At 67.5% G+C, this 451017-nt stretch carries 433 protein-coding genes, 3 tRNA genes, 1 pseudogene and 3 riboswitches (2 of these 440 only partly in view); of the genes and pseudogenes, 196 read left to right on the top strand and 241 right to left on the bottom strand.

Annotation, left to right across the window (positions count from 1 at the left end; translation table 11 throughout):
- Both H536_RS23650 and H536_RS24290 read left to right on the top strand, forming a co-directional pair.
- The gene (locus H536_RS23650) for an IS630 family transposase (protein ID WP_244495380.1) occupies window positions 1–68 on the top strand (it extends 876 nt beyond the left edge of the window). Within the gene, window positions 1–68 belong to an annotated coding region that runs on past the window's edge; the region does not span the whole gene.
- A 125-nt stretch (window positions 69–193) separates the two neighbouring features.
- Entirely contained in the window at window positions 194–646 is a 453-nt protein-coding gene (locus H536_RS24290) for a hypothetical protein (RefSeq protein WP_060576837.1), read from the top strand.
- A 484-nt stretch (window positions 647–1130) separates the two neighbouring features.
- On the opposite strand, the gene H536_RS0107285 is transcribed toward H536_RS24290, so the two are convergent.
- From H536_RS0107285 to gluQRS, 3 genes are all read right to left on the bottom strand, one after another.
- Complete coding sequence (locus H536_RS0107285; RefSeq protein ID WP_024349839.1) at window positions 1131–1319, bottom strand: twin transmembrane helix small protein; 189 nt, start codon at window positions 1317–1319, stop codon at window positions 1131–1133.
- Between the two features lie 163 nt (window positions 1320–1482).
- Window positions 1483–2373, bottom strand: a complete 891-nt coding sequence (locus H536_RS0107280; RefSeq protein WP_024349838.1) for a DMT family transporter — start codon at window positions 2371–2373, stop codon at window positions 1483–1485.
- Between the two features lie 166 nt (window positions 2374–2539).
- Complete coding sequence (gluQRS, locus tag H536_RS0107275; protein ID WP_024349837.1) at window positions 2540–3472, bottom strand: tRNA glutamyl-Q(34) synthetase GluQRS; 933 nt, start codon at window positions 3470–3472, stop codon at window positions 2540–2542.
- 74 nt (window positions 3473–3546) lie between these two features.
- On the opposite strand from gluQRS, the gene H536_RS0107270 reads away from it, so the two are divergent.
- The 3 genes from H536_RS0107270 (at window position 3547) to H536_RS0107260 (ending at window position 6339) form a co-directional block, all read left to right on the top strand.
- Entirely contained in the window at window positions 3547–4218 is a 672-nt protein-coding gene (locus tag H536_RS0107270) for a DNA-3-methyladenine glycosylase family protein (protein ID WP_155898415.1), read from the top strand.
- A gap of 178 nt (window positions 4219–4396) precedes the next feature.
- Window positions 4397–4957: an HNH endonuclease gene (locus H536_RS0107265; protein WP_009210766.1), complete on the top strand. Its 561-nt coding sequence runs from the start codon at window positions 4397–4399 to the stop codon at window positions 4955–4957.
- A gap of 167 nt (window positions 4958–5124) precedes the next feature.
- Window positions 5125–6339, top strand: a complete 1215-nt coding sequence (locus H536_RS0107260) for a DUF3095 domain-containing protein (RefSeq protein WP_024349835.1) — start codon at window positions 5125–5127, stop codon at window positions 6337–6339.
- Here the strand turns inward: H536_RS0107260 and H536_RS0107255 are convergent.
- The 3 genes from H536_RS0107255 to H536_RS0107245 are packed head-to-tail and all read right to left on the bottom strand — an operon-like array spanning window position 6332 to window position 8410.
- Entirely contained in the window at window positions 6332–7237 is a 906-nt protein-coding gene (locus H536_RS0107255; RefSeq protein ID WP_024349834.1) for an AEC family transporter, read from the bottom strand. The genes H536_RS0107260 and H536_RS0107255 overlap by 8 nt on opposite strands.
- Before the next feature lie 46 nt (window positions 7238–7283).
- Window positions 7284–7817 (bottom strand): disulfide bond formation protein B, encoded by a 534-nt coding sequence (locus H536_RS0107250; RefSeq protein ID WP_009210769.1) that lies wholly within the window; start codon window positions 7815–7817, stop codon window positions 7284–7286.
- Window positions 7818–7828: 11 nt separating this feature from the next.
- On the bottom strand, window positions 7829–8410 hold the full coding sequence (locus H536_RS0107245; protein WP_024349833.1) for a YqaA family protein: 582 nt from the start codon (window positions 8408–8410) through the stop codon (window positions 7829–7831).
- A 154-nt stretch (window positions 8411–8564) separates the two neighbouring features.
- On the opposite strand from H536_RS0107245, the gene H536_RS0107240 reads away from it, so the two are divergent.
- Window positions 8565–8649 (top strand) — tRNA-Leu (locus H536_RS0107240).
- 26 nt (window positions 8650–8675) lie between these two features.
- Entirely contained in the window at window positions 8676–10328 is a 1653-nt protein-coding gene (locus H536_RS0107235) for an AMP-binding protein (protein ID WP_024349832.1), read from the top strand.
- 7 nt (window positions 10329–10335) lie between these two features.
- On the opposite strand, the gene H536_RS0107230 is transcribed toward H536_RS0107235, so the two are convergent.
- From H536_RS0107230 to H536_RS22450, 4 genes are all read right to left on the bottom strand, one after another.
- Window positions 10336–11613, bottom strand: coding sequence for a GNAT family N-acetyltransferase (locus tag H536_RS0107230; protein ID WP_024349831.1), 1278 nt, complete (start codon window positions 11611–11613; stop codon window positions 10336–10338).
- A 128-nt stretch (window positions 11614–11741) separates the two neighbouring features.
- Complete coding sequence (locus tag H536_RS0107225) at window positions 11742–12293, bottom strand: DUF924 family protein (RefSeq protein ID WP_024349830.1); 552 nt, start codon at window positions 12291–12293, stop codon at window positions 11742–11744.
- 136 nt (window positions 12294–12429) lie between these two features.
- Window positions 12430–13581 carry a CobW family GTP-binding protein gene (locus H536_RS0107220; RefSeq protein ID WP_483294824.1) on the bottom strand — a complete coding sequence of 384 codons (1152 nt, stop codon included), beginning with the start codon at window positions 13579–13581 and terminating at the stop codon, window positions 12430–12432.
- Window positions 13582–13592: 11 nt separating this feature from the next.
- Complete coding sequence (locus H536_RS22450; protein ID WP_244495378.1) at window positions 13593–14885, bottom strand: D-alanyl-D-alanine carboxypeptidase family protein; 1293 nt, start codon at window positions 14883–14885, stop codon at window positions 13593–13595.
- A 311-nt stretch (window positions 14886–15196) separates the two neighbouring features.
- Between H536_RS22450 and H536_RS0107210 the strand changes: the two genes are divergently transcribed.
- A complete protein-coding gene (locus H536_RS0107210; RefSeq protein ID WP_024349827.1) occupies window positions 15197–16366 on the top strand; it encodes a M20 aminoacylase family protein in 1170 nt (389 codons plus the stop codon).
- Between the two features lie 43 nt (window positions 16367–16409).
- Here H536_RS0107210 and H536_RS0107205 read toward each other — a convergent pair whose 3' ends face one another.
- A complete protein-coding gene (locus H536_RS0107205; RefSeq protein ID WP_155898414.1) occupies window positions 16410–17510 on the bottom strand; it encodes a GGDEF domain-containing protein in 1101 nt (366 codons plus the stop codon).
- 174 nt (window positions 17511–17684) lie between these two features.
- Between H536_RS0107205 and H536_RS0107200 the strand changes: the two genes are divergently transcribed.
- The 3 genes from H536_RS0107200 (at window position 17685) to H536_RS0107190 (ending at window position 20857) form a co-directional block, all read left to right on the top strand.
- Entirely contained in the window at window positions 17685–18590 is a 906-nt protein-coding gene (locus H536_RS0107200) for a Crp/Fnr family transcriptional regulator (protein ID WP_244495377.1), read from the top strand.
- 427 nt (window positions 18591–19017) lie between these two features.
- Entirely contained in the window at window positions 19018–19635 is a 618-nt protein-coding gene (locus tag H536_RS0107195; RefSeq protein ID WP_024349824.1) for a CarD family transcriptional regulator, read from the top strand.
- A 352-nt stretch (window positions 19636–19987) separates the two neighbouring features.
- Window positions 19988–20857, top strand: a complete 870-nt coding sequence (locus tag H536_RS0107190) for an RNA polymerase factor sigma-32 (RefSeq protein ID WP_009210780.1) — start codon at window positions 19988–19990, stop codon at window positions 20855–20857.
- Window positions 20858–20945: 88 nt separating this feature from the next.
- Here H536_RS0107190 and H536_RS0107185 read toward each other — a convergent pair whose 3' ends face one another.
- The 4 genes from H536_RS0107185 to thiB form a co-directional block, all read right to left on the bottom strand.
- Window positions 20946–22469 (bottom strand): M48 family metalloprotease, encoded by a 1524-nt coding sequence (locus H536_RS0107185; protein ID WP_051141551.1) that lies wholly within the window; start codon window positions 22467–22469, stop codon window positions 20946–20948.
- A 213-nt stretch (window positions 22470–22682) separates the two neighbouring features.
- Window positions 22683–23417, bottom strand: coding sequence for a thiamine ABC transporter ATP-binding protein (thiQ, locus tag H536_RS0107180; protein ID WP_024349822.1), 735 nt, complete (start codon window positions 23415–23417; stop codon window positions 22683–22685).
- Window positions 23414–25042, bottom strand: coding sequence for a thiamine/thiamine pyrophosphate ABC transporter permease (gene thiP, locus H536_RS0107175; RefSeq protein ID WP_024349821.1), 1629 nt, complete (start codon window positions 25040–25042; stop codon window positions 23414–23416). Before thiP ends, thiQ begins: the two co-directional genes overlap by 4 nt.
- A gap of 30 nt (window positions 25043–25072) precedes the next feature.
- Entirely contained in the window at window positions 25073–26107 is a 1035-nt protein-coding gene (gene thiB, locus H536_RS0107170; RefSeq protein WP_024349820.1) for a thiamine ABC transporter substrate binding subunit, read from the bottom strand.
- 50 nt (window positions 26108–26157) lie between these two features.
- A riboswitch (TPP riboswitch) is annotated at window positions 26158–26254 on the bottom strand.
- A 211-nt stretch (window positions 26255–26465) separates the two neighbouring features.
- Here thiB and H536_RS0107165 point away from each other — a divergent pair.
- On the top strand, window positions 26466–27107 hold the full coding sequence (locus tag H536_RS0107165) for a thiamine diphosphokinase (protein WP_024349819.1): 642 nt from the start codon (window positions 26466–26468) through the stop codon (window positions 27105–27107).
- 76 nt (window positions 27108–27183) lie between these two features.
- Window positions 27184–27260 (top strand) — tRNA-Arg (locus tag H536_RS0107160).
- Between the two features lie 1129 nt (window positions 27261–28389).
- On the opposite strand, the gene H536_RS0107150 is transcribed toward H536_RS0107160, so the two are convergent.
- Window positions 28390–29472, bottom strand: a complete 1083-nt coding sequence (locus tag H536_RS0107150; RefSeq protein WP_244495376.1) for a GGDEF domain-containing protein — start codon at window positions 29470–29472, stop codon at window positions 28390–28392.
- A gap of 203 nt (window positions 29473–29675) precedes the next feature.
- Between H536_RS0107150 and H536_RS0107145 the strand changes: the two genes are divergently transcribed.
- Window positions 29676–30083: a hypothetical protein gene (locus H536_RS0107145; protein WP_024349816.1), complete on the top strand. Its 408-nt coding sequence runs from the start codon at window positions 29676–29678 to the stop codon at window positions 30081–30083.
- Window positions 30084–30111: 28 nt separating this feature from the next.
- On the opposite strand, the gene H536_RS0107140 is transcribed toward H536_RS0107145, so the two are convergent.
- A complete protein-coding gene (locus H536_RS0107140; protein ID WP_035694654.1) occupies window positions 30112–31875 on the bottom strand; it encodes a TadE/TadG family type IV pilus assembly protein in 1764 nt (587 codons plus the stop codon).
- 164 nt (window positions 31876–32039) lie between these two features.
- Here H536_RS0107140 and H536_RS22445 point away from each other — a divergent pair, with 164 nt between their 5' ends.
- The 3 genes from H536_RS22445 (at window position 32040) to H536_RS0107125 (ending at window position 33005) form a co-directional block, all read left to right on the top strand.
- Window positions 32040–32372: a YkgJ family cysteine cluster protein gene (locus tag H536_RS22445; RefSeq protein ID WP_024349814.1), complete on the top strand. Its 333-nt coding sequence runs from the start codon at window positions 32040–32042 to the stop codon at window positions 32370–32372.
- Between the two features lie 127 nt (window positions 32373–32499).
- A complete protein-coding gene (locus tag H536_RS24915; RefSeq protein ID WP_169513620.1) occupies window positions 32500–32667 on the top strand; it encodes a hypothetical protein in 168 nt (55 codons plus the stop codon).
- Window positions 32668–32723: 56 nt separating this feature from the next.
- Window positions 32724–33005, top strand: coding sequence for a hypothetical protein (locus H536_RS0107125; RefSeq protein WP_024349813.1), 282 nt, complete (start codon window positions 32724–32726; stop codon window positions 33003–33005).
- Between the two features lie 93 nt (window positions 33006–33098).
- Here the strand turns inward: H536_RS0107125 and ald are convergent, their stop codons facing one another.
- Complete coding sequence (gene ald, locus H536_RS0107120) at window positions 33099–34214, bottom strand: alanine dehydrogenase (protein ID WP_024349812.1); 1116 nt, start codon at window positions 34212–34214, stop codon at window positions 33099–33101.
- A 132-nt stretch (window positions 34215–34346) separates the two neighbouring features.
- Between ald and H536_RS0107115 the strand changes: the two genes are divergently transcribed.
- Window positions 34347–34820 carry an Lrp/AsnC family transcriptional regulator gene (locus H536_RS0107115; RefSeq protein ID WP_024349811.1) on the top strand — a complete coding sequence of 158 codons (474 nt, stop codon included), beginning with the start codon at window positions 34347–34349 and terminating at the stop codon, window positions 34818–34820.
- 36 nt (window positions 34821–34856) lie between these two features.
- Here the strand turns inward: H536_RS0107115 and cysG are convergent, their stop codons facing one another.
- The gene (gene cysG / locus H536_RS0107110; RefSeq protein ID WP_024349810.1) at window positions 34857–36299 is read right to left on the bottom strand and encodes a siroheme synthase CysG; all 1443 of its coding nucleotides are present in this window, start codon (window positions 36297–36299) and stop codon (window positions 34857–34859) included.
- Window positions 36300–36789: 490 nt separating this feature from the next.
- On the opposite strand from cysG, the gene fdxA reads away from it, so the two are divergent.
- Complete coding sequence (fdxA, locus tag H536_RS0107105) at window positions 36790–37128, top strand: ferredoxin FdxA (protein WP_024349809.1); 339 nt, start codon at window positions 36790–36792, stop codon at window positions 37126–37128.
- A 34-nt stretch (window positions 37129–37162) separates the two neighbouring features.
- Here the strand turns inward: fdxA and H536_RS0107100 are convergent, their stop codons facing one another.
- Together H536_RS0107100 and H536_RS0107095 are read right to left on the bottom strand one after the other, a co-directional pair.
- A complete protein-coding gene (locus H536_RS0107100; protein ID WP_029702864.1) occupies window positions 37163–37567 on the bottom strand; it encodes an RNA-binding S4 domain-containing protein in 405 nt (134 codons plus the stop codon).
- 16 nt (window positions 37568–37583) lie between these two features.
- A complete protein-coding gene (locus H536_RS0107095) occupies window positions 37584–40859 on the bottom strand; it encodes a helicase-related protein (protein ID WP_024349807.1) in 3276 nt (1091 codons plus the stop codon).
- 360 nt (window positions 40860–41219) lie between these two features.
- Between H536_RS0107095 and H536_RS0107090 the strand changes: the two genes are divergently transcribed.
- Complete coding sequence (locus tag H536_RS0107090) at window positions 41220–42104, top strand: DMT family transporter (protein ID WP_024349806.1); 885 nt, start codon at window positions 41220–41222, stop codon at window positions 42102–42104.
- Window positions 42105–42114: 10 nt separating this feature from the next.
- Here H536_RS0107090 and H536_RS0107085 read toward each other — a convergent pair whose 3' ends face one another.
- On the bottom strand, window positions 42115–43089 hold the full coding sequence (locus H536_RS0107085; protein WP_024349805.1) for a lytic transglycosylase domain-containing protein: 975 nt from the start codon (window positions 43087–43089) through the stop codon (window positions 42115–42117).
- Window positions 43090–43137: 48 nt separating this feature from the next.
- The gene (ispG, locus tag H536_RS0107080) at window positions 43138–44412 is read right to left on the bottom strand and encodes a flavodoxin-dependent (E)-4-hydroxy-3-methylbut-2-enyl-diphosphate synthase (RefSeq protein WP_024349804.1); all 1275 of its coding nucleotides are present in this window, start codon (window positions 44410–44412) and stop codon (window positions 43138–43140) included.
- Between the two features lie 200 nt (window positions 44413–44612).
- Here ispG and H536_RS23645 point away from each other — a divergent pair, with 200 nt between their 5' ends.
- Together H536_RS23645 and H536_RS23640 are read left to right on the top strand one after the other, a co-directional pair.
- Window positions 44613–44786 carry a DUF3309 family protein gene (locus H536_RS23645; protein ID WP_035694651.1) on the top strand — a complete coding sequence of 58 codons (174 nt, stop codon included), beginning with the start codon at window positions 44613–44615 and terminating at the stop codon, window positions 44784–44786.
- A gap of 91 nt (window positions 44787–44877) precedes the next feature.
- A complete protein-coding gene (locus H536_RS23640; protein WP_035694650.1) occupies window positions 44878–45036 on the top strand; it encodes a DUF3309 family protein in 159 nt (52 codons plus the stop codon).
- Between the two features lie 42 nt (window positions 45037–45078).
- On the opposite strand, the gene H536_RS0107065 is transcribed toward H536_RS23640, so the two are convergent.
- The 4 genes from H536_RS0107065 to H536_RS0107050 form a co-directional block, all read right to left on the bottom strand.
- On the bottom strand, window positions 45079–46335 hold the full coding sequence (locus tag H536_RS0107065; protein ID WP_024349803.1) for an MFS transporter: 1257 nt from the start codon (window positions 46333–46335) through the stop codon (window positions 45079–45081).
- Between the two features lie 51 nt (window positions 46336–46386).
- Window positions 46387–47163 (bottom strand): DeoR/GlpR family DNA-binding transcription regulator, encoded by a 777-nt coding sequence (locus tag H536_RS0107060; RefSeq protein ID WP_024349802.1) that lies wholly within the window; start codon window positions 47161–47163, stop codon window positions 46387–46389.
- A 151-nt stretch (window positions 47164–47314) separates the two neighbouring features.
- Entirely contained in the window at window positions 47315–50779 is a 3465-nt protein-coding gene (gene pyc / locus H536_RS0107055) for a pyruvate carboxylase (RefSeq protein WP_024349801.1), read from the bottom strand.
- A 204-nt stretch (window positions 50780–50983) separates the two neighbouring features.
- Window positions 50984–51886, bottom strand: coding sequence for a polyprenyl synthetase family protein (locus H536_RS0107050; protein WP_024349800.1), 903 nt, complete (start codon window positions 51884–51886; stop codon window positions 50984–50986).
- Between the two features lie 226 nt (window positions 51887–52112).
- Here H536_RS0107050 and mtgA point away from each other — a divergent pair, with 226 nt between their 5' ends.
- Entirely contained in the window at window positions 52113–52793 is a 681-nt protein-coding gene (gene mtgA, locus H536_RS0107045; protein WP_024349799.1) for a monofunctional biosynthetic peptidoglycan transglycosylase, read from the top strand.
- 223 nt (window positions 52794–53016) lie between these two features.
- Window positions 53017–53202 carry a 50S ribosomal protein L32 gene (gene rpmF, locus H536_RS0107040; RefSeq protein ID WP_024349798.1) on the top strand — a complete coding sequence of 62 codons (186 nt, stop codon included), beginning with the start codon at window positions 53017–53019 and terminating at the stop codon, window positions 53200–53202.
- 155 nt (window positions 53203–53357) lie between these two features.
- On the opposite strand, the gene phaR is transcribed toward rpmF, so the two are convergent.
- Window positions 53358–53987, bottom strand: a complete 630-nt coding sequence (gene phaR, locus H536_RS0107035) for a polyhydroxyalkanoate synthesis repressor PhaR (protein ID WP_024349797.1) — start codon at window positions 53985–53987, stop codon at window positions 53358–53360.
- 293 nt (window positions 53988–54280) lie between these two features.
- Here phaR and H536_RS0107030 point away from each other — a divergent pair, with 293 nt between their 5' ends.
- From H536_RS0107030 to H536_RS0107015, 4 genes are all read left to right on the top strand, one after another.
- A complete protein-coding gene (locus tag H536_RS0107030; protein WP_024349796.1) occupies window positions 54281–55465 on the top strand; it encodes an acetyl-CoA C-acetyltransferase in 1185 nt (394 codons plus the stop codon).
- 27 nt (window positions 55466–55492) lie between these two features.
- Window positions 55493–56395, top strand: a complete 903-nt coding sequence (locus tag H536_RS0107025; protein ID WP_024349795.1) for a patatin-like phospholipase family protein — start codon at window positions 55493–55495, stop codon at window positions 56393–56395.
- 18 nt (window positions 56396–56413) lie between these two features.
- Window positions 56414–57139, top strand: a complete 726-nt coding sequence (gene phbB, locus H536_RS0107020; RefSeq protein WP_024349794.1) for an acetoacetyl-CoA reductase — start codon at window positions 56414–56416, stop codon at window positions 57137–57139.
- 187 nt (window positions 57140–57326) lie between these two features.
- Entirely contained in the window at window positions 57327–57680 is a 354-nt protein-coding gene (locus H536_RS0107015; protein WP_228239353.1) for a PepSY domain-containing protein, read from the top strand.
- A 135-nt stretch (window positions 57681–57815) separates the two neighbouring features.
- Here H536_RS0107015 and H536_RS0107010 read toward each other — a convergent pair whose 3' ends face one another.
- From H536_RS0107010 to H536_RS0106980, 7 genes are all read right to left on the bottom strand, one after another.
- Window positions 57816–59963, bottom strand: a complete 2148-nt coding sequence (locus tag H536_RS0107010) for a DUF1217 domain-containing protein (RefSeq protein WP_024349792.1) — start codon at window positions 59961–59963, stop codon at window positions 57816–57818.
- 136 nt (window positions 59964–60099) lie between these two features.
- Window positions 60100–61191, bottom strand: a complete 1092-nt coding sequence (locus H536_RS0107005) for a Gfo/Idh/MocA family protein (RefSeq protein ID WP_024349791.1) — start codon at window positions 61189–61191, stop codon at window positions 60100–60102.
- A complete protein-coding gene (locus tag H536_RS0107000; protein WP_024349790.1) occupies window positions 61188–61973 on the bottom strand; it encodes a ThuA domain-containing protein in 786 nt (261 codons plus the stop codon). Before H536_RS0107000 ends, H536_RS0107005 begins: the two co-directional genes overlap by 4 nt.
- Before the next feature lie 81 nt (window positions 61974–62054).
- Window positions 62055–64763, bottom strand: coding sequence for a malto-oligosyltrehalose synthase (gene treY, locus H536_RS0106995; protein ID WP_024349789.1), 2709 nt, complete (start codon window positions 64761–64763; stop codon window positions 62055–62057).
- The gene (gene malQ / locus H536_RS0106990) at window positions 64763–66619 is read right to left on the bottom strand and encodes a 4-alpha-glucanotransferase (RefSeq protein ID WP_024349788.1); all 1857 of its coding nucleotides are present in this window, start codon (window positions 66617–66619) and stop codon (window positions 64763–64765) included. The genes treY and malQ overlap by 1 nt, the downstream gene beginning before the upstream one ends.
- Window positions 66616–68496, bottom strand: a complete 1881-nt coding sequence (gene treZ / locus H536_RS0106985) for a malto-oligosyltrehalose trehalohydrolase (protein WP_024349787.1) — start codon at window positions 68494–68496, stop codon at window positions 66616–66618. Before treZ ends, malQ begins: the two co-directional genes overlap by 4 nt.
- Window positions 68497–68693: 197 nt before the next feature.
- Window positions 68694–69791, bottom strand: a complete 1098-nt coding sequence (locus H536_RS0106980) for a zinc-binding metallopeptidase family protein (RefSeq protein WP_024349786.1) — start codon at window positions 69789–69791, stop codon at window positions 68694–68696.
- A 223-nt stretch (window positions 69792–70014) separates the two neighbouring features.
- Between H536_RS0106980 and H536_RS0106975 the strand changes: the two genes are divergently transcribed.
- Entirely contained in the window at window positions 70015–73416 is a 3402-nt protein-coding gene (locus H536_RS0106975; RefSeq protein WP_024349785.1) for a transglutaminase family protein, read from the top strand.
- A 70-nt stretch (window positions 73417–73486) separates the two neighbouring features.
- Here H536_RS0106975 and H536_RS0106970 read toward each other — a convergent pair whose 3' ends face one another.
- Complete coding sequence (locus tag H536_RS0106970; RefSeq protein ID WP_024349784.1) at window positions 73487–74275, bottom strand: ion transporter; 789 nt, start codon at window positions 74273–74275, stop codon at window positions 73487–73489.
- Window positions 74276–74350: 75 nt separating this feature from the next.
- On the opposite strand from H536_RS0106970, the gene H536_RS0106965 reads away from it, so the two are divergent.
- The 3 genes from H536_RS0106965 (at window position 74351) to H536_RS23150 (ending at window position 78917) form a co-directional block, all read left to right on the top strand.
- On the top strand, window positions 74351–76744 hold the full coding sequence (locus H536_RS0106965; protein WP_024349783.1) for a circularly permuted type 2 ATP-grasp protein: 2394 nt from the start codon (window positions 74351–74353) through the stop codon (window positions 76742–76744).
- Entirely contained in the window at window positions 76741–77637 is an 897-nt protein-coding gene (locus H536_RS0106960) for a transglutaminase family protein (protein WP_024349782.1), read from the top strand. The genes H536_RS0106965 and H536_RS0106960 overlap by 4 nt, the downstream gene beginning before the upstream one ends.
- A 92-nt stretch (window positions 77638–77729) precedes the next feature.
- Window positions 77730–78917, top strand: coding sequence for a GGDEF domain-containing protein (locus tag H536_RS23150; RefSeq protein ID WP_081651845.1), 1188 nt, complete (start codon window positions 77730–77732; stop codon window positions 78915–78917).
- Between the two features lie 13 nt (window positions 78918–78930).
- Here H536_RS23150 and thiD read toward each other — a convergent pair whose 3' ends face one another.
- The 15 genes from thiD to uraH all read right to left on the bottom strand — a co-directional run bounded on the left by thiD (window position 78931) and on the right by uraH (window position 101448).
- Window positions 78931–79743 (bottom strand): bifunctional hydroxymethylpyrimidine kinase/phosphomethylpyrimidine kinase, encoded by an 813-nt coding sequence (gene thiD / locus H536_RS0106950; protein ID WP_029702856.1) that lies wholly within the window; start codon window positions 79741–79743, stop codon window positions 78931–78933.
- A 43-nt stretch (window positions 79744–79786) separates the two neighbouring features.
- Window positions 79787–79885: riboswitch (TPP riboswitch) on the bottom strand.
- Window positions 79886–79969: 84 nt separating this feature from the next.
- On the bottom strand, window positions 79970–82198 hold the full coding sequence (gene glgB / locus H536_RS0106945) for a 1,4-alpha-glucan branching protein GlgB (protein WP_024349779.1): 2229 nt from the start codon (window positions 82196–82198) through the stop codon (window positions 79970–79972).
- The gene (gene treS, locus H536_RS0106940; RefSeq protein WP_024349778.1) at window positions 82195–85518 is read right to left on the bottom strand and encodes a maltose alpha-D-glucosyltransferase; all 3324 of its coding nucleotides are present in this window, start codon (window positions 85516–85518) and stop codon (window positions 82195–82197) included. The genes glgB and treS overlap by 4 nt, the downstream gene beginning before the upstream one ends.
- 28 nt (window positions 85519–85546) lie before the next feature.
- A complete protein-coding gene (locus tag H536_RS0106935) occupies window positions 85547–87586 on the bottom strand; it encodes an alpha-1,4-glucan--maltose-1-phosphate maltosyltransferase (protein ID WP_244495375.1) in 2040 nt (679 codons plus the stop codon).
- Between the two features lie 214 nt (window positions 87587–87800).
- Window positions 87801–88649, bottom strand: coding sequence for a fumarylacetoacetate hydrolase family protein (locus tag H536_RS0106930; RefSeq protein ID WP_024349776.1), 849 nt, complete (start codon window positions 88647–88649; stop codon window positions 87801–87803).
- A 142-nt stretch (window positions 88650–88791) separates the two neighbouring features.
- Complete coding sequence (guaD, locus tag H536_RS0106925) at window positions 88792–90183, bottom strand: guanine deaminase (protein ID WP_024349775.1); 1392 nt, start codon at window positions 90181–90183, stop codon at window positions 88792–88794.
- Window positions 90180–91442: a urate hydroxylase PuuD gene (locus H536_RS0106920; RefSeq protein ID WP_024349774.1), complete on the bottom strand. Its 1263-nt coding sequence runs from the start codon at window positions 91440–91442 to the stop codon at window positions 90180–90182. Before H536_RS0106920 ends, guaD begins: the two co-directional genes overlap by 4 nt.
- A 114-nt stretch (window positions 91443–91556) precedes the next feature.
- Entirely contained in the window at window positions 91557–92645 is a 1089-nt protein-coding gene (locus H536_RS0106915) for a BMP family ABC transporter substrate-binding protein (RefSeq protein WP_024349773.1), read from the bottom strand.
- A gap of 31 nt (window positions 92646–92676) precedes the next feature.
- The gene (locus tag H536_RS0106910) at window positions 92677–93603 is read right to left on the bottom strand and encodes an ABC transporter permease (RefSeq protein WP_024349772.1); all 927 of its coding nucleotides are present in this window, start codon (window positions 93601–93603) and stop codon (window positions 92677–92679) included.
- A complete protein-coding gene (locus H536_RS0106905; protein ID WP_009210829.1) occupies window positions 93600–94730 on the bottom strand; it encodes an ABC transporter permease in 1131 nt (376 codons plus the stop codon). Before H536_RS0106905 ends, H536_RS0106910 begins: the two co-directional genes overlap by 4 nt.
- Complete coding sequence (locus H536_RS0106900; RefSeq protein WP_024349771.1) at window positions 94730–96271, bottom strand: ABC transporter ATP-binding protein; 1542 nt, start codon at window positions 96269–96271, stop codon at window positions 94730–94732. Before H536_RS0106900 ends, H536_RS0106905 begins: the two co-directional genes overlap by 1 nt.
- An 11-nt stretch (window positions 96272–96282) precedes the next feature.
- Complete coding sequence (xdhC, locus tag H536_RS0106895) at window positions 96283–97158, bottom strand: xanthine dehydrogenase accessory protein XdhC (protein ID WP_024349770.1); 876 nt, start codon at window positions 97156–97158, stop codon at window positions 96283–96285.
- Window positions 97155–99581: a xanthine dehydrogenase molybdopterin binding subunit gene (xdhB, locus tag H536_RS0106890; RefSeq protein ID WP_029702855.1), complete on the bottom strand. Its 2427-nt coding sequence runs from the start codon at window positions 99579–99581 to the stop codon at window positions 97155–97157. The genes xdhC and xdhB overlap by 4 nt, the downstream gene beginning before the upstream one ends.
- Entirely contained in the window at window positions 99578–101080 is a 1503-nt protein-coding gene (gene xdhA / locus H536_RS0106885) for a xanthine dehydrogenase small subunit (RefSeq protein ID WP_024349768.1), read from the bottom strand. Before xdhA ends, xdhB begins: the two co-directional genes overlap by 4 nt.
- Entirely contained in the window at window positions 101080–101448 is a 369-nt protein-coding gene (gene uraH, locus H536_RS0106880; RefSeq protein WP_024349767.1) for a hydroxyisourate hydrolase, read from the bottom strand. The genes xdhA and uraH overlap by 1 nt, the downstream gene beginning before the upstream one ends.
- A 170-nt stretch (window positions 101449–101618) precedes the next feature.
- Here uraH and H536_RS0106875 point away from each other — a divergent pair, with 170 nt between their 5' ends.
- From H536_RS0106875 to H536_RS0106855, 5 genes are all read left to right on the top strand, one after another.
- The gene (locus tag H536_RS0106875; protein ID WP_024349766.1) at window positions 101619–102293 is read left to right on the top strand and encodes an HAD family hydrolase; all 675 of its coding nucleotides are present in this window, start codon (window positions 101619–101621) and stop codon (window positions 102291–102293) included.
- A 79-nt stretch (window positions 102294–102372) separates the two neighbouring features.
- Window positions 102373–103818: an allantoinase PuuE gene (gene puuE / locus H536_RS0106870; protein ID WP_024349765.1), complete on the top strand. Its 1446-nt coding sequence runs from the start codon at window positions 102373–102375 to the stop codon at window positions 103816–103818.
- Window positions 103815–104837 (top strand): allantoicase, encoded by a 1023-nt coding sequence (gene alc / locus H536_RS0106865; RefSeq protein ID WP_024349764.1) that lies wholly within the window; start codon window positions 103815–103817, stop codon window positions 104835–104837. The genes puuE and alc overlap by 4 nt, the downstream gene beginning before the upstream one ends.
- The gene (locus H536_RS0106860; protein ID WP_024349763.1) at window positions 104834–105340 is read left to right on the top strand and encodes an ureidoglycolate lyase; all 507 of its coding nucleotides are present in this window, start codon (window positions 104834–104836) and stop codon (window positions 105338–105340) included. The genes alc and H536_RS0106860 overlap by 4 nt, the downstream gene beginning before the upstream one ends.
- A 180-nt stretch (window positions 105341–105520) precedes the next feature.
- The gene (locus H536_RS0106855; protein ID WP_024349762.1) at window positions 105521–108151 is read left to right on the top strand and encodes a glucose/quinate/shikimate family membrane-bound PQQ-dependent dehydrogenase; all 2631 of its coding nucleotides are present in this window, start codon (window positions 105521–105523) and stop codon (window positions 108149–108151) included.
- A 39-nt stretch (window positions 108152–108190) separates the two neighbouring features.
- Here H536_RS0106855 and H536_RS0106850 read toward each other — a convergent pair whose 3' ends face one another.
- Genes H536_RS0106850 through H536_RS0106835 form a run of 4 tightly spaced genes read right to left on the bottom strand, consistent with a single transcriptional unit; the run spans window position 108191 to window position 111334 of the window.
- The gene (locus tag H536_RS0106850; RefSeq protein WP_024349761.1) at window positions 108191–109528 is read right to left on the bottom strand and encodes an 8-oxoguanine deaminase; all 1338 of its coding nucleotides are present in this window, start codon (window positions 109526–109528) and stop codon (window positions 108191–108193) included.
- Window positions 109525–110157, bottom strand: coding sequence for an urease accessory protein UreG (gene ureG / locus H536_RS0106845; protein WP_024349760.1), 633 nt, complete (start codon window positions 110155–110157; stop codon window positions 109525–109527). Before ureG ends, H536_RS0106850 begins: the two co-directional genes overlap by 4 nt.
- Window positions 110154–110873, bottom strand: coding sequence for an urease accessory protein UreF (locus H536_RS0106840; RefSeq protein WP_373279272.1), 720 nt, complete (start codon window positions 110871–110873; stop codon window positions 110154–110156). The genes ureG and H536_RS0106840 overlap by 4 nt, the downstream gene beginning before the upstream one ends.
- On the bottom strand, window positions 110870–111334 hold the full coding sequence (locus H536_RS0106835; protein ID WP_024349758.1) for an urease accessory protein UreE: 465 nt from the start codon (window positions 111332–111334) through the stop codon (window positions 110870–110872). The genes H536_RS0106840 and H536_RS0106835 overlap by 4 nt, the downstream gene beginning before the upstream one ends.
- Before the next feature lie 140 nt (window positions 111335–111474).
- Here H536_RS0106835 and H536_RS0106830 point away from each other — a divergent pair, with 140 nt between their 5' ends.
- Window positions 111475–112107, top strand: a complete 633-nt coding sequence (locus H536_RS0106830; RefSeq protein WP_024349757.1) for a hypothetical protein — start codon at window positions 111475–111477, stop codon at window positions 112105–112107.
- 13 nt (window positions 112108–112120) lie between these two features.
- Here the strand turns inward: H536_RS0106830 and H536_RS0106825 are convergent, their stop codons facing one another.
- Window positions 112121–112528 (bottom strand): MliC family protein, encoded by a 408-nt coding sequence (locus tag H536_RS0106825; protein ID WP_024349756.1) that lies wholly within the window; start codon window positions 112526–112528, stop codon window positions 112121–112123.
- A gap of 68 nt (window positions 112529–112596) precedes the next feature.
- Window positions 112597–114309: an urease subunit alpha gene (gene ureC, locus H536_RS0106820; RefSeq protein ID WP_024349755.1), complete on the bottom strand. Its 1713-nt coding sequence runs from the start codon at window positions 114307–114309 to the stop codon at window positions 112597–112599.
- Window positions 114310–114497: 188 nt separating this feature from the next.
- Between ureC and H536_RS0106815 the strand changes: the two genes are divergently transcribed.
- Together H536_RS0106815 and H536_RS22430 are read left to right on the top strand one after the other, a co-directional pair.
- Window positions 114498–114908: a hypothetical protein gene (locus H536_RS0106815; protein ID WP_024349754.1), complete on the top strand. Its 411-nt coding sequence runs from the start codon at window positions 114498–114500 to the stop codon at window positions 114906–114908.
- Window positions 114909–115024: 116 nt separating this feature from the next.
- The gene (locus H536_RS22430; protein WP_024349753.1) at window positions 115025–115567 is read left to right on the top strand and encodes a hypothetical protein; all 543 of its coding nucleotides are present in this window, start codon (window positions 115025–115027) and stop codon (window positions 115565–115567) included.
- A gap of 27 nt (window positions 115568–115594) precedes the next feature.
- Here H536_RS22430 and H536_RS0106805 read toward each other — a convergent pair whose 3' ends face one another.
- The 5 genes from H536_RS0106805 to H536_RS0106785 all read right to left on the bottom strand — a co-directional run bounded on the left by H536_RS0106805 (window position 115595) and on the right by H536_RS0106785 (window position 118042).
- The gene (locus H536_RS0106805; protein WP_024349752.1) at window positions 115595–115993 is read right to left on the bottom strand and encodes a carboxymuconolactone decarboxylase family protein; all 399 of its coding nucleotides are present in this window, start codon (window positions 115991–115993) and stop codon (window positions 115595–115597) included.
- 11 nt (window positions 115994–116004) lie between these two features.
- Entirely contained in the window at window positions 116005–116838 is an 834-nt protein-coding gene (locus tag H536_RS0106800; RefSeq protein WP_024349751.1) for a cyclase family protein, read from the bottom strand.
- A 122-nt stretch (window positions 116839–116960) separates the two neighbouring features.
- The gene (locus H536_RS0106795) at window positions 116961–117266 is read right to left on the bottom strand and encodes an urease subunit beta (RefSeq protein WP_024349750.1); all 306 of its coding nucleotides are present in this window, start codon (window positions 117264–117266) and stop codon (window positions 116961–116963) included.
- Window positions 117263–117385 (bottom strand): hypothetical protein, encoded by a 123-nt coding sequence (locus tag H536_RS25325; RefSeq protein WP_266102048.1) that lies wholly within the window; start codon window positions 117383–117385, stop codon window positions 117263–117265. The genes H536_RS0106795 and H536_RS25325 overlap by 4 nt, the downstream gene beginning before the upstream one ends.
- A gap of 81 nt (window positions 117386–117466) precedes the next feature.
- Entirely contained in the window at window positions 117467–118042 is a 576-nt protein-coding gene (locus H536_RS0106785) for a HupE/UreJ family protein (RefSeq protein ID WP_024349749.1), read from the bottom strand.
- A gap of 394 nt (window positions 118043–118436) precedes the next feature.
- Here H536_RS0106785 and H536_RS0106780 point away from each other — a divergent pair, with 394 nt between their 5' ends.
- Window positions 118437–118700 (top strand): hypothetical protein, encoded by a 264-nt coding sequence (locus H536_RS0106780; protein ID WP_024349748.1) that lies wholly within the window; start codon window positions 118437–118439, stop codon window positions 118698–118700.
- Window positions 118701–118745: 45 nt separating this feature from the next.
- On the opposite strand, the gene H536_RS0106775 is transcribed toward H536_RS0106780, so the two are convergent.
- From H536_RS0106775 to H536_RS0106710, 14 genes are all read right to left on the bottom strand, one after another.
- Entirely contained in the window at window positions 118746–119048 is a 303-nt protein-coding gene (locus H536_RS0106775) for an urease subunit gamma (protein WP_009210852.1), read from the bottom strand.
- Between the two features lie 22 nt (window positions 119049–119070).
- Window positions 119071–119913, bottom strand: coding sequence for an urease accessory protein UreD (locus H536_RS0106770; protein ID WP_024349747.1), 843 nt, complete (start codon window positions 119911–119913; stop codon window positions 119071–119073).
- A gap of 192 nt (window positions 119914–120105) precedes the next feature.
- Window positions 120106–120561, bottom strand: coding sequence for a YbjN domain-containing protein (locus H536_RS0106765; RefSeq protein ID WP_024349746.1), 456 nt, complete (start codon window positions 120559–120561; stop codon window positions 120106–120108).
- 129 nt (window positions 120562–120690) lie between these two features.
- Window positions 120691–121386, bottom strand: a complete 696-nt coding sequence (urtE, locus tag H536_RS0106760; protein ID WP_024349745.1) for an urea ABC transporter ATP-binding subunit UrtE — start codon at window positions 121384–121386, stop codon at window positions 120691–120693.
- A 117-nt stretch (window positions 121387–121503) separates the two neighbouring features.
- Window positions 121504–122415, bottom strand: a complete 912-nt coding sequence (urtD, locus tag H536_RS0106755) for an urea ABC transporter ATP-binding protein UrtD (protein WP_244495374.1) — start codon at window positions 122413–122415, stop codon at window positions 121504–121506.
- Between the two features lie 2 nt (window positions 122416–122417).
- Entirely contained in the window at window positions 122418–123581 is a 1164-nt protein-coding gene (gene urtC, locus H536_RS0106750; protein ID WP_024349743.1) for an urea ABC transporter permease subunit UrtC, read from the bottom strand.
- Window positions 123578–125224, bottom strand: a complete 1647-nt coding sequence (gene urtB / locus H536_RS0106745; protein ID WP_029702849.1) for an urea ABC transporter permease subunit UrtB — start codon at window positions 125222–125224, stop codon at window positions 123578–123580. Before urtB ends, urtC begins: the two co-directional genes overlap by 4 nt.
- 93 nt (window positions 125225–125317) lie before the next feature.
- Entirely contained in the window at window positions 125318–126631 is a 1314-nt protein-coding gene (urtA, locus tag H536_RS0106740) for an urea ABC transporter substrate-binding protein (RefSeq protein ID WP_024349741.1), read from the bottom strand.
- A gap of 238 nt (window positions 126632–126869) precedes the next feature.
- The gene (locus H536_RS0106735; RefSeq protein WP_024349740.1) at window positions 126870–127076 is read right to left on the bottom strand and encodes a hypothetical protein; all 207 of its coding nucleotides are present in this window, start codon (window positions 127074–127076) and stop codon (window positions 126870–126872) included.
- A 168-nt stretch (window positions 127077–127244) separates the two neighbouring features.
- Window positions 127245–128054: a formylmethanofuran dehydrogenase subunit C gene (locus H536_RS0106730; RefSeq protein ID WP_024349739.1), complete on the bottom strand. Its 810-nt coding sequence runs from the start codon at window positions 128052–128054 to the stop codon at window positions 127245–127247.
- Complete coding sequence (fhcD, locus tag H536_RS0106725) at window positions 128051–128950, bottom strand: formylmethanofuran--tetrahydromethanopterin N-formyltransferase (protein WP_024349738.1); 900 nt, start codon at window positions 128948–128950, stop codon at window positions 128051–128053. Before fhcD ends, H536_RS0106730 begins: the two co-directional genes overlap by 4 nt.
- A gap of 23 nt (window positions 128951–128973) precedes the next feature.
- Window positions 128974–130614: a formylmethanofuran dehydrogenase subunit A gene (locus tag H536_RS0106720; RefSeq protein ID WP_024349737.1), complete on the bottom strand. Its 1641-nt coding sequence runs from the start codon at window positions 130612–130614 to the stop codon at window positions 128974–128976.
- Between the two features lie 25 nt (window positions 130615–130639).
- Window positions 130640–131731, bottom strand: coding sequence for a molybdopterin-binding domain-containing protein (locus H536_RS0106715; RefSeq protein ID WP_024349736.1), 1092 nt, complete (start codon window positions 131729–131731; stop codon window positions 130640–130642).
- 121 nt (window positions 131732–131852) lie between these two features.
- Window positions 131853–132224 carry a 4a-hydroxytetrahydrobiopterin dehydratase gene (locus H536_RS0106710; RefSeq protein ID WP_024349735.1) on the bottom strand — a complete coding sequence of 124 codons (372 nt, stop codon included), beginning with the start codon at window positions 132222–132224 and terminating at the stop codon, window positions 131853–131855.
- Window positions 132225–132303: 79 nt separating this feature from the next.
- On the opposite strand from H536_RS0106710, the gene H536_RS0106705 reads away from it, so the two are divergent.
- From H536_RS0106705 to fae, 7 genes are all read left to right on the top strand, one after another.
- The gene (locus H536_RS0106705; protein ID WP_024349734.1) at window positions 132304–133275 is read left to right on the top strand and encodes a beta-ribofuranosylaminobenzene 5'-phosphate synthase family protein; all 972 of its coding nucleotides are present in this window, start codon (window positions 132304–132306) and stop codon (window positions 133273–133275) included.
- 69 nt (window positions 133276–133344) lie between these two features.
- On the top strand, window positions 133345–134241 hold the full coding sequence (locus H536_RS0106700) for an NAD(P)-dependent methylenetetrahydromethanopterin dehydrogenase (RefSeq protein WP_024349733.1): 897 nt from the start codon (window positions 133345–133347) through the stop codon (window positions 134239–134241).
- A 4-nt stretch (window positions 134242–134245) separates the two neighbouring features.
- Window positions 134246–135364, top strand: coding sequence for an ATP-grasp domain-containing protein (locus H536_RS0106695; protein WP_024349732.1), 1119 nt, complete (start codon window positions 134246–134248; stop codon window positions 135362–135364).
- Entirely contained in the window at window positions 135361–136332 is a 972-nt protein-coding gene (gene mch, locus H536_RS0106690) for a methenyltetrahydromethanopterin cyclohydrolase (protein ID WP_024349731.1), read from the top strand. The genes H536_RS0106695 and mch overlap by 4 nt, the downstream gene beginning before the upstream one ends.
- Window positions 136325–137281 (top strand): RimK family alpha-L-glutamate ligase, encoded by a 957-nt coding sequence (locus H536_RS0106685; protein WP_029702846.1) that lies wholly within the window; start codon window positions 136325–136327, stop codon window positions 137279–137281. The genes mch and H536_RS0106685 overlap by 8 nt, the downstream gene beginning before the upstream one ends.
- Window positions 137278–138138, top strand: a complete 861-nt coding sequence (locus H536_RS0106680; protein ID WP_024349729.1) for a triphosphoribosyl-dephospho-CoA synthase — start codon at window positions 137278–137280, stop codon at window positions 138136–138138. The genes H536_RS0106685 and H536_RS0106680 overlap by 4 nt, the downstream gene beginning before the upstream one ends.
- Before the next feature lie 238 nt (window positions 138139–138376).
- Window positions 138377–138886, top strand: coding sequence for a formaldehyde-activating enzyme (fae, locus tag H536_RS0106675; RefSeq protein WP_009210870.1), 510 nt, complete (start codon window positions 138377–138379; stop codon window positions 138884–138886).
- A 198-nt stretch (window positions 138887–139084) separates the two neighbouring features.
- Here the strand turns inward: fae and H536_RS0106670 are convergent, their stop codons facing one another.
- Window positions 139085–139780 carry a HisA/HisF-related TIM barrel protein gene (locus H536_RS0106670; RefSeq protein WP_024349728.1) on the bottom strand — a complete coding sequence of 232 codons (696 nt, stop codon included), beginning with the start codon at window positions 139778–139780 and terminating at the stop codon, window positions 139085–139087.
- A 73-nt stretch (window positions 139781–139853) separates the two neighbouring features.
- Here H536_RS0106670 and H536_RS0106665 point away from each other — a divergent pair, with 73 nt between their 5' ends.
- Window positions 139854–140882 carry a hydantoinase/oxoprolinase family protein gene (locus H536_RS0106665; RefSeq protein ID WP_024349727.1) on the top strand — a complete coding sequence of 343 codons (1029 nt, stop codon included), beginning with the start codon at window positions 139854–139856 and terminating at the stop codon, window positions 140880–140882.
- 66 nt (window positions 140883–140948) lie between these two features.
- On the opposite strand, the gene H536_RS0106660 is transcribed toward H536_RS0106665, so the two are convergent.
- The 8 genes from H536_RS0106660 to H536_RS0106625 all read right to left on the bottom strand — a co-directional run bounded on the left by H536_RS0106660 (window position 140949) and on the right by H536_RS0106625 (window position 149291).
- Entirely contained in the window at window positions 140949–143186 is a 2238-nt protein-coding gene (locus tag H536_RS0106660) for a xanthine dehydrogenase family protein molybdopterin-binding subunit (protein WP_081651841.1), read from the bottom strand.
- Complete coding sequence (locus H536_RS0106655) at window positions 143183–144157, bottom strand: FAD binding domain-containing protein (protein ID WP_024349725.1); 975 nt, start codon at window positions 144155–144157, stop codon at window positions 143183–143185. Before H536_RS0106655 ends, H536_RS0106660 begins: the two co-directional genes overlap by 4 nt.
- Window positions 144154–144708: a 2Fe-2S iron-sulfur cluster-binding protein gene (locus tag H536_RS0106650; protein WP_370192659.1), complete on the bottom strand. Its 555-nt coding sequence runs from the start codon at window positions 144706–144708 to the stop codon at window positions 144154–144156. Before H536_RS0106650 ends, H536_RS0106655 begins: the two co-directional genes overlap by 4 nt.
- Before the next feature lie 122 nt (window positions 144709–144830).
- The gene (locus H536_RS0106645; RefSeq protein WP_024349723.1) at window positions 144831–145406 is read right to left on the bottom strand and encodes a DUF447 domain-containing protein; all 576 of its coding nucleotides are present in this window, start codon (window positions 145404–145406) and stop codon (window positions 144831–144833) included.
- 34 nt (window positions 145407–145440) lie between these two features.
- Window positions 145441–146847 (bottom strand): DUF6513 domain-containing protein, encoded by a 1407-nt coding sequence (locus tag H536_RS0106640; protein WP_024349722.1) that lies wholly within the window; start codon window positions 146845–146847, stop codon window positions 145441–145443.
- A 91-nt stretch (window positions 146848–146938) separates the two neighbouring features.
- Complete coding sequence (locus tag H536_RS0106635; protein WP_035694729.1) at window positions 146939–147580, bottom strand: amino acid kinase family protein; 642 nt, start codon at window positions 147578–147580, stop codon at window positions 146939–146941.
- Window positions 147581–147681: 101 nt separating this feature from the next.
- Window positions 147682–148746: a (5-formylfuran-3-yl)methyl phosphate synthase gene (locus H536_RS0106630; RefSeq protein WP_024349720.1), complete on the bottom strand. Its 1065-nt coding sequence runs from the start codon at window positions 148744–148746 to the stop codon at window positions 147682–147684.
- Window positions 148743–149291, bottom strand: a complete 549-nt coding sequence (locus H536_RS0106625) for a DUF3280 domain-containing protein (RefSeq protein WP_244495372.1) — start codon at window positions 149289–149291, stop codon at window positions 148743–148745. The genes H536_RS0106630 and H536_RS0106625 overlap by 4 nt, the downstream gene beginning before the upstream one ends.
- Before the next feature lie 192 nt (window positions 149292–149483).
- Here H536_RS0106625 and H536_RS0106620 point away from each other — a divergent pair, with 192 nt between their 5' ends.
- From H536_RS0106620 to H536_RS24910, 4 genes are all read left to right on the top strand, one after another.
- A complete protein-coding gene (locus tag H536_RS0106620) occupies window positions 149484–150680 on the top strand; it encodes an ABC transporter substrate-binding protein (RefSeq protein ID WP_051141545.1) in 1197 nt (398 codons plus the stop codon).
- Window positions 150681–150807: 127 nt separating this feature from the next.
- The gene (locus H536_RS0106615) at window positions 150808–152172 is read left to right on the top strand and encodes a sensor histidine kinase (protein ID WP_024349717.1); all 1365 of its coding nucleotides are present in this window, start codon (window positions 150808–150810) and stop codon (window positions 152170–152172) included.
- Window positions 152169–152798, top strand: coding sequence for a response regulator transcription factor (locus H536_RS0106610; RefSeq protein ID WP_009210883.1), 630 nt, complete (start codon window positions 152169–152171; stop codon window positions 152796–152798). The genes H536_RS0106615 and H536_RS0106610 overlap by 4 nt, the downstream gene beginning before the upstream one ends.
- A gap of 96 nt (window positions 152799–152894) precedes the next feature.
- Window positions 152895–153071, top strand: a complete 177-nt coding sequence (locus H536_RS24910; protein ID WP_169513619.1) for a hypothetical protein — start codon at window positions 152895–152897, stop codon at window positions 153069–153071.
- A 36-nt stretch (window positions 153072–153107) separates the two neighbouring features.
- Here H536_RS24910 and H536_RS0106600 read toward each other — a convergent pair whose 3' ends face one another.
- The 4 genes from H536_RS0106600 to H536_RS0106585 all read right to left on the bottom strand — a co-directional run bounded on the left by H536_RS0106600 (window position 153108) and on the right by H536_RS0106585 (window position 157456).
- Window positions 153108–153710, bottom strand: a complete 603-nt coding sequence (locus H536_RS0106600) for a rhodanese-like domain-containing protein (protein WP_155898412.1) — start codon at window positions 153708–153710, stop codon at window positions 153108–153110.
- 17 nt (window positions 153711–153727) lie between these two features.
- On the bottom strand, window positions 153728–154690 hold the full coding sequence (locus H536_RS0106595; RefSeq protein WP_024349715.1) for a substrate-binding domain-containing protein: 963 nt from the start codon (window positions 154688–154690) through the stop codon (window positions 153728–153730).
- Window positions 154691–154693: 3 nt separating this feature from the next.
- Window positions 154694–155428, bottom strand: coding sequence for a c-type cytochrome (locus tag H536_RS0106590; protein WP_024349714.1), 735 nt, complete (start codon window positions 155426–155428; stop codon window positions 154694–154696).
- A gap of 180 nt (window positions 155429–155608) precedes the next feature.
- Entirely contained in the window at window positions 155609–157456 is a 1848-nt protein-coding gene (locus tag H536_RS0106585) for a methanol/ethanol family PQQ-dependent dehydrogenase (RefSeq protein ID WP_029702842.1), read from the bottom strand.
- Window positions 157457–158103: 647 nt separating this feature from the next.
- On the opposite strand from H536_RS0106585, the gene H536_RS0106575 reads away from it, so the two are divergent.
- A complete protein-coding gene (locus H536_RS0106575; protein ID WP_155898411.1) occupies window positions 158104–159072 on the top strand; it encodes a quinoprotein relay system zinc metallohydrolase 2 in 969 nt (322 codons plus the stop codon).
- 121 nt (window positions 159073–159193) lie between these two features.
- Window positions 159194–160084: a quinoprotein dehydrogenase-associated SoxYZ-like carrier gene (locus H536_RS0106570; protein WP_024349711.1), complete on the top strand. Its 891-nt coding sequence runs from the start codon at window positions 159194–159196 to the stop codon at window positions 160082–160084.
- Between the two features lie 76 nt (window positions 160085–160160).
- Here the strand turns inward: H536_RS0106570 and H536_RS0106565 are convergent, their stop codons facing one another.
- The 6 genes from H536_RS0106565 to H536_RS0106540 all read right to left on the bottom strand — a co-directional run bounded on the left by H536_RS0106565 (window position 160161) and on the right by H536_RS0106540 (window position 165532).
- Window positions 160161–160607 carry a hypothetical protein gene (locus tag H536_RS0106565; RefSeq protein WP_024349710.1) on the bottom strand — a complete coding sequence of 149 codons (447 nt, stop codon included), beginning with the start codon at window positions 160605–160607 and terminating at the stop codon, window positions 160161–160163.
- A 143-nt stretch (window positions 160608–160750) separates the two neighbouring features.
- Window positions 160751–160912 (bottom strand): hypothetical protein, encoded by a 162-nt coding sequence (locus H536_RS24285; RefSeq protein ID WP_085931402.1) that lies wholly within the window; start codon window positions 160910–160912, stop codon window positions 160751–160753.
- Between the two features lie 57 nt (window positions 160913–160969).
- A complete protein-coding gene (locus tag H536_RS0106555; protein WP_024349709.1) occupies window positions 160970–161932 on the bottom strand; it encodes a beta-propeller fold lactonase family protein in 963 nt (320 codons plus the stop codon).
- Window positions 161932–162471: an SRPBCC family protein gene (locus H536_RS0106550; RefSeq protein ID WP_029702838.1), complete on the bottom strand. Its 540-nt coding sequence runs from the start codon at window positions 162469–162471 to the stop codon at window positions 161932–161934. Before H536_RS0106550 ends, H536_RS0106555 begins: the two co-directional genes overlap by 1 nt.
- 156 nt (window positions 162472–162627) lie before the next feature.
- Complete coding sequence (locus tag H536_RS0106545; RefSeq protein ID WP_244495371.1) at window positions 162628–163374, bottom strand: IclR family transcriptional regulator; 747 nt, start codon at window positions 163372–163374, stop codon at window positions 162628–162630.
- A gap of 82 nt (window positions 163375–163456) precedes the next feature.
- Window positions 163457–165532 (bottom strand): 3-hydroxyacyl-CoA dehydrogenase NAD-binding domain-containing protein, encoded by a 2076-nt coding sequence (locus H536_RS0106540; RefSeq protein WP_024349706.1) that lies wholly within the window; start codon window positions 165530–165532, stop codon window positions 163457–163459.
- Between the two features lie 273 nt (window positions 165533–165805).
- Between H536_RS0106540 and pimC the strand changes: the two genes are divergently transcribed.
- Window positions 165806–167011, top strand: coding sequence for a pimeloyl-CoA dehydrogenase large subunit (gene pimC / locus H536_RS0106535; RefSeq protein ID WP_024349705.1), 1206 nt, complete (start codon window positions 165806–165808; stop codon window positions 167009–167011).
- 101 nt (window positions 167012–167112) lie between these two features.
- Window positions 167113–168261, top strand: coding sequence for an acyl-CoA dehydrogenase family protein (locus tag H536_RS0106530; protein WP_024349704.1), 1149 nt, complete (start codon window positions 167113–167115; stop codon window positions 168259–168261).
- Window positions 168262–168266: 5 nt separating this feature from the next.
- Here H536_RS0106530 and H536_RS0106525 read toward each other — a convergent pair whose 3' ends face one another.
- Complete coding sequence (locus tag H536_RS0106525) at window positions 168267–168557, bottom strand: BrnA antitoxin family protein (RefSeq protein WP_024349703.1); 291 nt, start codon at window positions 168555–168557, stop codon at window positions 168267–168269.
- Window positions 168508–169002, bottom strand: coding sequence for a BrnT family toxin (locus H536_RS25435; protein ID WP_169513618.1), 495 nt, complete (start codon window positions 169000–169002; stop codon window positions 168508–168510). The genes H536_RS0106525 and H536_RS25435 overlap by 50 nt, the downstream gene beginning before the upstream one ends.
- Before the next feature lie 280 nt (window positions 169003–169282).
- On the opposite strand from H536_RS25435, the gene ggt reads away from it, so the two are divergent.
- Entirely contained in the window at window positions 169283–171049 is a 1767-nt protein-coding gene (ggt, locus tag H536_RS0106515; protein WP_024349701.1) for a gamma-glutamyltransferase, read from the top strand.
- 130 nt (window positions 171050–171179) lie between these two features.
- Window positions 171180–172964: an adenylate/guanylate cyclase domain-containing protein gene (locus tag H536_RS0106510; protein WP_024349700.1), complete on the top strand. Its 1785-nt coding sequence runs from the start codon at window positions 171180–171182 to the stop codon at window positions 172962–172964.
- 119 nt (window positions 172965–173083) lie between these two features.
- Here H536_RS0106510 and H536_RS0106505 read toward each other — a convergent pair whose 3' ends face one another.
- The 3 genes from H536_RS0106505 to H536_RS0106495 form a co-directional block, all read right to left on the bottom strand.
- On the bottom strand, window positions 173084–173758 hold the full coding sequence (locus tag H536_RS0106505) for a type 1 glutamine amidotransferase domain-containing protein (RefSeq protein ID WP_024349699.1): 675 nt from the start codon (window positions 173756–173758) through the stop codon (window positions 173084–173086).
- Between the two features lie 27 nt (window positions 173759–173785).
- Complete coding sequence (locus H536_RS0106500; RefSeq protein ID WP_024349698.1) at window positions 173786–174817, bottom strand: NADP-dependent oxidoreductase; 1032 nt, start codon at window positions 174815–174817, stop codon at window positions 173786–173788.
- Between the two features lie 288 nt (window positions 174818–175105).
- Window positions 175106–175603, bottom strand: a complete 498-nt coding sequence (locus H536_RS0106495) for a lactoylglutathione lyase family protein (RefSeq protein ID WP_024349697.1) — start codon at window positions 175601–175603, stop codon at window positions 175106–175108.
- Window positions 175604–175706: 103 nt separating this feature from the next.
- On the opposite strand from H536_RS0106495, the gene H536_RS0106490 reads away from it, so the two are divergent.
- Window positions 175707–176603, top strand: coding sequence for a LysR family transcriptional regulator (locus H536_RS0106490; RefSeq protein WP_024349696.1), 897 nt, complete (start codon window positions 175707–175709; stop codon window positions 176601–176603).
- 148 nt (window positions 176604–176751) lie between these two features.
- Here H536_RS0106490 and pncB read toward each other — a convergent pair whose 3' ends face one another.
- On the bottom strand, window positions 176752–178056 hold the full coding sequence (gene pncB, locus H536_RS0106485) for a nicotinate phosphoribosyltransferase (RefSeq protein WP_024349695.1): 1305 nt from the start codon (window positions 178054–178056) through the stop codon (window positions 176752–176754).
- A gap of 257 nt (window positions 178057–178313) precedes the next feature.
- Between pncB and H536_RS0106480 the strand changes: the two genes are divergently transcribed.
- The 3 genes from H536_RS0106480 (at window position 178314) to H536_RS0106470 (ending at window position 180609) form a co-directional block, all read left to right on the top strand.
- Window positions 178314–178991, top strand: coding sequence for a glutathione S-transferase family protein (locus tag H536_RS0106480; protein WP_024349694.1), 678 nt, complete (start codon window positions 178314–178316; stop codon window positions 178989–178991).
- Window positions 178992–179101: 110 nt separating this feature from the next.
- The gene (locus H536_RS0106475) at window positions 179102–179827 is read left to right on the top strand and encodes a class I SAM-dependent methyltransferase (protein ID WP_029702836.1); all 726 of its coding nucleotides are present in this window, start codon (window positions 179102–179104) and stop codon (window positions 179825–179827) included.
- Between the two features lie 341 nt (window positions 179828–180168).
- Entirely contained in the window at window positions 180169–180609 is a 441-nt protein-coding gene (locus H536_RS0106470) for a MarR family winged helix-turn-helix transcriptional regulator (RefSeq protein ID WP_024349692.1), read from the top strand.
- Window positions 180610–180619: 10 nt separating this feature from the next.
- Here the strand turns inward: H536_RS0106470 and H536_RS0106465 are convergent, their stop codons facing one another.
- From H536_RS0106465 to H536_RS0106455, 3 genes are all read right to left on the bottom strand, one after another.
- Window positions 180620–181366 carry an endonuclease/exonuclease/phosphatase family protein gene (locus H536_RS0106465; RefSeq protein WP_162142649.1) on the bottom strand — a complete coding sequence of 249 codons (747 nt, stop codon included), beginning with the start codon at window positions 181364–181366 and terminating at the stop codon, window positions 180620–180622.
- Window positions 181347–182663, bottom strand: coding sequence for an NAD(P)H-dependent oxidoreductase (locus tag H536_RS0106460; RefSeq protein ID WP_024349690.1), 1317 nt, complete (start codon window positions 182661–182663; stop codon window positions 181347–181349). Before H536_RS0106460 ends, H536_RS0106465 begins: the two co-directional genes overlap by 20 nt.
- Window positions 182664–182776: 113 nt before the next feature.
- The gene (locus tag H536_RS0106455) at window positions 182777–183331 is read right to left on the bottom strand and encodes a sugar transferase (protein WP_024349689.1); all 555 of its coding nucleotides are present in this window, start codon (window positions 183329–183331) and stop codon (window positions 182777–182779) included.
- Between the two features lie 118 nt (window positions 183332–183449).
- On the opposite strand from H536_RS0106455, the gene H536_RS0106450 reads away from it, so the two are divergent.
- The 4 genes from H536_RS0106450 (at window position 183450) to H536_RS0106435 (ending at window position 186631) form a co-directional block, all read left to right on the top strand.
- The gene (locus H536_RS0106450) at window positions 183450–184376 is read left to right on the top strand and encodes an NAD-dependent epimerase/dehydratase family protein (protein WP_024349688.1); all 927 of its coding nucleotides are present in this window, start codon (window positions 183450–183452) and stop codon (window positions 184374–184376) included.
- A gap of 86 nt (window positions 184377–184462) precedes the next feature.
- Window positions 184463–184639, top strand: a complete 177-nt coding sequence (locus H536_RS24900) for a hypothetical protein (protein WP_169513617.1) — start codon at window positions 184463–184465, stop codon at window positions 184637–184639.
- 273 nt (window positions 184640–184912) lie between these two features.
- Entirely contained in the window at window positions 184913–186190 is a 1278-nt protein-coding gene (hemA, locus tag H536_RS0106440; RefSeq protein WP_024349687.1) for a 5-aminolevulinate synthase, read from the top strand.
- A 63-nt stretch (window positions 186191–186253) separates the two neighbouring features.
- Entirely contained in the window at window positions 186254–186631 is a 378-nt protein-coding gene (locus H536_RS0106435) for a cupin domain-containing protein (RefSeq protein ID WP_024349686.1), read from the top strand.
- Here the strand turns inward: H536_RS0106435 and H536_RS0106430 are convergent.
- The 3 genes from H536_RS0106430 to mscL all read right to left on the bottom strand — a co-directional run bounded on the left by H536_RS0106430 (window position 186599) and on the right by mscL (window position 189434).
- The gene (locus tag H536_RS0106430; protein ID WP_024349685.1) at window positions 186599–187699 is read right to left on the bottom strand and encodes an AbrB family transcriptional regulator; all 1101 of its coding nucleotides are present in this window, start codon (window positions 187697–187699) and stop codon (window positions 186599–186601) included. The two genes, H536_RS0106435 and H536_RS0106430, sit on opposite strands and share 33 nt — an antisense overlap.
- Window positions 187696–188865: a pyridoxal phosphate-dependent aminotransferase gene (locus H536_RS0106425; protein WP_024349684.1), complete on the bottom strand. Its 1170-nt coding sequence runs from the start codon at window positions 188863–188865 to the stop codon at window positions 187696–187698. The genes H536_RS0106430 and H536_RS0106425 overlap by 4 nt, the downstream gene beginning before the upstream one ends.
- A 131-nt stretch (window positions 188866–188996) precedes the next feature.
- Window positions 188997–189434, bottom strand: coding sequence for a large conductance mechanosensitive channel protein MscL (gene mscL / locus H536_RS0106420; RefSeq protein WP_024349683.1), 438 nt, complete (start codon window positions 189432–189434; stop codon window positions 188997–188999).
- Window positions 189435–189662: 228 nt separating this feature from the next.
- Between mscL and H536_RS0106415 the strand changes: the two genes are divergently transcribed.
- On the top strand, window positions 189663–193136 hold the full coding sequence (locus tag H536_RS0106415; protein ID WP_024349682.1) for a hybrid sensor histidine kinase/response regulator: 3474 nt from the start codon (window positions 189663–189665) through the stop codon (window positions 193134–193136).
- Window positions 193137–193201: 65 nt separating this feature from the next.
- On the opposite strand, the gene H536_RS0106410 is transcribed toward H536_RS0106415, so the two are convergent.
- A complete protein-coding gene (locus H536_RS0106410) occupies window positions 193202–193858 on the bottom strand; it encodes a response regulator (RefSeq protein ID WP_024349681.1) in 657 nt (218 codons plus the stop codon).
- Window positions 193859–193975: 117 nt separating this feature from the next.
- A complete protein-coding gene (locus H536_RS0106405; RefSeq protein ID WP_024349680.1) occupies window positions 193976–194398 on the bottom strand; it encodes a secondary thiamine-phosphate synthase enzyme YjbQ in 423 nt (140 codons plus the stop codon).
- A 110-nt stretch (window positions 194399–194508) separates the two neighbouring features.
- On the opposite strand from H536_RS0106405, the gene H536_RS0106400 reads away from it, so the two are divergent.
- Window positions 194509–195489, top strand: a complete 981-nt coding sequence (locus H536_RS0106400; RefSeq protein ID WP_029702830.1) for an alpha/beta hydrolase — start codon at window positions 194509–194511, stop codon at window positions 195487–195489.
- A gap of 26 nt (window positions 195490–195515) precedes the next feature.
- Here H536_RS0106400 and H536_RS0106395 read toward each other — a convergent pair whose 3' ends face one another.
- Window positions 195516–195971, bottom strand: coding sequence for a hypothetical protein (locus H536_RS0106395; RefSeq protein WP_024349678.1), 456 nt, complete (start codon window positions 195969–195971; stop codon window positions 195516–195518).
- Window positions 195972–196114: 143 nt separating this feature from the next.
- On the opposite strand from H536_RS0106395, the gene H536_RS0106390 reads away from it, so the two are divergent.
- Both H536_RS0106390 and H536_RS0106385 read left to right on the top strand, forming a co-directional pair.
- Window positions 196115–196462, top strand: coding sequence for a DUF952 domain-containing protein (locus H536_RS0106390; protein ID WP_024349677.1), 348 nt, complete (start codon window positions 196115–196117; stop codon window positions 196460–196462).
- Window positions 196459–197556: a quinone-dependent dihydroorotate dehydrogenase gene (locus H536_RS0106385; protein WP_024349676.1), complete on the top strand. Its 1098-nt coding sequence runs from the start codon at window positions 196459–196461 to the stop codon at window positions 197554–197556. The genes H536_RS0106390 and H536_RS0106385 overlap by 4 nt, the downstream gene beginning before the upstream one ends.
- Window positions 197557–197594: 38 nt before the next feature.
- Here the strand turns inward: H536_RS0106385 and H536_RS0106380 are convergent, their stop codons facing one another.
- From H536_RS0106380 to H536_RS0106370, 3 genes are all read right to left on the bottom strand, one after another.
- Entirely contained in the window at window positions 197595–198032 is a 438-nt protein-coding gene (locus tag H536_RS0106380) for a response regulator (protein ID WP_024349675.1), read from the bottom strand.
- Window positions 198033–198034: 2 nt separating this feature from the next.
- Window positions 198035–199156, bottom strand: a complete 1122-nt coding sequence (locus H536_RS0106375) for a PAS domain-containing protein (RefSeq protein WP_024349674.1) — start codon at window positions 199154–199156, stop codon at window positions 198035–198037.
- A 130-nt stretch (window positions 199157–199286) separates the two neighbouring features.
- Window positions 199287–200708: an MATE family efflux transporter gene (locus tag H536_RS0106370; protein WP_051141542.1), complete on the bottom strand. Its 1422-nt coding sequence runs from the start codon at window positions 200706–200708 to the stop codon at window positions 199287–199289.
- A gap of 96 nt (window positions 200709–200804) precedes the next feature.
- Here H536_RS0106370 and H536_RS0106365 point away from each other — a divergent pair, with 96 nt between their 5' ends.
- Window positions 200805–201707 carry a histone deacetylase family protein gene (locus H536_RS0106365; protein WP_024349672.1) on the top strand — a complete coding sequence of 301 codons (903 nt, stop codon included), beginning with the start codon at window positions 200805–200807 and terminating at the stop codon, window positions 201705–201707.
- 118 nt (window positions 201708–201825) lie between these two features.
- Complete coding sequence (locus tag H536_RS0106360; RefSeq protein WP_060576830.1) at window positions 201826–202362, top strand: hypothetical protein; 537 nt, start codon at window positions 201826–201828, stop codon at window positions 202360–202362.
- A gap of 34 nt (window positions 202363–202396) precedes the next feature.
- Here the strand turns inward: H536_RS0106360 and H536_RS0106355 are convergent, their stop codons facing one another.
- The 3 genes from H536_RS0106355 to H536_RS0106345 all read right to left on the bottom strand — a co-directional run bounded on the left by H536_RS0106355 (window position 202397) and on the right by H536_RS0106345 (window position 205361).
- Entirely contained in the window at window positions 202397–202666 is a 270-nt protein-coding gene (locus H536_RS0106355; RefSeq protein ID WP_024349670.1) for a DUF6460 domain-containing protein, read from the bottom strand.
- Between the two features lie 114 nt (window positions 202667–202780).
- A complete protein-coding gene (locus H536_RS0106350) occupies window positions 202781–204457 on the bottom strand; it encodes a cisplatin damage response ATP-dependent DNA ligase (protein WP_024349669.1) in 1677 nt (558 codons plus the stop codon).
- 100 nt (window positions 204458–204557) lie between these two features.
- The gene (locus H536_RS0106345; protein WP_024349668.1) at window positions 204558–205361 is read right to left on the bottom strand and encodes an exonuclease domain-containing protein; all 804 of its coding nucleotides are present in this window, start codon (window positions 205359–205361) and stop codon (window positions 204558–204560) included.
- A 196-nt stretch (window positions 205362–205557) separates the two neighbouring features.
- Between H536_RS0106345 and H536_RS0106340 the strand changes: the two genes are divergently transcribed.
- On the top strand, window positions 205558–206514 hold the full coding sequence (locus tag H536_RS0106340; protein WP_024349667.1) for an NAD(P)H-dependent flavin oxidoreductase: 957 nt from the start codon (window positions 205558–205560) through the stop codon (window positions 206512–206514).
- Between the two features lie 142 nt (window positions 206515–206656).
- Window positions 206657–206732, top strand: a tRNA-Thr gene (locus H536_RS0106335).
- 110 nt (window positions 206733–206842) lie between these two features.
- On the opposite strand, the gene H536_RS0106330 is transcribed toward H536_RS0106335, so the two are convergent.
- The 7 genes from H536_RS0106330 to H536_RS24755 form a co-directional block, all read right to left on the bottom strand.
- Window positions 206843–207076, bottom strand: coding sequence for a hypothetical protein (locus H536_RS0106330; RefSeq protein ID WP_024349666.1), 234 nt, complete (start codon window positions 207074–207076; stop codon window positions 206843–206845).
- A gap of 38 nt (window positions 207077–207114) precedes the next feature.
- On the bottom strand, window positions 207115–208332 hold the full coding sequence (locus H536_RS0106325) for a site-specific integrase (RefSeq protein WP_024349665.1): 1218 nt from the start codon (window positions 208330–208332) through the stop codon (window positions 207115–207117).
- Between the two features lie 103 nt (window positions 208333–208435).
- A complete protein-coding gene (locus H536_RS0106315) occupies window positions 208436–208639 on the bottom strand; it encodes a hypothetical protein (protein WP_024349664.1) in 204 nt (67 codons plus the stop codon).
- On the bottom strand, window positions 208636–209016 hold the full coding sequence (locus tag H536_RS0106310; protein ID WP_024349663.1) for a hypothetical protein: 381 nt from the start codon (window positions 209014–209016) through the stop codon (window positions 208636–208638). The genes H536_RS0106315 and H536_RS0106310 overlap by 4 nt, the downstream gene beginning before the upstream one ends.
- The gene (locus tag H536_RS0106305; RefSeq protein WP_024349662.1) at window positions 209013–209207 is read right to left on the bottom strand and encodes a hypothetical protein; all 195 of its coding nucleotides are present in this window, start codon (window positions 209205–209207) and stop codon (window positions 209013–209015) included. The genes H536_RS0106310 and H536_RS0106305 overlap by 4 nt, the downstream gene beginning before the upstream one ends.
- Complete coding sequence (locus H536_RS0106300) at window positions 209197–209511, bottom strand: hypothetical protein (protein ID WP_155898409.1); 315 nt, start codon at window positions 209509–209511, stop codon at window positions 209197–209199. Before H536_RS0106300 ends, H536_RS0106305 begins: the two co-directional genes overlap by 11 nt.
- Window positions 209512–209580: 69 nt before the next feature.
- Window positions 209581–210141, bottom strand: coding sequence for a LexA family transcriptional regulator (locus H536_RS24755; protein WP_024349660.1), 561 nt, complete (start codon window positions 210139–210141; stop codon window positions 209581–209583).
- A gap of 94 nt (window positions 210142–210235) precedes the next feature.
- Between H536_RS24755 and H536_RS25475 the strand changes: the two genes are divergently transcribed.
- From H536_RS25475 to H536_RS0106215, 16 genes are all read left to right on the top strand, one after another.
- A complete protein-coding gene (locus tag H536_RS25475) occupies window positions 210236–210544 on the top strand; it encodes a helix-turn-helix domain-containing protein (RefSeq protein ID WP_081651836.1) in 309 nt (102 codons plus the stop codon).
- A complete protein-coding gene (locus H536_RS23145; protein WP_024349659.1) occupies window positions 210541–210918 on the top strand; it encodes a hypothetical protein in 378 nt (125 codons plus the stop codon). Before H536_RS25475 ends, H536_RS23145 begins: the two co-directional genes overlap by 4 nt.
- 51 nt (window positions 210919–210969) lie before the next feature.
- Window positions 210970–211170: a hypothetical protein gene (locus H536_RS0106280; RefSeq protein ID WP_024349658.1), complete on the top strand. Its 201-nt coding sequence runs from the start codon at window positions 210970–210972 to the stop codon at window positions 211168–211170.
- Complete coding sequence (locus H536_RS0106275) at window positions 211167–211385, top strand: hypothetical protein (RefSeq protein WP_024349657.1); 219 nt, start codon at window positions 211167–211169, stop codon at window positions 211383–211385. Before H536_RS0106280 ends, H536_RS0106275 begins: the two co-directional genes overlap by 4 nt.
- The gene (locus tag H536_RS0106270; protein WP_024349656.1) at window positions 211382–211606 is read left to right on the top strand and encodes a hypothetical protein; all 225 of its coding nucleotides are present in this window, start codon (window positions 211382–211384) and stop codon (window positions 211604–211606) included. Before H536_RS0106275 ends, H536_RS0106270 begins: the two co-directional genes overlap by 4 nt.
- Complete coding sequence (locus tag H536_RS24980) at window positions 211603–211971, top strand: hypothetical protein (protein WP_024349655.1); 369 nt, start codon at window positions 211603–211605, stop codon at window positions 211969–211971. The genes H536_RS0106270 and H536_RS24980 overlap by 4 nt, the downstream gene beginning before the upstream one ends.
- Window positions 211968–212801, top strand: a complete 834-nt coding sequence (locus H536_RS0106260; protein ID WP_202814787.1) for an HNH endonuclease — start codon at window positions 211968–211970, stop codon at window positions 212799–212801. The genes H536_RS24980 and H536_RS0106260 overlap by 4 nt, the downstream gene beginning before the upstream one ends.
- The gene (locus H536_RS0106255) at window positions 212798–213037 is read left to right on the top strand and encodes a hypothetical protein (protein WP_024349653.1); all 240 of its coding nucleotides are present in this window, start codon (window positions 212798–212800) and stop codon (window positions 213035–213037) included. The genes H536_RS0106260 and H536_RS0106255 overlap by 4 nt, the downstream gene beginning before the upstream one ends.
- Window positions 213034–213576 carry a helix-turn-helix domain-containing protein gene (locus H536_RS0106250; protein WP_024349652.1) on the top strand — a complete coding sequence of 181 codons (543 nt, stop codon included), beginning with the start codon at window positions 213034–213036 and terminating at the stop codon, window positions 213574–213576. Before H536_RS0106255 ends, H536_RS0106250 begins: the two co-directional genes overlap by 4 nt.
- A complete protein-coding gene (locus tag H536_RS0106245) occupies window positions 213576–213875 on the top strand; it encodes a hypothetical protein (RefSeq protein ID WP_024349651.1) in 300 nt (99 codons plus the stop codon). The genes H536_RS0106250 and H536_RS0106245 overlap by 1 nt, the downstream gene beginning before the upstream one ends.
- Complete coding sequence (locus H536_RS0106240) at window positions 213872–214561, top strand: hypothetical protein (protein WP_024349650.1); 690 nt, start codon at window positions 213872–213874, stop codon at window positions 214559–214561. The genes H536_RS0106245 and H536_RS0106240 overlap by 4 nt, the downstream gene beginning before the upstream one ends.
- Entirely contained in the window at window positions 214561–215673 is a 1113-nt protein-coding gene (locus H536_RS0106235; protein ID WP_024349649.1) for a DUF7146 domain-containing protein, read from the top strand. The genes H536_RS0106240 and H536_RS0106235 overlap by 1 nt, the downstream gene beginning before the upstream one ends.
- A 17-nt stretch (window positions 215674–215690) precedes the next feature.
- On the top strand, window positions 215691–216134 hold the full coding sequence (locus H536_RS0106230; protein ID WP_024349648.1) for a DUF2829 domain-containing protein: 444 nt from the start codon (window positions 215691–215693) through the stop codon (window positions 216132–216134).
- 2 nt (window positions 216135–216136) lie between these two features.
- On the top strand, window positions 216137–216967 hold the full coding sequence (locus H536_RS23140) for a hypothetical protein (protein ID WP_024349647.1): 831 nt from the start codon (window positions 216137–216139) through the stop codon (window positions 216965–216967).
- Window positions 216961–217266, top strand: a complete 306-nt coding sequence (locus H536_RS0106220) for a DUF2312 domain-containing protein (RefSeq protein ID WP_373279271.1) — start codon at window positions 216961–216963, stop codon at window positions 217264–217266. Before H536_RS23140 ends, H536_RS0106220 begins: the two co-directional genes overlap by 7 nt.
- A 96-nt stretch (window positions 217267–217362) precedes the next feature.
- Window positions 217363–219234: a hypothetical protein gene (locus tag H536_RS0106215; RefSeq protein WP_024349645.1), complete on the top strand. Its 1872-nt coding sequence runs from the start codon at window positions 217363–217365 to the stop codon at window positions 219232–219234.
- Window positions 219235–219298: 64 nt separating this feature from the next.
- Here H536_RS0106215 and H536_RS25320 read toward each other — a convergent pair whose 3' ends face one another.
- Window positions 219299–219433: a hypothetical protein gene (locus H536_RS25320; RefSeq protein WP_280512687.1), complete on the bottom strand. Its 135-nt coding sequence runs from the start codon at window positions 219431–219433 to the stop codon at window positions 219299–219301.
- Window positions 219434–220333: 900 nt separating this feature from the next.
- Between H536_RS25320 and H536_RS0106205 the strand changes: the two genes are divergently transcribed.
- The 17 genes from H536_RS0106205 to H536_RS0106125 all read left to right on the top strand — a co-directional run bounded on the left by H536_RS0106205 (window position 220334) and on the right by H536_RS0106125 (window position 242170).
- Window positions 220334–220948 (top strand): hypothetical protein, encoded by a 615-nt coding sequence (locus tag H536_RS0106205; protein WP_024349644.1) that lies wholly within the window; start codon window positions 220334–220336, stop codon window positions 220946–220948.
- 353 nt (window positions 220949–221301) lie between these two features.
- Window positions 221302–222876: a hypothetical protein gene (locus H536_RS0106200; RefSeq protein WP_155898408.1), complete on the top strand. Its 1575-nt coding sequence runs from the start codon at window positions 221302–221304 to the stop codon at window positions 222874–222876.
- Window positions 222869–223297, top strand: coding sequence for a hypothetical protein (locus H536_RS24275; protein ID WP_155898407.1), 429 nt, complete (start codon window positions 222869–222871; stop codon window positions 223295–223297). The genes H536_RS0106200 and H536_RS24275 overlap by 8 nt, the downstream gene beginning before the upstream one ends.
- Entirely contained in the window at window positions 223260–223478 is a 219-nt protein-coding gene (locus H536_RS0106190; RefSeq protein ID WP_024349642.1) for a hypothetical protein, read from the top strand. Before H536_RS24275 ends, H536_RS0106190 begins: the two co-directional genes overlap by 38 nt.
- A gap of 3 nt (window positions 223479–223481) precedes the next feature.
- A complete protein-coding gene (locus H536_RS23135; protein WP_024349641.1) occupies window positions 223482–225044 on the top strand; it encodes a portal protein in 1563 nt (520 codons plus the stop codon).
- Between the two features lie 35 nt (window positions 225045–225079).
- Window positions 225080–225403, top strand: coding sequence for a hypothetical protein (locus H536_RS0106180; protein WP_024349640.1), 324 nt, complete (start codon window positions 225080–225082; stop codon window positions 225401–225403).
- A 1-nt stretch (window position 225404) separates the two neighbouring features.
- Window positions 225405–226301 carry a hypothetical protein gene (locus H536_RS22415; protein ID WP_024349639.1) on the top strand — a complete coding sequence of 299 codons (897 nt, stop codon included), beginning with the start codon at window positions 225405–225407 and terminating at the stop codon, window positions 226299–226301.
- A gap of 159 nt (window positions 226302–226460) precedes the next feature.
- Entirely contained in the window at window positions 226461–227381 is a 921-nt protein-coding gene (locus H536_RS0106170; RefSeq protein ID WP_155898406.1) for a phage capsid protein, read from the top strand.
- A 68-nt stretch (window positions 227382–227449) separates the two neighbouring features.
- Window positions 227450–227719: a hypothetical protein gene (locus H536_RS0106165; protein ID WP_024349637.1), complete on the top strand. Its 270-nt coding sequence runs from the start codon at window positions 227450–227452 to the stop codon at window positions 227717–227719.
- Between the two features lie 26 nt (window positions 227720–227745).
- Window positions 227746–228369: a phage connector family protein gene (locus H536_RS0106160; protein ID WP_024349636.1), complete on the top strand. Its 624-nt coding sequence runs from the start codon at window positions 227746–227748 to the stop codon at window positions 228367–228369.
- On the top strand, window positions 228369–230426 hold the full coding sequence (locus H536_RS0106155; RefSeq protein WP_155898405.1) for a phage tail protein: 2058 nt from the start codon (window positions 228369–228371) through the stop codon (window positions 230424–230426). The genes H536_RS0106160 and H536_RS0106155 overlap by 1 nt, the downstream gene beginning before the upstream one ends.
- Window positions 230426–230992 carry a hypothetical protein gene (locus tag H536_RS0106150; protein ID WP_024349634.1) on the top strand — a complete coding sequence of 189 codons (567 nt, stop codon included), beginning with the start codon at window positions 230426–230428 and terminating at the stop codon, window positions 230990–230992. Before H536_RS0106155 ends, H536_RS0106150 begins: the two co-directional genes overlap by 1 nt.
- Before the next feature lie 4 nt (window positions 230993–230996).
- The gene (locus tag H536_RS23130; RefSeq protein WP_024349633.1) at window positions 230997–233966 is read left to right on the top strand and encodes a phage tail tip lysozyme; all 2970 of its coding nucleotides are present in this window, start codon (window positions 230997–230999) and stop codon (window positions 233964–233966) included.
- Entirely contained in the window at window positions 233963–236476 is a 2514-nt protein-coding gene (locus tag H536_RS0106140) for a hypothetical protein (protein ID WP_024349632.1), read from the top strand. Before H536_RS23130 ends, H536_RS0106140 begins: the two co-directional genes overlap by 4 nt.
- The gene (locus H536_RS0106135) at window positions 236476–236694 is read left to right on the top strand and encodes a hypothetical protein (protein WP_024349631.1); all 219 of its coding nucleotides are present in this window, start codon (window positions 236476–236478) and stop codon (window positions 236692–236694) included. Before H536_RS0106140 ends, H536_RS0106135 begins: the two co-directional genes overlap by 1 nt.
- The gene (locus H536_RS0106130; RefSeq protein ID WP_024349630.1) at window positions 236695–239262 is read left to right on the top strand and encodes a hypothetical protein; all 2568 of its coding nucleotides are present in this window, start codon (window positions 236695–236697) and stop codon (window positions 239260–239262) included.
- Between the two features lie 64 nt (window positions 239263–239326).
- Window positions 239327–242170 carry a hypothetical protein gene (locus tag H536_RS0106125; protein ID WP_024349629.1) on the top strand — a complete coding sequence of 948 codons (2844 nt, stop codon included), beginning with the start codon at window positions 239327–239329 and terminating at the stop codon, window positions 242168–242170.
- On the opposite strand, the gene H536_RS0106120 is transcribed toward H536_RS0106125, so the two are convergent.
- Window positions 242167–243741 (bottom strand): glucosyltransferase domain-containing protein, encoded by a 1575-nt coding sequence (locus tag H536_RS0106120; protein ID WP_244495370.1) that lies wholly within the window; start codon window positions 243739–243741, stop codon window positions 242167–242169. The genes H536_RS0106125 and H536_RS0106120 overlap by 4 nt on opposite strands.
- A 159-nt stretch (window positions 243742–243900) precedes the next feature.
- Here H536_RS0106120 and H536_RS23125 point away from each other — a divergent pair, with 159 nt between their 5' ends.
- The 3 genes from H536_RS23125 to H536_RS0106105 all read left to right on the top strand — a co-directional run bounded on the left by H536_RS23125 (window position 243901) and on the right by H536_RS0106105 (window position 246738).
- Complete coding sequence (locus H536_RS23125; protein WP_051141524.1) at window positions 243901–244707, top strand: phage tail tip lysozyme; 807 nt, start codon at window positions 243901–243903, stop codon at window positions 244705–244707.
- Window positions 244708–244755: 48 nt separating this feature from the next.
- On the top strand, window positions 244756–245238 hold the full coding sequence (locus tag H536_RS0106110) for a hypothetical protein (RefSeq protein WP_024349626.1): 483 nt from the start codon (window positions 244756–244758) through the stop codon (window positions 245236–245238).
- Between the two features lie 333 nt (window positions 245239–245571).
- Entirely contained in the window at window positions 245572–246738 is a 1167-nt protein-coding gene (locus H536_RS0106105; protein WP_024349625.1) for a GGDEF domain-containing protein, read from the top strand.
- A 138-nt stretch (window positions 246739–246876) separates the two neighbouring features.
- On the opposite strand, the gene H536_RS23120 is transcribed toward H536_RS0106105, so the two are convergent.
- The 8 genes from H536_RS23120 to H536_RS0106065 form a co-directional block, all read right to left on the bottom strand.
- The gene (locus H536_RS23120) at window positions 246877–247236 is read right to left on the bottom strand and encodes a DUF2934 domain-containing protein (RefSeq protein ID WP_051141523.1); all 360 of its coding nucleotides are present in this window, start codon (window positions 247234–247236) and stop codon (window positions 246877–246879) included.
- Between the two features lie 274 nt (window positions 247237–247510).
- Window positions 247511–248197 (bottom strand): phosphoglycolate phosphatase, encoded by a 687-nt coding sequence (gene gph / locus H536_RS0106095; protein WP_051141522.1) that lies wholly within the window; start codon window positions 248195–248197, stop codon window positions 247511–247513.
- Window positions 248197–248754 (bottom strand): thioredoxin family protein, encoded by a 558-nt coding sequence (locus tag H536_RS0106090; RefSeq protein ID WP_024349622.1) that lies wholly within the window; start codon window positions 248752–248754, stop codon window positions 248197–248199. Before H536_RS0106090 ends, gph begins: the two co-directional genes overlap by 1 nt.
- Window positions 248755–248837: 83 nt before the next feature.
- On the bottom strand, window positions 248838–249623 hold the full coding sequence (locus tag H536_RS0106085) for an SDR family NAD(P)-dependent oxidoreductase (protein WP_024349621.1): 786 nt from the start codon (window positions 249621–249623) through the stop codon (window positions 248838–248840).
- Window positions 249623–250669: a phosphotransferase gene (locus tag H536_RS0106080; RefSeq protein ID WP_024349620.1), complete on the bottom strand. Its 1047-nt coding sequence runs from the start codon at window positions 250667–250669 to the stop codon at window positions 249623–249625. Before H536_RS0106080 ends, H536_RS0106085 begins: the two co-directional genes overlap by 1 nt.
- Before the next feature lie 10 nt (window positions 250670–250679).
- The gene (locus H536_RS0106075; RefSeq protein WP_024349619.1) at window positions 250680–251882 is read right to left on the bottom strand and encodes an acetyl-CoA C-acyltransferase; all 1203 of its coding nucleotides are present in this window, start codon (window positions 251880–251882) and stop codon (window positions 250680–250682) included.
- A 50-nt stretch (window positions 251883–251932) separates the two neighbouring features.
- On the bottom strand, window positions 251933–252388 hold the full coding sequence (locus H536_RS0106070) for a MaoC family dehydratase (protein WP_035694700.1): 456 nt from the start codon (window positions 252386–252388) through the stop codon (window positions 251933–251935).
- A gap of 56 nt (window positions 252389–252444) precedes the next feature.
- On the bottom strand, window positions 252445–253263 hold the full coding sequence (locus H536_RS0106065) for an SDR family oxidoreductase (protein ID WP_024349617.1): 819 nt from the start codon (window positions 253261–253263) through the stop codon (window positions 252445–252447).
- 117 nt (window positions 253264–253380) lie between these two features.
- Between H536_RS0106065 and H536_RS0106060 the strand changes: the two genes are divergently transcribed.
- From H536_RS0106060 to H536_RS0106015, 10 genes are all read left to right on the top strand, one after another.
- Window positions 253381–254139 carry a TetR/AcrR family transcriptional regulator gene (locus H536_RS0106060; protein ID WP_024349616.1) on the top strand — a complete coding sequence of 253 codons (759 nt, stop codon included), beginning with the start codon at window positions 253381–253383 and terminating at the stop codon, window positions 254137–254139.
- Window positions 254140–254156: 17 nt separating this feature from the next.
- Window positions 254157–255386, top strand: coding sequence for an acyl-CoA dehydrogenase family protein (locus H536_RS0106055; protein ID WP_051141541.1), 1230 nt, complete (start codon window positions 254157–254159; stop codon window positions 255384–255386).
- Window positions 255387–255478: 92 nt separating this feature from the next.
- Complete coding sequence (locus tag H536_RS0106050) at window positions 255479–255742, top strand: BrnT family toxin (RefSeq protein WP_024349614.1); 264 nt, start codon at window positions 255479–255481, stop codon at window positions 255740–255742.
- The gene (gene brnA, locus H536_RS0106045) at window positions 255729–255944 is read left to right on the top strand and encodes a type II toxin-antitoxin system BrnA family antitoxin (RefSeq protein ID WP_024349613.1); all 216 of its coding nucleotides are present in this window, start codon (window positions 255729–255731) and stop codon (window positions 255942–255944) included. Before H536_RS0106050 ends, brnA begins: the two co-directional genes overlap by 14 nt.
- A gap of 81 nt (window positions 255945–256025) precedes the next feature.
- Window positions 256026–256994, top strand: coding sequence for an NADPH:quinone oxidoreductase family protein (locus H536_RS0106040; RefSeq protein ID WP_024349612.1), 969 nt, complete (start codon window positions 256026–256028; stop codon window positions 256992–256994).
- A gap of 78 nt (window positions 256995–257072) precedes the next feature.
- Window positions 257073–258119 (top strand): alcohol dehydrogenase catalytic domain-containing protein, encoded by a 1047-nt coding sequence (locus tag H536_RS0106035; protein ID WP_024349611.1) that lies wholly within the window; start codon window positions 257073–257075, stop codon window positions 258117–258119.
- Window positions 258120–258275: 156 nt separating this feature from the next.
- Window positions 258276–260051: an N-acetylglutaminylglutamine amidotransferase gene (locus tag H536_RS0106030; protein ID WP_024349610.1), complete on the top strand. Its 1776-nt coding sequence runs from the start codon at window positions 258276–258278 to the stop codon at window positions 260049–260051.
- A 7-nt stretch (window positions 260052–260058) separates the two neighbouring features.
- The gene (ngg, locus tag H536_RS0106025) at window positions 260059–261870 is read left to right on the top strand and encodes an N-acetylglutaminylglutamine synthetase (RefSeq protein WP_024349609.1); all 1812 of its coding nucleotides are present in this window, start codon (window positions 260059–260061) and stop codon (window positions 261868–261870) included.
- Window positions 261870–263024 (top strand): osmoprotectant NAGGN system M42 family peptidase, encoded by a 1155-nt coding sequence (locus H536_RS0106020; RefSeq protein WP_024349608.1) that lies wholly within the window; start codon window positions 261870–261872, stop codon window positions 263022–263024. Before ngg ends, H536_RS0106020 begins: the two co-directional genes overlap by 1 nt.
- Window positions 263025–263127: 103 nt before the next feature.
- Entirely contained in the window at window positions 263128–263562 is a 435-nt protein-coding gene (locus H536_RS0106015) for a hypothetical protein (RefSeq protein ID WP_155898402.1), read from the top strand.
- A 21-nt stretch (window positions 263563–263583) separates the two neighbouring features.
- Here H536_RS0106015 and H536_RS0106010 read toward each other — a convergent pair whose 3' ends face one another.
- The 3 genes from H536_RS0106010 to H536_RS0106000 form a co-directional block, all read right to left on the bottom strand.
- Window positions 263584–264444: a polysaccharide deacetylase family protein gene (locus H536_RS0106010; RefSeq protein ID WP_024349606.1), complete on the bottom strand. Its 861-nt coding sequence runs from the start codon at window positions 264442–264444 to the stop codon at window positions 263584–263586.
- Window positions 264445–264538: 94 nt separating this feature from the next.
- Window positions 264539–265399: a formate dehydrogenase accessory sulfurtransferase FdhD gene (gene fdhD / locus H536_RS0106005; RefSeq protein WP_035694634.1), complete on the bottom strand. Its 861-nt coding sequence runs from the start codon at window positions 265397–265399 to the stop codon at window positions 264539–264541.
- Between the two features lie 106 nt (window positions 265400–265505).
- Window positions 265506–266390, bottom strand: coding sequence for a LysR family transcriptional regulator (locus tag H536_RS0106000; RefSeq protein WP_024349604.1), 885 nt, complete (start codon window positions 266388–266390; stop codon window positions 265506–265508).
- A 108-nt stretch (window positions 266391–266498) separates the two neighbouring features.
- Between H536_RS0106000 and queF the strand changes: the two genes are divergently transcribed.
- From queF to H536_RS0105980, 4 genes are all read left to right on the top strand, one after another.
- On the top strand, window positions 266499–266960 hold the full coding sequence (queF, locus tag H536_RS0105995; RefSeq protein ID WP_024349603.1) for a preQ(1) synthase: 462 nt from the start codon (window positions 266499–266501) through the stop codon (window positions 266958–266960).
- A 165-nt stretch (window positions 266961–267125) separates the two neighbouring features.
- Window positions 267126–268253 carry a 3,4-dihydroxy-2-butanone-4-phosphate synthase gene (gene ribB, locus H536_RS0105990; protein WP_024349602.1) on the top strand — a complete coding sequence of 376 codons (1128 nt, stop codon included), beginning with the start codon at window positions 267126–267128 and terminating at the stop codon, window positions 268251–268253.
- Between the two features lie 301 nt (window positions 268254–268554).
- Window positions 268555–268860 (top strand): hypothetical protein, encoded by a 306-nt coding sequence (locus H536_RS0105985; protein WP_024349601.1) that lies wholly within the window; start codon window positions 268555–268557, stop codon window positions 268858–268860.
- 72 nt (window positions 268861–268932) lie between these two features.
- Entirely contained in the window at window positions 268933–269352 is a 420-nt protein-coding gene (locus tag H536_RS0105980; RefSeq protein WP_024349600.1) for a hypothetical protein, read from the top strand.
- Here the strand turns inward: H536_RS0105980 and H536_RS0105975 are convergent.
- Both H536_RS0105975 and pcaQ read right to left on the bottom strand, forming a co-directional pair.
- A complete protein-coding gene (locus H536_RS0105975; RefSeq protein ID WP_024349599.1) occupies window positions 269333–269947 on the bottom strand; it encodes a hypothetical protein in 615 nt (204 codons plus the stop codon). The two genes, H536_RS0105980 and H536_RS0105975, sit on opposite strands and share 20 nt — an antisense overlap.
- 117 nt (window positions 269948–270064) lie before the next feature.
- Entirely contained in the window at window positions 270065–270988 is a 924-nt protein-coding gene (gene pcaQ, locus H536_RS0105970) for a pca operon transcription factor PcaQ (protein WP_024349598.1), read from the bottom strand.
- A 98-nt stretch (window positions 270989–271086) separates the two neighbouring features.
- Between pcaQ and pcaC the strand changes: the two genes are divergently transcribed.
- The 6 genes from pcaC to pobA are packed head-to-tail and all read left to right on the top strand — an operon-like array spanning window position 271087 to window position 275674.
- Entirely contained in the window at window positions 271087–271494 is a 408-nt protein-coding gene (pcaC, locus tag H536_RS0105965; RefSeq protein WP_024349597.1) for a 4-carboxymuconolactone decarboxylase, read from the top strand.
- Window positions 271491–272213, top strand: coding sequence for a protocatechuate 3,4-dioxygenase subunit beta (pcaH, locus tag H536_RS0105960; protein ID WP_009210950.1), 723 nt, complete (start codon window positions 271491–271493; stop codon window positions 272211–272213). Before pcaC ends, pcaH begins: the two co-directional genes overlap by 4 nt.
- On the top strand, window positions 272213–272839 hold the full coding sequence (gene pcaG / locus H536_RS0105955) for a protocatechuate 3,4-dioxygenase subunit alpha (RefSeq protein ID WP_024349596.1): 627 nt from the start codon (window positions 272213–272215) through the stop codon (window positions 272837–272839). Before pcaH ends, pcaG begins: the two co-directional genes overlap by 1 nt.
- 17 nt (window positions 272840–272856) lie before the next feature.
- Window positions 272857–273714 (top strand): CoA transferase subunit A, encoded by an 858-nt coding sequence (locus tag H536_RS0105950; protein WP_024349595.1) that lies wholly within the window; start codon window positions 272857–272859, stop codon window positions 273712–273714.
- Window positions 273714–274496 carry a CoA-transferase subunit beta gene (locus H536_RS0105945; protein WP_024349594.1) on the top strand — a complete coding sequence of 261 codons (783 nt, stop codon included), beginning with the start codon at window positions 273714–273716 and terminating at the stop codon, window positions 274494–274496. Before H536_RS0105950 ends, H536_RS0105945 begins: the two co-directional genes overlap by 1 nt.
- The gene (gene pobA / locus H536_RS0105940; protein ID WP_024349593.1) at window positions 274493–275674 is read left to right on the top strand and encodes a 4-hydroxybenzoate 3-monooxygenase; all 1182 of its coding nucleotides are present in this window, start codon (window positions 274493–274495) and stop codon (window positions 275672–275674) included. The genes H536_RS0105945 and pobA overlap by 4 nt, the downstream gene beginning before the upstream one ends.
- Window positions 275675–275689: 15 nt before the next feature.
- Here pobA and trhO read toward each other — a convergent pair whose 3' ends face one another.
- Entirely contained in the window at window positions 275690–276577 is an 888-nt protein-coding gene (gene trhO, locus H536_RS0105935; RefSeq protein WP_024349592.1) for an oxygen-dependent tRNA uridine(34) hydroxylase TrhO, read from the bottom strand.
- 175 nt (window positions 276578–276752) lie between these two features.
- Here trhO and H536_RS0105930 point away from each other — a divergent pair, with 175 nt between their 5' ends.
- The 3 genes from H536_RS0105930 (at window position 276753) to H536_RS22395 (ending at window position 280468) form a co-directional block, all read left to right on the top strand.
- On the top strand, window positions 276753–278135 hold the full coding sequence (locus tag H536_RS0105930; protein WP_029702813.1) for a hypothetical protein: 1383 nt from the start codon (window positions 276753–276755) through the stop codon (window positions 278133–278135).
- 190 nt (window positions 278136–278325) lie between these two features.
- Window positions 278326–279858, top strand: a complete 1533-nt coding sequence (locus H536_RS0105925) for a YifB family Mg chelatase-like AAA ATPase (RefSeq protein WP_024349590.1) — start codon at window positions 278326–278328, stop codon at window positions 279856–279858.
- A gap of 7 nt (window positions 279859–279865) precedes the next feature.
- Window positions 279866–280468: a class I SAM-dependent methyltransferase gene (locus H536_RS22395; protein ID WP_024349589.1), complete on the top strand. Its 603-nt coding sequence runs from the start codon at window positions 279866–279868 to the stop codon at window positions 280466–280468.
- A gap of 313 nt (window positions 280469–280781) precedes the next feature.
- Here H536_RS22395 and pheT read toward each other — a convergent pair whose 3' ends face one another.
- The 5 genes from pheT to rpmI form a co-directional block, all read right to left on the bottom strand.
- A complete protein-coding gene (gene pheT / locus H536_RS0105915) occupies window positions 280782–283196 on the bottom strand; it encodes a phenylalanine--tRNA ligase subunit beta (RefSeq protein WP_024349588.1) in 2415 nt (804 codons plus the stop codon).
- A gap of 120 nt (window positions 283197–283316) precedes the next feature.
- Window positions 283317–283730: a hypothetical protein gene (locus H536_RS0105910; RefSeq protein WP_024349587.1), complete on the bottom strand. Its 414-nt coding sequence runs from the start codon at window positions 283728–283730 to the stop codon at window positions 283317–283319.
- A gap of 85 nt (window positions 283731–283815) precedes the next feature.
- Complete coding sequence (pheS, locus tag H536_RS0105905) at window positions 283816–284901, bottom strand: phenylalanine--tRNA ligase subunit alpha (RefSeq protein ID WP_024349586.1); 1086 nt, start codon at window positions 284899–284901, stop codon at window positions 283816–283818.
- 157 nt (window positions 284902–285058) lie between these two features.
- The gene (gene rplT / locus H536_RS0105900) at window positions 285059–285478 is read right to left on the bottom strand and encodes a 50S ribosomal protein L20 (protein ID WP_009210961.1); all 420 of its coding nucleotides are present in this window, start codon (window positions 285476–285478) and stop codon (window positions 285059–285061) included.
- A 38-nt stretch (window positions 285479–285516) separates the two neighbouring features.
- On the bottom strand, window positions 285517–285717 hold the full coding sequence (gene rpmI, locus H536_RS0105895; protein WP_009210962.1) for a 50S ribosomal protein L35: 201 nt from the start codon (window positions 285715–285717) through the stop codon (window positions 285517–285519).
- A gap of 262 nt (window positions 285718–285979) precedes the next feature.
- Between rpmI and H536_RS0105890 the strand changes: the two genes are divergently transcribed.
- The gene (locus H536_RS0105890) at window positions 285980–286966 is read left to right on the top strand and encodes a hypothetical protein (protein WP_155898401.1); all 987 of its coding nucleotides are present in this window, start codon (window positions 285980–285982) and stop codon (window positions 286964–286966) included.
- 113 nt (window positions 286967–287079) lie between these two features.
- Here the strand turns inward: H536_RS0105890 and infC are convergent, their stop codons facing one another.
- Entirely contained in the window at window positions 287080–287619 is a 540-nt protein-coding gene (gene infC / locus H536_RS0105885) for a translation initiation factor IF-3 (protein WP_024349584.1), read from the bottom strand.
- 238 nt (window positions 287620–287857) lie between these two features.
- Between infC and H536_RS0105880 the strand changes: the two genes are divergently transcribed.
- The gene (locus H536_RS0105880) at window positions 287858–288658 is read left to right on the top strand and encodes an alpha/beta fold hydrolase (RefSeq protein ID WP_024349583.1); all 801 of its coding nucleotides are present in this window, start codon (window positions 287858–287860) and stop codon (window positions 288656–288658) included.
- 351 nt (window positions 288659–289009) lie between these two features.
- A complete protein-coding gene (locus H536_RS0105875; protein WP_244495366.1) occupies window positions 289010–289576 on the top strand; it encodes a transglutaminase-like cysteine peptidase in 567 nt (188 codons plus the stop codon).
- 57 nt (window positions 289577–289633) lie between these two features.
- Here H536_RS0105875 and yacG read toward each other — a convergent pair whose 3' ends face one another.
- From yacG to H536_RS24895, 9 genes are all read right to left on the bottom strand, one after another.
- A complete protein-coding gene (yacG, locus tag H536_RS0105870; RefSeq protein ID WP_024349581.1) occupies window positions 289634–289837 on the bottom strand; it encodes a DNA gyrase inhibitor YacG in 204 nt (67 codons plus the stop codon).
- On the bottom strand, window positions 289834–290484 hold the full coding sequence (locus H536_RS0105865) for a Maf-like protein (RefSeq protein WP_029702811.1): 651 nt from the start codon (window positions 290482–290484) through the stop codon (window positions 289834–289836). The genes yacG and H536_RS0105865 overlap by 4 nt, the downstream gene beginning before the upstream one ends.
- A 12-nt stretch (window positions 290485–290496) precedes the next feature.
- Window positions 290497–290715 (bottom strand): translation initiation factor IF-1, encoded by a 219-nt coding sequence (gene infA, locus H536_RS0105860; protein ID WP_024349579.1) that lies wholly within the window; start codon window positions 290713–290715, stop codon window positions 290497–290499.
- Between the two features lie 204 nt (window positions 290716–290919).
- Window positions 290920–292212 (bottom strand): UDP-N-acetylglucosamine 1-carboxyvinyltransferase, encoded by a 1293-nt coding sequence (gene murA / locus H536_RS0105850; protein ID WP_024349578.1) that lies wholly within the window; start codon window positions 292210–292212, stop codon window positions 290920–290922.
- 101 nt (window positions 292213–292313) lie between these two features.
- Window positions 292314–293711, bottom strand: a complete 1398-nt coding sequence (gene lpdA, locus H536_RS0105845; RefSeq protein ID WP_024349577.1) for a dihydrolipoyl dehydrogenase — start codon at window positions 293709–293711, stop codon at window positions 292314–292316.
- On the bottom strand, window positions 293708–295099 hold the full coding sequence (locus H536_RS0105840; protein ID WP_024349576.1) for a dihydrolipoamide acetyltransferase family protein: 1392 nt from the start codon (window positions 295097–295099) through the stop codon (window positions 293708–293710). Before H536_RS0105840 ends, lpdA begins: the two co-directional genes overlap by 4 nt.
- Before the next feature lie 2 nt (window positions 295100–295101).
- Window positions 295102–296115 (bottom strand): alpha-ketoacid dehydrogenase subunit beta, encoded by a 1014-nt coding sequence (locus H536_RS0105835; protein WP_024349575.1) that lies wholly within the window; start codon window positions 296113–296115, stop codon window positions 295102–295104.
- 69 nt (window positions 296116–296184) lie between these two features.
- On the bottom strand, window positions 296185–297471 hold the full coding sequence (locus H536_RS0105830; protein ID WP_373279268.1) for a 3-methyl-2-oxobutanoate dehydrogenase (2-methylpropanoyl-transferring) subunit alpha: 1287 nt from the start codon (window positions 297469–297471) through the stop codon (window positions 296185–296187).
- 63 nt (window positions 297472–297534) lie between these two features.
- The gene (locus H536_RS24895; protein ID WP_169513616.1) at window positions 297535–297693 is read right to left on the bottom strand and encodes a hypothetical protein; all 159 of its coding nucleotides are present in this window, start codon (window positions 297691–297693) and stop codon (window positions 297535–297537) included.
- Window positions 297694–297930: 237 nt separating this feature from the next.
- Between H536_RS24895 and H536_RS0105820 the strand changes: the two genes are divergently transcribed.
- Window positions 297931–300153: a methyl-accepting chemotaxis protein gene (locus H536_RS0105820; protein ID WP_029702810.1), complete on the top strand. Its 2223-nt coding sequence runs from the start codon at window positions 297931–297933 to the stop codon at window positions 300151–300153.
- A 148-nt stretch (window positions 300154–300301) separates the two neighbouring features.
- Here the strand turns inward: H536_RS0105820 and H536_RS0105815 are convergent, their stop codons facing one another.
- From H536_RS0105815 to betB, 3 genes are all read right to left on the bottom strand, one after another.
- Window positions 300302–301030, bottom strand: coding sequence for an anti-sigma factor (locus tag H536_RS0105815; RefSeq protein ID WP_024349572.1), 729 nt, complete (start codon window positions 301028–301030; stop codon window positions 300302–300304).
- Window positions 301027–301554, bottom strand: a complete 528-nt coding sequence (locus tag H536_RS0105810) for a sigma-70 family RNA polymerase sigma factor (RefSeq protein WP_244495365.1) — start codon at window positions 301552–301554, stop codon at window positions 301027–301029. The genes H536_RS0105815 and H536_RS0105810 overlap by 4 nt, the downstream gene beginning before the upstream one ends.
- Window positions 301555–301698: 144 nt before the next feature.
- Complete coding sequence (gene betB, locus H536_RS0105805) at window positions 301699–303162, bottom strand: betaine-aldehyde dehydrogenase (protein WP_024349570.1); 1464 nt, start codon at window positions 303160–303162, stop codon at window positions 301699–301701.
- A 291-nt stretch (window positions 303163–303453) separates the two neighbouring features.
- On the opposite strand from betB, the gene H536_RS0105800 reads away from it, so the two are divergent.
- A complete protein-coding gene (locus H536_RS0105800; RefSeq protein WP_024349569.1) occupies window positions 303454–303885 on the top strand; it encodes a glyoxalase superfamily protein in 432 nt (143 codons plus the stop codon).
- Between the two features lie 128 nt (window positions 303886–304013).
- Entirely contained in the window at window positions 304014–304379 is a 366-nt protein-coding gene (locus H536_RS0105795) for a DUF427 domain-containing protein (protein ID WP_051141521.1), read from the top strand.
- Window positions 304380–304428: 49 nt separating this feature from the next.
- On the opposite strand, the gene H536_RS0105790 is transcribed toward H536_RS0105795, so the two are convergent.
- Window positions 304429–304716 carry an Rdx family protein gene (locus tag H536_RS0105790; protein WP_024349567.1) on the bottom strand — a complete coding sequence of 96 codons (288 nt, stop codon included), beginning with the start codon at window positions 304714–304716 and terminating at the stop codon, window positions 304429–304431.
- Window positions 304717–304813: 97 nt separating this feature from the next.
- Here H536_RS0105790 and H536_RS0105785 point away from each other — a divergent pair, with 97 nt between their 5' ends.
- The 6 genes from H536_RS0105785 to H536_RS0105760 all read left to right on the top strand — a co-directional run bounded on the left by H536_RS0105785 (window position 304814) and on the right by H536_RS0105760 (window position 309113).
- Window positions 304814–305632 carry a potassium channel family protein gene (locus tag H536_RS0105785; protein WP_024349566.1) on the top strand — a complete coding sequence of 273 codons (819 nt, stop codon included), beginning with the start codon at window positions 304814–304816 and terminating at the stop codon, window positions 305630–305632.
- Window positions 305633–305744: 112 nt separating this feature from the next.
- Window positions 305745–306095 carry an ArsR/SmtB family transcription factor gene (locus H536_RS0105780; RefSeq protein WP_009210981.1) on the top strand — a complete coding sequence of 117 codons (351 nt, stop codon included), beginning with the start codon at window positions 305745–305747 and terminating at the stop codon, window positions 306093–306095.
- Window positions 306092–306631: an arsenate reductase ArsC gene (locus tag H536_RS0105775; protein ID WP_024349565.1), complete on the top strand. Its 540-nt coding sequence runs from the start codon at window positions 306092–306094 to the stop codon at window positions 306629–306631. Before H536_RS0105780 ends, H536_RS0105775 begins: the two co-directional genes overlap by 4 nt.
- Window positions 306628–307053 carry an arsenate reductase (glutaredoxin) gene (arsC, locus tag H536_RS0105770; RefSeq protein ID WP_024349564.1) on the top strand — a complete coding sequence of 142 codons (426 nt, stop codon included), beginning with the start codon at window positions 306628–306630 and terminating at the stop codon, window positions 307051–307053. Before H536_RS0105775 ends, arsC begins: the two co-directional genes overlap by 4 nt.
- Complete coding sequence (gene arsH, locus H536_RS0105765) at window positions 307043–307774, top strand: arsenical resistance protein ArsH (protein ID WP_024349563.1); 732 nt, start codon at window positions 307043–307045, stop codon at window positions 307772–307774. The genes arsC and arsH overlap by 11 nt, the downstream gene beginning before the upstream one ends.
- Window positions 307775–307805: 31 nt before the next feature.
- Window positions 307806–309113, top strand: coding sequence for an arsenic transporter (locus tag H536_RS0105760; protein WP_024349562.1), 1308 nt, complete (start codon window positions 307806–307808; stop codon window positions 309111–309113).
- 6 nt (window positions 309114–309119) lie between these two features.
- Here the strand turns inward: H536_RS0105760 and gndA are convergent, their stop codons facing one another.
- From gndA to gyrB, 6 genes are all read right to left on the bottom strand, one after another.
- The gene (gene gndA / locus H536_RS0105755) at window positions 309120–310544 is read right to left on the bottom strand and encodes an NADP-dependent phosphogluconate dehydrogenase (protein WP_024349561.1); all 1425 of its coding nucleotides are present in this window, start codon (window positions 310542–310544) and stop codon (window positions 309120–309122) included.
- Between the two features lie 87 nt (window positions 310545–310631).
- Window positions 310632–311393: an ABC transporter permease gene (locus tag H536_RS0105750; RefSeq protein ID WP_024349560.1), complete on the bottom strand. Its 762-nt coding sequence runs from the start codon at window positions 311391–311393 to the stop codon at window positions 310632–310634.
- Window positions 311390–312316 carry an ABC transporter ATP-binding protein gene (locus tag H536_RS0105745; protein WP_009210988.1) on the bottom strand — a complete coding sequence of 309 codons (927 nt, stop codon included), beginning with the start codon at window positions 312314–312316 and terminating at the stop codon, window positions 311390–311392. Before H536_RS0105745 ends, H536_RS0105750 begins: the two co-directional genes overlap by 4 nt.
- Window positions 312317–312579: 263 nt before the next feature.
- Window positions 312580–312738, bottom strand: a complete 159-nt coding sequence (locus H536_RS23625) for a DUF3563 family protein (RefSeq protein WP_081651831.1) — start codon at window positions 312736–312738, stop codon at window positions 312580–312582.
- A gap of 147 nt (window positions 312739–312885) precedes the next feature.
- Complete coding sequence (locus H536_RS0105735) at window positions 312886–313362, bottom strand: GreA/GreB family elongation factor (protein WP_024349559.1); 477 nt, start codon at window positions 313360–313362, stop codon at window positions 312886–312888.
- Window positions 313363–313532: 170 nt separating this feature from the next.
- Window positions 313533–315968: a DNA topoisomerase (ATP-hydrolyzing) subunit B gene (gyrB, locus tag H536_RS0105730; protein WP_024349558.1), complete on the bottom strand. Its 2436-nt coding sequence runs from the start codon at window positions 315966–315968 to the stop codon at window positions 313533–313535.
- A gap of 213 nt (window positions 315969–316181) precedes the next feature.
- On the opposite strand from gyrB, the gene H536_RS0105725 reads away from it, so the two are divergent.
- The 5 genes from H536_RS0105725 (at window position 316182) to rpsU (ending at window position 319550) form a co-directional block, all read left to right on the top strand.
- On the top strand, window positions 316182–316619 hold the full coding sequence (locus H536_RS0105725) for an acyl-CoA thioesterase (protein WP_024349557.1): 438 nt from the start codon (window positions 316182–316184) through the stop codon (window positions 316617–316619).
- Between the two features lie 141 nt (window positions 316620–316760).
- On the top strand, window positions 316761–318182 hold the full coding sequence (locus H536_RS0105720) for a cytochrome P450 (RefSeq protein WP_024349556.1): 1422 nt from the start codon (window positions 316761–316763) through the stop codon (window positions 318180–318182).
- A gap of 375 nt (window positions 318183–318557) precedes the next feature.
- Window positions 318558–318770: a cold-shock protein gene (locus H536_RS0105715; RefSeq protein WP_024349555.1), complete on the top strand. Its 213-nt coding sequence runs from the start codon at window positions 318558–318560 to the stop codon at window positions 318768–318770.
- Window positions 318771–318868: 98 nt separating this feature from the next.
- On the top strand, window positions 318869–319117 hold the full coding sequence (locus H536_RS0105710; protein ID WP_024349554.1) for a hypothetical protein: 249 nt from the start codon (window positions 318869–318871) through the stop codon (window positions 319115–319117).
- 109 nt (window positions 319118–319226) lie between these two features.
- A complete protein-coding gene (gene rpsU / locus H536_RS0105705; protein ID WP_024349553.1) occupies window positions 319227–319550 on the top strand; it encodes a 30S ribosomal protein S21 in 324 nt (107 codons plus the stop codon).
- A 77-nt stretch (window positions 319551–319627) separates the two neighbouring features.
- On the opposite strand, the gene H536_RS0105700 is transcribed toward rpsU, so the two are convergent.
- Window positions 319628–320182, bottom strand: coding sequence for a DUF6653 family protein (locus H536_RS0105700; protein ID WP_024349552.1), 555 nt, complete (start codon window positions 320180–320182; stop codon window positions 319628–319630).
- A gap of 40 nt (window positions 320183–320222) precedes the next feature.
- A complete protein-coding gene (gene cysK / locus H536_RS0105695) occupies window positions 320223–321224 on the bottom strand; it encodes a cysteine synthase A (RefSeq protein ID WP_024349551.1) in 1002 nt (333 codons plus the stop codon).
- A 256-nt stretch (window positions 321225–321480) separates the two neighbouring features.
- Between cysK and H536_RS23115 the strand changes: the two genes are divergently transcribed.
- On the top strand, window positions 321481–322302 hold the full coding sequence (locus tag H536_RS23115; protein WP_024349550.1) for a GGDEF domain-containing protein: 822 nt from the start codon (window positions 321481–321483) through the stop codon (window positions 322300–322302).
- A gap of 16 nt (window positions 322303–322318) precedes the next feature.
- Here H536_RS23115 and dut read toward each other — a convergent pair whose 3' ends face one another.
- From dut to ubiE, 4 genes are all read right to left on the bottom strand, one after another.
- On the bottom strand, window positions 322319–322771 hold the full coding sequence (gene dut, locus H536_RS0105685; RefSeq protein ID WP_024349549.1) for a dUTP diphosphatase: 453 nt from the start codon (window positions 322769–322771) through the stop codon (window positions 322319–322321).
- Window positions 322768–323985, bottom strand: coding sequence for a bifunctional phosphopantothenoylcysteine decarboxylase/phosphopantothenate--cysteine ligase CoaBC (gene coaBC / locus H536_RS0105680; protein ID WP_024349548.1), 1218 nt, complete (start codon window positions 323983–323985; stop codon window positions 322768–322770). Before coaBC ends, dut begins: the two co-directional genes overlap by 4 nt.
- 142 nt (window positions 323986–324127) lie before the next feature.
- The gene (ubiB, locus tag H536_RS0105675) at window positions 324128–325714 is read right to left on the bottom strand and encodes a 2-polyprenylphenol 6-hydroxylase (RefSeq protein WP_024349547.1); all 1587 of its coding nucleotides are present in this window, start codon (window positions 325712–325714) and stop codon (window positions 324128–324130) included.
- 21 nt (window positions 325715–325735) lie between these two features.
- Window positions 325736–326515, bottom strand: coding sequence for a bifunctional demethylmenaquinone methyltransferase/2-methoxy-6-polyprenyl-1,4-benzoquinol methylase UbiE (gene ubiE, locus H536_RS0105670; RefSeq protein ID WP_024349546.1), 780 nt, complete (start codon window positions 326513–326515; stop codon window positions 325736–325738).
- Between the two features lie 144 nt (window positions 326516–326659).
- Between ubiE and mutM the strand changes: the two genes are divergently transcribed.
- From mutM to H536_RS0105635, 7 genes are all read left to right on the top strand, one after another.
- The gene (mutM, locus tag H536_RS0105665; protein ID WP_024349545.1) at window positions 326660–327553 is read left to right on the top strand and encodes a bifunctional DNA-formamidopyrimidine glycosylase/DNA-(apurinic or apyrimidinic site) lyase; all 894 of its coding nucleotides are present in this window, start codon (window positions 326660–326662) and stop codon (window positions 327551–327553) included.
- A 225-nt stretch (window positions 327554–327778) separates the two neighbouring features.
- A complete protein-coding gene (rpsT, locus tag H536_RS0105660) occupies window positions 327779–328048 on the top strand; it encodes a 30S ribosomal protein S20 (RefSeq protein ID WP_024349544.1) in 270 nt (89 codons plus the stop codon).
- A 712-nt stretch (window positions 328049–328760) separates the two neighbouring features.
- Window positions 328761–329195 carry a rhodanese-like domain-containing protein gene (locus H536_RS0105655; RefSeq protein ID WP_024349543.1) on the top strand — a complete coding sequence of 145 codons (435 nt, stop codon included), beginning with the start codon at window positions 328761–328763 and terminating at the stop codon, window positions 329193–329195.
- On the top strand, window positions 329195–330778 hold the full coding sequence (gene dnaA / locus H536_RS0105650) for a chromosomal replication initiator protein DnaA (protein WP_373279270.1): 1584 nt from the start codon (window positions 329195–329197) through the stop codon (window positions 330776–330778). The genes H536_RS0105655 and dnaA overlap by 1 nt, the downstream gene beginning before the upstream one ends.
- 176 nt (window positions 330779–330954) lie before the next feature.
- The gene (gene dnaN, locus H536_RS0105645) at window positions 330955–332079 is read left to right on the top strand and encodes a DNA polymerase III subunit beta (protein WP_024349541.1); all 1125 of its coding nucleotides are present in this window, start codon (window positions 330955–330957) and stop codon (window positions 332077–332079) included.
- Between the two features lie 14 nt (window positions 332080–332093).
- Window positions 332094–333317 (top strand): DNA replication/repair protein RecF, encoded by a 1224-nt coding sequence (recF, locus tag H536_RS0105640; protein WP_024349540.1) that lies wholly within the window; start codon window positions 332094–332096, stop codon window positions 333315–333317.
- Window positions 333314–334078 carry a molybdopterin-synthase adenylyltransferase MoeB gene (locus tag H536_RS0105635; protein ID WP_029702802.1) on the top strand — a complete coding sequence of 255 codons (765 nt, stop codon included), beginning with the start codon at window positions 333314–333316 and terminating at the stop codon, window positions 334076–334078. Before recF ends, H536_RS0105635 begins: the two co-directional genes overlap by 4 nt.
- Window positions 334079–334099: 21 nt before the next feature.
- Here H536_RS0105635 and H536_RS0105630 read toward each other — a convergent pair whose 3' ends face one another.
- The 4 genes from H536_RS0105630 to H536_RS0105615 all read right to left on the bottom strand — a co-directional run bounded on the left by H536_RS0105630 (window position 334100) and on the right by H536_RS0105615 (window position 338955).
- Complete coding sequence (locus H536_RS0105630; protein ID WP_024349538.1) at window positions 334100–335494, bottom strand: uracil-xanthine permease family protein; 1395 nt, start codon at window positions 335492–335494, stop codon at window positions 334100–334102.
- Window positions 335495–335679: 185 nt separating this feature from the next.
- The gene (locus H536_RS23620) at window positions 335680–335850 is read right to left on the bottom strand and encodes a DUF1328 domain-containing protein (RefSeq protein WP_024349537.1); all 171 of its coding nucleotides are present in this window, start codon (window positions 335848–335850) and stop codon (window positions 335680–335682) included.
- A gap of 135 nt (window positions 335851–335985) precedes the next feature.
- Window positions 335986–337812, bottom strand: a complete 1827-nt coding sequence (locus tag H536_RS0105620; protein ID WP_024349536.1) for an NAD(P)/FAD-dependent oxidoreductase — start codon at window positions 337810–337812, stop codon at window positions 335986–335988.
- Window positions 337813–337953: 141 nt separating this feature from the next.
- Window positions 337954–338955, bottom strand: coding sequence for a 2-hydroxyacid dehydrogenase (locus H536_RS0105615; protein WP_024349535.1), 1002 nt, complete (start codon window positions 338953–338955; stop codon window positions 337954–337956).
- Between the two features lie 193 nt (window positions 338956–339148).
- Between H536_RS0105615 and H536_RS0105610 the strand changes: the two genes are divergently transcribed.
- Window positions 339149–339694, top strand: a complete 546-nt coding sequence (locus tag H536_RS0105610; protein ID WP_024349534.1) for an SH3 domain-containing protein — start codon at window positions 339149–339151, stop codon at window positions 339692–339694.
- 115 nt (window positions 339695–339809) lie between these two features.
- Here the strand turns inward: H536_RS0105610 and irrA are convergent, their stop codons facing one another.
- Together irrA and H536_RS0105600 are read right to left on the bottom strand one after the other, a co-directional pair.
- On the bottom strand, window positions 339810–340256 hold the full coding sequence (gene irrA, locus H536_RS0105605) for an iron response transcriptional regulator IrrA (protein WP_009211012.1): 447 nt from the start codon (window positions 340254–340256) through the stop codon (window positions 339810–339812).
- 142 nt (window positions 340257–340398) lie between these two features.
- A complete protein-coding gene (locus H536_RS0105600; protein ID WP_024349533.1) occupies window positions 340399–340866 on the bottom strand; it encodes a hypothetical protein in 468 nt (155 codons plus the stop codon).
- 252 nt (window positions 340867–341118) lie between these two features.
- On the opposite strand from H536_RS0105600, the gene fabA reads away from it, so the two are divergent.
- From fabA to fabI, 3 genes are read left to right on the top strand one after another with little or no spacing between them, the layout of a single operon-like run.
- On the top strand, window positions 341119–341649 hold the full coding sequence (fabA, locus tag H536_RS0105595; RefSeq protein ID WP_024349532.1) for a 3-hydroxyacyl-[acyl-carrier-protein] dehydratase FabA: 531 nt from the start codon (window positions 341119–341121) through the stop codon (window positions 341647–341649).
- A 37-nt stretch (window positions 341650–341686) separates the two neighbouring features.
- Complete coding sequence (fabB, locus tag H536_RS0105590; protein WP_024349531.1) at window positions 341687–342904, top strand: beta-ketoacyl-ACP synthase I; 1218 nt, start codon at window positions 341687–341689, stop codon at window positions 342902–342904.
- Between the two features lie 13 nt (window positions 342905–342917).
- Complete coding sequence (fabI, locus tag H536_RS0105585; protein ID WP_024349530.1) at window positions 342918–343763, top strand: enoyl-ACP reductase FabI; 846 nt, start codon at window positions 342918–342920, stop codon at window positions 343761–343763.
- A 27-nt stretch (window positions 343764–343790) separates the two neighbouring features.
- On the opposite strand, the gene H536_RS0105580 is transcribed toward fabI, so the two are convergent.
- From H536_RS0105580 to H536_RS0105555, 6 genes are all read right to left on the bottom strand, one after another.
- Window positions 343791–344399 (bottom strand): thiamine phosphate synthase, encoded by a 609-nt coding sequence (locus H536_RS0105580; protein ID WP_024349529.1) that lies wholly within the window; start codon window positions 344397–344399, stop codon window positions 343791–343793.
- Window positions 344400–344458: 59 nt separating this feature from the next.
- On the bottom strand, window positions 344459–345256 hold the full coding sequence (locus tag H536_RS0105575; RefSeq protein WP_024349528.1) for a thiazole synthase: 798 nt from the start codon (window positions 345254–345256) through the stop codon (window positions 344459–344461).
- A 44-nt stretch (window positions 345257–345300) separates the two neighbouring features.
- Window positions 345301–345498, bottom strand: a complete 198-nt coding sequence (gene thiS / locus H536_RS0105570; RefSeq protein WP_024349527.1) for a sulfur carrier protein ThiS — start codon at window positions 345496–345498, stop codon at window positions 345301–345303.
- Window positions 345495–346472 (bottom strand): glycine oxidase ThiO, encoded by a 978-nt coding sequence (gene thiO, locus H536_RS0105565; protein ID WP_024349526.1) that lies wholly within the window; start codon window positions 346470–346472, stop codon window positions 345495–345497. Before thiO ends, thiS begins: the two co-directional genes overlap by 4 nt.
- Before the next feature lie 150 nt (window positions 346473–346622).
- Window positions 346623–346748, bottom strand: a riboswitch (TPP riboswitch).
- Window positions 346749–346808: 60 nt separating this feature from the next.
- Complete coding sequence (locus tag H536_RS0105560; RefSeq protein ID WP_024349525.1) at window positions 346809–347321, bottom strand: DUF2937 family protein; 513 nt, start codon at window positions 347319–347321, stop codon at window positions 346809–346811.
- Window positions 347322–347446: 125 nt separating this feature from the next.
- Entirely contained in the window at window positions 347447–348340 is an 894-nt protein-coding gene (locus H536_RS0105555) for a LysR substrate-binding domain-containing protein (RefSeq protein ID WP_024349524.1), read from the bottom strand.
- A gap of 106 nt (window positions 348341–348446) precedes the next feature.
- Between H536_RS0105555 and H536_RS0105550 the strand changes: the two genes are divergently transcribed.
- Window positions 348447–348743: a hypothetical protein gene (locus H536_RS0105550; RefSeq protein WP_024349523.1), complete on the top strand. Its 297-nt coding sequence runs from the start codon at window positions 348447–348449 to the stop codon at window positions 348741–348743.
- A gap of 103 nt (window positions 348744–348846) precedes the next feature.
- Here H536_RS0105550 and pnp read toward each other — a convergent pair whose 3' ends face one another.
- Complete coding sequence (gene pnp, locus H536_RS0105545) at window positions 348847–350979, bottom strand: polyribonucleotide nucleotidyltransferase (RefSeq protein ID WP_024349522.1); 2133 nt, start codon at window positions 350977–350979, stop codon at window positions 348847–348849.
- A gap of 298 nt (window positions 350980–351277) precedes the next feature.
- Complete coding sequence (gene rpsO, locus H536_RS0105540) at window positions 351278–351631, bottom strand: 30S ribosomal protein S15 (RefSeq protein WP_276324913.1); 354 nt, start codon at window positions 351629–351631, stop codon at window positions 351278–351280.
- Between the two features lie 211 nt (window positions 351632–351842).
- On the opposite strand from rpsO, the gene H536_RS0105535 reads away from it, so the two are divergent.
- Window positions 351843–352961: a GNAT family N-acetyltransferase gene (locus H536_RS0105535; protein WP_024349521.1), complete on the top strand. Its 1119-nt coding sequence runs from the start codon at window positions 351843–351845 to the stop codon at window positions 352959–352961.
- Entirely contained in the window at window positions 352962–353852 is an 891-nt protein-coding gene (locus H536_RS0105530) for a PIG-L family deacetylase (protein WP_024349520.1), read from the top strand.
- 197 nt (window positions 353853–354049) lie between these two features.
- Here H536_RS0105530 and H536_RS0105525 read toward each other — a convergent pair whose 3' ends face one another.
- The 28 genes and pseudogenes from H536_RS0105525 to mutS all read right to left on the bottom strand — a co-directional run bounded on the left by H536_RS0105525 (window position 354050) and on the right by mutS (window position 389225).
- Window positions 354050–356272, bottom strand: a complete 2223-nt coding sequence (locus H536_RS0105525) for an ATP-binding protein (RefSeq protein ID WP_155898399.1) — start codon at window positions 356270–356272, stop codon at window positions 354050–354052.
- 626 nt (window positions 356273–356898) lie between these two features.
- Complete coding sequence (locus H536_RS0105520; protein WP_024349518.1) at window positions 356899–357828, bottom strand: alpha/beta hydrolase; 930 nt, start codon at window positions 357826–357828, stop codon at window positions 356899–356901.
- A gap of 2 nt (window positions 357829–357830) precedes the next feature.
- Window positions 357831–358865 (bottom strand): magnesium/cobalt transporter CorA, encoded by a 1035-nt coding sequence (gene corA, locus H536_RS0105515; protein ID WP_244495364.1) that lies wholly within the window; start codon window positions 358863–358865, stop codon window positions 357831–357833.
- Between the two features lie 172 nt (window positions 358866–359037).
- Window positions 359038–360024 (bottom strand): tRNA pseudouridine(55) synthase TruB, encoded by a 987-nt coding sequence (truB, locus tag H536_RS0105510; protein ID WP_024349516.1) that lies wholly within the window; start codon window positions 360022–360024, stop codon window positions 359038–359040.
- Complete coding sequence (gene rbfA, locus H536_RS0105505; RefSeq protein ID WP_024349515.1) at window positions 360024–360437, bottom strand: 30S ribosome-binding factor RbfA; 414 nt, start codon at window positions 360435–360437, stop codon at window positions 360024–360026. Before rbfA ends, truB begins: the two co-directional genes overlap by 1 nt.
- A gap of 132 nt (window positions 360438–360569) precedes the next feature.
- Window positions 360570–363671, bottom strand: a complete 3102-nt coding sequence (infB, locus tag H536_RS0105500) for a translation initiation factor IF-2 (RefSeq protein WP_024349514.1) — start codon at window positions 363669–363671, stop codon at window positions 360570–360572.
- A 129-nt stretch (window positions 363672–363800) separates the two neighbouring features.
- Window positions 363801–364433 (bottom strand): annotated as a pseudogene (locus tag H536_RS0105495) (RNA-binding protein); the annotation flags it as partial.
- Between the two features lie 25 nt (window positions 364434–364458).
- The gene (gene nusA / locus H536_RS0105490) at window positions 364459–366069 is read right to left on the bottom strand and encodes a transcription termination factor NusA (RefSeq protein ID WP_024349512.1); all 1611 of its coding nucleotides are present in this window, start codon (window positions 366067–366069) and stop codon (window positions 364459–364461) included.
- 188 nt (window positions 366070–366257) lie between these two features.
- Window positions 366258–366866 carry a ribosome maturation factor RimP gene (rimP, locus tag H536_RS0105485; protein ID WP_024349511.1) on the bottom strand — a complete coding sequence of 203 codons (609 nt, stop codon included), beginning with the start codon at window positions 366864–366866 and terminating at the stop codon, window positions 366258–366260.
- A 245-nt stretch (window positions 366867–367111) separates the two neighbouring features.
- A complete protein-coding gene (trmB, locus tag H536_RS0105480; protein WP_024349510.1) occupies window positions 367112–367813 on the bottom strand; it encodes a tRNA (guanine(46)-N(7))-methyltransferase TrmB in 702 nt (233 codons plus the stop codon).
- A gap of 3 nt (window positions 367814–367816) precedes the next feature.
- Complete coding sequence (gene metK, locus H536_RS0105475) at window positions 367817–369073, bottom strand: methionine adenosyltransferase (RefSeq protein ID WP_024349509.1); 1257 nt, start codon at window positions 369071–369073, stop codon at window positions 367817–367819.
- 184 nt (window positions 369074–369257) lie between these two features.
- Window positions 369258–369677 (bottom strand): helix-turn-helix domain-containing protein, encoded by a 420-nt coding sequence (locus tag H536_RS0105470; protein ID WP_009211039.1) that lies wholly within the window; start codon window positions 369675–369677, stop codon window positions 369258–369260.
- 149 nt (window positions 369678–369826) lie between these two features.
- Entirely contained in the window at window positions 369827–371422 is a 1596-nt protein-coding gene (gene lnt / locus H536_RS0105465; RefSeq protein WP_169513622.1) for an apolipoprotein N-acyltransferase, read from the bottom strand.
- 209 nt (window positions 371423–371631) lie between these two features.
- A complete protein-coding gene (locus tag H536_RS0105460; RefSeq protein WP_024349507.1) occupies window positions 371632–372696 on the bottom strand; it encodes a hemolysin family protein in 1065 nt (354 codons plus the stop codon).
- Complete coding sequence (gene ybeY, locus H536_RS0105455; protein ID WP_024349506.1) at window positions 372668–373279, bottom strand: rRNA maturation RNase YbeY; 612 nt, start codon at window positions 373277–373279, stop codon at window positions 372668–372670. Before ybeY ends, H536_RS0105460 begins: the two co-directional genes overlap by 29 nt.
- Window positions 373279–374277, bottom strand: a complete 999-nt coding sequence (locus tag H536_RS0105450) for a PhoH family protein (protein ID WP_024349505.1) — start codon at window positions 374275–374277, stop codon at window positions 373279–373281. Before H536_RS0105450 ends, ybeY begins: the two co-directional genes overlap by 1 nt.
- Window positions 374278–374321: 44 nt before the next feature.
- The gene (gene miaB / locus H536_RS0105445; protein ID WP_024349504.1) at window positions 374322–375773 is read right to left on the bottom strand and encodes a tRNA (N6-isopentenyl adenosine(37)-C2)-methylthiotransferase MiaB; all 1452 of its coding nucleotides are present in this window, start codon (window positions 375771–375773) and stop codon (window positions 374322–374324) included.
- 57 nt (window positions 375774–375830) lie between these two features.
- Entirely contained in the window at window positions 375831–376703 is an 873-nt protein-coding gene (olsA, locus tag H536_RS0105440; RefSeq protein WP_024349503.1) for a lyso-ornithine lipid O-acyltransferase, read from the bottom strand.
- A 57-nt stretch (window positions 376704–376760) separates the two neighbouring features.
- Window positions 376761–377285, bottom strand: coding sequence for a GNAT family N-acetyltransferase (locus tag H536_RS0105435; RefSeq protein ID WP_024349502.1), 525 nt, complete (start codon window positions 377283–377285; stop codon window positions 376761–376763).
- Window positions 377286–377378: 93 nt separating this feature from the next.
- Window positions 377379–378089 (bottom strand): tRNA (adenosine(37)-N6)-threonylcarbamoyltransferase complex dimerization subunit type 1 TsaB, encoded by a 711-nt coding sequence (gene tsaB, locus H536_RS0105430; protein WP_029702794.1) that lies wholly within the window; start codon window positions 378087–378089, stop codon window positions 377379–377381.
- Window positions 378090–378119: 30 nt separating this feature from the next.
- Complete coding sequence (locus H536_RS0105425) at window positions 378120–378695, bottom strand: NifU family protein (RefSeq protein WP_024349500.1); 576 nt, start codon at window positions 378693–378695, stop codon at window positions 378120–378122.
- A gap of 138 nt (window positions 378696–378833) precedes the next feature.
- Entirely contained in the window at window positions 378834–379325 is a 492-nt protein-coding gene (locus tag H536_RS0105420; RefSeq protein ID WP_024349499.1) for a universal stress protein, read from the bottom strand.
- Window positions 379326–379409: 84 nt separating this feature from the next.
- Entirely contained in the window at window positions 379410–380477 is a 1068-nt protein-coding gene (gene trpS / locus H536_RS0105415; RefSeq protein WP_024349498.1) for a tryptophan--tRNA ligase, read from the bottom strand.
- Window positions 380478–380566: 89 nt separating this feature from the next.
- Complete coding sequence (murJ, locus tag H536_RS0105410; RefSeq protein WP_024349497.1) at window positions 380567–382192, bottom strand: murein biosynthesis integral membrane protein MurJ; 1626 nt, start codon at window positions 382190–382192, stop codon at window positions 380567–380569.
- Window positions 382189–385047, bottom strand: a complete 2859-nt coding sequence (locus H536_RS0105405) for a [protein-PII] uridylyltransferase (RefSeq protein ID WP_244495362.1) — start codon at window positions 385045–385047, stop codon at window positions 382189–382191. The genes murJ and H536_RS0105405 overlap by 4 nt, the downstream gene beginning before the upstream one ends.
- Before the next feature lie 188 nt (window positions 385048–385235).
- Window positions 385236–385532, bottom strand: coding sequence for a hypothetical protein (locus H536_RS0105400; protein WP_024349495.1), 297 nt, complete (start codon window positions 385530–385532; stop codon window positions 385236–385238).
- Window positions 385533–385813: 281 nt separating this feature from the next.
- Window positions 385814–386233 (bottom strand): hypothetical protein, encoded by a 420-nt coding sequence (locus tag H536_RS0105395; RefSeq protein WP_024349494.1) that lies wholly within the window; start codon window positions 386231–386233, stop codon window positions 385814–385816.
- Between the two features lie 292 nt (window positions 386234–386525).
- A complete protein-coding gene (mutS, locus tag H536_RS0105390) occupies window positions 386526–389225 on the bottom strand; it encodes a DNA mismatch repair protein MutS (RefSeq protein ID WP_051141519.1) in 2700 nt (899 codons plus the stop codon).
- Window positions 389226–389391: 166 nt separating this feature from the next.
- Between mutS and H536_RS0105385 the strand changes: the two genes are divergently transcribed.
- Both H536_RS0105385 and H536_RS0105380 read left to right on the top strand, forming a co-directional pair.
- On the top strand, window positions 389392–391671 hold the full coding sequence (locus tag H536_RS0105385) for an NADP-dependent malic enzyme (protein ID WP_024349492.1): 2280 nt from the start codon (window positions 389392–389394) through the stop codon (window positions 391669–391671).
- Window positions 391672–391954: 283 nt separating this feature from the next.
- Window positions 391955–392236: a hypothetical protein gene (locus H536_RS0105380; RefSeq protein WP_024349491.1), complete on the top strand. Its 282-nt coding sequence runs from the start codon at window positions 391955–391957 to the stop codon at window positions 392234–392236.
- A 51-nt stretch (window positions 392237–392287) separates the two neighbouring features.
- Here the strand turns inward: H536_RS0105380 and olsB are convergent, their stop codons facing one another.
- The 5 genes from olsB to H536_RS0105355 all read right to left on the bottom strand — a co-directional run bounded on the left by olsB (window position 392288) and on the right by H536_RS0105355 (window position 396952).
- Window positions 392288–393214, bottom strand: coding sequence for a l-ornithine N(alpha)-acyltransferase (gene olsB / locus H536_RS0105375; protein WP_024349490.1), 927 nt, complete (start codon window positions 393212–393214; stop codon window positions 392288–392290).
- A gap of 219 nt (window positions 393215–393433) precedes the next feature.
- Window positions 393434–394426 (bottom strand): acrylyl-CoA reductase (NADPH), encoded by a 993-nt coding sequence (gene acuI / locus H536_RS0105370; protein WP_024349489.1) that lies wholly within the window; start codon window positions 394424–394426, stop codon window positions 393434–393436.
- Window positions 394427–394495: 69 nt separating this feature from the next.
- Window positions 394496–395002: a signal peptidase II gene (lspA, locus tag H536_RS0105365; protein ID WP_024349488.1), complete on the bottom strand. Its 507-nt coding sequence runs from the start codon at window positions 395000–395002 to the stop codon at window positions 394496–394498.
- Entirely contained in the window at window positions 394999–395874 is an 876-nt protein-coding gene (locus tag H536_RS0105360; RefSeq protein WP_024349487.1) for a TrmH family RNA methyltransferase, read from the bottom strand. Before H536_RS0105360 ends, lspA begins: the two co-directional genes overlap by 4 nt.
- Window positions 395867–396952 carry an RsmD family RNA methyltransferase gene (locus H536_RS0105355; RefSeq protein ID WP_024349486.1) on the bottom strand — a complete coding sequence of 362 codons (1086 nt, stop codon included), beginning with the start codon at window positions 396950–396952 and terminating at the stop codon, window positions 395867–395869. The genes H536_RS0105360 and H536_RS0105355 overlap by 8 nt, the downstream gene beginning before the upstream one ends.
- A gap of 162 nt (window positions 396953–397114) precedes the next feature.
- On the opposite strand from H536_RS0105355, the gene H536_RS0105350 reads away from it, so the two are divergent.
- Window positions 397115–397591 (top strand): SRPBCC family protein, encoded by a 477-nt coding sequence (locus H536_RS0105350; RefSeq protein WP_009211061.1) that lies wholly within the window; start codon window positions 397115–397117, stop codon window positions 397589–397591.
- Window positions 397592–397674: 83 nt separating this feature from the next.
- Here H536_RS0105350 and H536_RS0105345 read toward each other — a convergent pair whose 3' ends face one another.
- The 3 genes from H536_RS0105345 to sppA all read right to left on the bottom strand — a co-directional run bounded on the left by H536_RS0105345 (window position 397675) and on the right by sppA (window position 399661).
- Window positions 397675–398043 (bottom strand): lipopolysaccharide assembly protein LapA domain-containing protein, encoded by a 369-nt coding sequence (locus H536_RS0105345; protein WP_051141518.1) that lies wholly within the window; start codon window positions 398041–398043, stop codon window positions 397675–397677.
- Window positions 398044–398304: 261 nt separating this feature from the next.
- Window positions 398305–398586 (bottom strand): integration host factor subunit beta, encoded by a 282-nt coding sequence (locus H536_RS0105340; RefSeq protein WP_009211062.1) that lies wholly within the window; start codon window positions 398584–398586, stop codon window positions 398305–398307.
- Between the two features lie 97 nt (window positions 398587–398683).
- Window positions 398684–399661, bottom strand: coding sequence for a signal peptide peptidase SppA (gene sppA, locus H536_RS0105335; protein WP_024349484.1), 978 nt, complete (start codon window positions 399659–399661; stop codon window positions 398684–398686).
- A gap of 113 nt (window positions 399662–399774) precedes the next feature.
- On the opposite strand from sppA, the gene lptC reads away from it, so the two are divergent.
- The 6 genes from lptC (at window position 399775) to ptsN (ending at window position 405282) form a co-directional block, all read left to right on the top strand.
- Window positions 399775–400683, top strand: coding sequence for an LPS export ABC transporter periplasmic protein LptC (lptC, locus tag H536_RS0105330; protein WP_244495361.1), 909 nt, complete (start codon window positions 399775–399777; stop codon window positions 400681–400683).
- A 3-nt stretch (window positions 400684–400686) separates the two neighbouring features.
- Window positions 400687–401304: an LptA/OstA family protein gene (locus H536_RS0105325; protein ID WP_024349482.1), complete on the top strand. Its 618-nt coding sequence runs from the start codon at window positions 400687–400689 to the stop codon at window positions 401302–401304.
- Between the two features lie 95 nt (window positions 401305–401399).
- Window positions 401400–402158: an LPS export ABC transporter ATP-binding protein gene (lptB, locus tag H536_RS0105320; RefSeq protein WP_024349481.1), complete on the top strand. Its 759-nt coding sequence runs from the start codon at window positions 401400–401402 to the stop codon at window positions 402156–402158.
- A gap of 262 nt (window positions 402159–402420) precedes the next feature.
- Window positions 402421–403932, top strand: a complete 1512-nt coding sequence (rpoN, locus tag H536_RS0105315; RefSeq protein ID WP_024349480.1) for an RNA polymerase factor sigma-54 — start codon at window positions 402421–402423, stop codon at window positions 403930–403932.
- Window positions 403933–404182: 250 nt separating this feature from the next.
- The gene (hpf, locus tag H536_RS0105310; protein ID WP_024349479.1) at window positions 404183–404758 is read left to right on the top strand and encodes a ribosome hibernation-promoting factor, HPF/YfiA family; all 576 of its coding nucleotides are present in this window, start codon (window positions 404183–404185) and stop codon (window positions 404756–404758) included.
- A gap of 59 nt (window positions 404759–404817) precedes the next feature.
- Window positions 404818–405282 (top strand): PTS IIA-like nitrogen regulatory protein PtsN, encoded by a 465-nt coding sequence (gene ptsN / locus H536_RS0105305; protein ID WP_009211069.1) that lies wholly within the window; start codon window positions 404818–404820, stop codon window positions 405280–405282.
- Window positions 405283–405374: 92 nt separating this feature from the next.
- Here ptsN and H536_RS0105300 read toward each other — a convergent pair whose 3' ends face one another.
- The 6 genes from H536_RS0105300 to H536_RS0105275 all read right to left on the bottom strand — a co-directional run bounded on the left by H536_RS0105300 (window position 405375) and on the right by H536_RS0105275 (window position 410005).
- On the bottom strand, window positions 405375–405629 hold the full coding sequence (locus tag H536_RS0105300) for a BQ00720 family protein (RefSeq protein WP_024349478.1): 255 nt from the start codon (window positions 405627–405629) through the stop codon (window positions 405375–405377).
- 38 nt (window positions 405630–405667) lie between these two features.
- Entirely contained in the window at window positions 405668–406102 is a 435-nt protein-coding gene (locus tag H536_RS0105295; protein ID WP_024349477.1) for an Hsp20 family protein, read from the bottom strand.
- Between the two features lie 224 nt (window positions 406103–406326).
- Window positions 406327–406833 (bottom strand): peptide-methionine (R)-S-oxide reductase MsrB, encoded by a 507-nt coding sequence (gene msrB / locus H536_RS0105290; RefSeq protein ID WP_024349476.1) that lies wholly within the window; start codon window positions 406831–406833, stop codon window positions 406327–406329.
- A 224-nt stretch (window positions 406834–407057) separates the two neighbouring features.
- Entirely contained in the window at window positions 407058–407630 is a 573-nt protein-coding gene (locus tag H536_RS0105285) for a fasciclin domain-containing protein (RefSeq protein ID WP_024349475.1), read from the bottom strand.
- Window positions 407631–407801: 171 nt separating this feature from the next.
- A complete protein-coding gene (arfB, locus tag H536_RS0105280) occupies window positions 407802–408236 on the bottom strand; it encodes an alternative ribosome rescue aminoacyl-tRNA hydrolase ArfB (RefSeq protein WP_009211073.1) in 435 nt (144 codons plus the stop codon).
- 158 nt (window positions 408237–408394) lie between these two features.
- The gene (locus tag H536_RS0105275) at window positions 408395–410005 is read right to left on the bottom strand and encodes a phosphoenolpyruvate carboxykinase (protein WP_024349474.1); all 1611 of its coding nucleotides are present in this window, start codon (window positions 410003–410005) and stop codon (window positions 408395–408397) included.
- 363 nt (window positions 410006–410368) lie between these two features.
- Between H536_RS0105275 and H536_RS0105270 the strand changes: the two genes are divergently transcribed.
- From H536_RS0105270 to H536_RS0105245, 6 genes are all read left to right on the top strand, one after another.
- Window positions 410369–410848, top strand: a complete 480-nt coding sequence (locus tag H536_RS0105270; protein WP_024349473.1) for a pyridoxamine 5'-phosphate oxidase family protein — start codon at window positions 410369–410371, stop codon at window positions 410846–410848.
- Between the two features lie 296 nt (window positions 410849–411144).
- On the top strand, window positions 411145–411846 hold the full coding sequence (locus tag H536_RS0105265) for a response regulator transcription factor (protein WP_009211076.1): 702 nt from the start codon (window positions 411145–411147) through the stop codon (window positions 411844–411846).
- Window positions 411847–411865: 19 nt separating this feature from the next.
- A complete protein-coding gene (locus H536_RS0105260; protein ID WP_024349471.1) occupies window positions 411866–413689 on the top strand; it encodes a sensor histidine kinase in 1824 nt (607 codons plus the stop codon).
- A complete protein-coding gene (locus tag H536_RS0105255) occupies window positions 413686–414144 on the top strand; it encodes an HPr kinase/phosphorylase (protein ID WP_024349470.1) in 459 nt (152 codons plus the stop codon). Before H536_RS0105260 ends, H536_RS0105255 begins: the two co-directional genes overlap by 4 nt.
- 187 nt (window positions 414145–414331) lie before the next feature.
- Window positions 414332–414733, top strand: a complete 402-nt coding sequence (locus H536_RS0105250) for a PTS sugar transporter subunit IIA (protein WP_009211079.1) — start codon at window positions 414332–414334, stop codon at window positions 414731–414733.
- Between the two features lie 68 nt (window positions 414734–414801).
- The gene (locus H536_RS0105245; protein WP_024349469.1) at window positions 414802–415089 is read left to right on the top strand and encodes an HPr family phosphocarrier protein; all 288 of its coding nucleotides are present in this window, start codon (window positions 414802–414804) and stop codon (window positions 415087–415089) included.
- A gap of 21 nt (window positions 415090–415110) precedes the next feature.
- Here the strand turns inward: H536_RS0105245 and H536_RS0105240 are convergent, their stop codons facing one another.
- Window positions 415111–416934, bottom strand: a complete 1824-nt coding sequence (locus H536_RS0105240; protein WP_155898397.1) for a hypothetical protein — start codon at window positions 416932–416934, stop codon at window positions 415111–415113.
- A 201-nt stretch (window positions 416935–417135) separates the two neighbouring features.
- Between H536_RS0105240 and ahcY the strand changes: the two genes are divergently transcribed.
- From ahcY to trxA, 8 genes are all read left to right on the top strand, one after another.
- On the top strand, window positions 417136–418536 hold the full coding sequence (gene ahcY, locus H536_RS0105235) for an adenosylhomocysteinase (protein WP_024349467.1): 1401 nt from the start codon (window positions 417136–417138) through the stop codon (window positions 418534–418536).
- A 392-nt stretch (window positions 418537–418928) separates the two neighbouring features.
- Window positions 418929–421523: a PAS domain-containing sensor histidine kinase gene (locus tag H536_RS0105230; protein WP_244495360.1), complete on the top strand. Its 2595-nt coding sequence runs from the start codon at window positions 418929–418931 to the stop codon at window positions 421521–421523.
- Entirely contained in the window at window positions 421520–423088 is a 1569-nt protein-coding gene (gene tsaE / locus H536_RS0105225) for a tRNA (adenosine(37)-N6)-threonylcarbamoyltransferase complex ATPase subunit type 1 TsaE (protein ID WP_081651827.1), read from the top strand. The genes H536_RS0105230 and tsaE overlap by 4 nt, the downstream gene beginning before the upstream one ends.
- A 17-nt stretch (window positions 423089–423105) precedes the next feature.
- Window positions 423106–423849 (top strand): nucleotidyltransferase family protein, encoded by a 744-nt coding sequence (locus H536_RS0105220; protein WP_024349464.1) that lies wholly within the window; start codon window positions 423106–423108, stop codon window positions 423847–423849.
- A gap of 153 nt (window positions 423850–424002) precedes the next feature.
- Window positions 424003–425868 (top strand): putative bifunctional diguanylate cyclase/phosphodiesterase, encoded by a 1866-nt coding sequence (locus tag H536_RS0105215; RefSeq protein WP_029702785.1) that lies wholly within the window; start codon window positions 424003–424005, stop codon window positions 425866–425868.
- Window positions 425869–425996: 128 nt separating this feature from the next.
- Window positions 425997–429128 carry a double-strand break repair protein AddB gene (gene addB, locus H536_RS0105210; RefSeq protein WP_024349462.1) on the top strand — a complete coding sequence of 1044 codons (3132 nt, stop codon included), beginning with the start codon at window positions 425997–425999 and terminating at the stop codon, window positions 429126–429128.
- Window positions 429125–432754: a double-strand break repair helicase AddA gene (addA, locus tag H536_RS0105205; protein ID WP_024349461.1), complete on the top strand. Its 3630-nt coding sequence runs from the start codon at window positions 429125–429127 to the stop codon at window positions 432752–432754. Before addB ends, addA begins: the two co-directional genes overlap by 4 nt.
- 54 nt (window positions 432755–432808) lie before the next feature.
- On the top strand, window positions 432809–433129 hold the full coding sequence (gene trxA, locus H536_RS0105200; protein WP_009211089.1) for a thioredoxin: 321 nt from the start codon (window positions 432809–432811) through the stop codon (window positions 433127–433129).
- A gap of 95 nt (window positions 433130–433224) precedes the next feature.
- On the opposite strand, the gene H536_RS0105195 is transcribed toward trxA, so the two are convergent.
- The 8 genes from H536_RS0105195 to H536_RS0105160 all read right to left on the bottom strand — a co-directional run bounded on the left by H536_RS0105195 (window position 433225) and on the right by H536_RS0105160 (window position 440260).
- Window positions 433225–434559 carry a bifunctional folylpolyglutamate synthase/dihydrofolate synthase gene (locus H536_RS0105195; RefSeq protein ID WP_024349460.1) on the bottom strand — a complete coding sequence of 445 codons (1335 nt, stop codon included), beginning with the start codon at window positions 434557–434559 and terminating at the stop codon, window positions 433225–433227.
- Window positions 434560–434603: 44 nt separating this feature from the next.
- On the bottom strand, window positions 434604–435548 hold the full coding sequence (gene accD, locus H536_RS0105190; RefSeq protein ID WP_024349459.1) for an acetyl-CoA carboxylase, carboxyltransferase subunit beta: 945 nt from the start codon (window positions 435546–435548) through the stop codon (window positions 434604–434606).
- Window positions 435549–435683: 135 nt separating this feature from the next.
- Window positions 435684–436517, bottom strand: a complete 834-nt coding sequence (gene trpA / locus H536_RS0105185) for a tryptophan synthase subunit alpha (protein WP_024349458.1) — start codon at window positions 436515–436517, stop codon at window positions 435684–435686.
- Window position 436518: 1 nt separating this feature from the next.
- On the bottom strand, window positions 436519–436839 hold the full coding sequence (gene cutA / locus H536_RS22390) for a divalent-cation tolerance protein CutA (protein WP_024349457.1): 321 nt from the start codon (window positions 436837–436839) through the stop codon (window positions 436519–436521).
- A gap of 99 nt (window positions 436840–436938) precedes the next feature.
- Window positions 436939–438159, bottom strand: coding sequence for a tryptophan synthase subunit beta (gene trpB, locus H536_RS0105175; protein ID WP_024349456.1), 1221 nt, complete (start codon window positions 438157–438159; stop codon window positions 436939–436941).
- Entirely contained in the window at window positions 438156–438842 is a 687-nt protein-coding gene (locus tag H536_RS0105170) for a phosphoribosylanthranilate isomerase (protein WP_024349455.1), read from the bottom strand. Before H536_RS0105170 ends, trpB begins: the two co-directional genes overlap by 4 nt.
- A gap of 89 nt (window positions 438843–438931) precedes the next feature.
- Window positions 438932–439684, bottom strand: a complete 753-nt coding sequence (locus H536_RS0105165; RefSeq protein WP_029702782.1) for a M48 family metallopeptidase — start codon at window positions 439682–439684, stop codon at window positions 438932–438934.
- Between the two features lie 144 nt (window positions 439685–439828).
- Window positions 439829–440260, bottom strand: a complete 432-nt coding sequence (locus H536_RS0105160) for a DUF2852 domain-containing protein (protein WP_024349453.1) — start codon at window positions 440258–440260, stop codon at window positions 439829–439831.
- A gap of 168 nt (window positions 440261–440428) precedes the next feature.
- Here H536_RS0105160 and H536_RS0105155 point away from each other — a divergent pair, with 168 nt between their 5' ends.
- The 3 genes from H536_RS0105155 to H536_RS0105145 all read left to right on the top strand — a co-directional run bounded on the left by H536_RS0105155 (window position 440429) and on the right by H536_RS0105145 (window position 442086).
- Window positions 440429–440872 (top strand): YqaA family protein, encoded by a 444-nt coding sequence (locus H536_RS0105155; RefSeq protein WP_024349452.1) that lies wholly within the window; start codon window positions 440429–440431, stop codon window positions 440870–440872.
- 107 nt (window positions 440873–440979) lie between these two features.
- Window positions 440980–441390: a VOC family protein gene (locus H536_RS0105150; protein ID WP_024349451.1), complete on the top strand. Its 411-nt coding sequence runs from the start codon at window positions 440980–440982 to the stop codon at window positions 441388–441390.
- 21 nt (window positions 441391–441411) lie between these two features.
- The gene (locus tag H536_RS0105145; RefSeq protein ID WP_024349450.1) at window positions 441412–442086 is read left to right on the top strand and encodes a ceramidase domain-containing protein; all 675 of its coding nucleotides are present in this window, start codon (window positions 441412–441414) and stop codon (window positions 442084–442086) included.
- Window positions 442087–442226: 140 nt separating this feature from the next.
- On the opposite strand, the gene H536_RS0105140 is transcribed toward H536_RS0105145, so the two are convergent.
- Complete coding sequence (locus tag H536_RS0105140; protein ID WP_024349449.1) at window positions 442227–442964, bottom strand: L,D-transpeptidase; 738 nt, start codon at window positions 442962–442964, stop codon at window positions 442227–442229.
- Between the two features lie 234 nt (window positions 442965–443198).
- Here H536_RS0105140 and cueR point away from each other — a divergent pair, with 234 nt between their 5' ends.
- Both cueR and H536_RS0105130 read left to right on the top strand, forming a co-directional pair.
- Entirely contained in the window at window positions 443199–443597 is a 399-nt protein-coding gene (cueR, locus tag H536_RS0105135) for a Cu(I)-responsive transcriptional regulator (protein WP_009211101.1), read from the top strand.
- A 121-nt stretch (window positions 443598–443718) separates the two neighbouring features.
- The gene (locus H536_RS0105130) at window positions 443719–444228 is read left to right on the top strand and encodes an MmcB family DNA repair protein (protein WP_024349448.1); all 510 of its coding nucleotides are present in this window, start codon (window positions 443719–443721) and stop codon (window positions 444226–444228) included.
- Window positions 444229–444249: 21 nt separating this feature from the next.
- Here H536_RS0105130 and H536_RS0105125 read toward each other — a convergent pair whose 3' ends face one another.
- Window positions 444250–444825, bottom strand: a complete 576-nt coding sequence (locus H536_RS0105125; RefSeq protein ID WP_051141517.1) for an ActR/PrrA/RegA family redox response regulator transcription factor — start codon at window positions 444823–444825, stop codon at window positions 444250–444252.
- Between the two features lie 134 nt (window positions 444826–444959).
- Window positions 444960–446261 carry an ActS/PrrB/RegB family redox-sensitive histidine kinase gene (locus H536_RS0105120; RefSeq protein WP_029702780.1) on the bottom strand — a complete coding sequence of 434 codons (1302 nt, stop codon included), beginning with the start codon at window positions 446259–446261 and terminating at the stop codon, window positions 444960–444962.
- A gap of 264 nt (window positions 446262–446525) precedes the next feature.
- Between H536_RS0105120 and H536_RS0105115 the strand changes: the two genes are divergently transcribed.
- Window positions 446526–447020, top strand: a complete 495-nt coding sequence (locus H536_RS0105115) for a YciE/YciF ferroxidase family protein (protein ID WP_024349445.1) — start codon at window positions 446526–446528, stop codon at window positions 447018–447020.
- Window positions 447021–447093: 73 nt separating this feature from the next.
- On the opposite strand, the gene H536_RS0105110 is transcribed toward H536_RS0105115, so the two are convergent.
- The 3 genes from H536_RS0105110 to H536_RS0105100 all read right to left on the bottom strand — a co-directional run bounded on the left by H536_RS0105110 (window position 447094) and on the right by H536_RS0105100 (window position 449791).
- Window positions 447094–448095: a 4-hydroxyproline epimerase gene (locus H536_RS0105110; RefSeq protein ID WP_024349444.1), complete on the bottom strand. Its 1002-nt coding sequence runs from the start codon at window positions 448093–448095 to the stop codon at window positions 447094–447096.
- Between the two features lie 19 nt (window positions 448096–448114).
- Window positions 448115–449383, bottom strand: coding sequence for an NAD(P)/FAD-dependent oxidoreductase (locus H536_RS0105105; protein ID WP_024349443.1), 1269 nt, complete (start codon window positions 449381–449383; stop codon window positions 448115–448117).
- A 114-nt stretch (window positions 449384–449497) separates the two neighbouring features.
- Window positions 449498–449791: a hypothetical protein gene (locus H536_RS0105100; RefSeq protein ID WP_024349442.1), complete on the bottom strand. Its 294-nt coding sequence runs from the start codon at window positions 449789–449791 to the stop codon at window positions 449498–449500.
- A 161-nt stretch (window positions 449792–449952) separates the two neighbouring features.
- On the opposite strand from H536_RS0105100, the gene pabB reads away from it, so the two are divergent.
- Window positions 449953–451017, top strand: the 5' portion of a protein-coding gene (gene pabB / locus H536_RS0105095; RefSeq protein WP_024349441.1) for an aminodeoxychorismate synthase component I. 339 nt of this gene lie beyond the right edge of the window; the window shows 1065 of its 1404 coding nt (coding positions 1–1065); the start codon lies at window positions 449953–449955; its stop codon lies off the right edge, out of view.

Genomic DNA, 451017 nt, shown 5'->3' with positions numbered 1-451017 from the left:
TCATCCCGCTCTTCAAGCCAGACGAATGCGCCAACTATTTCGCCGCTGCCGGCTATGAACCGGAATAGGCCGGATCTGCTCTAGAAGTCTTTTCTGGATTAATGAGCCCTATCTCCCTTCTCTGATCGAAGCATTTGAGGAGGGGAAATTTAGGTATCTGCCCCACGCGCGGGCCTATGCCAGATACCTCCGTATGGAGCTTTCTAGGTACCTAGACCCCGAACGGAATCACGAAATCGAGCTTGAAGAGCTCGCGACACTCGCGTCCTACCTCCAATCTTCTCAAATAGAAATTCCGGAAGTGTTATTTGATAATTTCGTGCAAGCTGCTGTTGATGCGGTGGATATACTCGACATGGACGCTATTGGTCACGACGACGATCCAGAGGAGGTAATCGGAGGATGGCTGGAACACATCGCAAGCATCAAAAGCTTCACCTCAGCGCCAGTAGATTACTTAAAGGAAAGTGAGTTTGAGGAGCGGATTTCAGCTATACAATACGAAGAAGATCTCAGAAGCCAATGGGAAGAAGATGTCCGTCCGCAAACAGGAGCGGATTTTCAAAGCCAGCGACCAATCTCGAGCGGATCATTTACCAACGATGACCTTCAGTCGATGTTCTCGTCGCTGAAGAAGTCGAGTTAGCAGTTTTAACTGCTGAGGACCAAACTTATCCCCACCCCTCGCCCCTCCCCCATACTGCCCTGACCGCTGGCCCGCGGAACGGGCGCGAATGATCACCGGGATCGTTCGGGGGCTGGCGGGCGGCGTCCGCGACGGGGCTTCTTCCGGAGAAGCCCCGGCCCGGACGGCCCTTCGCACCGCCGGACCGTCCCCCATTACGAGGGGGCTGCGGAACGGTCCGCTTGAGCGCCTTCGGGCGTGAAGAGCCGGCAGCCACGGATCGCCCTTGCGGGTCCCGTGCCGAAGGGTTGCTCAAGACGCCGCGCGGGATGCCGGAGGCGAACCGCATGACATTAAACCGTCGAGGGGTTCGCCTCCGGCGTCCCGTTGCCTGCTCCATCCCTTCGGCCCGTCCGGGCGCGAGGCCGCGGCCGCATGGGCGCGGGGCAACAGCGGCCGGGGCGCGTGCGTCCGTCCGGGGATTGCTGCCTGGCGATGGGAGCGGCTAGCGGGCGAGCAGCAGCACGCCGACGATGAGGATCACGGCGACGCCCTGCAGCATGACGCGGGCGCGCATCAGCCGTTGCGAGCGATTGCCGTCGCCGCCCTTCATCATGTTGAACAGGCCGGCGATCAGGACGCCGGCCGTCGCGATCATGACGGCCAGGGCGATATAGGTGAGGAAGTCGGACATGCCGGCCCTTGTGGCGGTTCGGTTTGCGTGTGTGCGGGTCTCATATAGGCATGCCGCCCGCCGAGGCGAAGGGCGGCGGCCCCGGCGATCGGTCGCAGCCTCCGGGCCGGTTGGGCCGGGCCGGTTTGTGCGGGCGCTTCGGGCCGTGCGCGCCTCAGGCGTCTCAGACGCTCTTGGAAATCGCCCGGGCCCGCCCGCCGCGGGTGGCGGCGGCGACGCCGACGCCGGCCAGCACCAGCCCGGCGAGCTGGATCGCCGTCAGCGTCTCGCCGAACAGGAGCCAGGCCGTCACCGCCGTGACGCCCGGCACCAGATACATCAGCGAGGCGACCGAGGAGACGGCGCCCTCGCGGATCAGGAAGAGCAGCAGGAACACCGCCCCGATCGACAGGACGATGGTCAGCCAGGCCAGCGCGAAGACCAGTTCGCCCGACCATGTCACGTCCATGGTCTCGACGGTCATGGCGAGGATCAGCGTCGGCACGAAGGCGCCGAGATATTGCAGGGCCGTGCCGGTGCGAAGGTCGACGCCGCCGACGAAGCGCTTTTGCCAGACCGAGCCGACCGAGATGGCGATCGCCGACAGGAACACCGGGCCGAGCGTCAGGACGCCATAGGCGCCGTCGCCGTCGAGCTTGGGCAGGATCACCAGCGCGACGCCGAGAAGGCCGAGGCCGAGGCCCATAATGTGGCGCGGCCGGACCCGCTCGCCGAGGAAGCTGGCGGCCAGGATCGTCGTCAGGATCGGCTGCAGCCCGACGATCAGCGCCGCGATGCCGGCGTTCAGGCCATGGCGAACGGCGAAGAATACGCCGCCGAGATAGACGCCGTGGATCAGGCTGCCGGCGATCATCGCGTGCATGGCCGGCCAGCGGCCCGGCCAGGGTGCCCGCATGGCGACCACCAGCGTGCCGAGGATCGCCAGCGCCAGCGCATAGCGCAGGCTCAGAAAGGTGAAGGGCTCGGCATAGGGCATCGCATAGCGCGCGCCGATGAAGCCGGTCGACCAGAGCAGGACGAAGACGACCGGAAAGAATGGAAGCAGCCTTTGCACGGGCGGGTCGGCCTTCTTGTCATGGGGATCGGCCACTGGTTAGCAGGGCCACGGTCGCGCCGAAAGGCGGAACCGTCAGGCGGGATGACGAAATCGCGCCGGCGGTGTTTGCGCTCGGGCGCCGACGCAGCGCCGGGATGTCCGCGGGCCGGCAAGCGCGGGGCCGCTAGCCGGAGCGTCTGGCCGACCGGCCGACGTCATGGGCCGGCGGCGCAGCCGGCAGGCCGACCATGCGGCGAATGTCCTCGGCGCCGAGCCCGGCCTCGCGCAAGGCGCGGATCGCGGTGTCGCCGGCGCTTTTCGACAGCTTGCGCCCGTCGGGCCCCAGGATCAGCTCGTGATGGTGGTAGCGCGGCACCGGCAGGCCGAGCAGCGCCTGCAAGAGGCGGTGGATGCTGGTCGCCGGGAACAGGTCGCGGCCGCGCACCACATGGGTCACGCCCTGAACCGCGTCGTCGACCACCACCGACAGATGGTAGCTCGTCGGCGTCTCCACGCGGCCGAGCACCACGTCGCCCCATTCCAGCGGCTGCGCCACGACTTCGCCGCCACCCGCTTCAGGCGCAAGGCCGGTTTCCGCGAAGGTCAGCGTGCCCAGCGTGGCGACCGCCTTGGCCGTGTCCAGCCGCCAGGCAAAGCGCTCGCCGTCGCGCATTTTCCGCTCGCGCTGGCGGCTCGACAGGTCACGGTCGAGCGCCGGATAGAGCGGCGCCCCGTCCGGATCGCGCGGCCAGGGCGTCGCTTCGTCGTCTTCGTAGCGCTGGGCAAAGGCCCGGATCTCGCCGCGCGACATGAAGCCCGGATAGATCAGCTCGGCATCGGCCAGCGCTTCCAGCGCGGCGGCGTAGTCGGCAAAATGCTCCGACTGGCGGCGCGGCGGCGCGTCCCAGTCGACGCCCAGAAAGGCGAGGTCGTCTTCGATCTGGCGTTCGTATTCGCGGGTGCAGCGGGCCTGGTCGATATCCTCGATGCGCAGCAGGAACTCGCCGCCCGCTTCCCGCGCCATCTGGTGATTGACCAGCACCGAATAGGCATGGCCGAGATGCAGCTCGCCATTCGGGCTCGGGGCAAATCGGAAAACGGCTGGCGCTGGCTGCATCGAATCGGCTTCCTCTCGTCTGGCGCGACTTCTACGGTCGCTTTTGGCAAGCACCATGACAGACGGGCGAGACCATGCGGCCGCAGGATGTGCCAGGCAAGGCAGGGATCATTCGCAGCGACGCCGATGTCGCAGCGGGTCTGGCCGCGTTGCTGTGCGCCGATCCGCGGCTCGGCGCCATTGCCGCGGTCGCCGGACCGCTGCCGCTGCGCCGCGATCCCGGCGGCCTGCCGGGTCTTGCCCGCATCGTCGTCGCCCAGCAGGTATCCCGCGCCAGCGCCGAGGCGATCTTCGCCCGGCTGGAGAGCGCGTTCGACATCGCCGATCCGCAGGCCTTCCTGTCGGCCGACGACGCGGCCTACCGCCGCGCCGGCCTGTCACGTCCCAAGCAGCGGACGATGCGGACCGTCGCCGAAGCAGTCCATGGCGGCGTCCTCGACTTCGCCCGGCTGGACGCCGCGCCGGCCGCCGCCGCGATCGCCGAGCTGGTGGCGGTCAGCGGCATCGGCCCCTGGACGGCCGAATGCTACCTCCTCTTCTGCGCCGGCCATCCCGACATCTTCCCCTCGGGCGACCTGGCGCTGCAGGTGGCCCTGGCGCACGCCTTCAAACACGACACCCGCCCGAGCGCCCGGCAATCGGCTGAGCTCGCCCTGCCCTGGGCGCCGTGGCGCTCGGTCGCAGCGCGGCTGTTCTGGGCCTATTACGCGGCGATCACCCGGCGCGAGGCGGCGCCCACCAGCTGACGTAACGCGCTGCGGCATTTATCCACAGATCTTCCGTCGCGTCCGCCGGCAAGGGGCTGCAATGCCGGCCTGACGACGCCGCCGTCCCCTGCGGGACGAGGCTTCACAAACCCGACACGATGGCGCACGATACTCGCACCAGCTTGGTTTTTCTCGATGGGAGGTAGGAAGACTACCTGTGACGATCGCGGTTACTCAGGACTTATCCCCCACCCTCGTTCTGAACGCCGACTTCCGGCCGCTCAGCTATTATCCTCTGTCCCTCTGGTCCTGGCAGGACGCGGTGAAGGCGGTGTTTCTCGACAGGGTGACCATCCTCGCCGAATACGATCGTGCGGTGCATAGCCCGACCTATTCGATGCGCCTGCCCTCGGTCGTCTGCCTCAAGACCTACATCAAGCCGGCACGCTATCCGGCCTTCACCCGCTTCAACGTCTTCCTGCGCGACCGCTTCCAGTGCCAGTATTGCGGCTCGCCCCACGAACTCACCTTCGACCACGTCATTCCGCGTTCGCGCGGCGGCCTGACCACCTGGGAAAACGTCGTGGCGGCCTGTTCGCCCTGCAATCTGAAGAAGGGCGGCCTGATGCCGAAAGCCGCCCGGATGTTCCCTCACCAGACGCCCTTCCAGCCGAGCGTCCACGACCTGCACAACAATGGCCGGCTGTTCCCTCCGAACTTCCTGCACGAGAGCTGGCTCGACTATCTCTACTGGGATTCCGAGCTCGATCCCGAATAGGCCGCTCGCCGGCGACTGCGCACTGCCGAAGGCGGACCGCCGACCCAAACGTTCGCGGCCATCCCGTCACGCGGTTTTGCGCGCGCGGTCGTGGACGGCTCTGGTCACTGCGCCCTAGATGATTGCCTGACGGGCAGCAGCCCCGTGGGAAGGGGCAAGGAATCGGGATGGGCGCGACGGGACCAGATGACGGCGGCACAGCGTCCACCGACCTTGCCTTCTACGAAGCCCTTCCCGTTTCCAGCAGCATTCTCGGCCTCGGCGATGCCAGCGCCTATCGCCCTCTCCCGGTAGACTGGGTCGTCGGCGTTGCCGACATCGTCCGCTCGACCGACGCCGTCAGTTCGGGCGGCTACAAGCGCGTGAACACGGTCGCGGCGGCGGTGATCGCGGCGGTGGCGAACGGCCTTCATGGCCGCGAATTCCCCTTCGTCTTCGGCGGCGACGGTGCCGGCTTCGCCCTGCCTGCCGCACAGGCCGAGATCGGCAGGGCCGCGCTCGCATCCGTCGCGGGCTGGGCGCAGAGTGCCTTTGGCCTCTCCTTGCGGGTGGCGATGGTGCCGGTCGCGACGATCCGCGACAACGGCCGTGACGTGCAGATCGCCCGCTTCGCCCCCTCGCCCGACGTGTCCTATGCGATGTTCGCCGGCGGTGGGCTCGCCTGGGCCGAACGGCAGATGAAGGCCGGGGCATTCCGGATCGAACCGGAAGACGGGGCGACGGCCCGCCCGGACCTCGCCGGCCTGTCCTGCCGCTTCTCCGAGATTCCGGCGCGCCGGGACCTCATCCTGTCGGTGGTTCTGTTGCCGAGACCGGATGCGTCCCCCGATGCCTTCGCGGCTCTCGCGCGCAACATCCTGGAGCTCGGCGTCGAAGAGGGGCATGACGGCAATCCCGTGCCGCCGGAGGGGCCGGAACTGCACTGGCCGCCAGCGGGACTTCCCATCGAGGCGGAAGTGCGCAAGGCGATGACCGGGCTTCCGCTCTGGGCGTCCCGGCTCTCCGTCGGCATCCGCACGTTGCTGTCGCATCTCAGCTTCGTGACCGGCACGCGGGTCGGGGCCTTCGATCCGGCGCGCTATCGGTCGGAACTGGCGCGCAACAGCGATTTCCGCAAATTCGACGACGGCTTGCGCATGACCCTCGACTGCACCGCCGCAGTGGCCGATCGGATCGAGGCGCGGCTGCGTGATGCCCGTGCGGCGGGGCTCGCGCGGACCGGAACGCATCGTCAAGCCGCGGCGCTGATGACCTGCTTCGTCCCCTCCGCAAGCCGCAGCGACCACGTCCATTTCGTCGACGGCGCGGCAGGCGGCTATGCGGCGGCGGCGGCAATGGCCACGGCCGACATGGCCGGCAGAACGGCCGGCCCGGTCAGATGAGCAGCGCCAGGACCAGCGGCAGGCTGGCGGCGGCAAGCAGCGTCTGCAACGTGACCAGCCCCGCCATCAGCGTCGCGTCGCCCTTCAGCTGGGTCGTCAGCACGTAGGACGTCGGCGCGGTCGGCAGGGCAAAGAAGATCACCAGGAGCGCGCCGTCGAGGGGCGGCAGCGCCATCAGCCGGGCGACGGCGAAGGCCAGCAGCGGCATGGCGATCAGTCGTGCCAGACTGTTGACGGTCAGGATGGTCGTCTCGGCCCGCGCGGCCTTCAACTTGAGGGCAGCCCCCACGCAAAGCAGGCCGAGCGGCAGGCTGGCCGCAGACATGAGACCGAGCAGCCGATCGATACCGAAGGGCATGCCGAGGCCGAGCGCCGCCACGACCGCGCCGGCGAGGCAGGCGAGGATCAGCGGATTGCGGAGGACCGGCATGACCAGTTCGCGCGCGCTGGTATGGCGCTCCGATGTCAGCGCAATCACCGAGAGGACGTTCACCGTCGGCACCATGACCGCGAGGATGACCGCAGCACGGGCCAAGCCGTCGGGACCATAGAGGCTCGCGACCATGGCAAGGCCGAGATATGTATTGAACCGAGTGATGCCCTGGACGATCGGCCCGTAGCGCGCGGCTGGCCAGGCGAAGACCCGGCGCAAGGCGAGCATGACAAGCGATGCGGCGACCAGCACCGCGAAGATCGCGCCGGCCAGCTTGAGGATCGACGGATCGGCCAGCGGTGCGTTGGCGAGACTGGAGAACAGCAGCGCCGGAAACAGCACGAAGTAGTTGAGCTTCTCGGCGGCGGGCCAGAAGCCCTCGCCCGGAAAGCCGGAGCGGCGGAAGCCCAGGCCCGCCAGGATCAGGGCAAAGAGCGGCCACAGGGTGAGGAACAGCGTCGACATGCTTCGCTTTCAGGGGAGCGCCGGTCCGCCAGGCCCGGCGGATGCTTCAGGCGAAGCGATCGGCCTTGGCAACCGCGCTGCGCAGCGCGACGGCGGCAAAGAGGGCCGAGGCAATGGCATTCCAGCCGGCGAAGGACAGGCCGAGGAAGCGTCCCGCCGCCTCGTCGCAGGACGGCGGCCGGATGGCGTCGATCGCCGACAGGAGGTCCCCGCCGCCCAGATCACCGCCGCCAACCTGCGCGCAGTCCGTCGGGCCGGGCCAGTAGCCCCATTCGACACCGGCATGGAAGACGCCGAGATACAGCGACACCAGCATGATCACGCCGATCGCCAGGAGAAGCAGCCGGGTCAGCAGCGCCGGTGCGCGGCCCGCAGCCGCCACGAAGGCGACCAGCGCCAGCGGGATCGCCACATAGTAGGGAATGCGCTGCTGCAGGCACAGCGCGCAGGGAATGTAGCCGCCGACATACTGGAACAGCAGCGCCGTGCCGACCGTGATCGCGGTCCCGGCGAGGAGGAAGCCGGAAGCCAGCGTCTGTCGAAAGCCGGTCGGGCGCTGGAAGCGGTCAGTCAGTGCCATGCCATCATCCGTTACATCATATAGCGAACGGCGACGAAGCCACCGAACAGAAGGATCATGAAGAGGGTAAAGAGCAGCCCGAGATTCTTCTCAATGAAGCCCTGAATTGGGGCGCCGAAGCGCTGCAACAGCCAGGCCACGAAGAAGAAACGGAGGCCGCGACCGACAATCGAGACGATCGTGAAGGTGACGAGGTTCAGCCCGGTGACGCCGGAGAAGATGGTCAGCACCTTGTAGGGAAACGGCGTCAGCGCTGCGAAGAGCACGGCCCAGCCGCCCCATGCGTTGTAGCGGGCGCTGAGTTCGGCGAAGGCGTCGGCCTTGCCATAGATCTCCAGAATGGGCTGGCCGATCAGGTCGAAGAACAGGGCGCCTATGGCATAGCCGAGAAACGCGCCCAGCACCGATGCGACGGTGCAGATGAGCCCGATCCGCACCCAGCTGCGTGGCCGGGCGATGACCATCGGAATCAGCAGCGCATCCGGGGGGATCGGGAAAACGGAGCTTTCGATGAAGGAGACGGCGGCCAGGCCGCGCTCGGCATGGCGGGTCGCGGCAAGCGACATGACCCAGTCATAGAGGCGGCGGAGCATGGCGGATGTCCGTGGAAGCAAAACGGGGCTGACCCTGTCGCCCGCATAGGACGATCGGCAGGCGAACGCAACGGACAGCGAAAGCCGATGCGCGGACCATTGACCCGAAGGGCGCCGCGGCTATAGTCCGCCAACGAACGGATCTGAACCGTTCGCCCCTGTGGCGGAATTGGTAGACGCGCGCGACTCAAAATCGCGTTCCGCAAGGAGTGCTGGTTCGATCCCGGCCAGGGGCACCAATGTTCCGGCACAGTCTCGGAACGCCATGACGACCACCGACACCCCCTACGATCTTCTGTATTCCGGGTTCCACTGGGACTTGCCGGCCAGGTTCAACATCGCCGAGGCCTGTGCCGATGCCTGGGCCCGCGACGAACCGGATCGAATCTGCCTGATCGAGGATCGCGGTGCCGAGCCGGCGGCGACGATGAGCTATGGCGAGTTGGCGCGGCGCTCGGCGCGGCTGGCCGCCGCCTTCGCAGCGCGCGGCGTGACGCGCGGCGACCGAGTGGCGATCGTCCTGCCGCAGAGCTTCGAGACGGTGATTGTCCATCTGGCCGTCTACCGCCTCGGCGCCATCGCCGTGCCGCTGGCGCTGCGCTTCGGACCCGAGGCGCTGGAGTTCCGGCTGCGTGCCAGCAGCGCGAAGCTGGTGGTGATCGACGCGAACGGCCTGCCGGTCCTGGAGGAGATCACCGGGGCCCTGCCCGATCTCACCGACATCGTCACCGTCGGGGCGACCCGAGGCGACCTGCCTGAACTCGGCGATCTCGAACGCGCGGCGGCGGGCATGGCGGCCATTGCCGAGACCACACCGGACGATCCGGCGATGATCATCTTCACCTCCGGCACAACCGGCTCCCCGAAGGGCGCCTTGCACGGGCACCGGGTGCTTCTCGGCCATTTGCCGGGCATGCGCTTTCACCATGAGAACATGCCGCAGGCCGGCGACCGGATGTGGACGCCCGCCGACTGGGCCTGGGCCGGCGGTCTTCTCAACGCGCTGCTCCCGTCCCTGCTGCTCGGCGTACCGGTCGTCTATTCGCGCGAACGCTTCGACCCGGCCGCGGCCTTCACGCTGATGGTCCGACAGAAGGTGCGCAACGCGTTCCTGCCGGCGACGGCGCTGCGGATGATGAAGGGCGCTGCAAATGCTGAGGCGCTCGCCGGGCTCGATCTGCGCACGGTCGGCTCGGCCGGCGAGACGCTGCCCGCCGACACCTTCGTCTGGGCGCGTGACGTTCTCGGTGTTACCGTCAATGAATTCTACGGCCAGACCGAGTGCAACATGGTGCTGGGATCGGCGGCCGCCTTCGGCGTCTCCCGCGCCGGGGCCATCGGCAAGCCAGTGCCCGGCCACAAGGTGGCGATCGTCGATGCGGACGGCCGGGAAGTGCCCCGTGGCGTCACCGGCACGATTGCGATCGCCGCGCCCGACCCGGTCATGTTTCTCGGCTACTGGCAAAACCCGAAGGCGACGAGCGAGAAATTTCGCGGAGACTGGCTCCTGACCGGCGATCAGGGACAGATGGACGCGGACGGCTATGTCGAATTCGTCGGGCGCGACGACGACATCATCACCTCCGCCGGCTACCGGATCGGACCGGGAGAGGTCGAGAATTGCCTGCTCGCCCATCCGGCCGTCCACATGGCAGCCGTCGTGGGAAAGCCGGATCCGCTGCGCACCGAGATCGTGAAGGCCTACATCGTTCCCGCGGACGGCCATGAGCCCGGCGACGATCTCGCCCGTACGATCCAGCTCCATGTGCGCGAGCGGCTGTCAGCCCACGAATATCCCCGGGAAATCGCCTTCGTCGACGCGATGCCGCTGACGACCAGCGGCAAGATCGTGCGGCGTGAATTCCGCGATCGTGCCGCGCGCGAAGCGCAGGGCGCGGCGAAGGCGAGCGCAGCCTGAAGGCCGGTCAGCGGAAGGACAGCATCCCCTGCACGCGCTGGCGCATGATGCGCGCGAGATTGCGCGAGCGGCGCATGGAGGCCAACCCCCGGGCGACCTTGTCGACACGCCCCCCGGTTTCCTGGGTCAAGCCAACGACGATCGTGCCCACCGCGATGCGATCGGGCCAGAAGCGGTTCATCACGAAATGGTCGGGGACGGTGCAGGAATCGGCACGCTCAACGGCGGGATCGGCGAGCAATGCCTGCGTCGCGGCGGCGACGATCTGCTGGCCCGGAGACGTGGCGGCGAAAGCCTCGTCATAAGCGGTCTTCCAGGTGTAGGCCTGTCCGCGGTCGACGAGCACGACGAGGCTCGCCACGGGGCGACTGCCTGTCTTCAGCGTATAGATCCTGACTCGGTCGTCCTGTGCGAGCGCGTTGATCGCCTCGCGGGCGAAGGCGGACCGGTAGCGGTCGATGATCAGCGCAGTCCGCGCACGGCCCTTCCATCCGCTTGCCTCGAGCGAGAAGAAATCCTCCAGCGCCAGCCGCACGTCGTCGGGTTGCCGGGCAGTCTCCAGCGACACCGGACCGGTTGCCGACAGACGACGGGTCTGGCGGGCGAGTTCCCGGCGGCGGCGGCCGGAGAGCGGACTTGGCCGAACGGTATCGGCGCTCTTGATCAGCGCTGCGCGGGACACGCGGTTGGCGACGGCCGTCGGCAGACCAGCTTTCGCGGCGGCGGCGAGCAGTGTCGTCGCCATTGATCCGTCGATGCGCACGTCCGGAATGACGAGCACGTCGGGCAGGCCGAGTTCGGGGGCGGTCAGGGTGGACAGGAAATTCGACAGCGTGCCGGCGGGATCGTCGCCGTCCACCGGCAGCGTTCCCAGAGGACCGAAGGGATGCGTCCAGGCACGGATCGTCGCGACGCCGCCAATAAAGGCCGACCGTTCGACCGAGAAAGGCATCAGCAGGCGAAGCCGGCTGCGGCTGCCCTTCTCGTCGCGCACGACCATGAGACGCACCTTGCGGTCGTCGAGACGCGGCATGGCCGGTGCGAGAAACTGCGGGTCGAAGAACACGTTGGCTTCGATCGCGCGCCGCGACAGATGGGCCAGTTCGTCGATCAGGCCGAAAACTGCATTCGGTGCATAGATCGACAAATGGCGCGAGACGCGGCCGAACGGAACCGTCAGATCGAGTTCGGGAGTCGCATTCACCGGGCCCTCGTGCAGCGGCACGACCGAGGCCATCGGCGGGAGTCCGCCGATGAGATCACTCATCGAGGGTTTGGCTACCATGGGTCACCTTCAGCAGCCCCTGCCTGATCCGCTGGCCACGCATCATGCGTAGTCGGCTACAAAGTAGCGGGAGGGGCTTAACAAGGCATATGCCGAGGACTTTAAAAAAGTACGGACTTCACCCGGAATCAGCCGGAAAATCCTCCGGAGGCAAGAAACTCGAGCTCTTCGGGGGTGGATTGGCGCCCCAGGACGGCATTTCGGTGCGGAAATCGGCCGAAACGCGCGATGATGTCGCGATGCTCGGCAGCGGCCTTGCGGTTGCCCGCCCCGCCGATGGTTTCCATCCACTCCACGCAGGCTTCCTGATCCGCGAGATTCTCCGAATGCATCAGCGGCATCGCGAGGAACGCGTTCAGATCCTCGCCCACAATCCGGTCGTCGCCACGGGCAAGCGCCGTTCGGGAGATCGCCAGCGCCTTGGCATCGGTGGCGAAGGCCTGCGGCGAATTGCGGAAGATGTTGCGCGGAAACTGGTCCAGCAGAATGACCAGCGCCAAAGCCCCAGTAGGCTCTTCGATCCAGGCATCGCGGTCGCCCGCTGCCGCCTGCTCGTAGATATCGCCAAAACGCTGCCGGATCGTCGCATCGAAGGCATCGCTCTTGGCGAACCACCGCTCAGGCCCGGCGTCTCGCCAGAAATCGACGATGATCTGGGGATCGATCGCATACTCGCTCATGTCGGACCTTCATTGCAGGGACGGGGTTTCAGGCACCGCCCCCAGATAGGATCGCGGCCACCGCGAAAGAAGATCGGACCGGCTTGGCTTCCCTGCACAGCCGCTTCCGCTGCAAGGTGGTTGGTGAACGAGCCACTCAGGGAAAGCTGTAGCCCGGCACCGCCAGCGGGTTGTCTTCCAGGGCCGTGCGGTCGGGCGCGTCGACGCGCGCGCCGCCGGTGAAGGCGGCGAAGAGATCGCGGACATAATTTTCGGGCAACGCATCACCGATGAGCACGATGCGCGTCTCGCGGCGGGTCCCCTGCGGCCAGGCGGCAAGTTGCGCCGGGGGATGCTGGTACTCGCGAACACCATGCAGGACGACGGGGCGATCCGAGGCTTCGCGCAGATGGACGATCGCCTTCATCCGAAGGATATGCTCGCCCTGCGTGGCGCGCAGCAGGTCGAGAAACGCCTCGACCGCTTCCCAGGCGACGGGGTTTGATTCCACCAGCGAAAACGACCGGACGCTGCCATGGTGATGGCTGTCGCCCGCATGTTCGTGACCTGGGCCATGGTGGTGATGCCCTGCGTGGTGTGCATGGTCCGCGTGCACGCCATCACAATTCGCCTCCGACCGGGCTTCGGCATCATCTGCGAGCCCCAGCCAGCGCCTTGCATCCACCACGCCGGTGGACGGATCGTAGAGGCCGCAATGCAAGAGCCGGTCGGCCAGGGGCAGGCCATCGCCGGCCTCGACCAGTCCGGCTCCGGAATTCAGCCCCCGCACGGCCGCATCGAGTGCGGACCGTGCGCCCTGGTCGGCAAGGTCGGCCTTGGTGACGACGACGCGGTCGGCGATGGCGACCTGCCGGCGCGCTTCACTGCGCTCGGCAAGATTGCGGCTTCCGGCAAGGCAATCCACCACTGCGATCACGCCATCGAGAACGTAAGCCTTAAGGAGCGCCGGCTGCGCCATCAGCGACGCCAGGATCGGTGCCGGGTCCGCAAGCCCCGTCGTCTCGACGATCACCCGCTCAAGAGGCGGTTCTCGGTCGGATCGGGGACGCTCCGCCAGTTGGATGAGGGTCTCGACGAGTTCGCCGCGCACGCTGCAGCACAGGCATCCGTCCGACAGTTCGATCACACCATCGCTGGACTCGGTCTCGATCAGAAGCTGGTCGATGCCCGCCTCGCCGAATTCGTTGACCACGACGGCCGTGTTCGTGACCGCCGGCTCGGCAAGCAGGCGGTTGAGTAGCGTCGTCTTGCCGGAGCCGAGGAAGCCGGTGAGGACGGTGAGGCGGATCGGGGCGCGGGTCAGTTTGCCGGCCGTTCTGCGGCGCTCGGCACCGGCGCCGTCGTCGCCTTGCGCAGATCGCCAGCGTCGTCGCGCCGGATGGCGAGCCGTGAGGTCTTGCCGTCCCGATCGATGCCCAGATCCGTGGCGCGCCCGTCGACATCCCCCGAGCCGGTGGCTTCGACGACTACTTCCTTTTCCTCCGTCTCGACTGCCTCCCCGGAGGGTGCCGCTGGCACGGGCGCATCGGTCGGTGCCGGCACTTGCGGCGTCGCATCGACTTCGGCGGCCGGCGCCGGCGTATAGTCGGGGCGTGGGGTCGGCAGCGGAATGCCATAGGCGGAGATGATCGAGATGCCGGGCTCGGCAATAGCGTTGCCGGCGGCGCCACCGAGGGCGACTCGGAAGACCACCGGCGAGCGGTCAAGATCACGCAGGTAGGGCGAGCCGAAGGTCTGCTCGCGGTCGCGTTCCTCCACACGCTCGTTGGCCCGCGCCGTACGACCTTCCGCCGAGCAGATGTAATCGGAGACATCCAGCGGCTCGGTGCTGGATGCGACCGGCAATTCGTCCACCCGAATGTCGACGGAGGCGGGATCGGTTGCAAAGCCCGCCTCGAGGATTTCGGCCGACAACCGCTCGCGCGGAATGGTGCCGTTCGCGCCGATCACCACCGCCACGAGCGTGCGGCCGTTGCGGGTCGCAGACGACACGAGATTAAAGCCCGAGGCGCAGATGTAACCGGTCTTCATGCCATCGGCGCCGTCGAAGCGACCGAGCAACTTGTTGCCGTTCTTCAGGATCGCAGTGCCGTTGGAGATCGCCTCCGTACCGAAATAATCGGCGAAGGCTGGAAATTCGCGGCGGATCGCAACACCCAGAATGGCGAGATCCTTGGCGGAGGTATGTTGCCCTTCCCCCGGCAGGCCATTGGCGTTGATGAAACGGGTGTCCTGCATGCCGAGTTGCGCGGCGGCATCGTTCATCATCGTGACGAACTCTTCCATCGATCCGCCAACCGTCTCGCCGATGGCATAGGCAATGTCGTTGGCCGACTTCACGAGCATCATCCGCAGGGCGAAGTCCAGACGGATCACCGAGCCCGGCTTGAATCCCATCTTGCTGGGAGCTTCAGCAGCGGAGCGGCGCGTGACGATCACCGGCGAGTCGAGGGACAGCCGGGATTCGCGAAGCGCCTTCAGCGCCAGATAGGCCGTCATCAGCTTCGTCGTCGAAGCCGGATAGCGCCGTTCGGACGCATGCTGCTGCGACAGGACCTTGCCCGTCGCCACGTCCACGACGATCGAGGCCATTGGCGGCGCCGTATCCGTCGCGGCTGCGTCGGCCTTCGCTGCCTGGGCCAGTGCGGGCCCGCCGGCCAGGGGCACGACAGCAAAAACAAGCGCCAGAAGGCAAACGAGGGGAAAAACGGGAAATGGTCGGGACGCGCGCGTCTTCACGCTGGATTCCTTCATTGATTGCGGTCAGGCTGCCGTTTTTCGTCGATCCGATAAAGCAGACGGGCGCCTAAGCTTGGGCTGTGTCCCAAGCATGGCAATGCCGGGTTGACGCATCGACCTCACATTCCCTTGTAGGTCCGAACCAGAGAGTCGGAAAGTCGCCCATGCCTGTCAACAACCGAATCGCGGATGCTCAACCGGAGATCGCCGGCTGGCGCCAGCACCTGCACCAGCGTCCCGAACTGCTCTACGAGGTCCACGAGACCGCGGCGTTCGTTGCCGGCAAGCTGCGCGACTTCGGCTGCGACGAGGTGATCACCGGAATGGGCCGGACGGGTATCGTGGGTCTGGTGCATGGCCGAAGCGGTGCGGGCGGGCCGATGATCGGCCTTCGCGCCGACATGGACGCGCTACCGATCACCGAGGAGACGGGCGTCGCCTACGCGTCCAAGGTGCCCGGCATGATGCATGCCTGCGGCCATGACGGCCATACGACGATGCTGCTCGCCGCCGGCCGCAGCCTTTGCGAGACACGCGCCTTCGACGGAACCGTGGCGCTGATCTTCCAGCCTGCAGAGGAAGGCGGCGCCGGGGCCAAGGCGATGATCGATGACGGGCTGTTCGAGCGGCTGCCGCTCAGCCGCGTCTACGGCATGCACAATCTGCCGGGCATGCCGATCGGCCGGTTCGGCATGCGGGGCGGCCCGATCATGGCCTCGACGGACGAGTTCGTGATCACCGTCGACGGGCGCGGCGGCCATGCCGCCCTCCCCCATCGCGCAGTCGACCCGATCGTCGTCGGCGCGGCCATTGTCCAGGGGCTGCAGGCGATCGTCGCGCGAAATGCCGATCCGCTGCAGTCGCTGGTCGTCTCCGTCACCCAGTTCCATGCCGGCTTCGCCCACAATGTGATCCCGGACGAGGCCGTCGTGTCGGGAACGGTCCGGGCCCTGTCGCTCGAACTGCGGGAACTCGCCGAAGCCCGGATCCGCGAGATCGCGCAGGGGATCGCCACCGCCCATGGCGCGCATGTGCGGGTCGACTACGATCGCAATTACCCGATCACCATCAACGATCCGGCGGAGGCCGAGTTCTGCGCCGGGATCGCCGCCGACATCGCCGGGGCCGATGCGGTGGATTCAGCGGCGGCGCCGTTGATGGCCGGCGAGGATTTTTCCTACATGCTGGAGAAATGCCCCGGAGCCTATGTTTTCATCGGCAATGGCGACAGCGCCAGCCTGCACAGCGCCAGCTATGACTTCGCCGACGACGCTCTCGTCTTCGGCGCCAGCTATTGGCAGCGCCTCGCCGAGGCCGCCCTCGCCCGAAGCTGAGGGGTCCGCGCGCGTTTCCGGCCGTGGTCAGTAGGAGAATGCGTCAGCTGGCGAGCGCCAGCACCTTAGTTTCGTCGAGCGACACGATCTCGCGCAGTTGAGGGCGCCCATACACAACCACCTGGTCGCGTCCTGCGCTTTTCGCTTCGTAGAGCGCCGCATCGGCGCAACGATACAGCGTGTTCGGATCGTCGCCATGCTGCGGCGCTCCGGCAACGCCGATGCTGACCGTCAGCGACAGGTTCCGGTCGCCGGCGATCAGCGGAGCCGCTTCGATGGCGTGCCGAATGCGCTCGGCCGTGCGCCGGCCTTGCGGCAGTCCGGTCTGCGGCAGGATCACGGTAAATTCCTCGCCGCCATGGCGGCAGACATAGTCGCCTTCGCGTACGCAGGACCGCAGGATACGGCTGACGGCCTTCAACGCCTCGTCGCCGGTCTCGTGTCCATAAGTATCGTTGACCTGCTTGAAGTGATCGAAATCCACGACGAGCAGCGTCACGCCGATATCCGCGCCGCGACCTTGTGCCAGTTCCTCCGCGATCAGCGCGTCGTAGGCCCGACGGTTCGCAAGGCCAGTCAGGGCATCGGTGAAGGCATCCACCTCGAGGCTCTGTTCGCGCCGCATCATGCGGGTCTCCCGCTGCATCATCGACCCCATCACGAAGACGCCCGCGACATAGGTCGGCACCACGAAGGGGATCAGGTTCAAGGTGAAACCCAGCGGATCTGGCAACGGCAGCAGGACGAACAGTCCGATATGAGCTGATACGAGCAGGCCGAGCACGACGAGATGACGACGCCGCGCGGTCTGGCCATGCCGGTACAGTCGGCCCCAGATCAGCCCAACGCCGGCGGCCAGCACGATCGTGGCGACGCCGACGGGCGCACCGGCACCGCCTAGCCCCATCCGGTAGATCGCGCCGGCGAGACCTGCCACCAGCGCCGCGGGCCAGCCGACGAACGCTCCTGCCAAGGCGACGATGACGCAGCGCGTATCGACGATGATGCCGTCGGCGAGATGCGCCGGAGAGAGCATCGAAGCGACGGTGCCCATCGCGAACACAGGCGCATGCAGCCACCGCTTCAGCGCCGGGTCCGACATCAGGCGCTCGATGGTACCGAACGCCAGAGCGATCAGCGCCATCAGGCCAAGCCCGTTCAGCAGCACTAGGATGAGGTCAAGATGGGCCACAGCGCTCGGTCAATCGGATCATTGAACTCGTTCGACTATGCCGGCAATTTTGTTCGAAACGGTTAATGTCCGGTATCCGGGCAACAATTTGCCTACTCTAGACGGGTAGATCGCACGTCATCACCATTGCATGATGCAACCATCCCAGGCAGCGGGCGCCGTGTCTTGCAGGCAAACCATTTGCCTGTCATGCCGAAGGTGTCGGTCAAGCGGAATGGGGCTGTGGCGCGGAATGCCATCGTCTTCACTCTCGACGGAATGGAAGGATGTGCATTGGCGACTGACGCCCATCGAAAGCTGATCACCCGCCTCGACATGATCGCGGAATTGAACGACGAGGATCGCGCCGCGCTGTCGGCCCTGCCCATCGCCGTTCGTGACGTCGCCGCCGACACGGATATCGTCAGCGAGGGCGAGACGGTCTCCCATTGCTGTATCCTCATCGAAGGCTTCACCTATCGCTATCGCAACATTCGCGATGGCCGCCGGCAGATCATCGCCTTCAACGTCCCGGGTGATATTCCGGACCTACACAGCTTGCATATCCGCCGGATGGACCACAGTTTTGCGGCCACCACCCCGTCGCGCGTGGGGTTCGTGTCTCACAAGGCCGTCTGGAACCTCTGCCGGGAGCGGCCCAATGTCGCCGCCGCCCTGTGGCTCGAAACACTCATCGACGGCGCGATCTTCCGTGAATGGATCGTCGGGCTCGGCCGCCTGTCCGGCAAGAGCCGCACGGCGCATCTTCTCTGCGAACTCGCGGTCAGGTTACGGGCCGTGCAGCTTGCGCCGGACCTCGTCTATCATCTGCCGTTGACCCAGCACGAACTGGCCGATGCGCTTGGCCTCACCGTCGTGACGGTGAACCGGGTGCTGCAGGAATTCAAAGCGGAGAACCTGATCGAGCGGGAGCGTTCCCGCATGACGATCAAGGACTGGTCCGCCTTTGCCCATGTCGGCGACTTCGATCCGCAATACCTGCACTTTCGCCAGGAGGTGCACATGGTACCGGGTTCGCCGAAGGGGAACTGAAGGCCGCGCCCACCCGCTGATTGCCTGCGTCGCAGACAGGTGGATGGAACCCGTACGACGTGGCACGCCGCGAATCGCGCCGCGCGGATGCTGCGCCGCGACGAACGACCGCCTAAGTGGCAGAAACCTTGAATTTTTCGTCAGATTGGTGTAGGGTCGTCACACAGTCGGCCTCATGGCCAGCTCTTGACGCCGTCCAGCGCTCTCGGGCCTGTCCGAAAAGGATGCTTCCCTACCGAGAAGAATGTCCGTCCGCTTGCGACCGCTCGGTCCATGCGGCGCTCATGCGGGAACACGGGAGGCGATTACACCGATCGACTGCGGTCCGGCAAGTACCACCGGGCCCCAAGCAAACGGCGGCGCCTGCGCCGCCACCCGTGTCTAGCGGCTGCCGCGGCCAGGCACAACAGGGAGTTTAAAAAAGCGTATGAGCAGTCAGAAGAAGGCTTCCAACCGCCAGGGTTTCAAGACCGGAGAGAGCATCGTCTATCCGGCTCATGGCGTCGGCCAGATCGTAGCGATCGAGGAGCAGGAAGTAGCGGGCATGAAGCTCGAGCTCTTCGTCATCGACTTCGAGAAAGACAAGATGCGCTTGAAGGTCCCGGTCGCCAAGGCCGAATCCGTCGGCATGCGCAAACTCTCTGAAACGGACTTCGTCGAGCGCTCGCTGAAGGTCGTGCAGGGCCGCGCCCGCGTGAAGAAGACCATGTGGAGCCGCCGCGCCCAGGAATACGATGCCAAGATCAATTCGGGCGACCTGATCCAGATCGCCGAAGTGGTCCGCGACCTCTATCGCGCCGACAGCCAGCCCGAGCAGTCCTATTCCGAACGCCAGCTCTACGAAGCCGCGCTCGGCCGCATGGCCCGCGAACTCGCGGCCGTCAACGAGGTCTCCGAGACCGAGGCGGTGCAGCTGATCGAGCTCAACCTCAACAAGGGCCCGAAGCGCGTCGCCAAGGGTGAGGAAGAAGCGGAAGCCGAAGGCGAGGCCGATGCACCGGCGGCTGCCACCGGCGAGACCGACGAGCAGGAAAAGGCGGCCTGAGGCCGCCTTCGAACATGACTATCGTCCACGGACGAAGCCGGGCCGGCCACCGCAAGGTGCGCCGGCCTTTCTTGTGGCGCCGGGCCCCGAGCGCCATCGTTGCCTCTGCGTGCAAACTGGCATAGGCTTCACACACGGCGATCCTGATCGCCTTTGCGCGATCTTGCGCGCCGGCCGCCATCGGCCCGGTTCCCTTGCCGAATACGGCACCCCCGCTACCTAAGCCAAAAAAGTTTTCCCCTCCGGGAACGTTTGCGGCCAATCCGTGTTTCATGAACACCGACGCGTGAACCCGCAAGCAGCCTCGCTCGGTAGGCCACAGCGCCTCATAAGCTTGACCGGAGGGTAACCGATGAAGTCACAGTCCGCTCGCCGTACGCTGATCCGCGCGGCCATGTCCGCCCCGTACCTGCAGCGCGAAGAAGAGTACGAACTGGCGGTGCGCTGGAAGGAAAAGCGCGACCAGGAAGCCCTTCACAAGATTACCTCCGCCCATATGCGCCTCGTCATCTCGATGGCCGCCAAGTTCCGCCATTTCGGCCTCGCTATGAACGACCTCATCCAGGAAGGCCATGTCGGTCTTCTGGAGGCAGCGGCACGGTTCGAGCCGGAGCGGGAAGTGCGCTTCTCCACCTATGCGACGTGGTGGATCCGGGCATCAATCCAGGACTACATCCTGCGCAACTGGTCGATCGTTCGCGGCGGCACCTCTTCGGCCCAGAAGGCTCTCTTCTTCAATCTGCGCCGGCTGCGGGCACGGCTCAGCCAGGGCGCCGACGGCGGCGTGACCGGCAGCGCCATGTACAAGGAAATCGCGACGGCACTGAAGGTGTCGGAAGGCGACGTGGCGCTGATGGATTCCCGTCTGTCCGGCCCTGATTCCTCCCTCAACGCCCCCCTGATGGAAGACGAATCTGGCAGCGCCGACCGACAGGATTTCCTCGTGTCGAACTCGCCCCTGCCGGACGAGATGGTCTCCGTGTCGATCGACGACGAGCGTCGCGTCACCTGGCTGCACAGTGCCCTCGACGTTCTGTCCGAGCGCGAGCTGAAGATCATCCGCGAGCGCCGCCTGCAGGACGACGGTGCCACCCTGGAAGCGCTGGGCACCAAGCTCGGCATCTCCAAGGAGCGGGTGCGCCAGATCGAGACCCGTGCGCTGGAAAAGCTGCGCGCTGCGCTGCTCGAGACCAACGCCGACCGCAGTGCCTATGTGAGCTGATCGCCAGCATCACTTCCAACGAAAAAGGGGCTCCCGATCGGGCGCCCCTTTTTCGTTGGATCGCAGTCTGGCGCCAGGGGGAGACCGGTTACTCGGCGACGATCTTGTACCGCGTACCGGGCTTCACGTTCTCATTCGCATCGAGATCGTTGAGCAGCCGGAACATCGCCGTCTTGCCCTCAACCCCAACCATGCGGGCGGCCAGCGAAGCCGTACTGTCGCCGGCCGATGCCGTGACGATCCGGATGCGCAGCGGCTTCAGGCTCTCCTTCTCGGCCGTCGAGAGAAGCCGGAACGAGTTCGCCACCTTCCCTGCGATCCCGGCCGCCGTGCCCGCGGAACTTGCCTGCACGGCCGTCAGAAAGCGATAGACCTGTCCGCCGACCCGCACCACGGTGACGTCGAAGACATATTCGCCGCCCTCAGCCCGGGCCGACACCGCGTCGAGATTGCCGATCTTGAAGGCCTGGATGCTCGACGGGTCGAGCCCGCCGATCCAGCCGCTGTTGACGTAGTCGACGAGGCCGGTGGTCTTGGGCAATGCGACGCCATCGAACCGGATCGCGGTGTCGTTGGGGCCGCTCGCCAGCACGGCCTCGGCGGTGTTGTCGATGACGAAGCCCTTCGGCACTTCGAAGGTGATGCCGAGACCGGGATGGTAGAAGCGCTGCTCGCGGACATAGCCTTCGACGGCGGAATCGCCGAACAGCATGCCGTCGATGCCCGCCAGATAGCGATCGCGATCCGTCGCCCCCGTGCCCGGCTGGCCGTATTCCCGCGCATGCCGGTTGGCGAGATCGATGCGTTGCGGCGCCGACGGATGCGAAGAGAGGAAGTCCAGCTCGGGATCGCCGGCCTGGAAGGCCGTGCGGATCTTGGCATAGGAATCCATCGCCTGCAGGAAGCGCGCGGCGGCGAACGGATCGAAACCGGCCTTGGCGATGTGGCGAATGCCGAGAATGTCGGCCTGCAGCTCCTGCTGGCGCGAGAACTGGGCAAGGCTCAGCTTGCCGCGCGCCAGGGCGACCTGCCCGGCCGGCTCGCCCGCCAGCACTTCGCTGACGACCCGGCTGGCAATCTCGGCGGCCTGCTCGCGCTGCTGGCGCTCGATGCCGTGATTGGCGGTAATATGCGCCATCTCGTGGCCGATCACCGCAGCCACCTCGGCCGAATCGTTGGCCAGGGCGACGAGACCACGGGTGATGTAGACGTAGCCGCCCGGCAGCGCGAAGGCATTGACGTTGGGCGAGTTCAGGATGGTGATGCGGTAGGCGCGGTTCGGATCGTCGGTCTGGGCAGCCAGCTTGCCGACGATGGTGGCGAGCGTGCGCTCCAGCTTGGGATCGGAATAGGCGCCGCCATAGGCCGCCAGGATTTTGGGGTGCTGGGAGCGTCCGATGACCGATTGCGGATCGCTGCGCTGGACGTTTTCGAAGGTAATCGGACGACGCGTCGCAGCATATCCCGCCTGCACGCTGCTGCTGGCAGGCGACAGGCCATCCAGCCCCGCTTCGATCGTGGTGCAGGCGCCGGTCGCCAGCAACGCGCCGAGCGCGACACCGCCGATCATGCGGCGCACAAGGCGTCCCGCACGACCAGGACCGGAGTTCATTGCCATCGCTGCGATCGTCGCCCCCACAGAACCGCTTCGCTTCCCGAGACTCAAGGCTTATCCGAACCGCTGTCACACGGGTTAGGATCGATCAGCAACAGATTTCGAAAAAGCGCCGCCGCTTGCCTCGTGCCTTCCCTGTCCGCTACCGGGAAAATCCGCCGGAAATACGTCAGTCACGAAGTTAGCGGGCCGGTCCCTTGTCGGTCGGGGTCAAGGTCGTTCCCTAGGCGCGACGGTGCCGAGATAGCGCGCCACCCGCGGATCGCCGTCTCCGGCCAACAGGGCGCGCGTCGGCCCGATCGCCGCGATCTCGCCGGCGTCGAGAAATGCCGTCCGGTCGGCGTGGCCGACAGCATCCTCGGGATGGTGCGTGACCATGACGATCGCCGGCGGATCCGCGCGCCCTACCCGCAATTCGGTCAGGATCGCCAGCATCTCGCGGCGAAGAGCAGGGCCAAGGGCGGCGAAGGGCTCGTCGAGAAGGAGAAGCGGCCGATCGCGCAGAAAGACCCGCGCCAAGGCCACGCGTTGCCTTTCGCCGCCCGACATCTCGGCCGGGCGCCGCTTGCCGAAGCCCGCCAGCCCGACCGCGTCCAGAGCCGCCTCGACGCGGCGTCTGTCCGCGGCAGCCACCCGGAGATCGGGCGCGATGCCGAGGGCGACATTGCGGAAGACGTCGAGATGGGGAAACAGATTGTTGTCCTGGAAGACGATGCTGAGCGGGCGTTCCGCCGGCGCGACACCAGCCATCGCGCGTCCGTCGACGGCGATCGTGCCCGCGGAGGGCGCAGCGAACCCCGCTACGAGGTCAAGCAGCGTCGACTTGCCGGCGCCGCTCGGACCGATGACCGCCAGCCATTCGCCAGCCTCCACCGCAAGATCGAAGCGCATCTCGCTGCCGCCATGGGCAAAGCGGACGTCATCGAGGACGAGGGCCTTCTTCATGCCGGATGGTCCCTTCGTGTCAGTCCGCGCTCGGCCAGGGCCATCAGCGACAGGCACAGGATGCCAAGGAGCAGCGCCAGTCCGGCCGCGTCGGCCGTGCGATAGCTGCCCATGCGCTGCAGCAGGAGATAGGGCAAGGTCACCAGGTCCTGGCTGCCGAACAGGGCGATGGCGCCGAGATCGCCGAGCGAGATCGCCAGGGCGAAGGCAAAGCCGAGGGCAACCGGCGCGCGCAAGACCGGCCAGTCCACCACCCGCAGTCGCGACAGACCTGCAAGGCCGAGGCTGTCGGCCAACCGGCCAGTCGCCTGGTTGGCCGCCGCCAGCGCCGGCCCGACGATGCGCACGATGAAAGGCACGGCCATGGCGGCGTTGGTGGCGACCACGACATAGGGCGCAGCGGCAAAGACGTCGGTGACCTGCCGCAGCGCGAGGAACCAGCCGGCCCCGACCACGATGGGGGGAACAACGAGCACGAGACTGGCCGTCGTCTCCAACCCGTCACCGAGCGCCTGCCTGCGTGGGGACAGCCGGTCCTCCGGCGCGTTGCGCAGCGCCTCGACGGCAAGGACGATGGCCAGCGAGACGGCCATCGCAAGAAGCGCGGCGGCCGTCGCGATGACGATGCTGGTGATCGCCGCACGATGGACCGCCGGATCGGCCAGCAATCGCGCCAGGTCCGCTTCCAGGCCGCGCACCACCACCGCGACGAAGGGCGCCAGGACGAAGCCGATGCCGAGGAGCAGCACGAGCGCGTCCACCGCGGCCCGCGCAGGACTGCGGCGATCGTAGCGCAGCGCGCGGCCGCCAAGGCCGAAACCGGCGGCGACATCGCCGCCGAGACGGGTCGCCAGCCACAGGACGATCGCTGTCAGGCCGATCTGGACGAGCGACAGCGTGATCGCACGGCCGGGATCGAAGTCGTAGCGCAGCGACTGGTAGATCGCGACTTCCAGCGTCGTGGCGCCGGGCCCGCCCCCCAGCACCAGAACCAGAGTGAAGCTGGTGACGCAGAGCATGAAGATCAGGCTTGCGGCCGCCGGCAGTGCACCGCGCAGGGCCGGCCATTCGACAAGCCGGAACGTGGCCAGCGGGCTCAGCGACAATTGCCCGGCGAGCTTCCAGCTTTCGGCCGGCACGCGATCGAGCCCGGCCAGCATCAGCCGGGCGGCCAGCGGCAGGTTGAAGAAGACATGGGCGATCAGGATGCCGGAGAGACCATAGATGTCGAGCCGCGCCAGTCCGATCGCCGCGAAAGCATCGGAGACGAGACCGTTGCGGCCCCAGATGGTGAGGATCGCCAGCGCGCCGACCAGCACGGGCAGCACCTGCGGCAGGAGAAACAGGCGCAGCACCGCACGGCGACCGGGAAAGCGGGCACGATGCAGGGCCAGTGCCAGCGGGATGGCGCCCACCACCGACAGGAGGGTCGACAGCACCGCCTGCTCGAGGGTGAACAGGACGACGCCGAGGAGATAGCGATCGCCGGCCACCGCCCGAAAATCGGGTACGGCGCCGGTCGCAAAGAGAAGCACGACGAAGGCACCGGCGAGGAAGCCGACGAGGATACCGGCAGCGCCGAGGCCGAGGCCGATCCGCCAGGCACGATCCGCAGCACCGGTCATGAACGCCTCACCGGGACGCGCGCTCGATCGTCAGCGGCCGATCGCTTCGAGCCATTCCTGCGTCCATGCCTTGCGGTTCGCCGCCACGGTTTCCGGATCGATCATCAGCGGCGTCTCCACCTGCACCAGGCGGCCAAACGCTTCAGGCAGATCGATGCCGTCCGCGACCGGCAACGTCCAGTTGGTGGTGGGGATCAGCGACTGCACCTCGGCGGTCAGCATGTAGTCGAGGAAGCGGGTCGCCAGTTCGGCGGTTTCGGTCGTCTTCAGCATCGCCGCCACCTCGATCTGCAGGTAGTGGCCCTCCGCGAAGGCCGCGGCCTGATAGCGGTCGGTGTCTTCCTCGATCATGTGGTAGGCGGGCGATGTCGTGTAGCTGAGAACCATCGGCACCTCGCCGCTAGTGAACAGGCCATAGGCCTCGCTCCAGCCGGGCGTCACGGTCAGGATGCGCTTCGACAGCTGCGCCCATTTGGCGGCGGCCTCGTCGCCATAGATCTTCTTCATCCACAGCATCATGCCGAGGCCGGGCGTCGAGGTCCGCGCGTCCTCGATGGCGATCTTCACCTCGGGATCGCCATTGACCAGATCGTCGAGGCTCGCCGGTGGTTCGGCGATCGCTTCGCTGTCGTAGACGAAGGCGAGATAGGAATAGTCGTAAGGGACGAAGATGTCGTCCGAGAAGCCGGTCGGCACGTCGAGACCCGAGAGATCCGCCCCGCTCGGCGCGAACATGCCGGTCGCCTTGGCCTCGGGGATGAGATCGGTGGTCAGGCCGAGGACGACATCGGCTTCGGTCGAGGGGCCTTCGAGCTTGAGACGATTGAGGATCGCGACGCCGTCCTCGAGCCCAACGAACTGCAGATCGCAGGCGCACACCACTTCAAAACCCGCCTCGATCTTCGGGCCCGGCCCCCATTCGGGCGTGAAGCTCTCATAGGTGTAGACGGTGAGCACCGGCTTGTCGGCCTGGGCGACCGCTCCGGTCACGCCGGCCAGAAGGGCGGCGGCGCAAACGCCGAGATGGCGAACGGACAGCGGCAGGAGGAAGACGGGTCGGGCCATGATGGTGCCTTTCGAGACGGCGGCTTTCGAAACGAAAGCATCCGCGAGACACCCGCCGACGCCCGCATCCCTCCGCCGGTATGAGCCGGATCAGGTTCGACGGGTCGGCATGCGCCTCTCAGCCCGAAGGCACCCCGTGTGAGCATGGGAAGACTTAGAGGCCACGCCGCTTGCCGGCAAGGGCGGCCGCGCCCCTGAGCCAAGGGACAGCTCTGCCCTGCCCCGGTGCCGAGCTCTCGCGTCAGACTGCCAGGCTGCGCGCCGACGTTGCGAGCAGACGATGCCCTGGCCGGCAATCTCCTTACGAGGTCGAAGCAGCCGATTGGCGTTTGCGGCCCGATGCTGTAGGCGAGCCGCGATGTCGCGCTTTTCCATTCTCCTTGCCGGCCATATCGCCCCGACCCCTGCGCTGATCAATGCGGTGGAGGGCACGCGGGTCATCGCCGCGGATGATGGCCTGCGCCATGCTGCGGAACTGCAGGTTACGCCGGAACTCTGGGTCGGCGATTTCGATTCCAGCCCGCCGCGACCGGCGATCGAACTGACCAGCCTGCCCCGCGAACCCTATCCCCGCGACAAGGCGATGACCGACGGCGAGATCGCCATCGAGGCGGCGCTGACGCGTGGCGCGACCGGCCTGCTTCTGGTCGGCGCGCTCGGCGGCCCGCGCAGCGACCACGCCTTTGCACATCTGATCCTGGCCCTGCGCTATGCCGCCCGCGGCATCGACGTGGAGTTGTTCGACGGTATCGAACGCGCCTGGCCACTGGGACCGGACCGCCGCGCCTTCGATCTTGCGCCCGGCACGCAGTTCTCGATCCTGAAATTCTCGGATCTTTCGGGGCTGACGATCTCCGGCGCGAAATGGCCGCTCGACGGTGTCGACCTGCCATTCCACTCGATCCTCACCCAGTCGAACGAAGCGCTGGGGCCGATCGCCGTGACGATCCGCCAAGGCACGGCGCTGCTCGTCGCCCAGGCCGATCCCAAGGTCCGCTGATCCGCAATATCGCCGCACAAGAGCTTCGCGAGCAGACTTGGCGAACCCTGCGCCTTCGACTAGGTTGCGCGCGGTCGGTCCCGTAGCTCAGCAGGATAGAGCATCAGATTCCTAATCTGAGGGTCACTGGTTCGAATCCAGTCGGGATCACCAATTGCTTTGCGCCCTGCGGCAGGGCCACGCGGCTCCTCGCCGCGTACCCATGCACGGGGATATACAAGCGACAACCGAATACATCGCGTTGAGCAGCCGCTGATCCCAGTCTGTTAATGTGCCGATTCTCCCGAAGCGTTGCTTCGATTGCTAGTGCTGACGCTGGCCCTCGTACACTTCGGCACGATGCAACGCCCCGCCAGCGCGCCTTCAACGCACCGGTTCACCGTGAACTCCCCGTGACCGTTAAGTATTTTAGTAAGCAGGGGTCATCTAACACTCTATCCAAACAAGGCCACTTGCATCTGCAGTGAGGGGATGGGATGTGTGCCCTCAGAAATACAACGCGAATCTGTCTATGACGTGAGATGCAGGCCAACCGGTGATGTTGCACCATAATTGTCTCGGGGTATCGGCGGAGTGGAGAGCACTAGGTCGCGGCCAACAATCGTGTTGCTTACAGCCGGAGTTCGCCGGAAGCATCCGTCCCTGGAATTGACGCTCTCTCCTTATGTGGTCCATCCGCCTGCGTCGTAGATCAAGGACCAGTCCAAACAGTGAGGTCATCCACTCAGGATGGATGAGCCAGAAAGAACCAATCCAAAATACATGCATACATTCATGGACTTCATGAGACGGATCTTTGCGTGGCATCACTGGATCCCCATTAGTATCGACCTGCGCCGCTCGCCTTTTGATCTTCGCCCGCTAACGGCCACGTCTGCTCCGACGCTAATACAGCGAGGGGTCCAGAATCGTTCTCGCATCCTCATGTCGGCCAAAACCAATGTTGAGAATTCGTCAGCAACGCAGAAGGCGCTCCAACGCCCGGCGGAGAGGACTGCCCGGCGGCCGCATGATATTGTGAGCGTCACCTGGGATTACGACTTCCTGAAAGGCTGCTTGCTCGCAACGACGTTACTGGTACTCACGACCGGCGTTATGCTCTGGGCGGTCTGGAGCGCGTTATCGTCATTAATCGGTTTACTTTTCTAATCTCTTCAGAAGACCTCGGCGAGTTGGTGGCGGACCCGACCGGACGCACTGGTCAAACCTGTGCCGCATCCTCATGCCACCCCGTCGCCGGTGTCGGAACTGGTACACTCCCTCTGCCCGCCGCCGGCTTTCCTTATATCGCGACTTCCACGCGGTTGCGGCCGCGGTCCTTGGCGAGGAAGAGCGCTTCGTCGGCGGCCTTGAAGAGGCGCTTGAAGGACAGGTCTTCCCCCTCCTGCGTGGCGACGCCGACACTGACGGTCACGTTGCCGTTCTCCTGGTCGCCATGGAAGACCTTGTCGTCCACGGAAAGCCGGATCCGTTCGGCGGTCTGCAGGGCCGCTGCCGGGGTGGCATCCGCCATCGCCACAACGATCTCCTCGCCGCCGAAGCGGGCAACCGCATCGGATTTGCGGACATTGGCCCGGACCACATCCGCCACCTTCAAGAGGATCGTGTCCCCGACATCGTGGCCATATGTGTCATTGACCTGCTTGAACCGGTCGATGTCGATGACGAGCACCGAGATCGGCCGGCCATTGCGCCGTGCCACCTCCACCATCTCGCTGGTGCGACGCTCCAGATGGCGGCGATTGGGCAGAAGGGTCAGCGGATCGGTCGACGCCTCCGCCTCCAGCGCCCGGCCAAAGACGAAAGCCTTGCGCTCGCTGCAGAGAAAGCGACCGAGGACGAGAACCCCGATCACGTCGGCAACCGTCATCGGACCGATGGTCCGCAGGAAGATCTGCGACGCGCTGTCGACGGGCACCGTCAGGATGAAGAGAAACGGCACATTGCAGAGAAGGCCGAGCACGAGGAGGTCGCGGGTGCGGGCCGGCTGCATCTTCTCGAAAACGAAATGAGCGAAATAGGCACCGATGGCCGCGATGGCCACGATGTTCGCGATCCCGCTCATCGTACCCGAGCCGCCGAGATGCAGCCGGAAAAGACTGGTGACCAGCGCGGCCACCGTCGCGGCTCCCGGTCCGCCGAATGGGGCCGCCAGGACCAGCATGACCGCCCGCGGGTCAATCCGCAGGCCCGGCGCCAGTTCGACCGCATTGGCGATCGACAGCGATGCCCCGACACCGAACAAGAGGCCCAGTGCAAGGCTTCGCCCAAGCCCCGGCTCGGCTTTGCGCAGGGCCCAGCCATACATCATCGTCACCAGCGCGAAGATGCCGAGGCCGTTCACGACGCCGAGAAAGAAACCCATATTTGGCAAAGTTCTGGCTCCGATCCTGCCGCCTCTATCTGCAATAGCCGCGACGGGTTACGAAGCCACAAACACCGGGAACGACACGGCTATCGGCCGCAGAAGAAATTCGGGCCCGCGGAGAGACCGGTTGGCCGGGGCCTTCTTCGCTGCCGTGCGACCGCTCCCGTGACCGTACAATGCCGTCGATGCAGGATCGCGCCATGACCAGACAACGATCGTCCCTCGGCCTGTTCGGTGTCTTCGGGCGATCCGAGGATCTGAAACAGCTCGACAGCGCTCTGCGCTCCGTCGACCTGCATCCCCGGATGGTGCCGGAGGCAGTGAAGCTGACGGTGGTCAGGCTGATGCAGGATCATGCGATCGGGGCGTTTCCCGCGCCGCAAGCCTACCGTGCCGCGGCCGAGATCCTCGGCTATTGCATGATCGGCGCGGAAGGCTTTGCCGGCGCCAACGACGTCGATCTGGCGCTGCGGGTCGGCGAGCGGATCGAACGCGCCATGGAGGCCGGGGACAGCCTCGACGCCCAGATCGTGCTGGTCACGATGACCGCCCGGGTAATCCAGCCGAGCGTCGTCGAACGCTTCGAACTGACGCTCGATACGCAATAGCGTCCCCTCCCCCCCGGGAGGCTGCAGGCTATTTTGCGATGCGCAGGCTCGACACCTGTTCGGTGATCGAATCGAACGCCGCCATCAGGTCGCTCGAGCTCTTGGCGTCGTAATAGAGCTTCTTCGTCGGATCGGTGATGCCGTAGGACGCGCACTGCTCCATCAGCTTCTTCACCGAGGAGCCATTGTTGAGATCGAAGGCGATCGTGAAGATGACGATCCCGTCCTCGCCGGTGGCCTTGCGCCCGTCATCCTTGATGTTCTGGCAGATCGCCGCGACCTTCTCGTTCATCGCGGAGACGAAGCTCGATCGGTTCGCCCGCTTGCTGGTCGTGCTGGTGTCATCGAAGATCCGCCCCCAACTATGATTGCCATAGGCGTCGTAGGTACTGGCATAGCCGAAGGTGCCGTAGCCGGATTCGTTGTAGTCGTTCTCGTCGCTGCCGTAATTGTTGTCGCCGTCGGTCATCAGCACAAGGACCTTCAGATTGTCCTTGGCATCGTTGGCTCGGCCCTGGGTGAAGGGTTCGCGGGCCGACAACAGCCGCCAGCCCCAGGCGATGCCTTCAGGAATGTTGGTTTCGCCATCCGCATCCATGGCGTTGATCGCCGCATTGATCGTGGTCTGGTTGTCGGTCAGCGGCGTGATGGGTGTCGACCGGCAGCCACGGTTCGGGCCAGGGTGTTTGCCACGCTGCAAGTTGCTGCCGTCGAAATATTTTGCGACCTTCGACTGGACCGACATTGCCGCTTCGGCCCGCATCGAGCGGCTGCCGTCATCTTCCAGATAGTCGTTGTCGCCCTTGTTGCCATCGTATTCGTCCGGTCCGAAGCTTGGCACAAACAGCGTGTCGGGATTGGCGTAGTTGGGTTCCGCGTCGGTGATCGCCAGCCCATTCGGTCGCGATTCCACGCAGCCCAACCAGGGCCCCAATTCGTTCTTGTGGTGCGCGTTCTCATAGACGAAGAACCGCGTCAGCGGCGTCTTCGAGGAAATCTCCTGCCAGTAGTCGCCTGTCGGGCTTCGCTCCGCCAGATTGACACCGCGGCTCGTCTTCCAATTGGCCCAGTCGAGATATTCGTTGTGGATCGAGGATCGTCCCTTGGTGTCCATCCATTTCGCGTCGTGATTGTCCGGCCCGATATTGACCGCTGCGGCGAAGGGGACGACGCCGAACTGGACCGGCAGCTTCAGGGTCGAGGACGCGGCGCCCTTCAGGAACTGATCGGTGAGACCGATGGCGGCTTCCTTGATGGTGTCGATCTTGCGCTTGCCGCCACCGGATTTCGGCCGGCCGGTCATCGAGCCGGAATTGTCGAGCACCATGACCAGTTCGATGGACTGGTTCTGGACGACGATCTGGCTTCGGGCCGCCAGCGGAAACGCGCGCCAGTCGAGTTCGCCGGCGGTCACGAAGGAGAGGAGGTCGCCGAAGATGGTCGGATGCCGGCGGGCGGCCGACACCTGCAGAACCGTCGAGCCGTCCTCGTTGAAGATGCCGTCATAGCTGAAGTCGGTGTTCGCGCGCGCATCGGCCCCGGCGTTCTCGAAGAAATAGCCTTCCGCGACCTTCGACAGGTGGGAATCCTGCTGGTTGTTGGAATATTCCCGACCGGCGGCCAGCGCTGCGATATCGACCGAATGCTGGAGGTTGCGTTTCGACGCGTAGATCCCGGAGATGTCCACCGCAGCGCCCATGCAGCAGGCGAGGATCGGCAGGGTCAGTCCGAAGACGACCGCCACATTCCCGGATTCCGCCGTCCAGAACCGCTTGCCTGATGCGCTTTTCACGAGATCGATCTCCCCAACGGCCCATTCCTGGCGCGCAAACCTTACCTATGGTCCGTTTCCATATGGTTTCGCGACAGCCGACAATCCGCCGGATGGCCCATGTCCAGGCCTCCCGCATGCCGGACGCATTGACCGCCCCGGCCGAGGCTGCAAGAACACCCGCAATGACCCCGTCCGATGCCGTCTTCGACTGCCAGGCCTGCGGCGCCTGCTGCGCCTATTCGGCCGACTGGCCCCGCTTTTCCATCGAGAGCGACGCCGCGCTCGATCTGATTCCCGCCGCGCTGGTGGCGAGCGATCTCAGCGGCATGCGCTGCGAGAACGACCGCTGCGCCGCGCTTTCCGGCGTGGTGGGCACCGGCACGGGTTGCACGATCTATGGGCTGCGGCCGCAGGTCTGCCGCGAATGCGTTCCCGGGGGCGAGGATTGCCGGATGGCGCGGCAGCGTTTCGGGCTCGACTGTGATATGCTGCCGGCAACGGGCGAGGCAGTCTAGGACGACAGCCCCCGCTTACCGGCGATCATGCCGGCGTGAAATCTCGGCCGACTGGCACATATACTCCTGACAGGCAGGTTCGGGTTTTGACCCGACCCCGTGCCACGACCGCATTCAGGAGGCGCCCATGTCGACCCCGCCCGCCGCAAGACCCGGCGACGAAGGCAATGACAACGCGCCGCAGACGGCGGAAAATCTCTGCCGCAGATGTGGTGGATCGGGGACCGTCGATGGCGAGCCCTGCCCGGAATGCAAAGGCACCGGGCGTATCGCCGAAATCGTTGGCGACGCCTGACAACACGGCTCGGCATGCACCGCATCCCGACCATTCTTGAAGAAACGAGGACACAGATGGCAGCCAGGGCAGCCCATGAAGACCGGACCTACAAGGTGACCGAACCGGTCGATCTCGGCGACGGTCTGATCCTCCCGGTGGGGACCTATTCCGGACGCCTGCAATGGACGGAGTTCGCACAGGTCAACGGACCGCCGCGGATCGTCAGCCAGCGCTTCGTGCTGCCGCTGTCGGCCGAGGAAGTGAAGGGTTTCGGCGGCAAGCTCGGCCGGACCCAGAAGCTGCGCGAGGTGGATATTTCCAAGCTCGTGGCGAACGGCCTCATCGTCGAGGTCTGACGCCGCCGGCATTCGATGCCGAAGGTTTGCAAAGGGGCGGCGGTCGGGTTCGACCGGCCGCCCCTTTTCATGTCTGCCCGCCGGACGCGCGGGTCAGGCCGCAAGCGCCTCATAGGCGTCGACCATCTCGCGGCCGAGCGACTGCGCGACGGCCCGGTTGGTGATCAGGCCGCGATGGACATTCAGCCCGTGCAATAGATGCGGGTCGTCCGACAGCGCCTTCAGACCGTTGTCCGCCAGGGCCAGCCCGAAGGGGAGCGTGGCATTGTTGAGGGCGTGCGCCGAGGTGATCGGGACAGCGCCGGGCATGTTGGCAACGCAATAATGGACCACGCCATCGATCTCGAAGGTCGGCTCGGCATGGGTGGTGGCGCGCGATGTCTCGAAGCAGCCGCCCTGGTCGATGGCGACATCCACCAGCACCGCGCCCTTCTTCATGCCGGGCAGCATGGCCCGCGTCACCAGCTTTGGCGCCGAGGCGCCGGGGATCAGCACCGCGCCGATGACCGCGTCGGCGGCGAAGACCTCTTCCTCGATCGCCGTACTGGTGGAATAGCGCGTCTGCACCCGGCCAGCGAAGAGATCGTCGAGCTCGCGCAGCCGGGCGATCGAGCGGTCGAGGATGGTGACATCCGCGCCGAGGCCGATCGCCATCTTGGCGGCTTCCTTGCCGACCACGCCGCCGCCGATGATCACCACCTTGCCGCAGGCCACGCCGGGAACGCCGCCGAGCAGAACCCCGCGGCCACCATGGGCCTTTTCCAGTGCGTGGGCCGCGGCCTGGATCGACAGGCGGCCCGCGACCTCGGACATCGGTGCGAGCAGCGGCAGACCGCCGCGTCCGTCGGTCACCGTCTCGTAGGCGACGGCGGTGACGCCGGAGGCGATCAGACCCTCGGTCTGTTTCGGATCGGGCGCGAGATGCAGATAGGTGTAGAGGATCTGACCCTCGCGCAGCTGCGCCCATTCGGCGGGCTGCGGTTCCTTGACCTTCACCACCATGTCGGCCGTCTTGAAGACCTCCGCGGCGTCCGCCGCGATGGTGGCGCCCGCCGCCTCGTAATCGGCGTCGCTGGCGTCGATGCCGGCACCGGCGCCGGTCTCGATGATCACGTGGTGACCGTGACCGACATATTCGCGCGTCGCCGACGGCGTCAGGCCGACGCGGTATTCGTTGTTCTTGATCTCCTTCGGGCAGCCGACGCGCATCCGTTTCCTCCATCTGTGGGCATCTGGATTGAAACGTGGTTCCGGCGCAATGTCCCCGCGTTTTCGCCTGCCAGAACCGCGAGGATCGATGTTTTCTTGCGTTTGGGTGCCGTCTTGCGCAAACTTCTGCGGATGGAGACGATCGACCGCTTCGATCTGCAGATCATGCGCACCCTGCAAAGGGAGGGCCGGCTGTCGAACGCGGCGCTGGCCGAGCGGGTGGGTCTGTCTGCTTCGGCCTGCTCACGGCGGCTCGACCGGCTGGAGGCAAGCGGTGCGATCCGCGGCTATCATGCCAAGCTGTCCAACCGGACGCTCGGTCACACCATCACGGTGATCGTCAATATCGGCCTGTCCGGTCAGACCGAGCGGCAACTCGCCGAGTTCGAGGCCGCGGCAAAGGGCTGCCCGAACGTCCTGGTCTGCCTCCTGATGTCGGGGGAGTACGACTATCTCCTGCGGGTCGCGGCCCGCGATCTCGAAGACTACGAGCGCATCCACAAGACCTATCTGTCGTCGTTTCCGCATGTCGTGCGGATCAATTCGTCCTTCGCCCTGCGCGAAGTGCTGGACCGAACCACGGTCGGCATCGATCCGAACCTGTGACAGCGCGCCGTGCCGGCCGAACGGTCTGTCGCCGGCTCAGCCGACGGCCGTCCGTCCGGCATCGACCATGAACGGATCGGCGGAGGCGGCACGGGCATGCTCGGTGAAGACCCGGCCGACACCGATCAGGATCGGACGGTCGACGCCGATCCGGGCGACGATGGCGCCGAGGTCGGCGAGGGTGCCGGCGGCGCGGGTCTCGTCGTCGCGCGACAGATTGGCGGCGACGGCGACCGGGGTCGCGGCCGGCAGGCCGTGATGGATCAGGCGTTCGGCGATCTTCGCCGCCATCCGGCCGCCCATGTAGAAGACGGTGGTGGCGTGATCGTCGGCCAGCGCATGCCAGTCGAGGTCGTCCGGCAGGCCGCCCTTCTTGGAATGACCGGTGACGAAGCGCAGCTGCTGGGCCCGGTCGCGATGGGTCAGCGACACGCCGAAGCTCGCCGCCAGCGCCGAGGCGGCGGTGATGCCCGGCACGATGGCGACCGGAATGTTTTCGCGCGCCAGCTCGTCCAGTTCCTCGCCGGCCCGGCCGAACACCGATACGTCGCCGGATTTCAGCCGCACCACGTGCTTGCCCGCCTTGGCGAAGCTGACCATCATGGCGTTGATGTCTTCCTGTCGGCAACTGTCGCGGGCGGCGCGCTTGCCGACCAGCATGCGCCGGGCCTCGCGGCGGGCGAGCTCGAGGATCTCGTCGGAGACGAGGTCGTCGAACAGGATCACGTCGGCCGCCTGCAAAGCGCGCACCGCCTTTAGGGTCAGGAGTTCGGCTTCGCCGGGCCCCGCCCCGACCAGGGTCACGCGGCCGCCGGCCTGGGGCGAGCGCGCCAGATCGTCGATGAAGCCGCCGGCCGCTGCCTCGGCCGCGGCATCCGGCAGCTTCGTGGTGAAGGCGCTGTCGGCGAAGCGTTCCCAGAAGGCACGGCGCAGCGGGCCCGGCGCCAGCCGCTCCATCACCGCGCCGCGGACTCTGGCGGCCAGGGCCGCCCACTGGCTGAGCGCCGGCGGCAGCAGGGTCTCGATGCGGCGGCGGATCGCCTGGCCGAGGATCGGGGCGGCGCCGTCGGTGGAAATGCCGATGACCACCGGCGAGCGATTGACGATCGTGCCGAAGCGGAAATCGCAATAGGACGGCTTGTCGACGACGTTGACCGGCACGCCGGCTGCCCGCGCCGCGCAGGCGAAAGCCTGGCCCTCGGCGAGGCTCTCTGTATCGCCGACGGCGATCGCCGCCCCGGCGAAGACATCGGTCGCCCAGGGCCGGTCGTGATGAACGATGACGCCGGATTCCGGCGGCACGGCGAGAAGCTCGGCCATCTCGCCATCGATCCCGTCGGCCGGGACATAGAGATCGACATGGGCGCCCGCCGAGGCCAGAAGCTCGGCCTTCCAAGCCGCCCCCGGCCCACCGCCGGCCATGACGACGCGCTTGCCCGCCAGATCGAAGAACACCGGCAGGCTCGCCAGCGGCCCCATGCGCTGCGAGCGCTGCCGCGCGCCATTGGCATCGGCCTCGTCGAGGCTGTCGTCGCTCACCAGAATCGGGCGCTCGGCCATGGATCCGTCCTCGGTCGTCCTACTCGTCACTCTCTTGTGACATAGCGTCCGGGGCGGTCACAGGGCGAGGCGTAATTTTGCGTCCCGATACGCCCACCGGGATCGTCCTTCGCGCGGGGCCGGCTTGCAGAGCATGGTCGTTCCGGCGGCCGGCAAACCCAACGAACAGATGCCGCAGGGCCACGCGTGCTGGCGCAACGTCGCTTGATCTCCAACTCATCGGCAACCCATCCGCCTTGATGGAAAACCATTCCCGGATTGCCGCGGTGGCACGACATGCTTTGCTCTTGTCTGTCTTCAAGAGAGGGGTTACGTCGCCACGACAGGCGAGACACGCCGGCGATCGCCGTTGCTGCTCGCACGAATGACGGGGCCCTTCGTACGGGCCCGAACAGGCCAAGGATCAGACATGACCTATCTGGTGACCGACAATTGCATTCGCTGCAAGTACATGGATTGCGTCGAGGTCTGTCCGGTCGACTGCTTCTACGAAGGCGACAACATGCTCGTCATCCATCCGGATGAGTGCATCGATTGCGGCGTCTGCGAGCCGGAATGCCCCGCCGAGGCGATCAAGCCGGACACCGAGCCCAATCTCGACAAATGGCTGAAGATCAACACCGAATACGCCGAGAAATGGCCGAACATCACCGTCAAGCGTGATGCGCCTGCGGATGCGGAAAAGTTCGACGGCGAAGACGGCAAGTTCGAGAAATACTTCTCGGCCGAGCCCGGCCAGGGCGACTGAGCTCTTTCAGCTTGTTCAAGATGCACGTCGCCGGTCAGGCGCTGTCCCAGCGCAGGCGCTCATGGGCGCGGCGCTCCTTCTTAGTCGGCGGCCGCGCCGAGGGCTGATAGCCCGGTGCGGCCTTGCCCTTGGCCGCTTCCTTCTGTTCCGCGATAGCTTCCCGCGTCGGTGACAGATCCTCGTAGAGGGTCGCCGCCTCGCTGGCCGGTCCGCGCCGTTCCCCCGGATCGACGATCTTCAGGACGAGGACATCGTCCCGGCGTGTGATCGTCAGCGTGTCGCCCGGGCGCACGGCCCGCGCAGCGTTGTCGGTCTTGTCGCCGTTGATGCGAACGCCGCCGGCCTGGACCAGCTTCTGGGCAAGGCTTCGCGACTTCACGATCCGCGCGAAGAACAGCCATTTGTCGATGCGCTGCCCCGCGGGTGCTGCCGGAGCCATCGGCTCCGCATGGCGCTTACTTGCCAAGCTTGTCCTTCAGCGCAGCGAGTTTGGCGAAGGGCGAATCGGGATCGATGCGCTGCGGGCGTGCCGGCTGCACGGGCGGCTTGCCCCCCTGCGGCTTGTCGAAGCGCCGGCCACGCTCGGGGCGATCACCCCGGCCCTTGCCCTCGCCCTTGTCAGCGCGGTCGCCGCCATCACGGCCCTTGCCGCGCGGGGCACCCTTGCCGAAGCGCGGCGCGCGCTCCTCGCCCTCTCCGGCACCCTGCGGGCCACGGCCGCGACCACGCTGGCCCTGGCCATGACGGGCACCGCCACGGCCGGCGCCGCGCTGCGGGCGCCAGACCTGCACGAGCTTGGGCGCCTCGGGTTCAGCGGTCTCGCCGCCCTCGCCGGCGGCTGCATCAGCGGCCACGGCTTCGGTCGTTTCCGCCGCCGGTGTATCAGTGGTGGACGCCTCGGCGGTTTCGGCCGGCGTTGCAGCCGCTTCGCCGTCGGTGGCTTCGCCAAGGGCGGCCGCAGCGGCCTTCCCGGCTTCGGCCAGGCCACCGGTTTCCGTGGCTTCGACCGGTGCGACCGGCGTGTCGGATGCCTCGGCAGTCTCGCCTGCATCTGCGGTTTCGGTCGGCGTCTCGACAACTGGTGACTCGGCGGCGGCAGTATCGACCGTGTCCGTCGCGGTGCTGGCCTCGTCCGCAGCTTCCACTGCCGGCTGTGGTGCATCCGAAGTCGCAGCCGCCTCGGCGGCCTTCCTGGCCGCTTCGGCGCGCGATGCCTCTTCGGCGGCGCGGCTCGCTTCGTCCAGCCGTGCGAGTTCGGCCTCGACCTTGGTCTGCTCGACCGGCTCGCCGCGATAGCCGAGGCCCTTGAGAACCTCTTCCATGTCTTCCGAGGTCGCGCCGAGAATCGACATCATCCCTGGCGTGACGAGGAACTGCGACCCGTCATAGGCGCCTTCCGGCCGCTTGCCGGTGCCCGGCTTCCAGCCGAGCGCCGGGCGGATCAGGTCGGCGAGGCGCTCGAGAATGTCGACGCGCACGGCCCGGCGACCGAGCAGCCGGTAGCCGGCCAGTCCCCAGAACACCGGATCGAAGGAGGCATCGGCCACTGCCGAGGTGCGACCGGTCGCCAGAAGATGGGTGACCTCGCCATAGCCCGGCTTGTCGCGGCCATCGTTGTGGATGGCCCAGAGCAGCGTCAGAAGGGCCGCCGGCGCGGGCTTGATCAGCGCCGGAACGAAGATGTGGTAGGCGCCGAAGCGGACACCGCAGCGGCGCAGGGCCGCGCGCGATTCCTGGTCGAGCGACCGCACGTCCTCGGAGATCTCGCGGCGCTGGATCAGGCCGTAATTCTCGTAGAGCCGGTAGGCGAGCCCCTTGGCGACGCCCTCCAGACCTTCGGAGGCCTGCAGATCGAGCAGCGGCTTGAGGACCGTGGTGATCTGGTAGGTGACCGAACGCTCGGCCCGCGCCGCGACCTTGTCGCGCGCCACGCCGGTCAGCTGCTCGTCGGCGAGCAGCACGGTCTTCGGCTTCAGCGGATCGTCGCCGGCCGACAGCACCGCCACCGGCGCACCGAGCCAGCGCACGAGCCCGTCCGAGCCCAGCGCGATGTCGCCATTGGGTGAATTGGCGAAGCGTTCCGCCCGCTTCTCGAACTCGCCGGCCAACGCCTTCTGGGCGGCGGCACGCACCGCACGGCCATCCGGCCCCTCGGCCTTGCCGTCGGGCGTGAACCTGAACCCCTGCAGCTCGCCTACCGGGTGGCCCTCGACCACTACCGTGCCGTCGCCGCCGATCTCAGCTTCCATGAACGCGTTCTCTCTCAGCCGCCTCATCAAGACGCTTGTCCTGCGGTCTACGAAGCGTTTCGTCAACCTGTCGTGAAGAGCGTCGGAAAGACGGTCCTCGATCTCGCGAGTCTTTTCCTGCCAGTGTGTCGGATCGGCCAGCCAGTCCGGACGGTGTGAGATATAGGTCCAGGTGCGGATTTCCGCGATCCGCTGGGACAGCGTATCGATGTCGCCCTCGGTGCGGTCGGCACGCCGGACCTGGCTGGCCATGTAGTCTTCGGCGACGTGGCCGTCCGACGCGAGGTCGGCATAGATGGTGGCGATGATCTCCGCATGCTGGGCCGGCGCGATGCGTCGATAGTCCGGCAGCTTGCAGGCTTCCCACAACAATTCGACCGCTGCCGGGCTGGTGGCGCGATCCTTGACGGCCGGGTCGCGCGACAGGAATTCCAGCGCCCGCTGATCGACGGCCGGCAGCGCGCGGGCCAGGGCGTCGCTCGGCGGCGGCGCCTCCAGGCTCTCCTTCAGCGCGTCGATCGAAGCGAAGTCGAAGGCGCGCGAGCGCCATTGCAGCACCTTCACCGGCGCGAAGGAATGCGCTTCCAGCGCTTCGGCGAGTTCCGGGGCCAGCGGATCGACCTTGCCGGTGACACCGAACGTGCCGTCGCGCAGATGCCGCCCGGCGCGGCCGGCAATCTGGCCGAATTCGGATGGCGTCAGTTGGCGGTACTGGAAACCGTCGAATTTCCAGTCCTGGGCGAAGGCGACGTGATCCACGTCGAGATTGAGGCCCATGCCGATGGCATCGGTGGCGATCAAGAAATCGACGTCGCCGGACTGGTAGAGTTCCACCTGGGCGTTGCGGGTGCGCGGCGACAGCGCGCCGAGAACGACGGCCGCTCCGCCCCGCTGGCGGCGGATCAGCTCGGCGATCGCATAGACCTCGTCGGCCGAGAAGGCGACGATGGCGGTGCGCCGCGGCAGGCGGGTGATCTTCTTGGACCCGGCATAGACGAGGTTCGACAGGCGCGGCCGCGTCGTCGCATGGGAACCGCTGAGCAGCCGCTGCAGCACGCCCTGCATGGTCGACGAGCCGAGCAGCAGCGTTTCCTCGCGACCGCGGGCATGCAGGATGCGGTCGGTGAAGACGTGACCGCGCTCCAGGTCGCTGGCGAGCTGCACCTCGTCGATGGCGACGAAGGCGGTGTTCGGGGTGCGCGGCATCGCCTCGACGGTACAGACCGAATAGCGCGCATTGGGCGGCTTGATCTTTTCCTCGCCGGTGATCAGCGCGACGGCGCCCACCCCGACGCGGTCGCAGACCTTCTGGTAGACCTCGCGCGCCAAGAGGCGCAGCGGCAGGCCGATGGTCCCCGAGGAATGGGCGACCATGCGCTCGATGGCGAGATAGGTCTTGCCGGTATTGGTCGGGCCGAGAACAGCGGTGACATTGGATCCGTCGAAACGGATGCTTTCTCGGGCGGGGCGATGGTCGGTCATGCGTCCCGCTCATGTGGGAAGATATATCGGTTGGAAAAGGTTCTAGCCCGATTCGCAAGGTCCGAGCGTCACTTAGCGGGCCGGTTCCGCCTAGCGGCAAAAAAATCGTCCGACCGCGAAATTTTTTCGGAACCCTTTCCGAGGTCCCGCATTCTTCAAGCACCCCCAAGCGATCATCCCCCTCGATCGCAAAGAAGCAGACGGAAAAAGGCAGCTCCCCCTCGCTGCCTTTTTTCGCGTCTGGGGTCCGCATTTTCCCCCGCCCTGCCGAACGCGCAGAGATCCGCGAGAATTCGTTTGCATTGCGCCCGTGCCCTGGCCTAGCGACAGGTTCCCGCACCCCAGACGAAGCGTGCTCCCATGCAGGCCGGCATTCTCCTCGCCTTCGCGTCCTATTTTGCCTTTGCCTGCGGCGATGCCTCGCTGAAGGCGATCGGCGACCGGCTGCCGATCTTCGAGATCGGCTTCTTCGTCTCGATCTTCGCTTTGCTTCCGGCGCTCTTCACCAAGCGGCCCGAGGATAATTGGGGCAACGTCTTCGTGCCCAATCGCCCCGGTCTCGTGGCGCTGCGCATGGCCAGCGGCACGCTCGGCGGCATTCTCGGCGTCGTCGCCTTCACCAGCCTGCCGCTCGCCGAAGCCTATGCGCTGATCTTCCTCCTGCCGATCTTCGTCACGGTGTTCTCCTTCGTCGTTTTGAAGGAGCCGATCGGCTGGCGCCGCTGGCTGGCCGTGTTCGGCGGCCTCGTCGGCGTGCTCCTCGTGGTGCGCCCCGGCTTCCGCGAGATCCTGCCGGGCCATTTCGCGGCCATCGGCGTCGCCATCTGCGGCGCGATCACCGTCATTGTCCTGCGGGTTCTAGGCCCTTCGGAGCGGCGGATCACGCTGATCGGCGCCGTCTTGGTGGCGGCCATCGTGGTCAACGGCGTCTTGATGGTCCCGGACTTCGAGATCCCGGCCAACGATCTGTGGCCGATCATGATTCTTGCCGGGCTTTGCGCCGGCATGGGGCATCTGCTGATCGTCTTCGCAACGCGCCTCGCCCCGGCGGCGCGGGTCGCGCCGACGCAGTACAGCCAGATCGTCTGGGCGACGATCATCGGCGCCAGCTTCTTCTCCGAGTTTCCCGACCTGATCGCGATCATCGGCATGGTGCTGGTGGCAGCCTCCGGCCTCTTCACCTTCGTGCGCGAGACCGAGCGCACCCGGTGGCCGAGCCGCGTACTGCTGATCCGCAACCGGTAGAATATAGCCGTCAGTTCTTCAGGACGACGCAGGACCCGCCGGCCCCGCGCAACCGTCCGCACAGCGCGTCGGCTTCGCTGCGGGTATCGGCGCCGATGCGCACCGCATAGATGCGCTGGCGCGCGCCATTGCGGCCCCGGATCACCAGCGGGTCCCGGTCCTTCAGGATGGCTCCGAAGCGCGATTGCACCCGCCGGAACATCTTCATGGCGACGGCCTGCCGGGCATGGCCCGCGACCTGCACCCCCCAGGGCCGCATCGGCGCGCTCTCGACCCCCTCGAAAGCGGCAAAGACCGCGCGCGTCTTCATGATCGGCAGTCGGGCACAGCTCTCGTCGAAATCCCGGTCCGCATCGAGCGGTCGCGGCTCCAGCTCGCGCCCGTCCTCGCGAAACCAGTCCGCCGGCCGAAAGGTGATGGCGTTGACGTAGTCCTCGGTCTCGTAGGGCAGCGATCCGCCGCTGACGAGCCAGCGCTTCACCCGGTTGATGCCGCCATTGTAGGCGGCGGCCGCAAGGCCCCAATTGCCGAGCTCCGCGCGCAGATCGGCCAGGTAGAGGGCCGAATGCCGCAGCGCCTGACGGGCATCATAGGGATCGTCGAGGCCGCGCTCCTTCGCCGTGTAGGGCATGAACTGGGCGATGCCGCGCGCTCCGACAGGCGAGACGGCGCCGGCATCGAAGCGGCTTTCCTTCCAGATCAGCCGCGCGAAGAAGTCCGGCGACATGCCGACCGCGTCGGCGTTGCGGGCGATCATGCCGCAGATGGCTGCGGCGGACAGGGGCTGGTCCGCGCTCGCGTCCGCCTCTTTCGCACGCTCGGAAAGATTGGGCGGGCTCGGGGGGAAGGCCAGTGCCGGCAGGACGATCGCGCCCTTGTCGGCAACCTGCGCGCCCGCTGCCGCCGGGGCCAGGACGGCAAGCGCCAGCCCGCAGGCTGCGCCAACGCCCAGGGCGCGCCGCAGAACCGGCTTGGAGGCTGTCATCGCGCATGTCGCCATGGTCGGCAGGAATGCACAGGACGGCCGAAAATGCTACTCGGACGTCTGGCCCGAACCGAAGCGGCGCTCGATATATTCGGCGACCATCACCTGGAAGTCCGCGGCGATGTCGGGGCCGCGCAGGGTCACGCTCTTCTTGCCGTCGACGAATACCGGAGCGGCCGGCGTTTCGCCGGTCCCGGGCAACGAGATGCCGATGTCGGCATGCTTGGATTCGCCCGGTCCGTTGACGATGCAGCCCATCACCGCGACGTTCAGCGCCTCGACGCCCGGATATTTCTCGCGCCACACCGGCATGTTGATGCGGATGTCGGACTGGATCTTCTGGGCCAGTTCCTGGAACACCGTCGAGGTCGTGCGTCCGCAACCCGGACAGGCGGCGACGACCGGCAGGAACTGGCGGAAGCCCATGGTCTGCAGGAGTTCCTGCGCGACCTGCACCTCGCGGGTCCGGTCACCGTTAGGCTCCGGCGTCAGCGAGACGCGGATCGTATCGCCGATGCCTTCCTGCAGGAGAATGCCCATCGCCGCCGAGGACGCGACGATGCCCTTCGAGCCCATGCCCGCCTCGGTCAGGCCGAGATGCAGCGCGTGGTTGGTGCGCCGCGACAGGTCGCGATAGACGGCGATCAGATCCTGCACCTGGCTGACCTTGGCCGACAGGATGATGCGGTCGCGGCCGAGGCCGATCTCCTCGGCCAGCTCCGCCGACAGCAGCGCCGACTGGATGATCGCCTCGCGCGTCACAGCCCGGGCCGAGCGCGGCTGCGGCAGTTCGTTGTTGGCATCCATCAGCCGGGTCAGCAGTTCCTGGTCCAGCGAGCCCCAGTTGACGCCGATACGCACCGGCTTGTCGTAGCGGATCGCGGTCTCGACGATGGCGCCGAACTGCCGGTCCTTCTTGTCCTTGAAGCCGACATTACCGGGATTGATGCGATATTTCGCCAGGGCCGCGGCACAGGCCGGGTGATCGGCGAGCAGCTTGTGGCCGATATAGTGGAAGTCGCCGACCAGCGGCACGTCGACGCCCAGCCGGTCGAGACGTTCGCGGACCTTCGGCACGGCCGCGGCGGATTCGTCACGGTCAACGGTGATGCGGACGATCTCCGAGCCGGCCTTGGCGAGCGCCGCCACCTGAGCGACCGTCGCGTCGATGTCGGCCGTGTCGGTGTTGGTCATCGACTGGACGACGACCGGCGCGCCCCCGCCGACCATGATGTTGCCGACGCCCACGCCGACGGTGGATCGGCGCGGCGCCGGATCGGCGTCGATCGTGGCGGCCGGGTCGATCGGCGAATGAACGGTCATGGCAAGGCCTCGGGTGGATGTTCGCTGCCGTCGAGGTGGCGCCTTCGCGCCGGCTTGTCAATTCAGAGCGGGTTGCATGCGGTGCCGATCACGGGAACGGACCGTGCTTTCCCGGCGCACGACACCCGCCGCGCCACCCTTGAAGCAGGGCGGCGTCCTGCCCTATGGCGATACCGGCAATCGCGCGAAGGAGTTTCCCCATGTCCGTCGGATACGGCCCGATCATCGTCATCATCGCGTTCCTGCTCCTGATCGCGGCGATGCCGACATGGCCCTATTCCCGCCAGTGGGGATACCGGCCGACCATGGTGCTGGCGATCATCTTCATGATGGTGGCCGTCTTCGTCGCCATTGGCGGGTTCGGTCCCGCCTGAGCGCCGATCGGCACGGCGCCGATGCTGGGAACTGAAACCCGGTTCAAAGGTTTGTGATGGCAAGTCTCACGAACAATCAGGAACCAGTCCCATGAGTGTCGGCACGATCCTTCTCATCATCCTTATCCTGATCCTGGTCGGGGCGCTTCCGACCTGGGGCTATTCCGGCGGCTGGGGCTATGGCCCGTCGGGCATCGTCGGCGTGCTCCTGGTCATCCTGATCATCCTGCTGCTGCTCGGGAAGATCTGACCCACCGTCCCCGAAGCTGTCCGGCTTCGGGGACCTTTCGTTTCAGGACGGCGCCGGATCAGAGACTGCGACCGGCGCATCCACCGAGCGATCATCCGCGCCGGCCAGCAGCGCCGACATCGCCAGAATGACGACCAGCAGCCCCGACATGCCGAAAAAGACCACCGGAAAGCCGAGATGCTCGGCGATGAACCCGATGATCGACGGCGCGATCAGAATGCCCGAATAGCCGAGCGTCGTCGCGATCGCGAGACCGACCCCCGGCCGCAGCCCGGCGATGTTGCCCGCCGCCGAGAAGGTGACCGGCACGATGTTCGACAGGCCCACACCGAGCAGCGCGAAGCCGGCAATCGCCCAGCCGAGGCTCGGCGCCAGCCCGACGGCGCACAGGCCCCCGATCCCCGCCACGAGTGACAGCCGCACAGTGCGCACTGCGCCCAGCCGGTCGCGGATACTGTCGCCGGCAAAGCGGAACACCGCCATCGCCGCCGAGAACGCCGCGAAGGCGAAGCCCGAACTGGAAATCGTGGCGCCCAGATCCTGGCGCAGATAGATCGCGCTCCAGTCGATCGCCGCGCCTTCGGGCACCATGGCAAACAGCGCCAGAATGCCGATGGCCAGTCCCTTGAGCAGCGCCGGCCGGTTGCGCCTCGCCGCGGCCCGGATGGCGCCGAGGCCGCCGGTGCCCTCGCTCGTTCCGGCCATGACCTGCCCGTCGTCAAACATGCTGCGGCGAACCGGCAGGATCAGGACGAGCGTGATCCCGCCGATCGCCAGTGCATGGGCCGGCGCGCCGATCGCTTCGATCAGCGGCCCGCCCAGTGCCGCGCCGACGAAGCCGCCGACCGACCAGAAGCCGTGACAGGACGACATGATCGCCCGACCGAGCCGGCGCTCGACGGCCACGGCATTGGCGTTGATCGCGACATCCATGCCGCCCATCATCGCGCCGAAGGCAAAGATGGCGATTGCGGCGAAGACCGGCGTCGGCGCCAGCACCAGCAGCGGCAGCGCGAACGCGAGCAGTGCCTGGGTCACCAGAACCGGCCGCCGCGAACCGCGCGTCGCCAGAACGCCGCCGATGAGCGGCATGGCCGTGATCGCCCCGAGGCCCAGCACCAGGATGAACAGGCCGAGGGTGGATTCGCCGATCCCGAGGCGCGCCGCGAGCACCGGCACCTGCGGGGTCCACGAGCCGAGAACGAGCCCGTTGACGAAGAAGGCCAGCGCCACGGCAATCCGCGTCGGCGGAAAGATGACCGTCTGCGGCGTGGGCGGCCGGGTCTGCGCTACGGACATGGGGGACTCCAGCAACAGCGGCGCGGGCAACGCAGCGAAGGGGATTTTCGGCTAGCGAATGGGCACACGGACGACATCGGTTCCCCCGTCGGCAAAGGCGGCGAGGATGGCGGCCTCGGCATCGTCCTCGGTCACCATCCGGGTCATTTGCGACGCGGCAATGACCCGGAAAGGCGCCACCGTGCCCAGCTTGTCCGCCGTCGCGATCACCATGACGCTGCGTCCGGACAGGGCCATGCGCCGCTTGAACTCCGCCTCTTCCTGGCTGAAGGCGGTAACGCCCTCGACCGGGTCGACGCCGCAGGCGCCCAGCACCACCAGATCCGGGCACAAGCGCTCGGCGTCGCTCACCGCCTTGGCGCCGAGACAGGCGCCGGTGTGGGGATCGAACTGCCCGCCGACGAGAACCACCCGCAAGCCGGGCGCCTCCGGCACGGCCAGCGCGACGGCCGGAGAATTGGTGACGATGGTGGCGCGCAAGTCCGGTGCGATCTGCCGCGCAAGCGCAATGTTGGTCGAGCCGGCATCGATGAAGATCGTGGCGTCACGCGGCAGGACGCCCGCCGCGACCCTGGCAAGCTCCGCCTTTGCCGGACCAGCCTCAGCCTGGCGGCTGGCCAGCGGCGCGCCGCTGGGGGCGAGCGGCAAGGCCCCGCCATAGACCCGCTCGCAGAGCCCGGCCGCCGCCATTTCGCGCAAATCGCGACGGATCGTATCCTCCGAGACTGCGAATTCCCGCGCCATGGTGGCGGCGATCACCCGACCGTCACTAGCCAGCCGCTCGCGAATGGCAGCCTGGCGCTGCCCGGTCAGAAGGGACGTCGACATTCGCTGCGCCTTCCGCTTCGTTCATGGTGATGCACGTTTCTGCACGATTCCGCCGAGATCGTCAAGCAGCCCGGCACCAGGGGCCCGAACTGCAGAATGCCGCCGGGGTCTCCGACGGCATTTCTCTCTGTCTTGCGCTTCGGGCGGGTTCCTACGCGGCGGCGTACACCACCAGCAGGTCCTTGGCGTCAATCTGCGCGCCGGCTGTGACATGCACGGCCTCGATGGTGCCGTCACGCTCGGCGTGGATGGCTGTCTCCATCTTCATCGCCTCGATGGACAGGAGCACATCGCCGCTGCGCACCGTCTGGCCGGCAGCCACGGCAAGGGTCGAGACGACACCCGGCATCGGCGCGCCGACATGGTTGGCATTGCCGGCTTCCGCCTTCGGCCGCACGGCGCCGCCGGCCGCGCCATGCGCCCGGTCCGGCACCTTGATGCGCCGCGGCTGGCCGTTCAGCTCGAAGAACACCGTCCGCATGCCCTTCTCGTCGGTCTCGCCGAAGCCGAGGCAGCGGACCACCAGCGTCTTGCCGCGCTCCAGATCGATCAGCACTTCCTCGTCCTGGGCAATGCCGTAGAAATAGGACGGCGTCGGCAGCATCGAGACCGGGCCGTAGAGCTCCTGGGCCGCGGCGAAGTCGATGAAGACCTTCGGATACATCAGGTAGGAGGCGAATTCCTGCGCGCTGGCGTCGCGCTCCAGCTTCTCCTCCAGCTTCGCCTGCTCGGCGTCCAGATCGGCGTCGGCGAGCAGCGAGCCCGGCCGCACGGTGATCGGCGTCTCGCCCTTCAGCACCTTCTTCTGGATGTCGGCGGGCCAGCCCTGGGGCGGCTGGCCGAGATCGCCATGCATCATCGACACGACGGAATCGGGAAAGGCCAGATCCTTTTTCGGGTCCATGACGTCGGCCACGGTCAGATCCTGACTGACCATCATCAGCGCCATGTCGCCCACCACCTTGGAGGACGGCGTCACCTTGACGATGTCGCCGAACATCCGGTTCACGTCGGAATAGGTCTGGGCCACCTGGTGCCAGCGCGTCTCCAGACCCAGCGAACGGGCCTGTTCCTTCAGATTGGTGAACTGGCCGCCCGGCATCTCGTGCAGATAGACCTCGGAGGCTGGCCCCTTCAGGTCGCTCTCGAAGGCCGCATACTGGTTGCGCACGGCCTCCCAGTAGAAGGAGATCCGTCGGATCGCCTCGGCCGACAGGCCGGAATCGCGCTCGGTGCCCTTCAGCGCCTCGACGATGGAGCCAAGGCAGGGCTGCGCCGTGTTGCCGGAGAAGGCATCCATGGCCGCATCCACTGCATCGACGCCGGAATCGATCGCGGCCAGCACGGTCGCCGCCGAGATGCCCGACGTGTCGTGGGTATGAAAGTGGATCGGCAGCCCGACCTCTTCCTTCAGCGCCTTGAACAGGACGCGCGCCGCCGCGGGCTTCAGGAGGCCCGCCATGTCCTTGACGCCGAGAATGTGGGCGCCGGCGGCCTCCATCTCCTTGGCGAGGGAAACATAGTATTTCAGGTCGTATTTGGCGCGATCCGGGTCGAACAGGTCGCCCGTGTAGCAGATCGCACCCTCGCACAATTTGTCGGCCTCGCACACCGCGTCCATGGAGACGCGCATGTTCTCGACCCAGTTCAGGCAGTCGAAGACGCGGAACAGGTCGACGCCGCCGCGGGCCGCCTCGGCGACGAAGCGCTTGACGACATTGTCGGGATAATTGGTGTAGCCGACGCCGTTGGAGCCGCGCAGCAGCATCTGCAACAGGATGTTGGGCGCGCGCTCGCGGACCAGCGCCAGGCGCTCCCACGGATCCTCGGTCAGGAAGCGCATGGCCACGTCGAAGGTCGCCCCGCCCCAGCATTCGAGGCTCAGCAGCTGCGGCAGGCCGCGGGCATAGGCATCGGCCACCGCGACGATGTCGTGGGTGCGCACGCGGGTCGCCAGCAGCGACTGGTGGCCGTCGCGCATGGTCGTGTCGGTGACCAGCACCTGCGGCTGGGCCAGCATCCAGTCGGCAAAGCCGCGGGGGCCGAGTTCGTCCAGTTTCTGGCGCGTGCCGTCGACGATCGGCGCCTTGAACAGCGGCGGGATCGGCAAAGCGTGCTTGGCCGAGGGGCGCGGCCGGTTCTTGGTCTCGGGATGGCCGTTGACGGTGACGTCGGCGAGATAGGTCAAAAGCTTGGTCGCGCGGTCGCGGCGCTTGACCTGGTCGAACAGGGCCGGCGTCTGGTCGATGAACTTGGTCGTGTAGGAATTGTCGCGGAATTTCGGATGCGAGATGATCGCTTCGAGGAAGGTCAGATTGGTGGCGACACCGCGGATACGGAATTCGCGCAGCGCCCGGTCCATGCGTGCGATCACTTCCTCCGGGCTCGGCGCCCAGGCGGTGACCTTCTCCAGCAGCGGATCGTAGAAGCGGGTGATGACCGCGCCGGAATAGGCGGTGCCGCCATCGAGCCGGATGCCGAAGCCCGTCGCGCCGCGATAGGCGGTGATGCGACCGTAATCGGGAATGAAGTTCTGCTCGGGGTCTTCCGTGGTGATCCGGCACTGCATGGCATGGCCGTTGAGGCGGATCTCGCTCTGGGGCGGAACGCCCGATTCCGGCGTGCCTATGGCATGGCCGTCCAGAATGTGGATCTGCGCCTTGACGATATCGATGCCGGTGACTTCCTCGGTCACCGTATGCTCGACCTGGATGCGCGGATTGACCTCGATGAAGTAGAACTTGCCGCTGTCGGCATCCATCAGGAACTCGACGGTGCCGGCGCCGACATAGTCGGTGGCGTCGGCGAGCTTGCGGGCATAGCCAGCGATCTCGGCGCGCTGGGCGTCGTCGAGATACGGCGCCGGGGCGCGCTCGACGACCTTCTGGTTGCGGCGCTGGATCGAACAGTCGCGCTCGAACAGGTCGACGACGTTGCCATGAGTGTCGCCGAGGATCTGCACCTCGACATGGCGGGCGCGCTCGATCAGCTTCTCGAGATAGACCTCATCCTTGCCGAAGGCGGCGCGGGCCTCGCGCTTGCCCTCGATGACCTCGCGTTCCAGGTCCTTCTCGTCGCGGATGGCGCGCATGCCGCGGCCGCCACCACCCCAGGACGCCTTCAGCATCACCGGATAACCGACCTCGGCCGCCATGCGGCGCACCTCGTCCATATCGTCGGGCAGCGGGACGGTGGCCGGCACCACCGGCACCCCGACTTCGAGCGCGAGATTGCGCGCCGCGACCTTGTTGCCGAGCCGGCGCATGGTGTCGGCGGACGGGCCGATGAAGGTGATCCCCGCCTCGACGCAGGCATCGACGAATTCGGGGCTTTCCGACAGGAGGCCATAGCCCGGATGAATGGCGTCGGCGCCCGAGAGCTTCGCGACCCGGATCACTTCCTCGATCGCCAGATAGCTCTCGATCGGCCCCATGTCCTTGGACAGATGCGGGCCGCGGCCGACCTGGTAGCTCTCGTCCGCCTTGAAGCGGTGCAGGGCCAGCTTGTCTTCCTCGGCCCAGATCGCCACGGTCCGGATATCGAGCTCGTTCGCAGCGCGGAACACGCGAATGGCGATTTCGGATCGGTTGGCGACGAGAATCTTGCGAATGGCCAAGGAACGCTCCTCCTGTACAGGATGCCGGACTTATCCCGCTTGCAGCCGGCACTCAAGATTGCGGCGGCGCGGGACGTTTCGCAAGCGCGAAGAGAAGCAGCTCGATGCGGCGGCGGGAGAACGGGCCGGATCGCTGCGCGATCGGCCATCGGACCTCATGGCCGGACAGGCCCCGGGCCTTCTAAGCCACCGTCGCCCCCGGCCTCAGCTCGACCGGTTCGCCACGAACCGCGCCGCCTCGATCAGCACCGCTCCATTGTCGCCAAAGGGCGCAAGTTCCGCTTCCGCCTCGGCCACCAGCCGGTCGAGACGCTTGCGGGTCCAGTCGATCCCGTTGAGAGCGGGCAGCGTCTTCTTGCCCCGCTCGCGGTCCTTGCCAGCGGCCTTCCCCAGCACTGCGGCATCCGCCGTCTCGTCGAGGAGATCGTCGGCGAGTTGAAAGGCGAGGCCGACGATCTCGCCGAAGCGGCGCAGGCGGGCGCGTTCGGCCGCACCGGCATCGGCGACGATGGCCCCCGCCTCGCAGGCGAAGGCGATCAGCGCGCCGGTCTTCATCGCCTGCATCCGGGCGATCTCGTCCTCGGACAGGACGGCGTTCTCGGCGGCAAGATCCAGCACCTGCCCGCCGACCATGCCTGCGGCACCGGCATCGCGCGCCAGCAGCGCGACGAGCGCGACGCGGGCCTCCGGCGACAGGGACGCCTCGCCCGCCACGAGACCGAAGGCCAGGGTCAGGAGGCCGTCGCCCGCCAGGATCGCCGTCGCCTCGTCATAGGCCCGGTGGACGGTGGGCTTGCCGCGCCTCAGATCGTCGTCGTCCATCGACGGCAGATCGTCATGGACCAGCGAATAGCAGTGGATGCATTCCAGCGCCGTCGCCGTGCCGATCGCAGTCTGCGGGTCGGCGCCGAACAGGCGCGCGCTCTCGATCACCAGGAAGGGCCGCAGCCGCTTGCCCCCGCCGAGCGCGCCATGGCGCATGGCCGCCAGCAGACGCGTTGGCGCGCCCGCGACTGAACCGTCCGTACCGGCAAGGCAGTCCGCGAGCCGCGCTTCGGTCAGGTCGGCGGCTTCCGACAGCCGGGCTTGAAACGGGGTCTGGCTCATGGCGGCGTCGCTCTCCTGTCAGTGCGCGTCCGGCTTTGCCGAAGCCGCGGCCCGGGTCAAGGCGGCTGTGCGGCAGGTCCGCCATCGAGACCCCACGGCGATCGACACGGCGCAGCGTTGCGGCCATGCGGCGTCACCGGTAAGACCGGCGGATGAACGCGCGTTCCCGCCCCTGCCCTTCGAACAACAGCCAGCCGGCCTCCGCCGGCCGTGCAGGCATCGCACGATGATCCGGCGTATCGCGGCGATCGCCGCTCTCGTGATTCTCGTGCTGGTGGCGATTCCCCTCGTCCTGACGCCGCTCTATGCCCTGCGCGCCGTGCATCCGGTCTCGACGCTGATGCTGGCCGACCACTTCGGCTTCCGTTCGATGCAGCGCGAATGGGTCGATATCGACGCCATCGCCCCGGTGATGGTCTATTCGGTGGTGATGTCGGAGGACGGCCAGTTCTGCCGGCATGACGGCATCGACTGGGGCGAAATGCGCGCCGTGGTCGAGGAAGCGCTGGCCGGCGAGGAAACCCGCGGCGCATCGACGATTCCCATGCAGACGGTGAAGAATCTCTTCCTGTGGGGCGGCCGCTCCTATGTGCGTAAGGCGATCGAGGCGCCGCTCGCCCTGTATCTGGACCTCGTCCTGTCGAAGCGGCGGATCATGGAGATCTATCTCAACGTCGTGGAGTGGGACCGCGGCGTCTACGGCATCGAGGCGGCTGCGCAGCACTATTTCGGCCGGTCCGCGGCCAGGCTCACCGCTCGCCAGGCCGCGCTTCTGGCGGTCACACTGCCCAATCCGATCGAACGCAATCCGGCCAATCCCGGGCGCGGGCTCAACCGCCTCGCCGACCGGGTGCAGCGCATGGCGAAAAGCTCGGGCGACTATGTCGGCTGCGTGAAGCCGGCATGAGGACGGCGACGGAATCGTCGCCGCCCCCTTCCCAACCAGCCGGGTCTTTGCTATGGGCAGCCTCGAATTCCCGTCATGGCGAAGTTCTGCGGCGATCTGCATGGGATCGCGGGCGACGCCGACGTGAATGCGCGGAGCTCCGAGAGCCGGCGCAGAACGAGATCAGACAGACGTCGATGATGCCGCATTGCGGCATCCCCCGACAGCCCGAACGGAGCAAGACATGGCCGTACCCAAACGCAAAACGTCCCCGTCGAAGCGCGGCATGCGCCGTTCGGCGGACGCCCTCAAGGCACCGACCTACATCGAAGACAAGGATTCGGGCGAGCTGCGCCGTCCGCATCACGTCGACCTGAAGACCGGCATGTATCGCGGTCGCCAGATCCTGACGGTCAAGGAAAAGGCGTAAGCCCTTTCCCGGCTGCTTCGGCGGCCGGATCGATCAGCATGAAAAAGGGCCGGTCCGGCAGGACTGCCCCTTTTCGCGTTGTCTGCACTGCTGTCGCCACGCCGTAGCGCCCGCGGCCCGGTCCTCCCCCGGGCAGCGGACAGCGCCGGTCGTGATCAGTCGGCCTTCTTGGTGTCGGTCTTGCGGGCATCCAGCGCCTCGATGCGCTTCTGCATCTCCACCAGCTGCTCGCGCATCGCCTTCAGATCGTCGTCGGCCGGCCGCTCGTTGCGGCGCGGCGCGGCCGCTTCGCTGTCACGCGAAGCCGGATCGGCCGCATTGCCCATGGCTCCTGCGGCAAACGGATTGAACACGGTCATGGCCTGCCGGAACATCTCGGTGTTGCGGCGAACCTGCTCCTCCATCAGCTTGATCGGCGTCTGCGCCATCGCGCTCGGCAGCTTGTCGCGGAAGCCTTCCTGTTCGCGCGAGAACGCGCTCATCGACTGTTCCAGATAGGCCGGAATGACCATCTGCATCTGGTCGCCGTAGAATCGGATGAGCTGGCGCAGGAAGGCGATCGGCATCAGGTTCTGGCCGCCCTTGTTCTCCTGCTCGAAGATGATCTGGGTCAGCACCGAATGGGTGATGTCCTCGCCGGTCTTGGCGTCCTGAACCTCGAATTCCTCGTTCTTCTTGACCATCGCCGCCAGGTTTTCCAGCGTCACATACGTGCTGGTACCGGTGTTGTAGAGCCGGCGATTGGCGTATTTCTTGATGACCGTCACATCCGAATTCTTGGCCATTCCTCACCCCCTAGCCCGCTGTTCCGGCGTCAACGTCGTCGGTTTGTGCGACTGCTTCGTTGCGCCGCATAAATGATAGGCACAAAACCCGGCGGTACTCAAACCATTCCCCGTGGCCGGCCGGGGGCGCCTACCGCATTGCAGCGCCCGCCGGCGCGGGGCGCAACGCCGGGGATCGCGTTGACAGTCGCAAAGCGGCTCTGCGACAACCGATGGGAACCCGGTCGCGGCACCCTATCTGTCGGCGCACGGAATTCCTCGGATCGCGGGCAGCCCGCAGGGAGACACAGGTCATGAGCAACGGACAATCGGTCGTCATCGTCGGCGCGGCGCGCACCCCGGTCGGCTCCTTCAACGGCGCCTTCGCCAACGTGCCGGCCCATGAGCTGGGCGCCGCGGCCATCCGCGAGGCGCTGGCCCGCGCCAAGGTCGACGCCGGCGATGTCGACGAGGTCATCATGGGCCAGATCCTGACCGCCGCCGAGGGCCAGAACCCGGCCCGCCAGGCGGCCATGGCGGCCGGCTGCCCGAAGGAGACCACCGCCTGGGCGCTGAACCAGCTCTGCGGCTCGGGCCTGCGCACCGTCGCCATCGGCATGCAGCAGATCGCCCTCGGCGACGCCAGCATCATCGTCGCCGGCGGCCAGGAATCCATGTCCATGGCCCCGCATGCCGCGCATCTGCGCCAGGGCCAGAAGATGGGCGACCTGAAGATGGTCGACACCATGCTGAAGGACGGCCTGATCGACGCCTTCAACGGCTACCACATGGGCAACACGGCCGAGAACGTCTCGCGCCAGTGGCAGATCACCCGCGAGATGCAGGACGAGTTCGCCGTCGCCTCGCAGAACAAGGCCGAGGCCGCCCAGAAGGCGGGTCGCTTCAAGGACGAGATCGTCCCCTTCACCGTGAAGGGCCGCAAGGGCGACACGGTGGTCGAGGAGGACGAATACATCAAGCACGGCACGACGCTGGAGAAGGTGCAGAAGCTGCGCCCGGCCTTCGACAAGGAAGGCTCGGTCACGGCGGCCAACGCCTCGGGCATCAATGACGGCGCCGGCGCCACGGTGCTGATGAGCGAGGCCGAGGCCGAGCGGCGTGGCCTGACGCCGCTGGTGCGCATCGCCTCCTGGGCGACCGCCGGCGTCGATCCGTCGATCATGGGCACCGGCCCGATCCCGGCGTCGCGCAAGGCCCTCGAAAAGGCCGGCTGGAGCGTCGAGGATCTCGATCTCGTCGAGGCCAACGAGGCCTTCGCCGCCCAGGCCTGCGCGGTGAACAAGGACCTCGGCTGGAACCCGGACATCGTCAACGTCAATGGCGGCGCCATTGCCATCGGCCACCCGATCGGCGCATCCGGCACCCGCGTTCTCAACACGCTGATCCACGAGATGATCCGGCGCGACGCCAAGAAGGGTCTCGCCACCCTGTGCATCGGCGGCGGCATGGGCGTCGCCATGTGCTTCGAGCGCCCGTAACGGCGCCGTCGTAAACGGCGCAGCGGCATGACGGACCTGAACTTCGAACAGCTCGTGTTCTCGGGCGGCGGAACACGCTGCTTCTGGCACGGCGGTTTCCTGGAGACGGTCCGCCGGCCGCTGGCCCTGACGCCGGCACGCATCGCCGGCGTCTCCGGCGGCGCGCTGTCGGCGAGCTGCTTCATCGCCGGTCGTGACGAAACCCTGCTGGAGGTGATGGGCGCGACCTTCGACCGCCGGTCGCAGAACATCGCCACAAGCTGGAACGAGGTGCAGGCCGACGGGCTGACGCCGCACCAGCGCATGTACCGGGAGATCGTCGCTGAGACGCTCGACCGGCAGGCCATCGCGGCGATTGCCGACGGCCCGTCCTTTCAGGTGTTGCTGGCCCATCCGCCGACCCGGCGTCTGCCGAAATGGTCGACCTTCCCGCTGATGGCGGCCTATCTCCTCGATCTCGCCGTCCGCTCGACCCCGAAGGTCGTGCTGCCGACGGCGCTGGGCACCGACCAGATCCTCGTCGACGCAAGGCAGGCGGCCCGCGACGGGCGCCTGATCGACCTGGTCTGCAGTGCCGCCGTGATCCCGCCGGTGTTCAACATCGAGGGCTGGAACGGCCGCCCGGTCATCGACGGCGGGATGACGTCGAAGGCGCCTATGCCCGATCCGAACGAAGGCCGGACGCTCATCCTGCTCACCCGCCGGTTCCGTCACCTGCCGCAATCGGAGAGTTGCCTCTATGTCGAGCCGTCCGAAGCGGTGCCGGCCGACAAGATCGATTTCACCAATCGCAGGAAGATCGAGGACACCTGGCGACAGGGCGCCAGCGACGGCAAGGCCTTTCTGCTTCGGCACGGGCTGGGAACCGACGCGCCGGCCTTCGCACATGACAAGACACACGGAACGCGCGACGCTCACGCGTCGGGATAATCCAAACGGGAGGAAGACATGGGAAGAGTTGCAATCGTCACCGGCGGCACGCGGGGTATCGGCGCGGCCATCTCCAAGGCGCTGAAGGAGGCCGGCTACACGGTGGCGGCGACCTATGCCGGCAATGACGAGAAGGCCAACGCCTTCAAGGACGCCACCGGCATCGCCGTCTACAAATGGGACGTCTCTTCCTACGAGGCATGCGCGGAAGGCATCGCCAAGGTCGAGGCCGAGCACGGCCCGGTGGAAATCCTGGTCAACAATGCCGGCATCACCCGGGACGCCATGTTCCACAAGATGACGCCCGAGCAATGGCAGGAGGTCATCGGCACCAATCTCAACGGCCTGTTCAACATGACGCGGCCGGTCTGGGAGGGCATGCGGTCGCGCAATTTCGGCCGGATCATCAACATCTCGTCGATCAACGGCCAGAAGGGCCAAGCCGGCCAGGCGAACTATTCCGCCGCCAAGGCCGGCGACATCGGCTTCTCCAAGGCGCTGGCCCAGGAAGGCGCCAAGAAGGGCATCACCGTCAACACGATCTGCCCCGGCTACATCAACACCGAGATGATGGCGACGATCTCCGACGACGTGATGCAGAAGCACATCCTGCCGCAGATTCCGGTCGGCCGTCTCGGCGAGGCCGAAGAGATCGCCCGCTGCGTGGTGTTCCTCGCCTCGGACGATGCCGGCTTCGTCACCGGCTCGACGCTCTCGGCGAATGGCGGCCAGTACCTGCACTGACGCGCCCCGTCGGCTTTTGACAGCACAGACAACGGCGCCCATCCGGCGCCGTTGTCGTATTCGCCGCACCCGCGGCTGACCGCTTCCCTGATAGTCACGGAACCAAACAACCTCGTTGCCGGTTTGGGGTCCGCGCACGCGCTGGAGTTGTTTCCGGCCGCGCTATTTGCGGGTGAGGAGTCGAGCCGTGATCAGCAGGAAATCCCTTTACGCAGTGGTGGCCGTCGCGGCGATGACCGCGGCCACGCCGGTGCTGTCCCAGAGCGTCCAGATCGGTCGCGACGGAATCCGTATCGTCCCCCAGGAACAGATGCGCGATCACGACCGGCGCGACCACGATCGCCGCGACCGGCGCGAGGAAGCCCGCCGCGACGTGTCCGAGCGCGATGCGGTCCGCATCGCCAAGCGCCAGGGCATGCGGCAGGTGCATGTCGTCACGAGCAGCCGCGGCGCCTACCGCGTCGAGGGCTCCGACCGGCGCAAGCGCCAGATGCGGGTCGAGATCGACCGTCGCAGTGGCGAGGTCCTGTCGGTCCGCTGACCTGACGGGAGTACTCGCGTCGCGCGGCAGGTGACTGGCCGTGCGGCCCGCGCCCATCGATGATGGACCCGAACGACGAAGGCCCTGGTGGAGCGTATCCGCCGGGGCCTTCGTCGTGTCGCGTATCGCAGGTGGTTACAGGATGCCGCCGGAACTGCCGAGGATCGCCAGGGCCGGCGACGTCGCCGTGCTCGTCGACTGGGCTTCCTGCAGGGCGAGATAGCGGCTGATGAACCGCTCCAGCCCCTTCGGGTCCTTCAGCGTTTCCAGATCCAGTTTCTTCTCGATGGTCCGCTTCTGCAGATCGAGATTGCTCTGGCTCGATTCGGCCGGCAGTCCCACCGCGGTCTGCACCACGGTCAGCAGCGCCGGATCGGCAAGGATCTCGTAGATCGACGTCAGTTCTGGCGCCAGCCGACGGAAATAGAGGGCCAGGCGCACCGACTCGTTGTCGGCGCCGGCCTCTTCTTCCATGGTCTGGCGCAGGTAGAAATCCTGCGTCGACAGGAAGTCGCTGGCGCTCTGGATCTCGTGGACGCCGCGCTCGATACCGCCATCCGGCGTGAAGGCGTAGGCGGCCGCGAACTCGATCAGACGGCGATCGCCCGACTTGTTGACGAAGCTCTCGGGATCGGACGGATCGCTGGTCAGAATCGAGACGAGATCCTTCTGCGACAGGCGATCGGCCTCCAGCCCATAGGCCTTCAGCGCGAAGTCCACGACGGTCTTGTTGCTGACGAAGTCGTTGACGGAGACGATCGACAGGAGCGCCTTTTTGTAGGCCGTGGTGGCCTCGGTGATCGCCTTGCTTTCGGCCGTGGTCGGCGCGTCGCCGAAGGATTCCGCGTAGCGCGTCGCGGTGTCGATCTGGTTGGCTTCGGTCTGGGCAATCCGCTGGGCCGCGATCTTGCCACTGTCGTCGAAGTTGAACGCCGCGGCGAGCTTCACGTAGCGATCGTCATTCAACGAATTGGCATAGGACGACGGGTCGGAGGGGTCGCTGCGCAGCACCCGCATGATGCTGCTGCGGCTCTCCGTGGCCGGATCGAGGCCGAAGGCCTTCAGGGCGTAGTCGTAGACCGCCGAGCTCGAGACGAACTGGCGCACGGTCGACATGCCGCTCACCGCCACGCGGAACAGGCTGGTGGCGATCTTGTCGTTGCCGGCGGTGGCGGTGCGGTAATTGGCGAAATAGCCGTCGACCGTCGCCTCGCGCGCCGCGTCGCTCTGGGCGTCTTGCCCGACAGCGAGATTGCCCTGGGTGTCGAAATTGAACCGCTCATTGAGAAGCTTGTACTTCTCCTTGCGGGCGAGCGAGGCCGGCGTGTCCTCCGGCATCTGGTTCAGGTCGCTGTTCGGGTCGTCCGGATCGCTGGTGATCAGCGTCCACGCATAGGACGGCATCTCTGAATCGCTGAGGCCTACCGAACTGAGCGCCATGCCGAACAGGCGGGGATCGTTGACCAGTTCGTCCGCAGTACGGATCTTGGCGATCTCGGATTCGTAGTAGCTGACCTGATAGGCCGCCGCCTGCTCGCTGGTGGCGAGACCCTTCTTGGCGAAATATTCGAAGACCGTGTTGTTGGCCTCCTTCTCGCTCTGCAGGCCGCCGGCGGGGATCGAGCCGTCCGGCTCGAAGGCCAGCATGGCGGCAAGATCGGCATAGCGGTTGTCGCCATTGGCGGCCGGGCCGTCAGCGGCGTTGCCGGTCAGGACATCGCGGATGAAAGAGCGCGACGCGATCGACGGGTCGATGCCGACCGAGGCCAGCGAGACGTTGAAGAGGTGCGTGCTGTTCAGGAACTCGTCGACATTGGAGATGACGCCGATGCCGTCCATGTAGGCCTTGGCGGCCGTCGCATGCACCTGGCCGGCGCGGGTGCGGTAGTCCGAATAGGCCTCGACGACGAGATCGGTCTGCCCGACCGTCTGGGCCACCAGAACCGGCGGCTCGGCGGTGCTGATGAAGCTGAAGGCCTTGGCGAAGGTCCGGTAGCGCTCGTCCGACAGCTTGTTGGCAAGGCTCGTGGAATCGCTGAGATCGCTTTCCAGCACCTTCTTGATCAGCGCCATCGAACCGATCTGCTCTTCCAGCCCATGCGCCTTCATGGCGTAGGAATAGAGCCGGTAATCCGCCATGAACTCGTCGATCGTCGAGACCGAATGGATGTTCGTCCGGTAGTATTCCGCCTCGCGCTTGACCACGGGGTCGGCCGCGATGCGGTCGAGCGTGCGGGTCATGTCGCGGGTGTAGAGCTGGTACGAGAGCGTATTGGAGAGCATGCCGGCGTTTCCTGGCCGTGCGGACCGCACGTGACACTACGGCCGCGGAAGGCGGCACATGGGCGGCAGCTTACCGGGCAAATCCTTAACCGGGACTGGATACGCCCCCGAAAAAGCGATTCGCCGCGCCTTTTGCTCAATCGACCGTCAGCATCCGGCCCTGCGCGTCCGAGCGGATGGCGAGGTCGAGCAGTGTCTGCACCTGCGCCGCGTGGCGGAAATCCGGCTGGCCGTTCACCCCCGACAGGAGCGCCAGCACGAAGCGGTCTGCGTTGCGCGGCGTCGGCGGGCAGTCGAGCACCTTCCAGGTCTGCGTCTCGATATCCGGCCCGAGACAGGCGGACAGCGTCGAGTCGGTCGTGTTGGACCAGATCTTCAGGGCGCCCTTTTCGCCGTGAATGGTCAGGTCGAGATCGTTCTCCCTGCCGGTCGCCGAGCGGCTCATATGGACGACGCCCAGCGCCCCGTCGTCGAATTCCACCGTCATCGCGCAGGAATCGTTGGCGTCGAGGCCGTAGTCGCCGATCGCACCGCCCTCGGCCTTGTCGAAGGTCTTCAGCCGCGCCCCCAGCGCGGCGATGTCGAGACCGGTGCCGAAGGTGACGAAGTCGAGGATGTGGATGCCGATATCGCCGAGGACGCCGCCCGAGCCATGGGCCGTCGACAGCCGCCACAGCCATCGCTCGTCGGTCCGCCAGTCGCCCCAGTGGCGCGCCGTCAGCCAGCTTTGCAGATAGCTCGCGGCAACGTGCCGGATGTCGCCGATCTCGCCCGCCTCGATCATCCGCCGCGCCATCTGGATGGCATGGGCGTTGCGGTAGGTCAGGTTGACCATGTTGATCACGCCGGCCGCTTCCGCCGCCGCGACCATCTCGAAGGCGTCGGCCGCATGGACCGCCAGCGGCTTCTCGCAGAACACCGCCTTGCCGTGTTCGAGGACCTGCAACGTCGTCGGCTTGTGGATTTGGTCCGGCGTCGCGTTGACCACGGCCTCGAAACCACCCCAGGCCAGCGCGGCGTCGAGATTGTCGAACGCATGCGGGATGCCGTGCAGGGCGGCGAAGGCCCGGGCCCGTTCGGCATTGGTGTCACAGGCCGCGACGACCGTGCAGCCGGGGATCGAGCCGAAATGCTCGGCATGGCGATGGGCGATGCTGCCGGTGCCGAGGATCAGGATGCGCTTCGCACCCGCCGCGGCCCCAGACTGCGAGGTCGCCCCGCCGGTCATCGAAAGCCCGCCTCGCCATCCTTGTGGAGCGAGGCGCCGCGTTGCTCGATCGGCTCGGGTGCCTTGTCGACCGGCACGTTCGGCGCATTCGACACGTCGGACCAGGCCGGAACCGGGTTGTACGCCCAGTGCACCGCGTTGCGCAGCACGGTCTGCACGGCCGGCTCGTGATAGATCGGATAGGTCTCGTGGCCGGGGCTGAAATAGAAGATGTTGCCCGCCCCGCGCCGGTAGGTCAGGCCGGAGCGGAACACCTCGCCGCCCTCGAACCAGGAGATGAACACCGTCTCCAGCGGCTCGGGCACCAGGAACGGTTCGCCATACATCTCCGCCTGGGGCAGCTCGATCGACGGTCCGAGCCCCTGCGCGATCGGATGCGAGCGATTGATCGCCCACAGCCGTTCGCGCTCGCCCGCCTCGCGCCAGCGCAGCGAGCAGGGCGTGCCCATCAGCCGCTTGAATATCTTCGAGAAGTGCCCCGAATGCAGGACGATCAGGCCCATGCCCTGATGCACCCGCTCGGCGACGCGGTCGACCGTCTCGTCGCTGACTTGGCCATGCGCCTTGTGCCCCCACCAGAGGAGCACGTCCGTTTTGTCGAGCCGTTCCTGCGGCAGGCCGTGCTCGGGCGCGTCCATTGTTGCCGTCGAGACGTCGATCTCCGGGTCCTGCCGCAAGGCGGCGGCGATCGTCTCGTGGATGCCGTCCGGATAGATCGCACGGACCTCGGCTTCTTCGCGCTCGTGGACGAACTCGTTCCAGACGACGGTGCGGATTGCCATGACGGTCTCCGATAGGCGCAACTGCAGGGTGCCTTGCCTGCATCCAGGGCGAAGGTTCCCATCGCCCCGGATGCAAGCCGATCAGATGGCCTCGAGCAGCGCGAAGGGAAGCTGAGCCAGCACCGTCGCCAGGGAGAGGTCGGCGGGCAGTTCATGCTCCTGCCCGGTGACCACGTCGCGATAGGTGCGTCCGGCGAGCCCCTCCGGCAGGCGGATCGACGTCTCCTGCCAGCGCTCGGCCGGCACGTCGATCGCCTCGCGCCCGTCGAGCAGGGTCAGGCAGAGCCGCGGCGCGATGGTGATCGCGGCGTGTCCGGCCTCGTCGGTGCGGGCAAAGGCGACGACATGCGCCGCCATCGTGCCCTCGACGGCCAGCGGCACATAGGCCCCCGAGGTGAACAGCGCCGGCGCACGCTGGCGCATCGCCAGTCCGCGCGCGACGATCATCGCCTTCAGATGGCCGCTGCGCCAGTCGGCCAGCGCGTCCGCCGGATCGCCCGCTTCGGCCAGCGCGGCGGAGATCGACGCGAAGTCGACGGTCCGCCGGTTGTCCGGATCGACCAGGGAGAAATCGTAGAACTCGGTGCCCTGGTAGATGTCGGGCACGCCGGGCGCTGCCATCTTGATCGCCGTCTGGGACAGCGAGTTCAGCGCACCGGCAGCCACGAAGGGCTGCGCCGCTGCCCAGAAACCGGAAAGGAAATCGCCGGTCTTCTTCGGGTCGAGCAGCGCATGGACGAAGTCCTGCACGCCGGCTTCGTAGGCTTCAGCCGGCGAGGTCCAGCTGGTCCAGCGCTTGGCCTCGCGCACCGCCTTCTCGGCATAGGCGGCCAGGCGTTCGGCGATCGCGGCGCAGGCTTCGGTGTCGGCCGGGTCGAAATCGGTCGGCAGGACGCCGAGCAGCGACTGGTAGAGACCCCATTCCGTCGCCGGCTCGGGGGCTTCCCTCTGGCCGCCGTCGATGGAATGGCGGAACGGCGCGAGCTGCTCGGCATATCCGCGAACCAGCGACTGCCAGTGCTCCGGCGCTTCCGAGAGGGTATAGAGCCGCGCCCGGGCGTCCTCGCCGCGCTTGGTGTCGTGGGTCGAGGTCGCCAGCATGCCTTCCGGCTGATCCTCGACCCGGATCTGCATTGCCTCGTGGAAGAGATCGACATCGGCGCCGTAATGATCCGGCTCGCCGCCCACCTCGTTCAGCGCGATCAGCCGGTTGTAGCGGTAGAAGACCGTGTCCTCGACGGCCTTGGCCATCACCGCGCCGGTGGTCTGCTGCAGGCGGCGGGTGAAGTCGAGGGCGCCGGCGACGTCGGCGCCGTCCTCGAAATCGAGCTTCAGGAGCCGGCCGATGAACTGGATCGGCTCGTCCGCCTCGACCTCGCGACCAGTCATGGCCAGATCGACGGCGTCGTCGATGATCGCGATATCGCGGCGCGGCACGCCGTCGACCGAGACATAGGTGCGATAGACCGGCAGCGCCGTCGCCACCTCGACGATGGCGCGGGCCATGGTGTCGGCGCCCAGATCGCGGGTCGCAAGGCCGCGCCCCGCCACCGACAGGGCCAGGCCCGTCAGATAGGACAGTTCACCGGCCAGGTTGCGCTGGAAGATCGCCCGCTTCTGCCGGGTGATCATGGCCCGCAGGTCTTCCTCCTCGCCGAGGAAGTCGTGATAGGCGTCGGTCATCGGCGCCTCGCGGGCGGCGTCGACGTAAAGCCCCGACAGGGCGGTGATGAATTCGTAGCCGGTCGTGCCGGCGATCTCCCAGGACGTCCGCAGGCGCTCGTCGCCGGTCAGGATCTTCTCGACATGGATCGAGGGCGAGCGGCGGACCGAATGAAACGCCTGGCGCAGATCCTCCAGATAGCCCTTCGGATCGGCGAGGCCGTCGACATGGTCGATGCGGATACCGTCGAGCCGCCGTTCGCGCGCCAGCCGCATGATCATCTGGTGGGATTCGCGGAAGACCCGGCGCGATTCCTGGCGCACGCCGATCAGGTCGGCGATCTCGAAGAACCGCCGATAGGTCAGCTTCTCGCGGGCCGTACGCCACCAGGCGAGCCGCCAGGCCTGCGCCTCGTGCAGATCGTGCAGCGCAGCCTCATCGCCCCGGATCGTCGCCAACGCCTTGTCCAGCGCCGAGCGGAAGGCCGGATCGGCCAGATGCTCGTGGAACCGCTCGGTCATCTCGTCGGCCTCGGTCGGCGTCGAAACCGCGAAGCGGCGGATCAGCCGGTCCTTGTCCGGATGATCCATCAGGCCGAAGATGTGGCCATAGGTGCGCGGATCGATCGGCAGGCCGTAGCCGGAGGCGTCGAAGCGCAGGCTCGACGTCGGCTCGTCGAAGACGACGGACAGGTCGCCGTCGGCCAGGGCCTCGCCATAGGGCTTGGCCAGCACCGGCACGAGGATCTTCTCGGCTTCCCAGGAGATGTCGAAGGTGCCGGCATAGCGGCTTTCGCGGCCCCAGCGCAGCACGTCCTCCCACCAGTGGTTGGTTGGCGAGACGCCCATGTGGTTCGGCACGAAGTCGAGGATCAGGCCGAGATCGGCCTTCACCAGCGCGTCGCTCATCTTGGTGAAGCCGGCGACTCCGCCCAGATCCTCCTCGAAGGAATTGTAGTCGGTGACGTCGTAGCCATGGGTGGAGCCCGGCGAGGCGGCGAAGATCGGCGAGGCGTAGAGATGGCTGGCGCCCAGCTTGCCGACATAGGCGGCGAGATCTGCGGCGACCGCGAAATCGGTGCCCTCGCGAAACTGCAGGCGATAGGTGGCGACGAGTTGGCGGCTCATTATGCGTTCGGCCTTTCTTCGCGCATGGCTCTGGCCATGGCCCGGAAGCGTTCGTGGTCGATCAGCCCCTCGAGGGGCACGTCGGATCGGATGCGCCAATTGGGATACTGGTCGGTGGTGCCGGGCAGGTTCGGCTGGCGCTCCTGCCCCACCATGTCCTCGAGCTGCACGGTCAGGAGCAGCGACGGCGTGCGCGCGACATAGCGATGGACGGCGACGGCGATCTCCGCCGGCAGCGCCTCGGGCAGATCGGCACCGCCCGCAAGGGTCAGCGCCTCCATGTCCTTCGGCAGCAGCTTCGCCTTGGCGAGCGCCGCCAGCAATGCCACGCGATCATGGCGGCGCGCGGCGAGATCGCGCTCGGTCGCGGCCTCGTCCTGGGTGCCGGCCTCGGCGCGCAGCTGCACGTCGGCGCCGGTCCACCAACCGGCGAGCGTCGCCAGATCGTGGGTGGAGACGCAGGCCAGTGCCAGTTCGGGATAGTCCTGGGGCTCCACGAAACGGTCGTCCTGCCGCTCGAAATAGAGCACGCGGTAGGACAGGATGTTGGCGTCCTCCATCGTGCCGCGAAAGCCTTCCGGAACCGTGCCCAGATCCTCGCCGATGACCAGGCATTCATTGGCCTCGGACGCTTCGGCCACGGCGTCGACCATGGCGCCGAGCGGATAGCGGACATAGCCGCCGCCCGAGGAGCCGGCATCCTGCGGGATCCACCACAGCCGCGCCAGACCCATGGCGTGATCGATGCGAACGGCGCCGGCATGGCGGGTCAGCGCCTCGAAGGAGGCGCGCAGCGGCCGGTAGTCGCGCTCGGCCAGCACCTTGGGCGACAGCGGCGCGAGGCCCCAGTCCTGGCCCTGGCTGTTGAACATGTCCGGCGGCGAACCGACCCGGGCCGCATTGACCGTCAGCGACGGATCGCTCCAGGTCTCGGCGCCGTCTGGCGCAACGCCGACGGCGAGATCGAGATAGAGACCGATCGTCATGCCGGCGGACCGGGCCGTCGCCTGTGCCGCCGCCAGCTGCGCTTCGGCGGTGAACTGCAGCCACGCATGGAAGGTCAGCCGGTCGGCATGGGCGGCGGCGAATTCAGCAACCGCCGGGCTCGTGCGGTCCTGCAGTTCCTGCGGCCAGTTGTGCCAGCCCGCATGGCCGCCATCGGCCACCTGCGCTTCCGAGATCGCCTCGAACAGGGCGAAACCCGCCAGCGCCTCGCCGCCGGCCGCCCGGAACCGGGCGAAGGCTTCGGAGGCCTCGATGTCGGCGCGGTTCGCTGCAAAGACCCGCTCCAGCGCCTGCCGCTTCACCCGGCCGACGGCCGGATAATCGACGAGGTCGCCGTCGAGCGCATCGAACAATTCCGGGCTTTCCCGGCGCAATGCGGCCACCACCCCGTCGCCGCCGTCGAGGCGATCGATGGCGATGTAGAGCGGATTGAGGAAACTGCGGGTCGAGGGCGAATAGGGGCTGAAGCGGCCGGCATCGGCCATGAACAGGGCATGCAGCGGATTGACGCCGACGAAGGAGGCGCCCTCGCGTGCCGCGGTCACCGCCAGATCGGAGAGATCGGTGAAGTCGCCAAGGCCGAGATTGCGCGCCGAGCGCAGGCCGTAGAGCTGGCAGGCAACGCCCCAGCGACGCTGCCCCTTCACCGTTGCCGGCAGCGCGCAGGCGCGTTCGGGGGTGTGATGGGCTTCGGCAAAGCTGCCCTTCGCGCCGGTGTCCGGATCGACGCCGAGCGCCCCCAGCAGGCTGTGCACCGCCGCATCGGAAATGCGGACCGGCTCGCCCATCTCGGACGTGTATTCGACCTGGATGCCGTGGCTTTCCGCGAGGTCCTGCAGGGCGCGGCTCAAGAGACCGGCCCCGCGATCAGGTTCTGGTTTTCGAGGCGGAACACCACGGAGGTACCCGGCAGAATGCCGCTCTTCAGCTGCTCGTCGGCGCCCTTCGGATAGGCGTGCACCAGCGTCCCGCAGGTCAGATCGCTCTTGGCGACCGTGTCGGGGATCGGCCACGGCTCGTCGTCGAGATTGGCGAAGAGGTGCAGCACCGTCCCGCCGGCCAGTTCCCAGGCCACGACGAAGGCCTTGGACGCGTCCGACGCGAACCACGTACCGCCATTACCGCCAATGCCCTTCAAAAGCGGGACGATCGCGGACTGGCGCTTGGCCAGCAATTGCCGCGTCAGCTCCAGCCGGCGCCGATAGGTCGGGCGCTCGGGCATGGTCCAATCGACCCGCGAATTGTGGAAGGTGCTTTCCTCGTTCGGATCGGGGATCAGCTGCCGCGCTTCCTCGTCCTGGAACGCCCCGAACTTGGCGAATTCGTTGCGCCGGCCCTCGCGCACCGCGGTGCCGAGTTCGCCGTCGAAATCGGTGAAGAAGCTGAACGGATGGGTGTCGCCGAACTCCTCGCCCATGAACATCAGCGGGATCTGCGGCGACAGAAGCAGGATGGTCTGCAGGCATTCGACCGCGCGGCGCGAGCCGAGATCCGTCAGCCGGTCGCCGAAGGCGCGATTGCCGATCTGGTCGTGGTTCTGGACGAAATTGACAAAGGCCGTCGGTGGCAGATGCGCCGAATTCTCGCCCACCTCGTGGCCGCGATGCTCGGAATACTCGCCCTGGAAGACGAAGCCGGTGGCCAGGCACTTGGCCATCTGCTCGACGCTGTGGCCGACATAGTCGGCGTAGTAATTGTCGTATTCATGGGTCGCGATGACATGGGCGCAATGATGGAAATCGTCGTTCCATTCGCCCGAGACCAGCGCCGGCTGCCCGGCCTCGTCGCGGGCGACATGCCAGGTGATGTTGCGGTCGTCCTCTGTGGTCAGATGCACGTGGCGATCGGGAAAGGCCGCCCGGACCCGCGCGGCCAGTTCCTTCACCAGCGGGGTGTCGGTGGTGTCCTTGATTGAGTCGATCGCGTCGAGGCGCAGGCCGTCGATCCGGTATTCCTCGAGCCAGTAGAGCGCATTGTCGATCATGAACTCGCGCACCGGCGCTTCGTCATAGGCGATCGCCGCGCCCCAGGGGGTGTGGATCTCCTCGTGGAAGAACTCCGGCGCATAGGAGCCGATGTAGTTCCCGTCGGGTCCGAAATGGTTGTAGACGACGTCGAGGAAGACCATCAGGCCGCGCTCATGCGCCGCGTCGACCAGCCGCTTGAGACCGTCGACGCCGCCATAGACCTCGTGCGGGCAGTAGAGCAGCACGCCGTCATAGCCCCAGCCGCGGCGGCCGCCGAACTGGGCGACGGGCATCAGCTCGACCGCGGTGATCCCGAGGTCCCGCAGATAGTCGAGCCGCTCGATCATCGCCTCGAAGGTGCCGGCCTCGGTGAAGGTGCCGGTGTGGAGTTCGTAGAAGACCACCTCTTCCCAGGGCCGGCCGGCCCAGTCGGCAGTCTTCCAGGCATAGGATCGTGGATCGACCAGTTTCGACAGGCCGTGCACGTCGCCCATCTGGGCGCGCGCCGCGGGGTCGGGAACGACTATGCCGTCATCGACGCGGAAACCGTAGCCGCCACCGACGGCAACCTGATCGGTCGTGACCCGCCACCAGCCGGCGGCGTCCTTCTCCATTGCAAGGAAGTCGTTCTCACCGCCTTGGCGTCCAATGACGAGATCGACATGTCCGGCGCCGGGCGCCCAGAGCCGGAAGACGGTCCCGTCATCCCCGTGCCGTGTGCCCCAGGACGTGTCGAAGGAGAAACGATTGCCGCCTGTCATATGCCTGTCCCGTCAATTCCATGGGCCGATGCGGTCCGGCCGCGCTGCACGCGGTGGCTGGTCGTGTCGCTGCGACCGCCTTGCCGACCAACGCTGCTTCCGTCTCCGGCCCGCATCAGCCTAACTCACGCGAATGGCATTTGTGCCACCGCCGGACCGGTCCGCGCCCGGTAATTTCGATGGTCGCGACCTGCTCGTCAGCCGCGGTGCGCGCCGGCCTTGCCCGTCGCGTTGCCGATCCGGCCATGGACCAGATCGTGGATGAAGCCGAGCTTGCCGATCACCGTTTCGGAGAGCACGAAGGGATAGAGATCCTGATGCCCCATCGAGCGGTTGAACGAGTTCAGTGCCGCCGACAGCGGCAGCCACGCCCCGGCGATTTCCTGCGTCGTGACACCTTCCGCGAAGACGTCGAAATCGATCCGGGTGCTGAGGAGCCCGGCCTCGTCGACCCGCGGATTGACGATGACGCCCCAGCTGCGGCCGGTCTCCAGCGTATCGACAATGTGGAAGTAATGCGCCCAGGTCTCGGCGAAATCTTCCCAGGCATGGGCACCGGCATAGGACGAGACATATTCGTCCTGCCAGTTCGGCTTCGGGCCGTTGGCGTAGTGGGTCTGCAGCGCGTCGCCGTAATCCACCGTGTCGTCGCCGAAGATCGCCCGGCAGGCGTCCAGCGCACCGCCGTCGCGGACCAGCCGGTCCCAGTACCAGTGGCCGACCTCGTGGCGGAAATGACCTAGCAGCGTGCGGTAGGGCTCGCCCATCGATGTCCGGCGCTTCTCGCGCTCGGCATCGTTCGCCTCGACCAGCGCGATGGTGATCAGCCCGTCGTCGTGGCCGGTCATCACCGATTCGTTGGTGCCGGGATCGTTCGACAGGAAGTCGAAGCCCAGGCCCTCATCGTCCTCGTCGCGGGTCACCAGCGGCAGGCCGAGCCGCATCGCCGTGTAGATCATCCGGTGCTTGGCGATCTCCATGCTGCGCCACAGATCGACCTTCTCGGTATCGCCGAGGTCGGGCACCGTGACATTGTGCCGGCAGGCGGCGCACAGGCTGTCGGCGCTGTCGCCGGGGATCAGCCAGTTGCAGACGCCGTATTCGCTGTTCTGGCAGTATTTCCAGCGGCCGGCATCACTGTAGGCGCCGACCGACTTCCAGATCCCGTCGTCGGCCTCCAGCGCCAGGATATGGTTGGCCTGCGGCTCGTAGCCGAGCGCGTGATTGCAGCGCTCGCAGACGGTGTTTTCGAAGAACACGGTGTGCGAGCAGGACGGACAGGAAAACAGCTTCATCTTCAATACCTTTGCGGCGCCTGACGTGGCGTTAGCAGCCAGCGCGCATCAATGCGCCGATGGGCGGCAGGTTCCGGCTTTGTGGCGCCGGAGGCAAATAAATCGGTCCGCATCCCCTGCAGGGGGATGGGAGAGCTTGCCGGGAACCGTCCCGGCCTTATGGTCAAGGAACGTCTGCAGCATCCGCCCCGCCGCGTTCCGAGTGACCTGCACGAAAGTTCCGATGTCGATCCTAGCAGCCCTGCACCATGTCACCCATTACCGCTACGACCGCCCCGTCAGGCTCGGCCCGCAGGTCATCCGGCTGCGGCCGGCACCGCATTCGCGCACCAGGGTGCCGTCCTACGCGCTGAAGATCCTGCCCGAAAACCACTTCATCAACTGGCAACAGGATCCATTCGGCAACTACCTCGCGCGTCTGGTGTTCCCGGAAGAAGCCACGGAATTCCGCATCGAGGTCGATCTCCTGGCCGACATGACGGTCTATAATCCGTTCGACTTCTTCGTCGAGGAAGCGGCCGAGGCCTGGCCGTTCCAGTACGAGGAGCCGCTGAAGACCGACCTCTCCGCCTATCTCGGCGCCGAGCCGGCCGGTCCGCTGCTGACCCGCTATCTGGAAGAGCTCGACCGCAGCGAAACCCATACGGTGGATTTCCTCGTCGGCCTCAACCGGACGCTGCAGCAGGAGATCACCTATCTGGTGCGCATGGAGCCGGGCGTTCAGACGCCGGACGAAACGCTGCAGAACCGCTCGGGCTCGTGCCGCGACACGTCTTGGCTGCTGGTCCAGGTCCTGCGTCATCTCGGCTTCGCCGCCCGCTTCGTCTCCGGCTATCTGATCCAGTTGAAGCCCGACCAGGTCGCCCTCGACGGTCCCACGGGCACCGATGTCGATTTCACCGACCTGCACGCCTGGGCCGAGGTCTATCTGCCCGGAGCCGGCTGGATCGGCCTCGACCCAACCTCCGGCCTGATGACCGGCGAGAGCCATGTGCCTTTGGCCGCGACGCCGCATTACCGCTCGGCCGCGCCGATCTCGGGCGTCGTCAGCTTCGCCGAGGTCGAATTCGACTTCGAAATGACCGTCGACCGCATCTCCGAGCGGCCGCGCGTGTCCTACCCCTTCTCCGAGGAGAGCTGGCAGGCGCTGGACGCGCTCGGCGAAAAGGTGGACCGCGAACTGGTGGAGAACGACGTCCGCCTGACCATGGGCGGCGAGCCGACCTTCGTCTCGATCGACGAGTTCGAGTCGCCGGAATGGAACGCCGACGCGACCGGCCCGATGAAGCGGGGCCTCGCTGACGACCTGATCCGGCGCCTGCGCGACCGGTTCGCGCCCGGCGGCTTCCTGCATTACGGCCAGGGCAAGTGGTATCCAGGCGAGACCCTTCCGCGCTGGACCTTCTCGCTCTACTGGCGCAAGGACGGCGTGCCGGTCTGGAAGAACGCCGAACTGGTGGCGCGTGAGACCGAGGCGCGCCCGGTCGGGCCCGAAGAGGCCGAGCGCCTGTCGCGCAAGGTCGCCGAGGCGATCGGCGTGTCGCCCGACTACGCCGCGCCGGCCTATGAGGACTCCGCCTACTGGCTCGCCCGCGAGGCGCAGCTTCCCGAAAATGTCGAGCCGACCGATTCCAAGCTCGAGGACCCGGAGGAGCGCGCCCGTCTGGCGACGGTGTTCTCGCGCGGCCTGTCCAAGCCGACCGGCTATGTCCTGCCGGTGCAGGCGTGGCAGGGACGCGGCGAGCGCGCCCTGCGCTGGCAGTCGGAGCGCTGGACGACCCGGCGCGGGCATCTGTTCCTCGCCCCCGGCGACAGTGCGCTGGGCTATCGCCTGCCGCTCGGCGCGATCCCGCATCTGGAGCCGAAGGACTATCCCTACATCCACCCGGCCGACCCGATGCAGCCCTTCCCGCCGCTGCCGCCGCAAAACCGCACCCAGTACGGCCGCGTCGAGATGCAGAGCCAGCGGGACGACACGGCCGAGCAGGCAATGGACGGCCCTGCCGGCACGATGCGCCAGTCGGCGGGCAGCGCCGGCATGACGTCGACTTCTGGCACCGCAGCGCCGGCGGCCCCGGCCGAGCCGAGCCCCAATGCCATTCTGGGCGCGGTGCGTACCGCCATCGCCATCGAGCCGCGCGACGGCAAATTATGCGTGTTCATGCCGCCGCTGGAGACCGCCGAGGCCTATCTCGACCTTCTCGGCGCAGTCGAGGAGGTGGCGGAAGCGGAAAACCTGCCGATCCAGATCGAGGGCTATGCCCCGCCGGCCGATCCGCGGCTCAACGTCATCCGCGTCGCACCCGACCCGGGCGTCATCGAGGTCAATGTCCATCCCGCCGCGTCATGGCGCGAGAGCGTCGACATCACCACGGCCGTCTACGAGGAGGCGCGGCAGTCGCGGCTGGGCACCGACAAGTTCATGATCGACGGCAAGCATGCCGGCACCGGCGGCGGCAACCATGTGGTCGTCGGCGGCGCCACGCCGCTGGATTCGCCCTTCCTGCGGCGGCCGGACCTCCTGAAGTCGCTGGTCCTCTACTGGCAGCGCCATCCGTCGCTGTCCTATCTGTTCTCCGGCCTGTTCATCGGACCGACGAGCCAGGCGCCCCGCATCGACGAGGCGCGCCACGACCAGCTTTACGAGCTCGAGATCGCCATGGCGCAGATCCCGGAGGATTCCACCTCCGTGGCGCCATGGATGACCGACCGGCTGTTCCGCAACCTCCTGATCGACGTGACCGGCAACACCCACCGAGCCGAGATCTGCATCGACAAACTGTTCTCCCCCGACGGTCCGACGGGCCGCCTCGGCCTCGTCGAATTCCGCGGCTTCGAGATGCCGCCGGACGCGCGGATGAGCTTGGCCCAGCAGCTCCTCATCCGGGCGCTGATCGCCAAGTTCTGGAAGACGCCGGAGACCGGCCGCTTCGTGCGCTGGGGCACCACCCTGCACGACCGCTTCATGCTGCCGGAATTCGTCTGGCAGGACTTTACCGACGTCCTCGCCGATCTCGGCGCGGCCGGCTATCCGATGCGGGCCGAGTGGTTCGAGGCGCAGGCCGAGTTCCGCTTCCCCTTCTGCGGCCGGATCGAGCGCAGCGGTGTCACGCTGGAACTGCGCCAGGCGCTGGAGCCCTGGCATGTGATGGGCGAGACGGGCGCCATCGGCGGCACGGTGCGCTTCGTCGATTCCTCGGTCGAGCGGCTGCAGGCGAAGATGAGCGGCTTCGACCCGGCGCGCCACATGCTCACCTGCAACGGCCGCGAAGTACCGATGACGCCGACCGGCAGCGGCAAGGATGCGGTAGCGGGCGTGCGCTTCAAGGCGTGGCAGCCGGCCTCGGGGCTGCATCCGACCCTGCCCGTCGACGCGCCGCTGACCTTCGACATCTACGATCGATGGTCGAAGCGCTCGCTGGGCGGCTGCGTCTATCACGTCGCCCATCCGGGCGGTCGCAACTACGATACGTTTCCGGTCAATTCCTACGAGGCCGAGGCCCGGCGTCTCGCCCGCTTCGAGGAAATCGGCCACACGCCCGGCACCTACGAGCCGATCGGCGAGCGGCCCAACGCGACCTTCCCAACGACGCTGGACCTGCGGCGTCCCGCCGGCCTTGCCTAGGTCGCGATCACCCTGATACCGGCAGGCCTACCGCACACCACGGGCGGGCCTGCCGGATCGGCCCGCCGTTTCAGGTGAGCCGCGTCTTGATCTCCGCAAGCTCGCTGCGCAGGGCTCGCAACTCGGCAAGCACCTGCATGTTCTCGTCGTGCACCTGCTCCTGTTCGGCCTCGACGACGGCCTGATGCTCCTCCTGCATGGCCGAGACGATGACACCGATGAACAGGTTCAGGACGGCATAGGTCGTCGACAGGATGAACGGCACGAAGAACAGCCAGGCATGGGGGTGCGCTTCCATCACCGGCCGCACGATGCCCATCGACCAGCTCTCCAGCGTCATCACCTGGAACAGCGTGTAGATCGACGCGCCGATGCTGCCGAACCATTCGGGGAAGGTCGCGCCGTAGAGCTTGGTCGCCATCACCGAGAAGACGTAGAAGACCAGAAGCAGGAGGACGACGATCGAGCCCATGCCGGGCAGCGCAGCGATCAGCCCGCCGATGACCCGGCGCAGCGACGGCACCACCGAGATCAGCCGCATCACCCGCAGGATGCGCAGGGCACGCAGCACCGTCAGCGGTCCGGTCGCCGGCATCAGCGCGATCGCGACGATGGCGAAGTCGAACAGGCTCCAGGGATCGCGGAAGAACCGCCACCCGAAGGCGTAGATGCGCAGGCAGATCTCGATCACGAAGACGACGACGATCGTCTGGTCGAGCGCCACCAGGAGCGAGCCGAAGGTCGCCATCATCCAGGGATCGGTCTCGAGGCCGAGCGTGATCGCGTTGATCACGATGACGGTGATGATGAAGTATTCCCAGCGGCGCGAGCGCAGCAGGCTGGCGAGGTGTGCGCGCATGGTGTCCAATCTCTTGCTAGGTCCAGAGAGCGAATGCGGCTATAGCCCATCTGGTCAGGAGTTTTACGAAAAAGCATGCAGTTCCGTGATCCCGCGTCCGTTCTCGCCCGCTACGCCGCCCTTGTCGGCACCGGCCATGACGAGATGCTGGCGCGGGACGGCTCGGTGCGCCCGCATTACCGGCCGCTGATCGATGCCCTGGGGAGCATGGCGGATGGCGAGCGCGACGCGCGATTCCGCAGCGCCCGGCAATATCTCAGCGAAGCCGGCGTCTTCCACCGGGTCTATGGCGACGCCAGCGAGGTGGAGCGCGACTGGCCGCTGTCGCAGCCGCCGCTGGTGCTCGATCCGGCGGAGTGGCAGAGCCTGTCGGACGGTCTGGTCGAGCGTGCCGACTTCCTGGAACGGCTGCTGGCCGACCTCTACGGGGAGCGCCGGCTGATCACCGAGGGCACCCTGCCCGGCCCGATCCTCGGCCAGAACCCGGAATTCCTGCGGCCCGTCGCCGACCAGGGACTGTCCGGCGAACCGCTGATCCGCTTCATCGCCATGGATCTCGGCCGCGGCCCCGACGGGCGCTGGTGGGTGTTGGGCGACCGCACCCAGGCGCCGTCCGGCGCCGGCTTCGCGCTGGAAAACCGCGTCGCCACGGCCAAGGCCTTCCCCGAACTCACCCGCGACATGAATGTCGAGCGGCTGGCCGGCTTCTTCCAGCGTTTCCGCGACAGCCTCTACAGGCTGGCCGGTCCCGACGCCTCGCGCATCGGTCTCCTGACCCCCGGGCCCCACAACGACACCTATTACGAACAGGCCTATCTCGCCCGCTATCTTGGTCTCCTGTTGCTGGAAGGCGGCGACCTCGTCGTGCATGGCGACCGCGTCGACGTGCGGACCGTCGACGGCACCCGCGCCATCCGCGTCCTGTGGCGCCGGCTCGACGCCGATTTCTGCGACCCGCTGGAGCTGTTCGCCGGCTCGCGGATCGGCACGCCCGGCCTGCTGCGCGCGGTCCGTGCCGGGACGCTGGCGATGGTCAACGCGCCGGGCTCGGGCATTCTGGAGAGCCGCGCCTTGATGGCGTTCCAGGAACCGCTGGCCGAGGCGCTGATCGGCCACCGGCTGGCGCTGCCGACGGTTGCGACATGGTGGTGCGGCCAGGAGGCGGAGCGGGCCCATGTCGCGGCGCATCGCGACCGGCTGCAACTGGCCGACGCGTTCCCGCCATCGGCTGCGACCGGCGATGCCGGACCGGCCTTCGACACCGGCGACAGCGGATCGCGCCTCGTTGCGGAGGGGTTCCGGCTGGTCGGCCAGGAGATCGCCCGCCTGTCCACCGCGCCCGCCTTCGTCGATGGTGTGCTGGAACCACGACCGGTGACCCTGCGGGTCTTTCTCGCCCGCGACGAGGATGGCTGGCACGTCATGCCGGGCGGCTTTGCCCGCATCGCCGATTCCCGCGACGCCCGCGTCGTCTCCATGCAGAAGGGTGGCCGTTCCACCGACGTCTGGATCCCTTCCGAAACGCCGGCGAGCCCGGTCACGCTGCTCGGCTCGGGCGATCGTTTCCTGCGGCGGCTGCCGGGGGCTCTGCCGGCAAGGGCCGCCGACAATCTCTACTGGCTCGGCCGCTATGCCGAACGCTGCGAGGTTGCCACCCGGCTTCTGCGGCTCTACGCGGCGCGGGCCGGTGAAGGCCAGCGGCTGGCCGAGGTGGAGGCCAGTGTCGCAACGCTTCTGTCAGGGCTCGGCGTCTCGATCCCGCCGGCAGACCCGGCAACGGGCCTCCTGATGCTGGCCCGCCAGGCCGCCAGCACCGCCTCGCGCATCCGCGACCGGTTTTCGCCCGATGGCTGGCGCAGCCTGAACGAGATCGTCGAGCTGATCGAACAGGCCATCGCCGACGATGACGGGGACATCGTGGCGCTGACCAGCCAGATCCTGACGCGGCTGTCGGGCTTCACGGGCCTCGTGCGCGAGAACATGTACCAGTTCACCGGTTGGCGCTTCATGCAATGCGGCCGGCGGATCGAGCGCGGCCAGATGTCGGCGCTGATCGCGGCGACACTGATGCGGGACGCGCCGCCCGAGGGCGCACTGGAAGCCCTCCTCGAATTCACCGACAGCCGCGTCACCTATCGCCGCCGCTATTCGGTGGATCTGTCGCAGGAGACGGTGGTCGACCTCACGCTTCTCGATCCGCTCAATCCGCGTTCGCTCGCCTTCCAGGTGAACGATCTGGAGGCGCGGCTGGTGGAACTGCCGGGCGTGAAGTCCGGCGAGACGCCGGACATGCTGTTTCGCCGTGTGGCGCGCCTCAAGGTCCGGCTGGAAACCGCCGAGGCGGCGGAAGTGGACACCGCCTTCCTCGAACGTGTCGCCGGCGATCTCGGCCTTTTGTCGGACCTGATCGGACGCCGCTATCTGATGGCCGGCCCGGCCACCCCGACCGACGGGGGCGGCCCGGAATGATCTACGACATCCGCCTGCAGATCGGCTGCGCCTATCCCTCCGCCGTCGCCGATGCCCGCCATCTCCTCTATGTGCGGCCCCGCGACGACAGCGGCCAGCGCGTCCTCACCTCGACGGTCGCCGTCTCGCCCGATCCCGACGAGCATCATCACGAGCATGATTTCTTCGGCAATCCGGTCGAGGACGTGGCGTTCCGCCGACCGCATGGCGAACTGGCGGTCGATATGCGCGCCCGCGTGCGGGTCGACCGCGCACCGGTGGACCTAGCGGCAACGCCGACGGCCGATGCCATCGCCGACGCCGCGATCACCTGGCGCGGCAGCGACGCGCTGTCGCCGATCCATTTTCTCGGCCGCAGTCGCCGCATCGTGCCGGCCGGCGACATCACCGCCTATGCCGCTTCGAGCCTCGACGAGTCGCCGCAGGCGGGACCCGGCGTCCTCGCGCTGGCGCGGCGCATCCAGGACGACTTCGCCTACGAGCCCGGCGCGACGGACGTGCGCACCGGCATCGCCGAAGCCTTTGCGCGCCGCCGCGGCGTCTGCCAGGACTTTGCTCATGTGATGGTGGCGGGCCTGCGCGGCGCCGGCATTCCCGCGGCCTATGTCAGCGGCTTCCTGCGCACCGAGCCGCCGCCGGGGCAGCCGCGCCTCGAAGGCGCCGATTCCATGCATGCCTGGGCCGCCGCGTGGCTCGGCCCGGATGCCGGCTGGGTCGGGTTCGACCCGACCAACGGCGTCGCGGTGGAACGGGGCCACATCATCGTGGCCATGGGCCGTGACTATGACGATGTCGCCCCGGTCGCGGGTGTCGTTGTGACCGCGGGCCACCAGCAGACCTCGCATGCCGTCGACGTGGTCCCGCTGGAAGGCGCCACCGCCGCGAGCGACTGAGACTTATTGCGGACTCATCGTTGCAAGTCGTAACGAAGCGTCGACATCTTTCGCGCTAGTATCCCTACGTCATCTTCGTTTTTCGCGGGCACATGCAGATCCATACCCCCACGATGCTCCTTGTCCTGAGCGCGCTCTGTCTCAGCGCCAGCCTCTGCCATCTGGTCGAGTGGCGGAATCTGCGCGAGACGGCGCTGCTGTACTGGAGCGCCGGCATGGGCCTGATCGCGCTGGCTGCGGCCACGGCGCCGCTGCGGGTGTTCGAATTCTATGCGGTGGCCATCGGCGGGGCCAATGCGCTGCTGCTCGCAGGCTATGCGCTGCTCTATGTCGGCTTCGCCCGGTTCTGCGATGTGAAAACCAGCCTCTGGTGGTATGCCGGGCCGGTCGTCTGGCTGCTGTTCTACGGGCTGTCCCCGGCGGCAGAGAGCATCGAGGCCCGGGTCGCCGTGATCTCGACCATCGCCGCCTTCTATTCGCTGGCCATCGCGCTGACCCTGCTCAACCCGACGGCCCGCAGCGGGCCGGCGCTGATCCTCAGCGCGGCCTTCGGTGCCCATGGTCTGTTCTGCGCCCTGCGCGTGGTGCTGGTTGGCCTGCCAGCCGCCATAGCTGACCAGCAATTGATGACCGGCTTCCTGTTCACGCTGGTGATGACCCAGGCCATCCTGATGATCGGCGTGAGCACCTATCTCGTCATTGCCATGGTGCGCGGGCGGCATGAGCAGTCTCTTCGCCGCCTGTCGGAAACCGACTTCCTGACCGGCATCGACAACCGCCGGGCCTTCACGACCAAGGCGACCGCGCTTCTCAACGACGCCGATGCCGGCGACGTCGCCCTGCTGCTGTTCGATCTCGACCGCTTCAAGAAGATCAACGACGATCACGGGCACGGCTGCGGCGACGAGGTCATCAAGCTGTTCGTCGACAGCACCGCCGACCATCTGCGTCCGACCGACGTCTTCGCCCGTCTCGGGGGCGAGGAGTTCGCCGCCCTCGTCCGGCGACGCGACAAGCACGAGCCGGCGGTCATCGCAAGGGCGATCGTGCGCGGATTTGCCAACCAGGCCCGCACGGTCGGCGGCCGGTCGATCGCGGCCACCGTCAGTGCCGGCGTGGCCACCAACGAGGCGAACCGCGACCTGAACGGCCTGCTCACTGCCGCCGACCAGGCGCTCTACCGGGCGAAATCCATGGGCCGCGACCGCGTCGAGGCCGTCGTGGTAGACGCCCCGGTGGATGGACCGCCCGCGGACGACGCCCTGCTGCAGGCCACCTGAGCCAAGCGCCCGGCTACCAGTGACGGTGGAAATGGTGCGTCGGACCGTGCCCCGATCCGACGCCCAGCCGGTCCGCCGCGCCGATGGCGCCCGCGACATAGGCCTTGGCGACCCTCACCGCCGCGAACGCGTCGCCGGTCAGCGCGAGCTGCGCCGCCAGCGCCGAGGACAGGGTGCAGCCGGTGCCATGGGTGTTGCGGGTTTGGAGGCGCACGCCCTCGAACCATTCGCGCTGCGTTGCCGTCACCAGCAGATCCGGGCTGTCGTCGCCGCTCAGATGGCCGCCCTTCAACAGCGCCGAGCCGCAGCCCAGCGCCTGCAGGCGGGTCGCGGTCGCCTCCATTTCGTCCCGGTCGGTGGCTTCCGCAACATCGAGCAGCACGGCGGCTTCCGGCAGGTTCGGCGTGATCATGTCGGCAAGGGGTACGAGTTCGCTGCGTAATGCCGCCACGGCCTCCTCGGCCAGCAGGCGATCGCCGCCCTTCGCGACCATGACCGGGTCGAGAACGACGTTCCGCGCCTGGTGCCGCTTCAGCGCATCGGCGACAGCATGGGCGATTTCGGCCGTGGCGATCATGCCGATCTTCACCGCATCGACGCGGATATCGGCGAAGACCGCATCGATCTGGCGGGTGACGAAGTCGGGCGAGACCAGTTCGACGCCGCTGACGCCCCGCGTGTTCTGGGCGGTCAGCGCGGTGATCACGGCCATGCCGTAGACGCCGTTCGCCGCGAAGGTCTTCAGATCGGCCTGGATGCCGGCCCCGCCGGAGGGGTCCGAGCCGGCGATCGAGAGAACATTGCGGATGGTGGACTGGCTTGGCATCGCGGTCGGCTCCTGGCCGACGACGGGCCCGACGGAGCATGTGAGAGACCCCGCCGCGACTCCCTCCGCCGGCATTATCCGGGTCAGGTTCGAAGGGTGCATCTCAGCCCGCCGTTTCCGGCGGGCGCCCCCGTCACGCATTCGGTTCTACGCGGTCGCCGCCCTCATGTCAGCAGCGTCCGCGACGGGACGGCGGCGACCGGCCGCCGTCCAGCCTTCCGGCGGCTCAGCCTTCCTGCACGAGGACGATGGTGCCGAGCGGCGGCAGCGACAGGGGAATCGAGTAGGGCCGGCCGTGCACCGACACCTCCTCGGCGTCCTTGCCGCCCATATTGCCGACATTGGAGCCGCCGTAGATCTCCGAATCGGTGTTCAGGCGCTCGACCCAGCGGCCGGGCAGCGGCACGCCGATGCGGTATTCATGGCGCGGCACCGGCGTGAAGTTCGACACGATCAGCACCGGGTTGCCCGCGCGGTCCTTGCGCATGAAAGCGATGACGCTCTGCTCGACATTCGACGTGTCGACCCATTCGAAGCCGGCCGGATCGCAGTCGAGTTCGTAGAGCGCCGGGATCTCGCGATACATGGTGTTGAGATCGCGCACGAGGCGGCGCATGCCCTCGTGACCGGGCTGCTCCAGGAGATGCCAGTCGAGGGAGCGGTCGTGGTTCCACTCGCCGACCTGGCCGAACTCGCCGCCCATGAAGATCAGCTTCTTGCCGGGATGGGTCCACATGAAGCCGAAATAGGCGCGCAGATTGGCGAATTTCTGCCACTCGTCGCCCGGCATCTTGCCGAGCAGCGAGCCCTTTCCGTAGACCACCTCGTCATGGCTCAGCGGCAGGACGAAGTTCTCCGAATAGGCGTAGACCATGCCGAAGGTCATGTGGTGGTGGTGGTAGCGCCGGTTGATCGGGTCTTCCTGCATGTAATGCAGGGTGTCGTGCATCCAGCCCATGTTCCACTTGAAGTGGAAGCCGAGGCCGCCGGCGAAGGTCGGGCGTGACACGTCCGGGAAGGCGGTCGATTCCTCGGCATGGGTGGTCGCCTTGGGATAGTACTCGCCGACCCGCTCGTTGGTGTCCTTGAGGAACGCCATGGCCTCGAGATTCTCGCGCCCGCCATGGATGTTGGGCTCCCATTCGCCGTGCTCGCGCGAATAGTCGAGATACAGCATCGAGGCGACCGCATCGACGCGCAGGCCGTCAATGTGGAAGCGGTCGAGCCAGTAGAGGCCGTTGGCGACCAGGAAGTTCTCCACTTCCGGCCGGCCGTAATCGTAGATCAGCGTGTTCCAGTCCTTGTGGAAGCCGCGACGCGGATCGGGATGCTCGTACAGCGCGGTGCCGTCGAACTGGCCGAGGCCATGGGTGTCTGTCGGGAAATGCCCCGGAACCCAGTCGAGGAGCACCCCGATGCCGGCCTGATGCAGCGCATCGACGAGGCGTGCGAAGCCCGCGGGCGATCCGAAGCGCGAGGTCGGCGCGTAGAGGCCGATCGGCTGGTAGCCCCAGGACCCGTAGAAGGGATGCTCGGAAACCGGCAGCAACTCGACATGGGTGAAGCCCATGTCGCGCACATAGGGTACGAGCTCGGCGGCCAGTTCGTCATAGTCGAGATAGGCGTTGTCGGGACCCCGCCGCCAGGACCCCAGATGCACCTCGTAGATCGAGATTGGCTTCTCGCGATCCTGCCAGTCGGCCGCATGGGCCTGGAACTCGTCGTCCTTCCATTCGTGCTCGACGAGACCGTCGACGATGGAGCCGGTCGACGGCGCCATCTCCTGAAGGAAGCCGACCGGATCGGTCTTCAGCGGCAAAAGGTTTCCGTCGGCGCCGATGATCTCGTATTTGTAGACCTCGCCGCGCCCGACGGCGGGGATGAACAATTCCCACACGCCGCACTCGTGGCGCTTGCGCATGACATGGCGGCGGCCATCCCAGGAATTGAAATTGCCGACCACGGACACGCGCCGGGCGGCCGGCGCCAGCACCGCGAAAGCCGTGCCCTCGACGCCGTCCATGACGGTCGGATGGGCGCCGAGCTTTTCATAGAGGCGGTAGTGATTGCCTTCCGCCAGGAGATAGACGTCCTGCTCGCCCAGCACCGTGCCGAAGCGATAGGTGTCCTCTTCCTGCCAGCGTTCGCCGCCATGCGTGAACTGCAGGCGATAGGCGTCGTCCGGTTTCAGGCCGGACACGTAGCCGGAATGGAAGCCGTCGGCACCGCCCGCTTCCAGCTCGCCCAGGAGCTTGCCCGTCCTGTCCACGACCGCGGCCGTCTCGGCGCCCGGCCGGAAGACGCGCACAATGGTGCCGCCGTCGGCCTTGCGCGGCCCAAGCACGCCGAAGGGATCGCCGTGGATGCCGCGGCCGATGGCATCGATCTGATGCGCGTCGGCGCGATGGTCGGTCGAAGCGGCCGCTCCGCGCGATGAGGAACTCGTCAGCGTCATTTCAAAACCTGTCGTTTCTCGAGGAGCGCCACGATTCCCCGCAGCGGGATCGACAGCCATGCGGGGCGCATCGTCGCTTCGTAGCGCAGTTCATAGAAAGCCTTCTGGAGCACGAAGAGATCCAGCAACTGCCCGGTCGCCGGGTCGGCAAGCGACATGCCGGAAGCCTCGCTCCAGCGCGCAAGGAAGGTCTCGGTGACCTCGTCGCGCCAGCTCTCGGCCATTTCGCGCAGCCGCTCGACGGTGCCCTCGTCGGCGGGGCCCGCCTTGTCACGAGCGGAGAAGGCGGCGTAGTCGAAGGAACGGATCATGCCGGCCACGTCCCGCAGCGGCGAGGATTTGCGCCGTCGCTCTTCCAGATCGCGGCCCGGCTCGCCCTCGAAATCGAGGATCGCCACGTCGTTCTTGGCCACCAGAACCTGGCCCAGATGGTAGTCGCCGTGGATCCGGGTGCGGTGCGAATTGACCGTCAGCTTCATGAAGCCGTCGAACCAGGTCAGGATGTCCTTCTCGGCCCCGAGCAGGCGATCGACGTCCAGGCCGATGCCGTCACCGGCATTGTCGCGCATGCGGCGCAGCACGGTCAGCGCATCCGTCGCCTCGCGCTTGGCTTCGGCCAGCATCTCCGCCAGCGAAGCCGTGTCGATCGGCTCCGGATCGAAGGCCGGATCGCCGGTGACCGTCGCCAGCGCCGCGTGCATCTCGCCGGTCCGCGTGCCCAGCACGTCGCCGACATCGATCTGGATGGCGAGCTTGAGATCGCTCATCGGCGCGATCTCGGCACCGTCTTCCGTGGCCGGCTCGTTGGAATAGGCGTGATCGCGCAGATAGCGCGCCAGCGCATCGGTGACGACGGTCCAGGCGTCGCCCTGGTTGCGGACCTGCTCGAACAGCGCCGCGATCGCCGTGCGGCTGCCATCCTCGCGCACCAGTTCGATCGAGCCGAGCAGCGCGGGCGCCGCCTCGAAATCGGTCTTCTCGGTGAGGAAACGGGTGATCTCGAGTTCCGGCTGCACGCCGTCGCGCAGGCGGCGATAGAACTTCAGAATCGCCTCGTCCCCGACAAGGACGGAGGTGTTGGACTGCTCGCCGGCGATCGCATGGATCTGTTCCGGCTCGACGAGCAGGGCCCGCGCCAGCCCGTCGTGCTCGGTCTCGGACGCGGCAACGTGCAGGGACGCACCGCCCAGATCGATATCGACACCGGCCGCGATCAGCGAGACCACGAGCTTGGCGAGATCCGGGTCCCGCGTGCCGTCGACGACGGCACCGATGCGCGGGCCCTGCCGGATCTTGGTCAGGGTGTAGGGCAGCAGCGGGGCTTGCGAGCTCAGATTCTCTTCGCCCCATTTGGCGCTGAGCGGCATGAAGTAGCGGTGCTGGCCGTCCTCGGCCTCCACGACGATCTCGTTGAAGAGATGGCGGCGGGAGTTCGGCGTCGGCGGTCCGAGCACTTCCAGCGAGACGCTGCGCTGGCCCTCGGCCTTGGCGGCGAACCAGCGCTGGCCGCCGACGAATTCCGGCAGCACCGATTCCAGTTCATGCTGATTGCGCGCATTGATCGTGCCCTTCAGGTCGCCGGAGACGACCAGGGTCGAGAAGGCGGGCAGCGGCGTCGGCTCGGGCGCCCTTGTCGCGGTCGCGGCGAGGTCGAACCAGAAAAAGCCGAAGGCCGGCAGGGTCAGCATGTAGGTGCCCGTGCCAATCTGCGGGAAGGTCGACAGGCCGAGCATCTCCACCGGCATGGCGCCGGCGAAATCGGCGAGTTCCAGCTCGACCGCCTGCGCCGAGGAGGAGAGATTGGCGACGCACAGGATGCGCTCGTCGCCATATTCGCGCAGATAGGCGAGAATCTTGCGGTTCGATGGATAGAGGAACTTCACCGTGCCGCGGCCGAAGGCTTCCTTGGTGCGGCGGACCTGGATCAGGCGCCGCATCCAGTTGAGCTGTGAGGCCGGATTGTTCGACTGCGCCTCGACATTGACGGCCTGGTAGCCATAGACCGGGTCCTGGATCACCGGCAGATAGAGCCGCTGCGGATCGGAGCGGGAGAACCCGCCATTGCGGTCGGCCGACCACTGCATCGGCGTGCGCACGCCGTCGCGATCACCGAGATAGTAGTTGTCGCCCATGCCGATCTCGTCGCCGTAATAGACGGTCGGCGTGCCGGGCATCGACATCAGCAGCGCATTGAGAAGCTCGACCTTGCGGCGATCATTGCCCATCAGCGGGGCGAGCCGGCGGCGGATGCCGAGATTGATCCGGGCGCGGGTGTCGGCCGCATAGGTCGACCAGAGATAGTCGCGCTCTTCCTCGGTGACCATTTCCAGCGTCAGCTCGTCATGGTTGCGCAGGAAGATCGCCCACTGGCAGTTGGCCGGGATCTCCGGCGTCTGCCGCATGATGTCGGTGATCGGGTGCCGGTCCTCCTGCGCCACCGCCATGTACATGCGCGGCATCAGCGGGAAGTGGAACGCCATGTGGCACTCGTCGCCGTCGCCGAAATAGGGACGGGTGTCCTCCGGCCACTGATTGGCCTCGGCCAGGAGCATGCGGTCGGGATAGTGCTTGTCCAGATTGGCGCGGATCGCCTTCAGGACGTCGTGGGTCTCCGGCAGGTTCTCGTTGTTGGTCCCTTCCCGCTCGACCAGATAGGGGATCGCGTCGAGCCGCAGCCCGTCGACGCCCTTGTCCAGCCAGAAATGCATGACCGACAGCACTTCCTCCAGAACCTTCGGATTGTCGAAGTTCAGGTCCGGCTGGTGGGAGAAGAAGCGGTGCCAGAAATACTGCTTGGCGACCGGGTCCCAGGTCCAGTTCGACGTCTCGGTGTCGGTGAAGATGATCCGGGTGAGATCGTAACCCTTGTCGTCGTCCGCCCAGACATAGAAGTCGCGCTCGGGCGAACCCTTGGGCGCGTTGCGGGCGGCCTGGAACCAGGGATGCTGGTCGGAGGTGTGGTTGATGACCAGCTCGGTGATCACCCGCATGCCGCGGTGATGCGCCTCGGCGATCAGCCGCTCCACGTCCTCGATATTGCCGTAGGACGGATTGACCGAGCGGTAGTCGGAGATGTCGTAGCCGTCGTCGCGCAGCGGCGAGGGATAGAACGGCAGCAGCCAGATCGCCGTCACGCCCAGCGCCTGGATATAGTCCAGCTTCTCCAGCAGACCCGCGAAGTCGCCGATCCCGTCCCCGTTGGAATCGAGATAGGTCTTCACGTGGAGCTGGTAGATGATCGCGTCCTTGTACCAGTCCGCGGCATCCGGATCGGGTCCGGTGGCGTGATCGGTCGGCTGGACGGAAACTTGTTCGTTCATGGAGAGGCTGCTTCCCGAAAGATTGGTGTCAGCGTGAGATCTTGAAGACCGCGTAAGGCCGTTCCTGCGGATTCAGCCACCAGTGCTGGATCTTGCCGTGCCAGGCGAACTCGCGTCCGTCGACCATGTCGGTGACCCGGACCGTGCCGTCGTCGGGCAATCCGAGCTCCCACATCGGCACCTCGAAATGACCGCCCTGCGCCGAATGCGGATCGAGATTGACGAGGAACAGCAGGAAGGAGGAGCGATCCTGCGTCCGCTTGCCGTAATAGAGGACCTGGTCGTTCCAGAAATTGTAGAAGGCGAGGCTGCGGAAATCCTGCAGCGCCGGCTCCTCGCGGCGGATCCGGTTGAAGAAGGCGATGTCCTCGCGGATGTTGCCCTCGGCCTTCCAGTCGAAGGCGCGGATCTCGTATTTCTCGGAGTTGAGATATTCTTCCTTGCCCGGCACGGGCAGGAATTCGCACAGCTCGAAGCCGGAATAGACGCCGTAATTGCCGCCGAGCGAAGCCGCCAGCGCCAGCCGGATCTGGAAGCCGGGGCGGCCGCTGACCTGCAGATAGACCGGGTTGATGTCCGGCGTGTTGACGAAGAAATTTGGCCGCATGTACTCGGCGCATTCTTCCTGCGTCAGTTCGGTCAGATATTCGGCCAGCTCCGCCTTGGTGTTGCGCCAGGTGAAGTAGGAATAGGACTGGTTGTAGCCGACCTTGGCAAGCCGCTTCATCACCTTGGGCCGGGTGAAGGCCTCGGCGAGGAAGATCGCGCCGGGATCGACACGGCGCACCTCGGCGATCATCCACTCCCAGAAGGGAAACGGCTTGGTGTGCGGATTGTCGACGCGGAAGATCCGCACGCCCTTGTCCAGCCAGAACAGCACGATGTCGCGCAGGGCGTACCAGATCGACGGCAGCGCGCCGCGGTAGAAATGGACGTTGACGATGTCCTCGTACTTCTTCGGCGGGTTCTCGGCGTATTTGATCGTCCCGTCCGGCCGCCAGTCGAACCACTCCGGATGCTCCCTGATCCATGGATGGTCGGGCGAGCACTGGATGGCGAAGTCGATGGCGACCTCAAGCCCGTGGTCGCGCGCCCGCGAGACCAGCCGGGCGAAATCCTCGAAATTGCCGAGCTCCGGGTGGATCGCGTCGTGGCCGCCCTCGGGCGAACCGATGGCATATGGGCTGCCGGGATCGGTGGGGCTGGGCGTCAGGGTGTTGTTGCGACCCTTGCGGTTGGCGGTGCCAATGGGATGGATCGGCGGGAAATAGAGGACGTCGAAGCCCATTTCCTGAATGTCGGGCAGCCGGTCGATGACGTCGTCGAAGGTCCCGTGGCGATCGACATCGCCGGACTGGGAGCGCGGGAACAGCTCGTACCAGGCGGAAAAGCCCGCCGCCGTGCGATCCACCCAGACCGGGACGTTGCCCGGATAGCGCGAGAGGTTGGTGCGCTGTCCGGCGACGGCCAGCAGCGCGATCGTCTCGGGGTCCTGCAGCAGATGATACTGGCCGTCGGCGTCGCCCTTGGCCTGCAACGCTTCAAGCTTCTCGTGCAGCCGCAAGATCCCGTCCTGCTGCGCCCCGGTGCCCCGGCCGGACTCGCGGGCCGCGCGAACCAGTTCGCGCCCCTCGGTCAGTTCCAGATCGGTCAGCTTGCCGGCATCGCGCTTCTTCTTCGCCTCGTCGCGCCACGTCGCGTGCAGATCGCGCCAGGCAATGACCGAGAAGCGATACGGGCCCGGCTTCTCGAAGACGATCTCGGCCGACCAGCGATCGTTCTCGACGAAGATCAGCGGGGTCTCGTCCCAGTCCTCGGCATCGGCCGGCCCGTAGATGACGGCAGCGGCGATCTTGTCATGGCCATCGGAAAAGACGTCTGCCTCGACGACCAGCGGTTCGCCTTCCAGCCGCTTCACCGCGAAACGCCCGCCATCGATTTCCGGGGTGACCGTCTCGATCGCGATGCGGTTCTGCGCGAGCGCCAGGAGGGCCGCCTCGCCGGTCGGAGCCTCTGCCGCCTTGCGGGACGTACGGGATGCGCGCGCGGGCTGGACTGCCTTGGCCATGAAAATCCTTCCCCAGATCGGAAAGCCGTTCCCCGGAACGTCAGGGCGGCATCGAAGTCGACAAACGCGCCCGGTGCGGTATCGATCCCCTCTTCCGCGGTTCCTTTCGCGGTGACGGCAAAGCGACCGGGCAGCGCCGCCGTCGAAGAAGAAAGCCGCCCGCAGGCGCAATGTTCCGTCCCGCCCCGCATCCGTTGCAGGCGGGACGGTCCGCTCAGGCGGTGGCGGCGCGGACGGTCTGACGCTGCTCGCCCAGATGGGTGCCGCCCAGGGTGACGATATCGCCCGGCTTCAGGAAGACCGGCGGCTTCATTCCCATGCCGACACCGGGCGGCGTGCCGGTGGTGATGACGTCGCCGGGCATCAGCCGCATGAACTGCGAGATGTACGAGACCAGCGTGCGGACCCCGAAGATCATCGTCGCGGTGGAGCCGGTCTGCATGCGCTCGCCATTGACGTCGAGCCAGAGATCGACGGCCTGCGGGTCGCCCAGCGTGTCGGGCGTCACCAGCCAGGGGCCGAGCGGGCCGAAGGTCGGGGCACTCTTGCCCTTCATCCACTGGCCGCCGCGCTCGATCTGGAAGCTGCGCTCGGAAACGTCGTGGCAGAGGCAGAAGCCGGCGACGTGATCCATCGCATCGGCCTCCGAGACGTAGCTGGCCTCGTCGCCGATCACGACGGCGATCTCGACCTCCCAGTCGAGCTTGTCGGAGCCGCGCGGCACGACGACGTCGTCATGGGGACCGACGATGCAGGAGGGTGCCTTGTTGAAAAGGATCGGCTCCTTCGGGATGTCGGCGCCGGTCTCCTTGGCGTGGTCGCTGTAGTTGAGCCCGACCGCGATGAAATTGCCGACGCGGCCGACGGGCGAGCCGATGCGGTGCGACGGGTCGGCCTTGGCGAGGCTCTTGGGATCAATCGCCCGGATTCGCTCCATCTGGGCCCGGCCGAGGAATTCGCCGGCGATGTCGCCGACATCCTCCGACAGATCCCGCAGCACGTGATCGTCGTCGATCAGTCCCGGCTTCTCGTTGCCGGCCTCGCCGTATCGTACTAGTCGCATCCGATGTTCCTTCTCCAGCGCCGCCCGGGCGGCATGGTCTGGAGAAGAGATAGACGGCAATGGCGTCATGTCGCGGCATTGCAGCGACTTTTATGGTGCAGCCAGCAATTTCAGCCGGTTGCGCGGCCCCCGAACCATGCGCTCACTGTGGTGCCTCGCCCTGGCTGCCGGTTGCGGGCATCAGCGCCGGATCGGCGCGCGGCGGTAGGGTGCGTGCGGGCAGCGCCCGGTCATAGGCGCGGCGACCCTCGACATAGGTCGCCACCGTCGCCCGGTCGTCGCCGAGCACGATCAGCGCGAAGAGCTCCTCCTCCAGCGTCTCGACCCGCTCCATGCGCCGGCGCATGGCGGCGGTCGCGTGGCTGTCGAGAACGACGAAATCGGCCTCCATGCCCGGCGCGATCCGGCCGATGCGATTGTCGAGGCCCATGGCGGCCGCATTGCCGGCGGTCAGCATATGGAAGGCGTCGAAGGCCGGCAGACGCTGGCCGGCAAGGGCGAGCACCTTGTAGCCTTCGGATGCGGTCCGCAGCATGGAATAGCTGGTGCCGCCGCCGATATCGGTCGCGATGCCGGAAAGGATACCGGCCTCGCGCATGCCGGCGAGATCGAACAGGCCGGAGCCAAGGAACAGGTTCGAGGTCGGGCAGAACACCGCCGTCGCCCCGCCCGCCGCCAGGGCGCCGCGTTCGCGCTCGGACAGATGGATGCAATGGCCGAACATCGCCTTGGGCCGCACGAGGCCGTAGCGCTCGTAGACCTCGGTATAGTCCTTCGACCAGGCGAACGCCTCGCGCACGAAGGCGATCTCGGCGGCGTTCTCGGACAAATGCGTCTGGATATGCAGCTCGGGATACTCGCCCGCCAGCGTCTCGCAGGCTTCCAGCTGCGCCTCGGTGGAGGTCGGCGCGAAGCGCGGCGTGATGGCATAGTCGAGCCGGCCCTTGCCATGCCAGCGCTCGATCAGCGCCTTGGACTGCTGGTAGCCGGTCTCGGCCGTGTCGAGCAGCGCCGCGGGGGCGTTGCGGTCCATCATCACCTTGCCGGCGACCATGCGCATGCCGCGCCGCCCGGCCTCGGCGAAGAAGGCGTCGACGCTTTCGGGATGGCTGGTGCAATAGACCCCGGCGGTGGTGGTGCCGTTGGCCAGCAATTCGTCGAAGAGGAAGCGCGAGGCGGCCTCGGCGACGACCGGATCGCCGTAGCGGCTTTCCTCCGGGAAGGTGTATTTCGCCAGCCATTCCATCAGTTCGGTGCCATAGGAGGCGATGACCTGGGTCTGGGGCATGTGCAGGTGCGGGTCGATGAAGCCCGGCATCAGCAGATGCGGACGGTGGTCGACGAGGGTCGTGTCGGGCGACAACCGGCGCAGGATATCGGCTGCCTCGCCCACCTCGCGGATGACGCCGTTCTCTACGACGACGATGCCGTCCGCGACATAGCGCACGGCACGCGCCTCGCCCTCCTCGGCCGGATCGGCGTCGAACCACAGAAGCCGCGCCCGGAGCGCGGTGCCGCCACCGGGGCGCTTCACCGTGAGGCTCCTGCCACGTAGAGGCCGGAACCCGAGGCGATCCAGGCCGCCAGCGTCTCGCGCTCGGCCGGCTCGAGACCGGTGACGTTGCCGGGCGGCATGGCATGGCTGCGCACCGCCTGCCGCTCGATCAGCGGCGCGAAGTGGATGATCTCGTCGGCCGTCTCCAGCCGCACATTGCCGGGCGCGTGGCCGATGCCGGGCCAGAGCGGTTCGTCGGCATGGCACATGGAGCAGCGCGCCATGACGATGGCCTGCGCGTCCTCGAAATGGGGCGAGGCCGCCAGCGCCAGCTGCGGGTCGCCGTCCCAGCGGCGGCCGGCGCCCTCCTCGGCGGCAGCGGGTTCGTTGCTCCAGCCGGGCGCACCGGACAAAGTGATGACGGCGGCAAACAGCACGCCGGCGACGGCCCAGCACCACCAGAGCTGCCGGCCGGTCGCATGCATGGTGTTGAAGAAATGCCGGATCACCGCACCGATGAGGAGCACCAGCCCGGCGATCGCCCAGTTCCACTCGGTGGCGAAGGCCAGCGGGTAGTGGTTCGACAGCATCAGGAAGATGACCGGCAGGGTCAGGTAGTTGTTGTGCAGCGAGCGCTGCTTGGCCTCCTTGCCAAGCCGCGCCTCCGGCGTGCGCCCGGCCTTGAGGTCGGCGACGACGATGGTCTGGTTCGGGATGATGGTCAGGAAGACGTTGGCGGTCATGATCGTCGCGATCATCGCGCCGGTGTGGAGCATGGCGCCGCGGCCGGAAAACACCTGCGCGAAGAGATAGCTCGCCAGCACCACATAGACGAACAGCGCCGCCAGCAGCGCCGTGTCGTTGTTCTTCAGCGGCGACTTGCAGAGCCCGTCATAGACCAGCCAGCCAAGCGCCAGTCCGCCGATACCGATGGCCGTCGCGCCCCAGACCGGCAGGTCGGCGCGGCTCGGGTCGATCAGATAGAGCTCGGCCCCGACGTAATAGACCAGGAACAGGAGGGCCGCCCCCGACAGCCAGGTGGCGTAGCTCTCCCATTTGAACCAGGTCAGATCCTCGGGCATGTGGCCCGGCGCGACCATGTATTTCTGCACATGGTAGAAGCCGCCGCCATGCACCTGCCAGGCCTCGCCGCCGACGCCTTCCGGCAGTTGCCGCGAGCGCCTGAGGCCGAGATCGAGGGCGATGAAATAGAAGGACGAGCCGATCCACGCGATGGCGGTGATCACATGCACCCAACGCACGGCGAAGCCCAGCCATTCGGCAAAATAGGTCCACATCGGCGAAACGTCCCTTACGTGAAAACGGCGGCGAAAGGTCCAGAGGGACGCTCCGCCGCCGACAGGCTGGCCGGAACGGTCCGCGACGGGACCGCTCCGCAACTCAAGGCGTGATCAGTTCTGCACGCCCTCGACATACCAATCCATCTTGAGGAGGTCGCCGTCGGGGATGACCTCACCCTCGGCAGCGCGCTCCTCGCCGGCCTGATCCTTGATCGGTCCGGTGAAGATCTCGTAATTGCCGGCCTTGGTCTCGTCGACGATCTTCTGGGCGGCGGCCTTCACATCATCGGGCATCTTGTCGTTGAACGGGCCCATCTCGACCTCGCCCTCGGCCATGCCGAGCCAGACATTGTCGGCTTCCCAGGTGCCGTCCAGCAGCGCCTCGACCCGCTTGACGTAATAGGGACCCCACTGGTCGACGATCGCGGTCATGTGGGCGTTCGGCGCGAAGCTGGTCATGTCCCAGGCCTGGCCGAAGGCGATGGCGCCGGCCTCTTCGGCGGCCTGCAGCGGAGCCGGCGAGTCGGTGTGCTGGGTGATGACGTCGGCACCCTGGCTCAGCAGCGCCTTGGCGGCGTCGGCTTCCTTGGCCGGGTCGTACCAGGACGAGACCCAGACGACCTGGGTGGTGAACTCCGGATTGACCTTGCGGGCCGCCAGGGTGAAGGCGTTGATGCCCATCACCACCTCGGGGATCGGGAAGGAGGCGATGTAGCCGGCCTTGCCCGTCTCCGACATCATGCCGGCGATCGTGCCGAGCACGGCGCGGCCCTGATAGAAGCGCGAATTGTACAGGCCCATGTTGTCCGAGCCGGTCTGGTAGCCGGTCGCGTGCTCGAACTTCACGTCCGGGAACTGCTTGGCCACCTTGATGGTCGGGTTCATGAAGCCGAACGACGTCGTGAAGATGATGTCGTTGCCTTCCTGGGCGAGCTGGCGGATGACGCGCTCGGCGTCCGGGCCTTCTGCGACGTTCTCGACATAGGAGGTCTCGACCTTGTCGCCGAGCTTCTCCTCGAGATATTTGCGGCCCTGGTCGTGGGCGTAGGTCCAGCCGAAATCGCCGATCGGACCGACATAGACGAAGGCGGCCTTGACGGTGTCCTTGCCGTCCTGCGCGAAGGCCGGCAGGGCGAAGGTTGCGGTGGCGGCGAGCCCGACGGCTCCGGCCATCAGTCGGCGTCTGGTGGTGTCGAACATCTGGGACTCCTTTTCGTGTTCGTGAACGGGTTCAGGCACTGGCCCTGAAGGGTTGGCCGAGACAGGCCGGCGCCGCCGTACCGGCCCCGCGCCGGCCGGCGGAAATGATTGCCAGGACGAGCACCGTCGCCAGATAGGGAAGGCTCGCCAGAAGCTCGGGCGCGAAGAAATTGAGCCCGGCCGCCTTGGCCTGCAGCTCCAGCGTGATCACCGCGCCGAAGAGATACGCCCCGGCGAGCACCCGGCCCGGTCGCCAGGAGGCGAAGACCACCAGCGCGATGGCGATCCAGCCGCGCCCGGCGGTCAGTCGCTCGGCCCACATCGGCGTCAGCACCAGCGAATAATAGCAGCCGCCGAGACCGGCCATGGCGCCGCCGAACAGCACCGCCAGATAACGGATCTTCAGCACCGGATAGCCGATCGAATGGGCGGCGCTGTCGCTCTCGCCGACGGCGCGCAGGATCAGCCCCGGCCGGCTGTGTTTCAGGAACCACCACACGCCGAGCGTCAGGAGAAGCCCCGCATAGACCGGCGGCGAATGACCGAAGAGTATCCGCCAGATCGGGTCGGCCGCCAGCGCGTCCGGAAAGACCGGGCCGAGGGGCGTCGTGGTGATGCCGACATAGGGTGCGCCGAGCAGCGCCGAGACGCCGGTGCCGAAGATCGTCAGCGCCAGTCCGGTCGCGACCTGGTTGGCCATCAGGCTCAGGGTCAGGACGGCGAAGATCAGGGCCGCGAGCGCGCCTGCGCCCATGGCGGCGATTGCGCCGACCGCCGGCACGCCGGTGACCGACGCCACGGCAAAACCGGTGACCGCGCCGATCAGCATCATGCCCTCGACGCCGAGATTGAGGACGCCGGACTTCTCGACGACGAGTTCGCCGAGCGCCGCGATCAACAGCGGGGTCGCGGCGGCGGCGACCGTCATCAGGATGGTGATGAACAGCGCAAGGGTCATGCGGTCGCGGCCTCCGCGCGGGTCTTGGTTGCGCCCTGGCCGGCCGCCGGCAGCGGATGGCCGGCGGCCGGCCGGCGCCACGCCAGCCGGTAGCGCACCAGAATGTCCGTCGCCAGCAGGAAGAACAGCATCATTGCCTGGAAGACGCCCGCGGCCGCCGATGGCAGGCCGAGCGCCGTCTGGGCGCTTTCGCCGCCGACATAGGTCAGCGCCAGCACGAGTGCGGCGAGCAGGATGCCAAGCGGATTGAGCCGGCCGAGAAAGGCGACGATGATCGCCGTGTAGCCGTAGCCGGTGGGAAATTGCGGGACCATCTGCCCGAAGGGACCGCTGGCCTCGAGGATGCCGGCAAGCCCGGCCATGCCGCCGCCGACCATCAGCGCCAGCCAGACGGTGGAGGATTGCCGGAAGCCGCCATAGCGCGCCGCGCGCGGGGCAAGGCCGACGACGCGGATCTGGAAGCCGGTTATCGAGCGGGCGATCAGGAACCAGGCGGTCAGCGCCAACGCCGCGGCGATCGGGATGCCGAGATGGATCAGCGTACCCGGCACGGCGACGGGCAGCGTCTGCGCCGCCGAGAACATCGCCGTCTGCGGGAAGTTGAAGCCCATCGGGTCCTTCCACGGCCCGCGCATCAGATAATACAGGAGCTGGATCGCCACGTAGTTGAGCATCAGGCTCGACAGGATCTCGTTGACGTTCATCCGCGTCTTGAGAAAGGCCGGCACCGCCGCCCAGGCCATGCCGCCGAGGATGCCGGCGACGACCATCAGCGGCAGGACCCAGCCGCCGTCGAGATCGAGCGTGGCGAGCGCGATGCCGGTGCCGGCGAGGCCGCCCAGAATGTACTGCCCCTCGGCGCCGATGTTCCAGACATTGGCGCGAAAGCCGATGGCGAGGCCCGTGGCGATGATCGCCAGCGGCGCGGCCTTCACCAGCAGATCCTGCCAGCGATAGGGATTGAACAGCGGCCGCACGAAGATCTCGTAGACCGCCAGCGCGCCGTTATGGCCGAGCAGCGTGAACAGCAGCGCACCGACGACGAGGGTAAGGGCGACCGCGATCACCGGGGCGGCCAGCATCATGGCCCGGCTCGGCTCACGCCGCGGTTCGAGAACGAAGGCCATCAGGCGGCCCGCTCCGCGGTGGCCGGCGGCTGATCGGCCTCGCCATGGACACCGCCCATCAGCAGCCCGACCCGTTCGACCGAAATGCCCTTCACCTCCATCGCATCCGACAGATGTCCCCCATTGATGACCGCCATGCGGTCGCAGAATTCCAGAAGCTCGTCGAGGTCCTGGCTGACCACGACGATCGCCGTGCCCTTGCCGGCCAGATCGACCATCGCCTGGCGGATGAAGGAGGCCGCGCCGGCATCGACACCCCAGGTCGGCTGCGAGACGACCAGTACCGCCGGCTCCTGCATGATCTCCCGGCCCATGACGAATTTCTGCAGATTGCCACCCGACAGGCTGGCGGCCGAGGCCGCCGGACCGGTGGCCTTCACCGAAAAGGCGTCGATGACCGCGGCGGCAAAGCGGCGTGCGGCCCCGGCGCGGATGATGCCGCCCGACACCAGCCCCTTGCGTCGGCGCGCCGACAGGATGGCGTTCTCGGCGAGCGAAAGCCCCGGCACGGCGGCGTGGCCGTTGCGTTCCTCCGGCAGGGTCGCCAGGCCGGCGACACGGCGCCCGGTCACCGAGAGGTGGGTGATCGGCGTATCGTCGAGGGTGATCGCCCCGCCCTCATAGTCGGCGCGCTCGCCCGACAGTGCCGAGAGAAGCTCGTTCTGGCCGTTGCCCGCGACGCCGGCAATGCCGAAGATCTCGCCGGCCCGCACCGCGAAGGAGACGTCGGCGAGGCTGGTGCCGAAGGGCGGCTCGCCGGCCATCGACAGCGCCTCGACCACCAGCCGGTTGGCGCCGGAGCATTCGCCTTCGCGCGGCGCCAGATCCTTCAGGCTGCCGCCGATCATCAGCTCGGCCATGGAGCGCGCCGATTCGGCGCGCGGATCGCAGGTGGCGACCACCTTGCCGCCGCGCAGGATGGTCGCCGATCCGCAGAGTTCCTTGATCTCGTGCAGCTTGTGGGAAATGTAGAGGATCGAGCAGCCCTCGGAGGCGAGGCGCCGCAGCGTGTCGAAGAGCTGCTCCACCTCCTGGGGCGTGAGCACCGAGGTGGGCTCGTCCATGATCAGCAGCTTCGGGCGCTGCAACAGAGCCCGCACGATCTCGATGCGCTGGCGCTCGCCCACCGACAGGGTGTGGACGTAGCGGTGCGGGTCGAGGGTGAGCTTGTAGGTCTCGAGGACGTCGCGGACAGCGGCCTCCAGCTCGCGGCGCGGCGGGGGGTTGTCCATGCCCAGCGCGATGTTCTCCAGCACCGTCATCGCCTCGAACAGCGAGAAATGCTGGAACACCATGCCGATGCCGAGGGCCCGCGCCTCGCGCGGCGAGTCGATGGACACCGCGTGGCCGTCGAAGGCGATCTCGCCCTCATCGGCCTTCTGGACACCGTAGATGATCTTGACGAGGGTCGACTTGCCGGCGCCGTTCTCACCCAGGAGGGCGTGAATCTCTCCGGGCGCCACGGAAAACGACACCGCCTCGTTGGCGACGACGCCCGGAAAGCGCTTCGTGATACCGGAAAGCTGCAGCCGTGGCGCCATGGCGGAGCGGGTCACCTCGTTGATCGGACTGGCGCACTATTGCACCGCGCAGACGCAGCTGCAAAGCGATCGATCACTATTTCCTGTTGACTGGAAAGCAGGCAGGTCGCCAGCTCGGCAGCCGTCAGCGCGGCGATCACTTCGGGCCGCTTGTCCCGCACCGCAGCACCGCCGATCGGCAAGGTCAGCCGATCGATGTCGCCGCCACATCCGGCGGCTTCCAGATCGCGGCGCAGCCGCTCGCGCTTGGTCGCCGAGCCGATCATACCGACATAGGCGGCATCGCCGCGCGCCAGCGCCGCGCCGGCGATGAGGAAGTCAAGCGAGTGCTCGTGGGTCATCACCACATAGGCGGCGCCCGGGGGTGCGGCGTCCACTTCGGCCTCGGGCAGCGCGGCGGCGACCGTCGTGACGGTGTCGGGCAGGCCGTGCAGCGTCTCCGGCCGGCTGTCGACGAGCCGCACCGAGAAGGGCAGCAGCGCCAGCGCCGTCGCCAGCGCGCGCCCGGTATGGCCCGCACCGAAGATCAGCACGGTCGGCTGGGCTGCGCGCCGGACTTCGTCGTCCCTCGTCAAGGCCTGCAGCGCGGCATCGTCGGCGGGGGCAAGGTCGAGCCGGACGCGGCCGCCGCAGCACTGGCCGATCTCGGGGCCGAGGGGCACGTCCATCTGAGCCGTGTCCTCACCGGCCTCCAGCATCATGCGGGCGCGTTCGATGGCCTCGAATTCCAGCCGCCCGCCGCCGATCGTGCCGGCCATGCCGTCCGCCGTGACCAGCATCGCCGCGCCGGCTTCGCGCGGGGTCGAGCCGCGAACCTCCGTCACCGTGACGAGGACGGCTGGATCACCCGCGGCAAGCGCCGCGCGCAGGGCGGCCGCGACGCTCATGCGGCGCCCCGCACGCTGTCTACGGCCGCCAGCACCCGCTCGGGCGTCGCCGGCACGTCGAGATCGGGGAAGGCCCGGCCGTCACCCGCCGCGATGATCGCATCGGTCAGGGCCGAGAACACCGAGATCGCCAGCATGAAGGGCGGTTCGCCGACGGCTTTGGAGCGATAGATCGTCTCGGAACGGTTCTCGCCCTTCTCCCAGATCGCCAGGCGGAAATCGTCCGGCCGGTCGTTGGCCGTCGGGATCTTGTAGGTCGAGGGCGCATGGGTCCTGAGCCGTCCGGCTTCGTCCCACCAGAGCTCTTCCATGGTCAGCCAGCCCATGCCCTGGATGAAGCCGCCCTCGATCTGGCCCCGGTCGATGGCCGGGTTCAGCGACCGGCCGACATCGTGGAGAATGTCGGTGCGCAAGAGCCGGTACTCGCCGGTCAGCGTATCGATCACGACTTCCGAACAGGCCGCCCCATAGGCGAAGTAATAGAAGGGCGTGCCGCGGGCATTGTCGCGATCGTAGCTGATGCCCGGCGTGGCGTAGAAGCCAGTCGAGGACAGGGAGATGCGCGCCAGATAGGCCTCGCCGACGAGATCGGAGAAGCGTTTCTCGGCATTGCCGATCCGCACCCGGTTGGCCTCGAACACGACCTGGTCGCGGGGCACGTGATAGCGCTCCACGGCATAGTCGATCAGCCGGTCCTTGATGGTGCGCGCGGCCGCCTGCGCTGCCATGCCGTTGAGATCCGAGCCGGACGAGGCGGCGGTTGCCGAGGTATTGGGGACCTTGCCTGTGGTGGTGCCGGTGATCTTCACCCGGTCGATGTCGATCTGGAATTCCTCGGCGACGACCTGCGCCACCTTGGTGAACAGCCCCTGCCCCATCTCGGTGCCGCCATGGTTCAGCGTCACCGAGCCGTCCTTGTAGACATGGACGAGGGCGCCGGCCTGGTTGAGATGGCTGGTGGTGAAGGAGATGCCGAACTTCACCGGCGTCAGGGCAAGCCCCTTCTTCAGTACCGGATTGGCGGCGTTGAAGGCCGCGATCTTTTCGCGCCGGGCTCGATAGGCGCAGCTCGCCTCCAGTTCCTCGAGGATCTCGCCGATGACCGAATCGGTCACCGGCATGTGGTAGGGGGTCGACGCCGGGCCGGTCCCGCTGCCGGGCGCCGGATAGACATTGCGCTTGCGCACGTCGAGCGGATCGAGGCCGGTGGCAAAGGCGATCCGGTCCATGGCGCGCTCGATGCCGACCATGCCCTGCGGACCGCCGAAGCCGCGAAACGCCGTGTTGGAGACCGTATGCGTCTTCAGCCGCCGCGAATGGATGCGCGCGGCGGGCAGCGCATAGGCGTTGTCGGCGTGGAACATCGCCCGGTCGGCAATCGCCGCGGACAGGTCCTTGGAATAGCCGCAGCGCACGAAATGGGCGAAATCGACGGCTTCGATCCGCCCATCGGCGTCGAAGCCGAGATCGTACTCGATCCGCACCTCGTGGCGCTTGCCGGTCATGACCATGTCGTCGTCGCGGTCGAGCCGGCATTTGGCCGGCCGGCCGGTCTTCACCGCCACCAGCGCCGCGACGGCGGCGAACAGTGCCGGCTGGCTTTCCTTGCCGCCGAAGCCGCCGCCCATGCGCCGCACCTCGACGGTCACCGCATGGTCGGGAATCCCGAGCATCTTGGCAACGTTGTGCTGGACCTCCGAGGGATGCTGGGTCGATGAGCGCACCAGGACGTCGCCGTCCTCGCCCGGGATCGCCGAGGCGATCTGACCTTCCAGATAGAAATGGTCCTGGCCGCCGATCTCGATCCGGCCGCGCAGGCGCTGATCGGCCGTGTTGAGCACCGCCTCGGCATCGCCGAGCCGCATCTCGTGCGGCGGCAGCAGATCCTCGCCGGCCTCGTCGGCCATGGCGATCGCCGCGTCGAGATCGATCGCCGCCGGCAGATCCTCATAGGCGATCGTCGCGCATTTCGCCGCGGCCCTTGCCGCCGCGACAGTCTCGGCGGCGACGGCGAAGATCGGCTGGCCGACATACTGGACGACGGCGCCCTCGCCTTCGAGCGGCGGGAAGATCGGATCGTCGCCGAAGACCGGCGAATAGTCGTTCTGGCCGGGAATGTCGGCTGCCGTCAGCACCGCCACAACGCCCGGTGCGGCGCGCACCGCATCGAGATCCATCGAGAGGATGCGGGCATGGGCGCGCTCGGACATGGCGATGAAGATATGAAGCGTGCCCGGCAGTTCCGGATCGTCGTCGATATAGCGGGCGGCGCCGGAGACATGCTTGGCGCCGCTGTCATGGGCGAGCGCCGCGCTGACGCCGCCCCGAATGGCGCGGGCCTCGCCCGGCGGCTGCTCGCCGAGTTCGGCGGGCGCCGGCTCGCCGGCCGCACCGCGATCCTGGATGCGGGTTTCATCGATCATGATGCCGCACCGACCGTTTCGCCAACCGCTTCCGGCAGAATTTCGGCCAGCCCCATGCGCGGCGCGTCCCCTTCCTGAGAAAGGAAGCGCCGCAACAGGTTCTGCGCGGTCTTCAGACGGTATCCGGCCGAGGCCCGCATGTCGGTCAGCGGCGTGAAATCCTCCGCCAGCGCGGCGACGGCGGCTTCGATGGCGTCGGGGACAAGCGGTCGCCCGACCAGTATCGCCTCGGCCCGCGCGGCGCGCTTGGGAACGCCCGCCATGCCGCCAAAGGCCAGCCGCGCTTCGGTGACCGGCGCGCCCGGCCCCTCGCCTTCGACCGTCAGGCGGAAGGCGGCCATGACCGCCGAAATGTCGGAATCCAGCCGCTTGGAGATCTTGTGGGCGAAGAAGCGCTGGCCGTCCTCGAGTCGCGGCACTTCGACGGCGATGACGAACTCGCCCTTGGCGCGGTCCTGCCTTCCATATTCGAGGAAGAAGTCTTCCAGCGGCACCTGGCGGAAATCGTCGCCCTTGCGCAGATGCAGCACCGCGCCGAGCGCGATCAGGCAGGGTGGCAGATCGCCGATGGGCGAACCGTTGGCGATGTTGCCGCCGACCGTGCCGGCATTGCGGATCTGGTAGCCGGCAAAGCGGCGGAGCATCTCGCCGAGATCCGGATGAATGTCGGCGAGGATGTCGCGGGCTTCGCGATGGGTGACCGCCGCGCCGAAATAGACCCGACCGCCGGCTTCCTCGATCACCCGCAGGTCGCGGACATGGCTGACATCGATCAGGGTCGGCAGCTCACGATGCTGCTTGGTGACCCAGAGGCCGACATCGGTCGCTCCGGCGACCAGCACGGCGTTGGGATGCTCGGCATAGAGGTCGGCGAGATCGTCGACATTGGTCGGCGCGAACCAGCGGCCCCCATCCTTCTCATAGGCAAAGACCGCGTCGCCCTCGATGACGCGCAGGCGGCGGGAGAGGACCGCGTCCTCTGCCCGCCTGTCGGGCACGGGCTCGGCGGCCAGATCGAGACCGGCATCGATGATCGGACCGTAGCCGGTGCAGCGGCACAGATTGCCGGCGATCATGTCCTTCACCGATGCCCGGTCCGAGATCGCGCCGGTCAGCCAGCCCGCATGAAGCTGCATGACGAAGCCGGGCGTGCAGAAGCCGCACTGGCTGCCGTGACGCTCGACCATCGCGGTCTGCACCGGATGCGGCCCGTCGCGTCCGATATGCTCCACGGTCTCGATGGCGCGGCCGTTCATTGCCGGCAGAAACTGGATGCAGGCGTTCACGGCCCGGCGATGCAGGCCGCCCGCCCCGTCGGATTCGGCCAGAAGCACCGTGCAGGCGCCGCAATCGCCCTCTGCGCAGCCTTCCTTGGTGCCGGTCAGCCGCTCGGTGCGGCGCAGATATTCCAGCAGCGTCGTCGTCGTCGCGACGCCCTGGACGGTGCGTTCCTCGCCGTTGAGGACGAAGCGGATCGGCCGGGCGGAGATCGCCGTCATCAGCTCCCCCGATAGGTCGAATAGCCGAAGGGCGAGAGCAGCAGCGGCACGTGATAATGGGTGCGTTCGGCGATGCCGAAGCGCAGCACCACGTCGCCGAGGAATTTCGGCTCCTGCAGGTCGATGCCCATGGCGTCGAAATAGGCGCCGGCCGCGAAGACCAGCTCGTATTCGCCGATCGCGAAGGCGTCGCCCGCCATCAGCGGCGCGTCACAGCGCCCGTCGGCATTGGTCACGGCCTCGGCGACCAGCGTGCGGCTGCCGTCCGGGCCGAGCCGGGTCAGCGCCACGGCGATGCCGGAGCCGGGACGACCGAGACTCGTATCCAGCACATGCGTTGTCAGCCGCGCCTGATCTGCTTCGCCCATCGAGGCCGTTCCATTGCTTTTTTGACCATCCGGTCAGCATCCTGCACCGCCCGGTGCGGAGCCGTAAAGCGGGGCGCTGCACAATAATCCACTCGCCGCAGCGCCTTGGCGCCACACATCCCCCGTGACAGCCGTTCCGCGGGGATGGCCGACACCAATGGAGCCAGAACATGCGTGACGGACCGGCCTTCCTCTTCGACCTCGACGGTACCCTCGTCGACAGCGTCTACCAGCATGTCATCGCCTGGCAGGAGGCGCTCGATTCGGAGGGCATCGCCCTGTCGGTCTGGCGCATTCACCGCAAGATCGGCATGAGCGGCGGGCTGTTCACCAACCAGCTGCTGCGCGAGACCGACCGCGAGATCACCGAGGAGACCTCGGAGCGCCTGCGCAAGCTCCATGCGGAGGCCTATGGCCGGCACGCCCACATGGTGCGCCCGCTGCCCGGCGCGAAAGAGCTCCTGGCGGCGCTGACCGAGGCGGGCGTCAAATGGGCGATCGCCACCAGCGGCCGGATGGAGACCGCGCGGCACAATCTCGACCGGCTCGGCGTCGATCCGGACAAGGTGCCGGTGATCACCCGCGACCTGGTCAAATACGCCAAGCCCGATCCCGACCTGTTCATCGCCGCGGCCGAGAAGCTGGGCGTTGCGACCGACACCACCATCGTCGTCGGCGATTCGATCTGGGACATGCTGGCCGCGCAGCGCTGCCGGGCGCTCGGCGTCGGGCTGCTGTCCGGCGGCTACGGCACCAACGAGTTGGAGCGGGCCGGCGCCTTCCGGGTCTACGAGGACCCCGCCGACATGCTGCTGCATATCGACGAGGTGGGCGGTCGCCGCTGACCCTTCGCGGCGTCTCTCACCGACGCTTCCAGAGACGACCGGGTTCGGGCTATCTCTTGTGCAGACTGACGGAGCCTGCATGACATCACCCCGCTACCCGCGCGACCTTCTCGGCTACGGCCGCACGCCCCCCGCCCCGGCATGGCCCAATCCGGGCGGCAGTGGCGACGCCAGGATCTGCGTCCAGTTCATCGTCAATTACGAGGAGGGCGGCGAGAACTCCGTCCTCCACGGCGACGCGGCCTCGGAGGCGTTCCTGTCGGAGATCGTCGGCGCCCAGCCCTGGCCGGGCATGCGCCACATGAACATGGAATCGATCTACGAATACGGTTCGCGCGCCGGCTTCTGGCGGCTCTGGCGCATGTTCACCGAACGGGCCATGCCGGTCACGGTCTATGGCGTGGCCACCGCGCTCGCGCGCAACCCGGACGTGGTCGCGGCGATGCAGGAGGCCGATTGGGAGATCGCCTCGCACGGCCTGAAATGGGTGGAATACAAGGACTACGACCGCGAGGACGAGCGCCGGGACATGCAGGACGCCATCGCGCTGCATGCGGCGATCACCGGCGAACGCCCGCTCGGCTGGTACACCGGCCGCTCCTCGCAGCACACGCTGGAGCTGGCCGCCGAAGAGGGCGGCTTCCTCTACGCCTCCGACGCCTATGCCGACGACCTGCCCTACTGGCAGGAGACAGAGTCCGGGCCGCTTCTGGTCGTTCCCTACACGCTCGACACCAACGACATGCGTTTCGCCACCCCGCAGGGGTTCAATTCCGGCGACCAGTTCTTCGCCTATCTGAAGGATGCCTTCGACGTCCTCTATGCGGAGGGCGAGGCCGGCCAGGCGAAGATGCTGAATATCGGCCTGCACTGCCGGCTGGTCGGGCGGCCCGGCCGCGCCGCGGCGCTGGCCCGCTTCCTCGACTATGTCCAGTCGAAGCCCGACGTCTGGGTCGCGCGGCGGATCGACATTGCCCGCCACTGGCGCGAGCGCTTTCCGCATGCCGCGCCCTGGCGGCCGAGCCGATTGTCGAAAACGGCCTTCGTGGACGTGTTTGGCTCGGTCTTCGAGCATTCGCCCTTCATCGCCGAGCGCACCCTGACGCGTGGTCTCGGCGCCGCCAACGACACGGCGGAAGGCCTTGCGGCCGCGATGATCCAGACCTTCCGCCTCGCCTCCTGGGACGAGCGGCTGGGCATCCTCAAGGCGCATCCCGATCTCGCCGGCAAGCTGGCGCTGGCCGGCGACCTGACCGAGCAGTCGAAATCCGAACAGGCCGGCGCCGGCCTCGACCGGCTGAGCGAGGCGGAGCTCGCCCGCTTCACCGATCTCAATACGCGCTATGTCGCGCGCTTCGGCTTTCCCTTCATCATCGCCGTGAAAGGCCTAACCAAAGACGACATCCTCGCCGCCTTCGAGGCGCGGGTCGACAACGACCAGGCCACCGAATTCGCCACCGCATGCCGGCAGGTCGAGCGCATCGCCCGCCTGCGCATCGCCCAGATTTTCGAGGACGCAGCATGAGCTCCGAACGCTTCATCACCGCCGAACCCGCTCCGGAGGCCGACGACCTCCTGAAGCGCTATGTGGATCTCGCCCATCCGCGGCTCGGCACCGAGGTCACCTTCGCGACCGACGACTTCTTTGCCGACAAGAGCCGGATGATCGCGCCCGAGGCGCCGGTCTTCTTCCCGGACCGCTTCGACGACCACGGCAAGTGGATGGATGGCTGGGAATCGCGCCGCAAGCGCACGCCCGGCCACGACCATGCGATCATCCGCCTCGGCCAGCGCGGCACCATCGCCGCCATCGACATCGACACCGCCTTCTTCACCGGCAATTTCCCGCCGGAAGCCGCGCTCGAAGCGGCCGACACGGTGGACGCGCCGGGCGAGGACGACTGGCAGACCATCGTGCCGCGTATGGATCTGAAGGGCGACAGCCACAACATCGTTGCCAGCGACGCTGCCGGCCCGTTCCGCTGGCTGCGCCTGCACATCTACCCCGATGGCGGCGTTGCGCGCCTGCGGGTCTACGGCACCATCGCCAAGGACTGGTCCGAGGTCGGCGCCGACGAGGTGGTCGATCTCGCCGCGCTCACCAATGGCGGCACCGCCATCGCATGGAACGACGCCCACTACGGCGCACCCGCCAACATGCTGGCGCCGGGCCGCGCGCCGGTAATGGCCGATGGCTGGGAGACCGCCCGCCGCCGCCGACCCGGCAACGACTGGTGCGTCCTCAAGCTCGGCACCGCGGGCGCCATCTCCAACCTCCTGATCGATACCCGTCACTTCAAGGGCAATTTCCCCGACCGTTTCAGCCTGCGCGCCGCGCGGCTGGAGGCCGATCCCGCGCCCGATTCCATCGAGGCGGAAAGTGCCGCATGGCCGCTGCTCCTCGACGAAACCAGGCTGGCGGCCGACGAAGAGCGGACCTTCGACGACGTGAATGATCTTGGTCCGGTGACCCATGTCCGCCTCGACATCTTCCCCGATGGCGGCGTGTCGCGCCTGCGCCTCTACGGTACCAAGGCATCATGAGCGCGACCGACCGGACCCTTTTCGCGCGCCCGCTCACGAAAGAAGCCTTCGCTCCCTTCGGCAACGTCATCGAGACCGATGGCGCTGCGCATTTCGCGATCAATGGCGGCACCACCACCCGCTTTCACGATCTCGCCCATGTGGATGTCGCGACGGAGGGCGGCCGTCCGCTGATCTCCATCTTTCGCGGCCAGGCCTTCGCCTTCCCGGTGGAGATCCGGATGATGGAGCGCCACCCGCTGGGCAGCCAGGCCTTCGTGCCGCTTCAGCCTGTCCCGTTCCTCATCGTCGTGGCGCCGGATCGGAACGGCCAGCCCGGCGAGCCCGAGGCCTTCCTCGCCGCACTAGGCCAGGGCGTGAACTATGCCCGCAATGTCTGGCACCATCCGCTCGTGTCGCTCTCCCAGACCAGCGACTTCGTCGTCGTCGATCGCGGCGGCGAGCAGCCGAACCTCGAGGAGCAGACCTACCCGGCCCCCTATTCGGTGCTGGGGGAGCGGTAGCCGCGTCCCCCGGGCGGGCTAGTCCCGGCAACCGAAGCACGGGCCGCACGGGCGGGAGCCGGCGAGAGCACCTGTGACCGGTAGCCCGTCCATTTTGCATTGCCAAAAGCGCCAAAGGCTGGACATGCCGGCCGAGGGCGATAGGTCGGTCCGACATGCTGCACAGCGAAAGGACGTCCGATGCGCTCCGGTCCCGGCTCGATCATCTCCCTCATCACGATCGCGATCCTGGCCCTGGCCGGCCTGTTCCTCACCGGCGGCGGCCTCTGGCTGATCGTCGCGGGCGGTTCCTGGTACTATCTGATCGCCGGCCTCGTCATGCTGGCGACCGCGCTGCTCCTGCAGTTCCGCCGTCCTGAAGCGCTGTCGCTCTACGCCGCGCTCGTCGTCGGCACGCTGGTCTGGGCGATCTGGGAGGTCGGCTTCGACTGGTGGCCGCTGGCAGCGCGCGGCGGCGTCATCTTCATCCTCGGCCTCGTCCTGCTCCTGCCGTGGATCACCCGGCGCCTCGGTCGCCGCAATGTGGCCCAGGCACTGGACGGCGTCGTCGTGACGCCGTCGGCGCGGCGCGGATCGGGTCTCGCGCTGTCCGGTGCCCTCGTCATCGCCCTCGTCGTGGCCGGCATCTCCTGGTTCACCGATCTGCACTCGGTCGAGGGCCGGCTGCCGGAGCGCCAGACCGCGTCGAACGATCTCGGCGTGCCGCCCGGCGAATGGCACCAGTACGGCCGCACCAATTACGGCCAGCGCTATGCGCCGCTGGACCAGATCACCCCGGACAATGTCGACCGGCTCCAGGTGGCCTGGGAGTACCATACGGGCGACGAGACCCAGCCGGGCGACCCGGTGGAGACCACCTTTGAGGTCACCCCGCTGAAGATCGGCGAGCGGCTGTATCTGTGCACGCCGCATCAGAACGTCATCGCCCTCGATGCCACGACCGGCGAGGAGATCTGGCGCTACGATCCGCAGATCCAGGGCGAGCTCGCCCTGCAGCACCTGACCTGCCGGGGCCTCGCCTATCAGGCGCCGGGCACGGCCGATCAGGCGAGTGCCGACGCGGCCGCCGCGCCGGCCGAGGATACGACGTCGCCGGCCTCCGACGCGCCCACCGGCACGGCCACCGCGCTTGCGCAGAGCGGCCAGCTCGCCGCGCCCCAGACCGACGGCCAGCCGGCAGCGGCGGGTGACGCCACGACCGCACCGGCCGCGCCGGGCGGGACGCCCACCAGCAACCAGCCGGTGGCGGCGGCGACCGCCGCGCGCACCAGCGAAACCTGTAACGGCAAGCTGTTCATGCCGACCGCCGACGGCCGGCTGATCGCCCTCAACCTCGACACCGGTGCCGTCTGCGCCGGCTTTGGTGGCGGTGACGGCCAGATCGACCTCTGGCGGAAGATGCCGAACGTCAATCCGGGGTCCTATTACTCGACCTCGCCGGTCGTCGTGACGCAGGATATCGTCATCGTCGGCGGCACGGTCCTCGACAATGTTTCCACCAACGAGGCCTCGGGCGTCATCCGCGGCTACGACATCGAGACGGGCGATCTCGTCTGGGCCTGGGATTCGGGCAATCCGGACCAGACCGCGCCGCTGCCGGAAGGTCAGACCTACACGCCGAACTCGCCCAATTCCTGGTCGATCTCCGCGGCCGACGAGGCGCTCGGCATGGTCTATGTGCCGCTCGGCAACCAGCCCCCGGACCAGTGGGGCGCGAACCGCTCCGATGCCGTCGAGCGCTTCTCCTCCTCGGTCGTCGCGCTCGACATCGCCACCGGCGAAGTGCGCTGGGTGTTCCAGACCGTCCACCACGATCTGTGGGATTACGACGTGCCGTCGCAGCCCTCGCTGCTCGACCTGACCATCAGGGGCGAGAGCGTGCCCGTGCTCGTGCAGCCGACCAAGCAGGGCGAGGTCTACGTCCTCGACCGGCGCACCGGCGAGCCGGCCCTGCCGGTGGTCGAGAGCCCGGTCCCCGGCGGTGCCGTCAAACCGGACTTCACCGCGCCGACCCAGCCGGTTTCGGCGCTGTCCTTCGATCCGCCGGCGATCCGCGAGACCGACATGTGGGGCGCCACCCTGTTCGACCAGCTCGCCTGCCGCATCGCCTTCCATAACTATCGCTACGAGGGCCGCTACACGCCGCCGTCACTGGAAGGCTCGCTGGTCTATCCGGGCAATTTCGGGGTGTTCAACTGGGGCGGCGTCGCCATCGACCCGGTGCGCGACGTGATGTTCTCGACGCCGGCCTATCTGGCCTTCGTTTCGAAGCTGGTGCCGCGCGACAATGACAGCGACCTCGTCGTCAACAAGTCGCAGCCGGAAGGCGCCCTGCCGGCGCTGAACGAGAATTTCGGCGCGCCCTATGCGGTCGAGCTGTCGCCCTTCACCTCGGTGCTCGGCCTGCCCTGCCAGTCGCCGCCCTGGGGCTATGTCGCCGGCTCCGACCTTGCCACCGGCGAGACCGTTTGGATGCACAAGAACGGCACGGTGCGCGATTCCTCGCCGATCCCCCTGCCCTTCGAGATGGGCGTGCCGGATCTCGGCGGTCCGGTCATCACCGCCGGCGGCGTCGCCTTCATTTCCGGCACGCTCGACTATTACGTGCGCGGCTTCGACGTGACGACGGGCAAACAGCTCTGGCGCGCCCGGCTGCCGGCCGGCGGCCAGTCGACGCCGATGTCCTACGAGGGCGCAGACGGGCGGCAGTATGTGCTGGTCGCGGCGGGCGGGCACGGCTCGCTCGGCACCAAGCGCGGCGACAGCGTGATCGCCTATGCGCTGCCGGACGGGGCCGCAGCCGCCGAATAGGACACCTGCTTCCGGGGCCGCCAGTCGGCCCCGGAGGGATCAGGCAAAGCGCAGGGCCGCCGCGCCGTGCGCGGCCCGCAGTTGGCCGATATCGAGGCCGACGGGCATGCCGTCCTCGACCCGCCACTCGCCCTTCACCATCACCCGGTCCGCACGGGTCGCGCCGCACAGGACGAGCGCGGCGATCGGATCGTGCGCGCCCGAGAAGCGCAGCTCGTCCAGCGTGAAGAGGGCGAGATCGGCCTGCATGCCGACGGCAATCCGGCCGATGTCCGTCCGGCCGAGACAGGCCGCCGAGCCTTCGGTGCCCATGGCCAGCACGTCGCGGGCGGTGACCGCCTCGGCGGAGCGATAGTTCAGCCGCCCCACCATCAGCGCATGGCGCGCCGCCTCGATGAGATTCGACGCATCGTTCGACGCCGAACCGTCGACGCCGAGGCCGACAGGCGAGCCTGCCGCGCGCAATTCGTTCACCGGGCAGAAGCCGGAAGCGAGCACCGCATTCGACGCCGGGCAATGGCAGACGCCGACCTTGTGGGCGCCGAGCCGGCGGCATTCGTCGGTGGTGAAATGGATGCCGTGGGCCAGCCAGGTGCGCGGCCCGAGCCAGCCGACATCCTCCAGATAATCGACCGGACGGCAGCCGAAGCTCTCGACACAGAAGCGGTTCTCGTCCTCGGTTTCGCCGAGATGGGTGTGCAGGCGGCAATCGTGCCTGTCGGCAAGCTCGGCGCTCGCCATCATCAGGCTCTTCGTCACCGAGAAGGGCGAGCACGGCGCCAGCGCGATCTGCGTCATCGCGCCGTCGCTGCGGTCATGCCAGCGGCCGATCAGCCGCTCGCTGTCGGCGAGGATCTCGTCCTCGTCCTGGACCACCGAATCCGGCGGCAGGCCGCCATCCTTCTGGCTGAGATTCATCGAGCCGCGGGTCAGCGTCACCCGGATGCCGAGCGCCGCCGCCTCCTCGGCCTCGATGTCGATGGCGTCCTCGAGCCCCTTGGGAAACAGATAGTGGTGGTCGGCCGCCGTGGTGCAGCCGGACATCAGCAATTCGGTCAGGGCCAGCCGCACCGACAGGCGGAAACTGTCCGGATCGAGCTGCGCCCAGATCGGGTAGAGGCTCTGGAGCCAGGGAAACAGCTCCTTGTCGATCGCCTGCGGATGGGCCCGCGTCAGCGTCTGGTAGAAATGGTGGTGGGTGTTGACGAGGCCTGGCAAAACGACGTGGCGGGCGGCGTCGAAGACCTCGTCCGCCGCCACCTGCGGCTCACCACCCGACGGCACCAGTTCGACGATGCGGCCGTCTTCCACGACGATGCCGCCGTCGGCCCCCTCCGCGAGGATCGCCAGCGGCGTCTTCAGCCAGAGCCGTGTCACGCGGCGCTCTCCACCGCTCGCATGCCGCCGCGTTCGGACAGGAAGGCGAGGATGTCGCCGATCCCCTTGGCGTGCGACAGATCGGCGAAGATCGTCGGGCCGTCGCCACGGCCCTTCGCGGCATCGCTGCGCATCCGCTCCAGATCGGCCCCGACATGGGGGGCAAGATCGGTCTTGTTGACCACCAGGAGGTCAGAGCGGGTGATCGCCGGCCCGCCCTTGCGCGGGATGTCGTCGCCCTGGCAGACCGAAATGACGTAGATCGACAGATCCACGAGGTCCGGCGAGAAGGTCGCCGCCAGATTGTCGCCGCCCGATTCCACCAGCACCAGGTCGAGGCCGGGATGGCGTGCGTTGAGATCGCGGATCGCCGCGATGTTGATCGAGGCATCCTCGCGGATCGCCGTATGGGGACAGCCGCCGGTCTCGACGCCGATGATCCGGTCGGAGGGCAGCGCCTGCAGCCGGACCAGCGCCTCGGCGTCCTCGCGGGTGTAGATGTCGTTGGTGACGACGCCGATCGACCAGCTGTCGCGCGCCGCCTTGCAGAGCTTTTCGACCAGGGTCGTCTTGCCCGAGCCGACGGGGCCGCCGATGCCGACGCGCAGGGGACCGTTCTTGGACATCATGAGCGGAAGAGCCTCGTGGGAAGGGTTTCGTGCCGCAGTGCGGCAATGTCCGACCCTAGCGCCGCCGAGCCGAGATCGTCCAGAGTCGAGCGGCCCGCGCGCTCAACCAGGGCGCGGATATCTGGCTCCAGCCGCCGCAATATCCGCACCGCCTCGCTCTGGGCCAGCGGCACCAGCCGCACCGCCGCCGACACCAGTGACGCGGCAAAGCCGTGCACGAAGGCCAGCAGCGTCTCGTCGAGCCCGAAGCCCGCATCGGCGGCGAGCCGCCCGACCGCGACCGGATAGGCGATGGCGTCGGCGCCTTCCCAGCCCTCCGCCTCGCCTGTTGCCGCCCAGGGCTGCGAGGCTTCAGCGAAGGCAGCGCCCAGCGCCAGCGTCTCGGCGCGGCGTTCGGCACTGCCGGCCAGCGCCTCGGCGAGCTCCGCGACGGCCGCGAAGCGGGTCGCGTCGCCTGCCTGATGCGCGGCGTAGGCCTCGACCAGCAGCACGGCGTCGTTCCAGGCGCTACCGCGATCGAGCAGCACCCGCACCCAGGCCTCGACCGAAGCCCCATCCGTCAGGACGCGCTCGGCCACCGCCGTTTCCAGCCCATGCGACCAGGCGAAGGCGCCGATCGGGAAGGCCGGCGAGAACAGGGTCAGGAGTTCGGCCAGATGCGGAGAAGCGACCGATGCCGCCTTCGACACCGGGCCTGCGTCGGTCAGCCGGCTCAAAGCGGGGCCGTCTCGACCGGATGGTGATGGCCCGACGGCTCGTAGGCGCCGCCTTCTGGATCGAACGCCGCCTCGGTTTCGGCGATCTCGGCGCCCAGCCCCTCCAGCATGGTGCGCACCACGGCGTCCCGGCGGATCAGGATGCGGTCGTCCAGCAATTGCGCCGCCAGATGCCGGTTGCCGATCTGCCAGGCCAGCGCCAGCAGGTGGCGGGCGTCGCGGCCGCGGATCTCGTAGAGCTCCTCGGGCTTGGCCTTCACGGCGATCAGCCGACCATCGTCCAGGAGTATGGCGTCACCCTCGACCAGCAGCAGCGCCTCCGGCAGGTCGAGCAGGAAGGCGATGCCATCGTCGCTGACCATCGCCATGCGGCGGCGATGGCGCGCCGATTCGTCCAGCGTGATCGTGTCCGCCGCCGTGGTCCATTCTCCAGCCCGCTTGATGGTATCGCCGACGATCATCCCGCTGTCTCTTTCTGAAGGGCCATGCCCGTTTCACTGTGCGTGCCGCGAGGATACGGTGCCCCGTGGCTCCGGACCAGCCCTTCGGCCGGCACAACCATGGCGCGGAATGCGTCGGCAGATGGGCAAGGGGACGCAGCATGGCTCTGCAGAACCGCGTCACCCCGCTGGGCGAGATCGTTGCCGACCGGGCCAGGGGCGATTTCATGGGCAATCGCGGCATCCTGCATGACGGCGCGCGCCGCCTCGGCGTCAGCCGCTGGAAGCACAAGGCGTGGATCGTCTGCACGCTGGCGTTCAAAAGCCGCAAGCGCGAGATCATGGCGCCGGGCCGCTACACCGAATTGTTCTTCCTCGACGAGGCGACGGCGCTTGCCGCCGGCCACCGGCCCTGCTGGGAATGTCGCCGCGTGGCCGCCCTCGCCTACCGTTCCGCCTTCGCCGAAGGCAATGGGCTGGAGAACACCCCGTCGAGCCGCGAGATCGACAGCCTTCTGCATGGCGCGCGCATCGTCACGGGCACACGCCATCAGCGCCGGGCGGAGCGCGTCGGACGCGAACTGCCCGACGGCGTCTTCGTCATCGTCGCGGGACAGCCCTGGCTCGTTCTGCACAATCGCCTCCTGCGCTGGACGCCGGCGGGCTACGATGCCGTGCGGGAGATGCCGGAGGGGCTGGTCACCGTGGCAACGCCGCTGCCGAGCGTCGCGGCGATCGCGGCCGGCTATCACCCGGCCCTGCACGCCAGTGCGGCGGCGCTGGATGGCGACTGAGCCCCCGTCCCGATCAGCGGCGCACTTCGCAGACCGTCGTCTGGCTCGGGTCGCTGCGCATCTCGCTGTAGAGGTCGCCGCGCCGTCCCTTGGTCCACCAGACCATCGCGCCGGCCGCGTATTTCGCGCCCGAGCCGGACATGACATCGACGAACAATGTCTGGCGGCCGTCTACCGGCAGGATTGCGAGCGAGTTGGACGGCAGGTTGATGTATTCGACAGCCATTTCCACCGGTTCGGCCTCCTCCGCGTCCCGGCAGAGATAGGTGACGGTGGTGCGCTCGGCCGGTCCCTCTAGATCGAGGGTCAGCGGCTCTCCGTCCTGCGCGAACGCGGGGACGGCACCAATGGCGGCCAGCGCCAGGCCGAGCGCAAGCGCCCTGATCCGTGCGGCGATCGAAACGTCATTGCGGTGCATCATGGCTCCTCCCCATTGGCCGCGGCGGGTCCGATCGTCCTCAGGTCGCCCCCGCCGTTCTTCGGGAAAGCCTAGAACAGGAAGTAGCGCTGCGCCATCGGCAGCACCGAGGCGGGCTCGCAGGTCAGCAATTCGCCGTCAGCGCGCACCTCGTAGGTTTCCGGATCGACCTCGATATGGGGCGTCGCGTCGTTGAGGCGCATCGACGCCTTGGAGATGCCACCGCGGGTGTTCTCCACCGCCAGGAACGCCTTCTCGCAGCCGATCTTTTCGCGCAGCCCGTCGGCCATCGCCGCGCCGGAGACGAAGGAGATCGCGGAATTGCTGACGGCCTTGCCGAAGGCGCCGAACATCGGCCGGTAATGCACCGGCTGCGGCGTCGGGATCGAGGCGTTGGGGTCGCCCATCGGGGCCGCCACGATGGTGCCGCCAATCAGCACCATCATCGGCTTCACGCCGAAGAAGGCCGGGTCCCACAGCACGATGTCGGCGCGCTTGCCGACCTCGATCGAGCCGATCTCCTTCGACATGCCCTGCGCGATGGCTGGGTTGATCGTGTATTTCGCGACATAGCGGCGGGCGCGCAGATTGTCGTTGTCGCCGGTCTCGCCGGCGAGCCGCCCGCGCTGCCGCTTCATCTTGTCGGCGGTCTGCCAGGTCCGCACGATCACCTCGCCGACCCGGCCCATGGCCTGGGAATCGGAGGCGATGATCGAGAAGGCGCCGAGATCGTGGAGAATGTCCTCCGCCGCGATGGTCTCCTTGCGGATGCGGCTTTCGGCGAAGGCGATGTCCTCGGGAATCGACGCGTCGAGATGGTGGCAGACCATCAGCATGTCGAGATGCTCTTCCAGCGTGTTGGTGGTGTAGGGCCGCGTCGGATTGGTCGAGGACGGGATCACGTTGGGCAGGCCGCAGACCTTGATGATGTCCGGCGCGTGGCCGCCGCCGGCGCCCTCGGTATGGAAGGCGTGGATGGTGCGGCCCTTGAAGGCGTCCACGGTGTTCTCGACGAAGCCGCTCTCGTTCAGCGTGTCGGTGTGGATCATCACCTGCACGTCGTGATCGTCGGCCACCGACAGGCAGCAATCGATGGCGGCGGGCGTCGTGCCCCAGTCCTCGTGCAGCTTCAGGGCGCAGGCGCCGCCCCGCACCATCTCCTCCAGCGCGGCCGGCAGCGAGGCGTTGCCCTTGCCCGAGAAGCCGATATTCATCGGCATGGCGTCAGTGGCCTGCAGCATGCGCGCCAGGTGCCAGGGCCCGGGGGTGCAGGTCGTCGCCAGCGTGCCGTGCGCCGGCCCGGTGCCGCCGCCCATCATGGTGGTGACGCCGGAAAACAGCGCCTCCTCGATCTGCTGCGGGCAGATGAAGTGGATGTGGCTGTCGAAGCCGCCGGCGGTGACGATCTTGCCCTCGGCGGCGATCGCCTCGGTGCCCGGGCCGATAATGATGTCGACGCCGCCCTGTGTGTCGGGATTGCCGGCCTTGCCGATGGCGCAGATGCGACCGTCGCGCAGGCCGATATCGGCCTTGTAGATGCCGGTATGATCGAGAACCAGCGCGTTGGTGATCACCGTGTCGACCGCGCCCTCGGCCCGCGAATGCTGGGACTGGCCCATGCCGTCGCGGATCACCTTGCCGCCGCCGAACTTCACCTCCTCGCCATAGGTGGTGAAGTCCTTTTCCACCTCGATGAACAGTTCGGTGTCGGCCAGGCGCACCTTGTCGCCGGTCGTCGGGCCGAACATGGCGGCATAGGAAGAGCGAGCGATCCGGGCGGGCATGGGCGATCTCCAGACGGGTCGAATTCTAAGGACGCGGCCGCTCTCGTTGCGGCGCACCATCAGCGACCATATGTCGGTCGCGAAAGCTTGTCTTCCCGGTTTTGTCGATCGGCGCGAGACTGGCGGCAATTCGGCCGCTGCGGCGCGCATGCCGGCCGTGGCCGCGCGCCCCCGATTCAGGAGCCCAGATGATCCGCCTCGCCCTCCTCGCCGCGCTGCTTCTGCCCGGCGCCGCCCTCGCCCAGGCCTATGATCCGGGGCCGATGGGCGACGTGCCGGGCTCGTCCGCGTCGGGCATGCGCATCGGCGGTTCGCCCGCAGCACCGGGCGGTCCCCGCATTCGCGGCGCCGACGTCTTCGGCGACACGGTCACCGAGCGGGCCTACGGCAAGAATTTCGACGACAGTTATCTGAAGCCGAAGGTGCCCCGCAGCCGCGCTGCCCAGCCGAGCACCGCAGAACGCGCGGTCGAAGGCCGGTCGGACCTCAACGGCATCAATGCCGGCAGCTTCGCGCGGCAGGGCCCCGGTGCCGCCGGCGGCAGCGCGGTGACCCGCGGCCGTTCGGTCGGCTCCCACCGCGCCATCATCCGGCGGTAGGCTGCGCGGCGCTGCCCGCGTTCGGGAACCGGTCGGAAGCGCGCGGAGTTGGTGATCAGAGGCAGCGGGCCGCCGACACCCACCGACCCGCGCCGTGAAACCGGAAGGCAGAGGCCATGCGCAGATCCCTCACCCCCCTGATCGCAATTGCGGCGGTGCTGACCGCGGCTCCCGCACTGGCCCAGCTCTCCGGCGGCGTCGGCGGCTCTTCAGGTGCCGGGGGCTCGTCCGGCATCGGCGGATCGGCGGGCAGCGGTGTCGTCACCGGCTCCGGCGCCAGCGGCATCGGCAGCACGGGCGGCGTCGGATCGGGGTCCAGCCTGTCGGATACGGGCGCATCGCCCACCCTCACCGACCCGATTGCACCGGGCGCAAGTTCCGGCAGCACCGGTCTCGGCGCCAACACCACCGAGGGGCTGGCGAGCGAGGGTTCGTCGACGATCAACAGCCTCAATGCCGAAGGGCTGGCACGCTCCGAGGATGGCGCCGGCACCTCGTCGGTCACCAGTTTCGGCACCAGCGACACGATCGGCACGCCCGGCGCCGGGTCCGACCGCGCCTACCGGATTACCAAGCCGACCGTCGCCGTCGATCTGGGCTCCATTCGTCGCGGCCTGTCGAACGCTCCGAGCGCCATTCCCAAGGCCAATGGCGACTGAGCCACGCCTCGTCTCCTGAGAAGGCGATCAGAACTCGAAGGCGTCGTCCACGGGCACCTGCAGCGCCTGCGCCAGCTGATTGGTCCTGGCGGCAAGGCCGACGACGGCCAGCAACTCGCCATATTGCGCATCGGTCATCCCCTTCGCACGCGCCGCGGCCGTGTGGGAATGGACGCAATAGCTGCAGCCATTGGTGGTCGAAACGGCGATATAGAGCATCTCCCGGGTCAGCGGATCGAGCGCGCCCGGTGCCCCCATCACCGCCTTCACCTCCTCCCATGTCCGCTTCAGCGTCGCCGGATCGGCGGCCAGCACGCGCCAGAAATTGTTGACGAAGTCCGAGCCGCGGGTCGCGCGGATGTCGTCGAAGACGGCGCGCACCTCGGGGCTGGCCTGTGCATCCGAAACCAGCGGTGCCGTTGCCATGGCCTGTCCCCTCAGGTGAGTGCGAAGACGCGGGCCGGACCGCCCGAGCCGCCGCGATGCTTCGGCGCGCCGACGATCAGCGTCGCCCCCGTCGCCGGCATGTCGTCGAGCCCGGCGATGCACTCCAGCCCCCAGCGGCCTTCCGGCAGCCAGGCGTAATGCACGGCGAAGTCCGGCGACATGCCGAAGTCGAGCGACAGCGTGTCGACGGCGATGCCGACCGCCGAGCCCTCCAGCAGCATCTGCACCGCCTCCACATGGAAGCCGGGGAAATGCATCGTGCCGTCCTGGTCGGCATTGCGGAACTTGTCGGTGTCCAGATGCCGGGCCCAGCCGGAATTCATCGCCACGCAGCAATTTTCCGGCATGTCGCCATGGGCCGCGATCCAGGCCTTCAGATCGTCGGGCGTGACCTGCGCGTCCGCGTCCTTCTCCGCCTTCTCGCGGATGTCGACCACGACCAGCGGCGCCATCAGCTTGTCGACGGGGATCTCCGCCACCGACTGGCCGTCGGCGGAGAAATGCAGCGGCGCGTCGACATGGGTGCCGGTGTGCTCGTTCACCCGCAGCTCGAACAGGTTGAACTTGTGCTCGGCGTAGGAGAATTTCCGCTCCATGAAGAATTGCTGGTCGCCGAAGAAGGTCGGGAACTCCGGATAGAGCTCATGGGTCAGGTCGGCGATGGAATTGGCCGGCATCGCGGCGGCTGCCGCGGGCCTGGCGACGTCCTGCGCAAAGGCCGGGCTGGCGATCCCCGCCGCGGCCGCGGCGAGCCCGCCGCCCAAGAGCCCACGCCGGCTCAGCATCCGGCTTTTCACGCTGTCGATCACGCAATGGTCGCACATTCGCCTGTCCCCCTTTTCCAGCACGCACCAAGCCGCGCCTGTGCCATCTGCCAGGCTTGCAGCCATCGTCCTCACGGCCGGGAATCAGGGGTGGCGCCTCAGCGGCGCCGGCGTCGCGCCGGTCAGAGCGCGCCCATCACCTTGCCGTTGAAGCCATAGACCTTGCGCGCGCCGCCGAGCGGCACAAGCGTGACCTCGCGGGTCTGGCCGGGCTCGAAGCGCACGGCGGTACCGGCGGCCAGATCCAGCCGCATGCCGCGCGCGGCGTCGCGATCGAAGGTGAGTGCGGGATTGGTCTCGGCGAAATGGAAATGGCTGCCGACCTGGACCGGCCGGTCGCCCGTATTGCCGACCATCAGCGTGATCGGCTCGGCGCCGTCATTGAGGACGATATCGCCGTCGGGGGTGAGGATTTCGCCGGGGATCATGATCCATTCCTCCAGAGCTTGCGAATGGCGATGATCGCCAGAACCACCAGCAGCACGGGGCCGATCGCCATCAGGTCGTATTCGCCGACAGGCTGCGGCGCCCGGATGAACTCAGGCACGCCGTTGCTCTTCTCTCAGGCGCGCCCGTCTCCGGGCGAGCCCTGTCTTCTGCGGGCCAGGGCCCGGATGCGTCACGCGGCTCAGGCCGCGATCATGTAGAGGCCGGCGAGCGCCGAGGCCGCGCCGAGCGCGCGGACGATCAGCGGCTGGCGGCCGGCGGTCAGCGAATGGCCGAGCGCCAGGCCGACACCATGCAGCGCGGCCGTCGCCACCACGAAACCGAGGCCGAAGGAGAAAGCGCCGGCCGAGCCGAGCTCGGCGCCATGGGCCGAACCATGGAACAGGGCGAAGGCGCCGACGGCTGCGGCCGCGGCCGGAACCGGCAGGCGGACAGCGGCGGCGACCAAAAGGCCGAGGGCGACGACCGACGCCATGACCACCGGCTCGACGAAGGGCAGCGACAGACCGTTCAGGGCCAGCACGAAGCCGGCGCCCATGGCGCCGACGAAAGCAGCGGGAACGGCAAAGCGCGCACGGCCGCCGAGCGTTGCAGCCCACAGGCCCACGGCCACCATGACCAGGACGTGGTCCCAGCCGAGCAGCGGATGCGACGCGCCGGCGGCCAGCGAGCCATGCGCAACCGGATCGAGATGGGCGAAGGCGGGCACTGTTGCGGCGGCCAGGGTTGCGGCGGCAATGGCGAAGCGTGTGAGCATGCGGATGTCCCTCAGATTGGTCGACGGGCGCCCCGATATGGGTCGCGTCCAGCCCGCCGTCGGCACCGCCCAAAAGGGGCACCCGGCACGGCGGGTTCGGGCGCGATCATGGAAGCCGGCCGACCCGGTGTCAAAGGCTTTCTGGCGCTGATCTCGCAGATGCGAAGAGCGGCGGGACGGCCTGTAGGATTTCGGAAAGCCTACCGACAACGATGGTTGCGCCGGCAAGAACTCATGAAACTTTCGCGGGTTATGTCTCGGCTCCGCGTTAACGGCTTTGGGCAAAAAGAGCTGGCGCGCGGAACGAAACGTCGCATAATGACGTTGCGGAAGAAGGCAAAGGTCCGGCATCGAACGATCGGACCGCGCAACCGCACAACAGGTTGGAGTTCACATGCTGAGGTCGCTTCTGATCGCGGCGTTTCTCGGTCTGCTCCTCGGTCCCGTCGGACCGGCGCAGCCCCTGATGGTCCGCACTGTCACCATCGGTCCCGTCACCGGTCCCGCCTATTATTCCGTCATCGAACAGGGGTTCCGATTCGTCGGAGACGCGCCCGTCGCTGTCGCAGCCGACGAGCCGGACATCACCGTGTCCTCCCTCGAACCCGCCGCGAAGGCGGACACACTGGCCGAGGCCCCGGCAACGGAACGGCGATAGGCAACGCGTCCGGTAGCGCAGGCCCCAGGCCGCAGATCGCCCGGATCAGCGGATCGGTTCGTGCACCGTCACCAGCTTGGTGCCGTCGGGAAAGGTCGCCTCGACCTGGACGTCGTGGATCATCTCGGCAATCCCCTCCATCACCTGGTCACGCGTGATCACATGGGCGCCGGCCTCCATCAGGTCGGCGACGCTGCGGCCGTCGCGCGCACCTTCCACCACATAATCGGTGATCAGCGCGATCGCCTCGGGATGGTTCAGCTTCACGCCGCGTTCCAGCCGGCGGCGCGCCACCATGGCGGCCATCGAGACGAGCAGCTTGTCCTTTTCGCGCGGGGTCAGTTGCATGCCGGGTTCCTTCGCAGATGCGTCATAGCGACCATACAAGCGGCAACGGCCCGTCCGCCAGACCCGAAAGCACCGGCACGAGCCGCTGGCGCAGATGAAAGCCGGACGCGGCCCGGATGCGGGCGACGAGAAGACCACCAACGAGACTGGCGCCGCCGTCTTCGCCGATCGCAGCGCGCAGCCCGTCGAGGCGGGCCTCGGCGTCGGGCAGATGAGCCACCACCGTCGCCAGCGCGCGGTTCGGGCCGAGCGAGGCGGGCTCCGCCATCGCCGCGGCGATGTCACCGGACAGCTGCAGGTCGTCGGCAAAGACCAGCCGGCCGCCGAGCCGCACCCGCCAGCGATCGTGGAAATGGCCCGCGGTCACGCTCTCGCCCATGAGCTCGCGGCCGAGGATCAGCGATTCGCACAGGAGAAAGCGCGCATCCGGCGCGGCCTCGACCTCGAGCGTGCGTCGCACCCGGCCGCCATCGAAGAGGATCGTTTCCTGCGGCAACCAGGCGAGCCGTGCCTTCGCTTCCAGCGTAGCGCGCGTCGTCACATGGGCAGTATCGCCGCCGGAGGCGCGGTAGATGCGTTCACAGGCCTGGGTGGTGACGGTGAGATCGGCCCCGGCCGCCACGGTGAAATCCTGCGCCAGCCGGTCGCCGCCGGTTAGGCCGCCCGAACTGTTGATGAGGATCGCCTCGGCCTGCTGGCGCGGCAGCCGCGGAAACCGCAGCTTGAGGCAGCCGGACTGGTGCAACCGCTGCAGGCGGGTTCGCTTGTCGACGACGCGGAACTGCGCCGACGCCGACCCTTCCGAGCGCTGCATGCGGCGCGGAACCGGCTGGTCCGTCACCGGCAGGTCGCGCACCGCGCTCATGCGGGCAGGCCGGCGCGGACGCGCGGCAAAGCGGCTTGATCCGACGGGGCGCCGGCTGCGTCTCTCATGATGATCTGTCCGAGGGGATGCGTGGAGATGGCGCGAGGCTCGCAGGTCCCGGCATGAACGGCAAGAGTGCGACCGGGCGCGAATTCCAGCCCCACGGCTGGCCACCGGAAGCCGCGAGTGGCCCTAAAGCTTGAGGATGCCCGACTTGAACTCTCTCAGGGACAGACGCCACCAGTCGAAGGTATCCTCGAGATTGCCGCGGGTGACTCCGTGGCGCAGATTGACGTCCATCTCCAGCACCGGATCGTTCTCGGCGTCGATATAAGCCTTGGCAAAGCGCTTGTCCCGGTTCCAGCCGTTGATGACGGCCTGATCGACAGGGACGCCGTCCCAGGAGGCATAGAACTGAAGGCTCTGGCACTCGCTCCTGTCGGAATTGCAGTCGTTGAAGAAGATCACGTAGAGCGTGCCATCGATGCGCCCCCGGACATATTCGGTCTCGTCCTTTTCCAAGGTCCCGGAGCCGAAGCCGCGGGCGATGTCGACGATCTGATCGATCTCGCCAGGCTTGACCAGCGTTTGCGCCTGACTGGCACCGGCAAGGCAAAGGCAGGCAAGAAGCGTCGCGATGAAGCGCACTGGGTATCCTCCCAAAAGCGGAGCGCACCACGTGCCGCAGATCGAGGAACATCGGCCGCGACCGTGTCATCCTTTCTAACATGCCGTTCGGGAAGACTGAAGCGAGGGCAATCATCGCGGAGATCGGAGTCACACCGTCAGATGCCGGCGCACCTCGGGATCGTCGAGACCCTCGGCGGGACCGTCGAAGACGATCTCGCCGCGATCCATGATGTAGACCTGATCGGCGAGCTCGCGGCAGAAATCCAGATATTGCTCGACCAGCAGGATGGCGAGACCGGACTGGTCCTTCAGATAGCGGATGGCCCGGCCGATATCCTTGATGATCGAGGGCTGGATGCCCTCGGTCGGCTCGTCGAGGACGAGAAGCTGCGGCCGTGTCACCAGCGCCCGGCCGATCGCCAGCTGCTGCTGCTGGCCGCCGGACAGGTCACCGCCACGCCGGCCGAGCATGTCGGCGAGCACAGGGAAGAGCTCGAAGACATGGTCGGGGATGGTCCGGTCGGCACCCTTCAGCGGCGCGAAGCCGGTCTGGAGATTCTCCTTCACCGTCAAAAGCGGGAAGATCTCGCGGCCCTGGGGCACGAAGCCGATGCCGCGTCGGGCCCGCGTATAGGGCGCCTCGCGGCCGAGATTGTCGCCGTCGAGGGCGATCTGGCCGGCGCGGATCGGCTGCTGGCCGACGATGGCGCGCAGCAGCGAGGTCTTCCCGACGCCGTTGCGGCCGAGGACGCAGGTGATCTCGCCCTTCCTGGCATTCAGCGACACGCCGCGCAGCGCCTGCGCCGCACCGTAATAGAGATCGACGTTCGAAACGGTCAGCATGGGGCGTTCGGCGCTCCTGCAGGGAATGTTGGATGGGCCGCGCGCGAACCGGCAAAGCGGCGCGTTCCGCCCTCCCCGGACCGCATCGTGGCCAGGTCTCGGCTCGTGTGGTGCATCTCAGCGGCCAAGATACACCTCGACGACGCGCGGATCGGCGGAGACATGGTCGAGCGTACCTTCGGACAGCACCGAGCCCTCGTGGAGGCAGGTGACCTTGACGTCGAGGGCGCGGACGAAATGCATGTCGTGTTCGACGACGACCACCGACCGGGTGCGGGCGATCTCGCGCAGGAGCCGCGCCGTCTCCTTGGTCTCGGCGTCGGTCATGCCGGCCACCGGTTCGTCCACCAGCAGGAGTTCGGGATCCTGCGCCAGCAGCATGCCGATCTCCAGCCACTGCTTCTGGCCATGGCTGAGATCGGCCGCCAGCGTGCCCGCTTTGGTGGTCAGGCGCGTCGTCTCCAGAATGTCGGCGACCGTCTGGCGCTCGCCCGCACTGTCGCGGTGCAGCAGCGCGGCGAAGATCGAGCGCGAGCCGGCCATCGACATGCGGATGTTGTCGGCCACCGTGTGGCTCTCGAAGACGGTCGGCTTCTGGAATTTTCGGCCGATGCCCATATTGGCAATCGCGGCCTCGTCCTGCTTGGTCAGGTCGACATCGCCGGCGAAATAGACCTCGCCCTCGTCGGGCCGGGTCTTGCCAGTGATGATGTCCATCATGGTGGTCTTGCCGGCGCCGTTCGGGCCGATGATCACCCGCATCTCGCCCTTCTGGATGACCAGCGAGAGATTGTTGATCGCCTTGAAGCCGTCGAAGCTCTTGGTGACGCCGTCGAGATAGAGCAGCGTGTCGCGCCGCGCCTGCCCGAGGGCTTCGCGCTCGGCCAGCAGGGCGGCACGCTGGGTGGCATAGGGGTGCGGCGAGACGATCGGCGGCGCCGGTGCGGCGTCCGTATCGCCGGCGGGCGCGGCCGGCCCGCCTGCCGTGGCCATGGTCTTGTCGGGGGCGTCGGTCATCTGGTCCATCATGGTCATTCCGCCGGCCCCGGCGCCGGCACGGGCGTCTTGTCGACCGCCTCGCCCTTTTCGCGGTCGGCATCGCCGCGCCGGGCACGCCAGGCGTTCCAGCCATGGTCGATGGTGCCGACGATGCCGCGGGGCAGGAACAGGGTGACGAAGACGAACAGGCTGCCGAGGACGAAGAGCCAGAATTCCGGCGCGATGGCGGTGAAGGTGCTCTTGCCGAAATTCACCAGCAGCGCCCCGATGACCGGGCCGATCAGCGTGCCGCGGCCGCCGACCGCCGCCCAGACGACGATCTCGATCGAATTGACCGGGGCGAACTCGCCGGGATTGATGATACCGACCTGCGGCACGTAGAGGGCGCCGGCAATGCCGGCCATCACCGCCGAGACGGTGAAGGCGAAGAGCTTCACATGTTCGGGCCGCCAGCCGATGAAGCGGGTGCGGCTTTCGGCGTCGCGCACGGCGACCATCAGCTTGCCGAGCCGCGAGCGGGTGATCCAGCCGACGATGACCACGGCCACCGCCAGCGCGATGCAGCTGGCGGCAAAGAGGCCGGCGCGGGTGGTGTCGGCCTGCAGCGAGAAGCCGAGCAGCTCCTTGAAGTCGGTCAGGCCGTTATTTCCGCCGAACCCCATGTCGTTGCGAAAGAAGGCCAGCAGCAGCGCATAGGTCATCGCCTGGGTGATGATCGACAGATAGACGCCGGTGACGCGGCTGCGGAAGGCGAAATAGCCGAAGACGAAGGCGAGGATGCCGGGGGCCAGCACGACCATCAGCGCGGCGAACCAGAACTGGTCGAAGCCGTACCAGTACCAGGGCAGTTCCTGCCAGTTCAGGAACACCATGAAGTCCGGCAGCACCGGGTCGCCATAGACCCCGCGCGAACCGATCTGGCGCATCAGATACATGCCCATGGCGTAGCCGCCGAGGGCGAAGAAGGCGCCGTGGCCGAGCGACAGGATGCCGACATAGCCCCAGACCAGATCGAGGGCGAGCGCCAAGAGCGCGTAGCAGACATATTTGCCGAAGAGCGGCACCGCATAGGACGGCACATGCAGCGGATGGCCCGCCGGCAGCCAGAGATTGGCCAGCGGCACGAGGATTGCCGCCGCCAGGATCACAGCGACGAGGATGAAGATGCGGGGACCGAGGAAGCGCGCGAGAATCATGCGTCGACGAACCTCCCCTTCTGGGCGAACAGGCCGCGCGGTCGTTTCTGGATGAAGAGGATGATCAGGACGAGCACGATGATCTTGCCGAGGACGGCGCCGGCATAGGGTTCGAGGAACTTGTTGAGCACGCCGAGGCTCATCGCCCCGACCAGCGTGCCCCACAGATTGCCGACCCCGCCGAACACCACGACCATGAAGCTGTCGATGATGTAGCCCTGGCCGAGGCTCGGCGAGACATTGTCGATCTGGCTGAGCGCGACACCGGCGACACCGGCTATGCCCGAGCCGAGTGCGAAGGTCATGGCATCGACCCAGGGGGTACGGATGCCCATGGCCGAGGCCATCTTGCGGTTCTGGGTGACGGCGCGCATCTGCAGGCCGAGCGGTGTGCGGTTGAGGACGGCGAGCAAGGCCAGGAAGACGACCAGCGCGAAGACGATGATCCACAGCCGGTTCCAGGTGATCGACATCAACCCGACATCGAAGGCGCCGGACATCCAGTCGGGATTGCCGACCTCGCGATTGGTCGGGCCGAAGACGGTGCGCACCGCCTGCTGCAGGATCAGCGAGACGCCGAAGGTCGCCAGCAGCGTTTCCAGCGGCCGGCCGTAGAGAAAGCGGATCAGGCCGCGCTCCATGACGAGACCGACGAAGCCGGAGACGAGGAAGGCCAGCGGCAGGGCGATGGTCAGCGACCAGGGAAACAGCCAGGGCGCCGAACCGCGGATCGCCTCCTGCACCACGAAGGTCGTGTAGGCGCCCAGCATGACCATCTCGCCATGGGCCATGTTGATGACGCCCATCACACCGAAGGTGATGGCCAGCCCGATGGCCGCGAGCAGCAGCACCGAGCCGAGCGACAGGCCGTACCAGACATTCTGCATCTGGTTCCAGAAGGCGATGTTGGCCTCGATGCCGGCGATGGATTCGCGCGCCGCCTCGCGGGCCACCGGATCGTCGGTGGCATCGGCGAAGATGCGCAGCATGTTCAGCGCCTCGCGGTCGCCGCGCGTCTGCAGCGCCTTGGCGGCCTCGGCCTTCTCGGCGGCCGGACGGTCGGAGGCGAGGATCGCGGCAGCGCGCGCCTCTTCCAGCCGGGCCAGGACGCCGGCGTCGGTCTCGGCGGCAATCGCCGCTTCCAGCGGGGCAATCATCTCGGGGTCGGCGTCGGAAAACACAGTGCTGGCGGCCCGCAGCCGCTGGGCCGGATCGGCGGCGCGCAGGGTCAGGGTGCCGAGGGCGGCGGTGACCGCGTTGCGGATCGAATTCTTGATGCGGACCTTGGTGACGTCCGCCTTGGCGACTATACCGGCAGCCTCGCCGGTGATCGGATCGGTGAGGACCATCTCGTCGCCGCGCGCCGCGCCGACGAAGACGGCCTCGTCGCTCTTGCGCCAGTAGAGGTCGCCGTCACGCAGGGCCTTGAGGGCGGGCGCCAGGGCGGCATCGCCGCTGGCCGCCGCTTCCGCGATCACCGCCTCGGTTTCGCTGAAGCTCTGCTTGCCGCCGAATTTCTGGACGATCGTGGCCGGGTCGGCGCCCTGGGCCCATGCAGGCTGCGCCGCCAGAAGTCCCGCCGCCAGCAGGAGACCCGCGACCAGCATGAGACCGGTCCGGCATCGCTCGAAGAACTGTTGCATCACATCCCACCTGAGGGCCGCTGGGGACGGGGACGGTCGCCTGGGACCGCCCCCGTCGGGTTCGTCTTGGGAGGACGAAGCTGTCGGACCCGCTTACTTGGCTTCCGCCGAAGCACCGCCGCAGGTCTCGGTCTCGGTGTTGTAGTTCCCGCAATTGATCGGGTCGGTCCAGTCGGCGGTCAGCTTCTTGGATTCCGGCAGGAAGTCGGACCAGGCGTCGCCCGGCACCAGTTCCTCGGTCTCCGAGACGATGTCGAACTGGCCCTCGTCGTTGATCTCGCCGATCAGCACGGGCTTGGTGATGTGGTGGTTGGCCAGCATGGTTGACATGCCGCCGGTGAGGTTCGGCACCTCGACGCCCGGCAGGGCGGCGATGACCGCGTCGGCCTCGGTCGTGCCAGCGGCCTCGACCGCCTTCACCCACATGTTGAAGCCGATATAGTGGGCTTCCATCGGGTCATTGGTGACGCGCTTGTCGTCACCGATGAAGGTCTTCCACTTCTCGATGAACTCGGCATTCTCGGGCGTATCGACCGACTGGAAATAGTTCCAGGCGGCGAGATGGCCGACCAGCGGGCCGGTGTCGATGCCGGCCAGTTCTTCCTCGCCGACGGAGAAGGCGACGACCGGAATGTCGGTCGCGGCGATGCCCTGGTTGGCGAGCTCCTTGTAGAACGGCACGTTGGCGTCGCCGTTCACGGTCGAGACAACGGCGGTCTTCTTGCCGGTCGAACCGAATTCCTTGATGGCCGACACCTCGGTCTGCCAGTCGGAGAAGCCGAAGGGCGTGTAGTTGACCTTGATGTCCTCGGCGGCGACGCCCTTGTCCTTTAGATACTGCTCGAGGATCTTGTTGGTGGTGCGCGGATAGACGTAGTCGGTGCCTTCCAGCACCCAGCGCTCGACGCCTTCCTCCATCAGATAGTCGACGGCGGGGATTGCCTGCTGGTTGGGCGCGGCACCGGTGTAGAAGATGTTGCGCGAGGATTCCTCACCCTCGTACTGGACCGGGTAGAAGACGACCGTGTTGAGCTCTTCGGCCACCGGCAGGATCGACTTGCGCGACACCGAGGTCCAGCAACAGAACACCGCCGCGACGTCCTGGGCCGAGACGAGGTCGCGCATCTTCTCGGCGAAGAGCGGCCAGTCGGAGGCCGGATCGACCACGACACCTTCGAGCGGACGCCCGAGCAGACCGCCCTTGGCGTTCTGCTCCTCGATGAGCATCAGCATGGCGTCCTTCAGGGTGGTCTCGGAAATCGCCATCGTGCCCGACAGCGAATGCAGGATGCCGACCTTGATCGGATCGCCGGACGGCGCGTCCTGCGCCACGGCACCGGTCAGTGCGACGCCGCTCATCGCGGTCGCGGCGACGGCGCCACGAAGCCAATTGATAGGTGATGTCATTCACGCTCTCCAGTTGACAGGTCCCGCTCTCAGCGACGGGCTCCGGTCACACAGGGAGCAATCCCCGTGCCAGACTGGCGATGCGCGAAGGACTGGCGGGGAACGCGGCCATCCGGCGGGTGAAGCCACCGGTTGCGCGACTACCCTGACCCTGGGTCAGATCAAATCTGCCTGTATTTTGTTCAATGCCTAGTTTTTCACCGCAGTGAGCAGCGCGGCAGCAGACGGTGCTGTCCGCTCAGATCGCTTCCTTGCGATCTTCCGGCCAGTGGCACTTCCAGCTCTTGATCGTCCATTGCGGATGATCGCCGGCCCAGGCCGCGACATAGGGCGTCGACAGCATCATGCATTGCGCCAGCGAGCCGCGGCTCTGGTAGGTCAGCCGCTCTTCCCGGCAGTTCGACGGGTCGCTCACCATGCAGACGGTCAAAATCAGGTCAATCATCGTCTCGGCCGTTTCCTTCCTGGGGGATCAGACGGTGCCCGGTCGAACTGGGATACGCTCTTCACATACGCAGCGATGCTGCATCCGGATGCAGAACTAGCGGCGCCCTCCGGCAAGTCAGCAGAGCGGCGGCGCCGTGTCGCATGGCAATTGTGCAGTCTCGCCGCCTTACAACGGCAGGAAGATCTCGCCCATGCCGAGCACCGCCGTGTCGCCGCCGAACCGGCGCATGGGCGCGCCATCGAAGGGCACCGGGCCGGCGGGCCCCGCGGCGATATCCCGGGCCATCAGCTTCAGGATCAGGAGGTCGGCCGGGCCGTTGTCGAGGAAGGTCGGCGTCAGGCGCTCGACCCCGCCGGGCAGGATCAGCGTGCCGCGCTTCATCAGGCGGCCGGGCACGCCCGCGGCGCGGCCGCCGGCAATCAGCGTGCCGGCGATCATCCGGCTGGCGGCGTTGGCGCCGAGCGTGCCCGCGACGACGATGGTGCCACGCCGCATGCGATCGGCCGCCCGTTCGCCGGCCGCGCCGCCGACGCGGATCGTGCCACCCGACATGCCCGCCATCTCGCCGGCCAGCGGACCGCCGAGAAAATCGCCCGCATCGCCCTCGATGTGCAGCTCGCCGCCGCTCATGGCCGAACCGGCGAAGCCGCCGGCCGAGCCCGTCACCGTCAGCCGTCCGGCGCTCATCACCCGGCCGGTCCGCCAGCCGGCATCGCCCTCGACATGGATCTCACCGCCATCGAGCCCTTCGCCGATCCGGTCGAAGCGGTGCGAGCCACCCTCGAAGCGCAATTGCGCAGGATCGCCGCCCGACACGTCGAAGAGGTCGCCGACCGTGACCAGCCAGCGGGTCGTGCCGACCGGCAGGGAGGCGATCTGCGCAATGGTGAGGCCGGCAAGGCGCGACGGGATCAGGGCCGACAGGTCGATGCGCTGATCCGGTTCGGCCCGCTTGCGGAAGGTGAGCCCGCTCATGGCGCCAGCTCCTTCAGATGGAAGTGATGCGGTCCGAGATTGCCGCCGTAATTGCCGGCGCCGATCCGCAGGGCGCCCTTGTCGGGTCCGAGATCGACCGCCGCCTTCAGCCCGGCGCGCATGGCATCGGCGACCGCCTCCTTCGACAGGCCGTCGATGACGATCTCCAGCACCGAACCGATATCGGGCGTCAGAGCCGATGGGGTGACGCCCTTCAGGGTCGGGCAATAGGCATCGTTGGTGGAGGCCATCATGCCCTTGTACTTGCCGCCGACCTTGGAACCGGAGCGCACGATCCCGCCGGGAAACGGCATGATCGCACCGGGCACCTCACGCATCGCCTCGAGCGCCGCCTCGGCAGCCGCCAGCGCCTGTGCGCTGGTGCGAGCCATGAACAGGAGATTGCCGCCGCCGACGCCGTCGCCGGTCATGCCGGTCGTCGCCTCGCAGAGGAATTCGCCCTCCATCACCGGCATGCGCCAGAAATGCCGGCCGGCGAATTTCTTCGATATCTGCCAGCCATCGGCGAAATAGCGGATGGCCGAGCCGAGATCGATCTGCGTCTCGCTGTCGAAATCGGCGTAGCAGGCCGAGGACGGGCTGGTGAGAATGCACTGGCCGAGCCGGGTGCCGAGCTGCTTGGCGAGCCCGTCCTTGTCCATCGAGAACAGGAGAATGCGCACGCCCGGCCGCCCGTCGCGGGTCTCGCTGGCGGGCACAACGCGGTCGATGCCGGCCTCGCAGCCGCAGGCGATCACCGAGGTGGCAAAGCCGGTGAAGGAGCGCGCGGCCTCCATCGCCCATTTCTCGGAATCGGCGGTGACCTGGATGGCCGTTCCGCTCATCGGAAACGCTTCGGCGAAGGTGTCGTCAATGACGACGCCATTGCGGGTCATCGCCGTGGACGGCGCGTCCTGTGTCACGTCCGGCATGGCATCACCTTGAACGGATCCTCTTGGCCGATGGCAAAGTCCGGCACCTCGAACCAGCGCGACGGCAGACCGAAGCGTTCGTCGAAATAGCGGTCGAGGCGTTTCGCCATCGCCTTGTCCGCCTCGGGCCGGACCGTCAGCGTGCGGCCCTTGGTGCGGTTGACGACGGTGCCGTCCTTCACCACCAGCGTCCCGTCCTTGAAGACATAGGCTGCGCGGCCGAACATCTCGGCCTTGTCGTGGCCGGGACGATAGATCGCCACGTCGCCCACGGCCCCCGCCCCCAGATGGCCGCGATCGGACGTGCCGAGCAGGCGGGCCGGGGCGGCGCGGGTCATCGTCGCGATCTCCCGCAGCGTGTATTCGCGGGTGATCTCCGGCAGGCTGGTCATCCGCACCACCGATTTCGGCAGCGCGTCGAGCCATAGCTGGCGCACGCCGCGGTCCATCAGCAGCGCGAAGATGTCGGGGTAGCTGGTGAACGGCGCGCCATTGGGATGGTCGGTGGTGAAGAACACCTGCGAGGGGTCCTCGATCAGGAGGAACAGCTCCAGCCCGATCGCCCATTGGAGCGCGTTGAAGAAGCTCTTCTGCTTGTATTCCATCGGCACCACGCCGCCGCCATTGGCCTCGTGGTCGAAGATGATCGTCTTGCCGGGGCTGGCCTGCGGCCGACCGGCAAACTGGCGCATCTCGTCCGAGGAGATCGTCACGGTCTGGCCGAACATCACCTGGCCGATATCGACCGTGACCTCCGGCGTCCGGTTGACGAGGTCGGCCAGCCGCTGCCCGACCGAGGAAAAGCCGCGCTTGCCCTCGGTGCCGTAGCCGTAGAACTGGATGTGGGCGAGATGCATCGGCAGGCCCTCGGCCGCGCCGATGGTCGCCTCGGCCGACGAGGCGGAATCGCCGGGCACGCCGAGATTGTTGCAATGGACATGCAGCGGATGCGGGATGCTGAGCCCGTTCACGGCGCCCTGCAGCGTCTTGACGATCTTGCGCGACGACACGCCGTAATCGGGCACGATGTCATCGAAGTCGAACTTGCGGACATTCTCCTTGAAGGCCGCGGAGCCGCCGGCATTGATGCATTTGACGCCGAGCGCCCGCGACGCCGAGACCGTCCAGGCGACATAGTCGGCGATGGCGCTCTCGCTCTCGCCGTCGCGGATCATCGCCATCAGGAAATCGTCATTGCCAAGGACGACGAGCGTTGCCTTGTCGATGATCGGGATGTCGGCGAGTTCGAGATGGGAATGCAGCGCCGAGGACGGCGCCATGGCGGGCTCGACCACGGTGGTGAACCCCATTTCGGCGTAGCGCAGGCCGGTTTCCTCGGTGGTCCAGCCGACCTTGGACAGGCCGGTCGAGCCCGGCCGTGACTGGAAGGCCCGGTGATATTCCGGCAGCAGCAGCCGCGCCGTGTTCACGTGACCGCTGGCGATGTGGGAATGAATGTCGATGGCGCCCGCCATGACGATCAGCCCCTTGCAGTCGATCGTCTCGTCGGGCCGGCGCCCGTCCGTCGGCGCATCGACGACGACGCCGTCGGCGAGATACAGATCCGCCACGCCATCCCGGTCGTTGGCCGGGTCGACGACATGGCCGTTCTTCAAATGCGTCAGCATGCAGACGCCCCTTTCCGTCCGACGATCATGCCGTCGCTTCCGTCGTCGTCTGTCCCAGATGCGCGGCGATCGCCGCAAGGACGGCCGCCGCCGTCATGCGCCCGCCGGCGTCCTCGCCCGCCTGCGACGCCGCGACCGGGACGAAGCCGCCGAAGCGGTTGTCGTAGAGGACGCTGTCGTGATCGCGGCCGGCCGTCGCCACGGCGAAGGCGATCTTCGGCGGATGGCTCCAGTCGGTCGCCTCGCCGCACAAGGCGACGACCGGCACCGTCGCCGACCACTCCGGCTCGATTTCGTCCTGGCCGTCCAGCGCGGCGACATGCACCGCCAGATCCGCCTCGCCGTCGGCGATCAGCCGCTCGCCGCGATACAGATGCGGATCATGGTCGGGATAGCCGCGGCCGAAACCGCTGCGCAGCGGAAAGCCGGTCGTCCAGGTGGTCGCCTGCGCCGCGGCAAAGGCCTGGTCGGCGCGCAACATCGGCAGGCTGGTGAAACGGGTCTCGGCATTCAGGTCGAAGACCAGGCCGGCGAGCATCTCGATGGTGAGGCTGTCGAGGTTGGCGGGTGCAAAGATGGCGCAGCCGAACGCCGCCTCCTTCAGCCATTCGGCGACGAATTGCACGGTTGGCGCGGGCAGCGGCCCGGCGCCGTGCTGGTGCCCGGCCAACTCGGCGCGGATCGCCGACAGCGCGTCGAGGAGATCGTCGCCGGCGCAGTCGATGCCGTGCAGCGCGACCGATTCCGGAAGGTCCGGCATGTCGTCGCCGGCGCCCAGCCACAGGACCTGTCGCTCGACGCCGCGGGTCGCTTCGCCGAGATCGGGCGTCTCGTAGAACAGGTAATCCGGCATGTCCGGCGCGTCTTCGAACGCGTCGTCACCGACCACCAGCACGCGGTCGGCACGGCGCCGGATCTCGGACGGTGCGGCCAGCATCATGCCGCTGTCGCGCATCGCCGAGATCAGCGGATAGATGCCGTTCGAGGCGGCATGATCGATCGCCCCGCCGGCGATCTGCGCCAGGGCGACCGCGGCCTTGATGCCTGCGACATCGGTCGAAAGTCCGGTCACGAGAGGCAGGCGGCTTCGGCCGATCAGCTCCGCCGCTGCGGACACAGCCTCCTGTGTGGACGCCGGTTTCCCGTCGATCCATGCGTTCTGCAAAACCATTCGCTTTCTGTGCCCGTGATGCAAACTACAGCCTTGGCGGCGAAGATCAAATCCCCGCCGGCAGGTCTCAGCTCTTGTCGTATTTGATATAGGCGAAGCGCGGATCGTCCGGCGTGCCCGACAGCGGCCCGTCCTCCTTGCCCGGCTGCCACATGACCACCTGCTCGATCATCTTCGCCAGGGCGAAGTCCGAATCGGTGATCCCCTTGGCGGCGTGATTCACCAGCCGCACCTCGACCCAGGCATAGGAGGCAGTGATGTCGGGATGGTGGAATGCGGCCTCGGCGAGATGGCCGACGGCATTGATCACCATCAGCGTGCCCTTCCAGCCCGCGGTCTTGTAGGTGCGGCGAATCCAGCCGTCCTCGAGCCGCCATGTGGGCAGCTCCGCTTCCAGTCGCTTGGTCACCTCGGCGTCGGAATAGGTCTTCGCTGCCATGGTTTTCTCCTCCACTACGCTTGCCCCATCGGTATTCGCCGCAATAATAGGGTGCGGGCACGCAAGTTCAGGGGACAAAGTGACAGACGACGTCGTCAACGTCTCGGCGCCCGCTCGCCTGCATCTGGGATTTCTCGATCCCGGCGGCCAGTCCGCGCGCCGGTTCGGCGGAATCGGCATGGCGCTGGAAGAACCAGCAACGCGGCTTTCCATCCGGCGGGCCCGGCAGGACCATGTCGACGGTCCGGAAGCGGGTCGCGCAGCCGCCTATCTCGACGACATGCGCCGGCATCTGGGCATCGGCGTCCGCCACGAGCTGACGATTTCGGAGGCGATTCCGGCCCATTCGGGCCTCGGATCGGGCACCCAGCTGGCGCTGGCCGTGGCGACCGCTCTGCGTGCCCTGGAGGGGCTGCCAGCCGACGTCGCCGGCGACGCCGCGCGGCTCGGCCGCGGCAACCGGTCGGGCCTCGGCGCCGCCTTCGTCACCGGCGGCGGCGTGGCGGTGGACGGCGGCAAGGGCGACAGCGACCTGCCGCCGCCGCTGATCGCGCGGCTGCCGTTTCCGCACGACTGGCGCGTCATCCTCGTCCTCGACCCGAGCGATACGGGCTTTCACGGCGCCGACGAAGTCGCCGCCTTCGCGACGCTGCCGGCCTTTCCCGAGGCGCAGATCGCGGAAATCTGCCGGCTGGTGCTGATGCAGGCGCTGCCCTCGCTGGCCGAGACCGACATTGCCGGCTTCGGCGCCGCCATCGCCACCATCCAGCAGATGGTCGGCGAGCATTTCGCCCCCGCCCAGGGCGGCGTCTTCACCAGCCCGGCGGTGGCCGGGGCCTGTGAGGCGCTGGCGGCGGCCGGAGCCCATGGCATCGGCCAGAGCTCTTGGGGCCCGACCGGCTTCGCCTTCGCCCCCTCGGCTCCGGAAGCCCGGCGTCTCGTCACGGCGATCGGCGAGGCCGCCGCGGGGCTCGACATCCGCATCCTTGCGGGACGCAATCATGGAGCCGGCGTCGAACGTCGCGGGTTCCGACTGACGGGCACCGGCTAGCGGCGACAAGCCCTGGCACCGTCGCGGCCGACCGGCCCGGCGAACGCACATGCAGACCGGAGACTTTCCATGGCGCACAAGAACATCCTGCACATGATCACGCCGCAGAAGCACATCAGCCCCTTCGACGTGAACATGGCGCTCGACGCCGGCTACGATGCGGTGCTGCCCTATGAGAGCGTCGAGATGGCGGAGGTCGCCGACCTGGTGCAGGACGTGATCTTCTCGCGCCCGCCGGATCGCGGCGTGCGCTCGGCGGTGTTCTTCGGCGGCAATGATTCGGTGCTGGCGCTGGACATGATCGCGGCGGCCAAGGACGCGCTCGTGCCGCCCTTCGGCTGCAACATCATGGCCGATCCCTCGGGCTCCTTCACCACGGCCGCCGCCATGGTCGCCTGCATCGAGCGCACCCTGAAGAACCGCAAGCAGACGGCGCTGAAGGACGTTACCATCGCCGTCTTCGGCGCCACCGGCGTCGTCGGCTATTGCGCCGCCGTCATCGCCGCGCTGGAGGGCGCCACGGTGAAAGTGGTCGGCTATGACGGGATCGAGCGGATCTCCAAGCGCGCGGCCGAGATGAAGGAGCGCTTCGGCGTCGAGGTCGAGCCGGTCGACGGCTCGTCAGACGACAAGAACACCGCGATCATCGAGGACGTCCACGTCATCATCGCCGCCGCCAAGGCCGGCGTGCAGGTGCTCGGCAAGGACCAGATCCAGGGCGCGCCGAAGCTTCTCGTCGCCGCCGACGCCAATGCGGTGCCGCCGCTCGGCCTCGAGGGCATCGACGTGATGGACGACGAGGAGCAGATCGACGGCACCGAGGCCTTCGGCATCGGCGCGCTGGCGGTCGGCCCGTTGAAGTCGAAGACCGAATCCGGCCTCCTGCAGCGCATGATCGAGGCGGAGGAGCCGCAGGTGCTCGACTTCCGCGATGCCTTCGCGCTGGCCCGCACCCTGGTCTCGTAACCCGATGGCATCGCGCCCCAGCATTCTCTGTGCCGCCTTTTCGGCGCGTCAGATCGCCGAGAGCGCCCGCCGCTCCGGCATCGACGCGCTGGCGGTCGACTTCTTCGGCGACCTCGACCTGAAGCAGTCGGCGCGGGCGGCCGAGGTGCTGCATGGCGACTATCCCGACGGCTTCGACGGCGAGGAACTGCTGGCGATCCTCGGCCGCCTGGCCGACGGCCATGCGCCGATCGGCTTCGTTCCGGGCGCCGGCTTCGAGGACCGCACCGAACTCTTGGAGCGGATCGGCGCGCGCTGGCCGATCCTCGGGACCGACGCTGCCACGACCCGCCTGCTCAAAGACCCCGAGGCCTTCGCCGCGCTCTGCGTAAAGGCCGAAATCGCCCACCCCGAGACCCGGCGCAGCGTTGTCGGCGATCCCGCCGGCTGGGTGTCCAAGAAGATCGGCGGCGCTGGCGGCAGCCATGTCCGCCCGGCAGACGGCACGGCGCCCGACGCCGATCGCTATGTCCAGCGCAGGGTGACGGGCGAGAAATGGTCGGCGGCCTTCCTCGCGGCGGGTGGCCGGATCGCGATGCTCGGCTTCACCCGGCAATGGGCGGCGCCCTCGGCCGACGAGCCGTTCCGCTATGGCGGCGCGGTGGGCCCGCTGGACCCGCCCGGCGACAGCGCCCCGGCCATGGTCGCGGCGCTGGAGCGGCTGGCGCGCGAGGTGCCGCTCGCCGGCATCGCCAGCGGCGATTTCGTGCTGACGCCGGACGGGCCGGTGCTGCTCGAAATCAACGCCCGTTTCGGCGCGACCGTCGACATCTATGACCGCGACGACGCCCCGCTCCTGGCGCTGCATCTCGACGCGTGCCGGGGGCGCCTGCCAACGAGCATTCCGCCCGCCGGCACCGTCCGCGCCTCGGGCCTTGCCTGGACCGACGTCGCTGTAACCCTGCCGGCCGACTTCGACTGGCCGGAATGGAGCTGCGACCGCACCCATCCGCCGGCCGCGTTCGGTCCCGGTCAGCCGCTGTGCACAGTCGTTGCCGAAGCGGCCGACGCTGCGGCCGCCGAGGCCCTGTTCCACGCCCGCGTGGACGCACTGCATGAACGAACCGGGAGGATGGCCGCATGAGCCGTGCATCGCAATTGTCGGTCAACGGAGGCGTTCTCCCCCTGATCGAGACCCTGCAGCGTCGCGCGGCGGAACTGCGGATCGGCGTTTCCACCGGACCGGCCGGCGAAACCCTGATCGATGCCGGCGCCTCGGTCACCGGCAGCCTCGAGGCCGGCCGGCTGATGACCGAGATTTGCCTTGGCGGGCTCGGCGAGGTGACGCTCGGCTCGTCGCCCTACCTGCCCAACTGGCCGTTCACCCTGACGACGCGCACCTCGCAGCCGGTCGTCGCCTGCCTCGGAAGCCAGTATGCCGGCTGGCAGCTGACCAGCGGCGAAGGCGACGCAGCCTATTTCGCCATGGGCTCGGGCCCCGGCCGGGCGCTGGCCGGCAAGGAGGCGCTGTTCAAGGACATCGCCTATGCCGATCAAAGCGACACGGCGACGCTGGTGCTGGAATCCGGCAGTCCGCCGCCGGAAGACCTCGTCCGGCAGATCGCCGCCGATTGCGGTGTGGCGCCCGAGGCGCTGACCATCATCTACGCGCCGACCCAGAGTCTTGCCGGCTCGGTGCAGATCGTCGGCCGCGTGGTCGAGGTGGCGCTGCACAAGGCGCATGAGCTGAAATTCGACCTGTCGCGCATCGTCGAGGGCACCGGCACGGCGCCGCTCAGCCCGCCGCATCCCGACTTCATCACCGCCATGGGCCGCACCAACGACGCCGTCATCTATGGCGGGCGCATTCTCCTGCACGTCACCGGCCCGGCCGCCGACGCCAAAGCGCTGGCCGAGAAGCTGCCGAGCTCGACCGCCAATGACTACGGCACGCCCTTTGCCGAGATCTTCCGCCGCTACGAGGGCGATTTCTACAAGATCGACCCGATGCTGTTCTCGCCCGCCGAAGTGGCGGTCGTGGCGCTGGAGACCGGCGAGACCTTCCGCGGCGGTGCGGTCGATCCCGAGCTGATCGACGCCTCCTTTGGCTGAACCGGCGGCTCCCGGCGCATCCGGCGCTCCGCGCATTCTCCTGGTCTCGGCCGACCGGGACCGGCATGCCCGCGACCTGATCGCGGCCTTCGGTGCACTTGGCGCGACGGTCGTGCTGGCCGGCCTGTCGGAGATCGGCTTCGACACCGGCGCGGCAAGCGGCCTGCGCATTCCGCAATTCGGCGACGAACTGCCGGACGCGGTCTGCCTGCGCACGATGGATGCGGGCAGCTTCGAGCAGGTGACCCGACGGCTCGGCGTCCTCCACGCCCTGGCGCGCAGCGGCGTGCCGGTTTCAAACGGCCCGCGCGCCGTCGAGAACTGCGTCGACAAGTCGATGACCAGCTTCCTCCTTCACCGGGCGGGCCTGCCAAGCCCGCGCAGCTACGCAGTCGAGAGCCGCGCCGAGGCCGCGCGCATCCTCGCCGCCGAGCCCGGCCCGATGGTGCTGAAGCCGCTGTTCGGGGCGCAGGGCAAGGGGCTGAAGCTGGTACGCGGCGCGGACGACCTGCCGCCTGCCGGCGAGATCGCAGGCGGCGTCTATTATCTGCAGCGTTATGCCGGGGTCGAGACCGGCGGGCGCTGGAGCGACGTCAGGGTGCTCGTCTCGGCCGGCCGCGCCGTCGCTTCGATGCGGCGCGAGGCGGCGAACTGGATCACCAACGTCAAGCAGGGCGCCAACGCCGTCGCCATGCCGGCCGACCGCGAGATGGAAGAGCTCGCGATCGCCGCCACGGCCGCCGTCGAGGGGGATTTCTGCGGCGTCGACCTGCTGCGCGACGAGAGCGGCCGCGCCGCGATCATCGAGGTCAATTCCATGCCCGCCTGGACCGGACTGCAGCGGGCCACCGGCAGCGACATCGCAGCCATCCGCGCCCGCGACGTGGTGGCGCTGGCCGAGGCCCGCCGCCGTCAGCTCCTGTCGCAGCCGCTGCCTCACGCCGTATGAGCCTGCCACCCGACCGGATCGCCGCGGCCTTCCTCGCCGCCTGCCGGGCCGAGCTCGACGCGGCCAAGCCCGGCAATGTCCACCGCTTTGCCGGCGGCCACGGCATGCACGCCGACACCTTCGAGGCCGCCGCAAGGGCGACCGCGCCGTGGATCGCCCGGCACGATCTCGGCGTCGGCGCCCGCATCCTCGGCGCGACACGCGCCAGCTGGGAGGCCGTCGGCCTGAACGCCAATCTCGGCATCGTCCTCCTCTGCGCGCCCCTGGCGGCGGCCGCCGAGCATCACGCAGCTGGCGGCCTCGATCTGCGCGAGGCGGTGGCGGATGTCCTCGCCCGCCTCGATGCGCAGGACGCGCATGACACCTTCGCAGCCATCGCGCTGGCGACGCCCGGCGGGCTCGGCGAGGCCGCCGAACAGGACGTGCGCTCGCCGCCGACCATCGGCCTCGTCGAAGCCATGCGGCTTGCCGCCGACCGGGACCTCGTCGCCCGGCAATATGCCGACGGGTTTCGCGAGATCTTCGAGATCGGCCTGCCGGCCCTCGCCGCTCCGGACACCGCAGTGCAGGCGCCGGGAACCGGCCCGGCGCTCGCCGCCTATCTCGCCTTCGCATCGGTCTTTCCCGACAGTCATCTCCAGCGCAAATACCGGCTGGAGGTCGCCGAGACGGTGCGCCGGCAGATGGCCGATCTCGCCGGCGATCTCGCCCGCACGCGGGATCCGGACGCCCGTCTCGCCCTGGCGCTTCGCCTCGATGCCGCGCTCAAGCGCGACGGCCGCAATCCCGGCACATCGGCCGATCTGACGGTGGCCAGCCTTTTCGCGCAGAACCTTGCGGAAGCGCAACGGGAGTGATTGACTATCGGCCGTAAGGGTCCATGTGACACCTTGACTATCTGGCTAACCGGTCCCGCGGGGGACGCCGCTAACAAGGATAGACGTATGCCGGTCGGGAGGCCGTCCGGTGACCGGGAGGGAGACGCGGTCGCGCACTATTGGAGGGCGCTGCCGAACATGCCTTTCGGGATCGTAAGTTCTTAGAGCCGGGCCGGCGGCAAGCCGCGTCAGGTTGGCACATTTGGAGGAATTGCTCATGGCAACAATCAACAAGGTCATGGTCGGCGAGTCGCTCGTCGGCGAAGGCAACGAAGTCGCCCATATCGATCTCATCATCGGACCCCGCGGGTCCGCCGCCGAGTCGGCGTTCTGTAACTCGCTGACCAACAACAAGGACGGCTTTACGACGCTGCTCGCCGTCGTCGCGCCGAACCTGCCGTGCAAGCCGAACACGGTCATGTTCAACAAGGTCACCATCAAGGGCGCCAAGCAGGCCGTCCAGATGTTCGGGCCGGCGCAGACCGCCGTTGCGCGCGCCGTCGCCGATTCGGTCGAGAAGGGCATCATCCCGCAGGCCGAAGCCGACGATTTGTTCATCTGCGTCGGTGTCTTCATCCACTGGGAAGCCGAGGACGACGCCAAGATCCGCGACTACAACTACCAGGCGACGATGGAATCCATCGAGCGCGCCATCAAGGGCACGCCGACCGCCGCGGAAGTGGTCTCCAAGAAAGGCTCGGCGGCTCACCCGTTCGCCGGCGCTTAGACAAGGAACCATCCCGGGGGAGACGACAAGCCGGCGATGCCCGCCGGCCTCCTCCGGCGATTGGCCGCCAAGTTCGGTTTCCAATAGGAAGCCAGTTCCCGCGGGAACGAGGACGACAGACGGAAAAGGGGCCCTTGCGGCCCCTTTTTTCTTGCGCGTTTGACCGGGCGACAACACGCCGGCCGCAGCGTTTCGAGATCAGACGAGGCGCTGCAGGTCCGCCGGGGCCAGCCGGCCGTCATGCAGGGCCGTCGACACCAGCGCACCGGCGATCCCTGCCTTCGCCAGGACGGCGACGTCGTTCACGCCGCGCACGCCGCCGGCGGCAAAGATCGCCCGATCCCCGGCCCGCGCCGCCACGCTCGCCAGCCGCTCCAGATCCGGACCGGCGCCGCTGCCCACCCGCGCCAGGGTCATGACGATCAGGCGCCGCGGCCAGAGGGATGCATCCGTCAGAAGCTCCGCCGGCCCGAGAAAGTCGTCGCCGCGAAAATCCAGTGACAGCACCGCCCGTGTCTCGTCCGCAAGCTCGCGGGCAACGCCGGCGCCGTCGATCGATTCCGAGCCGACCACCGCGACATGGCGGGGCCCGGCCAGAACGCGCTGCGCATCCGCCGTCGTGTGGACGCCGGCATCGATCCAGATCTCCGTCGCCGGAAACGCCGCCCCGAGCCGGGCGATGGCTGAGTCGTTGGTGGGCCGTCCCTCGATGGCGTCGAGATCGGCGATGTAGAGGCTGCGGAACGGCGCCAGCGTCATCAGCCCCCGCGCCACCGCCACCGGATCGGCACTATCCGCCAGCGGCGTCTCGATCGGCCGATAGTTGGCGCGATCCCCCATGACGCCGCGCACGACGCGGCCGTCCTTGAGGTCGAGTACCGGGATGATCTGCATGGGGCCCTCGGCTCGCGCCGCCGCGCTGTTCGGTGGTATAGGATGCCCCGTATCAGAAACGAGCGGACATGGCATGACGAGAACGCTGGGTTGGGACGTCGGTGGCGCGCATCTGAAGGCGGTGCTGGCGGAGGGAGAGCGTGTCCTCAAGGTCTGGCAGGAGCCGAGCCCGATCTGGCAGGGGCTGGAGCATCTGGATCGCGCGCTGACGACCATACTGGAGGGTATGCCGGAGGTGGACCGGCATGCCGTGACGATGACCGGCGAATTGTCGGACGTCTTCGAATCGCGCCGGGACGGTGTGGCGCAGCTCACCCGGATCTTCGCCGAGCGCCTGAGCGGCGACGTGCTGATCTATGCCGGCGCGTCCGGCTTTCTCTCCCCCGGCGACGCCCGGGGCCATGCCGACGCCATCGCCTCGGCGAACTGGCATGCGAGCGCGGCGCTGGCCGCGACCGCCATCGAGGAAGCCCTGTTCCTCGACATGGGCTCGACGACGACCGACCTCGTGCCGCTCGCCGGCGGCACGGCCAAGGCCCGCGGCTTCACCGACCGGCAGCGGCTGGTCGAGGGCGAACTGGTCTATCAGGGCTACACCCGCACGGCGCTGATGGCCGTGGAAAACCGCGTCCCCTTCGCCGGGCGTTCGATCCCGGTGATGAACGAGTTCTTTGCGACCATGGCCGACGTCCAGCGCATCGTCGGCACGCTCGACGAGGCGGATGATCTGCACCCGGCCGCCGATGGCCATGAGAAGACGCTGGAGGCCTCGCGCCGGCGCCTGGCGCGGATGGTCGGCATGGACGCCGCCGATGCCGGCGACGGCGCCTGGGAATGGCTGGCCCATGCCTTTGCCGAAGCGCAGGTTCGCCATGTCCACGACGCGGCGCTGCAGGTGCTGTCGCGCGAGGACGTGTCGGACGATGCGCCCGTGGTCGTCGCCGGCGCCGGCCGCCCGGTGCTGCGCCGCCTCGCCGCCCGGCTCGACCGGGGCGTCGTCGACTTCTCCGATTTATTCGACTGCCCCGGCGAAATGCGCGACGCCGTCTGCCGCGCCGCGCCCGCCGCGGCGCTGGCACTGCTGGCGGCGAAGCGCGCATAGCGCCCCGTACGAAAAAGGGGCCGGCGCGATGCCGACCCCTGTCTTTCTTCTCCGCCTTTGCGTGGCCTATGCGGCCGCGTCGATCTCCGGCGACATGCCGGCGAGCACCTTGTCCAGCGTCATCGGATAGTCGCGGACGCGGGCGCCGCAGGCATTGTAGATCGCGTTGGTCACCGCCGCGCCGACACCGGCCAGCGCCAGCTCGCCGATTCCCTTGCCGGCCAGCGGGCTGGCATGGGGATCGCGCTCGGGCAGCAGCACGACATCGAGCTGCGGCACGTCGGCATTCACCGGCACGTGGTATTCGGCGAGATCGTGGTTCACCAGGAGGCCGGTGCGCTCGTCGGTGACGAGTTCCTCGGTCAGGGCAGAACCGATGCCCCAGATCTGGCCGCCATAGCACTGCGACGTCGCCGTCTTCTCGTTGAGAATCCGGCCCGCCGCGGCCACCGTCAGAAGCCGGCGGACACGCGTCTCGCCGGTCACGGCATTGACCGCGACCTCGCAGAAATGCGCGCCGTAGCTCGCCTGATTGTAGTTCTGCGACGTCTCGCCCGGCTTGATAGTGCCGAGCTTCATCAGGCTCTTGCCGTCAAGGATCTCGGTGAACGGCACCTGCCGGTTGTTGGCGATGGCGTGGCCATCCTTCAGGGTCAGCCCGTCCGGCTCGACGCCGAGACGCTGGGCGATCTCCCCGATCAGCGCTTCGCAGGCGACATAGACCGACGAGCCGGCGCTGTTGGCGCCCCAGGAGCCGCCGGAACCGGACGAGGACGGCAACGACGTATCACCCAGCTCGACATCGATGCGGTCCAGCGGCAGGCCCAGCATCTCGCCGGCGATCTGCTGCAGGATCGTGTAGGTGCCGGTGCCGATATCGGTCATGGCGGTGCGCACAACCGCCCGGCCGTCCGGCGTCATCTCCACCTCGGCCGAGGACTTCATCAGCGAGTTGGCGCGCGAGGCCGCGGCCATGCCGTAGCCGATCAGCCATTCGCCCTCGCGGACGCTGCCCGGCTTGGCCGGACGCTTATCCCAGCCGAAGCGGCGGGCGCCTTCCTCGTAGCATTCCACCAGCTTGCGCGAGGAGAACGGCAGGTCGTCCTGCGGGGCCACCTCCGGCTCGTTCAGCTTGCGGAACTCGAGCGGATCGAGGCCGAGCTTCTCGGCCATCTCGTCCATGGCATTTTCCAGCGCCAGCATGCCGACGGCCTCGCCCGGCGCGCGCACGGCCGAGGTCATCAGGACGTCGGTCTCGGACAGGCGATGAGTGACGCTGCGGTCCTTGCCGGCATAGAGGAACACGCTGGAGATGCCAGCCGGCTCGAAGAAGCCGTTGCCCGGCGAATTGGCCGCGAAGGTCTCGTGGGAAAAGGCGGTGATGTGGCCGTCCTTCGTCGTGCCGATGCGGATGCGCTGGATGGTCTCGGACCGCCGCGACGTCGTCTGGAAGACGTGCGGCCGGCTCAGCGCCAGCTTGACCGGGCGACCGGCCGCGCGGGCGGCGAGAGCCGACAGCACGGCGTCCGGGCCGATGCCGAGCTTGGAGCCGAAGCCGCCGCCGATATAGGGGCTGAGCAGACGAACATTCTCGACCGGCACGCCGACACCGTTGGCGATCTGCTGGACGTTGGTCTCCAGCAGCTGGCAGGACGACCAGACGGTCAGCTTGTCGCCGTCCCACTTCGCCACGCTCGCATGGGGCTCCATGGCGGAGGAATGGTGGCTCGGCGTCGTGTAGGTCTGGTCGAACTGGATCTCGGCCTTGGCAAACGCCGTCTCGAAATCGCCGCGCTCCGTGTCGGCCGGCATCACGCCCTGGTCCGAGGCGCGGCCCTGATCCTTGACCTGCTCGAGAGAGTAGCGGCCGCCGCTCGCCGGAGCGTACTCGACCTCGACCAGCTTGGCGCCGTGACGCGCCGCCTCGAAGCTCGTGGCGACGACGACCGCGACCGGCTGGCCGTAATGGAAGACCTCGCCGTCGATCGTCTGGGCGGCCGGCGCCATCGGCTGCGAGGAGGCCCGCAGGATCTTGTCGCCGTCGACCACGGCGAGAACGCCCGGCGCCGAGAGTGCCTTGGAGCCGTCGACCTTGACGATCTTGCCCTTGCCGATGCTGGCGGTGACGATGAAGCCGTAGGCGACGTTCTTGTCGTCGGCCAGATACTCATAGGCATAGGTCGCCTTGCCGGAGACCTTCAGCGGGCCTTCGTAGCGGTCGACGGGTTTGCCGATGACGCCCTGCGTCTCGCGGTCGAGCCGCGTTTCGCCGATCTCCTTGTCCATGACATGGGTGTTCATCATGCGTCTCCCTTCGTCGCCTCGGCCAGCACGGCGGACAGCGTGCGGCGCGCCAGCGGGATCTTGAAGTCATTGCCGCCCTGCCCCCGGGCATCCTTCAGGAGGATGTCGGCAGCCTTGGCGAAGAGGTCCTTCGACGGCGCCTGGCCAATCAGCGCAGCCTCGACGGCCTCGTCGCGCCACGGCATGTGGGCGAGCCCGCCGAAGGCGAGACGCGCCGCCGAGATCGTGCCGTTCTCGACGGTGATCACGGCCGCGACCGAGACGAGCGCGAAGGCGTAGGACGCACGGTCGCGGACCTTGCGGTAGACATGGACGCCGCCGGCGGGCCTGGGCAGGCGCACCGCGGTGATCAGCTCGCCCGGCTCCAGATTGGTCTCGATCTCGGGCGTGTCGCCCGGCAGGCGGTAGAGGCCGTCGAAATCGAGCTCACGGGTCGAACCGTCCGGCAACACCGTCTCGACCATGGCGCCGAGGGCGCGCATAGCGACCGCCATGTCGGAGGGATGGGTGGCGATGCACTTGTCGCTGGCGCCGAGAATGGCGTGGATGCGGTTGAAGCCGCCGATGGCACCGCAGCCGGAGCCCGGCTCGCGCTTGTTGCAGGGCGACGTGGTGTCATAGAAATAATAGCACCGGGTGCGCTGCAGGAGATTGCCGCCGGTGGACGCCTTGTTGCGGAGCTGGCCGGAGGCGCCGGCGAGCAGCGCTCGCGACAGCACCGCGTAGTCGCGGCGGATGCGCGGATCGGCGGCCAGATCGGCATTGGTGACCAGCGCGCCGATGCGCAGGCCGCCATCCTCGGTTTCCTCGATGTCCTTCAGCGGCAGCCGGGTGATGTCGACGAGCCGGTCCGGCGCCTCGACTTCCAGCTTCATCAGGTCGAGCAGATTGGTGCCGCCGGCGATGAACCGGCCGGCAACCTGACCGGCTTCTGCAACCTCGGAGACGCGGGAATATTCGAACGGCTTCATGCCGGGCCTCCCGAGTTGTTCTTGGTGCTGGCGGTGCGGATCGCGTCGACGATGTTCGGATAGGCCGAGCAGCGGCAGATATTGCCGCTCATGCGCTCGGAAATCTCGGCATCGGTCAGTTCGACCTGGCCGTCGAGCTTGTCGGTCACATGGCTTGGCCAGCCATCCTTGACCTCGCCCAGCATGCCGGTGGCCGACATGATCTGGCCCGGCGTGCAATAGCCGCACTGGTAGCCGTCATGATGCAGGAAGCTTTCCTGCATGGTGTCGAGATTGCCGGGCTCGCCCAGTCCCTCGATGGTGGTCACATCGTCGCCCTCGTGCATGACGGCGAGGGTCAGGCAGGAATTGATGCGTCGGCCGTTGACGAGCACGGTGCAGGCGCCGCACTGGCCGTGGTCACAGCCCTTCTTGGTGCCGGTCATGGCAAGGTGGTCGCGCAGCGCGTCGAGCAGCGACGTCCGCACGTCGGCCTCGAGCTGATGCTCGGTTCCGTTGATGGTCAGATTGATCAAGGTGAAGGTCCCTTCGCTTCGCCCCGCCTGCGCGATCCCGGCCGCTGCAGGTTGGAATGGTTCGAAATCGAGAAGGGAACGACGCGAGAGGCGAATTGGTTCGCCGCTGCGACAGTCTGTTCAGTGGAGCCGCGTCATTTCTGTCGGCCGGGCAAGGCTCAGGCGGTCGGCTCGACCTCGGCCAGATGGGCGATGACCTTCTCCAGCAGCCAGTACCAGGCCTGCTCCTCGTCGGGTCCCGCCGTCTTGTCGATGGCGATCTTCAGATAGGCGATCTCGTCCTCGATCTTCTCGGTCGGCAACATCTTGAGCCGGCTGACAAGAATGGCAGCCTCCAGCACGGCGGCCTTGGCGCGGTTCATGCCGAGGAACGGCCGATGCTGGCCCGACGAGGCGACGCGGCAGTGGAAGCGCGGGCGGATGTCGTCGCCGGTCACCGAGACGACTTCGAGCACGTCGTGGCTGAGGGCGGCCTCAAGCCGCGGCACGGCGCAGCCCTCCACCGGCGCCAGCGGCCAGTCGCGCCGGCCGGTCAGGCAGCCGGCAAAGATCTTCGCCTCGTCGGTGTAATTGACGATGGCGACGCCCGTCGCCTCGATATTGGCAAGGGTGGTTGAGGGCCGGAACGGCGCGATCACCCAGCCGTCGCTATCCTGGATGATGCCGAGCGGCGCGATATGCACCACGCCGTCGGCCGAAGCCGTGGTCAGGATCGTCTCGCGGATATAGGGCATCGTCGGTCTCTCGCGCGTTGTCTCTGTCGGCCCGTCAGCCGGACGGGGTCTGCTTCTTCGCCTTCAGCGTATGGCCGGCTTCCTCCAGCCGGGTGCGGTCCTCCTCGCGCCGCGGCGCAGCACAGCCGAAGTCGAGCGGCGTGTCCTGCGCATAGCGCTTGCCGAGCCGCCAGGCGATCTCGGCCTTCTGCAGTTCGGCGCCAAGATAGAAGGCGTGGCCCGTGTCGCCCGCCACCTCCAGTTCGGGAAAGAACTCGAAGGCGTCGGTCTGAACGACATGGGTGTCGCGATTGTAGAGATGGACGCCATCTGCCGCCGTCTCGATGCGGTAATTGCGGTCGCGGATCGTCGCCGCCTGCTCGGCCAGTTCCTCAGGCGTCGCGGCATGGGGCTTCACGTCGTGGACCTGCAGCAACGCGCCGGAATAGCCGCGTGGCAGGGCGCCGTCGGCGCGGGCGGCAAACATCATCCGCCGCGCCGCGTCGTGCTCCTCGACCGTGCGCCGCGTATGCGGGCGGACATGCACGACCAGAAGGTTGCGGATCGCCAGTTCCGAACAGATGCCGAGCAGGGTTGCTGTGATGCCCGAGGTATCGGCGTCGGTCAGTTCGGTGAGATTGCCCGTCCCCATCAGGATCTCGACATCGGGATAAGCTTCGCGCAGCCGGTGATAGCGCACCAGCGAGGCAGCGAAGCCGAAATGGATCGGGTCGAGGATCGGATCGGCGATAAAGGCGATGCCCATCTCGCGGGCGCGGTCGATGGCGCGTTCCAGCGAGGCGAAATCATGAGGCCTTGCCGGCACCAGGATCGGCACGGCCTCGCCTTCGCGGGCGATGTCGAGGGTCTCTTCGGTGAGGCTCAGAAGGAAGTCGGCGCCGGCACGCGTGGCCCGGGCGAGTTCGTCGGGATTGGCGGAATCGACGCTCACCCGGTGGCCGGCCGCCTTCAACGCGCGAACGGCCGTCTCCAGATGATCGAAGGGCGTGTCGGGCAGGCAGCCGAGATCGATCACGTCGGCCCCGGCCGCACGCATCGCCTCGGCGCGCCCGACGATGTCCTCGACGGTCAGCGCCGAGGCATCGACGATCTCGGCGAAGATCCGCATGTCGTGGCGCGACAGATCCGGCGGCGTGCCCTTGCGGCCGAGAAAGGCCGGCAGGTCGGCCAGCTCGTCGGGACCGCGCTGGAATGGCACGCCGAAGCTCTCCGACAGGCGATCGAGATCGGCGCGGCAGCGCCCCGGCAGGATCACCCTGTCGGCCGCAACGGGTCGCGCGAGGCGACGCTCGATGATGTCGCCGGTGGCCAGCGCCGCGACCTTCACGCCGATATCGGCAATCGCCCAGTCGAAATCGGTCTCGCCGAGCCCCGTCAGCACGCGTTCGAGCCGCGGACGCGCCAGATGACCAGTCAGAAAGAGCAGGGTTTCCTTCGCCATGGCCGGTTATGTCGGCCAGTGCGGGAGCGATGGGAAGCGCCGAAGCAACGCATGCGACGCAGACGCCATGGATCGTGACATGGGCGTCGTCTCAGGCCGGGGCCGAGGCGGCCGGCGCCGGCTGCCGCAGGATCCGGCGTCCGGGGATCGTCCCCTCGCCGAGATTGATGCCGGCCGCCGACAGGTCGGCGGGACCGGCGACATAGAGGTCCGTCGCCTCGCCCAGGACCCGCGAAAACGCCTCGTCGACGATTTCGGCGCCGGCCAGGGCCGCGAGGGTGGAATCGTCCGGCAGGTCGATCTGCTTGATCAGGCAGAGCCGCGCGCCGGAGATATGCCCGGCGAGCCAGGCGGCGAGACTGTCGGAGGTCACGGACCAGTCCCGGTCGATCTCCGGCGCCGCCAGCGCCATCTGCCGCGGCATCCAGACCGGGATGTCGCCGCGCTCCAGCGCCGCCGCGATGCCGGCATCGTCGCTCGCCCGCACCAGACGGCTGCCGAGGCCGACCAGCGCCAGCCCGAACTGCTCCATGGCCAGGATCGCCATCTCGTGGGCGGTCGCGTCGTCGAAGCCGATGCGCGGCTGGTAGCGCCGCACCGCCTCGGCGAAGGGGCCACCGCCCGGCACGATCACCACCGGCATCCGGGTCGCCTCGATCGCCTTCAGCCAGCGCAGGAGATCGGGCGTGGTCGCATAGCTGCCTCCGAACTTCACGACCAGGATGTTGTCCACGAAGCTGCCCCCTGCAACGCTCTGCCATTCACGCGGCCACCGTGTCACGGCGCGCCCGGCCATGCCACCCGCCCCGCGAGATTCTTGGATCGGAGCCCGGTTCAGCGTCCGCCGGCGCGGCGGCGCGTCAGTTCGATGCCGACGGCCTCGGGCCCGAGTTCGAGCTTCTCGACGCGCACCGTCACCTCCCGAATGCGGGCGTCGGCGAGCACCATTTCGGCGAGTTCCACCGCCAGCGTCTCGACCAGATCGGTGTGGCCGCGGGCGGCGAGCGCGCGGATGGCGTCGAGGATCAGATCGTAGGAATAGATGTCGGCCATCGACCGCGCATCGGCGCCGATCGGAGCGATCTCGGCCTCGACCGAAAAGCACACCTTCTGGGTCCGGCCGCGCTCGTGATCATAGGCGCCGATCTCCATCGGCACGGTGAAATCGCGCACCAGGATGCGGTCGCCGCGCCCGGCGACGGGCTCGATTCCATGGTCGGAATCCTCGGTTGCCGGCAGCAGCGCGCGGATCGTGCGCACGGCGCCAAGATCCACCGGCGCGTCGCGGGCGCCCGTCGTCAGCGCGCCGCGAAAGCCGAGATAGTCGGGCCGCAGGACGGCAAGGCGCGGCACGTCTGGCGGCTCCAGCGATCCGGCCAGACCACTCATCAGGCCGAGATCGCGTGCGTTCCGCACGAAGTCGCCGAGCGCGGTCATGGACAGATGCGCCATCAGCCGGCCGCTCGACTTGCCGATCGTGTCGATCATCGCGCCCCTGAAGCCGGCCTCCGCCAGCACCGGCAACAGGCTGAAATCCGGGTCGCCATCGGCGAAGAACACGGCGATGAGCCCGGTGCGGTCCGCCAGCGACCGCAGCGCCTCGATCACCGCGAGGCGCGCGTCGCGGCTGGCCGGAAACAGCCCGATCTTGACGAAATCGGCGGCGACACGGGCTTCGACCGCCTCGCGCACCGTGTCCGGCAGCATGGGCAGGTCGCCGGCGACGGCCGACACCGGCTTGCGGCCGGCTACCATGTCCATCGTCTCCGCAAGCACCTGCGGCGAGACGGCGCCGAGTGCGCCCTTCGCCGGGTCCTTCAGATCGACGAGATCGGCGCCGCCCTCGAGGACGATGCCGGCTTCGTGCGGCCCGGTGACGCTCGCCAGAAGCCTGATCAACGCGCGGCCTCGAACTGCGTCTCGAGGACGTTTTCCCAGAGGTAGTCGATGCCGCGCTGCCAGCTCTGGTCGGTGTTGGAGCGAATGTCGGCGCTGCCGCGGGCGATCGCCTCGCCGGTCTCGGCATCGAAGGCATAGGCGTTGATGTTGAGGATCAGGTTGGAGACCTTCTGCACCGTGCCGGTGACGGCGATGTCGGCGCCGATCTCGCGGGCGAAGGTCTGGCTGCAATTCCCGCAACTCTGCAGATACTGCTTCTTCGCCCGTTCGCGCACCGGCGCAATGTCGACGACGCTGTAGCCGGGCAGCGCCGCGATTGCCTCGCGCAGGTCCGGTGCCAGGCGGTCGAGCCGGGCCTGCTCGTCGGCGTTCTCACCCATCATCGAGCCTTCGAGGCTGGAATCGATCAGTTCGAAGTCGAAGATGGCGACGGTCCTGTCGGCGGCTGCGGCGGGCAGTGCCAGCGCCAGAAGGAAGGCGACAACGGGAAAAACTCTGCCTTGCCTTGGCGCGCGGCCTTGGGGAAACAATGGTAGGACGAACACTCTCGCTTCTCCGTGGAACGCGATGCCCACCGCGCTGGCGCTAGAACTAACGCCCTGAGCCTGTGGAGCAAACGATTTTCGCGGGGGGTGCGCGGGAGGCGGGTGGGAGCCCGCCGGGGGAATGGGAGGCAGATCATGTCGAAGACGGCGATGGCACGCGCGCTGACGGGGGCCGCGGCCCTGATGCTGGTGATGGTCGGCGCGGGACAGGCGCAGGAACCGGCTGCCGAGCCGGGCACGGAGGCTGCGGCTCCGGCAACCGAAGCGGCGCAGACCGTCAAGCTCGGCTATCTCAGGACCTGGGAGCCGACCCTCGCCCTCTCGGTGCTGAACATTCCGCCGGAGGATATCGGCGTCGCCGGCGCCGAGGTGGGGATCGCCGACAACAACACAACCGGCTCCTTCATGGGTCAGAACTTCACCATGGACGTGGTGACGCTGAAGCCGGGCGAGGACGTGGCCGCGGCGGCCCGGACCATGCTGGAGGCCGGCGTCCATTACATCGTCACCGACCTGTCCGGCCCCGACACGCTGGCGGTGGCCGAGCTGGCGGCCGCGGCCGATGCGCTGGTCTTGAACGCCGGCGCCACGGACGACAGCCTGCGCGGCGCGGACTGCCGTCCCAACATGCTGCACACCGCCCCCTCGCGGGCCATGCTGACCGACGGTCTGGCGCAATATCTGATGTGGAAGCAGTGGCGCGAATGGGCGCTGGTGGCCGGCGAACATCCCGACGACCAGACATTCGCCGACGCGCTGAAGCGTTCGGCCACCAAGTTCGGCGGCAAGATCGTCGCCGAGAAGCTGTTCGAGGACAAGGGCGGCGCCCGGGCGACCGATTCCGGCCAGGCGCTGGTGCAGCGCCAGATCCCGGTCTTCCTGCAGGATCTGCCCGATCACGACGTGCTGCTGGTCGCCGACGAAAGCGAGGTGTTCGGCAGCTATGTGCCATGGCGCAACTGGATCCCCCGTCCCGTCGCCGGCACGGCGGGCCTGACGCCGGGCTCCTGGCATCCGGCCAGCGAGCAATGGGGCGGGGCGCAGATCCAGAACCGCTTCGTGGACGCCGCCGGCCGGCGGATGGAATCCAAGGACATGCAGGCCTGGACGGCGGTGCGGGTCATCGGCGAAGCCGCCTCGCGCACCCAGTCGGTCGATCCAGCGACGATCGATGCCTTCATCAAGAGCCCCGACTTCACCGTCGCCGCCTTCAAGGGCCAGCGCCTGACCTTCCGCGACTGGGACTGGCAGCTGCGCCAGCCGGTGCTGCTCGGCACCGAGGCCTCGGTGGTGTCGTCGTCGCCGCAGGAAGGCTTCCTGCACCAGGTCTCCGAACTCGACACGCTGGGTATCGACGAGCCGGAGACGGCCTGCGATTTCGGCGGATAGCGCGACGGATCATCGGCGCGGCCGCCCTTGACGGGCGACCACGCCAGCGCGTCTGAATGAACGCGATCCGGGCCGCGGACGCACAGCCGCCGGGCCCGCCTTCCCGTCACCGCAACGATCGGCCGCCTTGTCCCTGAAAGCCCGCCTTGCCGCCACGCTCACCGCCGCCTTCCTCGCCATTCTGGTGATCGGCGGCCTTCTGGGCTTTCGGCAGGCCTCGTCCAACATCGAAGCCGAACTGACCGCGGCGCGCACCGTCGCATCGAATCGCGTTGCCCAGCTGATCGCCGAACTGCCCGCCTCCCGCGACACGCAGGGCGAGCTGGCCAGCTTCGTGCGCGCCTTCAACGGCGACCGCCATGTCCAGATGATGCTGATCGATGCCACCGGTGCCGTGCGCGCCGCCTCGCAACCCGCCGAGGCCTATGGCGGCCTGCCCGAATGGTTCGTCGATTTCCTGGCGCCGCCGCCCTCGACCATCATCATGCCGTTGTCGGGCAGCGCCCTGCCGATGACGGCGGCGGTCGTCTCCATCGACCCGCGCAACGAACTGGCCAGCAGCTGGATGGACCTCGCCACCAGCCTCGCCATCCTGATCGCCTTCCTCCTGATCGCCTTCGCCGCGATCTGGGTCGTCGCCGACCGGGCCCTGCGCCCCCTCGCCGACATCCAGGCGGCCTTCGCCCGGATCGGCGGCGGCGACTACGATATCGATCTGGCTCCCGCCGGCCCGCCGGAGATGCGGGCGCTGGCCGCCGGCTGCAACGACATGGCGAGGCGGCTCGACGAGATTTCGGCGCGCAACCGCCGGCTCTCCGAGCAATTGCTGCTGCTGCAGGACGAGGAACGCGCCGAACTGGCGCGCGATCTGCACGACGAGATCGGCCCGCTGCTCTTCGTCATCGACGTCGACGCCTCGGCGATCCGCCGGGCGTCGGCCAAGCTCGATGGCGGCGAAACGATCGCGTCGCGGGCCGAGGACATCAAGTCGGCGGCCCATCGCGCCCGCCAGGAGGTGCGCCGCATCCTCACCGATCTGCGGCCCGGCCTTATGCCCGGCCTCGGCCTCAAGGCATCGATCGAGGATCTCGTCGCCGACCTGTCCCGCCGCCATCCCGACATCGCCATCACCGCGGCGCTGGAAGACGGCGACTGGGGCGGCACGCTGGAGGTCCTGGTGCTGCGCGCGGTGCGCGAAGCGGTGCACAATGCGCTTCGCCATGGTCACCCGAGCCGCATCGCCATCCGGCTGGAGACCCGCGCACGACGGCTGGAATTTTCGGTGGTCGACGATGGCGGCGGCCTGCCCGCAACGGGCACGGCCGGCGGCTTCGGGCTGATCGGCATGCGCGAGCGGGTCGAGGCGGTCGGCGGGCGTCTCGACATCGCGCAGGTGCCCCTGCCGCCGGGGGTCCGGCTCGAAGGCTGGGTGCCGCTGCCGCGCGGAACCGGCCCCCATATCGACGGCGACGACAGGCAGGAGACGTCATGAAGATACTGATCGTCGACGATCATACGGTGGTGCGGGACGGCGTCCGGCGCCTCGTGGAAACGCTGGAGGTCAGCGAGATCGGCGAGGCCGAAACCCCGTCCGAGGCGCTGGCCGAGTTCCGCCGCCTGCGGCCCGACGTCGTCGTCCTCGACATCAACCTGAAGAACGGCAGCGGCCTCGACGTCCTGCGACGGCTGCGCGCCGACGATCCGAAAGCCCGGATCGTCGTGTTCTCCATGTATTCCGACATCGTCTATGCCGCCTCGGCGCGGCGCGAGGGCGCGCTCGGCTACGTCGCCAAGAGCGCGCCGTCGGACGAACTGGTCGAGGCGATCGAGATGGCGCTGAAGAACGAGCCCTATGTCGACAGCGAGACGGCGGCGCTGATGGCGACCCATGCGGGCCGCGGCGCCGGCCCCGACGACCTGACGCGGCGCGAATTGCAGATCCTGCACATGCTGGGCGAAGGCAAGAGCCTGACCGAGATCGCCGAGGGGTTGGGCGTCGCCTACAAGACGATCGCCAACACTTCGACGCGGATCAAGGAAAAGCTCGGCGTCGAACGGACGTCCGATCTCGTCCGCTTCGCCATCGAGACCAAGGGCGGCCGGATGCTCAATCGCTGACCGGCGGACGCGAAACGCCGACGACCGCTTGACGCATCGGAACGCGCGGGGCAGTCCTTGGACCGGCCCCTTGCCGCTGCCGAAGAAGGAACCGCCATGCCGCTCCTGCTGATCGTCCTGATCGCCATCCTGATTGCCCAGATCGGTTTCTGGGACACGTTCGGCGCGCTTCTCGGCGCGGCGGCGATGCTGGTCCTGTTCGTGGTCGTCGCGATCGTTGCGGCGGGGGTCGCCGGCTACATCTTCGTACGGCGCACGCGCCGGCGCTTCTGACCGGTCGTTCGTTCCGGCGAGCCTCGCTGACCGGCGTTACTCGTCCGGTCGCGGCTCCGGCCGGTTGGCGGCCAGATCGTTGCCCGCCTCTGCCCAGCCCTGGACACCGTCGGGATACCAGTAAACGGCCTCATAGCCGGCGCGGATCGCGCGTTTGGCGGCGTTGTAGCTCATCCAGCAATCGCGATCGCAATAGATGACGAGCGGGCGGCTCTTGTCGCCACCGGTCGCCGTGGCGAGGCCGTCGAGGAGATAGGCCTCCATTGCCGGCGTCAGCGCGCCATAGCCGGTATCCACCAGCCAGAGCGAGCCCGGAATGTCGTTGCGGGGTCGTTCGCGCCACAAGGTGCTGGCCGGCAGGTCCGGCCGTGGCGGACGCGGCAGCACGTCGACGAAGGCGACACCCTCGCCATGCAGGCGCTCCGCCGTCTCCGTATCGATGACGGTGCCGCCGGCAAGGGTGGCGGGCACCGGTGCCCGGTAGGCTTCGGTGCGGTAGTCTTCGGGCTCCGGAACCGCGACGTTGTCCACTGCCGCCGTCTGCGCCTGGGCGGTGAAACCGCCCGGCCCTTGGCCTGGGAAGACCACACCGCCGACCGCCAGCGCCAGCCAGGCCAGCGCCGGGATGATCCGCCGCATGGCCGGGCCCGGGCGGGTCACCCCTTCGGCTCGGGGCTGGCCGCGGTATCCGTCGCGTCGGCCGGAGCCGTCACGTCGGTAGCCTGCGCCTTCTGCGGCAACGGCAGGTCCTGGGCGGTCTTGCCCGATTGCGACAGGATCGGCTGGTCCGCCTCGTCGAGCAGCGGCACGCCATAGGCCAGCAGGATCTCGTTGATCTCGCCCTGATAGTCGCGGATCGCCCGGTTGAGCGTGCGCTTCCATTCCTGGTCGGAGGCCCGCACCCCCATGGTGATGCGATAGGCGAGGGCCGGGCCCGGACCTTCAGCCACCAGCGGCACGACGGTGTAATCGGCATCGGCGAGCTTGGCGTAATAGCCGGCCATCGGGCCCCAGAGCACGGCCGCGTCGATGTCGCCGGTGCCGAGATCGTCGATCATCGACTTGGCGGAATTGTCGACCCGCGTGTCGATCATCAGCTGGTAGGGCTTGGCCCGGCCGATCAGCCCGGCGCGGGCCAGATAGGTTGCCGGCGGCGTGCCCGCGACGATGCCGATCCGCTTGTCCTTGAGCTTGGGGTCGGCGATCGTCGTTACCCCGGCGAGGGCGCCATCCTCCGGATAAACCAGCGCGTAGGAGGTGCGGTAATAGGCATTGGTATTCTGGACGAGTTCGTCACCCTGCGGGTAGCTGATGATCACGTCGCAGAGATTGGAGCCGAGCGTCATCCGCACGAAGCCGGTGGCCTGCGGGAAGTAGGAATAGCTCACGGACTCGCGGTCGAGCTTGTCGGCCAGAAGCTCGGCGATTGCCTGCTCCATGCCCTGTTCGGCCTGGTTGGAGAAGGGCATGTTGTTCGGGTCGGCGCAGACCCGCAGGACGTTCGGATCGACGAGTTCGATCTCGCCGCCGAACTCGCGATCCTGCGCTGCCGCCGGAAACGACATCGCGAGCGCCAGAACGCTCGCGATGCCGGCAGATGTCCTCGACACTGCTGTCATGCCTTAAAATCCCAGACAGTCGTACTCTTCCTGCTGGGCCTCCTTGTTGTTGGCGATCCGCTTGGGCTCGCCCCGCCCGATGGTGCCGTCTGCGCGGCCCCGCAGGTAGATGTAGATCGAGTCCAGCGAGCACATCACGTTGGGATCCTCGCCCCAGGCCGGCATGATGGAGTTGCCGGCGCTCCACTTGTTCTGCTGGCCGCCGACGACGATGCCGGCATAATCGTAATAGGTCAGGTCCTGCAGGGACTCCGCCAGATTGGGGGCGAAGGACGAGCCCATGCCGTCCGGGCCGTGACACTGCATGCAATTGGCCATGTATTTCTTGTAGCCGCGCCAGGCGTACCAATCGACCTTGCCATCGGGTGCGACGACATAGGTCGGGTTGCCGGCCGGATCGGCATTCTTGCCGAGATCGCCTTCCGTCGGCGCATTGCCTTCGGTGGCCGTATCCTTGGACGGATGGGCGTCGGGCTTCATGTGCTCGGCGGATGCCATTTCGGCATCGCCGCTGGCCGGGGCCGTCTCGGCGGCAGCCGCCTCGGGGGCCTTGTCGGCGGCGGCGGGCGCAGCCGTTGCGGTCGCCGCGGCGGCACCGCCTGTCTCCGCGGCCGGCGCTGCTGCGGCAGGCGCCGCTTCGCCGGCGGGAACGACCGTGGTGCCACTGTCCTGCGCGATGGCCAGGGTGCTGGCCGACAGGAGGGCGGCGCCCATGATCGCGATCAACTTGCTGTTCATTCAAGGCCTCATGTTGACAACCGGGCCACTCAAGCGGCCCGAGCTTCGGACGATGCGCGCGGATGGCGCGCACCCTCCCCTCCCAAAAGCGAAGGCCCGAGGTCGAGGTCGATGCCTGACGACGGGCCCTCCAGTCATGCGGAGGGCCCCGCCCTGTTCAGAGCGAGGCCCCTTGTCAGCTTACTTGCTCGCGGTCTGGTCCGGGACGGTGAAGACCGTCAGCTGACCACCGAGCGCGGTGTACTTGGACAGGGCTGCATAGCCGCCGACCGCGCCGAGACCGGCGTTGGGATCGGTGAGGCCTGCCGCCAGGCCGATGCCGGCCCAGCCGCCGATGCCGGACAGGATGCCGACATACTGCTTGCCGTCGTTCTCGTAGGTCATCACGTTGCCGATGATGCCCGACGGGGTCTTGAACTTGTAGAGTTCCTCGCCCGTCTGCGCGTTCACCGCCTTCAGGTAACCCTCGAGCGTGCCGTAGAAGACGATGTCGCCTGCGGTCGCCAGAGCGCCGGACCACACCGAGAACTGCTCGGGCAGCGACCAGACGATCTCACCCTTGCCGGCGTCCCAGGCGATGAAGTTGCCCATGCCGCCATGGCTGTTCGGCGCCGGGTACATCGACAGGGTCGCACCGACGTAAGGCTGTCCGGCGGTGTAGGCCACGCGGAACGGCTCGTAGTCCATGCAGACGTGGTTGGTCGGCACGTAGAACAGCTTGGTCTCCGGCGAATAGGCCGCCGGCTGCTGGTCCTTGGTGCCGAGCGCGGCCGGGCAGATGCCGGTCGAGTTCACGTCTTCGCCGTTCTGCTCGGTCGAGTATTCGGCGACCACCTGCGGACGGCCGTACTGATCGGACTCCTTGTCCATGACGACTTCCGTCGCCCAGTTGACGGCCGGGTCGTACTTCTTGGCCACCAGGAGTTCGCCGGTCTCGCGGTCGAGGGTGTAGGCGAAGCCGTTGCGGTCGAAGTGGACGAGCGCCTTGCGCTCGGAACCGTCGACATCGATGTCCGCGAGGATCATCTCGTTGACGCCGTCGAAGTCCCACTCGTCATGCGGGGTCATCTGGTAGACCCACTTGGCCATGCCGCTGTCGGCATCGCGGGCCATGATGGTCATCGACCATTTGTTGTCGCCCGGGCGCTGGGCCGGGTTCCAGGTCGAGGGGTTGCCGGTGCCGTAGTAGATCAGGTTCAGGTCCGGATCATAGGCGAACCAGCCCCAGGTGGTGCCGCCACCGATCTGCCACTGGTCGCCTTCCCAGCTGTTGAGCGAGGAATCGGCGCCCACCGGCTCGCCGAGAGCCATGGTCTTCTCGGGGTCGAACAGCATCTCGTCGTCCGGACCGGTCGAGTAGGCACGCCATGCCTGCTTGCCGTCGGAGAGATTGTAGGCGGTGACCGAGCCACGTACGCCGAACTCGCCGCCGGAAATGCCGATCAGCACCTTGTCCTTGAAGACCATCGGCGCGGCCGTGCCGGTCTCGCCCTTGGACGGGTCGCCGTTCTGGACGGACCAGACCTGCTCGCCGGTCTTGGCGTCGAGCGCCACGACGGTGGTGTCGGCCTGGTGGAGGATGACCAGGTCCTTGCCGCCGTCACCCTGCGCCGGGGCATAGGCGACGCCGCGGTTGACGGTGTCGCAGCACATCACCGGGATGACGTTGGGGTCCTGCTTCGGCTCATACTTCCACGAGATCGAGCCGTCGTCGGACAGATCGAGGGCGTAGACCATGTTGGGGAACGGCGTGTGGACATACATCATGTCGCCGACGACCAGCGGGTTGCCCTCGTGACCGCGCAGCACGCCGGTCGAGAAGGTCCAGGCCGGGACCATGTCGCCGACATTGTCCTTGTTGATCTTGTCGAGCGTCGAATAGCGCTGGTTGGCGTAGTTGCCGGTCGGCATGACCCACTGCGCGGCATCGCCCTGCAGTTCCTGCAGTTTATCGTTGGCGGAGGCGGTGCCCCCGATACCAACGAGCAGGCTGGATGCAAGTGCAGCCTTCGTGATGAGCTTCAACATTCACTGTCCTCCCAAGGAACTGTGCCGGCGACGGCTGGCGGCAGGATTGCCGACATACGTCGAACCATCGGTAGCGTCGGGGGAAGGTTTCCGGCAGCGTGTCACGACCGCCAATAGGGGTCTTGGTGGGCACCGTTGATCAACGCCCTACCGTGGCCTTCGAGATTCGCAGCGCTCCCAACACTGCGACCTTGAAGCCGGAAACCATGGAAGGATGCTAGTTCGGGAAATTTTCCTGCGCAAGCGCCGAATGCCACTTTTCCTGTGTGCGCTGCAGCATTTCCTGGGTGCAGTGCAGTGGAAGCGCTGCATTCATCTCGCTATCCGGCACATAAGCCGACAAAATACCGTTGTTTTTGCGAGATATACTGTCCGAAGCGCCGAAAGTCGCGACGAGGCGCCGCAGGACTGCCCGGATGTTCTGCAACCCGATCGGGGAATGACCCCGCGCGCCGTCGGCAATTCACGCGTGATACTAAAGTGGCAGGACAGCCAATGGTCGAAACGCCGGAATCATCTCGCTCGGCGCTGCGATCAACGGCGCATGGGCAAGGTTTGTCGACCGCGCGGTCGTCGAACGGCCGGACGAAGCCCTCCCCGTCACGTCCAGTTGAAGCAGCGGCGCGCTTGCCCTGCGGCATCGCCGCGTGCCTGATACCGGGATGATCTGGACCTCGCCCTCCACCCTGCGCCGGCTGCCGGCGGCGCTGCTCGCTTCGATGCTGCTCCTCGGCGCGGCGCTGCCTGCTGCCGGCGAATCGGCACCCGGCTTCGAGGAGATCGCGCCGGGCATTCATGTGCGGGCCGGGCTCGTTGCCGAAACCACGCCAGACAATCACGGCGCCATCGCCAATCTCGGCTTTATCGTCGGCGCGGATGCCGTCGCGATGATCGACAGCGGCGGCAGCATCGCCGATGGCGAGGCCGCGCTGGCGGCGATCCGCGCCGTGACCGACAAGCCGGTCCGCTATCTGATCAATACCCACATGCATCCCGACCATGTGTTCGGAAATCAGGTCTTCGCGGCCGCGGGCGCGACGATCATCGGTCATGCCAAGCTGCCGGCCGCCCTCGGGGCCCGCGCCGAGCACTACAAGATGTCGATGCGCGAACAGCTCGGCCCCGAAGCCGCCGAGGCGGTGGCGGTCACCCTGCCCGACGAGACGGTGGCCGACACGCGCCGCCTCGATCTCGGCGGACGCATCATCGAACTGCGCGCCTGGCCGACCGCCCATACGGACAACGACCTGACCGTCTTCGACGAACAGACCGGCACGCTATTTGCCGGCGACCTGGTGTTCATCGCGCATGTGCCGGTGCTGGATGGCTCGCTGAAGGGCTGGCTCGCCCGGATCGCCGACCTTCGCGACCTGCCCGCCGAGCGGGTGGTGCCCGGCCATGGCCCCGCCAGCGCGCCGTGGCCGCAGGCACTCGAGGCCGAGACGGCCTATCTTGAGGCCCTGGCCGCCGACCTGCGGGCGGCCATCGCCGCCGGCGTGCCGCTGTCCGAGGCGGTGGAGACGGCGGGCGCGGGCGAGGCCGACCGATGGCAGGTGTTCGACGCCTTCAATGCCCGCAACGCCACGGCCGGCTTTGCCGAACTCGAATGGGAGTGACGGCGCCCGGCGGGCGCTGATCGTCAAGTGTTGATCGGTGCCGGCCTTGCCGTCGAAGCCACCGGCGGTCAGATTGACCGCAAGCGAACGGGCACTCGCAGGACATAACCGGGAGGTTCTCATGCCGAAGGCTCTATTCGGGGCGCTGCCGCATTCGACATCGGCGACCAGAGCGGGCCGCGCGGCCCGGCTCGGCGGCGTCGTGACGCTCGGACTGGCCGCGGCCTTCGGCGCCTTTTCCGCCGGCAGCACTGCGTGGGCGGCATCGCCGGAAGAGATCGCGGCAGCGGCGGATTCGGCCTGGCCCGGCCTGAAGGGCGACCTCTTCGGCGACCGCGAACTGGTCGAGGGCAGCGACGCGATCGCGCTGGACGCGCCGGCCCGGGCGACCGACCCGGCCATCGTGCCGATCAAGGTGACGCTCGATCCGGCCCGCGACATCCGCCGCGTCACCCTGGTCATCGACGAAAATCCCGCCCCGGTGGCGGCGACCTTCGAGATCGCGCCGGGCGCGGGTCTCACCGAGCTGTCCACCCGCGTGCGGGTGAATGCCTATACCGACATCCACGCCGTGGCCGAGGCGGCGGACGGCACGCTCTATGTGACGAAGCAGTTCGTGAAGGCGGCGGGCGGCTGTGCCGCGCCGGCGGCCAAGGATCCGGAAGTCGCGGCCCGCCAGATGGGCCAGATGAAGCTGCGGCAGTTCGCGGCGGCGGAGGACGCAGCCGACACCGCCCGCAACGAGGCGCAGCTGATGATCCGGCACCCGAACAATTCCGGGCTGCAGAAGGACCAGGTGACGCTGCTCTACATCCCGGCGCATTTCGTGTCGGAGCTGGCCGTCACCCACGGTGGCGAGCCGCTGTTCTCGATGACCGGCGGCATCTCGATCTCGGAAGATCCGAGCTTCCGCTTCGACTATGCGGGCGCTCCGGCACTGCCCTTCCATGCGAAGGCCACCGACACCGAGGGCAATATCTTCGAACAGACCTTCACCGCCGGCCAGTCCTGATCACGACCTGAACGCGGCGCTTGACGCGCCGGTCTTGCTGGACCGCCTGGCCGACGGGTGAAGGCAGGCGTCGCCGTCAGTTGAAGCAGCGGATCTCGGCTTCGGCCTGGGCGCGGCGCAGGTCGGCGACCGTCGCCTTGGCGTCCGCGCTGGAGCGGAACAACACCCCCTTCTCGCCGGTGACCTGGCCCATCGACAGATAGGTCGAGGCGTCGACATAGCGCTGATAGGGCAGCAGCGTTGCGACCACGTCGAAGGAGCAGGAACACTGCTCCAGCGCGGTGCGGGTGTTGCCGTTGCTGGACATGCAGCCGAACACGTAGTCGGCCGTCGCGGTCGTCGGGTAGTCCGCGGTGGCGGCGTTCGGCACGCTGCCGGTGACCGGCACCTTGGCCGACCCGGCTTCGCCGACGATCACCTGGGGCGGCTGCGGCGACTGTGCGGCGGCCGGCAGGGTGGCGAGCGCCGCAAGGCCGGCGGCGACCACTGCCATCGTCAGCCCCAGCGCGTTGATTCGTCCCATCTTGGCTCCTCCCGATTTTCCGTTCCCTACCCGGCAGGCGGGACCGAGCTCTCGCCTGCCTTATGCAGCCTTGTGCCGTCCGATGCCGCATGGGCGCCCTCCCGGTCGCCCTTGCCGGCCCGGCGTCGCAGCACCGCGACCGGCTAGAAATGCCGCCCGATCGTATTGCCGAAGCCGGCCCCGATCGCGATCCCGACGGCGATGCCGAGCGCCACATTGTCCAGGACGAAGGCGCCGAGCAGCGCCCCCAATCCGGTTCCGATTGCGGCACCGAAAGCGATGCCGCCATAGCGATTGTCCGTCATGGCATGTCTCCTTCGCGCGGGAATCTGGCGCAAGAGTCTGGCCATGATGTGATATCGTCAGGGCGCCTTGCCGATGAACTCCCCGAAGGCGCGCGGGCCGTCGCCGACCTCGACGCTGCCGACCACCTCCAGCGTGCCGGCATCGATCTTCGACAGCGTGTTGTCGAACCAGTTGGCGACATAGACGAAGCGCCCGTCGCTGCCGACATCGATGCCTTCGGGATATTCGCCGGTTTCCAGTTGCTCCAGACGCGTGCCGGTCGCCGCATCGAAGACGGTGACGGTGCTGCCATACTGGTCGGTGACGAACACCTTGCCGCGGCTTTCGGCCACCGCATAGGGGTGCGAGCCGACCGGGACCGTGGACGTGACCGCATGGGTCGCCACATCGATGATGCTCACGTCGTCGCTGCCGACATTGGCGGCATAGACCCTCTTGCCATCCGGCGAGATGGTCACGCCGAAGGGCCGTTCGCCGACCGCAACGCGGGCGATGGCCGCGCCGGTCGCCGTGTCGATGAAGGAGACCTGGTTGGAATCGCGGTCGGCGGTGACGACCATCTTGCCGTCGGCGCTGACGGCGACGCCGGAAGGCGATTCCCCGGTCTCGAAGGACCCCACCACCTTGCGCGTCCCGGGATCGAGAACCAGCAGCGAATGGGAAAACCAGTCGGCGACATAGACCGGTGCGCCGGACGGATGCACCGCGATGCCGAGCGGCCCGCCGCCGGTGGCGATCTCGCCGATCGTCTCGCCGCTTGCGGTGTCGACGATGCTGATCGCCTTGTCCTCGGGCCGCGAGACATAGGCGCGGCGGCCATCGCTGGAAACCGCGATCCCCGCCGGCTTGCCGGTCACGGCGATGGTCTTCGTCACGGCCATGGCGTCGAGATCGACGAAGGCGAGTTCTCCCGCCTCCTGGCTGGTGACATAGGCGATGTCGCCGGCCGCGGCCGGCAGCGACCAGAGCAGCGCGGCGACGAAGGCCGCCTTCGCCCCGCTCGCTGCGACGCGCCGCATCAGGAGCCCGATTCGACGGTCGCCTTCAGATTGTCGAGACCCTCGCGGATATAGGCGGTGACCCCTTCCACGGCGGCTTCGTCGTTCAGCTCGGCCGGCGGATCATTGTTCGGATAGCCGCGATAGAAGGCGGCGCGCCACTGCACCTCGGACCCGGCGCCGTCCTTGGCCGGCTTGACGGTGATGGTGGAGGAATAGTTCGTCGCCGGCAGCAGATCGACATTCACATGGCCGATGAAGGTCGAGTAGCTCATCTTGGTGGCGTCGTATTTCGACAGCTCCTCCTCCATCATGCCGCCGTCGGTGAAGCCGAGGGTGCGGATCGAGCCCTTCTCGTTGCCCTTGGGGGCGTCGGTCATGGCGATACGCGGATGCCAGGACATGTCGCCGAACTCGGCGATCTTGGCCCAGACCTTGTCCGGCGCTGCGTCGATCGTGACGGTTTCGCTCGCCTTCTGGCGGGTCGGGCCATGCGCGAGGGCCAGTCCCGGCAGGACGAAAAGCGCGACGATGAAGCTGATGATGCGTGCTGCCACGATCGGGGTCTCCCATTGAGTGTGACCGACCGGTCCGGTGCCCAAAACCGACGCGGATTGCGGCGAAACCTATTGCCATCGCGCTGGAAGGAAAAGGGACTTCGTCCCATGCGCGACGATTTTCCTATGCGCATCGCGAAAGCCGGCGGCGCGGCGCGGCTACAGTCCCAGCGCGCCGCGCACCGCTTCAGCCGTGCGCTTCAGCTTCGGCCCGACGTCGCTGCGCAGCCGCTCGGCCGGCAGCGCGAAGGCCGGGCCGCCGCAATTCAGCGCAAAGGCGAGACCGCCGGTACCGATGGCCAGCGGCACGCCGACGGCGTTGACCTCGCGCTTCCAGTCGCCGGCCGAGACGACGAAGCCCAGCGCCCGGAAATCCTCGAGCGCCGCGGTGATCCCCGCCTCCATCGCCGGCCAGGCCTCGCCCTCGCGGCTCGCCAGCTTCGCCATCAGATCGGCGCGATCGCGGTCCGGAAGGCCGGCGAGATAGGCTCGCCCGATGGCCGAGGTTGCGAGCTTCAGATGGCTGCCGACGTCGAGATCGACCCGGATGGCGCTCGATCCCCGGCAGGCCTCGACATAGAGCATCGCCATGCCGTCGCGGGTCGCCAGGGCGACCGAGCACTGGGTCTCGTCGGCCAGCGCCTGCATGAAGGGCCGCGCCACGTCGCGCACCCCGAGCGAGCCGAGCGTGGCGAAGCCGAGGGCGAGCGCGCCCGGCCCCAGCCGGTAATTCGCCGATTCGGGCAGATGCACGAGATAGCCGAGGCGGCTCAGCGTGTAGGTGAGGCGCGACACGGTCGCCTTGGGCAGGCCGGTGCGCCGGGCGATCTCCTGATTGCCGAGCGCGCCGTCGTCGCGGCGGAACGAGCGCAGGACGTCGAGGCCGCGCACCAGCGCGGTGACCATGCCGGGATCATCCTCCGGCGCTGGTCCCTCTGCCGTTGCGTCCGCGTCCCGCCTGCGCATCGCCGGGCCCTCCGCCGCGTTCTCAGGCGGCGCCGGTGAAGGAGCCGCCCTCGCGCACGATCCGCTCCAGCATCGGCGCCGGCGCGAAGTCCTCGCCGAAGCGCGCCTCAAATTCGCGCATCTTTTCGAGGATCACGTCGGGTCCGATCGTGTCGGCGGTGAACATCGGCCCGCCGCGATAGACCGGCCAGCCATAGCCGTTGATCCAGACCACATCGATATCCGAGGCGCGCTGGGCGATCCCCTCCTCGAGGATCTTCGCGCCCTCGTTGATCATCGGATAGACCAGCCGTTCCAGGATCTCGTCGTCACCGATGGCCCGGCGCTCGAAGCCCTCCTCGCGCGACTTTTCAAGGATGATCTCCTCGACCATGGCCGAGGGCGAGCCCTTGCGGTTCTCGTCATAGTCATAGAACCCGGCTGAGGTCTTCTGGCCACGGCGATCGGCCTCGCAGAGCCGTTCGCGGATGGTCTCGCCCCTCGACGTCTCACGGTTCCAGCCGAGATCGAGCCCGGCGAGATCGGCCATCTGGAACGGCCCCATCGGCAGGCCGAAATCGGTCAGCACCCGGTCGACGTCCCAGGGCATCGCCCCTTCCAGGATCAGCTTGTTGGCCTCGCGCTGGCGGGCCGACAGCATGCGGTTGCCGACGAAGCCATGGCAGACGCCGACGAGCACCGCGGTCTTGCCGATGTCGCGGCCGATCTTCATCGCCGTGGCGATGACGTCCTTCGCCGTCTCCCCGCCGCGCACGACCTCCAGCAGCTTCATGATGTTGGCGGGCGAGAAGAAGTGCATGCCGAGCACGTCTGCCGGCCGCTTCGTCACCGACGCGATCTCGTCGATGTCGAGATAGGAGGTGTTGGAGGCGAGGATCGCGCCGTCCCTGGCGATCGCGTCGAGGCGCGTGAAGATCTCCTTCTTCACCTCCATCTCCTCGAAGGCGGCCTCGATGATCAGGTCGCAATCGGCGAGATCGTCGAATTCCAGCGACGGCGTCAGGAGGGCGTTGGCCTTTTCGGCGTCCTCCGCGCGGATGCGGCCCCGCCGGACCGAGGCGGCGTAGTTCTTGGCGAGGGTGCCGGTGCCGCGGTCGAGCGCCGCCTGGGCCTGCTCGACGATGGTGACGGGAATGCCCGCCGACAGGAAGTTCATGGCGATGCCGCCGCCCATGGTGCCGGCGCCGATGATGCCGACGCGGCCGATCTTGCGCGTTGGCGTGTCGGCGGGAATGTCGGCGATCTTGGCAACGGCGCGGGTGGCGCCGAAGACGTAGCGCTGGGCCTTGGACTGGGTGCCGCCCAGCAGTTCGACGAAGATCTCGCGCTCGCGGGCCAGCCCTTCGTCGAAGGGCAGACGCGCGGCATTGGCGACGGCGTCCATCGCCTTCTCGAAGCTTTCGAAGCCGCGCATCTTGCGGCCATGGCGCTCGCGCGCATCCGCCAGCGCGGCGTCCACATCCTCGCCGTCGAGACGCTGCGCCTCGTCCCGGATCCGGCGCAACGGCCGGCCTTCGGCGACGATCGCCTTGGCGAAGCGCAGCGCCTCGGCGCGCAGGTCGCCGGCCGCCAGCTCGTCGACGATGCCGAGGGTCACCGCGCTCGCCGCGCCGACCGGCGTGCCGGTGAGGATCATGTCGAGGGCGCGGGGCAGGCCGACCAGCCGCGGCAGACGCTGGGTGCCGCCGGCGCCGGGGATGATGCCCAGCTTGATCTCGGGCAGGCCGACCTTGGCCGAGGGCGAGGCGATCCGGTAATGGCAGGCGAGCGCCAGCTCCAGCCCGCCGCCGAGCGCCGTGCCGTGCAGCGCCGCGATCACCGGCTTGTCGAGGGCCTCGATCTGGTCCTGCAGATCCTGCAGCGTGGGCGCCGCGATCGGCTTGCCGAACTCCTTGATGTCGGCCCCGGCGATGAAGGTGCGGCCAGCGCAGATCAGGACGATGGCCCGGACCGCCGGGTCCGCGGCGGCTGCCTCCAGCCCTGCCGCGACGCCTTCGCGCAGGATGTGCGACAGCGCGTTGACCGGCGGGTTGTCGAGCGTCAGCACTGCGATCTCTCCCTCGACGTCCAGCGTCGTGGCGGGATTGATTGTCGTCATGAAACGGTCCTGGATTAGCTGGCGGGCCGGGCCCTGCGGAGAAGGCAGCCGGGGTTGCGGGGGGCGGCAAACTGCCCGGACGGGAGCGCCGCGTCGTCGTTGACAGAGGCTAGGGCGATTTCTACCTTGCGGCAATTGCAAAACCGAATTCCACGATGCGGAATCCGGGGCGCGGATCGCAGGGCCACTTCTGCTCCACGAGGGACCGGAAGCGAAGCCCGCGGCGGGTCCGCCTGCCCCCGCATCGCCCTTCACCGACAAGGATGGACACAGATGGACCTTCGCTTCACCGACGAAGAGGTCGCGTTCCGCAACGAGGTCCGCAGCTTCATCCGCGAGAACGTGCCCGCCGACGTGACGGCGGCGCTGCGCGACGGGCGCCACGTGTCGAAGGACGGCATGGTGCGCTGGACCCGCATCCTCAACGCCAAGGGCTGGTCTGTGCCCCACTGGCCAGTGGAGCATGGCGGCACCGGTTGGTCGCCGATCCAGCAATACATCTTCCAGGACGAGATGCAGCAGGCGCCGGCGCCGCAGATGCTGCCCTTCGGCCACAACATGGTCGCCCCGGTGATCTACACCTTCGGCAACGACGCCCAGAAGGCGAAGTACCTGCCGCGCATCGCCAATCTGGACGACTGGTGGTGCCAGGGCTTCTCCGAGCCGGGTGCCGGCTCCGACCTCGCCAGCCTGACGACCCGCGCCGTGCGCGACGGCGACCATTACGTCGTCAACGGCCAGAAGACCTGGACGACCCTGGGCCAGCATGCCGACTGGATCTTCTGCCTGGTGCGCACCGATCCCGACGCGCCGAAGAAGCAGATGGGCATCTCCTTCCTGCTCATCGACATGACGACGCCCGGCGTCACCGTCCGGCCGATCCAGACCATCGACGGCGGCCACGAGGTCAACGAGGTGTTCTTCGACGACGTGCGCGTACCGGTCGAGAATCTCGTCGGCGAGGAGAACAAGGGCTGGGACTACGCCAAGTTCCTGCTCGGCCACGAGCGCGTCGGCATCGCCCGGGTCGGCGGCTCGAAGGAGCGGATCCGCCGCCTGAAGGAGATCGCCCGGCTGGAGTTTGCCGGCCAGATACCGGTCTGGGAGAACCGCCGGTTCCGCGAGAAGGTGGCCGCCGTCGAGGTCGAGCTGAAGGCGCTGGAGATGACCCAGCTGCGCGTCGTTTCGGCCGAGGCCAAGCGCGGCCATGACGGCAAGCCCGACCCCGCCTCCTCGATCCTGAAGATCAAGGGATCGGAGCTGCAGCAGGCGACGACCGAGCTCCTGATGGAGGCGATCGGCCCCTATGCCCTGCCCTACGAGGCGGAGCGCGAGGACGGCCGCAACGAGCCGCCGATCGGACCGGACTACGCCGCCTCGCTGGCGCCCGCCTATTTCAACTACCGCAAGGTGTCGATCTACGGCGGCTCCAACGAGATCCAGAAGAGCATCATCGCCAAGGCGATCCTCGGCCTCTGATCGCGCCGGCGCCCGCCGCGTCGGTCCTTCGCCCTTCCCTCATTCGCCGGCTCAGGCGCGCAATCGCGCCGCCGGCCCCGCCAGCAGCAGGACGCCTTGCAATGGATTTCGACCTTTCCGACGAACAGACCATGATCCGCGATTCGGTCGAGCGGCTGATCCAGGACCGCTACGGCTTCGAACAGCGCGGGCGCTACCGCGCCGAGGAGCCCGGCTTCAGCCCGGCCATGTGGTCCGCCTTCGCCGAGCTCGGCCTGACGGCGGTGCCCTTCGCCGAGGACGATGGCGGCTTCGGCGGCGGCCCGGTCGAGACGATGATCGTCATGGAGGCCTTCGGTCGCGGCCTCGTGGTTGAGCCCTATCTCGCCTCGGTGGTCATGGCCGGCGGCGCGATCCGCCATGCCGGATCGGACGCGCAGCGCGCAGCATGGGTGCCGGGCCTTGCCGACGGCTCGACCCGCCTCGCCTTTGCCTTTGCCGAGCGGAGCATGCGCTACGATCCGGCCGCCGCGGCCATGGCGGCGACGGCGTCCGGGGACGGCCACACGCTGACCGGCGAGAAGTCGCTGGTGCTGCACGGCGACAGCGCCGACGGCTTCGTCGTCCTCGCGCGCACCGGCGGGTCCGCCGGCGACCGCTCGGGCCTCGGCCTGTTCCTCGTCCCCGCCGATGCGCCGGGCCTGTCGCGCCGGGGCTACCCGACGCAGGACGGCATGCGGGCCGCCGAGCTGACCTTCGACGGCGTGTCTGTGCCCGCCGACAATGTCCTCGGCGATCCGGCGGGCGCGTTGCCGGTGGTCGAGCGGGTGATCGACGAGACCATCGCCGCGCTCTGTGCCGAGGCCGTCGGGTCGATGCAGCGCATGCACGAGCTGACCATCGCCTATCTGAAGGAGCGCAAGCAGTTCGGCGTGCCGATCGGCGGCTTCCAGGTGCTGCAGCATCGCGGCGCCGAGATGTACATGGCGCTGGAGCAGGCCCGCTCGATGATGCTCTACGCCACGATGAACGCCTCCGAGCCCGACGCCGCCACCCGGCGCGAGGCGATCTCCGCCGCCAAGGTGCAGATCGGCCGGTCGGCCAAGTTCATCCGCGAAAGCGCCGTGCAGCTCCATGGCGGCGTCGGCGTCACCATGGAATACGAGGTCGGCCACCACATGAAGCGCCTCGCCATGATCGACCTCGCCTTCGGCGACGCCGACCACCATCTGGAGCGGCTTGGCGAAAACGGCGGCCTCGCCGCGCTGTAGCGGGCTCAGCCGTCTCGGCGCACGACCTCTTTCAATGCGGCGTTGATCCGGGATTGCCATCCGGGCCCCGTCGCGCGGAAGTGTCGGACGATCTCGGGATCGAGCCTGAGCGTCAGCCGGGTCTTGGGGTCGCGGGACGGCGGACGGCCGCGGCCGCGCGTGACGGTGCCGGCTGCGGGTCGGATCACCCGCTCGCCGTCGGCGAGTTCGGCACGGTCCAGCATGTCATCGGACCATTCCGGCGCATCATCGGGGTCGTTCCAGACGGCTGCGGACTCTTCGGGCTTCACGGTCATGGCAATGCCTCATCGAAATCACGTGGCGCATCTCGCCGCGCGGCGTCCAGACGATCATCACGATCCGGTCGTCCAGAATACCGTAGGTCTGGAACCGGGCTTCGCCGTAGTCGCGCCGGTCGTCGGCGAGCGTCAGCGTTCGCCCTGCGAAAGCCTGCGCCGCGTCGTAGAAATCGAGGCCGCGTTCGCGAAGTGTCCGCGCGCGTTTCGCCGGGTCGCAGCTGATCTCCACATGAATTAATGTAGCGACGTTTATTCGCACGAGCAACGTCCGGAGCGGCGTCGATGATCGACGTGGTTGCGGAAATTTCCGTTCGCAGTCGCACGATTTGAACGCGGAGGCATGGGTCCTCGGGTCAAGCCCGAGGATGACGCGCGTTGGGATGATGGCGGCTTGCTGGCAACGTCGCCACCGTCCTTCAACGGCATCGCCGTCATCTGGCATTGCCTTCACCAGGCATCGCTGCGGTCGCCATCGCAGTCGGACACCAAGCAACGGCATTTGCGATAAGGCACCCCCATCAAACAAGGTCGTCATCCTCGGGCTTGACCCGAGGACCCATGCCAAATCGCCGCCACCGCTGCCGACGTGTGGATACCGTCGCCCCCTCCGACCTCGCCCTCGCACTACGCGACGTCGCCCCCATCCCGCGCCACCTCCCACACCCACCTTCCACCCCGCCCCGTCGCGCGCTAGCTTTCGACACCATCGGGAGGATCGCGCCATGCGTCGTTTACCGCTTGCCGGGCTGTGGCTCGGCGTCTGTCTTGCCATCACCGGATCGGCCTTCGCCCAGGAGCAGGCCGCCGATCGCGTCCAGCCGGAGATCGCGACCGAGGCGTCCGACAAGGCGCTGGTGCGGGCCGAGCGGCAGATGGTGGCGGCGGCCAATCCGCTGGCGGCAAAAGCCGGTCTCGCCATCCTGCGCGACGGCGGCAACGCCATCGACGCCATGGTGACGACGCAGCTCGTGCTCGGCCTGGTCGAGCCGCAATCCTCTGGGATCGGCGGCGGCGCCTTCCTGGTCTATTTCGACGCCGAGGCGGGCCGGCTGACCACTTTTGATGGCCGCGAGACCGCGCCGGCGGCGGCGACGCCGAAACTCTTCCTCGACGCGGCCGGCGAGCCGCTCGCCTTCTACGATGCCGTCGTCGGCGGCCGCTCGGTCGGCACGCCCGGCACGGTGCGGCTGCTGTTCGACACCCATGAGCGCTACGGCAGGCTTCCGTGGGCTGCCATCGTGCAGCCGGCGATCGACCTCGCCCGCAAGGGCTTCGCCGTCTCGCCGCGGCTCCACGAGCTGATCGCCGAGGATGCCGAGCGGCTGTCGCGCTATCCCGGCACGAAAGGCTATTTCTTCGGCGCCGACGGCGCGCCATTGCCGATCGGGACCATCCTGACGAATGCCGCCTATGCCGACACACTGGCGGCGATCGCCGAGAAGGGCGCGGGCGGCTTCTACGCCGGCCCGGTGGCGCAGGGCATCGTCGATACGGTGCGCAACGCCCCGGGCAATCCCGGCGTGCTCGCGCTTTCCGATCTCGCCAACTACGCCATCGTCGAGCGCGAGCCGGTCTGCGTCGTCTATCGCAGCGTCGATGTCTGCGGCATGGGGCCGCCCTCCTCCGGCGCGCTGACCATCGGCCAGATCCTCGGCGTGCTGGCGCCGCACGACATGGCCGCCCTCGGGCCCGACAGCGCCGAAGCCTGGCGGCTGATCGGCGACGCCTCGCGCCTCGCCTTCGCCGATCGCGGCCGCTACATGGCCGACAGCGACTTCGTGCCGATGCCGCAGCGGGGCCTGCTCGATCCCGATTATCTCTCCGGGCGGTCCGCGCTCCTGTCCGGCGATAGCGCGCTGGCGGACGATGCGGTCGCCCCCGGCATGCCGCCCTGGGACCACGCCATGCTGCTCGGCGACGACACGGCCATCGAGCTGCCGTCCACCAGCCATTTCGCCATCGTCGATCCGGACGGCAACGTCGTCTCCATAACGACGACCATCGAGAACGGCTTCGGATCGCGGCTGATGACCGGCGGCTTCCTGCTGAACAACGAACTGACCGACTTTTCCTTCGCCACCCATGACGCGGAGGGGCATGTCATCGCCAATGCCGTGGCGCCGGGCAAGCGGCCCCGCTCGTCCATGGCGCCGACCATCGTCATGCGCGACGGCGCGCCGGTGATCGCCATCGGCTCGCCCGGCGGCAGCCGCATCATCGGCTATGTGGCGCAGGCGCTGATCGCCATGCTCGACTGGGAGATGGACGTGCAGCAGGCGATCGCCATGCCGCATCTGGTCAATCGCTTCGGCACCTTCGACGTGGAGGCCGGCACCGGCGCCACGGCGCTGGCCGCCCCGCTGCGCGATCTCGGCTTCGAGGTGAACGAGACCGATCTCGATTCCGGCCTGCACGGCATCGTCATCACGGCCAACGGGCTGGAAGGCGGAGCCGATCCACGCCGCGAGGGCGTGGCGGTTGGCGACTGAGATTTCGCGGGCCGGGCGGCACCGGCGTGCCCGGTTCGGCTGGCCGTCAGCCGGCTGAGTTTTCCATTGGCCGGCCTTCCGCAAGTCTGGTAAAACCCAGCCGTTCGCTCCAATAGGAAACGCGTCGACCATGACGCCCCTGCGCCGGCTTGCAGCCATCCTGTCACTGGATGTCGAAGGCTTTTCCGGTCTGGTCGAGGCTGACGAAACCGCAGCCCTCGCCGCGGTCGAACGCGCCTACAAGCGGTTCGTGCGCCCCACCGTCGGCGAGTTCGGCGGCGACATCTTCAAGACCAGCGGCGACGGCGTGCTCATCGAATTCGGCAGCGCCGTCAACGCCGTCCAGTGGGCAGCGCGCTTCCAGCGAGCGCTGCTCGCCGACCGCCAGCAGCACAGGCCGGCGCTGCCGGTGCGGATCGGCATCGTTATCGGCGACGTCGTCGTCACCGAGCACGACCGCTTCGGCGAAGGCGTGGTGCTGGCAACCCGCGTGCAGCAGATCTCGCCGGCCGGCGGCATGGCCATCAGCCGCGGCGTGTTCGAATATCTGCAGGGCAAGACCGATCTCTATTTCACCGGCATCGGCCCCTGCGAACTGAAGGGCTACGCCCGGCACGAGCCGATCTGGGTGTGGACGCCCAAGGTGATCAGCGCCAGCCGGGCACGCCGCATCGCGGTCCCCGACCCGCACACCCAGCCGTCGGTGGCGGTCATGCCCTTCGACAATCTCAGCGGCGATCCGGGACGCGACAATTTCATCGACGGCATGGTGGAGGAGGTCACCGCCAGCCTTGCCCGGGTCCGCGAGTTCCTTGTCATCGCCCGCCAGTCCGCCGCCACCTACCGGGGCAAGTCCCTGGGAGCGAAGGAAATCGCGGCCGAGCTCGGCGTGCGCTACATCCTGCAGGGCAGCGTGCGCTTTTCCGACCGGCGCATGCGCGTGTCGCTGAATCTGGTGGATGGCGAGACCGCGCTGCAGATCTGGAGCGAACGGATCGACGCGGAGATCGACGATCTCTTCCAGGTCCAGGACTACATCGCCGAGACGGTCTCCGGCGCCCTGCATCCGACCATCCGCCGCGCCGAGATCGAACGCGCCCGGCGCCGGCCGCCGGACAATCTCGTCGCCTACGACCTCGTCATGCGGGCGCTGCCGCATCTGTGGGCGCATCGCCACGACGAGAACGACCTCGCCATCGGGCTGATCGACGAGGCCCTGACACTGGAGCCGGACAACGGGCGCGCGGCGGCGATCGGCGCCTGGGCCCATGCCCAGCACATCGCCTATAACTGGGCGAACGATATCGGCGAGCAGCGAACCCGCGGACGGGCGCTCCTGGACCGCACGCCGGGCCGCATCGACGACGACCCCCTGGCCCTCACCGCCGTGGCCACCGCCACCATGCTGATCGAGGCGGATCTGGAGCGGGCGAACGCGCTGTTGGACCGGGCGCTGGATCTCGACGTCAATCATGCCTGGGCATGGACGCGGCGGGGTTTCGCCCGCGTCTATGCCGGCCAGCCGGACGACGCCTTCGCCTGTTTCGAGCGGTCGCTGCGGCTGTCGCCGCTCGACCCGTTCGCCTTCAACTCGTTCATCGGCATCGGCCTGGCGCATTTCGCCTCCGACCGGCCCGATGAGGCTGCCCGCTGGACGCGGCGGGCGCTGGCGGAAAAGCCGGGCATGACCTGGCCGCATCGCGATCTGGCGGCCTTTCTCGGCGCCTGCGGCCAGGAGGCGGATGCGCGCCTGGCGCTGGACCGCTTCACCGCCAGCCGTGCCGGCACGAGCATCGCGACCGTGCGCGATGCGCTGCGCTTCATGAACGGGGCGCTTCTCGATCGCTATTGCGCCGGGCTTGCGGCCGCGGGACTGGACGAACGCGAGGATATCAGGCTGCGCGCCGCGACGTGACCTAGACCTTTCGGTCGGCGTACGACTTAAAGGCAGCGGACAGCAAAAGGCGGAGGCAACCGGGGCTGCCTCCGCCTTGCTTCAACGTCTCGGAGCGCCGCAGGGCGCTTCCTTCAGGCTCAGAGGAAGGTCAGCAGCTTGCGCGCGGCTTCTTCCGAGGAGGCCGGGTTCTGGCCGGTGACCAGCTTGCCGTCGGTGACCACGAAGGACGCCCAGTCGTCGCCCTTCTGGTAGTCGCCGCCATTGGCGGTCAGCATGTCCTGGACGAGGAACGGCACGACGTCGGTCAGGCCGACGCCCTCTTCCTCGGTGTTGGTGAAGCCGGTCACGGTGCGGCCCGCGACCAGCGGCTTGCCGTCGGCGGTCTGGGTGTGACGAAAGACGGCCGGGGCGTGGCAGACCGCGCCCACCGGACGATCGCTTCGCGCGAAGGTCTCGATCAGCCGGAGGCTGTCGGCGTCCTCGGCAAGATCCCAGAGCGGGCCGTGGCCGCCGGGAAAGAAGATCGCGTCGAAGCCGTCGGCATCGACCGAGGAGAGAACCTGGGTGCTCGCCAGATCCTGCTGCGCCGCCTTGTCGAGCTTGAAGCGCTTGGTCGCGTCGGTCTGCGCGTCTTCGGAATCGCTCATCGGATCGAGCGGCGGCTGGCCGCCCTTCGGCGAGGCCAGTGCGACGTCGGCGCCCGCGTCCTTGAAGACGTAATAGGGTGCAGCGAATTCCTCGAGCCAGAAGCCGGTCTTCTTGCCGGTGTCGCCGAGCTGGTCATGCGACGTCAGAACCATCAGAATTTTCATGGTTGGTACCCTTCGAATGTGTCGGTTTCAGTCAGCGAGGTGGATGACGCGCTTGCCGAACGCTTCACCCTTCAGGAGGCCAATGAACGCGCCCGACGCCTGTTCCAGCCCGGAGATCATCTCCTCGCGGTAGTGGATCTTCCCGTCCTTCACCCAGGCGCCCATCTGTTCGGCGAATTGCGGGTAGAGATGGCCGAAATCGTCGAAGACGATGAAGCCGCGCATGGTCATGCGCTTGCGCAGGATCTGGCCCATCAGATAGTTCATCCGGTCCGGGCCGTCGGGCAGCGAGGTGGCGTTGTACTGGGAGATCAGGCCGCACACCGGGATGCGGGCCGAGGGGTTGAGCAGCGGCAGCACCGCGTCGAAGACCGCCCCGCCGACATTCTCGAAATAGATGTCGATGCCGTCGGGCGCCGCGTCCTTCAGGGCGTCGGCGAAGCCGTCGGCCTTGTAGTCGACGCAGGCGTCGAAGCCGAGCGTCTCCACCACATGGGCGCATTTCTCCGCTCCGCCGGCAATGCCGACGACGCGGCAGCCGAGGATCTTGCCGATCTGCCCGACGGTGGCGCCGACCGGGCCGCTGGCACCGGCGACGACCAGCGTCTCACCCGGCTTCGGGGCGCCGATCTGCGTCAGGCCGGCCCAGGCCGTCAGGCCCGGCATGCCGAGGACGCCGAGCGCCCAGGACGGGTTCTCGGGATTCCTGCCCATGTTGATGACGCCCTTGCCGTCGGACAGGGCGTAATCCTGCCAGCCGCCGAAGGCGACCACCCAGTCACCCTCGCCAAAGCCGTCGACATTCGAGGTGACGACCTGCGCGACGGTGCCACCCACCATGACCTCGCCGATCTCCACCGGCGCGGCATAGGACGGCGCGTCGCTCATGCGGCCGCGCATATAGGGGTCGAGGGAGAGGTATTCGTTGCGCAGGAGCATCTGCCCGGCGCCGGCTTCCGGCCGCTCGACCGTTTCCAGGCGCAGCGTGTCGTCATTCGGCTCGCCCCTGGGGCGTTCGGCCAGCACATAGCGGCGATTGACTTCGGTCGACTGGGTCATGGTGTCCTTCCGGATAATGTGGATCGGTCGGGGCTCTCGCCCGCGACCGCCGACGACAACGGCCGACGGTGGCGAACCACGGCGTCGGCCGGCATCGGCAATGTCGGTCGGGACGTCCCGCGTCCCGTGATGCGCCTAAGCTGTGGTCCCGGTCGTCGAATGCAATCCCGACGCACCGTTCATCGGCAGGCGGACAGGCGCCCGGCTGGCGCGCCCTAACGGCACAGGCCGGCACCGCCGGAGACGATGCCGGCCTGCTCGTGCCGTAGGGCCCGGGGATCGGCCGGATCAGGCGTAGGCACCCGCCGAATAGGTCAGCTCGTAGCTGTGGCTGTAGATCTCGAAGACGATGCCGAAGGGGTCCTCGACATAGACCATCCGGTAGGGCTTCTCGCCGGGGAAATATTCGCGCACCGGCATGCGCTGGCGACCGCCCGCCGCGACGATCTTTGCCAGAAGCCCCTCCAGATCGGGGTCCTGGATGGCGAAATGGAACATGCCGTGCCGGCGGAACGGCAGATTGTCGTCGGGCGCCTCGTTGCCGTCGAATTCGAACAGCTCGAAGCCGATGCGGTCGGCCGTCGCCAGATGGGCGATGCGCAGCGACCGCCAGCCGGGGCCGAAGACGTCGGTGCACATCTGGCCGATGTCGCTGTCATCCTCGGTCACCGTGGTCGGCGCCATGATCGTGTAGAAGCCCATGACCTCCGTGTAGAATGTCACGGCCGCGTCGAGGTCGGGGACGGACAGGCCGATATGGGAAAAGCTGCGGGGTGTCGGGAGCATCGTGCGATCCTTCGCTGGAATTGGCTGATCCCGAGATAGGCCTTTGCTGTCCTTGCGTGAAATTATCGTTTGAACGGTTTTCCATAACATTTCACAATGAGCCATGCTGAACGCCCAATGGCTCGAGACCTTCACCACGCTTTGCGAGACCGGCCATTTCACCCGGACGGCCAGTCGGCTCGCCATGACCCAGCCGGGCGTGTCCCAGCATCTGCGCAAGCTGGAAGAGCAGCTCGGTCAGAGGCTGATCACCCGTGACGGCAAGAGTTTCAGCCTGACCCCGGCGGGCGAGGTCGTCCTAGCCATGGGGCGGGCGCGGCGCGCCGAGGAACAGGCCTTGCGCGCGGCCATCCTGCGCGACGATGCCGATGTCGGAGCGGTGGCGATCGCCTGTTCGGGCAGCTTCGCCATGCGGCTCTTCCCGCAGCTTCTGCCGCGCATGGCAGCGGCGCCGCAACTGACGATCCGGCTGGAGGCCGCGCCCCAGGAGCGGGTCCTTTCGGGCGTTGCCGACGGCGCCGTCGATCTCGGCATTGTCGATCATCCGCCGGGGCATGCGCGCCTCGCCGCGGAGCATCTGGGCCGCGAGGAGCTGTGCCTCGTCCTGCCGGCGGCCACGGAGAACCGTCCCGTCAGTTTCGCCGATCTGGACGCGCGTGGCTTCATCGCCCATCCCGACGGCTTCGCCTATGCCGACGAATTGTTCGCGCTGAACTTTCCGGAGGCCTTCAAGGGCGCCGATCGCCTCAAGGTCCGGGCGCATGTGAACCAGATCAACCAGATCCCGGCACCGGTTGCGGCAGGCATCGGCTACACGCTTCTGCCGCGCAGCGGTGTCGAGGCCTATCCCGGCCGCGACAGGCTGCGCATCGTGATGCTGCCGCAGCCCCGCCACCACGATCTCTGGCTGATCCAGCGCCGCGGCCGGGTGCTGCCGGCGCGGGTCAGTGCGGTCGCCGGCCAGATCCGGGCGACCGCCGCCAGCCTCTCGGGCGGCTGACGCGCAGCCTGGACAGGCGTCCCTGTGTCGATGCAGCGCCGGCGGTCTAATAACCCTGCTTATGATAAGCAATTCATAGCACGGCCGTCGACACGGATTTCCCCGCCGCCATCGGCGACAGGGTTATCGACCGGTCATGCCGGCCTGTTCAGACCGCCAGCGCGCGCTCGGCATAGGCGGCTTCGCCGAAGACCCGGTGGTAGCGCGCCACAGCCTCGGGATCGCCGCTGGTCTTGGCCGGATTATCGGAAAGCTTCACCGCCGGCCGGCCATTGGCGGACGTCACCTTGCAGACCAGCGAGATCGGGTCGAGCCCGGTGCTCGGCTCGGGCGAGGCGCCGCGGAAATCGTTGGTCAGATTGGTGCCCCAGCCGAAGCTCATGCGCACCCGGCCCTCGAAATGCCGGTAGGTCCGCTCGATCGTGTCGGAATCCATGCCGTCCGAGAACACCAGCAGCTTGTCCTTGGGGTCCTGCCCCATGCGCTTCCACCAGGCGATGATCTCCTCGCCGCCCTCGATGGGGGGCGCGGAATCCGGCCGGAAGCCGGTCCAGGAGGCCAGCCATTCCGGCGCATTCTGCAGGAAGGCGGAGGTGCCGAAGGTATCGGGCAGGACGATCAGCAGGTTGCCGCCATAGTAGCTCTGCCACTCGCGCAGCACCTCGTAGGGCGCCTGGCGCAGTTCGGCGTCGCTGCCGGCGAGCGCCCCCATCACCATGGGCAGTTCATGGGCGTTGGTGCCGATGGCCTCCAGATCCGTTTCCATGGCCAGGAGCACGTTGGAGGAGCCGAGGAAGCGGTCGCCGAGCCCTTCCTTCAGGGCCTCCACGCACCAGCGCTGCCACAGGAAGGAGTGCCGCCGGCGCGTGCCGAAATCGGAAATGCGCAGATTCGGCAGGGCCTGCAAGCGCTCGACCTTGCCCCACATCTTGGCCTTGGCGCGGGCATAGAGCACGTCGAGCTCGAAGCGGCCGAGATCCTTCATCGCGGCGCGCGAGCGCAGCTCGTTGATGATCGCCAGCGCCGGGATCTCCCACATCATGGTGTGGGTCCAGGGACCGTGGAAATCCAGCTCGAACTGGCCGTCGACCCGGCGCAGCTCGTATTCCGGCAGGCGGAAATCCTCCAGCCATTCGAGGAAGTCCGGCCGGAAGATCTGCCGCGTCCCGTAGAAGGTGTTGCCGGCGAGCCAGATCATCTCCCGCTTGGTGAAGGAGAGCGTGCGCACATAGTCGAGGTTTTCGCGCAGCTCCTGCTCGTCGACGATCTCGGCGAGGCGCACATGCTTCGAGCGGTTGTTCAGCGAGAAGGTCGCCTGCACGTCCGGGTGCTGCCCCCGGATCATCTGCAGCATCAGGAGCTTGTAGAAATCCGTGTCGAGCAGGCTGCGCACGATCGGGTCGAGCTTGAACGTGTGGCTCCAGACCCGGGTTGCGATATCCGTGGCCACCATGCCGGCCTCCTCAAAGTTCCCGGATGCCGCCGCCCATGCCTGCGGCACCCCCTCCGTGCGGGTCCATCGCCAAGCCGTTACATGACTTGCCCATCGGGATAAAGCGTGCGGATGAAGCGCCTGCCGCCCGGCCGCTCACTGGCGACGGCTCGGCATCGCGTCGGCGGCCAACGATGAACGCAGCGTCGTCCTTGCCTTCGGCCCCCTCTGTCACAGCATATGCGGTCGACAATCTGCCAATGGGGGACCTCGCACAGATGCTGAAATTCTACTTCCACCCGACGCCGAACCCGATGAAGGTCGCGCTCTTCCTCAAGGAAGCCGGCCTCGATTTCGAGCTTGCGCCGGTCGACACGCTGAAGGGCGAACAGCACGAGGCCGCGTTCCGGAAGATCAATCCCAACGGCAAGCTGCCGGCGATCGAGGACGACGGCAAGCGCGTCTTCGATTCCAACGCCATCCTGCTCTATCTCGCCGACAAGCACGGCAAGTTCGCCGGCAAGGCCGAGGATCGCGGCGAGCTCCTGTCTTGGCTGATGTTCATCGCCACCGGTGTCGGCCCCTATTCCGGCCAGTCGGTGCATTTCCGCACGGTCGGCAAGGACAAGTCCGACTATGCCGCCAACCGCTATCTGCGCGAGGCCCAGCGGCACTACCAGGTGCTGGACGACCATCTGGCCGGCCGCGAATTCTTCGTCGGCGACGACTACACCATCGTCGACATGGCGGCCTGGGGCTGGATCGACCGCGCGAAGATGGTGCTGGGCGAAGGCGAACTCGCCAATTACCCGAACCTGTCGCGCTGGTTCGCGGCCATCGATGCCCGGCCGGCCGTGGCCGAGGCCCGCAAGGTGGGCAGCGATGTCGGCTTCAAGTCGGAGCGCGACGAAGCCGCCCTGCGGGCGCTGTTCCCGCAGAACTACCCGGCCGGCTGATCCGGTCCGCCGGAGCGCCCCGGCGCTCCGGCCCTTGCTCGCCGGCTCCTGGCCGTTATCGTCGCGCCGGGGTGGGAATCGTCCTGTCCCGCATGCTGCAGGAACCGGCCATGAGCGATCCGAAGACCCTCCAGAGCGCCCTGAACACCGCCTTTACGGCCGGCGACACCGCCGCCGTCATCGGCGAGGTGCTGGCCGGGGAAGCCGCCGGCTCGGTGCTCGACATCGGCTGCGGACGCGGTGCGCTTGCCCGCAGCCTCGTGAAGCGCGGCTTCGCCGTGACCGGGATCGACCCCAGCGAGGCGGCCATCGCCGCGGCCCGCGACAACGTCCCCGAGGCCCGTTTCGAAGTGGCGGCGGCCGAAGCCCTCCCCTTCGACGATTCCGGCTTCGATGCCGCCGTGATCCTCAACGCCCTGCACCACGTGCCGGTCGCCGCCATGGCGACGGCGCTTGCGGAAGCTGCGCGCGTCACGAAGCCGGCCGGCACGGTGCTGATCGTCGAGCCCCTGGCGGAAGGCCCGTATTTCGAGGCGATGCGCCCGGTCGAGGACGAGAGCGAGATCCGCGAGGCAGCCGGCGTCGCGGTGGCCGATGCGGTGCGCAACGGCAGCTTCGTCCTGCGCGGCAACGTCGTCTATCAGCGCAGCGAACGCTTCCGCGACGTCGCCCAGTTCATCGAGCGGCTGGAAGCCGTCGATCCGCTGCGCGCGGCTGCCGTTGCGGACAATCGCAGCGCGGTGGAAGCCCGCTTCGAGGCTGAAGCCGAGACCGAGGACGGCATGCGCGTCCTGGCCCAGCCGCTCCGCGTCTACTGGCTGCGCACAACCGGCTGAGGCCGCGGGCGCCGTCATGCGCACCGGCCGCCCAGGGGCGTCCTCAATCTCGCCGGATTGAGCAGGCACATCTGCGTGCGGTCGGGTCGCAGCCGTCCTCGATGCAAGCGCGACTGAGCCATTCTATCCACGACAGGACGCACGGCACGTGTCCGAAACCAAGTCCCGCCACGATCTGACGCATGAGATACTTACAATTCTAAATACTGCCTGCACGGCTTCTTAGGACTGCAAGCAGGCATGATTGGATAAACTTCGTCGATCCTCATATATGCACGCCCAGCAAGGTTCGATGCAGGCAGGCATGCGGACGGGGTTCTCAGGAAGACAGCGGAATTTCGATGATACCCACGACGGATCTGGCCAGCCAGCTGGAGCAGATTGCCCGGCGTCTTCACTCGCAGGGATACGCGTCCAAGCTGTTCCCGGCGCAATGGGCGGCCCTGCGCTACATCCATTCCGCGCCCGTGCCGTTGCGCACGGCCATCGATCTCGCCCGCTTCCAGGGTCTCGCCTCGGGCGCCGTGGCCCGCACCGTGCGCACGCTGATCACCAAGGGCTACGTCACCAAGCTGGGCAGCGTCGGACGCGGCCGCGCCGAGGAGCTGGGCCTGACCGACCGCGGTCGCGCGCTGCTGAAGAAGGACCCCTTGCAGCGCATCTGCGAGGCCCTCGAGCCGCTCGACGAAGACAGTCGCAAGTGCCTTGCCGAAGGTCTTGACATCGTCATCCGCTCGACCCGCCCCGATCAGGCGGCGGACAAGACCGAGCCGTCCGGCTAGCCCCGCGCCTTCAGACCCTCTCCGGCCAGGCGAGATCCGCCGTGACCGCCAGATGATCGGACGCGGGCCGCGAGGCGTGCCCCGGTCCATGCGTGACCAGCGAGAACCCTTCCGAGGCGTAGATCCGGTCCAGCCGGAGCATCGGCCAGCGCGCCGGAAACGAGCGCGGCGCGGTGTGCACCGGCAGCCGCGGCGCCAGCGCGCCATGCAGCGCGCCCCCCAGCCTCAGATCGTTGCCGTCCCCCATCGCCAGCGTCGGCATGTCTCCCGCGTCGACGCGCTCGGCGAGGAACTGCGCCTGCGCCAGCCGCTGGCGCCGCAGCAGACCGAGATGGAAGGCCAGCACGCGCAGGTGCCCCGACGGCGCGGCGATCACGGCCTCGATGGCAGCGCGCGGCTCGACCCCGGGTTCGGGCAGGGCATGGATCGTCGCGCTGACGATCGGCCAGCGCGACCACAGCAGATGGCCATAGTCGCGATCCTCGCGCGGAACGGTGCGCGCTTCGACGATCTGCGATCCCGCCGTCTTCAGAAGCTCCTGCCCCAGCGTCTCGAAGGCGCGCTGCCGGCGGCCGAGATGCGAACGGCCGTCGACCTCCTGCAGTGCCAGAATATCCGGGCCGAGCCGCGCGATGGTCGCAAGGGTGCGCTCCGGGTCGCAGCGCCGATCGGCGCCGATCGAGCCGTGGCAGTTCCAGGTGACCGCCCGGATGACGCCGCGTTCGGAGGTTTCCGGTTCAGGCTGCGAAGCGGCCATCGGCAGCATCGAGTTCGGCCCGCATCCGGGTGACGAGCAGGCTCTCGTCGGGGGCGCAATTGTCGTGGGTCAGAAGCTCGCCGGCCCTGATCGGCTGCACCACCTTCGCCTTTTCGACGAGCCCGATCGGCAGCGCCCGGCGCGTGCGCCCGTCCTCCCAGGTCATGGCATAGCCGCGATAGTCGGCCTCGCCGATCCGGCCGAGCGTCTCGCCGGGCGTCAGGCCGCGCTTGGCCAGCGCGCCGCATTCGCCGACGGGGCGGTCGATCGGCACCATGTCGGGCCGCAGGTGGATGACCGCACGCACCGCCGAGAGCGGGGTCTCCAGGCTGGTCAGGTGGAACGGCCGGATCAGGCCGAAACAGGGGCCAGGACCGACCTTCAGATCGGCCATGCGCTCGATGGCGCGGGGATGGCGCGGCTTGACCACGCAGAAGACGCCGGGGGCCACGCCCTTGCCGATCGTGTAGTCGACGCAGCCCGACCGCGACAGGATTCCGCCATCCTCGGTGGTGCAGAGCACCTGCCCCAGATTCTCGCTGGTCGCCTCGGGTCCGTGCATGCCCGCGACATCCGGCGTCAGACCGGTGCAATTGGCGATGGCGGTCATCTCGACCATGGTCTTGGAGCCGTCGATGAACTCGACCAGCATGCGGGCATTCATGTTCCGCGCGCGGGCCTCCTCCTCGTATTCCTCGGGAATGGCGGAATGACGCAGCGGGTTGTTCTTGCCCTTGCCCGCCGCGACGATCTCCATGCCGAGGCTCTGGGCGAAGGCGATGAGCTCCAGCGTCGAGGCCGGCTCGTCGCCGGCCGAGCCCGTATAGACGAGGCCGGCTTCCTTCGCCTTGCGGGCCAGGAGGCGGCCGACGGTGATGTCCGCCTCGACATTCAGCATGACGATATGCTTGCCGTTGCGGATCGCCTCCAGCGCGAGGAAGGTGCCCACTTCCGGGCTTCCCGTCGCGTCGACCACGACGTCGATGCGTCCGGCGGCGCAGAGCGCCCCGAGATCGTCGGTGACGGCGATGCGGCCCGCCTCGATGGTCCGGTCGATGTCGGAGGCGTTCGCGGCGAAGCTGCCATGGTCGGCGGAATGGCCCGCCATGGCGATCGCTTCGGTCGGACGTCGCGGGCTGTTGGCGGCAATCGCCCCGATCCGCACGCCGGTCATCAGCGCCACCTGCACGACGATGTCCGTGCCCATCTGGCCGGCACCGGCGAGACCGATGGTCACCGGACCATGCCGGTCGGTATAGGCGGCGAGTTCGGCGGCGAAGCCGACGCGTTCGATCATGGAGCTGGCATCCTCGGATTGCTGGTGACGCGCATGCGGCGGGACGGATTGAAGCCCTCCCCGCTCCGCGCCGGACACCTAGCGGATTTCAGCGTGGTTGTAAGCCGCCGGCCTCAGCCGCGCACCCGGTCGCCGCGACCGCCGCCGGCCACCGTCTGCAGGATCAGCTTCAGATCGCCGAGGAAGCTGCGGTTGTTCACATAGTGCGCGTCGATCTCGGCGAGGCGCACCGGGTCGGACATGTCGACACCCTGCACTTGCGCCTCCCCGGTGATGCCGGGGCGCACCGAAAGGACGCCGCGCCGGCCGCGCTCCTCGATCAGCACGGTCTGCGACGGCAGGCAGGGCCGCGGGCCGACAAAGCTCATCTCGCCCTTCAGGACGTTCCAGAGCTGCGGCAACTCGTCGAGCTTCAGGGCGCGCAGCCTGCGACCCAGCCCGGTCACCGCCGAGGTTGGCGTCTCGTGCGAGGCGGCCGACACGGTGGTCCGGTGCATGGTGCGCAGCTTGTAGCAGGTGAAGACCGCGCCATCGCGGCCGATACGCGGCTGGGCATAGATGCCGGGGCCGTCGCTGTCCCGCCTCACCAGGATCGCGAGAAGGCCGATCAGCCAGCCCAGACAGACAAGGCCGACGAGGCTGGCGGTGAAATCGAAGAGGCGCTTCATGGCCCTTCCGCTACAGCATCGCCCGCGATTGGCAAATCGGTTTTCGCCCCGCCGGCGTTGCGCATGGGCCGCGGCTTCGCCAGAACCGGTTCGAACAGTTCCACGGAGTGTCCTCGCCTTGCGCATCCTTCTGACAGGCAGCAGCGGTTTCGTCGGGCGCCACCTTGAGGCCGCGCTCGCGGCTGACGGCCACGACATCGTCGTCCTGCGCCGCGGCGGGCCGGGCGGCGATGGCGTCTTCGCCGCGCCGGCCAACCTTGCCGACATCGAGACGGCGGCGGACTGGCCCCGGGGCATCGACGCCGTCGCGCATCTGGCCGCCGCCAATCCCGAGCGGGGCACGGCCGACGCCGCCGATGCCTCGGCCCTTGCGGCGGTCAATCGCGACGGCACCGCCGCGCTGGCCCGCCGTGCGGCGCAAGAGCGTGTCCGGCGGATGGTCTTCGTCAGTACGGCGAATGTCCACGCCGCCTCCCCCGACCCGGTCGACGAGGCATCCCCGATCGCGCCCCAGAGCGCCTATGCGCGCTCCAAGCACGAGGGCGAGCGCGCCTTCTGGCAGGCGCTGTCCGGCAGTGCGACGACGGGCTGCGTGCTGCGACCGGTGCCGGTGTTCGGCGCCGGAGGGCGGGGCGGCATCGCCGCGCTGGCGAAACTGGCCCGCACGCCGGCGCCGCTGCCGCTGGGCGGGTTTGCGGCGCCCCGCAGCCTCGTGGCCGTCAACGATCTCGTGCAGGCGATCGTGCTGGCGCTCACGGAGGAACAGGCCGCCAGCGAGACCTTCCTCGTCGCCGGCGATCCGCCGCTGTCGACCGCCGCGATCGTGACGGCCCTCCGCCACGGGCTCGGCCGCCCCCCTCGCCTGATCCGGGTGCCGCCCGCCTTGCTGCGAAAGCTCGCCGGACTGGCCGGGCGCGAGGCGATGGTGGCGACCCTCGACACGCCCTTCGTCGTGGATGCCGGGCATCTGCGACACACGCTCGGCTGGGCGCCGGCCCGGTCGACGCCGGACGCGCTTGCCGCCATGACGACTGACGCGCGCTGAGGCCCCGACGGAACCGTCACGCCGCGGATCGATTGACCAAGCCAGCCTGCCGATCGCCGCAACGATCGCGAACAAGGTGCAGACAGATGAGCCAGGACGACACCGGAAGCCCTCCGCCCAAACTCAGCCGGCAGGAACGGCTGGAGGCGCAATTGCGGGAGAATTTGCGCAAGCGCAAGGAACAGGCCCGCGCCCGCCGGCAGAGTGCGCAGGCATCGCAGACGGACGACAACGCGGACCCGGCAGGAGCGGGCGACGACTGACCGGGGACCCGCCGATCCGGTCACCATGGAAGCGCGACGGCACGGTCGGCAGAGGCGGCGTTATCGCCGCGCCCTGCGACATTTCCGCTGGGCCGCGAAACCGCCGCGCATCGCGCCGCTGCGATCCCCATCTGCGCAGCGGCGGCGAAGTCCCTGTTCGCGCTTCGCTTCCCGGCAAAACGACAATTGAACGCATGGTGCCCGAATGCCCGGCCGAAGATGGACTTTGACTGGAACGGCTCTTAGAAAGGTTCTGACAAGGAGTATGGGATGATCGATTATCAGGGCCAGTTCGAGTCTGCGATCGAGGCTTTGCATGCCGAGAAACGCTACCGGGTCTTTGCCGATCTCGAGCGCATTGCCGGCCGGTTTCCGAAGGCCATCTGGCGCCATGACGGCGAAGCCACCGAGATCACCGTGTGGTGCTCCAACGACTATCTCGGCATGGGCCAGCACGCGGATGTCATCTCGGCGATGACCTCGACCGTCTCGGCCATGGGCTCGGGCGCCGGCGGCACCCGCAACATTTCCGGCACCAACCACCCGCTGGTGGAACTGGAGAAGGAACTGGCGGATCTGCACGGCAAGGAAGCCGCGCTGGTCTTCACCTCCGGCTTCGTCTCCAACGAGGCGTCGATCTCGACCATCGCCAAGCTGCTGCCCGACTGCCTGATCCTGTCCGACGAGCTGAACCACGCCTCGATGATCGAGGGCGTGCGCAAGTCCGGCGTCAAGAAGCAGGTGTTCCGCCACAATGACCTCGCCCATCTGGAAGAGCTGTTGAAGGCGGCCGAGCCGAACCGGCCGAAGCTGATCGTCTTCGAGAGCGTCTATTCCATGGATGGCGACATCGCGCCGATCGCCGAGATCGCCGATCTGGCCGAGCGCTACAATGCCATGACCTATATCGACGAGGTCCATGCGGTCGGCATGTACGGCGCGCGCGGCGGCGGCATCTGCGAGCGCGACGACGTCGCGCACCGGATCGACGTGATCGAGGGCACGCTGGCCAAGGCCTTCGGCGTCCTCGGCGGCTACATCACCGGCACCCGGGCGCTGATCGATGCGGTCCGCTCCTATGCGCCGGGCTTCATCTTCACCACCGCCCTGCCGCCGGCTCTGGCCGCCGCGGCGGTCGCCTCCATCCGCCACCTGAAGACCAGCCAGGCCGAGCGCGACGCGCAGCAGCGCCAGGCGGCGCAGGCGAAGCTGGTGTTCGGCGAGGCCGATTTGCCGGTGATGCCGTCCGAGACCCACATCGTGCCGGTGCTCGTCGGCGATCCGGACCTGTGCAAGAAGGCCAGCGACCACCTCCTCCACGCCCACGGCATCTACATCCAGCCGATCAACTACCCGACCGTGCCGCGCGGCACCGAGCGCCTGCGCATCACGCCGACTCCGCTGCACGACGACGCGCTGATCGACACGCTGAAGGATGCCCTGGTCGAGACCTGGAACGCCATCGGCATTCCCTTCGCCAGCCAGCAGCCGGCCCAGGCCGAGCGGTCCACCAAGGTGACCCCGCTGGTCGTGTCGCAGGCCGGCGGCTGACACGTCCCACACCGGCCGCGCACGACGCGGCCGGGTGACGACCCGCGTCGAAAGGAGCGCTCCATGAAGATTTCGCTGGCGCAGCTTCTGGACAGATTTCCCCTGCCCGCGACCGAGCAATGGCCGGACGGCGTCTTCGCCGCCGAGGCCATCTCCCACGGTACCATGTCGCTGGAAGTGTTCGCGCCGCGCGGCACAGACCACCAGCGCCCGCATCTGCAGGACGAGCTCTACATCGTCGTGTCGGGCCGGGCCGCCTTCTGGCGCGAGGGCCAGACCGACGACGTGGCGGCGGGCGACGCGCTGTTCGTGCGCGCCGGACAGGACCACCGCTTCACCGACATGTCGGACGATTTCGTCACCTGGGTGATCTTCTGGGGACCGGAGGGCGGCGAGGCGCCCGCCCCGTCACCGTCGGTCTTCGCCGCCATCGACGCCTGATTCCTCCGGCGGCACCGCCACGGTGTCGCCCGGCCGCGCAATGTGCTTGGCCAGAAGCGGCACCATCAGGGCGATGCAGACGAAGCGCACGACGTGGTGGGCCGCGACATAGGCCGGATCGACGTCGAACTGGAACGCCAGAACGGTCAGCGCTTCCAGCGCGCCCGGCGCATAGGCCAGCGCCACCTTCCCGATCGAGATCTCCAGCACCAGCACCGCCACGGCGACCGAGATCGCCGAGACCACGATGCCGATGGCAAACGAGCCGATCGCCGCGGGCAGCAGCGCGAAGACGCCCCTGCGGTCCAGCCCCTGCAGCCGCGACCCGATCAGCGCCCCCAGAAGGATCAGGCTCGGCACGGCGAGAACCGGCGGAATGGCGACGGTGGCGAATTCGCCGACATGCATGAAGGCGCTGCCGATCAGCGCGCCCAACATCATGCCGCCCGGCAGCCGCACCAGATGGCCGAGCGCCGCCGCCGCGATGCAGACGAACAGCAGCAGCAGATATTCCGTCAGCGGCCCGTCGGTGCCGCGCGCGACCGCCACCACGTCCTCGCCGCCTTCGAACCAGCCCAGCACCGGCGTCAGCGCGCCGATCAGGATCAGCAGCCGCACGCTCTGGACGATGGTCACCCGCGGCAGGTCGGCCCTTGTTTCCGAGGCCGCCGCCAAGACGAAGGACAGCGCCCCCGGCAGCGAGGCGAACAGGGCGGTGTCCCGGTCCCAGCCGAGGCCGTGGCGCAGGAACGCGCGCGTCACGACGATGACGCCCAGAACGCCGAGCATCTGGACGGCGAAGGAGAGCGGCCAGATCGCCATCTGGTCGAGGACAGCGGGCGTCACGCCGGAACCGGCCTGCATCCCGAGAATGAAGAAGGCCAGTGTCCGCAGCGCCTGCGGCAGCCGCGTATCGAGACCGGCGACGCTGGCCGCCGAAACGGCGAGAACCGGGCCGAGCAGCCAGGCGACCGGCAGGCCGAACACCGCCGCCACGCCCCCGCCGAGGGTGGCCAGTGCCAGCGTGGCGGCGAGATTGCCGACCCGGCGCCGGTCCCAGCCTGTCACGCCGAACGGCCGATCCAGTCGGCCAGGCGATCCGCCGCCATCTCCACCTCGTCGAGCCGGCGATGGAAGCAGGCCCGGAACGAGCCCGGCGAGACCGGCCCGAAGGCGGTGCCGGGCGCAAGACCGACCTTGGCCTCGTCGACGATGCGGAAGGCCGTCTCGCGGGTCTCGGTGATGCCGTCGATGGCGAAGAAGGAATAGAAGGCGCCCGCCGGCTGGACGATGGCGACCCGGTTGGTCGCCGCCAGCCGCTCGGTGAAGATGTCGCGCGCCTTGTGGGCCCGCTCCACCTGCATCGCCACGAAGGGCTCGCCCTCGGTGATCGCGGCAATCGCGCCGCGCTGCATGAAAGGGGCGACGCCCGAGGTCGAATACTGGGTGAGATTGGCGATGACGGTGCCGATGGCCGGGGTGGTCTCGATCCAGCCGACCCGCCAGCCGGTCATCGCCCAGTTCTTGGAGAAGGAATTGACGAACAGGATCGCGTCGTCCGGCTCCATGATGTCGTGGAAGGACGGCGCCCGGTCGGCGGCGTAGTAGAAGCGGCTGTAGATCTCGTCGGCGATGATCGTCAGGCCGTGCTGGCGGGCCAGCGCCAGCAGTGCCTTCAGCGTCGCGTGGTCGGCAGTCCAGCCGGTCGGGTTCGCCGGCGTGTTGACGAAGATCGTGCGGGTCTTCGGACCGATGGCGGCGGCGACCTTGTCGAGGTCGAGCTGCCATCCGGCATCGGTCCAGTCGAGCGCGACCTCGCGGGGCACGGCGCCGCGCACGCCGCAGGCGGCGGCGAAGTTCGGCCAGGCCGGGCCGAAATAGATCAGCTCGTCGCCGGGCGAGGCGCTCGCCGCGATCGAGATCTGGATCGCCTGCATGCCCGAACCGGTGACGAAGAAGCGTTCCGGCGAGGATTCGATGCCGTAAAGCCGGGCGGTGTAGTCGCTCAGCGCCTGGCGCAGTTCCGGCAGGCCGCGCTGATAGGTGTAGAAGGTCTCGCCCGCCGAAAGGCTCGCGGTCACCGCGTCTGCGATGAAGCCCGGCGTCGGCAGGTCGCCCTCGCCGGCCCAGAGCGGGATCACCCCCTCATGGCCGCGGGCATAGTCGATGACGGCGACAATGCCGCTCGCCGGCGCTTCCACAGCCTCGCGGCTGAGCCGAAATCTGTCGCTCATCAGGGTGCCTTCCGGGGGAGACTCGAACGAAAACGGCGTCGCCTGACGCCGTGCCCAGCATCGCGCTTCGTCCCGGAAAATGCAAGCCCGCCGCTCTCGGCGGCGGGCGTCGTCATCGGTTCAGTGAGGCGTCAGACCCGGGTTTCGCGGTTCGAGGCGCTGGCCAGCAGGTCGCGGATTTCCTCCAGCAGCTTCTCGTTGCGCGGCACCTCGGACACCTCCGGCGGCTTGGCCTCTTCCTTGCGCTTCAGCCGGTTCATCGCCTTGACCACCATGAACAGGATGAAGGCGACGATCAGGAAGTTGATCGACAGGGTGACGAACTGGCCATAGGCGAGCACCGGTCCCTGCTCGCGCGCCGCTTCCAGGCTGGTGGCGGTGACGCCGTCGTCGAGACCGACGAACTTGTTGGTGAAGTCGACGCCGCCCGAGATCGCGGCGATGACCGGCATGAACAGGTCCTTCACCACCGAATTGACGAGGCCGGAAAACGCCGCGCCGATGATGATGCCGATCGCCAGATCGACCATGTTGCCCTTCAGGGCAAATTCCTTGAATTCCTTGAGCATCTCATGATTCCTCTGACGATGGGGTGTCCACTCTACAGTTGCGCGGCAGGGGCACAATCGCGCCACACGCGGAAAACCGGCGCCCGCGGCCGCTGGCGGTGTCGCGATCTGGACTTGCGCGGACACCGATGGTTGTGTCGAACACGCTGCGGCCTGAAGCGGCATCCCGGCTCACCTGACCCGCAGGGGCGCCGCTCCGCTCCCGTCAGGCCGCCGGGAGGATGAGAATTGCATAGCGGGATCATCGTCTTCACGGCGATCGTCTATCTGTTGCTGCTGTTCGCCGTGGCCTGGTGGGGAGACCGCCGGGCGGCGGCCGGCCGGGCGCGCATCAGCCGGCCGGGCGTCTATGCGCTCAGCCTCGCCGTCTATTGCACCTCCTGGACATTTTTCGGCTCGGTCGGCGTGGCGGCGCGCGACGGCCTGTCCTTCCTGGCGATCTATCTCGGCCCGATCCTCGTCTTCGTCTTCGCACCGGGCTTCATCGAGCGGCTGATCCGCCACGCCAAGGCCGAACGCATCACCACCGTCGCCGACTTCATCGGCTCGCGCTACGGCAAGAACCCGTCCGTCGCGGCGCTCGCCACCGTCATCGCCATCGTCGGCACGGTGCCGTACATCGCCCTGCAGCTGAAGGCGATTTCCACCAGCGTCGCCAGCCTCGTCGCCCATTACAGCGCGACGCTGGAAATGCCGCCGCTGTTCGGCGACCTGGCGCTGCTCGTCGCCACCGTCCTCGGCATCTTCGCGGTGCTGTTCGGCACCCGCCACGCCGACGCCACCGAGCATCAGGACGGCCTCGTTCTCGCCGTCGCCATGGAATCGCTGGTCAAGCTCACCGCCTTCCTGGCGGTCGGCCTGTGGGCGACCTTCGTCCTGTTCGAGCCGGGCGAATTGTGGAATGCCGCGCTCGCCAGCCCGCGCGTCCTCGCCTCCTTCCAGGGCGGCATCGGCGGTCATTTCATCGCCTCGCTCGGCCTCAGCGCGCTGGTGATCCTGCTCCTGCCGCGGCAGTTCCACATGACCGTGGTGGAAAACCGCACCCGCCACGAGATCCGCCGCGCCCGCTGGCTGTTCCCGCTCTATCTCGTCGTCATCAACCTCTTCGTCGTGCCGATCGCCGTGGCCGGGCTGATCACCCTCGGCCCCAGCGTCGATGCCGATCTCTACGTCCTGTCGCTGCCGCTGTCGCAGGGCCAGGACGCGCTGTCGCTGGTCGCCTTCATCGGCGGCCTGTCGGCCGCCACCGCCATGGTGATCGTCGCCAGCGTCGCCCTGTCGATCATGATCTCCAACGACCTGGTCCTGCCGTGGCTGCTGAAGCGCCGCGACCATGCGGTCGACCCCACCCGCGACGAGACCCGGCTGATCCTCAATGTCCGGCGCTCGGCGATCTTTGTCGTCGTGTTTCTCGGCTACGGCTATTACCGCTACGCCGGGGCCGGCAGCGGTCTCGCCTCGATCGGGCTCCTGTCCTTCGCCGCCATCGCCCAGCTCGCGCCGCCCTTCCTCGCCGGGCTGTACTGGAAGGGCGCCAATGCCCGCGGCGCCACGGCGGGCCTCATCGCCGGCATCATCGGCTGGGCCTGGACGCTGCTGATGCCGGCGCTCCTACGTGGCCAGGCCATCGACGCGACGGCGGTCACCGCCGGTGCCGGTTCCGCCGCCGCGCCGCTGCTCGATCCGCTGCTCTATGGCTGTCTCGTCAGCCTGTCGGCCAATATCTTCTTCCTCGTCGTCGGCTCGCTCAGCCGCAAGGCGACGCCGCTGGAGCGCATCCAGGCGGCGGTCTTCGCCTCCAGCGACGTCGGTCCCGCAGCCGGTGTGCGGCGCACCCGCGCCGGGGTCAGCATCCGCGAACTCAAGGCGACCATCGCCCGCTATCTCGGCTCGGACCGCACCGAGCGCTCGTTCCGCAGCTTCGCCGAGGCCGAGCACCGGACCATCGACGACGACGACACGGCCGATTCCGCCACGATCCGCTTTTCCGAGCAGCTCCTGGCGGCGGCCATCGGCTCGGCCTCGTCGCGGCTCGTTCTGTCGCTGCTGTTCCAGCGCCACGCCGATTCCAGCCGCTCGGCGCTGCAGCTTCTCGACGACGCCTCCGAGGCGCTGCAATACAATCGCGATCTCCTGCGGATCGCGCTCGAACAGGTCGACCAGGGCCTCGCCATCTTCGATGCCGACTACCGCCTGACCTTCTGGAACCGGCAGTTCCGCGATCTCGTCGGCCTGTCCTCGGAATTCGGCCAGATCGGCACGCCGATGACCGTCGTCCTCGACGAGCTGATCGAGGCCGGCGAGATCGACCGGCCGGAATACGACACCAGCTTCGAGGTGCTGACCCGGCCGCCGGCGCTGCGCCAGATCAGCCTGCGGCGCTCCGGCCGCGTGCTGGAATTCCGCTCCAACCGCATGCCGGAAGGCGGCCTCGTCGCCACCGTCTCGGACATGACCGAGCGGGTGCGCCGCGCCGCCGCCCTGCGCGAGATGAACGAGAGCCTGGAAGAGCGGGTGCGCATGCGCACCGGCGAGCTGACGACGGCCAACGAAGAGCTCGGCAAGGCACGGCTGGCGGCCGACGCGGCCAATCTTGGCAAGACGCGCTTCCTGGCCGCCGCCGGCCACGACATCCTGCAGCCGCTCAATGCCGCCCGGCTCTACGCCGCGGCGCTGGAAGAGCGCAGCCTCGGCGGCCAGGAGACCGAGATCGCCGCCAATATCGGCTCGTCGCTGGAGGCCGTCGAAGCGATCATCGGTGCGGTGCTCGACATCTCGCGGCTGGAAGCCGGCGGCATGCAGGCCAAGATCGAGGATTTCCCGCTCGACCGGCTGCTGCGCCAGATCGAAACCGACATGAAGCCGCTGGCCGACGAAAAGGCCATCGCGCTGCGCTTCGTGCGCACCGGCGTGTCGGTCCGCTCGGACCGCAATCTGCTGCGCCGGCTGATCCAGAACCTCGTCTCCAACGCCATCAAATACACGCGTGCCGGCAAGGTCGTGGTCGGCGTGCGCCACCGTTCCGGCGGCCGGATCGACGTGGAGATCGCCGACAGCGGCATCGGCATTCCGGCCGACAAGCTGGAGGCGATCTATCACGAGTTCGTCCGTCTCGACGAAGGCAGCCGGACCGCCCGCGGGCTGGGTCTCGGCCTGTCCATCGTCGATCGCATCGCCCGGGTGCTCGACCATCCGATCGAGGCGACGTCGGAGCATGGCCGCGGCACCCGCTTCCGGGTGACGCTGCCGGTGGCCGACGTGACGCCCGTCACCGCGCCCCAGACCGCGCTGCTGCCCGCGCGGGCCGGGCTGGCGCTGGCCGGAACGCGGGTCCTGTGCATCGACAACGAGGTGGCCATCCGCGAGGGCATGCGGGTGCTCCTGGCCGGCTGGGGCTGCGAGGTCGAGGCCTATGGGTCCGCGTCGGAGGCGATCCCCGATCTCGGGCGACGCGGCATCGTGCCCGACATCGCCCTCGTCGACTATCATCTCGATGAAGGGACCGGCCTCGACGCGGTGACGGCGCTGCGCCGGGTGTTCGGCCCCGAGCTGCCGGTGATCCTCGTCACCGCCGACCGGTCGCCGGGTCTGCGCGAGCAGGCGGCGGGAATGGAAGTGGACATCCTGACCAAGCCGCTGAAGCCGGCCTCGCTGCGCGCCGCCATGGGCCGCAAGCATGGCCGCCGCGAAGCCGCGGAATAGGCGGCCCGGCAGCAGCGCCGCTTTATGGCGCGTGTCCTGGATGAGATGCGTCCGCGGCGCGCGGCTCAGCCGGCGAGGCCGCTTTCCAGATCGATGCCGAGCCGCGACAGGCGGATCACCGCCTGGGTGCGGCTGTCGACGCCCAGCTTCAGGAGCACCGCCGAGACATGCGCCTTGATGGTGGCTTCGGAGATGCCGAGCTCGTAGGCGATCTGCTTGTTCAGAAGCCCGCGTCCCAGCATGGTCAAGACCCGCGTCTGCTGCGGCGTCAGGGTGCGGATGCGCTGGATCAGCTCGGTGACCTCCGGGTCGCGCTCCGATTCCAGCGAGATGTCCGGCGGCAGGAAGACCTCGCCGGCCAGAAGCGCCAGGATCGCCTCGCGGATCTCGGCAAAGCCGGAGGATTTCGGGATGAAACCGGAGGCGCCGAGATCGAGGGCGCGCGCCACGATCGGCGCGTCCTCGCTGCCCGAGACGATGGCGATGGGCACCGAGGGATGGTCGGCGCGCAGGAGCGCCATGCCCGACAGGCCGCTGGTTCCCGGCATGTTCAGGTCGAGCAGCATCAGATCGGCCTCGGGATTGGCCGCCAGCGCCGCCGCCGCCTGGTCGAAATCCGCCGCCTCGACGATCTCGGCCGTGTCCGGCAGCGACGTCAGGATCTCCCGCAGCGCGCCGCGAAACAGCGGATGATCGTCGGCCACGATGAAGACGTAGCGCATGCCCCTGTTCTCCCCCCCTGCCTTTTCAACCGGATACCGGCTGCGACGCGCTCCCACTTCGTCGCGGCCCTTCTTGGCCCGGCTGCCCGGCGGGATCAACCCGCGGTCGTTCCGGCCTCAGCCCAGCGTACCGGAAAAGTGCAGCACGATCTCGCGCGAATGCGGGCGTGCCCGATGCTCGACGACATAGATGCCCTGCCAGGTGCCCAGCATCATGCGACCGCCCGACACCGGCACGGCGACGCTGGTTCCCGTCAGCACGGTCTTGATGTGGGCCGGCATGTCGTCCGGGCCCTCCATCGTATGGACATAGGGCGCATCGGCGGGCGCCAGCCGGTCGAGGGCGTTCAAGAGGTCGTGCTGGACGTCGGGATCGGCATTCTCCTGGATGGTCAGCGACGCCGAGGTATGGCGGATGAACACCGTCAGCAGCCCCTCGCGGGCGCCCGCCGCAATCAGCCGTTCGGCGATCGCGGCGCTGATGTCGGTCATCGAGCGCCCCTTCGTGGCAACGCTGAGGGTTTCGATATGCTGGTCCATCGCCCTTGCCCCGTTGTCGTTGGATGCGGCCCCGAGCCTTTGCCACACGCCGCGCCCTACACCTGTGGAGGCCATGTCCTAGCTTCTCCGGCGCAAACAGGGAAACGGCAATGACCAAGACGCGACTGACCATCGACCCCGCAGCATTCGACCCGGCGCAGGCGGACCCCGAGCTGGTCGCCCTGAACGAGAAGATCATCAGGGATCAGAAGGCGCTGCCAGATCCCTGGTCGCTGCCGGTGGAGACGGTCCGCAAGGCGCGGCGCGAGGGCCGCGGCATCCTGCCGATCGGACCGCGCGAGAAGAACGCCGAGGAGATCATCCATATCGGCGGCGCCGGCCGCGAGATCCCGGTGCGGGTGTTCCGCCCGCGCGACGGGCAGACCCGCGGCACCTTCCTGCATATCCATGGCGGTGGCTGGGTGTTCGGCGCCGCCGACGAGGCCGATCCGCGCCTGCGCCGGATGGCCGACAATACCGGGCTGACCGTCGCCTCGGTCGAATACCGGCTGGCGCCGGAGTTCCCGCATCCGGCGGCCCTGCACGACTGCACCGACATTGCGGTGGCGCTGGCCAACGGCCATCTCGACCTGCCGCGCGGCTTCCTGGCGATCGGCGGGGAATCGGCCGGGGCGCATCTCGCGGTCCTGACGATGCTGCGGCTGCGCGACGAATACGGCCTGACGCCGTTCCGCGCCGCCAATCTGGTCGCCGGCTGCTACGACCTCTCACTGACCCCGAGCGTGCGCAACTGGGGCAAGGAGCGGCTCGTCCTCAACACCGACGACGTCATGGAATTCGTCATGCGCCTGGTGCCGGAGAGCGTCTCGCTCAAGGACCCGGCGGTCTCGCCGCTCCATGCCGACCTGACCGGCCTGCCGCCGGCCCTGTTCAGCTGCGGCACGCGGGACCTTTTGATCGACGACACGCTGTTCATGGCGATGCGCTGGATGGGCAGCGGGATCGAGACGGAGGTGTCGCTGACCAATGGCGGCTGCCATGTCTTCGAAGTGTTTCCGACGGCCGCCGGCGAGCGCTCCCTCGACACGATGGAAGCCTATCTGAGGCGGCGGGTCAGCTTCCCGGTCTGACGCCAGCCCGTCCCTTCCGTGGCGCGTCAGGTCCGGCGGGGCATGTCCGTCTCGGCGTCCGCATCATCCGACGGGGTCTCGCCGCGAATGTCCTCGTCGAGCTCCCTGACGATGTCGGCGAAGCCGCGAAACAGCTTCTGCATCTGGTCGACGGCCCGATCGGCATCGTCGCTGTCGATCAGCGCCCGGCGGCCCTCTTCCAGTTCTTCCACCCGGGCTTCGAGATCGTCGAGGCGGGCGGCGAGTTCGCCGTCACCGCTGGCGCCGCTGCCCCCGCCGAGTGTCGCATCGGTGCAGACGATGGCGTCGCCCGCGACCCGGCAGAACTCGACTTCGCCGGTCACCGTGTCGAGCCGCGCGACACCGCCATCGATGGGTTGCATCTCGTAGCGTCCGCCGGCCGTGTCGATGAGCGACTGGGCGGCCGCCGGCGTTGCCAGCAGCGCGGTTGCGGTCAGGATCGTCAGTGCATATCCGGCCATGGCGGCCTCCCGTTGCTTGGGTGGATGGCCGGCACACTCCGGCCCTTTCGGCGACGCTAGACCGGGGACGTGACCACCTCGTGGCGGCAGACGGCCATTCGGCGCGATTGCTTTTTGCCGGTGCCTCTGGCAACCGATGAAACATGGTTGAGCCGATATACAAGATCGCGCCGCGGGCGCTTTGGGAGGCCGCGAAGGCCAAGGGCCGCTTCGACGGCGCACCGGTGGACGAGGCGGATGGCTACATCCATTTCTCGACCGGCCAGCAGGCACGCGAGACGGCGGCCCGGCACTTCGCCCGCCAGGACGATCTCCTGCTGATTGCGGTGGATCCGGCCCGGCTCGGCGAGGCCCTGCGCTTCGAGCCGTCGCGCGGTGGCGCGCTGTTCCCGCATCTCTACGGTCCGCTGCCGCTGGACGCGGTGCTGTGGGTCGAGGACCTGCCGCTCGGCGCCGACGGCAATCACCAGTTCCCCGGCTCCGTCAGGTGAGACGCCTCTACCGGCTGGCACGCCCGGCCATCTTCCGTCTCGATCCGGAGCGCAGCCATGGCCTGTCGATCGCCGCCCTGAAGAGCGGCCTCGTGCCGCGCGCCGACACCCCGGTGGACAATCGTCTGCGCGTAGCGGTCGCCGGCATCGGCTTTCCCAATCCGCTCGGCCTCGCCGCCGGTTACGACAAGAATGCCGAGGTGCCCGACGCCGCGCTGCGGCTCGGCTTCGGCTTTGCCGAGGTCGGCACGATCACGCCGAAGCCGCAGGAGGGCAACCCCAGGCCCCGGGTCTTCCGCATCACGACGAAAGAGGCGATCATCAACCGCCTCGGCTTCAACAACCAGGGCCATGCCGAAGCCTTCGCGCGGCTGTCCGCCCGCGCCCGCAAGCCGGGCATCGTCGGCGTCAATGTCGGGGCCAACAAGGACGCGATCGACCGGGTCGCCGACTATGTCGAGGGCATCAACGTCTTCGCCCCGGTGGCCAGCTACCTGACGATCAACATTTCCTCGCCCAACACGCCGGGCCTGCGCGCGCTGCAGAGCGGCTCGGAACTCGACCGGCTGCTGCGCTCGGCCGTGGCGGCGCGGGACGGCTACGCCGCCCTGTCGGGCACGGCGAAGACGCCGCTGTTCCTGAAGGTGGCGCCGGATCTGACCGAGGAGCAGATCGAGGAGATCGCCGGCGAGGTCACGCGGCGCGGCATCGACGGCATGATCGTCTCCAACACCACCCTGTCGCGCGAGGGGGTCACGGGGCTGCCGGACGCCACCGAGGCGGGCGGCCTGTCGGGAGCACCGCTGGCGGCGCGCGCGACCTATGTTCTGGCGCGGTTCCGCAAGGCGCTCGGCCCCGACATGCCGCTGATCGGCGTTGGCGGGATCGACAGCGCGGCGGAGGCGATCCGGCGGATCGAGGCGGGCGCCGACCTCGTGCAGCTCTACACGGCGCTGGTCTATCATGGCCCCGAGCTGCCGGGCGCCATTCTCAGGGGAATCCTGCGCTATCTCGACCGCGCGGGGATCGACAGCCTGCGCGAGTTGCGCGACCGCAGCGTCGATGCCGTTCTGGCCGATCCGCCTGCGAACTGAGCGGCAAGCGCTTCACAGCGTAGGGCGACGTCGCGGGCTCAGGCCCAGGCGAAAGCGAGGCCCGGCGAGGCGTGGAAGCTCGCCGGCGGCTTGCAGTGCGGCGGCGGGTTGGACATCCCCTCCTGCAGATACTGCATGATCCGGAAGACGTCATGGCGCACGAAGGGCTTGGGCAGGACGCCATGTCCACCGGCAAAATCCTCAGGCAGCTTGCGCGGATTGCCGGTCACGAAGACCACCATCGTCTCGGGCCAGATGCTGCGGATATGGGTGCAGACATCGATGCCGCTCGAATTCTCGGCCAGATGCAGGTCGACGAAGGCGACGTCCGGCGTCAGATCGCGGGGCAGCGCCTGCACCTCGCGCAGCGACGCGCATTCGCCGGCCACCTCGTAGCCCGCATCCTCGATCATGGCTTCCATGTCCATGGCGAGGAGCGCTTCGTCTTCGACGATCAGGAACTTGAGCGCGGGCATGTTCAGGCAGCTCCTGCTTCGTCCGGCTGGTGCAGCGGGAAGCGGATGGACACATGGGTTCCGGAGGCGGCGCCGTTCCACTCGGTTTCGGCGCCGATCTGGCGCGACAGACGCGCGATCAGCGAGCGGCCCACCGAGCCGGTGGTGATCCGGTCCGCGTCGAACCCCGGACCGTCGTCGCGCAGATCGATCATGGCGTGGCCGTCGAGCTGCCGGACCTCGAGGCGCAATTCGCCGCTCCGTCCGTCGGCATAGGCGTGCTTGACGGCATTGGTGATCAGCTCGTTGAGGATCAGCCCGACCGGTGCCGCCTTGCTGGCGGCGATTGCGACGGCCTCGCACTGGCTGTTCAAACGGATGTCCTCGCGACCGCTGGCGCCCAGCACGTCCGAGGCGAGGCTGTCGGCGAAGGCGCCCACGTCGAACCGGGTCACGTCGTCGGCCTGGTAGAGCCGGCGATGGACGGCTGCCAGCGCGTCGATGCGCTCCAGCATGGTCTCCAGCGTCTCGCGGAACTTCGGATCGGGGATCGAGCGCATCTGGAGCCGCAGCAGCGAGCCGATCATGGTCAGGTTGTTCTTGACCCGGTGGTCGACCTCGTTGAGCAGCAGCGTCTTGGCTTCCAGCGCCGCCTGCAGATCGCGGGTGCGGGCATGGACCTGCGCCTCGACATCCTCCTTGCGGCGGGCGAGCGCCTGCTCGGCCTCGACCCGATCGGTCATGTCGAGCTGCGAGGCGAAGAAGAACTGGACGTCGCCGTCCTCGCCCCGCACCGGACTGACATAGAGCGAATTCCAGAAGGCGCTGCCGTCCTTGCGGTAATTGCGCAACTGGACGTTCACCGCCTCTTCGCGCGCCACGGCCTGGCGCAGGCGATCCACCTCGGCGGGATCGGTGTCAGGCCCCTGCAGGAACCGGCAGTTGCGGCCGATGATCTCGTCACGCGCGTAGCCGGTGAGATCCTGGAAGGCCTTGTTGGCGAAGACGATCGGATTGTCGGGCTGCCGCGGATCGGTGATGATCATCGGCATGCGGGTTCCGCGAATGGCCGCCGCGAAGGGATCGCCCCGGCCCTGCTCGTGGCCGATGATCTCGGTAAGGTGCCAGTCGTCGCGCTGTCTCATGTCCTGCTGCCGTCGGTTCCCGTAAGTCCGGTCGGCGGCGAGGCGCAACCTGAGGGTGGGTAAAGATGGTCAGCTAACGGCAAGTCGCGGTTTCCGTTCCGTCGAACTTTCGTCTTGTCTGTGGACAACGTTACCGCACTGCAGCGCCTTCGCGTCCGCCCGGCCATGACGGCGCGGCGAAGGTCTCGGCGCGCCGCCGCGGCACCAGCGCCAGCAGGCTGAAGCCGCGAAAGCCGAGAAAGGCGAGGAGCGCCAGCCACAGGCCCGTATTGCCGTAGAACGGCGTCAGCGCGTAGGCGGCGGCCGCGAAAACGAGGAAGGCCGCGATCATCATGTTGCGCATGGTCCGCGACCATGTGGCGCCGATGAACACGCCGTCCATGATGAAGGCCAGCGCGCCGGCAACCGGCGTCAGCGCCGCGAACGGCAGATAGTCCGTGGCCATCTGCCGCACCGCCGGGTCCGTCGTCAGTCCGGCGATCAGCGCCTCGCCGGCGAAGAGGAACACCGCCGAGACCACCAGCGACACGGCCATGCCCCATAGGATGGTGAGGCGGACGGCGCGGTCGAAGGCCGGCCGGTAGCGCGCGCCGACCGAGCGCCCGACCAGTTGCTCGGTGGCCGTCGCCAGCCCGTCGAGAAAATAGCTGCCGACCGCGAAGAAGTTCATCAGGATGCCGTTGGCCGCCAGCACCAGCGTGCCGAACTGGGCGCCGAGCCGCGCGAACAGCATGAAGGCGCCGAGCAGGCAGAAGGAGCGGATCATGATGTCGCGATTGACCGCGATCATCCGCACGAAGCCGGCCCGCTCGAAGACCCGCGCACGGGACGGCCGGTCGGCGGCGCCGAAACGCCGCAAGACGACGAGGAAGCCGACAAGGGCGCCGATCGCCTCGCCGCAGACCGTGCCGACGGCAACACCGGCAATGCCGTATTCCATCACCAGGCCGAACAGGATCGACAGGGCGATGTTGGTCCCGTTGACGACGAATTGCAGCGCGAGCCCCAGCCCGCCCCGGCCGCAGCCCAGCACATGGCCGAGAATGGCGTAGTTGAGAAAGGCGAAGGGCGCCGAGAACATCCGCACGAAGACGTAGAGCCCGGTCGCGGCAACGACCCCCGGCCCCGGCGCGATGGCCAGAAGGCCGAGCCCGGTGATCAGCGGCTCGGCGGCGATCAGCCCGGCGCCGATCAGCAGCGACAGCACCACCGAGCGCCAGAACACCGCCTGCACCTCGCGGCCGTTCTCCTCGCCGGCCGCCTGCGCCGTCAGCCCGGTCGTGCCGGAGCGCAGGAAATTGAAGGTGGCGAAGGCGAAATCGAAGATCAGCGCGCCGACCGCCAGCCCGCCGAGTGCCGTCGCATCGCCGATCCGCCCGACTACCGCCGTATCGGTCAGCCCGATCAGCGGCGTGGTCAGGAAGGCCAGCGTCATCGGCAGGGTGATCTTCCAGACATCGCGATGGGTGACCGTGAAGGGGCGCGAGCGTGGCACCTGCCCGCCCGGCTCCGCGCCGCTGCCGCCGCCGCGTCTGTCGTCCTGATCGATCATCTCGTGCATGGGCGGCAGGTTGCACCGGCATCGCAGGCACGCAAGCGAAACCTTGCCGCGGTGAATCCCGGCGAGGCCGCCCTAGCTTGTCGCCGAATGCCCCTTCCGATCATCCATCACCCCGCCTTCGACGCGGATTTCGACGCCGCGCACCGGTTTCCGATGTCGAAGTTCTTGCGGCTCGCCGAAATCCTGGTGGAGGACGGGCTCGTCGCGCCCGGCGGCTACCATGAACCGGCCCCGGCGCCGCAGGACTGGCTGCGGCTGGCGCATGACCCGCTCTATGTCGACCAGGTGCTGTTTTCGGCCGTGCCGCCGGAGATGGAGAAGGCGATCGGCTTCCGGGTCGACGAGAAGGTGGCGCTGCGCTCGCGCTGCGCGACCGGCGGAACGGTGCTGACCGCCCATCTGGCGCTCGTCGAGGGGCTTGCCTGCAACACGGCCGGCGGCAGCCATCATGCGGCGCGGGACGGTGGCGCCGGCTTCTCGGTGTTCAACGACGTGGCGGTGGCGGCGTCGCTGCTCCTGGCCGACGGCGATGCCGGCCGCGTCCTGATCGTCGATTGCGACGTCCACCAAGGTGACGGCACGGCCCGTATCTTCGAGAACGAGCGGCGGGTCTTCACCCTGTCGCTGCATGGCGCGAAAAACTATCCGGTGCGCAAGGCGCAGTCCGATCTCGACGTGCCGCTGGCCGACGGCACCGGCGACGCCGACTATCTGGACGCCCTCGTGCCGGCGCTGGCCGAAGGTCTCCGCCGCTCGCTGCCCGATATCGTCTTCTACAATGCCGGCGTCGACCCGCACGAAAACGACCGGCTCGGCCGTCTGGCGCTGAGCGATGCCGGTCTAGCCCAGCGCGACCGCACGGTGATCGGAACCTGCCGCGACGCCGGCATCCCCGTCGCCTGCGTCATCGGCGGCGGCTATTCCCGCGACATCGACGCGCTGGCCCGCCGCCATTCGATCCTGCACCGGGTGGCCTGGGAGTTCGCCTGAGCGATCCGTGTCCCGCGATCACGAAAGCGCCAAGCCGATCTCTTGTCGGCACGACAGCAGGCAGGCATGATGCCAGATATTCCCTTACGGAATATCCTCCGCCCGAGGTGCCCTCGCCATGTATGGTTCAACCTTCCTGAAGTACACCGCATTCCTCTCAGCTTTGGCTCTGGTCGCGCTGACTGCGTGGTTTTTGAAGAATAAACCAGACTATTTCCCGCTGGCCCCCATCGAAACGGGCACGATCGTCGCCATCCTCGAACGGCTCGGCATCTTCGTCGTGCTGGCCTTGTTCGTGGAGCGGGCGACCGAGGTCTATGTGGCGGTGTTTCTCGAGCCCTACCAGCCCAAGGCGAACTTCGTCGGACCACTTGCGGAAACAGCGATGGACAGCGAAGCGATCAAGTTTCGCACCACGATCTTCTCGCTCATTCTGGGGCTTTTCATCGGTCTGGCCGGCGTCAGCATCCTCGGCGCCCTGCTACCGGCCAAAGCCGACATGAGCGTGATCCTGCGTCTGGCCGACATCGTGCTCGTCGGCGCCCTGTTGTCGGGCGGCGCCGAACCGATCCACCAGATCATGGAGGCGATCTCCGAGAGCGCCGCGGCGGTCAAGAAGCGCGCTAAGGCGCAGAAGGCCGCAGCGGCGGTCTGACCCCGCCCGCTCCGGATGCTTCGCGTCGAACCGCCTAGCGGCGGCCGATGGTCAGCAGGCGCGAGATGATGAAGATCGGGATGACGATGGCCGCGCCGAGCAGGAAATAGTCCAGCGCCCGGTCGAGCGAGCCGAAGATGTTGTACCAGAGCCAGTCGAACAGGCTGACGAACCAGTCGACCACGTCGGCAGGGCTCCAGGACAGCCAGGACAGGATCACGCCTACGACGATCGACAGCAGGATCAGCCGCATGATCACGCCGAGCGGCGAGCCACCGAGAAACCTGTTCACCCGTTCCGACATGTTGCACTGCTCCGCTGCGTCCCTGCCCGGCAGGTAGGCGGTCGCGCCGCGCGGCACAAGCCCGCAGCACTGGCCAGCCGGTGCACGGCCCTTCCCCGGCAGCCCTCCGGCGCCCTATTCCGGCATCGGCTCGGGCAGCATCGCCTGCAGCGTTTCCAGCCGGTCCGCCTCGAAGGCCGGCTTGTCCCATCTCAGTCGCGAGACGCGCGGGAAGCGCATGGCGACGCCGCTCTTGTGGCGGCTCGACCGGGCCAGCCCCTCGAAGGCGACTTCCAGGACGAGGCCGTGATCGGGCTCGGCCCGCACCGAGCGCACCGGACCGAAGCGCTCGATCGTGTTGTCGCGGACATATTTGTCGAGCTGCTTCAGCTCCTCGTCGGTGAAGCCGAAATAGGCCTTGCCGACCGGCACCAGTTCGGGATCGTCCATCGGCCCGGTCCAGACGCCGAACGTGTAGTCGGAATAGAAGCTCGACCGTTTGCCGTGGCCGCGCTGGGCATACATCAGCACCGCGTCGACCAGATGCGGGTCCTGCTTCCACTTGAACCACGGGCCCTTCGGCCGGCCCGGCACATAGGTGGAGTCCCAGCGCTTCAGCATCACGCCCTCGATCACCGGATGGGGCGGGCCGGCCCGCAGGCGTGCGAGTTCGTCGAAATCGGAAAAGGCCAGGAAAGGCGATACGTCGAAGCGGGTCGGCTCGAGGCCGGCGACAAAGCGGTCCAGCCGCTTGCGGCGCTCGGCAAAGGGCAGCGCCCGCAGATCCTCGTCGCCGTCCTGCAGCAGATCGTAGGTCCGCAGGAACACCGGATAGCGCTTCAGGACGGCCGCCGAGACCGTCTTGCGGTTCAGGCGTTGCTGCAAATCTGAGAAGGTGCCGACGACGATGTCGTCGCGTGGCGCCCCCTCATGCGCCTCCACCTTCGGCGTGCCGCCACTCTGGGACTGCGGCGTGGCGACCAGCAACTCGCCGTCAAGCGCGCCCTCATAGGTCATGAAGTCGAGAAGGTCGGGAAAGGCGTTGGAGATGTCGTCGCCGGTGCGCGAATACAGCCGCCGGGTGCCGTTCTCGGCCGTCGCCTGGACGCGGATGCCGTCCCATTTCCACTCGGCCGCATAGGTCTCGGGATCGATGCGGCCGTAATCCGGCTCCTCCAGCGCCTGCGACAGCATCACCGGGCGGAACGGCGAGGCCGCCGCCGAGACCGGCTTGGCGTCGCGGCCCTCCAGCCAGGCGAACAGGCTTTGATAGGGTAGTTCCAGCCCGTGCCAGAGCTCCTCGATCTCGGCAACCGGCCGGTCGCCGAATTCGGCCAGCGCCTGCTTGGCGAGGCGCGAGGAGACGCCGATGCGCATGGCGCCGGTGACGAGCTTCAGCAGCGCGTAGCGGCCCGAGGAATCCAGCCGGTCGAGCCAGGCCTCGACGAGTGCCGGGCCGTCCTTGCGGGTCGCGGCGTCCAGCGTCTCCACCACCTCCGCCAGCGTCGGCGGATCGGCCGGCCGGGCTGCGCCGTCCAGCGGCGACGGCCAGACCAGGGCTATGGTCTCGGCCAGATCGCCGACATAATCGTAGGAATAGCCGAACAGGACCTCGTCCATGCGGCTCGCCATCAATTCGCGCAGCATGGCCGGCTTGACGCTGCGCACGTCGAGATCGCCGGTGATCGCCGCCAGCGCATAGCCACGCACGGGATCGGGCACATGGCGGAAGAAATCCACCATCAGGCGCAGCTTGCCGTTGCGCGACGGGGTCAGGACCAGGCGGTCGAGGAGTTCGGCAAAGCGCTTCATGGGGTCCCGGAACGGCTGCGGATCGGCGATGCGGGGCACATAGGGCGCGGACGCCGGGCCGCATCGTCCCCCTGAGGCAGCGCACGCGCCTAGGCTCGGCTCAGACGGCGGCAGCCGGCATCTGGCGGGCGCCGCGCACGCTGCGCAGCCGCAGATGATGGCGGGCGGTGAAGACGGCGTCGGCTTCCATACCGGGTTCGCGCAGCAGCCATTCCAGATAGGCGTCCGGTACTTCGGCCAGGGCGACGCCCTTGTGGCGGCCGAAGCGCAACCGTGCCAGCAGCGCCGGTTCGTTCGAGACCCGCTCGGCCCGCTCCAGAAAATCGTCCACGTCGTGGCAGCGCGGCATCAGCGTCGCCGCGATGGTCCGCAGCAGCACCGCCGTGCAGACCGCATCGTAGAGCGCCCGGTGCGGATGCAGCCCCTCCAGCATCGGTCGCACTTCGGACAGGTCAAGCGGCACGTATTTGACAAGGCTCTGCAGGCCGTGCGCCCGCACCTGCGGAAAGGCCCGCAGCGCCAGCTTGTAGGTGCACAGCCAGCGCCCGGTCAGCCGCAGGCGCGAGCGATCGAAGCTGGCGCGCTGGGCAGCATAGAGCCCGGCCGACGCGAAGGGCCGGACCGCCTCCACGAATGGCGGCGCGCCTTCCAGCATGGCGTCGCTGATCTGGTGGACCTTGCGGGCATGCGGATTGATCGCGACGCCGGCGGGATCGCACAAGGTCTGCAGCGGGTTGCCGATCGCACCGGTTGCCAGATCCACATCGATCGAGCCGATCTCGATCACGGCGTCCTCGTCCAGCCGGTGGCCCGCCGTCTCTACGTCGATGACGCGGACGGTCGTGGGCCCGGGCTCGGCGAAGAGCGAGCGCGTAATGGGCACGGGCGGGAACAGGTCGGACATCGCCTGCCAAGATCGGTCGTCGCGGTCCGGCGCGCAAGATGGTGCGACCGCCTGTCCGGGAAAGCGGCGCCCTGCCCGACCGATGGCGCTATCGAACACGCGCCGGGCCATGGCGCGGCGGCCGATCTTTGCAGGGCCCGAGCGATCTGCTACGACCCCCTACTCTTACGTTTACGTCAAAATCATAGGTGTGATCCTGGCCCTCCCCACGCTTCTCGAAGGTCGCCTGCGGCTGCCGGTCATCGCCGCGCCGCTGTTCATCATTTCGCATCCGGCGCTGGTCATCGCCCAGGCCAAAGCCGGCATCGTCGGTGCCTTCCCGGCGCTGAACGCCCGGCCGGCGGCCCAGCTCGACGAATGGCTCTGCGAGATCGCGGAAGCGCTGGCCGCCCACGACCGCGCGCATCCCGAGCGGCCGGCCGCGCCCTTCGCCGTCAACCAGATCGTCCACCGCTCCAATACGCGGCTGGAGGAGGATCTGGCGGTCTGCGTCAAGCACAAGGTGCCGATCGTCATCACCTCGCTGGGCGCGCGGCCGGAAGTGAACGAGGCTGTGCATTCCTATGGCGGCATCGTGCTGCACGACGTGATCAACGACCGCTTCGCCCGCAAGGCGATCGAGAAGGGCGCCGACGGCCTGATCGCGGTGGCGGCCGGCGCCGGCGGCCATGCCGGCACGCTGTCGCCCTTCGCGCTGATCCAGGAAATCCGCGAATGGTTCGACGGGCCGGTGTTCCTGTCCGGGGCGATCGCCACCGGCGATGCGGTGCTCGCGGCCGAGGCCATGGGGGCCGATGGCGGCTATATCGGCTCGGCCTTCATCGCCACCGACGAGGCGCGCGCCGCCGAGGACTACAAGCAGGGCATCGCCCGCGGCCGGGCCAGCGACATCGTCTATACCGATCTCTTCACCGGCATCCACGGCAATTACCTGCGCGAATCCATCGTCGCCGCCGGCCTCGACCCGGACGCCCTGCCCGGCAGCGATCCCAGCCAGATGGATTTCGGCGGCAGCGCCAAGCCCAAGGCCTGGAAGGAGATCTGGGGCTCGGGCCAGGGCATCGGCGCGGTGCGCTCGGTGGGGCCGGCCAGCGCCCTGGTCGATCGCCTCGCGGCCGAATACGAGGCCGCCAGGCGCCGCATCTGCGGCTGACGCAGCCCGCCACACCCCACCGGCCGGCGGCGCATCGCACAATCGTGCCGCGCCGCCGTTCCATGTCGCTTTCCCGCTTGAACCCGACCGCGTTTCCCGCTATCAGGGCGCCGTCCGCGGATTTCGATCCGATCCGGACCGTGCCGCTTTAGCTCAGTTGGTAGAGCACGTCATTCGTAATGACGGGGTCGCGTGTTCGAGTCACGCAAGCGGCACCATTCTTTCCAATCACTTAGACGCATCTAACGTGAACAGCCGGGGAACACGTGAGACACCGTGAGACTTCAAAGCGTCTCACAGGTTCTTACGACGTTCTTGCTGGCCTGTCTCAGCGTCCAGGCACCTGCGCCTGCACTCTCATGCTGATGTCGCGGCTGCCGCATTCCGCGCATTTGAGTGGCGGCGCCCACTGCACGAAGACCTGATGCCTGCCCCACCGGCGGATCGCCTCATCGAGGGTCAGGCCAAGTGTGCGGTTGCAGTTGTTGCACGCCCATGCGAGCCCCATGCCGTTGTCGACGAGCTTGCCGAGCGTATCGATCTTGGTTGGGTCGTCTGACACTTGGCTGTCGCTTATTCTCACTGTCTTCCGGACGTACCCTAGCCCTCGTCATCGACGTCGTCGAACCATGCGACCATCTTGCCGATCGCGGTGTCGCCCATCTCGGGATGCTGCGCCAAGTAGTGCTTGAGGATGGTGTGGGCCGACTGCGCCGAGTGGCCCGTCACGGAACAGATCTGCGGGATCGTGGCGTCGGCGAAGCCCATCCAGGTCACGGCCGTGTCGCGCAGGTCCTGGTCGCGGAAGTCGGCCAGCGACGGGCAGGTCTCGGCCGCCTTGTCGCGGACCTTCGCGAAGGTGTGCCGATAATGGTACGGCCTGAACGGTCGCCAGTGGCGCTCGTCGAGGACGATCTGCGGATCGACGATGCCGGCGGCCTCGCGGCGCTTGCGGCTGGCGGCGAGGCGGCGCTTGAGTTCGGGCGCCTCGAAGATCTCGACGATGGCGCCGGTCTTCTTCTGGCGAAACAGGCGACGGCCGCGGGCCAGCTCAGCCTTGTGGGCGACCAGCGCCAGGCGATCGTTCTGGCGCTGGCCGGTCCATACGCCCAGCATCACCATGTCGCCGATCTCGGGCCGGCCCATCGCGTCGGCCGCCGCGACCAGGGCAGCGATCTCGTCGCGAGTGCCGAAGCGCACGCGCGGCGCCGGTGTCGACAGGCCGAGGCCGATGCAGGGATTGCCGGCCAACGTCACGCGGCCGCGCCGGCGGCCCCATGAGATCGCGGCCGACATGGTCGCGAGGACGGCCCGCGCCGACGACAGACCGCGCTGCTCCCACAGATCCTCGAACAGACCATAGGCGAGCTGCGGCGTCAGCACGGCGACGGCCGCATGATAGAATTCGGGATCGTGCGTCTCGAAGGTCTTCATCGCTTGGCGATAGTTGGCGCGGGTGTTGGCGGCATAGACCTTGAGATCGCGCTTGCCGATCGCGCTGGCCTCGCCCCATTTCGGGGAACGCTGCCAGTCCTCGAACAGACGGGCGAAGGAATAGACGACCGGCGCCTGGCGCAGCGGCTTCGCGCCCTTCGGCCGCCGGCGGTTGGCTTCCCTGGTGGCGGCCGCGCGCCGGGCTTCGATCTCGGCCGTGCGTGCCAGCGACCAGTCGGTCGCCTCGCCGATCGTGTACCAGGCGCCGTCATCATGCCGAAGATCCTCGCCCTTGTAGCCCAGCGCGCGCATGGACGCGCCCGGGACAAATCGCGGGCGACCATCGCGCCAAGCGATGAGCGGGATCTTCGGCGGCTTGGTCATCGGGTCAGCTCCTTTTCCGGCATGGCCGCCTCGGCGGCGGCGATCAGCCGCTCGAGGACGGCCAGCTGCTCGGCCATCAGCCGGGCGGCATAGTCGGCGGCGGTCACGACGGCACCTTTTCGCCGTGCGCCGGGCTCGCGAACCGGGCTTCGGCCCAGATGGCGCGCAGGATCGCCTCACGATCCTCGCGCGTTCCGCCGCAAGAGCCGGAGAGTTCCGGCATCATGCGCGCCAGCATGGCATTCGTCAGCCGAACCGGCGCGGGCCAGTAACCGCCGACGTCGTCTTCCGAGGTCGCCCTGCTCATCGTCTCTCTCCGTAACGTTCCTCGAGCGAGGCGCGCTGTCCAGCGACGAGGCGCAGCATGGGCTGCCCTCGCCGCGCGTCGGGCGTATCGACGTCCACGTCGTCGTTGTCCGGCGCATCGGGCACGCCGGCGGCGAGGATCCACGTCTCGACGGCGCAGCGCGACCAGCGCCAGCCGCAGCCTGGCAGTCGCGGCGGGAAGCCGCGGTCGCGATGCAGTCGCCATGACTTCGCCTTGAGCTGGTCGATCGTCAGGCCAAGTGCCGGCGCCAGTTCCTCGACGCCGATCAGCTTATCCGCGATCGACGGGCGGGAAATGTCCGGACTTTCGTTAAGTGTCGAAATGTCCGGTCTTTCGTTAAGTGCGCCTCCCGTCATCGCAGCTGCTCCCCCGACGCGGACCGGTAGGAGAAGAACGCCTCCTGTCCGTCGCGCTCCTCCTGGGCGAACCGATCGTCGAGGCGCTGCAGCGCGCCCACGGCGAGCGGGCCAAAAGTGGCGGTCAGAGCGACGGCGAGGCCGACGCCCTGCAGGAACCGCCGGATGGCGTCGTGGCGGTCACTGACCATCGATCGCCTCCCGCTGCTTGAGCCGGCGGCGGGCGCGTGCGGCGCGGATCATTTCCCGGACCTCAAGACCGAGGCCGGTTGCTTCGATCCGGTCGCGGCCGGTGCCCTGGCGAATGACCGCCAGATTGTGCTGCTTGAGTGTCGCGGCGACATCGAGGGAGATCGCCTGGTCGCTCGGCGTCTCCCAGCGATTGCGACCGCGCCGGTATCGATTGCGGCACAGCCGGTCGAGCGCTTTGCGCTGCACGTCGTTCAAGAGATTGGCCGGCGGCGGGTTGCCGTCGGTGGTGTAGGCAATGGACATGGTGGCCTCCGTCATTGAGAACGAAGCCAGAAAATCCGAAATGGTCTATTTTGTCAATACCAGAATGGATTATCGCCGCTCGACCCACCGGACGAGCCAGGCTGCCGAGATCACCGGATCGCTGATAAGCGGCGCGTTGAAGCTTTCCAGCGCGAGGCCGTCGCGAGTCCGACGGATGGTTTTGATGAGCTTGCGACCATCGGCCAGCTCGACGATGCACTCGCGGTTGATCAGCTCCTCGACTGAGCGGCTGATGCCCTCGAAGATGATCCGGTCGCCGTCGCGATAGACCGGGTACATCGAATCGCCACGCACCACGACTACCTCGACCGGCCCGCGCGCGTTGGGCGGAACCTCCACCCGATCGGCGTCGCCTCCAGCTTCCGAATAGACTGTCTGCCCCGCCCCGACATAGCCGACAATGGGTGCATAGGTGCGGCCAAGTTCCCCAAACATCAGCTCCTGCGGGGTCGCCTGCAGATGGGGCGCCAAGCGCTCCGCCCACTCGCGCGTGAGCTTGCGGTCGCCCGCCTCCAGCTTGTTGATCTGCGGCTGGCTCGTCTTGGCAAGCTCTGCCAGCTGCGCCTGACTGATTCCGGCTTGCTGCCGGTAGTGACGAAGGTTGCTCATCCCTCCGCCGTAGCTCGCTAGTCCGTTTCGGTCTAACACCGTAATGGATTTTTCTCCTTGACTTGAGAAACCATTTCGGACTTTCTTCGGGCGCATGACGCTCGATGATTTCCTCTCCGATACCAACGAAACCCAAAGCGCCTTCGCCCAGCGGATCGGCGTTCCCCAGGGTACCGTCGGTCGATATGTGCGCGGCGAACGCATCCCGCGGCCTCTCATCATGGGGCGGATCATTCACGCAACGAGCGGACGGGTTTCCGCTTCCGACTTCTACCCGTCCCCTGCCGTCGAACATCATAACAGCGCGTCTCCTTCCGTGTCTCACACTGACAGGAGGGGTCGACCATGTCCGACCGAAGTGCGGCCGTCGGCGGCCGGAAAGCATCCGGAGACGATTCCATGAGCCTGACCTGCGACGGGCTGGAGCCCGCCGTGGCGGAGGCGCGCGACCATGCGCGCCGCCTGCACCGGGCGGAGTATCGCGGCCCCGGCGACACCGATGAAGCGATCCGTGTTCGCCTCGAGCGCAAGCTTGGCGTGCCGGCGAGCTACTGGCTGCGGCTTCACAAGCGCGCGGCGGAAATGACCGACGTGTCGGGCAAGTATGCCCGGCTCCTGCGGCTGGCCTGCGAGGCGCTGGATGCCCGCACCGCCCGCGTCAACCAGCACACCAGCGAGATCGAGAATGAACTTGAGACGATCCGTCAGCGCCGCGCTGGCCGCCGAGGCGCGCCGCGTTCGCGCGCAGATCAGGCGTCTCTTTTCCAAGAGCTTTGACGCGGCCGAGCGGGCGATCGCCCGCCGGCGCAAGCACAGGAGAACGGGGCGATGAATGAGGCTGGCTGTTTCTATGATGGTTCGCCGTCGGAGCTGGGCGTGCGCGAGATCGTGCGTCATGGCGTCGGATACGAACTGACGCAGATGGCGCTCAATGCTGCGATGCGCGTCCACACACCGCACAGCTATCGCTGCTCAGTGCTTTTGGATGGTGCAAGCCCGCTGGCGATCGCCGTTGGGGCCCGGCAATGAGCCACGATTACACCCTCGCCGATCGCCAGGGCGACGAGCGCGACAGCCTCGACGCCATGGGGCAAGCCGCCTACCGGCGCTGCCGTGCCGGCGGAATGCCGCATTGGCAGGCGCTGCAGATCGGCCGCGACGACGTCGCGATCCGCGAGCGCGTCGCGCGCCGTCGCGTTGCGGCACCGCCGATGGCCTGTGACGATCTCGGAAGCCGGCCATGAAGATCGACCCACGCGTGATCCGCGATGCGGCAGCCGCGGCCAGCCGGCGCAATGCCAGCATCGTCGCCGATCTGCGGGCGGCCGAGCTGCGCGGCATTGCCGGTGCCAAAGACCAGGGCATGCCGCTCGGCGACAAGCACTGGCATGGCCGGCACCGCGCCGAGCTGCGGCTCAAGGCGAGCGACGCGATCCTCGCCGCGCTCGACGAGGTGCTGTCGTGAAAAACCGCCTTTCCGACCTGAACAACCACCTGTTCGCCCAACTCGAGCGTCTGTCCGACGAAGGACTGACAGCTGAGCAGGTCGATCAGGAGGTCGAGCGCGCCAAGGCAATCGTCGGCATCTCCGACCAGATTGTCGGGGCGGCCGCCCTGCAGTTCAAGGCGGCGGAGCTGATCGCCAGACACGGGCGCGGCGTCTCCGACATGATCCCGGAAAGCATGGCTGGGCGGCAGATCGAGCACCGCAAAACCGAAGGGCCAAAGTGCGACGAAGATCGCGAACGCGCTGACGCAAACGCCCGACGGCTCGCTCGCGAAGCCGAGGAAGAAGAACAGGAACGGGCGCGTCAGGAGGCAGCCCGATGAAAGGCCGCACCATACCCTACAGCACTGACGAAATGGCGTGGCTGGAAGCCAACCGCGCCATGGTCATCAGCGACTATCATGCAGCCTTCTGCGTCGCCTTCGGCCGCGACGATATTTCGGCTGCGAACCTTCACGGCTTGCGCAAGCGCAAAGGCTGGAAGGTCGGCCGCGAGCCTGAGCGCTACGTCGGTAGGGGACGAAAATACAGCGACGCCGAATTGGCTTGGCTGCGGGACAACTGCACCATGGAGGTCAACGCCTGGTGCGCCGCCTTCCGCGCCGCCTTCGGACGCGATGACGCAACCCCGGCCAAGCTCAACAGCCTGCGCAAGCGGATGGGCTGGAAAACCGGCCGAACCGGTCGGTTCGAGAAAGGCAGAACGTCGGCGAACAAGGGGAAACGCTGCCCCGACGGGGTCGGCGGTCGCCATCCCAACGCCCGCAGAACGCAGTTCCGCAAAGGCGATCAGCCGCACAACACCAAAGGTCCTGGGCATGAATCGATGGGTTCCGACGGCTATGTCTGGATCGTCACGGATCGGACCAATCCATGGACGGGCGCATCCACCTGGCGCGTACATAAACATCGCCTGTTGTGGGAGCGGACGAACGGTCCGGTGCCAGATGGGCATGCCCTCAAATGTCTCGACGGAAACCGGATCAACACGGCTCCGGCGAACTGGGAAGCGGTGCCGCAGGGCCTTCTGCCGCGCTTGAACGGCAAATCGGGCCGCGCCTACGACCAAGCTCCCCACGAACTGAAACCGACCATCATGGCTGTGGCGAAGCTTGAGCACGCCGCGCGGGCGCGCCGCGGGAGCGCGTCGTGACCCCGCGCGAGGTCTGCCTCTGCGACCGGCTGCCGACGGCGAAGTCCGACCAGGCGGCGGCCGTCGACAGCATCGTCGATGCGATCAACGCCGAATGGCACGGCGGCGGCGTGACGCTGATCGAAGCGGATCTCGCCGGCGGCGTCCTGTTGCTGCGCACCGGGCCCGGCCCCGAGCCGCTGACACGTGCGCGGGTGCGCACGTTCCTGAAAACGCGAGAGGACAAAGCGGCATGAACGCGCAATCGCCCCTGTTGCAGATCGAGGCGAAGCGCATCGCCGCGGGCGTCTCGCGTGAAACGCTGGCGGGCCATGCCGGCGTTTCCGAAAAGCATTATCGCCGCCTGCTGGACGGCGAAGGTTCACCCCGTCCCGGCACGCTCGCCAAGCTTCGCGCGGCCGCCGGTCGTCTCGGCCGGGCCAGCGGCGCAACCGACGCCCATTCGCGGCTGGTGCGCACCTGCTATTTCGCGGCGCTCACTCTGGTGTGCCAGCGCGCCGGCGCGGATCCGGCGGAAGTGCGCCGGCACGATCCCTCGCGCCGGGCGACCGGCGATCCGGCCTGGCTGCAGGCGGCAAATCTTCGCCGTCACGCAATCGTCGTCGTCAATCAGGGCCTGAACGTCGCGCAGGGCGAGATCGCGCGGGCGCTGGCGATGACGCCGGCGGCGATCTGCGTCGCCATGAAGGCGGTCGAGGATCAGCGCGACGCCGATCCGGATCTCGACGCGATGCTCGACGAGCTGACCGCCGCGATGAACGGGGGGGAGTGGTGATGATCGTAGCCAACGACAACATGCGTCGTCCGCGACGCTTCGCAATCCGCCACGGCGTTCGCCTTTGCGGGCGCGAGCTGCAGTTGTTCCGCATATTCTGGCGGCGGCCGGGCTACCAGGTGAAGCTCTCGGCGAAGATCCTACTGGATCCGCGCGACCTCTGGGTCGGCGCGTACTGGACAACTGACGAACGCTGGAAAACCAGCCGGATCGTCTTCGTCTGCATCGTTCCCTGCCTGCCTCTACGGCTGCATTACAAGCGCAGCGCGGGCGGCAACTATCCGGAGCTGGCGCGATGAAGGCGCTTCCTCGCAACGCCCGCGCGATCGCGCATCGGCGCACCGAACCCACGACCAGCCTGGACTTCTTCCCGACACCGCCGTGGGGCACGCGCGCCCTGGTCGAGCATGTCCTTGGCCGCCGTGCGCTCAAGCGCGCCCTCGTCCACGAACCGGCCTGCGGCGAAGGCCACATGGCGGCAGTGCTTGAGGAATATGCCGGCGAGGTCATCGCGTCCGACGTGTTCCCCTACGGTTTCGGAAGCTGCCGCGACTTCCTGGATGAAATGTTCCTCGATCCGATCGCTGCCGACTGGATCATCACCAATCCGCCCTTCAACCGGGCGCTTGAATTCACGCGGCTGGCGCTCGAGCGTGCCCGGTGCGGCGTCGCGATGCTGGTGCGGCCGACCTTCCTGCATGGCAAGGGGCGGTTCGCCAAGCTCTATCGCGACACGCCGCCGACGATCGTCGCCTTCTATGTCGAGCGCGTGCCGATGCACCGCGGCCGGTGGGAGCCCGACGGCGACACGGCGACCGACTATTGCTGGCTGGTCTGGAAGAAGGAAGCCGCCGGCACCCTGGCGCGGCCGCGTGCGCCGGTCTGGATCCCGCCGAGCCGCAAGTCGCTGACGCGGCGCGGCGACGTCGCCCGCTTCGGCGCGCCCCAGCCGGTGGCGGCCGTGCCGCTGCTCGAGGTGGCGTGATGGCAGGCGATCGGCGCGAGCTGGAGCTCGTCAAGGCGGGCCTGAAAGATCGGATCGTCGATCTGTGCGGCCAGCTGCTGCCCGATGGCCGCCGCGAGGGACGGCTGTGGGTCTCGCACAATCCGCAAACCGGCGATGCGGGGAGCCATCCCAAGGACCCGGCGCTCAAGGTGGCGCTCGATCGGGACATCGGCGCGTGGACGGACTGGAGGTCCGGCGACAAGGGCGACGTGATCGGCCTCGTCAGCCACTGCCTCGGCATGGACTTCAAGGCGGCGCTTGCCTGGTCGCGGCAGTGGCTGGGGCTCGGCGTGATGACGCCGCCGCAGCGGGCCGACTTCTCGGCACGGATCGAACGGCGCCGGAAGGATGCCGAGGCGCGCGCCGCCGACCAGCGCCAGGAGCGGCGCAAGGCGGTTTCCCGGCTGTGGAATGCCGCCGGTCCCGTCGCGGCCGACACGCCGGAAGCGTTCGCCGTCAATCGTTATCTGGCGCTCGGCCGGGGCGTGCCGCTGGGCGACGTGCCGAACCTCGACCCCGATACGTTCCGCGCACACCCGGCGCTGGAATGGTGGAAGGGCGCGCGCTGGGAACAGCACGACGGTCGCCGGCGCAAGGTCGCGCCCGGACCGACCTTCCCCGCCCTTGTCTCGGCGTTCCGTGCGCCGACCGGCCAGGTGACGGGGGTGCACTGCACCTTTCTGGATCCGCTCACGCCGGCCAAAGCACCCGTCGCCTCGCCGAAACTGATGTTCGGCGACACGCTCGGCGCGCCGATCCGGATCAGCGACGGCCCGTCCTGCGGACCCGACGGACCGCGCGATCCCGCGCCGGTCATCCTTTGCGAAGGCGTCGAGGACGGGCTGTCGCTGGCGATCGGCGCGCCCGAGGCCCGCGTGTGGGCCTGCGGCGCCCTCGTCCACATGGGCGCGGCGCCAGTCTGGCTCGACGAGGTCGAGACGATCTTTGTGGCGGCCGACAACGACTGGTCGTCGCGCCAGGCGCAGGACCAGCTCGACCAGGTGATCGCGCAGCTCGAGGCGAGCGGCAAGCCCGTCGCCATCATGCGCTCGGCGGTCGGCAAAGACTTCAACGACGGCATGGTGCCGTGATGCAAGGGAGAGATGACATGACGCAAGACTATTACGGGACCAAGCGGATAACCGCATGGCCCGCAACCGGCGAAGACGGTCAGGCGGAAGGTTACGCCGTCAAATATGCTGACGGATACACGTCCTGGTCGCCGAAGGATGTTTTCGAGGCGGCCTATCAGCCGCTCGGCTCTCTGTCCTTTGGGCACGCGCTCGTCGCGTTGAAGGCAGGCCACCGTGTCGCGCGCGCCGGCTGGAACGGCAAGGGCATGTGGCTCGCGATCCAGGAAGGATCGACGATCGCCGCCGAATATGCGCGTGGCGGCGCGACCAAGGGTCGGGCCAACGAGGGCGCCGCGGAAATCTCCATACTTCCGCACATCGACATGCGCGCCGCCGACGGATCCATCGTCGTCGGCTGGCTGGCCTCGCAGACCGACATGCTGGCGGACGACTGGACGATCGTCGGAGGGGAGATCTGACCGTGGCGAAACAATCAAAGGCTCTGGTGAAGGAAGCCGAAGCGCTCGGCATCGAGGTCGACGGCCGCTGGGGCGACGAAACCCTACAGGAACAGATCGACGAGGCGCGCGACGCGGCGTCCGCGAAACGTGCGGAGGCAGGAGAAAAGGCAAAGCAGGATGCGGACAAGCTCAACGCCGAGGCCGGCGACGATACAGCTGACGGATCTCCGGTCGCGGCGGATGGCGCGGCGGGCGAAGCGGCTGCGCTGGAAGACGGGGAGGCCTCCCTTCTCACGCCGTCTGACACACCGCCGGCGGGCGTGACGGCCGACGAATGGGCTGAGCTGACCGCCGATCCCTACAAGACGCTGCAGGAGGCGCTGGATCTCGCCACGGGTGCGCCGTCGGCGGCCTACGAAGCGGGGACGGCCGTTTACGAGGCGCTGACGCCGGCGTCGGAACCCGGCGGCGATCGCTGGTTCTGCAGCGACGAGACGGATGCGCTCGACGCCAACGTCGCGCTGGTCCTGGTCGCCGTGCCCTTCGTGCGGACCTGGCCGGAAGCGCCGATCGAAGCGCTCTACGGTCACACCGCCAGAAGCGCCCCTGCCCTCGGCCTGTCGAAGCCGTGGACGGCGCTCAATCGTCCGACGCAAGCGGCTTGGGAGACGTTCCACGACGTCTTGGTCAAGGTCGAGCGGATGAAGCGCGCGGACGCGGCTGCCCTGGCCGCGACGCGGACCGACACGCGGCCGCGCTTCACCGTGGCACACGACGAGACGACGCTCGAGGAGGTCGACGAGCCCGGCGCCCTGTCGGAGCTGGGCCGGATGGCGGCAGCGCGATCGTGAGCGAGGGTTTCGTCGTCGCCGATCGGATCCGGAGCTTCGTCGAGCGCATCGAACGCCTGGACGAGGAGAAGGCGACGATCGGCGACGACCTCAAGGATGTCTATGCCGAGGCCAAGGGCGAAGGCTTCGACCGCAAGGTGCTGCGCCGCGTGGTGTCGATCCGCAAGCAGGGGCTCGACGCGCATCGCGAGGAAGAAGCGATCCTCGAGCTGTATCTGCAGGCGCTCGGCATGGCGCCGGATCTGCCGGCGGATGAGCCGGCGCCGGCGGCACGGATGCGGGTATCCGAACCGGCCTGACTGACCGCCCGCGAATCCTCCCCGCGGGCCACCCTGGCGGCGTCTTTCGTATTGCGTGGCGCCGCCCTTTTTCCTTCTCGAGCATGAACCGGCGGCATGTCACAGACCACACCGACAGTTTCCAAGCGTGGCCGCCAGAATGTGCGGGCTGCCTTCGCTGACGCGCAGCGCCGGCTTGCCGACCAGGCCGTTTCTGAAAGCCCCGACCCGAACCTGCCGCGCCATATCGACGGCAAGCCGGTCAAGGCCGGCGAGTGGATCGGCGCGCCCTGGGACGCCATGCCGCCGGAATGTCCGGTAACGGTTCTCGGCCACAATGGCGGCGTGACCTATTGCGTCTCGGCTGCCGGCCAGATGCACGATGTCGAACGCTGGGATCAGACCGTGATCGCCAAGCTTTTCGCCCCGCATTTCAACTATGCCATGTGGGCGTGGCCGGGCTTCGGCAAGGTGGAAGCCGACGACGACGGCAATCCGCGCCCGCCCAAGGTCAAGCGCCTCGAGCGCGACAAGGCGGCGGTCTGTCTGATCCAGGAGGGCGCGCGCCGCGGCCTGTTCGATCCGTCTGACCGGGTGCGCGGCCGTGGCGGCTGGATCGACAAGTCCGGACGCTTCGTCTGGCACTCGGGCGAATATCTCTGGACGATCGAGGGCAAGAAGCTGATGGCGGCCCGGCCGGGCGAACTCGACGGCTATCTCTACACCCGCTCGCCCGACGTACAGCGTCCCTACGAGGACGCCGTCGACGCCGACACGTCGCCGGCGGGCAAACTGCTCGGCTATCTGCGCACCTGGTCATGGGAGCGGCCCGGCCTTGACCCGTTCCTGTTCCTTGGCTGGATCGTGACCGCCTATATGGGCGGCGCGCTGGCTTGGCGCCCGTCGGTGTTCACGACCGGCGGCGCCGGCGTCGGCAAGTCGACGCTGCACGGCGTCATTGCGCGAACGTTCGATCGGTCGTTGCACGCCACCGCCGACACGACGGCCGCCGGTATCTACCAGCGCGTCAAACAGGATTCGCTGCCGGTGACGGTCGACGAGCTGGAGAACAAGCCCGGCTCCAACAAGGCGCAGGCCGTTGTCGAGCTAGCGCGCCTGGCGGCTTCCGGCGCGGCGCTGTTTCGCGGCGGTGCCGACCATGAAGGCACTTCCTTCCAGGCGCGAAACTGCTTCCTGTTCTCCGCGATCAACCCGCCGCCCCTTGGCGCCCAGGACAAGAGCCGCATGGCAATTTTGAACCTGTCGAAGCTCGACCAGGAGAAGAAGGCGCTGTCGCTGGATCTGTCGGAAGCCGACGGCCCGATGATCCTGCGCCAGGTCATGCAAGGCTGGTCGCGGTTCGCCAGCGAGCTGCTGCCCGACTGGAAGCGGGCGCTGCACGACGCCGGCATGGATAGCCGGGCGCAGGACACATACGGCACGCTGCTGGCGGCGGCGCAGCTGGTCGTCGGCGACGAAGCAATGGCGTCGGATCTGCTGGACGTCACGGAAATGACCAGAACCGGTGTGGCGATCGCCAGGGAGACGACGGCCGAGCGAGCCGAGCAAATGGACAATTGGCAGCAATGCCTCGAGCATCTGTTCGGCTCGACGATCGACAACTGGAAAAGCGGCGAGCGGCCGACGATCGGCGCCGTCATCGAGGATCTGATGGCCGGCAGCGAGCCGCTGGATTACGACAATGCCCGCGCCCGGCTCGCCTCGGCCGGTCTGGGCCTGCGTAAGACCGGCGATCCCTGCGAGGGTTTTGCCCTGGCTGTGCCATCCTCGGGCCCGCAGCTGGCGAAGATCTTCGGCGAGACCGAATGGCGTGGTGGCGTGTGGACCGGCGCCCTGAAACAGGCGCCGCACGCGATCATCTGGCGCAATGGCGAGAAGCGGGTGCACAACGTCAAGATCAATGGCTCGACGAAATGGTGCGTCCTGGTGGACCTGAAGGCGTACCAGGCGCTAAGCACGGACGATTGATTTCTATCGTCGCTGTGGCAATATGAAAGGGGCAGCTTGCGCTGCCCCTTCCGTTCGCATTGGCCTATCTTTTGGCGAGGAAAACCAATGCGGTTGTTAGGATGAGAAAGACCCCAAGGATCGAGGCCGCCAGAACGGCGGTCTCCCCTTGGGCGACTATTTCACCGACAACTGACTTGATCGCAATCGAACTGGTCATCTGTTTCCTTTTCGAGGTTACCGGTCGGCTTGATTGCCGCAGCTTGCTCTTTCATCTTCGACTCCTCCGTCGGGCCGGTATGCGGCCGGTTTCGATGTCGCTCCTACTTAGTGCGACACCCTAACAAATAGTAAATAGCGTGTGGTTAAGCGACTCTGAATTGGGCGTTCGCGACCGGTATCGGCAGCTTATCCACCTATTCCCGATTGATCTGTGGATAGCGACACGATCGCCGAAACCTCCTTGCTGCAAGCGATAGCGCGCTATTTCCGGCGGGCGCTGCACAGGTTTTGCACAGGCTAATCCATAGGATCGCCTCCTCCGGGGCCGTTTAGCTTCCGAGCACAGACGCATTCTCCGCCCCTTAGTTGTTAGCGTTCCCGCGGTAGTGGCAAGTGCAGCACCTGCTTCCCTCGCCCTGAGCTGCGGCGCGAAAATTCCCCTCTGCCCCTGCCCGTTGATGTCGATGCGGAGCTTGTCGCGCGGAGCGCCAGCGAGACGCTACAGCCGCCGCTCCGCGCGACAAGCACTTAATGAGGCGGCGGCGCTCGTAGGGTGTGGCTTCGCCCGATCGGGTGCGGGGTTCCAACCCTGCCGGTTGAACTGGGTTGAACGCTGGTTGAACGTCATTCAACCGCATTTCTCTAATAAAATCCGAGGGTTGTCGCGCCGGTTGAACGGTTGACCATATATCTGCCTCGCATGTGCGCGCGCGCATGTGTGAGGGTTCATTCAACCATTCAACCGTCAACCCGAGGGATATAAACCTATGGAAAGACTGGCCGAACGGCGGTTGAACGGCGGTTGAACAGCGCCCGGCGACGACCTCGGCAGTCAACCGGAATAAAAAACGGGTCGAATAGTCGACCAGGGCGAAACCGCCGGAATAAGGGGCTTTCAGTGGCACACACACCGTCCGATCCGAACGCGAAACCGGCCGCCGGCGGCGGCGTCCGCGACTTGGTCGACGACGCGGCGCGAGACCTCGCCGAGCAGCTGGCCGCCGGCAACGACGGCGACGACCAGGCGGCGCTGTTCGATGCGCCGCTGTTCGGTGGGCCGGTCAGTCATGTGCGCGAAACTCTCGAGCGCAGCAAAGGGCGCGGGAGGCCGAAAGGCGCTGCCAACAAGCGCACCGCCGTCATGCGCGAATACCTGCTGGCGCGAGGCTACCGGCATCCGATGGAGAACCTGGCCGACTTGGCGAATGCGGATCCTGCTGAGCTGGCAGCCGAACTGTCGAAGGAACACTGGGACAAGGATCGCGATCGACCGGTCCTGGCGGGCTGCACGCCGCTGGAAGCGATGCAGCTGATCGTCAAGGCGAACGTCGAGCTGCTGCCGTACTTCGAGAGCAAGCGGCCGGTCGAGGTGGAGATTAACGAGAAGCGCCTCGGGGTGCTGCTGATCGGCGAGCTGGGCGCTGGCGCGGCGGCCGACGACGGCGTCATGAGCCTGACCGGTACGGTTCGCGAGGGCCAGCAAAATCAAGAGGATAGCGGCGGCGATCCGTGAGACGCTGGGCGAAGACGCCTCACGATATCGCCAAGGCTCTGGTATCACTGGCGTTTCCGGGCGACGGCACATCATTGAAAATGATCGAAGACGCGACGGCATCTGGCGACGGCATCGCCCTCGCCGGTCCACCGGCTAGCCGTCGCGGCGCCGGACCCCGCCCCCACCCCCCGCGCGCGCGCGCGGGCGCCCGCGCGAGGCTTCAAAACCGCGCGCGCGCACCCTCCCCTGGGGGGTCGGCTCTCACACACACAGCGATCCGGGTCTGTCCTCACTCAACGACGGCGGAAATTCATTAGCTTGGGAATCGGGCCGCGGGTGCAACCGTGCGTCTTGGGCAACGGGTTCGGGTCATGGGAATCGATATTCAGCGCTACAGGCCGCCAGGTCCGGTCGGGGCGAACTTCCTGCAGGCGCGCGGTCCTGTGGACATCATCATGGGGCCGGCAGGATCCGGCAAGACGGTCGCTTCGGTGTTCAAGGGGCCGCTCCTGGCAACGCGCTACATGCCGGTCTGCAAGGATGGCTGGGTGCGCGTTAAGATCGCCTGCATCCGCACGACCTATCGCGATTTCGCGCGCACGGCGCTCGCCTCCTGGCACGAAGCCTTTCCGGAGAACCATCCCTGGACGGTTGACTATTCCGGCGGCCAGGACCGTCCGGTGCGCCATCGCCTGCAATGGGAGACCCTGCGCGGCTCGGAAAAGGTCAAGGTCGACCTGCAGCTCGAGACCGGCGCGATCGGCGACCAGTCGATCGAGCAGTTCATCAAGGGCTACGAGATCTCGCTCGGCTGGATGAACGAGTGCGACGCGCTCGACGAGCGCGTAGCGGGGCTGTTCCTGCAGCGCACCGGGCGATACCCACCGGTGTCGCAGATCGCCGATTCCGAGCTCGAGCGCGTGTCCAAGGATTCAGAGGCGGCGTTCAAGCTCATGGGCCTGACGCCGACGCCTGGCGAGGTGATCCTGCCACGGATGATCTGGGGCGACATGAACCCTCCAGACATCAGCAACTGGACGCTGCGTTTCACCGGCTACGCCAAGAAGGCGGAGCAGTTGCCCGGCTACGTGCTGCACTCGCAGCCGTCCGGTCTGTCGCCCCAAGCGGAAAACCGCGCAGGCAAGCCGCGGTCATCCTACGAAATGGAAGCCCAGACGATGACGGAAAATGACGTCCGTCGATTCGTACACGGCAAGCCGGGCTATGCGACCGACGGCAAAGCCGTCTATCCGGAATTCAACATCGAGGTGCACCGCGCCGACCAGGTGCTGCAGCCGGTTCGAGGTCTGCCAATCGGCCTCGGCCTAGATGCCGGCGGCTCGCCCGCCTGTGGCATCGGCCAGTTCATGCCGAACGGCCAGATGCGCATGTTGCGCGAAATCTGCACCGATCCTGGCACCGGGCCGACACGCTTTGCCCAGATGATCCTCGAGGTGCTGCTCGCCGACTTCCCCGGCTTCCCGGTCAACGAAGCCTGGGCCGATCCATCGGCCTATTACGGTGCCGATCGTCAGGCCGGCGAGCTGGCCCACATGGAGATCGTCGCGCGAGCACTGAACATCTCAATCATGCCGGCGCCATCGAACGAGCCCGGCCTGCGCCACGACGCCGTGCGCTGGTACCTGTCGGGCATGATCGACGGGAACACGCCGCGGCTGCTGGTCTCGAACGGATGCGAGGTCACGACAGGCGGTTTCGCTGCGCACTACAAGCTGACCAAACAGGCCAGCGCCGGCGCAACCGATCGCCTGGCGGTGGCGAAGAACGAATATTCCCACATTCAGGACGCATGGCAGTATCTAGCGCTCGGCCATCGCACCCGGGCCGGCATGATCTCGGACGCGGCGCAGAATGGGCGTCCCGGAAAGGTCGTACCGATCTCGTCGCGGCGCGTGCGTTCAGACTTCGACGTATTCAGTGTGTAAGGAATTCGAAGTTCTTGCACCTGCGCCGATCCTCGACGTGCTGACCTTGGCGGCCGGCTCCTCCCGACGACGCGTGCTCGTCCTGCAGCACCGAAAGAGCCATTCCGTCTCCATCCGCCTGGCCGGGGCGCCGATCGCCGTGGCCTGGCTGTTTCCCGAGACGCCGGATCGCGTGGAACTCTGCACGCGATTCTCGCGCGCGGCACGCCCGCACATGCGGCGATTGATCCGGATCTGCCAGTTAATGCTGCGCCCGCTCGCCGATCATGGCGTCGTCATCCTTGCGCGTGTCGGCCCGGAAGATCGGACGCGCCGCCGGATGCACCGCCTGGCCGGGTTCGTCCCGACTGGCAAGGATGAAACCGAATTGAGGTGGATCGGCGATGGGCGATGTGGCGAAGATGATCTTCGGCGGCAATGACGATGCCAAGAAGGCGGCGGCAGAACAGCGCCAGCTCCAGGCCGTCGCCAACGACCGGCAGCTGGCGGCGCTGAACGAAGACGGCAAGGCGACCGGCGCGTCCCGTCGCGCGCCACGCGGCAAGCGCCTGCTCCTGTCGGACACGTCGAAAGGCGGCCTCGCCACGACGTTGGGCGGCTGATCGATGGAAGATCGGCACGTCGTCAGGCGCCGGCAAATCTGGTCGCGCCGCACACCGTGGGACGCGCTCTATCGGGACGCCTACGAATACGCGATCCCGCACCGTCGGCCAGGCGGCGAAGGCCAGACGAAGAATCCGATCGACCGGATCTTCGACATGACCGCGACCATGTCGTCGATGCATTTTGCGGGCTCGCTGCAGCAGGATTTGTTTCCTTCTGGTCAGGCGCCATTCACCCTGCAATCGGGCGCCCTGGCGCGGCTCAAGCTCGGCGCCGGCGCGGTGAAGCTCGACCGCGAACTCGAGAAGGTCGGCAGCGCTATGCACCCGTTCTTCCAGACGGGAGATTGGGACACGAGCCTGCACGAAACCTGCATCGATCTCGGCGTCGGCACCGGTGCGCTCCTGCCTATCAAGGGCGACGCGCAGAACCCGGTGCTGTTCGTCTCAATCCCGTTCGACGAGATCGCGATCGGCATCGACATGAGCGGTCGCACGAACTTCGTGTCCTGGAAACAGCAGCTCGAGCGTCAGCAGATCATCGACGCTTTTCCGGACGGCAAGTTCCCCGACGGCTTTAAGGATGCCAGCAAGGCTGGCCAAGTCGAGACGATCTATCAGGATTGGGTCAAGCTCACAGGTGGCAACAAGTTCGGCTGGACCTTTGCGGCGTTCATCGCCGAAAGCCCCGAGCCGATCGATACGAGCTGGTCGCGGACGCAGCCGATCGCGATTCCGCGATATTACCGCGTGCCGGGTGAACCCTATGGACGCGGGCCGGTGCTCTTGGCGCTGCCGTCGATCAAGACGCTGAACAAGGCGCAGGAGCTGGCGCTGAAGGCGGCGGCGATCCAGATGCTCGGGATCTGGGGCTACCGCGCGGGCGGAACGTTCAACCCCGACACGGTGCGCGTCGGCCCCGGCGAGTTCTGGCCGATGCAGTCGACAGGCGGCATTCTCGGTCCGGACGTCTCCCGCATCGATCCGGCCAGTGGGCGGCTCGATGTCGCGTCGATGATCATCGGCAATCTGCGCGACGACATCAAAATGGCGCTGTTCGACAACCGCATCGCCGACAAGAGCGGCACGCCACGCTCGGCGTCGGAGATCGTTGGGCAGCTGCGGCAGAAAGCCGAAACCCATATTGGCGCCTTTGGCCGTCTCTCAAACGAGATCATGCCCGTCATCGTGCCGCGTGTTGCCGAGATCCTTTACGACGCCGGCTTTCTGTCGATGCCGTTGAATGTCGACCAGTTCCTGATCGCGACGTCCGTGCAGTCGCCCATGCAGGCGGCGATGAATGCCGGACGGCTCGCCTCGATCGCCAACTACATCGAAATGGTCGGGGCGATCGCCGGGCCCGAGAGCATCGGGCTCTACGCCCACATCAACCTGGTACTCGAGAAGATCGGAGATGGGCTGCAAATCGACAAGGCGCTGATCCCGACCGACAAGGAGCGGGCAGAGATCGAAAATCAGCGACAACAGCAGCAGCTCCAGCTGATGGCCGCCGGCGCCATGCAGCAGGCAGCGCCCCAGATGATCGAACAAGCGATGGCAGAATGACCCAAGTAGCATACGGACCGCGCCAGGCGCGGTCGATGGACGCGCTCGAGCAGGCGACCGGCACCGGCTGGGAAGGGCTCGAGGAGATGTTCGCGCCGCGGCGGGAACAGCCGATCCATAACCAGCCATCCGACGACGTCGCGATGTACCTGGCGCAGGGGCTGAATTCGCCGAAGGGCCGCGAGGTCATCGAATGGCTCATGGACATCACCTTCCGGCAGCCGTTCCGCGCCACCGGCAAGAGTTTCGAGGAAACCGCGCTCCTGACCGCGAACCGGCAGGGCATCGAAGGCGTCGGCGAGGTTATCCTCGCGGCGATCCGGCGCGGGCAAGAGTTGATCGACAACCAGCGAGGCTGACATGAAGAACCTGCTCGAGCGCATCCTGCGCAGTCCGGACGATGGCACCGGTGGCGGCGCAGCAGCTGCGGATCCTGCCGCGGCCGCAGCTGATCCTGCTGCTGCTGCTGATCCAGCAGCGCAAGCGGCCGCTGCCGATGCTGGTGCCGCAGCTGCTGCAGCCGAGGGGCCCTACCGACCGGAGGGCCTTGCCGACAGCTACCACGGCAAGGATGATCGCGAGACGATCGACAAGCTGTTCAAGGCGGTCGACGGCTATCGCAAGCGCGACAGCGACAAGGGCGTGCCCGACGACATCGCCGCCTATCGCGAGTTCGGCGAGGTCGACGAGAAGGTCAGACCCTATTTCGACACGCTCGAAGGCGACGGCCTGTTCGATGACGTTGCCAGCAAGGCCAAGGAACTGGGCATATCCAAGTCCCAGCTGCACGGTCTGCTTGAGGTCTATATGGGCGGCGCCGCCGAGATGGGCCTGCTCGAGCCGGCGATCGACGTCGCTGCCGAGCGCGAGGCGCTACTGCCGGAGAATGCCGCGTCGATGCCGCAGCAGCAGCAGGATGCAGCCGTCGAGCGGCGTATCAACGACGCGCATGGCTGGGTCGAGAGCATGGTTGCGCGCGGACTCGACAAGGAATCGGCCGACCACATGACCATGATGCTCGGCGACAGCGCCAAGGGCATCAAGGCTATTGAGTTCTTCAAAGGCCAGATCGGCGGTTCCGGCCAAGCGCAGCCGACCAACGGCGACGGCGGCCAGGGCGGGTCAGGCGGCGACGCGCGCACCGAACTGGCGCGACGCTCGGCGCTGCCGGAGAACACCCCCGGCAATGCGAAGTTCGATCGCAAGAGCTACGAACAGCTCAACGCCGATTATCAGAAGACGCTGCCCGGCGACTGACGGCATTTAACGGGCTCCCGCCCGATGCATCATCTGGCTGCTACCGGACGGGAGCGACCTGGACAGAGCGACGGCTATCCTTCACCGGACCCGTTGCGGCTCCGGCTAATCGGCCCTCGGTGATTTCGTCCATCATCACACCAAGAGGGTTTTCCCCACATGACCGTTCTCGCTCCCCTGTGGTATCGCGAAAAAATTCGCGACATGGTCCGCGCCCGCTACCAGTCGAATGGCGGCTTCCTCGACGGCACAATGGCCCGCGGCGACGGCGGCGCCGGCGTCATCAAGTTCCCGGTGATCGGCCGCGTCGAGGCCTACGAGCTCTCCGGCTCCATCCAGAAGATCCAGAACACGAACCCGGATCTTTCCATGGTCCAGGTGTCGGTCCGCGATTTCGAGGCGTCTGCCTGGATGCGCGTCCAGGACGCTCGCCGGCAGGGTCCGAACGAGCAAGCTGCTGTCGGCACGATGCTGTCGAAGGCCATTCGTCGCAAGCGCGATAATCTCAAGTTCGAGGCGCTGAACACATTCGCCGTTGGCAATGCCGAGGTGAAGACGATCGGCGACGGCTCCGCAGCGATCGACCTCCTCGACGCGCTCGAGGCGCATTCGCAGATCCGCGGAGCTGGCGCCGAGGAAGACGTCTGGTGGCCGGTGACTGAAGCGCTGTTCGACCAGTTCATGATGATCAAGGAATTCGCCAACGCCGACTATATCGGCTCGGCAGATTTGCCCTTCGCCAAGTCTGCGGCGATCCGCAAGCGCACCTGGCGGGGCATCCACATCATGACGCTGCCCGATGAGCACTTCGTTTATGGCACCGGAGCATACGGCACCGGCAGCGCCGGCAACGGCTTCGATACCTCCGGCTACATCGACACGTTCATGTGGGCGACGGACGCCATGGGCAACGAAGCCGAGTGGGATCAGGAAACTCCCTCGATCACCACGCATGCCGACTACGAGGGTACGCCGATGCTCGCCAAGGTGGGCTTGTCCGGCAACTCGGTCGGCATTCTGCCCGAGGGCGTCAAGCGGATTCGCGTCAAGGCGCAGGTTCGCCCGACCCGCGTCGCCTAAGCGGTTCGAACTGATTGACCGGCGGCGAGTGCTGCCGGTCTCCCCTTCTCACCAGCAGGAGGCCAACCATGGCACTCAACGTCAAGGCAATGTCGCGCTACGCGACCAGTGATCGCGGATCCCGTAACCAAGCAAACCACTACGCCTACTCCACCCCGGATGCAGCAGCCACCCTTAACGCGGCGGGCTACTTCAACGACGCTGCGACGCGCTTCAACCTCAAGAAGGGCGACCGGATCTTCTGCTCCGTCGCTGTTGATGGCACGCCGGCGATGCTCGATCTGATCGTCACCAATGTTGCCTCCGGCGTCGTCACTGTCGACGACGGCGTCGCCTAAGCAGTCGAACAGGAGGAGACGCCGCCATGGCCGAGCAAACGATCGATAAGGCAACGGTGGTCAACCGTGCGCTGATCAAGCTCGGCCAGGCGGCGACCTTCTCAATCGACGACGAAAACCACATCTCCGGCAAGGTCGACGCGGTCTGGCCGGATCTTGTCGCGCATTGCTTCGGCCTGCACGACTGGACGTTCTGCCGCGTCACCTATCGCCTGGTCCGCGTCGATCTCATGCCGGAGAACGGCTGGTGCTACCGCTTCGGCCTGCCCGGCAACCGCATCGGCGAGCCGCTCAAAGTCCTGTCCGACCCGCGCCGCGACGTACCCTTGCGCGATTTCTCGATCGAAGGTGGCGAGCTGTTCGCCGACGTTGACGCGGTCTGGGCCCGCTGCAAGGTCGAGGTCGACCCGGCCGTCTGGGATCCGGCCTTCCGAGCCGCCTTCACCACGGCCCTCGCTGGCACGCTGGCCGTACCGATACAGGGCGACCAGGAGCTCGAGGCGACCTATTGGCAGCAGGCATTCGGCACGTCTAGCCAAGGCGGAACCGGCGGCCTGTTCGGACGGCTGATCAGCCAGAACGTCGCCAGTGATCCGCCGGATTCGGCCAATCGCTGGCGTGATCCTCTCTCCGACGCGCGGTTCGGCTGATGGTCGCACAGGCAGGAACCGGCCAGCAGTCGATGAATGCCGGCGAGCTGGCGAGGGATCTCGCGGGGCGCGTCGACATCAAGCAGTATTACTCGGCCGGGCTGCGCTATCTCAACGTCGAGCCGATCCCGCAGGCGGGCTATCGCAATCTGTTCGGCACGCGGCGCGTCACCCTGTCCGGCGCCAGCGCCGCGCCTCGCTTCTTCCGGCTGAAACGGTCGCGGACCGACAATTTCCATATCGGTATTTCGCCCGGCCGCCTCGAGATCTTCAAAGGGCTGACGCTCGTCGCGATGCTGTCGATCCCGACCATCACCGCGACGATTGCTGCGGAGGCCTCGCTCTATGCAGAAGGCGATACGATCGGGATCTTTCATCGCGATCTGAAATCGATCCGCGTTCTGCGACAATCGGATAGCGTATGGACCGTCGACGATTGGCCGTATGAGAGAATTCCCGAGGTCGACTACGGTGGATCTTATTCAAAGACCGCAGACGTTTGGGAGGTATTCTTTCGCTGGGCCGATGGAGTAAACTTCGTATCAATCAACATTATAGTCGATGGCGAAGAAACCGGATCTATCGATGCTGGCGTTCCGGGCAATATCGAAACATCAGGCTTTGCAGCCCTCGTTCAAGCGGCCATTGCCGGACTGCCGTCGCTTGGGCCCGGTGTAACTGTCACCAGCGCGGACGTCTCGGGCGAGAACACAAACAAGATCACCATCACGTTCGGCGGTGATCTCATTGGCACCGAGTATGATGTCAGCGCGCAGGTCGTAAGCACTTCCGAAGCCTCTGCCCTTGCTTCGCACAAAGTCACCGGAGAGACGAAGGGCGAGCCGGCGATCTCCGCATCGCGCGGCTGGCCCGGTTTTGCGACGATCATTCAAGATCGTCTGCTCTACGCCGCGCTTCGCGCAAAGCCGTCGGGCCTGCTGTTCAGTCGGACCGGAGAATATTTTAACGTCAACATCGAGTCGCAGCGCGCCGATGGGGCAAAGCTCGAAGCGATCCGCACCAATTCGGTCGAGGAAATCCTACATGTGGAGGATTCCAAGTATGTCCTGCTGTTCACCGACGAGCGGGAATACTTCATCACCGACCGAGTGATCGAGCGCGACAAGGCACTCAACGTCGTTAAGACGACGGAAAACGGTCTCGCCCGCGGTACGGTGCCGGTCGAGATCGAAAACCGCATCTATTATGTCGGCCAGCGCGGCGGCGTACTGTTCTCGACCGCCTACGACGACATCTCGTCGGCGTTCACCGCCCGGATGGAATCGCTCCTGGCGTCGCACCTGGTCGAAGGCATCGTCATGACCGCGCTGCAGCGTGGTTCGGAAAGCACCGATGCGACGCGGCTGTGGCTGCTGCGCGACGACGGCCGACTGATTGGCGCGACGGTCATCCGCGACCAGGAGATAACTGCTTTCTTCGAATATTCCGTCGGCGCGCCGGTGCGTTCGGTGGGCGTCGATGCGCAGAATCGGTTGTGGCTGACGGTGTCACGCGCCGACGGGCTCGCCTACGAGATCCTCTCGCCCGACACCTATCTAGTCTCGGCGACTATCAAGACCGCGAACTCGGCCGGAACGGTCAGCGGCCTACACCACGCCGACGGCGCCACGGTCTATGCCGAGACGGCGAGCGGCTACACGATCGGTCCTTTTACTGTCACTGCCGGCGTGATTTCGACGGACTGGCCCGGCGAAACGATGACGGTCGGCGAGTGGGTCGCACCGGTCTGGGAATCCATGCCGCGGATCAAGATCAATCGCGACGATACGATCGTGCGGCGGCCCGGTCGCATCCACACGCTGAAAGTCAATGTCATCGAGACGAGCTCGATCGCGATCGGCGCGAACGGCACGCCGCCCCGCGACGTACCGTTGCTGACGACGGCGGATCCTGTCGACGCGCCGCCGCCGGCCAAGACGCAGCTTGTAACGATGTCGGGCATTCCCGGCGTGACACTCGACACAACGGCGGTGATCACTCAATTGCGGCCGGGCCCCCTTAGAGTGCGTGACGTGACGTTCGAGGAGAAACTCTGATGGCCGAGCTCGCGACGGTTTTCATGTCGCTGTTCAGCGCCGGTGCTGGCACCGCTGCGACGGGCACCGCTGCCGCCGGTACGGCGGCGGCAGGAACAGCGGCGGCCGCAACGACCGGATCGACCATCGCCTCGATCCTACAGGGCACGGCGACGGCGCTGTCGGTCTTTGCCGGCATTGGTGCGGCCAACACCGAGGCCGACGCGCTCGAGATGGCCGCTGGCGACGCCGAGCGCGAAAAGGCGCTCGAGACGCTGCAGGGCGTCGAGCGGCGCAGCTCGATCAAGCGGGCGATGATGGACGCGATTGGCGAGCAGAATGTCGCGACGGCGGCGTCCGGCGTCGATCTATCCTTCGGCACGCCCGGCCAAGCGCGACGCGAAGCCTTCCGTGAGGCCGATCTTGGCCTTGAGACGGCGAATGGCACCGAGCAGACGCGGGTTTCTCGGCTGACTGAGCGCGCGGCCAATTACCGTTCGCGCGCACGGTCAACCCGCCGTGCCGGCCTGCTGACCGGGCTCGGCCAAGGCGCCGAGGGCGCATCGAACATTCTCCTGCGGGGCTGAGATCATGGCAAACCAGCGCACAGAGAGCGTCGGCTATCGCAAGTTCCAGGTCGACCCGCTGCTTGCCGACGGACTGCTCGGCGTTGAGCGCGACGATGGCGGGCTGCAGCGCCGCGTCGCGGCCGCCTTCGACCGGCTCGGCGCCCGCGCTGGACGGGTCGGCGACATGCTTGCCGAACAGGAAGGCACGGCGGCGGGCCTCGCGGCCGGGCTCGCCGGTTCTCCCGCCGGCGCGACGATCGACGGCAGCCTGCCGGCGTCGGTGGCGTCGAATGGATCGCCAATGGCTTACGCTCCCGCCGCCTCGACGGCAGCACCGGGCGATCTTAAGGCCCGCGCGCGCTATGTCCGCGATGGGCTCATCGCCCGCGGGCTTTCGCCGGTTGCCGCTGCCGCAGCGGCCGGGCACGGCCGCCAGGAATCGCAGTTGCTGGCCCACGGTCCGGACGGTGACGCCGGGACGTCCTCGGGCATCTGGCAGTGGCGCAATGAACGGCGCTCGGCGCTGCAGAACTTCGCCAAGGCCCCGCGCTATGCCGAGCAAGGCAAGAATTGGCGCGACACAGATGTGCAGATGGACTTTTTTGTCCATGAGTTGCAGACCCGCGAGAAGACCGCATGGACCGGCCTGCAACGCGCCGGGACGCTCGAGGCCGCCACCGAAGCGCTGATGCATTTCGAGCGGCCGCAGGGCTATTCGGCCCGCAATCCGCGCGGCGGGCATGGCTGGTCGAACCGCCTCGCCTATGCGCAGTGGGCCGCCGCTCTCGACGGCGGCTCGCCGGCGCCACAGAACGTGGCCGCGAACGTGACGGCGCTCGATGGTGCAGCGACAGCGCAGCAGGGCGCGGCCGGGGCGGTGACGGCGCTTGCCACGGGCGGCGACGCGGCTGTTCCTGGCGCCGACGTGACGGCGCCGGCGGAAGCCGTTGTCGAGATCTCCGGCTCCGGACGCGGCGGTTTCCGCCCGACCGGCGGCTTCACGATCCGCGAACGTGCCTATGACGCCGCCGGCACGCGGACCTATCTCGAGCGCCTCGACGCGACAATGCGCGCCGACATCGACGCCGTCTTCGCCAAGTTCGGCGAGGATCCTGCCGCTCTCGAAACTGGCCTTCAGGCGCTGCGCTCCGTCCACCGCGAAGATCACGTCTTTCCGGAGATCGCTGCCGATTACGAGACGGCTTTCGAGCGGATGGCGCAGCCCTATCGCCGGCAGGCATTGGCGGATCAGAAGCGTCGCCAGGAGATCGACACTCGGCTCGAGTTCCTGGAGCGCACGACGGATTTCGAAGAAGGCAAAGCCCGGCTCATCGAGACCTTTGATGCCAGCAATGAAGACGCCGGCGCGGCGCTCGCCTCGGCGCAACACGCCGTTGATGCTCATTATGACAGCGCCGTTGCCCGCGGCGTGATGGATGCCGACGACGCGTTCAAGGCGAAAGCCCGGTCGCGTCGAGAGGCAGCCGTCGGCTTCTACGGCAAACAGGGCGCGGCGCTAACGACGCCCGAAGACGTTGCGGCTCTCCGAGAGACAATGCGACAGGACTACGTGGACGGGACGCTTGCCGGTGTCGACGCCGACGGCTGGGCCGCCATCGAGGCGACACTCACCCGGCAGGAATCGTCCAAGCGCACGGAAGGCCGGCAGGCCGCGGCCGCCCTCGCCGATCGCGGCGACCAGCTGGCGGAGTTCGTCGCGCGCGGCATCGAGCCCGGTTCCGACGCGCTCGGCCGATTCATGCTCGACGGCAAGACGGCACCGGGCGGCACGGCGATCGTCGACGAGACCATGGAGAAGATCGGCGCCGCGCGGATCATCCGCGAACAAAGCCTCGACGAGGCAGATCGCTACGTCCGAAAGCTCGAGCAGGATCCGGCGGCGATCGCCAGCGGGGCGGCCGACTTTGCACGGCGCGAGCTGACGCGGATGGAAACCGACGTGAAGCGCGACCCGATAGGCGTCGCAATGGCGAAGGGCATCCTGCCGGAAGACGAATCGATCGTCGCCGCCGGTGGCGATCCTGCCGCAATCGCCGGCAAGGTGCGCGCGCGCATCGTCAAGGCCGAAACCGCGGCCGCGCATTTCGGGGTGGAACCGAAATATCTGCGGCCGGGGGAGGCCAGCGCGATCCGCGCGCTCGCGGAACAGGATCCGGACGCGGCCGCACAGCTGGCCGGCGGGCTGATCTCCGGGGCCGGTCGGCGCGCTGGTGCGCTGCTGGGCGAGTTGGGCGACGAGGCGCCGGCCATCATGCAGGCCGGTGCGATCCTGGCTGGCGGCGGATCCGCGACCGCGGCCCGCGACGTCATTGCCGGCCACGGCAAGGGTCCGGACGGCGGGGAATACCCGGCGGTCAAGGGAGATCTGCGCAGCCAGGTCGCGGCCGAGACGCTGGGCGACGCCTTTGTCGGCGTGCCGATGGACGGGCACCGGACGATCGAGGCCGCCCATGCGATCGCCAAGGCGCGCGCCGTGCAGCTCGGCGTCGACCCGAAATCGGATGACATCAAGCCGATCCTCGAGCGCGCGCTGCAGGAAGCCTCCGGCGCCGTCTTCGAGAAAGGCGTGCAGTATGGCGGGCTCGCCGATGTCAGCCGGTCGACCGGGTTCATTTCGTCGGAGACATCGCGGACGATCGTCCCGCCGACGATCCGGGCCGATCGCTTCGGTGAGCTGATCGAGGCCATCCGCGACCAGGATTTGGCGCCGCAGGACATGCAGCGGTCGCGTCCAGGTGCGCGGCCGTATTTCTCGGCGCCGCCGGTGCGCGAGAACGGCAAGCCCTATTCGGCCGCCGACATCAAGGCGGCGCGCCCCGTCGCCGTCGCCGGCGGCTATCGCTTCGCGGCGGGCGATCCCGCCTCCGACGATCCGCAGTGGATCCGCGGCGCCGACGGGCGGCCGTTCGTCCTGGCGCTCGACGGCATGCGCCGTGTGCTCGAGGCGCGCGTACCGGGAGCCTATCGATGACCCTGCTCCTGTCGGAAAGCCCCGACGGCGTCGGCGGCCGCGGCATGACGTTCGCGGGCGAGCGGCCGGGCCTTGGCGACGGCGCTGCCGGCTATCTGCCGTCGGTCTGGCTTGCCACGCAATACGGCAATCTCGCAAGCGACCTCCTCCACGACGAAACGCGCAGTCGGATGGGCGAGCTCTACTCGGCCACCGACGAGGCGCAGACCTTCATCGATAACACCTATTCGCGCGAGGATGCCGCGCTCGAGGCCTATGACCGGCGCATCGCGCAGATCCACGAAGCGACCGGCGTCCAGCTGCAGAACCCGCTGCAGGCCGCCAAGGCGGCGGCGATCACCAGCGGCCCTCTGACCGTGCCGATCGACCCGTTCGGCACGCGCCGGCGCATCCAGAGCGATGCGGCGGCGGCGCTGGCCGACTTCAACCGACAGCTGGGCGAGCTGTCCGGCAAGTTTCCCGGCCAGGCGGCGCTGTTCAATCCGGACTTCGCCGAGGAGACGAAGGCCGTCGTGACGGCTGCAGAGGCGCGCCTGACCGCGGCCGGGCAAGGCGACATGACCGGCGTGTCGCGCGTCGCGGCGACGCTCGCCGGTTCGTTTCGCGGCGCGCTGCGCGATCCGTTGCAGATCGCGACGATCTTTCTCGGTGGCGGCGCCGGCACGGCGCGGACGGTGCTCGGCCGGATCGGCCAGACCATCGCCACGGAAGCCATCATCAACGCCGGCGTCGAGGGCGTCGTGCAGACATCGGCGCAGCGCTGGCGCACCGAGAACGGTCTCGAGAGCGGCATCGTGCCGGCGCTGAAGCAAGTCGGCCTCGCCGGCCTGTTTGGCGGCGCGTTCGGCGGCCTAGTGCGCGGCGCCGGCGAGGCCGCGCGGGCGCTGAAGGTCACGGACGGACCCGGCCGCGAAGCGCTCGAGCGAGTGATCATCGGCGAGCCGCAGGCCGGCGATCTCCGCGTCGTCGCCGATCGGCTCGGCATCGACATGGACGATTTCGAAACCCGCGTCTTCGATGTCGCCCGCGAGCAGCAGGCGCTCGATGAGGCGAGTTTCGGCCCGGTGCCGGACGGCATCACGGCCGACGAGGCGTCGCGGCTGATCCGCGAGGGCATCGAGCGGCTCGAGGCGGATGGTCCGGCACCGGGCGGCGCGGTGCAGAAGCCGGCGCGACCGCCGGAGGAATTGCCGATCCTGTCCGAAGCGACGCCGGCGCCGGCGCGCTCGCTGTCAGTGCGCGACAAGCCGGTCGCCTTCGAGCGCTTCGATCCGGACGCGCTCGAGACGGACGCGGCAACTTATCAATACAAGGGCGGCGGCGACGAGGCCGGCGTGACCGACCGGCTGCGCGGCGTGAAGTCGTGGGATCCGACGGCGTCCGGCAAGGTGATCGTGCATGAACGCGCCGACGGCAAGCGCTATGTCGCCGACGGTCACCAGCGCATGGGCCTGGCGCGGCGCATCAAGGCGGAAGGCGACGAGACCGTGCGCCTCGACGGTTACCTGTTCCGCGAGGCCGATGGCTGGACGGCCGAGGACGTGCGGGCGCTGGCCGCCAAGAAGAACCTACAGGAAGGATCCGGCGAGGCGATCGACGCGGCCCGCATCATGCGCGATCGTCCGGAGATCCTCGACGACGCGTTGCCGACCACGGGGCCGATGATCCGCAAGGCGACGGGCCTGGCGCGTCTCTCCGATGACGCATGGGGCATGGCGGTCAACGGCGTGGTCGACGAGAATAAGGCGGCGCTGGTCGGCGAACTGATCGCCGATCCGACATTGCAAGCCGCGGCGATCTCGGATCTCGCGAAGTTCGATCCGGCGTCGGATCGCGCGGCACGGCTGTTGCTCGAGGAGATCGTCGCGTCGGGCGTCCGGCACGAAAGCCAGGTCGATATGTTCGGCAGCTTCGACCTGACGAAGACGCTGATCGGCGAGCGCGTCAAGGTGCTCGACCAGGCAATTCGGACGCTGAAGGCCGACAAGCGGCTGTTCGCCCTGCTCGCCGAGCGCGCCGACGTGATCGAGGCCGCCGGCAACGTCCTGGACAATACCGGCAATGCCAGCCGCGCGGTGACGGCCGAGACGGTCGGCGCGATCGTCGACAACCTCGCGCGCACACGCGGCCCGATCTCTGACGCGCTGAACGCGGCGGCGGTCCGCTTCGCACAGGGCTCTCCCGCGGCCAGGGAAGCCCGCCAGTTCGTTTCTGACGTCAGCGGGCTGATAGAGCGCGACGGACTGCGATCGCTGCTGTCGCCGCCAGAACCGCAGCTGAAGCCGGATGTGGCGCCAGAGCCCGCCACATCGCAGGCCGCAGATCTGGCCGGTGAAGCCCCCCCGACATCTGCAGAGCTTGAAGCCGACGGCCAGGTGTCGATCTGGGACGTCGTTCCTGATGGCAAGTCGGTCGATGGCGAGATCGCTTATGCAACCAGTGGAGATTTGCTTGCCCGCGCCGAACGCGATGGCGACTTTGCCGATCTCGTCGAAGCTTGCAGAGCGTGATGATGGCGTCCGTTCACCCATTCACTGGCAAGACGTGCCTCGACCTGTCGCCCGACCAGGTGCTTGAGCAGGCGGTGGGCAAGCTCGATACTGTCGTCGTGATCGGGCAAGACCGGATCACCGGCGAGATCTATGTTGCCGGATCGCAGCGCATTGCGGAGACAGTCCTGCAGATCGAGCGTGGCAAGCGTGCGCTCCTGGCCTTGATGGATAAATAGATGCCATTCATCGACTGCATCAACTCTGCGATTGACCAAGGCACAATCTCCCGAGACGAGGGCGAAGCGCTTAGTCGCGATTTCGAAACCAAGTTCGCACAAAAGCGGGCGCAGCTCGGCGACGACCAGGCGGCGAAGGCGGCACAGGACGAGCTGGCGGCCGAGCTGCGGGCGCAGGCGATCGAAAAGCGCCGGCGCGCGGTGCTGACGGAAAAGGCCCGCCAGCGGCTAAAGGGCCGGATCCTCGACTATCGCGACGAGAACGGCAACGCCGACGTGTACGAGGCGGCAGTGCAGACGCTGTCGCATTACGGCTACGCCGGCGCCAGCTCAGTGCGCGGCCGCCAGGAAGCGATCCTGTCGATGACCCACGGAAAGCTCACCGACCTGATGACGGCCGTGTCGCGCGACCTGGTGACGGGCCGTCGCACCGCCTCGGCCGGGCTGATCAAGGACGTGGTGCGCGAGCTGCACGGCCAGGCGTCGGGGGACGCCACGGCCAAGGGGCTCGCCGGATCGCTCTCGTCCGTGTTCGAGGATCTGCGCCAGCGCTTCAACAACGCCGGCGGCGCGATCGCCAAGCTCGACGAGTTCGGGTTGCCGCACTCGCACAACGGGCTCTCGATCCGGCAGGCCGGGCGCGACCAGTGGAAAGCGTTCATCCGGCCGCTGGTTGACCCCGACAAGATGCGGCATCCGCTGACTGGCCAGCCCGTCGGCGCGCACGGCATCGACCAGGCGCTCGATCATGTCTATGAGACGATCACGACCAACGGCTGGGCCCACCACACGCCGAAAATGTCCGGCGGCCGCGGCAAGGGCGCGCTCGCCTCGCAGCGCCAGGACCATCGCTTCATCGCCTTCAAGTCGGCCGACGACTGGCTGACCTATAACGGCAAGTTCGGCGACGGCGATCCGGTGCAGGCGATCTTCCGGCACGTCAACGGCATGGCGCGCGACATCGCCATGCTCGAGGAGTTCGGACCCAATCCGACTGCGATGCTCGACTGGATGATCCAGGGCGTGCGGTCCGAGATTGCCAAGGGCGACGTCGGCAAGGCGTCTCTGGCGAAGATCGCCGACGACGCCTCGCGCTGGGCCCGCGGCACCGAACCGGGCGTCTTCGCCGAATGGCGGCTCAATGCGCTGTTCGCCGAATTGCGCGGCCGTCCGACGGCCGCCTCGGGCGTCGCGACTGCAACGGCCAGCGTCAAGAACGTGATGAACTCGGCGCTGCTCGGCGCCGCCGGCGTCGTCGCCGCGACAACGGATCCGTTCATGGCGCAGGCAGCGCGGCGCCTGGCCGGACTGCCGATCACCAAGGATTTCGGCGGGATCCTGAAAATGATGTCGACGGCCAAGCGCGAGGAGATCGTGCGCGCCGGCGTGATCTGGGACGATTATCTGCACACGATCGAAGCGGAAGCCCGCTTCGTCGGCCCGATGCTGGGCCACAACTGGTCGCAATATCTGGTCGACCGCTCGATGATGGTGTTCGGCCTGAAACCTTTGACGACGGGCCGCAAGCTCGTCGAGGCGCGCGCCTGGCAGTCGACGCTCGCCGACGAGGCCGGCAAGGATTTCGCCACGCTGCCGGCGCGGCTGCGCGAGACGATGGAAGGCTTCGGCATCAACGCCGACGATTGGGAGATCATGCGGGCGAGCGTCGACGCCGCCGGCTTCGTCACCCCGACCGAGATCGCCCGCCGCGGCGGCGAGGTCCGCTATATAGACACCAGCCAGGCCGTCGTCGATCCGGCGGCGCAGGCCGAGCTGCGGGCGATCCGGCATCGCGAGGTCGCCGAGAAGCTGGCCGAGCTGACGTCGAGCTGGTCGGAACGCTCGGTGCCGTCCGGCACGCCGAACGCCCGGAGCTTCGTCACCGGCAACCTGCCGCGCGGCACGCCGGCGGGCGAGGCGATTGACTTCGCGCTGCAGTTCAAGAGCTTCGGCCTGTCCTTCACGACGCTGCAGGTGGAAGCCCTGCAGCAGATCCTTGCCAGCCAGTCAGGCGGCCGTGGCAGCGCGGCAAACTATGCCGGCGCCCTGGTGCTGACGGCGACGCTGGGCGGCGCCATGGCGATGCAGATCAAGTCGCTCGCCGACGGCAAGGATCTCGAGGACATGAGCGCCCCGAGCTTCTGGTTCAAGGCGATGGTGACGGGCGGCGGCTTCGGCCTGTTCGGCGACTTCGTCAATGGCTCGAGCAACCGTTTCGGCCAGGGCTTTGCCGGAACGCTGATCGGCCCGGCTGTCGCCTTCCTGGACGACGCGGCGCAGCTTACCGTCGGCAATGCCATCCAGTTCGCCACCGGAGAGGATACCAAGCTCGGCCGCGAGGCGGTGAATTTCGCTGGCCGCTATACGCCGGTCGCCTCGTCCTGGTGGGCGACGCGCGGTGCCTATCGCCGGCTGATGCTCGACCAGCTGCAATGGCTGGTCGATCCGGACGCCGACAAGAGCTTCAAGGCGAAGGCCTCACAGCTGAAATCGCGCACCGGCCAGGAATACTGGTGGCCGCCCGGCCAGGCGGAACCGTCCCGCGCGCCGGCGATGACGGACCGCTAGGCCGGCGGCAGTTAAGGGTCGCGCGCGCGGGTCATTCTGTCCGGACCGAAAAGCGAGGTCCGGCATGACGAACCCTTATCCGCTGCCGCGCGAAACGCGCGAGACGTCGACCATCGTCGGCGATGGTCGGTCGAATTATGGTCCGCTCAACTTTCCGATTTGGGACGTCCTCGACGTTGTCGCATTCGTATCGCGAGCTGACGGCGACTTCACTTTTGAAGCGGTCACGGCCGAGAAGGTTTCCGGACAACCATTCGATTATTTTACTGTCACATTCGCACCTGCGCTGGAGAATGGCGACCTCGCCTATGTCCAGGCGAAGCGTGTGCATGAGCGATCGACCGACGTGATCCGCGGTGGCGCGTTATCTGGCGCCGGGCTCGAGGCTGAACTGTCGAAACAGGCAACGGTCCTGCAAGAGCTGCGACGCGACATCGATCGAGCGATCGCACTTGGACCCGGCCAAAGCGCGCCTCTGCCAATGGGGCCACTCGAGGCAGGGCGGATCCTCACTGTAAACGCTGATGGTACGGGGGTCGTTTACGGTCTTTCGGAACTTGAATTGCTGGCGTTGGAAGCAGCTGTCGAGGCTGCGAGGGACGCCGCGCTGTTAGCCAACGGCTCGGGTGCCCGGTTCATCTTCTCGACACTCACCGCAGACGAGGATCCCGGCGACGGACGCATCCGACTCTCCAACGTCCAGCAGGACGCGGCCTTGGTTCTTCGGGCAGACACCCTAGACGCCGATGGCGTCGATATCTCAGAGACCCTTGCCTCCTTCGGGGCCAGCACCAGCGCCCTCAAAGGAAACCTTCGCCTCTACAGCACCAGCGACCCAAGGCAGCGGCTTAACTTCGATGTTACTGCCGTGATAGACGAAGGGGGCTATTTCAACCTCACCATCTCAAACACCGCTGCTAGCGACGAAAGCCCTTTCGCCGAGGGAGACATGATCCTTCTTGCCTTCTCGGCGGCAGGCGATAAAGGCGAACAGGGCCTCCCCGGCGACGGTCGGAGCTACGACACAGTCGCCGCGGCAGAGGCGGAGAACCTTCCGGCTCTCGCGACCTGGATTCAGACTGCGGGCTACACCGAGCCCGGCGACGGCGGCGGCGAGCTTTATGTCAAAACTGGCAACGATGGCGCAGACGTCCCTGCCCACAACGGCTACCTCCTTGACCTCGGGGGGCGGCATTTCGCCGTTACGAGCCGGACGGTTAACCTGGCATGGTTCGGGTATGACCAGACAGACACGTCGGGCGTTGCCAACACCGCAGCTTTCCTCAACGCCATCGCGTACCTCCGCGCCAAAGGCGGCGGCAAGATCATGGTTCCGGGCGATCCGTTCTGGCTTGCGACTAGCGTCGTGGACCGGAACCTCAACTTCGACCTCGACATCGAGGGCAAGCCGGGGAACAGGATTAAGGCCGTCACTGGCTTCACGTCCGCTTTGTTCAACCTCTACGCCCGCAACGTCTTTTACCAGACCGCCACCCCGGTCGCGCAGAGCCTCGATGACCTGTGGTTCAACGCCGCTGTTACGGACACGGCGCTCGGTACGGGGCACAGGTGGAACGGGTCCAGCTGGGTGGCAGACCCGTCGCTGACCGGCGCTGCAATTTATGCCGATGCTACGCTGCGAACTGACAACCTCCATGTCGATTGTTCGCGAGGAACCGACAGTGGCGGCGGACAGTTGGCCTCGGCCTTTGTCAGCGCGTACTTCCGCAACTGGTTCATGAATGAGTGTGACGGGTACGGCGGGGAACTTGCCACTAACCCGAATGCTGACAGCTTCGCATCCCCCATCGCCTGCTTCAACTTCTCCGCCGAAGAGAACAAGGTGCGGGGCTTCTCTGACGTGGCCTACTACGTCGGAGGCGACAACAAGATCGGTGGCGCTAGCGGCGACGGTGGCACGGCAAATATCCTAGGTGGCATCGTTGAGCGGTGCCAAGGCGTTGTTCAGACCAAACGCGAACTCACCAGCTGTCTCGTCAAGGGCCTCACCGCCATCAACTGTGTGTCGGGCTGCCTGTCCCTCGAAGTCGGCCCTGGGCTGGCTGGGGTCGGTCGGCGCCTTAACGTCGAAACCAGTATCTTCATCAACATGCAGTCTCGCGTGTTCGAGTTGAAGGCCGGCGCAAAGGGTTCCTTCCTGGGGAACTTTGTTCAGAATTTCGCGCTCGATTTGGTCAACGGCGGTGCTGTTGCTAACACCCACGCAGTCGTGCTTTCCGGCGCTTCGGGGGCGAAGGTCAAAGGCAACACCTTCGACCGCGGGGGTGTCCCGCTGGCAGATCAGCGAGGTGCTCTAATCTCTAACCTGACGCTGGACGGTGTTGACTACACAGGTGGACGTCATGCCTTTGAGGGTAACGACTACCGTAATTTCGGACGTGCTGTCGTGGAAGCCGCAGGGGTGGACGCCTCAACCTATCAGGATGAAATCCTCGATAACCTCGGCGCCACCCCTTACGTTCTCGCCCATCCGGGATCCGTGGCCCGCTATTTCATCGTTGGCGATCCGCTGGAACGCACCCTACGCGACGGTGTCACCTCTCGCGAGGCATTGCGCGGCCAGGCCAACAAGACCGCGAACCACAACATCAGTGCCAACGAGAACGGGATGCACTTCACTAACGCAGGACAGGGTTCGCAGACCACCTTCATCTTGCCGCCGGCAGAAGCGGGGCTTCGCTATACCTTCACCAACATGGTCGCAACCTCAGGCATCCGGGTGCTGGCCCAGGCCGGCGATGTCCCGCGCATGGGCGCTCAGGTCGGAACCACCAACCGCCAGGCAATCTCGACTGACGTTGGCGCCAGCATCACATTCGAGGCCGTCGACTCCACAAACTGGATTGCGGTGACAGCGGCGGCACCGGGAAACTGGACGCTGAATTAACGAACTCCGCCGCTCGCGAGTGCAAGGGTATCCCTGCACTCGTCGGCGGGCTGGGTCGGGCAATATCTGCTCAACTGGAAATTCGTGTAGCGTTCGTGGAACTTCACCACGACGACACCGTCGATGACCTGCACAGACCCCGGCGCGGGCCAGACTGGCATGGCGCCCGCGCGCTCCGCGATCTGGAGGCGTTCCGCGTTTGTCGCCGGTCGAAAGAACGGGTGGCCCATGATCTGGAATGCCCCAACTGCCCGCGAAGGCGACTCGCTATAGCGGAAGAAGGAATAGCCGAGTGTCGTCCGTGGCCCGATGTTGGGTATCCACTCGCTTCGTCGATCGTACCAGCCGACCATCTCGAATCCGGTTTTTTGGCCCGGCGTCAGGATAGTCGGGTCAATGGCAGCAACCCGCTCCATGATCCGGTTGGCAAGATGCTGGTCATCCTGCCAGCTAAGGGAGGCACCCCGGATCACCTGCATGGTCGCCTGAACGTAGAACAGCGCGAGCAGGGCCGACGCTGCCAGAACGGCCTTTCTCGCCCATCGAGCATCCCAGCAAGCCGCAACCGCCGCCATGCCTGCCATGGCGAACGGTGCTGACATCAGGGACCGATAGCGTACCGCGCCGCCCGTAATGGCGATGGACAGGAAGGGTGCCCCAACGGCCGCCAGCAGGAACAGGATCGCAAGAACGGTGCGAAGGGACCATCCGCCGCGCCGAAAGATGGCGCCGACGGCGGCGGCCAGGAGGGCGATCTGCAAGGCTCCAACGAAGGTTCCGCGGTCAACGAACAGGACGTCTTGGCCGGTGATGATTGCCCACAGGAAGCCGCCCGCGGCTGTCACCATCTGCCAGAACGAATTGATCAGCAGATCCGGGCGCAGAATATCGTTGACGAGTTGGAGCCGTATCCCAAGGGCCGACAGGAGTGCCGAGACGGTGGCCGAGTAGACGAGGGCGCAGACGGCGATCAATGCCAGAAAAGCGAGCGAGCCCTTGAGCGCCGCAGAGACGGTGCGCTCCCCTCTCATTAGCCCGACCGCTTGCCAGACGAGGAAGATCACCACGACGTTCGCGAGCAGCCCCTGGTAGGTGCCGATCGTCGCCAGAACGAGCAGGGCTGACAGGACGAAGCGCCCCGACGCGAAAAACCAAACGGCGCTCGCGGCGATAAGCATCCCAATGCCGAACACCATGTTGACCGTCGAAAAGGTGAACATATGGACCGTTGTCGGGAAGGACGCAGCGACCAAGGCGCCGGCAATCGCGGATGGTCCCTTGTCTAGGCCCCACACACGCAAAGCCACGACAGTCGCAGACGCGAAACCTGTAAGGCCGATGAGCAGATCCAGCGGGTGGATGTTCCCAGCCGGCGCAAGGATGCTCAGAAGCGCGTAGCTGGTCAGTCTTCCCTGTGACAGAACAACAGGCACGATCCCGGAAGGGATCGTTTCATTATCGGCGGTCGGAACGAAGCTGCCGAGGCTTTGCCAGAATGAAAGCGCCAGCACACCGAATGCGATCAGCCATAGGCCGCTGACTGACAGCCTGGCTCGGTCTTCGTTCATCATGTTCAGCACGTCAGATCTCGCGAAATTTGGGGTTTGCTTCCAACCACACTGGAATCTCTCAGACAACCTGCTTGCATCAAGAGAGGTGCGGCACTTGAGGGCCTTCGTTCGCCGCTACACTGCCAGAATCGCCACTACTGGCAGGTGAGGAGCCGCAGCATGACCCCCGAGCAGATCTTTCGCTCTAAGGCGCCGTGGATCATGGCAACGCTGATGCAGGATTTCCCGATCGGTGTCGACGATGCCGCTGCGGTCCTCGGCAATCTCGGACACGAATGCCTCGGCTTCACGAAGCTGCAGGAGATCTCGCCGACGGTCGCCGGCTCGCGCGGTGGCTATGGTTGGCCGCAATGGACAGGGCCTCGCAGGCGCGCCTATGAGGCATATTGCGCTCGCAACCGGCTCGATCCGGCTAGCGACCGGGCAAACTACGCCTATCTGTTCCTCGAACTGAAGGGGCCGGAGAAGAAGGCAATCGACAAGCTGGTCGCGGCCGACGGCCTCGACAGGAAGGTCGAGGCATTCGAGCTGGCGTTCGAGCGCGCCGGCTCGAAGCACTATTCGTCGCGCAAGCATTGGGCCCGCATAGCCCGCGAGGCCTGGTATGCGTCGACCGCTGAGCAGCGCCAGGCGCCGCACCTGCCGGCGCCTGCGACACTGCCTGAGTCGGGCATGGTACTCGAGCCGGAGATTCTGCCGCCAGCGGGGGATCAGACCGTGACAACGGAGAACCTGACGCCGATCGAGCAGATGAATAAGCCCGTTAAAGGCGCGATCGCCGGCATGGCGACAACGAGCGTAACCGGCGCCATCTTGTTCCTCGCAGCCTCGGCCGGATGGCTGCCGGACGCATGGGAATCGCCGGAGGCGCTGGTCGCGCTGGCGCTGGTGGCAACAAACCTGCCTACGCAGATCGCCAATTTCATCGCGTCCTATTGGGCGCGAGACAAGCGATATGCCGCCTGACGGCGGGAACTTACAATTGGCCTGACGGTTACAGAGAGTCTTCCCTTTATGTCGGACAGCAAGATGAACGCCCCGCACTGGCAGAACGTAATATCGGTCGGGAACCTGATCTCTGTCGCCGCGATGCTGTTCGCAGTCGGCGGATCCTATGCAACGATCACAGTGGGGATCTCGAACCTCGAGGAGAAGCGGGCCGCCCGCGAGGAGAAGGTCGACCAGCGGTTCGATCGCATCGAGCGGCAGACGGCGGATCTCCCGCAGATCGCCTATCGCATGACGAATGCGGAGTCGCAGATCCAAGCGTTCAACGACAGGCTGGACGCCTCGTTCCGCACGATCAGCGAACGGCTCGACCGCCTGGCGGAAGCGTCGGCGGCTGGCACTGCCGCGCTGTCTTCGCAGATCGGCGCGCTCGACACGAAGGTCGCCGTCATCACCCAACGGATTGAGCAGGTGACGCCTGGTCAGCGCACATTTCTCGACCGCAGCCAATATGCGAGCGGATTCGCAAGGCAATCGTCGCAGCCGTGAGACGTTGATCTGCATTGGATGACCAAGTGTCTGATATTGGCTGTTTTCCCGATCATTCGTAATGACGGGGTCGCGTGTTCGAGTCACGCAAGCGGCACCATTTCTTTCCTTCGACATCGATGATGCCTGATGTGCCGACGGTGCTGCTCGCGCCGCAGCAAGCCGCTGTCCGGCATCGGCGCCTCGGCGCTCCCACACAGCGCACCCCCTCGCGGCACCCCGCATGTCATTGATGCCGCTGTCCCGCCACGGCAATCCGCTCCCGCGCTGCAACGTCCCGTAAACGACTGTTGTGATATCGAACTGTCTTCGTCACAACGATCAGAATGGCTGATGCTGCGTCACACCGAGCCCGTCGAGGTCTACAAAGCTCTGGTCTCGGCGCTGGCCGACAATCTTCTGCCCACCGCTTCGATCGGCGTGACCTTCTTCATCATCGGGTTCTACGCCTATCTTGAAACCGGTGCGGTCGCGGCGCTCGCCATCACGGTCTTCGGGGTCGCGGCCTCGATCGGCAAGGCGCTGTTCATCCTTGTCCATCGCCGGACCATCGCCGGGCCGACGCCCGCGCCGGCTGACTTCCGCAAGGTCGAAGCCGGACACGCGATCACGAGCTGGTGCATGGCGGCGCCGATGGGCGCGCTGGGCGCGTTCCTGTTCTCGCAGCCGGACCTGTCGCTGCATATCGTGGCGACGGCGCTGCTGTTCGGCTATTGCGCCGGCGTCGCCACCCGGATCTCGGTGCGTCCGCGGATCGCGACGGGGGCGGTTCTCCTCGCGGCGGGACCGGCGATCGTGTCCGCGGCGTTCTACATCGAGGATGCGAGGCTTCTCACCGGCGCCGTGTTCCTGGTGTTCCTGATCAGCGCGCTGGAAACCATCGCGCATCTCCATCGCAGTGCCTGCCGCCTGATCACCATGCGCCTGCAGATGGCGACGTTGGCGCGGCGCGATCCGCTGACCGAACTCTTCAACCGTCTGGGCCTGCGCAAGGCGTTCGACGCACTGCCCCGGGAGGATCGCAGCCGGGTCGCCGTCCACGTCTTCGACCTCGACGGCTTCAAGGCGGTGAACGACACCTTCGGGCATGGCGTCGGGGACCGACTTCTCGAGGAGGTGGCGGGCCGCCTGCGCCGGATCGTCGGACCGGGAGACATCGTCGCCCGCATCGGCGGCGACGAGTTCGTGGTCGTCCAGCCGGGTATCGCGGATCCGGCCGCCCCGGACAGGCTCGCCCAGCGCATTCACGCCGGCCTGAGCGAAGTCTATGAGATCGATGACGGGCAGGAGATCCGCGTCGGCCTCAGCCTCGGCTACAGTATCGCATCGTCCGACACGGCGTCCCTCGACGCGCTGCTTCGCGACGCCGATGCGACCTCCTACGCGGTCAAGCGGGACGGCGGAGGGTTTCGCCCACATCGCCAGGGCTCCCGCGACACGCCGAAGACCTTGCCGACCGACGCCATGGCGGCCGGACCGCAGGCGGTCGCGACGGCCTGACGGAGCCCCGCTCACGCAGACCCATGTTCTACAGGCTTGGGGTCGCGCGATCACGGGCCGCGTCCATCTCATGGCCTGCCAGAAAGACCGCCACAGGCCTTTTCAAGTTCAACGCAGGTCATCACCCGCGCGGGACGATCAGCCCCGCGCACCGCCGCCGGCCGGCCGACCCTCGACCACGGGCACCGGGGACGGCTGGGCACGGCGCGACCAGCTGCGGGGCTTGGGGTTGGCCAGCCGCTGGCCGAACAATTCGGTGGAGAAGGGTTCCGGCGTCCACAGCGCACGGCGCAGGGCGTCGGCTTCGGCGCGCTCGGCCTCGATGCGGTTCCAGCGGGGTTCGTCCGCGGGCTCCGCCGCCGTCACCGGGTTGCGCGCGGCCATGATCCGGTTGGCCTCGGCCCAGTGCTCATGCTCGCGGCCGGTCGGGCGACCCTCGCGTTCCCAGATTTCGTAGGCCAGCCTGCGCACGGCCTCCGCGTCGTCGATCCTGACCATGTCTCGTCTCCAAACACTTTGAAACGGAACTAGGATTCGCATTCGGCGAGGCAGGAGACTGCGACGGGGAAATGACGTTAGCCGCACATTCATCCGACCTGCGACGCGGAACCTGCAACATCCGTCGAAACGTCCCGGGACCGCCGGACCCACAAAGGGTTCGACGCGCGGTCGCCGATAGAACCAAGATAGGGTCGCGAATGTCGCCGGGAAGCGCGGCCGCGCAGGATCCCTGCGCGGTCAGGCGTGCATCCCGTTTCTCGGGAGAGCGGTGTCAGGCCGGGGCGGACCGCAGGGTCGAGACGGCGGCGCCCAGCCCGTCGAGCCGGTCGATGACCGCATCCGCACCGAGATCGTCGGCGGCGATGCTCGTATAGCCGCCCCGCAGCACGACGACCGCCATGCCGGCGGCCTTGGCGGCGGCCACGTCGTTCTCGCTGTCGCCGACGAAGACGACCTGATCGACGGCAAGGCCCAGGCGCTCGCAGGCGAGGAGCAGAAGGCCCGGCTCGGGCTTCTTCGCCGGGCCGGCATCGCCGCCGGCCACCACCTGCATCAGCTCCGACAGACCGAAATGGCTGAGGATCTCGCGCGTTGCGGCCTCGGGCTTGTTGGTGACGACGCCGATCGGGATGCCGGCGTCGACCAGCGCGCGGGTCGCCTCGCTGGCGCCGGCGGTGAGTGTCGTCAGTTCGGTGGCGCGGGGCTCGTAGATCGCCAGGAAGCGCGCGACCATGCGGTCGCGCTCGGCCGGGTCGATGCTCTTGCCGAGACCCTCCCAGGCGCGCTCGATGAGCACCGGCACGCCGCGGCCGACCATGCGGGTCACCGCCTCCAGCGTGAAGGGCGGCTCGCCATAGCTTGCCAGCGTCTCGTTCAGCGCGGCGTGGATGTCGGGGGCGGAATCGACGAGGGTGCCGTCGAGATCGAAGAGGACCGCCTGCGGCCAGTTGCCGGCCATCAGGCGGTTTCCTTCCATTTGATCGAACAGCCGATGGAGGGGATCTGCTCGGCCGGCCCCTTGCCGGTCTCGGCGACCTGGCGCATGGCGTCGAAGAGGTCGCGCGCCGTGCCCTCGGGCGCGACGACCTTGCGCGAGGCATCGATGCGGCCGCGATATTGCAGGCCGAGATCGCCGTTGAAGCCGAAAAAATCGGGCGTGCAGACCGCGCCATAGGCCCGGGCGACGCTCTGGTCCTCGTCGTAGAGATACGGGAACGGGAATGCGTGCTGGCGCGCGAAATCCTGCATCCGCTCGAAGGAATCCTCCGGGAAGCGCTCGGCGTCGTTGGATGAGATCGCCACCGTGCCGATGCCCAGCTCCGCCAGTTCGGCCGCGTCGCGGACCAGCCGCTCGATCATCGCCTTCACATAGGGGCAGTGATTGCAGATGAAGGCCACCAGCAGGCCGTTCTCGCGCTTGTGGTCGAAGATGCGGTGCTGCTTGCCGTCGACGCCGGTGAGTTCGGCGTCGATCGCCTTCCAGCCGAAGTCGCAGATCGGTGGCTGTGCGGCCATGGTTCGTCCTTCTCGCTTCGGGCGCCCGCCCGAGACCTAGGGGAAACGCGCCGGAAAATCGAGCCGGACCGCCTCCCCGCGGTTCAGATCGCCGTCAGGCCGCCATCGACGGGAATGGCCGCGCCGGTCATGAAGCCGTTGGCCGGATCGGCCGCAAACAGCACGGCCGTCACCACCTCGTCGATCTCGGCAAGCCGGCGCATCGGAATGCCGCGGACGATCTTCTGCTCGGCCTCGCTCGCCTCCGTGGCCCCGGCCAGCGAACCCGGCGCGCCCAGCACCATGGCGGTGCGGGCAAAGGACGGGCAGACGGCGTTGATGCGCAGGCCGCGGCGGGCGTTCTCGGCGGCGGCGGATTTCGTCAGGCCGATCACCCCGTGCTTGGCGGCGGCATAGACCGACAGAAGCGGCGCCCCGCCGAGCCCTGCGACCGAAGCGACATTGACGATCGCCGCCTTGGTGCCGTCGCGGGCAAAGCGCGCATTCATCGCCGCGATCTGGTGCTTCATGGCGAAGAACACGCCCATCAGGTCGACGGCGATCACCCGCTCGGCCTCTTCGGCGCTGATCTCCTGCAGGCGCTTGTAGTCATGGGCAATGCCGGCATTGTTGATGGCGATGTCGAGGCCGCCGAAGTGCTCGGTCGCCAGATCCACCAGTGCGGAGGCGGTCGCTTCGCGCGAGACGTCGCCGGCCAGTGTCGCAATCTCCGTGCCAGTCAGTTCGGCGGCGAGGGCTTCCAGCGAGCCCTCGTCCCGGTCGGTGAGGACCAGCCGCGCCCCTTCGGCGGCGAGCGCCGTGGCAATCGCCCGGCCGAAACCGCCGGCTGCTCCCGAAACGAGAACCGCCCTCCCCGCAAAGCGCGCCATCAGGCTTCCTTCTCGATCAGGTCGATGGCGAGCTGCGCCAGGACCGGCACGTTGCGGCCATAGACCTTGGCCTTCTCCGGATTGGAGGCGTTGCCCTGGGTGTAGCGCTTGAAGACGCCCTGCAGGATCGCCGCGAGCCGGAAGAAGGAGAAGGCGACATAGAACGGCCAGTGGTCGATGCCGTCGATGCCGCGCCGCTCGCAATAGCGCGCCACATACTGCTCCTCGGTCGGAATGCCGAGGGCGGCCCGGTCGAGGTCGCCCAGCCCCTTGAAGGAGCCGGCATTGGGCAGGCGCCACTGCATGCACTGGTAGGAGAGATCGGCCAGCGGATGGCCGAGAGTCGACAATTCCCAGTCCAGGACCGCCAGGATCGTCGGCTCCTTCTTGGCGAAGATCATGTTGTCGAGGCGGAAATCGCCATGGACGAGGCCGGACGCGCCATCATCGGGCGGCAGGTTCTTCTCCAGCCACGCGATCAGTTCGTCCATCGCCGGGATCGGGTCGATCTTCGACTGCCGGTACTGCTCTGTCCAGCGCGAGAGCTGGCGCTCGAAATAGCTTCCCGGCCGGCCGAAATCGGCCAGACCCACCGAATCCACATCCACCGAATGCAGCGCCGCCAGCGCGGCGTTCATGGCGTCGTAGATCGCCCCGCGTTCCTCAGGAGTGGCGATTTCCGGCAGGGCCGGGTCCCAGAAGATGCGGCCGTCGCAATGTTCCATGACGAAGAAGGTCCGGCCAAGCGGCGACTGGCTCTCGCTCGCCAGATGCAGCATGCGCGGCACCGGCACGTCGCTGCCGGCGAGCGCCTGCATGACGCGGAACTCCCGGTCCACCTGGTGGGCGGATTTCAGCAGTTCGCCCGGCGGCTTGGCGCGCAGGACATAGGTGCCGCTCTCGGCATCGAGCCGCCAGGTGGGGTTCGACTGCCCCGCCTGGAACTTGACCATGCGTTCGAGCCCGTGGAAGCCCTCCACATGCTCTTCCAGATACTGGCCGAGCGCCGCTTCGTCGATCGTCCGGTCGTCGCCGTCAGTCGTCATCGTGCGCCTTTCACAGGACCTCGAAGAGGCCGGCCGCGCCCATGCCGCCGCCGACGCACATGGTCACGACGACCCAGCGCACGCCGCGCCGCTTCCCCTCGATGAGGGCGTGGCCGGCCATGCGGGCGCCGGACATGCCGTAGGGATGGCCGATCGAGATCGCGCCGCCATCGACATTGAGGATCTCGCCGGAGATACCGAGCCGGTCGCGGCAATAGATCGCCTGGGAGGCGAAGGCCTCGTTCAGCTCCCACAGGCCGATGTCGCCGATCTTCAGGCCGTTCTTTTCCAGCAATTTCGGCACCGCGAAGACCGGGCCGATGCCCATCTCGTCGGGATCGCAGCCGGCCACCGCGATGCCGGCATAGCGGCCAAGCGGCTGCAGGCCGCGGCGCTCGGCGTCGCGCGCTTCCATCAGCACCGCGGCGGAGGCGCCGTCGGAGAGCTGCGAGGCGTTGCCTGCGGTGATGAAGCGCCCTTCGGCGACCTCCTGGCCGTCCTTGAAGACCGGGTTCAGCTTCTGAAGATCGGCGAGCGTCGTCTGCGGCCGGTTGCCCTCGTCGCGGTCGATGGTGACCTCGCGGTCGGAGATCTCGCCGGTCTCGCGATCCTTGACCTTCATGGTCACGGTCATCGGCACGATCTCGTTGTCGTAGCGGCCGGCCTGCTGCGCGGCGGCCGTGCGCTGCTGCGACTGCAGCGCGAAGGCGTCCTGGTCCTCGCGCGAGATGCCATAGCGGTCGGCGACGATCTCGGCGGTCTCCAGCATCGACATGTAGAGGTCGGGCCGGTGCTCGCGCAGCCAGGGATCGGCGGCGCGGAACATGTTCATCTTGTCGTTCTGGACCAGCGACACCGATTCCAGCCCGCCGCCGACCGCCACGGTCATGTTGTCCTGGACGATCTGCTTGGCGGCGATGGCGATGCCCATCAGGCCGGAGGCGCATTGCCGGTCGACCGACATGCCGGCGACCTGGGTCGGCAGGCCGGCGCGCAGCGCGCACTGGCGGGCGATGTTGGTGCCGGTGGAGCCCTGCTGCAGGGCCGCGCCCATCACCACGTCCTCGATCTCGGCCGGATCGACGCCGGCGCGCTCGACCGCGTGGCGGATGGCATGCCCGCCCAGCGCCTGGGCCTGGGTGTCGTTGAAGGCGCCGCGATAGGCCTTGCCGATCGGCGTGCGGGCCGTCGAGACGATGACCGCTTCTCTCATGGGTTAGGTGTTCCCTCGGTTGGTGCGCGCGTATGGCGGTGGGCGTCGGCTCAGTCGGTCGGCGGTTCCAGCACCGCCAGGGTGATCCACTGCGCGGTCAGGGCCGGCTTGGTGGCGCCCTCGATCTCGATCGAGGCGTCCCAGGTGGTCTGCAGGCTGACCGCGCGCTCGGCGAGCGCGACCATCTTGAAGACGCCGCGCACCCGCGCCCCGGCCTTGACCGGATTGAGAAAGCGCACGCGATCGAAGCCGTAATTGATGCCCATCCGGGTGGTCTTCACACCGGGCAGCGCGTCATAGGCGAGCGGCGACAGCAGCGAGATGGTCAGGAAGCCATGGGCGATCGTGCCGCCGAAGGGCGTTTCGGCCTTCGCCCGCTCCGGGTCCACATGGATGAACTGATAGTCGCGCGTCGCAGCCGCAAAGCCGTCGATCATCGTCTGGTCGACGGTCATCCAGTCGGAGGTGAGCGGCGCGCCATCGAGATGGGCGCGATAGGCCTCCATCGAGACCAGGCGGGCCTTCAGGGCCGCCTCGGTCGCGGCGACCGAATCCAGTTCCATCAGTGCTCCTCGAACAGTTCGTGACCGGTCTCGACCCCGATGCCGCCGTCCAGCGGCAGGATCGCGCCCGTGGTATATGCGCCGCCGCGGCCGCAAAGGAACAGGGCCGCCCCGGCAATATCGTCCGGCGCGCCGATCCGGCCCATCGGAACGCCGCGCCCGACTGCGGCGGCCTTTTCGTCCGTGCCCGTCGCGAAGGCCGTCATCTTCGACTGGAAGGGACCCGGCGCAAAGGCGTTGACGGTGATGTGGCGCGCGGCGAATTCCTTAGCGAGGCAGCGCGTCAGATGATGCACCGCCGCCTTGGAGGCCGCATAGGAATAGACGTTCTCGGCCAGGGGCGCGGCGCCCATCACCGAGCCGAGATTGACGATCCGGGCCGGGTCCTCGGCGCTGGCGGACTTCTCCAGCAGCGGCAGCAGCCGCTGGGTCACGGTGAAGAGGCCGGCGACATTCACCCCCATGACCTTCGCCCAGGCGCTGTAGGGAAACTCTTCCAGCGGCGCGCCCCAGGAGACGCCGGCATTGTTGAACAGGATGTCGAGCCGGTCGGTGCGGGCCTGCACCGCTTCGGCCAGCGCCGCGACACCGGCCTCGCTGGACACATCGCCGGCAAAGCCCTCGACCGCGCCCGGATGGCCCTCGGCATTGATCTCGGCCGCCGTCGCCTCGCAGGCCTCGGCCTTGCGGGAGGCGATGAGAACCCGCGCGCCGCCGCCGGCCAGCGCCGTCGCGATCATCCGGCCGATGCCCGTCGCACCGCCGGTCACGAGGGCGGTCTTGCCCTCGACGGAAAACAGGCGTTCCAGCATCGGCATGGTCATCGGCGGTCCCTCCCGGTCGCTTGCGTCGGCGCCCGTCCGGCGACGGCGCGACGCGAAATCCTTCGTGCCGCAATTGACATCATACTCGCGAGTATGTCCAGTGGCGACAGGATGACGAGCGCGAGAACCACAGGCGACACTCAGGAGACCGGGGCCCGGCCGCGCCGGGCGGCGGCGCCGTCGCGCTCGCGGCGCGACCGGGACTTCGTGGCGGCGCGCGGCGGCGATGGCGATCCGGACGGCGTGCGGGCGGCGATCCTGGCCGCCGCGGCCCGGGCTTTCGGCGAAAGCGGCTATGCGGCGGCGTCCATCGACGACGTCGCCCGCCGCATGGGCGCGACCAAGGGCATCGTCTATCATTACTACCGCTCGAAGAACGATCTGTTCTTCGACGTCTGCCAGCACGGCATGGCGCTGGATTTCGCCGCCGTCACCCCGCATGCCCAGTCGCGCGACCGGGCGGTGACGCGGCTGCGGGCCATGGCCGAGGCCCACATCATGACGATGATGCACGAGGTCCATTTCCAGCTGGTGATCCTGCAGGGCGTCTCGCGGCATCTCAACAACCCGACGACGCCGGAGGACAAGGCGTCGCTCGACACGCTGATCGCCGAGCGGGACCGCTACGAGGCACTGTTCCGCGGGGTGATCGCCGAGGCGCGGACCCAGGGCGACCTGCCGGCGACGAGCGACATCTCCCTGGCGGGCAAGACATTCCTGGCGGTGATCAACTCGCCGGTCTTCTGGTATCGGGAGCGGGACGGCGAGACGGCGGACGATCGCCGGACCATCGCCCGCGACCTGGCATTCTTTGCATTGCGCGGCGCCGGTGCCGACGACAGCATTCTTGAGGAGGAATTCGACCGATGAACCAACAGAACGGCGCGATGGCGCTGGGCATGACCGAGCGGCTGAAGCCGATCCATGCGGCGGTGCGCGACATGGTGCGCAACGAGATCACGCCGGCCGGCGAGGAATTCCTCGCCGAGGTGCCGAAGGAAGGCCGCTGGGTCTATACGGCGCGCCAGAAGGAAATCCTCGAAGGGCTGAAGGCGACGGCCAAGAGCCGCAAGCTGTGGAATTTCTGGCTGACGGATTCCGAGCGCGGCTACGGCCTGTCCACCGTCGAATACGCCTATCTCGCCGAGGAGATGGGCAAGACGCATCTGGGCGCCGAGACCTTCAACTGCTCGGCCCCCGACACCGGCAACATGGAAGTCTTCGAGCGCTATTGCACGCCCGAGCAGCAGGCGCCGTGGCTGCCCCGCCTGCTCGATGGCGAGATCCGCTCGGCCTATCTGATGACCGAGCCGGATGTCGCCTCCTCCGACGCAACCAACGTGTCGATGCCCTGCGTCGCCGACGGCGACGATTACGTGCTGAACGGCGAGAAATGGTGGTCGTCCGGCGCCGGCGATCCGCGCTGCGAGATCTACATCGTCATGGTCAAGACCGGCGGCGACGAGCTGCCCAAGCACAAGCGCCATTCGATGATCCTGGTGCCGGCCGACACGCCGGGCATCGAGATCCTGCGCGCCATGACCGTCTATGGCGACGACGACGCGCCGCATGGCCACATGCATATCCGCTTCACCGACGTGCGGGTGCCGAAATCGGCAATGATCCTGGAGGAAGGCCGCGGTTTCGAAGTGGCCCAGGGCCGGCTCGGACCCGGCCGCATCCACCATTGCATGCGCGCCATCGGCCATGCCGAGGCGGCGCTGGAGATGATGTGCGCCCGGTCGCTGCGCCGCGAGGCCTTTGGCAAGCCGCTGGCCCAGCTCGGCGCCAATTACGACATCATCGCCAAGTGCCGCATGGACATCGAGATGGCACGCCTGCTCTGCCTGAAGGCGGCCTGGATGATGGACCAGGGCGACCAGCGGGCCGCCGCGCCCTGGATCAGCCAGATCAAGGTCGTCGCCCCCAACGTCGCCCTGTCGGTGATCGACGAGGCGGTGCAGATGTTCGGCGGCGAAGGCATTTCCCAGGACACGCCGCTGGCCCGCATGTGGACCCATGTCCGCACCCTGCGGCTTGCCGACGGCCCCGACGCCGTGCACCGCCGTCAGGTGGCGCGCTGGGAACTGGCCAAGCACACCCAACAGAAGGTCTAACGCCGGATCAGCGAGACCGGGGCGGTCAGGCCGCCTCGGTCAGCATGGTGGAAAGGTATGGAAATTGCGCCGTTTCCATACCAATATGACCCATGCAGTTCGAGTACGATCCGAACAAGAGCACGGCGAACAAGGCCAAGCACGGTATCGACTTCGAGGACGCCCAGCGCATCTGGGACGATCCGTGGATGATCGAGGCGCCAGCCCGCACCGATGACGAACCCCGCTTCCTGGCGATTGGCCGGATCGGCGAGAAACACTGGGCGGCCATCTATGCCGTTCGCACCGGCAGGGTCCGGCTGATTTCCGTGCGGCGGGCCAGACAACAGGAGGTCGCATTCTATGAAAGCGCATGATCTCGATGCGGCATTCGACGCCGGCGAGGATGTGAGCGACCAGATCGACTGGTCGAAGGCCCGGCGGCCCAATGTCGAAACCCGGCGCGTCAATGTCGACTTCCCCGCCTGGGTCGTGACGGGTCTCGACCAGCAGGCCCGGCGCCTCGGCGTGACCCGCCAGGCGCTGATCAAGCTGTGGATCGCCGAACGCCTGTCCTGAAACCCTGCCGGCCCCGTCTGCGCAGCCCTCGCGCAACCGCGATGCCGTGACGGCGCCGGCCGCAAGCCCTTAGGAACTTCCATGAAAGCCATCGTCTGCGAAGACTTCGGTCCGATCGAAAACCTCGTCTACAAGGATGTCGACGAACCGTCGCCCACGGGCCGGGAGGTCGTCATCGAGGCCGAGGCGGTCGGCGTGAACTATCCGGACGGCCTGCTCGTCCAGGGACTGTATCAGGCCAAGCCCGATGTGCCGTTCATCCCGGGTATGGAAAGCGCTGGCACCGTCGTCGCGGTCGGCCCCGACGTGACGCGGCTGAAGGTCGGCGACCGGGTCGTCGCCTCGATGCAGCTCGGCGCCTTTGCCGAAAGGGTCGCCGTGGACGAGGCCGCGGCCATGCCCCTGCCCGACGGGTTCGATGCCGAAATCGCCTGCGCCCTCGTCTGCGGCTACGGCACCGCCCATCACGCGCTGAAGCAGCGTGCCGACCTCAAACCCGGCGAGACGCTGCTCGTCCTCGGCGCGGCCGGCGCCACGGGCCTTGCCGCCATCCAGATCGGCAAGACCATGGGCGCGCGGGTGATCGCCGTCGCCTCGTCGGCCGAAAAGCAGGCGCTGGCCAGGGCCGAGGGTGCCGACGAGGCGATCGGCTACGAGGATCTGCGCGGCGACATCAAGCGGCTGACAGACGGCGCCGGCGTCGATGTCGCCTTCGACCCCGTCGGCGGCGAGGCCTTCGACGCGCTGGCCCGGTCGATGGCCTGGAACGGCCGGTTACTGGTCATTGGCTTTGCCTCCGGCACCATCCCGAAACTCCCGGTCAATCTTGCCCTGGTGAAGGGCTACAGCCTCGTCGGCGTGTTCTGGGGCTCCTTCACCCGCAAGGAGCCGGAGGTCTTCGCCGACAATATGCGCGAGCTGATGGGCTGGGCCGTCAACGGCAGCGTCCGCCCGCATGTCTCGGAACGGGCGAAGCTCGCCGATGCCGCCGATGTCCTGCGCCGCATGCACGACCGCCAGACCACCGGCAAGATCGTCCTCGTTCCGTAAGATGCAGCCTCCGCCGGGCCGAAACCGACGGCCCGGTCACGCGTTCGCACACGAGACATCCCGTTTCCGGAGACATCCATGTCCGCCATTCCCGATACGATGCAGGCGCTCGTCCTCAAATATGACGGCTATTCCGGCACCGCCGAAGGCCCGACCATCGAGGACCTGAAGGACTGGGTCTCGCTGGAGGAGATCGCCGTGCCGAAGCCGGAAGGCCGGCAGGCGCTGGTCCGCATCGGCCTTGCCAACATCAACCCGTCCGATCTCCACTACATCAAGGGCGAATACGGACAGCCGCGGCGCAAGGGTGTCGCCGCCGGCTTCGAGGCGATGGGCGAGGTCGTGGCGGCCGGCGAGGACCCGGCGGCGGCCAAGCTGGTCGGCCAGCGTGTCGCCGTCTCGGTGGCGCGCACCGGGACCGGCGCCTGGGCGCAATATGCCCTCACCGATGCCGGTGCGGTCGTGCCGCTGGCCCCGCAGATGCGCGACGAGGATGCCGCGGCGCTGATCGTCAATCCGCTCAGCGCCTGGGCCATGGTGCATCTGGCCAAGGAGCACGGTGCGAATTCCTTCGTGATGACCGCCGGCGCCAGCCAGCTTTGCAAGCTGATGGCCTCGCTTGCCCGCGACCTGGGCATGCACGCCATCGCGGTCGTGCGACGCGAGGAGCATCGCAGCACGCTGGAAGGCCTCGGCGCGGGCACGGTGCTCAACACCGCCCGGGAGGATTTCGAGGACATGCTCCTGCAGGCGATGAAGCAGAACCAGCCGAAGATGCTGCTGGACGCCGTGGCGGACAATCACTCGGCAACGATCTTCTCGGCCATGCCGGCCGGGTCGCACTGGGTGATCTACGGCAAGCTCTCGCAGGAGGCGCCCCGCCTGCCGGCGCTGGGCCAGATGGTCTTCATGAAGAAGGTCATCGAGGGCTTCTGGCTGACCGAATGGCTCGGCCGCGCGACGCCCGAGCAGCGCGTCGAAGCCTTCACCGAAGTGCAGAAACGCTTCATCAGCGGTGCCTGGAAGACCGATGTCGCCGAGACCATTCCGCTCGCCGAGGCGCCGGACCGGCTCGCCGGGGCTCTCGAAGGCATGAACCGCGGCAAGGTCTTCCTGCGGCCCTGAGGGCGGCCTGCCGCGGCGCGATCTCGCTGCACCGCGGCAAAAACTCGGCCGCTTCGGTTCATGTCCGGCCGGCGCGGCCTATATGCCCGTTTCACCCGAGCGTCCGGCCGCATCGCAGGCGGGCGCCACGACGACGAGACAGGCTCTGGAGGCGACATGTGCGGAATTTGCGGTGAGATCCGGTTTGACGGAAATTCGGCGTCGCCGGAACGCATTTCCAGAATGTCCGCCTGCCTCGAGCGCCGCGGCCCCGACGGCTCCGGCCAGGTGGTGCGCGGTCGGGTCGGCCTCGGCCACCGCCGGCTGAAGATCATCGATCTGAGCGAGAAGGCCGAGCAGCCGATGGTCGACCCCGATCTCGGCCTGACCATCGCCTTCAACGGCTGCATCTACAATTATCCGGAACTGCGCCAGGAGCTGGAGGGCAAGGGCTACCGCTTCTTCTCCCATGGCGACACCGAGGTGATCCTGAAGGCGTACCACGCCTGGGGCCGCGACTGCGTCAAGCGCTTCCACGGCATGTTCGCCTTCGTCCTGCACGAGCGCGAGACCGGCCGGGTGCTGCTCGCCCGCGACCGCTTCGGCATCAAGCCGCTCTATCTCTCGCAGAACGACAAGCGCCTCTATGTCGGCTCGTCGCTGCAGGCGATCCTGCGCACCGGCGACGTCGACACCTCGATCGACCGCGAGGCGCTGCACCACTACATGACGTTTCACGCGGTGGTGCCGCCGCCGCTGACCATCGTCAAGGGCGTGCGCAAGCTGCCGCCGGCGACGACGCGGCTGATCGAGGCCGACGGCAGCTACAGCGACGAGATGTTCTGGGCGCCGAACTTCGCACCCCTGCCGGGCGACGAGAAGCTGTCCTCCAACGACTGGCGCGACCTCGTCATGGAGTCGCTGAAGACCGCCGTCGCGCGCCGCATGGTCGCCGACGTGCCGGTCGGCGTGCTGCTGTCGGGCGGCGTCGATTCCTCGCTGATCGTCGGGCTCCTCGCCGAGGCCGGCCAGAAGGACCTCAACACCTTCTCGATCGGCTTCGAGGACGCCAATGGCGAAGTCGGCAACGAGTTCGAGTTCTCCGACCTGATCGCCAATCACTACGGCACCGAGCACCACAAGATCTTCGTGCCGGGCTCGGAGCTGATGGAGCATCTGCCCGGCACCATCGCCGCGATGTCGGAGCCGATGGTCTCCTACGACAATGTTGGCTTCTACCTCCTGTCGCGCGAGGTCTCCAAGCACATCAAGGTGGTCCAGTCGGGCCAGGGCGCCGACGAGATCTTCGGCGGCTATCACTGGTACCCGCCGATGGTCGGCGCCAAGGATCCGCTGGCCGCCTACAGCCGCGCCTTCTTCGACCGCTCCGACGAGACGCTGCGCCGGCAAATCTCGCCGGAATGGCACGCCGAGAGCGACGTCAGCCGCGAATTCGTCGAGCGCCATTTCGCCATGGCCGGCGCCACCAACCCGGTCGACAAGGCGCTGCGGGTCGACGCCCACATCATGCTGGTGGACGATCCGGTCAAGCGCGTCGACAACATGACCATGGCCTGGGGCCTGGAGGCGCGGGTGCCGTTCCTCGACCACGAGCTGGTCGAGCTGGCCGCGCGCGTGCCGGCCGAGGAGAAGCTCAAGCAGGAGGGCAAGGGCGTCCTCAAGGAAGTCGCCCGGCAGGTCGTCCCGTCCGAGGTGATCGACCGCAAGAAGGGCTATTTCCCGGTCCCGCAGCTCAAATACATCTCCGGCCCCTATCTCGACATGGTGCAGGACACGCTGCGCTCCGACAGCGCCCGTTCGCGCGGCCTGTTCCGCGACGACTATCTCGACACGCTGTTCGCCAATCCGGCGGACCACATCACGCCGCTGCGCGGCTCGGAACTCTGGCAGGTCGCGCTTCTGGAAATGTGGCTTCAGCAGCAGGAGCTGTGATCGCGCCATGGCCGACATGAGAGACAAGCAGCAGCACGGGGTCGACAAGCACCGCCTGCGGCGGATGCATCGCGACGGCATGAAACCGCCGATCAACCAGCCGGGCGGTGCCGCCTACCAGGCGCAGGAAAACGCCATTCTCGATTGCGGCTGGGGCCGGCTGGTCTTCGGCCAGACCTTCGACGATCCCAAGGAACTGGTCAGCAGCCTGCGCGAGGAAGGCACGGCGCGGCGCGACATCGCCTTCTATGTGCGCGATCCCCATGTCCTGCTCAGCCACGCGCCGCAGGAGATCTTTCTCGACCCGTCCCACACCTACCGGCTGGATCTCGCGACCTATCGCAGCGATCCGCGCCGGCCGCGCGGCTATTTCATCCGCCGCATGTCGTCGGAACAGGATGCCAACGAGGTCAACCGCATCTACCAGAGCCGCGGCATGGTGCAGGTGCATCCCGGCTTCTTCTGGTCGAACCGCGACAACCGGGCGCTGACCTATTTCGTTGCAGAGGACGAGACCACCGGCGCGATCATCGGCACCGTCACCGGCGTCCACAATCGCCGCGCGTTCAACGACCCGGAGAACGGCTCCTCGCTCTGGTGCCTGGCCGTCGATCCGCAGGCCACCCAGCCCGGCATCGGCGAAGCGCTGGTGCGGCGCCTCGCCGAGCATTTCCAGGCGCGCGAATGCGCCTTCATGGATCTGTCGGTGATGCACGACAACGACAAGGCGATCGCCCTCTACGACAAGCTCGGCTTCTACCGGGTCCCGTATTTCGCCGTGAAGCGCAAGAACGAGATCAACGAGAAGCTGTTCACCGGCACCGACGACGATTACGACCATCTCAATCCCTACGCCCGGATCATCGTCGACGAGGCCCGGCGGCGCGGCATCCATGCCGAGGTCACCGACGCGCCGGGCGGCTTCTTCCGCCTGACCCAGGGCGGTCGCACGATCCATTGCCGCGAGAGCCTGTCGGAGCTCACCTCCGCCATCGCCATGTCGATCTGCGACGACAAGTCGGTCACCCGGCGCACCGTCGAGGCGGCCGGCGTCAAGGTGCCCGAACAGATGGACGCGGATGTCGGCGACGAGGCCATCGCCGCCTTCATCGAGACCCATAGCAGCATCGTGGTGAAGCCGGCGCGCGGCGAACAGGGCCGTGGCATCGCCGTCGGCATCGACAATCTGGAGGACGCGAAGACCGCCATAGCGGCGGCCCGCCAGCAATCCGACCGGGTGCTGCTGGAGGCCTGCTTCAACGGCGAGGATCTGCGGCTCATCGTCATCGACTACCGGCTGGTGGCCGCCGCGCTGCGCCGGCCGCCGCACATCACCGGCGACGGCCGCTCCAGCGTGCGCGAGCTGATCGAGCATCTGTCGCGACGCCGCGCGGCCGCCACCGGCGGCGAAAGCCGCATTCCCGACGACGCCGAGACGGCGCGCTGCGTGAAGAATGCCGGCTACGACATGGATTCCGTCCTGCCCAAGGGCGAATGGATCGCCGTGCGCAAGACGGCCAATCTGCACACTGGCGGGACCATCCACGACGTCACCGGCGAGGTGCATCCGACGCTGGTCCAGGCGGCCATCGCGGCGGCCCGCGCGATCGAGATCCCGGTGACCGGCATCGACCTGATGGTCAAGGATCCGCGCCGCCCCGACTACGTCTTCATCGAGGCCAATGAGCGGCCGGGTCTGGCCAATCACGAGCCGCAGCCGACGGCCGAGCGTTTCATCGACCTCTTGTTTCCCCTGTCGATACCGTTTTCAGTGCGCGCAGCCAGGAATCAGCAGCAGAAATCACGGAAGGACGAATAGTGCCGCGGCTTGCCATCGATGCCCAGTATCTGACGGACCAGCTCAAGGCGCTGCTCACCATCCCCAGTCCGACCGGTTACACGGACACCATCGTGCGCCATGTCGCCAAGGAGCTGGAGCGCCTCGGCCTGACCGCCGAGCTGACCCGCCGCGGCGCCATCTCGGCCGTCCGCCAGGGCTCGCGCCGGGCCTCGGCCCGCGCCATCGTCAGCCATCTCGACACGCTCGGCGCCCAGGTGAAGCAGCTCAAGGACAATGGCCGGCTGGAACTGGTGCCGATCGGCATGTGGTCGGCGCGCTTTGCCGAAGGCGCCCGCGCGACGCTGTTCACAGAGGCCGGCACCTATCGCGGCACCATCCTGCCGCTGAAGGCCTCGGGCCATACCTACAACATGGAAATCGACACCATGCCGGTGGGCTGGGACTATGTCGAAATGCGCGTCGACGCGCTGTCGCGCAATCGCGAGGAGCTCGACAAGCTGAAGATCGAGATCGGCGACACGGTCGCCATCGATCCGCAGCCCGAATTCATGGAAAACGGCTTCATCGTCTCCCGCCATCTCGACAACAAGGCCGGCGTCGCGGTGATGCTGGCGGCGATCGAGGCGATGGAGCGCGAGGGCGTGTCGACGCCGGTGGACATCCACTGGCTGTTCACCATCGCCGAGGAGGTGGGCGTCGGCGCCGCCTCGATCCTCACCCCCGACGTCGCCTCGATGATCGCCGTCGACAACGGCACCTCGGCGCCCGGCCAGAACTCGTCGGAATTCGGCGTGACCATCGGCATGTCCGACCAGTCCGGCCCGTTCGACTTCCATCTGACCAAGAAGCTGGTGCGGCTCTGCATCGACGAGGACATCAGCTACCAGAAGGACATCTTCAAGTTCTACCGCTCGGATTCGGCCTCGGCGATCGAGGCCGGCCACGACGTGCGCACCGCCCTCATCACCTTCGGCGTCGATGCCTCGCACGGCTACGAGCGCATCCACATGCACGCGCTGCGCTCGCTGTCGGAGCTGATCACCGCCTATGCCACCTCGCCGGTGGAGATCGAGCGCGACCGCAATCAGCATGCCGGCATCAAGGGCTTCACCCGCCAGCCGGCGATCGAGGCGGAACAGGAACTGGCCGAGGATTCCGAACCGGCGGAATGACCCGGGCGGACAGTCCGGGCGGCCGTCGAATCCCCTCCCCTCGCCCCCTCTAGCGGGCTAGGATGATCCTGCCCGCACAGGAGCGGCACGACGGGGGAACAGCGTGACGGCGCAGGCATCGATGGCGATCGCGATGGAATGGTCGGATGCGTGGATCGCGATCGCGGTGCGCCAGCCGGTCATCACCGCCGCGGGACTGGCGCTGGCGCTGCTGTCGCTGATCCTGACGCGCAGCGTCGTCATCTTCCTGGCGGCGGTGTTTCTCGCCCTGACCGCCGTCCTCGCCACCGCGCCGGTGGACGATCCGCTGCAGCGCAAGGTCCTGGCCTATGGGTGCCTGGCCGTGATCCTCGCGGTCTCGCTGGTCGCCATGGCCCTGCGCGTGCGGCTGCGCGACACGCGGGACCGGCTGCGCCAGTCGCAGGCCCGCGAGGCCGAACTCCAGGAGCTCTATGATGGCGAGGTGCGGTGGCGCCAGGCCGCCGGCGGCCGGCGCGAGACGCTGCCTCCGGGGCCGAGCGAGACATTCGGGGCCTGAGCCCCGGCGCCTCGCCTTCCGTCAGAAGCTCGCGTCGGACAGGAGCATCGGTCCCGACGGACGGCCCGCCGGCACCAGCCGCACCACCTTGAAGCCGCGCTCCTGCAGCGCCTGCAGGAAGTCCGGCAGCATCGCCGCCGTGCGCGACTGGATGTCGTGGAACAGCACGATGCCGCGGCCGTGCTTTTCCAGCGACAGAAGGGTGCGGTCGCGCACGATCGACGGCGCGTCGCGGAAATAGTCCTTGGAGTCGATGTCGACGTCGATCGCCACGACGCCCTCGCCCGACAGGCGCTCGCGCAGCGGCCGCGTATCGGCCAGATAGGGAAAGCGGAAGAACGGCGCCGGGCGCCGGCCGATCGGCGCGAGCGCCGCCGAGACGCTGCGCTGGCCGCGATGGATCTCGGCGATGGCCGCGTCGGCGCTGAGGGTGCGCAGATTGGCGTGGCCCTCGGTGTGGGTGCCGATCGTGTGGCCGTGCAGCGCCACGTCCTGGGCGATCTTCGGATAGGCGCGGGCCATCTGGCCGACCATCAGGAAGGTCGCGCCGACGCCGTATTCGTCGAGAGCGCGCAGGATCTTGTGGGTCTTCCCCGGAATTGGGCCGTCATCGAAGGTGAGGACCACCTCCTTGGGTTGCAGCACGATGTCGGAGATGTGGCTGACTTCCAGCGTGCGACCGTTCAGCGGCGAGGACGAGACCGGCGCGAAGGACTGGAACAGCGGGAAGGCGCCGTCTGAAGCATCGGGCGCGAAACCGAGCGCGGCGACCGAAGTCGTGGCGGTCGGGCCCTTCATCGCAAGGCTTCTCGCCTCGTTGTGGCCGCAGCCGGCAATGAGGGCGAGCGCCAGAATGGCGGCCCCGGCACGAAACAGTTTCATGACAGCGATCCGGAGAGTTTCGACGCTCCGGTTGTATCGCGCCATGGTTAACGCCCGGTTGCGCGCCTTGCCCGTTTCGATCCGCCGGCCGGGATCAGGCGCTCCGGGGCCGGGCCTCGCCACCTGCGCGATGCTTACCCAATGCCGCGTCGGCGCCCGCGATGCGCGCCGGATGGGTGAATATCTCGAAACCCTCGCCGCGCACCACCGCCACCAGCGTGATGCCGGTGGCCTGCGCCTCCGCGATGGCAAGCTCCGTGGGAGCCGAGATCGCCGCGATCAGACCGCAGCCCATTACCGCCGCCTTCTGGATCAGCTCCACCGAGACCCGGCTGGTGATGGTCAGGAAGCCGGCGGCGGGCTCTATGCCGGCCCCGGCCAGATGACCGGCCACCTTGTCCAGCGCATTGTGCCGGCCGACATCCTCGCGCAGCACCACCATGTCACCACCCGGCTGGTGAAACGCCGCCGCGTGGACGGCCCGCGTCAGCCGCGTCAGCTCCTGCTGCCGCGCCATCGCCGCCACCGCCTCGGTCAGTTCGGCGGGCGCGACGGAGAATCCTGCCGCTTCGACTGTCGGCAGGTCGCGGCCGGCGAGCTCCAGCGATTCCACGCCGCAGAGACCGCAGCCCACCGGCCCGGTCATCTGGCGTCGGCGGGCGGTGTAGGTCGCGGCGCGGGCCTCGCTCAGCCATAGCCGGCAGTCGATGCCGAGGTCGCTGTCGACGATCTCCATCCGTTCGATCTCGTCGGGACGGGTGACGATGCGCTCGTTCAGGGCCAGGCCGATGCCGAGGTCCCGGATATGGGAGGGCGTCGCCATCATCACCGCATGGGTCGAGCCGTTGACCGAGATCGCGACGGCGGTCTCCGCCGGCACCTGGCGCGTCACCGATGCGAAGGCGCCATCCCGAAAGACGATGCTCTGCGTGCCCGTCGACGGGTTGCGGGTCATGCCAGATCCTTCTTGCGGCAGGCGGCGCGGATCGACGTCCACGCCGGTCCCTGGCCAAGTGGAGCAGACCGGCGTCGCCGCAAGCGCCCTCGTCGCAACGACGTCTTCAAGCCTCGTCCGGCAGCGCGCTTTCCTCCCAGAAGGCGGTCAGGATCGGCGGACGCGGATCGCGCCGGGCCGTGACCAGCCCGATGCGGTAGCTGACGTCGCCATCGGTGATGGGGATCGCCACCATCGGCTCTGCCAGCCCCAGCGTATCGGCAAAGGGACAGGGCATGATCGTCGCCAGGTCCGCGGCCCGCACCTGCGCCAAGAGCGCGATCATCGAGTTCGATTCCATCACCGCCCGGAACGCCCGCCCCTCGGCCCCAAGATGCCGGTTGAGGATCTGCCGGTTCTGCATGTCGCCCGACAGGAGGCAGAGCGGGATCGAGGCCGCCTCCTCCCAGGTCACGCTCGCCTTGTCGGCCAGGCGGCTGCCGCGGGTCGTCACCAGGCAGTAGCGCTCGGCATAGAGCGGCCGTGTATCCAGCCGGCGCAGGCGCTCGTCGTCGAGATAGGTCAGGGCGACGTCGATCTCGAAATTCTCGACGCCCTGCACGATCTCGGTCGAGGTGTGGGACATGACCTCGAAGGACACATCGGCGTGCCGCGCCAGGAAGGGCGTCGTCAGCCGCGCCACCACCGGCAGCGCCGTCGGCACCGCGCCGATCCGCAGATGGCCGGAAAGGCCGGACCGGACGGTGCGGATCTCTTCGCGCATGGTGCGCAAATCGTCGGTGATCCGCCGCGCCCAGACGAGGACGCGTTCGCCCTCCTCGGTCATGCCCTGGAACCGCGAGCCGCGATTGACCAGCGTCACCTCGAGCCGCTCCTCCAGCTGGCGGAGGCCCGCCGACAGGGTCGGCTGGGTGATGCCCAGCCGTTCGGCGGCGCGGCCGAAATGCTTCTCGCCGGCCAGCATGATGAGATATTCGAGCTTGTCGATCATCGCGGCACCCTATCAATCGCCGGACCACGCTCCTACATGCATCGGCTTCGCGCCGCCGCTGTCCCCAGGAAGCGGCGCAGTCCTTCCGACGGCTTTACGGACGCTTCCATGGTTTCTCCCGACGATCTCTCCCAACTCGGCCGCGACGCTCGTCCCGCCGCCTCGCCCGAAGAGGCGGTGCTGGAAACGGTGCCCTACACGCGCGGCGACGGCGCCCCGGCCATCGTGCGCTTCACCTGCCCGGAATTCACCTCGCTCTGCCCGGTGACCGGCCAGCCCGACTTCGCCCATCTCGTCATCGACTACGCGCCGGACGAGCGGCTGGTGGAATCGAAGTCGCTGAAGCTGTTCCTGACGAGCTTCCGCAATCACGGCGCCTTCCACGAGGATTGCACGGTCTCGGTCGGCCGGCGCATCGTCGCCGCGACCAAGCCCCTGTGGCTGCGCATCGGCGGATACTGGTATCCGCGCGGCGGCATCCCGATCGACGTGTTCTGGCAGACCGGCCCCGCCCCCGAGGGCGCCTGGGTCCCGGAGACCGGCGTACCGCCCTATCGCGGTCGCGGCTGACCACTGCGTTCGGAGCGGCCGCATTGATCGCCGGGCGCCCCGCGCCTAAAGCATCGAGGAAGCAAGCGCGACGGCGCGGCGACGGCCCTTGCGGCTCGGCCGGCCGGGGTCGCGGAGACGAGGCGGCATGCCGGGGCGCATGACCTGCAATCGGAGCGGACGGACATGACGGACCAGGACACGCAGCTCGACAGCATCGAATCGGCCATCGCGGCCATCGCCGAGGGCGAGCTCGTCGTCGTCGTCGACGACACCGACCGCGAGAACGAGGGCGACCTGATCATGGCCGCGTCGAAGGCGACGCCGGAAAAGATGGCCTTCATGATCCGCCACACCAGCGGCATCATCTGCGTGCCGATGACCGCCGACCGCGCCGACCGGCTGAACCTGCCGCCGATGGTCGCCAACAATCTCGACCCGATGCGCACCGCCTTCACCGTCTCCGTCGACTACAAGGTCGGCATGACCACCGGCATTTCCGCCGAGGAACGCACCAATACGGTGCGGGCGCTGGCCAACGACAATTGCTCGGGCAGCGACTTCCTGAAGCCGGGCCACATCTTTCCGCTGATCGCCCGCGATGGCGGCGTCCTCACCCGCTCCGGCCACACCGAGGCGGGCACCGATCTCGCCAAGCTGGCCGGCCTGGAGCCGGCCGGCGTCCTGGCCGAGATCGTCAATGACGACGGCACGGTGAAACGGCTGCCGGAGCTGCTGGTCTTTGCCCGCGAGCACGGCCTGAAGATCATCTCCATCGAGGATCTGATCTCCCACCGCATCCGGCGCGAATCCTTCGTCACCTGCGTGCGCGAGGAGCCGATGAAGGTCGGCGGCGTGGATGCCATGCTGCGCATCTACGAGACGCCCTTCGACCAGATGCAGCACGTGGTGGCGGTGTTCGGCGACGTGCGCGACGGTGAGAAGGTGCCGACCCGCATCCATCGCGAGCAGCCGGTGCTCGACCTGTTCGGCCGCACACGGGAGACCAAGACCTGGGTGGAGATCGCGGTCGACCGGCTGAAGAGCCACGGCTCCGGTGTCCTGATGCTGCTGCGCACCCCCAATGTCGACGATTTCGAGACCGGCGAGACGATTGCCGACCATGCCGACGGCGAACGCCACGGCAGTGCCCTGAAGCGCCAGCAGCGCTGGCGCGAGATCGGCGTCGGGGCACAGATCCTGCGCGATCTCGGCGTGCGCTCGATCTCGGTCGTGGCGACGCATGAGCGCGCCTATGTCGGCCTCACCGGCTTCGGCATCGAGGTCGCCGGGACCATTCTCGTCGAGGACTGAGACCGGGCGGCGTCACCCGCTGGCAGCGTGCCGCGCATGGCGGCTGCCGCTCTGTCGCAACCCGACGGCAACCACAGGGCATACCGCAGAGGAACATGCGCGGATTTCCTCTGCCTTATGAACAACATGGGTCAGATGCGCCGTCCGTCGCGCCATAACAGCACAGATTTTGTCTCAACTTGGCACAACTCGCGCGGCGAAGCAAAAACTTCCCCTAAGTCATCATAATCCTGTTGATATTCGTCAGATATGATTCAATCCTCCCCTTGCGCTACATCAAAACAACGGAGGCGTTTTTTCCATGCGCAAGGTCCTGCTTAGCATTTCCGCTATCGCTGCGGTGCTCGCGTTTTCGGCGACCGTCGAAGCCAAAACATACAAGCGGCACATCGCCGAAAACAACGAGAAGGCATATTGCGTCGAGTACGTGCCTTCCACCTACATCTACAATACCCGTGGCAAGAAGGTCGTCGGCGAGAGCCGCTCCTGGGTCGGCGACTTCGTCGACGGCGCCACCATCGTCAAGCGCCGCAATCCGGCCGTGTACAAGACCACGCGGAAGCTCGTCGAGCAGGATCACTACACGCTCGTCGAAGGCGCCTGCTGACATCGCACGAAGGGGGAGCGAGCCGATGTGCCCGCTCCCCCTTCACCCTTGCCACGGAAGGAGCGGACGCCGATGACCGTCACCGCCAGCTTCACGGCAGCACTCGTCCTGGCCGCCGGCCTGACCATTCCCTTCGGGGAGAAATCTCCCCCCGCCACCGCGCCCGCTCCGCTGCCGGAATACGGGCTCGCCTTTGAATTCGTCGAAGAGGAGCGTGGCTATACGCTGAACGCCCTCGTCCAGGATCGCGCCACCCGCAAGGTGGAGAGCACCACCATCAACCGGTGCGATGCCATCGACATCGAGTCCTTTTCCGAAGGCCTGTTCGGGAGCCCCGTGCGTTGCGACGGGGTGAATTACGTTTTCGAGACCGAGGGCACGGCGATCGTCGTCGAATCCTCCGACACCAAGCCGTCGCGACGGGTCAAGATCCTGCCCCCCGGCCACGCCATCCTGAACGGCATTCCGCTGCTCATGGAGACAGCGCGCTAGAGATCGGGAAGCTCATCCCGTCAAACGCGTCCGGTCGGCGATAGCGGATTTCGCCGTCGATCGTATAGGCCTGCGGCAGCCGGTTCTCCGGCGCGCCGACGGGCGGCGCCGTGCGCGTCGGCGTCACCATCAATCCGGCATCCCAGAAGCGTTCGAGATCGTCCGCCGTCACGCCGTCCTCGTCGTCGGCAAAGGCGATGGCGAGGCCTTCCGTCCCGGTGACCGTCTGCCGCCAGGGTGTCTGGCCGGCGGCCGGCAGCGGCCAGGCGGGCGTCACGGCGGCGTCGGCCGCGCCATCTGCCGGCGCTTCCCAATCCGCGTCCGGACCGGCAGGCTCCCCGTCCGCATCCGCGTCGACGGCCGGCTCCCGGGGCACCAGGAATCCCTCATAGGACAGGGCCGCGATGACATAGGGCGGGACGTAATAGGCGGCGTTGGTCGGGGTGATCGGCCGCACGATGAGTTCCGGCCCGGTCTCGCAGGCCTCGGCGGTCGGGCCGCCGCCATTGTCGAGCGTCACATAGCAGCGCGAGGGGATGCTGGTGCATCCGCCGACGATGGCGAGCGTGAACAGGAGTGGCAGAGCTGGTCGCATCGGGTGTCCCTCGCTGCGACCTTCCACATTTATGGTTAGCGGGCCGTTAATGGCGGCTTGGGCCATCCCGAAGACCGCGTCGGACCGCCCGCGTGCGAGGCCGATCCCGCTGCCGCGTCAGCGAGCCAGCCCGTGCGCGGCCACCGTGGCGCGGATCGCGGCGATGAACAGCCGGAGCGCCGGCGACGGATCGCCCTCCCCGCGCATGGTCAGGCCGACCGGCCCCAGCGTCTCGGCCATGTCGACCGGCAGTTCGGCCAGCATGCCGTCGGCCACGTCCAGCGCCACCACGCCCGACGAAATGAACCAGACCGCATCGGTCTTGCGGACATAGGCGCGGCCGAAACTGTCGACGACGGTCTCGATGCGGTCGCGGCGGCGGGTCAGGCCGTGGGCGATGAAGTAGCGCTCGGCGATCGTCCGGATGGCGGCATCGGCATCGGGAAAGATCAGCGGATAGGCGGCGATCGACCCGGGATCGGCAGCGGTCAGCAGCGGATGGCCGGGGCGCACGACGAGACTGACCCGCTCGGAATAGAGCTGAGCGAAGCTGAAGCCGGCCATCGCATCGGGCTGTCCGAGCCGGCCGATCACCAGGTCGAGGGCGCCGGAGGCAAGCTGCGACAGGAGATAGGCGTTGGGCCCGGAAACGATGGTTAGCCCCGCCTCCGGGGCGGTCCGCGTCATCTCGATCGCCGCATCCGGCACGATGCGCGCGGCGACGCTCGGCAGCGCGCCGATGGCCAGGCGCAGCTGCGATGCGGCCAGCGTCTCGGCGACGCCCTCGATCCCCTGGCTGAGCGCCGCAAGGCTGGCCGAGGCATAGGAATGGAACATCCGCCCCACCGGCGTCAGCGTCGCCCCGCCCCGCCCGCGGCGGACGAGGCGTGCGCCCAGCATCTCCTCGAGTTCGGACAGGGTCTTGGAGACGGCGGGCTGCGATACGTTCAGCCGCACCGCCGCCTTGCCGAGACTGGCGGAGCGGGCTACCTCGATAAAGGTCTTCAGATGTCTCAGACGAACCCGTGGGTCGATTTCCATAATCTCACGGTTATGCGAACTGCGCTGGAATTCATTTTACATGAGTTTTCAGGCGGCTGATAGTGACCGGGTTGAGCTGACGGAGACCGGGAGGAACCATGCAGCAGGACCCCAGCGAGCGCTACCAGGCGGGCATGACGGTGCGCCGTGCCGTGCTCGGCGACGCCCATGTCGATCGCGCCCAGCGCCAGAGCGACGGGTTCGACGCCCCCTTCCAGAGCTTCATCACCGAGGGCGCCTGGGGCACCGTCTGGTCGCGGCCGCATTTCACCCATCGCGAACGCTCCATCGTCACCATCGCGCTGCTGGCCGCGCTCGGCCAGGACGACGAGGTCGCCATGCATGTGCGCGCCACGGCCAATACCGGCGCGACCCGCGAGGACGTCCTGGAAGCGCTGCTGCACGTCGCCGTCTATGCCGGCGTGCCGGCCGCCAACCACGCCATCAAGATCGCCAAGTCGGTCTATGCCGAGATCGACAAGGCCGCGGAGGCAGGCCCCGCATGAGCGGCGGATCCTTCTTCCAGCGCGACCGCAACTGGCACCCGGCCGCCTATACGCCCGGCTACAAGACGAGCGTGACGCGCTCGCCGCAGAAGGCGCCGATCTCGCTCGACAACACCGTCTCGGAGATGACCGGCCCGGTCTTCGGCCATGATCTGATCGGCGAGACCGACAACGACCTGCTGCGCAATTTCGCCCATGGCGGCGAGCCGATCGGCCAGCGCATCATCGTCCATGGCCGGGTGCTCGACGAGACCGGCAGGGGCGTTCCCGGCGCGCTGCTGGAATTCTGGCAGGCCAATGCCGGCGGGCGCTACCGGCACAAGAAGGAAACCTATCTGGCACCGCTCGATCCGAATTTCGGCGGCTGCGGACGCACCCTCACCGATGCCGACGGCAGCTACCGCCTGCGTACCATCAAGCCCGGCGCCTATCCCTGGCCGAACGGCGTCAATGACTGGCGGCCGGCCCATATCCATTTCTCGGTCTTCGGCCACGGCTTTGCCCAGCGGCTGATCACCCAGATGTATTTCGAGGGCGACCCGCTGATCTGGCGCTGCCCGATCGTCGCCACGATCCCCGACCGGGCCGCGGTCGAACGGCTGATCGCGCCGCTCGACATGAACAATGCCGTGCCGATGGACAGCCGCGCCTATCGCTTCGACATCGTCCTGCGCGGGCGCCGGTCGACCCTTTTCGAGAACCGGACGGAGGGCAATTGATGGTCCAGCCGCTTCCCTATCTGAAGGAATCGCCGTCGCAGACCGCCGGACCTTACGTCCATATCGGCTGCACGCCGAACTACAGCGGCATCGAGGGCGTCTATGCCGAGGATCTCGGCGCCCGCATGGTCGATGCGCAGACGCAAGGCGAGCGCATCCGCATCGTCGGCCGCGTCTTCGACGGCGTCGGCACCGCGCTGAAGGACGCCCTGGTCGAAATCTGGCAGGCCGATGCGCAAGGGCTCTATCCCGGCCCGTCCGAGACCCGCGGTACCGCCGATCCGCATTTTTCCGGCTTCGGCCGCTCGCCCGGCGACATGACCACCGGCGAGTTCGTCTTCGAGACGATCAAGCCGGGCCCGGTCCCGTTCAAGGACGGCCGCCCCCAGGCGCCGCATGTGACGGTCTGGATCGTGGCGCGCGGCATCAATCTCGGGCTTCACACCCGCATGTATTTCGGCGACGAGGAGACAGCCAACGCGGCCGATCCGGTGCTGGCGCGCATCGAGCACCGTGCGCGGGTCCAGACGCTGATCGCGCCGCGCACGCAGGAGGGCGACGTGCCGACCTACCGGTTCGACATCCACCTGCAGGGCGAGAACGAGACGATCTTCTTCGACATCTGACGGCTGCAAAGAGATCCATGGCACAGTTCAAGACACTGAAAGACGCCGTCGCCGACAATCTGCGGCCCGGCGACATCGCGGCCTTCGAGGGCTTCACCCATCTCATTCCCCATGCGGCCGCCCACGAGGTGATCCGCCAGGGGATCGGCGAGCTGACCCTCGTGCGGCTGACGCCCGACCTCGTCTACGACCAGCTCGTCGGCTGCGGCCTCGTGAAGAAGATGATCTTCTCCTATCTCGGCAATCCCGGCGTCGGCCTCCTGCGGCGCGTGCGCGACGCAGTGGAGAACGGCGTGCCGCAGCCGCTGGAACTGGAGGAACACTCCCACGCCGCCCTCGCCAATGCCTATGAGGCGGGCGCCGCCGGCCTGCCGATGGCGGTGTTCCGCGGCTACAAGGGCGCCGGGCTGAAGGCGGTCAATGCGAACATCCGCTCGGTCACCTGCCCCTTCACCGGCGAGGAACTGGCTGCCGTTCCGGCGATCCGGCCGGACGTCACCTTCATCCATGCCCAGAAGGCCGACCGGAAGGGCAATGTCCTGATCGAGGGCATTCTCGGCGTCCAGAAGGAGGCGGTGCTGGCGGCCAGGCGCGCCGTCATCACCGTGGAGGAGATCGTCGACGATTTCGACGACGCCCATCCGAACCTGACCATCCTGCCGCACTGGACGATCAGCGCGATTGCCCATGTGCCCGGCGGCGCCCATCCGTCCTATGCGCGGGGCTATTACGGCCGGGACAATGCGGCCTATGTCGAATGGGACGAGATCGCCGCCGACATGGACCGGTTCAGGGCCTGGATCGACACCCATGTCATGCAGGCCGGGCCGGAGGATTTCGCCGGCCGCGTCGAGACGCTGAAGGGGAAGATGTGATGGCGAACGCGGACTTCACGCCCGACGAGATGATGACCATCGCCGCCGCGCGGGCGCTGTCGAACGACGACGTCTGCTTCGTCGGCATCGGCGCGCCCTCGGCCGCCTGCAACGTCGCCCGGCTCACCCATGCGCCGGACATTACGCTGATCTACGAGAGCGGCACCATCGCCACGGCGCCGAGCGTCCTGCCCCTGTCCATCGGCGACGGCGAACTCTGCGAGACCGCGCTCACCACCGTCTCGGTGCCGGAGATGTTCCGCTACTGGCTGCAGGGCGGCCGCATCTCCATCGGCTTCCTCGGCGCGGCGCAGCTCGATCCCTTCGGCAACATCAACACCACGGTGATCGGCGACTACGCCCATCCGAAGACCCGCTTGCCCGGCGGCGGCGGCGCGCCGGAGATCGCCTCGTCCTGCGGCGAGGTGTTCATCACCATGAAGCAGACCAAGCGCGGCATGGTGAAGGCGATCGACTTCTTCACCTCCTTCGGTCACGGCAAGGGCGGCTCGGACCGCCAGGATCTCGGCATCACCACCAAGGGACCGACGCTGCTGGTCACCGACATGGCGGTCTGGCGGCCGAACCCGCAGACCAAGGAATTCGAGGTCAATTCCATCCATCCGGGTGCCTCGCGCGAGGCGATCGCGGCAAGCTGCGACTGGGACGTGGTCTATGCGGCCGATGTCGGCGAGACGCTGCCGCCGACCGAACTGGAGCTCTCCACCCTGCGAGCCATCAAGGCTCGCACCGCGGCCGCACATCGGCGGAACGCCGCGTGACGACGACCCGCACCCGCGTCGCCATCATTGGCGGTGGCCCCGCCGGCCTGCTGCTCGCACTCATCCTGCACCGCGCCGGGATCGAAAGCGTCGTCCTGGAGCGCAAGAGCCGCGACTACGTCCTTTCGCGCATCCGCGCCGGCGTCCTCGAACAGGGCACCACCGATCTCCTGCGCACCGTCGGCCTCGGCGCGCGGATGGACCGCGAGGGCCTCGTCCATGACGGCTTCGACATCGCCTGGCGCGGCGAGATGCTGCATGTCGACCTGCGCGAACTGACCGGCGGCAAGACCGTCACGGTCTATGGCCAGACCGAGGTGACCCACGATCTCTACGACGCCCTCGACGCGGCCGGCGTGCCAGTCATCCACGAGGTCGAGGACGTCGCGCCGCAGGACATCACTGGCAGCGCGCCCTTCGTCACCTACCGCACGCGCGACGGCGAACAGCGGCTGGAATGCGACTTCATCGCCGGCTGCGACGGCTTCCACGGCGTCTGCCGGCAGGCGATCCCAGCATCCAGCATCGAGACCTTCGAGCGGGTCTATCCCTTCGCCTGGCTCGGTGTCCTGTCCCGCACGCCGCCGATCCAGGAGGAGCTGATCTACGCCAATCACAGCCGCGGCTTCGCGCTGTGCTCGCTGCGCAATCCGCAGCTCTCGCGCTACTACATCCAGTGCGACGCCGACGACGACGTCGCCAACTGGCCGGACGAACGCTTCTTCGACGAACTGCAGGCGCGGCTGCCTTCCGCGGTCGCCGGCAATCTGGTGCGCGGGCCGTCGATCGAGAAGTCGCTGGCGCCGCTCCGCTCCTTCGTTGCCGAGCCGATGCGCTACGGCCGGATGTTCCTTGCCGGCGACGCCGCCCATATCGTGCCGCCGACCGGCGCGAAGGGGCTCAACCTGGCGGTCTCCGACATCCACTATTTGTCGCGCGCCCTGATCGCCAATTATCTCGACAAGGACGACGGCCTTCTCGAAGCCTATTCGGAGACCGCGCTGGCGCGGGTGTGGAAGGCCGAGCGCTTCTCCTGGTGGTTCACCTCCATGATCCACCGCTTCGAGGAGCACGGCGCCTTTTCGCAGCGGATCCAGGAGGCGGAATTCGACTATCTGGCCGATTCCGAGGCAGCGCAGAGATCGCTCGCCGAGAATTATGTGGGGCTGCCCTTCTGACGGACGGCGGGCCGCTCAGTCGCGTCCCGCCTCCCGCATGATCTGGCGCTGGCGCTCGCGCAGCGACGCGGCCTTCTCCTCGGTCAGCCTGTCGATGCAATGGGCGCAGGAGACCCCCTCCTCGAAGGCCGGGTCAGCGCGCTCTTCCGGCGACAGCGGCTGGCCGCAGCCATAACAGGCGGTCCAGTCCGTCCGGGCCAGCCCGTGGCCGACGGCGACGCGGCCGTCGAAGACGTAGCAGTCGCCCTCCCAGCGGCTGTCTTCCTGCGGCACGTCCTCGAGATATTGCAGGATGCCGCCCTTGAGGTGGAAGACGCTCTCGAACCCCTTGGACAGCATGTAGGCCGAGGCCTTCTCGCAGCGGATGCCGCCGGTGCAGAACATCGCCACCTTGCGGTGTTCGGCCGGATCGAGCGCGGTCTCCACATAGGCCTTGAAGTCAGTGAAGCTGTCGATCGCCGGATCCACCGCCCCGGCAAAGCCGCCGACCTTGGTCTCGTAGCGGTTGCGGGTGTCGAGGACGAGCACCTCCGGATCGTCGATCAGGGCGTTCCAGTCGGAAGGGGCGACATAGGTGCCGACGCGCCGGGAGGGATCGGCCTCGGGCGCCCGCATGGTGATGATCTCGGGCCGGATGCGCACCTTGGTGCGGGCGAAAGGCCAGTCCTCGGCCGCCGAGAATTTCAACTCGCCGCGACCGATGCCGCAGCGCCGGTCGAGATGCGCGACCATCGTCGCCACGCCGTCCCGCGGGCCCGCCAGCGTGCCGTTGATCCCCTCCGGGGCAATGAGGATCGTGCCGCGCGTGCCGGTGTCGGCGCACAAGGCGGCAAGCTCGGCCTTCAGCGCGGGAAGGTCGTCGAGCGTGACAAAACGATAGAAGGTGGCGACGGTCAGGGGCATGGCGCGTCATACCGCCGGTCTGCCCGCCTGACAAACCCCCGCGCCCTGCGCCGCTCACCGATCCCCAGGCGACGATCCGGTGCAAATCTCGCCGGCGAGACGTGACGCGCCGCCCGGGAATGCTAAGACAGAGAGAGTTTCCCGCCGCCTTGTCCCTCCGCGGAGTTCGCAAGCGTTGATCGACCGTCTCATCGGTGTCGTTCTGATCGTCACGGGCGTCGCCATCCTTCTGCGCGAATGGGTGGGCAGCGCGGGCGCCGGGCTGGTCGCGGCCGGTGGCATCCTCGTCTTCCTGGTCCTCGCCACGCCGCGGGCGCCCTGGTCGCGCCAAGCCTTCGTGGCGCTCGGCCTCGGCCTCGTCGCCATCGCCCTCTTCACCCGTGCCGACTGGCTCGCCATCACGGTGAAGGGGCTCGAACAGGGCGGCTTCATCGCGGCCTTCTTCATCGCGCTCGCCTCGCTACGCGGCCCCGCCGCCGCCTCGCCGGCCATCGAGCGATGCGGGCAGTATCTCGCCAGCCAGCCGCCCGGCAAACGCTATCTGGCGCTGACCACCGGCGGCCATCTCTTCGCGCTGATCCTCAGCTACGGCGCGATCTCGCTTTTAGGCGGGCTGACCGAAAGCATCGCCAGCCGCGAGCCCAACGCCGAAATCCGCGAGATCCGCAACCGGCGCATGCTGCTGGCGATCCAGCGCGGCTTCGTCGCCTCGCTCACCTGGTCGCCGCTGGCCTTCGCCATGGCGATCTCCACCTCGGTCATTCCCGGCTCGTCATGGAGCGGGGCCGCCGTCTTCGCGATCTTCAACGCGGCTCTCGTCACCTTCATCGGCTGGGCGCTGGACACCTACTTCAAGCCGAAGCTGACCCAGCCGGCACCGGCACGGCGCGACCCGATCGGCGGCTGGCGCGACCTGAAGCCGCTTCTGGCGCTGCTCGTCCTGCTCTTTTCGGGCGTTGCGGTGCTGGAGCTCCTGACCGGGCTGCGGGTGATTGCCGTGGTGATGCTGCTGGTGCCGACCATCGCCATCGGCTGGATCGTCATCCAGTCCCGCGGCGAGACCGGAACGGCGGCGCGCACCGCCACGCGGCTGAAGCGGCTCGCCCTCATCGACATCCCCTCCTTCCAGTCCGAGCTGATCCTTCTGGTCATGGCCGGCTTTATCGGCGCCACCGGCGGCGAGTTGCTGCAGCCGCTGATCGCCGATCAGGCCCTGGCGCTGGACGCCATCCCGGTCTCGGTGATCCTCGTCGCCATCGTCTGGATCATCCCGCTGCTCGGCCAGCTCGGCATGAACCCGATCCTGTCGGTGTCGCTGCTGGCGCCCCTGCTGCCGTCGGCGGCCGCCATGGGCGTGTCGCCGAATGTCGTGGTCGTCGCGCTGACCGCCGGCTGGGCGCTCACCGGCGCCTCCTCGCCCTTCACGGCGACGACGCTGCTGATCGGCCGCCTCGGCCATACCAGCGCCTTCCGCGTCGGGGTGGTCTGGAACGGCGGCTTCATGGTGGCCGGCCTGCTGGCCCTGTCGGCTACAATCTTCCTGATAGCCCAGCTTTGAGCCGCGCGCGGCGTGCGACATCTGCTTGACGCGTTAACGACGGCTTAACCATCGAGTCGTCGCTGGACCGCGACTCACTCTGGCGCCGATTTGTTTCTGTCCTGTTCTTGTTTCATTCCGATTTCCATGCTTACCTAACGTCGCTTTCCGGCAAATGGGTGAGCCGGAGTTCATCACGAGGGGTGGTGGCATGGTATCGCGGGTCAAGACGGTGGCGTTTCAGGGCATCGAGGCGATTCCCGTCGACGTGCAGGTGATGGTGGCGCCGGGCAAGGTCGGCATCCAGATCGTCGGCCTGCCGGACAAGGCGGTGGCCGAAAGCCGCGAGCGCGTCCAGGCCGCCCTGCATGCCTCCGGCCTGTCGATGCCGCCGAAGAAGGTGACCGTCAATCTCGCCCCCGCCGACCTGCCCAAGGAGGGCAGCCATTACGACCTGCCGATCGCCCTCGGCCTGATGGCGGCACTCGGCGCGATCCCGTCCGATGCGCTGGCCGGCTATGTCGTCTTGGGCGAACTTTCCCTCGACGGCATGACCACCGCGGTCGCCGGGGCACTGCCGGCGGCAATGGGCGCCAACGCCATCGGCCTCGGCCTGATCTGCCCGGCCGAGAGCGGGGCGGAGGCGGCCTGGGCGAGCCAGGACATGGACATCGTCGCCGCCCGCAGCCTGATCCAGATCGCCAACCATTTCCGCGGCACGCAGATCATCGCCCGGCCGGAGCCGGCCATCCGGGCCGCGCCGTCCGACCTGCCGGACCTTGCCGAGATCAAGGGCCAGATCGTCGCCAAGCGGGCGCTGGAGATCAGCGCAGCGGGCGGCCACAACCTCTTGATGGTCGGCCCGCCCGGCTCGGGCAAGTCGATGCTGGCGCAGCGCCTGCCATCGATCCTGCCGGCGCTGACACCGCGTGAATTGCTCGAAGTCTCGATGATCGCCTCGATCGCCGGGGAATTGTCCGGCGGCAAGCTGTCGGATCGCCGGCCGTTCCGGGCGCCGCATCATTCGGCCTCGATGGCGGCGATGGTCGGCGGGGGCCTGCGGGCGCGACCCGGCGAGGTCTCGCTCGCCCATCGCGGCATCCTGTTCCTCGACGAGTTCCCCGAATTCTCGCCGGTCGTGCTGGATTCCCTGCGCCAGCCGCTGGAGGCCGGCGAAAGCGTCATCGCCCGGGCCAATCACCGGGTCACCTACCCGGCCAAGATGCAGCTCGTCGCCGCGATGAATCCCTGCCGGTGCGGCATGGCCGGCGAGCCCGGCCGCAGCTGTGCCCGCGGCCCGCGCTGCGCCGCCGACTACCAGGCCCGCATCTCCGGCCCGCTGATGGACCGGATCGACATCCGCGTCGATGTGCCGGCGGTCACGGCCGCCGATCTGATCAGGCCGCAGCCGGCGGAATCCTCAGCCGACGTCATGGCGCGCGTCGCTGCCGCCCACGCCCTGCAGACGGAGCGTTACGAGAGCCTCGGCCTGCCCGGCTCGACCCGCAATTCCCATTGTCCGGCCGCCCTGATCGAAAGCGTCGCCGAGCCCGACCGGGAGGGCCGGACACTGCTGCAGGAGGCGGCCGAGCAGATGCGCTTCTCCGCCCGCGCCTATCACCGCATCCTCAAGGTCGCGCGTACCCTCGCCGATCTCGACGGCGACGACATGGTCCGGCGCATCCATCTGGCCGAAGCGATCTCCTACCGCATGGCCGGCGAGCGGCTGGCCGCCGCGGCGTGACGGCAAGATGAGCGCGGAGCTTCACCCCGCCGTTGCGGGCTACGACCTCATCGCCGACCGCTTCGAGGCCGCGCGCCGGCTGAAGCCCTGGGAGCCGCCCTTCTACGTGCAACTGGCGGCGGCGCTGCCGTCCGGGGCGCGGCTCCTGGATTGCGGCTGCGGCACCGGTCACGCGGGGCTGGCGCATCTCGTGGAGGCCGGGATCTCGATCACCGCGCTGGACGGCTCGGCCGCCATGCTGGCGCATTTCCAGCGGGCCTACCCGCAGGTGCGGACCATCCTGTGCGACATGCGGGCCTATCTCCCGGCCGTGTCCTTCGATGCAATCATCGCCTGGGACAGCTTCTTCCATCTGGACCATGGCGACCAGACGGCGATGCTGGGCCGCTTCGCCGCCTGGCTGCGCCCCGGCGGCTGGCTGCTGTTCACCAGCGGGCCGTCCCATTCGAGCGTTCGCGATACGATGTTCGACGTGCCCTTCGCCTACGCCAGCTACAGCGACACCGGCTACCGGGTGCTCCTGGCAGAGGCCGGCTTCACCGTGCGCATGGCCGTCTTCGACGAGCCGCAGGGTGCCATCCACAAGGTCTGGATGGCACAGAAGAATTGACGCAGTCCGAGGTTTGTTCGCGCAGGGCCATTGGCACCCGCGAGGCGGCCGCAACACCACAGCCGCGGCCACAAAGCCGCCACGCCATCAGGCGGCCCCACTTACCCGCCCGCACAGTGGCGGACGGCACGCGCTTCTGTTCCGGGACGATGTGCCCCCCTCGACAGGCTACCCGCTCCATCAACGCGCGTCATCCTCGGGTTCAACCCGAGGACCCATGCCTCAGCGCCGATGCGGCCCGCTCCGCAGCAGAACCACACGCCACCATTAGGCAGCAACGCGCGCCGAGTACGCCCGCCGGATGCCCGGGCCGTTACGCCCGCAGCGTGCCGCCGGTGGCCTTCTCGACCTGGGCGACGATCTTGGCGGACACCGCCTCCAGATCCTCTTCGGTCAGGGTCCGCTCGACCGGATTGAGGGTGACTTCCAGCGCCACCGACTTGCGGTTCTCGCCGAGCGCCGCGCCGGTGAAGACGTCGAAGACGCGAACCTCCCCGACCAGCTTGCGGTCGGCGCCCTCGGCGGCGCGCACCAGCTTCAGCGCGTCCACGTCGCTATCGACGACGAAGGCGAAGTCGCGGCGCACCGGCTGGAAGGCCGACAGGGCCAGCACCGGCTTGGTGCGGGTCGCCTTGCGCTTGGGCGTCGGGATCGCATCGAGGAACACCTCGAAGCCGCAATGCGGTCCCGATGCGTCCAGGGTTTTCAGCGTCTTGGGGTGGAATTCACCGAACTCCGCCAACACCACCTTGGGCCCCAGCTTGATCCGGCCGGAGCGGCCCGGATGGTACCAGTCGCTCGCCGGCGCCTCGATCATCAGCCGGTCGACCGGCGCGCCGGCCGCCTCCAGCGCCGCGAGGGCGTCGGCCTTGGCGTCGTACACCGAGACGGCGGAGGCATTGCCGTTCCACGACCGGCCGCCGCCGGACATGATGGCGGTGCCGCGGCGCAGGCCGCCGGCGACGCGCAACTGGCCGTCCGGCTCGTCCGAGCGGTAGATCGCCGCCACCTCGAACAGCGCCGTATCGCCATGGCCGCGGGCGGCGTTGCGCGCCGCCGCCGCGATCAGGCCCGGCAGCAGCGAGGGCCGCATGTCCGACATGTCGGCCGAAATCGGGTTTTCCAGCTTCAGCGCGGCCGCGCCGCCGCCGAAGGCCGCCGCATGGCTCTCGGCGATGAAGCTGTAGCTCACCGTCTCCACCATGCCGCGGGCGGCCAGCGCCCGGCGCGCGGCGCGATCGCGGATTTGCGGCACGGTGAGGATACGTCCGCCGACGGCGCCCGCCGAAGGCAGCGGCTGTGGCGCGATGGTGTCGACGCCGACGAGGCGCATGACTTCCTCGACGAGATCGGCCTTGCCGTCGATATCCGGCCGCCAGCTCGGGCTGACGACGCTGGCGGTCTCGCCGTCCGGCGACACGGCAAAGCCGAGGCTCTCCAGAATGGCGACCTGCCGGTCGCGCTCCACCTGGATGCCGGTCAGGCGCTCGGTCTCGGTGAAGGGCAGGACGATGGGCGCCGGAGCCGGCGTGGTGCTCTCCACAACCACGCGGCGCGACGGCGTGCCGCCGCATAGATCGAGGACGAGATGCGTCGCCAGATCGAGGCCCGGCTCCATGAAGTCGGGATCGACGCCGCGCTCGAAGCGGTAGCGGGCATCGGTGATGATACCGAGGCTGCGGCCGGTGCGGGCGATGGCGCGCGGGTCCCACAACGCCGATTCGATCAGGACGTCGGTCGTCGCCGCATCGCAGCCCGAATGCTCGCCGCCCATGATACCGGCGATGGATTCGACGCCGTTGTCGTCGGCGATGACGCACATGCCGGCCGACAGGGTGTAGGTCCGTTCGTCGAGGGCCAGCACCTCCTCGCCGTCGCGGGCATCGCGCACGACGAGGCCGCCGGCGACCTTGGCGGCATCGAAGACGTGCAGCGGCCGGCCGCGGTCGAAGGTGACGTAATTGGTGATGTCGACGAGCGCGTTGATCGGGCGCAGGCCGATCGCCTTCAGCCGCTTCTGCATCCATTCCGGCGAGGCGCCATTGGCGACGCCCGACACCTTGCGCAGGGCAAAGCCGGTGCAGGTCGCGCTCTCCACCGACAGGGCGACGGGGCAGTCGCCCTCGCCCTCGATGCGCTCGGGCGCGGCGGTCTTCAGCCTGCCCATGCCCGAGGCGGCGAGATCGCGGGCGATGCCGGCCACACCGGTGGCGTCGGGCCGGTTCGGCGTCAGGTTGATCTCGATGACCGGGTCGGCGAGGTCCGCGTAATCGGCAAAGCGCGTGCCCACCGGCGCGTCCGCGGCGAGATCGATGATGCCGTCATGGCTGTCGGAGAGTTCCAGCTCGCGCTCCGAGCACATCATGCCGTGGGATTCGACACCCCGGATGCGGCCGATCGACAGGGTCGTGTCGATGCCCGGCACATAGGTGCCCGGCATCGCCAGAACGCCGACCATCCCGGCCCGCGCGTTGGGGGCGCCGCAGACCACCTGCAGCGGCTTGCCGTCATTGACCTCGGGGCCGGCGTCGACGCTCAGCACCTGCAGCTTGTCGGCGTCCGGGTGGCGCTCGGCGCTCAGCACCCGCGCGATGCGGAAGGGCGCGAAGACGGCGCGGTCGTCCACCGCCTCGACCTCGAGGCCGATCATGGTCAGGCGTTCGCAGATCTCGGCCAGCGAGGCGTCGGTGTCGAGATGGTCCTTGAGCCAGGAAAGCGTGAATTTCATCGGTTCGGTTCAGTCTCGTTGCGGACGGGCCGATCGGCCGTGGGAAATGCGCCGGATGGCTGCGGGGCCGCGGCGCGCGTGTCTTCGCCGGGGCGCCCGCGGGCGCTCCGGCCACGGGGCTCAGAAATCGTCGCGCCGCTTCGGCCCGGCGATGTCGTCGGCGACGCCCTGCGCCAGCGCCGTGGCATGGACGAAGCGATAGGTCAGCAGGGCGACGATGGCAAAGACGACGTAGAGGACGAGCAGCGTGCCCCAGGGCAGCAGCGAATCGAAGCCGAAGCGGTCGAGGATCGCCGGCAGGCCGACGCCGGTGAAGAACGAGGCCAGCGCCGCCGGGGTCTGGGACATGGAGCGGTAGTAGAAGGCGAAAAGGCCGACCGTCACCAGCGCCACGACGATGCGGCCGGGCGAGGCCAGCAGCGCGAAGAAGCTGGTGTCGGCAAACAGCCAGCTGGCGAAATCGAGCGCCAGAAGGCCGATGACCGCGCCGGCCACGACGGCAATCACTTCGAGGACGGTCATGCGTGCCGACATGGCGAAGGCTCCTGCTTGCGGGTGGACAGTCAACTCGGAACGACGCGCCGCAGGTCCGAAAAGGACACGGCGGCGGTCATCAATGTCACGTCGATAGGCCGCCGAACAGGGTCGGCATGTCGAGCGGGCGGAAGCCGTAATGCTCCAGCCAGCGCACGTCGGAATCGAAGAAGGCGCGCAGATCCGGCATGCCGTATTTCAGCATGGCGATGCGGTCGATACCCATGCCCCAGGCAAAGCCCTGATACTCGTCCGGGTCGAGCCCGCCATGGCGCAGCACGTTCGGATGCACCATGCCGCAGCCCAGGATCTCCATCCAGTCCGAGCCCTCGCCGAAGCGCACCTCGCCCGGGTTCGACCGGTCGCACTGGATGTCGACCTCGAGGCTCGGCTCGGTGAAGGGGAAGTAGGACGGCCGGAACCGCATGTTCAGCGACGGCACCTCGAAGAACGCCTTGCAGAACTCCTCCAGCACCCATTTCATGTTCGCCACATTGGCGGTCTTGTCGATGACGAGACCCTCGACCTGGTGGAACATCGGCGAATGGGTCGCGTCGGAATCCTGCCGGTAGGTGCGGCCGGGAATGACGATGCGCAGCGGCGGCTTCGTCGTTTCCATGGTGCGGATCTGCACCGGCGAGGTGTGGGTGCGCAGCACCTTGCGCTCGCCAGCGGCGTCCGGCTTCAGGAAGAAGGTGTCGTGCATCTCGCGGGCCGGATGGCCCTCGGGAAAGTTCAGCGCCGTAAAATTGTAGTGGTCGGTCTCGATGTCCGGCCCTTCGGCGATGGCAAAGCCCATATCGGCGAAGATCGCGGTGATCTCGTCGATGACCTGGCTGATCGGGTGAATGCGGCCGCGGGCGGCGGGGCTGGGGCGCACCGGCAGGGTCACGTCGACCCGCTCGGCGGCGAGGCGCACGGCGATCGCGGCGTCGGCGAGTTCCTCGCGGCGGGCGTTGATCAGCGCCTGGGCGCGATCGCGCAGGCCGTTCAGCTTCGGGCCTTCGACGCGGCGCTCGTCGGGGCTCATCTTGCCGAGACCCTTCAGGAGCTCGGAGATGCGGCCCTTCTTGCCGAGCTCGGCGACGCGGATCGCCTCGAGCTGCGCCTCGTCGGCGGCGGCCGCGACCTGTTCGGAGAGATGGGCTTCCAGTGCCTGAAGATCGCTCATCCGTTGCTCCCATACTGCTTGCGAAAGCCGGACGACCGTGCGCCGAAGGTCCCCGCGCGACACGCGCCCGGACCGCGGCCCGATCGGACCCGCCGACATGAAAAGGCCCGCGCGGCAGTGCGGCGCGGGCCCGTAAGCGTCAAGAGTTGCGCTGGCCTCAGGCCGCGCGCGTCTCGCCAACGGCGCGCTCGTAGGCACCGTCAAATTCGCTTTCCTTGAGATAGGCAAGCGCCGACTTGGCCTGCTCGCACAGCGCACCGAATGCCTCGGGCTCGTGGATGGCGATGTCGGACAGGACCTTGCGGTCGACCTCGATGCCGGCCTTGTTCAGGCCGTCGATGAAGCGGCCATAGGTCATGCCATGCTCGCGGACGGCGGCGTTGATGCGCTGGATCCACAAGGCGCGGAAATTCCGCTTCTTCACCCGGCGATCGCGGGTCGCATACTGCTTCGACCGGTCGACGGCGGCCTTGGCGGCGCGGATAGTGTTCTTGCGGCGACCGTAGAAACCGGCGGCCTGCTTCAGAATCTTCTTGTGCTTGGCGTGGGACGTAACGCCCCGTTTCACTCGTGCCATGATCTAAACTCCTGAATTCTCTAAAAAGCCCGGGCCGCTTAGCGGTTGTAGGGCATGTAGATCTTGACGATCCGCTCGTCGGGCTTGGACAGGATCATCGTGCCGCGCGCATCGCGCAGGAAGTCGTTGGAGCGTTTGATCATGCCGTGGCGCTTGCCGGCGGCGCCTGCCTTGACGCGGCCATTGGCCGTCATCCGGAAGCGCTTCTTGGCGCTGGCCTTGGTCTTCATCTTGGGCATTTTGCTCTCCTTGGTGAGGATCGCGACAATCCGCGGGCAATCGGAACTCCCGATTGCCGGGTCGCCTCTGTGACGATGTCGCGACAGCATTGAGAACCGCCACGGCATGCCCTGCCGGCCGGTTCGCATCTGAACGTCGCGCTTATAGGCAAATCCACGTCGCCGCGCAAGACGCCGCAACGGGGTTCCCCACAGCCCCGGATCCGCCCCGCAACCGACCGGGACAGCCGGCGGGCCGCCCGCCTCTCCCTACGGAATATTCTTGACTCCGGCTATTTCCTCACTGAGTTACTTGCCAGATCCCGGACACGATGGAATCATCCGGTGGGCATGGAAATGGACGGCAATGACCCTCATACGGTTTCCGCACGGTATCGACACGCTGCGCAAACAACTCCCATGTGCCGCTTTCAGCCGGGAAAACTGGGCCGGGGTCACACAGGCCATCGACGCGATGTTCGCCGGCGCGCGGACGACGCTCCTTCGGGTGGCGACCCAATGCACCGAGCGCCTCGAACTCGCCCTGCCGTTCGGCGGGCAACAGGCCGTCTTCCGCTTTGGTGAAACCGGCCCGCCTCCCGGCACGCCGAAACTCATTGCGGGCGCGGTGTTCGACAGCCGCCAGATCGAACCTTTCGGAATGCCCCGATCACAGGTCCCATGGGCGACCGGACTGGTCCTCCACCACGGCGCGCCATGGACCTGGCTCCTCCTCGTCGAAAGCCCCGACACCCCGACAGAACGCAATGCGACGGCCATCCACACGCTGCTGCGCCGCAATGCCGACGATCTGCGGCGCACCTTCCTGGTGTCCCACTGCCTCGGCACCCCGGACGAGCCGGACCGGGAGACGATCGAGGCAAGCTGGGACCCGCTGCCCTTCGGGATCGCGCTCCTGTCCGACCGCCGCACCATCCTTGCCGCCAACACGGCCGCGGAGGACATGATCTCGACGCGCCGCTTCTTCGTGCCGCCCGGTGACACCGATACCCTGCGCCCCGCGACAATGCGGGATCGACGCCAGCTCTACCGCGCGGTCGAACGCGTCGTCGGCGGCGACAGCGACAGCGAGGCCCTCGGCCTTCACGGCCTGCGCCACGGCGCGCCATTGCCGATTACGCTTCTGCCCTGCGGCCACGGCAACGGGCTCGAACCGTGCGGGGCACCGCCGCCAAGCCGTCTCGACCGGCTGATCGCCGTCATCGGCAAGAGCCAGCACGATCTGAGCGCCGGCTGCTGTGGCGGCTGAGGCGCACGGCACGCGTCGACGACATACGGGCCGGATTCCTGACGGCGCAAAGAAAAAGCCGGCTCCCCCGAGGGATGCCGGCTTTCTGCATGTCTACCGATCGACGATCGATCTCAGCCGCGCGGGGCGAGAACCATCATCATCTGCCGGCCTTCGAGCTTGGGCTCGGCCTCGACCTTGGCGATCTCGCCGGTCTCTTCGCGAACCCGGTTGAGCAGACGCATGCCCAGTTCCTGGTGCGCCATTTCGCGACCCCGGAAGCGCAGGGTGACCTTCACCTTGTCGCCCTCGTCGAAGAAGCGGCGGACCGACTTCATCTTGGTCTCGTAATCGTGCTCGTCGATGTTCGGCCGCATCTTGATCTCTTTGACCTCGATGGTCTTCTGGCGCCTGCGCGCCTCGGCCGACTTCTTCTGGGTCTCGTATTTCAGCTTGCCCAGGTCGAGAATCTTGCAGACAGGCGGGTTGGCCGTCGGCACGATCTCGACGAGATCGAGGCCGGCTTCCTCAGCCATGGCAAGCGCTTCAGAGGTCGCGGTCGGGCCGCGGTTTTCACCGTCGGCGTCGATCAACTGGACCTGAGGAACGCGAATATCCTTGTTGGAACGCGGTCCCGTGTTCTGGGTCGGTGGTGCACGGAATGGTCTGCGAATGGTCGTTGACTCCTGTTGTTGACGACGCAAGACGGCTCTGGGACAACACGCGGCGTCGGATCGGGTTCCTCGAACGAACGGCGGAACCGATCAACGATCACCCACGATGCGGGTCCTTCAGTGGGGCGTATATAGCATCGGCGGGGCCAATTGGCACGCCCCGCGGGTCGAGAAAATGCGCCGGGGGCCCCAAACGGGCGCGTCGGGCGCCGTAGAGTCACCAGAACGGATCATCTTCATGCGCGCCGAACCCTCTGCCGACACGCCCCGGACCCTGACCGTCGGCACGGACGCGCGGCGCATCGCCTACCGCACCCAGGCCGGCGCGGGGCCCACCCTCGTCTGGCTCGGCGGCTACCGTTCCGACATGCGCGGCACGAAGGCAGAGTATCTCGCCGAACTGGCGCAGCGCGAGGGTCTCGGCTTCTGCCGGCTCGACTATTCCGGCCATGGCGAATCCGGCGGTCGCTTCGAGGACGGCACGATCAGCCGCTGGGTCGAGGACGCGAAGGCGGTGATCGACGCCGCGGTCGACGGGCCGGCCATCCTCGTCGGCTCGTCCATGGGGGCATGGGTCGCCCTGCGGCTGACGCAGATGGCGCGAGCGGCCGGCGACCGCAAACGGATCGCCGGGTTGCTGCTGCTGGCCCCGGCCCCCGACTTCACCGAGAAGCTGATGATGCCGAAGCTCGACGCCGCCCAGCGCGAGGCGCTGGCGCGCGACGGTGTGCTGACCAAGCCGTCCGACTATTCACCCGAGCCCGACCTCTACACCCGCGCCCTGTTCGAGGACGGCCGGGACAATCTCGTGATGACCGACCTGATCGAGACGGGCTGCCCGGTGACCATCATCCAGGGCATGGCCGACAAGGACGTGCCGTTCTCCCATGCGATGGAGCTGGTCACCCACCTACCCTTCTCCGGAACGATCATGACGCTGGTCAAGGACGGCGATCACCGCCTGTCCCGGCCGCAGGATCTGGCGCTGATCGGCCGCGCGGTGTCCGATCTCGTGACCGCATTCCGCGACGGCGCGTAAAGGTTCCACCGATTCTGCACCCGCGAAGGCGTTCGCCTCCCGGCTGTTGTGAATTTGTCACAAAGCCAGCGGCCGGATCGAGAAACTCCCATGGTTTCCGTCGATTAGCCTGCTACGGGTCGCACCCAAATGCCTGTTCGTGCTGTCGTTTCCATGCGGAAACCGGCCGCAGCTTGTGCGTGGCTGGAAAATGATGCGCCGCAGCAACGCCGGTCGCGTTGACAGTTTTCCGCATCCCCAACACCATCAAGACCAGAGAGGGTTGTTCGTCCGAGCGGGGTACGGATGGGGTCTATACGCGCAATTGGCGCCACGATACTGCTTTGCCTGACAGTACAGACCGGATCGGTCATGGCGGAAGCACGCGGGCCGTTCATGGTGGTCGGGGTCACCACGACGCCGCCGGTCGGACACCGGCTGTTCTGCCATACCCATCCCGACGAATGCCGACCCGCCAGCGACCGTGTGGCCGGCCAGACCGTCGAGCCGGTCAAGCTGACCCCCGAGCTGATCAGCGCCGTGGCCGAGACCAATGCCGAGATCAACCGCCGCATCACCGCCAAGTCGGATCACGAGCTCTACGGTGTCGAAGAGCGCTGGACCTATCCCCCGGAGAGCAACGAGGGCGACTGCGAGGACTACGCCCTGTTGAAGCGCAAGATCCTGCACGAGCGCACGGGGATCGATCTGGGCAATCTGCTCCTCACCGTCGTGCGCAAGCGCGATGGCGAAGGCCACGCCATCCTGACGCTCAGGACCCAGCGCGGCGAGTTCATCCTCGACAATCTCGATCGCCGGGTCGTGGCCTGGCGGGACACGCCCTACCGCTTCCTGAAGCGCCAGAGCGTTGCCGATCCCGGCCGCTGGAACCGCGTCGAGGACGGCAATGCCGTGCTGGTGGGATCGGTCAAGGACTAGGGATCGCCGGCCCGTTCCGTCCGGCTTCGGCCATCGTCACGGCGACGCGCGCCGCCGTCAGTTCTCTTCGCCGGTATCCGGCGCCGAGGGCTCTTCCTCGGTCCCTGGGATCACGTAGCTGCCGCTCAGCCAGCGATTGAGGTCGATCGCCTTGCAGCGCGGCGAGCAGAACGGATAGCTCGCCCGATCAGACGGATTGCCGCATTCGGGGCATTGCCGCTTGGGACGAAGCGGCGTCACCTTCGCACCGATCGCGTTCATGCCGTTTCCGTCTGGCCCGCTGCGGCCTTCCACCGGTTGTGGATGTCGTAGCCTTCGCCGGCGAGCAGCGCGAGCGTCTCGTAGAGCGGCAGGCCGACGACGCTGGTGTAGGAGCCGATCAGGCGCACCACGAAGCTGCCGGCCAGACCCTGGATGGCATAGCCACCGGCCTTGCCGCGCCATTCATCCGAGGCGATGTAGCAATCGATGTCCTCGCGCGACAGCCGCTTGAAGCGGACGCGCGTCTCGATCAGGCGCTGGCGCAGCGAGCCGCTCGGGCCGACCAGCGCAACGCCGGTATAGACGCGGTGCGTGCGTCCCGACAGCGTGCGCAGATTGGCGATCGCGTCGTCGGCCAGTTCGGCCTTGGGCATGATCTGCCGGCCCACCGACACCACCGTGTCGGCCGCCAGGACGAAGCGCGGACCGGGCACGTCGAGCTCGCGCAGGGCGCGCACGGCCAGTTCGGCCTTCGCCTTGGCCAGGCGCTTGGCCAGCGAACGCGGATGCTCGTTGCGCAGCGGCGACTCGTCCATATCGGCCGGCAGCAGGCGGTCCGGCTCGATACCGGCCTGCGCAAGCAGCTCCAGCCGCCGGGGCGAACCCGAGGCGAGAACGAGCACGGGGCGCGCCGCTTTGGTACTCATGCCCTTGCCGACTTACTTGAAGCGGTAGGTGATGCGACCCTTGGTCAGGTCGTAGGGCGTCATCTCGACGAGCACCTTGTCGCCGGTCAGGACGCGAATGCGGTTCTTGCGCATACGGCCCGCCGTATGGGCGATGATCTCGTGCTCGTTCTCGAGTTTGATCCGGAACGTCGCGTTGGGTAACAGCTCTGTCACCGTGCCCGGAAACTCGAGAACTTCTTCTTTTGCCATATGATGTCGTGCCTTGATCGTGTGTGAGGGCGCGAAGCGTCAGGCTTCGCGACGAGACGAACCGCCGCACTGACGCGGCGACGGAATGGGGATCGGTGCCTTAGATCGGGGCAAACGCGAAAAAAAGCAATATGCGCCGGTCGAGGACGGCCGCCAAGGGGACCGCCGACGGCGTCGGATCGACCCTCGCCCGGCCCCCGATCCTCAACCGGCCGAGACGCGTTCGATGTCGGCGCCGCAGGCGCTCAGCTTTTCTTCCAGCCGCTCGAAGCCGCGATCCAGATGATAGACGCGGTTGATCGTCGTCTCGCCCTCGGCGACGAGGCCGGCGATCACCAGCGACACGGAGGCGCGCAGATCTGTCGCCATGACCGGTGCGCCGACGAGGCGGTTGACGCCCTCGATCGTCGCGACCTGCCCGGACAAGGTGATCCGGGCGCCGAGCCGGACCAGTTCCTGCACATGCATGAAGCGGTTCTCGAAGATCGTCTCGGTGATGTGCGAGGTGCCCTCGGCGCGGGTCATCAGCGCCATCATCTGCGCCTGCAGATCGGTCGGGAAGCCCGGATAGGGGTCGGTGACGACGTCGACCGGCGCGATGCCGCCGCCATTGCGATAGACCCGGATGCCGTCCTCAACCGGATCGACGGTGACGCCGGCGCCCTTCAGGCTGCCGAGCGCGGTCTGCAGGAGCTGGGCATTGGTGCCGGTCAGGGTCACGTCGCCGCCGGTCATCGCCACGGCCATGGCATAGGTGCCGGTCTCGATGCGGTCCGGCAGCACCCGGTGGCGGGCGCCCGACAGGGCCGGCACGCCCTCGATGGTGATGGTGCCGGTGCCGGCGCCCTCGATCCTGGCGCCCATGGCCGAGAGGCAGGTGGCGAGGTCGACGACTTCCGGCTCGCGCGCGGCGTTTTCCAGAACCGTCTGACCCTTGGCGAGCGTCGCGGCCATCAACAGGACGTGGGTCGCGCCGACCGAGACCTTCGGGAAGACATAGCGCGCGCCGACAAGGCCGCCCTTGGCCTCGGCCACGGCATAGCCGGCATCGATGTCGATGGTGGCGCCGAGCGCCCGCAGGCCGTCGATGAACAGGTCGACCGGCCGTGTGCCGATGGCGCAGCCGCCCGGCAGCGAGACCTTGGCCTTGTGCATGCGCGCCAGAAGCGGGCCGATGACCCAGAAGCTTGCCCGCATCTTGGAGACGAGTTCGTAGGGCGCGGTGGTGTCGACGATGTTGCGCGCGTCGAAATGGATGGTGCGGCCGAGACCCGGCTGCTGCCGGAAGCGCTTGCCGATCACCGAATAATCGACGCCGTGATTGCCGAGAATGCGGATCAGCTGCTCGACATCGGCGAGATGCGGCACGTTTTCCAGCGTCAGCGTGTCGTCGGTGAGCAGCGACGCGATCATCAGCGGCAACGCCGCGTTCTTGGCGCCCGAGATGGGTATCGTCCCGTTGAGCTCGTTGCCGCCGCGAATGCGAATGCGATCCATGATGTCCGGCCTTGCCTGCTATCGTCCCGAAGGCGGGTCTCTACACCAGCCGGCACCCGGTATCAAACAGCGGCACGCAGAGCCGGCCCGCCCGGCCCCGCTCAGATGTGGATGGCGTGGCCCAGCGCCTTGAAGGCGGCCTCCTGAAATCCTTCCCCTTGGGTCGGATGGGCGTGAATTGTCCCGGCGATGTCTTCGAGGCAGGCGCCCATCTCCAGCGCCAGCGCAAAGGCGGCCGACAATTCGGAGATACCGGCGCCGACGGCCTGAATGCCGAGCACCAGGTGATTGTCGGCCCGCGCCACCACCCGCACGAAGCCGTCGTCGCGGGCAAGGGTCATCGCCCGGCCATTGGCCTGGAAGGGGAAGAGCCCGATCTTGGTCTCATGGCCCTGCCGCTTCGCCTCTTCCGGCGACAGGCCGACGGTGACGATCTCCGGATCGGTGAAGCAAATCGCCGGGATGGCGCGCTTGTCCCAGGCGAGCCGCGCGCCGGCGACGATCTCGGCGACCATCTCGCCCTCGGCCATCGCCTTGTGGGCCAGCATCGGCTCGCCGCAGACATCGCCGATGGCATAGACGCCGCGCATGGCGGTGCGGCGCTGTTCGTCGACCCGCAGGAAGGGCCCGTCCATCTCCAGCACCAGTTCCTCGCGGCCCCAGCCGTCGGTGAGCGGCCTGCGCCCGACCGTGACGAGCACCCGGTCGGCGGCAAGCCGGCGCTCGCTGCCATCGGCACCTTCCACGAGGAGGTCGCCCCCCTCGCCGGCCAGCCCCATGGCTTTCGCCTCGGTCAGGATCTCGACGCCGAGCGCCTCGAGCCGCGCCCGCACCGGCCGGACGAGCTCGGCATCGTAGAGCGGCAGGATCTGCGCCGTCGCCTCGACGATGGTCACAGTCGAGCCGGCCTTGGCGAAGGCGGTGCCGAGTTCGACGCCGATATAGCCGCCGCCGACCACCACCAGACGCTCCGGCGGCGCGGCGAGACTCAGCGCCTCGGCCGAGGAGATCACCTTGCCGCCGAAAGGCAGCGAGGGCAGTTCGACCGGCACCGAGCCGGTGGCGATGACGACATTCTCGGCGGCGATCCGCTGGGTGCCCGTCTCGCCCGTCACCTCGACCGTCTTGCCGTCGAGAAAGCGGGCGCGGCCGGAAACGAGCTTCACCTTGGCCCGCTTCAGGAGGCCGGTGACGCCGTTGTTCAGGCGGTTGACGATGCCGTCCTTCCAGTCGACGATCTCGCCCCAGTCGAGGCCCGGCTCGGCGGCCGTGATGCCGGGGATCGCGACGCCACGGGCCGCCTCGCGCAGCAGGAAATATTCGTCGGCGGCATGGATCAGCGCCTTGGACGGGATGCAGCCGATATTCAGGCAGGTGCCGCCGGGCTTGCGGTCGTCGACGATCACCGTGTCGAGGCCGAGCTGGCCGGCGCGGATGGCGGCGACATAGCCGCCGGGGCCGGCGCCGATCACCAGGAGCTGGCAGGAAATGTCGGTCATGGCCGCTCCTCGACGAAGATCATCGCGGGGGTTTCCAGAAGTGCCTTGATGCGCTGGACGAAGCGGGCGGCGTCCCAGCCGTCGATCACCCGGTGGTCGAAGCTGGAGGAGAGATTCATGCGCCGGCGCGGCACGAAGCGGGTGCCGTCCCAGACCGGACGGATTTCGATCTTGTTGACGCCGACGATGGCGACTTCCGGATGGTTGATCACCGGAGTCGTGACGATGCCGCCCATGGCCCCGAGGGAGGTGATGGTGATGGTCGAGCCGGACAGTTCCTCGCGCTTGGCGGTGCCGGACTTCGCCGCCTCGCCGAGCCGGCCCAGTTCGCCGGCGCAGTTCCACAGGTCGCGCGCCTCGGCATGGCGGACCACCGGCACGACCAGCCCGGCGCCGGTCTGGGCCGCGATGCCGATATGCACGCCGCCATGCTGGTGCAGGATGTTGGCCTCGTCGTCATAGAGCGCGTTCAGCGCCGGCTGCTCGCGGATGGCGATGACCATGGCCCGCATCAGGAAGGGCAGAAGCGTCAGTTTCGGCCGGTCGTCGCGGCGGTCGCGGTTCATCGCGGCGCGCAGATCCTCCAGCGCCTCGACGTCGATCTCCTCGACATAGGTGATGTGGGCGATGCGGCTCTTGGCCAGCGCCATCTTCTCGGCGATGCGCCGCCTGAGGCCGACCACCTTGATCTCGGTGACCGAACTGTCGGCCTGCAGTCCGCCGCCCGCGGACGGCTCGGCGGCGCCACCGTCGAGATAGGCATCGAGATCGTCCTGGCCGATCCGGCCCGCCGGACCGCTGCCGGCGACCCGGCGCAGATCGATTCCGGCCTCCATGGCCCGGCGCCGCACCGCCGGCGAGGCCAGCGGACGCTCGCCCGGCTTGCGCGCCGGCGAGGCGGACGCGGGTCGTTGCGCCTTCGGCCGGGCCGGGGTAGCCGGCGATGCGCCAGAGGAACCGCTACTCAACGGCTTTGCCGGCTTATCTGCGGACACTTCGTTCGCTTTGGCGGCATCGTCGTCGCTGGTCGCGGCCTTGCGGTCGGCCGGTCCGGGCGCCCGTTCGGCCGAGGGCGAACGCGGCGCGTCCTCGCTTGTCGCGACCAATTCGTCGGGGTTCTCATCGGGCTCGTTGGTGCCGCCCTCCCCGTCGACGGTGAGCTTCACCAGCGGCGATCCGACGGCCAGCGTCTCGCCGATCTCGCCGCCCATCCAGGCGACGGTGCCGTCCACCGGCGAGGGAATGTCGACCGTCGCCTTGTCGGTCATCACGGCGGCAAGGACCGCGTCCTCGCGCACCACATCGCCGATCTTCACGTGCCATTCGACGAGCTCGGCCTCGGCGACGCCCTCGCCCACATCCGGCAGCTTGATCGTGTAGGTGCCCATGATCAGCCCTCCATGACCTGTCTGAGGGCCGCCCCGACCCGCGCCGGACCGGGAAAATAGTCCCATTCCTGGGCGTGCGGATAGGGCGTGTCCCAGCCGGCGACCCTGAGGATCGGCGCCTCGAGGTGATAGAAGCAATTCTCCTCGACGAGGGCGCAGAGCTCGGCGCCGAAGCCCGAGGTCAGCGTCGCCTCGTGGACGACGACGCAGCGGCCGGTCTTTTCCACCGATTGCCGGATCAGGTCGAGATCGAGGGGCACGAGGGTGCGCAGGTCGAGGATCTCGGCATCGACGCCGACCATTTCGGCCGCCGCGATGGCGACATGCACCATGGTCCCATAGGCCAGAACGGTGACCCCGGCGCCCTCGCGGCGCACCACGCCCTTGCCGAGCGGCACGGTGTAGCGGCCCTCCGGCACCTCGCCCAGCGGGTGCTTCGACCAGGGCGTCACCGGCCGGTCGTGATGGCCGTCGAAGGGGCCGTTATAGAGCCGCTTGGGCTCCAGGAAGATCACCGGGTCGTTGTCCTCGATGGCGGCGATCAGCAGGCCCTTGGCGTCGTAGGGGTTGGACGGCACCACCGTCTTCAGGCCGGCGACATGGGTGAACAGCGCCTCGGGCGACTGGGAGTGGGTCTGGCCGCCGAAGATGCCGCCGCCGGTCGGCATGCGCACCACCATCGGCGCGGTGAAGTCGCTGGCCGAGCGATAGCGCAGCCGCGCCGCCTCCGAGACGATCTGGTCGTAGGCCGGATAGACGTAATCGGCGAACTGCATCTCCACGACCGGCCGCAAGCCATAGGCGGCCATGCCGATGGCGGTGCCGACGATGCCGCTCTCGTTGATCGGCGCGTCGAAGCAGCGGTTCTTGCCGAAGCGCTCCTGCAGCCCGGCGGTGCAGCGGAAGACGCCGCCGAAATAGCCGACGTCCTCGCCGAAGACGACGACATTGTCGTCCTCCGCCATCTTCACCGCATGGGCGTCGCGGATCGCCTCGATCATGGTCATGCGCGCCATGGCGTCAGCAACCTTTCCTGCGTTCGCCGCCGGGGCCTGCCCGGCCGTTCCGCCCTGCCGTGCGCATCGTCAGTACCCCGCCTGCTGGCGCTGGCGGCGCAGATGCGGCGGCATCTCCTCGTAGACGCCCTCGAACATGTCGCGCACCGAGGGCCGCGGACCGGTGTGGAGCGTGCCGTGGGTCTCGGCCTCGCGCTGGGCGGCGAGGATCTCGGCGTCGATCTCGGCCTCGGCCTGGACGTGGCGCTCCTCGCTCCAGACCTCTTTTAGGATCAGATGATTCTTCAGCCGCTTCACCGGATCGCCAAGCGGCCAGGCGTCGCTCTCCTCCTTGGGACGATAGGCGGAGGGATCGTCCGAGGTGGAATGGGCGGCGGCGCGATAGGTGACCCATTCGATCAGCGTCGGGCCGAGATTGCGGCGGGCCCGCTCGACGGCCCATTTGGACGCCGCGTGGACGGCCAGATAGTCGTTGCCGTCGACCCGCAGCGAGGGAATGCCGAAACCGAGACCGCGGGCCGCAAAGGTGCCCGAGCCGCCGCGGGCAATGCCCTGATAGGTCGAGATGGCCCATTGGTTGTTGACGATATTGAGGACCACCGGCGCCTTGTAGGTCGAGGCGAAGACCATGGCCGAGTGGAAGTCGCTCTCAGCCGTCGAGCCGTCGCCGATCCAGGCCGCGGCGATGCGGTGATCGCCCTTGATCGCCGAGGCCATCGCCCAGCCGACGCCTTGCACGAACTGGGTCGCCAGATTGCCCGAGATCGAGAAGAAGCCGTGTTCCTTCGACGAATACATGATCGGCAGCTGGCGGCCCTTCAGCGGGTCGCGGCGGTTGGAATAGATCTGGCACATCATGTCGACGAGCGGATAATCGTCGGCGATCAGCAGCCCCTGCTGGCGATAGGTCGGAAAGTTCATGTCGCCGGGGCCGAGCGCCTTGCGGAAGGCGCAGGCGATCGCCTCCTCGCCGAGGCACTGCATGTAGAACGAGGTCTTGCCCTGGCGCTGGGCCATCAGCATGCGGCGGTCGAAGGCGCGCACCCGCATCATCGTCTTCAGCCCGGCCAGGACCTCCTCGTCGCTCAGCGTGCCGGCCCATTCGCCCACCGCCTCGCCGGAGCGGTTGAGGACGCGGATGATCGAATAGGCGAGATCGCGGATCTCGGCCGGATCGACGTCGACCGGCGGGCGGCGCACCGTGCCGGCCCGGGCGATCTTCACGCCGCTGAAATCGGGGGTTCCGCCGGGCCGGACCTCGGGCTCGGGCACATGCAGGCTGAGCGGCTGATCGTCCGGCAAGGTCCACCCCCTTCGTCGCGATACATGCGCGACGTTGCGACCGCGCCGAGGCATCCGTCAAGGTGGCGTGTGGGGACGGCCGCGTTTGTCTGCCGGGGGTCTGCCGGCGCGGCGCGACTATTGCGGCCGGATCAGCACCGTCGCCATGAAGGCGAAGATGCCCAGAAGCGCCAGCTTCCAGAAATCGCCGCGCTTGCGCAGCCCCGGCACGCCGAAGGGCCGGATCAGATGGGCGATCATCAAAAGCAGGAAGATGACGGAAAAGAGCTTGCTCATCGGGGCAGCGTTACCGCATCGGCCGACCCCGCGCCATGGCTGATCGACCGGCTTACAAAGACCGCGAACAGCGCCCGCCGCGCCAACCTTGCGTCAGGCTCCGGGCAAATCGAAAGCAACCGCGGCGCGTTCGCACATTGTTAAGTGCTGTTGATCAAATTCCTGTGTGCCGATGATCATTTCCCGACGCCGCGACACTACCGGCAGGCGTCAGACCCGCGAAAGAAGTTCGAGACGATGAAGACCAAGGCCGAGGTCGCACGACCGCTCTGGATCCGCATTACCGCCTACGGGTTTGCCGCCGTCCTGTTTGCCAGCTGCATGATCGGTGGCCTCGCCTGGTATCGCCAGGCGGTGATGAACGACGCCAATATCCATGCCGAGATGGCCAATGATCTGTCCTTCGTGATGGCCGACATCGAGGCCCAGAAGCGCGCCGCCTCGGCCCTTGCGCTGGCGCTGGCTGCCGATCCCGGCGTCGCCGACCTCGTGATGGCGAACGACCGCGATGCGCTGCTGGCGCGCTACGGCGGCAATTACGAAGAGATCGTCGAAAAGGGCGCGATGCAGCTCATCACCTTCAGCCAGGCCGATACTACCGTCGTGGCGCGCATCCACGAGCCCGGCAAGTTCGGCGACAAGCTCGCCGGCCGGCGCAAGATGGTGGAAGCGGCGATCGCCGGCGGCCAGATGACGGCCGGCATCGAGCCGGGCCGCACCGCCGTCAGCATGTTCGCCTCGGCTCCGGTGATCCGCAACGGCGTCGTCGTCGGTATCGTCGATATCGGCACCAAGCTGACCGAGCAGTATTTCGCGCGCCTTGCCGAGAGCCGCAACGCCGCGCTCACCGTCAAGATCTTCACCGACGAGGGCTTCGTCACCCAGGCTTCGACCATGGCGTCGGAAGGCCTGCTCGACCTGTCGGAAGTGCAGACGGTCTATGGCGGCACCACGGTGGAGAAGATCGCCGATGTCGGCAATGTCAGCTATGCGGCCACCGCGATCCCGCTGACGAACTATTCCGGCACCAATATCGGCGTCTTGGAAGTCGCCTCCGACGTCAGCGCCATGGCCGCGGGCCGCAGCGCCGCGCTCTGGTCCACCATCGTCGGCACGCTGGTCGTGTCGCTCCTGTCGCTTCTCGGCTTCATGCTGTTCGCCCGTTCCCTCGGCGGCGCCATCCAGCGCCTGACCGCGACCATGGGCACGCTGGCGACCGGCGACCATTCGGTCGAGGTCCACGGCCAGGAACGCGCCGACGAGATCGGCGCGATGGCCCGCGCCGTGCAGGTCTTCAAGCAGACCGCCATCGACCAGGAGCGTCTGGAGGAGGAAGCCGAGGCCACCCGCATCAGCCAGGAAGAGGCCAAGAAGCGTCAGGCGGCCCTCGACAACGCCAAGGCTGAGGATCTGCGGGCCTTTGTCGGCGTCGTCGAGGTGGGCTTCGAGCGTCTGTCGGCCGGCGACCTGACCGTGCGCATGCAGGACAGGGTGGCCGAGGAGTTCGAGCCGATCCGCGCCAAGTTCAACGCCAGCGTCGCCTCGCTGGAAGAGGCCATCGGCCATGTCGTGACCTCCATCGCCTCGATCCGTACCGGTCTCGGTGAGATCAACACCGCGTCGAACGATCTGGCGCATCGCACCGAACAGCAGGCGGCCAGCCTCGAAGAGACTGTTGCAGCCCTTGGCGAAGTCACCCAGGCGGTCAACGAGACCGCCGAGGGTGCCGGCAAGGCCCAGCAGGTGGCGTCGGGGGCCCGCGAGAAGGCGCAGAAGGGCGGCGAGGTCGTCGGCAAGGCGGTCGCGGCCATGGGCCAGATCGAGCAGTCGTCCGAGAAGATCAACTCGATCATTTCCGTCATCGACGAGATCGCCTTCCAGACCAACCTGCTTGCCCTGAATGCCGGTGTCGAGGCGGCACGGGCCGGCGAGGCGGGCAAGGGCTTTGCGGTCGTCGCCCAGGAAGTGCGCGGGCTCGCCCAGCGCTCGGCGGAAGCCGCCAAGGAGATCAAGACGCTGATCGCCACGTCCCGCGAGCAGGTCGGCACCGGCGTCGAGCTGGTCACCGCGTCCGGCAAGTCGCTGGAGGAGATCGTCACCGAGGTCAGCGCCATGGCCGAAGTGATCTCGACCATTGCATCGAGCGCCCGTGAACAGGCGACGAGCCTGCGGGAAGTCTCGGGGGCCGCCGACCAGATGGACAAGGTGACCCAGCAGAACGCCGCGATGGTCGAGGAAGCGACGGCGGCCAGCCAGACGCTGGCCAACGAGACCGACGAGTTGGCCCATGCCATGGCCAAGTTCAGCACCAGTGCCGGCAATGCCGGCGCCCGCCGCGGTTCGCCGGCGCCTCAGGCCTCGCATCGCCACGGGGCGCCGTCGCGCGGCGTCACGCAGCTGCGGACCATCGACGGCGGTGCGGCACCGAAGCCGGTCGCCGACAGCTGGGACGAGTTCTGAGAAACAATAGCCCGGCGCGTTCGCGTGCCCGGCCACCGGACCGACTGACTGAGCCGGGAAACCAACGGTCCGACGCTTCCGATCACATGCAGACAGGCCGGTCGATCTCTCGCGAGGTCGACCGGCCTGTTCCGTTCCTGTCAGGCGATCAGATCGAATGCAGCGGGCCGGAGGCGACGACGGGTCCCGTCGGCAGGCCGGTGGGTGAACCACCCTCGGGCTCCATGGAAACCGCGAGCGCGGCATCGGTGGCGCCATATTCGGGATCGCTGAGAACCAGCCGCAGCGGATGAGTCATGTCGATCAGGCCGAGCGAGCGCGGCGCACCGCCGGCCGGCGGCACCAGCCAGAGCTCGGGCACCCGGCCCGCCTCCTGCGCCGCGACGACGGGGATCAGCGTCGCCTCGGCAGTGCCGGTATCGATCACCACCGTCAGGAGCGGCGTGCCGTCATCGGCGCTGAGCGTCGCGGTCAGCGTCCCGCCCGGCGCCTGGGGCGGTGCGGCGAGGTCGCGCCCGGCGACCAGAATGAGCATGGCCAGGCTGGTGACGGCGAGCCCCATGCCGCCGAGCCCCAGCCATTGCCAGATCGGCGACACCCTGCGGCCGCGCGGCGCCGCCGGGGTCGCGGCACGGCGCGTCGTCCAGTCGATCTCACCGGCAATGCGGGACCAGACGCTGGCGGGCGGCACCACCGCCGGCACCGTCTGCGCCAAAGGTCCGAGGCGCTCGGCCCAGGCATCGATCTCCTGCGCGAAGGCGGCATCCGTCGCCGCCCGGCGCTCGACCGCACGACGCTCCGCGCCATCCAGGACGCCGAGCACATACTCGGCGGCCAGATCCGCATCGTCCCGTTCGTGGTCTTGCGCCGCGGTCATTGCGACAGGCATCCCTTCAGTTTCTGCAGTCCGCGCCGGATCAGGCTCTTCATGGTGCCGAGCGGCACCCCGGCATGTCCGGCCAGCGTTTCATAGGTGGCGCCGCCGAAAAAGGCCGCGGTGATCGCACTGCGGGCGCGCTCCTCCAGCGTGTCCAGGCATACGGCGAGTTGCTGCCCCTCCTGCGCGCGATGCAGCAGCTCGAAGGCGTCGGGCGTGCCATCGGCAAGATCCAGCGCAGCGTCCACCGGCCGGTCGGCGCGGCGGGGGCCGACCTGGCGCAGCCGGTCGATCGACCGGTTGCGGGCGATCGTCGCCAGCCAGGTGATCGGGCTCGCCCGCCCCGCATCGAAGCTCTCGGCCTTGCGCCATATGATCAGATACACATCCTGCAACACGTCCTCGGCTTCCTCGCGGTCCCCCAAGATACGCAGGCAGATGCCGAAAAGCTTCGCCGATGTCAGATCATAGACGGCCTGCAGGGCCCCGCGGTCGCCCGCGGCGACGGCGCGCAGGCGTTCCACGAGCACAGCCCGGCCTTCCTCCGCACTTGTCGCCATCAGGGCCGGGTTCTCGCTGCTTCGCCGCACATGCAGACAGCCGAACAATGGCGGCGGGCGAAAGTCAACGCCTGCACCCTGACGGTCCCGTGACCGGCCCCCACCACGTCAGTAGGGCGCTTCGCTGGTGCCCATCTCGACATAGACGGACTTGACCTGGCTGTAGTGCTCCAGCGCCGCCCGTCCGTTCTCTCGCCCGATGCCGGAGCGCTTGAAGCCGCCGAAGGGCATTTCCACTGGGGTCAGATTGTAGGCGTTGATCCAGCAGGTGCCGGCCTGCAGCTTCGCCACGACCCGGTGGCCGCGCTGGATGTCGCGGGTGTAGACGCCCGCCGCCAAGCCGAACTCGCTGGCATTGGCCCGGGCGATCGCCTCCTCCTCGTCGTCGAAATCGAGGACGCACATGACCGGGCCGAAGATCTCCTCGCCGGCGATGCGCATGTCGTCGGTCACGTCGGTGAAGACCGTCGGCTCGACGAAGACGCCGTCGGGAAAGCCGTCGACCTTCGCACTGCCGCCGCCGCAGGCGACCGTCGCGCCTTCCTGCCGGCCGATCTCCAGATAGGAGAGCACCTTCTCGTACTGGGCGCGCGAGACCAGCGGGCCGAGATCGGTGGTCACCCGCATCGGGTCGCCGAGGGTGATCGCCCTGGTGCGCGCCACCAGCTTCTCGACGAAGGCGGCCCGCACCGAGCGCTCGACGAAGACGCGGGTGCCGTTCGAGCAGATCTGGCCGGTGGAGTAGAAATTGCCGAGGATCGCGCCGGAAACCGCCGCATCGAGATCGGCATCGGCGAAGACCACGATCGGCGACTTGCCGCCGAGCTCCAGGGTCACGTGCTTGGTCGTCTGCGACGCCGCCTGCATCACCCGCGCGCCGGTCGGCACCGAGCCGGTGACCGACACCTTGGCGATCTGCGGATGCCCGGCGAGTGCCGCACCGACCGGGCCCATGCCCTGCACGACGTTGAAGACGCCGGCCGGCAGGCCCGCCTCGGACAGGATCTCGGCGAGTTTCAGCGCCGTCAGCGGCGTCACTTCAGAGGGCTTGAAGATCATCGCATTGCCGCAGGCCAGCGCCGGCGCGGCCTTCCAGGATGCGATCTGGATCGGGTAGTTCCAGGCGCCGATGCCGGCGCAGACGCCCAGCGGTTCGCGGCGCGTATAGGCGAAGGAGCCGCCGAGATCGATGTAGTCGCCGGTGATGTCGGCGGCCAGCGCGCCGAAATATTCCAGCGCGTCGGCGCCCGAGGCGGCATCCGCCACCAGCGTCTCGGACAGCGCCTTGCCGGTGTCCAGCGTCTCCAGCTCCGACAGCGCCTCGTTGCGGTCGCGCATGATCGCCGCGGCCCGGCGCAGGATGCGGCCGCGCTCGGCGCCGGTCATTGCCGCCCAGACGGCCTGCCCCTTCTGCGCCGCGGCAATGGCGCGCTCGATCAGGGCCGGGGTGGCCGCATGCAGTTCGGCGATGGTCTCGCCGGTGGCCGGATAGATGCTGGCGAAGGCCTCGCCGCTCTCGTCCTCGACATAGCCGCCGTCGATGTAATGGGATCCGTTGGGCTGGGCGCGCATGGCTTCGTCCTCTTCCTTCGTTGCCGCTTCTGTAACGCCGCCGGCCGCCGCGCGCCACCATGGCGGGTCCGCCGATGCCGCCGACACCGCCGCGCTTGACGTTGCGACCGCAACCCTCCATCTGTGCTGCGGGCCGAGGGAGCCTGCCGCTCGCGGGCGAAAGCCGTGGTGAATCCCCTTTCCGATCATCCGTGACGCCAATCGTGTTGGCATGCGGCCTGACGGCAATCGCGAGCCCCGACTTCAAGACGCCGCATGCGACGACCTCGAAAGGTTCAGCAGATGACCGGCATGCCCCACACCCAGACCGCCACCGACTACAAGGCCCAGGCCAGGCGCCTGCGCGCCGGACTGGCGGACACGGGCCACGACCTCACCCACAGCGCCGCCCTGGAACTGGTGGCGCGCCAGCATGGCGTGCGCGACTGGAACACGCTGAATGCGCTGGCCGCACGCGGTCGCTCCGTCGCCGATCTCACCATCGGCTCGACGGTGGCCGGCCGCTATCTCGGCCACGACTTCACCGGCGAACTCGTCGCGTTGCACGCTCTGTCCAAGAGCGGGCGCTACCGGGCCTCGATCCAGTTCGACACCCCGGTGGACGTCGTCTCCTTCGACAGTTTCTCGGCGTTCCGGCGGCGGGTGACCGTCACCGTGGATGCGACCGGCGCAACGGCCGAGAAGACCTCGGACGGCCGGCCACATCTGCAACTCGCGCTCTAGGCGCGGCCAAAACTCCGTGCCGGGCGCCCGTCCCGGCACGGCAGCGATCCGGACGCTTCGCCGCAGCCGGGGAACAGCTTGGCCACGGTCCCCTTTCCCTTGCCAATCACTGCAATTGGAGAAGCCCGATGACCACAGACATGGAACAGCGCACCCGCGAACGGATTCGCATCGAGCCGGCAACCGGCCCGGTGATCGTCAATTTCCATGGCGCGATCCTCGCCTCCACCAATGAGGCTCTGGTGCTGCACGAGACCGGCTACGACCCGGTCTACTACATCCCGAAGGACCGGGTGGAGATGGCCTATCTGCGCGAGAGCGACCGGCGCACGACCTGCCCGTTCAAGGGCGAGGCCCGCTACTGGTCGATCACCGCCGAGGCGCAGGCGGCCGACGATGCGGTCTGGGCCTATGACACGCCCCATGCCGGCGTCGGCGAGATCGCCGGCCATGTCGCCTTCGATCCGAGCAAGGTGACCGTCGCCGTCGATTGATCCGGCCGGGCCTTTCATCCTGCGCGGGGCCGGCAGCGGCCCCGCCGCGTCAGCGGTCGTTGTGGCCGAGGTCGCGAGCCGGATCGAGCCGGTCGCGCACCCGCTGCTTCAGGACCTTGGCCTCGGGAAAACCGCCATCGGCCTTGCGCTCCCAGATCGTCTCGCCCTCATAGCGGATCTCGAAGACGCCGCCGGTGCCCGGCACCAGCGCCACCTCGCCCAGATCCGGGCCGAACGTCGAGAGCAGCTCCTGCGCCATCCAGGCCGCCCGCAGCAGCCACTGGCACTGGGTGCAATAGGTGATCGCGATCCTCGGGGCCGCCACGTCGTCGCTCATTGCCTGTACTCCTGAAGCCTGCCGCGCTACCTCGGACATCGGAGCGGCATTCCGGCCGATCCGCGACGCGCCCTCCCGGACCCAACGATCGGCCGCAATGCTGCAATCCGCCCGTCCTGCACATGGCAGGCACCGCCGCCGGCTCAAGACCCGGATCGCCCGCGCCAGGGTCCGCCTGCGCCGGCTCTATCACGGCCACACCCGCAACGCCCTGCGCTTCCAGATGGCGGTGCTCCTCGTCGACATGGCGATCATCGCCTTCTTCGTCTTCAGCCCGATCCTGCGCGACGACCCGTCCTTCCTCTTCGTCGACTACTCGGTCGCCGCGATCCTGGCCGCCGACGTCGCCGCCCGGTGCTTTGCCGCCCGCAACCCGCTCAAATGGCTGCGCCAGCCCTTCGTGCTGCTCGACCTGGTGATCCTGGCGACGCTGCTGTTTCCCTACACCTTCATCAATTTCGGCTTCCTGCGGATCGTCCGCCTGTGGTCGATCTCCCAGAGCGGCGTCCTGTGGCGGCCGCTGCGGCGCTGGGGCCACAAGGACTGGGAACAGCTCGCCCGCGCGGTGGTGAATCTGATCACCTTCCTCTTCCTGGCGACGGGCTTCGTCTACACGACCTTCTTCCGCAAGGGCTCCGGCCTCGAAGGCTATCTCGACGCCCTCTATTTCACCGTCGCCTCGGTGACGACGACGGGCTACGGCGACATCACCCTGCCGGGCAGCTGGGGCAAGCTGACCTCGGTGGTCATCATGATCATCGGCATCTCGCTGTTCGTGCGGCTGGCGCAGGCGATCTTCCGGCCGCGCAAGGTGGATTACCCCTGCCCCAATTGCGGCCTGCAGCGCCACGACCCCGACGCCGTCCACTGCAAGGCCTGCGGCCAGCTCCTGAAGATTCCCGACCCCGGCGACTGACCGGACTGCCGCCGCAAACGGCCGTCTCCGGACGACGCCGTGACGGGCACCGCGCGCCGGGCGGCGGCATCGCCGCACTTGCATACTACAAATATCCTTGTAGTATTGCAGCATGGATGAAGACAGAGCCGTCGCGGCGCTCGCCGCCCTTGCCCATGCCGACCGCCTCGCCGCCTTCCGCGCCCTCGTGCAGGCCGGCCCCGAGGGACTGCCCTCCGGCGTGATCGCGGAGCGTCTCGGCGCGGCCCCCACCCGGATGAGCTTTCATCTCGCCGCCCTCGAGCGCGGCGGGCTGATCGGCTCGCGGCGGGACGGACGGCGCATCCTCTATGCCGTCCGCTACGACGAGATGCGCGGCCTGCTGGGCTTCCTCACCGAGGATTGCTGCGGCGGCCGGCCCGAGCTTTGCGGCGATCTTGCCGCGCTGGTGCCCGCCTGCGGGACAGAGGAGGCCTGCCGATGACCCGGTCCGATCCGTTCAACGTGCTGTTCCTGTGTACGGGCAATTCCGCCCGCTCGATCCTCGCCGAAGCCATCCTGCGCAAGGAGGGCGGCGGGCGCTTCAACGCCTTTTCGGCGGGCAGCTTCCCCAGGCCCGACGTCCACCCGATGAGCCTCGAGCTCCTGGCCGAGCATGGCTATCCGACCGAGGGGCTGCGGTCGAAGACCTGGGACGAGTTCGCCGAGCCGGGCGCGCCGAAGATGGATTTCGTCTTCACCGTCTGCGACGACGCGGCCGGCGAATCCTGCCCGGTCTGGCCGGGCCAGCCGATGACCGGGCATTGGGGCATCGAGGATCCGGCGGCGGAAACACGCGGCGGAATGTGGCAGCGCGCTGCCTTTCTGCGTGCGCTGCATTACATGCGCAATCGCATCGCCGTCTTCACGGCGTTGCCGATTGAAACGCTCGAGCGCAGCAGCCTGACCGCCGAGATCCGTGCCATTGGCCGGTTGGAGGGGACGACGGCGACCGCTCCCCAGCCAGCAGAGGCCCCATGACCGTCACGATCTATCACAACCCCGACTGCGGCACTTCGCGCAACACCCTCGCCATGATCCGCCAGTCCGGCGAGGAGCCGCAGGTCATCGAATATCTGAGGAACCCGCCCAGCCGCGAGACGCTGATCGAGCTTCTCAACATGATGCAGATGAAGCCGCGCGACCTGCTGCGCGAAAAGGGCACGCCCTATGCCGAGCTCGGCCTCGATGATCCGAAGCTGTCGGACGAGGAGATCCTCGCCGCGATGATGCAGCACCCGATCCTGATCAACCGCCCGATCGTGGTGACCGACAAGGGCGCCCGGCTGTGCCGTCCGTCGGAGACCGTGCTGGAGATCCTGCCGGATCCCGAGATCGGCCTGTTCACCAAGGAGGATGGCGAAGTGGTGATCGAAGGAAGCGAACACTACCATGACGGATGAGCCTGCAACGCCGTTCGACCTGCCGAACATCGCCGCCGACCAGCTGGAACGGCCCGATGTCGCGGCGCTGGCCGGGTCGGACGGTCCGGCCCATGCGCCGCGGATCCTGGTCCTCTACGGCTCGATCCGCGAACGCTCCTATTCGCGCCTCGCCTCGGAGGAAGCAGGCCGGCTGCTGCGCTGGTTCGGCTGCGAGGTGAAGACCTTCGATCCGCGCGACCTGCCGCTGCCCGACGGTGCCGAGCCCTCCCATCCGAAGGTGAAGGAGCTGCGCGATCTCACCATGTGGGCCGAGGGCATGGTCTGGGTCAGCCCGGAGCGCCACGGCGCGATGACGGCGATCATGAAGGCGCAGATCGACTGGCTGCCGCTGTCGCTCGGCGGCGTGCGGCCGACCCAGGGCAAGACGCTGGCGGTCATGCAGGTGTCCGGCGGCTCGCAATCCTTCAACGCCGTCAACCAGATGCGCATTCTCGGCCGCTGGATGCGCATGGTCACCATCCCCAACCAGTCGTCGGTGGCCAAGGCCTTCAACGAATTCGACGAGGCCGGGCGGATGAAGCCGTCCGCCTATTACAACCGCATCGTCGATGTCTGCGAGGAGCTGGTGAAGTTCACCCATCTCGTGCGCGGCCGGTCGGACTATCTGACCGATCGCTATTCCGAGCGCGTGGAGAGCGCGGAAGCCGTCTCCCTCAGGGTCAACCAGCGCTCGATCTGAGCTTTCTTGCCTCCCCGTCCCGGACATTGCCATGCTCGCCTTCGCGATCTTCCTCGCCACCCTGATCCTCGTCATCTGGCAGCCGAAGGGCCTTGGCATCGGCTGGAGCGCGCTGGGCGGCGCGGCGGTGGCAATGGCCGTCGGGGTGGTCGATTTCACCGATCTCGGCGTCGTCTGGGATATCGTCTGGGACGCGACCTTCACCTTTGTCGGGCTGATCGTCATCTCGCTGATCCTCGACGAGGCGGGCTTCTTCCACTGGGCGGCGTTGCATGTAGCGCGCTGGGGCGGCGGCAACGGACGGCGGCTGTTCCCGCTCGTCGTGCTGCTCGGCGCGGTGATCGCGGCCTTCTTCGCCAATGACGGCGCGGCGCTGCTTCTGACGCCGATCGTGCTGGCGATCCTCCTGCGGCTCGACTTCCGGCCCGAGGCGGCGCTGGCCTTCATCGTCGCCACCGGCTTCGTCGCCGACACGACCAGCCTGCCGCTGGTCATCTCCAATCTCGTGAACATCGTCTCGGCGAATTATTTCGACATCAGCTTCAACCGCTACGCGCTGGTCATGGTGCCGGTCGACCTCGTCGCGCTGGCGGCGACGCTGGCGGTGCTGTGGGTCTATTACGGCCGGGCGATCCCGGCGGCCTATCCGGTGGAGGAACTGGAAGCGCCGCGTTCGGCGATCCGCGACCCGCTGGTGTTCCGCGCCGCCTTCCCGCTGCTCGGCCTCCTGCTGGTCGCCTATTTCGTCACCGGCCCGTTCGACGTGCCGATCGCCTTCGTCACCGGCGCCGCGGCCTTGCTGCTGCTGGCCATCGCCGGCCGCTGGATCGGCAAGGGCGCGGCGGTGGTGCCGATCGGCCGGGTCCTGCGCAATGCGCCCTGGCAGATCGTCCTGTTCTCGGTCGGCATGTATCTGGTGGTCTACGGCCTCGGCAATGCCGGCCTGACGGATCTGGCCGCCGGCCTCCTGGTCTGGCTCGGCCAGCAGGGCAATCTCGTGGCGACCGTCGGCAGCGGCTTTGCCGCCGCCATCCTCGCCTCGGTGATGAACAACATGCCGGCGACGCTGGTCGGGGCGCTGGCCATCGACCGGGCGGACGTCGCGCCGCTGACCCAGGAGCTGATGATCTACGCCAACGTCATCGGCAACGATCTCGGGCCGAAATTCACCCCGATCGGCAGCCTCGCCACGCTGCTCTGGCTGCATGTCCTGGCCACCAAGGGACATCGCATCACCTGGGGCCAGTACATGAAGGTCGGGCTGGTCATCACGCCGCCAGTGCTCCTGGCGACGCTTCTCGCGCTGGTCGTCTGGCTGCCTCTGGTGAACGGCAGCTAGGCCGGATCAGACCGCCGGCCAGCGATGGTGGAAGACACCGTCGCGGTCGAGCCGGTGGAAGGTGTGGGCCCCGAACAGGTCGCGCTGCGCCTGGGTCAGATTGGTGGTGCCGCGCGCCCGGCGATAATCGTCGAAATAGGCGAGCGCCGCCGACAGCGCCGGCACCGGGATGCCGGCCATGGACGCCTTGGCGACGACCTTGCGCAGCGCCGTCTGCCCCGCCTCGACCCGGCCGATGAAGGCCGGCGACTGCAACAAATTGACCACGCCGCCGGTCTCGTAGGCGCCGGCGATGTCGTCGAGGAACTGCGAGCGGATGATGCAGCCGGCGCGCCAAATCTCGGCGATGGTGCCGAGCGGCAGGTTCCAGCCGAACTCCTCCGAAGCCGAGGCCATGGTGGCATAGCCCTGGGCGTAGGCGATGATCTTGGCGGTCTCCAGCGCCTGCTCCAGCTCGGCGATGCCGGCGGCCTCGCCGGAGAAATCCGCCGCCTCGGTGGCGATGCCGGCATAGAGACGGCTCGCCTCGGCCCGCTCGGAGCGGCGCGAGGAGACGCCACGCGCCGAGACCGCGGCCTCGATGGTGGTGGCGCCGACGCCCAGCTTCTGCGCCTCGATGACCGCCCAGCGGCCGGTGCCCTTCTGGCCGGCCTCGTCGACGATCAGGTCGACCAGCGGCTTGCCCGTCTCCGGGTCCTTCTCGGCGAGATTCACCGCGGTGATCTCGATCAGATAGGAGGACAGGCCGCCCTTGTTCCACTCGGCGAAGATCGCCGCCATGGCGTCCGCCTGCATCCCCATGCCGTCGCGCATGATGCCGTAGATCTCGGCGATCATCTGCATGTCGGCATATTCGATGCCGTTGTGGATGGTCTTGACGAAATGGCCGGCTCCGTCCGGGCCGAGCCAGGCGACGCAGGGCGCGCCCTCGTATTTCGCCGCGATCTTGGTCAGGATCGGCTCGAGCTGCGGATAGGTGTCCTTGGCGCCGCCGACCATGATCGAGGGGCCGTGGCGCGCACCGAGCTCGCCGCCCGATACGCCCATGCCGACGAAGTTGAGGCCGGTGCCCTCGACGTCCCTGGAGCGGCGAACCGTGTCGTTGAAATCGGCATTGCCGGCGTCGATCATTACGTCGCCGGGCGACAGCAGCGGCGCCACCTCGGCCATCTCGTCATCGACGATCTTGCCGGCCGGGACCATGAACAGCACCAGCCGCGGGCTCTTCAGCGAGGCGACGAATTCCTTCAGCGTGGAGGCCGGCACGACATTGTCGCCGATGCCCGGATTGTCGTCGCGCAGGGCAAAGCCCTTCTCGACGGTGCGGTTGAAGACCGCCACCCTGAAGCCCTTCTCGGCGATGTTGAGCGCGAGATTGGCGCCCATCGTCCCGAGACCATAGACCCCGATATCGGCCGGCCGATCAACCATCTGACTTCTCCTGTCTTCCCCCGCCTCGGGCGATGCGCCACGCCGGACGGTCCGTCGAATTGCGTTTCGCGGCGGTCGCCGCGCGTGTCAGCTCTTCAGCCGCCAGCCGGTGCGGAAGATCCAGCCGATGACCAGCAGGCTGGCCACCAGAAAGACCAGCGTCATGGCAAGGCTCACCCCGATCGACACGTCCGACGTGCCGTAGAAGGCCCAGCGAAAGCCGCTGATCAGATAGACGACCGGATTGACCAGGCTGACGTCCTGCCAGAACTCCGGCAGCATCTTGATGGAATAGAAGCTGCCTCCCAGAAAGGCCAGTGGGGTGATGATCAGCAGCGGCACGAGCTGCAGTTTCTCGAAGCCGTCGGCCCAGATGCCGATGATGAAGCCGAACAGCGAGAAGGTGATCGCCGTCAGGACGAGGAAGGAGAGCATCCAGATCGGATGCTCGATCCGCAGATCGACGAAGAACCAGGCGGTGGCGAGGATGATCAGGCCGAGCATGGCCGATTTGGTGGCCGCCGCGCCGACATAGCCGAGCACGATCTCGAAGGCCGAGATCGGCGCCGACAGGATCTCGTAGATCGTGCCTACGAATTTGGGGAAATAGATGCCGAAGGCGGCATTGGTCAGGCTCTGCTGCAACAGCGACAGCATGATCAGGCCGGGCACGATGAAGGCGCCGTAGGAGACGCCGTCGATCTCCTCGATACGCGAGCCGATGGCCGCGCCGAAGACGACGAAATAGAGCGAGGTCGAGATGACCGGCGAGATCACGCTCTGCATGATGGTCCGCCAGGTGCGGGCCATCTCGAACTTGTAGATTGCGCGGACCGCAGCGAAATTCATGCCTCGTCCCTCACCAGGTTCACGAAGATTTCCTCCAGCGTGGACTGTTTGGTCGACAGGTCGCGGAAGCGGATGCCGGCGTCCGACAGGCGGCTCATCAGCGTGGCGATGCCGGTGCGCTCGGCCGTGGTGTCGTAGCTGTAGGTCAGGCTCTCCCCGTCCGGCGCCAGCGTGATGTCGTAGTCGTCGAGCCCGTCCGGCAGGCGCTGGATCGGCTCCTGCAGATGCAGGGTCAGTTCCTTGTGGCCGAGCTTGCGCATCAGCTCGGCCTTGTCCTCGACCAGGATCAGCTCGCCGCGCGAGATGACGCCGATACGGTCGGCCATCATCTCGGCTTCCTCGATATAGTGGGTGGTCAGGATGATGGTGACGCCGGATTCGCGCAGCTTGCGCACGACTTCCCACATCTCGCGGCGCAGGCCGACATCGACGCCGGCCGTCGGCTCGTCGAGGAACAGCACCTCCGGCTCGTGCGACAGCGCCTTGGCGATCAGGACGCGGCGCTTCATGCCGCCCGACAGGGTCATGATCTTGCTGTCGCGCTTGTCCCACAGCGACAGGTCGCGCAGCACCTTCTCGATATGGGCCGGATTGCGCTTCTTGCCGAACAGCCCGCGCGAGAAGGAGACGGTCGCCCAGACGCTCTCGAAGGCGTCGGTGGTCAGCTCCTGCGGGACCAGGCCGATCATCGAGCGGGCGGCGCGGAAGTCGCGGTCGATGTCGTGGCCGCCGACCGAGATCGAGCCCTCGGTCAGGCCGGCAATGCCGCAGATGATCGAAATCAGCGTCGTCTTGCCGGCGCCGTTGGGGCCGAGCAGCGCGAAGATCTCGCCCTTGTCGATGGACAGGTCGATGTTCTTCAGCGCCTGGAAGCCGCCCGCATAGGTCTTCGAGACGTTCTGGACGGAGAGGATCGGTGCCATGGAGAGATGCTACCGCTGCAGGAGACGGCCGGAGCGAGCGAATGTCGCCGGGCATTTCCACCCGACATAGCCGTTCGGCCAGCTTTGGCCAGAGGCAGTCGGACGGACGGATCGTCAACCGGCATACCCGCAGACGAGAACGCCCGCAAACGACGGGGCAGCGGGAAGCTGGCGCGTCGTTTGCGGGCGGTGAATCCGGCCCGTCGCGCGCAGGCCGTGCCTGCGCCGGGCAGATCGAGGCGGGAGAAGCCTCCCGCGCCCTGTCAGAAGGGGTAGCTACGTGCCGAGAAACGGCCCTGGTCGACCTCGCGGAGACGGCGCTCCAGGTCGGACATGGACACGGACTGGTCCAGATAGGCCCGAACCCGCTCCTGCTCGCGGTTGCGGCGGAAGGCGCCGCGGATCTTGTCGGTGATGTTCATGATCGGTCTCCTTTCCGCCCTTAGATGGAAGCTTTGCCGCAATGCAGCAATGCCGCGCGATGCAAGGCAGCCATGCCGTGGCGGCACGGCGGCGGAAAGGATTCGTTAACGATCCCGGCCCGCAGCCTCAGCCGACCGGGATGCGGCTCAGGCGGCTTCCTCGGAAATCGCCACGATCTCGGCATCGGCCGTGCCGGCGCGCACGACGTCACCGACGGTCCGGCCGATCAGGCTGCGGGCCAGCGGCGACAGATAGGAGATCAGCCCGGCGGACGGATCGGCCTCGTCGATCCCGACAATGGTGAATTGCTGGGTGCGGCCATCCTCGCGCTCGATCGACACGACGCTGCCGAACTGGGCGGTGCCGCCGGTGTCGCGCGGCCGGATCAACTCGGCGGTCGCCCGCCGGGCATTCCAGTAGCGCAGATCGCGATTGATGTTCGCGATGGCGATCTTGTCGTCGGCCTGCCGCGCCGCCTCCTTGCGCTCGTTCAGCGCGGCGACCTCGGCATCGATCAGCGACAGCCCGCGCGGCGTGACGAGATTGGGCTCGGTGCCCAGATCGCGATCCGGCAGCACCTCGACCTGGTCGTCATTGGGTTCCTTGACGAAAGCGACACTCATCGGACGACATCCTGTTGTTGTACAAGGGATGTAGGGTCGCCGACGACGCGCTCAACCGGCCCGGCAAGGCGGGCGCATCCGACAAACGGACGCCCACCCCGCCAAGCGGTCTGTTCCATGGAAACCATCAGACGCGAAACGCGACCGGTGCAACACCGGTCCGCGGACCCTCAGATATCCAGGTTGGCAACCTGCAAAGCGTGTTCCTGGATGAACTCGCGGCGCGGCTCGACCTCGTCGCCCATCAGCCGCGAGAACAGCTGGTCGGCGTCGGTGGCGTCGTTGATCTTGACCATCACCAGGGTGCGGGCTTCCGGGTCCAGCGTGGTTTCCCAGAGCTGCTCCGGGTTCATCTCGCCCAGCCCCTTGTAGCGCTGCAGGGTCAGGCCCTTGCGGCCGACCTCGAAGACCGCGGTCAGAAGCTCCAGCGGGCCGGTGAGCTCGCGCTCGGTGTCGCGCCGGCGCAGCACCGGCAGGCCCTGATAGATCTCGGCCAGCCGTCCCGCGAGGCGGTTGAGCTGCAGGCCGTCGCCGGAATTGATCAGCGCCGCGTCGATCGTCTGCACCTCGGAAACGCCGCGCACGGTGCGCATCAGGCGATAGCCGCCATCGACCGCCTCGCCGGACCAGCCGCGCTCGGTTTCCTCGGCGACGTCGTCCAGTCGCTCGGCGATCCGCTGGGCCATCTGCGGGCCCTTGGCCGCGTCGTCGGCCATCTCCGGCGACAGGGCGCCGACGACGGCCGCCTGCTCGATGACGCTGCGATCGTAGCGCGAATGTAGGCTGCTCATCACCTGGCGCACCTGCAGCGCGTCCTCGACGACGCCGCGCAGATCGCGGCCGGTGCGGACCTCGCCATGGGCGAGGGTCAGCCCGGCATCGTCGAGACCACCCTCGATCAGATAGTTCTCGAGCGCCTTCTCGTCCTTCAGATACTGGCTCTGCTTGCCGCGCGTCACCTTATAGAGCGGCGGCTGGGCGATGTAGATGTAGCCGCGCTCGATCAGCTCCGGCATCTGCCGGAAGAAGAAGGTCAGCAGGAGGGTGCGGATATGGGCGCCGTCGACGTCGGCGTCCGTCATGATGATGATCTTGTGGTAGCGCAGCTTCTCGATGTTGAACTCGTCCTTGCCGATGGACGTGCCCAGCGCCGTGATCAGCGTGCCGATCTGGTCGGAGCCCAGCATGCGGTCGAAGCGGGCGCGCTCGACATTCAGGATCTTGCCGCGCAGGGGCAGGATCGCCTGGTTCTTGCGCGAGCGCGCGCCCTTGGCCGAGCCGCCGGCCGAGTCGCCCTCGACGATGAAGATCTCGGATTTCGCCGGATCGCGCTCCTGGCAGTCGGCCAGCTTGCCGGGCAGCGAGGTGATGTCCAGGGCGCCCTTGCGCCGGGTCAGGTCGCGCGCCTTGCGGGCGGCCTCGCGGGCCGAGGCGGCTTCCACCACCTTGGCGATGACGATCTTGGCTTCCTGCGGATGCTCCTCGAACCAGGTCGAGAGGGTCTCGTTGACGAGGCCCTCGACCACCGGTCGCACCTCGGAGGAGACCAGCTTGTCCTTGGTCTGCGACGAGAATTTCGGGTCCGGCACCTTCACCGACAAAACACAGGACAGGCCCTCGCGGCAATCGTCGCCGGTCAGCGTCACCTTCTCGCGCTTCAGCGCGCCGGAGGTCTCCGCATAGCCGGTTACCTGCCGGGTCAGGCCGCCGCGGAAGCCCGCCATATGCGTGCCGCCGTCGCGCTGCGGGATGTTGTTGGTGAAGCAGAGGACGGATTCATTGTAGCTGTCGTTCCACCACAGCGCCGCCTCGACGACGATGCCGTCCTTCTCGCCATGCAGCACGATCGGCTCGGGGATCAGCGGCTTGCGGGCGCGGTCGAGATAGCGGACGAAGGCTTCCAGACCGCCCTCGTAGAACAGCTCGGTGACCTTCTCGTCGGCATGGCGCTTGTCGGTGAGGATGATCCGCACGCCGGAATTCAGGAAGGCCAGCTCGCGCAGCCGGTGCTCCAGCGTGCCGTAGTCGAACTCGGTGACGCCCTGGAAGGTGTCGGTCGACGGCAGGAAGGTGATCGCCGTGCCGGTCTCGTCGCCGGCGTCCCCGGTCACCTCCAGCGAGCCGTCCGGCACGCCGTGGGTGAAGGACATCTCGTGGATCTTGCCCTTGCGCCGGATCTTCATCGACAGCTTGACCGACAGCGCGTTGACTACCGAGACGCCGACGCCGTGCAGGCCGCCTGAGACCTTGTAGGAATTCTGGTCGAACTTACCGCCGGCATGCAGCTGGGTCATGATGACCTCGGCCGCCGAGACGCCCTCGCCGGTGTGGATGTCGGTCGGGATGCCGCGGCCATTGTCGGTGACGGTGCACGAACCGTCCGGGTTCAGCGTCACGGTGACATGGGTGGCGTGCCCGGCCAGCGCCTCGTCGATGGCGTTGTCCACCACCTCGTAGACCATGTGGTGCAGGCCCGAGCCGTCATCGGTGTCGCCGATATACATGCCGGGACGCTTGCGCACGGCGTCCAGCCCCTTCAGGACCTTGATCGAGTCGGCACCATATTCGGGATTGGCAAGCGGATCGGTCTCGGGGATAGCTGACATGATGGTCCTTGGTCTCGGGCCGAGCACCCGGGGAGGGCGAATCGGCCAAAATTCACTCTTTTATATAGGGTCTCTCCTTCATTGACGAAAGCGCCTGCCGGCCCTACCCCCAGCAGCGGGCCGGAATGCGGCGCGAACGCAACGCCTGGCCGGCCGCGCGACCCGTGCCGCGCCTCCGCTTCCGCTGCAATTTTCGCCGTGAGAGACCGATCCATGCCTTCCAACGACCCGACTCGGGACGACTTCCCGTTCTGGACCCGCGACAAGCTGCGCTACGGCGACACCGACCGTCAGGGCCATGTGAACAACGCCGTCTATGCGACCTTCTTCGAGACCGGCCGGGTGGAAGTGCTGCATGCCGGCGAGGCGCCGCCACCGGCCGGAACCGCCTTCGTCCTGGCGCAGATCACCATCGACTTCCGGCGCGAGATGAACTGGCCGGGCGAGGTGGAGATCGGCACGGCGGTCGAGGGCCTGGGCAACAGCTCGATCCGCCTGCGCCAGGCCGTGTTCCAGAATGGCGTCCTGTGCGCCAGCGCCGCCGCGGTGATCGTCCTGATGGACGAGACCACCCGCCGCTCGACGCCGCTGCCCGACGACATGCGCGGCCGGCTCGCGGCCCATGTCCGGTCGAGCCCCGCCGAGGCCTGACCGGACGCCCTGCCTTGCCGGCAGCCGCCGGTGGCAGGGCAACGGCGCCCGACGCCACCCGCGACGATTGCGCCGCTCGACGCGGCAATCCTCGCCACCCATATGGAATCGCGGTTCCTCTCCTGCGGCGAGTCGCATTTCATGTCCGATACACTGACCGCTCCAGCCCAGGCCGCGTCCGCCACGCCCGTGCGGCCGTTCCGCGCCCCGGCCCCGGTGCCCAACGCGACGCCGCTCGGCTTCTTCGGCTTCCTGACGACGGCCTCGCGCAATCCCATCGAGATCTGGGGCACGCGAGCGTTCAAGGAGCCCTATATCGTCGGCAAGTGGCTGGGCGTGCCGAACATCGTCATCAACGATCCGGCCGGCGTCCGGCACTGTCTGGTGGAGAACGCGAAAAACTACGTCATGCAGCCGCTGCGCCAGCGCATTCTGCGGCCGCTCCTGCGCGACGGGCTGCTGACCGCCGAGGGCGCCCTGTGGCGCCGCACCCGCAAGGCCATCGCGCCGGTGTTCACGCCGCGCCACACGGCCGGCTTCTCCGAAACCATGCAGGACCGGTCGGAACGCTTCGCCGACGGGCTCGCCGCGCGGGCCGGCGGCATGGTGGACGGCAGCCACGAGATGACGCTGCTGACCTTCGACATCCTGCAGGCGACCCTGTTCACCGACGACATCGCCGATGACGGCGAGACATTCGCCCGCTCGACCCGCGACTTCCTCGGCTCCATGGGCCGGGTCGATCCGCTCGACCTTCTCGGCGCGCCGGCCTTCCTGCCGCGCCTGCGCCGGATGCGCGGCCGCAAGTCGATGGATTATTTCCGCGGCCTCATCGCCCGCACCATCACCCGCCGCCGCGAGCAGATCGCCCGCGATCCCGACGGCGCGCCGAACGATCTCCTGACCCTCCTGGTCAAGACCGACGGCCTGTCGGCCAGCGAGATCGAGGACAACATCATCACCTTCATCGGCGCCGGCCACGAGACCACCGCGCGGTCGCTGGCCTGGACCCTGTATCTCCTCAGCCAGGCGCCCGCCGAGCGCGCCGCCGTCGAGGCCGAGCTCGACACGATCCTGCCGACCCTGTCGCACCCCAGCGAATGGCTGGAGCGCCTGCCCTACACGCGGGCCGTCTTCGAGGAATCGCTGCGGCTCTATCCGCCGGCGCCGTCGCTGAACCGCACCGCGCTGGCGCCGGACCGGGTCGGCGACGTGGCGATTCCCGCCGGCGCGACGGTGCTGGTCATGCCCTGGCTGATCCATCGCCACGAGATGCTCTGGGACCGGCCCGACCATTTCATTCCGAGCCGGTTCCTGCCGGGCAATCGCGAGGCGCTCGACCGCTATCAGTATCTGCCCTTCGGGGTCGGCCCGCGGGTCTGCATCGGGGCCAGCTTCGCCCTGATGGAGGGCGTCATCGCCCTCGCCTGCCTCCTGCGGGGGCTGCGTTTCGACTATGAGGAGGCCGCGCCTCCGGAGGTGGTCCAGCGCATCACCGTGCAGCCGAATGGCGGGCTGCCGCTCAGGGTCAGCCGCCGGACGCCGGCGCCCCTGGCGGGCTGACGGGACAAGTTGCGGCCGGGACGATTCCGGTCGCGGAGGCCTGCCTCGCAGGGGCTTGCGGGCTGCCGACGGGGCGGTGCAGGCCCATTCGGGCGACAGTGCGCTTGCGTTCGGGCGCGTGAAAGCCCATACTATCAGTTCGGGTATTTGCAGACCCGGAGTCTGGCAGACGTTCCGCCACCGTAAAACGGCGGTTCGCTTGGTAGCGCATTAACGCGACCAGCGCGACGAGAACCAAACCTTTCGCCGTAACCCTTGTGAAGTTCCGAATCTCCGGCCGCGGCGGCATGCCGTGTCCACACCACTCAAGAAGTCAATCGCGTCGCGAGAACACTTCAGACGATCGCCCACAGGGCAGCGACGAAAGGTAATACCATGAGCCAGACCGGCACCGTAAAGTTCTTCAACGAAGCCAAGGGTTTCGGATTTGTCACCCCGGAAGGCGGCGCGAAGGATGTCTTCCTTCACGTCTCCGCTCTCGAGCGCGCGGGCATCTCCTCCCTGAACGAAGGCGACAAGATCAGCTTCGACACCGAGCCGGACACCCGCGGCAAGGGCCCGAAGGCTGTCAACGTTCAGCGCGCCTGATTGCATGATGTGACCGGCGGGCTTCTGGCCTGCCGGTCTCTACTGTTTCGCATGGGTTCGCGGCGTTTGGTGGCGAACAACGGCGGAAGAAGGTGACGATGGAAAATTCCAGGAAGGCGCGTGAACGCGCCGAAGCGGCACTGTCCGGACCGCCGGAACGACCGGCCAAGGGCTCCGCGATTGGAATCATCGCCGCCGAAAGCCTGGCCGTCCAGGAAAAGACGGCACGATTGAAGAAGCTCCGCATGGAGCGGGATGCGGCCGAAGCGCCTGAGCCGACCAAGGCAGAGGCGAAGGCGTCGAAGGCGAAGGCCAAGACGACAAAGCCGACGGCGCGCGCTAAATAGCCGGTTGGCAGACCGACTCGGTCGCCAATCAATTCCGAGGCCCGGCCACCACCTGCCCCGCAAGGCAGGGAAATGGCCCGTGGCCCATCAACTGATGGAAGGAGTCGTTTTGAAAGTCGACGTCAGAGACAACAATGTCGATCAGGCCCTGCGGGCGCTGAAGAAGAAATTGCAGCGCGAAGGCGTCTTCCGTGAGATGAAGGCGCGTCGCGCCTACGAGAAGCCGTCCGAGCGACGCGCTCGGCAGAAGCAGGAGGCGATCCGCCGCTCCCGCAAGCTTGCTCGCAAGCAAGCGCAGCGCGAAGGCCTCGTGCCCGGTCCGAAGCGCAAGATCCGTCCCGGCGCACCTCGCCCGGGCGCACCGAGCACAGGCGCCAGTGCCAACGGCGCAGCCGGTGCACCGCGTCCGGCTTCCGCGACCTCGCAGTACTGATACGACCCATTCGCTCCTCGAGAGCAGAAAAAGCCCGGCGGATCCGATCCGCCGGGCTTTTTCGTGTCTGGGCCGCCTCAGCTGCCTGACAGGTCACCGGACTGTGGCGGCCGCCCGTCGGGCTTCGGCTCCAACCAGCGGCGGTATTCATCAGAGACCTCGCACATGTCGGCATAGAGCCAGACCATGCGGTCGACGAACCAGATCTTGCCGCCCTCCGCAATGATCAGTCCCGCAACCGTGGCGGTCGCCTCGCCCCGGATCAGGCCATAGGCCAGGACGGCGACCCCGATGGCGGTGACCAAGGTGAGGATCGTCGCGGCGCGGCGATGGTGGTCCGGGACCGGCACCGCCTTCCGGTTCAGATAGACCCGCTCGCCGAAGGTCGCCCGCGACGCCCAATTGTCGGGATTGCGGGGCGGCGGAAACAGCCGTGGATTGACCATGGCGAAGACCATGAGGGCCGCGACCGGCGCGAGCGCCCACCAGCCGATCCAGAAGCGGCTCCAGATCGCCAGAACCAGGAGCGGCAGGATCGCCGCCCGGGTCCAGACGCTCCAGGGATTGGCATGGCGGGCCCAGCTCTCCTCGTCCATGCGCATCGCCCGCTCGGCCAGCGCGAAGACATCCATGGCGCCCTCCCGTCGACCGAACGGCCGGAGAAGTCCGGCGCTATTTCGCGCCGTCCTCGTCGCCCAGGCCGTCGAACAGCGCCGTCGACAGATAGCGCTCGGCGAAGGACGGGATGATCACCACGATGTTCTTGCCCGCCATCTCCGGGCGCTGGCCGACCGCGATCGCCGCCGAGAGCGCCGCACCCGAGGAAATGCCCACCGGCACGCCCTCGATGCGGGCGACGAGACGGGCGATCTCGAAGGCGTCGTCATTGGTGACCTGCACGACCTCGTCATAGACCTCGCGGTCGAGGATCGCCGGGGCGAAGCCCGCACCGATGCCCTGGATCTTGTGCGGGCCGGGATCGCCGCCCGACAGGACATGCGAGGCTTCCGGCTCGACCGCGACGATGCGGACGCCGGGCTTGCGCTGCTTCAGCACCTGGCCGGCGCCGGTGATCGTGCCGCCGGTGCCGATGCCGGACACCAGCACGTCGATTTCGCCCTTGGTGTCGTTCCAGATTTCCTCGGCGGTGGTGACGCGGTGGATTTCCGGGTTGGCCGGGTTCTCGAACTGCTGCGGCATCACCGCATCGGGGATCTCGGCCACCAGCTCGCCGGCCTTGGCGATGGCGCCCTTCATGCCCTTGGCGCCCTCGGTGAGCACCAGGTCCGCGCCGAGCAGGCGCAGCATCTTGCGGCGCTCGATCGACATGGTCTCCGGCATGGTCAGGATCAGGCGGTAGCCCTTGGCAGCGGCCGCAAAGGCGAGCCCGATGCCGGTGTTGCCCGATGTCGGCTCGATCAGCGTCGTCTTGCCCGGCGTGATCCGGCCGTCGGCCTCGAGCTTCTCGATCATGGCGACGCCGATGCGGTCCTTGACGCTGGCGATCGGGTTGAAGAATTCGAGCTTGGCGAGAAGGTTGGCCTTCACGCCCTTTTCCTTCGCCAGCTTGTCCAGCCGGACGATCGGCGTGTCACCGATGGTGTCGGCGATGGAATCGTAGATGCGTCCACGCCCGTGGGTCCGTGCGGCGCCCTCTTTCACTACCTTGTCCATGATGGTCTCCTTCCCTGTCGCGGCCCGGCGTTCATTCATTTCGCGCCCGGTCATCGTTCCTAACCTATGCCGGATCGGTCGCGGTTTTGAGGTCTGACAATCCAAAGCCGGCGGTCTGGCTGGAATAGCTTGCTAGGCCGGCGCCGGCCGATCCATGCAATTTGCAACCAATTCTTTACCCTCTCTTAGGCCGCCCCCACCAGTATGGCGGATCACGGCGGGTCCCTCGCGCCCTTTGCACGAAACGAGATTGCGCATGGCACGCTCCTTCCAGCACATTCGCACCATTTTCGGCGAGTTCGTCCTGTTGCTCCTGGCCATGACGCTGCTGTCGGTGGTCGCCGCCTTCCACATCTTCGACGGTGTCGGCCAGGCCGCGCTGAACCGTGCGCTGGGCTTTGCCGTCGTGGTGCCGATGCTGAGCGCCGTGCCCTATGCGATCTATTTCGTCGTCCGCCTGACCGGGCTGATGCAGCACAATGACGGCCTGCAGCGCGCCGCGACGACCGATCGTCTCACCGGCGTCCTGAACCGTCCGGGCTTCGACACTGTCATCCGCCGGCACATGGCCGCCCTCGGCGACCACCAGTATGCGGGCCTGATGCTGCTCATCGTCGATGCCGACCATTTCAAGCGGATCAACGACCGCCTCGGCCATCCGACCGGCGACAAGGCGCTGAAGGCCATCGCAGGGGCGCTGAAGCGGTCGATGCGCGGCTCCGATGCGGTCGGGCGTCTGGGCGGCGAGGAATTCGCCATCTCCTTCCCCTGCACCAGCCTCGAACAGGGCAAGGCCGTCGCCGAGCGCCTGCGGCTGAGCATCGGCAAGCTGAGTGTCAGCGACGGCAAGCAGAGCGCCCGCCTGTCGGTCAGCATCGGCGGCGCCTTCTATACGACGCCGCAGCTCTTCGACCGGGTCTATGGCGCGGCCGACGTCAATCTCTATCATTCGAAGCGCACCGGCCGGAACCGCACGACCATCACCTCGGTCGCCGCCCATGGCCGCCGCTATCTGCAGGCCGACGGGCAGCAGCAGAACCAGCAGGCCGCCCGGCTGACCGCCCTGCCCGCCCGCTGACGCTGACCCGCCCCACCTAGCTGCGGCCGGTCGAGCCGAAGCCGCCGGCGCCGCGGGCGCTGTCCGACAGGCTCGCCTGTTCGGTGAAGGTCGCCTGCACCACCGGCGCGACGACCATCTGGGCAATCCGGTCGCCCCGCGCGATGGCGAAGGCTTCGCTGCCCAGATTGACCAGCACCACCTGCACCTCGCCGCGATAGTCGCTGTCGATCGTGCCCGGCGTGTTCAGCACGGTGACGCCGTGCTTCACAGCGAGACCGGAGCGCGGCCGGATCTGCACTTCGAACCCTTCGGGAATCTCGAAGGCGAGGCCCGTCGGCACCAGCCGGCGTTCGCCCGGCCCCAGCACCAGTTCCCCCGTCACCGCCGCGCGCAGGTCGGCGCCCGCCGCCCCGGCGCTCTCATAGGCCGGCAGCGGCAGATCGGGATTGTGGGGCAGGCGCAGGATCGCGATGGCCGGCACGCTCATGAGGCCGCTCCCGTCAGGCGGTCGGCCACCCAAGCGGCCAGGCGCCTCGCCACTTCCGTCTTGTCCATTTTCGGCCATTCCTCGACACCTGCCGCCGTCACGATGTGGACCGTATTGGCGCTGCCGCCCATGACGCCGGTCCCGGCCGACACGTCGTTGGCGACGATCGCGTCGGCACCCTTGCGGGCGAGCTTGCCGCGGGCATTGGCGAGGAGATCGTCGGTCTCGGCGGCAAAGCCGACGACCAGCTTCGGCCGATCCGGCGCATGGCCGATGGTCGCCAGGATGTCCGGGTTCTCGGTCAGGGCAAGCGCCGGCGGTCCACCACCGGTCTTCTTGATCTTGCGCGCCGTCTCGGCCTCGGCCCGCCAGTCGGCGACGGCGGCCACGAAGATCGCCGCATCGGCGGGCAGCGCGGCCTCGACCGCGCCCAGCATCTCGCGGGCGGTCTCGACATGGGCAACGCTCACGCCGGCCGGATCGGGAAGCGTCACCGGGCCGCTGACCAGCGTCACCTCGGCGCCCAGTTCGGCCAGCGCCGCGGCAATGGCGTGGCCCTGGCGTCCCGAGGAACGGTTGGCGATGTAGCGGACGGGGTCGATCGGCTCGTGGGTTGGCCCGGAGGTGACGACGATCCGCCGGCCGGCCAGCGGCTTCGGCCCGGCGTCCAGCATGGCTTCCAGCGCGTCGGCGATCTCGGTCGGCTCGGCCATGCGGCCGGTGCCGGCCTCGCCTGCTTCGGCCATCTCGCCGGCATTCGGCCCGACGAAGCGCACGCCGTCGGCGATCAGCGTCGCATGATTGCGGCGGGTCGCGGCGTGGTTCCACATGGCCGGGTTCATCGCCGGCGCCATCAGGATCGGCGCGCGGGCGGCGAGCAGGATCGCCGTCGCCAGATCGTCAACAAGCCCGTTGGCGGCGCGGGCCATCAGATTGGCCGTGGCCGGCGCGACGAGGATCGCATCGGCCTCTCGGGCGAGCCGGATATGGCCGACATCGTGCTCGTCCTCGCGGTCGAAGAGATCGGAGAAGACCTTGGCGGCGGCCAAGGCCCCGACGGCGAGCGGGGTAACGAATTCGCCGGCAGACGCGGTCATCACCGGCGTCACCGCGGCGCCGCGCTCGCGCAGGCGGCGGATCAGGTCGAGCGACTTGTAGGCCGCGATGCCGCCGCCGATGATCAGCAGTACCCGTTTGCCCGAAAGGCCGCTCATGCCGGCTCCGCCTGAATGATCCCGATCGTCGCGGTCGCCATGCCTGCCTCGCGAAAGACGCTGTTCCACGGCCCCGTGTCTAGCGGCCGCCGCTTACCGGAGCAACAAAGGCGCCGCCGGGCGAGATCCCGGCGTGCCGGTCTCAGCCGAAGGTGTAGCCGAGCGCGATGGTCATCAGCGACAAGGCGATGATCCACTGGGCGATCAGGCGCAGGATCACGCTGGAGCGCTTGTCCGTCGCCAGGTTGTTCAGCGTCTCGTCGTCGAGGCGGATGCCCTTCTCGATGAGGTCCGGCATCTGCCGGGCGAGGATTTCCAGCCCGCCGGCAAACTCCGGCGTGCGCCGCAGGAGATGGAACAGCGAATCGACGCCGCGGCGCGCCTCGCGCAGCTTGGCCGCGGGCCCGAGCTCGGTGAGGATGTATTCCGACACGACCGGCTCGGCCGCCACCCACATGTTGAACTTCGGATCGAAGGAGCGCGCGACGCCCTCGACCACCACCATGGTCTTCTGCAGAAGCACGAGTTCCGGACGCGCCCGCATGTCGAAGAGCTCGGTCACCTCGAACAGCAGCGACAGGAGATGGCCCATGGAGATGGTCTCGGCCGGCTGGCCGTAGATCGGCTCGCCGATCGCCCGCAGCGCCTGGGCGAAGCTCGCCACGTCCTGGCCGCGCGGCACGTAGCCCGCCTCGAAATGCAGCTCGGCGACGCGGCGATAGTCGCGCCGGATGAAGCCGTAGAGGATTTCGGCGAGGAACCGCTTGGACTCGTCCGACAGGCGCCCGACGATGCCCATGTCGACGGCGACGACGGCGCCGTCCGGCGCCACGAACAGGTTTCCCTGGTGCATGTCGGCATGAAAAAAGCCGTCGCGCATGGCGTGGCGCAGGAAGGACTGCACGATAAGCACGCCGAGCTGCTTGGTGTCGTGGCCGGCCTCGACGATGCCGGCGACATCGCTCATCTTGATGCCGTCGATCCATTCCATCGTAAGGACGTCGCGGCCGGTGCGCTCCCAGTCGATGCGCGGCACGCGGAAGCCGGGATCGTCGGCGGTGTTCTCGGCCATTTCGGACGAGGCCGCCGCCTCCAGCCGCAGGTCCATCTCGATGCGGGTGGACTGGGCCAGCGTCTCGACCACGGCGACCGGCCGCAGCCGGCGCGACGAGCGCACGTAGCGCTCCAGGAACTGGGCGATGAAGGCGAAGGTCTCGAGCTGGCGCAGGAAGCGGATGCGCACGCCCGGCCGCACCACCTTGACCGCGGCGAAGCGCTCGCTGCCGTCCTCGTTGCGGATGCGGGCCTTGTAGACCTGCGCGATCGAGGCGGCGCCCACCACCTCGCCGAGATCGATGAACAGGTCGTCGATCCGCCGGCCGAGGGTCGTCTCGATCTCCGCGACGGCCTGGTCGCGCGGGAACGGCGGCACCTTGTCCTGCAACTGGCCGAGTTCCTGGGCCGTCGCCGCCCCCACGAGGTCGGGCCGCGTCGCCAGGAACTGGCCGAGCTTGACGTAGGAGGGGCCGAGCCGGTTCAGGGCCCGCGACAAGTTGTCGGAGCGCGGACGGTTCTCGGCCGAGCCGCGCTCGATCAGCCGAGCGAAGCGGTGCAGCAGCGCCGGGCCGGGCGGCAGGCCCTCGCCCGGAAACGAGCCGACGACGCCTTCGCGGGCCAGAACATAGACGGCCCGGATAAGCGCAAGGGTGCCGGTGACGGGATTGGCCAAGAGAGGCTCCGTTCGTTCAGATCAGAGCTTCCAGCCGGAATGGATGGCCGCGATGCCGCCCGACAGGTTGCGATAGGAGACACGCTCGAAGCCGGCCGCGCGGATCGCGGAGGCGAAATTGGCCTGGTTCGGGAAGCGGCGGATCGACTCGACCAGATATTCGTAGGATTCGCGGTCGCGCGCGACGGTCTCGCCGATGCGCGGAATGACCTTGAACGACCATTGCTCGTAGATCTTATCGAGGATCGGCATGTCGACTTCCGAGAATTCCAGGCACATGAAGCGCCCGCCCGGCTTGAGCACCCGGTAGGCCTCCGACAGCGCCGCGTCGATGCGCGGCACGTTGCGGATGCCGAAGGCGATCGTATAGGCGTCGAAGCTGGCGTCGGGCAGCTTCAGCTCCTCGGCATTGCCCTCCACGAAGACGAGATTCTCGTCGAGGCCGCGCTTGACCGCCCGCTCGGCGCCGACGCCCAGCATCGAGGCATTGATGTCGAGAACCGTGCCGGTGGCCCGCCGGCGCGAGGCCTCGGTGATGCGGAAGGCGACGTCGCCGGTGCCGCCGGCCACGTCGATGAAGTTCCAGCCGGCCCGGTGCGGCGGCGACAGCCAGGACACCATGGCGCTCTTCCAGACGCGGTGGAGGCCGCCCGACATCAGGTCGTTCATCAGGTCGTAGCGCTCGGCGACCCGATGGAAGACGTCATTGACCCGGGCCTGCTTCTCTTCCCGGCCGGTGACCGTGGAAAAGCCGTAGGCCGTCTCCATCGCTTCGGCTCCGGTCACACGCGTTCGCGACATGGGGCGGCACCTTCATTGCATCGCATCGCTTCGATGCGGATATAGGGACGGACGATCCCGGCATGCGACGCGTCCTCCGCGAAGCAGGCTGGGTTCGCCGGGCGCATCGCTCGGATGGCCCAACGGTTCGGGACTTAATCGAATATGCCGGAATTGCCAGAGGTAGAGACGGTCCGCCGCGGCCTGCAGCCCGTCCTGGAAGGTGCGCGCATCACCCATCTGCATCTGGCGCGGCCGGATTTACGGTTTGCGCTGCCCGAACGCTTCGCCGAACGGGTCACCGGCCGGCGCATCACGGCCCTCGGCCGGCGGGCGAAATATCTCGTTGCCGAGCTGGAGGGCGACCTCCTCCTCGCCATGCATCTGGGCATGTCCGGCTCGTTCCGCATCGAGGGTCCGGACGGCGACAGCCTGCCGGGCGTCTTCCAGCATCCACGCTCCACCGCCCGCCTCCACGATCACGTGCGTTTCGAGGTCACGACCGGAGACGGCCAGCCGGCCGCGGTGATCTACAACGACCCGCGGCGCTTCGGCTACATGACGCTGATCGCGCGGGCCGAGATGGAGACCCATCCGCATTTTTCCGGCCTCGGCATCGAGCCGACGGGCAATAGCCTGTCCGGCGCGGCGCTGGCCCCGGCCTTCGCCGGGCGCGCGGCGCCGCTCAAGGCGGTGCTCCTCGATCAGCGCATCATCGCCGGGCTCGGCAATATCTATGTCTGCGAGGCGCTGTGGCGCTCGCGCCTGTCGCCGCGGCGCGCGGCGGGAACGCTGGTGAAGAAGGACGGCCGCCCGAGCCAGCGCCTCGACCTCCTGGCGCTCAACATCCGCGAGACCATTGCCGACGCCATCGCCGCCGGCGGTTCGTCGCTGCGCGACTACCGGCAGGCCGATGGCTCGCTCGGCTATTTCCAGCACAGCTTCGCCGCCTATGACCGCGAGCACGAGCCGTGCCGGCATGCGGGCTGCCGCGGAGTCATCCGGCGGATCGTCCAGTCGGGACGCTCGACCTTCTTCTGCCCGGCCTGCCAACGCTAGGACCGCGTCCGTAACGGTGCGGCGGCGCGAAGAGGAATGCCCGACGGGGCCCGCACTTTGTCTTGACGCGCCGAACGCTCTTGCCTATAGAGGCTCTGAATTCGGCGGCACCCATGGTGCGGCCCGTTTCTTCGTGCTGCAGCGTGCACCTCTTGCCGCCCGGCACGATCAAACCGCAGTTTACCGACACAAGCGCATCGTCGCGACAGACAGAGAGAGACGAACATGGCCAACACCCCTTCGGCCAAGAAAGCGGCGCGGAAGATCGCGCGACGCACTGCCGTCAACACCGCTCGCCGCAGCCGGGTCCGCACCTATCTGCGCCGCGTCGAGGAAGCCATCGCATCGGGCGACAAGACCGCCGCGATGACCGCCTTCCTCGCCGCCGAGCCGGTGATGATGAGCGCGACCTCGAAGGGGATCTTCCACAAGAATACGGCATCGCGGAAGATCTCCCGTCTGTCGCATCGCGTGAAGGCCCTCGGCGAAGCCTGAGGCTCGCTCGATCCACTGACAGGGGCGCATCGCGCCCCGTTCAGACCCTTTTGAAAGGCCTGGCTTAACCGCCGGGCCTTTTTGATTCCGCGCCCCGCCATGGCGACCCGGGGTGATTCCCGGCGCCTTTGCAGGACCTTCGGCGAGCCCGTCATCGATTCGACACACGCAAACCTCCCGATCGCCCGCCGCGATTCCATCGTGTGGTTTTGGCGAATGATTCCAGTGACTTGCAGAAGGTCAGTGAGCATCATAAAACAGCCGGCTAAGGCCGGTTTCAGCGGCCCTTGAGTCAAGCGGACCGCCTTATTTTTTTCATTTTTATCTTTTGCCCAATGCGCTCAAAAGCTGCTTGGGAGCCAAGTCACCAGAACCACTGGTGTTTACCCTGACGGGCAATGATTCACGCGGGACGAGTCTGCCACACTGGGGGTGCTCGCATTGCGATTCACGGTTTGCGAGCCTTGCCCGAAGCTGTCGCGTTTCGTATTTTCCTCCTCGAAACAAGTGCGGGGAAAGACGAAGTGCGGGGACAACCGAACTTATCCAGAACATTCGGTCACGGTTCGAGTTGCCAGCGGCGCGGCCCCATCTCGCCTAGAGTCTAAATCCGTCCTTCCACAATTTATTCGTAGTCGATCCCGGCGCTCCCACGCCGCGGGTGCGGCTGACTTCTGCCCAAGCATGGGCCGGAGCGCAGGAGAGCTTTTGCATGAACGGTGAATACAAGGGCGATGTCACGCCGAAGGAATGCTGGGCGACGCTCGCCGACACGCCGGACGCGGTCCTGGTCGATGTGCGCACGGTGGCCGAATGGAGCTATGTCGGCGTCCCGCAGCTCGCTCCCCTCGGCAAGGCGGCGATCCTGCAGGAATGGCAGAGCTTCCCCTCCATGGCCGTCGATCCGGATTTCGCCGCCAAGCTCGCCCGGCGCATCGAGAGCGAAGGCGGAACCCGCGACACGCCGGTCTTCTTTCTCTGCCGTTCGGGCGTCCGCTCCATCGCCAGCGCCGTGGCGCTGACCGGGGCGGGCTACAGCAACTGCTTCAACGTCCTGGACGGCTTCGAGGGCCCGCCGGACGAGGAAGCCCATCGCGGACGCAAGGCCGGCTGGAAAGCGGAGGGTCTCCCGTGGGTGCAGAAGTGATGCAGCAGGGCGCAGGACGATCGGCGGACACGCTGCCGATCTGGTCCGGACGGCATGACGCCGCCCGGGTGACGAAAGACAACACGAACGATTTCGGGGGCGGCATGGCGAGCGGCGGCACAGGTACTGCGGACATCATGGAGCGGGTGAATGCCCGTCTGAAGGCGCAGCTTGGGCAGGACATCTTCGCCAGCTGGTTCCAGCGCATGAAGCTCGAGGCGCCGGGCAAGGGCGTCTGCCGCATCACCGTGCCGACCGCCTTCCTGCGCAGCTGGATCCAGTCGCACTATCATGAGCTCCTGACCGAGATCTTCCGCGAGGAAGTGCCGGGCACCCTGCGCGTCGACATCGCCGTGCGCAGCGCCGTGCGCGGCGGCGGCGTGACCATCCGCCAGCCCCGTGTCGCCGAGCCGGAGAGCGTGCCGGCCAGCGTGGTCTCCGCCCGTCCCGCCGCGCAGATCGGCGAAAGCCGCGCCGCGCGCAGCGCCGCCCCGGCCGAAGCCCGGCAGATGTTCGATGCGGCGCCCGCCCCGACGCCCACCTTCGGCTCGCCCCTCGACCCGCGCTATGTCTTCGACACCCTCGTCGAGGGCAGCTCCAACCGCGTCGCCCTCGCCGCCGGCCGCGCCATCGCCGAGAACGGCCCCCAGTCGGTGCGCTTCAACCCGCTGTTCATCCACGCCGCCGTGGGCCTGGGCAAGACGCATCTCCTGCAGGCAATCGCCAACGCCGCGATCCGCCGCGAGGACAAGCCGCGCGTCGTCTATCTGACGGCAGAATATTTCATGTGGCGCTTCGCCACCGCGATCCGCGACAACCGCGCGCTCGACCTCAAGGAGACCCTGCGCGGCATCGACATCCTGATCATCGACGACACCCAGTTCCTGCAGGGCAAGTCGATCCAGCAGGAGTTCTGCCATCTCCTCAACGCGCTGATCGATTCCGCCAAGCAGGTGATCTGCGCCGCCGATCGCCCGGCCATGGAGCTGGAATCGCTGGATCCGCGGGTCCGCTCGCGCCTGTCCAACGGCATCACGCTGGAACTGGCGGCGCCGGACTACGAGATGCGCCGCTCGATCATCCGCACCCGCGCCGCGGCCATGCGGGCCGAGGATTCCTCCTTCGACATGCCCGACGGCGTCATCGACACGATCGCCCAGCGCGTCGCCGGTTCGGGCCGCGACCTGGAAGGCGCTTTCAACCAGATCGCCTTCCGCCATTCACTCGGCCAGCCGCTGTCGGCCGAGCATCTGGACGATCTCCTCAGCCAGCTCACCCGCGCCAACAGCGAGCGTCGGGTGCGTATCGAGGACATCCTCAAATTCGTCTCGCGCCACTACAACGTGACGCGCACGGACATCCTGTCGGCCCGGCGTACGCGGACCATCGTGCGGCCCCGCCAGATCGCGATGTATCTGGCCAAGACCATGACGCCCCGCTCGCTGCCGGAAATCGGCCGGCGCTTCGGCGGCCGCGACCACACGACGGTGCTTCATGCCGTTCGCAAAATTGAGGGCGAGCGGGCCAAGGACGACAAGCTGTCCGAGGAGCTCGACATCATCCGGCGTATGATCGAGGAGTAGGCCGCCCCGGCGCGGCGCCGTCAAGCGGCGCCGCCGGTCGGCGGGCCTCTCCCGCCGTGGCTCGCCCAGCCTCGCGCGGTCCGGCCTTTCCAAGCGGCCTCCAAATCTCTAAGACCATCGGACCCCGGAACGGGTGCCGTGTCCTGCGGCGCCTGCCCGAACCAAACGGCTTCGTCATGCGCATCATCATCGAACGTTCGAACCTCCTCAAGTCCCTGGCGCACGTTCATCGTGTCGTGGAACGCCGCAACACCATCCCGATCCTCTCCAACGTCCTGTTGAAGACGGAAGGCGAAGGCCTGCGGCTGAAGGCGACCGATCTCGACCTTGAGATCACCGAGAGCGCACCGGCGACGGGCGAGCAGGAGGGCGCGACGACGGTGCCGGCGCATCTGCTCTACGACATCGTCCGCAAGCTGCCGGACGGGGCCGAGGTGAGCCTGGCCACCAATGCCGAAGGCACCCAGATGACGGTCTCGTCGGGCCGCTCGAACTTCCGGCTGCAGTGCCTGCCGGAATCGGACTTCCCCGACATCACCGCCGGCACCCTCAGCCATGCCTTCAAGCTCAAGGCCGCCGAGCTCGGCCGGCTGATCGAGCGCACCCAGTTCGCCATCTCCACCGAGGAGACGCGCTATTATCTGAATGGCATCTACCTGCACACGATCGAGGCCGACGGCGACCTGCAGCTGCGCGCCGTCGCCACCGACGGCCACCGGCTGGCACGGGCCGACCAGAAGGCCCCGGCCGGCTCGGAAGGCATGCCGGGCATCATCATTCCGCGCAAGACCGTCGGCGAGTTGCAGAAGCTCCTCGGCGACAGCGACGACGAGGCCGAGATCTCGGTCGAGCTGTCGGACGCCAAGATCCGCTTCACCATCGGCGCGGTGGTGATGACCTCCAAGCTGATCGACGGCACCTTCCCGGACTATCAGCGGGTCATTCCGCAGAACAACGACAAGGCGCTGACGCTGGACCGGCAGACCTTCTCGGCCGCCGTCGACCGCGTCTCCACCATCTCGTCGGAACGCGGCCGGGCGGTGAAGCTCGCCGTCGCCGATTCGCAGCTGGTGCTGACCGTCAACTCGCCGGATTCCGGCACGGCGACCGAGGAACTGGCCGTCGGCTACGATTCGGACGAGATCGAGATCGGCTTCAACGCCAAATATCTCCTCGACATCACCAACCAGCTGTCGGGCGACGAGACCGTCTTCATGCTCGCCGATCCGGGCTCCCCGACCCTCATCAAGGACGGCGGCGACGATGCGACGCTCTACGTCCTGATGCCGATGCGGGTCTGACCGCCGCAACGCGCTTGGACCAGAGCCCGGACGCCGCCGTTTCCCCCTCCACCGACAGCCGGACGCCGCCCGCGGTGCGGCTCGACGAACTGCGTCTGGCCGATTTCCGCAATTACGAGACGCTGTCGCTGCGCTTCACCCGCGGATTCGTCGTCTTCGTCGGCGACAATGGTGCCGGCAAGACCAATCTCCTGGAAGCCATCTCGCTGCTGACGCCCGGCCGCGGCCTGCGCCGCGCGCCCTATCAGGACGTCGCGCGCAAGGGCGGCAGCGGCGGCTTCTCCGTCCGCGCCAGCGCCGTCTCCCACGGCGTCGAGACCATCGTCTCCACCAAGATGATGCCCGACCCGACGGGCGCGGCGGCCCGCAGCGTGCGGATCGACGAGACCGCGGCGAAATCGGCCGACGAACTGCTCGATCTCCTGCGCATTCTGTGGCTGACGCCGGCCATGGACGGGCTCTTCACCGGCCCGGCCGGCGACCGGCGCCGCTTCCTCGACCGCATGGTGCTGGCCGTCGATCCGACCCATGGCCGCCGGGCCGCCGATTACGAGCGCGCCATGCGCTCGCGCAACCGCCTCCTCGCCGACAACCGGCTGGATGATCCCTGGCTGTCGGGCATCGAGGCGCAGATGGCCGAACTCGGCATCGCCATGGCGCTGGCCCGCTCCGAACTCGTCGGCATGCTGGCCGGCATGATCGCCCGGACCGGCGCCGGCTCGCCCTTCCCCAGTGCCGGGCTCGAGCTGACGTCGGGCTATGACGGTCTCGACCTTGCCCGTCCCTCGGCCGATGTCGAGGACGAGGCGCGCATGCGGCTGCGGTCGGCCCGCTACGGCGACCGGGCCGCCGGCCGCACGCTGGAGGGCGCCCACCGGGCCGAGCTCTCCGTCACCCATCTCGCCAAGGCGATGCCGGCGGCCCTGTCCTCCACCGGCGAGCAGAAGGCGCTGCTGATCGGCCTCGTCCTGGCCCATGCGCGGCTGGTCGCGGCCATGTCGTCGCTGCCGCCGCTGCTGCTCCTCGACGAGATCGCGGCGCATCTCGATCCCGGCCGCCGCGCCGCCCTGTTCGACCTGATCGCCGAGCTCGGCGTGCAGGCCTTCATGACCGGGACCGACGCCAGCCTGTTTGCGGCCCTGGGCGATCGGGCCCAGATCATGGAAGTGTCGGGCGCCACGGTCCGCCCGGCCGATCCCGCACGCATCGAAGGCGCATCACCGGAGACGTCGCCATGAGCCAGGCTCCCCTCGCCCCCGAAGAGCTGGAACGCTACGCCCGCCACATCGTGCTGCCGGAAGTCGGCGGTGCCGGCCAGCAGGCGCTGAAGCGCGCCAGAGTGCTGGTGATCGGCGCCGGCGGCCTCGGCTCGCCGATCATCCTCTATCTGGCTGCCGCGGGTGTCGGCACCATCGGCATTGCCGACGACGACACGGTCTCGCTGTCCAATCTGCAGCGGCAGGTGCTGCACGGCACCGCCGATGTCGGCCGCTCCAAGCTCGACAGCGCCGCGGACGCCGTGGCGGCGATCAATCCGCATGTCACGGTCGTGCCCCATGCGCTGCGCCTCGACATGGCGAATGGCCCGGCGATCGTTGCCGGCTACGATCTCGTCATCGACGGCTCCGACAATTTCGCCACCCGCTACGCCATGGCCGATCTCTGCGAGGCGGCGGCAACCCCGCTCGTCACGGCGGCGGTGAACCGCTTTTCCGGCTCGCTGACCGTGCTGAAGCCGTATGAGACCGGCGCGGACGGGCGCCGCCATCCGGGCTATCGCGATCTCTTCCCCGAGGCCCCGCCGGCCGGCATGGTGCCCTCCTGCGCCGAGGCCGGCATTCTCGGCGTCACCACCGGCGTCCTCGGCACCCTCGCCGCTTCCGAAGCGATCAAGCTGATCTGCGGCATGGGCGAGCCGCTGGTCGGCCGCTTCTTGATGGTCGATCTCCTGACCATGCGGATCGAGGAAATCCGCTACCGCCGGCCGAAATCCGGCTGAGCCTGCCGATCCGGGCCGGCCTCAGGCCGGCTGCACCGGGCTTTCTGCGGTGGAGGGCTCCGCCACCGCGTCGTCCCCTTCCGGGATCACCAGCGACAGGATGATCGCCGACAGGCCGCTCAGCGTGATCGGCGTCGCGAAGACCTGGCGGATGAAGTCCGGCAGGTGCTGGGTCGCGTCCGGCACCAGCGTCACGCCGAGGCCGAGCCCGAAGGACACGGCCATGATGTAGGCCTTGCGCCGGTCGATCGGCTCGGAGGCGAGGATGCGGATGCCGGCCACGGCGATGGTGCCGAACAGCACCAGCGTCGCCCCACCCAAAACGGGTTTCGGCACCAGCAGGAAGGCGTTGCCGATCACCGGGAAGAACCCCAGGACAATCAGGATCACGGCGATGATCATGCCGACGTGGCGGCTGGCGACGCCGGTCATCTGGATGACGCCGTTATTCTGAGAGAAGGTCGTGTTGGGAAAGGTGTTGAACACCGCCGCAAGGCCGGAATTGACGCCGTCGGCCAGGATGCCGCCCTTGATCCGCGCCATGTAGAGATCGCCGCGCACCGGCTCGCCGGCGATGATCGAATTGGCGGTCAGGTCGCCCGTCGTCTCGATGGCGGTGATCAGGTAGATGAAGGCGATCGGCAGGAACAGCGCCAGGTCGAAGTCGATGCCGTAGCGAAACGGGATCGGCAGGGCGATCAGCGGCCCGCTGCCGGCGCTGGAGAAGTCCACCTTGCCCAGCAGCGCGGCGACGACGAAGCCGATGACGAGCCCGGCCATGATCGCCGAGATCCGCACGGTCGGATTGCGCTGGAACGTCAAAACGAGGATCGCGGCGACGACAATGAAGCCGAGCAGCAGATTGACCGGCTCGCCCAGCGCTTCGCCGGCCGTCGCGCCGCCGGCAAAGTCGGTGAAGCCGACCTTGACCAGGCTGAGGCCGATGATGGTGATGACGATGCCGGTTACCGTCGGGGTGATGATGCGCCGCAGCCGGCCGACGAACTGGCTGAGGCCGATCTCGACCAGGCAGCCGACGAGGCACAGGCCGAAGATCATCGCCAGGATGTCTTCCGGCGTGCCGCCCCGCCCCTTCACCGCGAAGCCGGCCGCCAGGATCGCGCCGACGAAGGCGAAGCTGGTGCCCTGCACCGACAGGAGCCCCGAGCCGACCGGGCCGAAGCGGCGGCACTGGATGAAGGTGGCGACGCCCGACACGAACAGCGACATGGCGACGAGATAGGGGATGTGCTCGCCCAGGCCGAGGACGCCGCCGATGACCAGCGCCGGCGTGACGATGCCGACGATCGAGGCGAGGATATGCTGGATGGCGGCGAGGATGGCCGGGCCGTTCGGCGGCCGGTCCTCCAGCCGGTAGATCATGCCTGAAAGAGGGGCTGCCGTTTTCTGCGTCATCGCGCTGCTCCGGTCATCATTCCCCTGTCTCCCGCAACAGTGCCGAGGGGCATGGGGAGAGCAATGCAGGAAGCATGCCACGGGCGCGGCGCAAGGCCCATGGCCTAGACGCAGAAAGGGCGGCGCCCGTCACGGACACCGCCCTTTCAGATCGATGGATGCCGGCGCCTTGTGGCGCGGCGGGTCTAGATCGAACGTCGGCGGAAGCCGCCGAAGATCAGCGACAGGACGAAGAGCACGATCGCGATGAAGAAGATGATCTTCGCGATGCCCATCGCGGTGCCGGCGATGCCACCAAAGCCCAGAACGGCGGCGATCAGCGCGATGATGAGAAACGTAACAGCCCAACCCAGCATGGCTGGCACTCCTTTGATGTTTGCCTGGCTTACTAACGCGGATCGACCGAAAAAGTTCGGCGCGTCGCAGCCGCCATCGCCGGAGGGTTAAGCCTTCCTTCTGCCCGTCACTCCCGCTCGCCGTGCCAGATGCGCTCAGCGGCCGAGATGGTGAACCTCCTGCAGCCCGTAGACCGGCGTCGGAATGCCCTCCTGCCGGGCCTTGATCTGCAGCGCCAGATACAGCGAATAATGCCGCGACTGGTGCAGATTGCCGCCGTGGAACCACAGGTTCTCCACCTGGGTCGGCTTCCACATGTTGCGCTGCTCGCCCTCCCAGGGACCCGGGTCCTTGGGCGTGTCGGAGCCCAGGCCCCAGACCTTGCCGACCTTGTCGGCCACCTCCAGGCTGATCAGGTCGGCGGCCCAACCGTTCATCGAGCCGTAGCCGGTGGCATAGACGATCAGGTCGGCCGGCAGTTCGCTGCCGTCGTCGAGCTTCACGCCGGTCTCGGTGATCTCCTCCACCTGCCCGGCCTTCAGCTTGATCTTGCCGTCGATGATCAGCTGCGAGGCGCCGACATCGATGTAATAGCCCGAGCCGCGGCGCAGATATTTCATGAACAGGCCGGATTCGTCGGCGCCGAAATCGAGCTGGAACCCGGCCTTCTCCAGATCCCGGTAGAAGTCGGCATCGACCTCCCGGATCTTGTCGTAGATGGGGATCTGGAACTCGTGCAGGATCCGGTAGGGCAGCGAGGCGAAGATCATGTCCGCCTTGTGGGTTGTGATGCCGTTGGCCACCGCCTGTTCGGAATAGAGCGCCCCGAGGCCATGCTCCATCAGCGGATCGGAGCGCACGATATGGGTGGTCGAGCGCTGCACCATGGTGACGTCGGCGCCGGCCTCCCAGAGGGCCGCGCAGATGTCGTGGGCCGAATTGTTGGAGCCGATGACGACGACCTTGCGGTCCTTGTAGGCGTCGGGGCCCGGATGCTGCGAGGAATGGTGCTGCTCGCCGCGAAACCGCTCCATGCCCTTGAACTTCGGCACATTCGCCTTGCCCGACATGCCGGTCGCCATGATCAGCTGCCGGGGCCGCAGCGTCACTTCCTCGCCGTCGCGGTCGACGACCAGCTCCCACTCGCCCTTCGCCGCGTCGTAGCGGGCGCTCCTGGCCGTGGTCTTCGCCCAGTAATTGAGCTCCATGACCTTGGTGTACATTTCCAGCCAGTCGCCGATCTTGTCCTTCGGCGCGAAGACCGGCCAGTTCTTCGGAAAGTCGATATAGGGCAGGTGGTCGTACCAGACCGGATCGTGCAGGCAGAGCGACTTGTAGCGCTTGCGCCAGCTGTCGCCGGGCCGGTCGTTTTTCTCGACGATGATGGTCGGCACGCCGAGCTGGCGCAGCCGCGCGCCGAGCGCGATACCGCCCTGGCCGCCGCCGACGATCACCGCATAGGGCTGGGTCTCGTAGCCCAGCGTGCGCGCTTCCTCCTCGCGCTTTTCCAGCCAGCTCTTGCGGTTCTTCGCCGCCCCGTGCTCGGCGCCGGCCGGCCGGCGCTCGTGGGACGGCTCCTCGAAGCCCTTCAGCTCGGTCATCGCGGTCAGCAGTGTCCAGGCCTTGCCGTCCTTCAGCCGCAAGACGCCCTCGCCGCGGGCGACCTCGGTCTCGAAGACGAACCAGGCGGTGGTCACGCCGCCGTCCTCGGTCGGCTCCTCCGACAGGGTGAAGCCGCGCGGGCCGGTCGCATCCAGCTGCGTGGCCAGCATGTCGCGCACGCCCGCCGGCCCCTCCACCGTCTTGATGTTCCAGGTGAAGGTGACGAGGTCGCGCCAGAAGCTGGTTTCGGCGAACAGCTTGGCGGCGGCGTCGATGTCGCCCGCCGACAGGGCCGTCTCGAAGGCCGACAGCCAGCCTTCGGCGGCGGCACGGGCAACGCTCGGTTCGGCCGTCACCGGCCGTTCAATGGTCTCGCTCATGGTTCCTCCCCTTGCGCGGTGCTCGAGGAGAGGATTGCCGCGCGACCCCGGCTTGTCCATCATGCGGCTGCGAAACGCAGGCGCAGCAAAAACCGCAGTTCCGTACCGACTTTCGACCGCGTGCGATGCAGCCAATTGCCGTCAGATTTGGCCGGGCAGGATGCGGTCCGGCGGGCGGTGGCCGTCCATCAGCGTGCGGATGTTGATGATCACCTTCTCGCCCATCTCGATGCGCGCCTCGATCGTGGCCGATCCCATATGGGGCAGCAGCACGACCTTGTTGTCGCGGGCCAGCTTCATCAGCTTGCGGTCGACGGCCGGCTCCTCCTCGAAGACGTCGAGCCCGGCGCCGGCAATGCGCTCCTGTTCGATCAGCTTCACCAGCGCCTTCTCGTCGATGATCTCGCCGCGGGCGGTGTTGACGATGAAGGCATGCGGCTGGATCAGCGCCAGCCGCCGCGCCGACAGGAGATGATAGGTCGCCGGCGTGTAGGGGCAGTTGACCGAGATGATGTCCATGCGGGCCAGCATCTGGTCGAGGCTCTCCCAGTAGGTGGCGCCGAACTCGGCTTCGGTCTTGGGGCTCACCCGGCCGCGATTGTGATAGTGGATCTCCAGCCCGAAAGCCTTGGCCCGCCGGGCGACGGCGGTGCCGATCCGGCCCATGCCGAGAATGCCGAGCTTCTTGCCGGAGATGCGGCTTCCCAGCATCCATGTCGGCGACCAGCCCGGCCATTTCTCGTCGCCCAGGAGCCGCATGCCGCCTTCCACCAGCCGCCGCGGCACCGCCAGGATCAGCGCCATGGTCATGTCGGCGGTGTCCTCGTTGAGGACGTTGGGCGTGTTGGTGACGAGGAGATTGCGGTTCAGCGCCGCCTGGATGTCGATATTGTCGACGCCGTTGCCGTAGTTGGCGATCATCTTCAGCCGCGGGCCGGCCTGCTCGATCACCGCCCGGTCGATGCGGTCGGTGACGGTCGGTACCAGGACGTCGGCCTCGCGCACGGCGGCGACGAGGGCCGGCTGCTCCATCGGCCGGTCGGTCTCGTTGAACCGCACGTCGAACAGCTCGGCCATGCGCCGTTCGATCGGCGCCGGCAATTTGCGGGTAATGATCACAAGCGGCTTTTCGCGTGACGCCATCGGCCGCGCTCCTCCCCAAATCAAGACGATATTAACCGAAACGAACGATCATTCGACCCCGGAGCCGAGGGCCCTCCCTAGCAAGGCGGCAGGCGAAAACAAAGCGCTGCGCCTGCCGGGGTCCCGGCCGTTGGAAGACCCCGGCGCCGCCTGACCGCGCGCGCCCCGTGCATCTTGTCGTCTGGAGTTTGCGATGCCGTTCTTCGCCCGTTTTCGCCGTCCGCTGCTGGCGCTTGCCGGCGCCGCCGTGCTCTTCACCGGCGCCGCCCCCCTGCCCGTTGCCCATGCCGTCGAGCTGGGGCCGGTCTCCAAGCTGCCGCTGCCGCGTTATGTCAGCCTCAAGGCCAGCCGCGTGAATCTGCGGATCGGTCCGGGACGCGACTATCCGGTGACCTGGCTGTATCTCAAGGAAGGCCTGCCGGTGGAGGTCATCCAGGAATACGAGCTGTGGCGCCGCATCCGCGATTCCGAGGGCACCGAGGGCTGGGTCTATCACTCGCTCCTGTCCGGCGACCGCACCTCGATCGCCGCCCCCTGGCTGCGCGGCAAGGCGACGATGATCGACATTCACAACAGCCCCGCCACCGATGCGCCGCTGGTGGCACGGATCGAACCGGGCGTCGTCGCGGGCGTGAAGACCTGCACGGCCGGCTGGTGCGAACTCAAGGTCGCCGACCGCGACGGCTATGTCCGCCAGCAGGAGATCTGGGGCGTCTATCCGGACGAGCGCTTCGAGTAGCAGCAATCCTCTTGCGTCAGCGCCGGCTGCGGCCGGCGCCAGACATCAAAAAAGCCCGGATCGCGACCGCGATCCGGGCTTTTGTCGTTACTGGGGATGGACCTGTCGTCGGCGCCTATTCGGCGGCCTGGTCCAGCGCCTTCTTGCGGCGCAGGCGCACCACCACGTCGACATTGACGATCTCCATGCCCTCCGGCGCCTCCGGCAGCCGGTCGAGCCGCAGCCCGCCATCGGGAATGTCGATCATCGAATTGTCGTCCTCGACGAAGAAGTGATGATGATCGGAGGTGTTGGTGTCGAAATAGGTGCGCTGGCCCTCTGCCGAGAGCGGCCGCACAAGGCCCGCATCGGTGAACTGGTGCAGCGTGTTGTACACGGTCGCCAGCGAGACGGGATCACCGGCCTTGTGGGCTTCCTCGTGCAGTTCCTCGGCCGAGAGATGGCGGTCGCCGGCGCCGAACATCAGGTTGCACAGGGCCACCCGCTGCCGCGTCGGGCGCAGACCCACCGAGCGAAGGCGCTCGAATACACAGAAGCTCTGGGCGCGCGTCCGGTTTTCCATTGCTGAATGCCACCAGTCTCTTGTTCGTGCGATAAGTGTCCGCAGGCTTACCGAAGGGCCTGCACGACCGCAATATACGTCATCGGCATCGCGGTCACAAATGCCGCCCCGCAGAACCCGCCATAACGGTTGATGGCAGGGCCTAGCCGCAGCCCTTGGTGAAGGCCGCCAGCGCGTCGCCCGACCCTGTCAGCGGCAGGCTGTAGCGCCCGACCGGCCCCGCCACCTCTACGCTGCGGCCCTTGCGCAGGGCCTCGATGAAGCCGGCGCGGGCCGCCAGCGTGCCCTCCGCCACCAGAATCGAACCGCTGCCGGCGTCGCGCGCGATCGTGTCCAGCACGAAGGCCGTGTCGTCGACCGTCGCCACCACCGTATGGGGCTGGCCCGCCTGCAGCCGTCCCGGAAAGCCGGAAAAACGCATCGTCACGCGGCCGGCACTCGCGCAGCGGAAGGTCAGCCCGGTAAATCCCGACCCCGCCGTGAAGCCCGCGACCGCGCCGTCGCTGCGCCAGGACTGTCCAAGGGCCGGCGCGGCCGCGGCGAGCAGCAGCGCGGCGGCACCCCACAGGGCGAGAGCGCTGCAGCGCGAAGGGGTGAAAACGGCGGTCAAGGCGGTGCTGCATCCTGTCGAGGGCGGCGGTCACGGTGCGCGCTGAGGCGGCTTCCTTCGCCCGGTGCTATCGAAATTGCGCGCCATGTACCACAGATAGGCTGGCGAGGACGGCGATTGCCGGTCGCCATCCTGGCGCGCCGGATACGCCGGGCCCAGCCAAACGGTTTCACCTGTGCGGGTGGCGTGGTATGGGCGCAGCCGACAAGGGCCCATGGCAGGGTCGGGAGAACAGGGCGGACACAAGCGATCATGGCGACGAAGAAGACCTCCTACGATTACGACGACCTCATCGCCTGCGGTCATGGCCAGTTGTTCGGCGCCGGCAATGCGCAATTGCCGCTGCCGCCGATGCTGATGTTCAACCGCATTACCGAGGTCGACGAGACGGGCGGCGAGAACGGCAAGGGCATCATCCGGGCCGAGTTCGACGTGAACCCGGACCTGTGGTTCTTCGATTGCCATTTCGAAGGCGATCCGGTGATGCCGGGCTGCCTCGGCCTCGATGCGCTGTGGCAGCTTACCGGCTTCTATCTCGGCTGGCTGGGCGAACCCGGCCGCGGCCGGGCGCTCGGCGTCGGCGAGGTCAAGTTCAGCGGCCAGGTGACGCCGAAGGTCAAGCTGGTCGAATACGGCGTGGAGTTCCGCCGCGTGATGCGCTCGCGCCTGAAGCTCGGCATCGCCAATGGCTGGATGAAGGCCGATGGCGAGGTCATCTACAAGGCCAGCGATCTGCGCGTTGGCCTGTTCACCGACGAGGAAGCGGCTCAGGCCGCCGTCTGATGACGGCGCGGATCCTGGAATCTGGAAGGAGCGGACGATGAAGCGGGTCGTCGTGACGGGTATGGGGATCGTGTCCTCGATCGGCAACAATGTCGACGAGGTGACCGCCTCTCTGAGGGATGCGCGCTCGGGCATCAGCTTTGCCGAGGAATACAAGGAACTGGGGTTCCGCAGCCACGTCCACGGCAAGCCGACGCTGGACCCCACGACCATTCTCGACCGGCGCGCCATGCGCTTCCATGGCGGCGGCACGGCCTGGAACCACATCGCCATGGACCAGGCGATCGCCGATGCGGGCCTCGAGGCCGCCGACATCTCCAACGAGCGCACCGGCATCATCATGGGCTCGGGGGGCGCCTCGACCCAGACCATCGTCCAGGCGGCCGAGACCGCCCGCGAAAAGGGCCCGAAGCGCATCGGACCGACGGCCGTGCCGAAGGCGATGTCCTCCACCGCCTCGGCGACGCTGGCCACCTGGTTCAAGATCAAGGGCGTCAACTACTCGATCTCGTCGGCCTGCTCGACCTCGAGCCATTGCATCGGCAATGCCTACGAGACCATCCAGATGGGCAAGCAGGATGTGATGTTCGCCGGCGGCTGCGAGGATCTGCACTGGACCCTGTCGGTGCTGTTCGACGCGATGGGCGCCCTGTCCTCGGACTTCAACGACCGCCCGGAGATCGCCTCGCGCGCCTATGACAACGCCCGCGACGGCTTCGTCATCGCTGGCGGCGCTGGTGTCCTGGTGCTGGAGGAATACGAGCGGGCCAAGGCGCGCGGCGCCAACATCGTCGCCGAGCTGGTCGGCTACGGCGCCACCTCCGACGGCGCCGACATGGTCGCCCCGTCCGGCGAGGGCGCGGTGCGCTGCATGCGCCAGGCGATCGGCCATCTCGACGGCCCGATCGACTACATCAACCCCCATGCCACCTCGACCCCGGTCGGCGACCGCATGGAGGTCCAGGCGATCCGCGAGGTCTTCGGCGACAACATCCCGCCGATCTCCGGCACCAAGTCGCTGACCGGCCACAGCCAGGGCGCCACCGGCGTGCACGAGGCGATCTACTCGCTCCTGATGATGAAGCACGGCTTCCTCGCCAAAAGCGCCCATATCGACGAACTCGATCCCGAGTTCGAGGGCATGCCGATCCTGCGCGAGCGGGTCGACGATGCGAAGATCGACCGGGTCCTGTCGAATTCCTTCGGCTTCGGTGGCACCAATGCCTGCCTCGCCTTCCAACGCGTGACGGATTGAGGTTGAAGGGCACATGACCGATCTGATGAAAGGCAAACGCGGGCTCATCATGGGCGTCGCGAACCACAATTCCATCGCATGGGGCGCCGCCAAGGCGCTGGCGGCCCAGGGCGCGGAGATCGCGCTGACCTATCAGGGCGAGGCCTTCGGACGGCGCGTGCGCCCGCTTGCCGAGGAGATCGGCAGCAAGCTGGTCATTCCCTGCGATGTCGAGGACACCGAATCGCTCGACCAGGTCTTCGCGACGCTGAAGGAAGAATGGGGCACGATCGACTTCGTCCTCCACGCCATCGCGTTCTCCGACAAGAGCGAGCTGAAGGGCCTCTACGCCGACACGACGCGGGAGAACTTCACCCGCACCATGCTGATCTCCTGCTTCTCCTTCACGGAGGTCGCCAAGCGCGCGGCGGAGATCATGACCAATGGCGGCTCCATGGTGACCATGAGCTACGGCGGCGCCGTGCGGGTCATGCCGAACTACAATGTCATGGGCGTCGCCAAGGCCGCGCTCGAAGCCTCGGTGCGCTATCTCGCCGCCGATTTCGGGCCGCGCAACATCCGGGTGAACAGCGTCTCGGCCGGACCGGTGCGCACGCTGGCCGGCGCCGGCGTCTCCGACGCGCGGCTGATGTTCAACTTCCAGCGCCGCAACGCGCCGATGCGCCGCAACACCTCGATCGAGGAAGTCGGCGGCGCGGTGCTCTACCTGATGTCGGAGCTGTCGAACGGCGTCACCGGCGAGATCCACTATGTGGATTCGGGCTACAACATCATGTCGATGCCCTCGCTCGAAGAGCTGAAGGCCCAGGAACACCGCAAGGCGGTGGTCGAGGGCGAGGACGAGAGCGGCGGCAAGTAGCCGCCCTCCCGCTCACAGCCTCAAAGCCTATCGCCGGTAGGGCGCAGTCGCCGCGAGCCATTCGCGCGCCCGCGCCTCCGGATCCGCGGCCCGTGTCACGTCCGTGACCACCGCGGCGCTGTCGGCGCCCTGCGCGAAGACCTGCGGCAGCCGCTCCACGGTGATGCCGCCGATCGCCACCAGCGGCAGATCGCCGATACGCTGGCGCCAGACGCCGAGACGCTCGGGCGTCTGCGGTGCCCATTTCATCACCTTCAGCTTGGTCTGCCAGACCGGCCCCAGCGCGACGTAATCCGGCTCGGCGGCCAGCGCCACGGCGAGCTCGGCGCTGTCATGGGTGCTGATGCCGAGCTTCAGGCCGGCAGCTTTGATCGCGACCCGGTCCGCCGCGGCCAGGTCCTCCTGCCCCAGATGGACGACATCGCAGCCCTCCTCGATCGCCAGACGCCAGAAATCATTGATCACCAGCAGGCAGCCATGGGCGGCGCAGACATCGCGCGTGCGGCGGATTTCCTGCCGCAGTCTCGCCGCGTCCATGTCCTTGGCGCGCAATTGCAGGAGCTTCACCCCGACCGGCACCAGCCGCTCCGCCATCTCGGCATCGTCGACGATCAGGTAGAACGGATCGAGCCGCAGCCCCGTCCCCGGCCGCTCCTCGGCACCGCGCTCCCCACTCCAATGTCCCTCCGCCCGGCTCATCGCGAACCTCCCGGTCCGCCGACATCACCGAGCATCGCCTGCCCCAGCATCGGGGTCGAGGGCGCGGCCATGTCGCGCGGCGCCATCGGGTCCGCCTCGAAGGCCAGCCGGCCGGCCTCGACCGCCAGGGCAAAGCCCCGCGCCATCGCCACCGGGTCGCCGGCCTTGGCGACCGCCGTGTTCAGGAGCACGCCGTCATAGCCGAGCTCCATGGCGGCGGCCGCCTGCGACGGCAGGCCGAGCCCGGCATCGACCACCAGCGTCACGTCGGGAAAATGCGCTCGCAGCTGGCGCAGGCCGTAGCGATTGTTCAGCCCGAGCCCCGAGCCGATCGGCGCGCCCCAGGGCATCAGCACCCGGCAGCCGGCCTCGACCAGCCGGTCGGCCACCGACAGATCCTCCACCGTATAGGGCAACACCTTGAAGCCCTCGCCGGTCAGGATGCGGGCCGCCTCCACCAAGCCGAACACGTCGGGCTGCAGCGTCTCGGCATCGCGCACCACCTCCAGCTTGATCCAGTCCGTGCCGAAGATCTCGCGGGCCATCTGCGCCGTCGTCGCCGCCTCGCGGGCCGTATGGCAGCCGGCCGTGTTGGGCAGGATGTCGAGGCCGAGGCCTTGGATCAGCTCCCAGAAGGCCTGGCCGGCCCGCGCCTCGCCGGATTCACGGCGCAGCGAGACGGTGACGATGCCGGCCCCGGAGGCCTTGATCGCGTCGGTCATCATCTGCGGCGAGGGATAGAGCGAGGTGCCGAGCATCAGCCGCGAGGCGATGCGGCGGCCATAGATGTCCATGCCGGTCACGGCGTTCGCCGTGTCGGTGTCGATCGTGTCCATGCTCAGCCTCCCTTCATCGGGGCGATGATCTCGATGGCGTCGCCTTCGGCGAGGCGCACCGTCCCGCGTTCGGCCTTCGGCACGAAGTCGCGGTTCAGGGCCGTGGCGACCACGGCGCCCTCGTAACCCAGTTCGATGAGCGCCCGGTCGAGGGTGGCGGCCTCGACGCTGCGCTCCTCGCCATTGACGGAAATTCTCATGATGCGTCCTTCAGCGTCTCTGCGAAGATTTCGGCGGCGGCCTCCGCCGCCATGGCCGGCGACAGCAGGAAGCCGTGGCGGTACAGCCCGTTCAGGCTGACCACCCGGCCGTTCCGCGTCACCTTTGGCAGATTGTCGGCATAGGAGGGCCGCAGGCCGGCGCCGGTCTCCACCAGCTCCGCCTCGGCAAAGGCCGGATGCAGCGCATAGGCGGCGTTGAGCAGCTCGACGGTGCCGCGCAGGGTGATGCCGCGATCGTCGTCGCTTTCCAGCATGGTCGCCCCCACCATGAACAGCCCGTCCGCGCGCGGCACGACATAGATCGGCGAGCGCGGATGCAGGAGCCGCACCGGCCGCGCCAGCGACACCTCCCTTGTGCGCAGCAACACCATCTCGCCGCGCACCGCGCGCAGCCGCGGCAGCTCCGGTCGTGCCGCGATGCCGCGCGCATCGACGATGCGATCATGGTCGAGATCGGCGGCCGTGACGCGCCGGCCGAAATGCAGCGTGACGCCGCGTTCGCGCAGCCGTTCGGCCAGCGCCTCCAGCGTCCGGCGCGGATCGAGATGGGCTTCCTCGGCAAAGAACAGGCCCTCGGCGAAGCGGCCGGCGAGATCGGGCTCCAGCGCCGCGATCCGCTCGGCGTCGAGCCGCTTGTGGCCGCGCGTGCGGCGGGCGAAGCGGGCAAGGTCCGCGCGGTCGCGCCAAGGCGCCAGCACCAGCGTACCGTGGCGCGCGACGTCCGGCACATGCCGCGACCACCAGTCGATCCCCGCCAGACCCGGCGCGACGATGGCCGGATCGGCGCTCTCGGCCTCGCAGCGCGGCGCCAGCATGCCGCCGGCCAGCCACGACGCCGCGGCCACGCCCAGTTCCGGTGCGGCCTCGTACAGCGCGACGTCGGCGCCCCGCTTGGCGAGTTCCAGCGCGGTGACGAGCCCGGCAACGCCGGCCCCGATGACGGCAACCCGCATGGTCAGGCCCCGCCGATGCGGCAGGCGGGGTGCAAACAGGCGGCCCGGTCGGCCATTGTCTCGATCCTCCTCGACGCGTCTCGGAGATCCGGCTGATGGACAGGGGAAAGATCGGCGGCGCGGCGCTCGCCTGCGGTGAGCCGCAGGCCAAGGGCCCCCGCATTCCATCCCTCCGCCGGTCTCAACCGGATCAGGTTCGAAGGGTCGCCACGCGCTCACGCCTTTCGGCGGCCGATGGCCTCTCAGTTCCCTGCCGGAACTCCCCTTGGATGGACGGAATCTGTGCTTCCCGGGCGGCCCTGTCAACGCCGCCGCGCCAAGATCGCGCGCGCCGGCTCAGCTCGACGCCAGCCGACGCTCGCGGCGACGCCGGCGCATGCGCGCGGCGCCATGGCCGCCGGCCCCGATCGCCCAGCCGAGGGCGAAACCCGCAACGGCCAGGAGCAATCCCTCGACGGTGATCGGCAGGGCCGGGCGATAGTCGGCGGCGGCGCGCTCGGCGATCTCCCAGTCCGGATCGCCCGCCGCGACGAAGGGCCGGAACAGGGGCGCCGATTCGGCAACGCTGCGATAGCGCCGCTCCACCGCGTCATAGCGGGCAATGGTCTGTTCGGCATCCGCCCCCTGGCGCGCGACGAAGGCGTCGCGGTTCTCGCGCAACCGCGCCACCGCCTCGCTGCGCGACAGGTCGGAGGCCGCCGCGCTGGCGTCGAAACGCTCCACGACCTTGCGCAATTCGTCGACGGCGCCGCCGAGACGCTGCAGATATTGCTGGGTGAATTCCAGCGACTGGCTGGAGACGAGCCCGAGAAACAGCGCCGCCACGACGCGGATGATCAGCCCCGGCATTCCCTCATCCTCCCTCAAGGCTTCTCCGGCGCACCGGTCGCACAGACGATCGCCGGCCTCGCGTCAGACGACGCGCCCCCGGCCACGATACGCCTGCTGCCTGATCATACCAGTCCCCGCGTCCGTCAGGCGAACAGGCGGGTGCCGCGTTCGGCGATGGCGCAGAAGCTGGCGGTCACATGGGCGGCCAGCGCATCGGCGACCGGGCCGGCGCCGTCGCGGCGGGCCAGCGTCATGCGGTAATTGCCCAGCGGCGGCAGGCCGCGTTCGGCGCCCAGCTGCACGATGTCGTCCGACACGACGCTGATCGGCAGCGGCGCGATGGCGAGGTCGGCGGCGACGGCCGCAAGCTGGCCGGTGCAGAACTCGCTGGTATAGGCGACGCGATAGTCGATATCGCGAGCGTCCAGCGCCGCCAGCGCCATGCCGCGCCAGGCGCAGCCGGCATCTGCAAGGGCGAGCGGCAGCGGCGTCTCGGCGACGGCGAGCCCGCCGCGCGCCCCCACCCAGACCAGCGGCTCGGAATGGATGTAGTCCGGCCCGTCGAGGCGTTCGTCGTGACTGTACACGGCGAGATCGAGCTCCCCGGACCAGCAGCGCCGCCGCAATTCCTCGGTGCGGTCCAGCCGCACCTCCACCTCGACCTTGGGATGGGTCCGCGCGAAGCGCCGGAGGATTTCCGGCATGGCGACCACGCCATTGTCGTTGGGCACGCCCAACCGCACGCTACCCTCGCAGCAGGGCGACAGGAAGCGCGAGAAGGCCTCGTCGTTCAGCTTCAAAAGGCGACGGGCATAGCCGAGGAAGATCTCGCCATCGGCGGTCAGCGCCACGCTGCGCGCATCGCGGCGGAACAGGTCGCGGCCGACCATGTCTTCCAGCTTCTTCACCTGAAGGCTGATCGCCGACGCGCTGCGATGCACCCGCTCGGCGGCGCGCGAGAAATTGCCGGTGTCGGCAATCGCCACCATCGTGCGGGCGAGGTCCATGTCGAGATTGGGCAGAGTGGGCGTCAGCACAGGCGGAGCCTCCTGTTAGCGAAACTTGCCGCTAGGCTTACTCCTTCTCGTTTGTCTCATCAATGAGAAACCCTCACATTTTGTCTATCGGCAATTGGAGGTTCTCATGCTGCATCATTCGGCCCTGCCCCAGCCCATCCGGCTCGACGAAGCACACCACAGTCAGCCCGGCCTTGTCGGCTGGCTGCATAACTGGACGGTGGAGAAGCGCCGGCAGCGGCTTTGCCGCGACGCCTTCAACACCCTTTTGCGCGTCGACGACCACATCCTGGAAGACGTCACCGGCCTGACCCGTCCGCAGGTCGAGGAGGTCGCGCGGCTGCCGCTCACGGTGGACGCGCTCGACGCGATCGCCCGGCTGCAGAAGCGTTCGTCGCGACGCCCGCGCCAGCGGTCCGTCTGACGCGCACGTACCGACCGGGAGCCAGAGCCCCGGCCTCACCCCAACGAAAAAGGCGCGCCCCGAGGGACGCGCCTTTCTTTCTGTCAGCGAAGAGACGGCCTGATCAGGCGGCGTCTTCCTCGCCCTTCTTGATCTCCTGGCCGGTCTCCTGGTCGACGACCTTCATCGACAGGCGAACCTTGCCGCGCTCGTCGAAGCCCATCAGCTTGACCCAGACCTTGTCGCCTTCCTTGACGATGTCGGTCGTCTTGGCGACGCGATCGGCGGCGAGCTGCGAGATGTGGACGAGACCGTCACGCGAACCGAAGAAGTTCACGAAGGCGCCGAACTCGACGGTCTTGACGACCGTACCCTCGTAGACTTCGCCGACTTCCGGCTCGGCCACGATCGAGTGGATCCACTTCTTGGCCGCCTCGATCTCCTTGCCGGAGGACGACGCGATCTTCACCGTGCCGTCATCCTCGATGTTGATCTTGGCGCCGGTCTTCTCGACGATCTCACGGATGATCTTGCCGCCGGCGCCGATGACGTCGCGGATCTTGTCGGTCGGGATCTGCATGACCTCGATGCGCGGGGCGAACTCGCCCAGCTCGGCGCGGCTTTCCGACAGCGCCTGGCCCATCTCCTGCAGGATGTGCAGGCGGCCGCCCTTGGCCTGGTCGAGGGCGATCTGCATGATCTCCTCGGTGATGCCCTGGATCTTGATGTCCATCTGCAGCGAGGTGATGCCCTCGGAGGTGCCGGCGACCTTGAAATCCATGTCGCCGAGATGGTCCTCGTCGCCAAGGATGTCCGACAGCACCGCGAAGCGCTCGTCTTCCTTGATCAGGCCCATGGCGATACCCGCCACCGAACGCTTCAGCGGAACGCCCGCATCCATCAGCGCCAGCGAGGTGCCGCAGACGGTCGCCATCGAGGACGAGCCGTTCGACTCGGTGACCTCGGAGACGGCACGGATCGTGTAGGGGAACTGCTCCGGTGCCGGCAGCATCGGACGCAGGGCGCGCCATGCCAGCTTGCCGTGGCCGATCTCGCGGCGACCGGGCGAACCCATGCGGCCGGTCTCGCCGACCGAGTAGGGAGGGAAGTTGTAATGGAGCAGGAAGCGCTCCTTGTAGGTGCCGGTCAGGGCGTCGACGAACTGCTCGTCCTCGCCGGTGCCGAGCGTGGCGACGACCAGCGCCTGGGTCTCGCCGCGGGTGAACAGCGCCGAACCGTGGGCGCGCGGCAGGATGCCGGCCTCCGAGACGATCTTGCGGACCGTCTTCAGGTCACGGCCGTCGATGCGGCCGCCGGTGTCGAGGATGTTCCAGCGGACGATCTTGGCCTGCAGCGACTTGAAGACGGTGCCGACCTGCTCCTTGGAATACTTGGTGTCCTCGACGCCTTCCGGCAGGAAGTGCGCGGTGACCTTGGCCTTCACCGCGTCGACGGCGTTGTAGCGCTCGGTCTTGTCGGTGATCTTGTAGGCGTCGCGCAGCTCGCCCTCGACCAGCTGCAGCATCTCGGCCTCGAGCGCCGAATAGTCGGCGACGACGTGCTCGCGCGGCTCCTTGGCGGCGTGCTCGGCCAGCTTGATGATCGCGTCGATCACCGGCTGGAAGCCGCGATGGCCGAACATGACGGCGCCCAGCATGATGTCTTCGGCCAGCTCGTGAGCTTCCGATTCCACCATCAGGACGGCGCCCTCGGTGCCGGCGACGACCAGGTCGAGCTGCGACTCGGCCATCTCGTCGACATGCGGGTTCAGCTTGTACTCGCCGTTGATGTAGCCGACGCGCGCGCCGCCGATCGGGCCCATGAAGGGCACGCCCGACAGGGTCAGCGCGGCCGAAGCGGCGACCATCGCCAGCACGTCCGGATCGTTCTCCAGGTCATGCTGCAGGACGGTGACGACGACCTGGGTCTCGTTCTTGTAGCCCTGGGCGAAGAGCGGGCGGATCGGACGGTCGATCAGGCGGGAGACCAGCGTCTCCTTCTCGCTCGGACGGCCTTCGCGCTTGAAGAAGCCACCCGGGATCTTGCCGGCGGCGAAGGTCTTTTCCTGGTAGTTCACGGTCAGCGGGAAGAAGTCGAGGCCCGGCTTGGGCTGCTTGGCCGACACGACGGTCGCCAGAACGACGGTCTCGCCGTAGGTCGCCAGCACGGCGCCGTCGGCCTGACGGGCGATCTTGCCGGTCTCGAGGGTGAGCGGACGTCCCGCCCAGTCGATTTCCACCTTATGGGTATCGAACATGTTCTTGCCTTTTCATCCTGCGCGCCGAAACCGCTTTCTCGTGGTCATGGGCGGCGCGCGTTGCGGTGCCGAAACGCATCACGGGCAAGACGACGGGAGGCTTCGCTTGTGGCACGCGGCGGGGCGACCCGCATTCGCACCGGAAGCATCCGGCAATCCTGCCCCGTGACCGTTCGAAGGGTCGGACCTGCGAGCCTTGCGGGCGCGCCGGATACCGGGGCATGACCGCCTCCGACGTGCGGAAGCGGCATAAGCGGCGGGCCGGAAGCGTATCGCCCCCGGCCCGCCGGAAAACTGACTAGCGGCGCAGTCCGAGACGGCCGATCAGGGTCGTGTAGCGCTGCTCTTCCTTGGACTTCAGATAGTCGAGGAGGCGGCGGCGCTGGGAGACCATCTTCAGAAGGCCACGACGCGAGTGGTTGTCCTTCTTGTGGTCCTTGAAATGCTCGGTAAGGTTGGTGATCCGCTCGGTCAGGATCGCAACCTGGACTTCCGGCGAACCGGTGTCGCCGTCCTTGGTGGCGTATTCCTTCATGAGCTCGGCCTTGCGCTCAAGCGTAATCGACATCGGATTCCCTTTCTTGGAAAATGTGAGGGTTGGTCGCCCTGGCCGGGATGTCGTCCAGCGAGGGCCATGAACAGCGCGGGGCAGGCAAACCGCCCGGCGCTGCGGCGCATATACGCGATCTCGGCCCACAATGCTAGCCGCGACCGGCCAGCGCCCGTTTCGCGCCGCCGCCGCCGTCGATCTGACCTCATATACATTGCCGGCTAAGCAAGCATTGCGCCATCACGATCGCGTCAACCGAATATCAACAGGGTAACCGGTAACAATGCTGCACGAAACGGGCGACCCTGATCCCATGCCAGCAGCATCAGACGATCACGACCTGCGTATCGCCTGCGAGAAGAGCTTCGACTTTTCTGGCCCGGACTATGCCCGTCTCTTCGAAGCCGCGGCCACCGGCGCCTTCGCCCATCCGCTCTGGCTGGGCACATTCTACGCGATGCTGGCGCCGGCGCGGGGCGCGGCGCCCGTCATCGTCACCGGCCGCCAGCCAAACGGCCGCCTCGTCTTCGTCTTGCCGCTGATCCTGCGCCGCGTTCAGGGCATCCGGCTCCTGGAAGCCACCGATCTCGGCGTCAGCGACTACGCCGCGCCGGTGATCGACCCGGCGAGCCGCCCGGCGCTTGCCGCCGACACGCGGCTTACCGCCCGCATCCGCGCCGTCCTGCCGGGCCACGACATGCTGCGCCTGCGCCCGGTCCGGCCCGAATCCGTCGCCGACTGGCGGCTGTTCCTGGCCGCCGAACCGCAGCCCGCCGATTTCAGCGCCCATGCCGCCACCCTGACGGCGCCCTATGCCGACTGGCGCCGGACGGCCTTTTCGCGCAGCTTCCAGAAATATCTCGACCGCCGCAAGAAACGCCTGCTGAAGAACCCGGCGGTGCGGCTCGACAGACTGGAGGGCGCCGCCGCCGCCGAAGCCGTCCACCGGCTGCGCGATTTGCGCAGCGGCCGCTTCGACGGCGACCCGATCCAGACGCCGGACGTCGCCCGGTTCTACGCCGCCATCGCCGAGCGCGGCAGCGGCGCCGGCTTCTGCGCCCTCTACCACCTGTCGGAGGGCGACACGCCCATCGCCTATGTCTTCGCCCTCACCCAAGGCGAGCGGCTGCTCTACCTGCTGATCGGCGCCGACTACGACAATTTCGGCCGCCATTCCCCCGGCCTCGTCCTCTACGACCTGATGATGGAGGACTGGCTGGCGCGCGGCGGCCGCATCTTCGACTTCACCATCGGCGACGAAGACTTCAAGGCCGATTTCGGCACCGCGCCGACACCGATGTTCATCCTCACCGGCACACCCACTGTACTGGGACGGGCCGCCCGGCTAGTCTTTGCGATACGCGAAAAACTTCGCCGTCTGCGCGGGGTCATGCTGCGCCGCACAGTATCGACGAAGACCAGCGAGACATAAATGCCTGCCAGGCCCGACTTCCTGACCAATTCCATGATCATCGGCGCGCATCCCGACGACGAGATGCTGTGGTTCAACGCCATCGTCGGCAAGGTGGACAAGGTCGTCATCGTGTTTCGAGACTTCTGGGCCGCGCCCCGGCTCGGCCCGGCGCGGGCGGCGGCCATGGCGGCGCTGCCTCTGCGCGACGTCACCTGCCTCAACATCGCCGAGCCCGGCAGCTATGGCTGCGCCGACTGGCAGAACCCGGTGCTGACCGATTACGGCATGCGGCTCGGGCCCGAGGAGACCCGCCGCGAGGTCACGCGCCTGGCCAAGCGCGCCCTCGGCAAGGTCTCGCCGCTGTCGCCGGTCACCTCGCCCGAGCGGGTCGACCAGACCTACCGGGACAATTTCACCCGCATCTGCGACGCGCTGGCGCCGATGCTGACCCCCGACATGAACGTCTTCACCCACAATCCCTGGGGCGAATACGGCCATGAGGACCATGTCCAGGTCTTCCGCGCCCTCGATCATCTGCGCCGCAGGATCGGCTTCACTTTGTGGATGTCGAACTACTGCACCGAGCGCTCGCTGCCGCTGGCCATGCGCTATCTGCGCTCGGACCCGGCGCCCTATGTGCGGCTGCCGACCGACAAGGCGCTGGCCGAGGCGATCGCCGACGTTTACCGCGAGCATGATTGCTGGACCTGGACCGACGACTGGGCCTGGTTCGACGACGAATGCTACATCGAGGCGCCCCGCGGCGAGGCCGGCGGCAACCAGAACCGCCTGATGCCGCTCAACTTCTTCAGCGGCGAAACCGCGCCCCGCAAGCCCCTGCCCCTCAAGACCTCCTCCGCCCTCATCCTCTCCGCCCTCGCCGGCGCAGCCCTGGCGGAGCTGTGGTAGGGGGGACGGCTCCGGTTGCTGCCATCGGCAAGCTGCGCGGACGAAACAAAGCCGTTCGGCTTGCGCGGAAGTGTGATCGATAACGGACTCCCTCGCCTAATATAACGGAAGAGTCTGGCCGCCATGGCCCGGATGGCGCTTGGCACGCCGACAAACAGCGGCTGCGGCTTCGTTCGCTGCAGATGAATCAGCGACTCCTAATCGCCCAAGGGAACGGCATCGGCGCCTCTGACATTATTCGCGACGTCAGGAGGCTGGACCGTATTCGGTCGCCGCGGAGGGTTGTTGGGTCGAAACCGAGCTCGGAAGTTATCTTGGTCGTTCAGCCGAATCAAAACGGGATTCTCTGAAGAAGAAGCCTTCCCGAACACGACCGCGTGCCGAGGCTGCATCGAAGATAGAATGGCAGCATAATCTGAACCGATGTAATTGCCGAGGAAATCCTTTCCTGTGTCATCGAATGTTCGCATAGCGAAAATCGTATTGCACTGGTTCAGGATGGTCTTGGTCACATTAGCTGTACGCTGCGTAATGAGAAGGCAGCCAAGGCCATATTTTCTCCCCTGAAGGATGGCCCGGGCGCTTTTCGCCGTGGCCACCTTGTCTCCCTCGGCCGCCACGCTATTCCACTCGGGAACAAGTGTATGCGCCTCTTCGTATACGAGACAAAGGCGTGCGTGGTCGGTCATACCGCGCTCCTGACAAATGAGCAGTGCAGCGTCCGAAAATATCGCCGTTATTTCCGAAGCAGTAAGCCTAAGAAACGCTGCCGTATCCGCGTTCCAACCCGACACCTGTTTTGTAACGCGAAATTGCGCTGGGTTGTATATCCTGAGATAGTGGTCATCATCTTCCTCGAGAAACGCCCTCAACTGGTCGACAACGGCGTTAACAAAATTATTTCGTGAACCACCATGCTCCTTGTTCTGATGTGCATTTCCACCTGCACCAGCAGCCATCAATTCCGCTTTCCTCGCGTCCTCGAATGCCGGATCTAGGAAATCACCTAGGAGAGTTTCGTATTGGTTAGTGAGGTCGAGGCACAGGACCTTTATACCCTGTGCAATCATCCGTTCGACCAGTTCAATAGCAAGGTAGCTTTTTCCGACCCCCAGAATTCCTAAGATCGCAGTATTGTGCGTAACGCACTCCGATGGATCCAGGCGGACGCCATACGGCGTGGCCGGGAAATGCCCAATGCAGTCGTCGCCCGGGCCGTCCTCTAGCTTCTCGAGCAAAAACACCGGCGCGTTCATTCGAGGCATCCAAGGGACCGGGCGGAATCTACGATCGCCATCATCCCACATGCCTATCTTGCGAGCCTTAGCGCGCGCGTAGCCGTACTTGTTTTTCTGCTGAACAATCTCGTCTCGGGTCACGCCATCTACTACTTGGTAGATGACCCGCTGGCTGTCCCCCACCCGTACCTCAGCAAGCGAACCTTCGGCTAGTCCGGCTTCGTTAATGACTTCGAATTGCAGATATTCCGGACTGGTCTCCGTATCGACGATACCGCACAATCGGTCGATCCATTGAAGGGCTCGAATGTCGGCCTTATCCTCCTCCGTGACGGCAATCGAGATAGCCACGCCGCTCGTTGCTTTCGCACTGCTATCAAGGTTTGACGCCAGTCGCTTCGGCAACGATGCTGTAAGGACCCGCAACAGATTGCCTTCGTCACGTCCTACATAGTTGAGTGCCACACCGAGCAACGGCGGGCCATGCTCATCTGAAATCACCATCGGAGTGCCTCTAGCAATATTCTTCGCTTCGGCTTGTCGGACAAGGACGATTCCGGGTGATTGATGCGCGACTACCGAACCGATGAGATCGTCTCGACTGATGGGCTTCGGCATGTCTAGGAAGAATAGTATGTATTTAGCTAGCGCTTCTAAAGGCTGGAATACCGTAATGACGGTGAACGTAGCTAAAATAGAAAACACTTCTACAGGTGTATCCCTGTGAAATAACCAGACCGCCGCGGTAATAACCACTCCGAAAAGAATGTTAGGACTACCCAAGCCAACCACCGCCCGCTCGGCCAATCGCCATGCAGTTGACGGCTCCTCCCCCAGAGGCGGGCGCAAAATAAGGAGAAGGATCGAGACAAACGCGATAGTCGCGCAAAATCCTATCGTTGCGCCGAGCACATATGCATCGGTAGTCCACGGGGTCACCACCGGCAACGCGGATAACAACGCCAGCAATGCCGTGACACCGTTTATAAGTGCGCCGGATGGCGGTGTGAAGTATGGATTAAGGATGCGACTGCCGAAAAGGAGGCTCGCTACTCCGCCATACAACCAAACTGCGTTCTCGTTCGGCCACAACCCCGTGTCTACAATCACGCCTTGAACAATAAGTAAGCCTGCAATGTATATGACGAGGGCAGCTGCCCTGATTTTAGCCTCCGGAATCAACACAAACCCCTAAGAATCGCCGCTACTCCATGTATGCAGCTTATTCGCTTACAATTCTATGGCAGCGCGCACGCCGTAGATAATTGACTACGAAATAACACGTGACCGCTCAGGTATGTAAGAACCGTCGATCGTCGTCTCACGTGCGGTAAGAGCCTCACAGTCCGAAAACTTATCCCCGCCCCTCGCCACCGCCTGCACACTGCCCTCACCGCGTCCCCGACGGGACGGACGATCGCCGGGATCGTTCGGGGAGGCGGGCGGCGTCCGCGACGCCTGGCCCTTCCGGAGGGTCGGGCGGCCCGGACGGATGCGTGGCCCCGCCGGACCCTGCCCACTAGGAGGCGGCGCGGAACGGTCCGCATGCGGGGCAACCCGCACCGAGCCGGCAGCCACCCACCCCGATGCCAGCACCGCGCCAATGCGGCGCCGGCAAACGGGCGGGTGAAACGCATTCGCTAGACGCCGTGCGGAGCGCCGGAGGCGAGCCGATATACAAAACAGTCGGAAGGTTCGCCTCCGGCGCTCCGCTGCCCATCGGCAGCCGGACGAGATCCGCCGGGGCAGGCCCGGCGCGGAACGGGCCACAGCCGGGGCGCATCGCGCCGCCGGGCGCGGCCGCGCGCCTAGCCGAGGAAATCCGCGATGCGGGCGCGCAGATCGGCGGCGCGGGCGATCCAGCCATCCATCTGCAGGAATGCGTGGATCATGCCCGCCTCGCGATGGGCGGTGACCGCGACGCCGGCTTCGCCGAGGCGCGCGGCAAACCCCTCGCCCTCGTCGCGCAGCGGATCGTGCTCGCAGGTGATCACCAGCGCCCGCGGCAGGTCGGCGAGGTCCGCCGCCAGAAAGGGCGAGGCGCGCGGCGTGTGGCGCTCGGCGACATCGGGCACGAAGAGGTCGTTCTCATAGGCGAGCGAGCCTCGCGTCATCACATGGCCGCTCTCGGTGCCAAGCGACGGCCATGGGCGGTCCGGCCGCAGATCGGTGTTGGGATAGACCAGCACCATCGCTTCGGGGGCCCGCTCGCCCGCCTCGCGCAGCGCCAGCGCCACGTCGGCGGCAAACAGCCCACCGATGGAATCGCCGCCGATGGCAAGGCGCGCCGGGTCGCAGCCGAGCGTTTTGGCCGCATCGCGCAGGGCGCGCGTGGCGGCGAGGCAATCGTCCTGGGGTGCGGGATGGGGATGTTCGGGCGCCAGCCGGTAATCGACCGAGGCGATCGCCCAGCCGGTCGCTGCGGTCAGCTGGCGCAGCGGCACGTCGTGGCCCTCCAGCGAGCCCGCCATGGCGCCGCCGCCGTGATACCAGACCATCAGCGGCGGCGATGCTGCGCCGTCTGGCCGGGTCAGGCGCACGCGGATCGGCCCGGCCGGGCCCGGCACGTCGATGTCGCGGGCGCCGACGCCGACGGGCGCCTCGCCGGAATAATCCGCCATGGCGCCGGTCATGGCGCGGGCCTGGGCGAGCTTCTGGGCGGCATCGCGCGGCGCCACCTGCACGGCGGCCTTGCGCGCCAGATCGGCGAGAACGGCCTTGGCTTCAGGGTCGAGCATGATCAGATCCAGCGCCGTTTGCGGAAATAGACCAGCAGGCCCAGCGCCAGCGCCAGCATGAAGGCGAGCGCGATCGGGTAGCCGAGCGGATGCTGGGTCAGCGGCATGTTCCAGTCGGAGATCTCCGGGTTGAAATTCATGCCCCAGAGACCGGCGAGAAAGCCGAGCGGAATGAAGATGGTCGAGATGATGGTCAAAAGGTTGATCACCTCGCTCGTCTTGGCCGCCGACAGGGTCATGTGCAGATCGATCAGCCCCGAGGCGGTGTCGCGATAGGTCTCGTTGGTGTCAATCAGCTGGTCGGCATGGTCCTGCACGTCGGTGAAATAGACCCGCGTCTCGGCCCGCAGCCACGGCCGGTCGAGCCGCAGGATGACGCCCAGCGCGTCGCGGGTCGGCCGCAGCCAGCGCTTCAGGCCGAGGAGCTCGCGGCGCAGGCCATGCAGATCGTGCACCTGGTCGCCGTCGACGCCGGCCAGGATGTCGTCCTCGAGCTGCTCGATCCTCGCGATCTGGGCGTCCACCACCGGGAAATAGGCGTCGATCACCGCATCGATCAGGGCATAGGCGAGATAGTCGGCATGGCCGGCCAGGAGCCGCGGCGCGCCCTTGGCGATGCGCTGGCGCACCGGCTCGAAACTGTCGCCGCCACGCTCCTGGAAGGTCAGGACGAAGCCCTCGCCGAAGAACAGCGACAGCTGCTCGCTGCCGCCCTCGCGGTCGAGCATCCGCATGACGACGAAGGCGTGATCCGCCTGCACCTCGCATTTCGGCCGCTGGGCGGTATCGAGCACGTCTTCCAGCGCCAGCGGATGCAGGCCGAAGGCAGCGCCGATGGCGCGGATCGCCTCGATGTCGGCAAGGCCCGAACAGTCGATCCAGACGAGCGGCCACGCCTCGCGCAGCGCCAGGGCGACTTCGACCGTCACGCCGGTCTGGCGCAGGCTCTCGCCGCCGCCGATGGCGACGACGCTGATGACGGTGGGGGCGGCCTGCGGGTCGGCCTCGAGGGTTCCGGGCGGCGCACCAACGGCCAAACGCCGCGCCTTCTCCTTGCGCCGTGCCCGCCGCTTCTTTCCGGGTATGCTCGCCAGTCTCATCGCGCCCCTGATGCCCTGCTGCCATCCGGAGGTTTATCCGGGCGGCTCACTCGCAGCGAGATAAGGCGCGCCGACAGGATCGACAGGCGCGAACGGGATCAGCGGTGGTTCAGCCCTTGCCGCCGAACACCCGCTTGGGACGGAAGGAGCCCTCTTCGACCGAACCCAGCGCGATCAGCCGGCCATGGCCGGTGGCATAGGCCTCGTCGCAGAAGGCCGGCGCATCGCGCCCGCGCAGCAGCACCGGATTGCCGGAGAGAACGCGGCTCGCCTGCTCGTCGCTGAGCATCACCTCGTAGAGATCCGACAGGGCCGATTCCGGGCTGACGAGATATTCGTCCAGCGGCTCGAAATCGACGACGCGCGGTTTGGCACCGGATTCGATCGCCTCGGCGTCGAGCTCTTCCATGCCCTCCTCGGCCGCCGCCTCCAGCTCGCTCAGCGGCACCAGATCATCTTCCCCGAAGGCGCCGACGGAAACCCGGCGCAGCTCGACCACATGGCCGTAACAGCCCAGATCGCGGCCGAGGTCGCGGGCGATGGCGCGCACATAGGTGCCCTTGCCGCACTCGGCCTCGAAGACCGTCGTCTCGGCATCGGGCATCTCGACGATGTCGAGGCGATGAACGGAGACCGTGCGCGGAGCGATCTCCACGGTCTCCCCCTCGCGCGCCAGGTCATAGGCCCGCTCGCCGGCGATCTTGATGGCCGAGAAGTTCGGCGGCACCTGGGTGATCTCGCCGGTATAGTCGGCCAGCAGGTCCTCGATGTCGGCCCGCGACGGGCGCGCTTCGGAAGAATTGACCACCGGCCCCTCGGTGTCGTCGGTCGTCGTCTCGGCGCCCCAACGGACGCTGAAGCGGTAGACCTTGCGGCCGTCCATGACGAAGGGAACGGTCTTGGTCGCGTCGCCCAGCGCGATCGGCAGCATGCCGGAGGCCAGCGGGTCCAGCGTGCCCGCATGGCCGGCCTTCTGGGCGAAGAACATCCATTTCATCTTCGACACGGCCTCGGTGGAGCCCATGCCCTTGGGCTTGTCGAAGATGATCCAGCCATTGATCGGCCGACCCTTGGGCTTCTTGCCACGGCGTGCCATCAGCCGTTGTCCTTGTCGTCGTCCTCGTCATCGAGGTCGCGCGCGACCTCCGGCGATTTGAGGAGCGCGTCGATGCGCGCGAAATTGTCGAAGGAGGTATCGGTGCGAAACCGCACCTCCGGCATGTATTTCATCTGTCGCAGCGCCGGCGTCAGCCGGCCGCGGATGAAGCGGGCATTGCGGTTCAGCGCGTCGACGAAGGGCTTGGTCTCGGTCTGACCGAGGATCGTCACATAGGCCGTCGCGAGTTTGAGATCCGACGACATGCGCACCTCGGTCACCGAGACGAGCGCCTTCTCCAGCATCGGATCGTTGATCTCGCCGCGCTGCATCACCTCGGTAAGGGCGTGCCTGACCTTCTCGCCGACGCTCAACTGGCGCTGCGAGGGTCCGGAGGATGAGGTTCGGGCCATATCCGAATCGTCCCGTCATATCGGTGGATGGGCAAAGGGTGCTCGCCGTTTCCGGCCAGCGTGACGCGCAAGGCTCGGCGGGCGAGGATCGCTCCCCGCCCGCCGATTGAGCCCTGTTGTTTCCGCGTCGCCCTAGAGCGTGCGGGCCACGTGCTCGACGCGGAAGCACTCGATGACGTCGCCCTGGCGAATGTCCTCGTAGCGCTCGAAGGCCATACCGCATTCCTGGCCGCTGATGACCTTCGGCACTTCGTCCTTGAAGCGCTTAAGCGTCTTGAGCGTGCCTTCGTGGATGACGACGTTGTCGCGGATAAGGCGCACGCCGGCACCGCGCTCGACTTCGCCCTCGGTGACGAGACAACCCGCGACCTTGCCGATCTTGGTGATGTTGAACACTTCCCGGATCTCGGCATTGCCGAGGAAGGTCTCGCGACGCTCCGGCGACAGCAGGCCGGACATCGCATCCTTCACGTCATCCACGAGGTCGTAGATGATGTTGTAGTAGCGGATCTCGATCCCGTCGCGGGCCGAGGCGTCGCGGGCCTGCTTGTTGGCGCGGACATTGAAGCCGATGATCGCGGCATTGGATGCCGCGGCGAGCGCCACGTCCGACTCGGTGATCGCACCGGCGCCCGAATGGACGATCCGGGCACGAACCTCGTCGGTGCCCAGTGCGTCGAGCGCGCCGACAATGGCTTCGATCGAGCCCTGCACGTCGCCCTTGATCAGCAGCGGGAACTCCTTGAGCCCCGTATCCTGAAGCTGCGACATCATCTGCTCGAGCGAACCGCGCTGGCCGGCATTCTTGGCGACCTGCTTCTCGCGGGCCACGCGCTGGCGGTAGTCGGCGATCTCGCGGGCCTTGCCCTCGTTCTCGACGACGGCCATGCGGTCGCCGGCAAGCGGCGTTCCCTGCATGCCCAGCACCTCGACGGGCGTCGACGGCGCGGCTTCCTTGATCTGCTCGCCCTTGTCGTTGATCAGGGCGCGCACGCGGCCCCATTCGTCGCCGGCGACGACAATGTCGCCGATCTTGAGCGTGCCGGTCTGGACGAGAACGGTCGCGACCGGACCGCGGCCCTTGTCGAGCTGCGCCTCGATGACGGAACCCTCGGCGGTGCGCTCCGGGTCGGCCTTCAGGTCGAGCAGTTCGGCCTGCAGCAGGATCGCCTCGAGCAGCTTGTCGAGGTTGAGCCCCTTGGTGGCCGAGACCTCGACGTCGAGGACCTCACCGCCCATGGATTCCACGAAGACCTCGTGCTGCAGGAGGCCCGTGCGGACCTTCGAGGCATCGGCGCCCGGCTTGTCGATCTTGTTGATCGCCACGATGATCGGGACACCCGCCGACTTGGCGTGATTGATGGATTCGATCGTCTGCGGCATGACGCTGTCGTCGGCCGCCACCACCAGAACGGCAATGTCGGTCGCTTCGGCGCCACGGGCACGCATCGCCGTGAAGGCGGCGTGGCCCGGCGTGTCGATGAAGGTGATCTTCTGACCATCCTGCTCGACCTGGTAGGCGCCGATATGCTGGGTGATGCCGCCGGACTCGCCGGACACCACGGACGTCTTGCGGATCGCGTCGAGCAGCGAGGTCTTGCCGTGATCGACATGGCCCATGATCGTCACGACCGGAGGGCGCGACTGCAGCTTCTCGACATTATCCTCGACGTTGAAGATGCCTTCCTCGACGTCGGATTCCGCCACGCGGCGAACCGTGTGTCCGAATTCCGACGCGATGAGCTCGGCCAGATCCGCTTCGATGATGTCGCCCGGCTTCATCATCTGTCCCTGCTGCATGAGGAACTTGATGACGTCGACGGAACGCTCCGACATGCGGTTGGCGAGTTCCTGAATGCTGATCGTCTCTGGAATGGTCACTTCGCGTGCAATTTTCTCCCGCGGCGTATTCTGCTGCGAGCGTTTGAACTTCTCCTGGCGGCGCCGGATCGACGACAGGGACCGGCCCCGTGCGCCATCATCGGCGGTCAGCGCCTTGTCGAGCGTCAACTTGCCGCGACGGCGCCCGGCATCGCGATCCGGACGGGCCGGCTTCGGCGCCTCGGCCCCCTTGACCGGACGACGGACGCCCGGACGGGCGCGCGCATCGTCTTCCTCGCCGGGCCGGCGACGGGCGTCACCGCGACCACGTGCAGCGGCAGCTTCCGCCGCCTCTGCGTCGGCTGGGCTCGGCGCCGGCGCGTTGGCGTCGGCCTTGCCCTGCGGAGCGCGGCGTTCCGCATCGGCCTCGGCCTTGCGGCGGGCCTCGGCCTCGAGCTCGAGCCGGGCGTTCTCCTCGGCCTGACGGCGCTCGGATTCCTCACGCTCGCGCTGACGGCGCTCGTCCTCGGCAATGCGGCGGGCTTCCTGCTCCTGGAACAGGCGACGGTCTTCGGCCTCGCGCTGCTTGGCGAGTTCGAGCGCACGGCGGCGGGCATCCATCTCACGCGATGACAGGTCGCTGAGAACGGCGCCGCGTGGCTGCCGACCCGTGGCCGGTGCCGCGGGACGACGCTCGTCGCGACCGCCCGGTCGTCCACCACCCTGCGCCGGACGACCACCAGCACCAGCCTGGCCGGGACGGCCCTGCGGTGCGGCACCCGTACGGCCGGCAGCCGGACGTGCAGTCGGCGCGGCAGGCGTGCTGGCGACCGGCGCGGCCGGCTTTGCGGCAGCCGGTTTCTCGGCGGCAGGCTTCTCTGCAGCGGGGGCCGCAGCGTCAACCTTCGGCGCATCCGGCTTGGCCGCGGGGGCCTCCGGTGCCGGTACTTCCGCGGCCGGTATCTCGGGCGCAGCCGGAGCGGTCGCTTCGGCCTTCGCCGCGACCGGAGCTTCCGGCTCGCTCGGTGCCGGTGCCTTGGCAGCCGGCTCCTCGCCGGGCTTGGGACCGAGCTGAATCTGCTGCGGCCGACCGCCGGCCTGGGGCGGGGTCGGCGGCGGCGTTGTCGGCGCGACGCGTGGCGACGTCGCCTCTGCCGGCGTTTCGGCCGGCTTGGCGGGTGCAGCCGGCTGCGGCGCACGCGGCTTCAGGCCGGCGGCGACCGCAGGCGATGCCTCGCGCTCCTCCGGCTTGGCGATGCGCCGCTTCTTGGTCTCGACAACGACGTTGTTGGTGCGCCCATGCGAGAAACTCTGGCGCACCGTCGACTGCTCGACGCCGCTCCGCTTCAGGGTCAGGGTCTTCTTCGTGCTGACGCTCAGCGTCTTGTCGTCGCCGGACTTGGTATCGCTCATCTACGCTTCCGCTTCCTGCGCGGGATCGAGCCCGCGCCCTTCATCTTGCCCGGAGCGTCGCTGTAAAGGCGCTCCCATGTCGTTCCCAGTATCGGTCACGTGGCCGGCGGACCCTGCGGGCGCGCCTGAAACCGATCCGGAGCCTTCGCCCCGATATGTCGCGAGTGCTCGAAGGCACGTCGCCGCAGCCGAGCCCGCGCCACCGGCAAGGATCGCTGCATGTATCACATTCCCCTGGCCAAAGGCCAAACCCAATTCGTCCGCATCGAGCAGACGCAGGGATGAAATCTCAGTTCCGCCGGTCGCCGCGACCGCGCGTCGTGCGGCGTCCAGCTTGCGTATCCCGTCCGGCGCCGCATCGCTGGCATGGATCACCATGAGCGCGCGTCCCGACCGGATGGCCGTATCCACCTTGGTCGCGCCGGTCACCAATTGTCCGGCCTTGCGAGCCAGCCCGAGGGCGCCCAGTGCAGCCTTGGCCAGAAGCCCGTCCACCTGATCGCCGAGATCGGCGGGTCCGGTGACCTGCGCCCGGAACGCCCGGGCGAAGAGCTTGCGGCGAACCGCCTCGTCGACCAGCGTCCGGTCGAGGGAGACATGGGCTCCCCGACCGGGAAGTCGACGCCGCAGATCCGGCACGACGGCCCCGTCGGGGCCACGCACGAAGCGGATGAGATCGGCAGGATCGCACGTCCGACGTGAAACGATGCACGTACGATCGTTCAATTCAACCTCCGCTTCGTCGCCCGCGTCCTCCGTCATGCCGATTCCCGGCCCGTCCTTCGACTCAGACCGCCTGGCCTTCCTCGGCCTCGTCGGTCATCTCTTCCTCTTCCGGTCCGGCAAGATCCGCTTCGGTGATCCAGCCGGCAATCAGACGCGCCTGCAGCACCATCTGGTCGGCGTCGGCACGCGACACCTCGAAGGCAGACAGTGCCCCCGGGAAACGCGTCGTCTCGCCGTTCTTGCGCTCGGTCCAGCCGATCAGATCGTCGGCGGCGCAGCCGGCGAAGTCTTCCATCGTCTTCACGCCGTCCTCGCCCAGCGCCACCAGCATCGGCGTGGTCACGCCGTTGATCTGGCGCAGATCGTCGCTGACGCCCAACTCGACGCGCTTGGCGTCGAACTCCGCCTCGCGGCGCTCCAGGAATTCGCGTGCGCGCTCCTGGATCTCGGAAGCCGTCTCGTCGTCGAAGCCTTCGATCGCGGCGACCTCGTCCTGGTCGACATAGGCGATTTCCTCGACGGTGGCGAAGCCTTCCGACGCCAACACCTGACCGACCATCTCGTCGACATTCAGGGCGTTCATGAAGGTCTCCGAACGCTCGGCGAATTCCTTCTGGCGCCGCTCGGATTCTTCCTGCTCGGTCAGGATGTCGATGTCCCAGCCGGTGAGCTGCGAGGCAAGCCGGACATTCTGTCCGCGACGACCGATCGCCAATGACAATTGGTCATCGGGGACCACGACTTCAATACGCTCGGCGTCCTCGTCGAGCACCACCTTGGCGACTTCCGCCGGCTGCAGCGCGTTGACGAGGAAGGATGCGGCGTCCGGCGACCAGGGGATGATGTCGATCTTTTCGCCCTGCAGCTCGCCGACCACAGCCTGCACGCGCGAACCGCGCATGCCGACGCAGGCGCCGACCGGATCGACGGAGGAATCGCTCGAGGTCACCGCGATCTTGGCGCGCGAACCCGGGTCACGGGCGACGGCCTTGATGGTGATGATGCCGTCGTAGATCTCCGGCACTTCCATGGTGAAGAGCTTCGCCATGAACTGCGGATGGGTGCGCGACAGGAAGATCTGCGGACCGCGCTGCTCGCGGCGCACATCGTAGACGAAGGCGCGGACGCGATCGCCATAGCGGAACAGCTCCCGCGGGATCTGCTCGTCGCGGCGGATGATGCCCTCGCCGCGGCCGAGATCGACGATGACGTTGCCGTATTCGACCCGCTTGACGGTGCCGTTGACGATCTCGCCGACGCGGTCCTTGTATTCGTCATACTGGCGGTCGCGCTCTGCGTCGCGCACCTTCTGGACGATGACCTGCTTGGCGGACTGGGCCGCGATGCGACCGAAATCCATCGGCGGCAGTTGCTCGGCGATGAAGTCGCCCGGCTCGGCGTCGGGGTTCTTGTCCCGGGCAAGGTCGAGATAGATCTGGGTGTTCGGATCCTCGACCTCGTCGACGACCTCGAGCAGCCGCTGCAGCTTCATCTCACCGGTCTTCTGGTTGATGTCGACGCGGATGTTGGTTTCCTGGCCGTAGCGCGAACGTGCCGCCTTCTGGATGGCGTCGGCCATCGCCCCGATGACGATCTCCCGATCGATCGACTTTTCCCGCGCGACAGCGTCCGCAATCTGCAGAAGCTCCAGCCGGTTCGCACTGACTGCCATTGTCTCTTCTCCTGACTTCGAACCGTCCGCCGCTCAGCCGCAGTCGGTCCCATCATCGCTTCCGGCCGTCCACCCTTGAGGTGGCTTGTGGCGCCTGGCGTCCAGTCGGCTTACCGACCGGGTCACACCGCAGCGTCCGGCTTGTCGTTCGTCATAAGGCGGCGGGCGCTGGCGCCCGCTGCGCCATTCTAGTGCTCGGAGGCTCCCGCCTCGTCGTCGTCGCCGGCATCCGGATCGACGTCGCCGCGCGCCTTGCGGGCAGCCTTGTCGGCCTTCAGGGCCGCGGCGATCAGATCGTCGGTCAGGATCAGCCGCGCTTCGCCGATGGCATCGAAGGGAATCTCGACCGCGCCCGGCTCGCCTTCGGCAGGCTGGTCGCGTTCGACGGTGATCGCCTCGTCGCCGACGGCCACGATCTTGCCGCGATAACGCTTGCGCTCGTTGATCAGCCGGTTGGTCTCGAGCTTCATCAGGAAACCGGCCCAGGTCTCGAAGTCGCCCTTGCGCACGAGGGGACGGTCGATGCCCGGCGAGGACACTTCCAGATGATACGCCTTGTCGATCGGATCGTCGACATCGAGAACCGGAGAGACCGCGCGCGACACCGCTTCGCAATCCTCGACGGTCATCGTGCCGTCCGGCCGCTCCGCCATGATCTGCAGCGTCATGCCGTTGAGGCCCGATGTGCGCACGCGCACCAACCGGTAGCCGATCTGCTCGATCGCCGGCTCGACGATCTCAGCGACGCGGCCTTCCAGGCCCTGTTCCTTCACGATGCGGTCTGTAGCGGTCGTCACGGTACTCCGAGAGAAGTGTTGCGGGCCGGCGTCCGACCCGGCCCAATTGATCGATCCGCGACATGGATCGGCGCCTTGACGCGTGATCACTGGAGATACCGTACCCCCGGTAATAAAAAAGAGCGGGACCGGCAGGACCCACTCTCTCGACCACATCGCAGAGAATTTGGGAGGGGTATACGCCGTTTTGCCCGATCCTTCAAGCATCTTCACGTCGGCCCCGGCCACGCCGCGGCAAAACCGCCTCAGCGGCGACGGAAAGTCAGGTAGGCCGGCGGGCGTCCCTCGCGGATCGCCTTCGCCTCGTAGCGGGTGCCGGGCCACGCCTCATAGGGTGTGTGCCAGTCGGCCGCGCGCTCGGCCGTCCATTCGAATTCGGCATGATCGCGGCAGTGGCGCAGCGTCCAGTCGACATAGGTGTCGATGTCGGACGCGAAGCGAAAGCTCGATCCGGGCGCCAGCACCCGCGCGATCCGGTCCAGATTGCGCGCATTGACGAACCGCCGCTTGAAATGGCGGCGCTTGGGCCAGGGGTCGGGATAGAACAGATCGACGCCGGCAAGGCTTGCCGCAGGCAGCCAGTCGAGGAGACGGGTGGCGTCGTCATCGTAGAGCCTGAGGTTGGGCCGCGGCGCATCCTGGATAGCGCTGAGCAGCTTCGCCATGCCGTTGACGAAGGGCTCGACACCGATGAAGCCGACGTTCGGAAAGCGTCCGCTTTCGTGCAGGAGATGCTCGCCGCCGCCAAAGCCGATCTCCAGCCGCACCGCCTCGACGGGCACCGGAAACAGATCGGCCAGAGATTCGGGGGCAGGCTGGGTGAGGTCCGGCCGCAACTGCGGCAGAACCTCTTCGATCAATGCGGTCTGGCCGGGCCGGAGCTTCGGCCCCTTGAGCCGGCCGAAGAACGCCTCGCGCGAGCGCTCGGGATGTCCTTCGGCCGTCATCGATCAGCTGGCCAGCGCGGCCTTCAGCTTCGGCGCGAGATCGGTCTTCTCCCAGGAGAAGGAACCGTCACGGCCGGGCTTGCGGCCGAAATGCCCGTAGGCTGCGGTCTTGGCATAGATCGGCTTGTTGAGGTCGAGATGACGACGGATGCCCGTCGGCGACAGATCCATCACCGCGCGGATCGCCTTCTCGATGGCCACTTCGTCGACATTCTTGCCGGTCTCGTGGAGGTCGACATAGACCGCCAGCGGCTGGGCGATGCCGATCGCGTAGGCGAGCTGGATCGTGCAGCGGTCGGCGAGCTTGGCCGCCACGACATTCTTGGCGAGGTAGCGCGCGGCATAGGCGGCAGAACGGTCGACCTTGGTCGTGTCCTTGCCGGAGAACGCGCCACCGCCGTGGGGCGCCGCACCGCCATAGGTGTCGACGATGATCTTGCGGCCGGTGAGGCCGGCGTCGCCGTCCGGGCCGCCAATGACGAACTTGCCGGTCGGGTTGATGTACCAAGCGCAATCGTCGGCGATCGCGATATCGCTCAGGGCTTCGCGGATATAGGGCTCGACGACCGTCCGCACCTTGGCGGAATCCCAGCTGTCATCTGTGTGCTGGGTGGACAGGACGATCGAGCTAACTTCGAATGGCATGCCGTCCTTGTAACGCACGGTCACCTGGCTCTTGGCGTCCGGGCCGAGATGCGCCGCATCGCCCTCGCCCTTCTTGCGGGCGGCCGCCAGGATCTCGAGGATCTTGTGCGCATAGAAGATCGGCGCCGGCATCAGGTCCGGCGTCTCGCGGCAGGCGTAGCCGAACATGATGCCCTGATCGCCCGCGCCTTCGGCCTGGTTGGCGCCGTCCTCGGCGTCAGACGCCTTGTCCACGCCCTGGGCGATGTCGGCCGACTGCGAATGCAGCAGGATGTCGACCTTGGCGTTCTTCCAGTGGAAGCCGTCCTGCTCGTAGCCGATATCGCGGATCGCGCGACGCGCGGCAGACCGGAAACGACCGGCATTGATGACTTCGTTGCCGTTCTTGTCGGTCTTCATCAGGCTGGCCGGCAGGCGAACCTCGCCGGCGATGACGACGCGATTCGTGGTCGCCAGGGTCTCGCAGGCGATGCGAACCGACCAAGGGTCAACGCCAGTCTTCTTGGCCTCTCGATAGATCAGATCGACGATCTCATCGGAGATCCGGTCGCAGACCTTGTCGGGATGGCCCTCCGACACGCTTTCGCTGGTGAAGACATAGTCAGAACGCGCCATCGATTCCTCTTTCCGTTTCTGGAGAATCCCGCTCGGGGCAGTCAGACGCGAGAGCTTGTCGTGCCGTTGAGCACCACAACAGGAACTTACGCCCGGCTTGAATCTTGCGGAATGCGGTTTGGGGCAATGGCAGCGCGGCGTCAAGTGCGCCCGGGGCTCACGTCTGACGCGAGTCGCTCAGAACCTAGCTGTCGGTCTCGCCCGAGTCGGCCAGGGTGCGGACCAGATCGATGACGCGGCGGCGGACCTTCGGATCGGAGATGCGCACGAAGGCCCGGTTCAGTTGCAGGCCTTCGGAAGAAGAAAGGAAGTCGACGACATAGTCCGGGCTCGATGGTTCCTGCAGACTTTCGCTGCCGGTCATGCCCGTGGGCGCGTCCTCGAAGAAGAAGGACACCGGGACGGTCATCACTTCTGAAATCCGCTGCAACCGGCTGGCACCGATCCGGTTGGTGCCCTTCTCGTATTTCTGGATCTGCTGAAAGGTGATCCCGAGGCTTTCGCCCAATTTTTCCTGGCTCATGCCGAGCATGGTCCGACGAAGACGAACCCGCGACCCGACGTGGATATCCACCGGATTGGGCTTCTTCTTGTTGTCGACCATGGCGGGTGCCTCTTCTCTCAGCATCATCGACATCGCAACTTCCATCCGATGCGGCGGGCCGTCATCCCCATCGGCGGTGCGCCTCCGGGCCCCAGAAAATTGTCGCAATCAATTTCGGCCTTCGGGTTAGGCAGCGCGTGTCGCGCATGTCAATCAATCAGAGCGCGCATCTTTAACCGCATTGCTATCGGGATCATCCATATTATGAAAAATGCAATCCAGAATGGGGTGTTGCCCCAGCGGGCGTAGATCGTGGCGGGGGCGGCCTTGGGCAGCGGTGTCTCGATGCTTCCCGTCGCCCCGAGCGCCAGCCCGTCGAGCCGCCGTCCATAGGCGTCCGTGACGACCGAGATGCCGGTGTTGGCGCTGCGCACGAGCGGCAGTCCGAAGGCGACCGACGTCAGTTCGGCCAGCCGCGGATGCTGGTAGGGGCCGGGCGTGTCGCCATACCATGCGTCATTGGTATCGTTCACGAAAAAGCCCGGACGGTCGTCGGGCGCGCCGGCCTCGATCTCGGAAGGAAAGATGATTTCGTAGCAGATCAGCGGCAGGAAGGACGGTGCGCCTTTGAGCGGAACCGGACTGCGCACGGTGCCTGCCGAGAAGCCGCCGGGCATCTCGGCGAGTTGCGACAGACCGAACCCTTCGAGAAATTCCTGGAACGGCAGATATTCGCCGAAGGGGACCAGATGCGTCTTGTCCCGCGCATCCACGATCTGGCCTTCGTCGTCGATGACGTAGACCGAGTTATACACACGCGAAGAGGTGATATCGGTGCCTTCGAGCCGTGCCGCGCCAGCGATCAGCGTCTCGCCGGGCTGCAGCGCCTCGGCGATTCGCGCGATGGCGTCGGGTCGCTCGGTCAACAGGAACGGAAAGGCGGATTCGGGCCAGACGACAAGGGTGCGCGTCGCAGGGTCGGCGGGAGCATCCGGGGCAGCACCTCCGGCTGCCGAGGGATCGACGCTCGCCGCGACGGAGTCGGCTCCGGTCAGCGACAGGTGGCGCTCGAAGATCCGCTCCGCTTCGTTCTCGTCCCATTTCAGCGATTGCAGGATATTGGGCTGCACCACCCGGACCCGGACATTCTCGACCAGTTCGGTCGGATGGGCCTGCAGCCGCCAGGCCCCGTATCCCACATGCAGGACGAGCAGGGTCGCCGCGGTCGCCAGCATTGCCGCCCGCCCCCGCCGGTCGACAAGGACAGCCGGGCTGGCAAAGACGATGACGGCCAGAAGCGTCAGCCCGTGCACGCCGACGAGGCTGCTCGTCTGCATCAACAGCGGCAGCGGCGCGGCCATGACGCCGATCTCGTTCCAGGGAAAGCCCGTGAACAGGATTTCGCGCAGATATTCGAACAGCGCCAGCGAGCCGGCCAGCGCCAGGATTCGATACGCGCTGTCGGTCCACACGCAACGCGCCAGCGCGGCCGCCAGCCCGAAATAGATGGCGAGGATCGCCGGCAGGCCGAGCACCGCGAGCGGGATGAAGATCGCAAAGCTCGCCGCGTCGACCATCATGGCGGCGCCCAGCCACCACAGGCCGGCGACGAAATAGCCGAAGCCGAACAGCCAGCCCGTGACGAAGGCCGGCGCCATGCGGCGCAGGGCCGAGCGGCCCGGCTCGGCGGCCGCGCCGTCAAGGAGCCAGACGAGCAGCGGGAAACCGATGAAGCCGACGGCGGGGAAATTGTAGGGCGGCAGGGCGAAGGTACAGATCGCCCCCGCCGACAGCGCCAGCACCATGCGGCGCCAGCCTTCGGCGAGCGACACCCAACCAGCAATCCGGTCGAGAATATTGTCGTCGCGGATGCGGTCGTCGCCGCGGGAAATAACGCTCACAGGGCCCCCTGCAGGATTCGGTCGGGCCGGCATCCTACGCCGGGCGCCGATGATATGCAGAACATTCCCGCGACTGCGGCTGCCGAAGACGGCCAGCGGTCACCGACGCCCCCTCAGGCGTCGGCCAGTCCTTCCACGAAGCGGCGGCGCTTCTCGCCCTGGCGGAAGCGGACAATCCGGACACGGCGAACCCGGCGCGGGTCGGCATCCAGTACCTGGAACTCGAAGCCGGGAACAGCCTGCACCACCTCGCCGCGCGCGGGTACACGGCCCAGCTCGGAGAACAGGAGACCGCCGATCGTGTCGGCCTCGTCCTCGTATTCGCTGATGTCGAAATCCTCGCCGACCAGCTTGCGGACCTCGTCGAGGTCGGCGCGGGCGTCGGCGTAATAGATGCCGTCGCCGCTTTCGGTGATCATCGGGGCGTCGTCGTCGTGCTCGTCCTCGATGTTGCCGACGACCATCTCGATGATGTCCTCCAGCGACACCAGTCCGTCGGTGCCGCCGTATTCGTCGATCACCAGCGCCATCTGGGTGCGGGTGGCCTGCATGCGCGCCATCAGATCGGTCGCGAGCATCGAGGGCGGCACAAAGAGAACCTTTCGGATGATACCGAGGTCGGAAACCTTCCGCGCCAGGTTGATCTGGCGCAGGTCGAGGCCGGCCCGGGTCCGCGCGGCCGGCTCCTTGGCGCCCTGCCCGTTGGCCGGTCGCGCGACGCGGGTGATGTGGCCGACGACGTCGCGGATGTGGATCATGCCGCGCGGGTCGTCGAGGCTTTCGCCATAGACCGGCATGCGCGAATGGCCGCTCGATTCGAACTGCTTCATCAGTTCGCCGAGGGTGGTGGTGATGTCGACGGCCTGGATGTCGGCGCGTGGCACCATCACATCCTCGACGCGCAGTTCGCGCAGCCGCAGGATGTTGTTGAGCATCGCGCGTTCCTCGGGCGAGAAGGCCCCCTCGCCGGGATCGTGATGCAGGAGGGCCTGGGTCAGGTCCTCGCGCATCAGGCGGGGCATGCGCGGACGCACCCGCTGGATCAGGCCGCCAAAGAAGCCGTCACTGCGGTTTGCGCCGCGCCGACTTCGGTCGTCGCCGGCTGCGTGGTCGTCGCCATTCTCGGCGCCGGCCGGTCCGCGGTTGCCGTCAGCCGCCGCGTCTGTGTCGAAGGTCATCGTCTCGCTCTTGGTTCGCCGGAACATCCTGTTCGGCTTCGTTCAAGGGACCGGGTTCGTCGCCATAGGGATCGGCGATACCAAACTCGGCAAGAATGGCGATCTCCGCCGCCTCCATGTCGTCGGCCTCGGTGTCGACCATGTGATCGAGGCCCATCAGATGCAGGAAGCCGTGCACGAGAAGATGGCGGAAATGGTCCGCAAAGGCCTTGGCCTCCTCATCCGCCTCGCGCGCGACCGTTTCGAAGGCGACCAGGAGATCGCCCAGAAGCGGGCCCGGCCGTTCGCCCGACGCCAGATCGGCCATGGGGAAGGACAGAATGTTGGTCGGCTTGTCCTTGTTCCGCCATTCGGCGTTGACGGCGCGTACCGTCTCGTCGTCGGCCAGCGTCAGGGATATCTCGCTGACGAGATCGCCGGGCAGGCCCAGCCGCGCCGCCGCGACCGAAAAGGTCTCCACCGCCATCGCCGGAATGTCGCCAAGGCCGGCATCGTCCCAGCGCGGATCCTCGACGGTCAGGGCGACGGTCAGGCCATCATAGGTCGGCATGCCGAAGGCGGCACGCGGTTGCGATCCAGACATTACCGGGCCGCGGGGATGCCCGGCGCACGGGCGCGCGTCGCATCCTCCTCATAGGCCTCGACGATCGCCTGGACCAGCGGATGGCGGACGACGTCCTTGGCGGCAAAGCGAACCGTCACGGCCTGCGGCACCGTCTCCAGAATGCGCATCGCCTCGACGAGACCGGATTTCTGACCGGGCGGCAGATCGACTTGGGACGGGTCCCCGGTCACCACCATCCGGGCATTCTCGCCCAGGCGGGTCAGGAACATCTTCATCTGCATGGTGGTGGTGTTCTGCGCCTCGTCGAGGATCACCGCCGCATTCGCCAGCGTCCGGCCACGCATGAAGGCCAGCGGCGCGATCTCGATGGCGCCCGCGGCCAGCGCCCGTTCGACCTTCTCGGCCGGGATCATGTCGTAGAGCGCGTCGTAGAGCGGCCGCAGATAGGGATCGACCTTTTCCTTCATGTCGCCGGGCAGGAAGCCGAGCCGCTCGCCGGCCTCGACGGCCGGACGCGACAGGATGATCCGCTCGACCTGCCCGCGCTCCAGCAGCATCGCGGCATGGGCAACGGCGAGATAGGTCTTGCCGGTGCCGGCCGGCCCGACGCCGAAGACGAGCTCGGAGCGCTCCAGCGCCCGCATATAGGCGTCCTGCGTCGGCGTGCGGGCATGGATGGTCCGGCGCCGCGTCGAAATCTGCGCGAGCGACATGCGGCCCTTCTTCTCCAGCGTCGGCAGATAGAGCTGGTCGTCCGCCGCGATCGCCATGCGGATGGCGCCCTCGACATCCTTGATGCCGATCTCGGTGCCGGCCTGCAGCCGCTCATACAGATAGTCCAGCGCCCGCCGAGCCTGCTCGCAGCTCGCCGAATCGCCGCGGATCTCGACCTTGTTGCCGCGCGCCCGCGCATCGACCTTCAGCTTCTGCTCGAGCAGTGCGAGGTGCTCGTCGAACTGGCCGAAGAGCGAGCCGGCCAGGCGGTTATCCTCGAAGGTCAGGACGATGTGAGCCATGTCGGATGCACCCGACGCAGGGGCTGCGGTACTACGCTCCGTCCTCAAGCGATCTTCCTTATCGGTTCGGCAGGCACTGCGTTGCGATGCCGCGCCTCGGCGGCCGGAACGGCACCGCCGGTCGCCAGCAGCGAATTCGGCAGGGTCGATTCGATCCGCACGGTCACGATATCGCCGATCTCGCCGGCGGCCGCGTCCAACACAACGGGCTGCAGGAACGGCGAGCGTCCGACCCGCTGGTGGGGATAGCGCCCCGGCTTTTCGACCAGAACGTCGATGTCACGGCCGACGAGGCTTTCGGCGAAATCGACCTGATGCTCGCGAAGCAAGGCCTGCAGCCGCTGCAGACGCTCCGACTTCACCGCTTCGTCCACGTGATCATCCATCGTCGCGCCAGGCGTGCCTGGACGGGCCGAGTACTTGAAGCTGAAGGCCGAGGCGTAGCGCACCTCGGAGACCAGTTTCATGGTGTCCTCGAAATCGGCGTCCGTCTCGCCGGGAAAGCCGACGATGAAGTCGCCGGACAGGGCGATATCGGGGCGTGCCTGACGAATGCGGTCGAGAAGCCGCAGATAGTCGGCGCCCGTATGGCGACGGTTCATCGCCTTGAGAATGCGGTCGGAGCCCGACTGCACCGGGAGATGCAGATAGGGCATCAGCGCCGGCAGATCGCGATGAGCGGCGATCAGGTCATCGTCCATGTCGCGGGGATGAGAGGTGGTGTAGCGCAGACGCGCGAAGCCGGGGATCTCCGCCAGCGCCCGCAACAATCCACCGAGGCCGATGTCACGGCCCGCCTCGTCCTGCCCAGACCAGGCATTGACGTTCTGGCCGAGCAGCGTGACCTCGCGCACGCCGGCCGCCGCCAGCGCGCGGGCCTCGCCCATGATCTGGGCCAGCGGACGCGAGACTTCGGAGCCACGCGTATAGGGCACCACGCAGAAGGTGCAGAACTTGTCGCAGCCTTCCTGCACGGTGAGGAAAGCGGTCACGCCGCGCGTCCGGATCTGCGGCGCCGTCACCTTCGGCAGATGCCGGAACTTGTCCTCGACGGCGTAGTCGGTCTCCACGACCTTGTCGCCGCGCGCGACCCGGGCCAGCGCCTCGGGCAGCCGGTGATAGGTCTGCGGTCCGATGACGAGATCGACGACCGGCGCGCGGTCGATGATCTCCTGGCCCTCTGCCTGGGCGACGCAGCCGGCCACGGCGACGCGCATCTCGACACCCCGCTCGGCCTTTTCGGCCTTCAGCAGCTTGATGCGGCCCAGCTCGGAATAGATCTTCTCGGCGGCCCGCTCGCGGATATGACAGGTGTTGAGCAGAACGAGATCGGCGTCCTCGATCACTTCGGTCGGCTCGTAGCCATCGCGCGCCAAGGCATCGCCCATACGCTGCGAATCGTAGACGTTCATCTGGCAGCCATAGGTCTTGATGAAGACCTTGCGGGTATTGATGCCGGTCTCGTCCGGTCGTGTTGCTGCAGTCGTGTCGGTCATGCGCCCTTCTGATCGGCCCTCGTGTGCTGCCGGCGCGCGCCGCCGGAAACGAGTGACCTATCCCTCTATATCGACAGCATCGTGACGCGGTGCAAGCGTCGGCTCGCGTCGCGATACCACAGCCGCCTGCTTTGCAGGCAGATTGTGGCCGCAAAGGCTCGCCGCCAGCATCGCCCGAACGCTGTCCTCGGCGGCCCGCGCGACATGCTTGCGGTTGGAATCGGCGGCGAAGACGATCGGCTCGCCGAACGAGATCTCGACGTCGATGGCCCCTTCCTTCAGGACGCCGAGCAGATGCGGCCCCAGCGCCACGTCCCCCGGCCAGGCCACGAGCGGGCGGAACCGCCGGCCCAGCGGCACGCCGTTGGCATGGGTATAGGCGATTGCCACCGGCTGAACCCGGACCTGCGCCGTATGCGACGAGACGAGCGCCGCCTGGGCCGCGCCGAACAGCGCCGTCTTGAACGGCAGCACCTCGTTGCCGTCCGAGGTCGTGCCTTCCGCAAACAGCACCATGGCGTCGCCTTCGCTCAACCGCTGGGCGATCGCGCCGGCCTGATGGCCGGTGCGGTGGCGGGCGCCGCGTTCGACGAAGACCGTGCGCTGCAGCTTTGCCAGAAGCCCGAAGGCAGGCCAGCCCTCGACCTCCGACTTGGCGATGAAGGACAGGGGCATGACCCGGCCGAGCACCATGATGTCCGACCAGGACTGGTGGTTGGCGGCGATCAACAAGGGATGGTCGGAGCATGGCTGGCCGACGATGCGCACCCGCAAGCCCACCACCCGGCAGGCGATCCGGTGCCACAGCACCGGCAAGGTCCTTGCCAGGGACCATCCACGGGCGATGGCGACAGCCTGAACCGGCCACAGGATCAGGGTCAGTGCGACGAGAATGACGCTGACGGCCGCGACGCGCAGCGTTCCGATCATGGCCGCGCCACCCGGGCCGGGCACGCCTGCATCTGCTTGCTCCGCATGATCATGCGCCTAGCGGAGCGCCCGCTTCAGCGTCAATGCGCTCGTCCGGTGACCTTCCGGGTGGCGGTAATAGGCCGGCCGTCGTCCGACTTCCTCGAACCGCAGGCGCCCATAGAGCTTGCGCGCCGCCGTGTTCTCCTCGTCGACTTCGAGGAAGAGGGATTCGGCCCGGGCAGCGTGGAGGAGTTGCAGGATCTCGTCCATCAGAAGACGGCCGACGCCGGCGCCGCGGGCGCGCTTGGCAACAGCGATGGTGAGGATCTCCGCTTCGCCTTCGGTGTTGCGTGCCAGCACGAAGCCCAGCGGCGGATCATCGGGCAAGCCGATCCGGCGGGCGACTACGCCGAAGGTGCCATCCTGCGCGAGGATCGCGGCCAGTTCGTCGCCCGTCCATGCCTGATCGAAGGCCTGGCTGTGAATCTCGGCCGCGGCGTCGATGTCCCCCTCGGACAGCGGCGCAGCGACCACTTCCTGGCCGCCGAAGAGGCCTTCGAGAAATGAGACGGTCCAGACCCAGGGCAGAAACCAGTACATGAGCCCTCACTCGCTCCAGCGTGCCGACGATCGGTGTATCTCGGCCCTGCAGGAAGACCAGAGCCGACCACCCTCGATCCTAACCCTATTCCGCTAGGCTTGCGGAGCGCTTTCGCCGGGAATGGCAAATAGTCCGGTCGCGGCTGCCGGTTTGGCGTCGGCGCCCCGCAGATAGAGCGGGCGCGGAGCCTCGCCGGTCGCGCGGCCGGCGGCCAGACGACACAGCGTCGCAATGTCGGGTGCGGCCATCTCGGACAGGATGGCGACATCGCGCCCGGCCAGCGCCTGGCGGGCGATCAGGGCACCGGTTCCAACGACTGCGAGTGACGCGCCTTTCGGCGCGTGCGCCACGACGCCGAGGAGGTCGTCGGGCGCCAAGGCCACTGGCTCCGTCAGCGCGGTGCCGTCGGCACCGTAGAGGGCCGCATAGACCTCCCCGCGCTTGGCGTCGAGAACGCTGAGAACCGCCCGGTCGGTGGCAAGATGCGGGGCTGCGAGCACCTCCAGCGTCGTGACGCCGATGGCGGGTACCCCGAGCGTCAGCGCCAGACCGCGCACCGCCGACACACCGACCCGGAGACCGGTGAACGAGCCCGGCCCGACCGTGACGGCGATCCTGCGCAGCGAACCGTAATCGGCACCGGCTGCGTTCAGGACGTCGTCGATGATGCCGAACAGCTGCTCGGCATGGCCCTTGCCGATCTCCGGCTCGTCCCGTGCCAGCATGACGCCGGCATCCATGTCGAAGAGCCCCACCGAGCACCGCGCAAAGGCGGTGTCGACGGCCAGAAGCAGTCCAACCATCGGCTCAGACAGGCCCGGCGCTCAGCGGCATCAGGCGGCCTCGACCGCTTCCACCGCCTCGACCTCGGGCACGAAATGGCGCAGCAGGTTCTGGATGCCGTGCTTCAGCGTCGCCGTGGACGACGGGCAACCGGCGCAGGCGCCGCGCATGTTCAGATAGACGGTGCCGTCACGGTAGCCGCGGAAGGTGATGTCGCCACCGTCCTGGGCCACGGCCGGGCGCACGCGGGTCTCGAGCAGTTCCTTGATGGTGGCGACAGTGCCCTCGTCGCCGGCCTCGAAGAACTCTTCGCCGTCCGGCATCGCGGCGTTGGAGCCCTGCGCCGTCATCACCGGCTCATTGCCCATGAAGTGCTCCATCAGGCCGGCAAGGATCGCCGGCTTGAGGTGCTGCCAGTCCGGCCCGTCCTTGCTGACGGTGACGAAATCATAGCCGAAGAAGACGCCGGTCACGCCCGGCACGTCCATCAGCCTTGCGGCCAGCGGCGAACGGTTGGCGGCGTCTTCCTTGGACAGGAACTCTTCGGTGCCACTCTCCAGCACGACACGGCCGGGCAGAAACTTCAGCGTGGCGGGGTTCGGGGTGACTTCGGTCTGGATGAACATCTCGCATCCTCTCTTGCGACCTCGGGGTCGCGCATAATCTGGAATCGTTCTAAACTTATCTCAGAACGACGATCGGGGCAACATAAGGGGTCTGCCGCCGGGGCGACAGGGCCTGCCGTGACGGTCGGTCGTCGCGCGTCAGCAGAGGCTCTGGATATCCTCGTCGGTGAGGGTCGCCGGGACGATGGTGACCGGGATCGGAAAGGCCGCGCCCTTGCCCGCCACCGCGGAGACCAGCGGGCCGGGACCTTCATTGGCCTCGCCAGCCGCCAGCACCAGGATCGCGATCTCGCGGTCGGCCTCGATCAGGGCGTGGATCTGCTCGATGACAGTGCCCTCGCGGACGACGCCCTCGGGCTCGATGCCGACGGCCTCGCGCAATTCGTCGGCGACCTTGCCGAGCCGCGCCTCGGCTTCCTCGTTGGCCTCGGCCCGCATGATCTTCTCGACGCCGAGCCAGTGCTGGAAGTCGCCGGGCTCGATGACATACAAGAGCACAGCGCCGCCGCCGCTTGCCTTGGCGCGCTGCGCCGCATAGGCCGCAGCGCGCATGCACTCGGGCGTGTCGTCGATAATCGCGAGGAACTTGCGTTTGCCGCCGGCGTCCCGACCGATGCGTTTCGATACCATGGCGGCAAGATGGCAGCGGCGGTGCCCCGCGACAAGGTGACGGGACGCACTGTCACCGCCGCTTCGCCATAAACCGTTGCAGAATCAGTCCCGCAGCAGGCCGATGATGTCCTTGACGTCGTTCATCGTCGTCGCGGCAATGGCGCCGGCGCGCTCGCCGCCATCCTTCAGAACCGCGTCGATATGATCGGGTGCCGCCAGCAGGCGCCGCATCTCGCCGCTGACCGGGGCGAGCTTCTCCACCGCCAGCTCGGCCATGGCCGGCTTGAACTCGGAGAACTGCCGGCCACCGAACTCGGCGAGGATCTCGGCCTTGGACCGCTCGGCGAGCGCGGCGTAGATGCCGATCAGATTGTCGGCCTCCGGCCGGCCCGTCAGCCCGCCGACCTCGGACGGCAGGGCGTCCGGGTCGGTGCGCGCCTTGCGGATCTTGCGCGAGATCGCGTCGGCGTCGTCGGTCAGGTTGATGCGCGACAGGTCCGACGGATCGGATTTCGACATCTTCTTAGAGCCGTCCTTCAGGCTCATCACCCGGGTCGCCGGCCCCTCGATCAGCGGCTCGGTGATCGGGAAATAGCCGTTCACCGTCTCGTCGCCCATCTGGATCGCCTGCCCGAGCCCGGCGGCGGCGATCTTGTCGGAGAAGTCGTTATTGAACTTGGCGGCGATGTCGCGGGTCAGTTCCAGATGCTGCTTCTGGTCGTCGCCGACGGGGACGTGGGTCGCCCGGTAGAGCAGGATGTCGGCTGCCATGAGGCTCGGATAGGCGAGCAGGCCCAGCGAGGCGTTCTCGCGGTCCTTGCCGGCCTTTTCCTTGAACTGCGTCATGCGGTTCATCCAGCCGATGCGCGCGACGCAGTTGAACACCCAGGCCAGCTCGGCGTGGCCCGGAACGCGGCTCTGGTTGAAGACGATGTGCTGCTTCGGGTCGATGCCGGCAGCCAGGAACGCGGCGGTGATCGACCGGGTCTGCTCCCGCAGGTCGTCATGGACGAGCTGGGCCGTGATCGAGTGCAGGTCGACGACGCAGTAGATGCAGTCGTGGCTCTCCTGCAGGGCCACGAACTTGCGGATCGCGCCGAGATAATTGCCGAGATGCAGATTGCCCGTGGGCTGCACGCCGGAAAAGACGCGGGGGGTGATGTCGCTCATGGTCGGCGGCTCCGGAATTGGCAGCGCGGGCGGGAATTGCCGCGCGTTATGGCCGAGGGCACGGGCACGATCAAGCGCCCTGCCCCGGCTCAGGATGCAGCGGGCGGCGGCGGCGGTCGCTTGCGCTTCAGGACGGCGAGGAACAGCCTGCGATCAGCGGCCCCGGTGGCCAGCGCCAAGGCGAAATAGATCGCCATGGCGGAGGCGACGAGAATGCCGATCGCCAGGATCTGCGTCGTCAACGCGCTCGACGGCTGCAGCCAGTCGCCGAGCTCGATCATCTCGAGGATCAGGACGCCGCCCATCAGGAGCGAGCAGACGAGCACCAGCGCGGTCCGCTTCAACAGCTCCCGATCGATCTGCCACTGGCCCTTGCGGTAGAGGCCGGCAAACAGCAGGCCGGCATTCAGCCAGCCGGCCAGCGTCGTCGCCAGCGCGATGCCCCGCTCGGCGATCAGCCAGAACAGGATCAGCGACAGGACGATGTTCGCCCCGGCGGAGGCGAGCGTCGCCTTCATCGGCGTCTTGGTGTCCTCGCGGGCGAAATAGCCGGGCGAGAACACCTTGATCATCACGAAGGCCGGCAGCCCGAGGGCGTAGAGGCCGAGGACGGAGGCGACGACGGGCGTCACCGACGGATCGAAGGCGCCGCGCTCGTAGATCACCCGGATGATCGGCTCGGGAATGATGAACAGAGCGACCGCGGCGGGCAGCGTCAGGAACAGGGCGAATTCCAGGCTGCGGTTCTGGGTGTGCTGGGCCTCGCGCAGATGGCCCGCCTTCAGGGCGCGAGCGAGTTCGGGCAGGAGCACGACGCCGATCGCCACGCCGATCATGCCGAGCGGCAGCTGATAGGGCCGGTCGGCATATTGCAGGATCGATACCGCCCCCGGCTTGAAGGAGGCGATGGCCTGGCCGACGAAGAGGTTGATCTGGGTGATGCCGCCGATCAGGGCGGCCGGCCCGGCCAGCACCAGGAGCCGCTTCAGGCCCTTGGTCCAGCGCGGACGCCTGAGCGCGACGCCGAAGCCGGCCATGCGCATGGCGACGACCACCATGGCGAGCTGCGCCAGCCCGGCGATCATCACGCCCCAACTCATCAGGAAACCGATGGTCGGCTTGTCGGCCTCGGTCCACAGGCACCAGGACAGGACACCGATGAGGATGAAGTTGAGCAGCGTCGGCGCGGCAGCCGCCGCGAAGAAGCGGCGGAAGGCGTTGAGGATGCCGCAAACCATCGCCATCAGGGACATGCAGGCGAGATAGGGGAACATGATGCGCGAGAAGGTGACTGTGATGTCGTAGCGCGCCGCGCAGGAGATCACGTCACCGCCCGCCGACGGGTCGTCGACGCATACGGCAAGGCCCGGCGCGATGATCGTCTTGACCAGCACCGGCATGAACACCAGCGCCAGCACCGTCAGGACGACGAGCGCGGTGAACAGCGTCGAGAAGATCTCGTTGGCGAAACGCCGGGCGCCCTCTTCACCCTCCTCTTCCAGCGAGCGCGAGAACAGCGGAATGAAGGCGGCGTTGAACGCGCCCTCGGCAAAGAGCCGCCGGAACAGGTTCGGAAAGCGGAACGCCAGGTTGAAGGCGTCGGCCACCGGTCCGACGCCCAGCGCCGAGGCCATCATCATTTCGCGGCCGAAACCGAAGATGCGGGAGACCAGCGTCGCCCCGCCGACCGTGGCGAACTTGGACAGGAGGCTCATCGATGGGGGATGCCGAATGCGCGCTGCGAGGACATGACGACAGGTGAGGACATTTCGCCCTCCGGGCTCTCGAAGACGCGCTTCAGCCGGACCTCGATCCGCTCGATGCGGGTCTCGCTGGTGATCTTCGTGCCGATCAGGTCGGTCACGTAGAAGACGTCGACGACCTTCTCGCCATAGGTCGAGATGTGGGCCGAGCGGATGTCGAGATTGAGGTCGGAGATCGCACCGGTGACGTCCGACAGGAGGCCGGGCCGGTCGAGCCCCTCCACCTCGATGACGGTCAACTGGTTCGACAGGGTGTTGTCGACGCTGACACGCGGCTTGACGGCGAAGAGTTCGGTACTGCGTGGCGGCCGGCGATTGGCCAGGAGGCTGGCCGGCATCTCGCGGCCCTGCAGCAGCTTGCCGATATTGGCACAGATGCGCTCGGCGCGGCGGAGCTCGTCCTCGTCGGATTCGAACTCGCGGTTGAGCAGCATCACGTCCAGCGCACGGCCGTCCGACATGGTGAAGATCTGGGCGTCGGCGATGTTGGCGCCGGTGCCGGCGCAGGCTCCGGCAATCAGCGACAGAAGCCGCGGATGGTCGGGCGCCAACACCATGATCTCCGTCACTTCGCGGAAGCGGTCGGTGCGCGTCTGCGTCGCCAGGGCGCCGGCATCGCGCGATTCGCGGATGAACTCCGCGTGGCGAAGCTGGTCGTCCAGCGGCGCGGTGAGGAAATAGTTCGGATAATGCAGGTCGAGATAGCCGGTGCGCTCGGCTTCCGGCCAAGCGCCCAGCCGCTCGGCGAGACGCTCGCGCGCCTGCCCGATGCGCTCGCTGCGCGAGGTCTGGGTGAAGCCGCCGGTCAGGGTCGGCTCGGTCTCCATGTAGAGGGTCCGGATGAGCTGGCCCTTCCAGCCGTTCCAGACGCCGGGACCGACCGCGCGGATGTCGCAGACGGTCAGGATCGTCAGGAGCTTCAGGCGGTCGAGCGTGCGCACGCGTTCGGCGAAGTCGAGAATGGTCTTGCGGTCGGTGAGGTCACGCTGCTGCGCCGTCATCGACATGACGAGATGGTCCTCGACCAGCCATGCGACGAGATCGGTCTCGCGCTCGTCGAGGCCGAAGCGCGGGCACAGTTCGCGGGCAATCTCGGCGCCGGCGATGGAATGGTCCACCGGCCGGCCCTTGGCGATGTCGTGCAGGAGCAGCGCCAGGTAGAGCGGCACCCGGTCCTTCTGGAGCGGCATGAAGCCGCTCGACAGCGGCACCTCCTCGACCAGCTCGCCATGCTCGATGCGCGACAGCGTCGAGATCGACCGCAGCAGGTGCTCGTCCACCGTGTAGTGGTGGTACATGTTGAACTGCATCATCGCGACGATCCGACCGAAATCGGGGATGAAGCGACCGAGGACGCCGGCCTCGTTCATCCGCCGCAGATGCAGCTCGGGGTCCTTGCGATCGGTCAGAACGTCGATGAAGAGGCTGTTGGCCTCCGGATTGTCCCGCAATTCGGCATCGACCAGGCGCAGGGACCGGCGGATCAGCTTCAGCGCATCGGGGTGGTATTCCAGCTCGTGCAGCGCGGCGAGGCGGAAGATGCGGATCAGATTGACCGGATCGTCGCGGAAGACGGTGGCACGGCTGATATTGATGCGGTTGTTGTCGATGTGGAAATCGAGCGTGCCGGGGATCTTCTTGGCCCGGGCGCGCAGGGTGCGCACGAAGCCGCGGATGCCGGGGGCGTCCTTGGCATGCTGCTCTTCCAGCGCCGCGCAGAAGATGCGCGTCAGATCGCCGACATCCTTGGCGATCAGGAAGTAGTGCTTCATGAAGCGCTCGACGTCCTTCAGGCCCGGATGGGCATTGTAGCCGAGCCGCTTGGCGATCTCCGGCTGCAGGTCGAAGGACAGCCGCTCCTCGGCCTTGCCGGTGGCGAAATGCATGTGGCAGCGCACGGCCCAGAGGAAGTCCTCGGCCTTGGCAAAGAGCTTGGCTTCGCGCCGGGAGAACACGCCGGCTTCGACCAGCGCCTCGGTCGTGTTCACCCGGTAATGGTACTTGGCGATCCAGAACAAGGTGTTGAGGTCGCGCAGACCGCCCTTGCCCTCCTTGATGTTGGGCTCGACCAGATAGCGCGTGTTGCCGGTCTTGGCGTGGCGCGCGGACCGCTCCTCGAGCTTGGCGGCGATGAAGGCCTCACTCGTTCCGGCCACCACTTCGGCCTCGAAGCGTGTGTCGAGCTCGGCCAGAAGCTCCTCGTCACCGGCGATGAGCCAGCGTTCGAGAATCGCGGTGCGGATGGTGAAGTCGGCGCGCGCCAGCTTGATGCATTCGTCGACGGTGCGGGACGCGTGACCGACCTTGAAGCCCAGATCCCACAGGAGATACAGGAGATATTCCACCACCTGCTCGCCAAGCGCCGACTGCTTGTAGGGGAGGAGAAACAGGAGATCGATGTCGGAGCCCGGCGCCAGGGTGCCGCGGCCATAGCCGCCGACCGCCAGGACCGTCATGCGCTCGCCGGCCGACAGGTTGGCGGCATTGAAGACGAAGCGCAGGGCGTAATCGTGGATCGCGTGGATCACCGCGTCCTGCAGCCGGGCGAGACGACGCGCGCACAGGCTGCCGCTGCCATCCTCGAACAGCATTTCCTCGATGGTGGCGCGGCCGTCGCGAATCATGTCCCGCACCAGCGCCAGAACCTCGCTGCGCGCCGTGTTCGAGGCCCCGCCAGCGCTGTCTTTCTCGGCGATCGCGGCCAGCCTCGCGCGCAGGCCATCCAGGTCGAGGATGCCGACAAGGCTTTCCCCCTTGGGCAGGGAAGCGGGGCTCGACAAGGCGGCGGAGGCCTCCAGCATCGTCATCGGCAATCCTGATCGATCGAATTCGCGTTCGGCGGCAGGCTATATCCCATTCGCCAGCGCGAAGCGAGAAAGCCGGCAGATCATCACGTGCAGGAAGCGTGCGAGGGGTCAGGCGCATAAAAAAAGGGCCGCCCCGCGGGACGACCCTTGATCGGCGGAAGATGAACTCCGCCCCGTGCAATACCGGATTAGCGCTGGGTGGCGCCACGCTCGGCTTCGTTTGCCTCGGTGCGATAGAAGTCGCTGCCCGGAACAACCGACGTGTCGTTGGTTGCCGCGGTCGTGTTGCCCTGGGCATAGCCATAGGCACGCGCGTCGGTCTGCGTGGTGGCAGCGGCGACGCCGCCGTCAGCGGTGACCTGGCGCTGGGCTTCCTCGTTGCGGGTCTCGTAGAATTCCGAACCCGGGATGATCGACTGTGCGACAGCCGGAGCGGCGATCGAAAGACCGATGACTGCTGCCGAAATAGCGATTACATTCTTCATTGTATTACCGTTCACTTAGATGATTTCAATTCTCTGCGTCGCCGGATACAAGAAATATCCCGTGGCGCCGATTGATCCCGATGTAAGCACTGCATGGCTCGACAAAAGTGCCGGATTGTGAACAGTCCGTGGTCGAAAATCATGCCCAATGAAATGGAACCCGATCTTTGTCACGCCGGTGTGAACGAATGACCTGACGAGCCTGCGGAACGCAGAAAAGGGCCGCCCCTTTCGGGACGACCCTTTCAATGTGCTGCCCGCCAGAGTGCGGACGAAGCAGATTACTTGATGACGTTGGTGTTCGAACCGTCCTGCAGCGCCTCACCCTTCTGGGTCTTGGCACCTTCCTCGGGCGAGAAGGTCGCGCCCGAACCCGGGATCAGCACATCATCGCCGTTCTCCGGCGTGGTGGACGACGTGGTCATGCCGTTGTCCTCGGCGACATCGTTGCGCTCCTGCGCTTCGGCCGTCTCGGACTGCGTCTCGCTACCCGGCACGATGGTGGCCTGGGTGTCGTTGGCTTCCGGCGCCATGCCGGTCATGCCGTCGCTCTCGGCGACGTCGTTGCGCTCGGCAGCGTTGTTCTGCTCGATCACGGTTTCCGAACCGGGGATCTTCGGCGTGGCGTCCTGCGCTAGTGCACCAAAGCTGAACACCGAGGTACCAAGAAGGGCGGCGGTAAAGATAGCAGTCGTCTTCATAAGAAATGCCTTTCGTATGAGTATCATTGTGAACACATCCGACGATGGCGCCGGTAAATTCACGATCGGCACAACAACGGCGCCCATCCCTGCTGGTTCCACATAAATCGACAGACCCGCCTGGACCCGGATCACGAAGATGAGATGAGGCTGTCATGAGCGACGGGTGGGTGCAGCGGGCCGAACGCCCGCTGGGTCGGGGCGCACGGGGTCTCCCGCAGCTCTGCACCCGGAGGCACGGGGCTGCCTGAGCCATGGCCCCATGCGTCAATCTGTCATGCAACAGGCGAACTCAGCCTTGCGGCTTCGCCAATCCCTTCAGCCGGTAAAGCTCTTCCAACGCCTCGCGGGGCGACAGGCTGTCCGGGTCGACCTCGGCCAGGGCGTCACGCAGGGCCGTATCGGCCGGCCGCTCCGGCGGCTCGCTCCGGCGCACGACCGCCGAGAACAGCGGCAGGTCGTCGACGAAGGCACTGCGCTTCTCGCCCTGCTCGCCGCGCTCGAGCTGGATCAGCACCTGCCGTGCCCGCTCCACCGCCTGCGTCGGCAGTCCGGCGAGCTTGGCCACCTGGATGCCGTAGGAGCGGTCGGCAACGCCGGGCTTCACCTCGTGCAGGAAGATGACCTCCCCTTCCCACTCCTTCACCCGCATGGTGGCATTCTTCATCCGGCCAAGCCGGGCCGCCAGGGCCGTCATCTCGTGGAAATGGGTGGCGAAGAGCGCCCGGCAGCGATTGACCTCGTGCAGGTGCTCGACGGCGGCAAATGCGATGGACAGGCCGTCATAGGTCGCCGTGCCACGGCCGATCTCGTCGAGGATGACCAGAGCCCGTTCGCCGGACTGGTTGAGGATCGCTGCCGTCTCGACCATCTCGACCATGAAGGTCGAGCGCCCTTCGGCGAGATCGTCGGAAGCCCCCACCCGGCTGAACAGCCGGTCGACGATCCCGATATGGGCACGGGTCGCCGGTACGTAGGAACCGATCTGGGCGAGAACGGCCACGAGGGCGTTCTGGCGCAGGAAGGTCGACTTGCCGCCCATGTTCGGCCCGGTCAGCAGCCAGATCGCGCCGGCGTCGGCATCGTCGGGCGGCGACAGATCGCAGTCATTGGCGACGAACGGGTCGCCGCTTCCCGCCTTCAGCGCAGCCTCGACCACCGGATGCCGGCCGCATTCGACGTGAAACGCCAGGCTGTCGTCGACGAGCGGCGCGGTCCAGTCTTCGGCCACCGCAAGCTCCGCGAGAGCCGCGGAGACGTCGAGCACCGCCAGCGCCTCGGCGCCGCGCTGGATCGCCTCGGCGCAGCCGACGACGGTGTCGGCGAGACGGTCGAAGGTCGCCAGTTCGATGCGCAGCGCCTCGGAGGCCGCGCCCGCGATCCGGCTTTCGAGCTCCGACAGCTCGGTCGTCGTGAAGCGCATGGCGGAGGCCATGGTCTGGCGGTGGATAAAGCGGGCGACGCCCTCGCCTTCGGTGAGGGCCTTCGCCTGTCCGTCGCTGACCTCGACGAAATAGCCGAGTACGTTGTTGTGCTTGATCCGCAGATTGCGGACCCCGGTCTCGGCGGCGTAGCGCCCCTGCAGTTCGGCGATCACCCGGCGGGAATTCTCGCGCAGGGCGCGGGCCTCGTCGAGTTCGGCAATGGCGCCCTCGCGCACGAAGCCACCGTCGCGCTTGAGAAGCGGCATATCGTCGGCCAGCGTCGCGGCCAGCGGCTCCAGGCAGTGGCGCGGCAGCGCCGCCAGCGCGGCGGTGGCGCGGGCAAGTTCGGCCGGCAGATCGCTGTCGAGGCTGGCGGCGATCGCCAGTCCCGCCTCCAGCCCGTCGCGGATCGCGGCAAGGTCGCGCGGACCGCCGCGGCCCAGCGACAGCCGGGACAGCGCCCGTTCCGTGTCCGGCAGTCCGCCCAACGTCGCGCGCAGGCGCTGGCGGGCGGTCATGTCGGCGATGAAATGCGCCACCGAGGCCTGGCGCTCGCGGATCGCCGCCGGATCGGTCAGCGGCCCGGCCAGGCGTCCGGCAAGAAGCCGCCCGCCGGCCCCGGTCACCGTCCGGTCGATGGTGGCGAGAAGACTGCCCTGCCGCTTGCCCGAAATGGTGCGGGTGAGCTCCAGCGAGGCGCGGGTCGCCGGATCGATCTGCATGAGCGAGCCGGGCGCGATGCGCTCGGGCCGCTGCAGGGCGGGGCGCGCCGCCAGCTGGGTCTTGCCGAGATAGGCGATCAGCGCCGCGCCGGCGGCCAGCTCGACCCGCGAGAAACCGCCGAAACCTTCCAGCGTCGCCACGCCGAAGAACCTGCACAGTCGCTCTTCGGCCGTGGCGCCATCGAATAGCGCCTGGGGCTCGGGCCGGGCCGTGCGGCCGAAGCGGCGCAGCAGCGGCTGCAGGGCCTCGTCGTGGAACACGGGATCGGCGACGACCAGTTCGCTCGGCTCGATGGCGGCGATGTCCGTGGACAGCCGCGCCATGTCGGTCTCGGCCAGGCGAAAGCTGCCGGTGGACAGGTCCGTCCAGGCCAAAGCGAAGGTCGCGCCCGGTCCGGAGCCACCGAGCCGCGCCAGTGCCATCAGGTAATTCGGCCGGCCGGGCTCGAGCAGCGTCTCCTCGGTGATCGTGCCGGGGGTGACCAGCCGCACCACGTCGCGCCGCACGACGGACTTGGCGCCGCGCTTGCGCGCCTCGGCCGGGTCCTCAACCTGTTCGCAGACGGCGACCCGGTGGCCGAGGGCAATCAGCTTGTGGAGATAGTCGTCGGCCGAGACCACCGGGACGCCGGCCATCGGAATGTCGTCGCCCAGATGCTTGCCGCGCTTGGTCAGCGTGATGCCGAGGGCGCGCGATGCCTCGACGGCGTCGTCGAAAAACAGCTCGTAGAAATCGCCCATCCGGTAGAACAGGAGACAGTCGGGATTGGCCGACTTGATCTCGATGTACTGCGCCATCATCGGCGTCGGAGGCGGGGTCGCCGCGGCGTCCGTTTGCGCTGTCATCGCTTCGATCGTTCTCTTGCGTCCTTGTCGTCCGGTCGGTGGCAGAGGGGCCGTCTGGGGCGCGGGAACACGTCCCGCGCCGGCCGCCAAGCTTCCCTTGGCATAGCTTTGCGGGTATCGCGATGGAAGAGGAGACACCAACAATCCCAAAGGGAGGGGCACCAGCATGCTTGATAAACCGGGCCAGCGTCCGCCATCCGTGACCGATCAGGAAGCCCTGGACTTCCACTCGCAAGGCCGTCCCGGCAAGCTCGAGATCAACCCGACCAAGCCGATGGCGACCCAGCGCGACCTGTCGCTGGCCTATTCGCCCGGCGTCGCGGTTCCGGTCCGCAAGATCGCCGAAGACCCGGAAACGGCCTTCGACTACACGGCCCGCGGCAACATGGTCGCCGTCATCTCCAACGGCACGGCGATTCTCGGCCTCGGCAATCTCGGCGCGCTGGCCTCCAAGCCGGTGATGGAAGGCAAGGCCGTGCTGTTCAAGCGCTTCGCCGACGTCGATTCCATCGACCTGGAGGTGGACACGGAGAATGTCGAGGAGTTCATCAATTGCGTGCGGCTTTTGGGGCCGTCCTTCGGCGGCATCAATCTGGAAGACATCCGGGCGCCCGACTGCTTCGTCATCGAGGAGCGGCTGCGCGAGCTCATGGACATCCCGGTGTTCCATGACGACCAGCACGGCACCGCGATCATCGCCGCCGCCGGCCTGATCAACGCGCTGCACCTGACCGGTCGCGACCTGACCTCCACCCGGCTGGTGGTCAACGGCGCCGGCTCGGCCGCGATCGCCTGCGTCGACCTTTTGAAGGCGATGGGCTTTGCCGCCCGCAACATCATCGTCTGCGACACCAAGGGCGTCATCCATCGCGGTCGCGAAAGCGGCATGAACCAGTGGAAATCGGCCCATGCGGTGGACACCGACCTGCGCACCCTCGCCGAGGCGATGGACGGGGCCGATGTGGTGTTCGGCCTGTCGGCCAAGGGCGCGCTGACGCCGGCGATGGTCGCCTCGATGGCCAAGAACCCGGTGATCTTTGCCATGGCCAACCCCGATCCGGAGATCACCCCCGAGGAGGTCGCCGAGATCCGCTCCGACGCGATCATGGCGACGGGCCGGTCCGACTATCCCAACCAGGTCAACAACGTCCTCGGCTTTCCCTACATCTTCCGCGGCGCGCTGGACGTGCGGGCCACCACTATCAACGAGGAGATGAAGGTCGCGGCGGCCGAAGCGCTGGCGGCGCTTGCCCGCGAGGACGTGCCCGACGACGTGGTGGCGGCCTATCGCGGCCAGCGCCCGCAATTCGGGCCGCGCTACATCATCCCGGTGCCGTTCGATCCGCGGCTGATCTCGGCGATCCCCCAGGCCGTGGCGAAGGCCGCCATGGACACCGGCGTCGCCCGCCGCGCGATCGGCGACTTCGAGGCCTATGACAAGGAGCTGCGCTCGCGCCGCGACCCGATCGTCTCAACCCTGCAGCGCATCTATGACGGCGTGCGCCGGGACCCCAAGCGCGTCGTCTTCGCCGAGGGCGAGGAGCCGCAGGTGATGCGGGCCGCCCTTGCCTATGTGAACCAGAATCTGGGCACCGCCATCCTGCTCGGCCGCGAGGCCGAGATGCGCGAGACCGCCCGCGAGGCCGGCATCGACCTGGAGCGGCCGGGGCTGGAGATCATCAATGCGCGGCTGTCCAACCGGGTGGAGGCCTATACCGACCTTCTCTACAGCCGGCTGCAGCGCAAGGGCTATCTGCATCGCGACTGCGTGCGGATGATGCGCAACGACCGCAACCATTTCGCCAGCGCCATGGTCGCCACCGGCGATGCCGACGCGATGGTCTCGGGCGTGACGCGCAACTACCAGACGGTGCTTGCGGACGTGACCCGCGTCCTCGACGTCGAGCCGGGCCATTGCATGATCGGCGTCTCCATCGCCCTGTGCCGCGGGCGCACCGTGCTGGTCGCCGACACGGCGGTGCATGACATGCCGAATGCCGAGGAACTCGCCGACATCGCGGTGGAGGCCGCGGCCATGGCCCGCAAGATGGGCTACGAGCCGCGGGTGGCGATGCTGGCCTATTCGACCTTCGGCAATCCGCCGGGAGACCGGGCGCAGAAGGTGCAGGACGCGGTCCGCATCCTCGACAGCCGGAATGTCGATTTCGAGTATGACGGCGAAATGAACGCCGACGTGGCGCTGAATGCCGAGCTTATGGAGCAGTACCCGTTCTGCCGCCTGTCCGGCCCGGCCAATGTCCTGGTCATGCCGGCCTTCCACTCGGCCTCGATCGCCACGAAGATGCTGCAGGAGCTCGGCGGCTCCAAGGTGATCGGACCGCTGCTGGTCGGGCTCGAGCGGCCGGTGCAGATCGTCTCGCTCGGCGCCCGCGACTCCGACATCGTCAACATGGCGGCCATCGCCGCCTATGACGCGATCGGCTGATCGCCGCCACGGGCCGGGGGCGGACCGGATGCGGCCCCGGCACCAATGCGTTCACCCCTTGGCGCGTTGTACAGCCGACCGGTTCGGGCCATTTGCGGATTGTCAGCCTGCGTTCATCGAAGGCATGCTAGTTCGGGCATCTTGCAGGCGGAGATTACTCGGCCGAAGATGTCACCGTCGGCTGACGGGGAACGGAACGGCGCCTGCGGGCGCTGCCGCTCCGTGACAATGCCGTTCACCTGCCGATCGTACCCGGCAGGCCATCGCCTGAGGAAGTCGAGTCATGCCGAACACCATGCAGATCGCAGTCGCAGCTCTCCTGGCGATGACGCTGGGCGCCGCCGCGCAGGGCAGTGACGAAAAGGTCAATGTGCTACAATACGCGCTGTCGCATCCGTCGGACAACGCCCAGATGCAGCGCCCCCCGGCGCTTGGCGATTCCGTGCCGGCAAGCGTCAACCTGCAGCAGGCCAACGGCAATACGAGCTTTGCCTATTTCTACTATGCCGGCCAGCCGGTCATCGTCGACCTGAAGACGCGCAGCATCGTGCGCATCGGCGAGTAGCAGCGCCCCCGTCGAAACGCGGCGGGAAGACACCAGGGCCCGGGTCGCCGCTCAGGCGGCGAAGCGGCCCGCATCGGCGCCGTAATGGCCGATATAGCGCGGATTGATCCGTTCGCGCGGCAACACGACGAGCACGTCGGTGGTGCCGAACTGGTGGTCGACCACCGCCCCTTCCCCGATATAGCCCCCGAGGCGGAGATAGCCCTTCAGGAGCGGCGGCATCTGCGCCAGCGCCGATCGCATGTCGGCGATCTCGCCCATGTCCGGGAAGAACGTGCCGCGATGGGCATGGGCGCGCACGGCCCATTCGGCCGGGGCCGGGGCGTTCTGCTTCAGGAAGGCCAGCGGCAGCGCCAGCGCCTCGGTGTCGGTGCCGGCCAGCGAGGCGCAGCCGAACAACACGTCGATGTCGTGGGCGAGGACATAGCTCCAGATCCCCTGCCAGAGCAGTTCGACCGTGCGCTTGCCGCGATAGTCCTTGAGGACGCAGGAGCGTCCGAGTTCGAGAAAGCGCTTGCCGGAATGGCGGGCGATCATCGGCGCGATGTCGAATTCCTGCGCCGTGTAGAAACCACCGGCGAGTTCCGCCATCTCCGCCCGCATCAGGCGGTAGGTGCCGACGATCCGATTGGTCGTCGAGCCGCCGCGCTTGTGATCGATCACCAGGAGATGGTCGCAATAGCGATCGAAACCGTCGCTGTCGCGCCGCGTCATCTTCTGGAATTTCGACGGCTGGGCGCTCATCTCCTCGTAGAAGACGCGATAGCGCAGCTGCTGGGCTGCCTTGACCTCGGCCGAGCTGCGCGCGAGCCGCACCTCAAGCTCGCCGATGCGGCCGAGGATCGGGGTCGCTGGGTCGAAGCTGATCGGCACCCGGCGCATCTTGGCGGGTACGAACCGCAGGGCCACATTGCCGAAATCGAACGCCGCAGGACGCGGGGTCACGGCGGATACATGTCGGGTCCCGTCCACGGTCATCGCAACTCTCCCTCGATCCCCATGCCATTCACGCGGTACAAAGCTTCGGCGACGTTTTGATGACCGGCGCCCTCGCCCGTCACCTCTCTCGCGCCTTGGAGAGACGCCCGAAGGTACCCTCCCGGGACAAATCGCACGGGTTCCGGTCACCCGTTGCCTCTGCCGTCGGACCACCAACGGCGCGGCGATCCGCGAAAATGGCGTCGCCGCGGGCTCTTATCAACTCATGTCGACGACGACACGCCCGCGGATCTGGCCGTCGATGATCTTCCCGGCGGCGTCCACGATACCATCAAAGTCGATGTCGGTCGCGATCGCTCGCAGTTTGGCCGGATCGAGATCTTCGGCCAGCCGCTTCCAGGCCTGCATCCGCCGTGGTTTCGGCGCCATGACGGAATCGATGCCGAGCAGCGAAACCCCGCGCAGGATGAACGGCGCGACCGATGCCGGCAGATCCATTCCCTGGGCAAGGCCGCAACAGGTGACGACGCCGCCGTAACGGGTCGCCGCCAGGACGTTGGCGAGGGTGTGGCTGCCGACCGCATCGACGCCGCCAGCCCAGCGCTCCTTGGCAAGCGGCTTGCCCGGCTCAGACAGTTCGGCGCGGTCGATGATCTCGCTCGCGCCCAGATCGCGCAGCCAGCCGGCTTCCTCGGGGCGACCGGTCGAGGCGATGACGGTCCAGCCGAGCTTTGACAGCAGCGCAACCGCGACCGAGCCCACTCCTCCGGAGGCACCGGTGACGACCACCGGCCCGGCCTCGGGGCGCAGGCCCGCATCTTCCAGCGCCATCACCGACAGCATGGCGGTGTAGCCGGCGGTGCCGATGGCCATGGCGTCCTTGGCCGAGAAGTTCTCGGGCAGCGGCACCAGCCAGTCGCCGTTTAGCCGTGCGCGCCCGGCAAAGGCGCCGTGATGGGTTTCGCCGACACCCCAGCCGTTGAGGACGACCTTGTCGCCCTCCTTCCAGTCGGCATGGGTGGAGCGCAGCACGCTCCCGGCGAGGTCGATTCCGGGGATCAGGGGCCAGCGGCGAACCACCGGGCCCCGGCCGGTGATTGCCAGCCCGTCCTTGTAATTGACCGTCGTGGCCTCGACCGCGACGTCCACGTCGCCGTCCATCAACTCGTCCATCGACATCTCGACGATATCGACCGACTGCTTCTTTGCCTCGTCCCGCGATACGCGGATCGCCCGGAATGTCTCGCTCATCCTGCGCTCTTTCCGTTCCCTGTGATCGCCCGCCCTGCCTTATCTGACAAAGGGCGCACGTCGGGGTTGTCAATCGGCGGCGCCATCCGTCCCAGCCTTCGCCCGATCGCGGCGCGGCTGCAGCACGAACTCGTCAAAGAGGATCACCATCGCGCCGACGGTGATGCAGGCATCCGCCAGGTTGAAGATGGCGAAGGCCCAGACCGGCGTGTGGAAATAGACGTAGTCGACCACATAGCCGAGCAGGACGCGGTCGATGAGATTGCCGATCGCGCCGCCGACGATGATGGCGAGGCCGAAATGGGTCAGCCGCCGGTCCGCCGGGGTTTTGATCCAGAGGATCATCACCACGACCAGAACCACGCCGGCCAGAGCGGCGAGCCCGACATCGCCCACCCCGGAGAACATCGAGAAGGCGATGCCATCGTTGCGGGCGTGGTAGATCGCCAGGAACGGCAGCAACTCGATCGCCTCGCCGAGGGCCATATTGGCGACCACCAGCGCCTTGATCATCTGGTCCGCCATGACGGCCAGCACGACGATCAGGATGTTGAACAGAACGAGATTGCGGCTCACAGCGTCAGCGCTCCACGCCGTGCCTCGAACAGCATCACACCCGTCGCGACCGCCAGGTTGAGGCTGTCGGCGCGGCCGGACTGGGGAATGCGCACCAGCACGTCGCAGCTGCGCGCGAGCGACGGCGTCAGGCCGGCCTGCTCGTTGCCCATCAGCAGGATCGTCGGCTGGGCGCCGTATTCGGGTTTGCGGTAGTCGACGGCGCCTTCCATGTGGGTGCCGGCGACGAGGCCGGAAAAGCCCTTGCGCCATTCCAGGAACTCGGCCTCGCTCGCCTTGGCCAGCGGCACGGCGAAGATCGAGCCCATGGTCGCCCGCACGGTTTCCAGCGAGAACGGATCGACCGTCTCGCCGATCAGGACGACGCCCGACGCCCCCGCGGCATCGGCGGTCCGCAGGACTGTGCCGAGATTGCCCGGATCGCGGACGCGGTCGAGCGCGACGATGACATTGCGGCCCGACACGTCGAGCTTGGCCAGCGGCGTCAGCCGGCGACGGAACACGCCGACGGCATTCTGCGGGTTGTCGCGGCGGGTGATCGCCTCCAGCACCTTGGCGTTGGCTTCAAGGACGTCGCCGCCCAGCGATACGGTCCGCGCGGCGGTCTTCTCCAGGAATTCGTGCCCGGCGGCGGCACGGGCGATGACCAGCGTCTGGATCTCCCAGCCCGCGTCGAGCGCGTCGCCGACGAGCTTCAGCCCTTCGGCGAGGAACAGGCCGGTCTCGTCGCGATGGCGCTTCTGGGCCAGCGCTCGGATGTCCTTGACGATGGGGTTGGAGACGCTGGACACCTCCTTGACCCGGCCGGGGGCGCGGGTCGGGGCAAAGTGCCGGCCGTCACCGGTCTCGGGCGGGCGCGAGCGGTCAGACATCGGGGGCACTCCAGCGGGAAAACAGGGATGTGGACAGGACCCGCGGCTCGGCGCCGTCCTCGCGAATGACGAGTTCGCCGGATGCGAGGTCGCCGCCGAGACCGCGCATGGTCTCTCCCATCAGCGCCGACAGGGAATAGAACGAGGCGCGGATGGAATAGGCGGTCAGGATCACGAAGAGCGGCTTGTCGGACAGAAGCGCCCGGGTCAGCGACAGAAGATACGGCAGATCCTCGAAGAGCTGCCAGACCTCGCCCTTGGGACCGCGGCCGAATTTCGGCGGATCGAGCAGGATCGCGTCGTACTGGCTGCCGCGCTTGATCTCGCGCTCGGCATAGCGGACGGCGTCCTCGCAGATCCAGCGGACCGGCTTGTCGCCGAGCCCGGCCATCTCCTGGTTCTCGCGCGCCCAGCCGATCGCCTTCTTGGAGGCGTCGACATGGGTCACATCGGCCCCGGCCCGGGCCGCCACCAGCGAGGCGACGCCGGTATAGCCGAACATGTTGAGCAGCCGGACCGGCGTCTGGCGCGCACGGTTGGCCTTGCGGATCGCGTCCTCGGCGAAGGACCAATGGGCCGCCTGCTCGGGAAACACGCCGACATGGCGGAACGAGGTGAAGCGGCCCTGATAGGACAGCCCGTCATAGGTCAGCGGCCATGTCTCGCCGAGCGGCTCCTTGGGGAAACGCCAGCGGCCGGTGCCTTCCTCGTCCGTGTCGCCGGTGAACTCGGCGTCGGCATCCTGCCACCGGGCCGGGTCGCGCGGCTCCCAGATCGCCTGGTTCTCCGGACGGCGCACCAGCAGCGGCCCGTAGCGCTCGAGCTTCTCGCCGCGCCCCGAATCCAGCAGCGCATAGTCCGGCGTCGCCGCCACCGTCAGGATCAGCGGGCCGGATTCCGGCGGCCGTTCGCCGGTCGGCGCCGGCAGGTCCAGCCGGGCCACCGCAGGCGGCTCGACGCGCGGGGCCTTAGTCTCGGCCGTCTGGCCGTCGGGCGATGGCGCGCGCGTGCGCTGCCGTCCGGCGCCGGTGTCCTTGACCTGCGCGGAGCCCGATTTTGCCGCGGCCTTGCGGCCCATCCGCCGTGCTCGCGCCAAGACGAGCCTCCCTGCCTGTTTGTGTAAACGCGCTCCTTAGCGGTTCCGCCCCATCTTGGCAAAGCGATGCAAAACGTGGTCGTTAAGGACGGCATCAAGCTGACGGGGCCTTCGCACGCCCCACCCACCAGGGAGGAACTGTCGATGGATCTCAAGGGCGAATACCGGCTCCCGGCCCGGCGCGAAGCGGTGTGGGCGGCGCTGAACGACACCGACGTTCTGCGCGACTGCATTCCCGGCTGCCAGAGCCTGGAAATGACCGGCGAGAACGAAATGGCCGCGACGGTGGTGACCAAGATCGGCCCGGTGAAGGCGAAGTTCGAGGGTCAGGTCCGCCTCGAGAACATCGAGGCTCCGCAGAGCTATTCGATCGTCGGCGAAGGCAAGGGCGGGATCGCCGGCTTCGCCAAGGGCGGTGCCGACGTGCATCTTGCCGAAGACGGCGACGAGACGATCCTGACCTACGACGTCAAGGCGCAGGTGGGCGGCAAGATCGCCCAGCTCGGTGGCCGGCTGATCGATTCCACCGCCAAGAAGTTGGCCGGCCAGTTCTTCGACTGCTTCGCCGAGAAGGTGTCAGGTGGCGCCAGTTCCGCGGAAGGCACGACCGAGGCCGTCTGAGGGCGGACCGGGCCCGTATTTGCACGGGACAATAGCGAGGCTGATCTCGATCGGCCTCGCATGCGCCGGCGGTCGCCGCCCGATCAGGCGGCGCGGGAGGTGACCAGCGAGGTCGACGTGCCGGAGGCCCTGGCGCGCTCGTCCTGAAGATGCCGCAGCTTGGCCTCGTTCTCGCTCGCCTCACGGCGCAGCCGCTCGACCTCGTATTTCCGTTTCCAGGATTTGCGCCGGTAATGGGACTGGGTCAGCCAGGTGCCGATGCCGCCGAGCACCACGCCGAGGATCACCGCGCCCAGAAGCAGGATGAAGAGCGGCGCCGAGAAGGCGAGCTGCGGCAGCGTGCCGATCGGGTCGAGCGAGACCGGAACCGCCTGTCGATTGGCCACGCAGAAGACGATCAGCACGATCGCGATCGGCACGAGAATGATGAAGGACAGGATTTTCGAGATCATCAGACGTCGCCCCAGATGCTGTTTTGTCGTGCGCCCGGATCGAACGGAATCGATCTCCCGTCCGACGCAGGCCATTGCCAGTGACTGAAGATGGGCCGCGGCCCGGTCGCGTCAATCACCGAAAAGGCTCGCCGCATGCCGAGAGAGGCCTCACCAGACCCGTCGCGGCCGCGAGACACGGATCGCCTAGTCTGACCTTCGACAGTTTCGGCCTGGCGGATCGCCCTCGCCCCCACGAGGTTCCGCCGACCGAACGCCGCATCAGTCGGCGTTGAGGCGCTCGCGCAGTTCCTTGCCGGCCTTGAAGAACGGCACCCATTTCTCTTCGACGGCGACGGCTTCGCCGGTGCGCGGATTGCGGCCCGAGCGCGGCGGGCGATGCTTGACCGAGAAGGCGCCGAAGCCGCGCAGCTCGACCCGGTTGGATTCGCACAGCGCACCGGTGATCTCGTCGAAGATCGCGTTGACGATCGTTTCCACGTCGCGCTGGTAGAGATGTGGATTACGCGTGGCGATGGCCTGCACGAGTTCCGACTTGATCAAGCGACTGCTCCCCCTGAGCACGATTTGAGATGCCCGTCTCCGCTCGACCCCAATCGGAACGGTGGGCAGTGCGCGACAATCCAGTTGTTTCCGCCACTTAACGCAGCGAGGACGCACCGCCCAAAGGCTGCCAGAGCGACACGAGACCGTCAAGGTGACCAGCCTTGCGAAGCACGGCGGTGGTCAGCGAGCCCGACCGGGGATCGAGGCCGAAAACGCCGTAGATCGCTGCACGGGCACCGGCGAACATCGAGAAGTCGAAACCGTCATCCTTGGGCTCGCGGTCGACGATGACCAGATCCCTGGCAATGCCGCGATCCTCTTCGAACCAGCGGCGCACCTCGTTCTCGCCGCCCAGCGCGTCGACCAGCCGGTTCTTCAGGCCCTGCTGGCCGCTGAAGATCGAACCGTCGGCGAGGGCCTTCGCCTCCGCCATGCTCATGTCGCGGCGTTCGGCGACCAGCGCGACGAACCACTCATAGGTGTCCATCACCAGCCGGTTGATCATCTCCTTGGCCGCCTCCGGCGCGGGAGCGAAGGGCGAGGGTTCCGCCTTCAGCGGCGCCGACTTGATGGCGTTGACCTCGACCCCGACCGTCTCGAGCAGCTGCGAAGCATCGACATACTGGAAGATGACGCCGATCGAGCCGACGATGGAGGTGCGACGGGCCACGATGTGATCGGCGCCCGAGGCGATCATGTAGCCGGCCGAGGCCGCCAGCGTGCCGACTTCGGCCGCCACGGGCTTCACTTCGGCGATGGCCCGCACCGCCTCGTAGATGGATTCGCCGCCGACCGTCGTACCGCCCGGGGAATCGATGCGCAGGACCACCGCCTTCACGGCGTCCTCGTCCTTCAGCCGATCGAGAAGGTCGAGCAGCTTTTGGTCCTCGAGGATCATTCCCTCGATCGAGACGCGGGCAATCTGGTCCTTGGAGCTTGCCATGCGGTCGGCCGACAGGGCGTAGGCGCCCGCAGCGATGGCAATGGCGACGATCACGATGGCGGCGACGCGCCAGAAACTAAGCTTGCGGCGCAGCCGGCGACGGTCGATCAGATCCTCGATCGCGGACATGGTGCTCTCCGTGCGAGCGGACGCCCAGTCGCCCGCGCCGCGAGGGTTACAGCATCACTTGTGAAGATGGAATCGGTTTTCCGGGCGCAAAGCTGCTGTCCGGCGACCGGGGTATGCCTCGACGGCCCGCCGGACCGTCCCCATATGGCGGCGACCGGCGTCCCGGCATACGAACAATTCACATTTTACGGATACTGCTGGACGCGTATCTCGGCCGGACGCAAAAACCCCGTATTGCTGTGCAGGATGCGCGAACCGCCCTCGCGGCGCCGCAACGGCAGGCAGGGAGCGATGGCACGCAGAGGACGAAATCGATGGTAGACAGCGACCATCCCCAGTTGCGTGCGGCCCAGCTCGGGGATCGCGCCCGCACACCTCCCGCGTCACGGGCCTTGCACGAATTCGCGCGGGCCCGGCGGCATTCGCGGCTCGTGCGCATTCTGAAGATCGGTTTGCCGGCCCTCGCCGCGATCATCGTCGTCGGCGGCATTGCCGTGACCTGGGTGGCGCGCAGCCTGCCGGAGGATTTCTCCGTCACCGGCACCTCCATCGAGGACGGTCGCATCGTCATGCAGGATCCGCGGATGTCGGGAATCGACGGCAAGAACCGCCCCTATGAACTGGTCGCAGAACGGGCGATCCAGGCACTGGGTGGCGGCGGAGTCGATCTGGAGACGATCGCGGCCAAGATCGCCATCGACGACGAGACGTCGGCCAATATCGAGGCCGCCTCCGGCAAATACGATCCGAACGCGGAAACCCTCGCCCTTGACGGCGGCGTGCGGGTCGAGACCACCAACGGGATCACCATCAGCCTGGCGGCGGCCGACATCGACATTGCCAGCGGCGCTCTGCAAGGCAAGGGCCCGGTCCGGATCGAAACCCCGGAACAGACCATCGAGGCGAGCTCCCTGAACCTGACAAATGGCGGCGACGTCATTACCTTCGGCGGACGGGTGAAGATGTTGCTGCGCCCGGACAAGTCGTCGCAAGCCCTGCAACAAGCGTCAACCAGCGAGTAGTTCATGCCAAGCATCATTCCCCGCAGCGCGAACATCGCCGGCGCCGTCCTCCTCGTCGGGCTTGCGCTCGGTGCGCTGGCCCCCGCGCAGGCACAGCAGACCGAGCCCGGCCTCGGCAAGAGTTTCGGTGGCCTGCAGGTCGATGGCGACCAGCCGATCTCCATCGAATCGAACCAGCTCGTCGTCGACGACGCGAAGGCGGTCGCGACCTTCACCGGCAATGTCCAGGTCGAACAGGGCGAGACGGAGCTGCGCACCGGCCGCCTCGTCGTCACCTACAAGAAGGACGAGACCGGCGGCAGCCAGCCCGCCGGTGGCGGCGGCCTGCCGGGCGGCTCGAACCAGATCGAGCGGCTGGAAGCCAGCGAGAAGGTCTATGTGAAGTCGGCCGATCAGGTCGCCACGGCCGACCAGGCCGATTTCGACATGGGAACACAGGTCGTGGTGATGCGCGGCAATGTCGTTCTCACCCAGGGCCAGAACGTCGCCGAGGGTTGCCGGCTCACCATCCAGATGGACACCGGGCTCGCCCGGCTGGAAAGCGCCTGCGACGGCGGCGCCGAGACCGGCGGCCGCGTGCGGCTGATGCTGACGCCCGGCGCCGGGCAGGCAACGAATTGAGGCTGGCGTTGAAACGGCAGCCCGCCGCCGCGGCCATGGCCAATGCCGAGCCGGGCCCGCATCCGGCCGCGCCGACCTATGGCCTGCCGCACGGGATGGGCGACCTTGAAGGTCTCCATCCGGATGCGGCCGAGGGCACGCTGGCGGCCGCCGGCCTGACCAAGAGCTATCGCGGCCGGCGGGTCGTCGACGATGTCGGCCTGCTGGTCCGGCGCGGCGAGGCGGTCGGCCTGCTCGGCCCGAACGGCGCCGGCAAGACCACCTGCTTCTACATGATCACCGGGCTCGTCCCCGTCGATCAGGGCCGCATCATGCTCGACGGCCACGACATCACCACCGTGCCGATGTATCGGCGCTCGCGTCTCGGCATCGGCTATCTGCCCCAGGAAGCGTCGATCTTCCGCGGCCTGTCGGTCGAGGACAACATCCGCGCCGTGCTCGAGGTGGTGGAGCCGGATCGCGACGTGCGCGAAGAGGAACTGACGGCGCTGCTCAGCGAGTTTCACATCGACCATCTGCGCAAGCAGGCCTCGACCTCGCTGTCGGGCGGCGAGCGGCGGCGCTGCGAGATCGCCCGGGCGCTCGCCTCGAAACCCACCTTCATGCTGCTGGACGAGCCTTTCGCCGGCGTCGATCCGATCGCCGTCTCCGACATCCAGCAACTGGTCCGGCATCTGACCAAACGCGGCATCGGCGTGCTCGTCACCGACCACAATGTGCGCGAGACGCTGGGTCTGATCGACCGCGCCTACATCATGCATGCCGGCGCGGTGCTGACCCACGGCAAGCCGCAGGAAATCGTCGACAATCCGGATGTACGCCGGTTCTATCTCGGCGACGAATTCAGCTTCTAGCCGGTCCCTGCACAATCTCTGCGCAACCGCCTCCCGGCGATTGCGCCGGGCGGCGGGCCGTCGATTCCGGAACCACCGGGACGCGCGCAATCGCACGCCGCAACCGCGCCGCGCGACGCCATGGCGCGATCGAACTCACATTGACAACGAATGCGGCAAGCCGCTTTGATGGCCGGTAACGGGCCGCGTGATCGATGCGGTCCCGACCGGGGGCGCCAATCGTCCCCGCCAGCAGTCCGCACTGGGGAGTGTCTCGGCGTCCATGGCTCTTTCCGCCAAACTGCAGATGCGGCAATCGCAATCGCTGGTGATGACGCCCCAGCTGCTGCAATCGATTCGGCTGCTGCAGTACTCCAATGTCGAGCTGGCGGCCTATGTCGACGGCGAGATGGAGCGCAATCCGCTGCTTGCCGCGGGCACCGCGGAGGCCTCCGGGCGCCCGGCGGCGGAGATGGACACACCGACCGATTCGCCCGTGCCGCTCCAGCCTCGCGAGGAAGCGGCCGCCGGCACGCAGATCACCGGATCGGAAAGCGACAGCGCGGCCTTCGAGAGCGGCTTCGCCGGGCGCGAGGACGCCGGCGACCGGCCTGAGCGAACCGCCCCGATTGCCCGCGGCGAAGGCCGCATCGCAGCGTCCGATCATGATTTCAGCGTCGAGGATCTGGCCGAGCGGCGGCCGTCGCTCAACGCCCATGCCCTTTCGGAGGTGCGCGACGCAGTGTCGGCCGGCCCCGCCCAGAAGATCGGCGAAGCGATGGTCGAGCATCTCGACGAGAGCGGCTATCTGCGCCTGTCCTGCGACCAGCTTGCCACCGATCTCGGCGTGACGGTCGCCGAGGTCGAGGCGGTGCTGACGACCATCCAGAGCGAGGCGACGCCGGCGGGCCTCTTCGCCCGCGACCTTGCCGAATGCCTTGCCATCCAGCTGCGCCGCCGCAACCGCTTCGACCCGATCATCGCCGCCGTGATCGACAATCTCGACCTTCTCGCGCGGCGGGACTTCGCCGCGCTCAGGCGGCTGACCGGCGAGGACGAATCCGGCCTGATGGACATCCTGGCCGAGATCCGCGGCCTTGACCCCAAGCCCGGCCATGCCTTCGACCACGAGGGCTTCGAGTCGATCGTGCCCGACGTCCTCGTCACCGAAGCGCCGGACGGCGGCTGGCAGGTGGAGCTCAATCCCGACGCCCTGCCCCGGGTGCTCGTCGACAACAATTATCTGCGCACGGTGCGCAGCGGCGGCCTGTCCGACGACGACCGCGCCTTCATCGGCGAATGCCAGCAATCGGCCAACTGGCTGGTGCGGGCGCTCGACCAGCGGGCCAAGACCATCGTCAAGGTCGCCAGCGAGATCGTGCGGCGGCAGGACGGCTTCCTGACCCACGGCATCGGCGGATTGAAGCCGATGACGCTGATGGCCGTCGCCGAGGCGATCGGCATGCACGAATCGACCGTCAGCCGGGTGACGGCGACCAAGTTCATCGCCACGCCCCGCGGCACCTTCGAGATGCGCTTCTTCTTCACGGTGGCGATCGCCTCGGCCAATGGCGGCGACGCCCATTCGGCCGAAAGCGTGAAGCACCGCATCAAGCTGCTGATCGATGCCGAGAGCCAAGGCAAGGTGATGTCCGACGACGACATCGCCGCCATCCTGAAGAAGGAAGGCATCGATCTGGCACGCCGCACCGTGGCCAAGTATCGCGAGGCGCTGGGCATTCCCTCTTCGATCCAGCGTCGACGCGAGATGAACGCACGGCGGCTGGCCTCCTGATGGCGGTTCGCCCCCCGGACTCAGCGGCCCGACGAGACCCCTGCGCAGGTGCCTGCGACGGGTCCGTGGGGGCTGCGTTGACACTCCAGGCGATCCTCCCTAGAAGGCGCCACTTCTTGAGCCCGGAGGGCAAGATGCCCGCTCATCCCGCAATTGCGACGACCGGACGGCATCCAACTCCGGCCCGGCGCGTTTCTGTCGACCGGTTCACGAAACCGGGTCAACTGTCATTGCAAGGGAGTTTCCAGCCATGACACTGCGTATTTCGGGAAAGCACATGGACATCGGCGACGCGTTCCGCACGCGGATCGGTGATCGTCTGAACGAAGCGGTCGACAAATATTTCGACGGAAATTTTTCCGGCACGGTCGTCGTGTCGAAGAACGGTTCGCGTTTCTCGACCGATTGCGTGGTGCATCTCGATACCGGTGTCGTCTTCCAGGCCGCGGGCCAGGCCCACGAGCCCGATGTCAGCTTCGCCGAGGCCGCCGAGCGGATCGAGAAGCGGCTGCGCCGCTACAAGCGGCGCCTGAAGGACCACAAGGCGTCCTCGACCGAGCATCGCGACATGGCCTATTCGGTGATGGCGGCGATCCCGGAAGAGGAAGAGGAACTTCCCGAGGATTTCTCCCCGGCGATCATCGCCGAAACCACGCTGAAGGTCGGCACCCTGTCGGTCGCCGGCGCGGTGATGGAACTCGACCGCCAGGACAGCCCGGTGGTGGTGTTCCGCAATGCCAAGTCCGGCGACCTGAATCTCGTGTTCAGGCGTGCGGACGGCAATTACGGCTGGGTTGATCCGTCGACCTACGCAGAGCGGGCGTGAGCGCCACACAAGGTTCGGCGCTCACATTCACGCGCTACGCAGGATAAGGCATCGCAGCGATGGACTTCGAAACGCTCATCGAACCGGCGGCGATTCTGCCCGGCTTGCGAGCCAATTCCAAGAAGCAGGTGCTTCAGGAATTGGCCGAGAAGGCCGCGGAGATCACCGGACTCACCGAGCGTGAGATCTTCGAGACGATCCTGCAGCGCGAGAAGCTGGGCTCGACGGGCGTCGGCAACGGCATCGCCATCCCGCATGGCAAGCTGCCGACGCTCGACCGGATCGTGGGGGTGTTCGCGCGCCTCAGCCGTCCGGTGGAGTTCGATGCTCTCGACGATCAGCCGGTGGACCTCGTCTTCCTGCTTCTGGCACCCGAGGGTTCGGGCGCCGACCATCTGAAGGCCCTGTCCAAGGTGGCCCGGCTGCTGCGCAATCCGGACACCGTGGCCAATATCCGCGGCTCGCGGGATGCCGGCTCGATCTATTCGCTGATGACGGCGGCGGCCACCCAGAACGCCGCCTGAAGCGGACAGGTCCGGCTTTTATCCTCGACAACGAAAAGGCGGGCCTGCACATGCAGACCCGCCTTTTTGGTTTTCAGCGTGACGCGCTGCTGTCAGTGGGTGCTGACGGTCTGCAGCTCGTTCTCGTCGGCGCTCGCCAGGATGCTGCCGCGGTCGTCGGAGACTGCCAGCGGCGTGCCGTCGGCGGAGAACAGCGCCCACAGGTTCAGGCCCGGCTCGATCGACTTGGCAGCAGGGAAACGGGCGCGCATGTCGTCGGAGGACATGCGGCGCAGATAGGCTAGGTGTCCCTCGCCAACGGCCGCTAGGTCGGTCTCGCTCATGGTCGAAGCGATGTCATGGGTCATGGGACGTCTCCTTTCTAGGCAAACGTAGGCAGTTCGGGTCAGTCGGCGACCGCGATCTGGATCTTCTTGACGACTCGCTCGGGTTCCGGCTTGGCCAGATCCACGAGCAGGAGGCCGTTCTTCAGGGTTGCGCCGGTGATCCGCATGCCGTCTGCGAGCAGGAAGCATTTCTGGAACTGCCGCGCCGCGATGCCGCGATGCAGATATTCGCGCTCCGCATCGTCGGTCTGACGACCGCGGATCATCAACTGGTTCTCTTCCGTCGTGACCTCCAGATCCTCGGGGCTGAACCCCGCCACCGCCAGGGTGATGCGGATCAGGTCCTCGCTCTTGGCGTCGGTCGGCTTCGGACGGATGCGTTCGATGTTGTAGGGCGGATATCCGTCGCCGCCCTTGGCAATCCTCTCCAGCGTCTTTTCGACACTGTCGAAGCCAAGCAGCAACGGGCTGGAAAACGGCGTCATTCGGCTCATCGGTCGTGAAGTCCTTCGGAAAGCGACTTTCGGTGGCAGCGGCCCTGACAGGCACCGCTCCGGCCAATGCACTCCATATGGCGTCGCCCCCCGCTCCATTCAATCGTTCGCCGTTCCGCATCCGGTTCGCCGGTTGACGCGCATCGTCGCACCGCTTCCTTGCCAAACGAAAAACGGCGGCCCGCTCGCGCGAACCGCCGTTCCGTCAATCCGCCACGAACCGGTCAGGAGGCCGTGGTCGGACCGGGTCGGAAGTTCAGCGCCACGCCGTTCAGGCAATGCCGCTTGCCGGTCGGTGCGGGGCCATCGTCGAAGATATGGCCGAAATGACCGCCGCAGGTGGCGCAATGGACTTCGGTCCGCGTGTAGATCAGCCGGAAATCCTCGCGGGTGCCGATCACGTCGTCGGACAGCGGCGCCCAGAAACTCGGCCAGCCGGTACCGGAATCGAACTTGGTCTCGGACGAATAGGCCGGCGTGTCGCAGCCGGCGCAGGCGTAGAGACCGGATTTCTTGTTGTCGTTGAGCTGGCTGGAGAAGGGCCGCTCGGTCGCCTCCTCGCGCAGCACTGCGAACTGGTCCGGGGTCAGCAGCTTGCGCCACTCCTCCTCGGTCCTGGTAACGGGGAAGGTTTCGTCCTTGGCGTGGGCGCCGGCGCGAAAGAACAGGCTTCCGCCGATCGCCGTCACTGCCAGGGCGGCCGTGCTTGCCAGGAAGTTTCGTCTGCGCATGGGACATCTCCTTCTGTGGGCCGGCTGATGTGATCCGCGCGGCGGGCGCGCCGCAGCGATCCCTTGCCGATCGCCGCCATTCACCGGATATGGCTTGCTTCGCTGCCGCATGCCAGCTTGTTACGCAGAAGTGACAAACGACGTATCCCGCGCCGGTGACGGCGCGGGAGATCGGTTGGCGGGACCGCCGCAATCGGGGAAGGTCGGCGGCCCGCCGGAGCCGATTACATGGACGGCATCAGGACCGTGTCGATAACGTGCACGACGCCGTTCGACTGCATGACGTCGGCCTGGATCACCGTTGCGGTGTTGCCGGCGGCGTCCATGACGACGATGTTGTCGCCGTCCATGCCGAGCGTGATGTTCTCGCCGGCGACGGTCGGTGCCGGGTGCTTGCCGCCATCATCCTCGATCATCTTCATCGCCGCTTCCGACGACGCCTTGGCCGGGACCACGTGATAGGTCAGGATCTTGGCCAGCTTTTCCTTGTTCTCCGGCTTCAGGAGATCATCGACGGTGCCGTCGGGAAGCTTCTCGAAAGCCTCGTTGGTCGGCGCAAAGACGGTGAACGGGCCTTCGCCGGAGAGCGTCTCGGCCAGACCGGCGGCCTTCACGGCGGCGACCAGCGTCGTCAGGTTGGAGGCGGCGGAAGCGTTCTCGACGATGGTCTTTTCCGGGCTCATCTCGGCGCCGCCGACCGTCGGCATGTCCTGCGCGAAGCTGCCGGCGCTGAAGCCGACGGTGCCTGCTGCAACGAGCGAGGCGATGGCGGCCGAACGGATAAGGGTCTTGATCATATCAATAGTCTCCCAGTGAAACTTGGATTTCCGCGGAAATCTCGGTTCCTCCCGGTCAGGAGGATACGGGAGATACGAAGGGTCGGGCCGCGCGGCTTCGAAAGATGCGATCACGGCTGCGTCAGTCGAACTTGACCGGCAGACGGCCGGTCCGCCCCGGGTTTCGCCGGTTCAGTCGTCGACCCGTCCGCGCAGGTTCTTGATCTGGGAGCGGCCCTTCTTGGCCTTCAGGCGCCGCTCGACCGAGCCCTTGGTCGGGCGGGTCTTGCGCCGCGGCGGCAGGGGCGGCTTCAGGGCTTCGCGGATGAGCGCGGCCAGCCGCTCGCGCGCATCCTCGCGGTTGCGCTCCTGGCTGCGGAAGCGTGACGCCTCGATCAGGACGTCGCCGTCCTTGGTCGCCCGTTGTCCGGCAAGCCGCAGCAACCGGCGCAACGTATCGGGATAGAGCGCGGCCGACTGGGCGGCGGCAAAGCGCAGCTGGACCGCGGTCGAGACCTTGTTGACGTTCTGTCCGCCCGGTCCGCCGGCACGGATGAACTGCTCCTGCAGATCCCCGCCGGAAATCGTCACGCGCTCGTTGATGATCAGATCGTGATCGCCGGCCATGCCCTGCCCCGTCTGCGACCGGCGGCCGCGTCCCGATGGGCATCGATAGCGCTGCCGGCTCCGGGCGGCAATGCGGCGGCGCGCGAATGGGTTCCGGAAGGTCGGTGGAGGCCCGCCGGCGCCGCGCAGTCTGGCGGCGCCGGTAGGGAACGACGGTGCTATTCGGCGGCGAGCGCCTGGGCCGGGGCCGCCTGCATCACTTCGACATCGACGTGATCCTCGAACTTGGCGAAGTTCGACCGGAACATCGACACCAGCCGTGCGGCCTGCGCGTCATAGGCGGCCTTGTCCGTCCAGGTGGCGCGCGGGTCGAGAATGGTCGTATCGACCCCCTCCACCGCGACCGGCACCTGGAAGCCGAAATTCGGATCGGCGCGGAACTCGGCATCCTTCAGGCTGCCGTCGAGCGCCGCCGAGAGCAGTGCGCGGGTCACCTTGATCGGCATGCGGTGGCCGGTGCCGTAGGCGCCGCCGGTCCAGCCGGTGTTGACCAGCCAGCAATCGACCTGATGCTGGGCGATGAGGTCGCGGAGCAGATTGCCGTATTCGGCGGGATGGCGCGGCATGAACGGCGCACCGAAGCAGGTCGAGAAGGTCGCCTCCGGCTCGGTCACGCCGTTTTCGGTGCCCGCCACCTTGGCGGTGTAGCCCGACAGGAAGTGGTACATGGCCTCGGCCGGGGTCAGCCGGGCGATCGGCGGCAGCACGCCGAAGGCGTCTGCCGTCAGCATGATGATGTTGCGCGGATGGCCGTCGACGCCGGTGTCGCTGGCATTGGGGATGAAGTGCAGCGGATAGGCGGCGCGGGTGTTCTCGGTCAGCGATCCGTCGTCGAAATCGGGCACGCGGTTCTCGTCGAGAACGACGTTCTCCAGGACGGTGCCGAAGCGGCGGGTGGTCGCGAAGATTTCCGGCTCGGCTTCGGGCGACAGGCGGATGGTCTTGGCGTAGCAGCCGCCCTCGAAGTTGAAGATGCCGTTTTCGCCCCAGCCATGCTCGTCGTCGCCGATCAGCGTGCGACGCGGGTCGGCGGAGAGCGTGGTCTTGCCCGTGCCTGACAGGCCGAAGAACACGGCGCCATCGCCGTCCGGCCCGACATTGGCCGAGCAGTGCATCGGCATCACGCCCTTCTCCGGCAGGATGAAGTTTAGCGCGGTGAACACCGACTTCTTCATCTCGCCGGCATAGGAGGTGCCGCCGATCAACACGATCTTGCGGGACAGATCGACGCCGATGACGGTCTCGGTGCGGCAGCCGTGGCGCTCGGGATCGGCGCGGAAGGACGGCAGGTCGATGATGGTCATCTCCGGCACGAAGTCGCGCAGCTCGTCCTGCGACGGCCGGATCAGGAGATTGCGGATGAACAGCGAGTGCCAGGCATATTCCGTGACGACGCGCACCCGGATGGCGTTCTCGGGGTCCGCGCCGCCGATCAGATCCTGCACGAACAGATCACGGCCGGCGGCCGCGGCCTGAAAATCCTCGCGCAGCCGTTCGAAGGCCTCGGGCTCCATGGCGGCGTTGTTGTCCCACCAGACGGCCGGGTCGGTCATCTCGTCGCGGACGATGAACTTGTCCTTGGCCGAGCGGCCGGTGTGCTTGCCGGTGGTCGCCACGAAGGCGCCATGCGCCGTAAGCCGGCCTTCGCCACGGCGGATAGCGGTTTCGATCAGTTCCGCTTCGCCGAGGTTCCAGCGCACGGAGGACAGGCCATCGAGCCCGGTCGTCTCGATTCCGCAGTCAGGATTTCTCGTGCCGATCTCGTCCACTGTCGTCTCCTTGCCGGAAGCCCGCGTCTGCCAGGCCAGCGCCCACCATGTTTGCCGCGCGTCCACTAACTACCCAGCGGCTTCCAACAAGCAAGCCCTCCGGGCGGAAAATCGACAATCAGAACAGTCACTTAATCGATTAAATCCGGACGCCTCCCGATATGATCGATTTAAATCGCGGCGGGAGAGCGGCGCCATGGCGCGGTCGCGGCGGCATGGCGGACCTGTCCGTCCGGACGCCTCTTCCGGGCTCGCATGATCAGCGCGACCGCCGCGATCGCGCTGGCACCTTTCCCGGTCCGCTGCATTGTCCCATTGGAGAGCACCGGTTCCGGTGCAGGAAGAATGCGACAGGAGAACGCCATGACCACCAGCGACACCGACAAGTTCTGGGAGACGATCGGCAATTTCGACACCTGCATGGTGGTGACGCGCGACGGCGGCCGGATGCGGGCGCGCCCCATGGCGCTGCGCCTGCGCGGCGACGACCGGAAGCTCTATTTCCTGACCGAGCGCATGACTCACAAAGTCGAGGAGATCGCGCTCGACGACGATGTCGCCTGCACCTTCTCCAAGCATGGGCAGTACATGTCGCTGTCGGGACGCGCGGAAGTGGTGGGCGACCGGTCGCTCGTCGCCGATCTGTGGGATGCCTCCGCCGAAGCGTGGCTGCCGGAGGGCAAGAACGATCCCGACGTGGTCGTTCTCGTCGTCGATCCGGACTCGGCGGAAATCTGGGATGTGAAAGCCAGCAAGATCACTCAGGCCTGGGAGTTCGCCAGGGCCTATGTCGGCGGCAAGGAGCGGCCGCAGATCGGCGAGCAGCGCAAGGTCGATCTCTAGAGCCGCCGAGCCACCACCCCGCGACCGGCAGGTCCCCGGGATGGTGCCGGACACAGGACGAAGCCGCCGCGCGGGATGCCGGCCGGCCGAAAACTTCCGCTACGTCTTTGTAATTTTCCAATCCCGCCACATTTATCGCTGATTGGCGCTGCCGATGGCGCGTTCCCTGTTGCGGAACGCATCAGCAGAAGGGACATCTGCCTCGACGGCCGCGACCAGTGATCCTGCCGGGCGCGGCCGAGCCCCTCTCGCGACACGCACGTCGCTGCGAGGGACGGAAACTGGAGAAGATCGCAATGCCAACCATCGCCCTTGTCGACGACGACAGGAACATTCTCGCGTCGGTCTCGATCGCGCTGGAGAATGAGGGCTACCGGGTCGAGACCTACACCGACGGCGCGTCCGCGCTGGAGGGCCTGCAGTCCCGACCGCCGAATCTCGCCATCTTCGACATCAAGATGCCGCGCATGGACGGGATGGAGCTGCTGCGGCGCCTGCGCCAGAAATCCGATATTCCGGTCATCTTCCTCACCTCCAAGGACGAGGAGATCGACGAATTGTTCGGCCTGAAGATGGGGGCCGACGATTATATCCGCAAACCGTTCTCGCAGCGCCTGCTGGTCGAGCGGGTGCGGGCGATCCTGCGGCGCGGCGCGCCGCGCGAGGCGGCAAAGCCCGGCGGCCCGGTGCCCGAATCCTCGCTGGAGCGGGGCCAGCTCGTGATGGACCAGGAACGCCACACCTGCACCTGGACCGGCCATCCCGTGACGCTGACCGTCACCGAGTTCCTCATCCTGCACTCCCTCGCCCAGCGGCCCGGCGTGGTGAAGAGCCGTGACGCCCTGATGGACGCGGCCTATGACGAGCAGGTCTATGTCGACGACCGCACCATCGACAGCCACATCAAGCGGCTGCGCAAGAAGTTCAAGGCGATCGACGACGACTTCGACATGATCGAGACCCTCTACGGGGTCGGCTACCGCTTCCGGGAAGCGTGAGCGGGCCCTAGAAAGGTCGATGGTGTCCATCAGCGAAACAGAAGCCGGCGATGGCGGTTCGGAGCGGCGCAACCGACGGCGGCGCGAGGCGATCGTGCGCGGCCGCCTGCGTCGGCTGCCGTTCATCCGCCGGGTGCTCTACCGCACGCGCTGGCTGCTCGGGCACACGATCTTCTCGTCGCTGACGCGGCGCATCGTCTTCCTCAATCTCGTCGCGCTGATCGTCCTCGTCTCGGGCATCCTGTATCTCAACCAGTTCCGCGCCGGGCTGATCGACGCCCGGGTGGAGAGCCTCCTGACCCAGGGCGAGATCATCGCCAGCGCCATCGCCTCGTCGGCGACGGTGGAGACCAACTCGATCACCCTCGATCCGGAGCGTCTCCTGGAGCTCCAGGCCGGCGACACGCTGGCGCCGAGTGCCGATTCCACCGACAGCCTCGACTTTCCGATCAATCCGGAGCGGGTCGCCCCGCTGCTCAGACGATTGATCTCCCCGACCCGCACCCGGGCGCGTCTTTACGACCGCGACGCCAATCTCATCCTCGATTCCCGGCATCTGTATTCGCGCGGCCAGATCCTGCGCTACGACCTGCCGCCGGTCGCGGTCGATGAGGAGCCCGGCTTCGGCGAGATGCTGGCCGACTGGTTCCAGCAATTGTTCCAGCGCCGCGACCTGCCGGTCTATCGCGAGACGCCGGGCGGCTCGGGCGCCGCCTATCCGGAGGTGATGAACGCCCTGACCGGCGGCCCGGCCACGGTGGTGCGGGCGACCGAGGGCGGCGAGCTCATCGTCTCCGTCGCCGTGCCGATCCAGCGCTTCCGGGCGGTGCTCGGCGTTCTGATGCTGTCCACCCAGGGCGGCGACATCGACAAGATCGTGCAGGCCGAGCGGACCGCCATCGTGCGGACCTTCGCCGTCGCCTCGCTGGTGACCATCGTCCTGTCGATCCTGCTCGCCTCGACCATTGCGACACCATTGCGGCGGCTGTCGGCGGCCGCGATCCGGGTGCGGCGCGGCGTCAACGAACGCACCGCGATCCCCGATTTCGGCGACCGTGCCGACGAGGTCGGCAATCTGGCCACCGCGCTGCGCGACATGACCAATTCGCTCTATGCCCGGATGGACGCGATCGAGACCTTCGCCGCCGATGTCAGCCACGAGCTGAAGAACCCGCTGACCTCGTTGCGGAGCGCCGTCGAGACGCTGCCGCTGGCCCGCACCGACGCCTCGCGCGAGCGCCTGCTCGACATCATCCAGCACGATGTGCGCCGGCTCGACCGGCTGATCACCGACATTTCGGACGCCTCGCGCCTCGATGCGGAGCTCGCCCGCCAGATCGCCAGCAAGGTTGACCTCTCCCAGCTCCTGCGCGCCGTGGTGGAGGGCGCCCGCAGCCAGTCCAAGCCCGACCGGCAGGTCTCGATCACCTTCGACAAGCAGGCGCTGCCCGGCTCGATCAAGGACGGCTACGTGGTGACCGGCCACGATCTGCGGCTGAGCCAGGTCTTCACCAACCTGATCGAGAACGCCCGCTCCTTCGTCCCCGAAACCAACGGCCGCATCGACGTCCTCCTGCGCCGCCGCAACAGCCGCGTCGTCATTGTGGTCGAGGACAACGGCCCCGGCATCCAGGCCGAGATCATCGACCGGATCTTCGAGCGCTTCTATACCGACCGGCCCTCGGCCGAGGCCTTCGGCCAGAATTCAGGCCTCGGCCTGTCGATCAGCCGGCAGATCGTCGAAGCCCATGGCGGGACGATCCGGGCGGAGAACATCGCCGACAGCGACGCGCCGAACGGCGTCGCGGGTGCGCGGTTCATCGTGTCATTCCCGGCCGAATGAGCGAACCGGCCAATCTCCACGGCTGCGCGATCCGGATCGGCGATCTCGGCATTCTGATCCGCGGCCCGGCGCGCAGCGGCAAGTCCTCCCTGGCGCTGTCGACTTTGCGCCGCTGCAGTGCGTTGAACCTCGAAGCGCTGCTGGTGGCCGACGACCGCGTCGTCGTCGCACAGGAAGGCGGCAACGCCGTCTCGATGTCGGCGCCGGCCACGCTCGCCGGGCTGATCGAGGTCTCCGGCATCGGCATCCTGCGGGAGCCTTTCGCGGCCTCCGCCCGCCTCGGCCTCGTCGTCGATCTGGTCGATCCGGCCGGCATCGAACGGTTGCCGGAGCCCCGGACGGCCGAGATTCTCGGGCAGGCGATCCGGCGGGTGGAACTGCCGGCACGCGAGGCCGGTTTCGGCGCCGACATCCTTGCCTCGCTGGTGCTTTCACCGCCCGTCAACGACGTCTGAGACAATGGTGACCGGCAAGTACGCAGCGCGTGATCATTTAACTTGCGTATCCGCCGAAGGATGGCGAGGATGCGCGCCCGTGGAGGTCGGCTTTGCCGCATCTCCCGCAGCAGATATGCGGCCGAACGGCCCAGCAGTTCAGGGAGGCCGCCGCGATGCCGGGCCAGACTAGCGTGAGGGACGGCGTATGATCGGTCTGGTACTCGTGACCCATGGCCGGCTTGCCGATGAATTCCGTCACGCGGTCGAGCACGTCGTCGGCCCGCAGGACGCCTTCGAGACAATCTCGATCGGCCCCGAGGACGACATGGAGCAGCGACGCGTCGATATCGTCGAGGCCGTCGCCCGGGCGGAACGCGGCGCCGGCGTGATCATTCTCACCGACATGTTCGGTGGAACGCCCTCCAACCTCGCCATCTCCGTCATGGACGGCAATCGCGTCGACGTCCTGGCCGGCGTCAACCTGCCGATGCTGATCAAGCTGGCCAGTGTGCGCGAGGAAAAACCGCTGGCGGTCGCCCTCGTCGAGGCGCAGGAAGCCGGCCGCAAATACATCAACGTCGCCAGCCGGGTGCTGAGCGGCAAGTGAGCACCAATGCCGGCACTCCGAGCGATACCAATTGCCCTGCCCCGGCCGATGCCGGCAGGCCCAGCCTGATGACCCGGTCCGCCACCCCGCCACCCCGCACCCTGACCATCGTCAACAAGCGCGGCCTGCATGCCCGCGCCTCGGCGCGTTTCGTGCAGACGGCCGAGGCGTTCGATGCCGAGCTGACGATCTCGCGCGACGGCATGACCGTCGGCGGCCAGTCGATCATGGGGCTGATGATGCTGGCGGCCAGCAAGGGCACGACCATCGAGGTCGCCGCCACCGGCAATGACGCGGACGCCGCGCTCGATGCGATCGAGAACCTCGTCGCCAACCGTTTCGGCGAGGACAGCTAGCCGCGTTGCCCCTGCGCCCGGTCAGTCGGCCGGCGGCACTGCGTTGCCGGGCGCGCTCGCGGCTGTGTCTTCCTCGCGGGTGTCCGGCCTGGGGACAGCGTTCGTGCCCTCTTCGCCCGTGCTGCCTTCTTCAGCGTCTCCGTTTCCGGCCTGACCGGCCTCCGGGGGAGCAGCGGGCATCTCCGCGCCCTCCGTCCCGGTCGCTTCGCCGCTGTCCGGCGCCGGTTCGGCGCCTGCGGCATCTGGTGCCTCGGCAATCAGCAGCTTCCACAGATCGGCGGTGGCGGCCTTGGCGCGCTCCATCGGCAGGATGAAGCGGCCGGAATTCACCGCCGCCACGAGATCGTCACGCAGGCCCGCGGCAATGCGGTCGCCGCCGGCCGCCGCGATGGTCGCCCAGCCATAGGCACGCATGCCGTTGCGCGGCGTCTCGATGCCTTCATAGTAGCCGAAGGCCAGCCGCCGGATCGCCGCCCAGTCACGCTGGCCGAAGGCGGCGACTTCCGCCGCGTGACGGGCTTCGCCGGCGGGCGTCCGGCGCCAGCGCAGCTGTGCATCGTCCTCGGCGGCTGCCACCTCTTCCGGGCTGAGACGCCCCTGGACCGCCGCGAGACTGTCGTCGGCGATGGCGATCCCGTCGGCCCGCGCCAGCAGCAGCGCCACATAGGCACCGCGCAGTCCGTCCTGCGGAATCGCGACGCGCGGGTTCAGTGCCAGCGCACGGGCGAGGAGCCCGATGGCCGCCCGGTTATCCTTTTCCACCGCCGGCAGGAGGATCGTCACCGCCCGCACGATGTCCTGTGGCACGCCGCGGCCGGCGATCAGAGCGTCAGCCGTCGTCAGCACCGCGGCGAGGTCCGCATCGGGTCCCGACACGAGGGTATCGGGATCGAGGAGCGCGATGGCCGGCGCCGGCCCGGCGGCGACCGACGGTGCGAGCGCCACGATCTCGGCGGCGCCCACCGGTGCATCCCCGGTCAGGCGGGCGAGATCGAAGGGCGCGGCGGGCTGCAGCCGCAGGCTCAGCCGGTCCGGCTTTGCCAGGAACGCCTGCACGCTTGCCGACCACTCGCGGGCCATGGCCTGCAGCTGCGGATCGGGCGCACCCGGCATGTCGGCAAACACCGCCGCGACGCCGATGCCGGCCATCATGCCGGCGGTGCCGCGGGCCTGATCGGCGGTCATGCCCTGCATCGCGCCGACGACATGGTAGAGCGCCTCCACCAGCCCGGCGTCGGTAAAGCTCGCTTCCGCCGATTGCAGGCGGCCTGCCAGCACCGGATCGTCGCTTCCCGTGCCCCCCTCGAAGTCGTCCAGGGGTAGGAGGATGTGGAAGCCGCGAAGGTCGGCGGACAGGTCGAGGGTTCCCACGCCGTCGATCGCGACCGACGCCTGCAGGTCGTAGTCGGCTGCCGCGACGTCGGTGCGGCCGGCCACGACGATGTCGCCGGTCAGGACTTCCCGGACGAGCTGCTGCAGGACAGCCCGCACGGGCGGGTCGAGCGGCAGGGCGCGTGTGTCGACGGCGACGGATTCATAGACCGCCTGTTCGGCCGACAGGCGCATCTGGCCGATTTCCGCGGTGAAATCGTCACGGCGGATCTTCAGACCGGTCACGATCAGCGCCTGTGTCACATCGTCGTAACGGCGCGCGTCGTAGGTAATCTCGGCGACGCCCCGGCCCGCATAGAGGGCGAGGTCGAACAGATAGGGCGAATAGGGCAGCGCGAACTCGAACAGGCTGCCCGCAAGCGCGCCCTCGCTGCCACCGGCCGCCTCGGCGGGGCCGTTCGCCACAAGGAGCCCGCACAGGCCCGCAGCCAGCATGCCACACCTCAGGCCCATCACCGTCTCCTCCTCCCGCGCATTGCCGCGGCAGGCTATCCCCAAAACCGGCGCGGGCAAAGCGCGGCGCATCCAATCAAGACATAAGCAAATGTTTATGTCCCCTTGTCCGAAAGGCGCAAGACTGGTAGATCGCTGCTAATGCGACCGGGGGAAACCCCGGCCGACCACCCAATTTCCCACCGTACGAATGGATTGCACATGGCCAACGCACAGGATTACGTTGTCAAGGATATCTCCCTCGCCGCCTACGGCCGCAAGGAACTCGACATCGCCGAGACCGAGATGCCGGGCCTGATGGCCTGCCGCGAGGAGTTCGGCAACGACAAGCCGCTCAAGGGCGCGCGCATCACCGGCTCGCTCCACATGACGATCCAGACCGCCGTCCTCATCGAGACGCTGCGCGATCTCGGCGCCGACCTGCGCTGGGCTTCCTGCAACATCTTCTCGACCCAGGACCATGCCGCCGCGGCGATCGCCGAGGCCGGCATCCCGGTCTTCGCCATCAAGGGCGAGAGCCTCGAGGAATACTGGACCTACACCGACGCCATCTTCCAGTGGCCGGATGGTGAGCCGTCCAACATGATCCTCGACGATGGCGGCGACGCCACGATGTACATCCTGCTCGGCGCCCGCGCCGAAGCCGGCGAGGACGTGCTGTCCAACCCGGGCAACGAGGAGGAGCAGATCCTCTTCGCGCAGATCAAGAAGCGCATGGCCGCCACCCCGGGCTTCTTCACCAAGCAGCGCGACGCCATCAAGGGCGTGACCGAAGAGACCACGACGGGCGTCAACCGCCTGTACCAGCTGCAGAAGAAGGGCCTGCTGCCCTTCCCGGCGATCAACGTCAACGACTCGGTCACCAAGTCGAAGTTCGACAACAAGTATGGCTGCAAGGAATCGCTGGTCGACGGCATCCGTCGCGCCACCGACGTGATGATGGCTGGCAAGGTCGCCGTCGTCTGCGGTTACGGTGACGTCGGCAAGGGCTCGGCCGCCTCGCTGCAGGGCGCCGGCGCCCGCGTGAAGGTCACGGAAGTCGACCCGATCTGCGCGCTGCAGGCCGCTATGGACGGCTTCGAGGTCGTTCAGCTCGAGGACGTCGTCTCCAGCGCCGACATCTTCATCACGACGACCGGCAACAAGGACGTCATCCGCATCGAGCACATGCGCGAGATGAAGGACATGGCGATCGTCGGCAACATCGGCCACTTCGACAACGAGATTCAGATCGACGCGCTGAAGAATCTCAAGTGGACGAACATCAAGCCGCAGGTCGACATGATCGAGTTCGCCAAGGGCAACCGCATGCTGCTGCTGTCGGAAGGCCGTCTGCTGAACCTCGGCAACGCCACCGGCCACCCGTCCTTCGTGATGTCGGCGTCCTTCACCAACCAGGTGCTGGCGCAGATCGAGCTGTTCACCAAGGGCGAGAAGTACGGCAACGAGGTCTATGTCCTGCCGAAGCATCTCGACGAGCGTGTTGCCCGTCTGCATCTCGCCAAGCTTGGCGCAAGGCTGAGCGAGCTGTCCGCCGAGCAGGCCTCCTACATCGGCGTGGAACAGCAGGGCCCATACAAGCCCGAGCATTACCGCTACTGATCCCGTCCGGACACCGGGCCCGAATCAGACGAACCGCCGGGGCGCAAGCCGTCCCGGCGGTTTTTCTTTTCCGCCCGCCGCGTTGTTGTGGATTGCGCAGGATTCCGCAGTGGCTACTATGTCCGAATCGCGGCTGCCGGTGGGTGGACCGGTCGCTGCGTCAGCGTTTCTTTGCGTCTCGTCAGGGCACTTCCGGTGTTCTGGCTTCGGCCCCGGCTGACTGCGAATCCGACATTCGCACTGCCATTCCGGGCCACCGGCAGCGGCGGTGCGTGCGGTATGGCGCCTGCGGCCGGGACAAGGACGCCGGGATACGCTGGCTGACACGAACGGGGACTGACGGAATGAACGAGGGGTGTGGATCCGGGCGCGGCGGCGCTTTCCGGACACGAATGGATTCTTGCGACGGGCGCCGTACCGCAACGGCAGACCGGCACGCGCACACACCCGCATCGCCATCCCGGCGGCGGGCCATCGGCTCCGGCCTCGCAATCCTGGCACTGGCTCCCACGCCGGCCTCGGCCCAGCTCCTGTCGCTGGCGGGCGGCGTCGATACCATGCTGGGACCGGCCGACATTCTCTACCTGGCCCTCGTCGCCATGCTGATCGGCGCCTCGATGCTGAGCGCGGTCTTTCTGATCCGCCAGCGCGCCGCGACCGCCACAGAGAACGACATGCTGCGCGCCAGCCTCGCCGAAAGCCGGGCCGAGGCCGAAGCCCGCACCATGCTCCTGACCGCCGGCGAAGAGCGGCTTCTGGTCTATTCCGGCCCCGGCGCACCGGAAATCCTCGGTGCCCTGCCCGGTCCTGCCGGCGCCCCGGTCGAGGAAAAGCGCTTCCTGTCCTTCGGCGACTGGATGGCCGCCGACGTCGCGCTGCGGCTGCAGACCGCCATCACCGCGCTGCGCCATGACGCCGAGCCCTTCAGCATCGAGATCGACCTGCCCCATGGCCGCCTGATCGAAGCCTCGGGCAAGACCATCGGCGGCCTTGCCGTCGTCCGCTTCGTCGCCCTGGAGGGCCTGCGCGAGCGCGTCCGCGAGGCCGAGATCGCCAGCGCCGATGCGCTCGCGATGATCGAGACGATGCAGAATCTGTTCAATGCCGCGCCGATCCCGGTCTGGCTGCGCGACCGCAACGGCCGCCTCGGCTGGGTGAACAACGCCTATGCAGCTTCGGTCGACGCAAAGGAAGCTGCCGACACGCTGGAGCGGCAGGTGGAGTTCCTGTCGGAGCAGGATCGCCTGACGATCGCCGCGCGCCTGTCGGAACAGGCCGTCTTCTCCGACAAGCTCTCGACCGTGGTCGCGGCCGACCGCCGCAATTTCGCGGTGGTGGAAGCCACCGGCCCGCTCGGATCGGCCGGCCTTGCCATCGACGTGTCGGAGACCGAGCAGGTCCGCATGGAGCTGCGCCAGACGATCAACAGCCAGTCCGAGACCCTCGACCAGCTGACCACGGCGGTCGCTCGCTTCGACGACAAGACGCGCCTCACCTATCACAACGCCGCCTTCCAGCGCCTGTTCGACCTGACCAATTCCTATCTGGAATCGGAGCCCGACCATCTGGCGCTGCTCGACCATCTGCGCACCCGCGGCATCCTGCCGGTGGAGAAGCTGTTCCGCAGCGAGATCCAGGACCAGGACCTCGCCGCCTACCGGGCGACCGAGCCGACCGAGACGATGTGGCACCTCGCCGATGCCCGCACGCTGCGCGTCATCGCCACGCCGCAGCCCCAGGGCGGCGCCACCTGGATCTTCGAGGACATCACCGAGAAGCTCGATCTGGAAAGCCAGGTGAAGGCCACGGTCCAGCTGCAGCGCGAGACCATCGACTATCTGTCGGAGGCCGTCGCGGTGTTCGGCAGCGATGGTCGCCTGCGGCTGTCCAACCCGTCCTTCGCCGAGCTGTTCGGGCTCAAGCCGGACTATCTCCTGTCGCGGCCGCGCATCCACACCCTGTCGGATCTCGCCAGCGTCGCGATCCGCCGCACGATCTCCTCCGCCGACACCGATGGCACGGCGTCCGCCGTCGGCGGCTGGCCGCTGTTCTGCCAGTCGGTCACCGCCTTCGACGAAACCCGCCGCGATACCGAGACCGGCGAGATGACCCTGTCCTCCGGCCGCACCATCGCCTTCGCCATCGTGCCGCTGCCCAACGGCCAGACCATGCTGACCTTCTCCGACATCTCCGACGCGCGTCAGGCCGAACGGATGCTGCGCGAGAAGAACGAGGCCCTGGAACAGGCCAACCAGATCAAGAACGACTTCGTCCAGCACGTGAACTACGAGCTGCGTTCGCCGCTGACCAACATCATCGGCTTCTCGGCGCTGCTGCGCTCCACTGAGACCGGGCCGCTCAACGAACGCCAGAGCGAGTATCTCGACTACATCGCCGTCTCCACCAGCTCGCTCCTGACCATCGTCAACGACATTCTGGACCTCGCCACGGTCGATGCCGGCATCATGGAGCTCGACCTGTCCGAAGTGGACATCGTCAGCACCGTCGAGCACGCGGCCGACGGCATCAGGGAGCGGCTGGAGGAGGCCGAGGTCACGCTGCGGATCGACCTCGACAAGGCCGGCGAGACCTTCATGGCCGACAGCCACCGGCTCACCCAGATCCTCTTCAACCTCCTGTCGAACGCGGCGAATTTCGCACCGGCCGGGACCGCCGTCGACGTCGTCGCCACCCGCGGCCCACGCGCCATCTCCTTTGCCGTCACCGATCGCGGCCCCGGCATTCCGGCGGACCAGATCGACCGGGTCTTCGAGCGCTTCGAATCCAATCCGGCCGGCGGGCGCCATTCCGGCGCCGGGCTGGGCCTGTCCATCGTCAAGAGCTTCGTCGAACTGCATCGCGGCACGATCTGCATCCAGTCCGCGCCGGACGAGGGAACGACGGTGATCTGCGACTTCCCGCTCGACCCGGCCGCCCCGCTGCGCCACGATGGCGACGATCAGGCCTTCGAGGACGCCGCCGAATGAGCGCCACACGCCCGGCAACGATCGCGAGCGACGCGCCGGACGCGCTCGTGGAGATCGCCCGTATTCCGCTTGCCGACGAAGCCGCCACGCTGCGGCTCGGCGGCGACCTGGCGCTGGCGCTGGCGGCGGGCGACGTGGTCGCGTTGATCGGTGATCTGGGCGCCGGCAAGTCGACGCTGGCACGCGCCGCGATCCGCACCCTGGCCGACGACCCGGAGCTCGAGGTGCCGTCGCCGACCTACACGCTGGTGCAGCCCTACGAGACGAGCCCGCCGGCGGCGCATCTCGATCTCTACCGCCTGTCGGGCGACGACGAACTGGACGAGCTCGGCTTCGAGGAGATGGCGCGGGACGGCATCGTCTTCGTCGAATGGCCGCAGAACGCGCCGTCGGCGCTGGCCGCGGCCTCGGTGACAGTCACGCTGGACAATGCCCCCGGCGGCGGCCGGACCGCCCATGTGAGCGCCGATGCCGAGGCGGCGCCCCGCATCCTGCGTTCGCTGGCAATCCGCAGCTTCCTCGCCGAAGCCGGCTGCGCCGAACAGCCCCGCCGCCGCTTCAGCGGCGATGCCTCCAGCCGCCGCTACGAGACGGTGGACAGGGACGGCGAGACGCTGGTGGTCATGGACGCTCCGCGCCAGCCCGACGGCCCGCCCATCCGCGACGGCCTGCCCTACAGCCGCATCGCCCATCTCGCCGAGGACGTGGCGCCTTTCGTGGCCGTGGCCAATGCGCTGTCCGCTGTGGGCTTCGCGGCGCCGCGGATCCACCGTGCCGATCTGGACGCCGGCCTCCTGCTGATCGAGCATCTGGGTAGCGAGACCCTGCTCGACGCCGATGGGCATCCGGTCCCCGAACGCTACGAGGCTGCGGCAGCCGCGCTCGCTGCCCTGCACGGGACCCGCTGGGACCCGGTCATGCCGGTGACGGTTGGCGTTCGTCACACGGTGCCACCCTATGATCGCCGTGCCATGCGCATGGAAGTCGACCTCCTGCCCGACTGGTATCTGCCCCACGCCCGGCATCGATCGGCCAGTCCCGACGAGACGGCGCGCTTCGCGCAGATCTGGAACGGCCTCTTCGATGCGCTGGACAGCGCCGAGACCAGTCTGGTGCTGCGCGACTTCCATTCGCCAAACATCATCTGGCGCCCGGCTGAAGAGGGTCTCGCCCGGATCGGGCTCATCGACTTCCAGGACGCGCTGATCGGCCCGGCCGCCTACGATCTCGCCTCCCTGGCGCAGGATGCCCGCGTCGACGTACCGGCCGAACTCGAGGCGCGGCTCACCGCGCACTATCTCTCGCTGCGCGCCGGAGACGCGGGTTTCGACGCAGCCGGTTTCGAGCGCGCCTATGCCATCATGGCGGCCCAGCGCGGATCCAAGATCCTCGGTATTTTCGTGCGATTGCTGGAACGCGATGGCAAGCCGCAATATCTCCGTCACATCCCACGGATTAAAGCCTATCTGGCGCGCACGCTCGACCACCCGTCCCTGACAGCCCTGCGCGATCTGTACCAAGACTGGGGCGTCCTCGACGAGGCACCGACGCAGCGCCCCCTTTGAGCCCGGACAAGAGCCGCATGACCCTGTCGACCACCCCGTCCTTCAAGCCCAAGACCGCCATGGTTCTGGCCGCCGGCCTCGGCAAGCGCATGCGGCCGATCACCTCGACCATTCCCAAGCCCCTCGTCGAGATCCGGGGCAAGGCGCTGATCGATTACGGGCTCGACGCGCTGGCCCGCAACGGCGTCGAGCGCGTCGTCGTCAACGTGCATTACATGGCCGATCTGATGCGGGCGCATCTGCGCAAGCGCAAGGACATGGAGATCATCGTCTCCGACGAGCAGGACGAGTTGCTGGATTCGGGCGGCGGCATCGTCAAGGCCCTGCCGGAGCTCGGATCCGAGCCCTTCTACGTGATCAATTCCGACACGTTCTGGATCGACGGCTACCGCGACAATCTCGACCTGATGGCGCATCTGTGGAACCCGGCGCGCATGGACATGTCGCTGCTGATCGCCGACATGCAGCAGGCCACCGGCTACGACGGCAAGGGCGATTTCGTCATGGATGTCGAGGGCCGGCTGACCCGCGTCGAGGAGCGCGACATGTCGCCCTTCATCTATGCCGGCGTCGCGATCATGAAGCCCGAGATCTTCGCCGGCATGAAGCCGGAGAAATTCTCGCTGAACCGCGTTTTCGACGATCTGATCGACGCCGACCGCCTCTATGGCGTAAGGCTCGGCGGCCTGTGGATCACGGTCGGAACGCCCGGCGCCATCCCGCTTGCGGAGGCCGCCTTCATCGCCAGCGCCGCCGCCTGACAACGTGCGCAGTCATCAGCGGTTTACCGTTGCAAAACAAACAGATCGCCTCGCTGAACACTTATTTGTGTTTGCATTGCGAGGTCTGCCGTTGAGCCTTTTCTAACGCACCGGCCCGCAGTGTGCTGTCTGAGCACAGGACGGGTGGACTCGATGCGGACAGACGGTCATTTCGCGCTGCAGCAGTTGCAGACCGAAATCCTCGAGGCGATTGCCCTGGGTTCGCAATTCGACGTCATCGCCAATCTGCTGTGCACGCGCGTCGAGAGTCTGGCGCCCGGCGTGACCTGCTCCATTCTCCTCGTCGATGAGAACCGCCGGCTGCACTCGCTGGCCGCTCCGTCGCTGCCGGCGCATTACTGCAAGGCGCTGAACGGCCTGGAGATCGGGCCCGGCGTCGGCTCCTGCGGCAGCGCTGCGTTCAGGGGCGAGCCGGTCGAGGTCACCGACATCGCCACCGATCCGCTCTGGTCCAGCTTTGCCCGGCTTGCCCTGCCGCTGGGCCTGAGGGCCTGCTGGTCGAGCCCGATCTCGGATTCCTCCGGCCGCGTGGCCGCGACCTTCGCCTTCTATTATCCGGTCCAGCGCGGACCGAGCGCGTTCGAGCGCCAGATCGTCGATGCCTGCGTGCATTTGTGCACGATCTCCATCGCCCACACGCAGATGCAGCAGCACAACCATCACCTTGCCTATTTCGACCAGCTGACGAACCTGCCCAACCGCCGCTGTTTCGACGAGGCGATCACCACGCTGGCGCTCGGCGCCGCGCCGAGCTTTGCGCTGATCCTCGTCGATATCGACCATCTGAAGTCGATCAACGATTCCATGGGCCACATGGTCGGCGATCGGCTGATCCGCGAGGTCGCCCAGCGCCTGCGTGACAGCGACTCCGCGGGCGTCAGTGCCGCCTACCGGCTAAGCGGCGACGAGTTCGCGGTGGTCTGCGATCGCTGCCGGGACCATGACGAACTCGCGCAGATCGCCCATACGATCCGCCAGCGCATGAGCGCGCCCTTCGAGTGCAACGGCAACATGATGGTGCCGCAGGTGACGCTCGGCGGCGTCGTCTACGGTCCGGACGGAAGCGACGCCGAAACGCTGCGGCAGAACGCCGATTTCGCGCTCTACCATGCCAAGGAGACCAACCGCGGCAGCTACGTCGCCTTCGACGCCGGCTTGCGGACGACGATCATGCAGCGGGTCGAAACCATCCGCGAGGTGGACCAGGCGCTGTCTGAAGACCGGATCCTGACCTACTACCAGCCCGTCGTCCGGCTCGACACGGCCGAGATCGTCGGTCTCGAAGCGCTGGCGCGCATGGTCATGCCCGATGGGCGGATCGTCGCCGCGGGCGCCTTCTCGGCGGCCTTCTCCGACAACAAGGTCGCCTCGCGCATCAGCGAGCGCATGTTCGCGCAGATCGCCCGCGATCTGGCGACGTGGATCGCCCGCGGCCTGCCGATCCAGCATGTCGGCATCAATCTCGCCCCGGCCGATTTCGAATCCGGCGATCTGGAAGCGCGGTTCCTCGCTCCCTTCAAGGCGGCCGGCGTGCCGTATCATCACCTCGTCGTCGAGGTGACCGAGAACGTCTTCCTCGACGGGCTCGGCGAGGATGTCGCCAAAAGCCTGGCGCGGCTTCGCAACCTCGGCATCCTTGTCTCGCTGGACGATTTCGGCACCGGCTTTGCCTCCCTCACCCACCTGCTCAAGCTGCCCGTCGACATCATCAAGATCGACCGCTCCTTCGTTGACCAGATGCTCACCGATGCGCCGAGCAGCGCGATCGTCGAGGGGCTGATGGGCATCGCCAACAAGCTGGGGATGCGGGTCGTGGCCGAGGGGATCGAGAATGCCGGGCAGGCCGAACGGCTGAACGAGCTCGGCTATGTTCTCGGCCAAGGCTACCATTTCGCCCGCCCCGCCGATTTCAACAGCACCACCGACCTCTTGCAGCTCTTCGCCCAGCGCCAGTCGCAATCGCCGGTCGTCGCGAAGGGCTGGGCCGAGGCGTCCTGAAGCGGGCACCACGCGCCGCAAGGAACCGCCGCGAACGCCGCTCGCCCCGCTGCGAATTCCCACGCGTATTCGCGCCGCGCCGGCAACTGGCCCGTGCGAATCGTCAGGGCTTGGCCTAGACTCGGTCCATGACCGCCAACCTGTTTTCGATCCCGCCGGGACGGCCCTTCCTTGCCACGCTTGCCGAAGGCCTGCTCGAGGGTCGCATCGTGCCGTCCTTCCGCTACACGGGAGATCCAATGGCCTTGGCCGGCGCGACGATCTACGTGCCGACCCGACGCGCCGCGCGCGCGCTCGCCGGCGAATTCGCCCGGCTTCTGGGTACCGGCAGCGCCATTCTTCCGGCCATTCGGCCGATTGGCGAAAGCGACGAGGCCAGCCAGTTCGCGCCCGAGGGCGAGCGGCCGTCGCTGGAACCGACCATGGGCGAACTGGAACGGCGTCTGCAGCTCGCGCGCCTCGCCCGGCAATGGCGCTCGGTCACGCGCGGCCGTGAATTCGAGGCGCTGATCGGCGAAGAGGCCGTGTTGCCGGCCTCCGCCGCCGACGCGCTGTGGCTCGCCGCCGATCTCGGCGCGCTGCTCGACGAGGTCGAGACCGAGGGCACCAGCCTCGGCAAGCTCGCCGGCCTTGCTCCCGATGCCCTGTCCGACTGGTGGCAGCTCACCGTCACCTTCCTGTCGATCGTCACGGAGACCTGGCCGCAGGCGCTGGCCGAGGCCGGCCGGGTCAGCGAGGCGACGGCCAAGAATGTCTGGTTGCGGGCCGAGGGCGAGCGGCTGCGGCGCGATCCCGGCACCGGCCCGGTGATCCTCGCCGGTTCCACCGCCACCGCCCCCGCGACCATCGAACTGATGCACGCCATCGCCCATCTCGAGCATGGCGCCCTGGTGCTGCCCGGTCTCGACCGGCATCTCGATCCGGAGGCCTTCGCCGCAATCTCTCGCGAGGGGGCGATCTCGGCGCCCGGCCATCCGCAATACGGCCTGAAGACCATCCTTGCCCGCTTCGCCCTGCCACCGGAGGCGGTGTCGCATCTGGCCCCGAACGAAGAGCCTGTCCTCACCGCCCGCGAGGCCTTCGTCGCCGATGCGCTGCGCCCGGCCGAAACCACCCATCGCTGGCGCGAGACGGCGCGCGATCACGGCGCAGAGGCCCTGGACGGCCTCGCTCTCGTCGAGGCGAACGACGAACGCGAGGAGGCCCTCGCGATCGCCTGCGCGATGCGCGCGGCGCTGGCCGATCCGGATGCGACGACGGCGCTGATCACCCCGGACCGCAATCTCGCCCGCCGGGTCGTCTCGGAACTCGCGCGCTTCGGCATCGCCGCCAATGATTCCGGCGGCCGGCCGCTGGCGGCCACGCCGCCCGGCACGCTGCTGACCACCCTCGCCGCCGTTGCCCTGCAGCCGGGCGATCCGATCGCGCTGATCGCGCTTCTGAAGCATCCGCTGACCCGGCTCGGCATGCCGGCCGCCGAGGCCCGCCGCGCCGCCCGCGCCATCGAGATGCTGGCCCTGCGCGGTTCGGTCGGCATTCCCGACGGCGCCCGCCTCGGGACCATCGTCGCCGAGCGGCGCAGGACGCTGGAAACCGCGACCCACATGCCGCGGCCTGTCCGCATCCTGCCCGAGGCCGAGCGCGAACTGGCCCAGACCATGGCCGACCGTCTGGAGGTCGCATTGGAGCCGCTGTCGGCCCTGCGCGACGGGACCGAACGCGAGATCGCGGCCTATGCGACTGCGCTGACACGCTGTCTCGAAGCCGTGGCGGCGGATGCCGACGGGGACGCCTCCGAGGTCTATGCCGAGGAGGCCGGCCGGGCGATGGTCGAGTTCCTGAGCGACATCGTGCGGGCGCCCGACACCGGCTTTGGCTTCGCGTCCCGCGAACTCGGCGACGTCATCGACGCGCTGGTCGCCGGCGTCACGGTCAAGCCGCGCGGCGGCCTCTCCGCCCGGGCCTTCGTCTGGGGCACGCTGGAGGCGCGGCTGCAGAGCGTCGACATGGCGATCCTTGGCGGCCTCAACGAAGGCACATGGCCCGGCGGCACCAGGAGCGGCGCCTTCCTGTCGCGGCTGATGCGCCGCGAGATCGCCCTCGACCCGCCGGAGCGACGCATCGGCCTGGCCGCCCACGATTTCTGGATGGCGATGGGCGCCCGCAAGGTCGTCATCACCCGTTCGCGGCGGGCCGGCGGCGCCCCGGCGATCGCCTCGCGCTGGCTGCAACGGCTGACGACGCTGGCCGGCGAGGACGGCACGGCCCACCTGCGGGCCGCCGGCCAGACCTATCTCGACCATGCCCGCCGGCTCGACGACGCGCCCGCCGATGCCGGACCGGACATTCGCGCGGCCCGCCCCGAGCCGCGCCCGCCACTGGAGCGCCGGCCGACCTCCTATTCGATTACCGACGTCGAGACGCTGATCCGCGATCCCTACGCGATCCATGCCCGCAAGATCATGAATCTCGAACCGCTGCCCGAGCTGATGCGCGATCCGCACGCCGCCGAACGCGGCAATCTCTTCCACGACATTCTCGGCCGCTTCGTCCAGCGTGGCCACGATCCCGACGCGGGCGATGCCGAAGCGGAGATCCTCGCCATCGCCCGCGAGCGCTTCGACGAGGAGATGCTGCCGCCGGACATCGAGGCGGTGTGGTGGCCGCGCGCCGAAGCGCTGTGCGCCAACTTCATTGCCTGGGAGCGCGAGCGCGGGTCCCGTGTGGCCGCGCGCCATGCCGAGATCGGCGGCGCTTACGACTTCACCGACCTGGCGACGACGCTGCGCGGCCGGGCTGACCGCGTCGACGTCATGACCGACGGCTCGACCGAGATTCTCGACTTCAAGACCGGCACGACGCCCTCGGTCTCGCAGGCCCGCGCGCTGCTGGCCCCGCAGCTGCCGCTGGAAGGCGCCATGGCCAAGCTCGGCGCCTTTGCCGACGCCGGCACCGCCTCGGCGATTTCCGACCTCGTCTATGTCCGCCTGCGCGAACGCACGCTCTATGAGGACCATCTCGCCAGCGACGGCGGCCGCAAGGGCGAGCCCGTCGATCCCGACGCGCTCAGCGATGAAGCCCTGTCCAAGTTCCGCGGCCTGGTGGCGAATTTCCGCAACGCGGCGACCCCGTTCCGCTCGCGCACACGGCCCTTTGTCGCCGGCGATTTCTCCGGCGCCTACGATCATCTGGCCCGGGCGCAGGAATGGTCGATTGGCGCCGACGAGGGCGGCGACGGCAGCGAAGGGAGCGCGGCATGAGCGGCTTTACCGGCATTGCCGAAACGACGCGGCTGCAGGCCATCGCCGCCGATCCGGAGCGCTCGGTCTTCGTGTCGGCCAATGCCGGCTCCGGCAAGACCCATGTCCTGACCGAACGCGTCGTGCGGCTGCTCCTGTCGAAGGTGGAGCCGTCGAAGATCCTCTGCCTGACCTACACCAAGGCGGCCGCGGCCGAAATGTCGGGCCGCGTCTTTGCACGGCTGGCGAAATGGGCGACCGCCGAGGATGCCGATCTCGCGGCGGAGATCGCACGGCTCGACGACAGGCCGCCTACGCCGGAGCGGATGATCGTCGCGCGCCGGCTTTTCGCGGAAGCGCTGGAGACGCCGGGCGGGCTGAAGATCCAGACCATCCACGCCTTCTGCGAGGCGATCCTCCACCAGTTTCCGCTGGAAGCGAACGTTCCGGGGCATTTCGAGGTTCTGGACGACGCCGAGAGCATGGCGTTGCTGGCCGAAGCCCGCCGCCTGCTGATTACCGGCGCGGCGCGGAAGGCACCGGGCGAAGCCGCCTCGGCGCTGGCGGAGGCCTTTGCCTCGGCCCTCACGCTGGCCGGCGAATGGGGCCTCGACCAGCTCATCGGCGAAATCGTCAACCGGCGCGACGCCATACGGCGGCATCTCGACGAGGCCGGCGGGATCGATGCGGCGGTCGCGCTTCTGCGCCACGCCCTCGGGCTGGAGCCCGGCGAGGACGAGGCCGCGATCGTCGCTGCGGCAGACGATGCGCCCGGCTTCGACTCGGCCTTCTGCGACAGCGCCATGAGCCTTGCCGCCGCCAGTTCCAAGCCGACCGACGCCAAGTTCCACGACCGCCTGCAGGCCCTCCGGGACGCCGGGACGCCCGACGCGCGGCTCGCCGCGTTGAAGGCGCTGTGCCTGACGGCCAAGGGCACGCCCTACAAGCCATCGAGCGTAGCCACCAAGGCGGTGGCCGACGCCCTGCCCGACTTCCCCGAGCGGCTGCAGCAGCTGGCCGACCACGTCCAGGCGATCGACGAGCGCCTGGCCAGCCTGCGGCTGTTCCGCGCCAGCGCCGCGGCGCTGGTGATCGCCGACGCCTTCGAGCGCGACTACGCCATCCTCAAGCGCCGGCGCGGGCGGCTGGATTTCGAGGATCTGATCGTGCGGACCGCCGAGCTCCTGACCCGCTCGGCCGCCTCCGCCTGGGTCCATTACAAGCTCGACCAGGGCATCGATCATGTGCTGATCGACGAGGCGCAGGACACCAGTCCGCGGCAATGGCAGGTGATGCGCCAGCTGGTAGAGGAGTTCTTCGCCGGGGCCGGAGCCCGCGACGTCACCCGCACGGTCTTCGCCGTCGGCGACGAGAAGCAGTCGATCTACTCCTTCCAGGGCGCCTCGCCGCGCATGTTCGCCGACGAGCAGCGGGCCATGCGGCAGCGTGCCGAGGCCGCCGAGGCGCGTTTCGAAGAGGTGCGGCTGACCCAGTCCTTCCGCACCGCCGCCGACGTCCTGCGGGCGGTGGACACCGTCTTTGCCGACGCCGAGAACCGCAAGGGCCTGTCGTCGGGCGACGAGCCGCCGGCGCACCAAACCGCGCGGGGCGAGGCGCCGGGCCTCGTAGAGATCTGGCCGGTCTACCAGGCCGAGGAGCAGCCGCAGTCGCGCGACTGGCTGCAGGCAATCGACTACGAGCCGGCCAATTCCCCGGCCAACCGGCTGGCACGGCGGATCGCCGCCCAGATCGGCGACTGGATCGGCGACCCCATCGCCCACAAGGGCGAGGTGCGCCCGCTTGCGGCGGGTGACGTCATCGTCCTGGTGCGCAAGCGCTCCGGCTTCGTCGCCGCCATGGCCAAGGCGCTGCGCGACGCCGGCATCCCGGTCGCCGGCGCCGACCGGCTGGTCATCACCGACCATATCGCGGTGAAGGACCTGATGGCGCTCGGCCGGACGGTGGCCAATTTCGAGGACGATCTGTCCTTCGCCGCCGTCCTGAAGTCCCCCTTCTTCGATTTCACCGACGACGACCTCATGGGGCTGGCCCTGTCCCGCGAGCGCCATGAGCCGCTGTCGCTCGGCCTGCGGCGGATCTGCGGGCCGGAGGGTCTCGCCCGCGTGCCGGAATTCGTGCCCGACGAAACGACCGAGGCGTTTCTGGCCAAATGCCGCTACGCGCTGACGCGGCTCGACGAATTGCGTGCCCGTTCGGGCTTCGAGACCATCTTCGCCTTCTATGCCCGCATTCTCGGCCCCGAGGGGGGACGGGCCCGGCTGACGCGCCGGCTCGGCTCGGATTCCGGCGAGGTGATCGATGCCTTCCTCGATCTGGCGCTGGCCGACGAGGAAGCGGGCGAGCCCGGCCTCGACGCCTTCCTCGCGCGGCTGGCCGCCGCCCCGCCCTCGATCAAACGCGAGATGGAGCAGGGCCGCGGCGAGGTGCGGATCATGACCACCCACGCCTCCAAGGGGCTGGAGGCGCCGGTCGTCTTCCTCGTCGATCCCGGTTCGGCCCCGTTCAGCCACGCCCATGGCGCCCGACTGATGGAATGGCCCGACATGCCCGGTCTCGTGCCCGGCATGTCGCCGGGCTTCCTGTGGCGTGCCGCCAAGGATCTGGAGAACGACGCCATCGCCGCCCTCAAGGAGGCGGAGAAGGCGCGGGCCGAGGAGGAGTATCGCCGGCTGCTCTATGTCGGCATGACCCGCGCCGCCGACCGGCTGGTCGTGTGCGGCGTCTCGGGCGTGCGCGGCCCGAACGAGAATTCCTGGCTGCAGCGGGCCCAACTTGCCCTGTCGGCAGAGTGCCAGCCGGTGACCGACTCCGACGGCGCGACCATCGCCTGGCGCTTCGGCGCGGCCGGGAGGGGCGACAAGCTGGCTGCCGCGATCCAGCCGCAGCCCGACGCGCCCGCGCCGCTCGATCTGTCGCCGCTGCCGCCGGAAATCCTGCCGCCGCGGCCGCTGTCGCCGTCCTCTGCCGGCGAGGGCACCGAGATCGCCGAAGACGACGCGATCCCGCCCGAGGCCGCCCCGGCCTTCGTCTCGCCGGTGCTCAGCCAGACGGGCGATCCGTCCTTCGCCATCCGGCGCGGCCTTGCGGTCCACAAGCTCCTGCAGGTCTTGCCGGAGATGGCCGCGGACGCACGAGAGGCGGCCGCACGGCGCTATCTGGCGACGGCCGCGCCGGAGATGCGTCCGGGCGATCACGATGCGCTGGTGGCCTCGGCGCTGGCCGTCATGGACGATCCGGCCTTCGCCCCGATCTTCGCCGCCGGCAGCCGGGCCGAGGTGCCGGTCGCCGGCGAGATCACGCTTGCGGGCCGCAGCTACCGCGTCAACGGCACGATCGACCGTCTCGCGGTCACCGCAACGCGGGTGCTGATCGTCGACTACAAGACCAACCGGCCACCGCCCGCCTCGCTGGCGGAGGTGTCGCCGGCCTACATCATGCAGCTGGCGCTCTACCGCGAGATGCTGAAGCCGCTCTATCCGGACCGGCCGATCGAGGCGGCGCTGCTGTTCACCGAAGCGCCGCGGCTGATCGCCCTGTCGGAAGCAGTGATGGAGCAAGCGGTCGCGCGCCGCCGGGCGTCCACCCAATCGGCAACGGAGCGTCAAGAGAACGGCGCCGTCGCTTGATTTGGCGCCAAGCGACTTCTACGTAACGAGACGAACAGGATTTAGGAGCCGACCATGGCCACGACAAAGATCGACACCAGCAATTTCCAGACCGACGTCCTCGGCAGCGACAAGCCCGTCGTCGTCGATTTCTGGGCCGAGTGGTGCGGGCCCTGCAAGATGATCGCGCCAAGCCTCGAGGAAATCTCCAACGAGATGGATAATGTCCGGATCGCCAAGGTGAATATCGACGAGAACCCGGACATCGCCGCCCAGTTCGGCGTGCGTTCGATCCCGACGCTGATGATCTTCAAGAATGGCGAGCATGCCGACACGATGGTCGGCGCGCAGTCCAAGTCGAAGCTCGTCGACTGGATCAACAAGGGCGCTGCCTGAACGGCTCAGCGTCCAGCGTCATCGCGATGAATTGAAAAGGCCCGGGTCGATCGCCCGGGCCTTTTTCTTGTGATGGCCTTAAAGCACGCAGGAGTTCAGCGCGGGGCGAGACCGCTGCTGGAGAGCACGTCGCCGACCAGGTAGAGCGAACCGCAGATCAGGAAGCGCGGCGCGCGGCTGTCGTCCCAGCTGCTGGAGACCAGCCGGATCGCCTCCTCGACACTGTCGCAGGGCTCGGCGTCGAGACCCGCGTCGATCGCCGCCTCGGCCAGATCGTCGGGGTCGATGCCCGCGTCCGACGAGCCGACGGGCACGGTGAAGACATGCCGCGCAATGCCGGCAAAGGATGCGAAGAAGCCGGTCGGATCCTTGGTGTTGATCATTCCGACGATGAGGAACAGCGGCCGCGAGACCCGCTCCTCCAGATCGGCCAGCGTCTCGGCGATGGCGGCGCCCGCACCGGGATTGTGGCCGCCGTCGAGCCACAGCTCGGAGCCCGGAAACGCCGCCCGGTAGAGCGGACCCGAGGCGATCTGCTGCATCCGTCCCGGCCATTCGACATGGGAAAGACCCGCCTCGATCGCCTTGTCGGCCGGCGCGAAGCCCCCATGGCGCAAAGCGGCGATGGCGGTCGCGGCATTGGTCAGCTGATGGCGTCCCGGCAGTCGCGGCATCGGCAGGTCGAGCAGGCCGGATTCGTCCTGATAGACCAGCCGTCCATGTTCCTCGTAGGCGAAGAAGTCCTGGCCGTAGACCAGCAGCGGCGCCCCGGCGCGGTCGGCCATGGAGGTCAGCACTTCCAGCGCGATCGACTCGTTCTGCTGGCCCAGCACCACCGGCACGCCGCGCTTGATGATGCCGCCCTTCTCCGCCGCGATCAGTTCCACGCGGTCGCCGAGATAGGACTGGTGATCGAGCGAGATCGCGGTGATGACCGTGACGGCCGGCCTCTCGATGACGTTGGTGGCGTCGAAGCGACCGCCCAGCCCGACTTCCAGAAGCACCGCGTCGGCGGGATTTTCCGAAAACAGCAGGAACGTCACCGCGGTGAGAATCTCGAATACGGTGATCGGCGCACCGGCATTGGCCTTCGCCGCGCGGGCCACGGCCTCGGCCAGCATCGCGTCGTCGACCAGGGCCCCGGGCTCGCCCTTGCGGCCGATGCGGTAGCGCTCGTGCCAGTTGACGAGATGCGGCGAGGTATGGGCGTGGACCGCCTGCCCGTCGGCCTCCAGAATGGCCCGGCAGAACGCCGTGACGGAGCCCTTGCCGTTGGTGCCGGCAATGTGGATCTGAGGCGGCAGCTTGCGCTGCGGCTCACCGAGTTCGGTCAGAAGCCGGCGGATGCGGTCGAGCGACAGGTCGAAGCCCTTCGGATGCTTCAGCATCAGGGCGTCGATTTCGGCGGCGGCCAGCGAGGTCGTTGTCATCGGAAAGAATTACGCCAGTGCGGGGAGCGATGCAAAAAGGTCGCTCAGCCCGCGGCCTGCGATTCCGGCGCCTGGACTGGCTCGGACCCCATGGCCTCGACCGGCTCGGCCACGACCGCCTCCTCCTCGACGGCCTCGGCCGGCTGCCTGGTCAGCAGCTTCAGGAGATTGGCGATGGTCGGGCGCAATTCGTGGCGATGCACGACCATGTCGACCATGCCATGGGCCATCAGATACTCGGCGCGCTGGAAGCCCTCGGGCAGCTTTTCGCGGATCGTTTGCTCGATGACGCGGGCGCCGGCAAAACCGATCACCGCGCCCGGCTCGGCAATGTGGACATCGCCCAGCATCGCATAGGAAGCCGACACGCCGCCGGCCGTCGGATTGGTCAGGACGACCATATAGGGCAGTCCCGCCTCCTTGAGCATCTCAACCGCCACCGTGGTGCGCGGCAGCTGCATCAGCGACAGGATGCCCTCCTGCATGCGCGCGCCGCCGGAGGCCGCGAACAGTACCACCGGGCGTCGCTCGGCGATGGCGGTCTCGAAGCCCTTGATGATCGCCTCGCCGGCGGCCATGCCGAGCGAGCCGCCCATGAAGGCGAAATCCTGGACGATGGCCATCACCGGCACGCCCTCGAGGCTGCCGCGCGCCGCCAGCACGGCGTCGTCCATCTCGGCCTTCGCCTTGTATTCCTTCAGCCGGTCGACATAGCGCTTGGAGTCGCGGAACTTCAGCGGATCGACCGCGACCTTCGGCAGTTCGATCGTCTCGAAGGCGCCGTCATCGAAGAACGCCTTCAGCCGGTCGCGTGCCCGGATGCGCATGTGGAAGCCGGAGGACGGCACCACCCACTGATTGGCTTCCAGATCCTTGTGGAAGACCATCTCGCCGGTCTCTGGACATTTGATCCAGAGGTTTTCGGGCACTTCGCGCGTGGCGAGGAGGCTCGAGATCTTCGGGCGAACGTAGTTGGTGATCCAGTTCAAGGCACTTGTCCCGTGGCAAAATCGGTCCGGCAGCCGGTGCCGGCGAGGGGCGGCAGCGCAATCGCTGCCGCAGGAATTAGGCGGTCACGCATCCCCGTCGACGGGACGCGTCACGCCCCGGACATGGTCGCCCGCTCAGGACTTGGCAAGATGGGCGGCACGCACGCCGCCGGCGATCTCGCCGACGAGGTCGCGCACGTCGCTCACCGTGCGGGCGGTGGCGCGGCCGTTCTCCAACGACTGCTCGATCGCCTTGACGATCGCCGAGCCGACGACGACGCCGTCGGCGCCCTTGCCGATCTCGCGCGCCTGGTCGGCAGAGGTGACGCCGAAGCCGACGCAGACCGGCAGGTCGGTGTGCTTCTTGATGCGGCCGACCGCGGCGGCGACCTTGTCCGCATCGGGAGCGGCCGAGCCGGTGATGCCGGTGATCGAGACGTAATAGACGAAGCCGGAGGTGTTCTTCAGCACTGCCGGCAGGCGCTTGTCGTCAGTCGTCGGGGTGGCCAGGCGGATGAAGTTCAGTCCCTTGTCGAGCGCCGGCAGGCAGAGCTCGTCATCCATCTCCGGGGGCAGATCGACGACGATCAGCCCGTCGACGCCGGCCTCCAGCGCATCGGCGACGAAGGCCTCGACGCCGTAGATGTAGATCGGGTTGAAATAGCCCATCAGCACGATCGGCGTCGTCTGGTCGCCCTCGCGGAAGGCGCGGACCAGCGACAGGGTCTTCTTCAGGCTGGCGCCCGCCTGCAGCGCCCGCAGACCGGCCTTCTGGATCGCCGGCCCGTCGGCCATGGGATCGGAGAAGGGCATGCCGAGTTCGATGATGTCGGCGCCGGCCGCCGGCAGCGCCCGGGCGATCTCCAGCGCCGTCTCGTGGTCGGGATCGCCGGCCATGACGAAGGTCACGAAGGCGGGGCGACCCTCTTCCTTCAGCGCGCGGAACCGGTCTTCGATGCGTGTCGTCATGTCAGGCTTTCGTCACCTCGGCGACCCAGTCTGCGGTCGCCGCGTCCACGTGATCGACCTTGAAGCCGAAGATCGCGGGCGTGTCATAGGGATGGTGTTCGCGGATCGCCGCCGCGCAGGCGTCGAACCGGTCCGCCGTGGTCTTGATCGTCAGCGGCCACTCGTCGTGGCGCTCCTTGCTGCCCTGCCAGACATAGCGGCTGTCGACTTCCTTGCCGATATTGACGCAGGCCGCAAAGCGACCGTCGATCAGGACATGCGACAGTTCCCGCGCTTCATCGAGCGACGGGCAGGTGACGTGGATTTCGACGATGTCGGTCATGCAGGCTCGCTTCGCTCGCTGGCTTCTCCAGCGTTGTCAGCTTGGTTTTTCGGACATTCCGCTTCCCGGGCCGCCAATCGCTGCGGCCCATCCGGCAGTCTAGAGCTCGACCCCGAGATGCTTGGCGGCGGTGAAGACGTCCTTGTCGCCGCGCCCGCAGAGATTCATAACGATGATCTGGTCCTTGCCCATGGTCGGGGCGCGCTTGACCACTTCGGCCAGCGCATGGGCCGGCTCCAGCGCCGGGATGATGCCCTCGGTGCGGGTCAGGAGCTGGAAAGCCTCGAGCGCTTCGGTATCCATGATCGGCACATATTCGACCCGGCCTGAATCCTTCAGCCAGGAATGCTCCGGCCCGATGCCCGGATAGTCGAGGCCGGCCGAGATCGAATGGCCTTCCTTGATCTGGCCGTCATCGTCCTGGAGCAGATAGGTGCGGTTGCCGTGGAGAACGCCGGGGGAGCCTGCGGTCAGCGAGGCACAATGCTCCTCGCCCTCAAGGCCCTTGCCGCCCGCCTCGACGCCGACGATGGCGACATCCTTGTCGTCGAGGAACGGATGGAACAGGCCGATGGCGTTGGAGCCGCCGCCGACGGCCGCCACCAGCATGTCCGGCAGGCGCCCTTCGGCGGCCATCATCTGCTCGCGGGTTTCCTTGCCGATCACCGACTGGAACTCGCGCACCAGCTCCGGATAGGGATGCGGGCCGGCGGCGGTGCCGATCAGGTAATAGGTGGAATCGACATTCGTCACCCAGTCGCGCAGCGCCTCGTTCATGGCGTCCTTCAGCGTACCGTGGCCGGCGGTGACCGGCACGATCTCGGCGCCGAGAAGCTTCATGCGGAAGACGTTGGGCGACTGCCGCTCGACGTCGGTCGCGCCCATGTAGATGACGCAGGGCAGGCCGAAGCGGGCGCAGACCGTGGCGGTCGCCACGCCATGCTGGCCGGCGCCGGTCTCGGCGATGATCCGGGTCTTGCCCATCTTGCGGGCGAGCAGGATCTGGCCGAGGCAGTTGTTGATCTTGTGCGAGCCGGTGTGGTTCAGCTCGTCGCGCTTGAAGTAGATCTTGGCGCCGCCGAGCTTCTCGGTCAGCCGCTCGGCGAAATAGAGCGGCGACGGCCGTCCGGTGTAATGGGTGTTCAGCCCGTCTAGCTCGGCCTTGAACGCCGGATCGACGCGGGCCGTCTCCCAGGCTTCCTGCAGGTCGAGGATCAGCGGCATCAGCGTTTCGGCGACGAAGCGGCCGCCGAAGATGCCGAAGCGGCCTTCCTCGTCGGGGCCGGCGCGGAAGGAATTCGGGGTCAGCGGCTGGTTCACGAGACTCGTGCCTTTCTCGCCGGCTCGCCCAGGCGATCCAGCGCATCGAAGAAGCTGTGCATGCGGCCGGCATCCTTGACGCCGGGGGCGCTCTCGACGCCCGACGACACGTCGATGCCGGACGGATCGGCGATCCTGACGGCCTCGGCGACGTTGTCGGCGTCGATCCCTCCGGAGAGCATATAGGCCATTTGCGGGTCAAGGCCCGACCCGGCGGCCGAAAGCAGCGTCCAGTCGAAGGAGACGCCGTTTCCTCCCGGCAGATCGGAGCCCTTGGGGCGCTTGGAATCGAGCAGGATGCGGTCGGCGACGCCGGCATAGGGCGCGACCGCGGCGAGATCCTCGGCGGCAGAAATCGGCAGCGCCTTCATCACCTTCAGCCCGGTGCGCGCCTGGATGTCGCGCACCCGCTCCGGCGTCTCGCGGCCATGCAGCTGCAGCCAATCCGGCTTCACGTCGCTGGCGAAACGGTCAAGCAGCGCATCATCGGGATCGACGGTGACGATCACGGTCTCGGCGCGGCCTTCGACCTTTGCGACGAGGTCGGCCATCGGCTCCACGTCCATATGCCGCGGGCTTTTCGCGAAATGCACGAAGCCGACATGGCTTGCGCCACGCTCCAGCGCCACCGCGAGGGTCTCGGGCGTGGACAGTCCGCAGATCTTGACGTCGAAGGCTCGCAAAAGCCGTACTCCCGAAGGTCGGATCGCACTCTTGGCGCCCTTATCGCGCCTCTCGCCCCGGCCTGTAAAGGATGCGGCAAAACCGCGGGTCAGGCGCCGGAACAATCGATGGCGTGGAGGCCCGCCCCGTGGCGCTTCAGCCAGTCGCGGCCGTGGTCCATGCCCGGGCAGAGCTCGCGGCAGAGCGCCCAGAACGACGCGCCGTGGTTCATCTCGCGAAAATGCGCCACCTCATGGGCGGCGAGATAGTCGAGCACCTCCGGCGGCGCCATGACGATGCGCCAGGAAAAGGCCAGTCGCCGGTCAATGGTGCAGGAGCCCCAGCGGCTGCGGGTGTCCTTCAGCGCCATCGAACGCGGACGCAGGCCGACAGTCGCCGCATGGCGATCCACCGCCGCCTGCAGATCCTGCCGCGCCTCGCGCTTCAGCGTATCGACGACACGGCGCACGAAGTGCTCCGGCGCGCCGCCGACCACCAGGCACGCCTCCCCATCGACCGTCTCGAAGCGCGACGCCCGGCGCTCCGGCGCCGACACGAGGCGCAGCGTGCCGCCGCGAAACGGAATGGTCGCGCCGTCGGCGACGACCACCTGCCCCGGCGCCCGCGCCACGCGCTCCTCGACCCAGCCGCGATGACGCTCCAGGAATTCGGCGATCGCCCGGCCCGACACCTGGCGCGGCGCGGTCACCACAACGCCCGAGGCGCCGGGGGCCAGCCGCAGGATCATGCGCTTGGCGCGGGGGTTGCGCCGGACCGTCACGGCGACCGGGCCGCCGGCGAGATCGAGCCGTTCGGGGATCGCCGAGACGCGCGGCTTGGCATGGGGAAAGAGGAAGGACATCGGCAGCCGGATAGGGATGGGCGGCGATACGCCGCCGTTCGAATCGCAGTCTACACCCTCAAGACACGAAAAACGGCGACGCCCGGGGGACGCCGCCGCCTTTTTCATGGGTGCCCGGCCCCAGGCCGGGCGCCGTCGTCACAGTCAGGCCGGCTGGCCGTCGACCACCGGGCCATCGTCGCGGCGCTTGCCGCGCTCGGCCATGAAGCGGTCGAACTCCTGCTGGTCCTTGGCCCGGCGCAGTTCGCGCGCATAGGCGGCGAATTCGGCCTCGGCCTCGTGCAGGCGGCGGCGCTCCTCGTCGAGGCGGCTGAGTTCCTTCTCCCGCCAGTCGTCGAAGGCGACATTGCCGGTCCGCGGGGCGCCGAAGGGGCTGCCCCCGCCGGCGCGCTTCAGGCCGCCGAACAGGCGGTCCGTCGTCTCATTGACGTCCCGCTTGAAGCCGTCCAAACGGTCACCCCAGAGGATGTAGGCCAGCATCGCCAGGCCGAGAGGCCAGAAGATCATGAAACCGCCAACCATCAGGGCAATCGTGGCCGGCGTCCATGCCGGACGAATCAAAGCTCGCGAAGTCATCGCAGTCACGTTCCTTTCGAAAATGGCCGCGACGCTGAGGCATCGCGGGGGCTTCGACATGTCTTGCTGCAGTATCCACAACATGGTGACTGGCGAAACGGCGTTCAATCTCCCGCGCGCGAAAATTGGCCGGTGCGAGCGTTTTTCGGTTCGCCCGGCGGCCCCGCGATGACGCTGTTCGCCGCCTGTGCGGGCCTGTTCTGGAGTGCCTTCCTCGCCGCGACGCTCCTGCCCGGCGCCTCGGAGATCGTGCTGGTCGCGCTGCTTGCCGAAGGCATCGGCGAGCCCTGGCTGCTGGTCGTCGTCGCCGGTGTCGGCAACACGCTCGGCTCGGTGGTCAACTGGGTGTGCGGCCGCTTCCTCCTGCACTATGCCGACCGCCGATGGTTTCCGGTGCCGCCGCGCCATCTCGACAGGGCCACGGGGTTCTTCAACCGCTACGGCGTCTGGACGCTGCTGCTTGCGTGGTGGCCGCTCGGCGGCGACGCGCTGACGGTGATCGCCGGCGTGCTGCGGGTGCCGCTCCTGCGCTTCACCATCCTCGTCGCGATCGGCAAGTTCGCCCGCTACGCGGTGGTCGCCGGCGCAACGCTCGCCTGGCCCGGGCTCTGACACCGGAGCGCTCGGCCGCGGCATCGCGTCGAGGGGTGTGAAGTTTTGATGACCCGGATCGCGAAACGCGATTACGATGCTATCCTCGTCGCAAGGGAGGAGCCGCGATGCCATCGACCGTCATTCCCACCATTCGCTACGAGAATTGCCGCAAGATGATCACCTGGCTCTGCGATACACTCGGCTTCAGCCGCCACGCCGTCCACGAGGATACAGACGGCAGTATCCTGCATGCCGAACTCGTCCATGGCGACGGCATGGTGATGGTCGGCGACGCCCGGGACGACGCGTTCGGCGCCTTGCAGACCACGGCGAAGGCCGGCGCGCCCGTGTCCCAGAGCCCCTATCTCGTCGTCAAGGATGTCGACCATCTCTACGAGGCGGTGCAGGCGGCCGGCGCGACCATCGTCGTGGATCTGCAGGAGAAGAGCTACGGCTCGAAGGAATTCGCCTGCCGCGATCCGGAGGGCCAACTCTGGAACTTCGGCACCTACGATCCCTGGCGCACCGGACAGTAGCCCCGGCGCAACGGCGCGGTCATGGACTGGACGCAACCGATCGACGCCTATTGCGAGCGACTGGGAGCCGGCTTCTGGGCCGAGCCGCTAAACGCGATCTCGAATCTCGCCTTCCTCGTCGCGGCCGCAGCCGGCTTCGCGCTGTGGCGCCGGGCCGGCGGACGGGACCGGCCGGTGTGCCTGCTCGCCGGCCTCGTCGCCATCATCGGCATCGGCTCGTTCCTGTTCCACACCTTCGCCAACCGCTGGTCGAGCCTTGCCGACGTCCTGCCGATCGCGCTGTTCATCTACGCCTATTTCTTCCTGGCGCTGCATCGCCTCGTCGGGCTCGGCCGCTGGGCGGCGGGCCTCGGCACGGCCGCCTTCCTGGGCGCCTCGATCCTCTCGGAGCCGCTCTTCGCAGGAATGGTCGGATCCTCGGCGGGCTACGTGCCAGCGCTTCTCGCCATGCTCGGCATCGGCGGCTACCTGCTCGCGGCCGGCCACCGCGCAGGTCCCGCGGTTCTTGCGGCGGGAACGGTCTTTGCCCTCTCGCTGGGCCTGCGCATGGCGGACGCCCCGCTCTGTGCGGACTGGCCGCTCGGCACGCACTTCCTCTGGCATGTGCTCAACGCGGTGACCCTGGGACTGCTGCTAGCCGCCGCCTTGAGAGGCCGCCAACCGGAGACCGAGGCCGCAAGAGCGAGCGCAGGCTGAGGCGCGGCGGGATCGATCATCCAGCTCGATAACGCAGGACAAAAAAAGGCCGGACGCCTCCCCCGAAGCATCCGGCCCTGGCGGTCCCCCGCCCTGTAAACTGGTGTCCGGCGACAGATCGCCGGAGACAGCGCCTCTGCTCAGCGAGCGGCGAGGCGCTCCTTGCCCTGCTTGACCACGACGCGCGCATCCATCGGAACGCGCTCGTACAGGTCGATGATGTCCTGGTTCATCAGACGGATGCAGCCCGACGAGGCGGCGGTGCCGATGGTCCACCATTCCGGCGTGCCGTGCAGGCGGAACAGCGTGTCCTTGCCGTTCTGGTAGAGATACAGCGCGCGGGCGCCGAGCGGATTGGTCAGGCCGGGCTCCATGCCGTCGCGATAGGGCTCGAGATCCGGCTTGCGGTCGATCATCTCGGCCGGCGGAAACCATTTCGGCCAGGAGCGCTTGGCGCGGATGTTGGCGTCGCCAGCCCAGGAGAAGCCGGCGCGGCCGACACCGATGCCGTAGCGCATCGCCATGCCGTCGGCCTCGACCACGTAGAGGAAGCGGTTCGGCGTATCGACCACGACCGTGCCCAGCTCGTATTCGCGGCCTTCCGGGAAGGACACGCGCTGGCGCAGATACTGCGGATCGATCTTCTCGGTCGGAATCGCCGGCAGCGCATAGCCGTCATCGACGACGGCCGAATAGCCGAGCGCCGAAGTGGCGCCGAGGCTGCCTTCGTTCGGCAGGTTGGTCGGTGCGGTGTAGGCAGAGACCCCGGACGGCGCCAACGATGCGCGCTGGTTACTCGCGCAACCGGCAGCCACGGCCAGCGAAAGGACCGCAGCACCAAGGAGAAGGGAACGTTTGCTCGTCATCGAAAATGCCATGTTCGGGGTGGGATGGGATCAGTTCGCCGAACGAACCGCGCACCGGAGGAGCGCCGACCATCTGTAGCCGTCTCCTCGTTAGTCCGCGTCCATCCGTCAGGCAATACGGGATGGAAGCACGGTGTTGGTTAACGAAGGCTTTGTTGCCGCTTGGTGACAGTTGACGGCGGCGGCCGCCGCGACATCTCAGGCGCACTCTGGGACGTTCGCAACCTGAGCTACGAGGGCTTTTTGATGAACATCGGAGAGGCGGCCCGGCTGTCCGGCCTCCCCCCCAAGACGATCCGCTATTACGAGGAAGTCGGGCTGGTCAAACCCTCCCGGGCCATCAACGGCTATCGCAATTACGGCGATCGCGATGTGCATCTCCTGCGGTTCCTCCAGCGCTCGCGCTCGCTCGGCTTCACCATCGAGGAAGCGCGGCGGCTGATCTCGCTCTACGAGGACGAGGGGCGGCGCAGCGAGGACGTGAAGTCCATGGCCAGTTCCCGCATGGCCGAGATCGACCGCAAGATCGCCGAGCTGCAATCGCTGAAACGCGCCCTCGCCGATCTCAGCGAGCGCTGCCACGGCGACGACGGCCCGGACTGCCCGATCCTCGAGGAGATCTCCGGGGACCGCACCGGCCGCTGACCACGCCTTCGCATCGTCGGCGTATCGGTACCGCGGCGCGCGGTTGCGACGTTCTGCCGCGTTTCTGGTTTGTTCGCGTTTTTGCTTGCCGAAAGCGCCGCGGCTCGGCTAGGTCTCGACCATGCCGATCGTATCCCCCTTCCGCGTCGACCCGCTGGTCGACGGCCGCCAGTCCGAGCGCGCCATGATGGTGCGCCGGGGCGTGCAGCGCCTGATGCTGGCGCGCAAGGTGTCGCTGCTGCCGGAAATGGCGCTGGCGTCCGGCCGCCGGGCCGACCTCGTCTGCCTGTCGGAAAAGGGCGAGATCACCATCATCGAGATCAAGACCTCGATCGAGGATTTCCGGGTGGACCGGAAGTGGCCGGATTATCTGCAGCATTGCGACCGGCTGTTCTTCGCCACCCATCCCGGCGTGCCGGCGCACATCTTTCCCGAAAGCTGCGGGCTGATCGTGTCGGATGGCTACGGCGCCGAAATCCTGCGCGAAGCGCCGGAAGACCGGATCGCGCCAGCCACGCGAAAAGCGATGACGCTGCGTTTCGCGCGGTTGGCCGCCGACCGCCTGGTACAGGCGGAATGGGCGGCCAATCCGTTCATGACCGGGATGGCGGGAGAGACGGAGGCGGACTGACCGCCGCCGCGGGGTGCGACCTCAGCGCGGTGCGCGCTTGGCGAGGATCCGCTGCAGGGTCCGGCGGTGCATCGACAGCCGGCGGGCAGTCTCGGAGACGTTGCGATCGCACAATTCATAGACGCGCTGGATATGCTCCCAGCGGACCCGGTCGGCCGACATCGGATTCTCCGGCGGCGCGGCGCGGTCACCCGCCTTGCGGCTGAGCGCGGCGATCACTTCGTCGGCATCGGCGGGCTTGGCGAGATAGTCGATGGCGCCAAGCTTCACGGCGGTCACGGCGGTGGCGATGTTGCCGTAGCCGGTCAGCACCACGACCCGGGCATCCTCGCGGGCCCGCTGCAGCGCCTCGATCACGTCGAGCCCATTGCCGTCGGCCAGCCGCATGTCGACGACGGCGCAGGCCGGTGCCGAGCGTTTCAGGGCGGCAAGCCCTTCCTCGACGCTTTCGGCGGTCACCACATCGAAACCGCGCTGCTCGAGCGCCCGGCTCATGCGCTGCAGGAACGGGCGGTCGTCATCGACCAGAAGCAGCGATCGATCACCCTGCGGCAGAAACGACTGCTCAGGAGCAGTCCCTACAGTTTCGGTCAACATCGGCGTTCCTTTCCTTTGTCCGGGAAATGGAGCGCCGGGCAGACGCCTTCAACGGCTTGCACCCGCCAGAACCGGCAATCGGCATGCGACCGAAGTACGCATCCGGCGTTCGCTGCCTCTGCTCTGCCGCTGCGTCAGTCGCGATTGGCGGGCCGGTTCGACAGGAAGACGTCCCGCGGCCAGGAGATCACCACCACCGCGCCATTGGCGACGCGGCCGCGGCTTGCCCGGTTGGCGAAACTGATCGAGGCGCCCGAGCGTTCGAGCAGCGTCTTGGCGATGAACAGGCCGAGGCCGAGACCGCCGCCGGTATTGCGCTCCGTCGAATCGCGGTCCGACATGTAAGGGTCGCCGATCCGGTCGAGGATTTCGGGCGCAAAGCCCGGCCCGTCGTCCAGCACCTCGATATAGACCTGGCTCTCGCTCCAGCCGGCGCGGATGATCACCTCGCCATCGGCAAAGTCCACCGCGTTCTCGACGATGTTGCCGAGGCCGTAGACGATGCCGGCATTGCGGCGGGCGACCGGCTCGGCGCCGTCGCGCTCGACCGTCTCGACCTTCAGCGCGACACCGAAATTGCGGTGCGGCTCGGCCACCTCGTCGATCAGCGACATCACTGACAGACGTGCCAGATGGGTCTCGCTGGACGAGGACAGGGAGCTGAGCTGGCGCAGGATCGTGCGGCAGCGCTCCGATTGCTCGACCAGCAGATCCACGTCCTCGCGCTGCGGATCGTCGGCCGGCACCGAACGACCCATTTCCTTGGCGACGAGGGCGATGGTGGCGAGCGGCGTGCCGAGCTCATGGGCGGCGGCGGCGGCCAGCCCGTCGAGCGCCGACAGATGCTGCTCGCGCTGCAGGACGAGTTCGGTGGCGCTCAGCGCATCGGCGAGCGCCCGCGATTCCGCCGCCACGCGGTAGATGTAGATCGAGGAGAAGACGAGGGTCGTGACGATCGCGAACCACAGGCCGCCGACATAGGAGATCGGCAGTTCCAGCGACATGCCGTGGGGCCAGGGCACCGGCATGTGGAAGAAGGCCAGCGCCGTCGTGCAGACCACCGCCAGGAGCCCCACCCCCACCGTCGTCAGCGGCGGCTGCGTCGCCGAGGCGATGATCGAGGGCACCACGAGGAACACCGTGAATGGGTTCTCGATGCCGCCGGTGAGGAACAGGAGGCCCGTCGGCTGCAGGATGTCGAAGGTCAGCACGCCGGCCGCCGCCGTCGAGGACAGCCGCCGGCTCGCCGGGAAGCTGATCGACAGATAGATGTTCAGCGCCACAGAGGCGGCGATCAGCGCAAGGCAGGTGCCGATCGGAAACGGCCACCACAGCCCCCAGGCCACGAAGACGCAGGCCGCGGTCTGGCCGGCGACGGAAAGCCAGCGCAGCCGCACCAGCGTCGCCAGGCGCAGCCGCTGGCTCTCGCGCATCATGGTCACGAAGGCCGGCAGGCGGAGGTCGAAACTGGAACGGGTCGCCTGGTCCATGATCGGCTTCAACTATTCTTGAAAGGAAATCGGAGACTTACCGTCTAGCCCGTCATCCGCATCGCCGAAAGTGGTCAAAGCCGCGCGGGGTGTCCGGGCAGCCGGGACCAAGTGCCGCGCCGGTTCCCGTCATGGAACACCCGGCCGTCCTTTGCCCTTTACCGTCCCGAAGCGCCAAGGCGCACAGGATCAAGACGGAAGGGACGCATCATGGCTCTCGCCAATCTCAAGGACATCTATATCGATCAGCTGCAGGACATTCACAGCGCCTGCAACCAGTCCGCCAAGGTCACCCGCGAGCTCGCCGGCGTCGCCACCGACGGCGACCTGAAGAGCGCGCTGGACGCCGGCGTCGCCGGCATCGAGGACGGCATCGCCACGCTGAAGGAGATCATCACCGCCCATGGCGCCGATCCCTCGGGAGAATTCTGCAAGGGCATGGAAGGCCTCGTCAAGGAAGCCCGTTCGCACGGCATCGAGGAGGACATCACCGATCCCGACGCCCGCGATGCGATGATCATCACCCAGTATCAGCGCATGGCCCATTACGCGATCGCCGGCTATGGCTGCCTGGAAGCCTTCGCCAAGCGTCTCGACCTGAAGGATGATGCCCAGAAGCTGCAGAAGTGCCTGGACGCCACCTATCACGGTGACAAGACGATGACGCAGATCGCCACCGGCGGCATCAACAAGGCCGCCGCGTAAGCATCGCGACAGAGCCGGTATCAGGGCCGTCGGCGCATCCGCGCCGGCGGTCTTTTTCGTGCGGCGCTTCAGCCTACAGCACCTGGAAACCGTGCCGGAACGGGTCGCGGTCGTCGATGAAGATCGTGTTGATGCCGGTCAGCCGCGCCCAGCCGGCGATGGACGGCACGATCGCCGACTTGCCACCGATCTCGGCCGCGGCTTCGACCCGGCCGTGGAACAGCGAGCCGATGATGCTCTCGTGGACGAAGTCGTCGCCGGGCGCGAGGCGCCCCTTGGCCGCCCATTGCGCCATGCGCGCCGACGTGCCGGTACCGCAGGGGCTGCGGTCGATCGCCTTGTCGCCATAGAACACCGCATTGCGGGCCGTGGCCCCCTCCATCGTCGGCTCGCCGGCCCACAGCACATGGCGCAGGCCGCGGATCGCCGGGGTCTCCGGGTGCACGAACTCATGGGCGTCGTTCAGCGCCGCGCGTAAGGGGCCGGACAGGGCGACAAGCTGGGAAGCGGTGAAGTCGGCCATGTCGCGGAAGTTCGGCTGCGGATCGACGATGGCGTAGAAATTGCCGCCATAGGCGATGTCGACCGTGAGCGCGCCGAGACCGGGGCAGTCCACCGCGATGCCTTCAGCGTGCAGGAAGGCCGGCACATTGGTCAGCCGGACCTCCTCGACGAAGCCGTTCTCCTTGCGATAGCGGCAGGTGACCACGCCGGCCGGCGTGTCGAGCCGCAGGATCCCGGGCTCCTTCGGCCGGACGAGCCCGTGCTCCAGCGCCATGGTCACCGTGCCGATGGTGCCGTGGCCGCACATGGGCAGGCAGCCGGAGGTCTCGATGTAGAGCACGGCCACGTCGCAATCGTCGCGGGTCGGCGGGTAGAGGATCGCGCCGGACATCATGTCGTGGCCGCGCGGCTCGAACATCAGCCCGGTGCGGATCCAGTCGTATTCGGCCATGAAATGCGCCCGCTTCTCGATCATCGTCGCCCCGTCGAGGAATGGGCCGCCGCCGGCAACGAGGCGGACGGGATTTCCGCAGGTGTGACCGTCGAGGCAGAAGAAGCTGTGGCGTGCCATGTGGATCTCCGGTGGCAGGTCAGGCGAAACGGCGTGGCGAGAACGCCGCGAGATTGATCGGCGCCGGCGTGCCGGTGACGAGATCGGCGAGAATACGCGCCGTCGCCGCCGACTGGGTCAGGCCGAGATGGCCGTGGCCGAAGGCATAGAACACGCGGTCGGTCGTGGACGCGGGACCGATGACCGGGAGCGAGTCCGGCATGGACGGCCGAAACCCCATCCACTGCCGGCCGCCCGTGATGTCGAGTGCGGGCAGGAAGCGTTTCGCCTTCTCCAGCATGGTCGCCGACCGGCGATAGTCCGGCGGGCGGTGCAGGCCGCCGAGCTCGACGGCGCCGCCCACCCGGATGCCGGATGTCAGCCGGCTTACCACGAAGCCGTGGCCGGGAAAGGTCAGTTGCCGCTTCAGGTCGAAGGCGCCCGGCGGCAGGGTGGTGTTGTAGCCCCGCTCGGTCTCCAGCGGCAGGGTGTCGCCGAGGGCGGCTGCCAGCGGCTTCGACCATGCGCCGCCCGCAACGATGGCATGTCGTGCCAGAAGGTCCGACCCGCCCGCCAGCTTCAGGCACACCGCGTCGCGGGCCGGCGCCAGGCCACGCACCTCGGCGTGGACGATCCGCCCGCCCCGCTCGGCGACGCGGTCGGCCAATGCCTTGGCATAATCATAGGGATCGGCGATCGACTGCCATCCGGGCACGAAGGTCCCGTGGGTGAAGCGCGGCGACAGGCCCGGTTGCAATTGCGCGATGCCGGCGGCGTCCAGATGGCGACAGGCGATGCCGGCGGCCTCGCGCGCCTGCCAGGCCTCCAGCGACGCCTCGAACTCGGCGCGGCTTTCGTAGAGTTCCAGCGCACCGTCGGAGCGCAGCATCGCGTCGAGCCCTGCCGCCGCGATCAGCCGGCGGGTCTCGGTGCTCGCCAGTTCCATCATCGCCACCTGGGCGGCGAAGCTGGTCGCGAAGGCGGCGGGCCGGCTGGCGCGCCAGAACCGGAACAGCCACGGCGCAATGGTCGGCAGATAGGCCGGCGGCACGCTCAAGGGACCCAGCGGATCGAGCAGCCAGCGCGGTGCCTTGCGCAGGATGCCTGGCGAGGCCAGCGGCATGACGTCGCTGAACGCGAAGGCCCCGGCATTGCCGAAGCTGGCGCCGTGGGCGACCTCGCCCCGCTCGATCAGGACGACGCTTTGCCCGCGCTCCTGCAGGGCGAAGGCGGCGGTGATGCCGACGATGCCCGCGCCGACGATCGCGACATCCGCGTCGATTGTCCTGCCGTCACTGGTGGACGCCATCGCCTGTCCCCGCCACTGGTTCCTCGCAGCGATGCCGCAAGAACGACCGATGCACAAGGGGCGCGGCGGACGGCCTCCACACGCCGTTCCGTCGGGACGGCGGCGCGACCGTTGTCAGTCCGTGCGGCCGGCCCGGCAGCGGCGATAGGCGGCCTCGCCCTGGTCGAGCGCCCGCTGGCGGGTCAGCGCGCGCACGCCGAACCCGTCCTCCCCGCGATCGATGCGGTTCTCGTAGCTGTTGCCGGCGGTCTGACGGGCATACTGGCGGCAGAAGGCTTCGGAACCGCGGGGGTTCTCATTGGCCGACACCCGCGCGCCGACGATGGGCGAGCCGTTGGGATAGGGGGCGGTGCTGTTGCAGCCGGCAATGCCGGCAAGGACGGCAACCAGAAGAAGGGCGGATCGCATCCTGGATCTCCGAATCAGAGGCAAGCTGGCCGGATAGATGGCGCCGATGGGCCGCCGCGCCAGTGGCCCGGTCCGAAGCCGGACGAGCTGCGACAGGGCGGCCGGGTCGAGGCCGCGAAACCGGTTTGACGGCGCGCCGGAGATCAGGGCATCTGCCGGGGATGGTGTATGACGAGATCGCTCCCCTTGCGCCGCAGATCGCAGCGGCCCGGCTGAGGTCCCTCGGCGGCCTGGCGTTTCTCGACAGCGCCATGCGCCACGAAACGCTGGGGCGCTATTCCTATGTCGCCGCCGCGCCCTTCGCCGCGTTCACGGTGGATGCGGGCGGTGCGATGCTCGATGGGCACCGCCTCGACGGCCCGCCCCTGGCGGCACTCGACGCGGTCCTCGCCGCGCATCGCCAGGAAACGCATCCCGATCTGCCGCCTTTCCAGGGCGGTGCCATCGGCTTCATCGGTTACGAATTCGCCCGGCATCTGGAAACGCTCGCCGCGCCGGCCGATCTCGACCCAGCCAAGCCCAGCCTGCGCTTCGATCTCTACGATACGGTTCTCGCCTTCGACCACGAAGCCGACCGCGCCTTCGTGATCGGCGCGCGCCGGGCCGGCGAAAGCGACGACGCCCCGGCCCGGGCGCGCATCGCCCGCTTCCGGGCCGCGCTGGAGACCGAGGCGCCGGCGCTCGGCACAGGCGCACGGCCGGGCGGCCTCGACTGGCGCTCCAATTTCTTTGCCGACGACTACCGGGCGGCGATCCAGAAGGTGCGCGACTACATCCTGGCCGGCGACATCTACCAGGCCAATGTCGCCCAGACCTTCACCGCCGGGCTCCCCGACGCCTTCGATCCCTTCGCCCTTTATCTGCGGCTGCGCCGGACCAATGCCGCGCCCTTCGGCGCCTATCTGGAGCATGAGGGCCTCGCCATCGCGTCCTCCTCGCCGGAGCGCTTCCTGAAACGCGACGGTGACACGGTGGAAACCCGCCCGATCAAGGGCACGGCGAAGCGCTCCGCTGACCCGGAGGAAGACCGCGCCCTGGCAGAGGCGTTGCTGGCCTCGGAGAAGGACCGGGCCGAGAACGTCATGATCGTCGATCTCCTGCGCAACGACATCTCCCGCGTCTGCACGGCCGAATCCGTGGAGGTGCCGGTGCTGTGCGGCCTCGAAAGCTATGCTTCGGTCCATCACCTCGTTTCGGTGGTGACCGGAACACTTCGGCCGGGCCGG

Source organism: Aurantimonas coralicida DSM 14790, assembly GCF_000421645.1.
Taxonomy (GTDB): domain Bacteria; phylum Pseudomonadota; class Alphaproteobacteria; order Rhizobiales; family Rhizobiaceae; genus Aurantimonas; species Aurantimonas coralicida.
Note: the sequence above shows the minus strand (reverse complement) of the source record. Positions and strands in the feature narration are given on the sequence as shown.

Excerpts from the sequence above, each read along its gene's own strand:
- H536_RS0107245 (WP_024349833.1), bottom strand. The coding sequence starts at position 8,410 with ATGCTCCGCCGCCTCTATGACTGGGTCATGTCGCTTGCCGCGACCCGC.
- H536_RS0106565 (WP_024349710.1), bottom strand. The coding sequence starts at position 160,607 with ATGGGACGAATCAACGCGCTGGGGCTGACGATGGCAGTGGTCGCCGCC.
- H536_RS0106200 (WP_155898408.1), top strand. The coding sequence starts at position 221,302 with ATGGGAATCGATATTCAGCGCTACAGGCCGCCAGGTCCGGTCGGGGCG.
- H536_RS0106660 (WP_081651841.1), bottom strand. The coding sequence starts at position 143,186 with ATGATGAACACCCATGTCATGGACAAGGAGATCGGCGAAACGCGGCTC.
- H536_RS0105400 (WP_024349495.1), bottom strand. The coding sequence starts at position 385,532 with ATGAAGAATGTAATCGCTATTTCGGCAGCAGTCATCGGTCTTTCGATC.
- phbB (WP_024349794.1), top strand. The coding sequence starts at position 56,414 with ATGGGAAGAGTTGCAATCGTCACCGGCGGCACGCGGGGTATCGGCGCG.
- H536_RS0106215 (WP_024349645.1), top strand. The coding sequence starts at position 217,363 with ATGTCACAGACCACACCGACAGTTTCCAAGCGTGGCCGCCAGAATGTG.
- H536_RS0105255 (WP_024349470.1), top strand. The coding sequence starts at position 413,686 with ATGAGCGAACCGGCCAATCTCCACGGCTGCGCGATCCGGATCGGCGAT.
- H536_RS0107005 (WP_024349791.1), bottom strand. The coding sequence starts at position 61,191 with ATGACCGGCGGGGCGACCTCGCAGTCTGGGGCCGCGGCGGGTGCGAAG.
- trhO (WP_024349592.1), bottom strand. The coding sequence starts at position 276,577 with ATGCCCCTGACCGTCGCCACCTTCTATCGTTTTGTCACGCTCGACGAC.
- H536_RS0106245 (WP_024349651.1), top strand. The coding sequence starts at position 213,576 with ATGATCGTAGCCAACGACAACATGCGTCGTCCGCGACGCTTCGCAATC.
- H536_RS0105620 (WP_024349536.1), bottom strand. The coding sequence starts at position 337,812 with ATGAGCGAGACCATTGAACGGCCGGTGACGGCCGAACCGAGCGTTGCC.
- olsB (WP_024349490.1), bottom strand. The coding sequence starts at position 393,214 with ATGACCGTGGACGGGACCCGACATGTATCCGCCGTGACCCCGCGTCCT.
- H536_RS0107165 (WP_024349819.1), top strand. The coding sequence starts at position 26,466 with ATGTCGCGCTTTTCCATTCTCCTTGCCGGCCATATCGCCCCGACCCCT.
- H536_RS0106935 (WP_244495375.1), bottom strand. The coding sequence starts at position 87,586 with ATGGCCAAGGCAGTCCAGCCCGCGCGCGCATCCCGTACGTCCCGCAAG.
- H536_RS0106400 (WP_029702830.1), top strand. The coding sequence starts at position 194,509 with ATGACCAAGACGCGACTGACCATCGACCCCGCAGCATTCGACCCGGCG.
- H536_RS0106350 (WP_024349669.1), bottom strand. The coding sequence starts at position 204,457 with ATGAAGCGCTTTGCCGAACTCCTCGACCGCCTGGTCCTGACCCCGTCG.
- H536_RS0105775 (WP_024349565.1), top strand. The coding sequence starts at position 306,092 with ATGACCCGGTCCGATCCGTTCAACGTGCTGTTCCTGTGTACGGGCAAT.
- arfB (WP_009211073.1), bottom strand. The coding sequence starts at position 408,236 with ATGGCCGGCGATCACGATCTGATCATCAACGAGCGCGTGACGATTTCC.
- tsaB (WP_029702794.1), bottom strand. The coding sequence starts at position 378,089 with ATGGTTGGACTGCTTCTGGCCGTCGACACCGCCTTTGCGCGGTGCTCG.
- H536_RS0107030 (WP_024349796.1), top strand. The coding sequence starts at position 54,281 with ATGAGCAACGGACAATCGGTCGTCATCGTCGGCGCGGCGCGCACCCCG.
- H536_RS23145 (WP_024349659.1), top strand. The coding sequence starts at position 210,541 with ATGAGCCTGACCTGCGACGGGCTGGAGCCCGCCGTGGCGGAGGCGCGC.
- H536_RS0105780 (WP_009210981.1), top strand. The coding sequence starts at position 305,745 with ATGGATGAAGACAGAGCCGTCGCGGCGCTCGCCGCCCTTGCCCATGCC.
- H536_RS0106915 (WP_024349773.1), bottom strand. The coding sequence starts at position 92,645 with ATGTTCGACACCACCAGACGCCGACTGATGGCCGGAGCCGTCGGGCTC.
- H536_RS0105575 (WP_024349528.1), bottom strand. The coding sequence starts at position 345,256 with ATGGACATCTATGGCCGCCGCATCGCCTCGCGGCTGATGCTCGGCACC.
- H536_RS0107250 (WP_009210769.1), bottom strand. The coding sequence starts at position 7,817 with ATGGCACTGACTGACCGCTTCCAGCGCCCGACCGGCTTTCGACAGACG.
- H536_RS0107185 (WP_051141551.1), bottom strand. The coding sequence starts at position 22,469 with ATGAACTCCGGTCCTGGTCGTGCGGGACGCCTTGTGCGCCGCATGATC.
- thiB (WP_024349820.1), bottom strand. The coding sequence starts at position 26,107 with ATGGCCCGACCCGTCTTCCTCCTGCCGCTGTCCGTTCGCCATCTCGGC.
- H536_RS0106970 (WP_024349784.1), bottom strand. The coding sequence starts at position 74,275 with ATGCGCGCACACCTCGCCAGCCTGCTGCGCTCGCGCCGCTGGGAATAC.
- olsA (WP_024349503.1), bottom strand. The coding sequence starts at position 376,703 with ATGATCGGAACGCTGCGCGTCGCGGCCGTCAGCGTCATTCTCGTCGCA.
- murJ (WP_024349497.1), bottom strand. The coding sequence starts at position 382,192 with ATGAGCCTCCTGTCCAAGTTCGCCACGGTCGGCGGGGCGACGCTGGTC.
- H536_RS0107255 (WP_024349834.1), bottom strand. The coding sequence starts at position 7,237 with ATGTCGACGCTGTTCCTCACCCTGTGGCCGCTCTTTGCCCTGATCCTG.
- urtC (WP_024349743.1), bottom strand. The coding sequence starts at position 123,581 with ATGATTCTCGCGCGCTTCCTCGGTCCCCGCATCTTCATCCTCGTCGCT.
- H536_RS0107210 (WP_024349827.1), top strand. The coding sequence starts at position 15,197 with ATGCCTGTCAACAACCGAATCGCGGATGCTCAACCGGAGATCGCCGGC.
- H536_RS0106280 (WP_024349658.1), top strand. The coding sequence starts at position 210,970 with ATGAATGAGGCTGGCTGTTTCTATGATGGTTCGCCGTCGGAGCTGGGC.
- H536_RS0105380 (WP_024349491.1), top strand. The coding sequence starts at position 391,955 with ATGCCGAACACCATGCAGATCGCAGTCGCAGCTCTCCTGGCGATGACG.
- thiD (WP_029702856.1), bottom strand. The coding sequence starts at position 79,743 with ATGCCAAGCCAGTCCACCATCCGCAATGTTCTCTCGATCGCCGGCTCG.
- H536_RS0105700 (WP_024349552.1), bottom strand. The coding sequence starts at position 320,182 with ATGGATGTCTTCGCGCTGGCCGAGCGGGCGATGCGCATGGACGAGGAG.
- H536_RS0105715 (WP_024349555.1), top strand. The coding sequence starts at position 318,558 with ATGAGCCAGACCGGCACCGTAAAGTTCTTCAACGAAGCCAAGGGTTTC.
- H536_RS23645 (WP_035694651.1), top strand. The coding sequence starts at position 44,613 with ATGTCCGTCGGATACGGCCCGATCATCGTCATCATCGCGTTCCTGCTC.
- H536_RS0106040 (WP_024349612.1), top strand. The coding sequence starts at position 256,026 with ATGAAAGCCATCGTCTGCGAAGACTTCGGTCCGATCGAAAACCTCGTC.
- H536_RS25475 (WP_081651836.1), top strand. The coding sequence starts at position 210,236 with ATGACGCTCGATGATTTCCTCTCCGATACCAACGAAACCCAAAGCGCC.
- H536_RS0105530 (WP_024349520.1), top strand. The coding sequence starts at position 352,962 with ATGCCTGCCAGGCCCGACTTCCTGACCAATTCCATGATCATCGGCGCG.
- urtB (WP_029702849.1), bottom strand. The coding sequence starts at position 125,224 with ATGCAACAGTTCTTCGAGCGATGCCGGACCGGTCTCATGCTGGTCGCG.
- H536_RS0106815 (WP_024349754.1), top strand. The coding sequence starts at position 114,498 with ATGATCCGCCTCGCCCTCCTCGCCGCGCTGCTTCTGCCCGGCGCCGCC.
- H536_RS0106800 (WP_024349751.1), bottom strand. The coding sequence starts at position 116,838 with ATGTGCGACCATTGCGTGATCGACAGCGTGAAAAGCCGGATGCTGAGC.
- gyrB (WP_024349558.1), bottom strand. The coding sequence starts at position 315,968 with ATGTCAGCTATCCCCGAGACCGATCCGCTTGCCAATCCCGAATATGGT.
- H536_RS0105195 (WP_024349460.1), bottom strand. The coding sequence starts at position 434,559 with ATGACAACGACCTCGCTGGCCGCCGCCGAAATCGACGCCCTGATGCTG.
- H536_RS0105785 (WP_024349566.1), top strand. The coding sequence starts at position 304,814 with ATGCTGCAATCCGCCCGTCCTGCACATGGCAGGCACCGCCGCCGGCTC.
- H536_RS0106530 (WP_024349704.1), top strand. The coding sequence starts at position 167,113 with ATGGATTTCGACCTTTCCGACGAACAGACCATGATCCGCGATTCGGTC.
- H536_RS0106165 (WP_024349637.1), top strand. The coding sequence starts at position 227,450 with ATGGCACTCAACGTCAAGGCAATGTCGCGCTACGCGACCAGTGATCGC.
- dnaA (WP_373279270.1), top strand. The coding sequence starts at position 329,195 with ATGCAGCAGGGCGCAGGACGATCGGCGGACACGCTGCCGATCTGGTCC.
- fae (WP_009210870.1), top strand. The coding sequence starts at position 138,377 with ATGGCAACAATCAACAAGGTCATGGTCGGCGAGTCGCTCGTCGGCGAA.
- H536_RS0106475 (WP_029702836.1), top strand. The coding sequence starts at position 179,102 with ATGAGCGATCCGAAGACCCTCCAGAGCGCCCTGAACACCGCCTTTACG.
- H536_RS0107125 (WP_024349813.1), top strand. The coding sequence starts at position 32,724 with ATGGCAGCCAGGGCAGCCCATGAAGACCGGACCTACAAGGTGACCGAA.
- H536_RS0106500 (WP_024349698.1), bottom strand. The coding sequence starts at position 174,817 with ATGACCCAGTCGACCGAAGTCAATCGCCGCTATGTGCTGGCCGAACGC.
- mutS (WP_051141519.1), bottom strand. The coding sequence starts at position 389,225 with ATGACAGCGCAAACGGACGCCGCGGCGACCCCGCCTCCGACGCCGATG.
- H536_RS0105735 (WP_024349559.1), bottom strand. The coding sequence starts at position 313,362 with ATGAGTGTCGCTTTCGTCAAGGAACCCAATGACGACCAGGTCGAGGTG.
- H536_RS24290 (WP_060576837.1), top strand. The coding sequence starts at position 194 with ATGGAGCTTTCTAGGTACCTAGACCCCGAACGGAATCACGAAATCGAG.
- thiO (WP_024349526.1), bottom strand. The coding sequence starts at position 346,472 with ATGCGGGTTGCCGTCATCGGGGCCGGCGTTGCCGGGCTCGTCACCGCG.
- H536_RS0105285 (WP_024349475.1), bottom strand. The coding sequence starts at position 407,630 with ATGATCAAGACCCTTATCCGTTCGGCCGCCATCGCCTCGCTCGTTGCA.
- arsC (WP_024349564.1), top strand. The coding sequence starts at position 306,628 with ATGACCGTCACGATCTATCACAACCCCGACTGCGGCACTTCGCGCAAC.
- H536_RS0105655 (WP_024349543.1), top strand. The coding sequence starts at position 328,761 with ATGAACGGTGAATACAAGGGCGATGTCACGCCGAAGGAATGCTGGGCG.
- nusA (WP_024349512.1), bottom strand. The coding sequence starts at position 366,069 with ATGGCAGTCAGTGCGAACCGGCTGGAGCTTCTGCAGATTGCGGACGCT.
- H536_RS0105925 (WP_024349590.1), top strand. The coding sequence starts at position 278,326 with ATGGTATCGCGGGTCAAGACGGTGGCGTTTCAGGGCATCGAGGCGATT.
- addB (WP_024349462.1), top strand. The coding sequence starts at position 425,997 with ATGACCGCCAACCTGTTTTCGATCCCGCCGGGACGGCCCTTCCTTGCC.
- H536_RS0106680 (WP_024349729.1), top strand. The coding sequence starts at position 137,278 with ATGAGCCTGCCACCCGACCGGATCGCCGCGGCCTTCCTCGCCGCCTGC.
- trmB (WP_024349510.1), bottom strand. The coding sequence starts at position 367,813 with ATGACGGCCGAAGGACATCCCGAGCGCTCGCGCGAGGCGTTCTTCGGC.
- thiQ (WP_024349822.1), bottom strand. The coding sequence starts at position 23,417 with ATGAAGAAGGCCCTCGTCCTCGATGACGTCCGCTTTGCCCATGGCGGC.
- H536_RS0105115 (WP_024349445.1), top strand. The coding sequence starts at position 446,526 with ATGGCTCTCGCCAATCTCAAGGACATCTATATCGATCAGCTGCAGGAC.
- H536_RS0106905 (WP_009210829.1), bottom strand. The coding sequence starts at position 94,730 with ATGGCCTTCGTTCTCGAACCGCGGCGTGAGCCGAGCCGGGCCATGATG.
- H536_RS0106010 (WP_024349606.1), bottom strand. The coding sequence starts at position 264,444 with ATGAAACTGTTTCGTGCCGGGGCCGCCATTCTGGCGCTCGCCCTCATT.
- lnt (WP_169513622.1), bottom strand. The coding sequence starts at position 371,422 with ATGGTGCTGGCGCTGTCGGCGGGGGCGATCTGTACCTTCGCCCTGCCG.
- arsH (WP_024349563.1), top strand. The coding sequence starts at position 307,043 with ATGACGGATGAGCCTGCAACGCCGTTCGACCTGCCGAACATCGCCGCC.
- thiS (WP_024349527.1), bottom strand. The coding sequence starts at position 345,498 with ATGAGAATTTCCGTCAATGGCGAGGAGCGCAGCGTCGAGGCCGCCACC.
- H536_RS0106805 (WP_024349752.1), bottom strand. The coding sequence starts at position 115,993 with ATGGCAACGGCACCGCTGGTTTCGGATGCACAGGCCAGCCCCGAGGTG.
- H536_RS0106825 (WP_024349756.1), bottom strand. The coding sequence starts at position 112,528 with ATGATGCACCGCAATGACGTTTCGATCGCCGCACGGATCAGGGCGCTT.
- H536_RS0106770 (WP_024349747.1), bottom strand. The coding sequence starts at position 119,913 with ATGAGCGCGGTGCGCGACCTGCCGGTGACGGACCAGCCGGTTCCGCGC.
- pcaG (WP_024349596.1), top strand. The coding sequence starts at position 272,213 with ATGGTCCAGCCGCTTCCCTATCTGAAGGAATCGCCGTCGCAGACCGCC.
- H536_RS0105155 (WP_024349452.1), top strand. The coding sequence starts at position 440,429 with ATGACGCTGTTCGCCGCCTGTGCGGGCCTGTTCTGGAGTGCCTTCCTC.
- H536_RS0106135 (WP_024349631.1), top strand. The coding sequence starts at position 236,476 with ATGATGGCGTCCGTTCACCCATTCACTGGCAAGACGTGCCTCGACCTG.
- H536_RS0106980 (WP_024349786.1), bottom strand. The coding sequence starts at position 69,791 with ATGAAGCTGTTTTCCTGTCCGTCCTGCTCGCACACCGTGTTCTTCGAA.
- H536_RS0105130 (WP_024349448.1), top strand. The coding sequence starts at position 443,719 with ATGCCGATCGTATCCCCCTTCCGCGTCGACCCGCTGGTCGACGGCCGC.
- fabA (WP_024349532.1), top strand. The coding sequence starts at position 341,119 with ATGGCGACGAAGAAGACCTCCTACGATTACGACGACCTCATCGCCTGC.
- cysK (WP_024349551.1), bottom strand. The coding sequence starts at position 321,224 with ATGGACAAGGTAGTGAAAGAGGGCGCCGCACGGACCCACGGGCGTGGA.
- H536_RS0107060 (WP_024349802.1), bottom strand. The coding sequence starts at position 47,163 with ATGTCGACGTCCCTTCTGACCGGGCAGCGCCAGGCTGCCATTCGCGAG.
- H536_RS23640 (WP_035694650.1), top strand. The coding sequence starts at position 44,878 with ATGAGTGTCGGCACGATCCTTCTCATCATCCTTATCCTGATCCTGGTC.
- lpdA (WP_024349577.1), bottom strand. The coding sequence starts at position 293,711 with ATGACCGACATTTCCTGCCAGCTCCTGGTGATCGGCGCCGGCCCCGGC.
- hpf (WP_024349479.1), top strand. The coding sequence starts at position 404,183 with ATGACACTGCGTATTTCGGGAAAGCACATGGACATCGGCGACGCGTTC.
- H536_RS0106425 (WP_024349684.1), bottom strand. The coding sequence starts at position 188,865 with ATGAGCGACAGATTTCGGCTCAGCCGCGAGGCTGTGGAAGCGCCGGCG.
- H536_RS0106370 (WP_051141542.1), bottom strand. The coding sequence starts at position 200,708 with ATGATCGATCAGGACGACAGACGCGGCGGCGGCAGCGGCGCGGAGCCG.
- H536_RS23620 (WP_024349537.1), bottom strand. The coding sequence starts at position 335,850 with ATGCTGGGTTGGGCTGTTACGTTTCTCATCATCGCGCTGATCGCCGCC.
- H536_RS0106345 (WP_024349668.1), bottom strand. The coding sequence starts at position 205,361 with ATGTCCGACCTGTTCCCGCCCGTGCCCATTACGCGCTCGCTCTTCGCC.
- H536_RS0105610 (WP_024349534.1), top strand. The coding sequence starts at position 339,149 with ATGCCGTTCTTCGCCCGTTTTCGCCGTCCGCTGCTGGCGCTTGCCGGC.
- H536_RS0106035 (WP_024349611.1), top strand. The coding sequence starts at position 257,073 with ATGTCCGCCATTCCCGATACGATGCAGGCGCTCGTCCTCAAATATGAC.
- H536_RS24895 (WP_169513616.1), bottom strand. The coding sequence starts at position 297,693 with ATGAGCAAGCTCTTTTCCGTCATCTTCCTGCTTTTGATGATCGCCCAT.
- H536_RS0105435 (WP_024349502.1), bottom strand. The coding sequence starts at position 377,285 with ATGTACTGGTTTCTGCCCTGGGTCTGGACCGTCTCATTTCTCGAAGGC.
- H536_RS0107270 (WP_155898415.1), top strand. The coding sequence starts at position 3,547 with ATGCGGCCGCAGGATGTGCCAGGCAAGGCAGGGATCATTCGCAGCGAC.
- rpmF (WP_024349798.1), top strand. The coding sequence starts at position 53,017 with ATGGCCGTACCCAAACGCAAAACGTCCCCGTCGAAGCGCGGCATGCGC.
- treZ (WP_024349787.1), bottom strand. The coding sequence starts at position 68,496 with ATGACAGGCGGCAATCGTTTCTCCTTCGACACGTCCTGGGGCACACGG.
- H536_RS25320 (WP_280512687.1), bottom strand. The coding sequence starts at position 219,433 with ATGACCAGTTCGATTGCGATCAAGTCAGTTGTCGGTGAAATAGTCGCC.
- H536_RS0106975 (WP_024349785.1), top strand. The coding sequence starts at position 70,015 with ATGTCGATCCTAGCAGCCCTGCACCATGTCACCCATTACCGCTACGAC.
- fabI (WP_024349530.1), top strand. The coding sequence starts at position 342,918 with ATGACCGATCTGATGAAAGGCAAACGCGGGCTCATCATGGGCGTCGCG.
- H536_RS0106590 (WP_024349714.1), bottom strand. The coding sequence starts at position 155,428 with ATGAACAGCAAGTTGATCGCGATCATGGGCGCCGCCCTCCTGTCGGCC.
- H536_RS0105830 (WP_373279268.1), bottom strand. The coding sequence starts at position 297,471 with ATGCCTCGGCGCGGTCGCAACGTCGCGCATGTATCGCGACGAAGGGGG.
- fhcD (WP_024349738.1), bottom strand. The coding sequence starts at position 128,950 with ATGACCCGCAATGGCGTCGTCATTGACGACACCTTCGCCGAAGCGTTT.
- H536_RS0107260 (WP_024349835.1), top strand. The coding sequence starts at position 5,125 with ATGGGCGCGACGGGACCAGATGACGGCGGCACAGCGTCCACCGACCTT.
- H536_RS0105800 (WP_024349569.1), top strand. The coding sequence starts at position 303,454 with ATGCCCCACACCCAGACCGCCACCGACTACAAGGCCCAGGCCAGGCGC.
- H536_RS0106050 (WP_024349614.1), top strand. The coding sequence starts at position 255,479 with ATGCAGTTCGAGTACGATCCGAACAAGAGCACGGCGAACAAGGCCAAG.
- urtE (WP_024349745.1), bottom strand. The coding sequence starts at position 121,386 with ATGCTGACCGTTTCGAACGTCGATCTCTATTACGGTGCGGCGCAGGCG.
- pncB (WP_024349695.1), bottom strand. The coding sequence starts at position 178,056 with ATGGTGGCCACGGATATCGCAACCCGGGTCTGGAGCCACACGTTCAAG.
- H536_RS0107150 (WP_244495376.1), bottom strand. The coding sequence starts at position 29,472 with ATGGGTTTCTTTCTCGGCGTCGTGAACGGCCTCGGCATCTTCGCGCTG.
- xdhB (WP_029702855.1), bottom strand. The coding sequence starts at position 99,581 with ATGATCGATGAAACCCGCATCCAGGATCGCGGTGCGGCCGGCGAGCCG.
- H536_RS0106610 (WP_009210883.1), top strand. The coding sequence starts at position 152,169 with ATGAAGATACTGATCGTCGACGATCATACGGTGGTGCGGGACGGCGTC.
- H536_RS0106405 (WP_024349680.1), bottom strand. The coding sequence starts at position 194,398 with ATGGACCAGCATATCGAAACCCTCAGCGTTGCCACGAAGGGGCGCTCG.
- rpmI (WP_009210962.1), bottom strand. The coding sequence starts at position 285,717 with ATGCCCAAGATGAAGACCAAGGCCAGCGCCAAGAAGCGCTTCCGGATG.
- H536_RS0105325 (WP_024349482.1), top strand. The coding sequence starts at position 400,687 with ATGCCAAGCATCATTCCCCGCAGCGCGAACATCGCCGGCGCCGTCCTC.
- H536_RS0105125 (WP_051141517.1), bottom strand. The coding sequence starts at position 444,825 with ATGTTGACCGAAACTGTAGGGACTGCTCCTGAGCAGTCGTTTCTGCCG.
- H536_RS0105150 (WP_024349451.1), top strand. The coding sequence starts at position 440,980 with ATGCCATCGACCGTCATTCCCACCATTCGCTACGAGAATTGCCGCAAG.
- pnp (WP_024349522.1), bottom strand. The coding sequence starts at position 350,979 with ATGTTCGATACCCATAAGGTGGAAATCGACTGGGCGGGACGTCCGCTC.
- H536_RS0106090 (WP_024349622.1), bottom strand. The coding sequence starts at position 248,754 with ATGGCCGCACAGCCACCGATCTGCGACTTCGGCTGGAAGGCGATCGAC.
- H536_RS0105470 (WP_009211039.1), bottom strand. The coding sequence starts at position 369,677 with ATGGTCGACAACAAGAAGAAGCCCAATCCGGTGGATATCCACGTCGGG.
- dnaN (WP_024349541.1), top strand. The coding sequence starts at position 330,955 with ATGCGCATCATCATCGAACGTTCGAACCTCCTCAAGTCCCTGGCGCAC.
- H536_RS0106775 (WP_009210852.1), bottom strand. The coding sequence starts at position 119,048 with ATGCAACTGACCCCGCGCGAAAAGGACAAGCTGCTCGTCTCGATGGCC.
- H536_RS0106190 (WP_024349642.1), top strand. The coding sequence starts at position 223,260 with ATGGGCGATGTGGCGAAGATGATCTTCGGCGGCAATGACGATGCCAAG.
- rpoN (WP_024349480.1), top strand. The coding sequence starts at position 402,421 with ATGGCTCTTTCCGCCAAACTGCAGATGCGGCAATCGCAATCGCTGGTG.
- H536_RS0105105 (WP_024349443.1), bottom strand. The coding sequence starts at position 449,383 with ATGGCGTCCACCAGTGACGGCAGGACAATCGACGCGGATGTCGCGATC.
- H536_RS0106030 (WP_024349610.1), top strand. The coding sequence starts at position 258,276 with ATGTGCGGAATTTGCGGTGAGATCCGGTTTGACGGAAATTCGGCGTCG.
- H536_RS0105985 (WP_024349601.1), top strand. The coding sequence starts at position 268,555 with ATGCGCAAGGTCCTGCTTAGCATTTCCGCTATCGCTGCGGTGCTCGCG.
- H536_RS0107090 (WP_024349806.1), top strand. The coding sequence starts at position 41,220 with ATGCAGGCCGGCATTCTCCTCGCCTTCGCGTCCTATTTTGCCTTTGCC.
- H536_RS0106055 (WP_051141541.1), top strand. The coding sequence starts at position 254,157 with ATGGCGCTGGGCATGACCGAGCGGCTGAAGCCGATCCATGCGGCGGTG.
- puuE (WP_024349765.1), top strand. The coding sequence starts at position 102,373 with ATGACATCACCCCGCTACCCGCGCGACCTTCTCGGCTACGGCCGCACG.
- H536_RS23135 (WP_024349641.1), top strand. The coding sequence starts at position 223,482 with ATGGAAGATCGGCACGTCGTCAGGCGCCGGCAAATCTGGTCGCGCCGC.
- metK (WP_024349509.1), bottom strand. The coding sequence starts at position 369,073 with ATGGCGCGTTCTGACTATGTCTTCACCAGCGAAAGCGTGTCGGAGGGC.
- gluQRS (WP_024349837.1), bottom strand. The coding sequence starts at position 3,472 with ATGCAGCCAGCGCCAGCCGTTTTCCGATTTGCCCCGAGCCCGAATGGC.
- H536_RS0105460 (WP_024349507.1), bottom strand. The coding sequence starts at position 372,696 with ATGACCTTCGACACAGACGCGGCGGCTGACGGCAACCGCGGACCGGCC.
- H536_RS0105350 (WP_009211061.1), top strand. The coding sequence starts at position 397,115 with ATGGATCTCAAGGGCGAATACCGGCTCCCGGCCCGGCGCGAAGCGGTG.
- H536_RS0105140 (WP_024349449.1), bottom strand. The coding sequence starts at position 442,964 with ATGGCATTTTCGATGACGAGCAAACGTTCCCTTCTCCTTGGTGCTGCG.
- tsaE (WP_081651827.1), top strand. The coding sequence starts at position 421,520 with ATGAGCGCCACACGCCCGGCAACGATCGCGAGCGACGCGCCGGACGCG.
- H536_RS0105425 (WP_024349500.1), bottom strand. The coding sequence starts at position 378,695 with ATGTTCATCCAGACCGAAGTCACCCCGAACCCCGCCACGCTGAAGTTT.
- H536_RS0107025 (WP_024349795.1), top strand. The coding sequence starts at position 55,493 with ATGACGGACCTGAACTTCGAACAGCTCGTGTTCTCGGGCGGCGGAACA.
- truB (WP_024349516.1), bottom strand. The coding sequence starts at position 360,024 with ATGGCACGCCGTGGCAAGAAGCCCAAGGGTCGGCCGATCAATGGCTGG.
- H536_RS0106780 (WP_024349748.1), top strand. The coding sequence starts at position 118,437 with ATGCTGAGGTCGCTTCTGATCGCGGCGTTTCTCGGTCTGCTCCTCGGT.
- H536_RS0106455 (WP_024349689.1), bottom strand. The coding sequence starts at position 183,331 with ATGAAGCGCCTCTTCGATTTCACCGCCAGCCTCGTCGGCCTTGTCTGT.
- H536_RS0106470 (WP_024349692.1), top strand. The coding sequence starts at position 180,169 with ATGATACCCACGACGGATCTGGCCAGCCAGCTGGAGCAGATTGCCCGG.
- H536_RS0106160 (WP_024349636.1), top strand. The coding sequence starts at position 227,746 with ATGGCCGAGCAAACGATCGATAAGGCAACGGTGGTCAACCGTGCGCTG.
- H536_RS0105760 (WP_024349562.1), top strand. The coding sequence starts at position 307,806 with ATGCTCGCCTTCGCGATCTTCCTCGCCACCCTGATCCTCGTCATCTGG.
- H536_RS0106655 (WP_024349725.1), bottom strand. The coding sequence starts at position 144,157 with ATGAAGCCGTTCGAATATTCCCGCGTCTCCGAGGTTGCAGAAGCCGGT.
- H536_RS0106390 (WP_024349677.1), top strand. The coding sequence starts at position 196,115 with ATGGTTGAGCCGATATACAAGATCGCGCCGCGGGCGCTTTGGGAGGCC.
- H536_RS0107085 (WP_024349805.1), bottom strand. The coding sequence starts at position 43,089 with ATGACAGCCTCCAAGCCGGTTCTGCGGCGCGCCCTGGGCGTTGGCGCA.
- H536_RS0106235 (WP_024349649.1), top strand. The coding sequence starts at position 214,561 with ATGGCAGGCGATCGGCGCGAGCTGGAGCTCGTCAAGGCGGGCCTGAAA.
- H536_RS0106270 (WP_024349656.1), top strand. The coding sequence starts at position 211,382 with ATGAAGATCGACCCACGCGTGATCCGCGATGCGGCAGCCGCGGCCAGC.
- fdhD (WP_035694634.1), bottom strand. The coding sequence starts at position 265,399 with ATGACCCGCAACCCGTCGACGGGCACGCAGAGCATCGTCTTTCGGGAT.
- H536_RS0105110 (WP_024349444.1), bottom strand. The coding sequence starts at position 448,095 with ATGGCACGCCACAGCTTCTTCTGCCTCGACGGTCACACCTGCGGAAAT.
- H536_RS0106060 (WP_024349616.1), top strand. The coding sequence starts at position 253,381 with ATGACGAGCGCGAGAACCACAGGCGACACTCAGGAGACCGGGGCCCGG.
- H536_RS0106860 (WP_024349763.1), top strand. The coding sequence starts at position 104,834 with ATGAGCGCGACCGACCGGACCCTTTTCGCGCGCCCGCTCACGAAAGAA.
- H536_RS24285 (WP_085931402.1), bottom strand. The coding sequence starts at position 160,912 with ATGACGGACAATCGCTATGGCGGCATCGCTTTCGGTGCCGCAATCGGA.
- H536_RS0107190 (WP_009210780.1), top strand. The coding sequence starts at position 19,988 with ATGAAGTCACAGTCCGCTCGCCGTACGCTGATCCGCGCGGCCATGTCC.
- H536_RS23150 (WP_081651845.1), top strand. The coding sequence starts at position 77,730 with ATGCAGATCCATACCCCCACGATGCTCCTTGTCCTGAGCGCGCTCTGT.
- H536_RS23130 (WP_024349633.1), top strand. The coding sequence starts at position 230,997 with ATGGCAAACCAGCGCACAGAGAGCGTCGGCTATCGCAAGTTCCAGGTC.
- pimC (WP_024349705.1), top strand. The coding sequence starts at position 165,806 with ATGGACCTTCGCTTCACCGACGAAGAGGTCGCGTTCCGCAACGAGGTC.
- murA (WP_024349578.1), bottom strand. The coding sequence starts at position 292,212 with ATGGATCGCATTCGCATTCGCGGCGGCAACGAGCTCAACGGGACGATA.
- H536_RS0105865 (WP_029702811.1), bottom strand. The coding sequence starts at position 290,484 with ATGAGTACCAAAGCGGCGCGCCCCGTGCTCGTTCTCGCCTCGGGTTCG.
- H536_RS0105875 (WP_244495366.1), top strand. The coding sequence starts at position 289,010 with ATGGCGGAAGCACGCGGGCCGTTCATGGTGGTCGGGGTCACCACGACG.
- H536_RS0105710 (WP_024349554.1), top strand. The coding sequence starts at position 318,869 with ATGGAAAATTCCAGGAAGGCGCGTGAACGCGCCGAAGCGGCACTGTCC.
- H536_RS0106720 (WP_024349737.1), bottom strand. The coding sequence starts at position 130,614 with ATGCTGACGCATTTGAAGAACGGCCATGTCGTCGACCCGGCCAACGAC.
- H536_RS0106595 (WP_024349715.1), bottom strand. The coding sequence starts at position 154,690 with ATGACAGCAGTGTCGAGGACATCTGCCGGCATCGCGAGCGTTCTGGCG.
- H536_RS0105120 (WP_029702780.1), bottom strand. The coding sequence starts at position 446,261 with ATGATGCGCGAGAGCCAGCGGCTGCGCCTGGCGACGCTGGTGCGGCTG.
- H536_RS0106180 (WP_024349640.1), top strand. The coding sequence starts at position 225,080 with ATGGACGCGCTCGAGCAGGCGACCGGCACCGGCTGGGAAGGGCTCGAG.
- trpS (WP_024349498.1), bottom strand. The coding sequence starts at position 380,477 with ATGAGCGACATCACCCCCCGCGTCTTTTCCGGCGTGCAGCCCACGGGC.
- H536_RS0105615 (WP_024349535.1), bottom strand. The coding sequence starts at position 338,955 with ATGGCGTCACGCGAAAAGCCGCTTGTGATCATTACCCGCAAATTGCCG.
- H536_RS0106570 (WP_024349711.1), top strand. The coding sequence starts at position 159,194 with ATGCCGAAGGCTCTATTCGGGGCGCTGCCGCATTCGACATCGGCGACC.
- acuI (WP_024349489.1), bottom strand. The coding sequence starts at position 394,426 with ATGAGCGAGACATTCCGGGCGATCCGCGTATCGCGGGACGAGGCAAAG.
- H536_RS23125 (WP_051141524.1), top strand. The coding sequence starts at position 243,901 with ATGACCCCCGAGCAGATCTTTCGCTCTAAGGCGCCGTGGATCATGGCA.
- H536_RS0107065 (WP_024349803.1), bottom strand. The coding sequence starts at position 46,335 with ATGTCCGTAGCGCAGACCCGGCCGCCCACGCCGCAGACGGTCATCTTT.
- treY (WP_024349789.1), bottom strand. The coding sequence starts at position 64,763 with ATGAGCCGCCAACTCGTCGCCACCTATCGCCTGCAGTTTCGCGAGGGC.
- H536_RS0107195 (WP_024349824.1), top strand. The coding sequence starts at position 19,018 with ATGAGCAGTCAGAAGAAGGCTTCCAACCGCCAGGGTTTCAAGACCGGA.
- ptsN (WP_009211069.1), top strand. The coding sequence starts at position 404,818 with ATGGACTTCGAAACGCTCATCGAACCGGCGGCGATTCTGCCCGGCTTG.
- H536_RS22415 (WP_024349639.1), top strand. The coding sequence starts at position 225,405 with ATGAAGAACCTGCTCGAGCGCATCCTGCGCAGTCCGGACGATGGCACC.
- H536_RS0105910 (WP_024349587.1), bottom strand. The coding sequence starts at position 283,730 with ATGTCGGCACGCATGACCGTCCTCGAAGTGATTGCCGTCGTGGCCGGC.
- H536_RS0106140 (WP_024349632.1), top strand. The coding sequence starts at position 233,963 with ATGACCCTGCTCCTGTCGGAAAGCCCCGACGGCGTCGGCGGCCGCGGC.
- H536_RS0105265 (WP_009211076.1), top strand. The coding sequence starts at position 411,145 with ATGCCAACCATCGCCCTTGTCGACGACGACAGGAACATTCTCGCGTCG.
- pheT (WP_024349588.1), bottom strand. The coding sequence starts at position 283,196 with ATGAAATTCACGCTTTCCTGGCTCAAGGACCATCTCGACACCGACGCC.
- queF (WP_024349603.1), top strand. The coding sequence starts at position 266,499 with ATGGTTTCTCCCGACGATCTCTCCCAACTCGGCCGCGACGCTCGTCCC.
- H536_RS0106960 (WP_024349782.1), top strand. The coding sequence starts at position 76,741 with ATGATCTACGACATCCGCCTGCAGATCGGCTGCGCCTATCCCTCCGCC.
- H536_RS0105725 (WP_024349557.1), top strand. The coding sequence starts at position 316,182 with ATGCCTTCCAACGACCCGACTCGGGACGACTTCCCGTTCTGGACCCGC.
- H536_RS22395 (WP_024349589.1), top strand. The coding sequence starts at position 279,866 with ATGAGCGCGGAGCTTCACCCCGCCGTTGCGGGCTACGACCTCATCGCC.
- H536_RS0106965 (WP_024349783.1), top strand. The coding sequence starts at position 74,351 with ATGCAGTTCCGTGATCCCGCGTCCGTTCTCGCCCGCTACGCCGCCCTT.
- H536_RS0106130 (WP_024349630.1), top strand. The coding sequence starts at position 236,695 with ATGCCATTCATCGACTGCATCAACTCTGCGATTGACCAAGGCACAATC.
- H536_RS0105385 (WP_024349492.1), top strand. The coding sequence starts at position 389,392 with ATGCTTGATAAACCGGGCCAGCGTCCGCCATCCGTGACCGATCAGGAA.
- H536_RS0107010 (WP_024349792.1), bottom strand. The coding sequence starts at position 59,963 with ATGCTCTCCAATACGCTCTCGTACCAGCTCTACACCCGCGACATGACC.
- H536_RS0106490 (WP_024349696.1), top strand. The coding sequence starts at position 175,707 with ATGCTGAACGCCCAATGGCTCGAGACCTTCACCACGCTTTGCGAGACC.
- rplT (WP_009210961.1), bottom strand. The coding sequence starts at position 285,478 with ATGGCACGAGTGAAACGGGGCGTTACGTCCCACGCCAAGCACAAGAAG.
- H536_RS0106380 (WP_024349675.1), bottom strand. The coding sequence starts at position 198,032 with ATGCCCGCGCTCAAGTTCCTGATCGTCGAAGACGAAGCGCTCCTCGCC.
- H536_RS0106480 (WP_024349694.1), top strand. The coding sequence starts at position 178,314 with ATGCTGAAATTCTACTTCCACCCGACGCCGAACCCGATGAAGGTCGCG.
- H536_RS0105100 (WP_024349442.1), bottom strand. The coding sequence starts at position 449,791 with ATGCGATCCGCCCTTCTTCTGGTTGCCGTCCTTGCCGGCATTGCCGGC.
- H536_RS0106085 (WP_024349621.1), bottom strand. The coding sequence starts at position 249,623 with ATGGCGCGCTTTGCGGGGAGGGCGGTTCTCGTTTCGGGAGCAGCCGGC.
- H536_RS0106250 (WP_024349652.1), top strand. The coding sequence starts at position 213,034 with ATGAACGCGCAATCGCCCCTGTTGCAGATCGAGGCGAAGCGCATCGCC.
- cysG (WP_024349810.1), bottom strand. The coding sequence starts at position 36,299 with ATGGGGCCGCTGGCGAGCCTGCCGGTGTTCTTCGATCTGGCGGGCAAG.
- H536_RS0105980 (WP_024349600.1), top strand. The coding sequence starts at position 268,933 with ATGACCGTCACCGCCAGCTTCACGGCAGCACTCGTCCTGGCCGCCGGC.
- H536_RS0105395 (WP_024349494.1), bottom strand. The coding sequence starts at position 386,233 with ATGAAGACGACTGCTATCTTTACCGCCGCCCTTCTTGGTACCTCGGTG.
- H536_RS0105945 (WP_024349594.1), top strand. The coding sequence starts at position 273,714 with ATGGCGAACGCGGACTTCACGCCCGACGAGATGATGACCATCGCCGCC.
- pheS (WP_024349586.1), bottom strand. The coding sequence starts at position 284,901 with ATGAGCGATCTTCAGGCACTGGAAGCCCATCTCTCCGAACAGGTCGCG.
- H536_RS0106900 (WP_024349771.1), bottom strand. The coding sequence starts at position 96,271 with ATGGCGCCACGGCTGCAGCTTTCCGGTATCACGAAGCGCTTTCCGGGC.
- H536_RS0107115 (WP_024349811.1), top strand. The coding sequence starts at position 34,347 with ATGGAGACGATCGACCGCTTCGATCTGCAGATCATGCGCACCCTGCAA.
- H536_RS0106525 (WP_024349703.1), bottom strand. The coding sequence starts at position 168,557 with ATGACCGTGAAGCCCGAAGAGTCCGCAGCCGTCTGGAACGACCCCGAT.
- H536_RS0105420 (WP_024349499.1), bottom strand. The coding sequence starts at position 379,325 with ATGGTATCGAAACGCATCGGTCGGGACGCCGGCGGCAAACGCAAGTTC.
- H536_RS0107230 (WP_024349831.1), bottom strand. The coding sequence starts at position 11,613 with ATGGTAGCCAAACCCTCGATGAGTGATCTCATCGGCGGACTCCCGCCG.
- H536_RS0106555 (WP_024349709.1), bottom strand. The coding sequence starts at position 161,932 with ATGCGGCGCGTCGCAGCGAGCGGGGCGAAGGCGGCCTTCGTCGCCGCG.
- H536_RS0106325 (WP_024349665.1), bottom strand. The coding sequence starts at position 208,332 with ATGACCAAGCCGCCGAAGATCCCGCTCATCGCTTGGCGCGATGGTCGC.
- H536_RS0106105 (WP_024349625.1), top strand. The coding sequence starts at position 245,572 with ATGCTGCGTCACACCGAGCCCGTCGAGGTCTACAAAGCTCTGGTCTCG.
- glgB (WP_024349779.1), bottom strand. The coding sequence starts at position 82,198 with ATGACGCTGACGAGTTCCTCATCGCGCGGAGCGGCCGCTTCGACCGAC.
- urtD (WP_244495374.1), bottom strand. The coding sequence starts at position 122,415 with ATGATGGACCAGATGACCGACGCCCCCGACAAGACCATGGCCACGGCA.
- H536_RS0106260 (WP_202814787.1), top strand. The coding sequence starts at position 211,968 with ATGAAAGGCCGCACCATACCCTACAGCACTGACGAAATGGCGTGGCTG.
- miaB (WP_024349504.1), bottom strand. The coding sequence starts at position 375,773 with ATGACCGACACGACTGCAGCAACACGACCGGACGAGACCGGCATCAAT.
- H536_RS0106300 (WP_155898409.1), bottom strand. The coding sequence starts at position 209,511 with ATGTCCATTGCCTACACCACCGACGGCAACCCGCCGCCGGCCAATCTC.
- H536_RS0105635 (WP_029702802.1), top strand. The coding sequence starts at position 333,314 with ATGAGCCAGGCTCCCCTCGCCCCCGAAGAGCTGGAACGCTACGCCCGC.
- ubiE (WP_024349546.1), bottom strand. The coding sequence starts at position 326,515 with ATGTCGCGAACGCGTGTGACCGGAGCCGAAGCGATGGAGACGGCCTAC.
- mutM (WP_024349545.1), top strand. The coding sequence starts at position 326,660 with ATGCCGGAATTGCCAGAGGTAGAGACGGTCCGCCGCGGCCTGCAGCCC.
- H536_RS0105260 (WP_024349471.1), top strand. The coding sequence starts at position 411,866 with ATGGTGTCCATCAGCGAAACAGAAGCCGGCGATGGCGGTTCGGAGCGG.
- H536_RS0106695 (WP_024349732.1), top strand. The coding sequence starts at position 134,246 with ATGGCATCGCGCCCCAGCATTCTCTGTGCCGCCTTTTCGGCGCGTCAG.
- H536_RS0106645 (WP_024349723.1), bottom strand. The coding sequence starts at position 145,406 with ATGCCCTATATCCGCGAGACGATCCTGACCACGGCTTCGGCCGACGGC.
- msrB (WP_024349476.1), bottom strand. The coding sequence starts at position 406,833 with ATGCGCAGACGAAACTTCCTGGCAAGCACGGCCGCCCTGGCAGTGACG.
- urtA (WP_024349741.1), bottom strand. The coding sequence starts at position 126,631 with ATGACATCACCTATCAATTGGCTTCGTGGCGCCGTCGCCGCGACCGCG.
- H536_RS0106710 (WP_024349735.1), bottom strand. The coding sequence starts at position 132,224 with ATGGCAGCGAAGACCTATTCCGACGCCGAGGTGACCAAGCGACTGGAA.
- H536_RS0107235 (WP_024349832.1), top strand. The coding sequence starts at position 8,676 with ATGACGACCACCGACACCCCCTACGATCTTCTGTATTCCGGGTTCCAC.
- fdxA (WP_024349809.1), top strand. The coding sequence starts at position 36,790 with ATGACCTATCTGGTGACCGACAATTGCATTCGCTGCAAGTACATGGAT.
- H536_RS0107145 (WP_024349816.1), top strand. The coding sequence starts at position 29,676 with ATGACCAGACAACGATCGTCCCTCGGCCTGTTCGGTGTCTTCGGGCGA.
- H536_RS0106910 (WP_024349772.1), bottom strand. The coding sequence starts at position 93,603 with ATGACCCTTGCGCTGTTCATCACCATCCTGATGACGGTCGCCGCCGCC.
- H536_RS0106585 (WP_029702842.1), bottom strand. The coding sequence starts at position 157,456 with ATGTTGAAGCTCATCACGAAGGCTGCACTTGCATCCAGCCTGCTCGTT.
- H536_RS0105520 (WP_024349518.1), bottom strand. The coding sequence starts at position 357,828 with ATGCTCGACCCTGAAGCCAAGGCCGTTCTCGCCGATCTGGCGCGCAAG.
- trxA (WP_009211089.1), top strand. The coding sequence starts at position 432,809 with ATGGCCACGACAAAGATCGACACCAGCAATTTCCAGACCGACGTCCTC.
- ispG (WP_024349804.1), bottom strand. The coding sequence starts at position 44,412 with ATGACCGTTCATTCGCCGATCGACCCGGCCGCCACGATCGACGCCGAT.
- H536_RS0106110 (WP_024349626.1), top strand. The coding sequence starts at position 244,756 with ATGTCGGACAGCAAGATGAACGCCCCGCACTGGCAGAACGTAATATCG.
- H536_RS0106640 (WP_024349722.1), bottom strand. The coding sequence starts at position 146,847 with ATGGCGAAGGAAACCCTGCTCTTTCTGACTGGTCATCTGGCGCGTCCG.
- H536_RS0106125 (WP_024349629.1), top strand. The coding sequence starts at position 239,327 with ATGACGAACCCTTATCCGCTGCCGCGCGAAACGCGCGAGACGTCGACC.
- alc (WP_024349764.1), top strand. The coding sequence starts at position 103,815 with ATGAGCTCCGAACGCTTCATCACCGCCGAACCCGCTCCGGAGGCCGAC.
- H536_RS0106230 (WP_024349648.1), top strand. The coding sequence starts at position 215,691 with ATGACGCAAGACTATTACGGGACCAAGCGGATAACCGCATGGCCCGCA.
- yacG (WP_024349581.1), bottom strand. The coding sequence starts at position 289,837 with ATGAACGCGATCGGTGCGAAGGTGACGCCGCTTCGTCCCAAGCGGCAA.
- H536_RS0106735 (WP_024349740.1), bottom strand. The coding sequence starts at position 127,076 with ATGATTGACCTGATTTTGACCGTCTGCATGGTGAGCGACCCGTCGAAC.
- H536_RS22430 (WP_024349753.1), top strand. The coding sequence starts at position 115,025 with ATGCGCAGATCCCTCACCCCCCTGATCGCAATTGCGGCGGTGCTGACC.
- H536_RS0106460 (WP_024349690.1), bottom strand. The coding sequence starts at position 182,663 with ATGATCGAACGCGTCGGCTTCGCCGCCGAACTCGCCGCCTATACCGAC.
- H536_RS0105215 (WP_029702785.1), top strand. The coding sequence starts at position 424,003 with ATGCGGACAGACGGTCATTTCGCGCTGCAGCAGTTGCAGACCGAAATC.
- H536_RS0105880 (WP_024349583.1), top strand. The coding sequence starts at position 287,858 with ATGCGCGCCGAACCCTCTGCCGACACGCCCCGGACCCTGACCGTCGGC.
- H536_RS0106410 (WP_024349681.1), bottom strand. The coding sequence starts at position 193,858 with ATGCGCTACGTCTTCATCGTGGCCGACGATCATCCGCTGTTTCGCGGC.
- H536_RS0105835 (WP_024349575.1), bottom strand. The coding sequence starts at position 296,115 with ATGGCGCGCATGACCATGATCGAGGCGATCCGCGACGCCCATGCGGTG.
- rpsT (WP_024349544.1), top strand. The coding sequence starts at position 327,779 with ATGGCCAACACCCCTTCGGCCAAGAAAGCGGCGCGGAAGATCGCGCGA.
- cueR (WP_009211101.1), top strand. The coding sequence starts at position 443,199 with ATGAACATCGGAGAGGCGGCCCGGCTGTCCGGCCTCCCCCCCAAGACG.
- H536_RS0107225 (WP_024349830.1), bottom strand. The coding sequence starts at position 12,293 with ATGAGCGAGTATGCGATCGATCCCCAGATCATCGTCGATTTCTGGCGA.
- treS (WP_024349778.1), bottom strand. The coding sequence starts at position 85,518 with ATGAACGAACAAGTTTCCGTCCAGCCGACCGATCACGCCACCGGACCC.
- H536_RS0106315 (WP_024349664.1), bottom strand. The coding sequence starts at position 208,639 with ATGAGCAGGGCGACCTCGGAAGACGACGTCGGCGGTTACTGGCCCGCG.
- ald (WP_024349812.1), bottom strand. The coding sequence starts at position 34,214 with ATGCGCGTCGGCTGCCCGAAGGAGATCAAGAACAACGAATACCGCGTC.
- H536_RS0106505 (WP_024349699.1), bottom strand. The coding sequence starts at position 173,758 with ATGAAAATTCTGATGGTTCTGACGTCGCATGACCAGCTCGGCGACACC.
- infB (WP_024349514.1), bottom strand. The coding sequence starts at position 363,671 with ATGAGCGATACCAAGTCCGGCGACGACAAGACGCTGAGCGTCAGCACG.
- H536_RS0105145 (WP_024349450.1), top strand. The coding sequence starts at position 441,412 with ATGGACTGGACGCAACCGATCGACGCCTATTGCGAGCGACTGGGAGCC.
- H536_RS0105405 (WP_244495362.1), bottom strand. The coding sequence starts at position 385,047 with ATGACGATGCTGGAGGCCTCCGCCGCCTTGTCGAGCCCCGCTTCCCTG.
- infA (WP_024349579.1), bottom strand. The coding sequence starts at position 290,715 with ATGGCAAAAGAAGAAGTTCTCGAGTTTCCGGGCACGGTGACAGAGCTG.
- H536_RS0106365 (WP_024349672.1), top strand. The coding sequence starts at position 200,805 with ATGCCCCTTCCGATCATCCATCACCCCGCCTTCGACGCGGATTTCGAC.
- H536_RS0105230 (WP_244495360.1), top strand. The coding sequence starts at position 418,929 with ATGGATTCTTGCGACGGGCGCCGTACCGCAACGGCAGACCGGCACGCG.
- ngg (WP_024349609.1), top strand. The coding sequence starts at position 260,059 with ATGGCCGACATGAGAGACAAGCAGCAGCACGGGGTCGACAAGCACCGC.
- H536_RS0105345 (WP_051141518.1), bottom strand. The coding sequence starts at position 398,043 with ATGATCTCGAAAATCCTGTCCTTCATCATTCTCGTGCCGATCGCGATC.
- H536_RS24910 (WP_169513619.1), top strand. The coding sequence starts at position 152,895 with ATGCCGCTCCTGCTGATCGTCCTGATCGCCATCCTGATTGCCCAGATC.
- H536_RS24900 (WP_169513617.1), top strand. The coding sequence starts at position 184,463 with ATGAGCCAGGACGACACCGGAAGCCCTCCGCCCAAACTCAGCCGGCAG.
- H536_RS0105240 (WP_155898397.1), bottom strand. The coding sequence starts at position 416,934 with ATGGGCCTGAGGTGTGGCATGCTGGCTGCGGGCCTGTGCGGGCTCCTT.
- H536_RS0106495 (WP_024349697.1), bottom strand. The coding sequence starts at position 175,603 with ATGCTCCCGACACCCCGCAGCTTTTCCCATATCGGCCTGTCCGTCCCC.
- H536_RS0106120 (WP_244495370.1), bottom strand. The coding sequence starts at position 243,741 with ATGATGAACGAAGACCGAGCCAGGCTGTCAGTCAGCGGCCTATGGCTG.
- xdhA (WP_024349768.1), bottom strand. The coding sequence starts at position 101,080 with ATGACGGCGATCTCCGCCCGGCCGATCCGCTTCGTCCTCAACGGCGAG.
- H536_RS22445 (WP_024349814.1), top strand. The coding sequence starts at position 32,040 with ATGACCCCGTCCGATGCCGTCTTCGACTGCCAGGCCTGCGGCGCCTGC.
- H536_RS0106395 (WP_024349678.1), bottom strand. The coding sequence starts at position 195,971 with ATGGCCGGATATGCACTGACGATCCTGACCGCAACCGCGCTGCTGGCA.
- irrA (WP_009211012.1), bottom strand. The coding sequence starts at position 340,256 with ATGGAAAACCGGACGCGCGCCCAGAGCTTCTGTGTATTCGAGCGCCTT.
- H536_RS0106080 (WP_024349620.1), bottom strand. The coding sequence starts at position 250,669 with ATGACGACTGACGGCGACGACCGGACGATCGACGAAGCGGCGCTCGGC.
- H536_RS0105160 (WP_024349453.1), bottom strand. The coding sequence starts at position 440,260 with ATGACTTCGCGAGCTTTGATTCGTCCGGCATGGACGCCGGCCACGATT.
- H536_RS0107205 (WP_155898414.1), bottom strand. The coding sequence starts at position 17,510 with ATGGCGCTGATCGCTCTGGCGTTCGGTACCATCGAGCGCCTGATGTCG.
- H536_RS23115 (WP_024349550.1), top strand. The coding sequence starts at position 321,481 with ATGGCACGCTCCTTCCAGCACATTCGCACCATTTTCGGCGAGTTCGTC.
- H536_RS0107100 (WP_029702864.1), bottom strand. The coding sequence starts at position 37,567 with ATGGCTCCGGCAGCACCCGCGGGGCAGCGCATCGACAAATGGCTGTTC.
- H536_RS0105355 (WP_024349486.1), bottom strand. The coding sequence starts at position 396,952 with ATGGGCCGCAAGGCCGCGGCAAAATCGGGCTCCGCGCAGGTCAAGGAC.
- H536_RS0106000 (WP_024349604.1), bottom strand. The coding sequence starts at position 266,390 with ATGATCGACAAGCTCGAATATCTCATCATGCTGGCCGGCGAGAAGCAT.
- H536_RS0106065 (WP_024349617.1), bottom strand. The coding sequence starts at position 253,263 with ATGCCGATGCTGGAACGCCTGTTTTCCGTCGAGGGCAAGACCGCCCTC.
- H536_RS0106670 (WP_024349728.1), bottom strand. The coding sequence starts at position 139,780 with ATGCAGATCATCCCGGTACTCGACCTCAAGGACGGCCGCGTCGTGCGC.
- H536_RS0106875 (WP_024349766.1), top strand. The coding sequence starts at position 101,619 with ATGCGTGACGGACCGGCCTTCCTCTTCGACCTCGACGGTACCCTCGTC.
- H536_RS0105820 (WP_029702810.1), top strand. The coding sequence starts at position 297,931 with ATGAAGACCAAGGCCGAGGTCGCACGACCGCTCTGGATCCGCATTACC.
- H536_RS25435 (WP_169513618.1), bottom strand. The coding sequence starts at position 169,002 with ATGCCAGATGACGGCGATGCCGTTGAAGGACGGTGGCGACGTTGCCAG.
- H536_RS0107285 (WP_024349839.1), bottom strand. The coding sequence starts at position 1,319 with ATGTCCGACTTCCTCACCTATATCGCCCTGGCCGTCATGATCGCGACG.
- H536_RS0106310 (WP_024349663.1), bottom strand. The coding sequence starts at position 209,016 with ATGACGGGAGGCGCACTTAACGAAAGACCGGACATTTCGACACTTAAC.
- H536_RS24915 (WP_169513620.1), top strand. The coding sequence starts at position 32,500 with ATGTCGACCCCGCCCGCCGCAAGACCCGGCGACGAAGGCAATGACAAC.
- H536_RS0105165 (WP_029702782.1), bottom strand. The coding sequence starts at position 439,684 with ATGTCCTTCCTCTTTCCCCATGCCAAGCCGCGCGTCTCGGCGATCCCC.
- H536_RS0106075 (WP_024349619.1), bottom strand. The coding sequence starts at position 251,882 with ATGAGAGAAGCGGTCATCGTCTCGACGGCCCGCACGCCGATCGGCAAG.
- H536_RS0105220 (WP_024349464.1), top strand. The coding sequence starts at position 423,106 with ATGACCCTGTCGACCACCCCGTCCTTCAAGCCCAAGACCGCCATGGTT.
- lptB (WP_024349481.1), top strand. The coding sequence starts at position 401,400 with ATGGGCGACCTTGAAGGTCTCCATCCGGATGCGGCCGAGGGCACGCTG.
- H536_RS0105300 (WP_024349478.1), bottom strand. The coding sequence starts at position 405,629 with ATGACCCATGACATCGCTTCGACCATGAGCGAGACCGACCTAGCGGCC.
- H536_RS0105550 (WP_024349523.1), top strand. The coding sequence starts at position 348,447 with ATGCTGCATCATTCGGCCCTGCCCCAGCCCATCCGGCTCGACGAAGCA.
- H536_RS0106435 (WP_024349686.1), top strand. The coding sequence starts at position 186,254 with ATGAAGATTTCGCTGGCGCAGCTTCTGGACAGATTTCCCCTGCCCGCG.
- H536_RS0105745 (WP_009210988.1), bottom strand. The coding sequence starts at position 312,316 with ATGGCACCGATCCTCTCCGTCCAGAACGTCTCGAAGACCTATGCGGGC.
- cutA (WP_024349457.1), bottom strand. The coding sequence starts at position 436,839 with ATGACCGACATCGTCGAAATCCACGTCACCTGCCCGTCGCTCGATGAA.
- H536_RS0105295 (WP_024349477.1), bottom strand. The coding sequence starts at position 406,102 with ATGAGCCGAATGACGCCGTTTTCCAGCCCGTTGCTGCTTGGCTTCGAC.
- coaBC (WP_024349548.1), bottom strand. The coding sequence starts at position 323,985 with ATGAGCGGCCTTTCGGGCAAACGGGTACTGCTGATCATCGGCGGCGGC.
- H536_RS0106305 (WP_024349662.1), bottom strand. The coding sequence starts at position 209,207 with ATGGTCAGTGACCGCCACGACGCCATCCGGCGGTTCCTGCAGGGCGTC.
- sppA (WP_024349484.1), bottom strand. The coding sequence starts at position 399,661 with ATGTCCGCGATCGAGGATCTGATCGACCGTCGCCGGCTGCGCCGCAAG.
- brnA (WP_024349613.1), top strand. The coding sequence starts at position 255,729 with ATGAAAGCGCATGATCTCGATGCGGCATTCGACGCCGGCGAGGATGTG.
- mtgA (WP_024349799.1), top strand. The coding sequence starts at position 52,113 with ATGATCCGGCGTATCGCGGCGATCGCCGCTCTCGTGATTCTCGTGCTG.
- H536_RS0105840 (WP_024349576.1), bottom strand. The coding sequence starts at position 295,099 with ATGGGCACCTACACGATCAAGCTGCCGGATGTGGGCGAGGGCGTCGCC.
- ureG (WP_024349760.1), bottom strand. The coding sequence starts at position 110,157 with ATGATGTCCAAGAACGGTCCCCTGCGCGTCGGCATCGGCGGCCCCGTC.
- lptC (WP_244495361.1), top strand. The coding sequence starts at position 399,775 with ATGCCTCGACGGCCCGCCGGACCGTCCCCATATGGCGGCGACCGGCGT.
- H536_RS0106700 (WP_024349733.1), top strand. The coding sequence starts at position 133,345 with ATGGCGCACAAGAACATCCTGCACATGATCACGCCGCAGAAGCACATC.
- H536_RS0105250 (WP_009211079.1), top strand. The coding sequence starts at position 414,332 with ATGATCGGTCTGGTACTCGTGACCCATGGCCGGCTTGCCGATGAATTC.
- H536_RS24755 (WP_024349660.1), bottom strand. The coding sequence starts at position 210,141 with ATGAGCAACCTTCGTCACTACCGGCAGCAAGCCGGAATCAGTCAGGCG.
- H536_RS0106150 (WP_024349634.1), top strand. The coding sequence starts at position 230,426 with ATGGCCGAGCTCGCGACGGTTTTCATGTCGCTGTTCAGCGCCGGTGCT.
- H536_RS0106510 (WP_024349700.1), top strand. The coding sequence starts at position 171,180 with ATGACGCCCCTGCGCCGGCTTGCAGCCATCCTGTCACTGGATGTCGAA.
- H536_RS0107050 (WP_024349800.1), bottom strand. The coding sequence starts at position 51,886 with ATGAGCCAGACCCCGTTTCAAGCCCGGCTGTCGGAAGCCGCCGACCTG.
- dut (WP_024349549.1), bottom strand. The coding sequence starts at position 322,771 with ATGAGCGTGCCGGCCATCGCGATCCTGCGCCTGCCCCACAATCCCGAT.
- H536_RS0106855 (WP_024349762.1), top strand. The coding sequence starts at position 105,521 with ATGCGCTCCGGTCCCGGCTCGATCATCTCCCTCATCACGATCGCGATC.
- H536_RS0106920 (WP_024349774.1), bottom strand. The coding sequence starts at position 91,442 with ATGTGGACCTATTTTGCCGAATGGCTGGGCTTCGCCGTGCGTTGGGTG.
- pcaH (WP_009210950.1), top strand. The coding sequence starts at position 271,491 with ATGAGCGGCGGATCCTTCTTCCAGCGCGACCGCAACTGGCACCCGGCC.
- H536_RS0105790 (WP_024349567.1), bottom strand. The coding sequence starts at position 304,716 with ATGAGCGACGACGTGGCGGCCCCGAGGATCGCGATCACCTATTGCACC.
- H536_RS0106355 (WP_024349670.1), bottom strand. The coding sequence starts at position 202,666 with ATGTCGGAACGGGTGAACAGGTTTCTCGGTGGCTCGCCGCTCGGCGTG.
- phaR (WP_024349797.1), bottom strand. The coding sequence starts at position 53,987 with ATGGCCAAGAATTCGGATGTGACGGTCATCAAGAAATACGCCAATCGC.
- H536_RS0106070 (WP_035694700.1), bottom strand. The coding sequence starts at position 252,388 with ATGGAGGCCTATCGCGCCCATCTCGATGGCGCGCCGCTCACCTCCGAC.
- ggt (WP_024349701.1), top strand. The coding sequence starts at position 169,283 with ATGCGTCGTTTACCGCTTGCCGGGCTGTGGCTCGGCGTCTGTCTTGCC.
- H536_RS0105950 (WP_024349595.1), top strand. The coding sequence starts at position 272,857 with ATGGCACAGTTCAAGACACTGAAAGACGCCGTCGCCGACAATCTGCGG.
- H536_RS23120 (WP_051141523.1), bottom strand. The coding sequence starts at position 247,236 with ATGGTCAGGATCGACGACGCGGAGGCCGTGCGCAGGCTGGCCTACGAA.
- H536_RS0106795 (WP_024349750.1), bottom strand. The coding sequence starts at position 117,266 with ATGATCCCCGGCGAAATCCTCACCCCCGACGGCGATATCGTCCTCAAT.
- H536_RS0107000 (WP_024349790.1), bottom strand. The coding sequence starts at position 61,973 with ATGGCAATCCGCACCGTCGTCTGGAACGAGTTCGTCCACGAGCGCGAA.
- H536_RS0106545 (WP_244495371.1), bottom strand. The coding sequence starts at position 163,374 with ATGGTCACCGCGCTGGTGCGCGGCCTCGACGTCCTGCGCTCGTTCCGC.
- H536_RS0106540 (WP_024349706.1), bottom strand. The coding sequence starts at position 165,532 with ATGACGACAATCAATCCCGCCACGACGCTGGACGTCGAGGGAGAGATC.
- fabB (WP_024349531.1), top strand. The coding sequence starts at position 341,687 with ATGAAGCGGGTCGTCGTGACGGGTATGGGGATCGTGTCCTCGATCGGC.
- H536_RS0106375 (WP_024349674.1), bottom strand. The coding sequence starts at position 199,156 with ATGAGACAGCGCGACGACTGGCACCTTACCGAGATCATCGGCCACGAG.
- H536_RS0105535 (WP_024349521.1), top strand. The coding sequence starts at position 351,843 with ATGCCAGCAGCATCAGACGATCACGACCTGCGTATCGCCTGCGAGAAG.
- ybeY (WP_024349506.1), bottom strand. The coding sequence starts at position 373,279 with ATGTCTGGATCGCAACCGCGTGCCGCCTTCGGCATGCCGACCTATGAT.
- mch (WP_024349731.1), top strand. The coding sequence starts at position 135,361 with ATGAGCCGTGCATCGCAATTGTCGGTCAACGGAGGCGTTCTCCCCCTG.
- ribB (WP_024349602.1), top strand. The coding sequence starts at position 267,126 with ATGACGGACCAGGACACGCAGCTCGACAGCATCGAATCGGCCATCGCG.
- H536_RS0106170 (WP_155898406.1), top strand. The coding sequence starts at position 226,461 with ATGACCGTTCTCGCTCCCCTGTGGTATCGCGAAAAAATTCGCGACATG.
- H536_RS0106360 (WP_060576830.1), top strand. The coding sequence starts at position 201,826 with ATGTATGGTTCAACCTTCCTGAAGTACACCGCATTCCTCTCAGCTTTG.
- H536_RS0106275 (WP_024349657.1), top strand. The coding sequence starts at position 211,167 with ATGAGCCACGATTACACCCTCGCCGATCGCCAGGGCGACGAGCGCGAC.
- H536_RS0107095 (WP_024349807.1), bottom strand. The coding sequence starts at position 40,859 with ATGACCGACCATCGCCCCGCCCGAGAAAGCATCCGTTTCGACGGATCC.
- H536_RS0105795 (WP_051141521.1), top strand. The coding sequence starts at position 304,014 with ATGACCACAGACATGGAACAGCGCACCCGCGAACGGATTCGCATCGAG.
- ureC (WP_024349755.1), bottom strand. The coding sequence starts at position 114,309 with ATGCCCGCCCGGATCGCTCGCTCTTCCTATGCCGCCATGTTCGGCCCG.
- H536_RS0106835 (WP_024349758.1), bottom strand. The coding sequence starts at position 111,334 with ATGATCGTCGGCGATACCATCAAGCGGGCTGGAGAATGGACCACGGCG.
- H536_RS22450 (WP_244495378.1), bottom strand. The coding sequence starts at position 14,885 with ATGGCCTCGATCGTCGTGGACGTGGCGACGGGCAAGGTCCTGTCGCAG.
- H536_RS0105720 (WP_024349556.1), top strand. The coding sequence starts at position 316,761 with ATGTCCGATACACTGACCGCTCCAGCCCAGGCCGCGTCCGCCACGCCC.
- H536_RS0106930 (WP_024349776.1), bottom strand. The coding sequence starts at position 88,649 with ATGCGACTAGTACGATACGGCGAGGCCGGCAACGAGAAGCCGGGACTG.
- H536_RS0106620 (WP_051141545.1), top strand. The coding sequence starts at position 149,484 with ATGGTCGGCGCGGGACAGGCGCAGGAACCGGCTGCCGAGCCGGGCACG.
- H536_RS0105270 (WP_024349473.1), top strand. The coding sequence starts at position 410,369 with ATGACCACCAGCGACACCGACAAGTTCTGGGAGACGATCGGCAATTTC.
- H536_RS0105360 (WP_024349487.1), bottom strand. The coding sequence starts at position 395,874 with ATGTCTGACCGCTCGCGCCCGCCCGAGACCGGTGACGGCCGGCACTTT.
- H536_RS0105450 (WP_024349505.1), bottom strand. The coding sequence starts at position 374,277 with ATGGCTCACATCGTCCTGACCTTCGAGGATAACCGCCTGGCCGGCTCG.
- uraH (WP_024349767.1), bottom strand. The coding sequence starts at position 101,448 with ATGGGCGAAGCAGATCAGGCGCGGCTGACAACGCATGTGCTGGATACG.
- H536_RS23625 (WP_081651831.1), bottom strand. The coding sequence starts at position 312,738 with ATGAACATCACCGACAAGATCCGCGGCGCCTTCCGCCGCAACCGCGAG.
- betB (WP_024349570.1), bottom strand. The coding sequence starts at position 303,162 with ATGCGCGCCCAGCCCAACGGATCCCATTACATCGACGGCGGCTATGTC.
- H536_RS0105815 (WP_024349572.1), bottom strand. The coding sequence starts at position 301,030 with ATGACCGCGGCGCAAGACCACGAACGGGACGATGCGGATCTGGCCGCC.
- H536_RS0106830 (WP_024349757.1), top strand. The coding sequence starts at position 111,475 with ATGGCTCTGCAGAACCGCGTCACCCCGCTGGGCGAGATCGTTGCCGAC.
- H536_RS0105630 (WP_024349538.1), bottom strand. The coding sequence starts at position 335,494 with ATGACGCAGAAAACGGCAGCCCCTCTTTCAGGCATGATCTACCGGCTG.
- H536_RS0105975 (WP_024349599.1), bottom strand. The coding sequence starts at position 269,947 with ATGCGACCAGCTCTGCCACTCCTGTTCACGCTCGCCATCGTCGGCGGA.
- thiP (WP_024349821.1), bottom strand. The coding sequence starts at position 25,042 with ATGACCGGTGCTGCGGATCGTGCCTGGCGGATCGGCCTCGGCCTCGGC.
- H536_RS0106465 (WP_162142649.1), bottom strand. The coding sequence starts at position 181,366 with ATGGCCGCTTCGCAGCCTGAACCGGAAACCTCCGAACGCGGCGTCATC.
- ahcY (WP_024349467.1), top strand. The coding sequence starts at position 417,136 with ATGGCCAACGCACAGGATTACGTTGTCAAGGATATCTCCCTCGCCGCC.
- xdhC (WP_024349770.1), bottom strand. The coding sequence starts at position 97,158 with ATGAGCGTCGCGGCCGCCCTGCGCGCGGCGCTTGCCGCGGGTGATCCA.
- gph (WP_051141522.1), bottom strand. The coding sequence starts at position 248,197 with ATGGCCGGCAACTGGCCGCAGGCGGTCCTCTTCGATCTCGACGGCACC.
- H536_RS0106240 (WP_024349650.1), top strand. The coding sequence starts at position 213,872 with ATGAAGGCGCTTCCTCGCAACGCCCGCGCGATCGCGCATCGGCGCACC.
- H536_RS0106730 (WP_024349739.1), bottom strand. The coding sequence starts at position 128,054 with ATGAGCGGGCTCACCTTCCGCAAGCGGGCCGAACCGGATCAGCGCATC.
- H536_RS0105560 (WP_024349525.1), bottom strand. The coding sequence starts at position 347,321 with ATGCCGGGGCTGATCATCCGCGTCGTGGCGGCGCTGTTTCTCGGGCTC.
- trpA (WP_024349458.1), bottom strand. The coding sequence starts at position 436,517 with ATGACGACACGCATCGAAGACCGGTTCCGCGCGCTGAAGGAAGAGGGT.
- H536_RS0106600 (WP_155898412.1), bottom strand. The coding sequence starts at position 153,710 with ATGCGGCGGATCATCCCGGCGCTGGCCTGGCTGGCGCTGGCGGTCGGC.
- H536_RS0106155 (WP_155898405.1), top strand. The coding sequence starts at position 228,369 with ATGGTCGCACAGGCAGGAACCGGCCAGCAGTCGATGAATGCCGGCGAG.
- H536_RS0105750 (WP_024349560.1), bottom strand. The coding sequence starts at position 311,393 with ATGAATTTCGCTGCGGTCCGCGCAATCTACAAGTTCGAGATGGCCCGC.
- pcaC (WP_024349597.1), top strand. The coding sequence starts at position 271,087 with ATGCAGCAGGACCCCAGCGAGCGCTACCAGGCGGGCATGACGGTGCGC.
- pcaQ (WP_024349598.1), bottom strand. The coding sequence starts at position 270,988 with ATGGAAATCGACCCACGGGTTCGTCTGAGACATCTGAAGACCTTTATC.
- H536_RS0106785 (WP_024349749.1), bottom strand. The coding sequence starts at position 118,042 with ATGCTCACACGCTTCGCCATTGCCGCCGCAACCCTGGCCGCCGCAACA.
- addA (WP_024349461.1), top strand. The coding sequence starts at position 429,125 with ATGAGCGGCTTTACCGGCATTGCCGAAACGACGCGGCTGCAGGCCATC.
- H536_RS0105245 (WP_024349469.1), top strand. The coding sequence starts at position 414,802 with ATGACCCGGTCCGCCACCCCGCCACCCCGCACCCTGACCATCGTCAAC.
- gndA (WP_024349561.1), bottom strand. The coding sequence starts at position 310,544 with ATGGTTGATCGGCCGGCCGATATCGGGGTCTATGGTCTCGGGACGATG.
- H536_RS0106665 (WP_024349727.1), top strand. The coding sequence starts at position 139,854 with ATGACGAGAACGCTGGGTTGGGACGTCGGTGGCGCGCATCTGAAGGCG.
- rbfA (WP_024349515.1), bottom strand. The coding sequence starts at position 360,437 with ATGGCCCGAACCTCATCCTCCGGACCCTCGCAGCGCCAGTTGAGCGTC.
- mscL (WP_024349683.1), bottom strand. The coding sequence starts at position 189,434 with ATGCTCAAGGAATTCAAGGAATTTGCCCTGAAGGGCAACATGGTCGAT.